A 461373-nucleotide genomic window follows, 5' to 3' on the forward strand; every position below is an offset into this window, starting at 1 on the left:
AGCGCCAGGGCCTGTTCGATGGCTTCCTTGCCGTTGGTGGCCGTGCCGACCACCTGAATGAGGGGATCCGAGGAGAGAATTTCCGAAACGCGGCGGCGGAAGAAACCGGAATCGTCCACCACCAGGACCTTGACTGCCATAAACACTCCAATAGACCCCGGAGCATCGCTGCCCCGGGGCCAGAATCAAATACGCCGTGCGGCGTAACGCTTGAGCATGCTCGGAACGTCCAGGATCAGTGCAATCCGGCCGTCGCCGGTGATGGTCGCACCCGACATGCCCGGCGTGCCCTGCAGCATTTTGCCCAGCGGCTTGATGACCACCTCTTCCTGACCGACCAGCTGGTCGACCACGAAGCCGATGCGCTGGGTACCCACCGAGAGGATCACCACATGGCCTTCGTGCTGCTCCTCGAAGGACGCCGACTTGATCAGCCAACGCTTGAGGTAGAACAGCGGCAGCGCCTTGTCGCGCACGATGACCACTTCCTGGCCGTCCACCACGTTGGTGGTCGACAGGTCGAGGTGGAAGATCTCGTTGACGTTGACCAGCGGGAAGGCGAACGCCTGGTCGGCGAGCATCACCATCAGCGTCGGCATGATCGCCAGGGTCAGCGGCACCTTGATGACGATCTTCGAACCCTGGCCCTTGGTCGAGTAGATGTTGATCGAACCGTTGAGCTGGGAAATCTTGGTCTTGACCACGTCCATGCCCACGCCACGACCCGAGATATCGGAAATCTCGCTCTTGGTCGAGAAACCCGGGGCGAAGATCAGGTTGTAGCAGTCGGTGTCGCTCAGACGGTCGGCGGCATCCTTGTCCATGACCCCGCGCTTGACCGCGATGGCGCGCAGCACCGCCGGGTCCATGCCCTTGCCATCGTCGGAGATCGACAACAGGATGTGATCACCTTCCTGCTCGGCGGACAGCACCACCCGGCCACTGCGCGACTTGCCAGCGGCTTCGCGCTCGTCCGGCATCTCGACACCGTGGTCGACGGCGTTACGCACCAAGTGGACCAGCGGATCGGCCAGCGCCTCGACGAGGTTCTTGTCGAGGTCGGTCTCTTCACCGACCAGCTCCAGGTTGATTTCCTTCTTGAGCTGGCGAGCCAGGTCGCGAACCAGGCGCGGGAAGCGCCCGAAGACCTTTTTGATCGGCTGCATGCGGGTCTTCATCACCGCAGTCTGCAGGTCGGCGGTTACCACATCCAGGTTGGACACCGCCTTGGACATGGCCTCGTCACCGCTGTTGAGCCCCAGGCGCACCAGACGGTTACGCACCAGCACCAGCTCGCCGACCATGTTCATGATCTCGTCGAGGCGCGCGGTGTCGACCCGTACGGTGGTTTCCGCTTCGGAGGCCACCGGTTTCTCGCCCGCCGGAGCGGCAGCCGGTTTGGCCGCTGCCGGTGCAGGCGCAGCAGGTGCGGCAGGTGCTGCGGCACGGGCCGCCGGGGCCGGCGCAGGCTTGGCCGCCGGAGCGGGAGCGGGAGCCGGTGCGGGTGCTTCCGCTTTGGCAGCGGCGGCAGCAGGCGCCGCCACGGCCGCACCGCTGACGGCGGCTGGCTCGAACTTACCCTTGCCGTGCAGCTCGTCGAGCAGGTTTTCGAATTCGTGATCGGTGATCTCGTCGGAAGCCGCCGCACTGGCGGTCGGCGCGGCGGCCGTCACCGTCGGTGCCTGGGCGGCAACACCGCCGTCGAAGGAACCCTTGCCATGCAACTGGTCGAGCAGCGCTTCGAATTCGTCGTCGGTGATTTCGTCACCGCCCGGCGCAGCAGCGGCCGACGCTGCTGGCGGGGCACTCGGCGCGGACGCCGCTGTGGCCTTGCCGGCATCGAAATTGCCCTTGCCATGCAGCTGGTCGAGCAAGGCTTCGAATTCGTGGTCGGTGATCTCGTCGCTTTCTACCGCGCCCGCTGGGGCGGCTGGTGCGGGTGCGGCTGCCGCGGCATCGCCTGCCGGGCCGTGCAGTGCATCGAGCAACTGATCGAATTCAGCCTCGGTAATCAGGTCGCTGTCGTCGGCAGTGGCCTCGACAGCCTCGGCGACCGGCGTCGGCTCGCTGACCGGCTCGGGCGCGGCGACAGGTGCGGGTGCAGCAGGCGCGTCAGCCGACTCGGGTTCGGCGAGGCGCGCAAGTGCCTGCAGCAACTCTGGGGTAGCCGGGGTGATGTCGGTGCGCTCACGCACCTGACCGAACATGCTGTTGACGGTATCCAGGGCTTCAAGCACCACGTCCATCAGCTCTGCGTTAACGCGTCGTTCGCCCTTGCGCAGGATGTCGAACACGTTCTCGGCGATGTGACAGCATTCCACCAGCTCATGCAGCTGGAGGAAGCCGGCGCCCCCTTTTACAGTGTGAAAACCGCGAAAAATTGCATTGAGCAAATCCGCATCGTCCGGTCGACTTTCCAGCTCGACCAACTGCTCGGACAGTTGCTCTAGAATCTCGCCGGCCTCTACCAGAAAATCCTGAAGGATCTCTTCATCGGCGCCGAAGCTCATGGGGGGTGCTCCCTAAAATTGACCGTCAATTGACCTTAGAAGCCAAGACTCGATAGCAAGTCGTCCACGTCATCCTGCCCGGAAACGACATCTTCACGTTTATCGGCATGAATCTGCGGACCTTCACCCTGAGCGGTATGTTTTTTCGGATCTTTTTCTGCCTGCATGGCTTCGTGATCGTGCTCGATGCCAGCGAAACGATCGACATGGCTGGCCATCAGCACCAGCTTCAGCAGATTGCTTTCAACTTCAGTGACCAGTTGCGTGACCCGCTTGATCACCTGGCCGGTCAGGTCCTGGTAGTCCTGGGCCAGCAGAATGTCATTGAGGTTGCCCGCGACCGCATGGCTGTCCTGCTCGGCTCGAGTCAGGAACACATCGACGCGACGCGCCAGGTCCCGGAACTCTTCGGCACCGATCTCGCGGCGCATGAAGCGACCCCAGTCGGCGCGCAGCACCTTGGCTTCATCGCTGAGGCCATTCATCATCGGCGCGCTCTGCTCCACCAGGTCCATGGTGCGGTTGGCAGCCCCTTCGGTCAGCCTCACAACATACGACAGACGCTCGGTGGCATCCGTGATCTGGGACACTTCTTCGGCTTGCGGCATGTGCGGATCGATGTGGAAATTGACGATCGCGCTGTGCAGCTCGCGCGTCAATTTGCCGACTTCCTGGTACAAGCCACGGTCGCGAGTCTGGTTGAGTTCATGGATCAGTTGCACGGCATCGCCGAACCGGCCCTTTTCGAGGCTGGCGACGAGTTCTTGCGCATGTCTTTTCAGGGTCGACTCGAAGTCACCCAGTGAATCTTTGTTATCCATAGCACCCTCGCGGCATGCAATCAGCTATTGACGCGCTCGAAGATCTTTTCGATCTTTTCTTGCAGGACTTGCGCCGTGAAGGGCTTGACCACATAACCGTTCACACCGGCCTGGGCGGCCTCGATGATCTGCTCACGCTTGGCCTCGGCAGTCACCATCAGCACAGGGATGTTCTTCAGGCGCTCGTCCTGACGGACATTGCGCAGCAGCTCGATCCCGGTCATGCCCGGCATGTTCCAGTCGGTCACCAGAAAATCGAACGCACCACTCTGCAACATAGGCAGCGCGGTCAGGCCGTCATCGGCTTCCGACGTGTTGGTGAACCCCAAGTCACGCAACAGGTTTTTTATGATCCGCCGCATCGTTGAAAAGTCATCAACGATGAGGATTTTCATGTTCTTGTCCAATTCGACCTCCAAGCAGTCTTTAACGGGCCCGCTCCCCGGACCCGCTGTTCACTCAATACGAATACAGCCCATCTTCGACCACACCCCTGACAGCCAAGTATCAGGACACGCACAAGACGCCCGCAGCCCCCCTCACGGAGTCGACTGACAGGCTCCTGCCTTGTCTGGATGCTTGCCTAACCTGATGCAGCCGGTCTGAAACCAGAGAAAACCGCGAGCGCCTCAACGCGCGCGCCATTCCCCCAGACGCCCCCGCAGACGCGCTGCACACTGGCTGTGCAACTGGCTGACTCGCGATTCACTGACCCCCAGGACCTCCCCGATCTCTTTGAGGTTCAGTTCCTCGTCATAGTACAACGCCAGCACCAATCGCTCACGCTCCGGAAGATTGGCAATGGCATCGGCCAAGGCATTCTGGAAGCGTTCATCCTCGAGATCTCGGGAGGGCTCCAGCGAACCGCTGGCGCCATCCTCATGCAGCCCGTCATGTTCGCCATCCTGCAGCAGGTCGTCGAAACTGAACAGCCGGCTACCCAAGGTGTCGTTCAAGATAGCGTAATAATCATCAAGACTTAACTGGAGTTCGGCAGCAACTTCATGATCTTTAGCGTCGCGACCCGTTCTTGCCTCAATTGCACGTATTGCATCACTGACCATACGTGTATTGCGGTGCACGGAACGCGGTGCCCAGTCGCCTTTGCGCACCTCGTCGAGCATCGCGCCACGGATGCGGATGCCGGCGTAGGTCTCGAAACTGGCCCCTTTGCTGGAGTCGTATTTGGTCGAGACTTCCAGCAGGCCGATCATGCCGGCCTGGATCAGGTCCTCGACCTGCACACTGGCAGGCAGACGCGCCAGCAGGTGATAGGCGATGCGCTTGACCAAGGGTGCGTAACGCTCGATCAGTTCGTACTGTGAGTTGCGTGACGCCTTGCTGTACATCTGATAGCCGCTTGCTGTCATTGGACCGGTCCTGCTGCGCTGGTCTGGTGAACAAGTCGCTCGACGAAGAACTCGAGATGCCCGCGCGGGTTGGCAGGCAGTGGCCAGGTGTCGACCTTCTGGGCGATGGCCTTGAAAGCCAGCGCACACTTGGAGCGCGGGAAGGCCTCGTAGACCGCACGCTGCTTCTGTACCGCCTTGCGCACGCATTCGTCATAGGGCACGGCACCGACGTACTGCAGGGCCACGTCGAGGAAGCGGTCAGTGACCTTGGTCAGCTTGGCAAACAGGTTGCGCCCTTCCTGCGGTGTCTGCGCCATGTTGGCCAGGACCCGGAAACGGTTCATGCCGTAGTCACGATTGAGCAGTTTGATCAGCGCGTAGGCGTCGGTGATCGAGGTAGGCTCGTCGCAGACCACCAGCAGCACCTCCTGGGCGGCGCGCACGAAGCTCACCACCGAGTCGCCGATGCCCGCGGCGGTATCGATGACCAGCACGTCGAGGTTGTCGCCGATTTCGCTGAATGCCTGGATCAGCCCGGCATGCTGGGCCGGGGCCAGGTGCACCATGCTCTGCGTGCCCGAGGCGGCCGGCACGATGCGCACCCCACCCGGGCCCTGCAAGAGCACATCGCGCAGCTCACAGCGGCCTTCGATCACATCGGCCAGCGTGCGTTTGGGCGTCAGGCCCAGCAGGACATCGACGTTGGCCAGGCCAAGGTCGGCATCGAGCAGCATGACACGGCGCCCAAGCTCGGCCAGCGCCAGTGAGAGGTTCACCGAAACGTTGGTCTTGCCCACGCCACCTTTGCCGCCGGTCACGGCGATAACCTGTACAGGATGCATGCTGCCCATGTTATTTCTTTACCTTGTCATGCTTGGACCGAAACCACATTACGGGCTGCACGTTCCGTGTCGAACAATGCCTGGCAGACCAGCGATGCAGACGCTTTTCTTTATTTTCCATCGTTTACCCCACTCGCTTGCCGGGGGTGTGATAGAGGTCGGCGAACATGTCCGCCATCGCCTCCTCACTGGGTTCATCCTGCAGCTGCACGCTGACCGCACGGCTCACCAGCTGGTGACGCCGCGGCAGATGCAGGTCGTCAGGAATCCTCGGCCCATCGGTCAGATAGGCCACTGGCAATTCGTGAGCGATTGCCAGGCTCAACACTTCGCCAAGGCTGGCGGTCTCGTCCAGCTTGGTCAGGATGCAACCGGCCAGGCCACAGCGTTTGTAGCTGTGGTAGGCCGCGGTGAGCACCTGCTTCTGGCTGGTGGTGGCCAGCACCAGGTAATTGCGAGCGCGGATGCCACGCCCGGCCAGGCTCTCCAGTTGCATGCGCAGGGCCGGATCGCTGGCCTGCAGGCCGGCGGTATCGATCAGCACCACGCGCTTGCGAATCAGTGGCTCCAGAGCCTGGGCCAATGACTGTCCAGGATCGACATGGGTGACCGGCACATTGAGGATTCGCCCGAGGGTCTTGAGCTGCTCCTGGGCACCGATACGGAAGCTGTCCATGCTCACCAGCGCGACGTTCTGCGCGCCGTACTTGAGCACGTAGCGGGCCGCCAGCTTGGCCAGGGTGGTGGTCTTGCCCATGCCGGCCGGGCCGACCATGGCGATCACGCCGCCCTCTTCCAGAGGCTCGATCTCCGGCACGCTGATCATCCGCGCCAGGTGGGCAAGCAGCATGCGCCAGGCATGCTTGGGATCGTCGATTTCCGCCACCATGTCCAGCAGGTCGCGCGACAGCGGGCCGGACAGCCCGACACGCTGCAGCCTGCGCCACAGGTTGGCCTGTTGCGGACGGCTGCCTTGCAGCTGGGTCCAGGCCAGCGAGCCGAGCTGGACTTCCAGCAGTTCGCGCAGACCATTGAGTTCCGAACGCATCGATTCGAATACGCGCTGGCTGATGGCCTGCTCCGCTGCCGACGGCGACGGCGCAGGTGCAGCCGCGACAGGAGGACGCGGCAACTCTTCGAGGGTCGGTTCGATGTGCTTGTCGGTGGCGCTCAGCGGCAGGCCGGAGAACAGCTGGCGGTTGGTCGCCGCATCGGCCTCGCTACGGCTGCCGAGCTCGGCCTGCGCGGAAACGATGCGCGACTGGGTCTTGCGCAGCTCGTCTTCGAGTTCCATGTTCGGCACACGCGGGGCCAGTGCGGACAGTTTGTAATCCAGGGCAGCAGTCAGCTCGACACCGCCGGCGATACGCCGGTTGCCGATGATGGCCGCTTCGGCGCCCAGCTCATCACGAACCAGTTTCATGGCTTGACGCATATCGGCGGCGAAAAAACGCTTAACTTGCATGACTCACTACCTCAGCCATTTGGCCCGACAGTCGCTACGATGGTGACTTGCTTGTTATCAGGGATCTCCTGATACGCCAGAACATGCATGTTCGGTACAGCCAATCGTCCAAATCGTGACAGCATGGCCCGGATCGGGCCCGCCACCAACAGAATCACCGGAGAACCCTGCATTTCCTGACGCTGGGCCGCCTCAATCAACGAACGCTGGAGCTTTTCAGCCATGCTCGGTTCGAGAAGAACGCCTTCTTCCTGACCCTGACCAGCCTTCTGCATACTATTTAGCAATATCTGTTCCAACCTTGGCTCCAAGGTAATCACAGGCAGCTCTGTCTCAGTACCTACAATGCTTTGCACGATGGCACGGCTCAGACCGACCCGGACCACCGCCACCAGAGCGGCGGTATCTTGACTCTTGCCGGCGTTATTGGCGATCGCCTCGGCAATGGTGCGGATGTCACGCACCGGCACGTGCTCGGCCAGCAACGCCTGCAATACATTGAGCAGCGCCGACAACGACAGCACGCCCGGTACCAGCTCCTCGGCCAGCTTCGGAGAACTCTTGGCCAGCAGCTGCATCAGTTGCTGGACCTCCTCGTGACCGATCAGCTCATGAGAGTGCTTGTAGAGAATCTGGTTCAGGTGGGTGGCCACGACCGTACTGGCATCGACCACGGTGTAGCCCAGCGACTGGGCCTGGGCGCGCTGGCTGATCTCGATCCATACCGCCTCCAGGCCGAACGCCGGGTCACGGGCGGTGATGCCGTTGAGCGTACCGAATACCTGACCAGGGTTGATGGCCAGCTCGCGGTCCGGGTAGATCTCTGCCTCGGCGAGAATCACCCCCATCAACGTCAGGCGATAGGCGCTCGGCGCCAGGTCGAGGTTGTCGCGAATGTGCACGGTGGGCATCAGGAAGCCCAGCTCCTGCGACAGTTTTTTGCGCACCCCCTTGATCCGCGCCAGCAGCTGCCCGCCCTGGTTGCGGTCCACCAACGGAATCAGGCGGTAGCCAACCTCCAGGCCGATGATGTCGACGGGGGTCACGTCATCCCAACCCAGCTCCTTGGATTCCTGAGCACGCACCGGTGAAGGCAGCATGTCCTGCTGGCGTTGCACCTCGGCCAGGGCCACGGCCTTGGCCTTTTGATCGCGGCGCCACAGCCAGTAGGCCATACCGGCGGCGATGCCACCCAGACCGATGAAAGCGAAATGCGGCATGCCGGGCACCAGGCCCATGACGATCATGATCGCCCCGGACACCGCCAGCGCCTTATAGGAAGAAAACATCTGGCGGTTGATCTGCTTGCCCATCTCTTCCGAACCGGAAGCACGGGTGACCATGATCGCCGCGGCAGTGGACAGCAACAGTGATGGCAATTGCGCCACCAAACCGTCACCGATGGCCAGCAGGGTATAGACCCGGCCAGCTTCGGCGAACGGCATGCCGTGCTGCAGCATCCCCACCAGCATGCCGCCGATCAGGTTGATGAACAGGATCAGCAGGCCGGCGATGGCGTCGCCGCGCACGAACTTGCTGGCACCATCCATCGAACCGTAGAACTCGGCCTCGGCGGCCACTTCCGAACGCCGCGTCTTGGCCTGGTTCTGGTCGATCAGGCCGGCGTTGAGGTCGGCGTCGATGGCCATCTGCTTGCCGGGCATGGCGTCCAGGGTGAAACGCGCGCTGACCTCGGAGATACGCCCAGCACCCTTGGTGATGACCACGAAGTTGATGATCATCAGGATGGCAAACACCACGATCCCGACCACATAGTTGCCGCCGATTACCACTTCACCGAAAGCCTGGATCACCTTGCCGGCGGCGTCGTGACCGTCCTGGCCGTGCAGCATGACCACTCGGGTGGAGGCCACGTTGAGCGCCAGGCGCAACAGCGTGGCGACCAGCAGGATGGTCGGGAATACGGAGAAATCCAGCGGCCGCATGGCATATACGCAGACCAGCAGGACCACGATGGACAATGCGATGTTGAAGGTGAAGAACACGTCGAGCAGGAACGGCGGCATCGGCAGCATCATCATCGCCATCAGCGCCAGCAACAAGACCGGCACACCCAGCTGCCCACGGCCCAGGCCCGCGAGATTGTTGCGTGCGTTACTGATTAACTGAGTGCGATCCACCGGTTATATCCTGCATCAGACCAAAACTTTGACGCCCTGCGCGCCCTGGTCTGACTCATTGCAAGAAGCTGTCCAACTTTGCGGCCTCGATGAGCCGACGCCCGCATCAGGCGTCGCGCTGGAGATCCGGCGGAATGGGCAGGTCGCCCAGCGGTTGCGGCCGCTTGCCGCGGCCGGCGTGGAACTGGCGAATCTGGAACACGTAGGCCAGCACCTGGGCAACGGCAAGGTAAAGCCCGGCCGGGATTTCCTGCTCCAGCTCCGTGCTGTAGTAGATCGAGCGAGCCAGCGTCGGCGACTCGAGAATCATGATCTGGTTGTGCGTGCCGATCTCGCGAATCTTCAACGCGATCAGGTCGACACCCTTGGCCAGCAGCATCGGCGCCCCACCCTGCTCGGGGTCGTACTTCAGGGCTACGGCAAAGTGCGTGGGGTTGGTGATGATGACATCGGCTTCCGGAATGGCGGCCATCATCCGGCGATGGGACATTTCATATTGCAGCTGACGAATACGCTGCTTGATCTCTGGACTGCCCTCGCTGTTCTTGTGTTCGTCGCGCACTTCCTGCTTGGTCATCATCAGTTTCTTGTGTGACTCGTACAACTGGAACGGCACATCCACGGCGGCGATCAGGAACAGCCCGGCAACGATCCACAAAGTGCTCCAACCCACCAGTTGCAAGCTGTGGATCATGGCCTGCTCCAGCGGCTCATGAGCGATGGCAACCAGGTCGTCGCGATCGTTCTTGATCACCACCAGCGCCACGGCCAGGATGATCAGGAACTTGGCCAGCGACTTGAGCAACTCGACCAGCGAGTTCATCGAGAACATCCGCTTGACCCCGGAAAGCGGGTTCATGCGGCTGAACTTGGGTGCCAGCGACTTGGTAGCGAACAGCCAACCGCCCAGCATGATCGGCCCCGCCACCGCCGCCAGCAGCATGACGATCAGAAATGGCAGCACCGCCACCAGCGCATGCTGCCCAGACTTGACCAACATACGCCCCATCCAGGAGGGGTCCATGAGCATCTCGCGCGTGATGCTGAAGTTGTCGCGCATCAGTTCCTGCATCATTTGCGCCACGCCGCCGCCGAACATCAGCAGGCCCGACGCGCCCATCATCATGACCACGAAGGTGGTCAGCTCCTTGGAGCGAGCGATCTGCCCGTCGGCGCGACTGTCACGGACCTTTTTGTCCGTGGGCTTTTCCGTCTTGTCCTGACCGCTCTCGCTTTCAGCCATATCAGCGGGCCCTCACCAGATCGCGAAGCTGTTGCAAGGCCTCTACCGCCATGGGCTGATATTGACCGAGGATGTCCGCCATGGTCATCCACAGAATCACCATGCCCAGCACCAGGGTCATCGGAAAGCCGATGGAGAAAATGTTCAACTGCGGCGCCGCGCGGGTCATGATGCCGAAGGCGATGTTGATGATCAGCAGGGCCACGATAGCCGGCAGCACCAGGCGCAGCCCGGAAGCCAATACCCAGCCCAGCCCGTTGGCCAGCGTCCAGAAGGTGTCGACGTGCAGGGCATGCCCCACCGGCAGGGTGGTAAAGCTCTCGATGAGCACCTCCAGCACCACCTGATGGCCGTTCATGGCCAGGAACATCAGGGTCACCAGCATGGTGAAGAACTGCCCCACCACCGCCGTGGACACACCGTTGGCCGGATCGACCATCGACGCGAAGCCCATGCCCATCTGTACAGCGATGATTTGCCCGGCGACCACGAAGACCTGGAAGAACAGCTGCAGGCAAAGCCCCATGCCCACACCGACAATGATCTGCTCGGCGACCAGCAGCAAGGCACTGAGGTCCAGCGCCTGAACCGCTGGCATCGGCGGCAACACCGGCGCCACCACTACAGTGATGGCCACCGCCAGATACATACGCACACGACGCGGCACCAGCGTCGTACCGATGATCGGCATGGTCATCAGCAACGCCACGATGCGGAACAACGGCAGAATGAAACTCGCCACCCAGGTACTGATCTGGGTGTCGGTGAGCATCAGCAGCGGCTGCATGACGTCAGCCGATCAGGGTCGGAATGCTGTTGAACAGGTTCAGGACGTAGTCCATGAAGTAATTCAGCAGCCAGGGGCCAGCGACGATCAGGGTCACCAGCATCACCAGCAGACGCGGCAGGAAGCTCAGGGTCTGCTCGTTGATCTGTGTCGCGGCCTGGAACATCGCCACGATAAGACCGCAGATCAGGCTCGGCACCACCAGGATGGCCACCAGCATGGTGGTCAGCCACAGCGCCTCGCGAAACAGGTCGATCGCCACTTCAGGGGTCATCGCACAGCCTCCTCGTCGAACCGGCTATACGCCGCCAAAACTGCCGGCCAGCGTGCCGACGATCAGCGCCCAGCCATCCACCAGCACGAACAGCATGATCTTGAACGGCAGGGAAATGATCAACGGCGACAGCATCATCATACCCATGGCCATCAGCACACTGGCCACCACCATGTCGATGATCAGGAACGGAATGAAGATCATGAAGCCGATCTGGAACGCCGTCTTGAGCTCGGAAATCACGAACGCCGGCACCAGGATGGTCAGCGGCGCAGCATCCGGGGTCGGAATGTCGGTGCGCTTGGACAGGCGCATGAACAGCTCAAGGTCGCTGGTGCGCGTCTGCGCGAGCATGAAGTCCTTGATCGGCACCTGGGCCCTGGCCACTGCATCCTGGGCCGTGAGGGTCTCGGCCAGGTAGGGCTGCAGGGCCTCGTTGTTCACTCGGTCGAACACCGGCGCCATGATGAACATGGTCAGGAACAGCGCCATGCCGATGAGAATCTGGTTGGATGGGGTCTGCTGCAGGCCCAGGGCCTGACGCAGGATCGAGAACACCACGATGATCCGCGTGAAGCTGGTCATCAGCATGACGAACGCCGGAATGAAGCTCAGCGCCGTCATGATCAGCAGGATCTGCAGGCTGACCGAATACTCCTGCTGACCGTTGGCCCCGCTGGACAAGGAGATCGCCGGGATCGACAGCGGGTCGGCCGCCAGCACGGCAGGCGCCGACGAGGCCAGGAACAGCACGATCAGTAAACGCAAAGCGCGCATCACTTGGGTTCCTTATCCTTGCCCATCAGCTCCAGCAGACGCTGGGCGAATTCAGGCGTGGCCGGCTCGCGCACCGGCACCTCGACGTTGTCCTTGAGCACATGCAGCGGTGTGATGCGTCCAGGCGTGATGCCCAGCAGGATCTGCTCCTTGCCCACCTGCACCAGCACCAGCCGGTCGCGCGGACCGATGGCACGGGAGCCGATCATCTCGATGACCTGCGCATTGCCGGGTGCCATGCTCTGCACCCGCCGCACCACCCAGGCCAGGGCGAAGATCAGGCCCACCACCAGCAGCAGACCCAGCAGCAGTTGCAGCAGTTGCCCACCCATCCCACCAGGCAAGGCGCTACCCACCTGCGGCGCAGCCGCCTGGGTGGCCGGCTCGGCCGCCAGGGCCAGCGCCGGCATGGCCATCAGCGCCATGGCACTCGACAGACGCTTCACTTAACGCAGCTTCTTGATACGTTCGCTGGGGCTGATCACGTCGGTCAGGCGGATGCCGAACTTCTCGTTGACCACGACCACTTCACCATGGGCGATCAGCGTACCGTTGACCAGCACGTCCAACGGCTCGCCGGCCAGGCGATCCAGCTCGATCACCGAGCCCTGGTTGAGCTGCAGCAGGTTGCGGATGCTGATATCGGTGCTGCCCACTTCCATGGAGATGGATACCGGAATATCCAGGATCACATCCAGGTTCGGGCCTTCCAGCGACACGGGCCCGGCAGCCTTCGGCGTGCTGCCGAACTCTTCCATCGGCATGCGGGTCGATTGCGGCTTGCTGGCCTCGTCGGCCGCCAGCAGTGCGTCGATGTCCGCCTGCCCTCCTTCGCCGGCCTCGTTCAGCGCAGCCGCCCATTCATCGGCCAACGCCTGGTCATCAGCAGACGTCATTTCGTTTTCATCAGCCATCGGTTGTCCTCTGCGGGCAGTGATTCAAATACGCGATATGGATTACGGCGCGACCTTCGGTCAACGCCGCTCTATGGGTTCGATGATCTGCAGGGCCAGGTTGCCCTTGTGCGAGCCCAGCTTGACCTTGAACGACGGCACGCCATTGGCGCGCATGACCAGCGATTCAGGCAGATCCACCGGAATCACGTCGCCAGGCTGCATGTGCAGAATCTCGCGCAGCGCCAGCTGACGCTGGGCCACGGTGGTGGTCAGCGGCACCGAGACATCCAGCACGTCTTCCTTGAGCGCCTTGACCCAGCGCTCGTCCTGGTCATCGAGGTCGGACTGGAAGCCGGCGTCGAGCATTTCGCGGATCGGCTCGATCATCGAGTAAGGCATGGTGACGTGCAGGTCGCCGCCACCGCCGTCGAGTTCGATATGGAAGGTGGAAATCACCACAGCCTCGCTGGGGCCGACGATGTTGGCCATGGCCGGGTTGACCTCCGAGTTGATGTACTCGAAGTTGACTTCCATGATCGCCTGCCAGGCTTCCTTCAGGTCGATGAACGCCTGGTCCAGCACGATGCGCACCACACGCAGCTCGGTAGGCGTGAACTCACGACCTTCGATCTTCGCGTGACGGCCATCGCCGCCAAAGAAGTTGTCCACCAGCTTGAACACCAGCTTGGCGTCGAGAATGAACAGCGCCGTGCCACGCAACGGCTTGATCTTGGCCAGGTTGAGGCTGGTCGGCACATACAGCGAATGCACGTATTCACCGAACTTCATCACCTGCACCCCGCCCACCGCCACATCGGCGGAACGGCGCAGCAGGTTGAACATGCTGATGCGGGTGTAACGGGCAAAACGCTCGTTGATCATTTCCAGGGTCGGCATGCGTCCGCGGACGATGCGGTCCTGACTCGTCAGGTCGTAGCTCTTGACGCTGCCAGGCTCGACAGCGCTTTCGGTCTGGACCATTCCATCGTCCACGCCATGCAGCAGCGCGTCGATCTCATCCTGGGAGAGCAGGTCTTGCACGGCCATGTCGCGGAATCCTACTGCAATACGAAGTTGGTGAAGAGCAGCTGCTCGACGACAGTCTTGCCCACTTCTTTCTGAGCGACTTCCTGAATGCTGGCGGTGGCCTTCTGGCGCAGGAGTTCCTGGCCGATCGGCGACGACAGCGATTCGAACGGAATACTGGAGAACAGCATCACCAGGTTGTTGCGAATGGTGGGCATGTGCACTTTCAGGGCTTCAAGATCGGCAGCATTACGCGCCAGCATGGTGATGTTCACCTGCATGTAGCGCTGCCGGCCGTTGGCGTTGAAGTTGATGACAAAAGCCGGGGTCAGTGGCTCGAACAGCGCAGGCTGGCGAACGTTGGTGGCGGCTGCCGGCTCGGCCTTGACTTCAGGCTTGTGCATGAAGAACCAGGTCGCACCGACCGAAAGGCCGACAGCCAGCAACAGGGCCACGACCACGATGATGATGAGCTTGAGTTTACCTTTCGAGCCAGGCTCTTTGACTGCTTCACTCTGCGCCATGCCAATAATCCGTCAGTATTCAAGGGGTTCGCTGATACGTAACGGAGTTTGAGCAAGTGTTATGCCAGAGTTGCAATCAAGCCCGCCAGACAGGCCCATGCGAGAGCTGGAAAGGCCGGAAACACAGGCTTGCGGCATGCATGCGAGCGTTCGGCGGCGGCCATGCACCGCCGAACGGCAGGCGTCAATCAGGCGTAATAATCGATTTCGCTGCTACCGATGACCCGCTGCGCCGGCTGACTGGCCGCTACGGCTGATTCCGGCGCTACGTCCTCCACCGTCTCCGCACCACCGACACCACCACGCCCGCCGCCTCGCTGAGCACGACTGGCCTGCTCCTGGGCCTGTTGCTGCGCCTGCTGCTGAGACTGGTCGGAGACGTTGACGTCCACCTGACCGAGGCCCTGCTGGCTGAACGATTCACGCAGGCGCGACACCTGGCTTTCCAGCGCATCACGCACCCCCACATGGGCGCTCATGAAGGTGACCTGGGTCTGCTGGTCCGGCGCCATATTGACGCGGATGTCCAGACGCCCCAGCTCGGCCGGCTCAAGCTTGATCTCCGCCGACTTGAGGTTCTGACTGGACAGATACATGACTCGGTCGACGATACCTTCGCTCCAGCCGCTGCGGTGCATGGCCAAGGGCTGGGCCAAGGGCGAGGCAGCGGCCGGGTTGGCGACCTTCGCCGGCTGGGCTGCCTGACTTAGCGCTGCCAGGCGCTCGGCGAAGTTGTCGACACGGGTGTCGCTGGCGGCATTTTTGGTGTCTTTCAGACCATCGGCGATCAGACCACCAAAGGCTTTTTCGCCACTTTCAGTACTGCCCTGGTCAGAGGCCCCCTTGTCAGCCAGGCTCGCCAGATTATTGACAACGTTCTGCGCCTGACTGGCATCACCGTCCGCATTCTGCGGCTGGGCGTTGCGCTCCTGGCCGGCAGTGGCCTCCTGCGTGGTAGCGCGATGCTTGCCGGTGGCGTTTTCCAGGGCGAACTGCAAGGCATGCAGGCCATCGAGCGGGTCGGCCTGCGGGTCGAAACCGTCTTCGCTCTGGGGCGCTGCCACCACCAGCGCGGCGGCGGCCTGTGCGGGATCCGCAGCGTTGGCCGAGACGTCCGGCAGCGCCGGAACAGGGGTCGCTACCGGCAGCGAGGCTACCGCCTGCTGCTGCGCAGGATCGAGGGCTGGATCACCGGCCACCGGCAACTGCAACACCAGGGACGGATCCACAGAAGGATCGGTGGCCTGCGTGACCTGCTGATCGCTGTCTTGGTCATCCGCCTTGTCAGACTTGGCCGTTGTCTGGACTGGCAACGAATTGCCGCTATCGGCAACCTTGTTCTGGTCACCCGCCTGTGAATTGTCCTGAGTCGGCTTGTCCTTGCCGGCAACCGGCTTGTCCTTGGCGACGGCTGGCTTGTCCGAACCTGCGCGCGCAGGCACGTCACGACTGGCAGCCGGAGCGTCCTGAGATTGCCGGGAATAGACGCTGGAAAAGCTCGACGCCTCGCCTCCGGGGGTCTCGGCAGGCTTGAAAGCATTGGCCGCAGACGACGTTCTGGACGTCGCCGAAGCATTGGCCTGCAATAGGATTTCTGGAGCGAGGGGCATCTTGATCTCCGCACTAGGCAAAACGATGAGTTCAGCAAAGCAAGATGCAGGCCAGGTTTCTCCGAAGAGCTATTTTTCAGGTCTGCGCCATCAGCGTCTGCCGCTCGGCCTCGAAGAGCTGGCGGATGCTCTGGTACTCCTCGTCGATCAGCGCGATCAACTGCTCGAGCCCCTCAGGCTGCTCGCGGCGAGCCTGCTCTTCGAGGCGCAGACAGAGTTCTGACAGCAGTACAGCGCCCATGTTGCTGCTGCTGCCCTTGAAGCTGTGCGCGGCCAGCCCCAACTCGCCCATGTTCAACGAGGGTCGATCGAACGTCATGGTCCGCGAAGCCTGGCGAAACAACGCCATGCGCAGGTCGGAATCCTTGAGAAAGACATCGATCAGCGTCAGGTATTCGTCTTCCATGACCTCATGCAAGGTGTTCAATACATTGTGATCCACATGTCCGGCTGCCACTTGCTCACTCCTTGATCAAGAAACCGTTGGCGAGTATGCCACTTCCCCCCAGGAAAACTCCACGTGAGCTGCACGCCCGTCGTCCGACCAGTGCGCCTCGCGACACAGGGAGCGAATCAGGCGCAGGCCGCGCCCACACAATTCGCTTTCGCCCGGCGTACGCTCAAGCACATCCTGCACATCGAAGCCCTGGCCGCTGTCACGCACACAGATGCCGAGGCTGCCACCCTGAGAGGATGAGCGCACCTGCAACTCCAGACGCACGAACCCGAACTGCAACGCCGCCAGACGTCTGGCGCGCTCTTCGTAATAGAGTGCGAAACCGCTGGCATCACGCTTGAGCGTCGAGTCCAGCCCCAGCACGCCGTGATCCAGGGCATTGCTGTAAAGCTCGGTCAACACGCTGTAGAGCGCACCGCCCTGCTCCCGCAGCTCATGCATCTCCAACAGCAGTTGCAGGATGCCCGGCAGCGGGTTGAACGCCTTGAGGGTAGGCGGGCGAAACTCGAAGGACACCGACCAGTCCATCGGCTCGACCACCACGTTCTCGGTGTGCCAGGCAGCCCGCGTGTCGACCGGCATACGCTGGCCGGTGCTGACCTCCAGCATGCTGACGTCATCACGGGCACGCCCTCCGAAATCATTGAGCGCCTGGAGAATCTCCTGGATGAGCATGGTCGGCTCGCGATTGGCCGCCAGCACCTCACACAGTCGCTGGGAACCGAAAATCCGCTCTTCAGCGTCGCGGGTGTCGATCACGCCATCGGAGCACAGGAACACCCGATCACCCTGACCCAGGGGATAGACCTGCGTACTGGCATCGAAAGCCCTGGCCGACAACACCCCCAGCGGCAGGTGCCGTGACGGCAACGGTGTGATCGAGCCATGACGGGCGCTGAGCAGGTAACCATCCGGCAAGCCGCCATTCCACAGTTCGACCTGCTGCTGATTGAAGTCGAACGCCGCGAGAGTGGCACAACAGAACATGTCCACAGGCAGGATGCGCTTGAGCTTGGCGTTCATCTCGCGAAGCATCTCGGCCAACCCGTAGCCCTTGGCGGTCATGCCATAGAACACGTCGGCCAGCGGCATGGCACCCACCGCAGCCGGCAATCCGTGACCCGTGAAGTCGCCCAGCAATACATGCATGTGCCCGGCCGGCGTGTAGGCCGCCAGCATCAGGTCACCGTTGAACAATGCATAGGGAGATTGCAAATAGCGAATATTCGGCGCATCCAGACACCCGGAATGGGCCACCTGGTCGAACACCGCCTTGGCGACCCTCTGCTCGTTGAGCAGATGCTCACGGTGCGCGGCCAGTTGGTCCCGCTGGCGCAATACCGTGTCCTGCAACTGGCGCAGGCGATTCATGGCATTGATCTTTGCCGCCAGCACCTGCGGATTGAAAGGCTTGGCGAGAAAATCGTCACCCCCGGCGTCCAGGCAACGCGCCACGGCCTCACCGTCAGCCAGGGAAGTCAGGAAGATCACCGGCACCAGCGAGTCACCTGCCATCTGCTTGATGCGCCGCGCCGCCTCGAAGCCATCGATGACCGGCATCATGGCGTCCATCAATACCAGATCCGGTCGCTCGCTGACATACAACGCCAATGCCTGCTCGCCGTTGCAGGTCACCAGGGGCTGGTGGCCCTGGCGACTCACCAGAGTCGCCAGCAACAGCCGATCGCTGGGGCTGTCATCGGCAATCAGAATGCGCAGGCTCTGCGCCTCGGACTGCAAGACTCAGCCCATCTGGAACAGTTTGAAGAAGTTCGAGATCGTCAGGATCTTGACCACGTCCGGGGTGCAGTTGATCAGGCGGACCTGCGCCTTGTCGCCCCCGGCGTGGTCACGCAGCAACAGCAGCATGCCCAGCGCAGAGCTGTCCAGGTACTGGGTGCCGCGCAGGTCGACCGCATATTCCAGATCACCCGGATAGGCCTGGTAAGCCGCGCGAAAGTCCTGGTGGGATGAAAAGTCGAAGCGCCCTTCGACAAACAGCGTGACTTGCCGACCATCCGCAGAACGCTCGGAAGTAACCGCCATACGACCTCCTGTAACCTTGCCTTGATAAGACACAGCCTAGACGAAGTCTGCCGCATCGAAGATGAAAACCCGGGCCGGAACGGCTTATGAATGCCGGAACGGGTCACCAACAACCCGAGCGGCCTTAGCGGCAATACTGCTCAGTTAGACGCTATTGGGCTTTTGTTGGAGCTTGCTCGCGAACAGGCCAGCAAATTCCATGAATCTGCTGTGAACGTGACGCAGCCATCGCGAGCAAGCTCGCTCCCACGGTCTGAACTGACCAGTATTGCCGCTAAAGCCAATACTGATCAGTTAGGCCGGGTAGGAGCGGCTTCAGCCGCGAAGCGACCGCCAGTTCACAGCAGATGCAGTGATTTTCCTGGCGCTTTCGCGGCTAAAGCCGCTCCCACCGGGCCCCATAACGACTAACTGAACAGTATTGCCGCTAAAGCCGTTCCTACAGGTCATGGCGCGGCAGGCGCTGGGACAATTCGTCCAGCAGTTTCTGCTCACGCTTGTCTTCCAGGGCACGGGCTTCATCAATGTAGCGCTGCACCAGCTTGCGCAGACCTTCGACACGGGCGTAAGCCTGTTGCCAGACGCCCCTGGCCCGATCCAGGTTGGCCTGGTGCCAGGCCAGGCTCTTGCGCTGCTGGCCGATGGCGGTTTCCAGCTGGTTGAGAAAGCGCTGGTAGTTCATCAGCCACTGCCCCGAGACACCATGCCCGCCCTTGTCGATCCATTGCTGCTGGTAATTGAGACGGAACTGTTCCAGCTCTTCGAGCTTGTTGTGCGCCAGGTTGACCTGCCCCTGCGCATGCCCGAGGCGCTGCGCGGCGCTGCGTTCGGCAGATTCGGCCATTTCCACCACCGGCGCCAGACGCGCCGCACGACTCTGTGCCATACCTCATCAACCGCCGGGAGCGGGCCCGAAGACGGCAGCCAGCGCTTGCTCGCTGTCCTGCATGTTCACGCTTTCACGTAGCCCCTGGCGTTGGAAACGCACCAGTGCCGGCTGCAGCTGGATGGCCAGGTCGGTCTCGCGGTCGCCGCCGGCCACGTAGGCACCCACGCTGATCAGGTCACGGCTCTGCTGGTAGCGTGACCACAACTGCTTGAAGTATTGCGCACGGGTCATGTGGTCCGCGCTGACCACCGCCGGCATCACCCGGCTGATGGACGCTTCGATGTCGATGGCCGGGTAATGCCCCTCCTCGGCCAGGCGCCGCGACAGCACAATATGCCCGTCGAGCACGCCGCGCGCCGAGTCGGCAATCGGGTCCTGCTGGTCATCGCCTTCGGAAAGCACGGTATAGAACGCCGTGATGGAACCGCCCCCCGCCTCGGCGTTACCGGCGCGTTCGACCAGCTTGGGCAGACGTGCGAACACCGACGGCGGATAGCCCTTGGTCGCTGGCGGCTCACCGATGGCCAAGGCGATTTCCCGCTGGGCCTGGGCGAAACGGGTCAGCGAATCCATCAACAACAGGACGTTCTTGCCACGATCACGGAAGTATTCGGCAATGCGCGTGCAGTACATCGCCGCACGCAGACGCATCAGTGGCGCATCGTCAGCCGGTGAGGCCACCACCACCGAACGCTTGAGGCCTTCCTCGCCAAGGATATGCTCGATGAACTCCTTGACCTCACGACCCCGCTCGCCAATCAAGCCGACGACGATGATGTCGGCCTCGGTGAAGCGGGTCATCATGCCCAGCAGCACACTCTTGCCCACCCCGGTACCGGCGAACAGGCCCAGACGCTGGCCGCGCCCCACCGTCAACAAACCGTTGATGCAGCGAATGCCGACATCCAGCGGCTGGCTGATCGGGTCGCGCTTGAGCGGGTTGATGGTCGGACCGTCCATGGGCACCCAGTCTTCGGCCTTGAGTGGTGGGCGGCCATCCAACGGGCGACCCGCACCATCCAGCACGCGCCCCAGCATGCTCATGCCCATGGGCAAGCGTCCGGTGTCGGCCAGCGGCACGACCCGCGCACCCGGCGCGATGCCGGCAACACTGCCGACCGGCATGAGGAACACCTTGCCACCGGCGAAGCCCATGACCTCGGCATCGACCTGCACCGGATGATGACTGTCATCGTTGATGACCACGCAGCGACTGCCCATGGCGGCGCGCAATCCTTCCGCCTCCAGGGTCAGACCAACCATGCGCAGCAGGCGGCCCTCGACCACGGGCTGGGTGGGCAGGTCTATGGCGCTGGCATAGCCGCCCAGGCGCTTGGCGAAACTGAGCCGGTCAAGGCGCATCGCTCGCCTCTGGATCTTGCACGGGCGCCTGCGCCTTGGTCGCTGACGCTTCGCCTTGGGTCCGAGGTGTCTCGACCTGCGGGATCTCGATATGCAGGTCGGCTGGCGCAGGGTGAGAAACCTGCTCGTGCATCTGGTCATACAGCCGCGCGATGGCTTGGGTGATGCGGGTCTCGACACTGGCGTCGATGCGACTGTGTTCGGTCTCGATCCGGCAGCCGCCAGGCATAAGGCTGTCGTCTTCGAGAATCTTCCAGCTTTCTTCGTGACGCTCGCGCAGCAGCTTGGCCTGGGCGAAGTCCTGCGGATTGACGAAGATGCGCAAATGATTGGCGCCCATGGGCAGCAGCTTCAGGGCATCGCGCAGCACATGGGCGATCTGCTGGGAGTCGGCCAGCAGCTCGCGCTGAATCACCTGGCGAGCGATGTGTTCGACCAGGTGCACCAGCGCTTTCTCGATCTGAGTGTCCTGCTCGGCGATCGGCTCGAACAATTGCTTCATCAGCAATTCGAGGCTGTCGAGCTTGGCCGCCAGCGCCACTTCGGCCTCCTGGCGCACCTTGATCTGAGTGCTGTGAAAACCTTCTTTCTCGCCGGTGGCAAAGCCTTCGTTCCAGGCCTCCTGACGAATGCTTTCCAGTTCTTCAAGGGTCAGCGGCTGGACCTCTTCCAGCGGCACTTCCTCGATCTCGGCCTGCTCGGGCTCCGGCTCCGGCTCGGGCTCAGGCTCGGGCAGCTCGGGATCGAAGCTGGGCAGCGACCAGATATCGACCACCTGTGCCTTGACATCCTTGGCGCGGATCAGGCCACTGGGTTGTTCTTTGCCAGTGCTCGACATGGGTTAGATCATTTCCTCGCCGCCCTTGCCACCCAGCACGATCTCGCCGGCCTCGGCCATGCGCCGTGCAATGGTAAGGATTTCCTTCTGCGCCGCCTCGACATCGCTGACCCGCACCGGCCCCTTGGCCTCCAGGTCGTCGCGCAGCAGCTCGGCAGCCCGTTTGGACATGTTCTTGAAAATCTTTTCCTTGACCGCCTCGTCGGCACCCTTGAGCGCCAGCACCAGCACGTCGGAAGACACTTCGCGCAGCAGCGCCTGGACACCCCGATCGTCGACGTCGGCCAGGTTGTTGAAGACGAACATGAGGTCTTCGATCTGCGTCGACAGATCTTCGTCGACCTCGCGGATCGAATCCATGAGCGCGCCTTCGATGGAGCTGTCGAGGAAGTTCATGATGTCCGCCGCCCGCTTGATGCCGCCCAGGGTGGTCCGCGAGGTGTTGGCGTTGCCGGAGAACTGCTTCTCGAGAATCTGGTTGAGTTCCTTGAGCGCCGCCGGCTGCACGGTGTTCAGCGAAGACACGCGCAGGATGATGTCCAGGCGCACCTTGTGATCGAAATGCCCCAGCACTTCACCAGCCTGGTCGGCGTCCAGATAGGCGACGACGATGGCCTGGATCTGCGGGTGCTCGTAGCGGATCACGTCGGCCACCGCACGCGGCTCCATCCACTTGAGGCTGTCCAGACCGCTGGTGTTGCCGCCCAGCAGGATCCGGTCGATCAGGCCATTGGCCTTGTCTTCGCCCAGGGCCTGGGTGAGCATCTTGCGAATGTAGCCGTCGGAGCCGACGCCGAGGCTGGTCTGGTCGCCGACGGTGTCGACGAACTCGCTCATCACCTCTTCGACCTGCTCGCGATGCACGTTGCGCATCTGCGCCATGGCCACACCGACCTTCTGCACCTCCTTCGGTCCCATGTGGCGCAGAACCTGCGCAGCGTCGGTCTCACCGAGTGACAGCAGCAGCACGGCGGCCTTCTCGACTTGGGTCAGCTTGATAGCCCCGGCTCGATCATTCATCGGCGTTAATCCACTCTTTCACGACCTGGGCGACACGCCCCGGATCTTCGGCCACCAAGCCTTTGATTGCGTTCAGCTGTGCGTCATAACCCTCGGTAGGGCTCGGCAGCAGGATGCTTTGCGGACCACCCAGGCTCACGCGGTCGGTGGACAGTTCGCCATCGAGACCGCCCATGCCGCCCAGCTCGGCGTCGCCGAACCCGGCCAGTTCCTTGCGCTTGGGGTTGGTGATGTTGTTGAGCACGGGGCGCAGCACACCGAACACCAGGATCAGGATGAAGATGACGCCCGCCGCCTGCTTGAGGATGTCCCAGAACCATGGCTGGGTGTAGAACGGCACGTCGGGGATGACTTCGCCACGCTCGCTGGAGAACGGCACGTTGATCACGCTGACGCTATCACCACGACTGGCATCGAAGCCCACGGCATCCTGGACCAGGCGAGTGAAACGCGCCAGGTCGGCGGCGCTCCATGGCGCGCGGGTCACTTCACCATTAGCCGGGTTGGTCTTGACCATGTCGTCCACTACCACCGCTACCGACAAGCGGGTCAGGCGACCTTGCTGCTGCTTGGTGTGGCTGATGGAACGGTCGAGTTCGAAGTTCTTGGTCGACTGCGAACGCTTGTCGGTCGGATACGGCGCCAAGGCTGGCTGGCCGGTCGCCGGGTCCATGATCTGCTGGCCGTTGGCATCGAGCAGCGGCTGACCGGGCGCAATGGCCGCAGCGGCACCGGCAGCTCCGCCCGTGGCGTTCTGCGGCGCAGTGGCCGGGCCGGGAGGCTGGTTGCTCAGCGCACCGGGAACCCCCTGGGGGCCAGAACTGCTGGAGCGCTGTTCATTGACCGACTGCTCGCTGCGCAGCGCCGGCTGGTCGGGATTGAAGCTTTCTGCGGTGGACTCCACGGCACTGAAGTCGACCATGGCCGAGACTTCAGCCTTGTAGCGGTCGTTACCCAGCACCGGCTGAAGGATGTTCTGCACGCGCTGAGTCAGCATGCTTTCCATGCGGCGGGTGTAGTCGAACTGCTTGCCGGCCATGGTCAGTTCGGAGTTCTCCGCCTGATCGGACAGCAGGTTGCCCTTCTGGTCCACCACGGTGACCTGCGACTTGGACAACTCCGGCACACTGGTCGCCACCAGATTGACGATGGCAGCCACCTGACCGGCCTCCAGGGCACGGCCGGGATACAGCTCGACCAGCACCGAAGCGGTCGGCTTGCGGTCGTCGCGCACGAACACCGAGCTTTTCGGAATCGCCAGGTGCACACGGGCGGCCTTGACGTTGTTCAGAGCCGAAATGGTGCGGGCCAGCTCGCCTTCCAGGCCACGACGGTAACGGGTCGCTTCCATGAACTGGCTGGTGCCCAGGCCCTGGTCCTTGTCGAGGATCTCGAAGCCGATGTTGGCGTCGGTCTGGCTCACGCCGGCCTGGGCCAGCTGGATACGTGCGCGCTGCAAGTCATCGGCCTTGACCAGCAGGGCGCCAGAATTGGGCTCGACGGTATAACGGATGTTGGCTGCAGTGAGAGTGTCCATCACCTGCTTGCTGTCCAGCCCGGCGAGGCTGCCATACAGGGGACGGTAGTCAGGCTGCTGTGACCAGAGCACGACGGCGAAACCGATGGCCACGCTCGCCGCCAGACCGACCAGAAGGCCGACCTGACGAAGCATGGTCATCTCGGAAAGATTCTCCAGAAAGGCAAAGCCCATGAACGGCTTCTTTTCGGAGGCGCCCGCCCTTGCTGGAACGGAATCGGCTGCTGCTTCGGCCATGACTCAGTACATCCCTTAAACTGGCATCTGCATGATGTCTTGATAGGCCTGAACCAGCTTGTTACGGACCTGGGTCAGCGCCTGGAAGGACACACTGGCCTTCTGCGAGGAGATCATCACGTCAGTCAGGTCGACCCCGCTCTTGCCCATTTCGAAGGCGTTGGCCAGTTGACTGGAAGCAGCCTGGGTATCGGCGACCTTGTTGATCGCCTCGCCGAGCAGGTCGGCGAAATTGCTGCCGGCGACTTCGGGGACGTTCGCATTGACCTTGGGAGCGGCCATGGCGTCCATCTGCATGGCCCGCATATCCAACATCAAGCGATTAAATTCAACACCTTGGCTCATGGACGTTATCTCTCGTAAGGCCCGCAAATTTTTGACACCGGTTCAGCGAATACCTAAGTCATAGCAACAAGAGTGCCAGCTAAATACCGGCAAATGGCCATCTAGGCACATTGCCGCAGTTCGCGACAAACTCGAATACAGCCTCAGTCCCCGGCGCCTGCATACTCGCACGCGGATATTTCACTGTATCGGCATTTGACACAGATCACATAAATGAAAAATAAAAAAACACGGCCCATCGGCTTCAGGTCGCGTAGAGGTACGCCTCGACGTCCATTCCGGCATCGCGCATCTGTGCCAGTTTGTAACGCAAGGTACGCGGGCTGATACCCAGGCGATCAGCCGCTTCCTTGCGCCGCCCGCGCTCACTGCGCAGGGTATCGATGATCAGCTGGAACTCACGGCGCCGCAGATCTTCCCCCAGCGCCCCGGCAGTTTCAGGCACTGTGGTGGCAGGTATTTCAGTCACCGGCGCAACAGCCGCCGGCTCGACAGTGAAGCTCACCGGACCGGCCAGGCAGAAATCCTGCACCTGGATGATCCCGCCCTGCTGGAGAATCAGTGCCCGCTGCACGGCGTTGTCCAGCTCACGCACGTTGCCCGGCCAGGCATAGCTCACCAGGCAGGCGCGCGCCTGCTCGGAAAGCTGCACCGGAGCATGCTTCATTTTCTTGACGTGCTTGTTCAGTAAACGCTCGGCCAGCGGCAGGATATCGGCGGTTCTATGACGCAGGGGCTGCCAGGCCAGCGGAAAGACCGACAGGCGATAGTAAAGGTCTTCACGGAAGCGCCCCGCAGCCACCTCCCCTGCCAGATCGCGGTTGGTGGTGGCCAGCACACGGATGTCCAGGCTGATGGGCCGCCGCGCACCTACCCGCTCGACCTCGCGCTCCTGCAGCACGCGCAGCAACTTGGCCTGCAAGCCCATGGGCATTTCGGAAATTTCGTCGAGCAGGATGGTGCCGCCGTCGGCCAGCTCGAACTTCCCGGCCTGCGCAGCGATAGCCCCGGTAAACGAGCCCTTCTCATGGCCGAACAGCGTCGCCTCGAGCATGTTGTCGGGGATCGCCGCACAGTTGATGGCAATGAAGGGTTTGTCGGCACGCGGTGAATGCTGATGAATGTAGCGCGCCAGCACTTCCTTGCCGGTACCCGACTCGCCCGAGATCAGCACGGTCGAATCGCTTTTCGCCACGCGACTGGCCAGCTCCAGCAATTGCCGGCTGGCCGGTTCGACCGCCACCGGGCCGTCCTCCTCTACACTGGCCAGCGAGCCCTGGGCGTGGCGCGCGACAAGGGCCAGCAGTGAAGCAGGCTCGAAGGGCTTGACCAGATAATCCACAGCACCCTGGCGAATGGCGTCCACCGCGCGCTCGACCGCGCCGTGCGCGGTCATCAGCAGTACCGGCAAATGCGGGTGGCGCTCGCGCAGCAGGCCGAGCAGCTGGTGCCCATCCATGCCGGGCATGTTCACATCGCTGATCACCAGGCCGAAGGGCTCACGACCGGCCAACAGCAAGGCCTCTTCGGCGCTGCCCACGGCACGGTATTCATGACCGGCCAGCTCCAGCGTATCACCCAGCGCCTCGCGCAATGAGCGATCGTCTTCGGCCAGCAAAATCCGGGTTGTCATCACACCTCTCCTTGAACACTGCCCGGCACCAGGGGCAGGCTGACGATTGCGCAGGTACCTCGGCCAGGTCGAGACAGGTAATGCACCCGCCCCTGGTGAGCCCGGGCAACCGCCATGACCACTCCGAGCCCGAGCCCGGTGCCAGTGGCCTTGGTGGTGAAGAATGGCTCACCGATGCGCGCCAGGGCCGCAGCGTCCATTCCGACACCGTTATCGCTGACACACAGGCGCAGGACATCACCGCGACGATAGGCATGCACCTTCACACGTACGGCGGCCGAACCAGCCTGGATAGCGTTCTCGACCAGGTTGAGCAGAGCCCCCACCAGGGTGTCGCGGTTACATAGCACCTCGCCGTCCAGCGCGTCACACTGCCAGCGCACCGACACATCACGCACATGGGTACGTGCCGCCGCCTCCAGGGCGTCGAACAGCGCCCGGCCAGACAACCGGTCGGTCAACGGCAACTCGCCGCGCGCGAACACCAGCATGTCGCGAACCTGATGTTCCAGCTCATGCAAACGATCCTTGAGCCGCGCCGCGAAACGCTGCTGGGTTTCCACCGTCAACGCCTGCTCACTCAGATGACTGGCGTAAATCATGGCGGCAGACAACGGGGTGCGGATCTGGTGAGCCAGCGAGGCCACCATGCGCCCCAGCGAGGACAGACGCTCATGACGCGCCAGTTGATCCTGCAAGTGTCGGGTTTCAGTCAGGTCGTTGAGCAGCACCAGCTGACCTGGCTCGGCATCCAGCGAGCGGGTGGCAATAGACAGACGACGACCGTCCTTGAGGGAGATTTCATGGCCATCGTCGCGGCGCGGCGCGAAGCACCGTGCAATCACCACGCGCCAGAGTTCGCCGACCAGAGGCTGCCCCAGCAGGTCCACGGCGGCGGGATTGGCCTCACGGACCACCCCCGAACCATCGATGACGATCACCCCGCCGGGAAGCAGGTCGAGCAGATTCTGCAAGCGATTGGCCAGGCGCTCCTTCTCGGCGAGCTCCTGCATGCGCTGCAAGGCCGCCTCGGCCAGTTCCCCCTTCAGCTCGCTGACCCTCGCTTCCAGCAACCCGTAGGAATCGGTGAGCTGCGTGGACATCTGATTGAACAGGGCGAAGGCCTGCTCCAGCCCTTGACGACTCTCCAGCTCCGGCGAAAGCGCCGGCTGAGCACAAGGGTGAGCGGAAAGTGGCAGGGCCTGGGACATCGGATTCTCTCTCACATGGCTAACCGTCATTAAACGGCCTGTTGAGAGAGCCTTGTGCAAACGCCGTGCCCACGCGGGGCACAAGCAGATGACAGGTCAGGTGCTGGCCGCCATCAGCCCGAAGCTACGGTGCTTTCGGGCCGATCGACCAAGCAGGATACGCAGATCGAAGAAAACGCAGACGACGCCAGGCGTCAATCATCCGCCTGTTCGTCACCTTCACGCCGGCTCATGCCGTACTTGCGCATCTTCTCGACCAGCGTGGTGCGTCGGATACGCAGCCGCTCGGCCGCACGCGCCACGATGCCATTGGCATCGTCGAGCGCCTGCTGGATCAACCCTTGTTCGAGACCACCGAGGTAGTCCTTGAGATCGAGGCCTTCGGGCGGCAGCATCGCACCGGCGGAAAAGTCCGGCGTCGTGGAGTTGTTGATCGCCACACGCTCTTCGAGGTCGCTGCGCAGGCTGTCGACCATCTGCTCGTCTTCATCCTCGACGTAGCGGAATTTCTTCGGCAGCTCCGAGACGCCGATCACCCCATAGGGATGCATGATCGCCATGCGTTCGACCAGATTGGCCAGCTCACGTACGTTGCCCGGCCAGCCGTGCCTGCACAGCGACATGATCGCTGCCGAGTTGAAACGAATGGAGCCACGCTTTTCGTGCTCCATACGCGAGATCAGCTCGTTCATCAGCAACGGGATGTCTTCGACGCGCTCGCGCAGCGGCGCCATCTCGATCGGGAATACGTTGAGGCGGTAATAAAGGTCTTCACGGAACGCGCCGGTCTCGATCATCGCCTCGAGATTCTTGTGCGTCGCCGCGATGATCCGCACGTCGATGCTCTGGGTCTTGTTGCTACCCACGCGCTCGAAGGTGCGCTCCTGCAGCACGCGCAGCAGCTTGACCTGCATGGGCAGCGGCATGTCGCCGATTTCATCGAGGAACAGAGTACCGCCGTTGGCCAGCTCGAAACGCCCGGCTCGGCTGGTGATGGCGCCGGTGAACGCGCCCTTCTCGTGACCGAACAGCTCGCTTTCCAGCAGCTCGGCCGGAATGGCGCCGCAGTTGACCGGCACGAAGGGCGCGTCACGCCGCTTGGAGTGGTAATGCAGGTTGCGCGCCACGACTTCCTTGCCAGTGCCCGACTCACCCAGGATCAGCACACTGGCGTCGGTGTCGGCGACCTGCTGCATCATCTGCCGGACATGCTGGATGGCCCGGCTGGTGCCTACCAGACTGCGGAACAGATTGGGTTCGCGATGCCGGCCACGCTCGCGCGCCTGGTCATACATCTCGCGATAGACCTGGGCACGGTGCAGGGCATCGAGCAGCTTGCTGTAGCTCGGCGGCATTTCCAGGGTTGCCAGCACCCGCCGACGCAGGTCTTCAGGCAATTCCACCGTGGAATTTTCACCAAAAAGCAGAACGGGAAGGAACTCATCCCAGGCAGCGATGGTCTTAAGCAGGCCCTGAAGGCTTCCCGCCGCGCTGACATTGCCGATCAGCACGCACAGCACTTCACGTGTGGAGCCAAGAGAACCGACGACCTGCTGCCAGTCCTGGCTCGAGCAGGCAATGTTCTCTTCGCCGAGAAAATTCAGAATGACCGCCAGATCACGGCGGCGCGAGCTATCGTCATCGATCAGCAGAATTTTGATTTCACGCCACATGCAATAGCAACTTCCCTAGTCCACTCTAAAGCTCGCCAGACACGCGAGCCGCTTGGCATCTCAGCCGTTTGTATCGATCTGACGCCAGAAAACAAAAAACATCACTAGTTAAGTCAAAAAAGCCGATACAGTCAAATTAATGGCGTGAATGGTATCGACTCTTAACTTCAGCCGAACAGATGGTATACCTTCGTCGCATTCTTTGCTCGCTGAATCTCGGACATCTCATCGACAATGGCCTGACGCTCCCCCACGGCGACGTCAATCAACTGCCTGTAAACGCCCAATAATTCTTCAAGATTGCTGCGCAACTCTTCGTCATCGGGCTTGGCGTCGCTCTCGCTCACCACCGACTCCACGCATTCGCGGCACGCCAGGTCGAGCTTGCTGATCGCCTCCCAGTCACGCTCGGCCAGTGCACTGACCAGCGCTTCGCGGGTTTCTTCGATACGTTTGAGCGCAGCACTCATGGGTGATTCTCCTGAGGGCGTTTAGACGGTAGCCGGCTGCTCAGCGACCTCACCGATCGCATCCCAACCCTCCTTGACCGTAATCAGCAAACCAGCCACCTCGTCGAGGATCTTCTGGTCATTCTTGATATTAGCCTCGGCCAGACGCTTCATCATGTAGTGATACAGATTGTCCTGGCTGTGCAAGGCATCGGAACCGTGATTTTCCAGGTCCAGGCCTTCACGCAGACCACCGATGATATCGATGGCCTTGCCGATGAACACGCCCTTGCTCGCCACATCCTTACGCGACATGGCACCCTTGGCCTGGGCGATGCGGTCGAGACCGCCTTCCATCAACATTTGCACCAGGCGATGAGGACTGGCCTCGGAAGTCTGGGCGTGTGAACCGACTTTCTGATATTGACGCAACGCTAACATGGGATTCATGGGGGACCTCTCGGACAATCCGTACGCGGTATATTCAAGCTATCGACGCAGCGTCAAAAAACTTTAAGCCCTCAAGCAAAAACCCGACACGTGGTCGGGTTCCTGTCACAAGCCTACGCTTAGGAAGCGTTTTTCTGTGCATTCATGGCTTCGAAGATCGAAGTGATGTTCGATGCTGTCGCCTTGAGTTGACCGACAACCAGATCCATAGCGTTGTATTTCTTGGTCAAGGTGGCGGTCAGGGTTTCCACGCGACGATCAAGCGCCGATTGATCGTTGGTCAGACGGGTCTTGGTTTTATTAAGGGCATCATTACGCTGATCCAGCACACCACCGGTTTTGGTGTAGGACTCAAGTGATTTCTCGATACGCTCGATCAATCCACCGTTGGCATTGAACAGATCCTGGATCTGATTGCCGAACTTCTTGTCTTCCAAGGCGGCGGTGAACTTGATGGTGTCCAGCGAAAGCGTACCGTCGCTCTGCTTGGTGTTGATACCCAGCTGCGAGAGGCTCGCCAAGCCGGAAGTCGACACGGAGGACGCCAGGACATTGCGAATGGTCGCCACGATGCCGCGAGGCATGGCATCACCCGTCATGGCTGCCGCCGTGAACGTGCCGTCATCCGCCATGGTGCCCTTGGTCAGGGAAGTCGTGAGGTTGACGAGGGTGTTATAGGCATCGACAAAGCTCTGCAGCGACTTCTTCAAGCCATCGGTGTTGGTACCCACCGTCACCACAACCGACTTATCCGTGGCAGTAGCCGATACCAGGTCCAGGGTCAGACCGGAAATAGCATTGCTGACCGAATTCTTCGGGCTGGTGAGCGTCAAGCCATCGACCGTGAAACTCGCGTCTTTAGCGAGCTCACTGATGGTGCCCGCACCCGGATTACCGGTCGTTCCGGTTTGCGACATCAGCTTGGTGCCGTCGATATCCAGAAGCGTGCCGATGTTGCTGTCACCCTTGACACTGATATCAGTACCCGCGCCCGTCGTGGTCGAAGTGAAGACCAGACGAGAACCATTGGCATCATTGATGATGTTGGCACTGATGCCCTTGCCAAGCTTCTGCATTTCGCTGTTGATCTGGTCGCGAACCTGCTGCAGGCTCGACGTGGCCGCGATGTTGATCTTGGTATCAGTGCCATTTTGACTGATGGTCAGCTCACCACTCGGAATGGCACTGGCCTGGCTGGCGCTGAGCGCAGCCGTGGCCACCTTCGAAGCAGTAGCCAGGTTCTGTACTTTGATGCTGTAGCTACCGTTGACCGCCGAGTTGGTTGCTGTTGCCTTGATCACCGACTCGTCTGCCGAGGTGGCAGCGAACCCCAGAAATGCCGGAGTGGTCGTGCTCTTGAGCGTATTCAGAGTGCTCTGAAAGGTAGCCAGCGCCGACTTGATCTGGCTGATGCCCGAGAGAGACGCCGTGTTGGCCTTGGTCTGCTTGGTGATCTGGTTCTGCTTGGCCGCCTTGTCGGAGTCGACCAGCACCTTGACGATGTCGCCAATGTTCAGGCCTGACCCGATACCGGTCGTCGATGAGATTGGACTTGCCATATGCATCTCCTTCTAGAACGTTGCCAGTCTTTTGACCTTTCACTCGCATCAAAAGATCAGCAACAAGTTTCGTGCCAGGTATCAGACCTTGGCACTGAACAGCATGCTGCTTGCGTCACTCAAGCGATCCGCCAGTTTCAGCACTTCCTCGTTGGGAATCTGCCGAACCACCTCGCCAGAATCACTTGCAATTACCTTCACCACTACCTTGCCAGAACCTTCGTCCACTGAAAACTCCAGCTTGCGCTGGATGGAATCGAGAAACTTCTGGATCTCGGCAGCGGCAGTCTTGACCTGCTCATTTTCATCCTGCTGTGAGCCTTTACTCTCTTTCGTCGGAGCCACAGCTTCAGCAACGGGAGGTTTTTTCTCAGCCACCTTATCCACTGCGACAGCATCACTCGCCGGTTTAGCGGCTGGATAAGACAAGTTCAGCCTAACGCCCATATCCATGTCTATTTACCTCTGAAAGTAAAAAAGCGAGGGAGCACTTGACGCACCCCCTCGCCGATACTCACCCCAGGATTACTGGAGCAGTTTCAGTACAGCGGAAGGCAGCTGGTTAGCCTGGGCCAGGACCGAAGTCGAGGCTTGCTGCAGAGTCTGCTGCTTGGTCAGCTGGGCAGTTTCAGCAGCGAAGTCGGTGTCTTGTACACGACCCAGAGCGGCGCTGGCGTTCTCGTTGATGTTCTGCAGGTTGGAGATGGTGCTCGACAGACGGTTCTGAGCAGCACCGAGGTCCGCACGGCTGGAGTTCACCAGCGACAGAGCCGAGTCGATGGCAGCGATGGCGGCCGAGAACTTGGTTTCGGCATCAGCGCTGTCAGAGCCGGCGATGCTGATGGCGGAGTCCACGCCCAGGGCGCTGGCACCGAAGTCCTGGCTCAGGGTCAGGCTGATCTGGTTGGACGAGCCAGTGTTGGAGCCGACCTGGAAGGTCATGGTGCTGGCGGTGCCGTCGATCAGGTTCTTACCGTTCAGGTTGGTGCTCTGAGCGATACGGGTCAGCTCTTCACTCATCTGAGTGAACTCTTTGTTCAGCGCATCACGATCAGTGGAGCTGTTGCTGTCGTTACGGGACTGAACGGCCAGTTCACGCATACGCTGCAGGATGTTGGTGGATTCTTGCAGGGCGCCTTCAGCGGTCTGGGCGATCGAGATGCCGTCGTTGGCGTTCTTGATGGCCATGGTCTGGCCTTTGATCTGCGAGTTGATGCGGGTAGCGATCTGCAGACCGGCGGCGTCGTCTTTGGCGCTGTTGATCTTCAGGCCCGAAGACAGACGGGTCATGGAGGTAGCCAGAGCGTCGGAAGCGCGACCCAGGTTCTTCTGAACGTTCAAGGAGGCAACGTTGGTGTTTACTGTTAAAGCCATGATGAATTCCTCGTTGGTTTGATTGCTGCGTGGCTTCCGGCCCCTGCAAGCGCCGGGTGTGCCTAGAGAACCTTCGTAATAGTTATCGTCGGCATGGCAAGTTGCTTGAGGGGTTTTTTTGAATTTTTTTGCCAGCATGGCGCCAGGCCAGGCAATTCAACGAGTTAGGGCGATTTCGCAGGGGGTACGAAGCCCTTTCTACAGAGACGAAACGCCCGGCTTGAGGGGCCGGGCATTCAGATCAAACGAGGGTTTCAGGCGCGATAGAGGATCGCCGAACCCCAGGACAAGCCTACACCAAAGCCGCTCAGTGCCACCCGCTGCCACGAGGAGCCCAGCACGTGCTTCTCGATCAGCAGCGGAATGCTCGACGACACGGTGTTGCCGGTCTCGACCATGTCCTTGACGAACTTCTCGGGCTGCTCTTCGAAACGCCGGGCCACGGCGTCGACGATCGCCGCGCTGCCCTGGTGGATGCAGAAGGCGTCGATGTCTTCAGCCTTGATGCCAGACTCGTCGAGCAATTCGTGCAGGTGCGCCGGCACCTTGAGCAAGGCGAAATTGAACACCTGGCGGCCATTCATGTAGAACACGCCATCGCTGACCTTAAGATGCGGTGCGCCCGAGCCGTCAGTGCCGAACTTGGCCTTGCCCAACTGCCAGGGGGCGTCCTCACCCATCCAAGTGGCGGTGGCTGCATCGCCAAACAACATGGTGGTGTTGCGGTCATCCGGGTCGACGATCTTCGAATAGGGGTCGGCGGTAACCAGCACGCCGTTCTTCAGGCCAGCGGCCTCCATGAAGCCTTTGATCGCATAGATGCCGTAGACGTAACCCGAGCAGCCGAGGGAAATATCGAACGCCGCCACGGCGGTCGACAGGCCCAGCTTGTCCTGAACGATGGCCGCCGTATGCGGCAGACCTTCTTCATCGCCATTCTGGGTGACGACGATCAGCACATCGATACTGTCGCGGCTCAACTGCGGGTTGCTGGCCAACAGGGCATTCACGGCTTCGACGCACAGGTCGGAGGTTTCCTGCGCAGCGTCTTTGCGCGGCAAAAAGGTGGAGCCGATCTTGCCGAGGATGAACTCTTCATCCTTGCCGAACCTGGCGCCTTGCGCGTAGTTGTCCACCCCAGCGGTGGGCACGTAACTCGCTATGCTTTTTATGCCAATCATCGTGGCTTCCCAAATTAGTAAACGGCGGAACAGGCGCCCTGAAGCGATCAGGCCGCTCACGTATCAATTGTGTGACGGATATTTTCAGGGGGCTGGCCACGAATAAGCAAGTCAGGCTCACTTCGCTCCCCGCAACGCACTCCATCAACAGATGCACGTTTGCGCTTGCAGGTCACTGACGCAGCAGGTTTTACGACTGACAGCGGATCGAGGGCGGCCGCAGAAGGCCGCCCTGCCCGCTCGAGAGGGACTAGATGTCCAGCGTGTAGCCCTGGCCGCGCAACGCCAGGTGACGATTGTAGGCGGTATCGTGCTCGAAGGCGGCGGCCCATTTGCTGCGTAGCGCGTGCAAGGCTTCAGGTGCCTTGGCGATATCGCCCGGATGCACCACCTGGACCTGCGGGGTCCATACGGTCAGGTAGCCGGCAGCCGACGCACTGAGGCATAGATCCACATCGGCATAGGCTGCAGCGAACACCTGCTCGTCCAGCCCCCCGAGCGCTTCGAACAACGCTTTGTCGATCATCAGGCAGGCGCCCGACACCGCCGAGACATTCTGCTCGACGGCAAGACGCTGCATGTAGCCGACGTCCTGCTTGGTGGCGCCCACGAATGCCGAACCCACCGCGTCGTCAAAGCCGAGAATCAACCCGGCCTGGGTCACGCTGCCCTGCTGATCGACGAGTTTCACACCCACTACGCCCACTTCCGGACGTTGTGCCTGGTTGAGCATCGATTCGATCCAGCCGACGTTGATCACCTGGCTGCGCGCATCCAGAAGCACCAGGTATTCCCCCTTGGCCTGCTGGCTGAGCTGGTTGTGCATCGCGGCAGAGCTCATCGGCTCGTCGGCACGGAATACCCGGATGCGGTTGGAAAGCTTTTCCTGCTGCTGCAGCCAGGCGAACACCTCGGGAGACTGGCTGCCGGCATCGCCGATGAGCACCTCGTAACGTGGGTAGCGAGAGCGCTGCAGCAGGTTGACCAGGCAACGCTGCAAATCGGCCAGGTTATCCTGGCAACTGATCAGCACCGAGACCATGGGGCGATGCTCATGCCGGTAGTCGATCTTGAAAGTACCTGGCGATGCCGAACCCACCTCGGCCTGGTAACCGCGGGTGGCCAGATGGCGGGTCAGGGCCTTCTGCTGATCCTCATTGGCCTCCGGCGAGGGGGCCTGGCAAATCACCACAGGTTCGCTGAGGTGGGCCATGCCGCCCATGCCGCCCTGCTCGATCAAGCGCAACAGCAGATCGAACTCCAGCGCATCCGGATAATCCCGCGAATAGCCGCCCGCCTCGACCAGTGCACTACGGCGTACCAGCCAATGACGCGCCATCAGGCTCGGCAGGCTCTGCAGCAGATCCAGGTTGAAATCGGGCAGCAGCACCGGTTGCAGGGTGTCATCGGCCTGACGATGAATGCTGTCGACCGCCACGGCACGGCAATCGGCCGCGTCCATCAGCGCATCGCTGGCCAGCAACAGCCCGGCGGGGGTGAACTGCTCGCCCGCCTGGGCCAGCATCAGCCAGTCGACGTCGGATTGGCGAATGACCTGGTTGATCCGGTCGACGTAGTTGCTGGCGGTCACCTTCACGAAATGCAGCGTGTGCTGCAGGGTGGTCGCGGCCGGCAGCTCGCCCGTGGTAAACACGATGACCTTGAAGTTGCGGTAATGACTATTGATCAGGCTGTCGAAGCTGGCCTGTAACTTGAAGATATCGGCCTCGAGATCCAGCAATAGCACGCCGATCTGCGCGCCTGCCGGGTTAGCCGCCTGACGCACCAGCAGTCGCTTCAGCTCGGCAGCCTCCGGGGTTCGCGAAGCCAGCCACTTCAACAGGCGACCGGAAGGCATTTCGTCGAGCAAGCTGGCGTTGTCACGCGGGCTCGTTGCACGCAAACGCTGCCCCCAGGCGATCAGTTGTTCGATCTGTTCGAGCCGATCCTTTTCGTCACCCTGTTTGCTGCTACGCAGCTCCTGCTCCAGACGCCGCACGATACCTTCACTGAAGGCATAGAGAGCGTAAGCCCGCCACAGTCGATTGAGCAGTGGCTCGGCATCCGGATTACTCTGCGGCCCTGCCAGCTCGGCCTGACGCAGCAGCACGCCTTCCAGAGCGGCCAATTGCCGCCCGGCGGGAAACACATGGATCAGGAATTCGACACGCGCCAGCACGTCGAAAAACGCCCGATTGTAGAACGGTAACTCGACATGTTGACGAGGTTCGAAATGGGCCTCGCCCACTTCCTCAGCCAGATTCCAGATGCAGCAGAACAGCTTGTCGCGCCCTTGATAGGGACGCTTCTTCAGAGCGTCAGCGAGCAACGCGAACGCTTCCAGCAGCCTGGACTCCTCGACCGGCAGGCTCGCAGCCAAAGCGGCGACAAATGCCTGGCGCTCCGAGCGGGTCTTTGGATCACTATGCTGCATGGCGCCTTGCAGAGCGGCCGTGTGGCGGGCCTGCGCCTGAGCGTCAGCCAGATGCAGCACATAGGGCACATCCAGAACACGCACCTGCCCGACATTCAGCAGATAGGCCGCCAGGCCAGCCTCCTGCAGCGCGACACTGGTTCCGCGCGGCAGGGCCTGCAAGAAGGGTCGCAGCGATACCGTGCGCAGCACCGCATGCTGCAACGACACCGGCCGGCTCATGAAGCGCTCGATACGCTCGTGCCTCTCAGCCTGATCATGACCGTCATCAACCTTGAGGTCTCGCAGCAGGTAATCGATTCGGTCAACGCCCGCCTCGTAACCGAGGCTGTAGCCTTGCGCTCCCACATGCCCAGGGTGTGCTTCCAGAAACTCGACCGCTTGCTCGAGTGCATCAGGCAACAGGAAGCTCTCGACGCTCGCCCAGACGACGTAAGGACTGTCGACACCCTCAAGGGCATGCAGGAGCCGTTCAGACAGCTCGGCGCCTGCCAGCTCGGGGACGTGCAGATAGTCAACGCCCACCAGGCCAGAGGCGTAGGCATCAGCACTCGCACTGCTGTCGAGCACCTTCACGACCATCGGGAAATCGCCGTACCAGGCCAAGGCACGGCGCAGGAATTCACCCTGCTCGCAGGCCAGCAGGATGAGCGTGAAGCGAGAGTCTACCGATGGCACTTCATGGCCGTTAGTGCTTTGCATAGTCATTCCTGTTGTCAAATCAGTCCGGCAACCAGCCATTGGCCCAGTATTGCAGGTTCTCGCCGCGCAGCATGAAGTCGCGCAGCACGGTTTCACGCAATTCGTCACCCATGCGGTAGCTGGCGGCAGGATCGGCCAAATGCATGCGCACGGCGTCAAGCCATTGTTCGGTGCTGTTGTCCTTGACCCGAGTGGCGGGTAGATGACCTGCATAGGCCAGAGTATTGCTGCACACCACCGGATAGCCGCACGCACCGTACTCGAGCAGGCGCAAGTTGCTCTTGCAGTCGTTGAAGATATGCATCTCCAAAGGGGCCAGAGCCAGGTCAAGATTCAGGCTGGCCAGTTTGGCGGGGTACAGGTGCAGCGGTACCGCCCGGTGGAATTCGTGGATGTACGGGCGCAACAGCTCCGGGCACATGCCGAAGAATACCCACTCCACCTCATCGGCCAGTTCGCGAACGACGTCGACGATCAGTTCCAGATCGCCGCGGTGGCTGGTCCCGCCGCCCCAGCCGATACGCGGTTTGGAAGACGCCCGGCGAACGCTCTTGAGTCCGTTCCACATGTGCGGTGCGAGCATGTTGGGCACCACGCGAATGTCGTGGTGCATACCGGACAGCGCATCGGCCAGCGGCTGGGTCGATACCACCAGCCGATCGCACATACCGATGCCACGGCGCAGCACGTCCTCGAGGTTGTCCGGCATGCTGCGACGGTGCTCGTTCTTGGCCGGCACGTTGACGATGTAGTCATCCAGCTCATACACCCGCAGCGCATTGGAAAACACTTTTACGCGGTCGATATCCGCCAGACGAGACTCGTTGTAACGCCCCTGAATCACCACTACGTCAGGGTCCTGACGCACCACCTCGGCCAGCGACGGCATCTCGTAAGCGATCTTGCCAATGATTCGTCCTGCCGCCTCCAGCTCGGCCAATGGCTGGCTGAGACGATAATGGCCGACCGCGCCCGAATTGACCGCCATACCCAGGATCGATGGCAAATGCCGCGTACAGAAAGGATTCCAGCCGCTGCGTATACCAGGATCAAGCAGATAGGCGCCGGCTTCGCTATGCACCAGATTGACGTTGTAGGCAGGGTCACTCACCACTCTGGGCAACCACTTCAGAGACAAGGCCTGCTGCTGATTGACCAACCTGCCGTGCACCTCAGGGGCCTGCGGCGGTATGGCAGACTCGTCGAGCACCACACAAGGCGTCGGGTCCCAGACCACCAGGTAGCCCTGCTGACCGGCACGCAGGCACAAGTCCAGCTCGTTCAGGCCATCGCTGAAGGTGGCCTCGTCCAGCGGGCCGATGGCCTCCAGCACGTCCCGGCGCACCATCAGGCAGTGCCCGCCCAGCACCGTCCAGTTCTGCGCCACCTGCAAGCGCTGCATATAGCCCATGGCGTCGCTCGGAACCCGCAACGAAGGCCGCCCGGCGACACTTTCCATCCACAGCACCATGCCGGCATGCAGCACCCTGCCCTGTGGATCGACGATCTTCGGCCCCACGACACCCACCTCGGCGCGTTGAGCATGATTGAGCAGGCATTCGATCCAGCGCTCATCCCGCACCAGCGCCTGCACGCTGAAACGCAGCAGGTAACTGCCCCTGGCCTCGGCAAACGCCTGATTCCACGTCGCCGCCTCGTTTTCGCCATTCGTCGCCTTGATGACCCGCAGCTTATCGGAGCCCATCTCGGCCATGGCCGACAGCCAGGCCAGGGTCTGCGGTTCCCGGCTGCCTCGATCGACGATCAATACTTCATAGTGTGGATACAAGGTATGCGTCAGCAGACTCTCGACACAGCGTTCGAGCACTGACAGCTGATCACGCACGAAGAGGATGATCGACACCAATGGCTGGTCGGCATGCAGGTACTCGACCTTGTTGAGCAGGGGCGAGACGTCATGATGAATGACGTGTTCGATGCCGAGGCGCTGCAGATGCCCATGAGTCAGGGTTTCGCTGGCCTGGATGACCGCAGGCGATGACAACCAGTCGGCCAGGGACAGACTGCTCTCCACCAACACCTCGGCGATGTGCTCGATGGCGTGCGGCCCTTCTGCCTCCACGATGCGCCAGATCACATCGTGCGGTGCCAGCTCTCCATAGTGCCTATCCAGGCCGCCGACACCCAGCAAGTGCTGGCGCTCGAAGGCCAGCACCCGCCCGACATAGGGATAGCTGCGCAACAGGTCGAGGTTGAAGTCGGGCTTGAAGGCCGGCTCCCGGGATTCATCGTCGCGCAGCGCGCCCTCGTCGCTGTAGACGCATTTGAGCCCGGGCATCTGCGCCACGCGCTCAGCGAGAATCAGCAGCGCGGGCTGGACCAGGCGGTCACCGGCACGCAGCAAGTAAACCCAGTCGGCCTGGTTCAGCAGCGGCACGATTTCATTGAGTTGCTGCAGCCCGTCACCGCGCAACGGAAAATGCATCAGCTGGGCCTGCTCGGCCAACTGCGCATCGCTCAATACAACGATGGATTCCGGCGGGTAATCCTGGTCCATCAGGCTGTCGAGTGTCAGGCTCAGCAGCAGCGGGTCGTTATCGCGGTCAATCACGATCGGTACGATGCGCGGGCGGGAATGCCAGGAAGCGATGCGTTTGGGGAAAAGTTTTTTTTGCGCTGGGGTGTAGACCCGCTCAGCCAGCCACTGCTTGTACAACTCGGCGAAACTCTTGGCATAGGCGCCCACGCGGTTACGCAGCATGCCCTGGCGAGTCGCGGCAATGGCGTAGAGGCCGACCTCATCCCACTCCCGTGGTTCGAGTGCCGCGTTACGCAGCGCCACGAAGCGAGTCCAGCCCAACAGGGTCTCGGTCTTCTCCTCACGCACGGCCATCATCTGCCGCAGCCAGTCTTTCTCCACCTCGGCAACGGCAGGGATCCTGGGGTCCTGACTGAGCGCATCGGGGTGAATGCGCTCCGCCACGCTGACCGCATTAAGAGCAATCAGGTGGCTGTGGCGCAGCAGGCAGATGAACAGCGCGAAATCCAGCAGCGCCGAAAATCCCTCGCCGCCCGAGGCCAGTTGCGGCAGCAGCCTGGCTGCATCGTCGCGGCGCATCAGCGCCGCACTGAAGCCGCCCAGGTTGTTCTGCAGCAACTTGTCGAACGCGCCAAGAATATCCACGCCATGGAACAAGGCGTCATAGGGCACCAACCCCATGTTCTCCATACGCTCAGGCAGAACGTAGTTTTCTTGATCGATGAAATACCGCCGCGAGACGACCAGCCCGACATCGGTATGGCGCTGCAACGCATCGGCCTGCATAGCCACGCAATGGGGGTACAGAACATCGTCATCACAGAGAAACTTGATGAACTCGCCGCCAGCCTGCTCCAGACACTTGAGCATGTTGGCCTGGAAGCCCAGGCGCTGCGGATTGGCCAGATAGCGAACGGGATGCCGGGCGTCTACGACGCACTCGTCGAAAACGGCCTTGATTTCTCCGGTCTGGCAGTCATCGCAAACGATGATCTCAAGGTTCGACCAGGTCTGCGCCAACGCACTGTCGAGGGCAGCACGGAAGAAGCGAGGGTTGAATGCGGGGATGACGATACTGACGAGGGGGACTGAATTCACGATGAGGACCCACAGGCGGCGTGAAGGGCTCGCACCGTGAGCCCTCCGTTGCCACTGAAAAAAGACGGCTGGCTATGCTCGGAAACAGGCTTTACAGCATGCTGAACAGGCTGAGTTTGGAAGTTTGCAGGAACACCTGTTGAGACGCATCGAGCATGGTTTTCTGGAGCGTCAGGCGCGAAGCGGATTCGAACGGATCGGCCTGGGTGTACGAGTCGGACTCCAGCTTGTTGTTGCCCTTGAGCAGATCGTTTGTCGTGCCCTGTGCCGAGGCGGCCACCATCCGCGCACCGATACCGGAAATCGCCGTAGCGACCTGCTCGGTAGCACTGGTGAGGTTGCCCAAGGCCGAATTGACGGCATTGGTGAGCTTCTGCGTGGCGACCAGGTTGCCATCTGCCGGCGTGGTCAGGACCGCGATGAAATCGCTCAAGGTATTGAGCACGTTCTGGGTCTGATGGGTATTGGCCTCCACCACGAAGGTATCGCCATCCTGCGGTGTGCCCGCAACAGTGAAGTTGATACCGGCGGCGTTGATCGACGGGCCAAAGCCCGTGCCGGTGGCAATCGGCGGCTTGCCGTTGGTGACCGGTGACGCATACAGCTCATAGCCCGTGGTGGTGAACTTGAGGGTTGCACCACCGGACGGGAAAGTATTGTTGAACGCCGCTCTGTCCGCCACCGTGGTCCCGACCTCGGACTGGGTGATGGTGGCTGTGGAAGCATTGCCCGGGCTGCGCGATACCGCGATGTCCGGCGGGGTAGCGTCCAGGGTGTAGGTGCGCCCCAGCAGCGCCGCCTCGGCGGTGCTGGCACTGGCCGCTTCAGCCTGGGACAGGTTGACGTTCAGGTTCAGGTCGACCCCGCGGAAGGTGATGGTCTGGGTGGTAGACGTGTTGAACTTGAAGTCGCCTGCCGTACTCGCGTCGGTGGTGACGTCGGTACCGTTACGGTCGGTGATCAGCAGCTTAGGGCCACTGACGAAGGAGACCGTGTAGGGCTCGCCGCCCAGGAAGCCCGAGTTGTACGCAGAGGTAGACGACACCGTCCCTCCTGCCAAACCGACCTTGCCATCATCGGTCGCCGGCGAGGTCAGCGTAGTGCTGGCGCGGGTAGTGTTGACCGCCTGTTCGAAGGCCTCGTAGCCCGTGGTGTTGGCGGCGAGGACCAGGCCATCGCCTACCGCCAGGCCGACACCCGTCTGGTTGCCATGATAGGTGTAGGAGCCATCGGCGTTTGTCGAGTAAGGCGGCTGCGAACCGTCGGAACCGGAGAACAGGTACAGGCCGTTGGCGTCCTGGGTATTCATCAGGCCGAGGACCTGCTTCTGCAACTCCTTGAGCTCGGCGGCAGTGGACTGCCGATCGGCGTCGGTGTAGGAACCATTGCCCGCCTGGATCACCAGTTCACGGACCCGTTGCAGGGCGTCACGAATGCTCTCCAACGCAGTCTCGGCATTGGCGCCGTTGTTGTTGATCGCCGTGATGTTGGACGAATACTGGTCGAGCATCGCGTTCTGCTGCGCCAGCTGCAGCACACGCGCGGCACCGATCGGGTCGTCGCTGGCGGTATTGAGCTTGACCTGGCTGCTGACCTCTTCACCGGTCTTGATGAACTTGGCGTAGTTACGCTGATAGTTGGCCGCCGAGGCTTCGTAAATCTGGCCAGTGGAAATGCGCATGGTCTACGACTCCTTAAAGACTGTTGATCAGCGTGCTGAAGATGGTCTGCGCCGCCTTGATGATCTGCGAAGAGGCGGTGTAGTACTGCTGGTACTTGACCAGGTTGGCCGCTTCCTCATCCAGCGACACGCCCGACACGCCATCACGAGCCGTTTTGGCCTGAGCCAGAACGGCGTCCGTAGCGGTTACATCACTCTTCCCCTGGCCAGCCTGGGTACCGACCGTAGAGACAAGCTGGCCATAGGCGCTGGAAATGCTGGTGCCCACGCTGCCACCAGACACACCGACAGTGCGTGCGGTCTGCAAGCCAGCCAGCGCGGTGGCGTTGCGGTTATCCGAAGACCCCGCACCGGTCAGGCTGATGCTGAAGGTATCGTTGGCATTCGGCGTGCCGGAAACGGTCATCTCGACGGTGAACGACTGCTGGGTCGAGCTGCTGTCGGTGTAACCGATGTTGAGCTTCAGGGTGTTGCTCTGACCCTGGATGATACTGCCGGTAATCGGGTTGCCACTCTGATCGTTGACCGGCGCACCCTGGGCGTCGACCAGCGAGTAACTCTGGATGCCGCCACTCGCAGTGCCCATGACCAGACGCATCGGCGTGGCGCCCTTGAGGCCGTTCTGCAGGTCGAGCAGCTTGGTCGAATCGTAGATGTCCGGCTTGGTGGTCAGCACCGGTTGGGTGAAGCCGCCGGTGCCACTGTTGCTCACACCCGCCGCCGCAGTCAGCGGTGCAGCCGCGGCGAAGTCCTGGGGATCCTTCATGATCACCGAGATACCCGAGGCACCATTGACGGTCGGGGTAACCTTGAACACGTCGCCTGCTGCGACCGTGCCGACGCTTAACGAGGTGATCGAGAAGCCTTCGATACCGCCGGCTGGCGTTGCCGCTGCGGGTGGCGAGGTGGTCTCGAGGGTGCCGCTGCCGACACTTTCGCCATTCGGCAGGCGGCGCACGGTGTAGGCCGAGGCACTGGTGAAAGTGACTTCGTAATCGTTGCCGGTCAGCTTGCTGCTGTCGGTGATGGCAACGTTCAGGTTACCGGTACCGGTGTTGCCTACCTTGCCAACGCTGCGCTGCGACATGGCGTCGGCGGAGTTGATATCGCTGAACAGCGCCGTACCGAACTTGCCCTTGAGGTCGATACCTTGGGCCAGCTGGGTATTGACCTGGTCGGCCAGCACCATGCTGACACGGCCCAGTTCGTTGAAGGCCGGTGTCAGAACGTCGGAGCGATAGCGCAGCAGACCACCGATGGTGCCGCCGGTCACGACCGAAGTGACATCGGTCGGCGTGCCGCCGTAATAGACCTGCAGGTTGTACTGAGTTGGATCGGTCGAGCTGGGTGCGGCATCCATCCGGTACGACGTGCCCGCGACCACCAGCGATTGGCCGGTGCCGGTGTAAACGTCGAACCCGGTATTGTTTTCCACGACCTTGACACCAATCAGCTCGTTGAGCTTGCGCACTGCTTCGTTGCGCGAGTCCATGAGGCTGTTGGCCGACGTGTTGCCCGCCGACGCCTGGGTAATCTGCTTGTTGAGGCTGGCAATGGTGCTGGTCAGCGTATTGACGTTATCGGCCACGCTTTTGAGCTGGGTGTTGATATTGTCGTTCTGCGAGCTGAGCTGGGCCGCGATGGAATTGAAACGCGAGCTCAGCGCGGAGGCCTGGGTCAGCAGCGCCGAACGCTCAGCCGACGTGGTGGCACTGGCCGAAACCGACTGCATCTTGGTAAAGAAACTGGCCAGCTGCGCAGCGATCCCCGTGGTGCTGTCCGACAGCATGGTGTCGATCTTGTTGGCCTGAGTGGAGAACGCCGTGGCCTCGGCACTCAGTGCCGTGCTGTTCTGCAACTGGGTTTCCAGGTAGCCGTTGTAGATGCGTCGCACGTCGGACACGGTGGTGCCGCTGCCGATGTAACCGATGCCCACACCGATGCTGATCGGCGTCGAGGCAGTGGTCTGAACCTGCTGGCGCGAATAGCCGGCGGTGTCCACGTTGGCGGTGTTGTTGCCAATGGTGGCGATCGCAGCACTACTGGCATTCAGCCCTGAGAGTCCAATATTGATCAGCGACATGATTCAAGCCTTCATAAAGTCGTGGAAGAGTCCGATACGGCGGCGTAGTTCTGGTAACTCTTCATCTGCTTAGCGATCTGGGAAATCTTGCTGGCGTAATCCGGGTCGGTGGCGTAGCCAGCTTTCTGCAATTCTTTTACAAACTGTTCCGGGTTATCGGCCGAATTGACCACTTCTTTATAGCGGCTGTTGTTCTGCAACAGGCTCACCAGGTCGTGGAAGCTGTCGGCGTAGGAGTCGTAGGCACGGAAGTCGGCGGTCTCCTTGACCATCTTGCCCTCGCGGAACTCACTGGTGACGGCACGCGCTTCGGCGCCCTTCCAACTGCCCATGGCCTTGATGCCGAACAGGTTGTGGCTGCTGCTGCCGTCGTTCTGACGCATGATCGACTTGCCCCAACCGGTTTCGAGGGCCGCCTGGGCAACCAGCATGATCGGATCGACGCCAATACGTGCGGCGGCGTCCTTGGCCAACGGCAGCATGGTCGCGACGAACTGGTCGGCATTGCCAAATGCACGTTTGGCGGGGGCCAGCGGCGGCTGAGCGATGCTGCGGCTGACCTCCTCGGGGCTCGCGAAGTCCGGATTACGCGTCCAGTCACCGTTGGCTCGGGCAATCAGCTCGCGCCCGGACACGCCACTCGGAGCTCCAGGCACGTCGATACGTTTGTGGCCCTGCCCTTCGGCTGCCGTGGTCGCCGACGGCACGATGCCAGCCAGCAGGCGGTCAGTGAGCTTGCTCGGCAGCGACAGGCGCCGGGAATTGAGCATGGCCATGTCATTGCGCGCCTGACCCGAGGCTTCGCCGGCAGCCACGGCCTGGGAGGCGGAACGCGAACGGTTGGCCCACAGAGGTTGCTGGTAGATACCCGTGGCCAGCGCCGGTTGAGCCGTCTTGTCCGCTGGCTGCGCGGCAGCGTCGGTGGCCGGCGTGTGCTTGACGCCCTTATCCTTGGACAACTGACGCATCAGCACGTCCTGCAGGCCGATACCGTTGCCGCGGGTCGAAAGGGTCACCGCCAGTTGCTGGTCATACATATCCTGATACTGGCGGGTGGCCGCCGTATTCATCGGGTTGTCCTTGGCCAGCACTTCGTTGGCCGAACGCATGGCCTTGAGCATCTGACTGACGAACAGCGACTCGAACTCGCGGGCCACCTTGCGCAGGTTTTCCGGGTTGTCCTTGTCGCCACCCTTCAGCGAGGCCAGGCGATTGACGTCGGTGTAGGCACCCGAATCGACAGTGGACGAGACCGGGCTCTTGGGCATATCCATCCAGGCGTCCTCAGATCACGATCAGGTCGGCCTGCAACGCGCCGGCCTGCTTCAGGGCTTCGAGAATGGCCATCAGGTCGCCGGGCGCGGCGCCCACCTGGTTCACCGCGCGGACGATCTCATCCAGGGTGGTACCGGGGCCGAACTTGAACATCGGCTTCATTTCCTGTTGCGCATTGACCTTGGAGCGCGGCACCACGACTGTCTGACCACCGGAGAGCGCGCCAGGCTGGCTGACGATCGGGTCCTCGGTGATGGTCACGGTCAGGCTGCCGTGGGTGACGGCAGCCGGCGATACCTTGACGTTCTGGCCGATGACGATGGTGCCGGTACGCGAGTTGATCACCACCTTGGCCGAAGCCTGGCCCGGATCGATCTCGATGTTTTCCAGGATCGACAGATAATCGACGCGCTGAGCCGGATCCAGCGGTGCAGTGACGCGTACCGAGCCACCATCCAGCGCCTGGGCTACGCCCGGGCCGAGCATGTCGTTGATCTTGTCGACGATGCGCTTGGCGGTGGTGAAGTCGGAGCGGTTGAGGTTCAGGGTCAGCGAGTTGCCCTGGTTGAAGCCGCTGGGTACCGCACGCTCCACCGTGGCACCGCCGGGAATACGACCGGCAGACGGAACGTTGACGGTGATCCGCGAACCATCCGCGCCGCCGGCGTCGAAACCGCCGACCACCAGGTTGCCCTGCGCCACGGCGTAGACGTTGCCGTCGATACCTTTGAGCGGGGTCATGAGCAGGCTGCCACCACGCAGGCTCTTGGAGTTACCAATGGACGAAACGGTGATGTCCACGACCTGGCCGGGCTTGGCGAACGGCGGCAGGTCGGCGTACACGGCCACCGCCGCGACGTTCTTGAGCTGCACGGTGCCGGAGCCTGCGGGCACCTTGATGCCAAACTGCGCCAGCATGTTGTTGAAGGTCTGCAGCGTGAACGGCGTCTGGGTGGTCTGGTCGCCGGTGCCATTGAGGCCCACGACCAGGCCGTAGCCGATCAGCTGGTTGGTCCGCACGCCGGAGATGCTGGCGATGTCTTTCAGACGCTCGGCCTGGACCGCGAAGGGCGCGGCGCACAACAGGACGGCGGCGATCAGTTTCTTCAAGGCGATCATGGCTATCCCGCGATCAGAAAGGGAACAACGGACTGAGGAAGAAGCGGTCGAACCAGCCTGGCTGGCTGGAGTCGGCGAAGGCTCCGGTACCCGAGTAGGTAATCCGCGCATCGGCCACACGGGTCGACGACACGGTGTTGTCCGTGGCGATATCGTCGGCACGGATCAGCCCGGCGATACGCACCAGCTCATTGCCGGTATTGAGTGTCATCCATTTCTCGCCACGTACCGACAGGATGCCGTTGGGCAGCACGTCGGCCACGGTCACGGTCACCGAACCGGTCAGGCTGTTGCTCTGCGCCGCCTTGCCATCACCCTTGGTGGTGCGGGCACCGGTGTAGCCGGCGTTGAGACTCAGGTCATTGCTGCCGATCGGGTTGTTGGTGGTCAGCCCCGAGCCGAACAGCGAAGTCAGGCCGATGCTGTTGGTGCTGTTCTTGCTGAGATCGGAACTGGCCGCCTTGCTGGCGGCCATGCGCTCGGACAGGGTGATGGTGATGATGTCACCGACCCGGAACGCCTTGCGGTCGCCGTAGAGGTTCTGCTCGAAACCGGCCTGGTAGATGGCGCCATTGTTGGCGGCCGCCGACATCGGCGTGCGCGGCAACACCGGAGCGTAGTAAGGGTCATCGGGCTTGGCGGTCGGCGCCACGCAGCCGCTCATCAGCAAAGCAGCGCACAGTGGAGCGACCAGCACGGGAAAACGCAGGACAGAAAAGCGCTTCATGACTCTTGAAACCTCGCGGTGTAGCAGGCGCCGTGTCGGCGCCTTGACGGATTGAGCAGGTGCATCAGTTCTTACAGGTTTTGTACCAGGTTCTGCATCATCTGATCGGCGGTCGAGATCACCTTGGAGTTCATCTCGTAAGCGCGCTGGGTGGTGATCATGTTCACCAGTTCCTCGACCGTGCTGACGTTGGAGTTTTCCAGGGTGTTCTGCAGCACCGGCCCCAAGCCATTGAGGCCTGGCTGGCCGACGTTCGGCGCACCGCTGGAGGCGGTCTCGACGAACAGGTTGCCGCCCATGGCCTGCAGGCCGGCCGGGTTGATGAAGTCGGCGGTCTGGATGTTGCCGATCACCTGCGGCGTTGCGGTGGCACCGGCCAGGGTCACCGATACGGTACCGTCCTGGGCCACGGTGAAGGTCTGCGCGTTCTGCGGCACGACGATGGCCGGCTCCAGGGCGAAGCCGTTGGAGGTGACGATCTGACCGTTGGAATTGAGGTGAAAGGTGCCATCACGGGTGTAGGCCAGGGTGCCGTCAGGCTGCATGATCTGGAAGAAGCCGCGACCGTTGACCGCCATGTCCAGCGGGTTTTCGGTGGTCTGCAGGCTGCCGGCGACGAAGCTCTTCTGGGTGCCGACGATGCGCACACCGGTACCGACCTGCAGGCCCGAAGGCAGCTCGCTGTCCTGGGTGGACTGTGCGCCAGGCTGACGCTTGATCTGGTACAGCAGGTCCTGGAATTCGGCACGATCACGCTTGAAGCCGGTGGTCGAGACGTTGGCCAGGTTGTTGGAAATGGTCGTCAGGTTGGTGTCTTGGGCAGACAGGCCAGTCTTGGCGACGTAGAGAGCTGGAAGCATGGAGTTTCTCCTCGGGCGCCGAATTACCGGCGCGAGCTGTCAATGGTTAGCCAATCTGCAAGACGCGAGCCATGGCCTGGTCGTCTTCTTCGGCGGTCTTCATCATTTTCACGTGCAGTTCGAACTGTCGGGACAGCGCCAGGATCGAGGTCATTTCTTCGACCGCATTGACGTTGCTGGCCTGCAGCACACCCGACTCGACGCGCACGTTGGCATCCACCTCGGCGGCCTGGCCGTTCTTGGTATGGATCAGGCCATCCGGACCTTTCTCCAGATTGTTCAGTCCCGGATTGACCAGCTTGATACGGTCGATCTGCGCCATCACCTGCGGGCTTTCGCCGAGGGAGCGGACACTGATGGTGCCGTCGGAACCGATCTCGATCTGTTGTTGCGGCGGCACGGCGATCGGACCGCCGTTGCCCATGACCGGCAAGCCGTTGGCAGCGCGCAGCATGCCCAAGGCATCGATGTTCATGCCGGCACTGCGGGTATAGGCTTCGCCGCCATCGGGAGTCTGAACGGCGATCCAGCCATCACCCTTCACCGCAATATCCAGGTCGCGACCGGTCTCGATCAGCGGCCCGCCGGAAAGATCGGTGCCTGGCCGCTCGCTCATGGCATAGGCACGCGACGGCATGACCTCACCGAACACCGGCATGGAACGCGCCTGTTCGAAGTCACGTTGAAAACCGGTGGTGGATACGTTCGCCAGGTTGTTGGCACGTACCTTCTGCGCCAGGGCGTTTTCCGAGGCCCCGCTCATCGCGACGTAAAGCAACTTGTCCACAGTCTGTCTCCTCCGACAGGCACTTGCCGCCTGTAGCTGTACTGAAACAGGCAAAGCAATTTTTGAACCAACTTTCCAAGCCCGCTGAAAATACGCCAACCCCCAGCATTCACGGGCGCTTGCGAGAAAGTGGCAATATGCCTCCACTCACGCAGCGGCGAAGTCCTGCCGCCCCGCGACAGGAATCAGCCTACGGGCCGCCAAAAAAACTGCGCGACTCGGCTTTGCCATTGCCAGAACGGTGTTTTATCGTGTTGGCATCGCAACCTTGAGGGCATCGACATGCGATTCCCCATACCCATCACCACCATGTTCAGCACTGCCCTGCTTTGCGCCGCCCTTGTCACCGAGGCTGCCCCTGCCCGCTATTACAAATGGCAAGGCGCCGACCGCGTGGTGTGCGCTCAGACCAGCCCAGGCTGGGGCTGGAAACGCCTGAACGGCTCCTATGTGAAGTCCGACTGCTCGATCTGAGCCTCCTTGAAACCAATACTGATCGATTGGATCGTTGGAGCGAGCTTGCTCGCGATGGCTGCGTCACGTTTACAACAGATGCATGGGTTTTGCCGGCCTCTTCGCGAGCAAGCTCGCTCCAACAAAAGTCAGATCAGCCCCTAACTGACCAGCATTGGCTTTAGCCGCGAAAGCCCCAGGAAATTCAGCGCACCTGCTGTGAACATGCGGTCGCTTCGCGGCTAAAGCCGCTCCTACCCGGTGAACCGAGCAGTATTGGTCCTTAAACAAAAAACCCCTGCAACAAGGCAGGGGTTTTTCGGTAGAGCCGCTATCAGGTCATCTGGATAGTGGTCTGCATGATGGTGCTCTGGGTGGAAATGGTCTTGGCGTTGGCCTGGTAGTTGCTCTGCGCCTTGATCAGGTTCACCAGCTCGGCGGTCAGATCGACGTTGGAGTCTTCCAGCGCCTGGCCGGTGATGTAACCCAGGGTGCCGCTTTGCGGCGTACCGCTCACCGGCACGCCGGAGGAGAAGGTTTCACGCCAGTTGGTACCACCCGCCGAAGCCAGGCCTTGCACGTTGGCGAAGCTGGTCAGCGACACCTGGCCAATCACCTTGGATTGGCCGTTGGTGTAGGTGGCGAACATGTTGCCGGTGGCGTCGATGCTCAGGGCGCTGATCTGGCCGGTGGCATAGCCGTTCTGGCTCTGGGTGACCAGTCCGGAAACCGAGGCGGTCTGAGTGATGCCAGTCATGTCCAGGCGAATGGACGAAGCTGCGCCAGTGGAGTCTACCGGACCAGAGGCACCGTTGGCGGCCCAGACTACGGCAGGCGTAGTGGCAGTCTGAACGCCCGGCACCCAGTTCTTGATGGAAAAAGTCCCGTCGGTATTGAACTCGACGTTAGTACCACTGGTGGGCACCCCAGTACCACTGAGGATCAGCTTGCCCGCCGCATCGAAGGTCAGCGAGACCTTGTCGTCGGTCAGCGCAGAACCGGTAGGGTTGGCTGCCGGATCGGAGATAATCCGCCCATCGATCAAGCTGTACATGTCCCAGGTGTTGACACCGGTCTTGACGAAATAGCTTTCCAGCTTGTGCGCGTTACCCTGGGAGTCATACACCGGTGTATCGTACTTGAGGTTGTAGCTCTTGGTATCGGTCGGATCGAACGTAGCGATCGAAGGCACCGCCGTCGTGGTGTTCAGGTTCGCCACGTTGGTGATGGCCGTGGTCACGCTCGGCGCCAGGTTGGAAGAATCGACACGCAGATTCGACAGCGTACCAACCACTACACTGCCGTTCTCGTCGACGTTGTAGCCCTGCAGGTTCATACCCGAGCTGTTGACGACGAAACCATCCTTGTCAGTGTGAAAGGCACCAGCACGAGTGTAGAGCTTCTCGCCGTTATTGCTCAGCTGGAAGAAACCGTTGCCGTTGATGGCCAGGTCCAGGCTATTGCCGGTACCGGTAGTCAGGTTGCCCTGCTGGAACTGCTGAGCCACCGCACCCACGACCACGCCGCTACCGCTGTTGACGTTACCGGAGGTGCCGCGAATGGATTGCGCGTACTGGTCCTGGAATTCGGTACGGGACGCCTTGAACCCCGTCGTCGCGACGTTGGCAATGTTGTTGCCGGTCACGTCCAGACTCTTGTTCGCTGCGTAGAGCCCACTCAGGCCGATATTGAATGACATTTACCACTCCTCGCCGTTTGGTCGGCTCTTACAATCCGATGGTCTGTACTTTGGACAGCGCGATACTGCTACCGCCTGCCAGATTAAGGGTCATGTCCGAACCACTGGCGGCGGTCGTCACGCTATTGACGGTGGCCGGCAGGTAGGTGGTCAGGGCAGTGCCGGTCCCACTGATCGAGGCATTGGCCTTGAACGTGTAATTACCTGCCGCCAGGGCAGCACCGTCGCTTCCCGTGCCATCCCAGGTGAAGCTCTGGGTACCTGCCGATTGAGCACCCAGGTCGATGGTATCGACCAGGTTGTTGTCGGCGTCGTAGACACTGATGGTGGTCGATGCGCTGGAAGCAGGCAGCACCACCGAACCGGTAAGCCCCTTGGCCGGATCCAGATAGACAGTACCGGTATCCACAGTGACCGAGCGCCCCACCAGCGAAGAAGCCTGCAGTGCCTGCGAAGACTTGTAGCTGGTAGCGATGGCATCCACCGACGAAGTCAGGTTCTGCATGCTTTCCAGGCTGCTGAACTGCGCCAGCTGCGAGACGAACTCGGTGTTGTCCTGGGGATCCAGCGGGTTCTGGTTCTTCATCTGGGTCACGAGCAATTGCAGGAATGCATCCTTGCCCAGTGCGCTGGTCCCGGTCTTCTGCTCGCTCTTGGCGGAGGAAGTCGGGTTCTGCAGCGAGTTGACGAAGTTTTTCGAAACGTCGTTTTCAACGGCCATGTTCTACCGCTCCTTACTGACCGAGGGTCAAGACTTTCTGCATCATCGTCTTGGCGGTGTTCATGATTTCCACGTTGGTCTGGAACGACCGGCTGGCGGAGATCATGTCGGCCATTTCCTCGACGACATTGACATTGGGGTAGTAGACGTAGCCGTTCTGGTCGGCCGATGGATGATCGGGCTCGTAGCGCGCCTCGAGATTGGAAGGATCCTCAATGATGCCCGCCACCTGCACACCCTGCCCGGCCTGTCCCTGATCCTGGAACAGCGAGCCACCGGAGATCGACTGCTGACCCTGCAGCACGGTGGCGAACACCGGGTGACGGGCACGGTAGGTCTGATCCAGGCTCGAAGACACGGTCTCGGCGTTGGCGATGTTACTGGCCGTGGTGTTCAGACGCGTGGTCTGGGCACTCATGGCGCTACCGGCAATGTTGAATACATTGGACAGTGACATGGATTACTCTCCGCGAAGGGCCGAGACCAGCCCCTTGAACTTGCTGTTGAGCAGCGTGAAGCTGGCCTGGAAACCCATGGCGTTCTCGGTGTAGTTGGCCTGTTCGACCTGAGCATCGACGGTGTTCTGGTCCAGCGACGGCTGCGACGGCGTGCGATACATCAGCACCCCCTCGTTGTCACCGCCCATGCCCTGGGCTTCGATATGACGGCTATTGGTGGTGTTCAGGGCGAACTGACCCTTGCTGGCCTTCTCGCTCTCGGCCGCCAGTACCGCAGAGAACTCCAGGTCACGTGCCTTGTAGTTCGGGGTATCGGCGTTGGAGATGTTGTTGGCCAACACCTCTGCACGTTGCGCACGATAGCTCAGGGCTTTTTCGTGGATACCAAGCGCTTTATCGAAGCTGATGCTCATGTCGGGAAACCTTTCCGGTTGACCTGATGTTCGTGCAATGGAGAAAGCAATCAGCGTGCCACTTCCTGAAACCCTTGATTTACAGGGCCTGCACCGCCACTCCACGGCAGTGATGCCAGAAAAGCGGCAAGTCTTTTCCCCTGCACACGAGGAAGGCGGCAAGACGGGTGCCGTTTTTTTGCCAGTGCCACTGCCGCCCTTGCCCGCACCCAGAAACGAAGACGGGAGCGAAACCGGCGCCTCTTTCGAGGACGGTGTCGCTCCCGCGCAAGCTTCCGGTACGACCCGGAAGCAGCCATGTCGTGATTACTTGGCCTTGTAGATGATCCCTGGACTGCACTGCACCATCTGGTAATGGTCCGGCAAGCCGTTGAGCGCCTCCGATGCCCCCAGGAACAGGTAGCCACCCGGCTTGAGCACACCATGAATGCGCAACAGGATGTCTTTCTTCACCTCGGCGGAGAAGTAGATCAGCACGTTGCGACAGAACACGATATCGAACTTGCCCAGGCTGGCGTAGCTGTCGAGCAGGTTGATCGGGCGGAACTCCACGCGATTCTTGATCGGCGCCTTGACTGCCCAGCGCCCGGGACCCTTGGTGTCGAAATAGCGCTGCAGCCGCTCGCTCGACAAACCACGACCGATGGCCAGGCTGTCGTACTCGCCGGTCTTGCAGTTGTTGAGCATGGCGCTCGACAGGTCGGTGGCCACGATCTGCACACCGGACTTGAGCTGACCCGGATTGCTGCGTTCGAACTCATCGATGGACATCGACAACGAGAACGGCTCCTGCCCCGAAGAGCAGGCAGCCGACCAGATCCGCAGACGCTGGCCGGGGCTGGCCTTGATCTGCTCGGGCAATACCTTGTTCTTGAGCACCTCGAACGGGTAGGTATCACGAAACCACAAGGTTTCGTTGGTGGTCATGGCATCGATCACCTGCTCGCGCAAACCGCCGCGAGGCTGCGACTGGATCCGCTGCACCAACTCGCCCAGGGACTTGATGCCCTGCTGTTCCATCAGCTTGTTGAGACGGCTTGAAACCAGGTACTGCTTGTTCTCGCCCAGCAGGATGCCACAGGCTTTTTCCAGAAAGACCCGGAACTGTTCAAAATCCAAATTACCCGTAGACAAGGTGCCGCCTCTCAAATCATGTGAACACCAGGGAAACCCTAGCTTTGGTCTGCTGCCTTGATCCTCGCGACCACACGGGCCGCCAGATCGTCAGGGCGGAATTTCGCCAGGAAATCGTCAGCCCCCACTTTCTTCACCATCGCCTGGTTGAACACCCCCGACAACGAGGTATGCAAGGTGATGTGCATGTTCTTCATGCGCGGATCGCTGCGGATGGCTGCCGTCAAGGTATAGCCATCCATCTCCGGCATTTCAATGTCGGAAATCATCATGAGGAATTCTTCCTCGGGATTCTTGCCCTCGGCGAGCATGCCCTGCAGGTAATCCAGCGCCTGGCGCCCGTCGTTGAGCGCGACCACTTCCACGCCCACGGTTTCCAGGCAGCGGCTGACCTGCTTGCGCGCCACGGAGGAGTCGTCGACTGTCAGCACACGCAGTGAAACCGCCTTGTGCTGGGTCGCTTCGTCGACCAGACCCGCCGACACCGATTCGGTGATGGGCGCCACCTCGGCGAGGATCTTCTCCACGTCGATGATTTCCACCAACTGGTTATCGACCCGCGTCACCGCCGTGAGGTAGTGATCGCGACCGGTGCCCTTGGGTGGTGGATGAATCTCTTCCCAGTTCATGTTGACGATGCGTTCGACCGAATGCACCAGGAAGCCCTGCACCTTGGTGTTGTACTCGGTGATGATCACGAAGGAATTCTGCAGGGAAATCATTCCGGCCGAACCGGTGGCCATGGCCAGGTCCATGATCGGGATGGTGCCGCCGCGGATGTTCGCCACGCCACGCACGATCCTGCTCGACTTCGGCATGATGGTGAGCTTGGGGCATTGCAGTACTTCTTTGACCTTGAACACGTTGATGCCGTAGAGCTGGTTGCCTTGCAGACGAAACAACAGCAACTCCAGGCGATTCTGCCCCACCAGCTGCGTGCGCTGGTTAACTGAATCCATCACTCCTGCCATGCCCTGCCCCCTTTCAGCCATCGTTCACCACGTACCAGGCTTGGCAAGCGGCACGGGCCTTGCTTTTTATACGTCATGAACGCCAAGACGACAATTTTTCGACACGCTGCATTAGAAACCCGCAAATGGCTGGGCGCAATCGCCCTGCTTTGCCTTTTCTTCGTAGCGGCACCCGGCAAGGCGGACAACTTCACCCTGCCTGAACAACTTATCGGCGCGACTCAGGGATTTCTTGAGTACAGCGTGCAAGAGTATTTATCGAGCGGCCAGATCGAGGGGCGCTACGAGATCAGCGTCAAGCAACTGGACCCGCGGATGCGCCTGGCACACTGTGACAAGGATTTGACAGCATCGATGGAAAGCGCGCGCCCCATCGGCCGAGTGTCGGTCCGAGTGCGCTGCGAAGGTTCATCGCCATGGACCGTGTACGTCCCCGCTCAGGTGCAGTTGTTCCGCGAGGTGGTGACCACCTTGCGCCCCCTCAAGCGCGGCACGGTGTTGAGCGAGCAGGACGTCGCCCTGCGTGAACGGGATATCGGCACGCTCGGCCTGGGCTACCTGACGGCGGTCGATCAGGTGGTGGGGCAGAAACTGACCCGACCAACGGTCGTCGACCAGGTACTGGCGCCCAACTTTCTCGAACAGCCCGCCATGGTGCGCAAAGGCGACCATGTAGTAATCATCGCGCGCAGCAACAGCCTGGCCGTGCGCATGCCCGGCGAAGCCTTGTCTGACGGGGGTTTCAATGAACAGATCCGGGTTCGAAACCTGAATTCGCAGAAGGTGATAAAGGCCAACATCACCGGCCCTGGGCAGGTTGAGGTCGCCATGTAGCAAGGATTGATGCTGGTACAACCGGGTGGTTTTTCTTAGACTGCGGAGCATTTTCAGCGGTGTGCTGTCTGTTTTTCAGGCATCTGGTGGATTGAGCCTAAAGTTCTGCCAGGGGTGGCCGAAAACAAGGCAAGCGTCCAGACACCCAGAGGTAAAAGATCATGCCCATAGACTTCAGTCGACTAGGAAATTCACAGCCAGTGAGCGGGACTTCCCGCACCGGCAGTACCAAGGAAACCGGCAAGGCCGATGCGCAATCGCCTGTCGGTGCATCCGCTGACGTGAAAAGCGCCGGCGAATCCGTACACCTGAGCAGTGAGGCTCAACAGTTGCAGAGTATCACCGACAAGCTGCGTGACCTGCCGACCGTCAACAGTGCTCGCGTAGCCGAGCTCAAACAGGCGATTGCAGACGGCAGCTACAAGGTGGACAGCAACCGCCTGGCCGGCAAACTGCTCAATTTCGAAGCCCTTCGCTAATCGCGCGGGACCTTCAGGACGCTGAAAACCAGAGCACGCCATGCAAGATACGACTTTGCTCCAGATGATGACGGACGATCTCGTCCCGACCCGCCAGCTGCTTGACCTGCTCCAGGCCGAATCGCTGATCCTGCACGGCCGCAACATGGTCGAAATGGAGCAGGTCCTGGCGCAGAAGCAGGCGCTGGTGGTACTTCTCGAGCAACACGGCCGGCTGCGCAGCCAGGTGTTGGCGAGCCTCGGGCTGCCGACCAATCGCAAGGGCCTCGAAGAACTGGCCAGCCAGTCTCCGATTGGCGAGGCGCTGCTGCAAAAAGGTGATGAACTGGCGACGCTCATCGCAGAGTGCCAGGCACTCAACGAGCAGAACGGCAAACTCATCCAGCTTCAACAGGTGACAACGGCGCATCAATTGCGCATCCTGAATGGCGGCGACACGCCGACGTTGTATGACAGCCGTGGCTCGACAGCAGGAAGAGCCAGGCCACGCCCACTCAGTCAGGCGTAACCTGTTATTTCAACGCGCCAAAGGTGATGGCAGAATGCCCATCATTGCGTTGCTGTAGTTTTTTGCCTGGAGATGCTTAGACGTGAATGGTTTAGCTGCGGATGATGCTCCGCAACCCCCGAAGGTTCTCAATACGCCTTTGGAAATTGCCTCGAACCTGCGGTTACTCATGGAGAGTCACGACCCGCTGATCATCAGCTTCCATGAACGTTCCCAGCGCTTCCAGAGCTACCTGGTTGAAGTCGATCGCGATACAGGGCAGATCGGCCTGGACGAAATGATTCCACGCGACGGCGAACGCTACCTGGCGGCGGGCGAGTCGTTCCGTGTCGAAGGCTTCCACGATGGTGTGCGCATCGCCTGGGAATGCACGACCCCCATGACCGTCATCGATACTGACGAGCAGCGCCTCTATCGCGGCCCGATGCCCGAGGAAGTCGTCTACCACCAGCGTCGCAATGCCTTCCGCGCCGCCCTCAAGCTGACTCAACTGGTCGACATCGAAATCGGCGGTGACAAGCTCAAGTTTCCCTTGACCGGCAAGCTGCTGGACATCTCCGCCACCGGTTGCAAGCTGCGCTTCGACGGTGATGTTTCCGAACGCATGCAACTGGGCCAAGTCTACGAGCGCTTTGTCGCCAAGCTGCCCTTCGGCGCCATGACTGCACCGGTCGAATTGCGCTACCTGCACTTCGAAGAGCGCTTCAACACCACCTTCGCTGGCGTGCGCTTCCACAACATGAGCGGCCTGGTACAGCGCCAGGTGGAACGCTTCGTGTATCAGCTGCAGCGCGAAGCGCGCCGTTTCGACAAAGACGACGACTTCTGATTCACCACCAGGCAGCCCGCCAGCGCCGTTCTCCGGCAATGCGCTGCGGGCACCTGGAACAGCCCTCCCCCTTTACGCACCAACCCCTCTCCTAGCCCTGCTTCTCGGCCTGCCTGACCTCGTCATCGGCCGTCTCGGCCACAGGTTGCTGATACGCCTCGGCAGGCTCGTCGGTGTGAGTTTCTTCAACCTGCATCTTTTCCTGGACCACCTGTTCGTCAACCCGCGGGTCAAGGGCCACGGACAAGGGCGAACTGGCCATGCTGTCGGGCATCGGTACGTGGTGCAGCGGCGCGTTCTCGACCTCATGCAAGCGCGTAACGGCCTTGGGCCGGATCAGCACCACCAGCAGGGCTGCCATACCACTGATGAACGCATAGAGCATATTGCCGCCAAAGGTGCGCATCAGCACACCGGCAAGCAACGGCCCGATGCTCGCGCCGATACCGTAGGTCATCAACAGCATGGCCGTCAGCGATACGCGACGCTCGGCCTCGACGTGGTCGTTGGAAAATGCCACCGCCAGCGGGTAGAGGCTGAACTGCATGAGTGCCGCCACGAAAGCGATGACGAACAGCAATTCGACGGGCACGTCGGACAAGATCACCAACGGCAGGGTAAACAGCAGCAATAGCACCGCCACCATGCGGATCAGTCGGATACGGTCGAAGCGGTCCGACAGGATTCCCAGCGGCCACTGCACCACGAAACCGGCCAGGATGCAGCAGCCCATGAACAGGCCGACCTGATCGGTGGGCATGCCATGACTGGCGGCGTATACCGGAGCAAGGCCGTAGAAAGCGCCCAGGCTCAGGCCGGCGCCCAGTACGGCAGTCAGCGACTGCGGCACGCGCTTCATGAAGAACAGCGGCTCCAGGGGAGCCGGACGCAGCGGTGCGGGGTGGATGCTACGGGTCAGCGCCACAGGTACCAGGCACAGTGCGAAACACATCGCTACCAGCATCAGCAGTTCCGGCCCCAGTTGCGGATGGACCACCAGGATCAGCTGACCCAGCACCAGCCCCAGGTAAGAGGCGATCATGTAGCCACTGAACACCAGACCGCGTTGCTTGGCACTGGCCTGCTCGTTGAGCCAGCTCTCGATCACCATGTACTGGCACATCATTCCCAGACCAACGATCAGACGCAGCCCGAGCCAGGCTGGCAGCCAGTCGGTCAATCCATGCCCCAGCACCGCCGCGCCGACGATACCGGCACAGGTGGCATAGGCGCGGATATGCCCGACCCGGCCGATCAGCCGATGCCCCACCTTGCCGCCCAGCACCAGCCCGAAATAGTTGGCGGCCATCAGGGCACCCACCCACAGGCTGTCGACCTGATCGGCTGCCAGACGCAGCGCCAGATAGGTGCTCAGCAGACCGGAACCGATCAGCATCATCAGCGAGGCAAAATAGAGGGCGCGAAAGGATTTCCAGATTTGACGCATGGGATTTCCGACTGTCAGGTGGCAGGTTCGACAAGGTGTACAGGATTTTGCAGGGCCGCCCCGAATCAGGGGCGACCTGCCCATATCAGATCTGGCTGCCCAGCACCCGACGCTCCCAGGGGGTGATCTCGTCGAGGAAGCTGGTCAGCTCCAGGGTCTTGGTGGCAATGAAGCCTTCGATGAACTCCGGCCCAAACAGTTCCCGTGCCGTCTGACTGTGACGCAGACGCTGCAAGGCGTCCTGCAGGCTGGTCGGCAGGGCCAGGTGTTCTGGCACCTCGATGTCGCCCTGCAGCGCCTCGCTGGGCTCCAGCTGATGCTCCAGGCCATGCAACCCCGCTGCGAGGCTGGCGGCAATGACCAGGTACGGGTTGGCATCGGCGCCCGGCAGGCGGTTCTCCACGCGCCGGGCTTCGCCCGCGCTGGCCGGAATGCGCAGTCCTGCCGCGCGGTTGTCGTGCGACCAGCAGGCATTGTTGGGCGAGGCATAGGGATGGAACAGCCGCTGATAGGAGTTCACGTTAGGCGCGAACAGTGCGGTGAATTCCGCCAGGCAGGCTTGCTGGCCACCGATGAAATGCCTGAAGGCAGCGGTCGGCTGGCCTTCTTCATCATTGAAGATATTGCGCCCGGACTCCACCTCCACCACGCTCTGGTGAATGTGCATGGAGCTGCCGGCGGCATGCGCCAAGGGCTTGGCCATGCACACCACGTTCAGGCCGTGCTTGAGGCCCACTTCCTTGAGCAGGTGCTTGAACAGGAATGTCTGGTCGGCCAGCTGCAAGGCATCGCCATGCCACAGGTTGATCTCGAACTGACTGACGCCCATTTCGTGCATGAAGGTGTCGCCCGGCAGGCCCAGCGCGGCCATGCAGGCGCGTACCTCGGCGAAGAACGGCCGCAGGCCGTTGTGCGAGCTAACGCTGAATGCCGAGAACCCCTGCTCGCGACGGCTGTCCAGCCCGATAGGGGGCACAAAGGCTTGCTGTGGGTCCGGGTTGGGCGCGAACACGTAGAACTCCAGCTCGGTCGCGACCACCGGCGCCAAGCCACGCTCGGCATAGCGCGCCAGCACCCGCTTGAGCTGCGCCCGGGTCGACAGCGGGCAAGGCTTGCCGTCCAGCTCGTCGGCATCGCAGATGGCCAGGGCCAGGCCATTTTCGCTCCAGGGCAGCCTGTGGACCTGCGCAATGTCGGCGCTCAACGCCAGGTCACCGTCATCGCTGCCATAGAAGCGCGTGGCCGGATAGCCGCCCATGATGCATTGCAGCAGCACACCACGCGCCATCTGCAGGCGCCGCCCGGCACGAAAACCTTCGACGGTCATCACCTTGCCACGCGGTACGCCGTTGAGGTCGGGCGTGACGCATTCGATTTCATCTACCCCGGCCAGACCATCCTGCACGGCCGTGGATTCGTCGCGAGTCATTTCTCGGATCCTTCGTCACTCATACCGCCAAGCGGCAAGGGCTACACCATAAGCAGCGCGTCGCGAGAATTTCAAGCGCGACATCCGGACCAGGCAGCACCAGAGGCAGCGAGACCACATTGGCCGGTTTCTTGCTATTTCCAGAGCACACAAAGCGCGGCTGTCATTTTTATGTCGTTCCCCGCCATGCGATCCTGTCGGTGCGGCTTCTCTGACATCGGCAGCGGCGATCCTTCAGATCATGCGTCGAGAGTTGTCCATGAGTGCACCCATTCCTGTCACCCGCCCCCTGCTTCCGCCGCTTGAGGAATTCATTCCCTATCTGGAGCAGATCTGGGACAGCCATCAGCTCACCAATGGCGGCCCCTTTCACCAGCAACTTGAAGCTGCCTTGGCTCAGTATCTGGGGGTCGAACACCTCTCGCTGTTTTCCAACGGCACGCTGGCGCTGATGACGGCGATTCAAGCGCTGCGTATCAAGGGTGAAGTCATCACCACACCCTACTCGTTCGTCGCGACGACTCATTCCCTGCTGTGGAACGATCTGACACCGGTATTCGTGGATATCGATCCGCATACCTACAACCTGGCGCCCGAACGCATCGAAGAAGCGATCACGCCTGCCACTACCGCAATCATGCCGGTGCACTGCTACGGCATTCCCTGCGATGTCGACCGCATCCAACAGATCGCCGACCGTTACGGCCTGAAAGTGATCTATGACGCCGCCCACGCGTTCGGCGTTCAGCATCAGGGCGAAAGCCTGCTGCGCCACGGCGACCTTTCGGTGCTGAGTTTCCACGCCACCAAGGTGTTCAATACCTTCGAAGGCGGGGCGATCATCAGCCCGGACGCCAAGACCAAGCAGCGCATCGACTACCTGAAGAACTTCGGCTTCGCCGACGAGGTCACGGTGGTCGCGCCCGGCATCAACGGCAAGATGAGCGAAGTGAACGCAGCCTTCGGGCTGGTGCAGTTGCGCCACATCGACCAGGCCCTGCTGCGTCGCCAGCGTATCGATGAACGCTATCGCGAGGTGCTGGCCTCGATTCCAGGCATCCGAATCGTCTGGGAGAGCCGCGAAAAACACAACTACGCCTATTTCCCGGTGTTGGTCACCCCTGAATTCCCGATCAGCCGTGATGCGCTTTACCAACGCATGCGTGACGACAATATCCTCGCGCGTCGCTATTTCTATCCACTGATCTCGACCTTCCCGATGTACCGGGGCCTGGATTCGGCAAGGCCCGATCGCCTGCCGGTTGCCACCGAACTGTCACAGCAGATCCTCTGCCTGCCTATTTTCGATGGGCTGGACGATGCCCAGTTCGATCGCATCATCCAGGTCATCGTCACTGCGAGTAAAGAGAACTAACTCATGCGTACCTGCCCGGTCTGCTCTTGCCGTTTCCCGAATTTCTACCCGTTGTCCAGAGGGCATCTGGAGATCACCAACCGCCTAGGCGTCTTCTACTCCATTGAAGATTTCGAAACGCTGAACCTCGGCCAGTACAGCTGCCCGGAGTGCAATGCCTCCGACCGCGACCGGCTGTACGCCCTGTATGCGATGCACCACATGAATCACCCACCAGGGCAACCCCTGCGCATTCTCGACATCGCCCCCGCGCCGGTGCTCTCGGCTTTCCTGCGCAGCCTGCCCAATGCCCGCTACCGCTCTGCCGACCTGTTCTCGCCACTGGCCGACGACAAGGTCGACATCATGGACATGAACATCTACGCGGACGAGTCATTCGACTTCATCGTCTGTTCGCACGTGCTGGAACATGTACGTGATGACGCGCGGGCCATTGCCGAGCTGTACCGGGTGCTGGCCAAGGGCGGTTCGGCGATTCTGATGGTGCCCATCCTGCTGACCATCGACACCACTGACGAAGACCCTGACGAGCGCAGCGAAGATGAACGCTGGGCACGCTTTGGCCAGGACGATCATGTGCGCATGTACGCCAAGCATGACTTCGTCGCGCGCCTGCGGCACGGCGGCTTTCACGTCGAGGCCCTGGACACCCTCGCCTTCGGCGCAGGGACCTTCCGGGAGCATGGCATCACCGAACAATCGGTGCTCTACGTCGGCCGCAAGTAAGCCATTTCAAAGCGGCCTGCCCCTGGCTGGCCCTCATTCTTCAAAACGGGTATCGCGATGAGTTCATCACGCCTGGTCAGTATTGTCATTCCCGCCTACAAGGCGGATTTCTTCGAAGAGGCGCTGATCAGCGCCCTGCGGCAAAACCATGATCAGATCGAAATTCTGGTCTGCGACGACTGCCCCACCGATGCCATCCAGCGCATCGTCGAACGCCTGACACCGGGCAGTCGCTGGCCGATACGCTATTTGCGCAATCCCGAGTCACTGGGCGAAGCGCGCAACATCGCACGTGGCGTACGCGAAGCGCGCGGGGAATACATCAAGTTTCTCTACGACGATGACATTCTGGTTGCGGATTGCACCCGCCTGCTGTTCGAGGCATTGCATCAGCAGCCCGACATCAAACTGGCCTCCGGCCGCCGCCAGCGTATCGACGGCCAAGGCAATCCACTGGCGGATAACCTGGCCACCCTGAATCCATTTGGTCGCAATGTGATGATCAATGGCCCGGACCTGGTGTCGTTCCTGGCACAGAATCCAGTCAACTTCATCGGCGAACCCAGCTCGGTCATGTGCCGTCGGCGTGACCTGCTGCCGTTCGGCGAGCAGATCATGTCGCTGGAGCAGACCCTGATCGTCGGCCTGGGCGACATGGCGATGTACCTGAAGCTGCTGCGTCAGGGCAACCTGGCGCTTCTGTCCAGGACCCTGTCGTATTTCCGCGTTTCCGAGCTGCAGACCAGCGAAGACTTGCGCATGAACCCTGGAAAAGCCAGCGAAGGCCACGCCAACCATTACCGCCTGACCCGTGAACTGGGCTGGCTGCGTCCTCGCGAACAGAACGGAACAGTCCGGGTTGCGCCTTTGGCGATGCGTGAACCGAGCCAGCCCCTGGACCTGCGCGCCTGGTTCGATCGCCGCTCGGAGTCGGCACGCAAGACCTCAGAGCTTGCACTCTGGCTGGACACACGCAAGCCGTCCGAGGCCGAGCGCGCGCTGCTAAGTGAACACCTCGCAACGAACGATGGCGGGCCGGCCATTGCCATTGTGATTTCAGACTTCAACAATCAGCCCGAAAGTGTCCTCGGCACCCTGCAGAGCCTCGGCGCACAGGCGCCGTTGCTGGACAAGATCAAGGTATTCGTCCTGGCCGACTACGACCGCGACCACCAGACGCCGCTGCAGGCGCAGTTGCCCTGGCTTTGTGCCACCCGAGAAAACCGTGGCCAAGTGATCAACCAGTTACTGGAGGACAACCCGCACGCCTGGTGGATGATGGTCGATGCCGGGATCACGTTCACCCACAGCGGACTGCTGCAGGCGGTGTTGCAATTGCTGGAGATTCCACAGGCCAGCGCTCTGTTCGGCGACGAGGTCCAGGTCGATGCCGGGCAGGCCGCCAAACTGGTATCGCGTCCGGACTTCAGCCTGGATTATCTGCTGGCCCGTCCTTCAAGCCTCGCCCGGCACTGGCTGTTCAATCGCGAACACATCCTGGCAGCGGGCGGTTTCGATAACGAGCAGGCCAACGCTTTGGAACTGGACCTGATCCTGCGCCTGATCGAGCACCCGGACTTCACCGGTTTTGCACATTGCTGCGAGCCGCTGGTGGTCGCACCGGCGCCGCTGTCCCTGGAAAACCCGCATGAGGCTCGCACCCTGCAGCGCCACTTGCATGCCCGTGGCTACCTGAACTGCGAACTGCGCAGCCCGACGCCGGGGCAGTACCAGATCGACTACGGCCACGACAGCCAGCCCCTGGTGTCGATCCTGGTGCCCTGCACCGACGACCTGCAGACCTTGCTGCCCTGTGTGGAAAGCATCCTGGAGAAGACCGCCTGGCCTCGCTACGAGATCCTCATCGCCGATAACGCCAGTCAGGATGCTCAGACCGTGCAGTGGCTCGACTCCATGAGCGAGCTGCAGTCCGAGCAGATCCGTATCCTGCGCCAGAGCGAACGCCTGAGCCAGGCGGCGCTAATCAACGCTGCCGCCAGCCAGGCACGCGGCGACTACCTGCTGTTGCTGAACAACGCCACGTCCATCATCCAGCGCGAGTGGCTGCATCACTTGCTCAACCAGGCGCAGCGTCCGGAAGTCGGGGTCACGGGCGGCAAGTTGGTGGGCCTGGATGGCGGGATTGTCAACGCCGGCATGGTGCTGGGCGTGAATGGCTCGGTGTCGGTACTCACCGGCGAGCAGGCGGCCAATGCCAGTTTTGCCGAGCGGCTCGACACTGAGCAGAACTACAGCGCGGTCAGCGCAGACTGCCTGATGGTGCGGACGAGCCTGTTCCAGGATCTGCAAGGCCTGGACGAACAGCTGTTCGCCGAGCGCCTGCATGATGTCGATCTGTGCCTCAAGGTGCGTGAGGCCGGTCACCTGGTGGTGTGGACTCCGCACGCCATTCTGGCCAGCCGCAACGCCTTGCAACCATCCGCCGCGCCGTCGCTGGACTTCGCCACCCGAGCGCTCTATCACCGCTGGTTGCATTACCTGGCCTGGGACCCGGCGTACAACCGCGCGCTCGCCCTGGATGGCGCCCCCTTCGAAGCACAAGCTGATCCCGAGCTTGGCTGGCGACCGCTCTCGCACCGCCCCCTGCCAGTGGTCCTGGTGCAGCCGGTGGACGCCGGTACTACCGGCAATCGCCTGGCGGCTCCGCTACGAGCCCTGCGCCGCGCTGCCGCCGTGGACGGCATCATCGCCTGTCAGACCCTGTCGCTTCCGGAAATTGCGCGCCTGAGCCCTGACCTGGTGGTGCTTCAGGGGCGTGGCAGCGTTGCCGACGGACAACAGATCGAACTGCTCAAGGAGCACACCAACGCCCGTGTGGTCTACGACCTGGTGGAGTTCCCGCCGTTCGCCGAACTGGGTGTCGTGGCGGCGCCGCTGCTGGAGGTCCATGCCGCGCTGCGCCATAGCCTGTCCAAGGCCGACCGCATCACAGTACCCACCCAGGGGCTGGCAGACTTGCTGGAGGGCATCCATCCCGATGTGCAAGTGCTTGAAACCCGCCTGGAACCGGAAACCTGGCTGTCCCGCCAGCGACCCCGCGCCCAACGCAGCAAGCCGAGGGTCGGCTGGATTGGCAGAGCTGGACAATCCGCCGACCAGGCACCACTCGATACCGCCATCAGACAACTGGGCGACAAGGTCGACTGGGTGATCATGGGGACCTGCTCGCGTTGGCTGAAGCCCTTCGTTACCGAGCTGCATGCCATCCCTGAAGACAGCCTGTACCCAGGCCTGCTTGCAGAACTCGACCTTGACCTGGCGGTTGTTCCGGCCCCTGCCCACCCGCTGAATCGCAGCCGTGACCCTGTCGCGCTGCTGGAGTTTGCGGCGTGCGCCACGCCAGTGATCGTCAGCGATTCGCTGCCGAGCCGCAGCCTGCCGGTGACACAGGTGAGTGATGAGCCATCGGCTTGGATCGATGCGATCCTCGCGCATGTCGACCGCCGGGAACAATGTGCGCACAACGGTGAAGAACTGAGACAGGCGGTGGAGCGACAGGCTGCGCTGGACACAACAGCCCTGGCGGCCTGGTTCGATAAGATGAGTGGAGCACCTTCGTAACAGCGATGGATGACTGGGAAGGAGCGTGGCACGCGGGTATCGGTGCCACCTCAGCTCCTGGATGGCGCCGTTGCAGTCATGGCCTTGCCGAGCGGATCAGAGCGCGGCGCGCGAAGCCAGAAAATCCTTTTCCAGTTCCAGCAGGTCCTTCTTGCGGTCCTTGAGCTTTTTCGCAGGTGTCCCGAAGTACACCCCCCACTCGGGCAGGTCCTTGCTGACCAGTGACAAGGCCCCCACCGACGAACCCTCACCGATGCTCAGATTGGGCAGGATCACCGTACCGGAACCGATGATCACGTGACGGCCAAGCCTCACGGGGCCTGCCGTAACGCCGGTGTATTGCGGATCGACCGTAGGGTTGGTCAGAAACCGCCCCGTGTAGTCATCGGTGCGGCTGTAGATCCTGACACCTTGCGACAGGCCGCTGAAGTCCTCCATGGTGATGCCAGCCCCGGCAGACAGCAATGAATAGCCGCCGATGTGGATAAACGAGCCGAGCGTCAGCCCTCCCTGGTCACCTGCCACGATGGTGGTGTAGCCGTCGATTCTGACGTCGTTGCCAATGGCAATATTGTGCAAGCCCAGAATGGTGCAGTTCTTGGCGATCAACACGTTACTGCCCAGGCTCTTGAAGCCGAAGTCGCGCAGTTCGTGCTCGGTGTAATAACCCACATCAAAAGGATTCATGGCCAGCCACTTCAAATAGAAATACTTAACGACTCAATAACTATCCCTACCCGCTTGGCTTACGGTACACCGCCCGCCAGAAGGCCATGGACATTGCCTGGCCTCCTTTAGAGGTATAGCAGTTCACACGCTATTGCACGAATGGCTGTTCGGTCTCTCAAGGCAGGTAAAGCGTGAACAACGCGCCACCCAACTCACCACCGTTGGCCAGCTCCACGCGCCCCGGCACGCCATTGCGCGAATGCAGCGCGGCGATGTGCCCGGCGAAGTAGAGCCCCAGGCCGGTGCTGCCGTTCAGCGGGTCGATGCCCTGCACCAGGGTCTGCTGCTGCTCGATCATCGCCTCCGGGAAACCGCGGCCATCGTCGTTGATGCTAATGGTCAACTGGCCGCCCTGCTCGCCAGCACGGATCACGATGGCCCGCTGCGCATAGCGAATGGCGTTGACCAGCACGTTGTTGAGCACCGAGCCGACCAGCTCGCGGTCGAAGAAACCCAGCGGGCTCTGCGGGTCGACTTCGTAGCTGGCGGTCAGGCCGCGACTGTTCAGGACATCCTGGTGATGCACGAGCTGAGCCTCGAGGAAGTCATCCAGGTCGTGGTAATCCGGGCGCATCGGCAGCTGGTTGACGCCCAGTTTGTAGAGCCCAAGCAATTGCACCAGCATGCTGTTCAGCCGCGCGAACTCGAACTCGACCACGCCGTGCTCGGGGCTGTCGAGCTGTTCGGGAGACAGGCGCTCCTGCCAGTGGCTATGCGCCTGGCTCAGGATCGACAGGGAATTCTTCATGTCGTGTACCGTGGAGGCGATGACCATGGAGAAATCCAGTCCCTGCTCTTGTTCACTCATGCTCCGAAGGCCCTTTCCTTGAGTTTCTGATAGCGCTCGAAACGCGCGTCGCTGTCTGGCATCTTGCCGACCATGGTCAGGCAGGTGCGGCATTCCTGAAGGTTCGCGGCGGTCAGGGTCTGGCCGGGATGCAACAATGCCTGAGCCAGGTTGAGGGCGATACTGATGTTCTTCGGCTGCAGGGCCAGGGCCTTGCGGAACAGCTCCTGGGCCTCGGCCAACTGGCCGGCCTTGTAGCTGCGAACCCCCTGGACGTTGAGGTCCAGGGCGGTCTTGTTGGCACCCAGGATCTCCGGATCATCGGTGAGGCTCGACAGGCTCTTCATGACCTGCGGATCGTCACCGTAGATCTCGGCGGTGTTCTTCAGCACGCTGGCACCCGCCTGCTCCTGTCCCAGCTGCTTGAGCTGGGTGGCCACCAGCATGGCCGCGTCAGCGCTCAGGAACTGTTCCATGTTGCCCAGCCGTGCCACCGCCTGCTCGGTCAGCTTGGCGGCGGTTTCCGGGTCCGAATGCTGCAGGCTGGCGGCCTTCATCAGTCGCGTACGCACCTGCAGGCCTTCATCTTCGGCGTGCTCCTTGGCCACGTCGCCCAGTGCCTGGTTGATTTCCACCCGAGCACGGGCATCGAGCCCGGCATCGCCGCCCTTGTTGATCAGCGCATGGGCCAGGCCCAGGTTGGTTTCCGGGTTCTTGAAGCGCGAATGCTGGCCCTGGGAAACCGCCTGGCGGTAGGCCCGCGAGGCGCTGTCGAAGTCCTGGTTGTCCATCGCCAGCTTGCCCAGCATGGTCTGCCGGCGCACCGCCAGCGGCGACAGGCGCACGGCGCTTTCCAGCACGCTCTGGGCACGCTTGGTGTCGCCACGGGCGATCAGCGTCTCGGCCAGGCCATCGAGCAAGGCGGGGAACATCGGAAACGCCTTGCTGGCTTCCTGATAGACCGTCTCGGCCTCGGCGGTGCGGTTACGCTTGAGCAGCAAGGTGCCGAGCATGCCATAGGCCCAGGGCGTCGGGCGGTCGGCGAGGATCGACTTGAGCAGGGTCTCCAGCGGTTCGTGCTGGTTGAGGTCACGCAAGGCGGCAGCCTTGTAGCGCAGGCACAGCGGCGCCAGACGCGGGTCCTGCTTGGCCAGGTTGACGCAGGCCGCCAGCACTTCAGCGGGCTTGCCGCGATCCAGGGCCTGGAAGATCGGCCGAAGCAGGTTCTTGCGCTGCACCAGCTTCTCAAGACGCTGCGCCAGCCCGGCGCGGTTGAAGGGCTTGGTCAGGTAGCCATCCGGCTCCCATTCCAGAGCACTCATGACCATCGCCTGGCTGTTCTCGGCGGTGACCATGATGAATACGCTTTCATAGCTCAGCAGCCGCTCGGTCATCAGGTCTTCGAGCACGTGCTGGCCGTTCTTGCGGCCATCGCCGAGGTTGAAGTCATGCAGGACGAAGTCATAGCGCTTCTGCGAACACATGCGCAGGGCCTGCTCACCGTTGTCGGCCGTATCCACTTCCTTGACGCCCAGTTCGCGCAGCATGGACCTGACCGAACTGCGGAAGTCGGAAAAGTCATCGACGATCAGAAAGTTTTTTTGGTTGTACGCCAGCATCCAGTGTCCCGTCTCCATAGCGGCCAGAAGCCAGGCAGATGAACGCCCGACAACCCGACCCGATTCTGAGGGCGCCGATCATAACCAACGGCATAACGCCATCAAACGATTTTCGAACACCCGTTCGGCCGCCGGCCTGTCATCACAAGTTAGCAAAGCCAATGAGTTTTTCGACCTGCAAGCGGGAAACTGTAGCGACGGATCACAAAAGTGCGGAAACAGACAGGCCGAAACCTCGACCACAGACAGTTTCTGCAGTCGAGGCGGCTGCGATAGCGGTGCGATCAGACCCAGCCGTCGTTGCGCTTCTTGCGTCGGGTCATCGCCGGAAGGATCAGGCCGACCAGCAAACCGGCACCGGCGATGCTGCCGCCGTAGACCATGTAGCTCATCAGCGCCTGCTGGTTCTCGACCCCCAGACGCGCCTGGGTGTCACGCAGCTCGGATTGCGCCTTGCTCAGTTGTTCGGAGAGCGCCTTGTTGCGCGCCTCAAGCTCGTCGACCAGCGCCTTGCGCGAGTCCAGGGTTTCCTGCATGCCCTGCACGCGGTTCTTCCAGGTGTCGTCGATCTTCGCCAACTGGTCGGTCAGTTGCGCGACCTCGGCCTTCAGTTGCGGCAGGCGTTCGAACTGGCCCGGCTCGTCCTGCAGGTCACTGGTGAGGATCCATACGACGCTGCCGCCCTCGCCGCGAATCTGACTGTAGGCGCCCTGAGTGCCGAGCAGTTCGACCTTCTGCCCGGACTTGAGCGTACCGACGATACGGTGACCATCGGTAGGCCCGCTGCGTACATAGGTGTTGAGGCTGTCGCTGACCCACCGATCATTTTCGGCAGCCTGCAGTGTCTGGGGAAGCAGCAGGCCCAGGGCAGCCAGCAATGCACCGGCCTTGAGGCAGCGGCGCGGTGAATCGGAGAGGTTCAGGGTCTGAACGCGGGCCAGCAGTGCGGAAAGGTGACGGGGCATGGCATTGACTATCTTGACTGAATGAAACAAAGGCTCCGTCGGTGTTGCATGAACAATCGGCAAGTGAAGCCAAGGCAAGCCGCCTTTACATACAAGACCTGGAACGGGCCAGCGCACGATGGGCATTGGCTGTGCAACTCCCACAGGAGCCGGATGTCTGCTGAGACAGACGCTTCGCCAGCCCTTCATGAGCGCTGGCGGGTGCAAGCCGTGGAAAATCCATCGGTCTACAGACCCTGCAAAAGGTGTCAGGTTCACTACCGGCCGGCGGTCGTGTCAATTTTCCGTGCTGGCGGGCACGCCACGCCGGCGGTCCGGCACCGGCGGCGGCGACTTGTGCAGCGGCAGTGCTCGGGCGGTTTGCTTTCCTGTCACGCAGCCAGCAAGAATAGTCCCCAGGCGTGAACGTCCCTGATGCTCACCATCAAGATGCCAAGGGCCCAGGGCCCGCGGCATGGCTCTAATGGAAAATAGAATGATCCCAAGACAAGTGATTAACGCCTCGGTCAGCCCCAAGGGCAGCCTTGAAACACTTTCCCAGCGCGAGGTCCAGCAGCTCTCCGCCGCCGGCTCCGGCAGCGTGTACTCCCTGTTTCGCCAGTGCGCCCTGGCCATCCTCAATACCGGCGCCCACGTCGACAACGCCAAGACCATTCTGGAAGCCTACGAGAACTTCGAAGTCCGTATTCATCAGCAGGACCGTGGCGTGCGCCTGGAACTGCTCAATGCCCCGGCCGACGCCTTCGTCGACGGCGAAATGATCGCCAGCACCCGGGAAATGCTGTTCAGCGCACTGCGCGACATCGTCTACACCGAAAGCGAGCTGGACAGCCAGCGCATCGACCTGAGTTCCTCGCAAGGCATCACCGACTACGTCTTCCACCTGCTGCGCAATGCCCGCACCCTGCGTGCCGGCGTCGAGCCCAAGCTGGTGGTGTGCTGGGGCGGTCACTCGATCAACACCGAGGAATACAAGTACACCAAGAAGGTCGGCCACGAGCTGGGCCTGCGTAGCCTGGACATCTGCACCGGCTGCGGTCCGGGCGTGATGAAAGGCCCGATGAAGGGCGCGACCATCGCCCACGCCAAGCAGCGCATCCACGGCGGCCGCTACCTGGGCCTGACCGAACCGGGCATCATCGCCGCCGAGGCGCCCAACCCGATCGTCAACGAGCTGGTGATCCTGCCGGACATCGAAAAGCGTCTGGAAGCCTTCGTGCGCGTCGGCCACGGCATCATCATCTTCCCCGGCGGCGCCGGCACCGCCGAAGAGTTCCTCTACCTACTCGGCATCCTCATGCACCCGGCCAACCAGGACCTGCCCTTCCCGGTATTTCTCACCGGACCGAAGAGCGCTGAACCCTTCCTGCGCCAGCTCGATGCCTTCGTTCTGGCGACCCTCGGCGAAGCGGCGCAGAAGCACTACCAAATCATCATCGACAACCCGGCCGAGGTGGCGCGGCAAATGGCCCAGGCACTCAAGGAGGTCAAGCAGTTCCGCCGCGAGCGCAACGACGCCTTCCACTTCAACTGGCTGCTGAAGATCGACGAAAGCTTCCAGCACCCCTTCGACCCGACCCACGAGAACATGGCACGCCTGAAGCTGGACCACGACCAGCCGCCCCACGAGCTGGCCGCCAACCTGCGCCGCGCGTTCTCCGGCATCGTTGCCGGCAACGTCAAGGACAAGGGTATCCGCCTGATCGAGGAGCACGGGCCTTACCAGATCCACGGCGACCCGGCGATCATGGGCCCGCTGGACAAGCTGCTGCAGGCCTTCGTCGAACAGCACCGCATGAAGCTGCCAGGTGGCGCGGCCTACGAGCCCTGCTACCGCGTCGTCAGCTGACAGTCTGTGGGCGCGATTCCGGTCGCGCCCACTGCCGCATCGCTCTCCTGCCCCTTATCGCTGCTCGCGAAACTGCCGGGGCGACATACCCGTCGCGCGCTTGAAGAACCGTGTGAAATAGGCCGGTTCCGAGAACCCCAGGCTGTCGGACACCTGATTGATGGTCATGGTCGTGTAGATCAGGTTGCGCCGTGCCTCCAGCAGCAGCCGCTGGTTGATCACCTGCAACGCCGACTGGCCGCTCAGGCGCCGACATAACGCATTGAGGTGCGCTGCGCTGATACCCAGGCACCGGGCATGCTCGTCGATCGGCCAGTGCAGGCGAAAACTCGACTCCAGCTGATGCATGAACGCCTGCAGATGCTCACGTCCGCGATCCGGAGCGGCCACCTCTGCGGTTGGTTGGCCGCCCTGGCGATGCAGCCAGACCATCAACTGACTGATCAGCGCCTGCAACATCAGTTCACGGCCCGAGCGCAGTTGCAGGTACTCCTCGACAATAGCGCTGAACAGCCGATCCACCGGCTGCCCGTCGCCTGCCAGCCGGTGACAGCGCGCCTCACCCAGCGCCAGGCCATCGAGGGCCGCTTCCATTCGTTCCACCAGCGGCATGGCCAGGGTCAGGATATGCCCTTGGATGTCCTCGGCAAACTTGAAGGTGTGCACGCTCAGCGCGGGCACCACCAGCAGTACCGGGCCGTCCACTTCATGTACCTGGTCCTCGACCTTCAAATGCGCATGCCCCGTACGCACGAACAGCAGTTGCACCAGATCGCCGTGCCGATGCGGCTTGATTTCCCAATCGTGCAGGCTGCTGCGCTCGGCAATGGATTCGCAGTGGATCAGGTCTGGTGTGGGCCAGGCGGTGGTTTCTCCATAGAGTTTGAAGACCGGAACAGGACTGGCAGGCGGCTTAATCATGGGAAGAAGGCATCCTCGAAAAGTCCAGGTAATGCGCTCGATAGTGCCTTCTTATCCGCCATTCATCCATTAAAAATGCAGGAGACAACAACAAACCGCCTCCGCCGGCCTGCCGTGCAGAAGGCTACGAGACAGGACAACAACAATGAAAACCCAAGTCGCGATCATCGGCTCAGGCCCCTCCGGGCTGCTGCTGGGCCAACTGCTGCAACGTGCCGGCATCGACAACATCATCATCGAACGCAAGGACCCCGCCTACATCCTCTCGCGTATCCGCGCCGGGGTACTGGAACAGGGTATGGTCGACCTGCTGCGTGAGGCCGGCGTCGGCGCACGCATGGACCGCGAGGGCCTGGTTCACGATGGCTTCGAGCTGGCCTTCGACGGCCGCTGCGAGCGTATCGACCTCAAGAGCCTCACCGGCGGCCAGACCGTGATGGTCTACGGCCAGACCGAAGTCACCCGCGACCTGATGGAGGCCCGCCAGGCCGCCGGTGCACTGACCGTCTACGACGCCGAAGACGTCCAGTTGCACGAACTCAAGGGCGAGCGCCCTTACGTGACCTTCCAGAAGAACGGCGAGCGCGTACGCGTCGATTGCGATTACATTGCCGGCTGCGACGGTTTCCACGGTGTGTCGCGCCAGTCGATCCCGGCCGAGACCCTCAAGGTCTTCGAGCGCGTCTACCCGTTCGGCTGGCTGGGCGTGCTGGCCGACACGCCGCCGGTCAACGAGGAACTGGTCTACGCCAACCATGCACGTGGTTTTGCCCTGTGCAGCATGCGCTCGCCGACCCGCACCCGCTACTACGTGCAAGTCAGCGCCGAAGAGCGCGTCGAAGACTGGTCCGACGAGCGCTTCTGGGAAGAACTCAAGCGCCGCCTGCCCACCCACCTGGCTGAACGCCTGGTCACCGGCCCGTCCATCGAGAAAAGCATCGCACCGCTGCGCAGCTTCGTCGCCGAGCCCATGCAGTACGGCCACCTGTTCCTGCTCGGCGACGCCGCGCACATCGTCCCGCCCACCGGCGCCAAGGGCCTGAACCTGGCCGCCAGCGATGTCAGCACGCTGTATCGCATCCTGCTCAAGGTCTACCGCGAAGGCCGCACCGACCTGCTGCAACGCTACTCGGCGATCTGCCTGCGCCGGGTGTGGAAGGCCGAACGTTTCTCCTGGTGGATGACCTCGCTGCTGCACAAGTTTCCAGACACCGACGCCTTCAGCCAGCGCATCCAGCAGACCGAGCTGGACTATTACGTCGGCTCACAGGCCGGGCGGCAGACCATTGCGGAGAACTACGTGGGATTGCCCTACGAGGCGGTGGAATGATCTGACGCTTGAAATGCCTTCGGCCGGTCTTTGGGGTCGGTCCGGGCATTGTGCAAGGCAACAACAACGGCGCCATGCAACAGTGCAAGGCGCCAAAGCCTTTTGCTTGACAGGGCCATAAGATCGGCAGGCTGCCTAACAACAACAAGCCTCGAGGCCCGACTGTCATGTCCGATTCTCCGATCCGCGCGATCGGCGACGAGGATGGCAACGCCATCTATCGCCGCATCACCCTGCGCCTGATTCCCTTCATCTTCGTCTGCTACCTGTTCAACTACCTGGACCGCGTCAACGTGGGCTTCGCCAAGCTGCAGATGCTCGACGCGCTGAAGTTCAGCGAGACGATCTACGGCCTGGGCGCCGGGATCTTCTTCATCGGCTATGTGCTGTGCGGCCTGCCCAGCAACCTGGCACTCAACCGCTTCGGCCCGCGGCGCTGGATCGGCCTGATGATGATCACGTGGGGGACCTTCTCCACCTGCCTGCTGTTCGTCACCACGCCCACCGAGTTCTACGTGCTGCGTTTCCTCACTGGCATGGCCGAGGCCGGTTTCTTCCCTGGCATCGTGCTGTACCTGTCGCGCTGGTACCCCAACCAGCGGCGTGGGCGGATCATGGCGCTGTTCATGTCGGCCATTCCGGTCTCCGGCCTGCTGGGTGGACCTTTCTCGGGCTGGATCCTCAACCACTTCGCCGCCGGCCAGGGCGGCCTGGAAGGTTGGCAGTGGATGTTCCTGATCCAGGGCCTGCCCACCGTGGTGCTGGGCCTGATGGCCTTCGTGCTGCTGTGCGACAAGGTCGAGGACGCCGGCTGGCTGACTCCCGAACAGCGCCAGCGTGTGCGCCATGACGTCACCCAGGATGAACTGGCGCGCCCGGTGCAGGCCAACTCGTCCATCGCCAGCGTACTCACCACCCCGCTGATCTGGGTACTGGGCTTCATCTACTTCTGCATCCAGAGCGGTGTGTATGCGATCAACTTCTGGCTGCCGTCGATCATCAAGAACCTGGGTTTCAGCGACAACCTGGTGATCGGCTGGATCAGCGCCCTGCCCTACCTGCTGGCCGGCGTGTTCATGCTGCTGGTGGGCCGTTCGGCCGACCTGCGCAACGAGCGCCGCTGGCACCTGGTGGTGCCGATGCTGATGGGCGCACTGGGGCTGATGATGGCCGCCAACTTCGCCGCCGTGCCGGTACTGGCGATTGCCGGGCTGTGCATCGCGACCATGGGCGCGCTGACCGGCCTGCCGATGTTCTGGCCATTGCCGACCGCCCTGCTAAGCGCCAGCGTGGCGGTGGCCGGGCTGGCCCTGATCAACTCCATCGGGCAGCTGGCCGGCTTCCTCAGCCCTTACCTGGTGGGCTGGATCAAGGACCAGACCGGCTCCACCACCGTGGCGCTGTATACCCTGGCGGCGCTGACCATCGTCGGCAGCCTGACCGCGCTGCGCCTGAGCCGGCCACAAGGCCCACGCGTCGCGACCGCCTGACGACGCACAGGCCGCAACGAAAAAGCCAGACCCGCGGGTCTGGCTTTTTCATGCCTGGCGCAGTACTCAAGGCTCGATGCGCTTGAGTTCGTGCAGCAGGTCCAGCAACTGTTGCATCTTCTCTTCACCGAACTGGGCCTGGATGCGCTGGTAGTTGCGCTCCATGTCTTCGCTCATCGCCACGAAGCACTGCTGGCCCTGCTCGGTGAGCCCGACCAGCATGCGCCGCTGGTCGTGCGGCGGCTTCCAGCGGCGCACGATACCGTCGCGCTCCAGGCGCGCCAGTACCCCGGTCATGCTCGGCTTGAGAATGCAGGCCTGCTCGGCCAACTGATAGCTCTCCATCTCGCCATGCTGGCGCAGGATACGGATCACCCGCCATTGCTGTTCGGTCAGGCCGTGCTCGTTCAGAGAGGGGCGGAAGAACGCCATGGCCGCTTCGCGGGCCTGTAACAGGGTAAGGGTCAGGGAAGGTCTTGGGGTCGGCATGATCTTTTTACGATGGCCGATGCGGGACCGGCGATGGGAGGGCTTGGACTGTCAGGCAACGCCGGGGACTATAGCCCAATGATAATTAACAAGTAAACGAACCAACGCCCTTTCCCCCAGCCATACAGCCGCTTGCACGACCCTACCCCGGTGCCCCCTGAAAAGTACAAGCCGTCCTGTGCAAAAGCCATTTCCCGGCCATCTGCCTGGCCGGATCATGGCTCCCGGACAAACGCTCCATGGCAGCGGCACGCAACCAGACGGCCATGCCCGTTGCCCTGGACGATTGGATCAACCTCTCATTGCTTCGGCCGCGTTCGCGCGGCTTTTTTACCGCCCCGGCAGGAGCGCTCCATGCCGCATTCAACGCAGGCCCGGTTGCCGCTGCCGGTATTCGCCAGGGGTCATGCCGGCGTAGCGCAGGAAAAAGCGGCTGAAGTACGCCGGGTCCTTGAAGCCCAACCGGTAACAGATCTCGTTGGCCGACAGCCCGGTGAACAACAACAGGCGTCGTGCTTCCTGCATCAGCCGTTCGAGAATCAGCCGCTTGGACGGCAGGTCGGCGATGCGCCGGCAGACATCGTTGAGCCGCGCCTCGGTGACGCCGATGCCACTGGCGTAGCGCGGCAGCGGCCAATGCTCCAGGTAGTGGCTTTCGATCAGCTCATTGAAGCGATGGAAGATCTGCAGGTCTTCGTGGCGCGCCGGGCGAGCCTGCAGCGACCGCGCGCAGAGGCGCAACAGGCTGGTCATGATCAACTGGGTCAGGTTGTCCAGCGCCATGCCACGCCCAGCCTGCGCGGCATTGATCTCGGTGCGCAGCTCTTCGAACAGAAACTCGAGGCGACGCACTTCCCCGGCGAACTCCGGCCCCAGCCGCGAAATCGCCACACAGGCAGCCGGCAGCTGCGGCCCTGGCGCCAGGCTGGGGTCGGCTTCGATCAACGCCCAGACCAGTTGCTGGCGCACGGTCAGCACATGGCCGTCGCTGTCGGCTTCGGTGACGAAGGAATGCGGGATGGTCGGTGGGGTGAGGAAGAACATCGGCCCGGACTCGACGTACTGCTGGTCGTCCAGATAAACGCGCACCGTGCCGCTGTTGACGTAATGCACCTGGAAGAAGCGATCGTGGCGATGCACCGGCATGTTGCGGCCGAAGAAGCCCGCGAGGTTGCCCAGCTTGTCGTAATGCACCTCGGCATCGCTGTAGCGCTGGTCGTAGACCTGACCGATGTTGATGTTGGGGATCGGCTGTCGCTGCTGCATCGCTCGGTTCTCGTTGTTGATCTTGTTGTCAGGGCGCGCCACGGCCGCGGCCTATGCTCCGCCTTTTCGGGTGCGACCACCAGAGGCTTTGCGGCAGGCCGCTTGACGATCGTTAACATCTTAACTTATAAAGTTAACACATTAACAATTAATCGATCAGGCAGCCTCTGCCTGGTCACTGCCAGGAGAAGAGCATGAGCCGTGCCCTGCACGACATTGCCCATGGCACCCTGTTCGGCGTTGCGCTGAATTACCGGGGTCTGCTGGAGCAACGTCACGCCGAATTCAACCAAGCGCCTTACCAGAAGCCACCGGTCAAGCCGGTGCTGTTCATCAAGACCCCCAACACCCGCAACGTGCATGACGGTAAAGTGCTTCACCCGGCCGGCGAACGCCTGCAACCGGGTCCGGCGCTGGGCGTGGTGATCGGCAAGCGCGCCAGCCGGGTACAGGAAGACCAGGCGCTGGCGCACGTGGCCGGCTACGTGATCGTCAACGAGTTCAGCCTGCCCGAAGACAGCTATTACCGCCCGGCGATCAAGGCCAAGTGTCGTGATGGTTTCTGCGCCCTGGGCCCAGAACTGGTGCCCGTCGAGCGCCTCGGCGAGGCCGGTCAACTGACCTTGCGCCTGCTGGTCAACGGTGAGCCGCGCCAGGAAAACAGCACCGCCAACTGGGTGCGCAACGTGCCGCAACTGATCGCCGAGATCACCGAGTTCATGACCCTGCATGAGGGCGACGTGCTGATCACCGGCACCCCGGAAGGCCGCGTGGACGTGCAGCCCGGTGACTGCGTCGAAGTACAGATCGACGGTCTGGGCAGCCTGCGTAACCACATCGTCGCCGCACAGGAGCCACGTCCATGAAACACGCCCGCATCCGCTTCGAAGGCGAGGTTCACCAGGTCCTGGTGGAAGCCGACAACGCCGTGCGCCTGGCCGACGGGCGTCTGCTCGGCGAAGACCAGGTGCAATGGCTGCCACCGGCCACCGGCAACATGTTCGCCCTGGGCCTGAACTACGCCGACCACGCCGCCGAACTGGCCTTCAAGCCGCCGACCGAGCCGCTGGCGTTCATCAAATCGCCCGGCACCTACACCGGCCACAACCAGGTCACCTGGCGCCCGGACAACGTCGCCTACATGCATTACGAGTGCGAACTGGTCGCGGTGATCGGCAAGCCTGCGCGCAACGTCAAGCGCGAGGACGCCTTGCAGTACCTGGCCGGCTACACCGTATGCAACGACTACGCGATCCGCGACTACCTGGAGAACTACTACCGGCCCAACCTGCGGGTCAAAAACCGCGACGCCACCACCCCGGTCGGCCCGTGGATGGTCGATGCCGCCGACGTGCCGAACCCGTCCGACCTCAAGCTGCGCACCTGGATCAACGGCGAGCTGAAACAGGAAGGCAGCACCCGCGACATGATCTTCGACATCCCCTACCTGATCGAATACCTGTCCAGCTTCATGACCCTGCAGCCGGGCGACATGATCGCCACCGGTACGCCCGAGGGCCTGGCCGATGTCGTGCCCGGCGATGAAGTGGTGGTGGAAGTGCAAGGCGTGGGCCGACTGGTCAACCGCATCGTCAGCGAAGCCGAGTTCTTCGCCCGGCAAACCCAACTACAAAAGGCGTGAAGCAGATGATCAAGCACTGGATCAATGGCCGTGAGGTCGAGAGCAAAGACGTATTCGTCAACTACAACCCGGCCACCGGCGAAGCCATCGGCGAAGTCGCCAGCGGCGGCGCCGAAGAGGTCGCGCAGGCCGTCGCGGCGGCCAAGGAGGCCTTTCCGAAGTGGGCCAACACCCCGGCCCAGGAACGCGCCCGGCTGATGCGCAAGCTGGGTGAGCTGATCGAGCAGAACGTGCCGAAGCTGGCCGAACTGGAAACCCTCGACACCGGCCTGCCGATCCACCAGACCCGTAACGTGCTGATTCCGCGCGCCTCGCACAACTTCGACTTCTTCGCCGAAGTGTGCACGCGCATGGACGGCCATACCTACCCGGTGGACGACCAGATGCTCAACTACACCCTCTACCAGCCGGTGGGCGTGTGTGGCCTGGTGTCGCCGTGGAACGTGCCGTTCATGACCGCCACCTGGAAAACCGCACCGTGCCTGGCACTGGGCAACACGGCGGTGCTGAAAATGAGCGAGCTGTCGCCGCTGACCGCCAACGAACTCGGCCGCCTGGCCGTCGAGGCCGGCATTCCCAACGGCGTACTCAACGTGATCCAGGGCTACGGCGCCACCGCCGGTGATGCGCTGGTGCGTCACCCGGACGTACGCGCCATCTCCTTCACCGGCGGCACCGCCACCGGGCGCAAGATCATGCAGACCGCAGGCCTGAAGAAGTACTCCATGGAGCTGGGCGGCAAGTCGCCGGTGCTGATCTTCGAGGACGCCGACCTGGACCGCGCACTGGATGCCGCGCTGTTCACCATCTTCTCGCTCAACGGCGAACGCTGCACAGCCGGCAGCCGCATCTTCATCCAGGAAAGCGTGTACCCGCGCTTCGTCGAGGAATTCGCCGCACGCGCCAAGCGCCTGATCGTCGGTGATCCGACCGACCCCAAGACCCAGGTCGGCTCGATGATCACCCAGCAACACTACGACAAGGTCACCGGCTACATCCGCATCGGCCTCGAAGAAGGGGCGCGCCTGGTCGCCGGCGGCCTGGAGCGCCCGGCGGGCCTGCCGGCGCACCTGGCACGCGGGCAGTTCATCCAGCCCACGGTGTTCGCCGACGTGAACAACAAGATGCGCATTGCCCAAGAAGAAATCTTCGGCCCGGTGGTGTGCCTGATTCCGTTCAAGGACGAGGCCGAAGCCTTGCAGCTGGCCAATGACACCGAATACGGCCTGGCCTCGTACATCTGGACCCAGGACATCGGCAAGGCGCACCGCCTGGCGCGTGGCATCGAGGCCGGCATGGTATTCATCAACAGCCAGAACGTGCGCGACCTGCGTCAGCCCTTCGGTGGCGTGAAGGGCTCGGGCACCGGTCGCGAGGGCGGCCAGTACAGCTTCGAGGTGTTCGCCGAGATCAAGAACGTATGCATTTCCATGGGCAGCCATCACATTCCTCGCTGGGGGGCGTGAGGCCGCTACAAGCTTCAAGCGACAAGCTGCAAGCCGTCATGCACGAATCCGCAACCTGCGACATGGCGCTTCAGGGCTTGCAGCCTGACGCGGGCGTCAACAAGAACAACAGGAGAAACCCCCATGGGCAAACTCGCTCTGGCTGCCAAGATCACCCACGTGCCTTCGATGTACCTGTCCGAACTGCCCGGCCCGCGCCAGGGCTTTCGCCAGGCGGCCATCGACGGGCATTACGAAATCAGCCGACGCTGCCGTGAACTGGGCGTGGACACCATCGTGGTGTTCGACACCCACTGGTTGGTCAACGCCAACTACCACGTGCTGTGCGGGCCCCACTTCAAGGGCGTGTACACCAGTAACGAACTGCCGCATTTCATCAGCAACATGGAATACGAGTTCCCCGGCAACCCCGAGCTGGGCAAGCTGCTGGCCGAGACCTGCAACCGCTTCGACGTCGAGACCATGGCCCACCACGCCACCACGCTGGGCCCGGAGTACGGCACCCTGGTGCCGATGCGCTACATGAACCAGGACCAGCATTTCAAGGTGATCTCGGTCTCGGCGCTGTGCACCTCGCACTACCTCAACGACAGCGCACGCCTGGGCTGGGCGATGCGCAAGGCGGTGGAAGACCACTACGACGGCACCGTGGCATTCCTGGCCAGCGGTTCGCTGTCGCACCGCTTCGCGCAGAACGGCCAGGCGCCGGACTTCGCGACCAAAGTCTGGAGTCCGTTCCTGGAAACCCTCGACCACCGCGTGGTGAACATGTGGGAAAACGCCGAGTGGCCGGAATTCTGCGGCATGTTGCCGGAGTACGCCGCCAAGGGCCACGGCGAAGGCTTCATGCACGACACCGCGATGCTGCTCGGGGCGTTGGGCTGGTCGGCCTACGACGGCCAGGTGCAAGTGCTGACCCCCTACTTCGGCTCTTCGGGCACCGGGCAGATCAACGCCCTGTTCCCGGTCACGCCGCAAGACGGCTCGGCCATTCCACCGGCCCAGGCCGCCAACCCCGCTGGCGTCGTCTCCACCAGCCGCCTCTGAGCCCGAACCCCGCAGCGGCGGCCCGGCCGCAGCTGCCTTTTGCGAGGACCCGACCATGCCCCACCTGGTGCTGCTCTATACCCCTGACCTGGAACGCGAAGCCGACATCCCCGGCCTGTGCCGCGCCCTGGCCGACAGCCTGCTCGAACAGCGCGACGAACACGGCAAGGCGGTGTTTCCCGTCGGCGGCACCCGGGTGCTGGCCTACCCTGCCGCGCACTGCGCGGTGGCCGACGGCGCCGGTGACTACGGTTTCCTGTACGCCAACCTGCGCATGGGCAACGGGCGCAGTGCCGCCGTCCACCAGGCCGTCGGCACAGGGTTGACCGACGTGCTGCGCCAGCACCTGGAGCCGATCCTGCAACGCCGCCCAGTGGGCATCACCGTGCAGATCGACGAGAGCCACAACCAGGTCTACGACGGCAAGCACAGCACCCTGCACCCGCTGTTCAACAAGGGGGCCTGAGCGCCCTCGTCCCCCTGACGCTGTCTCACCTCACAAAAAGTACAAGACCATGAGCACCGTTCATTCCGTTACTGCTGGCACGCCTGACCAGGCCGCCAGCGACAGCACCCACCGCACCGTGACCTGGCGGCTGATGCCGCTGTTGCTGGTGTGCTACCTGTTCGCCCATCTGGATCGCATCAACATCGGCTTCGCGAAGATGCAGATGAGCGCCGACCTGCAGTTCAGCGACACCGTCTACGGCCTCGGCGCCGGGCTGTTCTTCGTCGCCTACGCGCTGTTCGGCGTGCCCAGCAACCTGGCCCTGGACCGGGTCGGACCACGGCGCTGGATCGCCCTGCTGATGGTGGTCTGGGGCCTGCTCTCCACCAGCATGTTCCTGGTGCACACACCCGCCGGCTTCTATGCCCTGCGCTTTCTGCTCGGGGTCGCCGAGGCCGGCTTCTTTCCCGGCATCCTGGTCTACCTCAACCGCTGGTATCCGGCGCGCCGGCGCGCGCAGATCACCGCGCTGTTCGCCATCGCCGTGCCGATGGCCGGCGTGATCGGCGGCCCGCTGTCAGGGCTGATCCTCGAAGCCTTCAACGGCACCGGCGGGCTGCGTGGCTGGCAGTGGATGTTCGTGCTGGAAGGCTCGCCGGTGATCCTGCTCGGCCTGTTGGTCTGGCGCGTGCTGCCGGAGCGCTTCGACAAGGTGCACTGGCTCAGCGACGCGCAGAAGCAACAACTGGGCGCCGAACTGGCCGGCGAGGAACAGCGCAAGACCATCACCTCCTTCAGCGGCATCCTGCGTGACGGCCACGTGTGGCTGCTGGTGGCGATCTACTTCGCGGTGATGCTGGCGGTGAACACCCTGGCGTTCTGGATGCCCACCCTGATTCACGGCGCCGGCGTGGCCCGCGACAGCAGCGTGGGCCTGCTCAGCGCCGTGCCCTACCTGGCCGGTGTGTTGTTCATGCTCGGCTGCGGGCGCTCCTCGGACCGTCAGCGCGAACGCCGCTGGCACCTGTGCATTCCCCTGCTGATGTGCGCCATCGGCATCGCCTTGGCCGGCCTGGCACCCGGCAGTGCGCTGCCGGTGATGACCGGCCTGGTGGTCGCCGGCATGGGTGCCAGCGCCGCACTGCCGATGTTCTGGCAACTGCCGCCGGCGTTTCTCTCGGCACGCACACAAGCGGCCGGCATCGGCCTGATCAGCTCGTTCGGCAGTATCGCCTCGTTCCTCGCGCCCTACCTGATCGGCTGGATGCGCGACACCACCCACAGCGCCAGCCTGGCGCTCTATGTGCTGGCCGTACTCATCGCCCTCGGCGGCCTGCTGGTGCTGCGCACCCCGGCCGCCATCGTCAATCCGCAATAAGGACTTTCCCATGCTCGACCATTCGATCATCCAGCAGGCCGCCGAGCGGCTCGACCAGGCCGAACGCTCTCGCGAGCAGGTCCGGCAGTTCTCCCTCGATCACCCCGGCATCAGCATCGAAGACGCCTACGCCATCCAGCGCGCCTGGGTGCAACGCAAGATCCGCGACGGGCGCAAGCTGGTCGGCCACAAGATCGGCCTGACCTCAAGGGCCATGCAGGTTTCGTCGAACATCACCGAGCCCGACTACGGCGCGTTGCTGGACGACATGTTCTTCGACGAAGGCAGCGACATCCCCTTCCAGCGCTTCATCGTGCCGCGCGTCGAAGTGGAACTGGCGTTCATTCTCGGCAAGCCGCTCAAGGGGCCCAACGTCACCCTGTTCGACGTGCTGGACGCCACCGAATGGGTGATCCCGGCGCTGGAAATCATCGATGCGCGCATCCAGCAGGTCGACCCGCAGACCCAGGCCACCCGCAAGGTCTTCGACACCATCTCCGACAACGCCGCCAACGCCGGCGTGGTGATGGGCGGCCGTGCCGTGCGCCCCACAGACATCGACCTGCGCCGGGTGCCGGCGGTGCTGTACCGCAATGGCGTGATCGAAGAATCCGGCGTGTCTGCCGCCGTGCTCAACCACCCGGCCAAGGGCGTGGCCTGGCTGGCCAACAAACTGGCCCCTTACGACGTGACCCTGGAGGCCGGCCAGGTGATCCTCGGCGGCTCGTTCACCCGGCCGGTGGCCGCCAACCCCGGCGACACCTTCCACGTCGACTACGATCAGCTCGGCAGCATCGCTTGCCGTTTCATCTGATGCCTTAACCGCCCGGTGATGCTCGTGGGAGTGAGCGGGCTCGCTCCCACGGCCCGATAGAGCCTTGGAGTTCTCTCATGGAAATGCCCATCAACACCTTCAAGCAACGCCTGCAATCGGATGATGCGCAGATCGGCCTGTGGCTCGGCCTGGCCGACCCTTACTGTGCGGAACTGGCTGCCAACGCCGGTTTCGACTGGCTGCTGATCGACGGCGAACACGCGCCCAACGACCTGCGCAGCCTGCTCGCCCAGTTGCAGGCCGTGGCGCCCTACGCCAGCCAGCCGGTGATCCGCCCCGTGCTCGGCGACACCGCGCTGATCAAGCAGATCCTCGACATCGGCGTGCAGACCCTGCTGGTGCCCATGGTCGAAAGCGCCGCCCAGGCCTGCGAACTGGTGCGCGCCATCCACTACCCGCCCAGCGGCGTGCGCGGGGTGGGCAGTGCACTGGCGCGGGCATCGCGCTGGAACACCATCCCCGACTACCTGGACAAAGCCGACCAACAGATGTGCCTGCTGGTGCAGATCGAAAACCTCGAAGGCCTGGCCAATCTCGACGAAATCCTCGCCGTGGACGGCGTGGACGGTGTATTCATCGGCCCTGCCGACTTGAGCGCTGCCATGGGCCGGCGCGGCCACCCCGGGCACCCCGAGGTGCAGGCCGCCATCGAAGACGCCATCCTGCGTATCGTGCGGGCCGGCAAGGCAGCCGGCATCCTCAGCGCCGACCAGGCGCTGGCACGTCGCTACATCGAGTTGGGGGCGAAATTCGTTGCCGTCGGCGTCGACACCACCGTGCTGATGCGTGGCCTGCAGACCCTGGCCGGCGCCTTCAAGAACGCCCCGGCGCCGACCCGCGGTGGCGGAGTCTACTGACACTTGCGCCTGGCAGGCAGAGTCAAGACAGCCCGGCAGGCGGGGCCGATACTGCACCGTCATCCCCGCCTCAGGAAATCAGCAAATGGATACCCGGCATGAACTGGCCCGCCATTGCCTGAGCGCGTTCACCCGCCAGGTCCCGGCGGCACGCTGCGCCTTCTACCGGATCGACGCCGGCCTGCAGGCCTGCGACTTTCAATTGCAGGGCATGCAAGCAGGCATGCACGACGCCTATCTGGACCACTATCGCTGGCTCGACCCGCTACAGCCCAAGGTCTGCGCGGCCATCGACCAGCCGGTGATCGCGCTGCGCGAGGCGCTGGCACGCCAGGACACTCAGACCAGCAGCCAGTACCGCGACTTCCTGGCCCGGCACCAGGTGGTCGACGTGGTGGAAATCATCGCTCAGGTCGATGGCCGCCCGGCGCTCGGTGTGTCGCTGCTGCGCCATCGTCGGGAAGGCCTGTTCCAGCCCGACGAACTGCAAAGCCTGTTGCCGCTGCACGGGCTCATGCAACTGGCCGCGCAGGGCTTGCCTGCGGCGAGCGACGAGCAACGCCTGCACGGCCTGACCCCACGTGAACGGCAGATCGCCCTGCTGCTGCGCGACGGCGCCAGCAACAAGGCGCTGGCCCGTCAGCTCGGGCTGGGCCTGCCAACGGTGAAGACCCACCTGATCAACCTGTTTCGCAAGCTCGGGGTGGGCAGCCGCACCGAGCTGGTGGCCCGCCTGTTTCTCTAGCTGGCAAGTGGCCTTGGCGCGGACCGCAGCAGCAGCCAGGCCAAAGCCGGCAGCAGAATCAAGGCGCCGAGCATGTTGACCAGGAACATGAACGCCAGCAGCACGCCCATGTCGGCCTGGAACTTGATCGGTGAGAACGCCCAGGTCGCTACCGCCACCGACAGCGTGACCCCGGTCAACAGCACCACCTTGCCCGTGAACAACAGAGCCTGGTGGTAAGCCTGGGCCAAGGTGTCGCCGGCACGCAGACGCGCCAGCAGGACACTGAGTACATACAGCGCATAGTCGATACCGATGCCGACGCCGAGGGCGATCACCGGCAGGGTGGCGACCTTGACCCCCATGCCCAACGCCACCATCAGCGCTTCGCAGAGCACCGAGGTGAGCATCAGCGGCAAGAGCGCGCAGAGCGTCGCTCGCCAGCTGCGGAAGGTCACCAGGCACAGCACCGCTACGGCGCCGTACACCCAGAACAGCATCTCGCGCATGGACTGGCGTACCACGATGTTGGTCGCCGCCTCGATGCCGGCACTCCCGGCGGCGAGCAGGAACTGCGCCCCCGGCACCTGGCGCTCGGCGATGAACGCCTCGCTGGCCGCCACCACCCGCTCCAGGGTCTGGGCCTTGTGATCGGCCAGGTACACATACAGCGACAGCCAGGAGCAGCCCTGGTTGAACAGCTCGCGCGGGGCGCGGGTCTGCACGGCTCCCAGGGCACCGTCATTGGGGATCAGCTCGTACCACTTGAGGTTGCCCTCGTTGTAGCCCACCCCGGCGATACGGCTCAGCGCCGCCATCGATGCGGTGGCTTCCACACCCGGCAGGCGTTCCAGCCGGGTGGCCAGTTCATCGACCGCCGCCAGGGTGGTGTAGCGCGTGCACTGGTCTTCACCGGTGCGTACCATGATCACGAAGATGTCCGAGCTGGCCCCGTAGTTATGAGTCATGAACGCCGCATCGCGGTTGTAGCGCGAGTCGGCGCGCAGCTCTGGCGCACCCGGGTCGAGGTCGCCGACCTGCAGCTGCAGGCTGGTGACGAACCCCAGTACCGCCAGGGCCAGGCCGGTGCCCAGGGCCAGCAGCGCCGCAGGCGGCGCCGTGAAGCGCAGCAGCAGCGCCCACAAGCGGTTGCCCGCGCCCGGCTCACCTCCAGCGACCTCGGCACGCAGGCTGCGTGCGGCTGCCTTGGGGCTGACGCCCAGGTAGCTGAGCAGCACCGGCAGCAGGATCAGATTGGTGAACACCAGCACCGCCACGCCCAGGCTGGCGGAGATGGCCAGGTCGCGGATCGACTGGATATCGATCAGCAACAGCACCACGAAACCCACCAGGTCACACAGCAACGCGGTGATACCGGCAGCGAACAGACGCCGGAAGGTATAGCGCGCGGCGACCACCCGGTGAGTGCCACGACCGATGTCCTGCATGATGCCGTTCATTTTCTGTGCGCCATGGCTCATGCCGATGGCGAACACCAGGAACGGCACCAACGCCGAGTATGGATCCAGCGGGTAACCGAGACTGGCCAGCAAACCCAGTTGCCAGAGCACGGCCACCAGCGAGCAGGTGACCACGATCAGCGTACTGCGCGGGCAGCGGGTATAGGCCAGCAACACCGCCACGGTGACCAGCACGGCGATGAGGAAGAACACCGCGACCTGAGCCAGCCCCTCGATCAGGTCGCCGATGATCTTGGCGAAACCGGTGACGTGCAGGCTCAACTGGTCGCTCTGGTATTTGGCACGCAAGGCTTCGAGCTGCCGCGACAGCTCACCGTAGTCCAGTGCTGCGCCGGTCTGCGGGTTGACGTCCAGCAGCGGCACGAAGATCACGCTGGACTTGAAGTTGGCCGCGACCAGTTGGCCGATCTCGCCGGAGCGGGCGATGTTGGCACGTACCCGCTCCAGGCTCTGTGGCGAGCCATCGTAGTCATCGGGAATCACCGTACCGCCGTCCAGCCCCTCCTCGGTCACTGCAGTCCAGCGCGTGGTGGGGGTCCACAAGGACTTCATGTAGGGGCGGTCCACCCCAGGCAACAGGTAGATCTCGTCGTTGATCTTCGCCAGGGTATCGAGGTACTCGCGATTGAAGATATCGCCCTGGCGGACCTCCACGGCGATACGCAGGGCGTTGCCCAGGCCACTGAGTTCGGTGCGCCCGGCGAGGAAGTTGAGAATGTACGGATGGCTGCCAGGAATGCTTTTTTCGAAACTGGCGTTGACCTCGATGCGCGTGCTCTGCCAGCCCAGCAACAGGGTCACCAGCAGGCAGGCCAGAACGATCCACGGCCGATGATTGAAGATGGCCCGCTCCAGGCGGTTGCCGCTGGAAGGGTCGAAGGCGCCCAGGTGAGCGACCACCGCCTGCCCGGTGCTCAGCGGTTTCTCGTAGTGCATGTCGTACTCCTACTGCGATTGCGCACCGGCCAAGGCCGGATCGTTCGGATAGCGCTGCAAGCCGCCCAGGCCGCCACCGATCAGACGACCATCGGCGGCCTGCAACAGGCTGGCGAATGCGCCGCCGGGCAGGCGACCGGCCGGCACCAGCTGCGCGCCCTCGACGCGCAGCAGTTCGCCTTCCTGTGAAAGCAACAGCGCCTGGCCATCGTTGGCGGTCAGCCCGGCGACCAGGCTGGCCTGCACAGGGCTGGCCAGCGCCTGCCAATGCTCGCCCTGGTCGAGACTGCGCCAGGCATTGCCGCGCAGACCGAAGGCCAGCACCTGCTGCCCCTGCGCCAGCAGGCCGAAGAAGCTGCCGGCATAGGGTGATGCCAGCGCCTGGAAGCTCTCCCCGTCATCGCGCGAGCGCAGCAACAGACCGCGCTCGCCAGCGATGAACAGTGCTCCGTCGGCCGCGCGCATCGCGTATAGATGCAAGCCCTCGGGGTTATCCAGATGCCCCATCCAGGGTGCCCAGCTACGCCCGCCATCCCGGGTGCGCAGGATCAGGTTGTAGGCACCGATCACGAAGCCGTTCTGGCGGTCCTGGAAATACAGGTCCAGCCAGGGCTTGTCCGGCCCGTCTGCGACCAGCCGCTCGGCCTCCTGCACACGCTGCGGACTGCCCTCTGCCTGGGCCGCTCGCAACGCTAGCTGTGCCAACTGCTGACCATCGAGTTGGCGCGACCAGGTCTGCCCACCATCCTCGCTGTACAACACCACGCCGAGGTGGCCGACCGCCCAGCCATGCTCGGCGTCAACGAACTGCACGGCGGTCAGACTGCTGCTCACCGGCACCCGGGCCTGGCGCCAGTGCCGCCCCTCGTCATCGGAGAGCAGCACCACGCCTCGCGCACCGACCGCGACCAGGCGCGAGCCGGCACGGGCCAGGCCGAGGATCGCCGATCGGTCGCTGCCAATGCCGTCCAGCGCCGGCGTGTCGAGAACGGCCGGGCGCAGCTGAGCCTGGACCGCCAGCGGCCCGAACAGCACAGCGAGCATCACCAGCCATTGGCAAAGTGTCTTCATGAGCATTCCTCCTGCAGGCGGACGATGCGTTCGCCCGCCCGCGCACGGGTCAGCGGGCGCTGGCGTTGGCCATGGCGTCCGGAGTGAAGAACGCCGGGCTCGGCCGCGGCACCTTCTGGTACTGCACGCTCAGGTCGTTGCTGGACGAATTGAGGAAGTAGGCGCCGGTGTCGAGGTTGTAGCCGCCCCACATCACCTGGGCAGTCAGCGCCGGCAGGTCCGGTGCCAGCAGGGTCAGGCTGTACTGCTGTCGACCCAGACGACCTTGCGCGTCATAGCCATCCACCAGCAGCACCTGCCAGGAGTCCTCGTCGACGTAGTAAGTGCGGCGCGGCACCACATGGCGCTGGCCGGCCTTGAGGTTGGCCTCCACGACCCACACCCGATGCTTCTCCCACCGCACCAGGCCGGGGTCGAGGAAGCGCGGCTTGACCAGCGCATCGCTGCTGGCCAGGGCAGCCCGGTTGTTGTTGTAAGGCACCAGCAGTTCCTTCTTGCCCACCAGCTTGAGGTCGTAGCGGTCGGTGGGGCCGAAGATCATGAACGCCTCATCGAACAGGCCGACACCGGAGGTGACGAAGTCCGGGGTGTCGTAAGCGATGTTCGGCGCCCGACGCACGCGACGCTGACCGACCAGGTATTGCCACGCGGCACGCACCGAGGGGTCCAGGTCCCAGTGGGTCATCAGTCCTTCACCGGCCTTGGACGAAGGCAGTTCGGTGTACAGCCGGCCAAGCAGGTACTTGCCGTTGAAGCTGGCCAGGCTGCCGTCCTGGAAGTAATAGGGAAATTGATAGGTGTACTGCGCCCGGGTGGCCTGGACCTTGCGCCCACCGGCGGTCATCAGCCAGGTGTCGAAGGGTGAGCTGATGGTGTCGCCGCCCTGCCACGACAGCCGGTAGTTCCACAGCACCTCGGCACCATTGCCGGGAATCGGGAAGGGAATGCCGCCATAGGCGTTGCTGACCTTCTCGCTGGCGACGTCCAGCTGCGCGCGGGTGGCGTTGGCCAGGGTGTTGTCGTACACCCACTGCGGCGCAGCAGCACTGCGATGGGTCGGGTACACGTCCAGGCGATAGTCAGGGTACTTGCGCAGCAGCGCCTGGGTGCCTTCGGCCAGCACCCCGGCGTACTGCCCCAGGTTAGCGGCGGTGACACTGTACAGCGGCTTTTCACCGGCAAAGGGGTCGGCGCGCTTGGCACCGCTGACATAGCCTGCCGGTGCCTGGGTGAATCCGCCGCTCCAGGCCGGGATGCTGCCGTCGGCATTGGCGGCGCGCTCGGCGCCCATGGGCGTCAACTCGCTGGACAGGCGCTTGGCCTGCTCGGGGGACACGGCAGCCTGGGCCAGTTGGGCGGCGGCCAGGGTCAAGCCCAGCAGCGAGACAAGGAATCTGGATGTTTGCATGGCGATTGAACCTGTTTGTTGTTCTTAGAAAGTGGTTTTCACGTACATCGAAACGAAGTCGCGATCAGCCAGCGACTGCCGGTAGCTGAAGTCCCCGGCCTGGTTCAGCCCAGCCCCGGTGGCACCAAAGAAATTCACGTAGTTCAGGCCCATCTCCCAGCGTTGCAGGTAGGTGGCCTTGAGCCCGACGCTCCAGTCACCGGAATGGGTGTTGCCGAAGCCCGACTTGCTGACCGCCGAGGAGCGCCCGTCGAGCACCACCCCCAGCCCTACCGGCACGCTGAGATCCACCCCGTCGGCCACCTGGAAATACGCCGGCTCGGCGAGGATGCGCAGCGCGGTTGCATCACGGGTGGTATTGCTATCCAGGGCCTGGCGGTTGTCGGTCACGCTGAGCGTGCGGTTCCAGGCCAGCTCGGCCAGCACCGAACCGCCGTCCCAGAATGACGAAGGTGGCAGCAGGTAGATGGTCGACAGGTTGACGTGGGCGGTGTGCCCCTTGGCATACAACGCATCGCTACCGTTACCGGCCGCCTGCCCAGGTGCCACCACCTGCAGGTTGCTGACCAGCGGCGCGTTCCAGCGCAGCGAGGTTTCACCCGCGAAGTTGAAGTCTCCATAGGCGGTAGAGAAGCTGGCACCGACCGTCTTGATGCCCTCGGCGAACACTTGCCGGTACTGGTTGAGAATCGGCAACCCGCTGGCCGCCGCCGCCGGGCCGTCAAGATAGGCATACAAGCCACTGGGTGCCTTGTCGTGGTAGCGGGCTGCGTACAGGCCCAGCTCCAGCTCGGTGCCCTCGGGCTTGAAGCGCATCTGCACCCCACCCTGCCCCCCATCGCGGGCCTCGATGTCGCGGCCATGCACGGTGGTGTTGCCGAACACCTCGGTCAGGTCGCCCGAACCCTTGCCGATGGCGTCGTTGTCGCTCAGGTAGCTGCCGGCACCGGGCAGGCTCGAGCGCTCCCACTCGAACTGGTAGTACGCCCCAACCGACAGACGCGGGTTGATCTGCAACTGGCCCGACAACTGATTGACCGGGCGCAGGATTTCCTTGAACTGGCTGCCCGGTACGCTGAGCAACTTGACCACGTCGGTTGGCCCCTGGGCCGCGCCGATACCGTTGCCGCCGAAGAACAGGCTCTCGCCGTACACCAGGCTGTGCCGCCCCAGGCGCACCACGCCCTGCATGTCCTCGGCCGGCTCGCCGCGCAGGTAGACGAAGGCATCCAGCAGCTCGGCATCGCGGCCGTGCAGCTCGCGGGTATCAGACAGAAAGTGCGGCTGGCTGCGGCTGTCGGTGTCGTCGTTGTAGACCTGGTCGTACCAGGCCGCGCCGCTCACGCGCAGGCCATAGTCACGGTGGCTGAGGTCCATCTCGGAAAAGATGTCCAGGCGGTTGGAGACCAGGCCACGGCTGAAATTGCGGTCACCCTGGCTCTGGATGGAGGGGTACAGGCCGCCGGCAGTGGGCGCATTGAGCAAGCGCTCATCGGCACCGTGCAAACGCCAGGCCTGGCTGTACTTGAGGGTGTTGTCCCAGCGCAATTGCCAGTCGCTGCTGCCCAGGTCGATCTGCGCGGCTTCGGCACTCAGGCTACCAGCCAGGGCCAGCGCGAGTGAGGGAAGGGCATTACGTGAATGCAGACGTTTCATAGCGATCCTCGTTGTTGTTCTTGTATGGAATCAATGGCCACCCAGGGGGTGGTCCGGGCTTACAGGTAGGTCGAGGCCAGCCCCCCATCCACGGGCAGGTTGATACCGTTGATCCAGCGCGCCTGGTCGGAGCACAGGAAAACGATGACCGCCGCCACTTCGTCGGCGTAGGCGGGCCGTTTCATGCGCCCGGCGTCGGCTTCGATGCGCTCGGCCCCCAGCAGTTGCACGAAATCGGCAAGGATGGGGGTGAACACCGGCCCTGGCGCGACGCAGTTCATGCGCACCGAATGGCTGAGAAACCACGGCTGGGCCTGCACCTGGCTCCAGACGATCAGCGCCTCCTTGAAGTACTGGTAACAGGTCTCGTCCGGCACCGGGTTGGCGGCCAGCCAGGCCTCCCCCGCCGCGAAATCGGCCGTGGCCGCCAGCGACTTGTGCAGCTCCAGGCGCTGCGGCCACTGCGCGCCCAGGATCGAAGCGACATTGACGATGCCCGCGCCAGGGGTCAGGCGCGGCAAAAGAGCCTGGGTCAGGTGACGCAGGCCCAGGTAATTGACCTGGGCTACACGGCGCGGGTTGGCGGTCCCCGGCACGCCAGCGACGTTGCACAGACCGTCCAGGCGTTCGGGCAGCCGGGCGACGGCGTGGTCGATGGCCGACGGCGAGGCCAGGTCGATCTCGATGAATTCATCCAGGCTGATACGCGGCGGATCACGGTCCAGGCCGATCACCCGTGCACCGAGGAATCGGAGCAGGCGCGCGGTCTCGGCACCGATCCCCGAAGAGACGCCGGTTACCACCAGGGTCTTGGTTTGCAGATTCATAGCGTGCGTCCTTGTGTCGTCGTTGTTGGGGTCAGGCGCGGGCAACTAGAAGGGGTAACGCGGCGGCTCGTTCTTCACCGTCACCCACTGCCACTGGGTGTACTCGTCCCAATCGGCGGGGCCGCCGACACTGCCGCCGTTGCCGGAATGGCCGCGCCCACCGAACGGGTTGATGCACTCGTCAGCCACGGTCTGATCGTTGATGTGCAGCAGGCCACAGCGCAGGCGCTCACCGATGGCCATGGCACGCCCGAGAGAGGGCGAGATCACCGCTGCCGACAGGCCGTACTCAGTGGCGTTGGCCAGTTCGATGGCCTGTTCGTCGCTCTCGAACGGCACCACACAGGCCACTGGACCGAAGATTTCCTGTTCGAACGCCGCCATGCCCGGCCGCACCCCGGAGAGCACCGTCGGTCGATAGAACAGCCCCTCGCCCGGCCCACCAGTCTCCAACCGCGCCCCGGCGGCGACGCTGGCCTCGACTATCTGGCAAACCCGCACATGCTGACGTTCGTTGATCAGCGGGCCGACCTGCGCCTGGCCCTGAGCAGCATCGCCGACCTGCAAGGCGTTGGCCTTGGCGACCAGCAACGCGGTCAGTTCATCGGCAATCGAGGCATGTGCCAGGATGCGTCCGGTGGCCATGCAGATCTGCCCCTGGTGCAACCAGGCGCCCCACGCGGCATTGCTGGCGGCCAGCGGCAGGTCGGCATCTTCCAGCACGATCAGCGAGTTCTTGCCGCCCAGCTCCAGGGCGACTTTCTTCAGGTTGCGACCGGCGGTCTCGGCCACCTTGCGCCCGGCGGCGGTGGAGCCGGTGAACGCGATCATGCCCACCCGCGGGTCCTCGCACAGCGCCTCGCCCGCCTGCGCCCCACCCGGCAGCACCTGCAGCACACCGGGCGGCAGGCCGGCATCTTGGAACAGCCGGGCAATCAGGAAGCCGCCGCTGACCGGCGTCTGCGGATCTGGTTTGAGCACCACCGCATTGCCCGCTGCCAGCGCCGGCGCCACCGCACGCAACGACAGCACCAGCGGAAAGTTGAATGGCGAGATGACCCCGACCACGCCGTGGGGCAGGCGTCGGGCGTAAGACAGACGCCCGGCGGCGCTGGGCAGGATCAGGCCATGGCCCTGGGACAGCAGGCCAGCGGCCTGGTGCAGGAGCACGACGGCCTCGCGGACCTCGTGGCTGCCCTTGAGCAGACTGCCGCCGGTCTCGCGGGCGACGAACAGCGCCAGCTCGTCGAAATGGATCTCTGCCAGCTGCGCCGCACGGCGAAACACTTCCGCCTTGTCGCGTGGCCCCAGCGCCTGCCAGGCAGGCTGAGCGCGGTGCGCGACCTGGCAGGCAGCGGCGACGTCCTCGGCGTTGGCCAGCGCAGTCTGGGTCAGGCACTGGCCCGTGGCCGGCTCGCGCACCGGGTTGGTTCCGCCCCGCGCTTCGACCCAGGCACCGTTGAAGAGCTTTGCATGCCACTGGCTTTCCTGCAGAAAGCCGGTGCGATTGATTGCAGACATAGACACCCCGAGTTCTTGTTTTCGTGGAGAACGCCTTGGCTGCTCATTGCATGAAGCGCCCGGCTCTCCAGGGCTGTTGAGCAAGGCGCGTGCCCGCTTCTCGGCAGTACGGGCGTGAAGGCTCTATCTCGGGGCGTAGCAAACCGCAGGTAAAAAAGGCCGGCTGTTCGGCCACTCGGCGAGATACGCAAATGATGAAACTTATGTTAATTACCCCTTCACCCCATGATCATTTCAGCAGGTGAAGGCATGCAGGCTCCCCGGCAACCCGCCAGCGCCCCCTTCCACGACTCGGCCGCGGACGACACGCCGATCCGCGGCGACAGCACGCAGTGGCAGGAAACCCAATCACCCACTTCCAGCGAACTGGCCGAATGCCTGTTCTTCTCCCCCGAAGATGGCCGCATCTGGCTCAACGATCAGCGCATGCTGCTGATGCACAGTTCGTCGTTCGGCGCGCTGCGACGCGAATTCATCGACCACATGGGTCTGCAGCGTGCCCGCGGTCTGTTCACGCGCACCGGCTATCAGTCCGGAGCGCGTGACGCGCAACTCATCAGGACCCGCTGGCCGAACGCCGATCGCACTGCGGTGTTCTTCGCCGGTACTCGGCTGCACAGCCTGGAAGGTATGACCAAGGTCGAACCCCTGCACTTCAAGTTCGATGCCGATTCAGGCTTCTATGAAGGCGAGTTCCTCTGGCATCACTCGTGCGAGGCCGACGAGCACATCGCGGCGTGCGGCATCGGCCAGGACTCGGCGTGCTGGACCGAGATCGGCTATGCCACCGGTTATGTCAGCGGCCTGTTCGGGCGCCTGGTGATCTTCCGCGAGGTGGAGTGTCGGGCCATGGGCCACAAGGTCTGCCGGGTGATCGGCAAGACCGCCGAACAATGGGGTGACGTCAGTGCCGACCTCGCCTGCCTGTACGCCACTGACAGCAGCGCAGCAGCGCCCACGGCGCCACCGACCGCGCCCCGTGCGCAGGCGGTGACCACCGACCAACTGGTGCCGATCGGCGCCAGTGCGGCATTCACTGCGGCACGCCATGCCCTGCAACGTGTGGCACCGACACCGGCCACGGTGCTGATCGGCGGCGAATCCGGTGCGGGCAAAGAACTGTTCGCCCGCGAGCTACATCGCTTGAGCCCGCGTAGCGAAGCGTCCTTCGTGGCCCTGAACTGCGCCGCGATCCCCGAGAACCTGATCGAGGCCGAGCTGTTCGGCGTCGAGCGGGGCGCCTACACCGGCGCCAGCCACTCACGCCCGGGACGCTTCGAGCGTGCTCACCAGGGCACCCTGTTCCTCGACGAGATCGCCTGCCTCAGCCTGCCCGGCCAAGGCAAGCTGCTGCGCGCTCTGCAAGAGCGCGAGGTGGAGCGGGTCGGCGGTGGCCAGCCGATCCGCGTCGACGTGCGGGTCGTCGCCGCGACCAACGTCGACCTGCGCCAGGAGGTCAAGGCCGGGCGCTTCCGGGAAGACCTCTTCTATCGCCTCAATGTGTACCCGATCACCCTGCCGCCCCTGCGCGAGCGCCGCGATGACATCCCACTGCTCGCCGATGCCTTCTTGACCCGTTACTGCCGCGACTATGGGCGCACGCCAGCCGGCCTGACCATGCGCGCACTGAAGGCACTGCTACTGTACGACTTTCCCGGCAACGTCCGGGAACTGCAGAACCTCATCGAACGCGGCCTGATCGCCAGTGACGAGGGGCGCCCCATTGATCTGGTGCACCTGTTCCACAACGAACCCATGCCCCCGCAACTGTATTCGATCAGCCAGGCCGGCACGCTGACTACAGCCGTCGAGGCGCCCGCAAAGGCCGCATCCGGCTCGCTGCTGGAGCGCTTGCAGGCCTTGCAGATCACCCCGGATCTCGACGGGCTGGAGAAGCGTCTGCTCGACGAAGCACTGGCCAAGGCCGACGGCAACCTGGCCGCCGCCGCACGGCTACTGGGCCTGAGCCGCGCCCAGTTTGCCTACCGGCTGAAGAAACACGGCAACGGCCAGGCAGCTCAACCTTCCGGTTGATACCCGCCCGGCCTGCCGCATTGCACCATCGTGCTCATCACCTCCCAAGGAAACCACCCGATGAGCACCCATCAAGACTGGATCACCGTCGGCGCCCTGGCCGACGGCTTCGCCCCCGAAGCATTCATTCTGCCCAACCTGGCCGAGCTGGCCGGTCGCGCCTTCGAGCTGCACTTCGCCAACGGCTGGCGCATCAGCCATCGCTTCGACGCCGCACAGGTGCACTGGCAGGCGGCCGACGGCCACAGCCAGGGCAGCGCGACCTACCGGGCCACCTCGCTGCGCAATGGCATCTACCTGGTGGACTTTCTCAAGCACGAAGACGGCCGGGACTGGTCGATCAGCCTGGTGCTCGACACCCTCAGCGCTTCGTTCACGGCGGTGATCGGCAGTCTGCCGGACCAGGCCACCACCCATGAGGGGCTGTACCACCGCGCCCTGGCCGGCAAGCCACTCACCGGAGTGCAGGTGCAGTTCCTGCACGGCAGCCTGGACACGCCCTGGCGTGAAGGCGCCTGTCCGCATGCGCCCACCCTCGAGCTGGTGGGCCTGCGCAACCTGTACCGCTACAGCCCCACCGAGGTCTACGAGCACGTCTACCTGAACGGCGACTATTACAGCTGGCAGTGCCTGAGTGGTGTCGAGAAAGGCCTGTGCGACACCGACCGCGCGCACTACTACAAGCTTGCCGAGCAACTCTACCTGTTCGTCTGGCGGGAAAAGATCGTCCCGACCCTGGGCCTGATCGTCATCGACCTGCAGCAGCACCGCAGCGACGGCAAGATCTTCGGCTACGCCGGTGACCGCTTCGACACCCTGAGCAATTTCCCGGTGGCCTCCTATTGCCGGGTGCTCAACACCACGGAGTACGGCCTCGATGACTAGGACCGTGCTGATCACCGGCGCCGGCAGCGGGATCGGTGCCGCGTGCGCCCGGCGCCTGGCCGAGGACGGTGTCGGCCTGGTGCTAGTGGGGCGGCGCCGTGAGGCGCTGCAGCAGGTCGCCGAGCAGACCGGCGGCCTGGTGCTGGCGGGCGATGCCGCCTGCCCACAGACCTGGAACGGCTTCATCGAGCAGGTGCGCGAGCACTGCGGCGGGCTCGATGCCCTGCTGGCCTGCGCCGGCGGTCATGGCCTGGGCAGTGCCACGCAGACCAGCCCGGCGACCTGGGAGGCCGCCCTGCGCAGCAACCTCGACAGCGCCTTCTACAGCGCCAGGGCCTGCCTGCCGTTGTTGGCCGAGCGTCGCGGCAGCATTGTGTTGCTCGGATCCATCGCCTCTCTGGCCGCCGGCCCGCAGGTGTGCGGCTACACCACCGCCAAGCATGCCTTGCTCGGCCTGAACCGCTCCCTGGCGCGTGACTATGGTGCGCAGGGTGTACGGGTCAATTGCGTGTGCCCCGGCTGGGTCCGCACGCCAATGGCCGACGAAGAGATGCAACTGCTGATGCAGCACTACGCCGAAGACCTGGACACCGCCTACGCCCGGGTCACCGCCGACGTGCCGCTACGTCGCCCCGCCCTGCCGGAGGAAATCGCCAGCCTGTGCCGCTTCCTGATCAGCGACGAGGCCAGCATCCTCACGGGCACGACCCTGGTCGCCGACGGCGGCTCGAGCATCGTCGACGTACCGACACTGGCCTACACACGCTTGGGAGGTGCCTGATGCTGGATTTCACTCACCAGACCGTACTGGTCACCGGCGGTGCTCAGGGCATTGGCCAGGCCATCGTCGAAGCCTTCAGCCGGCGCGGCGCGCGGGTGGTGATCGCCGACCTCAACCTCGGTGCCGCGCAAGCGCTGGCCGACAGCTTGCAGCGCCAGGGTCGCCCGGCCGAAGCACGCCAGGTGGACCTGGCCGACGGCCAGGCGATCAATGGACTGCTGGGCAACCTGGAGCGACTCGATGTGCTGGTGCACAACGCCGCTTATTTTCCTCTCACGCCGCTGGAACAGATCACCCCGGCAATTCTGCAGCGCACCCTGGACGTCAACCTGGCGGCGCTGTTCTGGTTGACCCAGGCGGCTTTGCCGCTGTTCAAGCGTCAGGGTGCCGGCAACATCCTGGTCACCTCGTCGGTGACCGGCCCTCGGGTGGCCTTTCCGGGCCTGAGCCATTACGCCGCCTCCAAGGCCGGGGTCAATGGTTTCATTCGTAGCGCGGCACTGGAGCTGGCGCCGCATGGCGTGAGGGTCAACGGGGTGGAACCCGGGATGATCGCCACGCCCGCGATGGGCAACCTCGGCGACCAGACGCTCAGCCAGCGCATTGCCAATGCCGTGCCACTTGGCCGGCTCGGCGCGCCGGCCGACATTGCCGGGGCCATGCTCTACCTCGCCTCGGACCTGGCCGGCTATGTCACCGGCCAGACCCTCATCGTCGACGGCGGCGCCACCTTGCCGGAAACCCTGGCAAGCCTGGACTGAGCCGGGCTGGCCCTGGCACGCAGTGACAACGTCGGGGTCAGCCAGGGACAAGACAACCGCTGGCAGCCGGTTGTCCAATGACCCGCATTCACACAGGAGTGCCCCCATGGCATTGACGGTAATAGAGAAGCACGTCCGGCTCGCTGACCTCGAGCCCTGGGGCGACGTCACGGACTTGGGGGCGGAACGGCTCGAAGGTGAGGTCAGGATCTTCGGCCGGATGACCTCAGGCACGCCGGACGATGCCGTGAGCAGCGGTTACTTTGGCGCCACTCAGGGCCGCTTCCGCATGGTCTACCCCTTCGACGAACACGCCACCGTGGTGACCGGAGAACTGCAGCTGACCGATGAAAGTACCGGCCAGACCAGTCGTTACCAGGCTGGCGACAGCTGGTTCGTGACCAAAGGCACGCCAGTGCTCTGGGAAGTGCTCAGCGCCAGCTTCGTGAAGCACTACTTCGCCGTCGCCTGAACAGGCTGGGGTGAAAGAAAAATACCCCGACGGCTGGCCGGTCGGGGTGTTTTGCCTGGCTTCAGCCCTTGGCCGCGACCTGCGCCTCGGCCGCTTGCGGGTAGGCATATTCGAACACCCGCACCACTTCCGAGGCATGCCAGGCCGCCGCCGCGGTGCCGTCCGATGGCCCACTGAAGCGTCCCAGCCGCTCGGCACACTCGAAGAAACCGGTGCGCGGCAGACGGCTGGCACCCTGGCTGATCACCAATGAACTGCGCAGCGGCTGCTCGGCCTTGGCGTCCAGGGCGGCGAGGTATTCAAGGGCGGCGGTGAGGGTCTGCATGGCCGGGCTGGGCAGTTGCAGACGCTCCAGCAGCGCACGATAGGTGACCAGATGACGTTGATGACGAGCCTGGTCCAGCTCGCTCAGCAACTGTTCCCAGTTCTGGCGGCTGATACGCACGCTCATGAGTCACCCCGCCAGCCGGCCACCCCCAGGTGCCAGGCCAGGCTGCGCTTGATCGCGGCATCAGGTTCGCGGGTGCCGTTTTCGATCAGCTCAAGGTAGGAGGGGCTGATGCCCACCGAACGGGCCAGGCTGGCCGGTTCCAGCCCCTTGGCCTGGCGCAGCGCCGCCACCTGGTCGAAACCGGGCAGTTCGGCACTGGCCGATGGCGCAGCGGCAGCTGCCGACGCAGAGGGTCGGGCGACCCCGGCAGCCTTCAGCAGCGCCTGATACTGTGCCCAAGGCAGCACGGCGTATTCGGGCTCGCCGTCACGAGAAATGACCTGAAGATCCATACGACCCCCTGTGCTGGATGTGGACTTATCAAGAAAATATGGCCCACATCTTAACAGTGCACGAGGGGGTCTTGCCCACCCGCCCGTGCCGGACGGATGGCGTCGGACCCTCAGGCCTTGCCTTTTTCCTGCTCCAGCAGCGCCTGAGTGGCCGGCAGACGCTCGACCACCACGAGTTTTTCCGGGGGTTGCTGGTCACGCCAGGCGCGGAAGGCATCCAGTTCGTCAGTGAGGTGCTTCATGATCCAGGCGAGCACGGCGACGTCATCGAGCATGCCAAGGCCGGGTATCCAGTCTGGAATGGCATCCAGCGGGCTGAGGAAATACATCAGGCCGGCGACGATGGAAACGATGGCCTTGGTGCTGATGGCACGGTACTCACCCCGCCAATAGGCCAGACACAAGGCCTGCAACAGGCGCAGATCATCCTTGATGCGCCCCAGACGGCTGCCTTCGCTAGAGCCCTTGCGGGCCACGGCGAACAGCAGCGCCGGCAGACGTCCGGCGGCCAGCAGGCGGCGTGCACCGGGCAGGAAACGAACGAAGTTCCAGGGGCCTTTCATGGTCACTCCCATCTGGCACCGCAACAGCGACGTACCGGTCGCCGCCTCGGGCGCTGCGTATGAACATTGGATGTGTGTCATGTTATCCACATATTTTGTGGATAACCTTGTGAACAGCCGTGTTTTTCCCGCCTGAGTGCCCCGGACTACGGGGGTCGCCTTCAAATCGGGCGTTTTTTGGCCACCGGAAAAGTCCTGTTAAAACGTTGACTTAGCTCAAGGGGCGCTGGCCCGATTGTCAGACAGAAGCTTTACGGGGTGCCTGGTAGTGGGACTGCACCGAGCATAAAGCGTTCGCCCGGAAAGCAAAACGCCCCGCGATGCGGGGCGTTTCGAGTGACAGGCCAGAATTACTTCTTGGCCTGGTCTTTCTTGGCGGGTGCTTCGGCCGGAGCGGCCTCTTCTTCCTCGTCAGCGGCACCGGCTGGAGCAGCGGACGGATCCTTGATACCCAGCAGTTCCAGGTCGAAGATCAGCACGGAGTTGGCCGGAATCACCGGGCTCGGGCTCTGCGCGCCGTAGGCCAGCTCACTCGGGATGTAGAGCTTGATCTTCTCGCCCACGTGCATCAGTTGCAGACCTTCGACCCAACCCGGGATCACGCCGCCAACCGGCAGGTCGATCGGGCTGCCGCGCTCGACGGAGCTGTCGAAGACCTTGCCGTCGATCAGCTTGCCTTCATAGTGGACGGTGACCACATCGCTAGGCTTGGGCTGAGGGCCGTCGGCCTTCTTCACCACTTCATACTGCAGGCCAGAAGCGGTGGTGATCACACCAGGCTTCTTGCCATTTTCTTCGAGAAACTTCTTGCCCGCCGCAGCGGCTTCTTCGCTCTGCTTGGCCAGGCGCTCTTCAGCGCGCTTCTGCAGGTCAGCGAAGGCTGAGATGAGGTCTTCGTCCTTGATCTTCTGCTCTTTCTTGCCGATGGCATCTTCGATACCCAGGGCAACAGCCTTGGAATCCAGATCGTCCATACCTTCCTGGGCGAGGCTCTTGCCCATGTTCAGGCCGATACCGTAGGAGGCCTTTTGCGCCGGCGTTTTCAGCTCGACGGTACTGGCCTGTTTGTCACAACCTGCGAGTACCAGACCAACCAGGGCAATCGCCGCTGCCAACCGATGCTGTTTCATGCTGTTTCCTTGTTCATGCGCCGAAAGGGCAAACGAATAAAGCCGCGAGCTTATCAGGCTGCCGCGATCAATGGCTACCGCCATAAGAGAGCCAAAACCTCAATAAGTTCAGGCAAATAGCGTCTGCATGCAGGTGGGCGGCGAGTCATTCAGGGGAGGTTCAGTGAGCACTGCCGCAACGGACAGGTCGAGAGCCCGTCGCAGAGCGCTTGGGGCAGATAGCACAAAGGCGACCCGAAGGTCGCCTTTGTGACGGTGATGCAGGCCGTTCAGTGAGCCTGCATCGAATATGGCGCAGCGGACGGGACTCGAACCCGCGACCCCCGGCGTGACAGGCCGGTATTCTAACCGACTGAACTACCGCTGCGCATGACACTGAGAATGGTGGGTGATGACGGGATCGAACCGCCGACCCTCTGCTTGTAAGGCAGATGCTCTCCCGGCTGAGCTAATCACCCTTGTCTCTCGGTGCGGCGCGCACTATACGGTGTGAATGCACGCCTGGCAAGCACTTGATCGATTTGCCAAGGTTTTTTCTGCGCTACACCCGGTTCGCCAGGCCGCCACTGCCCTGCCAGGCGCGTGCCCCGCACCGAACAGTCAGCAGAAAGCAGAAAGCAGAAAGCAGAAAGCAGAAAGCAGAAAGGCGACCCGAAGGTCGCCTTTCTGACGGTGATACAGGCCGTTCAGTGAGCCTGCATCGAATATGGCGCAGCGGACGGGACTCGAACCCGCGACCCCCGGCGTGACAGGCCGGTATTCTAACCGACTGAACTACCGCTGCGCATGACACTGAGAATGGTGGGTGATGACGGGATCGAACCGCCGACCCTCTGCTTGTAAGGCAGATGCTCTCCCGGCTGAGCTAATCACCCTTCGTCTCTCGGTGTGGCGCGCATTCTACGGAGCACCCTCTACCCTGGCAAGCATTTTTTTCAAAAAATTTATAAATTTTCCAAAGACTTAGCGCAGGGTTGGCCGCAAGCCCAAAGGAAGCGAATAATGCCCTCCTTTTGTATGAAGGAGAGACTGACCCCATGTGGTTCAAAAACCTGCTTGTCTATAGGCTGACCCAGGACGTGCCCTTCGAACCCGAGGCCCTGGAAGCCGCCCTGGCCAGCAAGCCCGCACGCGCCTGTGCCAGCCAGGAGTTGACCACCTACGGTTTCGTAGCTCCGTTCGGCAAGGGCGAAGACGCCCCGCTGGTGCATGTCAGCCAGGACTTCCTGCTGATCGCCGCGCGCAAGGAAGAACGCATCCTGCCCGGCAGCGTGGTGCGCGACGCACTCAAGGAAAAGGTCGACGAAATCGAAGCCGAGCAAATGCGCAAGGTCTACAAGAAAGAGCGCGACCAGCTCAAGGATGAAATCATCCAGGCCTTCCTGCCCCGCGCCTTCATTCGCCGCTCGGTCACCTGGGCCGCCATCGCGCCCAAGCAGGGCCTGATCCTGGTCAACTCGGCCAGCGCCAAGCGCGCCGAAGACCTGCTGTCGACCCTGCGTGAAGTGATCGGCTCGCTGCCGGTGCGTCCGCTTACCGTCAAGGTCTCGCCCAGCGCCACCCTCACCGACTGGGTCAAGACCCAGCAGGCTGCCGAGCACTTCTTCGTGCTGGATGAATGCGAGCTGCGCGACACCCATGAAGACGGCGGCATCGTACGCTGCAAGCGCCAGGATCTGACCAGTGACGAAATTCAGCTGCACTTGAACACCGGCAAGGTGGTCACCCAGCTGTCGCTGGCCTGGCAGGACAAGCTGTCGTTCGTCCTCGACGACAAGATGGTAATCAAACGCCTGAAGTTCGAAGACATGCTGCAGGAACAGGCCGAGCAGGACGGCGGCGACGAAGCCCTGGGCCAGCTGGACGCCAGCTTCACCCTGATGATGCTGACTTTCGGCGAATTCCTGCCGCAACTGTTCGAAGCGCTGGGTGGCGAAGAGATCCCGCAAGGCATCTGAGCGCGCCCGCTTCGCGACATCGACGCCGCCTGCCAGGCGGCGTTTTCATGACCGACACTCATAAAAAGGAACAACACCATGCGCGCCCTGGCCGCCTTGAGCCGTTTCGTCGGCAATACCTTCGCTTACTGGGTTCTGCTGTTCGCCATCCTGGCGTTCCTGTTTCCGCAGGCCTTCATCGGCCTCAAGGGCTGGATCGTGCCGCTGCTGGGCCTGGTCATGTTCGGCATGGGCCTGACCCTCAAGCTCGAAGACTTTTCCGAGGTGGCGCGCAACCCCTGGCGCGTGGCGCTGGGCGTGGTCGCGCATTTCGTGATCATGCCCGGTGTGGCCTGGCTGCTCTGTCAGGTCTTCCACCTGCCGCCGGAAATTGCCGTGGGCGTGATCCTGGTCGGCTGCTGCCCCAGCGGCACGTCGTCGAACGTGATGGCCTGGCTGGCCAAGGGTGACCTGGCCCTGGCAGTGGCCATCGCGGCGGTGACCACCCTGCTCGCCCCGCTGCTGACCCCGGCGCTGATCTGGTTCCTGGCCTCGGCCTGGCTGCCGGTGTCGTTCATGGACATGTTCACCTCGATCCTGCAGCTGGTGATGCTGCCCATCGTGCTCGGCGTGGTCGCCCAGCGCCTGCTCGGCGCGCGGGTCAGCTATGCCGTGGACGTGCTGCCGCTGATTTCGGTGGTCAGCATCGTGATGATCGTCTGCGCGGTGGTCGCCGCCAGCCAGGCGAAGATCGCCGAGTCGGGCCTGCTGATCATGGCCGTGGTGATCCTGCACAACAGCTTCGGCTTCCTGCTCGGCTACTTCACGGGCAAGCTGTTCAAGCTGCGCCTGCCACAACGCAAGTCGCTGGCCCTGGAAGTCGGCATGCAGAACTCCGGCCTCGGCGCCGCCCTGGCCGCCGCGCACTTCTCGCCCCTGGCGGCGGTGCCCAGCGCGCTGTTCAGCGTGTGGCACAACATCTCCGGCGCGTTGCTGTCGACCTACTTCCGCAAGATGCCGGAAGACGACCCGCAGCCAGCCGCTGAGCGGCCACAGGCGCATTGATCGATCCCGTCATCGCGATCGGCAGGTGCGGATCTGGCCGCTCCTGCCCGGTCGTCGGACCTTAAGGCGATCCAGATGGCGGGCTGGCTGCGAGCCAGATATTCACAGGCGTATATCCCCCCGCATGACGAAACAGGGTCTGATTGCGGAAGCTGTAGACCGCGCCGTTTAGCGTAATTTTGACCGTGGTGCCCTGCACCTCGACCTGGGCCTTGCCGTCCCGGGTAACCAGAAACGCCTCAGCCTCGTCACGCAGCACATCCAGCACCTTGGCACTATCGTCGATCCGCGAATGAACGTAGTACCGCCATGTATAGGGCACAGTCGCCCCGCCGGCATCGCTAAGGACGACGTACAACATCCCGCCTTCCTCCAGCGACTGGCTGGCAACAACACGTGACAACACGGGTGCTGCAGGACGGCTCGATAACAGCCATGCAGACTCCGCGATGACCACCAAGCCCAGGAGAGAGATAACTAATCTAATAGCCCATCGTTTCAGCATACTCGATACCTTTACTGATCCAGTGCTGGTCCTTCGGGTCGTCACCAAAAGGTGCGCTAGACCACCAGCTGCCGAATTCATCACGGTGGGTACCTGCCCGCGACTGTGCGGCTCCAGCCGCACGCAAAAGAAGCTCTTTGCCTATACCCGCAGCGGTCCCCACAGCGCCGTAATGGAAATTCCCGAAGTTTTCATATTGAGCGCCTTGTTGCTTGAAGTCCCATGGCCCTCGATTCCTGACCTGCGTATAGAACCAACTCAACAAAAAAGCACTTCCGCCGCGACTGAAGTAATTCCTTTGCTCACGCGCTCTGCTCATGTTGGACTCTAGCGATACGCCTGGAGGAGACATGGGAACAGTCATGACCAACCCTTATTAGCCTAAAGGTCAGCATTCTTAACGTTGCTCAGCGCGCAAAAAAATGCTCTCAGCGCAAATTAGAGAGTGACTACGAGCGACCCGGAAAAAACCCACAGCTTTTTCCGAATCACCAGCGCTTCCCCCAAGCTTGAAGGGCTCCAGTCATATCAGCGCTTATCCCCACGCAATTGCTTCACCTCTTCCCGCACATCCACCGGCTTCGCCACATCAGCAGCGATCGGTGCGCCGGCCACCAGGACTACCCGTGACCAGAAGCGGCGGAACAGGCCCTTGTTCGGATCGCGGCTGAAGAAGCTGCCCCACAGGCCCTGCAGGGCCATGGGGATCACCGGCACCGGGGTTTCCTCGATGATGCGGCTCATGCCGCTCTTGAAGCCGCTGATCTCGCCATCGGTGGTCAGCTTACCCTCCGGGAAGATGCACACCAGCTCGCCGTCGGCCAGGTAGCGGGCGATGCGCTGGAACGACTGCTCGTAGATCTGCAGGTCTTCATTACGCCCGGCAATCGGGATGGCGCCAGCGGTGCGGAACACGAAGTTGAGCACCGGCAGTTGGTAGATCTTGTAGTACATCACGAAGCGGATCGGCCGCCGCACAGCGCCGGCGATCAGCAAGGCATCGACGAACGATACATGGTTGCACACCAGCAGCGCCGCGCCCTCCTCCGGCACCTTGTCGAGATCGCGGTGCTCGACGCGGTACATGGAGTGGCTGAGCAGCCAGATCATGAAGCGCATGGTGAACTCGGGCACGATGCGGAAGATGTAGACGTTGACCGCCACGTTGAGCAGCGACACCACCAGGAACAGCTCGGGAATCGACAGGCCCATGACGCTGAGCAGCAGCATCGACACCAGTGCCGCGACCACCATGAACAGCGCATTGAGGATGTTGTTGGCGGCGATCACCCGCGAGCGCTGCTTCTCTTCGGTACGCGACTGGATCAGGGCGTACAGCGGCACGATATAGAAGCCGCCGAACAGGCCGATGCCGAGGATATCGAAGAGGATCCAGCGCCCCGCCGCCAGGCCGAGAATGTCCTGCCAGCCATGCTGGCCGGCCGGCGCCTGGATATGCCCGGAGTGCCACCACAACAGCAGGCCGAACAGGGTGATGCCGAACGAGCCGAACGGCACCAGGCCGATCTCCACCTTGTGCCCCGAGAGCCGCTCGCAGAGCAGCGAGCCCAGGGCGATGCCCACCGAGAACACGGTGAGGATCAGGGTGACCACGCTTTCGTCACCGTGCAGCAGGTTCTGCGCGTAGGTGGGAATCTGCGCCAGGTAGATGGCGCCGACGAACCAGAACCACGAGTTGCCGACGATGGAGCGCGACACCGCGGGAGTCTGGGTCAGGCCCATGCGCAGGGTCGCCCAGGATTGCTTGAAGATGTTCCAGTCCAGGCGCAGGTCCGGGGTCGCGGCCGGCGCAGCGGGAATGAAGCGGCTGACGATGGCGCCCAGGCTGGCGACCAGCAGGATGCCGGCGGCGGCGAACCAGGCGTAGCGGTCGAAGGACAGGATGATCCCGGCGCCGATGGTGCCGGCCAATATCGCCAGGAAGGTGCCCATTTCCACCAGGCCGTTGCCACCTACCAGCTCGTCGGGGCGCAAGTGCTGGGGCAGGATCGAATACTTCACCGGGCCGAACAGCGCCGAGTGTGCGCCCATGGCGAACAGGGTCAGCAGCAGCATGGCCAGATTGCCGAACACGAAGCCTGCCGCACCGACCGCCATGATGCCGATCTCGGCCAGCTTGATCAGGCGGATCAAGGCGTCCTTGGGGTACTTTTCCCCAACCTGGCCGGCCAGCGCCGAGAACAGGAAGAACGGCAAAATGAACAGCAAGGCGCAGAGATTGACGTAGAACGACGAGTCACCCTGGATGCCCAGCTTGTAGATGATCGCCAGGATCACCGCCTGCTTGAACAGGTTGTCGTTGAAGGCCCCGAGGGACTGGGTAACGAAGAACGGCAAAAAGCGCCGCCGGCGGAGAAGGTCGAACTGTGACTGCTGGCTCATCATCCGGGTCCTGAATGGCTATGACTGATTGAAGATCGAACCTCAATCCGCGACACATTGAAGACGTTCGAGGGATGGATGTCGATAGGCCAGTCCGGCGAAGTGTCATGCCATCCGGCAAGCCCACCGCGCTCGACCATGGTCGACAAAGACGAAAGCGCCGCGCCATGCCAGACTGCGATCATTTACCGGTCGTGGATTCCAGCATGTCGTTGTCCAGCGGGCTGATCGCTCTCGTCGCCCTTTCCTATATGGCCATCATGTTTGCCATCGCCTTCTACGGCGACCGCTACAGCAACGCGCTGCGCCCGGCGCAACGCGCCTGGGTGTACAGCCTGTCGCTGGCGGTGTACTGCACCAGCTGGACCTTCTTCGGCGCGGTGGGCCAGGCTGCCGAGCAGCTGTGGTCGTTCCTGCCCATCTACCTGGGGCCCATCGTGCTGATGCTGCTGGCGCCCTGGGTGCTGCAGAAGATGGTGCTGATCAGCAAGCAGGAGAACATCACCTCCATTGCCGACTTCATCGCCGCGCGCTACGGCAAGTCGCAGTCCCTGGCGGTGATGGTCGCGATCATCTGCCTGGTCGGCATGCTGCCGTACATCGCCCTGCAGCTCAAAGGCATCGTGCTGGGCGTCAACATTCTCATCGGCGCCGGGCCGGACTCCACCGGCACCCGCGCCCAGGACACCGCGCTGGTGGTGTCGCTGATCCTGGCGCTGTTCACCATCGTGTTCGGCGCACGCAACCTCGACGTCACCGAACACCACCGCGGCATGGTCCTGGCCATCGCCTTCGAAGCGGTGATCAAGCTGCTGGCCTTCATGGCAGTGGGTGTCTTCGTCACCTACCAGCTCTACGACGGTTTCGGTGACCTGCTCGACCAGGCGCGCCAGGCACCACAACTGCAGCAGTACTGGCAGGAAACCGTCGACTGGCCGGCCATGATCGTGCAGACCGGCGTCGCAATGATGGCCATCGTCTGCCTGCCCCGGCAGTTCCATGTCACGGTGGTGGAGAACATCGAGCCGCGTGACCTCAACCTGGCCAAGTGGGTGTTCCCCGCCTACCTGGCGCTGGCGGCGCTGTTCGTGGTGCCCATCGCCCTGGCCGGGCAACTGATGCTACCCGCCTCGGTACTGCCCGACTCCTTCGTCATCAGCCTGCCGCTGGGCCACGCCCACCCGGCCCTGGCGCTGCTGGCCTTCATCGGCGGCGCCTCGGCGGCCACCGGCATGGTGATCGTCGCCAGCGTAGCGTTGTCGACCATGGTCTCCAACGACATGCTGCTGCCCTGGCTGCTGCGCCGCAAGAACACCGAACGGCCCTTCGAAGCCTTCCGCCACTGGATGCTCACCGTGCGCCGAGTGAGCATCGTGGTGATCCTGCTGCTGGCCTACGTCAGCTACCGGATGCTCGGTTCCAACGCCAGCCTGGCGACCATCGGGCAGATCGCCTTCGCCGCCATCACCCAACTGGCACCGGCGATGTTCGGCGCCCTGTACTGGAAGCAGGCCAACCGCCGTGGCGTGTTCGCCGGCCTGGCTGCGGGCATCTTCCTGTGGTTCTACACCCTGGTGCTGCCCGTGGCTGCGCATGGCATGGGCTGGGCGCTGGAAAGCTTCCCGCTGCTGGCCTGGCTGAACGGCAACCCCTTCGACCTGCCGATCAGCACCCTGACCCAGGGCGTGGTTCTGTCGCTGGCCGGCAACTGCACGCTGTTCGCCTGGGTGTCGATCCTCTCGCGCACCCGGGTCACCGAGCACTGGCAGGCCGGGCGCTTCATCGGCCAGCAGACCAACGTGCGCGCCAGTGGCCGGTCGCTGCTGGCGGTACAGGTCGAAGACCTGCTCAACCTGTCGTCGCGCTTCGTCGGTGACGACCGCGCCAGCAAGAGCTTCATCCGCTTCGCTTACAGCCAGGGCCAGGACTTCAACCCGGGGCAGAACGCCAACAGCGAATGGATCGGCCATACCGAGCGCCTGCTGGCCGGTGTACTGGGCACCTCCTCGGCGCGAGCGGTGGTCAAGGCGGCCATCGAAGGCCGCGAAATGCAGCTCGAAGACGTGGTGCGCATCGCCGACGAAGCCTCCGAGGTGCTGGAGTTCAACCGCGCCCTGCTGCAAGGCGCCATCGAGAACATCAGCCAGGGCATCAGCGTGGTCGACCAGTCCTTGCGTCTGGTGGCCTGGAACCGCCGCTATCTGGAGCTGTTCGACTACCCCGAGGGGTTGATCAGCGTCGGCCGGCCCATTGCCGACATCATCCGCTTCAACGCCGAACGCGGCCTGTGCGGCCCGGGCGAAGCCGAAGTGCATGTGGCGCGGCGCCTGCACTGGATGCGCCAGGGCCGCGCGCACACGTCCGAGCGACTGTTCCCCAACGGCCAGGTCATCGAACTGATCGGCAACCCCATGCCCGGCGGCGGTTTCGTCATGAGTTTCACCGATATCACCGCGTTCCGTGAGGCCGAACAGGTGCTCAAGGACGTCAACGAACGCCTGGAACAGCGTGTGGCCGAACGTACCCACGAGTTGTCCAAGCTCAACCAGGCACTCAGTGAAGCCAAGGCCCACGCCGAGGCGGCCAACGAATCCAAGACCCGCTTCCTGGCGGCGGTCAGCCACGACCTGATGCAGCCGCTCAACGCCGCCCGACTGTTCTCTGCGGCACTGTCGGCGCAGCCGGACGGGGTATCCAGCGATGCGCAGCAACTGATCCAGCACCTCGACAGCTCGCTGCGTTCAGCCGAAGACCTGATCAGCGACCTGCTGGACATCTCGCGCCTGGAAAACGGCAAGATCACGCCGGACCACCAGGCCTTTGCGGTGGACAACCTGTTCGACACCCTGGGCGCGGAATTCACCGCCCTGGCCCGCGACCAGGGCATCAAGTTCCGCGTGCGCGGCAGCGCCGTGCGCATCGACAGCGACATCAAGCTGCTGCGCCGGGTGCTGCAGAACTTCCTCACCAATGCCTTCCGCTACGCCAAGGGGCCGGTACTGCTGGGCGTCAGGCGTCGGGGCAGCCATCTGAGCCTGGAGGTCTGGGACCGCGGTCCCGGCATCCCCGAAGACAAGCAGCGGGTGATCTTCGAAGAATTCAAGCGCCTGGACAGCCACCAGACCCGCGCCGAGAAAGGCCTGGGCCTGGGTCTGGCGATCGCCGACGGCCTGTGCCGGGTACTCGACCACCGCCTGCGAGTGCGCTCCTGGCCTGGGCGCGGAAGCGTGTTCAGCGTGCAAGTACCGCTGGCGCGCCATGTGCCAGCTCCTGCTGCGCCGCCAAGCGAGGCCGAGCGCCAACCGCTCAACGGCACCCAGGTGCTGTGCGTGGACAACGAAGACAGCATCCTGATCGGCATGAACAGCCTGCTCAGCCGCTGGGGCTGCCAGGTGTGGACGGCGCGCAACCGTGAGCAATGCCAGGCGCTGCTCGACCAGGGCATCCGCCCGCAACTGGCCTTGGTGGACTATCACCTGGACGACGGCGAGACCGGCACCGAGCTGATGGCCTGGCTGCGCACGCGCCTGGGCGAACCGGTACCGGGTGTGCTGATCAGCGCCGACGGTCGCCAGGAACTGGTCGCCCAGGTGCATGCCGCCGGCCTGGACTACCTGCCCAAACCGGTCAAGCCGGCAGCGCTGCGCGCGCTGCTGAGCCGTCACGTCAGCCTGGCCTGACCGCGCCGGTAGGGAAACACGTCGAGCACCTGGCCGGCGCGGATATCGGCCTGCACGCCCTGCCACCAGGCGGCGTCGAACAGCTCGCCATGCATGCTGGCAAACAGCCTGCGCAGGGCCGGGCCGGGGAACAGGAAGGTCGGGAATTCTTCGGGAAACACATCGTGCGCCGCCACCGCGTACCAGGGTTCGGCGGCCCATTCGTCCTCGGGGGTGCGCGGCGGTGGAATGCGCCGGAAGTTGACCTCGGTCAGCAGGCAGATCTCGTCGTAGTCGTAGAACACCACCCGGCCATGACGGGTCACGCCGAAGTTCTTGGTCAGCATGTCGCCCGGAAAGATGTTCGCCGCCGCCAGTTGCCGGATTGCCAGCCCATAGTCGTCCAGCACCTCGCGCTGCTGAGTGGCGCTGGCCTGCTCCAGGTACAGGTTCAGAGGCGTCATGCGTCGCTCGGTCCAGCAGTGGCGGATGCGCACCGTTTCGCCGCCTTCCACGCTGACCGTGGCCGGCGCCGCCTGCAGCAACGCAGTGAGGCACGCCGGTTCGAAACAGGTCAGCGGAAAGCGGAAGTCGGCGAACGCCTGGGTATCGGCCAGGCGCCCCACCCGGTCGATGTTCTTCACCAGGTGGTAGCGGTCGATCACCGTGGCGCGGTTCACCTGCTTGGCCGGCGCGAAGCGGTCGCGGATGATCTTGAACACGGTATTGAAGCCCGGCAGGGTGAACACGCTCATGACCATTCCCGGCACCCCGGCCGCCAGTACGAAACGGTCGTTGCGGCCATTCAGATGGCCGATCAGCGCGCGGTAGAACTCCGACTTGCCCTGGCGATAGAAACCGATCGAGCTGTACAGCTCGGCCAGCTGCTTGCCCGGCAGGATGCACTGCAGAAAGGCGACGAACTGCCGGGGCACCTGGACCTCGACCATGAAATAGGAACGGGTGAAGGAAAAGATGATCGACACCTCGGCCTCGTCGAGGATCAGCGCGTCGATGACGATGCCCTGGCCGTCCGGGTTCAGCAGCGCAATCGCCAGTGGCCATTGCTCATCGCCGCTGAGCAGCCGACCGACCAGGTAGGCGCCCTTGTTGCGGTAGAACACACAACCGAACAGCTCGACGCGCAAGGCCGGGTCGCACAACACCCAGCTCGGCAGGTGATGCTGCAAGGTCGCCAGCAGGCGCTGCAGGTCGGCTTCCAGGTGGGCGTAGGGCACCGCGAAGCGATAGTCGGCGAACAACCGCCCCAGCCAGCCGTGCCAGTCGGCGTTTGGCCGATAGCGACGCACCTGGGCCAGGCGTCCGGTGCGACGCAGTGGCGGTCGGGTGCTGTGGATGAACATGCAGCCATCGCTGATCAGCTCGTGGCTGAACAGCCCGCAGAACACCGAGTTGAACCAGGTTTCCGCCAGCTCGGCGTCACGCCGCCGGACGATCAGGCTGATGAACAGGGTCTTGACCAGCGGCCAGGCGCTGATTCCAGGCCAGCCTGGGCCAGCGAAGCGCTCGTGCAGCCGCGCCAGGGTGGCGTTGACCTTGAGTTCGTAGAGTTCGATGCGCTGCGCAGAAGCGTGCTGGATGGCCTGCCAGCGCGCCTGCTCGAAGCGCGCGCGGGCACCGTCGGTGAGACGCTTGAAGTGCCGACGGTAGTCGTCGAAGCCGGCCAGGATCAGCCGGGCGATGGCCAGAGCAACGGGTTGGGGCGACATGCGCGGCCCTCATGAGCGCCCAGTCAAGTCACCCCGATACTTCATGGCCGACGCGATCAGCCGAACAGCCAGTAGCCCAGCAGGGTCAATACGGCGATGGCCAGCACCGGACGCAGGATGCGGTAGGCCTTGGGGTTGCTGCGCTTGAACTGCTTGACCTTACCGCTGATGACATTGCTGAAGCGCTTGCTGAAAGCATAGGCGCGGTTGATGCCGCCGACGCGCTCGTCGTCGAGATTCTGCGGTGCGGTGGCACGCCCCAGGAAGGCGCTGACGCTGCGGTTGATGCGGGTCATGAGCCGGCTGGTCAGCGGACGCTCGACATCACAGAACAGAATCACCCGGGTCACGCTGGTCTCGTTCTTCACCCAGTGCACGTAGGTTTCGTCGAACATCACATCCTCGCCATCGCGCCAGGCGTACTCCTGGCCGTCGACGAAGATCCGGCAGGCGTCGGAGTTGGGCGTGGACAGCCCCAGGTGATAACGCAGCGAACCGGCGAACGGATCGCGGTGCGGGTTGAGGTGGCTGTCGCCGGGCAGCAGGGCGAACATCGCGCCCTTGACGTTGGGGATGCTGTTGACCAGCGCCACGGTTTGCGGGCAGAGCGTCTCGGCCGACGGCAGGGCCTTGTCGTACCACTTCAGGTAGAAGCGCTTCCAGCCCTTCTTGAAGAACGAGCCGAAGCCGGCGTCGTTGTCCTTGGCCGCCGCACGGATATAGCCCTCGTCGAACAGGCGCATGGCTTCTTCGCGGATGGTCTGCCAGTTGTTCTTCAGCACATCCAGCTCGGGAAACTCATTGCGGTCCAGGTACGGCTTGGAAGGCACGCGGGAAAACAGGTACATCAGGCTGTTGTAAGGAGCGAACAACGCCGAATGGTTGACGAACTGGCGCAACAGCGGCAAGCGCGCCCGACCGCGCAGATGCACGTAGAGGGTGCTGGCCACGAACAACAGCAGGATCGACGCCTTGGCAGCGAACGATAAGGTCATGGAACTCTCCTTAAAAACCGCCGGGCGGCCCATGCAGGCCGCCCTTCGATTCGGATCATGAAGCCGGCCGGGCCGGCTATGGGTGCTCGGGTGCCCGAGGCGCTCCCGTCAGCCGGCCATAGTAACGCCTTGGCCGCCCGGCCAGAAGCCGGTGGCAGGCGAATCGCCAGCGCACGGGACAGGCGGCCGTGGCTGACGGCCCCACGGCACTTACTGCTGCAGCTCCTGCTCGGTGAACAGGTCGCTGAACAACATGCTCGACAGGTAGCGCTCGCCGGAGTCCGGCAGGATCACCACCAGGGTCTTGCCTTGCATTTCAGGTTTTTCCGCCAGGCGCACCGCAGCCGCCATCGCCGCGCCGCAGGAAATGCCGCAGAGGATGCCCTCTTCCTGCATCAGGCGCAGCGCCATGTCCTTGGCCTGCTCTTCGCTGACCGCCTCGACACGGTCTACCAGCGACAGGTCGAGGTTCTTCGGAATGAACCCGGCACCGATGCCCTGGATCTTGTGCGGTGCCGGCTTGATCTCTTCACCGGCCAGGGCCTGGGCGATGATTGGCGAAGTCACCGGCTCGACCGCCACGCTGAGGATCGGCTTGCCAGCGGTGTGCTTGATGTACCGCGACACGCCGGTCAGGGTGCCGCCAGTGCCGACGCCGGCCACCAGCACATCGATGGCGCCATCGGTGTCCTGCCAGATTTCCGGGCCGGTGGTCTTTTCATGGATGGCCGGGTTGGCCGGGTTGTCGAACTGTGCCGGCATGAAGTACTGCTCGGGGTTGCCGGCCACCAGTTCCTCGGCCTTGGCGATGGCGCCTTTCATGCCCTTGGCCGGTTCGGTGAGCACCAGCTCGGCGCCCAGCGCCTTGAGTACCTTGCGTCGCTCCAGGCTCATCGACGCTGGCATGGTCAGCATCAGCTTGTAGCCACGTGCAGCGGCAACGAAGGCCAGGCCGATACCGGTATTGCCGGAGGTCGGCTCGACGATGGTCATGCCCGGCTTGAGGCGGCCGCTGCTTTCGGCGTCCCAGATCATGTTGGCGCCGATGCGACACTTGACCGAATAACCGGGGTTGCGCCCTTCGATCTTGGCCAGGATGGTCACGCCGCGCGGGGCTATCCGGTTGATCTGCACCAGCGGCGTATTGCCGATGGAGTGGGCGTTATCTGCGTAGATCCGGCTCATGGCGGTGTCCTTGTTGCAAAGGCGGGTAAGAAAGACCCAACAGCCTATTCCCGTCACTGTTGCGCGTCCAGTCGATGCAACCGATAGCCCCTCTCATCGGTCAATCGTTCACTGCATCCTGAGGCTTTCGAGATGAAACGTCGCTACCGCTGGCCCTTGTGGACCCTCGCCGGTGTGGCCGCCCTGCTGCTGGCCCTGCATCTGGCACTGCCCTACCTGGTGCGTGACTACCTGAACGGCAAGCTGGCCGACATGGGCGATTACCGTGGGCAGATCGCCGAGGTGGACCTGGCTTGGTGGCGCGGCGCCTACCGGATCAAGGCCCTGGAGATCGTCAAGGTCGACGGCAAGGTGCCCGTGCCCTTCCTCCAGGCGCCTTTGATCGACCTCTCGGTCAGCTGGCACTCGCTGTGGTACGACCGCGCCGTGGTGGGCGAAGTGACCTTCAGCCAGCCGCAGCTGAACTTCGTCGACGGTGGCCAGGATCGCAGCGCCTCGCAGACCGGCCAGGGCACTGACTGGCGCGCACAGCTGGACAAGCTGCTGCCCTTTACCCTCAACGAACTGCGTATCGACGACGGCACCATTACCTTCAACAACTTCAACACTTCGCCCAAAGTGCGCATCAAGGCCGACCGGGTCAACGCCAGCCTGTACAACCTGACCAACGTGGTAGATGTCGAAGGCCCACGTGATGCGCGTTTCGAGGGCAATGCGCGGCTGCTGGACAGCGCGCGCCTGGAAACCAACGCCACCTTCGACCCGATGAACAATTTCCAGGACTTCGACTTCCGCCTGCGCGCCACCGGTATCGAACTCAAACGCATGAACGACTTCGCCTCGGCCTATGGCAACTTCGACTTCAATGCCGGGCATGGCGACCTGGTCATCGAAGCCCAGGCCGTGGACGGGCGCCTGAACGGCTATATCAAGCCACTGCTGCGCGATGTCGAGGTGTTCAACTGGAAGCAGGATGTCGAAAACCAGAACAAGGGCTTCTTCCGCTCGGTCTGGGAAGCGCTGGTGGGCGCCAGCGAAACGGTGCTGAAGAACCAGCAGAAGAACCAGTTCGCCACCCGTGTGGAACTCAGTGGCAGCGTCAAGCAGCAGAACATCAGCGGCCTGCAGGCGTTCTGGGGCATTTTGCGCAACGGCTTCATCCAGGCTTTCAATGCCCGCTATGAGGGAACGGAGTGAACCAGGAGGCGCTCGCCCTGGCCGCTGCACAAGCGGCTTCAGCCCTGATCATCGGGTATCCATCCCGGCTAAAGCCAATACTGTTCGCTTAAGCGGCATGTGGCCCGGTGGGAGCGGCTTTAGCCGCGAAAGCGCGAGGAAATTCACTGCATCTGGTGTGAACAGGCGGTCGCTTCGCAGCTGAAGCCGCTGCTACCCGGCCTAACTGACCAGTATTGTGGCTAAGGTCGGAACGGTTCCAGCCGCGACTCACCGCCACGAATCAACGCGCCCTTGCGCTATAGTCACGCCTTTAATCCGAGGACCGACAATGAAGTTCGAAGGCACTTCCACCTACGTCGCCACCGACGACCTCAAGCTGGCCGTCAACGCCGCCATCACTCTGCAGCGCCCCCTGCTGGTCAAGGGCGAGCCCGGCACCGGCAAGACCCTGCTGGCCGAACAGCTGGCCGAAGCCTTCGGCGCCCGGCTGATCACCTGGCACATCAAGTCCACCACCAAGGCCCACCAGGGGCTGTACGAGTACGATGCGGTCAGCCGCCTGCGCGACTCGCAACTGGGCGTGGACAAGGTCCACGACGTGCGCAACTACCTGAAGAAGGGCAAGCTCTGGGAGGCGTTCGAAGCCGATGAGCGGGTCATCCTGCTGATCGACGAGATCGACAAGGCCGACATCGAGTTCCCCAACGACCTGTTGCAGGAACTCGACCGCATGGAGTTCTACGTCTACGAGACCGACGAAACCATCAAGGCCCGCCACCGGCCGATCATCATCATTACCTCCAACAACGAGAAGGAGCTGCCCGACGCCTTCCTGCGCCGCTGCTTCTTCCACTACATCGCCTTCCCCGACCGCCAGACCCTGCAGAAGATCGTCGACGTGCACTTCCCCAACATTCGCCAGAGCCTGGTCAGCGAAGCGCTGGACGTGTTCTTCGACGTGCGCAAGGTGCCGGGCCTGAAGAAAAAGCCCTCCACCTCGGAGCTGGTCGATTGGCTCAAGCTGCTGATGGCCGATGAAGTCGGCGAGCAGGTGCTGCGCGAACGTGACCCGACCAAGGCCATTCCACCGCTGGCCGGTGCCCTGGTGAAGAACGAGCAGGACGTGCAGTTGCTCGAACGCCTGGCCTTCATGAGCCGCCGCGGCAACCGCTGAGCGCACCCCGGACAAAGGCCCATCGTCATGCTGATCAACCTGTTCAACGAAATGCGCGCCGCCAGGGTGCCGGTCTCGCTGCGCGAACTGCTCGACCTCATCGAGGCCTTGCAGCAGCGTGTGGTGTTCGCCGACATCGATGAATTCTATTTCCTGGCCAGGGCGATCCTGGTCAAGGACGAGCGCCATTTCGACAAGTTCGACCGCGCCTTCGGCGCCTACTTCAACGGCCTGCAGGACCTGGACGAGGCCCTGCAGGCACTGATTCCCGAAGACTGGCTGCGCAAGGAGTTCGAGCGTTCGTTGACGCCCGAGGAGCGTGCGCAGATCCAGTCCCTCGGCGGGCTCGACAAGCTGCTGGAAGCCTTCAAGCAGCGCCTGGCCGAGCAGAAGGAACGCCACGCCGGTGGCAACAAGTGGATCGGCACCGGCGGCACCAGCCCGTTCGGTTCCGGCGGCTACCATCCCGAGGGCATCCGCGTCGGCGATGCCGGGCAGCGCCAGGGCAAGGCGGTGAAGGTCTGGGAACAGCGCGAGTACCGCAACCTCGACGACCAGGTCGAACTGGGCACCCGCAACCTCAAGGTGGCCCTGCGCCGCCTGCGCAAATTCGCCCGCGAAGGCGCTGCCGAAGAGCTCGATCTGGACGGCACCATCGAGCACACCGCCCGCGACGCCGGTCTGTTGAACATCCAGATGCGCCCGGAGCGCCGCAACGCCGTGAAGCTGCTGTTGCTGTTCGACATCGGCGGTTCGATGGACGCCCACGTGAAGGTCTGCGAAGAACTGTTCTCGGCCTGCAAGACCGAGTTCAAGCATCTGGAGTACTACTACTTTCACAATTGCGTGTACGAGACCCTGTGGAAGGACAACCTGCGCCGCAACGCCGAGCGCATCGCTACCCAGGACGTACTGCACACCTACGGCGCCGACTACAAGGTGATCTTCGTCGGTGACGCAGCCATGGCACCCTACGAGATCAGCCAGCCCGGCGGCAGCGTCGAACACTGGAACGAAGAGCCCGGCTACCTGTGGATGCAGCGCTTCATGGCCAAGTTCCGCAAGCTCATCTGGATCAACCCCTACCCCCGGCATGCCTGGGAATACACCACTTCGACGCACATCATCCGCGACCTGGTGGAACAGCGCATGTACCCGCTGACCCTTGAAGGCCTCGACGAGGGCATTCGCTACCTGGCCAAGTGAAACCGCCCGACACCGCGCCCGCATGACGCAGCCACCGCCCGACGGGCGGCCCCGGCTGCCCCAGCCACCCGTCTAACCTGAGGGGGCTGGCAAGCACAAGGCCTGGAACGGATCGCCCGCAGTCCCGCCACTCCTCCCCCTCGCGTCATCTGCGCTTCGCACACACCGAGCAGTCCCCAAGAACCGAGCGGTCCGCCGCTCCGGACAGGTGCGCACGCGCATATGATCAAAACCCTGGGCATCATGCAGCCTTACTTCTTTCCGTATCTGGGCTACTACCAACTCATCGCTTCAGTCGAACAGGGTCTGCTGTTCGACATCGTCGACTACCACCGCAAGAGCTGGATGAACCGCAACCGCATTCAGGATGGCCACGGCGGCTGGCAGTACATCACCGTACCGGTGAGCCGCGCCGAAGGTCACCGTATCGAGCAGACCCGGGTCATCGACGCCGATGCCGCACGACGCCGGATTCGTGGCCAGCTGGAGCACTACCGGCACAAGGCGCCGTTCTTCAAGCAGGTTCTGGAGATGGTCGAACGCACCTTTGCCCTGTGCCAGGGCGACCGCCTCACCGAGCTGAATGCACGCAGCCTGCAGACCGTGTGCGACTACCTGGGCATGGACTTCACCTGGAAACGCTGCTCACAACTGCGCCTGCCGCTACCGCCGATCGAGCACGCCGGGCAATGGGCGCTGGAAATCAGCGACCTGCTGCACGCGCAGCGCTACATCAACGCGCCGGGCGGTCGAGCGATCTTCAGGCAGGAGGAATGGCGGGATCGGCAGATCGAGCTGCGCTTTCTGGAGTTGAGCCCGATGACCTATGACACCGGGCCCTACCCCTTCATCGAGAACCTGTCGATTCTCGACGTGCTGATGTGGAACGCGCCGCAGCAGGTAGCGGCCTTCATTGACGGGCAGACCCGCGTGGTCTGCTGAGGGAGCAGTGCCTCAGCGCCACTCTGCGCGCATCGCCGGCCGCCGACGGCCACCGTTGACCACCCAGCCGAGCAGCAGCAACAGGCCTTCGACCAGGAAGGTGACGACAAAGGCGCTGGCGATGCCCCAGACGATCACTGCGGGGGCCAGCAGCACCTGCCAGGTGTAGCCGTCGAGGGTTTCGCGGCGGATATCGGGGTCGGCAGCGGTGACCACGTGCCAGCCCTTGGCCGCCCAGGAGCCCTGCAGGCCCAGCCACTGACGCTCCAGCACCTGGGTACGGGCCAGCAGGTTCTCGATGTTGGTCGCGTCATTGCGGAACACCGGGTCGTCACTGTTGCGGTAATGCTGGATCAAGGCCTGGATGTCGCCGTTGAAGAACTGCTGCGCCGTGGCCTTGAAGCCCTTGATGGCCTGCTGGGCCTCGATCAGGTGGGCCTCGACCCGCTTGCTGTAGTCACTGATCAGGCCCGGCGCCTGGACGCCGAACAACAGGGCAGCGGTGAACAGTACCAGTCGCAGATAACTTCGCAGCATTGAGGTCCCTCATTGTCGTTTTGTTCTATGGGTGGGTTCGCTCAGACTCGGCCGTCCCCTCGGCCACGCACTCGCCCTTGCGCCAAAGCCCCCACTGTCCGGGCTGGTAACCTGTCCAGGTTTCGTTTTCGGTAAGGGCTTCGGTGGTGATCACCGTGACCACGTCGTGCGCCGTGGTCTCGGCCTGGAAGTCGACGATGACGTCGACATCCTTCAACCGCGCCGGGCCGAATGGCGCCCGGCGGGTAATGTGCACCAGCTTGGTGGAACAGAAGCAAAATAGCCAGTCGCCATCACTGAGCAGGCAGTTGAACACACCCTTGCCGCGATACTCGCTGCTGGCCTGAACCAGGATAGGCAGCAGTTGCTCGACCTCCACCGGCTCCGGGAACGTCTCCCGCACGCGATTGAGCAGGTCGCAGAAGGCGGCTTCGCTGTCGGTATCTCCGACCGGACGGTAGAAACTGCGCCGGGGCGCGAACTCCGCCAACTGGCCGTTGTGGGCGAAGCACCAGTTGCGCCCCCACAGCTCACGGACGAAAGGATGGGTATTGGCCAGGCACACCTTGCCGACGTTGGCCTGGCGGATATGGCCGATGACCACCTCGCTCTTGATCGGGTAGCGCTGCACCAGCTGCGCGACTTCAGACTCGCTGCTCGCTGCGGGGTCCTGGAACAGGCGCAGGCCGCGCCCTTCGTAGAAACCGATGCCCCAGCCATCGCGGTGCGGCCCGGTACGACCGCCGCGCTGGATCAGCCCGGTGAAGCTGAAAACGATGTCGGTCGGGACATTGGCACTCATGCCCAGCAGTTCACACATGCTCAGGGTTCTCGCTGCAGGGTAAGGCTGGACTTAAAGACGCGGCTCCACGCGGGTGCGCGCCGCCGATGCCGGCGCAGGGGCCGGGCGCGCGACAGGCCGGGCTTCTGCAGCCGGTGGCTGGTCGTCCTCGGCGTCATCGGCCTGCAAGGCCTTGCGGCGCGCCTCTTCACGCTCCGCGCGGGCCTTGCGCTTGTTCTCGATCGGCCAGCGCACCAGCACGAAGACCAGATAGGCGAGAAAGGCACACAGGCCGTACATGGCCAGGTCGAGGACCGCGGTCCAGACGTTGCTGCCAACCTTGAACAGCAGGTCCAGCGCGGAAATCGCCACTGCCGGGGCATAGAGGTCGCGGGCCGGGTCGACCACCGTGGGGGTGAACAGCAGCACAGCGCCGACCACCCGCAGCGGTTCCTTCAGGTAGCGCCACATCCAGCCGGTCATTACAAACAGCACCAGCAGGCAGCCCAGTGCGGCGAAGGCGTAGACACCCCAGGCGATCAGATAGTCGTGTTCAGTCATGTCGTACGTGTAAGCCAGTCGAATAGGCGCTTATGATAACGGCTTTTCACCGCCCCGGCGCGCCCGGGATGTGAACCACGTTCAAGAGAGCACGGCATGTCTTCTATCGCTACTCCCGTTACCCCTCCGGTGGCCCGCAAGGGCGACGGTGCAGACCCTTACGCCTGGCTGCAGGAACGCGACACCAGCGAGGTCCTCGAACACCTGAAGGCCGAGAACGCCTACCTCGATCAGAACCTGGCGGACCAGCAGGCACTGCGCGAAACCCTGTTCCAGGAGATCAAGGGCCGCATCCAGGAAACCGACCTGTCGCTGCCCTCGCCCTGGGGGCCGTACCTCTATTACACGCGTACCACCGCCGGCGACGAATATGCTCGCCACTACCGCTGCCCGCGTCCGGCAGGCAATGGCTGCGAAGCCGACGAAAGCCAGGAGCAACTGCTGCTCGACCCCAACCAACTGGCGGCTGGCGGCTTCCTCTCGCTGGGCACCTTCAGCATCAGCCCCGACCACCAGCGTCTGGCCTACAGCCTGGACACCTCGGGCGACGAGATCTACCAGTTGTTCGTCAAGGAACTGGGCACCGGCGAAGTCCGCGCCCTGCCCTTCGAAAACTGCGACGGCAGCATGACCTGGGCCAACGACAGCCAGACGCTGTTCTTCGGCGAGCTGGACGACACCCACCGTCCCTGGAAGCTCTACCGTCACCGCCTGGGCGACGCCTCGGCCACCGAGGTATTCTGCGAGCCGGACGGACGTTTCTTCCTGCATTGCGGGCGCAGCAGCTCCGAGCGCCAGTTGCTCCTGCAACTGGGCAGCAAGACCACCAGCGAAGCCTGGGTACTGGATGCCGACCAGCCGCAGCAGGCCTTCACCTGCCTGGCGCCGCGCGAGGAAGGCCATGAGTACGACGTCGACCACGGCCTGCTGAACGGCCAGTGGACCTGGTTCATCCGCAGCAACCAAGACGGCATCAACTTCGCCCTGTACCAGGCGCCGGCCACCTCCATTCCCAAGCGCAGCGACTGGAAGCCGCTGGTGCCGCACAGCGATACGGTGATGCTCGACGGCCTGACCCTCAACGCCAAGGCCCTCACCCTGAGCCTGCGCGAAGGCGGCCTGCCGGTCATCGAGGTGCGCCCCGAAGGTCTGCCGGCCTATCGCGTGCAACTGCCTGATGCCGCCTACAGCCTGTACGTGCAGGACAGCCTGGAGTTCGACAGCGACCGTATCCGCCTGCGCTACCAGTCGCTCAATCGCCCAGCGCAGGTGCGCCAGCTGCTGCTGGCCAACGGTGAGCAGCAGGTGCTCAAGCAGACCCCGGTGCTCGGCGAATTCGACGCCGATGCCTACGTCAGCCAGCGCCTGTGGGCCACCGCGGCCGACGGCACCCAGATACCGATCAGCCTGGTGATGCGCCGCGACCGAGTGGGCCAGCCAGCGCCGCTGTACCTGTATGGCTACGGTGCCTACGGGGCCAGCCTCGACCCGTGGTTTTCCCATGCACGCCTGAGCCTGCTCGACCGCGGCGTGGCCTTCGCCATCGCCCATGTGCGCGGCGGTGGCGAGCTGGGCGAAGCCTGGTACCGGGCCGGCAAGCAGGAACACAAGCACAACACCTTCGGCGACTTCATCGCTTGCGCCGAACACCTGATCGCCTGCGGCGTCACTCGCGCCGATCAGCTGGTGATCAGCGGTGGCAGCGCCGGTGGCCTGTTGATCGGCGCAGTGCTCAACCAGCGCCCCGAACTTTTCCGCGCAGCGATTGCCGAAGTGCCATTCGTGGACGTGCTCAATACCATGCTCGACCCGGACCTGCCGCTGACCGTCACCGAGTACGATGAGTGGGGTAATCCCGAGGAGCCCGAGGTGTACGCACGCATCAAGGGCTATGCGCCCTACGAGAACGTGCAGGCCCAGGCCTACCCGGCGCTGCTGGTGATCGCCGGCTACAACGACAGCCGCGTGCAGTACTGGGAAGCCGCCAAGTGGGTCGCCAGGCTGCGCGAACTGAAGACCGACGCCAACCTGCTGCTGCTCAAGACCGAGCTGGGTGCCGGACATGGCGGCATGAGCGGGCGCTACCAGGGCCTGCGCGATGTCGCACTGGAATACGGCTTCGTGTTCAAGGTACTCGGCCTGACCCCTTGAATCCCGGCCGCCTGCCCCGCCGTTCGGGGCAGGCATGGCCACGCGGCCCTCTACAGGATCAACCGGAACAAGACCGAACCATGTCCGAACCGTCCAACCTCAATACCGCGATCTACGACATGCTGCTCGACTGCGGCCTGTTCGACTCGCTGCCGCCAAGCGACCTGGCCAGTGTCGCCGGCTATTTCAGCATCACTGACTTCACCCGCGACCAGGTGATCTTCAACGAAGGCGATGCCGGCACCTTCATGTGCATCATCCACCAGGGCAGCGTGGTGGTGCGCAAGCTCAACCCCGATGGCAAGCCGGTGGACATCGCCACCCTGCGCCGCGGACGCGCCCTGGGCGAGATGGCGGTCCTGGACGGCGAGCGCCGCTCGGCCAGTTGCATCGCGGCCAGTGACTGCCAGTTGCTGACCCTGGGCCGCGACTCGCTGGACAAGATGATCGAGGAAATGCCCAAGATGGCCGCACGGATCATCCGCGCCCTGGCCATCTCGCTGTCCAAGCGTCTGCGCATGGTGGATGGCCAATTGCTCGCACAGCAGGTGTGAAACACGCCGCCAGCGACTAGACTGGCGGGGTATTTCTTTTTCGCATCAGGCACGCCCATGACCACCCCGTCGAACACCTCCAAACTGGACCGCATCCTTGCCGAAACCCAACGCGAACGCGAAAGGGGCTACCGGGAAAAGGCCCTGCGCATGTACCCGCATGTCTGCGGTCGCTGCGCCCGGGAGTTTTCCGGCAAGCGCCTGAGCGAGCTGACCGTGCATCACCGTGACCACAACCACGACAACAACCCGCAGGACGGCTCCAACTGGGAGCTGCTGTGCCTGTACTGCCACGACAACGAGCATGCCCGCTACACCGACCAGCAGTATTTCAGCGAAGAGTCGCTGAGCACGCCGAAGATCGCCAAGGCCACGCACAACCCGTTTGCAGCCCTGGCCGGGTTGATGAAGAAGGACGACTGATCGAATTCGCAGCGTCTCGCGCCGCCACCTCGCCCGTGCCGGTGAGCTGACACAAATGTAATCACCCGCCCCGGCCCCGTGTGGCATCGTCCCGTCCGACGCATCGCTTGCGAAGGACGGACTTCACCGCCATGGCTTTCAATACTTCACGACGCACCTTCGTTCAGGGCCTGGCGGCCGGTAGCCTGCTGGGCGGCCTGGGCCTGTGGCCGCTGCCCTTGCGCGCCGCCGGCAATACCGCACTGCAGGAACTGCGCGGCAACGAATTCGACCTGTGGATCGGCGAGACGCCGGTGAACCTTACCGGCCAGCCACGCACCGCGCTGACCGTCAACGGCGGCCTGCCCGGCCCGCTGCTGCGCTGGCGCGAGGGCGACACGGTGACCTTGCGGGTGCGTAATCGCCTGAACCAGGACACCTCCATCCACTGGCACGGCATCATCCTGCCGGCCAACATGGACGGCGTGCCTGGCCTGAGCTTCGCCGGCATTGCCCCCGGCGGGCTGTATGAATACCGCTTCAAGATCCGCCAGCACGGTACCTACTGGTACCACAGCCATTCCGGCCTGCAGGAACAGGCCGGCGTCTACGGGCCACTGATCATCGACGCGCGCGAACCGGAACCCTTCGAGTACCAGCGCGAGCACGTGGTGATGCTCAGCGACTGGACCGACGAACAACCCGCCACCCTGCTGCGCAAGCTCAAGCAACAGGGCGACTATTACAACCGCCACCAGCGCACCCTGGGTGACTTCATCGACAACGTGGGCCGCGATGGCTGGCAGCAGACCGTCGCCGAGCGGCGCATGTGGGCCCAGATGCGCATGAACCCCACCGACATCGCCGACGTCGGCGGCGCCACCTACACCTACCTGATGAATGGCCTGCCCCCGGGCATGAACTGGACCGGGCTGTTCACGCCGGGCGAGAAGGTGCGCCTGCGCCTGATCAACGGCTCGGCGATGAGCTACTTCGACCTGCGCATCCCCGGCCTGAAGATGACCGTGGTGGCTGCCGACGGCCTGCACGTCGAACCGGTGGTCGTCGACGAGCTGCGCATCGCCGTGGCGGAAACCTTCGATGTGATCGTCGAGCCGAGCGCGCCGGCCTACACCCTGTTCGCCCAGGCCATGGACCGCAGCGGCTTCGCCTGCGGCACCCTGGCCAGCCGCCGCGGCCTTCGCGCGCCGCTGCTGGCGCTGGATCCGCGCCCACTGTTGAGCATGAGCGACATGGGCATGGACCACGGCGAAATGCCTGGCATGCAGCACGACAGCAAGCGTCGGGACAGCATGACACACGGCGCCATGGCGAATATGGATCACGCCGCCATGGGCCACACCGGCATGAGCCAGCCCTCCACGTCCATCGACCACCCGGCCAGCGAAGCCGACAATCCGCTGGTCGACATGCAGGCCAGCCACCCCACCGCCAGGCTCGACGATCCCGGCATCGGCCTGCGCGACAACGGCCGGCGGGTGCTGACCTATGCCGACCTGCGCAGCACCTTCGCCGACCCCGATGGCCGCGAGCCGACCCGCACCCTCGAACTGCACCTCACCGGGCACATGGAAAAATTCGCCTGGTCGTTCGACGGCGTGAAGTTTTCCGATGCCGAGCCGCTGCGCCTCACCTACGGCGAGCGGGTACGTATCGTGCTGATCAACGACACCATGATGACCCACCCCATTCACCTGCACGGCATGTGGAGCGACCTGGAAGACGAGCACGGACGCTTCAAGGTACGCAAGCACACCCTCGACATGCCGCCGGGCACGCGGCGCAGCTACCGGGTCAGCGCCGATGCCCTGGGCCGCTGGGCCTATCACTGCCACCTGCTGTATCACATGGAAACCGGCATGTTCCGGGAAGTGAGGGTCGAAGAATGAAGCGCATGCCCGTCTGGCGCGGCCCTACCCTGCTGCTGGGTGCCAGCCTGGCGCTGTTGCCGCCTTGCGGCGAAGCGGCCATGGACCACGCCGGCCACATGGATATGGGAGCACCACCGCTCGGCAGCGTCGCAGCGCCCGCGCATGCCGATCACCCGATGCCTGCGGCAGGACAGCCTGATGCGCACGCCGGCCACCACGCTCCGGCCGAGCCTGGCGCACCCTCCCCGGTGCCCGCCCTGACCGACGCCGACCGCGCGGCGGTGTATCAGGACCCCGCCGGTCACCGCATGCACGACGACGCCTGGCGTCATCAGCTGCGGATGGACCGCCTGGAATGGCAAGACGCCCGGCATGGCAGTGCACTGGCGTGGGACCTCGACGGCTGGGTCGGTGGCGATATCAACCGCCTGTGGCTGCGGTCGGAGGGCGAACGCAGCCAGGGCCGCACCGAGCACGCCGAGGTGCAGGCGCTCTGGGGCCACGCGATCTCACCCTGGTGGGACCTGCTCGGCGGCCTGCGCCAGGATTTCCAGCCCGGCAGCCCGCAAACCTGGGCAGCACTCGGCATTCAGGGCACGCCGCTGTACGGACTGGAAACCGAGGCCACCGCCTACCTGGGCGAAGGCGGCCAGACCGCGCTGCGCCTGGAAGCCGAGTACGACCTGCTGCTGACCCAGCGGCTGATTCTGCAGCCCATGGCCGAACTCAACCTGTACGGTCGCAATGACCCGGCGCGCGAAGTCGGCACCGGCCTGGCCGACAGCGAGCTGGGGCTGCGCCTGCGCTATGAGCTGCACCGCGAATTCGCACCCTATGTCGGGGTGACCTGGAAACGCCTGCATGGCCAGAGTGCAGAGCTTGCGGATGATCCACGCAGCGAGGCGCGACTGGTGCTGGGGGTGCGATTCTGGTTCTGAGTCACACAGCCTTCGCGAGCAAGCTCGCTCCCACAGGAGTCCGCAGGCGCTGAAAGTATTGCGTATACTGCCGGGCTTTCTTCCAGAGCACCTTCACCGTGGGCAACAAACGCTACGCCTGTATCGGCCTGTACAACCCCAAGTCACCGGAAAACGTCGGTTCCGTGATGCGCGCCGCCGGCTGCTACGGCGCCGCCTCGGTGTTCTACACCGGCAAGCGCTACGAGCGGGCTCGGGATTTCGTCACCGATACCAAGAAGATCCACCAGGACATCCCGCTGATCGGCATTGAAGACCTGCGCCAGATCCTGCCCCTGGGCTGCACCCCGGTGGCCGTGGAACTGGTCGAAGGCGCCCGCCCGCTGCCCGAGTACACCCACCCGGACCGCGCGCTGTACATCTTCGGCCCCGAGGACGGCTCGCTGGACCAGGAAATTCGCGACTGGTGCGAGGACGTGGTGTACATCCCCACCGAGGGCTGCATGAACCTCGCGGCAACGGTCAACGTGGTGCTCTACGACCGCCTGGTCAAGGGCAACAACACCCGCTCCGGCCCGCAGTTCGGTCGCGACAAGCTGGCACCTTCCGGCAGCCAGTGACGCAATTGGCGGGAACGGTCGACAGGCCTGGCAGTCAGTTGTGATTCAACAGACTGGAGAGCCATCATGAGCGAGACCCCGATCATCGAACGCATCGACCGTCCACTGCCCGCCCCGCGTCCCGAGCAGAACGTACAGGGCTGGGAACGCATCACCTCGCTGGCTGGAGGCGTGGCACTGATGGGCAAAGGGGTGCGCCGCGGCGGCCTGCTGGGCCTGGTGCAGTTGGCCCTCGGCGGCGCGATACTGGCACGCGGCATCACCGGCCACTGTTCGGCCAAGAGCCTGCTGGAAAAGGGCCGCCAGGACCTGTACAGCGCACGCTCCGACATCGAACGCGCCGGCGCCGAGCTGCATGACCTGAAGAAACAGGCCGAGAAGGCCGCACCGAAGATCGTCGACGCGATCACCGAACCCAAGACTGGCGTCTGACCCCCTCAGCCGGCGCGGAAGATCAGGTAATCCTCCCAGTCCTCCTCGGGCACGCTGTCTTCACTGAGCATGCGACCGGACTGGGAGATGCGCTTGCGGTGCACCGCTTTCGGGTCGCCGCTGACCAAGTGGTGCCATGCCGGAAGGTCCTTGCCTTCGCTGACCAGGCGGTAGCCGCAGGTCGGTGGCAGCCACTTGAATGACTCTGCCTGGCCCGGCGTAAGCTGGATGCAGTCCGGCACCTTCTCGCGGCGATTGGGGTAATCGCTGCAACGGCAGGTCTTCAGGTCCAGCAGCCGACAGGCGATACGCGTGTAATAGACACTGTTGTCTTCCTCGTCCTCGAGCTTCTGCAGGCAGCACAAGCCGCAGCCGTCGCATAACGATTCCCATTCCTGCGGGCTGAGTTGGTCGAGCGTCTTGCGAGTCCAGAAGGGGTCGGCGGAGGTCATGGCGCGGGCAGTGAATCCGGTGCGTGAAAAGGCCGCCAGTCTAGTGGCATGTGTGCAGCGGGCCAAGGGCTGGTCGTCGTTCGTGCCGCTTGTCAGTGACGTCTTGTCGCAGTAGCTTTGGCTGGTTTCCCCCTTCCGATGCCTGCCGACCACGGCCCATCCAAGCCATGCCCTTCAATCGTTCACTCACGGGACAGCCATGAGCACCAATCCTCGCGTAACCGATTTCGAAATCCACCCGCAATTCACCCAGCGCTGGTCGCCGCGCGCATTCAGCGACGCGCCGATTGCGCAAGAAACCCTGCTCAGCTTCATCGAAGCCGCGCGTTGGGCGCCTTCGGCCTACAACTCGCAGCCCTGGCGCTTTCTCTATGCGCGTCGTGGCACCCCGAGCTGGGAGCGTTACCTGGGCCTGTTGAACGAATTCAACCGCAGCTGGGCGCAGCATGCCTCGGCGCTGGTCGTGGTCATCTCCAAGACCACCTTCGTAGCACCCGGCGCCAGCGAAGAGAGCCCGGCACTGTGGCACACCTTCGACACCGGCTCGGCCTGGGGCCTGTTTGCCCTGCAGGCCAGCCTCAGTGGCTGGCATACCCATGGCATGGCCGGGTTCGACCAGGACCTGACGCGCCGCGAGCTGAAGATTCCCGACGAGTACGCCATTCACGCGGTGATCGCCGTCGGCAAGGCCGGCGACAAGGCCAGCCTGCCGGAGTATCTGCAAGGCCGCGAAGCCCCGAGCCCGCGTCGCCCGGTCAAGGAACTGGCCGCCGAGGGTGATTTCAGCCTGTAAGGTGCATTACGGCCCTGCGGGACCGGCTTCAGCCGAGACTCTTTTCGCGGCTGAAGCCAATACTGTTCGCTTAAGCGGCATGTGGCCCGGTGGGAGCGGCTTTAGCCGCGAAAGGGCCAGGAAATTCACTGAATCTGTTGTGAACAGGAGGTCGCTTCGCGGCTGAAGCCGCTCCTACCCGGTCTAACTGGCCAGTATTGCGGCTGAAGCTGCTCCTGGCTGGCTCAGGGCTCAGTAGCCCTTGTTGAAGTCCACCTCGCCGCGCAGCGTTTCACCGGCCTGAAAGGCTCGCAGATTGTCCAGGAACAGCCCGGTCATGGCCGCCGGCGAGGTCGGCGCCGAGCTGTGCCCGGTCAGCAGCAGGCCATAGGCGGTCCAGAACGGATGCCGCTGCGGCAGCGGCTCCTGGCGGCAGACATCGATCACCGCACCGGCCAGCAGGCCATCCTTCAACGCCGCCACCAGGTCCGCGTCGACCACCGCCACACCCCGCCCGGCATTGATGAACAGCGCCGTGGGCTTGAAGCACGCAAACAGTCGTGCATCGTAAAGGTCATGGGTCTGGGGGGTATTGGGCAGCAGGTTGATGACGTAATCCATGTCACCGAGCAGCTCGGGCATGTCCTGCAGGCTGACCACCTGTTCGAAACCCCGCTCCTCACGCGCGGTGGACGCCACGCCATACAGTTGCACGCCGAACGGCTTGAGGAACTGCGCCACGCTGCGACCGATGTCACCGGTGCCGACGATCAGCACCTTGCGCCCGGCCAGGCTCTGGCCCGGACGGTTGTCCCACTTGCGCTCGACCTGGCTCATCAAGCGAGCCAGGACCTCACGTTCGTGCCCGAGCATGTAGGTGAGCATGTATTCGGCCATCACCTGGCCGAAGATGCCCACCGCCCGGCTCAGCCGGTAATCACGCGGCAGGCGCTCGTCCAGCAGCGGGGTGATCCCGGCCCAGGTGGACTGTATCCATTGCGGCTTGCTGCCCTGTAGCAGCAGGCTGGCCAGCAGGTCGGGCTGGCCCAGCCAGACCTGCGCTTGAGGGGCCATCGCCGCCAGCTGCGCGGAGTCGCCGCTGCTGAGAATTTCGATATCGGGTGCGGCTTCCTGCAGCAGACGGGTGTAGAGAAGGTAATCATGTTCGGCGATCAGAACGCGCATGCGGGCAATCCGGGGAGACTTAGACGTCTGGCAAACGGGAATGGGAAGCCTCGCTCGACCGGCGCCGCACGGGTGCCGGGAGCAGGTGAAATCATGCCGGGTCGTTGCGACGCAGCAGCTCTTCAGGCAGGTGTTCGATGTACTCGTCTTCAGGCGGCGGCATCTGCAGGTGGTAACCCTGGTTGTCGAGGTTCTCCAGCACCTTGGCGATGTCCTCACGGGCCAGCTTGCGCTCCGGGGTCAGGACCAGGTCGAAGGCGTGTTGCGGGGTACCAAAGACCGTCAGCAGGCCCTCGGGCACGCGGGTCAGCACGTCGCTCTTGAGCACGTACAGGTACATTTCGTTCTTTTTCGGGCTGCGGTAGATGGAGCAGATACGTTTCAAGGCTGTTCTCCTCAATTGGCCAGGCTGTCGAGCAATGCCTGGCCCATCAGCTCACGGCGCCAGCCACGCAGTGAGTCGGGCAATTGGTAAGGCCCCTGGGGGAAACCGCTCTTGAGCAGCTGCTCCAGGGTTTTCTTGCGCAGCATCAGCTCCGGCGCCATGTCCAGGCGTTCGGCGTGCTGCTGGCCGATGGCGCGCAGCGACTTGAGGATGCCGGAAGCTTCGATGGGCAACGGCTCGGGCAGCGGCTCGGGCCACTGCTGCGCCGGTTGCCTGGCTGCGCCGGCGATCAGTTGCAGCAGGAACTCGCCATCCTGGCGCACGGTGCGCGGGTGCATGTCTTCGATACGCGCCAGTGCCGTGAGGTTGTCCGGCTGGGTGCGGGCCAGCGGCCACAGCGACTGCTCACGCAGGATGCGATTGCGCGGCTGATTGCGCGCCCGGGCCTGCTGCTCACGCCAGGCGCACAGCTCCCGCAGCACCGCCAGTTGCTGGCGCGACAGCTTCCAGGCCAGCTTGGTGTCGCGATAGGCCTCGCGCGGGTCACTCTCGCGACGCAGGTTGGCCACCAGCTCGGCGCCGTCTTCCAGCAACCACGCCTGTTTTTCCTCGGACAGGCGCACCCGCAGCCGCTCGAACAGCTCGGCCAGATGCACGGCATCTTCGGCCGCGTAGCTGATCTGGGTTTCGGACAATGGTCGCTGTAGCCAGTCGGAGCGGGTCTCGGCCTTGGGCAGCTCGATGTCCAGCACCGCCTGTACCAGGCGTGAATAGCCCATCGAGAAACCAATGTTCAGGTAGCCAGCAGCCAGCTGGGTGTCGAACAGCGGCACCGGCAGGCTGCCGGTGAGGCGCAGCAGGACCTCGAGGTCTTCGCTGCAGGCATGCAGCACCTTGGTGACCGAGCTGTCTTCCAGCAGCCTGGCCAGGGGCCGCCAGTCTTCGATCAGCAACGGATCGATCAGCCAGGCGTCATTGGCGTAACCGACCTGCAACAGGCCGGCAATCGGATAAAAGGTGTCGACCCGCATGAACTCGGTGTCGAGGGCGATGAATGGCAGCGACTGCCAGTGTGCACATTGGCGGGCGAGGCTGTCGTCGTCGCGGACCCAGTGAATATCGATGGCCACAAGGCTCTCCCTTGGATAATGGCGCGCAGTATATATCGCCAGCGCCGCTTGACGCGCGCCGGGCTGCAAGTCTTTGGCGGATCTTCATCTGAGCTGGCCGATGGCCAGAGGTGCCGGAGCGCGCTGACGGCGCTCCGGCGAGGGTCGATCAGTTGGAACGACGACGGTAGCTACGGTACTCGGGCACCCAGAAGTTGCGCTCGATGGCGTCGAGCAGATGCTCTTCGGAGGTTTCCAGCGCCAGACCTTCGGCCTGCGCTTCCTTGGCCACCGCCAGGGCGATTTTGCGGCTGACCTGCTGGATGTCCTTGAGCGGCGGCAGTACGGCGTCGCCCTCCCCGGTCACCATCGGCGAGCACTCGGCCAGCGCGTTGGAAGCGGCCATCAGCATCCGGTCGGTAATGCGCGACGCCTTGCAGGCCACTACGCCCAGACCGATACCGGGGAAGATGTAGGAGTTGTTGCACTGGGCGATGTGCACGGTGCGACCGTTGATGCTCACCGGTGCGAACGGGCTGCCGGTGGCGACCAGGGCCTGGCCGTTGGTCCAGGTGAGGATTTCCTCGGGAGTCGCCTCGACCTTGGAAGTCGGGTTGGACAGCGGCATCACCAGCGGTTGCGGGCAGTGCTTGTGCAGCTCGCGGATCACCGCTTCGCTGAACAGACCACGCTGGCCGGACACGCCGATCAGCACGGTGGCCCCCGCGTGGCTGACCACGTCCAGCAGGGACGCGTAGGACTCGCCACCCGTCGCCCAGCCAGCCACGTCGGCAGCCGGTTGCGCCAGGCGTTTCTGGAAGTCCAGCAGGTTGTCCATGCCTTCGGTGAGCAGGCCGAAACGGTCGACCATGAAGATGCGCTTGCGCGCCTCGGCTTCGCTCAGGCCTTCGACCTGCATGGCGGCGATGATGTGCTCGGCGATACCGCAGCCCGCCGAACCCGCGCCCAGGAACACCACCTTCTGCTGGCCCAGGCTTTCCTGCTTGGCCTTACAGGCCGCCAGCAGCGTGCCCACGGCCACCGACGCGGTGCCCTGGATGTCGTCGTTGAAGCAGCACAGCTCGTCGCGGTATTTGTCCAGCAACGGCATAGCGTTGGCCTGGGCGAAGTCTTCGAACTGCAGCAGGACGTCCGGCCAGCGGCGCTGCACGGCCTCGATGAACAGTGCGACGAAGTCCTGGTACTCCTGGCCGGTCACGCGCTCGTGGCGCCAGCCCATGTACATCGGGTCGTCGAGCAGCTCCTGATTGTTGGTGCCGACATCCAGCACGATGGGCAGGGTATAGGCCGGGCTGATGCCACCACAGGCGGTGTACAGCGACAGCTTGCCGATCGGGATGCCCATGCCGCCGATGCCCTGGTCGCCCAGGCCGAGGATACGCTCGCTGTCGGTGACCACGATGACCTTGATACGGTCCTTGGTGGCGCTGCGCAGGATGTCGTCGATGCGGTCGCGGTCAGGATAGGAAATGAACAGACCGCGATGGGTGCGGTAGATCTTGGAGAATTCCTGGCAGGCCTGGCCCACGGTGGGGGTATAGATGATCGGCAGCATCTCTTCCAGATGCGCGTCCAGCAGGCGGAAGAACAGGGTCTCGTTGTTGTCCTGGATCGAGCGCAGGTAAATGTGCTTGTCCAGGTTGCTGGCGCACTGCTGATACTGGCTGTAGACCCGGGTCACCTGTTCTTCGATGGTTTCCACGTTCTGCGGCAGCAGGCCGATGAGGTTGAAATCGATACGCTCTTGCGGTGTGAACGCACTGCCCTTGTTCAGCAGGGGCATTTCGAGCAGGGATGGGCCCGCGTAGGAAATGTAAAGCGGACGGGTGGTGTTGGTCATCTCTTCTTCGCCTTTTCGTCTCTCATTGATTCTGTACAAGACCGGGGCGTACAACCTGGCGTTTCTATTCGATTTTTCGTGCCAGTGATCTCAGGCCATACCGGAGCAATCGGTGATGGGCGCATATATTACTCGCCCTTTGGTGCGGCGCGACATTTTGTCGCGAGAAAACGACATTATTTAGCCATTCATCCTGCCAGCCCCTCATGACCGTCCGAGGACAGCCAGGTGATCGGCGCCTCGAACAACGCGGGCCTGAAAAAAGATGCTGGCGGCGCTGGCGACTTCACGAAGTTTTCACAGCCGATGTTGCATCGTGAAGTCGCTCCCAAGTGTGAACTTAAGCCCGCTCCCCCATCGGCGGGCTTTTCTTTGTCCGCTTGACGGCGACTCAGTGCGTCACGATACGCCCGATGCTGAAGCCTTCCACCGCCGCGATGCGGCCCCGCCATAGCACACCGTTCTCGCAGATCGGACTCTGATCCGAAGAATAGGTCTTGCAGTCCCGCAGATGAATGAAATGAAAGGCGTGGTTGTCGTCCTCGGCCAGTTCACCGGGCTTGAACGACAGGATCATCTCTTTCATCGATTGGTCGGTGCCATTGTGAAACTGGCCGAACGGCGCGGCCAGGTCATCGGCCAGTTGCTCGAAATAGGCGTCATGCCCAATCAGATGGCCGGAAATCAGATTGCCGCCGACCGAGAGGGTTACGCCCAGCTCGACCTTGGTATTGACCACGAACTTCACCAGCCACTGCAGCAACCAGTCGATCTGCCGCCCCTGGGCCTGGAACTGGGCGATCAACTGCTGGTAACCCTGGTCTGGCGCCTGCGCGGTTTGCTCTGCATCGCTCATCTGCAACTCCTTGGCATACATCGGAACTGAGCCCAAGCCGCACACGCGACGGGCAATGAATGGCGCCTCTCGTCGGCTAGGAATTTTCCCAACCTGACGTCAGCACCTGCACCAAGAATAGACAAGCCTGATGACATGCAAGCGAAGGCTGCTGCAAGAACAGCGACTCGCTTCGTATCGCAGACCAAAGACCTGGCAGGCGGTGTATAGGGCACGGGAGCCTGCTCAGGCTCCGCTCGGCGCCTTTTCATGACGAATGATCGAGCGTATCTCGGTTCACCCCGAAATAGAGCCATTAGAACGACCTTCGCAAAACAGGCAAGCGATCGGGCGCTCACTCGCACAGACCACAGGATGAATGCCAAGCAGTAATACTTCTCAAACAAAAGGAAGGAATACTTGCAGGCCAATTACCTTAAAAACTACATTAGCGAAGTCGAGGGCACGGCGACAAACAGCAATTAAAACAGGAAGCACAGACTTCCAGGCCTATGAATAATAATGATGCCACTCGCTCTTTTCTGCACAATTACAGTGCATCGGCTGCCGCCAACTACAACTTATTGAAGCATAAAGAAAATGATCGAGCCCGAACGGATTGTGACCCTGTCGCGTGAAGTGGAGTCGCTCGCGACTCGTGGCGTCAGCGATATACAACTGATTACCCGTCAAACTCGATTGCTGGCGATCAATGCATTGATCGAAGCGGCCCACGCAGGCAAAGCCGGGCAAGGTTTTGCCGTGGTTGCCGAAGAAGTGAAGAACATCTCCGAACAGATTTCCAGAATTGCCAGCGGCCTGACGCAAGACCTGCAAGCTGCCGTCAACGAACTGACCGAACTGGGCCAGGGCATGTGCTTCGATGTACGGGGACAGCGGCTGGCCGACCTGGCACTGAACCTGATCGAAATCATTGACCGCAACTTGTACGAACGCACTTGCGACGTGCGCTGGTGGGCCACCGATGCCTCGCTGGTCGACGCCCTGACCAACCCGACGCCGCAGAGCCGCGCCCACTGCAGCGAGCGCCTGGGGGTCATCCTCGACAGCTACACGGTGTACCTCGACATCTGGGTGGCCGATACCACGGGCACCGTGATCGCCTCCGGCCGGCCCGATACCTTCGGCAAGGTAATCGGCGCCAACGTCAGCGAGACCCCCTGGTTCAAGCAGGCCATACGGCACAGCTCAGGCGACCAGTACTTTGCGGGTGAAGTGTCAGCGGAGCCCCTGCTCAATGGCTTGCAGACCTGTGCATTCAGCGCCGCCGTGCGCAGCAATGCCAGCAAGCACTCGTCGGCGGTCGGTGTCATCGGAATTTTCTTCGACTGGAAGAACCAGTCGGACTCGGTGATCAATGGCGTGCGCCTGAGCGACGAAGAGCGCACCCGCACCCGAGTGATGATGGTCGATGCCAGCCACCGGATCATTGCCAGCTCGGACCCGCAGGCTCCGCTGGGGCAGAGTATCGCCCTCAAGACCCGGTCGGACCAGGCGACCGGCTACAGCACCCTGGCGCAGAACAGCATCCAGGGCTATTCACTGACACCCGGCTTCGAAACTTATCCGGGCATGGGCTGGCTGGGTGTGATCGAACAGCGGCTGCCTTGATCTCATTCCGAAAAACAGGTCGGCTTACATGGCCGACCTAGGTTTTGTACGAAAAGTGCCTGCGCTCGGCCATGCTGCGTTAAAAACAGACTCGGAATGCTCATTTACTCCAGTAAAGTCGCCCGCGACTCCGACCGTTCCTCGCCTGTTTTGACTCGCTGGCGCTCGCCCTTCGGGTCAGCCTACGGCTGTTACTCGCTTCGCTCGTTGCGCCTTGCCTGACCTTCGCTCGCCGACTTTTCGTACAAAACCTAGAGCCTCAGAATTGCTGAGCGACAGTTTTCAATACGTTCGCGAAACTTACCGAGCCTGAATGGGGTTGAAAACTTAGCGATGGAAGCCCGCTTCAAACCACCCACTTTTAAATACCGCGACAGAACTGTCCGACAATAAAACCGTACGCACCGCCGGTATTCTAAAGTTGCTGGCTGCCTGTAACTAACGAGAAGTTTCGTCAGCCGATTGGCGCCTGAAAATTGCCAACCATGGCGTGACTGAGGAGCGCGCGGAAAAATCCGCCACAAACGAAAAACCCCGCGAGCCTGAACTCACGGGGTTTCGATGTATGGCGGAGAGATAGGGATTTGAACCCTAGGTGCCATTGCTGACACAACGGATTTCGAATCCGTTTTTGGCATCAGAAAAATCTGGACTAAAAATTATAAATCCTTATTTTTCAACGTCTTAAACACAGCATGATTAACCAGCACTCCACACCACTCGGGGGAGCGATTCCCCCAAAATTCCCCCATGAAAATTGCTAGGATCACGCCAGTGAAAAGCTGGCAATCTGCCCGTTTTTTAGATAGTCCATCATTTAGGGAGCGGGCACGATCATGGGTTCAGAGGTGGCGCGGGTAAAGCAGCGATCCGCAAGCAGGAAGCTCGTCGAGGATTTGTTTGAAGACTCCCAGCGTGTGTACGTAGTGCATTATTCTTGCGAGTCGTTCTATGAGAACTCCACTGGGGGGTCAACCAGGGTTACATCCATCGCCATCCGCAACCTGAGGACTGCACAGACCAGATCGTGGTCCATACACAAATCGGCCGAGCTCCAGCATTGCCTGGACAAAATTAATGAAAATTTCCCGGCTCTTGAAAAGGCTATGCTCGAAGGATATTTCGGCTTCCTCCAGCAGAACAGCCATTGCAGGTTTCTTCATTGGAACATGCGCGATGAGAATTACGGTTTCTTTGCTCTGGAGCATAGGTTGCGGGCGCTCGGGGGTACCCCTTTCGAGCTGCAGGATGATAAGAAGGTAGACCTTGCTCGCATCCTTGTAGAAATATACGGGAGGCAGTACGCCTCTCACACGTCAGCGTCTGGGCGTAAGGGACGAATTTTCAGCATTGTCGAGCTGAACCACATCGCAGATCAAGATGGCCTAACCGGCGCCCAAGAGGCCGAAGCCTTCGTCAAAGGCGAGTACCTGAAACTGCATCAATCGACGCTGCGGAAACTGGATATGTTTTCCAACATATTCGAACGGATGCACGCGAAGAACCTGAAAACCAGCGGCAGTTGGTTCGATGTGAATGGCATCCATCCGGTGTACATTATCGAGCAGATCAAAGCTCACTGGATTACCACGCTGATCATCGTGTCAGGCGGCATCGTCGGCGCGGCGGTAAAGTACTGGGACGTGATTGCCAAAATATGGGGCCCAGGCAGCAGCGGTTCCTAACAGAATCGGGCATTCTGCCAGCCAGCCAGACTGTTCGACCTCAATCCCGCGCCATGACAAGCGCGGGTTGCAGCTTTCCGCGCCACGCCACCCGCTCCACCTCAGACATCAGCTCAAACGCCAGATCCTCGACCTTTATGCCGCCCGCACAGGCGGCGTATCGCGGGCCGCCACCGACTCGCAAGCCCAGGTGCATCAGCCCTGCCCGTTTCTTGTCGGCCCCGGCCACCAGCAACATTTCGTAGAACAGTGCGTCACAGACGACGCGGGGCAGCCGGTTGTCGCAGTACAGCAGGTCGTGGATCACGCCACAGGCTCGGTCTTCAATGCCAGACAGAAGCGGCTTGACGATCCAGGGCGTTGAGGCCAGATCGGTGATGAAGTATTTCGGCGCCGTGTAGATCGTTCCGTCAGCGGCCTGGTACCGGAAGTCGCTCATCAGCACCCACTCGCCTTTGGCGTAGGCCTGGAGCACCAGCGGGTCGAGGAACCGGTCACTCATTCGGATTCACCCGAACAAGTGACCTGCACCCGGTTGGGGGCAATGGATGCATTCACAAGGATCCGATTGGCCATGCGGGCAGGCTCGGGCACCGAGCAGTAGGCGTTGGCGGCGTAGCTCAGGGCCTGGACTGCGCAGCCGGGGAGCATGGCGGCAATGGCGATCAGCAGGACAAGGCGCTTCATGCCAGCTCCTCCATCGCCTGGGCATAGAACCCATCCCACGTGTGCCGATGCGGCTTGCCCGGGCGCCAGGTGCGGACGTACAGCGCCCAGGCCTGCTGGACTTCGCCAACCGCTGGCAGCGGCGCGGGATCGGTCCACAGCAGCAGGCGGGCGAACGCAGCGGCCAGCACGTCGTCATGCTCCATCGCCGCGTGCACGGCATCAGCGGTCGGCGCCACGCCACGGGCCTCGCACACCGAGCGTGCCAGGGCCTTGGTCGTGTGGAACTCTAGCACGCCACGCACACCACCTCCCTTCTCGAACTGCCACAGGCCACGGGCCGGGCCATTGCCGAGTTGACGGCGGTGTTCGAGGCGACTCTCTTGCAGGCCGACGGTCAACAGCATCTGCTCAGCACGTCGGCCAGACATTCTCGCAGGCAGCAGAGCGAGCGCCGGGGCAATCGCCGAGGCGCGGATTTGTTTCAGCACGGGTACTTTCCTTTGGGCGAAAAAAAGCCCGCTCAGTGGCGGGCTGGGTTACCGGAATTTGTAGTCGCTTGGCGGCCTTAAGCGCCTCTCTCGGCGCCAGACACCTCACCCAAGGCGGGCTGCCTTCACGCTTGGATTGAGCTGAGACTCCAGATAGATCTCCACAGCTGCAGCCCAATGCCTGTCGGCAGGGTTGATCAGCGAAAATAGCAGTAGTCGGGCATCGCTTTGAGTGATCAGTTCGGCCATAGATCCGCCAGTGTTCGCCACGATATGTTCAAGAGCCCGCTTGCGGGCGTTCGTCAGGTGGCGGCCGACCTTGACTACACCGCCGGGCCGCCAGAACACATACACGCCAGGATGCGCCACATAGTCCTCTGCGCATGCAGCGGCCTCAGATACGGCGAGCTGTCGGATGTGGAACCGATCAGCAATGACTGAGAACTCCGCTTCGAATCGGTGTATTACGTCCCTAATTTCCATTCGTGCACCCTTGTCAATGATGCGTCCATGATGCCCAAACGCCACTCGGGATGTCATCTACGGCCAGCCCCGCTCCAGCATCTCTGCCGTGATCGAGCCATCAGCCACAGCAGCGAGCAGCTCGGCTTCACGGTCGAAGCAGGCTTGGACGTGGTCCGCGACCGCATCAGCCATCAGCAGCACCTGGTCGCCGGGCAGATCGACAAAGCCCTCGTCGGTCTTCCAGCGCAGTGTGTATCCATCTTCGCGGGAGGCCCGGAGCGCAGCGCCGTTGATGAGCAGCTTGGAGCGGTCGTCGGTGGCCACCTGCATTCCCTGCAGCTCAATGCCTGAGGTCTCGGCTTGGTAACGGCGAGCAGCAATGAGTGGCAGCCATTCGGCCGCCAATGCCGCGTCTCGCTCCGCCTTCTCTGCCGCAGTCATGTTGACCTGCTGGCGCTTGACGACCACGACCTTACGACCGCTGTCCACGCTCAGGGTCTCTGCGCCCCATTTCTTGCCGTCGCCGAGCTCACCCGACTCGTCGATCTCGGGCCACCAAGCAGCACCGTGGACGCCAAGAGCAGGATCAGTCCACGACAGGTCGGCAAGCGACTCCGGGGCAAGCCCCTGTAAGAAGTCTGGGATCGGTTCGCGCTTTGCCACACCATCTTCAACTTTGACCATTTATGATCTCCTCAACGAGCACGAAGCCATGCGCCAGGTCCAAGGGGCGGCACATAGAACTGTGTGGCCGGATTGTATGAAGGCACGATCACGCCGCGCTGATAGTTGGCCCCAGCGCCAAACAATAGAATGTCGCCTTTGTACCCCAAGGCCGAAATCCCAAGGTTGTCAGGGAGAGCGTCCCAACTTGTTAGACCCTTGGTGTTTTTCCTTGTCTTGTACGTCGAGCCTTGACTTACGACCACAAGCCAGTTCCCGCGCCTATCGTTTGCGATTCCGTACGGGATTGCAGCACCGCCGCCACTCATGATGTTTTTTAATGAGCCATTTGAAATCTCAGCCCAGGATATGCCGTTATGGAAACTCCGAACAAGTTGCCCATCAGCCGGAAATGGACGGCTTAGGGATGCCGAAAAACCCGATTTTCAGCCGTTAATTATTGGAAAACCAAGGCATAGCCTTGGTTTTCTGTCCTTACGGGTGCACCTCTCCCGCAGCAGGCAATAATTGCCGGCGCACCATCCACAGATTCGACAGGGCAAACAGCGTGGTCAGTTGCGCCGTGTTCTTGGCCAAGCCACGGAAGCGGGTTTTCACATAGCCGAATTGGCGCTTGATCACACGGAATGGATGTTCGACCTTCGCTCGCGCCTGCGCTTTGACCTTCTCGATCTTGCGTCTGGCTTTGTAGAGCACGCTGCGTTTGCTCAAGTGCTTGTAGGTGCTACGACGAGCCGCAATCTGCCAGATCACCGGCCTTCCTTCATGCTCCGGCCGCTTCTCCACGCCGGTATAACCCGCGTCGGCACAGATAAAATTTTCATCGCCATGCAACAGGTGAGCGACCTCCGTTACATCAGCCACATTCGCCGCTGTGCCGTGGACGTGGTGCACCAGACCCGACTCGGCATCCGCACCGATATGCGCCTTCATGCCAAAGAAATATTGGTTACCTTTCTTCGTCTGATGCATCTCGGGATCGCGTTTACCTTCCTTGTTCTTGGTCGAACTGGGTGCGTGGATGATTGTGGCGTCGACAATGGTGCCGTGGCGCAACGACAAGCCCTTGTCTCGCAGGTAATTGTTGATGGTTTCCAGGATGCCCGCCGCCAACTGATGCTTCTCCAGCAGGTGCCGGAAATTCATGATCGTTGTGTCTTCGGGAATCGGAGCGCTGAGCGTCAGACGAGCAAACTGGCGCATCGAAGTAATCTCGTACAGCGCCTCTTCCATGGCTGGATCACTCAATGAGAACCAATTCTGCAGCAGGTGAATGCGCAGCATGGTTTCCAGTGGATACGGCTTGCGGCCACAGCCAGCCTTTGGGTAGTGAGGCTCGATCAACGCTACCAACCCGCTCCACGGAACCACCTGTTCCATCTCGGCCAGGAAACGCTCGCGACGGGTTTGCTTGCGCTTACCGGCATACTCGAAATCGGAAAAGCTCATCTGGCTCATGGGATGGCGGGCTTGTAGAAAGCAGTTGGACGGAGGGCTATTTCAGCACAGGTCAGATGGCCTGTGCTGACTTGATCGGAGAATCCCTAGTGCCCAGAGCGCATCCAAGCACCTTCTAATACTAGAAATTAAAGATCTAGATAGATTGCAATCGGATCAACGATAACGTGGTGACCGTTCAGCTTTGTAAAGAGACCTTCAATATGACCAATAGCTTTGGAGGCCTGCATCAGTATTTCGCTCATATATTCTTTATCCCACATACTGCCGTCATCATCACTGTCCTCGCTATCCCCCGAGCGCACACGCGTAACAATACCCACCATAACCAGTTCAACATCGGTAGCCCTGGAATAGCTTTTGAATAATGAATCAAGCTCATCCTTCAAGTACGCTCGCTTGAGATCAGCCGAAACATTACAGTCAGCCATTTGCATATTAATATCGACTCGCCCTTTGTAGCCATGCGCAAGTACAGCAGCGATACTCTCATATTGAAGCCGCTCATTAGCAATGACTTCCTTAGGAAGTGGGGATTTAGAAAGGCGGGCTAACTCCGAGGTCAAATTGTGAGTTTTTTTATTTAAAACTTGCGCCTCAATCAGCTCCTCTATTAGCGCCGCCCTCTCATCCATAGTAGATAAAATTGCGCCAGCCGCCTGCAATTCAACAAAGGAGTTAAGTGTTTCTACGGTACCCCCCGCATCTACAAAGTTAGCCCGAGCCTTGAGCTTTACTATTCTACTGTCGTGAATCGAGTTCACTAACTCATCAAAAGAAGAGCTCGCAGAAAAGTGATTGATTTTTTTCAGCTCTTCAAGCCTCTGTTCAAAAAGCGAGTACGCATAGTCATGGAGAAATTTCTTCTCAAAACTAGCTGCCGTAGTCTGAATAATCTCGCCCATTTTCTTGCCGCTATCATCTGGACCGAGTTGCTCCTCGGTATCAGAATCTTTGCGAGAAGACTCTTTTAAAACGTAATCCGTTACCCCCTCCATAATTTGCGAGGATAACGAATACATCTTATACTCATCGAGGTAAACGAAGCTTTTCACGCTCAGACTTCCTTTTCATGTATTCATCATAATGCCGCTGACGAGTTTCCCGCTTAAGAGACTCTCGATTGCGAGTATCTTTTATTGACCAAAATCCAAACACTGCCACTACAACAGCAAAAATCGGTGCGACCAATAAAACCAAAAGGTTAATCATTTGCCACCTCGACTGGCGCCTCAGGCGCGTACGCCAATCTGTCGTAAACAACAAGACTGACCAGGAAAGACACCACTGCCATGAACATAGATGACCAAAGTATACCTGACGTATTAACTTCATTCGACACCTCCGAAAAGACCGAGGCTGCATATAATACCGAATAGAATATAAGCGCCAGAACTGTAACCCCAGTCACCGCTTGTTTCCATGTAGCGCCATGGGTATCGCTATACCTTATTTCGGCCAAAACGGAAATATGTATCACGATCCCAAGAGAAATAAAATCAGATGCTGCAACAACTGGTATCCGTTCTCCATTAACCAAGTTTGCGACAATCAATCTCATGAAAATAGGTACCATCCCTAACAGCACGGTATATATAAGCCACAAGATCTTTTTATCACTGACCGCAAACATTCTCACGTCCCTGCAAATCTCAAAGCCTGCGATAATGGCAAATGGCAACCAAAAAATCTACCCTAGCCGCTCGGCTAAATCCTGCGGGCTCAGATGGGTATACCGTTTGAGCATCGCCAAAGTTTTGTGCCCGGTGATACTGGCCACCTCCATCGTGCTGAAGCCCCGCTCAAAGAAACGACTTGTGGCCTCATGACGTAGGTCGTGCAAGCGCAGACCATCGATTTTGGCCGCCTCACACGCCTTAGGAAAGTAGTTGCTGATCGTGTTCAGTGCCAGGGTGAAATATCGCCCTCCACCAATCGGAACCGGCAGCATCTGCAGCAGCGCCATCGCCCTGGACGACAACGGCACCGCTCGACGCTCGCCGTTCTTGGTGTCTTCAAGGTAGGCCACTTTGCCGCGCACCTGATCCCGGCGCAGTTCATGCAGCTCAGAACGCCGCATAGCCGTCTCCACCGCTAGCTCGATAAAGATAGGCATCTCATGGTGCAGGTCAGTTGCAGCCTTGTAGAGCGCCAGCAGCTCCCCTGGCGAAGGTCGGCGATCACGCTCCTTGCTGCCCTTCGGCATGCGAATGGCGCGACACGGGTTCGTCAGCCCCTCAATGCCCCATTCCTTGGTCGCTACGGTGTATAGGTGGCTGATCACAGCCAGGTCGAGCCGAACGGTGGCAGTAGACTTGCCTTCCTTCAGCTCGGCGTCCCGATACGCGGCCATGTCACTGGAACGGATCGCGGCCATCGATTTGTCGGCGTACTTGGAGGCTTGCCACTTCTTGATGCGGGTTTCTTCCTGCTTGGCGCCCTTCTTAGTAGAGGTCACCTCGGACAGGTAGCGCTCAAGCGCTTCGCTGAGGGTGGTGCTTTCGGCTTCCCGCATGTCGACGAATCGCGCCCGCGACATATCGCCCTCGATCTCCGCCGCCCAGCGGTGGGCCTCGGCTTTGGTATCGAAGGTGGCAGTCAGTGTTGGATATCCCTTGCGGCGGATCTGGGCTCGCCAGGCGTCCCCGCGCTTTTCGTAGTAGGCCATGGGCAGGATCATAGCGAGAACCTGGGGGAATGGCACGCTCCCCCATTCCCCCAAAATTCCCCCAAATGCAAAAAGCCCCGAGCGTCAAAACGCTCGGGGCCTTTAAAATGGCGGAGAGATAGGGATTTGAACCCTAGGTGCCATTGCTGACACAACGGATTTCGAATCCGTCCCGTTCGACCACTCCGGCATCTCTCCAATGGCGCGTATGATACCAGCCTGATTGCAGAAGTCGAGTCTTTTCTGCAATTTTTTTTGTGCTATCAAGCGCTTGCGAACTTACAGCGGCACGCCCAGACGCTGCGCGACTTCTTCGTAGGCTTCGATCACGTCGCCCAGACCCTGGCGGAAGCGGTCCTTGTCCATCTTCTTGCGGGTTTCCTTGTCCCACAGACGGCAGCCATCAGGGCTGAACTCGTCGCCCAGGACGATCTGGCCGTGGAACACACCGAACTCCAGCTTGAAGTCGACCAGCAGCAGGCCAGCGTCGTCGAACAGCTTGCTCAGCACCTCGTTGACCTTCAGCGACAGCTCCTTCATGCGCGCCAGCTGCTCGGCGTTGGCCCAGCCGAAGGCCACGACGTGGGATTCGTTGATGAACGGATCACCCTTGGCGTCGTCCTTGAGGAACAGTTCGAAGGTGTAGGGGTTGAGCTTCACGCCCTCTTCGACGCCCAGGCGCTTGACCAGGCTGCCGGCTGCGTAGTTACGCACCACGCACTCGACCGGGATCATGTCGAGCTTCTTCACCAGCGCTTCGTTGTCGCCCAGCAACTTGTCGAACTGGGTCGGTACGCCGGCTTCTTCGAGCTTCTGCATGATGAAGGCGTTGAACTTGTTGTTCACCATGCCCTTGCGGTCCAGCTGTTCGATACGCTTGCCGTCGAACGCCGAGGTGTCGTTACGGAACAGCAGGATCAGGCGGTCGGCGTCATCGGTCTTGTAAACCGATTTGGCTTTGCCGCGGTAGAGTTCTTCGCGTTTTTCCATGATGGGCTCCGCTTGCGTTGAGGTTGAGACTGCGGCTAGGCGATCTGGCGCCAGTCGAGCCCACAATCTTGATCGGCCAGTTGCAGCCAGTCCGGGTCGCACCCGAGGGTGTCGACGAAACATTGCCGGGCCAGCTGCGGCCGGTTGTTCTTGCTGCTCAGATGGGCCAGCACCAGGTGTTGCAGTGTCTGCCATCCCAGCTCGCTCACCAGGCGCGCGGCCTGGTGATTGTTCAAATGTCCTGTGTCGCCCCCCACCCGCTGCTTGAGAAAGACCGGGTACGGTCCCCTGGCAAGCATGTCGCGGCAATGGTTGGCCTCGATCATCAGGGCATCCAGGCCCTGATAGCATTGCAATACGCCCGGGCAGTAGGAGCCCAGGTCGGTCAGCACGCCGAAACGCCGCTGACCGTCACTGAAGACGAACTGGGTCGGCTCCAGGGCATCGTGGGCCACCGACACCACGTCGATGTCCAGCGCACCGATGCGCAGCCGTTCGCCGGCATTGAGCAGGCCTGCGGCCTCCACCGGCTTGCGCAGCCCGCGCAAGGTGCCACGGCTGAGATACACCGGCAGATTGTAGCGCCGAGACAGCAAACCCACGCCATGCACATGGTCGGCATGCTCGTGGGTCACCAGAATCGCGCTCAGTTGTTCGGCTGCGACGCCCAGCCTGGCCAGGCGCCGCTCGGTCTCGCGCAGCGAAAAGCCGCAGTCGACCAGCACATAGGTATCGCGGCTCGCGACCAGCGTGGCATTGCCACGGCTGCCGCTGCCCAGCACCGCAAAACGCACTTAGCCCAGGTGGTCCTGAATGACGCTCAATACACGGCGTGCCACATCGGCAGGCGCCACGGTATTGATGTTCTTCTCTACGGTCACCTGCACGCTGTCACCGACCTTGCTCAGGCGCACCTGATAGCGCTCGGCACGGGCCTCGAGCTCTTCCTTGGTCGGCTTGTTGCCGAACATGCCGCTGAAGAAGCCGGGCTTCTCGTCAGGCTGCTTGGCGCGCTCGGCCAGGTTGATGTAGTACAGGCCCAGGCTGCGGTTGATGTCTTCGACACGCCAGTCACCCTGGTCCAGGGCACGGCCGACACTGGACCAGGCACGGTCGAGGTCCTCACCCACGTTCAGCACCGGGTTGCCGTTGCCGTCGGTGCTCAGGCTCACGCGGCTTGGCGCATCGAAGTCACGCGCAGCGAGCAGCGACACCGAACCGCCCTGCTCGGCGTTGCGGCTCATGCTGGCCAGCAGGTCATCGGTCAGCGACGAGTCGACGCCCAGGTTGACGGTACGCGCCGGGAATTCCACTTCGCTGGTGCTGCCCGCCGGACGGCTGACGCTGACCACGTAGATCTCGCTGGTGTTGCGCTGCACGCCCGGTTCGATACGCACGCGCACGCGGGTCTCGGCGTCACTGGCGGTGCCGCTGGCGCCCAGGCGACGCGCCACAGGCGCGGAGAGTTCGTCGCTGCGCTGCCAGGTGGTGGTGAACTCACCGGTCTGCGGGCGCTCTTCGGCGATGCGGAAGCCGTTGTCTTCGAAATACTGGTGGGCGATCGGCCAGACCTCGGCCGGTGGGCGCTGGGCCAGGATCCAGCGCGCATCGCCATTGCGCTGCAGGCTGAAGTCGCTGGACTGCGCGGAATCGACGCTCAGCGGCTGGGGACGGGGTACCTGGTACTCGCCGCTCTTCTGCGCGCTGTCGGCGACATTACGCGGGATCGGCAACAGCGGATCCATGCGCTTGACGCTGGTGATGTCGGAAGGCACCTGCATCGGTGCGGTCTGGGTGGCTTCCAGGTAATCGCTGCCGCGATCACGGAAGTACCCGTCAGGGCCCCACAGCCAGCCGCAGCCACTGGTGCTGGAGATGATCAGGGCAAGTGCGGAAAGTCCGGCCAATCGCTTCATTGCGTTGTACTTCCTCATTAGACCAGTACACCGGCCTGGCGCATGGCCTGGCGCAGCGGTTCGTGGCAGGACTGGCTGAGCCAGGTGAGCGGCAGACGGATACCGGTCTGCATCAGGCCCAGCTCATGCAGCGCCCACTTCACGGGGATAGGGTTGGATTCGACGAACAGCGCGCTGTTGAGCGGCGCCAGGCGGTCGTTGATGGCACGGGCAGCGGCGGCATCACCGCGCAAGGCGGCGGCACACAGGTCGCTCATGGCGCGCGGGGCGACGTTGGCGGTGACCGAAATGTTGCCCTTGCCGCCCAGCAGCATCAGTTCCACGGCGGTGGCGTCGTCACCGGAGTAGACATGGAAGTCGCTGCTCACGCCTTCGATGATCTGCCTGGCGCGCTCCAGGTTGCCGGTGGCTTCCTTGATACCGATGATGTTGTCCACCTTGGACAGGCGGATCACGGTCTCGGCCTGCATGTCACAGGCGGTACGGCCAGGAACGTTGTAGAGGATCTGCGGAATGTCGACGGCACCGGCGATATGGCTGAAGTGCTGGAACAGGCCTTCCTGGGTCGGCTTGTTGTAGTACGGCACGACCAGCAGGCAGGCATCGGCACCGGCGCTCTTGGCATTGCGGGTCAGCTCAACCGCTTCGCTGGTGGAGTTGGCACCGGTGCCGGCGATGACCGGTATACGTCCGGCCACCTGGTCGACCACGCGACGAATCACTTCGATGTGTTCATTCACATCCAGCGTCGCCGACTCGCCCGTGGTGCCCACGGCAACGATGGCGTTGGTGCCCTCTTGCAGGTGGAAGTCCACCAGTTTGCTCAGGGCGTCCCAGTCCAGACTACCTTGCGCATCCATGGGTGTGACTAGCGCCACCATACTGCCCGCAATCATGCAACCGCTCCTGCCGGAAAAAGAGAGCCGTAATGGTACTGGCGCCATCAGCCTTGTACAAGCTGGCGGCGCCAGGCGTTTGGGCGCAGCTCGCTGCGCATGGGCAGCTTGTCGGGCGCGATTCCGTCAGGCGACTGGAGCGCGCCCGGCATTCCCCTGCGCGCCGTATTTCGCTACCCTTGGCCCTTTGCTCGATATCGTTCGCCTGCGCACTGAGTCCAATCGTCCGGCCTTGCCCTCCGACAGCCCCGTTCCAGCGCGTCGCGCCCCTGCCCCGGCAGGCCACGACCCAAGGCTTCGAGGTCCTCGTCGTGCAGCCCGCCGCGTCGATCGTCCGCACCAGGCAGGCCAGATACCGACCGTTCATCATCTAGGAATGCTGCATGTCCTCCACCCCCTCCGTCCGCGAACAATTCCTCGTCATCAGCGCCCTGGGCGCCAGCCCCATGGAACTGGCCAACGTCCTGTGCCGGGCCAGTCATGAAAGCCGCTGCTCGGTGGTCAGCTCGCGCCTGACCCGTCACGGCGAGTTCAGCGCACTGGTGCTGCAGGTGTCCGGCAGCTGGGACGCCCTGGCTCGCCTAGAGGCCGCACTGCCCAACCTGAGCAAGAAACACGCTTTCACCATCAGCGTGGTGCGCAGCGCGGCCCTGGACAACCGTCCCGAGGCCCTGCCCTACGTGGCTTACGTCAGCTCGGCCTACCGCCCGGACATCGTCAACGAGCTGTGCCAGTTCTTCATCGACCACAACGTCGAACTGGAGAACCTCACTTGCGATACCTACCTGGCACCGCAGACCGGCGGCACCATGCTCAACGCGACCTTCACCGTGACCCTGCCGGCCGGCACCCAGATCAGCTGGCTGCGTGATCAGTTCCTGGATTTCGCCGATGCGCTGAACCTCGATGCACTGATCGAGCCTTGGCGCCCACAAGCCCCCATGTAAAGGAGTCCCCGATGGCCGTAGCAGTCGACCAACCCGTTGCCGATTTCCAGGTTCCCGCCACCAGCGGGCAGACCGTCAGCCTGTCCGGCCTGAAGGGCCGTCAGGTGGTGATCTACTTCTACCCGAAGGACAACACCCCGGGCTGCACCACCGAGGGCCAGAACTTCCGCGATGCCATGGCGGAATTCGAAGCGGCCAATACCCTGGTGTTCGGCGTCTCCCGCGACAGCCTCAAGACCCATGAGAACTTCAAGGCCAAGCAGGCTTTCCCGTTCGAGCTGATTTCCGACAAGGACGAAGCGCTGTGCGCGCTGTTCGACGTCATCAAGCTCAAGAAGCTCTACGGCAAGGAATATCTCGGTGTGGACCGCAGCACCTTCCTGATCGACAAGAACGGCGTGCTGCGTCATGAATGGCGCGGCGTGAAGGTGCCTGGCCATGTCGACGAGGTCCTGGCCCGCGCCCGCGAGCTGAACCAGGCCTGAGCGGAGGGCGGCAGCCGCTGCCGCCCTCGCCCTTCAGAGAATCGGCGCTACTGTCGGTTCCTGCCGCGGCCACGCATCGAGCACCGCCTTGAACAGCGTGGCCAGCGGGATGGCGAAGAAAATCCCCCAGAAGCCCCACAGCCCGCCGAACAGCAGCACCGCGCAGATGATCGCCACCGGATGCAGGTTCACCGCCTCGGAGAACAGCATGGGCACCAGCACGTTACCGTCCAGCGCCTGGATGATGCCGTGGATGGCCATCAGGTAGATGAACTGGTCGCCCCAGCCCCACTGGAACAGCCCGATCAGCGCCACCGGCACGGTGACCACCACCGCGCCGACATAGGGCACCACCACGGAAATCCCCACCAGCAGCGCCAGCAGCGCCGCGTAGTTGAGCCCCAGGGCCACGAAGGCCACGTAGGTGACTGCACCGCAGATGAAGATCTCGATGACCTTGCCACGGATGTAATTGGCGATCTGCCGGTTCATGTCCTTGGCCACCCGGGTCAGCAGCGCCCGCTCACGCGGCAGGTAGCCGCGTGCCCAGCGGCGCATCAGCTGGCGGTCCTTGAGGAAGAAGAACACCAGGATCGGCACCAGCACCAGGTAGATCATCAGGTTGACCAGCAGTGGCAGGCTCGACAGTGAAAAGGTCAGCGCCAGCTGGCCGAACTTGCCCACCTCGCCCCGCGCCACCTCGATGGCCTGCAGCACCTGCTCGTCGGAAACCAAGTGCGGGTAGCGCTCGGGCAGCAACAGCAGCAGCGACTGCCACTTGGCGAGCATGCCCGGCAACTCGTTGAACAGGGTGATCAGCTGATGCCACAACAGCGGCACCAGAACCAGCAGGAACACCAGCAGGCCGCCGATGAACAGGGTGAACACCAGCCCGACCGCCAGACGCTCCGGCAGGCGCAGGCGCACCAGCAGGTTGACCACCCCCTGCATCAGAAAGGCCAGTACCAGCCCGGCCAGCACCGGGGCCAACATGCCACCGAGGGTGAGAATCAGGGTGAAGCCCAGTAACAGCAGAACGGCCAGCACCACCGCCTCCTCGTCGGAGAAGTAGCGCTGCATCCAGTCGTGAAGCACCTTGTACATCAAGCATCCTTTTGTGCGGTGAAGCGGCGCCGTGCCAGATCAGGCCTTGCGCAACCAGTAGGTATAGGTTCCACCCTCCACGTTCTCATGCAGCAGCGCATGACCGGCCAGGCGCGCGAAACTGCGAAAGTCGCGTTGCGAGCCGGCGTCGGTGGCCAGCACCTTGAGCACGGCGCCACTGTCCAGGCGATTGAGTTCCATCTTGGCCTTGAGCAGTGGCAAGGGGCAGTTCAACCCGCGAGCGTCCAGTTCGGCATCGCAGATTGGCGGAGCTACAGCGTCAGACATCGTTTCTCTCCAGCCAGGCACATCCACCTGGCAAAAAGTGTTCAGCATGTTGCGTACAGGCCTCGAAGAATACCGCACTCTGGTCAGCAAGCCATTGAGGCAGCTACAGTAGGTGTTCATTCGTCCAGAGCCGCGTGCATGAATTTCCTGCGTCCTACACTGCTCACCCTGGCCTGCCTGCTGGCCTCCCCAGCCATGGCCGATGACCTGCCGTCGCTGGGCGATTCCAGCTCGTCGATCGTCTCCCCCGAACAGGAGCACCAGTTGGGTCGCGCCTGGCTGGGCATGTTGCGTTCGCAAGTGGACCAGCTCTCTGACCCGCAGCTCAAGGACTACGTGGAAACTTCGGTCTACCGGCTCGCGGAGACCAGCCAGGTGCAGGACCGGCGCCTGGAGTTCATCCTGATCAACAGCAAGCAGCTCAACGCCTTCGCGGCACCGGGCGGCATCATCGGGGTCAACGGCGGGCTGTTCCTTTATGCGCAGACCGAGGGCGAGTACGCCTCGGTGATGGCCCACGAATTGGCTCACCTGTCACAACGCCACTTCGCCAGGGGGGTCGAGGCACAGCAACGCATGCAGGTGCCAGTCATGGCCGCGATGCTGGCCGGTATCGTCATGGCCGCCGCCGGTGCCGGCGATGCCGGCATCGCCACCATCGCCGGCTCTCAGGCCGCCGCGATTCAGGAACAACGTCGCTTCTCGCGGCAGAACGAACAGGAAGCCGACCGCATCGGCATTCTCAACCTGGAAAAGGCCGGCTACGACCCGCGTAACATGCCGACCATGTTCGAGCGCCTGATGCGCCAGTACCGCTACGACGCCAAGCCGCCGGAATTCCTTCTCACCCACCCGGTCAGCGAATCGCGTATCGCCGACACCCGCAACCGCGCCGAACAGGCACCGCCGGGGGGCAAGGAAGACAGCATGCGCTACCAGCTGATGCGCGCCAGGGTCGCGTTGATCTACGAAGAAACCCCTGGCATCGCCGCCAAGCGTTTCCGCGCCCAGCTCACCGAGAACCCCAAGGCCGACTACGCCCGCTACGGCCTGGCCATCGCGCAGATCAAGGGCGGACAGCTCAACGAAGCCCGCGAAGGCTTGAAGACGCTGCTGGACAAGGCCCCCGACGACATCACCTACAACCTGGCGCAGATCGACCTGGACATCACCAGCAACCGCCTGGCCGACGCCCAGCAGCGGGCCGAACGCCTGCTGGTGCAGTACCCCGGCAACTACCCGCTGAACCAGGCGCGTATCGATGCCCTGCTCAAGCAAGGCAAGAACGCCGAAGCGGAAAAGGCCCTGGATGCGCTGCTGAAGAACCGCCAGGCTGACCCGGACATCTGGTACCAGGTGGCCGAAGCCCGCGGCCTGACCGGCAATACCGTCGGCCTGCACCAGGCGCGTGCCGAATATTTCGCCCTGATGGGCGACTTCCGCCAGGCCATCCAGCAACTGGACTTCGCCAAGCGCCGCGCCAGCAACAACTTCCAGCTGGCCTCGCGCATCGACGCGCGGCAGAAGGAACTGGCCGAGCAGGAACGCCTGGTCAAGGACATGATGAACTGACAACGAAAAAGCCCGGCAGCGATGCCGGGCTTTTTCGTTGATGCACGCGAGGTCAGGCGTTGCCGGACAGCTTCAGGCGCGCGGCCTGGGTGAAATCCAGCATGCGCTGCAGCGGGCGTACCGCATGCGGAATCAGCGCCGGGTCGACGAAGATCTCGTTGCTGCCCTCCTGCAGGCACTGCAGGGTCCGCTCCAGGGTGTTCATGGCCATCCACGGGCAATGTGCGCAACTGCGGCAGGCCGCACCGTTGCCGGCGGTGGGCGCTTCGATGAACACCTTGTCGGGACACAGCTGCTGCATCTTGTAGAAGATGCCGCGGTCGGTGGCGACGATGAACGTCTTGTTCGGCAGGCGCTGCGCCGCGGCGATCATCTGGCTGGTGGAGCCCACGGCATCGGCCAGGGCAATCACCGATTCCGGCGACTCGGGGTGTACCAGGATCGCAGCCTCCGGGTACAGCGCCTTCATGTCTTCCAGCTGCTTGGACTTGAACTCTTCATGCACGATGCAGGCACCGTCCCACAGCAGCATGTCGGCACCGGTCTGGCGCTGGATGTAGCGACCCAGGTGCTTGTCCGGCGCCCAGATGAGCTTCTCGCCGTTGTCCATCAGGCTTTCGACGATCTCCAGTGCACAACCGGAGGTCACCACCCAGTCGGCACGCGCCTTCACCGCTGCCGAGGTATTGGCATACACCACTACGGTGCGTTCCGGATGCTGGTCGCAGAACGCCGAGAACTCGTCGATGGGGCAACCGACGTCCAGCGAGCAGGTGGCTTCCAGGGTGGGCATGAACACGCGCTTCTCCGGGGTGAGGATCTTCGCGGTCTCGCCCATGAAGCGCACCCCGGCCACCAGCACGGTGCTGGCCGGATGATTCTTGCCAAAGCGCGCCATTTCCAGCGAGTCGGCGACACACCCGCCGGTTTCCTCGGCCAGGGCCTGGATCACCGGGTCGCAATAATAGTGAGCCACCAGCACGGCATCGCGCGCCTTGAGTTCGGCGGCGATCTGCGCGCGGTAATCGGCTTGTTCTTCGGGGCTCAACACCCTCGGCTGCTTGGCGGCCAGATGCGCCTGCACCAGAAAGCGTTCGGAAATCTGCGTCATGTTGGCTGGACCTGAGTGCGCGCGGGCGCGTCATGCAAGTTTACACCCGTATAACAGGTGGAGAAGCCCGCCCCTCGGCGGGTCGGGCCGCAGGCCATCCGGCCAGCGCGGCGCCAGGGCGAAAGCGCGCCGATTCTAACGCTAATGCGCGCCTTTAACACAGCTTTTTACCCGCCTGTATGCCAATGATTCCTAATGCTTTTTTCACGCCTGTACGCCGCCTGGCATGCAGCGCAAGCCGCGCTTGCACAAATCGCCTGGAATAAGTCATTTCTGCAGTTACAGAATGCCCTGGCCACACCGTACAGTGCAGTCTTCCATTCGCCATGCAGGGCTCGTTCATGAATCTGTGGTTTCGCTTGATCTTCATGCTGCTGCGCCGTCCCTGGCGCAGACCGGTCGACGGCCTGGCCGTCACGGTAATTCCGATGCGCGTATGGCCGCTGGACCTGGACTTGAACCGTCACGTCACCAATGGCCGCTACTTCACCCTCGCCGACGTGGGGCGCATGGACTACGTGCTGCGCAGCGGTGCCTTCCGCGCCGCGCTGCGGCATCGGGCGCGGCCGATCGTCGGTGATGTCTGGGGCAAGTTCAGGCGAGAACTGAAACTGTTCGAGCGTTTCGAGATTCACACACGCCTGCTGGGCTGGGACGACAAGTGGAGCTTCATCGAGCACCGCTTCGTCAAGGATGAGCGCACCGTTGGGGTGGTGATCATGCGCGGTCTGTTTCGCGGCCCCAAGGGCAACCTCGCGCCCGCTGAACTCATCGCCGAAATGGGGCTGCAGCATTCACCACCATTGCCCGAGTGGCTGGCACGCTGGTCAGCCAGTTGCGATGAGCTGAGCGCCGGCCTGCGTGACGAAGAACAGGCTGGCGGTGCCGTGGCGGGCCGCTGAGCGGCCTGTCGATCATGGCGCGTCCACGGTGCGCCACAACACCGGCCACTGGGCTTCATTCAGCCCCATGCAAACGCCCATCTGCGCCAGGTGCGTCAACCTGAATCGCTCACCGTCGTAGCGCCAGCGCGCCGAAGTGCCACAACCGCCCATGCCCATGGCCAGCTGCAGGCTGCTCAACTCGCCAGTGACCGGGTCGAAGTCCACCTCGCCGGTGGGCTGCAGGTCCGGCCAGCGGGACATTTCGGCCATATTGATCGGGCGGGCCTGGTCAGGGTGCGCGAGCGGCACCTGGTACAGGCTGTAGGTGCAGTTATACGCCGCACAACCGGTCTTGATGATCACCAGCGCCTGGTTCGTAGTAAGGGCAAACGCCTTGCCCTCGGGAGGGCTGTCCTCATACACCTCGGCCTGCCATTGCGCCCGCGTAGTGGCCATCACCGTATCCAACAGCCGCTGGCTATCGGCCGGACTCAGCGGCGCCGGAGCCTGCCAGGCCGGCAACGAGGGGGGCGCCGGTGCCGTCGGTACGCTCGCGGCAGGCGCCGGCCCCTGGCGTAGCAGCGCCGTGGTGGAACCGATCCGCCCCTGTACGGAGTCCATCAACAGCAACGCGGCGCTCATGCCAGACAGCGAGGCCACGACCACGCCGTCAGCCACCGGCAGGCTCAGCTGCTTGCCATTGCGCAGCTCGGCGAGCAGACGCTGTGCGCTGTCGCCCTGCACGGCGAAGACTTCCCCGACATCGCCGGTATCGGGCCGTCCGGGGCCCAGGCGAATGCTCAGCGGCTGGCCGTCGAGCAGCGGCTGGCCGGTGGGCGGGTTGTAACTGAACAGCCCCACGCGCAACTCACCGCCCGGCCCCGCCTCACGGGTCACGCGCAGGCTGTAGGTGTCGGTGCCGGTGTCGTCACGTGCCTGCACGGCCGCGATGGCGGTGCAGGCGCGGGTATTGTCGCAACCCACCAGCCAGTCCTTGATGTCGCGATAAAGCGGTGCTTCATCGGCCGCCAGAACAGGGGACGCCACAAGGGCAAGCAGTAGAGCGAAGGCGGATCGAGTCAAGGGCATGCTACCTGAGCCGGGAAAACCGCCATTAGAACAGGCCAGCGCCCAGACAGGCAGCGTGCGGCTGCCTTACACAACAAAAGACCTGCGCTGCACAAGGGCCGCCTCGTCGCCTCATACAGCGTGCGGCTCGTCTTCCTTGATGACCGGCGACAGATCGAAATCGCGGCAGTAGTCCATGAACAGCCGCGTGGCCTTGGTGGGTTCGTTGTTGCGCAGGTAGGCCATGATGAAGGTCGACGCAGGCATTTCGTCATGGATGTTGACCTGCGCCAGGCGCTTGCCGTCGTAGGTCAGGTCGGTGGTCGGGCGGGTGACCAGCACCGAGAAGCCCAGGCCCTGGCCGACCATGCAACGCACCATTTCGATCGAGGGCGAGCTGTAGGCGACCGTCGGGTGATAGCCCTTCTCCTTGAAGATGTCGATGAAGTAGTTCCTGCTTGGCACCACGTCAAGCAGGATCATCGGTTCGCGGCTCAGCTCCTTGAGGGTCACGGCCTTCTTGCCGGCCAGAGGATGCGCCGCCGGCAGCAGCGCATAGGGCTTGTGCGGGGCGTTGAGCTTTTCCTTGTTGATCGAGTCACCCAGCTCCAGGTCGTAGAGGAACACCAGGTCGAAGCGCCCCCGGTGCACGCCATGCATCAGCTCGTGCTGCTCGCCGTCGTGCAGCTGGATGGTGATCTCCGGGTAATGCCGCTTGAAACCGGCCACCAGGCGCGGCATGTACAGCGGCGCTGCCGACTCGAAACAGCCAATGGCGATGGTGCCGGAGACCATTTCGTTCTCGGCACGAGCGTTCTGTTCAAGCTCGTAGGAGAGCCTCAGCAATTCCTTGGCTTTTTCATACAGCCGGCGACCGCTGGCGGTCAGCGAAACGCCTTGGGCGTGATGCCGAATGAATAACTTCTGACTGAAACTTTCTTCAAGATTCTTGATGGCCACCGAAATGGACGGCTGGGAGATATGCAATTGTCGAGCGGCCTCGACAATACTGTCTTCTTCGACCACGGCGACAAAGTATCGAAGTTGTCTCAACGTAAAGTGGGTCATCACAACTCCATAGCCAAAAACTTTTCAGTGCAGATTTCTGAATAGTTTGCAATCCACAAGCGAAAGCCGTGCCACGCCCGCCACGCCAAGTAAAACCGCCGTTAAATCCGCTACATGGCTAAAAACCACACCCGAACCCGGCCTGTCCACGCGCACCAAAATACTGCAAATCCGGGCCATGAGCAGTGCCACGCACCCTCGTAGAGCATATTACTGAACAGCGTCAACCGAGTAATTAGCTCAATAACTAACATAGGACAATCCTATGCAAAGGCACGTAATTTTCTAATTGACGATAAGTCACTCGGTTATTGATTCTGTAGGCATCGGTACACGGCGCTCACAACTAAGCGTGCATTTCACATTCCTCAAACGGGCCTGATAACGATGACTTTCGACTGGAAATACATGTTCGGCCTTTTTGGCGATACACAGTTTTGGCTGGCCACCTGGACGGTCATCAAGCTCAGCACCCTGACCTGGGTCATCAGCATCGCCCTGGGGTTTTTCGTCGCCCTGGCCAAGCAGTCCCGCTTGCCCGCACTCAACCTGCCCGCGCGGGGCTACATCTGGTTCTTCCGCAGCGTGCCACTGCTGGTGCTGCTGATCTTCATCTACAACCTGCCGCAGGCCATCCCGGCCACTTCGGCGGTGCTGGCCAACCCTTTCTGGGCCGGTCTCATCGCCCTGGTAATCTGCGAGACCGCCTACGTCGCCGAGATCCACCGTGGCGGCCTGCTGTCGATTCCCAAGGGCCAGGGTGAAGCGGCGCGGGCGCTGGGCCTGCGTTTTCTGGGCACGCAATGGCGCGTGGTGATCCCCCAGGCGCTGCGTGTGGCCTTGCCGTCGCTGGCCAACGAGTACATCTCCATCGTCAAGCTGAGTTCGCTGGTCTCGGTGATCTCCCTGACCGAGATCCTGATGGTCGGCCAGCGCCTGTATTCGCAGAACTTCCTGGTCATGGAAACCATGGCTGCCGTGGCCTTCTACTACGTGCTGATCGTCACCGTGTTCGACTTCCTGCTCAAGCGCCTGGAACGCTTCCTCGACGTCACCCAGCGTGAAGTGACCCGCACCCCCGACGAGCAGGTGCTAGCCCTGGCCACCCAGCAGGCCGCCGCCGTGCAGCGCCCGGCACTCGACCTGCACACCCCCGCCCTGCAGGCTGCGCGGCTGCACAAGGCGTACAACGATGTCGAGGTGCTCGGCTCGGTCAACCTGCAGGTCAAGCCCGGTGAAGTGGTGTCGGTGATCGGCCCGTCGGGCTCCGGCAAGACCACCTTGATCCGCCTGCTCAATGGCCTGGAACAGCTCGACAACGGCGAGATCCAGATCAACGGCCAGCCGTTCATCCACCTGCGCAAGGACGGCGCGCAGAAGCCCCGCTTCATCGAACACACCGAGCACCGCCTGAACATCGGCATGGTGTTCCAGAGCTTCAACCTGTTCCCGCACCTGAGCGTGCTCGACAACCTGCTGCTCGCCCCGCGCTACCACCGCCTGGACGAACCCGCCGCGCTCAAGCAGCAGGCCTACGCGCTGCTGCACAAGGTCGGCATGCTCGATCACGCCTGGAAGTACCCGCACCAGCTGTCCGGCGGCCAGCAACAGCGCGTGGCCATTGCCCGCGCGCTGATGATGCGCCCGCAGATCATGCTGTTCGACGAGCCGACTTCGGCCCTCGACCCGGAGAAGGTCAACGAGGTACTGCAAGTGATCGAGTCGCTGGCCCAGGAGGGCATCACCATGGTGATCGTCACCCACGAGATGAACTTCGCCTTCAAGGTCTCGGACCGCATCGTCTTCATGGAAAAGGGCCGGGTGGTGTGCGACGACGCCCCCCAGGTTCTGCGCAATGGCCAGCACCCACGGGTCGAGGCCTTTCTCAAGGATGTGTCGCTCGCCTGAGCTTTCCACCCACTTACTCGGAAAACCTAAGCCATGCTCGAACAATCGCAGATCGAACAGTTTCACCGGGACGGATTCCTGGTCGTCGAGAACGTGCTGTCGGAGGAAGAACTCATTGCCCTGCAGGGCGACTTCGACCTGTGGGTGGAAGACAGCCGCAGCCACACCCAGCCCTGGGGCAAGACCCAGGACGGCCGCCCGCGCTTCGACATCGAAAGCGATCACAGCGCCACTCACCCCTCGCTGCGCCGGGTGAGTTCGCCGACCGAAATCTCACCGGCCTACCGCGAAGTGGCGTTCAAGTCACGGATGGCCATCATCGCCGCACAACTGATCGGCGGCAGCGGCACGCGCTTTCACCACAGCAAGATCAACTCCAAGCTGCCGCACACCGCCACCCAGGTGAAATGGCACCAGGATTTTCTGTTCACCCCGCACAGCAATGACGACGTGGTCACCGCCCTGCTGATGGTCAGCGAAGTGACCCCGCAGAACGGTCCGCTGACTGTGATCCGTGGCAGCCACAAAGGCCCGCTGTGGTCGCACTGGCAGGACGGGCGCTTCACCGGCGCCGTCGACGACCAGGTGGTGGCCGAGCATTGCGGCCAGCCGGTGGCCTGCTACGGCCCGGCCGGCTCGGTGTGCTTCATGCACACCCGCCTGCTGCATGCCTCCAGCCCCAACAACACCGAACTGCCACGCACCCTGTTCATCAGCGTGTACGCCGCCGAGGACGCCCTGCCCTTCGGCGACAACCCGCTGCCCAGCGAGCATTGCGGCGTACTGGTCGCCGGTCAGGAAAGCGGCCTGGTACGCAGCGTCGCCAACAGCGTGCGCCTGCCGCAGAAGCCCCGCGGCGCTTCCTTCTTCGTACAACAGGCCGGGCTCGACCAGGCCGCCAGTTGATCCTTTACCCACTCAGCGGAGCATCGTCATGAAACGACCAAGCGTCTCGACTCGAACACTTTCCACCGCCCTGCTGGGCACCGCGATCACCCTGGCCTCGGCAGGCGCTTCGGCCTTCCAGCAAACCGGCAAGCTCAGCGCAGGCTCGGACCTGACCTTCTTCCCCTACGAGTACATGGACAACAACCAGCCGGCCGGCTTCGACATCGAGTTCCTCGACGGGCTGGGCAAGGTCATGGGGCGCAAGGTGGAAACCCTCGACACGCGCTTTCCCAACCTGATCACCGGGCTGCAGGGTGGTCGTTTCGACATCGTCAACTCGTCGATGTACATCACCGCCGAGCGCATGAAAGTCATCGACATGATTCCCTACCTCAAGAGTGGCGAGTCGATCATCGCCCTCAAGGACAGCAGCTATCAGCCCAAGCGCCCCGAAGACTTCTGCGGCCACAAGATCGGCTCGATGGGCGCGACCTCCTGGCTGCAGCAACTGCACAAGCTCTCGGACGAGTACTGCGTGAAGAACGGCAAGCAGCCGATCGCCATCAGCGAGTTCGGCACCGACCCGCAGACCACCCAGGCGCTGTTGTCCAAGGCCGTCGAGGCGCAGATCACCGACGCCGCCGTGGCCCGTGGGGTGATCGACAAGCTGGGCAACCGCCTGGTGATTTCCTCGGACACGCTGATCTACCCGGTGCTCAACGGCTTCGGCGTGAAGAAAGGCAACGACGAGGTGAAGACCGCACTGGTCGACGCCCTCAAGCAATACAGCGCAACCCCCGAATACGCGGCCCTGCTGAAGAAGTACAACTTCCAGGCCCCCACCGAAGCGGACATCGCCGAGCTGATGCCCAAACCCTGACCCCTCACCGGTCGTCCGCGTTTGGCAGACGACCCTTCTGGAGTGAAGACCATGGCACTCTCCCACGAGGAACAGCTGCGCATCGACCTGGCGGCGACCTTCCGCGTCATTGCCCACCTGGGCATGCACGAAGCCGTCGCCAACCATTTCAGTGCCGCCGTGTCCGAGGACGGCAAGCGCTTCCTGCTCAACCCGAAGTGGAAGCACTTTTCGCGCATCCGCGCCAGCGACCTGCTGCTGCTCGACGCGGACGACCCGCACAACGCCGAGCGTGACGACGTGGACGCCACCGCCTGGTCGATTCACGGACAGATCCACCGGCGTCTGCCCGAAGCGCGTGTGGTGCTGCACCTGCATCCGGTCTACACCACGGCGGTGGCCTGCCTGGCCAAGCCGCACGTACCGCCCATCGACCAGAACACCGCGCGCTACTTCAAGCGCCTGGCCATCGACGAGTTGTATGGCGGCATGGCCGACACCGAAGCCGAGGGCGCGCGCCTGGCCGGGCTGCTGGATGGCAAGCGGCGGCTGCTGATGGGCAACCATGGGGTGATGGTGATCGCACCGACCATCGGCGAGGCCTTCGACGACATCTGGACCCTGGAGCGTGCCTGCCAGGTGCTGGTCGCCGCCTGGTCCACCGGCCAGCCGCTGCGCGTGCTGTCCGACGAGGTGGCGGAAAAGACCGCACGCGCCTGGGAAAAGATCACCGACTTTTCCGAGCAGCACTTCGCCGAAATGAAGGCGCTGATGATCCAGGCGGACCCTTCCGTGCTGGACTGAGACGCACACAAGACGTCGGCCCGGACGCAGTCAACAGCAGGGCCGCGTACTCGATTCCTACTGTCTGATTTACGGCCGAACCCCCAGCGGGCGGCCGAAGGGTACCGTCATGAACAAATTACCGACCACGATCGACACTTTGGTGGTGGGCGCCGGACAGGCCGGCGTCGCAATGAGCGAGCACCTGGGCCGCCTGGGCATCGAGCACCTGGTGCTGGAAAAGAGCCGCATTGCCGAAGCCTGGCGCACCGGGCGCTGGGACTCGCTGGTGGCCAACGGACCGGCCTGGCACGATCGCTTTCCGGGCCTGGAATTCCAGACGCCCCCGGACGGTTTCCCTGGCAAGGACGAAATCGCCGAATACTTCGAAACCTACGCCCGCCACATCAAGGCACCGGTCCGCACCGGCGTGGCCGTGACCCGGGTCAGCCGCTGTGAAGGCCAGAGCGGCTTCATCGTCGAAAGCTCGGCAGGCAGCGTGCATGCGCAACGCGTCGTGGTGGCCACCGGGCCGTTCCAGAAACCGGTGATTCCGGCCATCGCCCCACAAGACGAGGGCCTGTACCAGATCCACTCCGCGCAGTACTTCAACCCCCAGCAACTGCCCGAAGGCGCGGTCCTGGTGGTGGGTGCAGGCTCGTCCGGCGTACAGATCGCCGACGAACTGCTGCGCGCCGGCAAGCGTGTCTACCTGTCGGTCGGCCCGCACGACCGTCCGCCGCGCGCCTATCGCGGCCGCGACTTCTGCTGGTGGTTGGGCGTGCTCGGCCTGTGGGACACCGAGACCATGCAGAAGGGCCGCGAGCACGTGACCATCGCCGTCAGCGGCGCACGCGGCGGGCACACCGTGGACTTCCGCCGCCTGGCCCAGGCCGGCATGACCCTGGTCGGCCTGACCGACACCTTCGCCGACGGCAAGGTGCGCTTCAAGGACGACCTGGTGCACAACCTCGATGCCGGCGACGCCAACTACCTGGCCCTGCTGGATGCCGCCGACGCCTACGTCGCGCGCAACGGCCTGGACCTGCCAGAGGAACCCGGGGCGCGTGAGCGCGTGCCGGATGCGGCGTGCATCCGCGAGCCGCTGCGCGAACTGGACCTGGCGGCCCACGGCGTGACTTCGGTGATCTGGGCGACCGGCTACGCCAACGATTTCAGCTGGCTGCAGGTCGACACCTTCGACGCCAACGGCAAGCCGCGCCACCAGCGGGGCGTGGGTGCCGAACCGGGTATCTACTTCGTCGGCCTGCCCTGGCTGAGCCGTCGCGGATCGGCGTTCATCTGGGGCGCCTGGCACGATGCCCGGCATGTCGCCGACCAGATCGCCATCCAGCGCAAATACCAGAACTATCCGCCCGCCGCCGCCAGCGCCGAGCCGGCCGCCCAGTCGCGTATCGCCTGATGTTCCCTGCTGCGGCATGCCCGAGCGCATGCCGCCCTACCCTGTTCAGGAGCCTGCCATGAGCACCCCGACCCACACCCGCATCCGCATGTTCAACACCAAGGACACCTACCCCAACCAGACCCTGGACAACGACCTGTGCCAGGCGGTACGCGCTGGCAACACCGTCTACGTGCGCGGCCAGGTGGGCACCGACTTCGACGGCAACCTGGTCGGCCTCGGCGACCCGCGTGCCCAGGCCGAACAGGCCATGAAGAACGTCAAGCAACTGCTCGAAGAGGCTGGCAGCGACCTGAGCCACATCGTCAAGACCACCACCTACCTGATCGACCCGCGCTACCGCGAGCCGGTGTACCAGGAAGTCGGCAAATGGCTCAAGGGCGTGTTCCCCATCTCCACCGGCCTGGTGGTCTCCGCGCTGGGCCAGCCGCAGTGGCTGATGGAAATCGACGTGATCGCGGTGATTCCCGAATAAGGAGGCGCGCATGACCTTTTCCATCACGGCGCGCTGCGCCAAGACCGGCCAACTGGGCATCGCCATCAGTTCGTCGAGCATCGCCGTGGGCGCCCGCTGCCCGTGGCTGCGTCCGGGTGTAGGGGCGGTAAGCTCGCAGAACATCACCCTGCCGGCGCTCGGCCCGCGTACCCTGGACCACCTGGGCCATGGCGAGGACCCGCAACAGGCACTGCGCCTGAGCCTGGCCGAGGACACCTACAGCGCCTATCGCCAGGTGACGGTCATCGACGCGCAGGGCCGCACGGCACATTTCAACGGTAGCCAGACCCTCGGCGTAAACCACGCGCTCAGCGGCCGGGACTGTGTCGGGGCGGGCAACATGCTCAAGGACCCGCGCGTGGTCCAGGTGCTGGTCGAAGCCTTCGAACAGTCAACCGGGCCGCTCGCCGAACGCCTGATCCACGCCATGCAGGCGGCCATGGCCGCCGGTGGCGAGGCCGGCCCGGTGCATTCGGCGGCCGTGCTGGTGGTCGGCGAGCCCAGCTGGCCGATCGTCAACCTGCGCGTCGACTGGGCCGAGCAGGACCCTATCGGTGAACTGGCGAAACTCTGGCAGGCCTACCGGCCGCAACTGCAGGACTACATCGACCGCGCCTTGGCCCCGGACCGTGCGCCGGGCTACGGCGTTCCGGGAGACGACCGATGAACGACAGCCGTGCCCTGCTGGCGCGGCTGGTGGCCTTCGACACCACCAGCCGCGAATCCAACCTGGCCCTGATCGACTACGTGCGCGACTACCTGGCCGCGTTCGGTGTCAGCGCCGAGCTGACCTACAACGACAGCCGTACCAAGGCCAACCTGTTCGCTACCATTGGCCCGCAGGAGCATCCGGGTATCGTGTTGTCCGGCCACACCGACGTGGTGCCGGTGGACGGCCAGGCCTGGACGCGCCCGGCCTTCGAACTCACCGAAGCCGAGGGCAGGCTCTACGGGCGTGGCACCGCCGACATGAAGGGCTACCTGGCCTGCGTGCTGGCGCTGGTGCCGGCGGCGGTCAAGGCACCGTTGCGCCGCCCCCTGCACCTGGCGCTGTCCTACGACGAAGAAGTCGGCTGCCTGGGCGTGCGCGGCCTGCTTGCGCAACTGAGCCAGCGCGCGGTGAAACCGATGCTCTGCGTGATCGGCGAACCCACCGAACTCAAGCCGGTGCTGGGGCACAAGGGCAAGCTGGCGGTACGTTGCGAAGTGAAAGGCGCGGCCTGCCATTCGGCCTACACCCCGCAAGGGGTAAACGCCATCGAATACGCCGCACGGCTGATCGGCGAGCTGGGCCGCCTGGCCGAGACCCTGAAAGCGCAGGAACAGTGCGACACGAACTTCGACCCACCCTTCTCCACCGTGCAGACCGGCGTGATCCAGGGTGGCCAGGCATTGAACATCGTGCCGGAACACTGCCGCTTCGACTTCGAAGTGCGCGCCCTGCCCTCGCTGAACCCGGCCCGCGTGCTGGAACAGTTGCGCGACTACGCGCAGCACAGCCTGCTGCCGGCCATGCAGGCGGTCAGCGGCCAGAGCGCCATCCACTTCCATGAACTGTCCAGCTACCCGGGGCTGTACACCGCACCGGACAGCCCGGCCGCCGAGTGGCTGGCGCAGTTCTGCGGCTCGCGTGATTTCGGTACGGTGGCCTTCGGCACCGAGGGCGGCCTGTTCGACCAGGCGGGCGTGCCGACGGTGGTCTGCGGTCCCGGCAGCATGGACCAGGGCCACAAGCCCGACGAATTCGTCAGCGTCGAGCAACTGGCCGCCTGTGACGCCATGCTCGAGCGCGTGCTCGAATTCGTCTGCCGCGACTGAAACGAAAAGGCCTGAGCAGCGACCGCTCAGGCCTTCATCGGTAGCGGTCAGACCTTGAAGCGGCCGACCAGAGCGATCAACTGCTCGTTGGACTGCTGCACTGCGGTCGTGCCTTCGGCAGTGCGCGTCCCACTGGTCACCAGTTCTTCAACCATGTGGCGTACCGCGACCATGTTCTGGTTGATCTCGCCAGCCACCGCGCTCTGCTGCTCGGCAGCGGTCGCGATCTGCGTGGACAGGTCGCTGATGCGCGCCACCGAACCGCTCATTTCATCCAGGCCGGCAGTCACCTGACGGGTCTTGTCAGCGGTGCTCTGGCAGCTGGCCTTGGTCACTTCCATGGCCGAAACCGCCGAGCTGACGCCCTGCTGCAACCGCCCGAGCATCTCGTTGATCTCGGCGGTGCTCTGCTGGGTACGCCCGGCCAGCGCCCGCACCTCATCGGCCACCACCGCGAACCCGCGGCCCTGCTCGCCAGCCCGCGCAGCTTCGATAGCGGCATTGAGGGCCAGCAGGTTGGTCTGCCCGGCGATCTCGCCGATCACCCCCAGCACCTGGTTGATGCGCTCGGCATCGGTTTCCATGGCCTTGACCTTCAGCGTGGCGTCGTCCACCTGCTCGACCAGCGCCAACACGCTATTGGAAGCCTGCTGCACGGTCAGCCGTGAATGTTCGGCCTGGCCGTTGGCTGCGCGGGTCAGGTCGGCGGTGTCGCTGGCACTGCGCGATACGGAGTCGGAGGTGGCGCTCATCTCGGTGATGGCGGTCACCGCCTGGTCGGTCTCGGCGGCATGGCGGCCCAGGATGGAGCTGGTCTGCTGGGCTTGCCCGTGCAACTGCCGGATACCGCTGTTGATGCGCTGGGTCGCGTCGCCCACCTCGCCCATCAGGCGTTGCAGGTAGGCAATGAAGGTATTCACCGCACCGGCCACGGCATCCACCTCGTCCTTGCCCTGCACCGGCACACGACGGGTCAGGTCGGCATCGCCAGCCGAGAGGGATTCGATATTGCGTTGCAGCATGCCCAGGCGCCCCATCAGTTTGCCGAGCGCCAGGACCATGATCGCTGCCAGCAGTACCACAAGGGGCAACTGGATCAGCGCCAGGGTCTGCAGAATGCTGGTGTTGGTGGCGTGCAGCAGTGAAGTCGGCAATGCGGTGGCGAGCAGCCAGGGCGTACCGGCCAGGGGACGCAGGAAGAAACTGTGCGGCGTACCGTGTTCGTCTTCGTAGAAATCGCGCACCACGGCATCGCCTTGCAGCTTGCCCAGGTTGCGCTGGATGGCGGCAACGAAGGGCGAACGGCCAGCATAGGCGGAAACGTTGTTGAGGATCTGCGAGTCGCCCAGCTCGGTCAGGTTGCTGAGGATCTTGCCGTCTGCCTCGACGATCATCATGTCGGTGTCGTCCAGGCTCTTGCGCAAGTCGTTGACCAGCGGATTGAAGAAGCCCAGGGTCATGTCGATGGTCGCCACGCCGTAAGGCTTGCCATCACGCTGGATGGCCATGGCGCAGTTGGTGCGCGGTTCGGCACTCGCGGCATCCTTGTAGGCAGCCGCCCAGGCGCACTGCCCGGCGGGCGCCTTGAGGCCGGCGAGGTACCAGGGTTGTTCCCAATAGTTGAGCGATTCGGCCGAGTTCCAGTGGGTGTTGACGATCAGCTTGCCGGAGGCATCGCGGTGGTAGAAGGTGCTGAACTTGTCACGCCCCTGCTCGCGTTGGTTGGGCAATGGCCAGATACCGCCGCCGAATACCTTGACGTCACCGTACTGGTCTACCAGGCCCGGTAGCACTTTATCGATCATCGGGCTGTCCAGCAGCGGCACCGCCTGGGTGATCGCTCGCTGCTGCGACTGGATCTGATTCAGCTCGCGGTAGATACGGGTGCCGACATCGTTGACCCGGGTCAGCACCGAAGCCTCGCCGGCGGCGACCAGGTCCGGCGTTACCCACAGGCGAATACCGATGACGGTGGCCGCGATGGTGGCAACGATGAAAGCAAGGAACATGAGGGTGTAGCGGATCCGAATCGTGGCCATTTCTTATTCCTGTTATTCATTAAGCCAGGGCACATGGCACCGTCGTCCAGCGGCGGAGGCATGAGATCCAATAACACTATCGTCTTGAGAAATACCTTCTTGAGCCCAGCCAGGCCCCGTTCATCGGCAGCAAGTTGCTTGCTGCAGAGCCCCAGTCGTGAGGTGCCCGGACATTATTAATGGCAATTCACCATTATCCGCAAGGTTTTCCTGGCGCTTCGATCAAAAGATTTGCACGTCCGACAGCCAAGCCTGTTGCGCGCCGGTTTCAATAAGAACGACTCAGGTTACAAGTGCCGGTTGCGGCGGCCTTGAAGGCCGCCTTTCGATCTTGCCGAGGCTTTTTGCAGCCAGTATTCAGAGTGCTCCGATCAGGGCATCGAGCAACGCCGCTGAAGCGCCATACAGGGGAACATGCCCGCGCAGGAGAATCTGCGTACTGCGGCGATAGGCGGCTGCCTGGATCTCGATTCGCTGTTCGACACACCGGGCGGTGACCGTCGCATCCAGTTTGCCGGCCGGGTTCTCGATGCTCACCTCTATGTCGCCAAAGGTCGCGCCAGGTGCGCTCACCCGTTGCGCCACCTGATGCGCCGTGCTGCCCGGCAACAGGCAGGCTGCGGCCAGGCAGCAGCCTCCCGAGACCGCCATGGAGGCATGCCCGGTCTGTGGCGTGAAGTAACGCACCGTGATATTGCCGCCCTCGGTCGGGGCGCCAACGATACAGACCTTGGGAATGGTTTCGCTGCGCTCGATCTCCGCGCGGGTCATCAGCTCGCCGTCGCGACGGCGCAGCTTCATTTTCAACCCCGCCGCCACCCAGACCTTGCGCAACTCGGCCATGAAGGCCGCATCGCCTTCCAGCTCCGCGATCGATTCATGGCCGGTCTTGCCAAAGCTCGCCGCCTTGGCGATGACCATCGGCACCGCCACGTCGACACAGGACACTTCATGGCCTTCGATCTCATCGACCACTGCGCCGGTCGGTAGCAGCACCCCGGTCTTGCTGCCCACCGGATCCTGCAAGAACAGATCGACCCGTGGGAAGGCTCCGAGCACGCCAGGAATGTCCGCCAGCGCAAAGCGACCGTCATCGCCCCGCCACATGCGGCTGAGGGTGACGACCCCGGTGTTGCTGTTGAAAATCTCGACCTCGCAGGCGCCTTTTTTGGGCGCCTCGATCATCGCGCTGTCGAACGCCCAGAGCGGCAAGGCCGAAGACATGTTCCCGCAGTTCACGCTCCAGTCGATGCCGGCATGACCACTGGCCAGCTGCGCCAGCGTACTGACCAGTCGCGGCCCGGCCGGCGTCTGTTCGACCCTGGCCAAGAACACCTTGTTGCTGGTCGCCGGACCACGCCCCAGGCCGGCTATCTGCCGATTGCCCGGAGCCTCGCCCGCCTGCGGAACACCCATCAGATGCCGCAGCAACTCGTCGCGCAGCGCTTCATCCTTCGGCAGCAAGGGCTCCCAGATCACCACCCCGGTGGAAGTGCCACCGCGCATGTAATGCACGGGGATTTCCATCACCCCCAGATGGACGCGGCAGCGCAAATCGATGGAATGTGCAGTCAAGTCTTCGGCGTTGGGCATGATCGTTCCAGATTGAGTGCGGGGCAGTGGAGCCGGCAGGCTAGCACGCCATACCGCACTCCGACTCACGGATGTTCAACGCACTGCCAAATGATCGCCGCTCAGTTCGTGCAGGTAAGGCAAGTCCGGGCCGACTCGCGAACAGGTCACGGCGGCCGCCTCGATGGCCAGGCGCAGCATGGCGTCGATCTGCTCACGGCTGAGCGTCGCCAGCGCCTCGGGGGTATCCAGTGCGTGGCGGGCCAGGTAACTGAGCAGCGCAGCCTGGAAGGTGTCGCCGGCCCCGACGGTGTCGCGGGTGGCGACCGCCACTGCGGGCGCTGACCATTGCCCGTGGCGGCTGTGTACGCTGGCGCCCTGGCTGCCGTGGGTGAGGAACACCAGTTGGCAGCGTTCGTTGCGCCAGGCCGCCGCGACCTGTTGCGGGTCGCGCTCGGGGTACAGCAGTTGCAGGTCTTCCTCGCTGACCTTGATCAGGTGCGCATAGCGGGCAAAGGCCTCGACGCGTTCACGCCAGCGCGCGATGTCCGGCGCCGGGCCGAGCCGTACGTTGGGGTCGAGGCTGATCAGGCGCTGCTGATGTTCGCGCTGGACCAGTTGCAGCAGCGTACTGCCCACCGGTTCCACCACCAGCGAAAAGGAACCGACATGCAGGCCGCGCACCTGGGCATCGAGTGCCGGCAGATGCTCGGCGCGCAGCAGGCGGTCGGCGCAGCCTTCGCCACGGAACGAGTAATGCGGCGAGCCTTCGGCGTCCAGGCCGACCATGGCCAGGGTGGTCGGCGCATCGCTGGCGATCAGGCAGGCGTCGCTGACGCCCTCCTCGTGCAGCACCCGGCGCAGCCGTTGGCCGAGGCTGTCCGACGAGATGCCAGTGAACAGCGCCGACGCGGCGCCCAGACGGCGCAGCCCCAACGCCACGTTGAACGGCGAACCACCAGCGATGGCCTTGAAAGCCAGCTCATTGCTACGCGGGCCGTCGTTCTGGATGAACACATCGAACAGCGCTTCGCCACAGACCAGGTACATGGGTGTCTCCCTATCGGTTCACAGGCACCTGCGCCAACGACCGGCGTTTTCAAAGGTGCTCTTCAAGGCGTTCTCACGCCAATGGGTTCTCGGCCAGCAGGCTGACCTGCTCACGGTAGCGCTGATAGACGCGCTCGTACTGCGCCGTGCGCGCCGGGTCTGGCTGGGTGTGCGTACTGGCATCGAGCTGCACGCAACGCTCGCACAGCGCGGCAAGCTGCGCCTGGCGATCCGCACCGGGCATCACGCACCAGGCGGCCTGGATGGCAGCGCCCAGCGCGGCGGCTTCGGTGTGCTGCGGGCAAACCAAGGGGGTGCCCATGATGTCGGCAATCACCTGGCGCCACACCGGACTCTTCGCCGCGCCGCCGATCAACTGGATGGTCTGGCTCTGCAAGCCGCTGGCGCGCAACAGATCGAGGCCATAGCGCAGGCCGAAGCTGGTGCCCTCGACCACTGCCCGGCACAGGTTGGCGCGGGTCAGGTTGCCGCCGTCCATGCCCCTCAGGCTGGCACGCGCGTCGGGCAGTGCCGGCACCCGTTCGCCATTGAAGAACGGCAGCATCAGCAAGCCCTCGGCGCCGATCGGCGCTTGCTCGACCAGATCGCCGAAGCGCTGCAGATCCACCTCCAGCAGTTGCTGGACCAACCCCGTAGCGCTGGTGAGGTTCATCGTGCAGATCAGCGGCAGCCAACCACCGGATGACGAGCAGAAGGTCGCCACCTGCGCATGCGGGCTGACCATCGGCTTATCGCTATAGGCGTAGAGGGTGCCGGAGGTACCCAGGCTCATGGTGATCGCCCCTGGGCGGATGTTGCCGGTGCCGATGGCGCCCATCATGTTGTCGCCGCCGCCACTGGCGACCACGGCCTCGGGGTTGAGCCCCAGTTGGCGGGCGATCTGCGGGCGAATGCGGCCCACCGGCTGGTGCGCCTCGAGCAACGGCGGCAACGCGCGCTGCAGCCGCCCGCTGGGGTCGATGAAGTCGAGCAGCGCGCGGTCCCAGTTGCGCGTGCGGACATCGAAATAGCCCGTGCCGGAGGCGTCGCCGTACTCGCTGCAGGCACGCCCGGTGAGCCAGTAGTTGAGGTAGTCATGCGGCAGCAGGATATGCGCGATGCGGGCGAACAGGTCCGGGTGGTGCTCACGCGTCCACAGCAGCTTGGACACCGTATAGCCCGGTGCGATGGCCACGCCCAGGCGCTGCAGCGACCCCGCCTCGCCGCCGAGATGATCGAGTAGAAGCCGGTTCTGCGGGGTCGACTCGGTGTCGCACCAGAGCTTGGCCGGGCGCAGCACCGTGCCTTGCTCATCGAGCAGCACCAGGCCGTGCTGCTGACCCGAAACGCCAATACCCAGAATCTGCTCACCGCTGATACCGGCGGTGGCCAGTGCTTCGCGGGTGGCCTGTTCGAAAGCGTCCAGCCACTGCTGCGGTTGCTGCTCGCGTCGGCCATTGGCGCCGCTGTGCAGCGTATGGCTGGCGCTGCCGGCGCCGAGCACCTGGCCGCTGTTGGCATCCAGCACCAGCGCCTTGGTGCCCTGGGTGCCGCAGTCGATACCGAGGTACATGCTCAGTTACCCAGCACGATCTGCAGGGTGCGGGTCACCCCGAGCGTACGCAGATTCTCGTAGCAGCGCTCGAAGGCCGCCGCGAACTCGGTTGACTGCGCAATGGCCGTGCCGAAGATGGCCTCGACGCCCAGTACCCGCTCGCGCACCTGAGCGTCATCGGCTACCAACGCCTGACAGAACTCGGCGCGTGGGTCGGGAATACGATAGTCCACCCCGTTCTCATCCACGCCCTTCAGGTACATCGCCCAGGCGGCGACCACCAGGGCGCCCCGCTCCAGCGGCTGGCCGTCGGCGATCAGGCGGTTGAGGGTCGGCACGATGAACTTGGGAAACTTCGACGAACCATCCGAGCACACGCGCTCCAGCTGGTCGGCGATGGCCTGGTTGGAAAAGCGCTCGATCAGCGTGTCCTTGTAGGTGTTCAAGTCGATGCCCGGCACCGGGGCCAGTTGCGGGGTCACGTCGAGGTCCATGAAGGTGCGCACGTACTCGCGCATCAGCGGGTCGTTCATGGTTTCGTGAACGAAGCGGTAACCCTTGAGAAAGCCCAGGTAGGTGAGTGCCAGATGGCTGCCGTTGAGCAGCTTGATCTTCATTTCCTCGTAGGGGGTGACGTCGTCGGTGAACTGCACGCCGACCTTTTCCCAGGCCGGGCGGCCGTTGACGAATTTGTCTTCCAGCACCCATTGCACGAAGGGCTCGCAGACCACCGGCCAGGCATCGTCGATGCCGTGCTGCTCGGCCAGTTGCTGGCGGTGCGCCGCGCTGGTCATCGGTGTGATGCGGTCGACCATGGCGTTGGGGAAGCTGACATGGTGGTCGATCCAGGTGGCCAGTTCATGGTCGGCCAGATGCGCGAAAGCCAGCAGCGCCTTGCGTGTGACAGCGCCGTTGTGCGGCAGGTTATCGCAGGACATCAGCGTGAAGGCACGAATACCGGCCGCGCGACGCTTGGCCAGGGCGGCGCAGAGAATACCGAACACGCTTTGCGGCGCTTCGGGGTGGCGCAGGTCGTGCTGGATGGCAGGCAGCTCGGCGAGAAACTCGCCGGTGCTGTCGTCGATGCAGTAGCCGCCTTCGGTGATGGTCAGCGAGACGATGCGAATCGCCGGATCGGCCAGTTTTTCGACCAATGCCTGGGGCGACTCTTCGGCCAGCAGCATGTCGTTGATCGCGCCGATCACCCGCACCGGCAGGTTCGGCTGGTCGCCCAGTTCGACCAGGGTGTAGAGGTAGTCCTGGCTGGCCAGGGCATCGCGCATGGCGCGGTCTGCGGCGCGCACGCCGACCCCGCAGATGCCCCAGTCGAGCGCCAGGCCCTGGTTCATCAGGGCATCGGTGTAGACCGCCTGGTGGGCGCGGTGAAAGCCGCCAACGCCGATATGGGCGATGCCGGTGCGGATCATGTCGGCGGTATAGCTGGGCAGCGCGACAGCGCCGCCCAGCCCGGAAAGCTGCTGGCGATTGAGTTTCATCTGGAAAATCCCTTGGTAAAGCGGCGTCAGGCGGCCTGCTGCAATGGTTTGGCGACGGCTTGGCCGTCGGCGTCGAAGAGGTGGCAGTGCGCCAAGTCGAAATCCAGCGTCAGGTCGTCCCCATAACGCGGGGCGAAGTCACCGCGCACGCGCACCGTGAGCATCTCGTCCGAGGTGCAGCGCACATGGCAGAAGGTGTCGCTGCCCAGGCGCTCGCTGACATCGGCAATGACCTGCATGCGTCCGCTACCGGCGCTGACCACGTTGAGGTGTTCCGGGCGTATGCCCAGGGTCACGCTGCTGCCAACGCTGAGGCCCGCAGCGCACAGCGGCAGCTCCAGGCGCGGGCCGCAGTCCAGCTGCACCTGGCAGCGCTCGGCCTCGACACCGCTCAGGGTGCCGCGCAGCATGCCCATCTTCGGCGTGCCGAGAAACCCGGCGACGAACAGGTTGGCCGGATGGTGATACAGCTCCAGCGGCGAACCGACCTGCTCGACCCGCCCGCCATTGAGCACCACCACCTTGTCAGCCAGGGTCATGGCTTCGACCTGGTCGTGGGTCACGTAGATCATGGTGGCCTGCAGCTCCTTGTGCAGCCGCGCCAGCTCCAGGCGGGTCTGCACGCGCAGGGCGGCGTCGAGGTTGGACAGCGGCTCGTCGAACAGGAAGATCTTCGGGTTGCGCACGATGGCGCGGCCGATGGCCACGCGCTGGCGCTGGCCGCCAGAGAGCTGCTTGGGTTTGCGCTCCAGCAGCGCCTCCAGCTGCAGGATGCGCGCGGCGTTGGCGACCTTGGCTTCGACCTCCTGCTTGCCCACCCTGGCCAGGTCGAGGGCGAAGGAGAGGTTCTTGCGCACGGTCATGTGCGGATACAGCGCGTAGGTCTGGAACACCATGGCCAGGTCGCGGCGCGCCGGGGCCATGTCGGTGATGTCCTGACCGTCGAGTTCGATACGCCCGCTGCTGACCTCCTCCAGCCCGGCGATCAGGCGCAGCAGGGTCGACTTGCCACAGCCCGACGGGCCGACGAAGACCACGAACTCACGGTCGCGGATATCCAGGTCGACGCCCTTGATGATCGCCGTGCCATCGAAGCCTTTTTGCAGGTTGCGAATCTTCAGATTAGCCATGTGGAAGGTCTCCTGTTATTTCACCGCGCCGAAGGACAGGCCGCGTACCAGTTGTTTTTGGCTGATCCAGCCGAAGATCAGAATGGGCGCGCAGGCCAGTGTCGAGACGGCGGAAAGCTTGGCCCAGAACAGCCCCTCCGGGCTGGAGTAGGACGCCACCAGGGCAGTCAGTGGCGCCGCGGCGGAGCTGGTCAGGTTGAGCGACCAGAAGGCCTCGTTCCAGCACAGGATCAGCGACAGCAACATGGTCGAGGCCAGGCCGCCGCGGGCGATCGGCAGCAGCACGCGGACGATCTCCTGCCAGGTGGTGGCGCCATCCAGGCGCGCCGCTTCGAGGATGTCCACGGGGATGTCCTTGAAGTAGGTGTAAATCATCCACACGACGATCGGCAGGTTGATCAGGGTGTAGATGACGATCAGCGCCAGGCGCGAGTCGAGCAGGCCGAACTGCTTGGCCAGCAGGTAGATCGGCACCAGCACGCCCACCGGCGGCAGCATCTTGGTCGACAGCATCCACAACAGCGTGCGCTTGGTGTGCCGCGTTTCGAAGAACGCCATGGAATAGGCCGCCGGAACGGCCAGGAGCATGCACAGCAGGGTCGCGGAGACCGAGATCAGCACCGAGTTCCAGGCGAAGGCGAAGTAGTCGCTGCGCTCGTTGATGTGCAGGTAGTTCTCCAGCGTCGGGGTGAAGATGAACTGCGGCGGCGTGGCGAAGGCATCGATCTCGGTCTTCAGGCTGGTCAGCACCATCCAGAAGATCGGGAAGAAGATCACCACGGCGATGGCCCAGGCCAGGACGCCGATGATCAGGCTCTGCAGGCGACGGGATTGTTTCAGCGTCAGCATCCGATTGCCCTCACTGTTGGTCGGTCAGGTTCTTGCCGATCATGCGGATCAGCACGATGGCGGCGATGTTGGCGATGACCACCGCGATCAACCCGCCCGCCGAGGCCATGCCGACGTCGAACTGCAGCAGGGCCTGGTTGTAGATCAGGTAGGCCAGGTTGGTCGACTCGTAACCCGGGCCGCCGCTGGTGGTGGTGTAGATCTCGGCGAACACCGAGAGCAGGAAGATGGTCTCGATCATCACCACCACGGCGATCGGCCGCGCCAGGTGCGGCAGGGTCAGGTGCCAGAAAATGGCGATGGGACCGGCACCGTCGAGACGCGCAGCTTCCTTCTGCTCCTGGTCCAGCGACTGCATGGCGGTCATCAGGATCAGGATGGCGAACGGCAGCCACTGCCAGGACACGATCAGGATGATCGACAACAACGGATGCTGCGCCAGCCAGTCCACTGGCTGGGCACCGAAGAACTGCCAGACGGCGGCGAGGATTCCCGAGACCGGATGGAAGATCAGGTTCTTCCACAGCAGCGCGCTGACCGTGGGCATGATGAAGAACGGCGAGATCAGCAGTACCCGCACGATGCCGCGCCCGAAGAACTCGCAGGCTTCCAGCAGCGCGGAAATCAGCACGCCGAACACCACGCTGATCAGCAGCACGCTGCCGACCAGCAACAGCGTATTGCCAGCCCCGGAGAGGAACGCGGCGTCGGTGACGAAGTAGTGGAAGTTCTCCAGGCCGACGAAGTCGTTCTCGCCGGGATACAGCAGGTTGTAGCGGATCAGCGAGAAGTACAGGGTCATGCCCAGCGGCACGATCATCCAGATCAACAGCAGGGCGACCGAAGGGCTGACCAGAAACCAGCCGGGCGCCAGGCGCCGGGGCTTGCGCCCGCCGGGCGTGCCGGCCTGTGCAGCAGGTGTGTTGATAGCCGTAGAGTTCATCATGCCTCCGAGGGCGTAATGGGTGGTGACGTGAGCAGAAAGCGGATCGCCCAGGCATGGCCCAGGCGCCATGCCCCGCCTACCGCCGGCTCACGCAGAGCCCCGGTGGGCTGAGGCAGGGTCTGCGCGACGGCTACTTCGGATACCCGGCGCGCTTCATTTCTCGCTCGGTGCTCTGCTGGGCGGCCATCAGTGCCTGCTCAGGCTGCATCTGCCCGGTCAGCGCAGCGGCGAACAGCTTGCCGACGCTGGTGCCGATGGCCTGGAACTCGGGGATGGTCACCAGTTGAATGCCCACATAGGGCACCGGCTTGGCACTCGGGTTGGCCGGGTCGGCCTTCTTCAGCGATTCCAGGGTGACCTTGGCGAATGGCGCGGCCTGCATGTAGGCATCGCTGTAGGTCGAGGCGCGGGTACCTGGCGGCACGTTGGCCACGCCATCCTTCTCGGCGACCAGCTGCGCATAGGCCTTGGAGGTGGCCCAGGCGCTGAAGGTCCTGGCAGCGTCCTTGGACTTGGAACTGGTGGGAATCGCCAGCGCCCAGGAGTACAGCCAGGAAGCGCCCTTGTCGGTGACCTGGGTCGGGGCAAAGGTGAAGCCGACCGAGTCGGCGACCTTGCTTTGCGAGGTGTCGGTCACGAACGAGCCGGCGACGCTGGCATCGACCCACTGCGCGCACTTGCCGCTGTTGAACAGCGCCAGGTTTTCGTTGAAGCCGTTGCTGGAGGCACCCGGCGGGCCGTACTTCTTCATATTGTCGACGTAGAAGTTGAGCGCGCTCTTCCACTCGCTGCCGGTGAATTCGGGCTGCCACTGCTCGTTGAACCAGCGCGCACCATAGGCATTGGCCAGGGTGGTGATCAGCGCCATGTTCTCGCCCCAGCCGGCCTTGCCGCGCAGGCACAGGCCGTACACGCCCTTGTCCGGCTGATGCAGCTTGCCGGCGAACTGGCCTATCTGATCCCAGGTCGGGTGCTCAGGCATGCTCAGGCCGGCCTGCTGGAAAAGGTCCTTGCGGTAATAGGTGATCGAGGCTTCGGCATAGAACGGCAGCGCATACAGCGTGCCCTTGGCGGACAGGCCCTGGCGCACCGACGGGAAGACATCGTCGAGGTCGTAGTCGGCTGGCAGGTCCTTCATCGGCTCCAACCAGCCTTTTTCGCCCCACAGCGCCGCTTCGTACATGCCGATGGTCAGCACGTCGAACTGGCCGCCCTGGGTGGCGATATCTGTGGTCAGACGCTGGCGCAGCACGTTCTCTTCAAGTACCACCCACTTCAGGCGGATATCGGGGTGCTGCTCTTCGAAGGTCTTGGCGAGCCGCTGCATGCGGATCATGTCGCTGTTGTTGACCGTGGCGATGGTCAGGGTTTCGGCGCCCTGGGCGACCACGCTGAGGGAGAGGCAAGAGGCTGCTGCGAATGCTTTGATCGAGTGGTTCATGCTTGTGAACTCCTCTTCCGCGCTCGTGCGGCTACGGAAGAACGTTATTGTTTTTGTTTCGCTCGGACTCGATTACACCCCCTGCTGGCTCGCGCGGACAAATCCTTGAGCGCACAACGATCGATACTTTTTTGCACTCGACGGACGAACAGAAACCCACATGGCTGCGCAAAGACCTTTCTGGCACGGGGCTTTTCGAGGATATCGGCGTGGATAATGCTGCCGGCTCAGTACAGGTTTCGCTCGGTGAGGCGCTGCACCGCGAGCTTGCGATAGCCCGACGGCGTCATACCCTTGAGTTGCTGGAAGCGGCGGTTGAAGTTGGAGATATTGCTGAAGCCAGACTCGAAGCAGACGTCGGTCACCGGCTTGTCGCTCTTGCTCAGCAGCTCGCAGGACTTGCTGACCCGCAGACGGTTGACGAACTCGACGAAACCACGCCCGGTGGCCTGCTTGAAGAAGCGCGAGAAATAGGTGGTGGTCATGCCCAGGTGCGCGGCAACTTCTTCCTGGCTGATGCCCTGCGCGTAGTACTGGAAGATGTAGTCCACTGCCCGGTTGATACGCTCGACATGTTGCTCGTCACCCAGTTGCGAAGAGGTCACGCCCGACAGCAACTGGTAGTCCTCGCTGCCCGCGAGCAGCTCCATGAGGATGAAGAAATGTCCCAGGCGAGTGATGCCCCGGCTGCTGGCGATCTTGCTCATCAACACGCCGGCTTCGCGAATCATCTGCGGGTCACGAAACTCGATACCGAACTGCGCGCGAGCCAGCAAGGGCTGCAGGCCACCGAGTTCGGCGAACACGGCACTGCCGCTTTCCAGCACCTCATCGGTGAAGTTGACCAGCATGTCGCGGGTTTCCACCACCTCGCCCTCCTCCACCTGGCTGATCCAGTTGTGCGGCAGGCCAGGGCCGGTGAGAAACAGGGTATAGGGAGAAAAATTACCGATGTAGTCGCCGATGAATACCTTGCCGGAGCTGGCGACGATCAGGTGCAGCTCATATTCCTTGTGAAAGTGCCAGCGTACGAGGGGCGATGGGAAGCCATGCTGACGGTAGATCAGCGAATGGCCTTCGTGGTCGTCCATCAGTTCGTAGGACGGGTCGGCTACGCGGGATGTCCGGGTCATGGGCTACGCCGTTGCTCGGCGACATGCCAGTCGGTTCAGGCTGGGATGTCTGCTGTGTTCACTCATGGGCAGGCCAGTGTAGCAGCCAAAAATGAACGAGCCCCACCTGTGCGGGTGAGGCTGTTTTCAATTCGATGTTTCGTCATACGCCGCCTTGAAAGGCTAACGCATCTTGTACAGCACAGCGGCGCCTGGCCTGGCCTCGAAAGCAGGCACCGTACGCTGCTCAAGTGGCCTGCCCGAGACATCCCACACCAACGTGTCCGAGGGGTACTCGTCCTTGCGGGTCATGGCGTCGATTTGCTTGACGATCACAGCCGAGCTTTCAGGCACCTCGGGGTTCCATTCGAAAACACCCACTCTACCGAAGAACACCGCCGGTGCATCGGCATCGAGACGGCGGTCCGGGCACATGACCAGGCCTCGGTCGAGCATGACCCTCAGCGCGCCGACCGGTACCTTCTTCACCGTCGGCGTGGTGCGTTCGGCACTGTGTCCTGAGCAGACATTGGCCGAGCGCGTAACCATGTCCTCGACCACTTCACTATCGGATTGGGCATGCGCCGAAAAGGCAACGGCAGATAAGGCAAGAATTACCAGGTTTGACTTCCAGGACACCAGAAACCTCCTATGGAAAGAATGCGCCAATGTTGCAGACCGTTCAGGTTGGACACAGTTCATTTTCAGGGAGGTTACAGTGCGCGGCACGAAATCAGTCTGCGCCTCCAGCTCATGGAAACTGTCAGTTGCCTGCTAATTCACCTGTTGATCATCAGGGAGTGGCGTGATCGTCGTTGCGACAGCCAGAACAGCTCCAATGGCCACCCATTCAACAGCCTGCAAGGTGGTTGCTAGCCGTGTGATCGCAAACTGATCAGCATACTGTCGCTTGATAGGCATCAGCGACTGCCAAACTTGAACGCTTTTGGGCCCCTTATCAAACGCCACAAAGCGACGAGAGCTGCCCCGGCCATGAACGAAAACAACACAGAATCCTTAAGCAAATAAAACACGAAGCTGAACGGCTCATCCTTGAACAAAAACACCATCGGCTGCCTGTCACCACGCGGACCAACCAGAGTGTGCAACTCACCACTGACGAAGGCTGTGTAAACTTCGGGCGCTATCAGTAGCGTGACACCGCCAAAGAACAAAACACTCAGCACGCAGTAAAACTTGATTCTGTATTCAGGCATTGAGTGGTACCCACTTCATAAAATTCATCTGTTTTTCCGGGCGCTGACCAGGTTTTGTACGAAAAGCCGGCGAGCGAAGGTCAAGCAAGGCGCAACGAGCGAAGCGAGTAACAGCCGTAGGCTGATCCGAAGGGCGAGCGCCAGCGAGTCAAAACAGGCGAGGAACGGTCGGAGTCGCGGGCGACTTTACTGGAGTAAATGAGCATTCCGACCGGGTGGCGATCCACCGGGTGGCGCACCACCGGGCTGGCGATCCAGCCTGTTTTTAACGCAGCATGGCCGAGCGCAGGCACTTTTCGTACAAAACCTAGACGGGAAGCATCTCAAGGTGCATCCGGAGCAGATGCGCACAGTTTCGTGACTTAACAACAGTCCCTCTGCAGCGAGCCTGTGCTCAGCACTGTTCAGCGCCAGGAGTTTGCTCACCTGGCGGAAGTGAAAACGCCGCCCCACCACCCCGGCGATCACCGGCCCGTGAAAAATTTTCGCGTCCCAACGAAAAAACCCACCGTTCAAGGTGGGTTCTTTCATATTTGCATCACTGGGAGCTGAACCTTAAGTTCGCTCCAGACGGTGAGGTGATTTCGCTTCCTTTAAGGAACGCTTATCACTGTGTACCGCCTTGAATATGGTGGGTCGTGTAGGATTCGAACCTACGACCAATTGGTTAAAAGCCAACTGCTCTACCAACTGAGCTAACGACCCGTTGGATGGCGCGTATATTACTGATTTTTCTCAGTAATTCAACACCTTCCTGAAAAAAAATTAAAAATATCGCGTCGGGTCGGCGACACCGGCCGCTGCAAAGCCTTCCGCACGCAGGCGGCAGCTGTCGCATTTGCCGCAGGCACGGCCTTCATCGTCGGCCTGGTAGCACGACACCGTCAGCGAATAATCCACGCCCAGACGCACGCCCGCCTTGATGATGTCGGCCTTGCTCAGGTTCTGCAGCGGCGCGCGGATCTTGAAGCCCTGCCCTTCTACACCGGCTTTGGTGGCCAGATTGGCCAGGCGCTCGAAGGCCTCGACGAACTCGGGGCGGCAGTCCGGGTAACCGGAGTAGTCCACAGCGTTGACGCCGATGAAGATGTCCTGGGCTTGCAGGACTTCGGCCCAACCCAGGGCCAGGGACAGGAACACGGTGTTGCGCGCCGGTACGTAGGTCACCGGAATGCCTTCGGTCGGCGCCTCGGGCACATCGATGGTGCTATCGGTGAGGGCCGAGCCGCCCATGCCGTCGAGGTTCAAGCCGATGACCTTGTGGTCGGCGGCACCCAGGTTGCGTGCCACCTGTGCGGCCGCGTTGAGTTCGGCGCGGTGACGCTGACCGTAGTCGAAGCTCATGGTGTAGCAGGTGTAGCCTTCGGCCTGGGCCATGGCCACCACCGTGGCGGAATCCAGGCCACCGGACAGCAGGATGACGGCTTTCTTGTCACTCATGGTTTCTCTCCTCTCAGCGCCCTGGCTCGTCGTTCCAGAGCAGCTTGTGCAATTGCATCTGGAACCGCACCGGCAGGTTGTCTGCCACGATCCAGTCGGCCAGGTCGCTACCTTTCAATTCATGATGACTCGCCGAGAACAGCACTTCACCGGCGCGCTGGTCCAGCTGGTACTGGATCAGCTTGGACACGGCCCAGTCGTAGTCATCACGGGAGCAGATCACGAACTTCACCTGATCGTTGCGGGTCAGCAGCTCAATGTTCTCGTAGCGGTTGCGCGCCACTTCCTTGGAACCTGGGGTCTTGAGGTCCACGACCCGACTGACCCGGGTGTCGACCGCCGAGATGTCCAGCGCCCCACTGGTTTCCAGCGAAACCTCATAGCCGGCGTCACACAGGCGCTGCAGCAAGGGAATCGCGTTGGGCTGGGCCAGCGGCTCGCCACCGGTGACGCACACATAACGAGGCCGCCAGCTGGCGACTTTCTCGACGATGGCATCCAGGGTCATGAGCGTGCCGCCACTGAACGCATAGGCGCTGTCGCAGTATTGGCACCTGAGAGGGCAGCCAGTGAGCCGCACGAATACCGTGGGCAGGCCGGCCGTTCGGGTTTCACCCTGCAGCGAGTGAAAGATTTCGGTGATGCGTAATGTGTCTTGCATGGGGGCCACGGGCGTAACAGCTAAACAGGCCGTCCGCCTCCGTCAGGCACTTCAAGGCACCCGCAAGCGCGCGATGCAATGAAGCGAAATCAATGTTGACCGATATTTCGGGTGGGCGATTCTAACGAAAAAAGCCGCGACAGGCGCGGCTTTCTCGAACAGGCAACGGTCGCGGCTTCAGAGACGCTGAAGATCGCGCTGGGCCAACTGGGCGGCAGAGGTGTTCGGGTACTGCGACACGACCTGCTGAAGGATGCCTTTGACCTTGTCGGTATGACCCAGGCGGCGCTCCACGTCAGCCAGCTTGTATAGCGAATCAGGCACCTTGGCGTGCTTGGGATACAGCTGACTGACCTTGGCGAAAGCCTGGCCGGCGCCCTGGAGGTCGCCTTTGGCCAGGTTCACTTCGCCCAGCCAGTACTGGGCATTGCCCGCATAACTGCTGTTGGGATACTTGCGCAGGAAAGCGGCGAAGGCCTGGCTGGCCTTGTCGAAGTCCTTGGCTTTCACCAGGTCGAAGGCTGCTTCGTAATAAAGCTTTTCCTTCGCCGGATCGGCAGGTTCGGTGCCGGCTGCTGGAGCCTGGCTGGCCGAAGCCGAAGATGCACTGCCGGCATCGCTTGGAGCGTTGCCAGCAGGAGCGGAATTGTTGTTCGCAGCGGCTGCACCACTGACGATACGTTGGTCGAGGTCCTGATAACGCTCCAGAGCTTCCTGCTTCATGCGCTGGATATCGTTCTGCTGGACTTCGAGCATGCCACGCAGACGGGAGATTTCTTCCTGCATCTGCTGCAGCTGCATGAACAGCTGACCCTGTGCCGAGGGCTGGGCCGTAGCCCCTCCCCCGGCATAGGCGCCGGACGTGCCATAACCCGATGGCGGATAACTGCTACCAGAGCCGGTATTGTCACCGACCACAGGAACCGCACCCCACGCAGTGAGCGGCAGGGCGAGGGCCAAAACGGTTAGAGCACGGCGGCACGTCATATCGAATTACTTACGCAGTTCGACGCGACGGTTCTGAGCCCAGGACTGCTCGTCGTTGCCGGTAGCAACTGGACGCTCTTCGCCGTAGGAAACGACTTCCAGCTGAGCTGGGGAAACGCCCTGCAGAACCAGGTAGCGCTGAACGGCTTTCGCACGACGCTCGCCCAGAGCCAGGTTGTATTCACGAGTACCGCGCTCGTCGGTGTTGCCTTCCAGAACGACGCGAGCGCCGTTGGCTTTCAGGTCCTTGGCGTGAACGTCCAGAGCGCGCATGGCTTCTGGCTTCAGGTCCGAGCTGTCGTATTCGAAGTAGAAGGTGGTGATTGCGCGCAGAGCAGCTTCTTCGCTCAGGCTGCCGTCAACAGCACCAGTGTTGGCGCCGTAGCCAGCGTTAGGGTCGACTGCACCACCAGCACCGGCGTTGTCGCCGCCTTTGGAGGAGCAACCTACTGCTACAGCCATGGCCAGAGCCAGCGCAGCAAACTTACCAAACTTCAGCATTTCCATCTTGAAACTCCTAATGAACCCCAGTGTGTTAAGCAAAAACTTGTGTTGCGCCGCGTCAGTTCAGGTAAGGGGACCAGGACGGTTCTCTGACTTCGCCTTGAGCGGTAGGAAGCGGGAGCCTCACGCGTCCGTTAATGGACACGAGCATCAAGACTCCCCGGCCCTGCTGGCGGGTGGCGTAGATTACCATGGTGCCGTTGGGCGCAACAGTAGGTGACTCATCAAGGTTGCTATCCGTGAGAATTTTTACACTTCCACGGGCCAGATCCTGCGCAGCGACCTTGAAGTTGGTGAAACCATCCTGACGGTGAATCATGACCAGGGTCTTTTCATCGGCCGACAGTTTCGGGTTGGCATTATAGTTACCCACGAAGGTTACGCGCTGTGCGCCACCACCACCGATGCTGGTCTTGTAGATCTGTGGCTTGCCGCCACGGTCGGAGGTGAAGTAGATGGTCGAACCATCACGGCCGAAGAACGGCTCGGTGTCGATCGACGGATCGTTGGTCACGCGAGTCAACTGACGGCTGGCCATGTCGATCACGTAGATCTCCGGGTTGCCGTCCTTGGAGAGCACGAACGCCAGTTTGTTGCCATCGGGCGACCAAGCCGGCGCACCGTTGAGGCCTTCGAAGTTGGTGATCTGCTCACGACGCCCGGTATCGATGTGCTGAACGAAGATACGCGGACGTTTCTGCTCGAACGAGACATAGGCGATGCGCTTGCCATCCGGCGCGAAGCGCGGCGACAGGATCGGCTCACGCGACTGCAGCAGGGTCACCGCACGGGCACCGTCGTAGTCCGAACGCTGCAGGGTGTAGCGAGTGTTGTTTTCCGAGAAACGCTCGGCAGTTACATAAAGGATACGGGTAGAGAACGCACCCTTGATGCCGGTGAGCTTTTCGAACGACTGGTCGGAAATATAGTGCGCCATGTCACGCAGCTGGTCGGTGGTACCCGACACGTTACCGGTCAGCACCTGCTGCTCGGTGGCTACGTTGAACAATGCGTAGGACACCTGTAGACGACCACCGGACGGCACGATGTTGCCGACCATGACGTACTGTGCACCCAGCGCTTTCCAGTCACGGAAGATGACTTCGCTGGCCTGGGCAGGCTGGCTGATCATGTTCTGCCGTGGAATCGGCGAGTAGTAGCCCGAGTTGCGCAGGTCATTGCCGATGATCTCGGCCATGTCGTCCGGCAGGACGTTACCGCCCTGCCAGCCGAATGGAACCACAGCGATCGGCGTGGCACGGTCACTGCCGCTGGTGACCAGAATGTTCTTTTCTTCCGCTACGGCCAGTCCTGCCGCGCAGCAAAGAACCAAAAGCAGTCCTCGAAGAAGGTTAATCACAAGGCTAGATCCTCTGGTGTGAATGTCATCTTGAATGAACGATAGGGTGCGAACTCAGCCGGCTTCAGACCCTGCATTTCTGTCAAACGCCCAATATTCTTGACCGCTGCGACTGCAGAGCTGTCGAACGGACCGTCTCCGCTGGACTTGGCGACGGTTACCGAAGTCACCGTACCGTCCGGCAGCATGCCGATCTGCAGAACCACAGCCATGCCTTTGCGAGCCGATGGCGGACGCGCCCAGCCTTCCGAAGCACGCATGCGAATCAGGTCGTCGAAGCTGCCCGCAACCTGGTCCCCCACCTCGTCGGCCAGGGTCTGCTGTCGCTCGGTCTTGTCCGAAAGCAAGTCGGCCAATGCCTGCGCCTTCTTGTCCTCGGCGGCCTTGCGCGCCGCTTCCTGAGCCTTCTTCGCCGCAGCGTCCGCAGCCGCCTTCTTCTTGGCGTCTTCGGCGGCTTTTTTCTTGGCGTCCTCGGCGGCCTTTTTCTTGGCCTCGTCGGCTGCCTTTTTCTTGGCTTCCTCGGCAGCGGCCTTCTTGGCGTCTTCCTCGGCTTTTTTCTTGGCTTCTTCTTCGGCCTTCTTCTTGGCTATATCAGCCAATTGTTTCTCTTCGGCCTTTTTCGCCTCAGCCGCCTTTTTGGCTTCATCGGCCGCCTTGCGGGCCTCTTCGGCTTTCTGTTCGGCAGCTTTCTGCTCGGCAGCCTTCTTGGCCTCTTCGGCAGCCTTCTGTTCCTGGGCCTTTTGAGCTTCTTCGGCTTTCTTTTGTTCCGCCGCCTTTACAGCTTCCTGCTTCTGCTGCTCGATCTTCTTCTGTTCCAGCTGCTCGGTCTCGGTCTGCCGTGCAGCGTTCTTCTTCGCCTCGCCAGCGATCTTCTGGTTGGTCTGGGTAGTGGCCTGGCTCTTGGACTTGAGCTGGTACAGCGTAGCCTGAACGACAGGCTTCGCCTCCGGCAGCTCAGGTGTCATGGCGAAACTGACAAAGAGCATGCCGAAGATCAGGATGTGCAGGGCAACTGCCCAGACACTGGGCCAGAAGTAGCTTTCCGAGGCGGATGGCTCTCGAATTGGCTGCATCAGGGTGCCTCGGTAATCAGGCCGACGTTGGCGATACCCGCTTTCTGCAGGCCGCCCATGGTGACCATGACCGATCCATAGTCGACAGCCTTGTCACCGCGGATGAACACCTGGGTCTGCTTGCCAGCATCACGCCCGGCCGCGACGATCTTGGTCACGGCACTGGTCAGTTGCGGCAAGGTCATCGCCTTGTCCATCTGCTTGTCGGTATCGACTTCGCTGCCAAGGTTCCAGTAATAGGTCTTGTCGGCCTTGATCGAAATGGTCAGGACCTGGTTGTTGTTGTCCTGCGGCAGGGCCTCACTGGAGACCTTGGGCAGATCGACCTTCACACCCTGGTTGATCATGGGAGCCGTGACCATGAAGATGACCAGCAGCACCAACATCACGTCGATGTAGGGCACCACGTTCATTTCGGCGACCGGCCGGCGTTTGTTGCGACGATCTCGAGCGATCAAAGCCATGGGGAATTACCTGCTCAATCTTCGCTGGTGTGCACTTTACGGTGCAGGATGGCCTGGAACTCGTCGGCGAAGGTGTAGTAGCGGCCGATCAGAGTCTCGGTGCGCGCAGCGAAACGGTTGTAGGCCATTACGGCCGGGATCGCGGCGAACAGGCCGATGGCCGTGGCGATCAGAGCCTCGGCGATACCCGGTGCAACGGTGGCCAGGGTGGCCTGTTGCGCGGTGGCCAGGCCACGGAAGGAGTTCATGATGCCCCATACGGTGCCGAACAGGCCGACGTAGGGACTGGTGGAGCCGACGGTTGCCAGGAATGGCAGGCCGGTTTCCAGCTTCTCTTCCTCGCGGGAGATGGCCACGCGCATGGCACGCGCCACACCTTCCATGACCGCATCAGGGTCGACCCCGGGCTGCTGGCGCAGGCGGGAGAATTCCTTGAAGCCGGCACGGAAGATCTGCTCCACGCCCGAATCCGGGTCCGGATTGCTGCCGGCCTGGCGGTAGAGCTTGGAGAGATCGATACCCGACCAGAAACGCTCCTCGAAGCTGTCCAGGGCACGACGGCCCGCGCGAATCATGTTGCTACGCTGGAAAATCATGACCCACGAGGCGATCGAGGCCGCCACCAGGCTCAGCATCACCAACTGCACAACGATGCTGGCATTGCTGACCAAACTCCACATGGAGGTATGGTCGACGACGTTAGCAGCTTCCACGTTCTATCTCCTGCTCTGAATCTGAATGTTGGCCCGTGCCACACGACTGCTCGGCGAACGCGGTTCGCAGCGCTTCGGGTATGGCGCGGGGTCTGAAACTGTCGGCGCTGACACACGCCACCAGGAACTGCCCTTCGCAGAGCAGCGTCGCATCGGCGACCCGGGTCACCTGCTGACGAAAGCGCAGGCTGGCACGGTTCAATTCGATGACTTGCGCACTGATCGACAGTTCGTCGTCCAGGCGCGCGGGTTTGTGGTAACGCGCTTCACTGGAATGCACGACGAACAACAGGTTCTCATCGGCCAGCGTGGACTGGTTGAACCCCAGTTGCCGCAGCTGTTCGGTGCGAGCCCGCTCCATGAATTTCAGGTAATTGACGTAATAGACGACGCCGCCGGCATCGGTGTCTTCGTAATAGACGCGACAGCGATGGGCGAACGCCTGAACCCCGTTTTGCGCGCGCATACTCTAGTGCTTACTCCTCGGGTTGCCAATCGGGTGAGGCAACTGTTTTTCAAGGTTTTTCCTGTCGCCCTCGGCCTTTTCGACGCCAGGGCCATTCCGGCCCACCCTTGCAGGGGCGGCGCCGGCCAGGCACTCATTAGTCGGCGCGATCATCAACAGGTTCCTCGACCGCTGGCAAATCGCCCATACGCCCGGGAAGATTCAGCCCGAAATGCAGGTAGGCATGCCGGGTGACCACTCGTCCACGTGGGGTGCGCATGATGTACCCCTGCTGGATCAGGTAGGGTTCGAGCACGTCCTCGATGGTGTGGCGCTCCTCGCTGATTGCGGCAGCCAGGCTGTCGACACCCACGGGCCCGCCATCGAACTTTTCAATCATGGTCAGCAGCAGGCGCCGGTCCTGATGGTCGAAGCCATGCTCGTCGACATCCAGCAGGTTGAGCGCCTTGTCCGCCGCCTGACGCGTGATGTGCCCGTTACCACGCACCTGCGCGAAGTCACGTACCCGACGCAGCAACCGGTTGGCGATCCGCGGCGTACCGCGGGCGCGCCGGGCGATCTCGAAGGCGCCCTCCGGGTCGATGGCCAGGCCCAGGATGCCAGCCGAGCGCGACACGATGGTCGACAGGTCGGCGGTGCTGTAGAACTCCAGGCGCTGCACGATGCCGAAGCGGTCACGCAGCGGATTGGTCAGCATCCCGGCGCGCGTGGTAGCGCCCACCAGGGTAAAGGGAGGCAGGTCGAGCTTGATCGAACGAGCCGCCGGCCCTTCGCCGATCATGATGTCCAACTGGAAATCCTCCATCGCCGGATACAGCACCTCTTCGACGATGGGTGAAAGACGGTGGATTTCGTCGATGAACAGGACGTCGTTGGGCTCCAGGTTGGTGAGGATGGCCGCCAGGTCACCTGGCCGCTCCAGCACCGGGCCGGAGGTACTCTTGATCGAGACGTTCATTTCCTGGGCGATGATGTTCGCCAGGGTGGTCTTGCCCAGCCCGGGCGGGCCGAAGATCAGGGTGTGGTCCAAAGATTCACTGCGCCCGCGCGCCGCCTGGATGAACAGCTCCATCTGCTCGCGCACGGCCGGCTGGCCAATATAGTCGGCCAGGCTGAGCGGCCTGATGGCGCGGTCGAACTGCTCTTCTCGATCACGCCCGCTGCCGGCACTGATGAGACGGTCGGCTTCTATCACTTAAGCCATCCCCTTCAGGGCGCGGCGGATCAGCTCTGCACTGCTCAAGTCTTTTTCCTTGATGGCGGAGACGGCCTTGCTCGCCTCCTGAGGTTTGTAGCCCAGCGTGACCAGTGCACTGATCGCGTCGCTTTCGGCGCTGGCGACCGGCTCGATCGGGCTGGGCCCATTGGAAACCAGGGTGAAGACGCCCGGCAAGGCCTCCCAGGCCTTGAAGCGGTCCTTGAGCTCGACCAGCAGACGTTCGGCAGTCTTCTTGCCCACACCGGGAACGCGGGTCAGCGCCGAGGTGTCCTGGGCCTGCACGCAACGCACCAGCTCGTCGACCTCCAGGCCCGACATTAGCGCCAGGGCCAGCTTGGGGCCCACGCCGTTGAGACGGATCAGCTCGCGAAACATTTCCCGATCACGTTTTTCAAAGAACCCATAGAGCAGGTGCGCATCCTCGCGCACCACCAGATGGGTGTGCAAAGTGACCACCTCACCGACATGGGGCAACCGGTACAGCGTGGTCATGGGCACTTCCAGCTCGTAGCCGACGCCATTGACATCCAGCACCAGGTTAGGCGGCTGCTTCTCAACCAGAGCACCACGTAAACGTCCAATCACCTAATCAGATCCTATATCGTCCCGCGCCCAGGCGAAAAAATGGACACATTCCCAACCGCAGGCAAGTGAAAAAATGCGAGCGGATGATGCAATCAGAGCCGCAACCGACCCCGACGACTGCGCGCTGCACCCAGGCCGTGAGGCACCAGACTGGAACGCGTATGCGCATGACAAAGCGCAATGGCCAGGGCGTCCGAGGCGTCGACCTGGGGCTTGCTGGTGAGCTTGAGCAGGTGCATGACCATCAGCATCACCTGCTCCTTGTTCGCCCCGCCGGTGCCGGCCACGGCCTGCTTGACCTGCGTAGCCGTATATTCGGCGATCTCCAGACTCTCCTCGGCACCCGCGACGATGGCGGCACCCCGCGCCTGCCCCAGCTTCAGCGCCGAATCAGCATTGCGCGCCATGAACACTTTCTCGATGCCCATGGTCACCGGCCCGTAGGTCTGGATCACCTCGCGTACGCCACGAAAAACGATCTGCAAACGCTCATGCAGCTCGCCGTCACCGGTACGGATACAACCGGAGGCCACGTATACGCAGCCTCGCCCCGTATCGCGAACGACGCCATAGCCGGTAATTCGCGACCCGGGGTCGATGCCTAGAATGAGAGTCATAACGCCTGCCGCCCGGCCCCGCTGTCTATACCACCTGAAAACAGACACCGAAGGCGCGCCGCGAAGTCGAGACTCCTGCGGCGCACCTTCGGTGCCCTGGCCCCGCCCAGACGTGGATCAGCTCAGCTGTTCCATGACGTCTTCGGGAATTTCCGCGTTCGAATAGACGTTCTGCACGTCATCGAGGTCTTCTAGCATGTCGATAAGCTTGAGCACCTTCTGCGCACCGTCGAGGTCCAGCACCGCACTGGTGCTGGGCAATAGCACGATCTCGGCGTCGTGGCCCTGGAACCCAGCCGCCTCCAGCGCGTTGCGCACGGCATAGAAACTGGCGAAGGACGTGAACACGTCGATGGAACCGTCCGGGTTGGTCACCACATCGTCGGCGTCGGCCTCCATGGCCGCTTCCATCAGGGCATCTTCGTCGGTGCCTGCCGCGAAGCTGATCTGCCCCTTGCGATCGAACAGGTAGGCCACCGAACCGTCGGTGCCCAGGTTACCGCCACATTTGCTGAACGCATGGCGCACCGCAGCGGCGGTGCGGTTGCGGTTGTCGGTCATGGCCTCGACCATCACCGCCACGCCGCCCGGGCCGTAGCCTTCGTAGCTCAGCTCAACGACATCGTCACCGTCGGTCGCGCCCACGCCCCGGGCAATCGCGCGGTCAATGGTGTCGCGAGTCATGTTGGCGCCCAGCGCCTTGTCCAGCGCCAGACGCAGGCGCGGGTTGGATCCGGGGTCGCCGCCGCCCTGGCGGGCTGCGACGGTCAGCTCACGAATCCACTTGGTAAAGATCTTGCCCTTCTTGGCATCCTGACGCTCTTTGCGGTGCTTGATGTTCGCCCACTTGGAATGACCTGCCATTTCTTGCTCCAGATTCTTTCGCAAATACATAAGGGGCTGTTGACCTTGCAACGCGACACACGCGCTGCAACGTCAACAGCCCCTGGTTTCTCGCCCGCGAAACGGGCGAGAAGATCGACTGCCTGATACAGGGGCGGCCTGCAGGGCGTGTGCGTGGCACACGCCCCACCGCGCCTTACTCGGCCTTCTGCTGCTCGCGCAGGCGAATGTGCAGCTCGCGCAAGGCCTTGGCATCCACCACACCCGGTGCCTGGGTCATGACGTCCGCAGCACTCTGGGTTTTCGGGAAGGCGATGACCTCACGGATCGACTGGGCGCCGGTCATCAGCATTACCAGGCGATCCAGACCGAAGGCCAGGCCACCGTGTGGTGGTGCGCCGTATTTCAGCGCATCGAGCAGGAAGCCGAACTTCTCCTGCTGCTCGTCTTCGGAGATGCCCAGGATACGGAATACCGCCTGCTGCATTTCCTTGCGGTGGATACGGATCGAACCACCACCCAGCTCGGTACCGTTGAGCACCATGTCGTAGGCACGCGACAGCGCCTGGCCAGGGTTGGCCTCAAGCTCCTCGGGAGAGCACTTAGGCGCGGTGAAGGGGTGGTGCAGGGCCGACAGAGAACCGTCGTCGTTTTCCTCGAACATCGGGAAGTCCACGACCCACATTGGGGCCCACTCACAGGTGTGCAGCTTGAGGTCATTGCCCAGGCGGATACGCAGGGCACCCAGCGCTTCGCTGACGATCTTGAACTTGTCGGCACCGAAGAACACGATGTCGCCATCGACCGCACCCACGCGATCCAGGATCACATTGAGGTTGTCCTCAGGGATGAACTTGACGATCGGCGACTGCAGGCCCTCGACGCCCTTGGCGCGCTCGTTGACCTTGATGTAGGCCAGGCCCTTGGCACCGTAGATGCCAACGAACTTGGTGTAGTCGTCGATCTGGCTGCGTGCCATGCCGGCAGCACCGGGTACACGCAGGGCGGCAACGCGGCCTTTAGGATCGTTGGCCGGGCCACTGAACACCTTGAAGTCCACAGCGGTGAGCTGGTCGGCGACGTCGACCAACTCCAGCGGAATACGCAGGTCTGGCTTGTCCGAACCGTAGCGGCGCATGGCCTCTTCGAACGGCATGTGCGGGAATTCGCCGAACTCGACGTCCAGCACTTCCTTGAACAGCTGACGAACCATCTTCTCGGTCAGACCGATGATGTCGGCCTCTTCCAGGAAGCTGGTTTCGATGTCGATCTGGGTGAATTCCGGCTGGCGGTCGGCACGCAGGTCTTCGTCACGGAAGCACTTGGCGATCTGGTAGTAGCGATCGAAGCCCGCGACCATCAGCAGTTGCTTGAACAGCTGGGGCGACTGCGGCAGTGCGAAGAAGCTGCCGGGGTGGGTACGGCTGGGTACCAGGTAATCGCGGGCGCCCTCAGGCGTGGCGCGAGTCAGGATCGGCGTCTCGACGTCCAGGAAACCGTTCTCGTCGAGGTAGCGGCGAATGCTGCTGGTGATCCGCGAACGCAGGCGCAGTTTCTCGGCCATTTCCGGACGACGCAGGTCGATGAAGCGGTAGCGCAGGCGGGTTTCCTCGCCGACGTCGGAGTATTCGTTGAGCGGGAACGGCGGCGTCTCGGCCTCGTTCAGGACCTGCAGCTCGTAGCCGAGGATCTCGATGGCACCGGAGGCGATGTTGGTGTTTACCGCACCGGCCGGGCGGGCACGCACCTTGCCGACCACCTTGACCACGTATTCGCTGCGCACACGATCGGCTGCAGCGAAGGTCTCGGCGCGATCAGGGTCGAATACCACCTGGGCCATACCTTCACGGTCACGGATATCGAGGAAAATAACCCCTCCGTGGTCACGACGACGATGGACCCATCCGCAAAGGGTAACTTCCTGACCTTCCAGACTCTCGTTCAGTTGGCCGCAATAGTGGCTGCGCATCATGATGGTGTATTCACTTCCCGTAATTCGATTTCAGTGGAGGCTCGATCCTCCCTGGCGTGGGCCCAATAGTGCAAGAGCCGGGACATGCAGTTCAAGCCGGACCGCCCACGCGCAGGCATGCCTGTTGGCAGACGCAGCAGTATATAGGGTTAATTGAGCACGCGCAGCCGCCGAACCCACCCGCGAGGATACGGAGGGTTCGGAGCTGCACTGCTGACCTGTACGCACCAGTGGGGCACAGCAGGAAAACCGCCACTCCAGAACATCTCTCACAGGTTCAAGACGAAGCCTGTGACTTGAGAAGGTGCGCAACGCAGACAACGCGAATGAGCCCGCTGAAGTTCTTGACGCCGCCATAACGCAAATGAACTTCCCGATCGATATTGGATAACACCGCATTGATCGAGCAATTCTTTGAATGCGCAATGGCCGAGAGAATATTCCAGTAGATATTCTCAAGACGCAGACATGTTGCCAGACCATTGAGCCTCTCCGATTTGGAATGAGGCTGCGCGAGCCCCATGCTGAAGCCCTCGATGAACGGGTCGCCAGGGAGTGCGCCGGAGCAAGGAACGTCCCTGACCTCAAGCTTCAAACCTTGAACCATGATAATCACCACCTCTGAACAAGCATTTCAGACAACAGAAAGAAACATTCGAAAACAATAAATGCACCTTTATAAAGCCCGAAAGCAACGCACTTATCCAGAAGGCCCGACACTCAAACGACGTAGGACATAACAACAACATGAGAAGGAATAAGACTGTAATACAGCCTTACGCCAAGATAGTCGGAGAAAAGCAATAAATAGATATATAAACTTGTAACAGGCTCGACCCAAGGCAGCATCGCGAGATGCCGCCCCAGGCCGGAAGATCAGCGGGCTTCCAGCATCGAACGCAGCATCCACGCGGTCTTCTCATGAACCTGCATGCGCTGGGTCAGCAAATCGGCCGTTGGCTCGTCACTGACCTTGTCGAGCAGCGGGAAGATACTGCGAGCGGTACGCACGACCGCCTCCTGCCCCTGCACCAGGCTCTTGATCATGTCCTCGGCAGAAGGCACACCCTCTTCTTCCTTGATGGACGACAGACGAGCGTAGGTCGAATAGGTGCCTGGGGCCGGGAAGCCCAGCGCACGAATACGCTCGGCGATGGAGTCCACGGCCAATGCCAGCTCGTTGTACTGCTCTTCGAACATCAGGTGCAGGGTGCGGAACATCGGACCACTGACGTTCCAGTGAAAATTGTGAGTCTTGAGGTACAGCACGTAGGTATCGGCCAACAGATGGGAAAGTCCGTCGACGATGGATTTGCGATCCTCTTCACTGATACCGATATCGATTGCCATGATTCATCTCCTTGTATAAGGCTCAAAAGAACTCGATGGAGCACACTCTACCAGAGCCCGAGGCAGGTGCAGCCCTATCGACACGATAGAAAAACCGGATCCCTGCCCCACCCAGCGCGACCGATAGCCCGATCGCGCCCAACTCCGTCAGCAGCGAACACCACGGCGGATACGACCGCAGCGCCCGGGCATCGTTTGAGTAGACCCGTCCTTTGCTGTTAAATACACCGCGTGTCGTTACAGCCAGCATCTCGCACGTTCACTGCCGGCGTAACCCATAGGCAGGTAAAGCGCGCGTGCATCACGCCTTCCATTCTCTTTTGAAGCGTACCGCGCGCTGCCGGCTATTTCCTTGTGTTCCATTCTGATACGAGCTTTATAAAATGTTGAAAATCGTCCACCTGGTAACAGGGGCAGCCGCCTTGCTGCTGTCCTTGATACCCAGCCTGCGCAGTGAAGCGTTCTCTTCTTACCTGCTGCAACCCGATGCGCTTTACCTGGCATTCTTCGGCCTGCTCAACCTGCTGCTCGCGCCGGTCATTCCGCACTGGAAAAAAGGCCCGCGGCGCAGCCTGCAGAACCTGGTCAGCGTCCTGCTGGTCCTCGCCGTCGTCGCCCAGACCTTGACGCTACTGGTTCCACTGCCACCTGTCGGCGAACAACCCGCCGTACTGTTCGCGCTAGGCATCACCCTGCTCGCAATCCTCCTGCACTTGATCACCACCCTCTACAAGCGTTCGCCCGCACCAGTACCGCAAAGCCATGAAGTGGGCCAGCGCGATACAGGCACGGTGAAGTGGTTCAACTCCTCGAAGGGCTTCGGCTTCATCTCCCGTGATTCGGGCGATGACATCTTCGTGCACTTCCGCGCCATTCGCGGCGAAGGCCATCGAATCCTGGTGGAAGGCCAGCGTGTGGAGTTCTCGGTAATGAATCGCGACAAGGGCCTGCAAGCCGAAGACGTAGTAGCAGCTGCACCGCGCCGCTGAGCACCGCAGAAATGAAAAAGCCCCGCCAGTGCGGGGCTTTTTCATGCCACAACGATCAGTAATGCGGCGGCGGTACATCATCTTCGAAACCATCCATGCGATGGCTCATCTCTTCCTGCCGCTTGGCGACCAGCATGAGCTGCTGCTGCAGGCGATCAATGACGCGCTGCTGACCCACCAGTACGTCATTGAGCGCCTGAATGGTGTCATCCTGAAACGCCAGGCGGCTTTCCAGCTCCATGACCCTCGACTCAAGACTCATAAGCCCTCCTCGAAACGAAACTCCGCAGGCATCGCTGCCCGAAGTCGATCGACGATGCCCGCCACCTGAGCGGGCGAGTACGGCTGTGCAGGCAACTTGCCCCATACCGGAGCAGGCCACGCCCCATCGTCGGTCTTGCGCACGATGACATGCATGTGCAACTGACTGACGACGTTACCCAGGGCCGCAACGTTGAGTTTATCAGCGACGAACACCACCTTCAGAAGGCGCGCCAACTCGGTGGTTTCACGCCACAACTGGGCCTGGTCTTCGACATCCAGCTCGAAGACTTCGCTGATACCTGGACGACGCGGCACCAGGATGAACCACGGGTACTGCGCATCATTGCTCAGCAGCACACGGCAAAGAGGAAAGTCACCCAGCGGCAGGGTGTCTTGCTGCAGGCGCGAATCAAGAACGAACACGAGGGGAGCTCCATGAGCGCAGGTAATGAAGGAAAGACAGGCAACAAGGATAACAAACCCGGCAAGACGAGTCAGTGCGCCCTGCCTGGCGACACTCGTCGACGAAGCCCTGTGAGCACTCGCCCCCTCTCCGCCGTCGCAATACGACAGCAAGGACTGATTTGAGGCACACCGACGAACGCACGCACCAAAAAGAACCACGAGTGTGTAGCTGGCATACCCAAATACCGTCCGATGCGTGCCACCGATCATGAACCGGTAACACTTTTTGACGCATGCTCTGTGAGCCCCCGAAAAAATCGAATCGCTGGCAAAACAGCCTTAAAAACACAAATAATCCTTTTAAAACATTAGGTTATGCGGATATCTGAATCCGAAATCTGCGTTTTTCACAATTTTTTTTCATTTTCGGGAACTTTGTGCACGCTTGTTGCTTTATCACCATAGCGCCAACGCATGGACACTGGGAGCAACAGTGACAGGCTGGCAGGAGAATTGCTTCAGCGCTGAAACCCAGAAAAGTCACTTCTTGCACAAAAGCGACATTTTCAGCGACTTAAGTATCATTTTCGACGAAATTGACGTATACAGATCGGCACCCCCGATCGGCGTGGGTCCAGTTTCGCCGATACAAAAAAAGAAAAGAGTCACCCCGGAGCACAACTCGCACGGGGCGGCGAGAAACTTCTAAAAACCAAAGGAGCAATCACGATGAGAGTGATGAAGTGGAGCGCAATCGCATTGGCCGTTGCGGCGGCAGCCAGCACCCAACTGGCTTCGGCTGCGCCGTTCGTCAGCGACCAGGCAGACGCCAAGGGTTTCGTTGAAGGCAGCTCGCTGAACCTGAAAGCGCGTAACTACTACTACAACCGCAACAAGAAAGACGGCGCGGTTGACGACAAGGACTGGACCCAAGGCTTCTGGGGCAACTACAGCTCCGGTTACACCCAGGGCACCATCGGTGTAGGCGTTGACGCCTACGGCTATGTAGGCTTCAACCTGGACGGCCAGGACAAGTACTCCGGCTCCGGCAACCTGCAGACCGACAGCCAGGGCCGCAACTCGGACAGCTACGGCAAAGCCGGCGGCGCTGTTAAATTCCGCGTATCGAAGACCGAACTGAAAGTCGGCGACCTGCAGCCTACCAGCCCGGTCTTCGCTGTAGGCGGCTCCCGCCTGCTGCCACAAACCGCCAACGGTATCAGCCTGCAGAGCAGCGAGATCACCGGCCTGGATCTGGAAGGCGGTCACTTCACTTCGACCACCAGCCAGGACGAAACCAACCGCAGCGGTGAAATCTGGGCGACCTACGCCGGTGTTACCGCCAAGTCCGCCGATTTCGTAGGTGGCAAATACGCCATCACCGACAGCCTGGGCGTTGCCCTGTACGGCGCCAAGCTGGAAGACGTATGGAACCAGTACTACGCCAACGTGAACTACGCCCTGCCACTGGGCGGCGATCAGTCCCTGGCCTTCGACGCCAACCTGTATCGCACTGTTGACGAAGGTTCGGCCAAGGCCGGCTCGATCAGCAACACTGCGTTCTCCGGCTCCATGGCCTACTCCTTCCTGGCAGCCCACACCGTGACCGTGGCCTTCCAGAAGGTCAACGGTGACACTCCGTTCGACTACATCGGTACCGGTAACAACAACCGTGGTGGCGACTCGATCTTCCTGAACAACTCCATCCAGTACTCCGACTTCAACGGTCCAGGCGAGAAATCCGCCCAGGTTCGCTACGACCTGAACATGGCACCGTACGGCGTACCAGGCCTGAGCTTCATGACCCGTTACGTCAAGGGCTGGGACATCGACGGCACCAACACCCCGTCCAACAGCACCTACACTGGCCTGTATGGCGCCGACGGCAAGCACCACGAAACCAACGTCGAAGCCAAGTACGTGCTGCAGTCGGGCCCTGCCAAGGACCTGTCGTTCCGCATCCGTCAATCCTGGCACCGTGCCAACGCCGACCAGGGCGAAGGCAACATCGACGAATTCCGTCTGATCGTCGACTATCCGATCTCGGTTCTGTAATCCAGACCTCGATCGACGCTGTACCGAAGCCCGGCTCTTGCCGGGCTTCTTCTTTATATACAACCCGCCCTTGTATAGCCGCGCCTTGGCAGAGGCCTCGCCCTGTACTCCCCTGGCACAGCGCCGTACAATGCCGGGTCTTTTCAGTCCCAGGCAACCGACACGGCTTATCATGCGCACCAGTCAATTTTTGCTCGCCACACAGAAAGAAACCCCTTCCGATGCGGTCGTGGTCAGCCATCAGCTGATGCTGCGTGCCGGCATGATTCGCAAGCTGGCTTCGGGCCTCTACACCTGGCTGCCCATGGGCCTGCGCGTGCTGCGCAAGGTCGAAGCCATCGTTCGCGAAGAGATGGACGCCGCTGGCGCACTGGAAATCCTCATGCCAGGCATCCAGCCTGCGGAACTGTGGCAGGAATCTGGCCGCTGGGAGCAGTACGGTCCTGAGCTGATGCGCCTGGTCGACCGCCACGCGCGGGACTTCTGCCTGGGCCCGACCCACGAGGAAGTCATCACCGACCTGGCACGCAACGAGCTGAACAGTTACAAGCAGCTGCCGATCAACATGTACCAGATCCAGACCAAGTTCCGTGACGAGATACGTCCTCGTTTCGGCCTGATGCGCGGTCGCGAGTTCGTGATGAAGGACGCCTACTCCTTCCACGCCGACCAGGCTTCGCTGCAGGAAACCTACGACCGCATGCACCAGGCCTACAGCAACGTATTCAGCCGCCTGGGCCTGAAATTCCGTCCCGTCGAGGCCGACAACGGTTCGATCGGCGGTGCCGGCTCCCACGAGTTCCACGTCCTGGCCGAATCCGGCGAAGACGATATCGTATTCAGCAACGGCTCGGACTACGCCGCCAACATCGAGAAGGCCGAGGCCTTTCCACAGGAAAAGAGTCGCCCGGCCGCGACCGAAGAACTGCGCTTGGTCGACACCCCGAATGCCAAGACCATCGCCCAGCTGGTGGAAGGATTCGGTCTGCCGATCGAGAAAACCGTCAAGACCCTGGTGGTACATGCCGCCGAAGAAGGCAAGCTGATCGCGCTGATCGTGCGCGGCGATCACGAACTCAATGAAATCAAGGCCGCCAAGCTCGAGCAGGTCGCCAGCCCGTTGACCATGGCCAGCGAAGCCGAGCTGCGTGACGCCATCGGTGCCGGTGCAGGCTCGCTGGGCCCGCTGAACCTGCCACTGCCTTGCATCATCGACCGCTCCGTAGAGCTGATGAGCGACTTCGCCGTGGGCGCCAACATCGACGACAAGCACTACTTCGGCGTCAACTGGGAGCGTGACCTGCCGGTTCCACAGGTTGCCGACCTGCGCAATGTAGTCAGTGGCGACCCAAGTCCGGATGGCAAGGGCGTGCTGGAAATCAAGCGCGGCATCGAAGTCGGACACATCTTCCAGCTCGGCACCAAGTACAGCGAGGCGATGAAGTGCCAGGTACTGGGCGAGAACGGCAAGCCGATCGACCTGATCATGGGCTGCTACGGCATCGGTGTTTCCCGCGTAGTGGCAGCCGCCATCGAGCAGAACTACGACGACAACGGCATCATCTGGAACGACACGCTGACCCCCTTCCATATCGCCCTCGTGCCACTGCGCTACGAGACCGACGCCGTGCGCGAAGCGACCGACAAGCTGTATGCCGAACTCACCGCCGCCGGCTTCGAGGTGCTGCTTGACGACCGCGACAAGAAGACCAGCCCAGGCAACAAGTTTGCCGACATGGAACTGATCGGCATTCCGCACCGCATCGTGGTCAGCGACCGCGGCCTGGCCGACGGTAATATCGAGTACAAGAGCCGGACCGAGTCGCAGCCACAGGCCGTCGCCCTCGCCGACTTGCTGTCGTTCATCCAGGGCCGCATCAAGCGCTGAGCCGATGGCGCATCCGCCTCAGGGCGGATGCGCCACAGCAGCCCTGTGCACCCACCATATCCAGAGAGCCCATGTTCAAGCGAAGCCCCCTGAGCCTCGGCAGCGCGGCGCTATGCACCAGCCTGCTGGTCAGCGGTTGCGCCAATCACATGTCGCAACGCAGCGAGCACGAAGAGCGCGTAGAGCGCAAGCTGCTCGAGCACACCCTGCAGATCGATGTCGGCGAGCCCAAGACGCTGGAGCTGCCACAACGTCGCATCCGCATCAACGAACACAAGTCATTCGAAGTCACCGAGTTCGAAGTGACACGTCATTACGACCGTTACACCCCCTACCAGCCCTGGCGGGAGATCTACGAGATCCCGCTTGGTGCGGTCGCCGTGGTGGCCGGCGTCGGCGCCAATGTGGTGAACGTCTTCACCCTCGGCAACTTGCCAGACAGCGTGACCCACGACTGGATCAGCTATGGACTGGCAGGTCTCAACCCGTTCATGAACGCACCGTCCCACGGCCGCGCCGAACAGAATCTGGCCGGTATCGACGAAGTCCAGCAGGACAAGCGCATCGAGAAATCCACCCTGCCATGGAACGAACGCCCGGTCAGCATCAAGGCCGGCGCCTCGACCCACGAGCTGAGTACCGACCGCAATGGCGTGCTGCGCCTGAACCTGCTGGATAGCCCATTCGCCGAACAGGATCTGCGCCATATCACTCGCCTGTACATCAGCGCCGAAGACGAGCAGGACAACGCCCACGCCAGCGAGAGCCTGCCGATCAGCCGCAACCTGCGTGGCAAGCTGCTCGAAGCACACGACCTGATCTACGACGACCTGGAAGATGACGAGGTCAGCCAGTGGGTGCACCGGGTCAAGCGCCTCGCCGAACTGGGGCTGGACGAACAGGCCAGCGACCTGGAACAGAGCCTGCTGGAACTGACCCGCAATGACCCGCAGCTGCAGGACGAACTGATCAAGTCGCTGGCCCGCGATGCGGGTCGCCTGGTCGCGCCAACCGCTGCGGACGATTGAGGCTAGCTGAACAGCTCCAACTGCTCGTGTGCGCCGCGCAGATCATGCAGGCGCACCCCCACTCCCAATAGCCTTACCGGCTTGCCGCCGCGGGCGAAGGCCTGGGTCAGCAACTGCTGATAACTGGCAAGGTCCCAGCCTGCCCCCGCCTGTTCCAGGGTGGTCTGGGAAAAATCATGAAACTTGACCTTCACGAAGGGTTTTCCCGGCCGATACTGGCCATCCAGGCGGGCCATACGCTTTTCCAGCGAGTCCAGAAGCTCCGGCAGCCTGGCCAGACAGCTGGCCAGGTCGGGCAGATCGGTGTCGTAAGTGTTTTCCACGCTTACCGACTGTCGACGGCTGTCGCTCTGCACCGGCCGCTCATCGATGCCCCGTGCGAGATTCCATAGTCGCTCGCCGAAACTGCCGAACTCACGAACCAGCGCCAACTTCTGCCAACCCAACAGATCCTGGCAATTGATGATGCCGAGCCGCCCCAGTTTGTCCGCGGTCACCTTGCCTACACCATGCAGCTTGCTGACCGGCAGGCCCGAGACGAAATCCTCCACCTGGTCCGGGGTAATGACGAACAGGCCATTGGGCTTTTTCCAGTCGCTGGCGATCTTGGCCAGAAACTTGTTGGGCGCGACCCCGGCCGACACCGTGATATGCAGCTGGCTGGAGACGCGCCGGCGTATATCCTGGGCAATACGCGTGGCACTTCCGGAAAAGCGCAGCGACTCGGAAACGTCCAGGTAGGCCTCATCCAGGGAAAGCGGTTCGATCAGGTCGGTGTAATCGCGAAAGATCGCCTGGATTTCCCGCGATGCTTCCTTATAGGCATCCATCCTTGGCTTGACGATAGTCAGGTCCGGACAGAGCTTGAGTGCATGTCGTGATGACATGGCCGAGCGCACCCCGTAGGCGCGTGCTTCGTAATTGCAGGTGGCGATGACCCCGCGCCGCTCTGCCGACCCGCCGACCGCCAGGGGAATACCGGCCAGATGCGGGTGGTCGCGCATTTCTATGGCCGCGTAGAAGCAGTCGCAATCGATATGGATGATTTTGCGTTGGGCCATGCCGCAGGATCACTGAACGAGGCGCGCCAGTATCTCACTGCCCTGCGCGGGCCGAAACCTGCGAGGCGGAGGAAATGACCACCTGAGAGACGCCAGATTGCATCCGTCTACTGGAAAAGATCCGCCAAATATCCACTACGCCATCGTGCAAAACCGGTAAACAATTGAAGAAAAAGCATTTTTTCAAAAAAACCAGTTGACACGCCTCAGCAGCTCTGTAGAATTGCCACCCACAGGCGCGGGATGGAGCAGCCTGGTAGCTCGTCGGGCTCATAACCCGAAGGTCGTCGGTTCAAATCCGGCTCCCGCAACCAGTTTCAAGAAAGGCCACTCGAAAGAGTGGCTTTTTTTTGGCCTGTATTCTCTGCCCAATGGGGTCGCTCTGTTTTTTTCGCACTCAAGCTTGACAACCAGCCATTAGGCTGTAGAATGCCGCCTCACAGACGCGGGATGGAGCAGCCTGGTAGCTCGTCGGGCTCATAACCCGAAGGTCGTCGGTTCAAATCCGGCTCCCGCAACCAGCTTTACGAAAAGGCCACTTGAAAAAGTGGCCTTTTTGCATGCCTGGAAAAAAGTCGTCACGCCCTCCTCCCCTTGCTTAAAACCGAACGCAAGTCATTGATAAAAAACTGTTTAGCCTGCACACACAGAACCCCCTATGATCGCCTGGCAGGCGAATGCATCGGCCACGATAGATTTTCGTTTCACTGCCGATACGTTTATGACTAGTCTCAACAGATGTAACCGTTGATCCGGTATACCGTGACGCGCCAGCCTCGCGCCGGCTGCCAACAGTCGCCTGGCCAGCATTTTTTCTGAATCATGGCTGAACAGTTGAACCCTGCTCCATTGGCTATTCGCTCGTCAGCCGCTGACGCGCTAACATCTCGACATCTTTTTGCGTAGGGATCGGTAACTTGGCTGTAGACCTCAATCCTGTCGCGCACACTCCAGGACGTGAATGATGCGCGACAATTCGTCTGATACCTCCGAAGCCGTGACGGCTAATCACCCCATACAGTCTGCGCGACTCCGATGGCTGGAGCGGCTCAGTAAATATCGCCAGGCCATCGGGCTGGGGGTGATGCTGGTGCTGTTCGGCATGGCGCTGATCGCCTGCCGTCACATGCTCATCGAAATGGACTTCTATGCCCTGCGCGATGCGCTCTACGCCGTGCCGTTGCCTTCCCTGGGTGGCGCCCTGCTGGCGGCGATCATCGGTTACGTGGTGCTGATGGGCTACGAGTTTTCCGCAGCCCGCTATGCTGGCGTCAAGCTGCCGGCCAAGACGCTGCTGCTGGGCGGTTTCACATCGTTCGCCATCGGTAACGCCGTGGGTCTGTCGATGTTGTCCGGCGGCTCGGTGCGCTACCGTCTCTATTCACGCAACGGCATCGGTGCGATCGAAATCGCCCGCATGACCGTATTCGCCAGTCTGTCGCTGGGCTGTGCGCTGCCGCCCCTCGCGGCCATCGCCACCCTGAGCAACCTGCCGGGGGCATCCCTGGCGCTCAAGCTGCCGGTAGACGTACTTGCAAGCGTTGCCATCGCGGTCCTGGCCGTCAGCCTGATCCTCGCCGTGGCAGTGTATCGGCGCCGCCTGCCGGAGCAGGACATTCCCGATGTGCTGCTGGTCAGTGCCGGACGCCGCTCACTGCGCCTGCCCGGCCTGCGCCTGACCCTGGTGCAACTGGTCATCACCGCGCTCGACGTGGTCGCTGCCGCGCTGGTGTTGTACCTGCTGCTGCCCCAGGCACCACCGCTGGGCGCCTTCATTCTGGTCTACCTGCTGGCCCTGGCGGCCGGCGTGCTCAGCCATGTACCGGGCGGTGTCGGGGTGTTCGAGGCCGTGCTGCTGGCGGCGTTCGCCAATGAACTGGGCGCCGCGCCCCTGGCCGCCGCACTGCTGCTGTATCGCCTGATATACGTGGTGTTGCCGCTGCTGCTGGCCTGTCTGACGCTGCTGTTCACCGAAGCCAAGCGCCTGTTGTTCGCGCGCCAGGCCCTGCGGGTGGCGTCCGGGCTGGGCGCGCCGATCCTTGCCCTATTGGTGTTTCTTTCTGGTGTAGTACTGCTGTTTTCCGGCGCCACCCCAGAAATCGACACCCGCCTGGAAAACGTCGGCTTTCTGATTCCTCACCGTCTGATCGACGCTTCGCACTTCGGTGCCAGCCTGGTTGGCGTGCTGTGCCTGCTATTGGCCCAGGGCCTGCGTCGTCGCCTGTCGGCGGCCTGGGTGCTGACGGTGATCCTGCTGCTGGTCGGTGCCGTGCTGTCGATGCTCAAGGGCTTCGATTGGGAAGAGGCCTGCATGCTGGTGCTCACGGCCATACTGCTGGTCACCTTCCGCCGCTCGTTCTACCGCCCCAGCCGCCTGCTGGAGCTGCCGTTTTCGCCACTCTACGTCATCGCCAGCATGTGCGTGGTCGGTGCGTCGATCTGGCTGCTGTTGTTCGCCTACCAGGACGTGCCCTACAGCCATCAGTTGTGGTGGCAATTCACCCTGGATGCCGATGCCCCGCGCGGCCTGCGCTCGGCCCTGGGCAGCGCGGTACTGCTGTTGGTGGTGTCCTTGACCTGGCTGCTGCGCACCGCACGGCCAGGCATCAAGCTTCCCGACGCGGCCGATCTGGACAAGGCTGCCGAGATTCTCAAGGCTTCCAACCAGCCGGACGGCGGCCTGGCGCTGACCGGTGACAAGGCCATTCTGTTTCACCCGGACAACAACGCCTTCCTGATGTACTCGCACCGTGGACGCAGCCTGGTGGCGCTGTACGACCCGGTCGGCCCTGCGCAGCAGCGCGCCGAGCTGATCTGGCAGTTCCGCGATCTGTGCGACGTGCACCATGCCCGCCCGGTGTTCTACCAGGTCCGCGCAGAGAACCTGCCCTACTACATGGACATCGGCCTGACCGCGATCAAGCTGGGTGAAGAAGCACGGGTCGACCTGCGGCGCTTCGATATCGACGCCAAGGGCAAGGAGATGAAAGACCTGCGCTACACCTGGAACCGCGGCAGCCGCGACGGCCTGAGCCTGGAGATCCACGAAGCCGGCCAGGCGCCGCTCGAGGAACTGAAAGCCATCTCCGACGCCTGGCTGACCGGCAAGAACGTACGCGAGAAAGGCTTTTCCCTGGGCCGCTTCACTCCGGAATACCTGCGCTACTTCCGCGTGGCGATCATTCGCTTCCAGGACAAGCCGGTGGCCTTCGCCAACCTGCTGGAGACCTCCGGCCTGGAACTGGCCAGTCTCGACCTGATGCGCGCCCACCCGGACGCGCCGAAGTCGACCATGGAATTCATGATGATCGGCCTGATCCAGCACTACAAAGCCCAGGGCTACGCCCGCTTCAGCCTGGGCATGGTGCCGTTGTCGGGCCTGCAACCGCGGCGTGGCGCGCCGCTGACCCAGCGGCTCGGCTCGATGGTCTTCCGTCGCGGCGAGCAGCTCTACAACTTCCAGGGCCTGCGCCGTTTCAAGGACAAGTTCCAGCCTGACTGGGAGCCCCGCTACATGGCCGTGCCCGCCGGACTCGATCCGCTGGTGGCCCTGGCCGATACCGCCGCCCTGATTGCAGGCGGCCTGACTGGACTGGTGAAACGCTGATGATTCGACGTGTGTGGCGCTACGTACTCCTGGTGCTGGCGATTATTCTCATTGCAGCGCTGGGTGCGTGGTTCTGGCACCGCCCACCGACGCCTGCGACCCTGGAACATGCCAACCTGGAAGACGGCACGGCGATTACCCGGGTAACCCCCGCCAGCCGGGTCAAGACCCGCATCGCCCTGGCCGTGAGTACCAAGGACAAGCTCAGCGACAAGCAGCTGCAGGCACTGGGTACCGACGCCGGCGCCAGCGTGATTCAGGTCGAATTGCCCGCCGATGACTGCGTGTTGCAGGAAAAGGTCTTCCAGGCCGCCCTGCAGAAGCTCGACGGCCCGGCACAGGTGGTGGGCGGCATCGGCCATGGCGCAACCCTGGCGTGGCGCTGGCTGGCCACGCAGGATAACGACAAGGCCCAGGCCATTTCGGTGGGTTTCGCCCTGCAACACGTTTCCAACCCGCCTCCCGAGGTCGAGGAAGGCGAAACCCCACCACAGATCTGCGACGTCCCCCTGCCCCAGAAAGCCCCGCACGGGCACTGGCTGGCCGCCTTCAACGACGCACCGGACGATCCGAGCGCCGCATTCGTGCGCGACCAACCCAACGCAGAGACCAGCATCAGCGACTATGACATTCCGTTGCCGCAGGTGCTGAACACCGAACTGCGCCATCTGCTGCTCGGCGAGAATGACACCGGCGGTTCGGGCGTACCGACCGTCGAAGTGCCTTCCGCCCAGAGCAGCGACACCGTGACCCTGTTCCTTTCCGGCGACGGCGGCTGGCGTGACCTCGACAAAGTGGTGGCCGGCGACATGGCCAAGGTCGGCTACCCTGTGGTGGGTATCGACGTGCTGCGCTACTACTGGGAGCGCAAGTCGCCCGAGCAGACAGCGGCCGACCTGACCGAGCTGATGAACCACTATCGCCAGAAGTGGGGCTCCAAGCGCTTCATTCTCGCCGGCTACTCCTTCGGTGCCGACGTCCTGCCGGCGATCTACAACCGCATGGCTCCCGAGGACCAGGAGCGTATCGACGGCATCATCCTGCTGGCCTTCGCCCGCAGCGGCAACTTCGAAATCCACGTCGATGGCTGGCTGGGCAACGCCGGCACCGAGGCCAAGACCGGACCGGAAATGGCCAAGCTGCCCGCCAACAAGGTGCTTTGCGTATACGGCGCCGAAGAGAAGAAGGACAGCGGCTGCACCGACACCACTGCCGTGGGCGAGGTGCTGGAGCTGCCCGGCGGCCACCACTTTGACGAAAACTACCCGGCCCTGGCCAAGCGCCTGATGCACAAGATCGACCAGTGGCAGGGCAAGCCCTGAGCCACTGAACCGACATGAAAAAGCCCCGCCTAGGCGGGGCTTTTTCATGCCTCTCCCAACTAGATTTCTACCTGGGTACCCAGCTCGATCACCCGGTTGTACGGCAGCTTGAAGAAACGCAGGTTGCCGTTGGCGTTCTTGAGCATGAAGGCGAACAGCGCTTCGCGCCAGCGCGCCATGCCAACCATCTTCGACGGGATGACCGTCTCGCGGCTCAGGAAGTAGGTGGTGCGCATCGGGCTGAAATCCAGGTCCTGCAGGTGGCACAGGGTCAGCGCCTGGGGCACGTCCGGCTCGTCGATGAAGCCGAAGTGCAGGATCACCCGATAGAACCCTTCGCCGTAGGCTTCCACTTCGAAGCGCTGGCTGGCCGGCACTCGCGGGCAGTCTTCGTAGACCACCGTCAGCAGTACCACCTGCTCATGCAGCACCTGGTTGTGCAGCATGTTGTGCAGCAGTGCATGGGGTACGGCGTCCGAGCGCGCGGTGAGGAACACGGCCGTGCCCTGCACGCGATGCGGCGGCTGCACACGAATGCTGCCGATGAAGATCGGCAGCGGCAGACCCGCCTCGTCGATACGCTCGGAGAGCAACTGTCGGCCCCGCTTCCAGGTGGTCATGAGAATGAACAGCACCGCACCGGCCAATACCGGGAAAGCACCGCCCTGGACGATCTTCGGCACGTTGGCGGCGAAGAACAGGCCATCGACCAGCAGCAGGCAGATCAGCAGCGGCACTGCCAGCAGCGGCGGCCACTTCCACAGCAGCAGCATCACCGAGGAGACCAGGAAGGTGGTGCACAGCATGGTACCGGTCACGGCCACCCCGTAGGCCGAGGCCAGGGCACCGGACGACTCGAAGCCGATTACCAGCAGGATCACCCCGACCATCAGCGCCCAGTTCACCGCACCAATGTAGATCTGCCCCTGCGCGTCGCTGGAGGTGTGCTGGATGTACATGCGCGGGATATAACCCAGCTGGATGGCCTGCAGGGTCATGGAGAAGGCCCCGGAAATCACCGCCTGGGAAGCGATGATGGTCGCCAGCGTCGACAGTGCGATGAGCGGCAGCAGGGCCCAGCCCGGTGCCAGCAGGTAGAACGGGTTGCGCACCGCATCGGGGTGCTCCAGCACCAGCGCACCCTGCCCGAAGTAGTTGAGCAGCAGGGCCGGCAGCACCAGCAGGAACCAGGCGCGGGAAATCGGCTTGCGGCCGAAGTGGCCCATGTCGGCATACAGCGCTTCGGCACCGGTCAGCGCCAGCACCACTGCCCCGAGGATCGCCACGCCGATGCCGGGATGCAGGATGAAGAAGCGCACACCCCAGGCCGGATTGACCGCCTGCAGCACCTCGGGCGTATGCATGATGCCGTAGATGCCCAGTGCGCCCAGCACCAGAAACCAGGTCACCATCACCGGGCCGAACAATACCCCGATACGCGCGGTACCGTGCTTCTGGATCAGGAACAGCCCCACCAGTACCACCAGCGACATGGGCACGATCCAGCGCTCCAGGCCCTCGAAGGCCAGCTCCAGACCTTCCATGGCCGAGAGCACCGACACCGCCGGGGTGATCATGCTGTCACCATAGAACAGCGCGGCGCCGAACAGCCCGAAGGCCACCATGACCATCTGCAGCTTGGGAAACTTCGCCGAGGCGCGCCGTGCCAGTGCAGTGAGCGCCATGATGCCGCCCTCGCCCTGGTTGTCGGCGCGCAGGATGAACACCATGTATTTGAACGACACCACCCAGATCAGCGACCAGAAGATCAGCGACAGCACGCCCAGGATCGCGTCGTGATTGACTTCCACACCATAGCCGCCCTGAAACACTTCCTTGAGGGTATACAGCGGGCTGGTGCCAATGTCGCCGTACACCACCCCCACGGCGGCGACCAGCAGGCTCAAAGGCTTGGTGGCACTCCCTGTTCCAGCCTGACTACTTGCATGACTCATCGAAAACTCCCCAAAGCCGGAACCAGAGGTCCAAACAGGACTAAACAACAGGAAACAATTGAGTTTGCACAGTTTATTGACATCCGCCGTGCTCAACGCGGCGAAGCATAGCGCAGCAGTGCTCTTATTTCTTCTCCTGCCTCTGGTCATCGCGGCGCCTGATCGCTAGAATTGCGCACTTTTTGACCAGAGGCGCGACCAGCGCCCAGTCGGTGCCCGTGCCCTACGCCGAGGCGCCACCCTTTACGCCGAGGTTTGCCATGTCCACCGCCAATACGCCGACGCCCAAGGTCGGGTTCGTTTCCCTGGGTTGCCCGAAGGCACTCGTCGACTCCGAGCGCATCCTCACCCAGCTGCGCATGGAAGGCTACGAAGTCGTGCCCACCTACCAGGACGCCGACGTCGTGGTGGTGAACACCTGCGGCTTCATCGACTCGGCCAAGGCCGAATCCCTGGAAGTGATCGGCGAAGCCATTGCCGAGAACGGCAAGGTGATCGTCACCGGCTGCATGGGCGTCGACGAGAGCGTGATCCGCAACGTGCACCCCAGTGTGCTGTCGGTCACCGGCCCACAGCAGTACGAGCAGGTGGTCACCGCCGTGCACGAGGTGGTCCCGCCGAGCCACGAGCACAACCCGCTGATCGACCTGGTGCCGCCACAAGGTATCAAGCTGACCCCGCGCCACTACGCCTACCTGAAGATTTCCGAAGGCTGCAACCACAGCTGCAGCTTCTGCATCATTCCTTCGATGCGCGGCAAGCTGGTCAGCCGCCCGGTGGGCGACGTGTTGGACGAGGCGCAGCGCCTGGTCAAGGCCGGCGTCAAGGAGCTGCTGGTGATCTCCCAGGACACCAGCGCCTACGGCGTGGACGTCAAATACCGTACCGGCTTCTGGAACGGCCAGCCGGTCAAGACGCGCATGACCGAACTGTGTCAGGCGCTCAGCACCTTGGGCGTCTGGGTACGCCTGCACTACGTGTACCCTTACCCGCACGTCGACGAGCTGATCCCGCTGATGGCCGCGGGCAAGATCCTGCCGTACCTGGACATCCCCTTCCAGCACGCCAGCCCGAAGGTCCTCAAGCTGATGAAGCGTCCGGCCTTCGAAGACAAGACCCTGGCACGCATCAAGAACTGGCGCGAGCAGTGCCCTGAGCTGATCATCCGTTCGACCTTCATCGTCGGCTTCCCGGGCGAAACCGAGGAAGACTTCCAGTACCTGCTGGACTGGCTCACCGAAGCCCAGTTGGACCGCGTCGGCTGCTTCCAGTACTCGCCGGTGGAAGGCGCACCAGCCAACGACCTGGACGTTGAGCAAGTACCTGACGACGTCAAGCAGGACCGCTGGGACCGCTTCATGGCCCACCAGCAGGCGATCAGCGCGGCACGCCTGCAGATGAAGATCGGCAAGGAAATCGAAGTGCTGATCGACGAGGTCGACGAGCGCGGCGCGGTCGGTCGCTGCTTCTTCGACGCGCCGGAAATCGACGGTAACGTCTACATTGGTCTGGAAGACGACAGCCCGGTTAAGCCTGGCGACAAGATTCTTTGCCGCGTCACCGACGCCGACGAATACGACCTCTGGGCCGAAGTGCTGTAAGCGCCCGGATCGCTTCGTCAGCCCTGCCCTTGGCAGGGCTTTTTCATTTACATGCTGCACATCGAGGATGCGAGATGGATTTCCATACCCCCGACAAGAGTGAATTCCCCCGCATCGTCGAGGTGTGGGAAAGCTCGGTGCGCGCCACGCATCACTTCCTGCCGGAAGACTACATCGTGCGTCTCAGAAAGCTGCTGCTCGAGCAGTACCTGGAAGGCGTGACGCTGTTCTGTACTCGTGAACAGCAGGTGATCACCGGCTTTGCCGGGGTCAGCGACGACAAGCTGCAGATGCTCTTCGTCGCCGCCGATCACCGCGGCCAGGGCCTGGGCCGGCAACTGCTGGAACATGCCATCGAGCACTACGGCATCCGTGAACTGGACGTCAACGAACAGAACCCGCAGGCGCTGGGCTTCTATCAGAAGCAAGGCTTCAGGATCAGCGGGCGCACGCCGCTCGACGGCCTGGGCCAGCCCTACCCCATGCTGCGCATGCTTCTCGACCGCCCCGCCTGAAGTTCAGGCGAGCGGCCTGAGCCGCCCGGCTACACTGCCGGCAAACCCCCTATTACCCAACGGCCATCAGTCATGTCAGAACCCCTACGCCTTTCCAGACGCCTCATCGAGCTGACCGGCTGCTCGCGCCGTGAAGCCGAGCTGTACATCGAGGGCGGCTGGGTCACCGTCGACGGTCAGGTCGTCGAAGAGCCCCAGTTCAAGGTCGGCGACCAGCGCGTCGAGCTCAGCGCCGGCGCCACCGCCAGTGCGCCAGACCCGGTGACGCTGATCGTCCACAAACCGGCCGGTATCAGCCTGGAAGCCGCCTTGCAATCCATCACCCCGGCCACGCTATGCCGCGACCTGACGCCGGACAAACGCGTGCTGAAGGGCCACTTCCTGCGCCAGAAGCCCATCTCTACGCTGCAAGACAATGCCAGCGGCATGGTGGTGTTCAGCCAGGACTGGAAAACCCTGCGCAAGCTCACCGATGACCGCAGCAAGATCGAGCAGGAATACGTCGTCGACGTGCGTGGCGACCTGGTCGCCCACGGCCTGAATCGCCTGAACCATGGCGTGACCTGGAAAGGCACCGAGCTGCCGGCGGTCAAGGCCAGCTGGCAGAGTGAAAACCGCCTGCGCCTGGCCATGAAAAATCCGCAACCTGGGGTCATCGCACAGCTCTGCAGCGCTGTCGGCCTGCAGATCGTTGCCTGTCGGCGTATCCGTATCGGTGCGGTATCGATGGGCAAGTTGCCCGAAGGCCAGTGGCGCTACCTGACCGCCCGAGAAAAGTTCTGAACCCGTTTCAATGGATCATCCATCATGCTCAACAATGACATCCTGCGCAGTGTGCGCTACATCCTGGCGGCCAATGACGCCAAGATCGTCGAGATTCTCAAGCTCGCCGACCAGTCGGTGAGCCGCGCCGACGTGGCCGCCTGGGTCAAGCGCGAAGAAGAAGAAGGCTTCGCCCGTTGCCCGGACACCGTCATGGCGCACTTGCTCGACGGCCTGGTCTACTACAAGCGCGGCAAGGACGAGAGCCGCCTGGCGCCGCCCATCGAACTGCCGGTCACCAACAACCTGGTGCTCAAGAAGCTGCGCGTGGCCTTCGAACTCAAGGAAGACGACCTGCACGAAATCCTCGACGCTGCGGGCTTTCCAGTATCCAAACCGGAGCTGAGTGCGCTGTTTCGCAAGGTTGGCCACCACAACTACCGAGAATGCGGCGACCAGTTGCTGCGCAACTTCCTCAAGGGCCTGGCCCAACGCCTGCGCCCGGCCAAGCCATGAGCTTTCAGGTCTCGCCCGTCGGTTTCGTGCGCTCCTGCTTCAAGGAGAAGTTCGCCATCCCGCGCCAGCCACAGCTGGCTCCGGCGGCACGTGGCGTGCTTGAGCTGATCCCGCCCTTCGACCAGGGCGAGGCTGTGCAGGGCCTGGAGCAGGTCAGTCATGTCTGGCTGCTGTTCCTGTTCCACCAGGCCCTTGAAGACACCCCACGGCTGAAGGTGCGCCCGCCCCGCCTCGGCGGCAACCAGAGCATGGGCGTGTTCGCCACCCGCGCGACGCATCGCCCCAACGGTATCGGCCAGTCGGTGGTGCGCCTGGAGAACGTCGAACCGGGTCGCCTGTGGCTGTCGGGCATCGACCTGCTGGACGGCACGCCGGTACTGGATATCAAACCGTACGTGCCTTACGCCGACAGCATTGCAGAAGCCACCAACCAGATGGCCAGCGCAGCACCGGTGCTGATTCCGGTGCAATGGCAGGACAGCGCCCTGGCACAGGCCCACCACCACGCGCAGCGCTTGGGCGAGCCGTTGGTGGCACTGATCGAGCAATGCCTGGCCCAGGATCCGCGTCCGGCCTATCAGCTCCCGCCGCCGGAGCGGCGCTATGGCGCTCAGTTCTGGGACCTGGACGTGCGCTGGCACTACCCTGAGCCGGGCGTCATCTGCGTACTGGAAGTGGTACTTTCGCTCGACGCATAAAAAACCCGCCGGCCCCGGGAGGCGGCGGGTTTGTCGTGCAGTGTTGCTTACTTCTCGACGAAGGCACGCTCGATCAGGTAGTCGCCCGGCTCACGCATGCGTGGCGATACCTTCAGACCGAAGCTGTCCAGCACCTGGCTGGTCTCGTCCAGCATGCTCGGGCTGCCGCACAGCATGGCGCGGTCATCCTGCGGATTGATCGGCGGCAGGCCGATGTCCTCGAACAGCTTGCCACTGCGCATCAGGTCGGTCAGACGGCCCTGATTGTGATAAGGCTCACGGGTGACGGTCGGGTAGTAGATCAGCTTTTCACGCACCGCATCGCCGAAGAATTCGTTCTGCGGCAGGATCTCGGTGATGAACTCGTGGTAGGCCACTTCGCTGACCCAACGCACGCCATGAACCAGCACGACCTTGTCGAAACGCTCGTAGGTTTCCGGGTCCTGGATGACGCTCATGAACGGCGCCAGGCCGGTGCCGGTGCTCAGCAGGTAGAGGTGCTTGCCAGGCAGCAGGTCATCCAGCACCAGGGTGCCGGTGGGCTTCTTGCTGATGAGGATCTCGTCGCCTTCCTTGAGGTGCTGCAGCTGCGAGGTCAGCGGGCCGTCCGGGACCTTGATGCTGAAGAACTCCAGGTGCTCTTCCCAGTTCGGGCTGGCCACCGAGTAGGCACGCATCAGCGGACGCCCGTTGGGCTGCTGCAGACCGATCATCACGAACTGACCGTTCTCGAAACGCAGGCCTGGGTCCCGGGTGCACTTGAAGCTGAAGAGGGTGTCGTTCCAATGGTGAACACTCAGGACACGCTCGTGATACATGTTGCTCATGTACGGGAAAACTCCTGGAAAAATTCGTCCGCGCCTGCAGCAGGCACTATTGCGCGCCATTCTAGTGGCAGACACAATATCTGTTAACTGAATTATCAAGATATGGGTTATCGGTTATATAGATATGCGATTCACTCTACGTCAGTTGCAGGTTTTCGTCGCCGTCGCTCAGCAGGAAAGCGTCTCCAAGGCCGCCGTGATGCTGTCGCTGTCGCAATCGGCCGCCAGTACCTCGATCACCGAGCTGGAGCGCCAGTCCAGCTTCCAGCTGTTCGACCGGGCGGGCAAGCGCCTGAGCCTCAACGCCACTGGCCGGCAACTGCTGCCGCAGGCTGTCGCCCTGCTCGACCAGGCCAAGGAAATCGAAGACCTGCTCAATGGCAAGTCCGGGTTCGGCTCACTGGCCGTCGGCGCCACCCTGACCATCGGCAATTACCTGGCGACCCTGCTGATCGGCGGCTTCATGCAGCGTCATCCGGAAAGTCAGGTGAAACTGCATGTACAGAACACCGCGCACATCGTGCAACAGGTTGCCCACTACGAGATTGACCTGGGTCTGATCGAGGGTGACTGCAGCCATCCGGACATCGAGGTGCAGTCGTGGGTCGAAGATGAACTGGTGGTGTTTTGTGCCCCCCAACATCCTTTGGCACGCCAGGGCCGGGCGACGCTCAAGGAACTCACCCAGGAAGCCTGGATCCTCCGTGAACAGGGTTCCGGCACCCGGCTGACCTTCGACCAGGCCCTGCGCCACCACCGCAACGGCCTGAACGTACGTCTGGAGCTGGAACACACCGAAGCCATCAAGCGTGCCGTGGAGTCGGGGCTGGGTATCGGATGCATCTCGCGGCTGGCCCTGCGCGATGCGTTTCGCCGCGGTAGCCTGGTGGCCCTGGACACGCCGGAGCTGGACCTTGCAAGGCAGTTCTACTTCATCTGGCACAAGCAGAAGTACCAGACATCGGCAATGCGCGAGTTTCTCGACATGTGCCGGGACTTCACCGCCGGAGTGCAACGCAGCGATCAGATCGTGCTGCCGAGCCTGTACTGATCACTCACTCTGATGCCGCTCACCCGGCAGGGCTGTCCTTAGCCTCAATACTGTTCGCTTAAGCGGCATGTGGCCCGGTGGGAGCGGCTTTAGCCGCGAAAGCGCGAGGAAATGCACTGCATCTGTTGTGAACAGGCGGTCGCTTCGCGGCTGAAGCCGCTCCTACCCGGCCTAACTGACCAATATTGTCTTCAGCCTGGAGGCTGTGCGCTGCTGACGCAGCGCCTACGGGCAGGCAAGGGTACAGCGCAAGATCAGCCCAGCAACACCACCGCCCACACCACCGCGATGATGCTCAAGGCCACGAACTGCGCGGCACTGCCCATGTCCTTGGCGTTCTTCGACAACGGGTGCAGGTCCAGGGAAATCCGGTCGATGGCCGCCTCCACCGCCGAATTGAGCAATTCGACAATCAGCGCCAGCAGGCACACGGTGATCAACAAGGCGCGCTCGCCCCGGCTCACGTCGAGCAGGAAAGACAGCGGGATCAACAGCACATTGAGCAGCACCAGCTGGCGGAACGCCGCCTCGCCCTTGAAGGCCGCCATCAGCCCGTCGAGAGAATAGCCTGCGGCGTTGAGAACACGTTTGAAGCCGGTCTGGCCCTTGAAAGGCGACAACATATGCAAACTGCCATGCGGAAAGGATGAGGGAAACTAAGGGCACGTCAGTCAAAAAAACGTGAACCCGATGGAGATCAACTGGCGGTCACCGATTCCAGTTGTTGCAGCAGCAAGGCCGCCTGGGTACGCGTGCGCACGCCCAGCTTGCGGAAGATCGCCGTGACATGGGCCTTGATGGTGGCCTCCGAGACATTCAACTCGTAGGCGATCTGCTTGTTCAGCAGCCCCTCGCAGACCATGGTCAGCACCCGGAACTGCTGCGGCGTGAGACTGGCGAGTCCCGCACTGGCCGCCTTCGCCTCAGCCGACACGCTGACCGCCTCATCGGCCTGCGGAGGCCACCATGCGTCGCCGTCGAGTACCGCCCGCACCGCCTGCTGGATGGTTTCCAGTGGGCTGGACTTGGGAATGAAGCCGCTGGCGCCGAACTCCTTGGCCCTGACCACCACCGCCGCCTCCTCCTGCGCCGAGACCATCACCACCGGCACCTGGGGATACTGCCCGCGCAACAGCACCAACCCCGAGAACCCATAGGCGCCTGGCATGTTCAGGTCCAGCAGTACCAGATCCCAATCGGATTTCTCGACCAGGCGCTCTTCGATCTGCGCGATGCTCTCGGCCTCGACCAGCCGCACCTGCGGCCCCAACCCGAGGCTCAGCGCCTGATGCAGGGCGCTGCGGAACAGGGGATGGTCATCGGCGATGAGGATGTCGTAGGTCATGGTGGGGTCCTGTTCTTATAGTGAGTGCGAACACTCAACGGGGCATCCGCAGGATGCCGGCAAATATCCATTGCGCCTGCAAAACACGTCCAGGAAATCTCACGCCTCGGGGCGGCGCCAAGCATGCCCAGCCCCAAGGTGGTGGTCAAGGGAGAGACTGGCCATAAAGCTGGCAGATAGCCTTCTTCCAGCGCCACACACGACTCAGCGATACTTCTTGACCGTCGTATGCGCAGCGTCCTCCGGATCAATGGGCCGCTGGAACTTGGCTCCCAGGTAATGCGCGCTGAACACGTCGAGCCACGCATCCAGCACCTCGCTGGCCTGGGTGTCCTGGGCCAGCTCCAGGCACAGCGCGGCCACTTCGGCGGTGCAGAAGTGGTCCTCGCGCCGTGAACGCCGCAGTCGATAGCGGGAAATCTGTTCCGGCTCCAGGCTCAATACCGGAAAGCGCTCCAGATACGGGCTCTTGCGGAACATCTTGCGCGCCTCGGTCCAGGTGGCGTCCAGCAGGATGAACAACGGTCGCTTGCCCGGCGCCGGCTCGACACGCGTCACCACCCGCTCACGAGCCACGAACTCACCCGGAAATACCAGGTACGGCTGCCACTGCGGGTCATCCAGCAGCGCCAGGAGCCTTTCGTCGACCTCGATGCGCGACCAGCCGAACGCATGGGTATCCTCGATGATGTCGGCGATCAGCCAGCCGGTGTTGGTCGGCTTCAAGGGCTCAGTGTCGTACATCAACAGGCACATCGCCGAGCGGGCCTGAACCTTGGGGCGCCAGGCACACAGACAGTAGCTGAAGATCACCCGGCAATCCGGGCAACGGGGCGCCCGGGAACCCCGCGCGATGAATGGCTTGGTACTGCGAGCCAGGCGCTCGTCACGCAGGCGCGAAACGGCATGGCTCATGACGGCGGGTACTCGCACGCGAAGGACATCGGCACAACGGAAATCCGGCAAGGTGGAAAGGCCGCGCAGTTTAACAGCTCCCACACCACAGCCTAATGAGAATCGGGCCGACAACCCCTATACTGCCGCGCCATGCTGTGAACGCACATCAAAGACGCTGGTCAAAGCGCCAGCCACCGTATCAGGAGACTTCAATGCTGCGCCTCATCGTTCCAACCCTCACGCTGCTGCTCGTTGCACCTTTGGCTGCCCAGGCCGCCTCCAAGCAGGAGTACGAACTCAGCCAGATGCTGGATAAAGTGGCCAAGGAAAGCAGCGTCGGCACCCCGCGCGCCATCAACGAAGACATCCTCGACCAGGGCTACACGGTCAACGGCAACGAGCTGATCAACCACCTGAGCGTGCGTGAAGGCCAAGCCCAGCAGATGCGTGCCAACCCGGGCACCGTGCGCGCGCAGCTGGGCAACAGCGTGTGCCATAACAACGGCTTCCGCCAGCTGATGACCAAAGGCGCGGTGCTCAAGTATCAGTTCAGCGAATACAAGAGCAACCGCCCGATCGTGACCCAGACCTTCACCAACGCCGATTGCACCGCCCAGCCCAAGGCCAAGAAGTAAGCGACCCGCCGACTGCACGCTCTAGCCCGCACTGCGTGCAGTCCGGCCCGCCGCCCATTGCCGGGGGTCATACATCCACGCCTCCTATCGCCCCTCCTCGTCGCACCGCACGGCTGCACCGGCCATCGCAGCCCCCCGGTCATTCATGAAGCGAAACATCATCGAATCGACATTAATGGCCTGCTGACGCTATAACTCTTCATAAAACTTGAAGATTCTTTGCGTTCCGGCGCAATTGAGCACGATCCGCCAGCCGGCCGGATCAGGCCTCGCCAACCAGACACCGCACCTGCCTGCCACCGGTGGACAACGGTGCGAATCCTGCCCGAGGAGAAGACCTTCATGCCTTACTTACCCAACGAGCTGCTATCACGGCACTTTCAGGAAGATGGCCGTGACCTCACGCGCCAGATCGAAGCTCACGTCAGGCAAGTCGCCCCCGACAGCCCCAACGTCCTGCTGTATCGCGACATGATGCTCACCGTATTGCGCATGGCCGAGGACGACCGCAACCGCTGGAATGCCAAGATCGTCCTGAAAACCCTGCAAGAGCTGGACAACGCCTTCCGTGTTCTGGAGCGCTTCAAGGGGCGGCGCAAGGTCACTGTGTTCGGCTCGGCGCGTACGCCGGTCGAACATCCGCTTTACGCCATGGCCCGGGAGCTGGGCAGGCAGTTGGCCGAAGCCGACATGATGGCAATTACCGGAGCAGGCGGCGGAATCATGGCCGCCACCCATGAAGGCGCAGGATTCGATCACAGCCTGGGCCTGAACATCACCCTGCCCTTCGAGCAGCATGCCAACCCAGTGGTGGACGGCAGCGATCACCTGCTGTCATTCCATTTCTTCTTCACCCGCAAACTGTTCTTCGTCAAGGAAGCCGACGCCCTGGTACTCTGCCCTGGCGGCTTCGGCACCCTGGACGAGGCCCTGGAAGTCCTGACCCTGATCCAGACCGGCAAGAGCCCACTGGTTCCGGTGGTCTTGCTCGACACCCCTGAGGGTCGCTTCTGGCAAGGGGCGCTGGACTTCATCAAGGCCCAGCTCGAAGACAATCGCTACATCCTGCCCAGCGACATGAAGCTCATGCGTCTGGTCCACAGCCCTCAGGAAGCTGTAGAGGAAATCAACCGCTTCTACAGCAATTTCCATTCGAGCCGCTGGATGAAAAAGACCTTCGTGCTGCGCATGCGACATCCGCTCAGCGACGCGGCGCTAGAGTGCATTGACAGGGATTTCAGGGATCTGTGTCTGAGCGAAGGGTTTCAGCAGCATGACTATCAGAGCGACCAGGACGATGCACAGTTCAGCACCCTCACCCGCCTGACATTCAGCTTCACCGGTCGTCAGCAGGGACGGTTGCGGGAGTTGATCGACTTCATCAACCTGCCCGAGAACTGGGTAGAACCACTGGCAGCCCCGGCACGCTCACGCCACGCGCAAGGCGCACATTGAAGCACTGTCAGTCGTCGTCGCCACGGCCACTGAGCAGGCGACCGATCATCTCCATCGGGTAACCGCGATACCCAAGGAAACGTGTCTGCTGCGCCCTTTCCCGAGCATCGGCGGGGCGCCTGCCGGCGAACTTGCGCTGCCAGGTATCGGTGAGCCGTTCCCGCCAATCGACGTCACATTCGCGCAGAGCCTGCTCGATGTCTCCACGCGCCAGGCCTCGCTGACTCAGCTCTTCGCGAATGCGCAAGGGACCATAACCAGCACGGGCGCGGGCCGAGACGAAACTTTCAAGATAGCGACTTTCGGAGAGCAGCCCTTCTTCGGTGAGACGGTCCAGAGCTGATTCGATGAGTTCAGGCGGGGCGCCGCGCTGACGCAGCTTGCGCGTCAGCTCGACACGACCATGCTCGCGTCGAGCGAGCAGGTCCATTGCGGTGCGCCGTACAGCGACAGAGGTATCGAGCACGGTTTTCATGCACAGATTCAGATATCGGCGTCAGCTTCAGCCATGTCATCAGCGGACTCGCTGAATTCCATGCCGCGGTTATCAGCCGCACCTGGTCCGGTGGTCAGCAGCTTGTCGCGAATCTGCTTCTCCAACGCGCCGGCGATTTCCGGGTTCTCCGCCAGGAACTTGGCCGAGTTGGCCTTGCCCTGACCGATCTTGTTGCCCTGGTAGCTGTACCAGGCGCCGGATTTCTCCAGGAAGCCATGAGCAACGGCCAGATCGATGATCTCGCCATTGAGGTAGATGCCCTTGCCGTAGAGAATCTGGAACTCGGCCTGACGGAACGGTGGAGCGACCTTGTTCTTGACGATCTTGACGCGGGTCTCGCTGCCGACCACTTCGTCGCCTTCCTTCACCGCGCCGGTGCGGCGGATATCCAGACGTACCGAAGCGTAGAACTTCAGCGCGTTACCACCAGTGGTGGTTTCCGGGCTGCCGAACATCACGCCGATCTTCATACGGATCTGGTTGATGAAGATCACCAGGCAGTTGGCGTTCTTGATGTTACCGGTGATCTTGCGCAGCGCCTGGGACATCAGGCGCGCTTGCAGGCCGACGTGCATGTCGCCCATCTCGCCTTCGATCTCGGCCTTGGGTACCAGCGCAGCCACGGAGTCGACGACGATCACGTCGATGGCGTTGGAACGCACCAGCATGTCGGTGATTTCCAGGGCCTGCTCACCGGTATCCGGCTGCGAGACCAGCAGGTCGTCGACGTTGACGCCCAGCTTGCCGGCGTACTCGGGGTCGAGTGCGTGCTCGGCGTCGACGAAAGCACAGGTGGCGCCCAGCTTCTGCGCCTGAGCGATCACCGACAGGGTCAGGGTGGTTTTACCAGAAGATTCCGGGCCGTAGATCTCGACGATACGACCCTTTGGCAGGCCGCCGATACCCAGAGCGATATCCAGGCCGAGCGAGCCGGTAGAGATGGAAGGAATAGCCTGGCGCTCGTGGTCACCCATGCGCATTACGGCACCTTTACCGAATTGACGCTCGATCTGACCCAAGGCCGCAGCCAAGGCTTTCTTCTTGTTCTCGTCCATTGAAGTCCTCACGTAATCAAATTCAAAGGGCCTTGCGGCCACGACAACTGTATAAGTAGACAGTATTATTCCACAGCCCCGAGGGATCGCCTACCCCTGTTTCGGCATTTCTGCCTGACAAAGCTCCAGCAGCCCCTCTAGCGCGGCCTTTACCGTCTGTCGGCGGACCGCGTCACGATCGCCGGCAAAATGTTCGCAGCGGGCAATCGACTGCGCGCCGACCGCCCAGCACAACCAGACGGTGCCCACCGGCTTGAGCGGCGTACCGCCACCCGGGCCCGCCACACCACTGACGGCCACCGCAAAGCGCGCACCGCTGCCGCGCTGGGCACCCTGTGCCATGGCCCGCACCACCTCTTCGCTGACCGCCCCGACGCTGCCGAACAGCTCCTCGGGGACGGCCAGTTGGCGCGTCTTCTGAGCATTGGAGTAGGTCACGTAGCCGGCCTCGAACCAGGCCGAACTGCCAGCGATGCGAGTGATCGCCTCAGCGATACCACCGCCGGTGCAAGACTCGGCTGTGCTGACCTGCGCCCCTAGACGTTGAAGCTGTTCGCCCAGCGTCGCGGCGAGACGGGTAATGTCATCCATGCGGCGTTCCTTGTATCTATCCGGGAAGTTCTGGCCGGCAAGTCTACACACGCAGACCGACCAGCAGCAGAGCAAAAGGTGTGCTCATGATTCGAGCCGATACGCGTGGTAACCTTGCGCGCATCGCATGGCCGGCCCGCCTGTTTGCCGGCCGCTACCTGACGGCAAAGTGCCCTCACCCACCGAACGAACCAGCATGATCCACTGATGAACAAAGCCATTACCGACCTGTCCGCCCACACCCCCATGATGCAGCAATACTGGAAGCTCAAGAACCAGCATCCAGACCAGCTGATGTTCTACCGCATGGGCGACTTCTACGAGATTTTCTACGAAGACGCGAAGAAAGCCGCCAAGTTGCTGGACATCACCCTCACCGCCCGCGGTCAGTCCGCCGGGCAGAGCATCCCGATGTGCGGCATCCCCTTTCACTCGCTGGAAGGCTATCTCGCCCGGCTGGTGAAGCTGGGTGAGTCGGTGGTGATCTGCGAGCAGATCGGCGACCCGGCCACCAGCAAGGGTCCGGTGGAGCGCCAGGTGGTGCGTATCATCACGCCGGGCACGGTGAGTGACGAAGCACTGCTCGACGAGCGCCGCGACAACCTGCTGGCCGCCCTGCTGGGTGACGAGCGCCTGTTCGGCCTGGCAGTGCTCGACATCACCAGTGGTCAGTTCAGCGTTCAGGAAATCGTTGGCTGGGAAAACCTGCTGGCCGAGCTGGAACGTATCAATCCGGTGGAGCTGCTGATCCCCGACGACTGGCCGCAAGGCCTGCCGGCCGAGAAGCGCCGTGGTTCGCGGCGCCGAGCCCCGTGGGACTTCGAGCGCGACTCGGCACACAAGAGCCTGTGCCAGCAGTTCGGCACCCAGGACCTGAAGGGCTTCGGCTGCGAAACCCTGACCCTGGCCATTGGTGCCGCCGGCTGCCTGCTGGCCTACGCCAAGGAAACCCAGCGTACCGCCCTGCCGCACCTGCGCAGCCTGCGTCACGAGCGCATGGACGACACGGTGATCCTCGACGGCGCCAGCCGCCGCAACCTGGAGCTGGACACCAACCTGGCCGGTGGCCGCGACAACACTCTGCTGTCGGTCATGGACCGCTGCCAGACCGCGATGGGCACGCGCTTGCTGATCCGCTGGCTGAATCGTCCACTGCGCGACCTGCCGGTCATTCAGGCTCGGCAGAGCGCCATCAGTTGCTTCCTGGACCGCTACCGCTTCGAAGGCCTGCAACCGCAGCTCAAGGACATTGGCGATATCGAGCGTATCCTAGCGCGTATCGGCCTGCGCAACGCCCGCCCGCGAGACCTGGCACGCCTGCGCGACGCACTGACCGCCCTGCCCCAGCTGCAGGACGCCATGGCTGACCTTGAAGCCCCACACCTGCAACAGCTGGCGCGTACCGCCGGGACCTACCCTGAACTGGCCGACCTGCTGCAAAGGGCGATCATCGACAATCCGCCTGCGGTAATCCGTGACGGTGGCGTACTCAAGACCGGTTTCGATGCCGAACTGGACGAGCTGCAGTCGCTGAGCGAGAACGCCGGCCAGTTCCTCATCGACCTGGAGGCACGCGAGAAAGCCCGTACCGGCCTGGCCAACCTGAAAGTCGGCTACAACCGCGTACACGGCTACTACATCGAGCTGCCGACCAAACAGGCCGAACAGGCTCCGGCCGATTACATCCGCCGCCAGACCCTCAAGGGTGCCGAGCGTTTCATCACTCCCGAGCTGAAAGAATTCGAAGACAAGGCGCTGTCGGCCAAGAGCCGCGCCCTGGCACGGGAGAAGATGCTCTACGAGGCGCTGCTCGAAGACCTCATCGGTCACCTTGCACCACTGCAGGACACCGCCGCGGCACTGGCCGAACTGGACGTGCTGAGCAACCTCGCCGAGCGGGCACTGAACCTCGACCTGAACTGCCCGAGCTTCGTCGCCGAACCGTGCATGAAGATCGAGCAGGGTCGCCACCCGGTCGTCGAGCAGGTGCTGTCCAGCCCCTTCGTGGCCAACGACCTGGCCCTGGACGACAACACCCGCATGCTGGTCATCACCGGTCCGAACATGGGCGGTAAATCGACCTACATGCGCCAGACCGCGCTGATCGTGCTGCTGGCCCACATCGGTAGTTTCGTCCCCGCGGCCCGCTGCGAGCTGTCGCTGGTCGACCGCATCTTCACCCGCATCGGCTCCAGTGACGACCTGGCCGGCGGCCGCTCGACCTTCATGGTGGAGATGAGCGAAACGGCGAACATCCTGCACAACGCCACCGACCGTAGCCTGGTGCTGATGGACGAAGTAGGCCGCGGCACCAGCACCTTCGACGGCCTGTCGCTGGCCTGGGCTGCGGCAGAATGTCTTGCCCAGCTGCGCGCCTACACCCTGTTCGCTACGCATTACTTCGAGCTGACCGTGCTGCCGGAAAGCGAACCGCTGGTCGCCAACGTGCACCTGAACGCCACCGAGCACAACGAACGAATCGTGTTCCTGCATCGTGTGCTGCCAGGCCCCGCCAGCCAGAGCTACGGCCTGGCCGTGGCCCAACTGGCCGGGGTTCCGGGCCGTGTCATCAACCGTGCCAAAGAGCATCTGCAGCGCCTGGAGACCACCAGCCTGCCTCACGAGCAGCCCAAGGCCAAACCCGGCAAGCCGGCAGCGCCGATGCAGAGCGACCTGTTCGCCAGCCTGCCGCACCCGGTGCTGGAAGAACTGGGGCGGCTGAAACCCGATGACCTGACACCCCGCCAGGCGCTGGATCTGCTGTATTCATTGCAAACACGGCTGTGACGGCAAGCGTAACAAGCTGTTAGAATCCGGCGCGGTTTTCGGGTGCTCTCAGCAATCAGTCTGATCGAGCCATCGCACGAACCACCAGCCGCGTGAAAGCGCAGCAAACCCGGGGTCGAGCGGCAGGCGGGCCTGACCAACCCGCCTGTTGGGCCGTTTACCCGCCGGCTGATGAGCGCATGAATCGCGACGCTGCCCATCCGCCCTTGAACGATGTGTTTTCGCACGGTTTGGTGTAATAGCCGAGCCCGGCATGCCTGTCTGATATGGCGATGCTGTCGCCGCCTGAGGAGAAAATTAGAAATGACCTTCGTCGTCACCGACAACTGCATCAAGTGCAAGTACACCGACTGCGTAGAAGTCTGTCCGGTGGACTGCTTCTACGAAGGCCCGAATTTCCTGGTGATTCACCCGGATGAGTGCATCGATTGCGCACTCTGCGAGCCTGAGTGCCCGGCCCAAGCCATTTTCTCCGAAGACGAGATCCCGGCTGGCATGGAAAACTTCATCGAACTCAATGCCGAACTGGCAGAAATCTGGCCCAACATCACCGAGCGCAAAGACCCACTGCCCGATGCGGCAGATTGGGATGGCAAGACTGGCAAGATCGCCGATCTGCAGCGTTGATCCGAAAGGCCCCATGTGGGCCTTTCGTGTTATAGAGCCCCATTTTCAATGGGCAAAAAAAAGGGGCGGTATAACCGCCCACATTTTTTCCCTAATCCATTCGATCCCTTTCATCGTCCTGATGAAACGCCTCCTGCGTGATCCTTGAAAGCCTGCTTCCTTGTAGGCCCGTGCCACTCCGTCGACACAGTTCCGATAATAATGTTTTTTCCCCTTGGCGCAATGCCCTCGTGTCGAGACAAAAACGCCAAAAAAGCGCATTAAAAGATAAAAACCCTTGAAAATCATAACGATAAGAAAGATTTACAGTATATCAAGGCAATGAATTTACAGCCTCAAACAACACTTGCTTACAGTTTAAGTAAGCAATGGCTTACACATCCAGATACCCGAACACGGAAAGTTAAAAAAATTAAACCCGAAATATATGCAATTGTAAGAACACGTTCATCAATGTGTGCTCAGCATAAAAAAGCCGATATCGACAGACGGCTATCGATATCGGCTTTGGCTCTTGCAACGCTTACTGGAACAAGGACTCGCTGGAGAGACCGTTCTTTTCGAGAATCTCGCGCAGGCGCTTGAGGCCTTCGACCTGGATCTGCCGAACCCGCTCGCGGGTCAGGCCGATTTCCAGCCCTACATCCTCCAGCGTGCTGCTCTCATGACCGCGCAGCCCGAAGCGGCGAATCACCACCTCCCGCTGTTTTTCGGTCAGTTCGGAGAGCCACTGGTCGATGCTCTGGGACAGGTCGTCATCCTGAAGCAGCTCGCAAGGGTCGGTTGGGCGATCGTCGGTCAGGGTATCGAGCAGGGTCTTGTCGGAATCCGGCCCCAGGGACACATCCACTGAAGATACCCGCTCGTTGAGTCCCAGCATGCGCTTGACCTCGCTGACCGGCTTTTCGAGCAGGTTGGCGATCTCCTCCGGAGAGGGTTCATGGTCGAGCTTCTGGGTCAGCTCACGAGCCGCACGCAGATAGACGTTCAGTTCCTTGACCACATGAATCGGCAGCCGGATGGTCCGGGTCTGGTTCATGATGGCGCGCTCGATGGTCTGGCGAATCCACCAGGTCGCGTAGGTCGAGAAACGGAAGCCTCGTTCAGGGTCGAATTTTTCGACCGCGCGGATCAGCCCCAGGTTGCCCTCTTCGATGAGGTCGAGCAGCGAAAGGCCGCGATTGACGTAACGCCTGGCGATCTTGACCACCAGCCGCAGGTTGCTCTCGATCATCCGCTTGCGACCGGCTGGGTCGCCCTTCTGCGACAAGCGCGCAAAGTGGACTTCTTCTTCCGGGGACAGAAGCGGCGAGAAACCTATTTCGTTGAGGTAAAGCTGGGTAGCGTCTAACGCTCGGGTGTAGTCGATGTACTTGTGCTGTTTGAGCGATGAGGAAGTTTTGGCCTTGGCGCGAGCCGAGACTGCAGTGGACGACTGCTTCTCGTCAGACACCTGCTCCAGGACAATGCCGGCTTCCATGAGGAGCACTTCATCATCGATGTCAAACTCCGGCGCTTCGTTGCTAAGAGCCATTGTTATAGTCCTTTGGTGAGTTCGACCTCAAGCTCCAGTGTCACCTGATTTCCGTGGCAACACTTGAGCCTGTTCCTATCTACGCCAGGAACAGGCTGACAATGTTCAACGCTTTGGCAGGAATTGCAGTGGATCTACAGGCTTACCTTGTCGGCGAATCTCGAAATGCAGTTTCACCCGGTCAGTTCCTGTTGACCCCATCTCGGCAATCGTCTGCCCAGCCTTGACCTGTTGCCCTTCCCGTACCAATAGCCTGCGATTGTGACCGTAGGCGCTGACGTAGGTATCGCTGTGTTTGATGATTATCAGTTCGCCGTAGCCCCGTAATCCACTTCCGGCGTAAACAACCGAACCATCAGACGCGGCTAAAACAGGCTGTCCCAAATCTCCCGCGATATCAATGCCTTTATTCAAACTACCGTTTGAAGAAAATTTACCTATCAAAACGCCACTAGCCGGCCATGCCCAGCCGCTCGGCGAACGCTCTGCAGCGCCTGCCGGTGTGCTGGCAGCCGGCGGGATGACCACCGGTGTAACAGCCACCGGTTTGGAAATGACCGTGGTCTTTACAGAGCCGGAACTGCTGGTCGTGGTCGAACTGGTCGAGGTGCTGGGCACCGGCCGACTCGTAGCAGCAGCCACGACGGGGGCACCTTCGGAGCGGCCATCGAAACGGATTGTCTGCCCCGGACGGATGGTATAGGGCTCGGGAATCTGGTTGCGGGCCGCCAGCGCTTTCCAGTCCCAGCCATAGCGGAAGGCGATGGAAAACAGCGTATCGCCCCGTTTGACCACGTACTGCCCGGTGGTAACCGCCGGGCGCTGCGCGACCTGGTTGCCGTTGCGGTCCACCACGCGCACGCCACCGGAGGGCGAACTGGCGCAGCCGGCCAGCAGGACGCTGAAGGCAATGCCAAGAACGAGATGCTGAAAGCCTGTCATCGATGATCCAAGCTGCCGAATGCCCCTGAGACTCACCCGCCACTCCCTTTACCGGTGACTGAATTGAAAGACGCCAAGTTGTGCAGAAACAATCGAGAACCGCCCTTTAGTCTGAGATGAAACGAGGCCTGAAGCCGCGGGGCCTGCCTGATAATGCCACGCTGCCAGCTTCTGGCTGCTCGATAGACCGGCGCGGCTGTGCAGAATTCACTGCAGCGCTCAAGCCAGCGGGCCATTGAGCAGCGGCACGAAACGCACGGCACCCAGTACGTGACGCGAGAAGCCCTCGTCCTCACGCACGATGAGCATCAGTTGCTGGACCTCACCGGAACCGACCGGGATCACCATGCGCCCACCGGGCGCCAGCTGGTCCAGCAGGGCCTGGGGCACATCGGTCGCCACTGCGGTGACGATGATGCCGTTATAGGGCGCCAGCGCCTGCCAGCCCTCCCAGCCATCACCCCAGCGAAACACCACGTTGCGCAGGTTCAGCTCGACCAGGCGCTCCTTGGCGCGGTCCTGCAGAACCTTGATACGCTCGACGGAAAACACGCGCTCGACCAACTGCGCCAGCACGGCAGTCTGGTAGCCCGAGCCGGTACCGATCTCCAGCACCTTGTCCAATGGGCCAGCCGCCAGCAGCAGCTCGCTCATGCGCGCCACCATGTAAGGCTGGGAAATGGTCTGGTTATGGCCGATCGGCAGTGCAGTGTCTTCGTAGGCGCGGTGCGCCAGGGCTTCGTCGACGAACAGGTGCCGGGGCGTACGGCGGATCACCTCCAGCACCTGGGTGTTTGACAGCCCTTCTTCGTAAAGGCGCTGGATCAGTCGCTCGCGGGTACGCTGCGAGGTCATGCCGATTCCGCGGCGCAGCAGGTCATCTTGTTCGCGGGGCATCAGCGCAGTCCCTCCAGCCAAGTGTTGAGGCTGTCGAAACCGTCCCGGTAGGTCCGGTCGAGCTGTAAAGGGGTGATCGACACGTAGCCCTGCATCACGGCGTGGAAGTCGGTGCCCGCACCGCCGTCCTCGGCATCGCCTGCGGCGGCGATCCAGTAGCCGGCACGCCCACGCGGGTCCACCACCTTGACCGGTGCGGCAGCGCGGGCGCGATGCCCCAGGCGGGTCAGTTGAATGCCACGCACCCGGTCCAGCGGCAGGTTGGGGATATTGACGTTCAGTACGGTACGCGGCGGCAGGTCGAGCTGCTCATGGGCCTCGACCAGCAGGCGCGCATAGTGCGCCGCGGTGGCCAGGTTGTCGGTCTGCCGGGAAAGGAACGAGAAGGCGAAGCTGGGCCGCTCCAGAAAGCGGCCTTCCAGCGCAGCGGCGACCGTCCCCGAGTAAAGCACGTCGTCGCCAAGATTGGCGCCCAGGTTGATGCCCGACACGACCATGTCGGGCTGCTCCGGCAACAGGCCATTGAGCCCCAGGTGCACGCAGTCGGTCGGAGTACCGTTGACACTGATGAACCCGTTGCCCAGCACCTGGGGATGCAGCGGGCGGTCGAGGGTCAGCGAGCTGCTGGCGCCGCTCCTGTCCTGATCAGGGGCGATCACCACGCACTCGGCATGCTCCGCCAGCGCCGCGTACAGCGCCGCCAGACCGGGTGCGGCGACCCCGTCATCGTTAGAAATCAGAATACGCATGGGTTGTCCGTAAGCCCGACCGGCACCAGATCGACGAGTTCACGGACCACGACGGTCGCGAAGCATCCGGGCGGAAGGACGAATTCCAGTTGCAGAATGTCAGGCTCCGGATAATGCCACGTCAGACGCCCAATGGGCAGTCGCAGGATGCGACGCTCGTGTTCCATTCCCGCCCTGACCAGCCAGTCGCGCAATGACGCCTCGCCGTCTGCCACGGCATTCTCCAGCTCGGCACTGGTGCCTGCGGCGGGTGATGGCCCTTCGCCCCATTGCGGTCCGGTGGGATGCAGGTCGAGAATCGCCAGACGCGGGTCATGGCACTCCTCGACCCCGGCCGGGAAAAAACTGCGGCTGTCGGTAAAGGCCAGCAGATCGCCGACCTGCGCCTGGTTCCAGGTGCCGTCGGCAACGCGCCGGGCCAGCACCCGGTTGAACAGGTAGCTGCGTGCGCTGGACAGCAGCCGTGAGCGCACTGCGCGCTGCTCGGGCAGGGCCTGGCGTGCGGCGAACTCCTGGGCCTGCGCCACATTGCCGCCTTGGTGACCGAAACGCTGGGTGCCGAAGTAATTGGGCACGCCTTGGGCCGCCAGGGTTTCCAGGCGCAGCTGCAGGGCAGCCTTGTCGGCCTGCAGACGGGTCAGGCGCAGGGTGAAGCCATTGGCGGCATGCGCACCGCGCTGCAGCTTGCGGCGGTGGCGGACGCTGCGCAGGATGCTCAGGGTCGCGTCCTCGGCAGCCGACAAATCAGGGTAGGCCTTGCCAGGCAGCTGAATGCTGAACCATTGGCGAGTCAGTGCCTGGCGGTCCTTGAGCCCGGCATAGCTGACGGTGCGCAACGGCACCCCGGCGGCACGCGCCAGTCGTCGCGCGGCTTCTTCGGTGTTCAGGCCGCGCTTCTCGACCCACAACCAAAGGTGCTCGCCATCGCCGGACAGCGGAATGTCCAGCACTTCATCAACCTGGAAGTCTTCGGCCACCGCCTTGAGCTGCGCGGTGCCCAGTGCCGCGCCATGAGCCCGGGGGCCCAGCAGTTGCAGTTCGTTCATGCCGACAGCAACAGCGCGACGGCATGCACCGCGATGCCTTCCTCACGACCGACGAAGCCGAGCTTTTCAGTGGTGGTGGCCTTGACGTTGACCTGGTCGAGCTGCACCTGCAGGTCTTCGGCGATCAGTTCGCGCATGGCCTGGATATGCGGGGCCATCTTGGGTGCCTGGGCTACGATGGTGGCGTCGACGTTGCCGACCTTCCAGCCCTTCTCCTGCACCAGTTTGAGCACGTGGCGCAGCAGCACGCGGCTGTCGGCGCCCTTGAACTGCGGGTCGGTATCAGGGAAGTGCCGACCGATGTCGCCCAGCGCCGCCGCGCCCAGCAGTGCATCACTCAGGGCATGCAGCAGGACATCGCCGTCGGAATGGGCCAGCAGACCGAAACCATGCGCGATGCGCACCCCACCCAAGGTAATGAAATCGCCTTCGGCGAAACGATGCACATCGTAGCCATGACCTATACGCATAGAAAAACGCCCTGAAAAAAGTCAGGGCGGAATTCTACCTGCTTTGGCGCGCCTTGGGGCCGCTGTATCAGTAGGCTTTCAAGGCTGTCGCGTGGTGACGCAGGTGTTCTTCGATGAAGCTGGCGATGAAGTAGTAGCTGTGGTCATAGCCAGGCTGCATGCGCAGGTTCAGCGGATGCCCCGCCGCCCTGGCGGCCTGTACCAGCGCCTCGGGCTTGAGCTGATTGACCAGGAAGTCGTCGCGGTCGCCCTGGTCGACCAGAATCGGCAGCTTCTGGGTCGCCTGAGCCAGCAACAGGCTGGCATCCCACTCGCGCCAGCGCGAACGGTCCTCACCCAGGTAGCGGGAAAAGGCCTTTTGCCCCCACGGGCAGTCCACGGGGTTACAGATCGGCGAAAACGCCGAGACCGACTGGTAGCGCCCCGGGTTGCGCAACGCACAGACCAGCGCCCCATGCCCGCCCATCGAATGGCCGCTGATACCCCGCGCCTGGGACGCCGGGAAGTGCGCCTCGATCAGAGCTGGCAGCTCATCGACCACGTAGTCGTACATCCGGTAGTGCCGAGCGTAGGGTTGCTCGGTGGCGTTAAGGTAGAAACCGGCACCCAGGCCGAAGTCCCAGGCACCGTCCGGGTCACCGGCCACGTCCGGGCCGCGCGGGCTGGTGTCCGGGGCGACGATGATCAGCCCCAGCTCGGCGGCCATGCGCTGGGCACCGGCCTTCTGCATGAAGTTCTCGTCGGTGCAGGTCAACCCCGACAGCCAGTACAGCACCGGCAGCTTGCCGCCCTGCTCGGCCTGAGGCGGCAGGTACACGGCGAACACCATGTCGCACCCCAGCGCACTGGAATGATGCTTGTAACGCTTGTGCCAGCCGCCGAAGCTCTTCTGGCAGGAAATGTTTTCCAAACTCATCGATTGGCTCCCAGCTGCAGGCCACGGGCGACAGGAGAGTCCGCAACTCCCTGCCGACCGAAACCCGAGCTTTCATCTTGTGACTGGAGGCGTGAGGCTGGCGCCTTAGAAATGCACCACCGAACGGATGCTCTTGCCTTCGTGCATCAGCTCGAAGGCTTCGTTGATCTGCTCCAGGCCCATGGTATGGGTGATGAACTTGTCCAGCGGGATCTCGCCGGCTTCCGACTTCTGCACATAGGACGGCAGTTCGCTACGGCCCTTGACGCCGCCGAATGCCGAGCCGCGCCATACACGGCCGGTGACCAGTTGGAACGGACGGGTGGAGATTTCCTGCCCGGCACCGGCCACACCGATGATCACCGACTCGCCCCAGCCCTTGTGACAGCATTCCAGCGCAGCACGCATCAGTTGCACGTTGCCGACACACTCAAAGGAGAAGTCCACGCCGCCATCGGTCATCTCGACGATGACTTCCTGGATCGGACGCTGATGGTCCTTGGGATTGACGAAATCGGTGGCACCCAGCTCACGGGCGATGTCGAACTTGGCCGGGTTGATGTCGATGGCGATGATGCGCGAAGCCTTGGCCATCTTCGCGCCGATGATCGCCGCCAGGCCGATGCCGCCCAGACCGAAGATCGCCACGGTGTCGCCTTCCTTGACCTTGGCGGTGTTGAGCACCGCACCGATACCGGTGGTCACGCCGCAACCGAGCAGGCAGACCTTTTCCAATGGCGCTTCCTTGGGGATCTTGGCCAGGGAGATTTCCGGCAGCACGGTGTACTCGGAGAAGGTCGAGCAGCCCATGTAGTGGTAGACCGGCTCGCCGTTGTAGCTGAAGCGGCTGGTGCCGTCAGGCATCAGGCCCTTGCCCTGGGTGGCGCGTACGGCCTGGCAGAGATTGGTCTTGCCCGAAGTGCAGAACTTGCACTTGCCGCATTCGGCGGTATACAGCGGAATGACATGGTCGCCGACCTGCAGCGAGGTCACGCCCTCGCCCACCGCCTCGACGATACCGCCGCCCTCATGGCCCAGCACGCATGGGAAGACGCCTTCGGAGTCCTGACCGGAAAGCGTGTAGGCGTCGGTGTGGCAGACACCACTGGCCACGATGCGCACCAGCACCTCGCCGGCCCGTGGCGGCTGCACATCCAGCTCGACGATGCGCAGGGGTTCATTGGGCGCGAAGGCGACAGCGGCACGTGACTTGATCATGCGGAAACTCCTTGATGGATGAAAAGCGATTTCAGGAGTGTATTACAGCCCAGGCTGGTGAATAATCGGGCCAAAGCAAAACATTATTGCCACATAGGGATAATCGATGTTCATCAATGGCTGGGAAGGCATCGACGAGTTCGTCGCAGTCGCCGAATGCGGGCAGTTCACTGCCGCCGCGCAGCGCCTGGGGGTTTCCTCATCACACATCAGCCGGCAGATCGCCCGCCTGGAAGAGCGCCTGCAGAGCCGCCTGCTGTACCGCAGCACTCGGCGTGTCGCACTCACCGAAGCCGGGCAGACCTTCCTGCAGCATTGCCAACGCCTGCAAGACGGCCGCGAAGAAGCGTTGCGTGCCATCGGTGATCTCACTGGCGAGCCCAAGGGCCTGCTGCGCATGACCTGCGCCGTGGCCTACGGTGAGCGCTTCATTGCCCCGCTGGTTACCCGCTTCATGGAAAAGCACCCACAGTTGCGGGTCGATATCGAGCTGTCGAACACCACGCTGGACCTGCTGCAGGAGGGCATGGACCTGGCCATCCGGCTGGGCCGCCTGCAGGACTCGCGCCTGGTCGCCACCCGTCTGGCGCCTCGGCGCATGTACCTGTGCGCCTCCCCGTCCTATCTGGAACGCTATGGTCGTCCGCACAGCCTGTCGGAACTCAACCGGCACAACTGCCTGGTCGGCAGCAGCGATACCTGGCTGCTGCAGCAGAATGGGCGGGAATTTTCGCAACGCGTGCACGGCAACTGGCGCTGCAACAGCGGCCAGGCGGTGCTGGACGCCGCGCTAAATGGCATGGGCCTGTGCCAGCTACCGGATTACTACGTGCTCGAGCACCTGCAAAGTGGTGCCCTGGTGTCATTGCTGGAGGCACACCAGCCCCCCAACACCGCCGTGTGGGCGCTGTACCCTCAGCAGCGGCATCTGTCACCGAAAGTGCGCAACCTGGTGGACTATCTCAAGCAAGGGCTGGCACAGCGCAAGGAATACCTCGGCGCCTACTGAGCGAAGGAGCGGCGCTGGCGCAGCCATTCCAGGTCTTCGGGGCGGGTGACCTTGATGTTGTCTGAGCGGCCTTCGACCAGCCGCGGGGCTTGCCCGGCCCATTCGATGGCCGAGGCTTCGTCGGTGATCGCCGCGTTGGCCACCAGGCTGTCGGCCAGGGCGCGGTGCAGCGTCCCCAGGCGAAACATCTGCGGTGTATAGGCCTGCCAGATCAGGCTGCGATCCACGGTTTCCGATACTCGCCCATGGGCATCGGCACGCTTGAGGGTGTCGCGCGCCGGCACCGCCAGCAGGCCACCGACCGGATCATGCGCCAGCTCACCCAGCAGGTTGTCCAGGTCACTGCGTGCCAGGTTGGGGCGTGCCGCGTCGTGCACCAGGACCCACTCGTCGTCGCTGGCACCTTGAGCGTGCAGGTGCAGTAGCGCATTGAGCACCGAGTCGGCGCGTTCCTTGCCACCTTCGACGCGCTGGATGCGTGAATCCAGCGCGCAAGGCAGGGTCGGCCAATACGGGTCTTCGGCGGCCAGGCTGATCACCAGCCCTTTGAGTCGGGGATGGTCGAGAAAACACAGCAGGCTGTGTTCGAGAATGGTGAGAGCGCCCAGCATCAGATATTGCTTGGGACGATCCGCCGCCATTCGGGCACCAACGCCCGCAGCGGGAATGACTGCCCAGAAGGCAGGAAGAGAGTCGTGCATCGAGGCCTTCGCGTCAGCTCAGCGTGCCAATTGGTAGAGGGTTTCGCCGTCCTTGACCATGCCCAGCTCGTGGCGGGCGCGCTCTTCGACGGTTTCCAGACCCTTCTTGAGTTCCGTGACCTCGGCGTCGAGAACCCGATTGCGTTCCAGCAGGTTTTCATTTTCAGCGCGCTGTTCGGCAATCTGCTTGGTCAGGCTGGCGACTTGCGCCAGGCTGCCATTGCCCACCCAAAGGCGGTACTGCAGGCCGGCCAGCAACAGAAGCAGAACGAGGAACAACCAATAGGGACTGCGCATCGAGATATCAATTATCCGGTAATGAAACGGCATTGAGCCTGACCAAGGCCAGGCTCAATCAGTACAGCCTCGGCACTGGCCCGCGCACCCCGTGCGAAGGCCCTGCCGTTTTACCACCTATGACTCAGCCGCGAAACTCCGCACGGCCGCGATAAACGGCCTTGGCGCCCAGTTGCTCTTCGATACGCAGCAGCTGGTTGTACTTGGAGACGCGGTCGGAGCGGCACAGCGAACCGGTCTTGATCTGACCGGCGGCGGTGCCAACGGCCAGGTCGGCGATGGTCGAGTCTTCAGTTTCACCGGAGCGGTGCGAGATCACTGCGGTGTAGCCAGCCGCCTTGGCCATCTGGATGGCTTCCAGAGTTTCGGTCAGCGAGCCGATCTGGTTGAACTTGATCAGGATCGAGTTACCGATACCCTTCTCGATGCCTTCCTTGAGGATCTTGGTGTTGGTCACGAACAGGTCGTCACCGACCAGCTGCACCTTGGTGCCGATCTTGTCGGTGAGGATCTTCCAGCCAGCCCAGTCCGACTCGTCCAGGCCGTCTTCGATGGAGATGATCGGGAAGCGCTCGGTCAGGCCTTTCAGGTAGTCGGCGAAACCTTCGGCATCGAACGACTTGCCTTCCCCCGACAGGTTGTACTTGCCGTCTTCGTAGAATTCGCTGGCCGCGCAGTCCAGGGCCAGGGTCACGTCGGTGCCCAGCTTGTAGCCGGCTTTCTCGACCGCTTCGGCGATGGCGCCCAGGGCGTCTTCGTTGGAAGCCAGGTTCGGGGCGAAGCCGCCTTCGTCACCCACGGCAGTGTTCAGGCCACGGGCCTTCAGCACAGCCTTGAGGTGGTGGAAAATCTCGGTGCCCATGCGCAGGCCGTCGGAGAAGGTCTTGGCGCCAACTGGCTGCACCATGAACTCCTGGATATCGACGTTGTTATCGGCATGCTCGCCGCCGTTGATGATGTTCATCATCGGCACCGGCATGGAGTACTGGCCCGGAGTGCCGTTCAGGTTGGCGATGTGCGCGTACAGCGGCAGGTCCTGGTCCTGGGCGGCGGCCTTGGCAGCGGCCAGGGACACGGCGAGGATGGCGTTGGCGCCCAGTTTGGCCTTGTTCTCGGTACCGTCCAGTTCGATCATGGCGCGGTCCAGGGCTTTCTGGTCGATCGGGTCCTTGCCCAGCAGCAGGTCGCGGATCGGGCCGTTGATGTTGGCAACGGCTTTCAGCACGCCCTTGCCCAGGTAACGGCTCTTGTCTCCATCACGCAGCTCGAGCGCTTCGCGCGAACCGGTTGAGGCACCGGACGGCGCGCAAGCAGTACCGATGATGCCGTTGTCGAGAAGCACATCCGCTTCGACGGTGGGGTTGCCACGGGAGTCGAGAACTTCACGACCTTTGATGTCGACGATTTTTGCCATTGTTGTAAACACTCCGGGATTGACGGAAACGACGCAGCATTGAAAACGATCACGCCGGGCAGGCCGGGCGTGGAACCGGCGGCTGCGCAGAGGCGGCCACCGGGCACGGCACTTTAACGGAAACCGAGGTTACGCGGTTTCAACGGGGTCAAAACTTTTCACCAGCTGGTCCAGCGCCTGCAGCTGAGACAGGAAAGGCTCGAGCTTGTTCAGGCGCAACGCGCACGGGCCGTCGCACTTGGCCTGGTCGGGGTCCGGATGGGCCTCGAGGAACAACCCGGCCAGGCCCTGGGACAGACCGGCCTTGGCCAGCTCCAGAACCTGGGCACGGCGGCCGCCGGCGGAATCCGCACGACCACCTGGCATCTGCAGTGCATGGGTGACGTCGAAGAACACCGGGTATTCGAACTGCTTCATGATGCCGAAGCCGAGCATGTCCACCACCAGGTTGTTGTAGCCGAAGCTCGAACCGCGCTCGCAGAGAATCAGCTGCTCGTTACCCGCTTCCTCGCACTTGGTCAGGATGTGTTTCATTTCCTGGGGGGCGAGGAACTGGGCCTTCTTGATGTTGATCACTGCACCGGTCTTGGCCATCGCCACCACCAGGTCGGTCTGCCGCGACAGGAAGGCCGGCAGCTGGATGATGTCGCAGACTTCGGCCACTGGAGCGGCCTGATGCGGCTCGTGCACGTCGGTGATCACCGGCACGTTGAAGGTGCGCTTGATCTCTTCGAAGATGCGCATGCCCTCTTCCAGGCCGGGGCCACGGTACGAGTTGATCGACGACCGATTGGCCTTGTCGAAGCTGGCCTTGAACACGTAAGGGATACCGAGCTTCTCGGTAACCCTCACGTACTCTTCGCAGATCTGCATGGCCAGGTCACGGGATTCGAGGACGTTCATGCCGCCGAACAGCACCATGGGCTTGTCGTTGGCGATCTCGATGGAGCCGACGCGAATGATTTTCTGAGCCATGTATTTGATATCCCGAATCAGGCGTTCTTCTGATGTTGAGCCAGCGCCGCCTTGACGAAGCCGCTGAACAGCGGATGACCGTCACGCGGTGTCGAGGTGAACTCAGGGTGGAACTGGCAGGCCACGAACCATGGATGATCCGGTGCCTCGACCACTTCGACCAGCGCGCCGTCGCCGGAACGGCCGGAAACGCGCAGACCGGCTTCGATCAGTTGCGGCAGCAGGTTGTTGTTGACCTCGTAGCGATGGCGATGACGCTCGACGATCACGTCGCTGGCGTAGCAGCCGTGAACCTGAGAGCCGGCTTCGAGCAGGCACTCCTGAGCGCCCAGGCGCATGGTGCCGCCCAGATCGGAACTTTCGCTGCGGGTTTCCACGGCGCCGGTGGCATCGGACCACTCGGTGATCAGGCCGACCACCGGATGCTCGCCGGTACGGTCGAACTCGGTGGAGTTGGCGTCTTTCCAGCCCAGCACGTTACGGGCGAACTCGATGACCGCCACCTGCATGCCCAGGCAGATGCCCAGGTATGGCACCTTGTTCTCACGGGCGTACTGCACGGCAGTGATCTTGCCTTCCACGCCACGCAGGCCGAAGCCGCCGGGAACCAGGATGGCGTCCACGCCTTCGAGCAGGCCCGTGCCCTGGTTCTCGATGTCTTCGGAGTCGATGTAGCGCAGGTTCACCTTGGTACGGTTGGTGATACCGGCGTGGCTCATGGCCTCGATCAGCGACTTGTAGGCGTCGAGCAGTTCCATGTACTTGCCGACCATGGCGATGGTCACTTCGTGCTCGGGGTTGAGCTTGGCATCGACGACCTTTTCCCACTCGGACAGGTCGGCGCCACCGCATTGCAGGCCGAAGCGCTCGACGACGAAGTCATCCAGACCCTGGGCATGCAGCACGGCCGGGATCTTGTAGATGGTGTCGACGTCTTCCAGGGAAATCACCGCACGCTCTTCGACGTTGGTGAACAGCGCGATCTTGCGGCGCGAGGAAACGTCAACCGGATGGTCGGAACGGCAGATCAGCACGTCAGGCTGCAGGCCGATGGAGCGCAGCTCCTTGACCGAGTGCTGGGTCGGCTTGGTCTTGGTCTCGCCAGCAGTGGCGATGTACGGGACCAGGGTCAGGTGCATCAGCATCGCGCGCTTGGAACCGACTTCCACACGCAGCTGGCGAATGGCTTCGAGGAACGGTTGCGACTCGATGTCACCCACGGTGCCGCCGATCTCGACCAGGGCCACGTCGGCATCCGCCGCACCCTTGATGATGCGACGCTTGATCTCGTCGGTAATGTGCGGAATGACCTGGATGGTGGCGCCCAGGTAATCACCACGGCGCTCCTTGCGCAGTACGTGCTCGTACACGCGGCCGGTGGTGAAGTTGTTGTTCTGGGTCATCGTGGTGCGGATGAACCGCTCGTAGTGACCCAGGTCCAGGTCGGTCTCGGCGCCGTCGTGGGTGACGAACACTTCACCGTGCTGGAAGGGGCTCATGGTGCCCGGGTCCACGTTGATGTACGGATCCAGCTTGAGCATGGTGACCTTGAGCCCCCTCGCCTCCAGGATGGCCGCCAATGAAGCCGAGGCAATGCCTTTCCCCAATGAAGAAACAACACCGCCCGTGACGAAGATGTAGCGCGTCATGAAAAACCCTAGAAGTCTGCGTTAAAGCGGTCAGAGCCGCCGGGGAAAGCGAAGGAAGGCCGAAGCCCCCGGTTACCGACAGGATTCACAATGCACTCCCGAACTGCTGCGTTGAATACGACCGACCAGAAGCCTGTCCTTTCCATAGCGCCACACTTTTAAGATTGCCCAGTAAATACGGGTGGTAGACCGGCAGCCTGCGTCGCTGAGAATCAGCTGACACAAGCTGTATCAAGAAGGGAGCGTAGTCTACCGGAAAGCCCCCTTCATCACAAACATTGGTCGCCTGCTGGCGGCTGCCAGCGCAACCGCCCGCCCCCGACACCCAGGCCATCCAGCCCGTGAATGTTGGCCACGGCGAGCAATTGCCCACCCTGGAAAAGCAGCGGTACACGGTTACGCACGAAGCCCGGCACGCCTCGCTCGTTGAACAGGCGCTTGAGGTCGCGCCTGCCGCGCCCAGGCACTTCCAGGCATTCTCCGCCCTGCCGATAGCGCACTTCGAAGGCACCGACTGGCGCGGGTCCAATGAACGACAGCAGGCCATTGCCCGACAGTTTGAGGGGCTGCCCGAGATTCGGCCAAACCACGCTCTGCCCAGCCACGCTGGCCGCTGAAGGCCGCAGCCAGTCACCGCTCAACCACCAGAGCTGGCCCGCCGCGCGGTGCAACTGCCCATCGGCCAGCGCCCATACCGGATGGGCCTCAGGGCCGGCATCGCGCAACGCTTCCCATCCGGCCCAATGGTCGGTATCAGGCAAGCGGCTGAAGGCCGCCAGCCAATGGCGCAAGGCATTGCGCTGCCGGGCCGGCGACAGGGCAGCCAGGGGCGCCAGGGCCAGGGTCGGCAAGCTCAACCAGGGGAATGCGTCGGTACGGGCGGCAGCGGCCAGGTCGGCGCTCGCGAGTTCATCGAGCAACTGCTGCGCTTCACTCAGGTGCGCGGCACTGCGCGCCAGGCTGGCGCTCGCTTGCGGCCAGCGCGAACGCAACACCGGCATGACCTGCCCACGCAGGAAATTGCGTGCGTGGCGCAGATCCTGATTGCTGGGATCTTCGACCCAGTTCAGGCCGTGCCGCTGCGCATAGCCTTCCAGGTCTGCGCGCGCCACGCCCAGCAGTGGCCGTAACAGCTGGCCGCCCCCTAGCGCGCGGCTGGCCGACATGGCCGACAACCCGCGCACACCGGCACCACGCAGCAAGCGAAACAGCAAGGTTTCGGCCTGATCGTCACGATGCTGGGCACTGAGCAGGCAGTCGCCTTCGCCCATCAGACGTGCAAAAGCCGCATAACGCGCCTGCCGAGCCGCCTGCTCCAGGCTCGCCTGCGGGTGCACGGTGACGTACTCGACATGCAGAGGCACACCAAGCGCGGCGCAGAACGCACGGCAATGCTCAGGCCACGCATCAGCTACCGGTTGCAGACCGTGATGGACATGAATCGCATGAAGGGGAGGAAGAGATCGCCGCGAACGCTGTTCGACCAACAGGTGCAGCAGGACGGTGGAGTCCAGCCCTCCGGAGAAGGCGACATGCAGGGCGGGCGCCTGCAAGGCCGGGGACAGCGCCCCGACCAGTAACGCATGCAGCTCGGTGTCGTTCATGACGACAAGGCCCGGCCATGTGCATGGCCGGGCAATCCGCTATCAGACGCCGTAGCTCATCAGACGCTCGTAGCGGCGCTTCAGCAGCGCGTCGGTGTCGAACTTCTTGAGCATGTCCAGCTGGCTGAGCAGTTCTTCGCGGATGGTCGCCGAAGCGGCGGCCGGGTCGCGGTGCGCACCGCCCAGCGGTTCCTTGATGACCTTGTCGACGATGCCCAGGCCCTTGAGGCGGTCGGCGGTGATGCCCATGGCCTCGGCAGCATCCGGCGCCTTCTCGGCGGTTTTCCACAGGATCGAGGCGCAGCCTTCCGGCGAGATCACCGCATAGGTGGAGTACTGCAGCATGTTCAGCTGGTCGCAGACGCCGATGGCCAACGCACCGCCGGAGCCGCCCTCACCGATCACGGTGGCGATGATCGGCGTCTTCAGACGCGCCATGACACGCAGGTTCCAGGCGATGGCTTCGCTCTGGTTGCGCTCTTCGGCGTCGATGCCCGGATAGGCACCCGGGGTGTCGATGAAGGTCATGATCGGCATCTTGAAGCGCTCGGCCATTTCCATCAGGCGGCAGGCCTTGCGGTAGCCTTCAGGACGCGGCATGCCGAAGTTGCGACGGACCTTCTCGCGTACTTCGCGGCCTTTCTGATGGCCAATCACCATGACTGGCTGGCCGTCCAGACGGGCAATACCACCGACGATGGCGGCGTCGTCGGCGAAATGCCGGTCACCGTGCAGTTCGTCGAACTCGGTGAAGATGTGCTCGATGTAGTCCAGCGTATAGGGACGGCGCGGGTGGCGCGCCATGCGTGCGATCTGCCAGCTGGTCAGGTTGCCGAAGATGCTCTCGGTGAGCGTTTTGCTCTTGTCCTGCAGGCGGGAGATCTCCTCGCTGATGTTCAGCGAGTTGTCGTTGCCGACCAGGCGCAGCTCTTCGATCTTGGCTTGCAAGTCAGCGATGGGCTGTTCGAAATCGAGAAAGTTCGGGTTCATAGGCATCCGTCTTGGGTCGACGGCCAAGAGGCCGGCCGGTTGATCCGTAAAAACCCCCTACCATACGGAAGGAGCGTTTTAAGGTCGAGTTTAAAGTTTCAGGTTGTCTGCGTTCAGCGATACTGGAGAAAGACGTTCTCCCTGCCGAACTGGTCACGCAGGGCCTGAATCAGGTTGTCTGCGGGATCGATTCGCCATTCTTCGCCAAATTGCAGAACCGCTCTGGCGTCCTGCCCGGTGTAGTCCAGGGTGATCGGGCAGGCGCCGCGATGGCGCCGGCAAAGGTCGCCCAGCCAGCGCAGCCGGTCGCCCTTGAGCGCCTGGGCATTCACCGTCAGGCGCAGGCTTTCGGCGAGGCCTGTACGCGCGTCTTCGATACTCATGACACGCTTGGCCCGCAGACGCAGGCCACCGGAAAAGTCGTCGTGGCTCACCTCGCCTTCGACCACCACGATCGCATCGGTCTGCAGCAGCGACTGCGCCGAATGGAAGGCCTCGGCGAACAGCGAGGCCTCGATGCGTGCCGAGCGATCGTCGAGGGTGATGAAGCCCATCTTGTCGCCCTTCTTGTTCTTCATCACCCGCAAGGCGATGACCAGGCCAGCCACTGTCTGGGTATCGCGAGCCGGCTTGAGATCGATGATGCGCTGCCGGGCGAAGCGGCGAATCTCGCCTTCGTATTCGTCGATGGGGTGGCCGGTAAGGTACAGACCGAGGGTTTCCTTCTCGCCGCGCAGACGCTCCTTGAGCGTGATTTCCCGTGCCTTGCGGTGGTTGGCGTAGACATCGGCATCTTCGGCTTCGAACAGTCCGCCGAACAGGTCCGAGTGACCGCTGTCACGGCTGCGCGCGGTCTGCTCGGCCGCCTGGATGGCCTCTTCGAGCGCGGCCAGCAGCACCGAGCGATTGCGGTCGATGTTGGCCTGGTAGGCCTTGGGCTCCAGCTCGAAGTAAGGACCCAGACGGTCCAGAGCGCCGCTGCGGATCAGGCCATCGAGGGTACGTTTATTGACGCGCTTGAGGTCGACCCGAGCGCAGAAGTCGAACAGGTCCTTGAACGGGCCATCCTTGCGCGCCTCGGTAATGGCTTCCACCGGGCCTTCGCCGACGCCCTTGATCGCGCCCAGGCCGTAGATGATCCGACCATCGTCGCTGACCGTGAACTTGAACTCGGAGATGTTCACGTCTGGCGCATCGAGGCGCAGCTTCATGCTGCGCACTTCCTCGATCAGGGTCACGACCTTGTCGGTGTTGTGCATATCCGCCGACAGCACCGCCGCCATGAATGGCGCCGGGTAGTGCATCTTCAGCCAGGCGGTCTGGTACGAGACCAGGCCATAGGCGGCCGAGTGGGATTTGTTGAAACCGTAGCCGGCGAACTTTTCCACCAGGTCGAAGATGTTACCCGCCAGGTCGGCATCGATATTGTTGGCCTTGCAGCCATCGATGAAGCTGCCGCGCTGCTTGGCCATTTCCTCGGGCTTCTTCTTGCCCATGGCGCGGCGCAGCATGTCCGCACCACCGAGGGTATAGCCGGCCATGACCTGGGCGATCTGCATCACCTGTTCCTGGTACAGGATGATGCCGTAGGTCGGCGCCAGTACCGGTTGCAGGCCTTCGTACTGGTAGTCCGGGTGCGGGTAGGCCAGTTCGGCACGACCGTGCTTGCGGTTGATGAAGTCGTCGACCATGCCCGATTGCAGCGGGCCGGGACGGAACAGCGCCACCAGTGCGATGAGGTCTTCCAGGCAGTCGGGCTTGAGCTTCTTGATCAGCTCCTTCATGCCCCGCGATTCGAGCTGGAACACTGCCGTGGTTTCGGCACGTTGCAGCAGCTCGTAGGTCGGCTTGTCATCCAGCGGGATGAAGGCGATGTCCAGCGGGTCCTGGCCATCGCGCTGGCGGTCACGGTTGATGGTCTCCAGGGCCCAGTCGATGATGGTCAGGGTCCGCAGGCCGAGGAAGTCGAACTTCACCAGACCCGCCGCCTCGACGTCATCCTTGTCGAACTGGGTCACCAGGCCGTCGCCGGCCTCGTCGCAATAGATCGGCGCGAAGTCGGTGAGCTTGGTTGGCGCGATCACCACGCCACCGGCGTGCTTGCCGACGTTACGCACCACGCCTTCGAGCTTGAGGGCCATCTCCCAGATTTCTGCCGCTTCCTCGTCGTTCTTGAGGAAGTCGCGCAGGATCTCTTCCTGCTCGTAGGCCTTCTCCAGGGTCATGCCTACTTCGAAGGGGATCATCTTCGACAGGCGGTCAGCCAGGCCATAGGACTTGCCCTGCACCCGCGCCACGTCACGCACCACCGCCTTGGCCGCCATGGACCCGAAGGTGATGATCTGGCTGACCGCGTTACGGCCGTACTTCTCGGCCACGTAGTCGATGACCCGGTCACGACCGTCCATGCAGAAGTCGACGTCGAAGTCGGGCATCGAGACCCGTTCCGGGTTGAGGAAACGCTCGAACAGCAGGTCGTAGGCCAGCGGGTCGAGGTCGGTGATCTTCTGCACGTAGGCCACCAGCGAACCGGCACCCGAACCCCGGCCAGGGCCGACCGGCACGCCGTTGCTCTTGGCCCACTGGATGAAGTCCATCACGATGAGGAAGTAACCGGGAAAACCCATCTGGATGATGATGTCCAGCTCGAAGTTGAGCCGGTCGATATACACCTGCTTGCGTTCGAGGTAATTCTCCGAATCCGGCGGCAGCAGCACGGAAAGGCGTTCTTCCAGGCCGTCGAAGGACACCTTGCGGAAATATTCGTCGATGGTCATGCCATCGGGAATCGGGAAGTTGGGCAGGAAGTAGGTGCCCAGCTTGACGTCGATGTTGCAGCGCTTGGCGATCTCGACGGTGTTTTCCAGCGCCTCGGGCAGGTCGCTGAACAGCTCGGCCATTTCCGCCGCGCTCTTGAGGTACTGCTGGTCGCTGTAGTTGCGCGAGCGCCGCGGGTCATCCAGGGCCCGACCCTCACCGATGCATACGCGGGTCTCGTGGGCCTCGAAATCTTCCTGGCGCAGGAAGCGCACATCGTTGGTCGCCACCAGCGGCGCGCCATGACGGTCGGCCAGGGCTACCGCGGCATGCAGATGCTCTTCGTCGTTGACCCGATTGGTGCGCTGCACTTCGATGTAGAAGCGCTCGGGGAACACAGCCATCCATTCGCGCAGCAGCTCGTCGGCCTCACCGGGGTTCCCGGCGAGCAGCGCCATGCCGATCTCGCCCTCCTTGGCTGCGGAAAGCGCAATCAGGCCTTCGCTGGCCTGGGCCACCCACTCACGCTGGACAACGATCTGGCCATTGCTCTGCCCTTCGGTGAAACCACGGGAGATCAGCTCGGTGAGGTTGCGGTAGCCTTGCGGATTCATCACCAGCAGGCTCAGGCGGCTGAGCGGCGCATCGGCACTCTTGCCGGCCAGCCACAGGTCGGCGCCACAGATCGGTTTGATGCCCGCGCCCTGCGCCGCCTTGTAGAACTTGACCAGGGAGCACATGTTGCTCTGGTCGGTGACCGCCACGGCAGGCATGTTCATGCCGGCCAGCGCCTTGACCAGCGGCTTGACCCGGACCAGGCCGTCTACCAGCGAGTATTCGGTATGCAGGCGCAGATGAACGAAAGAAGCCGACATGAAGATCCTATAGCGCGTGGACAGGTGAAACGAAGGTCGGGATTGTACCCAGCCCGGCGGGAAACGTCAGTCCTGCAGCAAGCCGGCCGAACTGAGCGGTGCGGCCACCGCCAGCGCCTCCCAAGCGGCACGCACCGGAGCGAACGAGCGCCGATGGATCGGCGTGGGGCCCAGACGCGCCAGGGCTTCCAGATGAACGGGTGTCGGGTAGCCCTTGTGCCCGCCCATGCCATAGCCGGGATAGACCAGCTCCAGCTCGGCCATTTCCCGGTCACGACTGACCTTGGCCAGGATCGACGCCGCCGCGATGGCTGGCACCCTGGCGTCACCCTGCACCACCGGCGCACTGGGCACCGCCAGCTTCGGACAGCGGTTGCCGTCGATCAGCGCCAGTTTCGGCGTGACGCTCAGCCCCTCGACGGCGCGCTGCATGGCCAGCATGGTGGCATGCAGGATGTTCAAGCGGTCGATCTCCTCCACCTCGGCACGAGCGATGCACCAGGCCAGGGCCTTTTCACGAATTTCGTCGAACAGCTTCTCGCGGCGCGCCTCAGTGAGCTTTTTCGAGTCGTTGAGACCCAGAATCGGCCGCGCCGGGTCGAGAATCACCGCCGCCGTGACCACCGGGCCACACAAAGGCCCACGCCCGACTTCGTCGACACCGGCAACCAGGTCTTCGACCAGGGTGAAATCCAGGCCCATCTGCATGCTGCGCTCCCTCAAGGTTCAGGGTTCAGGGTTACGGCCGACCAGCTCGAGCACCGCGCGGGCCGCCTGGTTCGAGGCGTCGAGGCGCAAGGTGCGGTGGATCTGGTCGAAGCCTTCGGTCTGCCCGAGGCCGCCATCGATCAACGGCAGCATCTGCCGGGCGAGCGCCTCCGGGGTCGCGTCGTCCTGCAACAGCTCGGGCACCAGCAAGCGACCGGCCAACAGGTTGGGCAACGACACGTAGGGACTTTTCACCAAGCGCTTGAGAATCCAGAAGGTCAGCGGCGCCAGACGGTAGGCAACGACCATCGGACGCTTGTACAGCAGGGCTTCGAGGGTCGCCGTGCCCGAAGCGATCAACACGGCGTCGCAGGCGGACAGGGCGAGGTGCGAACGGCCATCGAGCAGGGTCAGCGGCAAGTCTCGCCCCTGCAACAGCTGCTCGATCTGCGCACGCCGGGCAGCACTGGCACAAGGCAACACGAAGCGCAGGTCAGGACGTTCGGCGAGCAGGCGCTGCGCGGTATCGAAGAACAACGCGCCAAGGCGCCCTACTTCGCCACCGCGACTGCCCGGCATCAAGGCCACCAGCGGCCCGTCACCCAGGCCCAGCTCGGCGCGGGCGGCGGCACGGTCGGCTTCCAGGGGAATGGTGTCGGCCAACGGATGGCCGACAAAGCGTACCGGCACGCCCTGTTCTTCGTAGAAGCGCGCCTCGAACGGCAGCAGGGTCAGCATCAGGTCGCAGCCTTCGCGGATCTTCAGCACCCGCTTCTGGCGCCAGGCCCATACCGACGGGCTGACGTAATGCACGGTCTTGATCCCGACACGGCGCAGCTGCAGTTCGATATTGAGGGTGAAATCCGGCGCATCGATGCCGATGAACACATCAGGGCGCTCGGCGATCAGGGTCTTGATCAGTTCCTTGCGCTTGGCGAGCAGCTCACGCAGACGCCCGAGCACCTCCACCAGGCCCATGACCGACAGACGCTCCATGGGGAAATAGGACTGCATGCCCTCGGCTTCCATCAGCGGCCCGCCGACGCCAATGAACGTGGCGTCGGGGTAGCGCGTCTTGATGGCGCGCATCAGGCCGGAGCCGAGGATATCACCGGACGCCTCGCCGGCGACCAGAGCGATACGCAATGCCTGGCTCATGGTCAGCGCGTGATGCCGCGGGTCGAGGACTGAATCGACTGCAGGAACATCGCCACCTCAGGGTGCGCGGCGGCGAGGTCGGCCAGGGCGATGATCGCCTGTTCGACGATCAGCCCCTGGCGGTAGACGATCTTGTAGGCCTTGCGCAGCGCGTGAATGGCCTCTTCCGAGAAACCACGCCGGCGCATGCCTTCGAAGTTCATGCTGCGCGCCTCGGCGGGGTTGCCGAACACGGTGACGAACGCTGGAACGTCCTTGCCGATGGCCGTGCCCATGCCGGAGAAGCTGTGGGCACCGATGTGGCAATACTGGTGGACCAGGGTGTAGCCGGACAGGATGGCCCAGTCATCGACGTGCACATGCCCGGCCAGCGCGGTGTTGTTGACCAGAATGCAGTGGTTGCCGATCACGCTGTCGTGGCCGATGTGGGCATAGGCCATGATCAGGTTGTGGTCGCCCAGGGTGGTTTCGGCGCGATCCTGCACGGTGCCACGGTGAATGGTCACGCCTTCGCGGATCACGTTGTGATCACCGATCACCAAGCGCGTGTCTTCACCCTTGTACTTGAGGTCAGGGGTGTCTTCACCGACCGAGGAGAACTGGTAGATGCGGTTGTGCCGACCGATACGCGTCGGGCCACGCACGATCACGTGGGGGCCGATCACTGTACCCTCGCCGATTTCCACACCAGGTCCGATGATCGACCACGGGCCGACCTCCACGTTGTCAGCCAGGATGGCCGTCGGATCGATGATGGCGCGAGGGTCGATCAAACTCATAGTTCGCGTTCCGCACAGATGATTTCAGCCGAGCAGACCGACTTGCCATCGACCGAAGCCTGGCATTCGAATTTCCAGATCTGCCGCTTGCGGCTGACGAACTTGGCTTCCAGGGTCAACTGGTCGCCTGGCACCACCGGCTGGCGGAAACGCAGTTTGTCCGAACCCACGAAGTAGTAGAGCGTGCCATCGGATGGCTTGGCATCAAGCATCTTGAAACCCAGGATACCTGCCGCCTGGGCCATGGCCTCGATGATCAGCACGCCCGGCATGATCGGGTGCTGAGGGAAATGGCCATTGAAGAAGGGCTCGTTGACGCTGACATTCTTGTAGGCGCGAATGCTCTGGTTCTCGAGATCCAGCTCCGCCACACGATCCACCAACAGGAACGGGTAACGATGAGGCAGGTATTCGCGAATTTCGTTGATGTCCATCATTTCGAGGGGAAGCCTGTAGTAAAGAAAGAGAGCGCTCTCAGGGCGCCCTTCTACAAATATCAGGGGCCAGCCTAGCAGCCAGGCCCGCCTGATATGAAAAAGATATCAGCCATCAGATGAAGCATTGGCGTCGCAGGTCACGGTCTCGACGATCTTTTCCAGTTTCTGCAGCCGACGCGCCATGTCGTCGAGCTTGCGGATGCGCGCGGCACTCTTGCGCCATTCGGCAGCCGGCTGCATGGCCGTACCCGACGAATAGGAGCCGGGCTCGGTGATCGAATGGGTCACCATTGTCATGCCAGTGATGAACACGCCGTCGCAGATATCGATATGGCCGACCAGCCCGACACCGCCGGCCAGCATGCAGTGCTTGCCGATACGGGTGCTGCCGGAGATGCCAACACAGGCGGCCATGGCCGTGTGGTCTCCCACCTGGACGTTGTGGGCGATCTGGATCTGGTTGTCCAGTTTCACGCCATTGCCGATCCGGGTGTCGGCCAGCGCACCGCGGTCGATGGCGGTATTCACGCCGATCTCCACGTCATCACCGATCACCACGCCACCAATCTGGGCAATCTTCTGCCATACGCCTTTTTCGTTGGCGAAGCCGAAGCCTTCACCTCCGAGAACGGCGCCAGACTGGATGACCACCCGCTGACCGATGCGCACGTCGTGGTACAGCGTGACGCGCGGCGCCAGCCAACCGCCTTCGCCGATCACACTGCGCGCGCCGATGAAGCAATGCGCGCCCAGGGTGACACCGGCACCAATGCGCGCGGCGCTTTCGATCACCACGTACGGGCCGATGCTCGCCGTAGGGTCGACCTGCGCATCTTCCGCCACACAGGCCGTCGGGTGGATACCGGCCGCCGCCTTGGGCTTGGGATCGAACAGGTGCGAGATGCGCGCATAGGCCAGGTAAGGGTCGGCGATCAGCAGCGCGTCACCGGCGTAGCCTTCGGCATCGGCCGGCTTGAGCAGCACGGCACCGGCCTGGGTGTCGGTGAGGAACTTGCGGTACTGGGGATTGGCCAGGAAGCTGAGCTGAGTCGGGCCGGCCTCTTGCAGCGTGGCCAGCCCGTCGATGTCCTTGTCCTTGTCGCCACGCAGCGTGGCGCCTAGGAACTCGGCCAGCTGGCCGAGCTTGATGGGGGCGCTCATGGTTACTTCAGCTGGTTCATACGCTCGATGACCTGGCGGGTCACGTCGTACTGAGGCTTGACGTCGATGACGGCGCCACGCTCGAACACCAGGTCATAACCGCCTTTCTTGATCACTTCTTCGACGGCCTGGTCCAGCTTGGGCTTGAGCTGCTTGAGCATTTCGCGGTCAGCCACAGCCTTGGCTTCGTTCAGTTCCTTGGACTGGAACTGGAAGTCACGGGCCTTCTGCTTGAATTCCAGCTCCAGGCGCTCGCGCTCCTGCTGGGCCATCTTGTCACCGCCGCTTACCAGACGGTCCTGGATGCCCTTGGCGCTGGTTTCCAGGCTCTTGAGCTTGGTCAGTTGCGGGCCGAACTTCTTCTCGGCATCCACGGCGTACTTCTTCGCTGCGTCGGACTCCAGCAGGGCCATCTGGTAGTTCAGCACGGCAATCTTCAGGTCGGCGAATGCCGGAGTTGCAACCAGAACGGTGGCCAGCAGGGCCAATTGGGTCAACTTACGCACGATACACTCCTACAGAATTCGTTATCGTTTCGCGAACCAGACCTTAGAAGGTCTGGCCCAGGGAGAATTGGAAGACCTGGGTTTCGGCATCCGAATCCGGTTTCTTGACCGGCATCGCCAGAGCGAAGCTGAGCGGGCCCAGGGCAGTGATCCAGGTTACGCCGACACCCACGGAGCTGGCCATGCCGGAGAAGTCGATATTGCGGCACTCGACTTTCTGCCCGGTGCTTGGAACCGTACGGTTGGAATCGCAGTTGGTGTCGAACACGTTACCCACGTCCCAGAACAGCGAGGTGCGCAGGGAACGTTGGTCCTTGATGAACGGCAGCGGGAACATCAGCTCCACGCCACCCTGTACCAGGGCGTTGCCACCGAACGGCAGCGGGTCCTGGTCCGGGTCGAGCAGCGTGCCACGGGCGGCGTTCTCGCGACTCGGCGTACTGCGCGGCCCGAGGGTGCTGTCCTTGAAGCCACGTACCGAGTTGAAGCCACCGGCGTAGTAGTTCTCGTAGAACGGCAGGCCGTCTGTGGAGCCATAACCGTCACCGTAGCCCAGCTCGGTGTGCAGGCGCAGGGTGTAGGTGTCGTTGATCGGATAGAAGTACTGGCCACGGTAGTCGAGTTTGAAGAACGACAGGTCGCTGCCCGGAATGGTCGATTCCAGCACCAGACTCTGGGAGTGGCCACGGGTCGGCAGTACGCCTTTGTTCAGGGTCGACTCGGACCAGCCGATGGACGCCTTGAAGTTCAGGAAGCTGGTGCCTTCGCGGTCGATGAAGTCGAAGATCTCGTCGACGGTGTACTTGCCGGTCTTGATCTTGTCCTGCTGGACGTTCAGGCCGTAGGTCAGGCGCGAGGTCTCGCTGATCGGGTAGCCGAGGCTGACACCGGCGCCCAGGCTGTCTACCGCGTAGCTCGCCACGTCGACGTCGAGGTCGTCGTAGTTGGTGCTGCGATAGAAGGCGTTGTAGCCCAGACTGACACCGTCCGGCGTCCAGTACGGATCGACGTAGCTGAAGTTGTAGCGGCTCTGGTATTCGCTGCGGGTCAGGCCGATGCTGACCTTGTTACCGGTGCCGAGGAAGTTGTTCTGGCTGATCGAACCACCGAGGATCAGGCCGGCGCTCTGGGCGAAACCGACGCTGGCGGTGATCGAGCCGGAAGCCTGTTCTTCAACCGCGTAGTTCACGTCTACCTGGTCATCGGTACCCGGCACGGCCGGGGTCTCGACGTTGACTTCCTTGAAGAAGCCCAGGCGATCCAGACGGGTTTTAGACTGGTCGATCAAATAAGTCGAAGCCCAGCCGCCTTCCATCTGGCGCATTTCGCGACGCAGCACTTCGTCGGCGGACTTGGTGTTGCCGCGGAAGTTGATGCGGTTGACATAGGCACGCTTGCCCGGATCGACGACGAAGGTGATGTCGACGGTGTGATCTTCGTCATTGGGCTTCGGCACGCCGTTGACGTTGGCGAAGGTGTAGCCTTCGTTACCCAGACGACGGGTGATGAGTTCGGAGGTGGTGGTCATCACCTTGCGCGAGAACACCTGGCCAGGCTGCACCAGCATCAGCGACTTGACCTGATCCTCGGGGACCTTCAGATCGCCGCTGAGGTTGACCGACTTGACGCTGTACTTCTCGCCTTCGTTGATGTTGACGGTGATGTACACGCTTTTCTTGTCGGGCGTGATGGACACCTGGGTCGAGGCGATGTCCATGTTGATGTAGCCGCGATCGAGGTAGTAGGAACGCAGGCGCTCCAGGTCACCGGAGAGTTTTTCGCGGGCGTACTTGTCGTCGTTCTTGAAGAACGACAGCCAGTTGGTGGTCTTGAGTTCGAACAGGTCGATCAGGTCCTGGTCGGGGAATACGGTATTGCCCACCACGTTGATGTGCTGGATGGCCGCAACGGTGCCTTCGTTGATGTTGATCTTCAGGCCAACGCGGTTGCGCGGCTGGGGCACGACTTCGGCATCGACTTCGGCAGAGTAGCGGCCTTGGGCCACGTACTGGCGCTGCAGCTCGTTGCGCACGCCTTCGAGGGTGGCACGCTGGAAGATCTCGCCTTCGGCCAGGCCGGACTGTTTCAGGCCCTTCATGAGGTCTTCAGTAGAGATCGCCTTGTTGCCTTCGATCTCGATGCTGGCAACCGAAGGACGCTCGACTACAGTGATAACCAGCACGTTGCCATCACGGCCCAGCTGGATGTCCTGGAAAAAGCCGGTCTTGAACAGCGCACGGGTCGCTTCCACCAGACGGCCATCATCCGCCTGCTCACCGACGTTCAATGGCAGTGCGCCGAAGACGCTGCCGGCGGAAACCCGCTGCAGGCCATTGACACGGATATCGGAGATGGTGAAGGACTCGGCGTGAACTTCAGCAATCATCAGTACGGCAAGAGCCGCAGTTAGCAGCAGACGTTTCATGAAGTCCTTTTATTCCAACTGGCAATAAACAAACTGCCGCGTAAAGCGGCAGATTCGCTACGGAGCGAAGCTTTACAGTCGACCCAGATCGTTGACCAGTGCGAGCAACATCACGCCCACCACCAGACTGATACCAATCTGAACCCCCCAACCCTGTACCCTTTCCGACAGCGGCCGACCACGGGCCCACTCGATCAGGTAGAACAGCAAATGCCCACCATCCAGTACAGGGATGGGCAGCAAATTGAGAACCCCCAGGCTTATGCTCAGATAGGCCAGGAAATTCAGGAAGTCGCCCACGCCCGACTGGGCTGAAGCGCCCGCCACTTTAGCAATGGTTATCGGTCCACTCAAGTTTTTTACCGAGAGCTCCCCGAAGAGCATTTTCTTCAACGATTCGAGGGTCAGCACACTCATGTTCCAGGTGCGCTTGAAGCCTTCGGCCACAGCCTCCAGGGGCCCGTAGCTGACTTCACGAAGCATTTGCGCCGGCCATTCGCCAGCCTTCACACCAGCTCCCAGATAACCGGTGGCCGACTTGCCCTCGCCACGTACGGCGAGGGTCAGCGGCACGTCCAACTGCACGCCGTCGCGCTCGACACGCAACTCTACTTTCGCATCGGGTCGCTCGCGCACCCAGTCGACTACCTGCTGCCATTCGCTGACCGGCTGACCATCGAGTGCCAGCAGGCGATCGCCGGTCTTCAGTCCCGCGCCCTGCGCCGGGCCATTGGGATCCAGCTCGGCGAGCACCGGCGCCAGGGCCGGGCGCCACGGCTGGATACCCAGAGAACGGATAGGGTCTGGCTCGTCGGCCCCTTTGAGCCAGTCCTTGAGCACCAACTGACGGGAGACCTCGGCGCTCGCCCCCTTGTCACGCACCTTGAGTTCCACGGTGCCGGTTTCGCCGAGGCGGCGCACCAGTTGCAGATTCACCGCCGACCAGCCTGTAGTCGCCTTGCCGTCGACTGCGACGATTTCCTCGCCTGCGGTCAGGCCGGCCTGCTGCGCGATGCTGCCCGGCTCGACACTGCCGATGACCGGACGCACCTGCTGGCTGCCGAGCATGGCCACGGCCCAGAAAAACACGATGGCAAGGATGAAGTTGGCCGTAGGGCCGGCGATGACGATGGCAATGCGCTGACCGACCGTCTTGCGATTGAACGATTGCCCGAGCAGCTCAGCCGGCACATGGCCTTCGCGCTCGTCGAGCATCTTCACGTAGCCGCCCAGAGGAATGGCCGCGACCACGAACTCGGTACCGTGCCGGTCATGCCAGCGGACCAGCGGCGTACCGAAGCCTACCGAAAACCTCAGCACCTTCACGCCACAGCGACGCGCCACCCAGAAGTGACCGAACTCGTGGAAGGTTACCAACACCCCCAGGGCCACCAGGGTCCCGAGGATCATATATAAAGCACTCATCTTCATTCTCCGGGGACCGGCTCGCCGGCCAGCGTGTCAATCATCGCAGGCCTGGCGCCTGCCCCTGATGCCGCACAGCACCCCAACCGTCCGTGGATCTATCGTCCGTTGCGTTCCAGCCACTGCCCGGCCAGAACTCGCGCCCTGGCATCCATGGCGAATACGACCTCCAGGTCATCGACCGGCACCACCGGCTCCTGACCGAGCACGCTCTCGATCATACCCGCGATATCCAGGTAGCCGATACGCCCTTCGAGAAACGCCGCCACAGCCACTTCGTTGACCGCATTGAGCACCGCCGGAGCACTGCCACCGGCCTCCGCCGCCTGGCGCGCCAGGCGCAGGCATGGAAAGCGTTGTTCGTCAGGCGCTTCGAAATTCAACTGACCGATACGGAACAGGTCCAGCGGTGCCACACCCGAGTCGATGCGCGTCGGCCAGGCCAGGGCGTTGGCGATAGGTGTGCGCATGTCGGGATTACCGAGCTGAGCCAACACCGAGCCGTCGACGTAATCCACCAGCGAATGAATCACGCTCTGGGGGTGGATGACCACTTCGACCTGCTCGGGCCGCGCATCGAACAACCAGCAGGCCTCGATAAGCTCAAGCCCCTTGTTCATCATGGTCGCCGAGTCGACGGAAATCTTGCGCCCCATCGACCACACCGGATGAGCACAGGCCTGTTCGGGGGTCACCGCCTGCAACTGCCCCAGCGGGGTCTGGCGGAACGGCCCGCCCGAGGCCGTCAGCAGAATGCGTCGCACGCCGACAGTCTGCAGGCCACGAGCGTAGTCGCCAGGCAGGCACTGAAAAATCGCGTTGTGCTCGCTATCGATAGGCAACAGCACGGCACCGTGACGCTTCACCGCCTGCATGAACAGCGCCCCGGACATCACCAGGGCCTCCTTGTTGGCCAGCAGCACTTTCTTGCCAGCCTCCACCGCAGCCAGTGTCGGACGCAGTCCCGCAGCGCCGACGATGGCCGCCATGACTGCATCGACCTCCGGGTGAGCCGACACTTCGCAAAGACCGCCCTCCCCTGCCAGCACCCGGGTCGTCAAACCAGCCTCCGCCAGGGTGGCCTGCAGGCTGGCGGCAGCCTGTGCATCAGGTACGACGGCGAAACGCGGACGATGCTCGATGCACAGTTGCGCCAACGCATCGAGACGGCTGAAGCCCGTCAGTGCGAACACCTGGTAAAGCGAAGGGTGGCGAGCGATGACATCCAGGGTGCTCAGACCGATGGAACCCGTCGCCCCCAGCACCGTGACCTGCTGCACCTCGCTCACATCACACCCCAGTCAGCGGCCCAGAGCAGCACAGCGAACACCGGGATGGCCGCCGTCAGGCTGTCGATACGATCCAGAACACCACCATGGCCTGGCAACAGGTTGCTGCTGTCCTTGAGGCCGGCCTGGCGCTTGAACATGCTCTCGGTCAGATCGCCCACCACGGAAATCACCACCACCACGGCCGCCGCCGCCAGACCGGCGATGAACTCGCCCAGCGACCAGCCGCGCAGCACACCGACCACGAAGGTAATTACCAGGCAAACTGCCAGCCCACCGTAGAAGCCTTCCCAGCTCTTGCCAGGACTGACCTTCGGCGCCATCTTGCGCTTGCCGATGGCCTTGCCGGTGAAGTAGGCGCCGATATCGGCTGCCCAGACCAGTATCATCACCGAGAGGATCAACCAGTTGCCCAGCGGCCACTGCTTGATCAGCACCAGCCCCTGCCATGCCGGCAGCAGGATCACCAGGCCGATGGCCAGCTTGCACAAGGCGCTGGCCCAATGCTCGCTGGACGCGGGAAAGGTCAGCACCAGCCAGGTAGCCAACAGCCACCAAAGCACGGCAGCCGTCAGCACCCAGGGCGCCAGCCCCGGCAGCAGGTAAAGCAGGAACAGCAGCACGCCAACCACAGCGGCATAGGCGATGCGCATCGGCTGGCTGGCCAGGCCGGCCATGCGCGCCCATTCCCAGGCGCCAAGGACGACTACCAGACCGATGAACAGGGCAAAATTCGCTCCCTTGAGCAGGAAGAATCCGCACAGGGCGATCGGCAGGAGGATGAGGGCGGTAATGATCCGTTGTTTGAGCATCAGGCACGGGCTCCAGCTTCAACCTGTTCGCTGGTTCGACCGAAGCGACGTTGGCGTGAAGCGAAATCGGCCAGCGCTGCGCGCATGGCGTCGTGTTTGAAGTCCGGCCAGTAGAGGTCGGAGAAGTACAACTCGGCGTAAGCCATCTGCCAGAGCAGGAAGTTGCTGATACGGTGCTCGCCACCAGTACGGATGCACAGGTCGGGCAACGGCAGGTCACCGGTCGCCAGACAGGATTGCAGCAAACCTGGGGTAATGTCTTCCGGCTTGAGATGACCGGCCTGAACTTCGCGAGCCAGACGCTGCGCAGCCTGGGCGATATCCCATTGGCCGCCATAGTTGGCTGCTACCTGCAGGACGAAACGATTGTTGCCGGAAGTGGCCTGCTCGGCCTCGCGCATGGCCGCCTGCAGCTCAGGATGGAAGCGCGTGCGATCACCGATGATCCGCAGGCTGATGTCGTTTTCGTTGAGTCGCTTGGTTTCCCGGCGCAGGGCGCTGAGAAACAGCTCCATCAGTGCACCGACCTCATCGGCCGGGCGCTGCCAGTTCTCGCTGGAGAAGGCGAACAGGGTCAGCACCTCGACCCTGGCCTCGGCACACACCTCGATCACCGCACGCACGGCATCCACGCCCGCCTTGTGCCCGGCCACACCGGGCAACAGGCGCTTCTTCGCCCAGCGATTGTTACCGTCCATGATGATCGCGACATGGCGCGGCACCGAAGACAGTGCCGCCTGCTTGTTATTTTCCATTAAAAGCCCCGACCTCAAACGGCCATCAGGTCTTTTTCCTTGGCTTCCAGCGCCTTGTCGACTTCGGCCACGAACTTGTCGGTGAGCTTCTGCAGCTCATCGGCGGCGCGACGCTCTTCGTCTTCGCTGATTTCCTTGTCCTTGGAGAGCTTCTTCAGGTCGGCCAGTGCATCACGACGCACGTTGCGCACCGCTACCTTGGCGTCTTCGGCTACGCCGCGCGCCTGCTTGGTGTAACCCTTGCGGGTCTCTTCGGTCAGGGCTGGCATCGGTACACGAATGGTGGTGCCGGCACTGCTGGGGTTCAGGCCCAGGTCGGAGGTCAGGATGGCCTTCTCGATGGCGGCACTGAGGTTCTTGTCGTGAGCGACGATCTTCAGGGTACGAGCATCTTCCACGGTGACTGCGGCGACCTGGTTCAGCGGCATCTCGCTGCCCCATGCCGGAACCTTGATGCTGTCGAGGATGCTCGGGTGAGCACGGCCGGTACGGATCGAAGCCAGGTTGCGCCCCAGGGCCTCGATGGACTTGCCCATGCGCTCCTGGGCATCTTTCTTGATGTCGTTGATCATTGTTGAACTTCCTCGATCAGGGTTCCTTCAGCGCCACCTTGCACGATATTGAGCAGGGCGCCAGGCTTGTTCATGTTGAAGACGCGCAACGGCATCTTGTGGTCGCGGCACAGGCAGATAGCCGTCAGGTCCATCACACCCAGCTTGCGATCCAGCACCTCGTCGTAGGACAGACGCTCGAACTTCTCGGCATTCGGATCCTTGAACGGATCGGCGGTGTAGACGCCATCGACCTTGGTGGCCTTGAGCACGACGTCGGCATCGATCTCGATGGCACGCAGGCAAGCTGCCGAATCGGTAGTGAAGAACGGGTTGCCGGTACCGGCCGCGAAGATGACGACTTCCTTGGAGTTCAGGTGGCGCATGGCCTTGCGACGATCGTAATGATCGGTCACGCCAGTCATCGAGATGGACGACATCACGATGGCGGTGATATTGGCGCGCTCCAAGGCATCGCGCATCGCCAGGGCGTTCATCACCGTGGCCAGCATCCCCATGTGGTCACCGGTGACACGGTCCATGCCGGCCGCGCTGAGCGCCGCACCGCGGAACAGGTTGCCGCCGCCGATCACCAGGCCGACCTGGACGCCGATGCCGACCAGTTGACCGACTTCCAGCGCCATGCGATCGAGCACCTTGGGATCGATGCCGAACTCTTCGGAGCCCATCAGGGCCTCGCCGCTAAGCTTGAGTAGAATGCGTTTATAGCGAGCCTGGTGACCACTGCTCTGCTGAGCCATTGCGAATCTCTCCTGCGGCATTACGTGATGATGAAATCCATGCAGGCCACAAGGCCTGCGTCAACTTTAGCCCGGCACTAACGCGACGCCAGGAAAAGCTGTTTTGCAGACTGCGCCTGCGGGGAAAAAATTCCCATGTCGCTTTTTGAAAAAGAGGCTGCGCGCGTAAGCGGGCAGCCTCTTCGGGTCGACAGAACGAATCCGTCTTATTGCTTCTTGGCAGCAGCCACTTGAGCAGCAACTTCGGCAGCGAAGTCGTCTTCTTTCTTCTCGATGCCTTCACCGACTTCGTAGCGAACGAAGGAAACCACTTCGGCACCGGCCTTCTTGGCCAGCTCGCCGACCTTGATTTCCGGATCCATGACGAAGGCTTGCTCGACCAGGCTGGCTTCGCTCAGGAACTTGGCGATACGGCCCTTGACCATGTTCTCGACGATGTTCTCTGGCTTGCCGGCGATCTTGTCGGCGTTCAGCTGCAGGAAGATTTCCTTCTCTTTGGCGACCAGCTCTTCGGATACGTCTTCTGGACGTACGACAGCCGGGTTGGAAGCAGCCACGTGCATGGCGATCTTCTTGGCCAGGTCTTCGTCGCCGCCCTTCAGGACAACTACGACACCGATGCGGTGACCGTGCAGGTAGGTACCGATGGTCTCACCCTGAACAGCGGTCAGACGACGGATGTTGACGTTCTCGCCGCACTTGGCAACCAGGGCTTCACGAGCCGACTCGCGGGAAGCGATCAGCGGAGCGGCTTCGGTCAGGTTCTGCTCGAAAGCTTCGTTCAGGCTGTCTTTGACGAACGCCTTGAAGTCGTCCTGCAGAGCCAGGAAGTCGGTCTGCGAGTTGACTTCGATGATCAGCGCGCGGCCACCTTCGGCACGCACGGCGATGGAACCTTCGGCAGCGATGTTGCCAGCCTTCTTGGCAGCCTTGATGGCGCCCGAGGCACGCATGTCGTCGATGGCCTTCTCGATATCGCCACCAGCGGCAACCAGTGCCTTCTTGCACTCCATCATGCCCTGGCCGGTACGCTCACGCAGTTCCTTGACCAGCGCTGCAGTAATTTCTGCCATTTCAAAAATCCTCTTGGATAGGTCTTAGCCACACCACCCGAACACGGGCGTTCAAATTCTTGGAAATCCATGATGGCAGCAGCAGATGACAACAAGGCCGCGCCATCGGATGTTTTCCGAGGTGGCAAAAAGGGGGCCTAGCCCCCTTTTTGCGTACTGAGTCAACGCCTGGCGTCGATTACTCAGCCTTCTACAGCGGTAGCCGGAGCTTCTTCGTAGACTTCGGTGCCGCCAGCAACGTTGTTGCGGCCGCGGATGACGGCGTCAGCCATCGAAGTCATGTACAGCTGGATGGCGCGGATGGCGTCATCGTTACCTGGGATCACGTAGTCAACGCCTTCAGGGCTGCTGTTGGTGTCGACAACGCCGATGACCGGGATGCCCAGCTTGTTGGCTTCGGTGATAGCGATGCGCTCGTGCTCGACGTCGATGACGAACAGAGCATCAGGCAGGCCGCCCATGTCCTTGATACCACCCAGGCTGCGATCCAGTTTTTCCAGGTCGCGGGTGCGCATCAGGGCTTCTTTCTTGGTCAGCTTGGCGAAGGTACCGTCTTCAGCCTGGGTTTCCAGCTCGCGCAGACGCTTGATCGACTGACGGATGGTCTTGAAGTTGGTCAGCATGCCGCCCAGCCAGCGGTGGTCGACGTACGGCGAACCGCAACGTGCTGCTTCTTCAGCGACGATCTTACCGACGGAACGCTTGGTGCCGACGAACAGGATCTTGTTCTTGCCCGAGGCCAGACGCTCTACGAACGACAGGGCGTCGTTGAACATCGGCAGGGTTTTTTCCAGGTTGATGATGTGAATCTTGTTGCGCGCGCCGAAAATGAACTTGCCCATTTTCGGGTTCCAGTAACGGGTCTGGTGGCCGAAGTGCACACCGGCCTTCAGCATATCGCGCATATTGACTTGGGACATGATAGTTCCTTGATAAGTCGGGTTAGGCCTCCACGCATCCCAATGACCAACCAGAGGCATTCGCCAAAGGCACCCAGGCCATCGTGTCGACACGTGTGTGGGTTTGTGCTCCAGGGCCGAGCCCTGCAAAGCGGCGCACTTTATATCACACAAAGCCACGAAGAGAAACCCGCATCTATCGCTCGCCCGCACCTTTCACCCACCCGGCCATGGCTTGCAAGGGTCACTCCACGCCCGGCGGTCTGTTAGAATCGCGGTTTTCCGTATTCGAGCCGTGCGCGGCTGTGCCGAGAGACCCGTATGACCGTCAGCATCAAGAACCACGAAGACATCGAGAAGATGCGCATCGCCGGCCGCCTGGCCGCCGAAGTCCTGGAGATGATCGAGCCGCACGTCAAGGCCGGCGTCACCACCGAAGAACTGGACCGCATCTGCCACGACTACATCGTCAACGTCCAGCAGGCCATCCCTGCCCCGCTGAACTACAAGGGCTTCCCCAAGTCGATCTGCACCTCCATCAACCATGTGGTGTGCCACGGCATTCCGGCGGACAAGGCGCTGAAGAACGGCGACATCCTGAATATCGACATCACCGTGATCAAGGACGGCTATTACGGCGACACCAGCAAGATGTTCCACGTCGGCAAGGTGCCGGAGTGGGCCGAGCGCCTGTCGCGTGTCACCCAGGAGTGCCTCTATAAAGGCATCGAGGTGGTGCGCCCCGGCGCACGTCTGGGCGATATCGGCGAAGTGATCCAGAAGCACGCCGAGAAGAACGGCTTTTCCGTGGTACGCGAGTTCTGCGGCCACGGCATCGGCAAGGTCTTCCACGAAGAGCCGCAGGTCCTGCATTATGGCCAGGCCGGCACCGGACTGGAGCTCAAGGAAGGCATGACCTTCACCATCGAGCCGATGATCAACCAGGGCCGCCCCGAGACCAAGATCCTCGGCGACGGCTGGACCGCCATCACCAAGGACCGCAAGCTCTCGGCGCAGTGGGAGCACACCCTGGTGGTCACCGCCGACGGCTACGAAATCTTCACCCTGCGCAGCGATGACACCATCGCCCGCACCAACGCCGGCTGATCGTCGGCGTTCGCCCCCAACCCAGAAGGAAAGCGCGCCCCATGCCGCAGGTGGACCCCGAATTGTTCGATCGCGGCCAGTTCCAGGCGGAACTGGCCCTGAAAGCCAGCCCTATCGCCGCTTTCAAGAAGGCCATCCGCCAGGCCGGAGAAGTGCTGGACCAGCGTTTTCGCGCCGGCCGAGACATTCGCCGACTGATCGAGGACCGCGCCTGGTTCGTCGACAACATCCTCCAGCAGGCCTGGAGCCAGTTCGACTGGCAGGGCGACGCCGACATCGCCCTGCTCGCCGTGGGCGGCTACGGGCGCGGCGAACTGCACCCCTATTCGGACATCGACCTGCTGATCCTGCTGGGCGGCGACGACCACGAGACCTTCCGCGACTCCATCGAACGCTTCCTGACCCTGCTCTGGGACATCGGCCTGGAAGTGGGCCAGAGCGTGCGCTCGGTGGGTGAATGCGCAGTCGAGGCCCGCGCCGACCTGACGGTGATCACCAACCTGATGGAAAGCCGCACCATCGCCGGAGCCGAACACTTGCGCCAGCGCATGCTGGATGTCACCAGCACCGCGCACATGTGGCCGAGCAAGGACTTCTTCCTGGCCAAACGCGCCGAGCAGAAGGCTCGCCACCACAAGTACAACGACACCGAGTACAACCTGGAGCCCAACGTCAAGGGCTCGCCGGGCGGGCTGCGCGACATCCAGACCATCCTCTGGGTGGCACGCCGCCAATATGGCACCCTCAACCTCAAGGCCCTGGCCGGCGAAGGGTTTCTGCTGGAAACCGAAAACAATCTGCTGGCCTCTTCGCAGGAATTCCTCTGGAAGGTGCGCTATGCCCTGCATATGCTCGCCGGACGCGCCGAAGACCGCCTGCTGTTCGACCACCAGCGCAGCATTGCCGCCCTGCTCGGCTACGAGGACACCGAGTCCAAGCGCGCGATCGAAAGCTTCATGCAGAAGTACTACCGGGTGGTGATGAGCATCGCCCAACTGAGCGACCTGATCATCCAGCATTTCGAGGAAGTCATCCTCAGCGAGGACGACGGCAGCACCCAGCCGCTCAATTCGCGCTTCCAGCTGCACGACGGTTACATCGAGGCCACCCACGCCAACGTGTTCAAGCGCACGCCGTTCGCGATCATCGAGATCTTCGTGCTGATGGCGCAGAACCCCGAGATCAAGGGCGTGCGGGCCAATACCATTCGCCTGCTGCGCGAACACCGCCACTTGATCAACGACGAGTTCCGCCACGACATCCGCAACACCAGCCTGTTCATCGAGCTGTTCAAGTGCGAGATCGGCATCCACCGCAACCTGCGGCGCATGAACCGCTACGGCATCCTTGGCCTGTACCTGCCGGAATTCGGGCATATCGTCGGGCAGATGCAGCACGACCTGTTCCACATCTATACCGTGGACGCCCACACCCTCAACCTCATCAAGCACCTGCGCAAGCTGCAGTACACCGAGGTTTCGGAGAAATTCCCGCTGGCCAGCAAGATCATGGGGCGGCTGCCCAAGCCGGAACTCATCTACCTGGCCGGCCTGTACCACGACATCGGCAAGGGCCGCGGCGGCGACCATTCGGAACTCGGAGCAGTGGACGCCGAGGCCTTCGGTATCCGCCATCAGCTGCCGGCCTGGGACACCCGGCTGATCGTCTGGCTGGTCAGCCATCACCTGGTAATGTCCACCACCGCGCAGCGCAAGGACCTCTCCGACCCGCAGGTGATCCACGACTTCGCGCTGTTCGTCGGCGACGAGGTGCACCTGGACTACCTCTACGTGCTGACCGTGGCCGACATCAACGCCACCAACCCGACGTTGTGGAACTCCTGGCGCGCCAGCCTGCTGCGCCAGCTCTACACCGAGACCAAGCGTGCCCTGCGCCGCGGCCTGGAGAACCCGGTGGACCGTGAAGAGCAGATCCGCCGCACGCAGACCGCCGCACTGGACATTCTGGTGCGCAACGGCACCGACCCGGACGACGTCGAGCAACTGTGGTCCGGGCTGGGCGACGACTACTTCCTGCGTCACACGGCGGGCGACGTGGCCTGGCACAGCGACGCGATCCTCCAGCAACCCGCCGACGGCGGCCCGCTGGTACTGATCAAGGAAACCACCCAGCGCGAGTTCGAAGGCGCCACGCAGATCTTCATCTATGCCCCGGACCAGCACGACTTCTTTGCCGTGACCGTGGCGGCCATGGACCAGTTGAACCTCAACATCCATGACGCGCGGATCATCACCTCCAGCAGCCGCTTCACCCTCGACACCTACATCGTGCTGGACAGCGACGGCGGCTCGATCGGCAACAACCCAGAACGCATCGAAGAGATCCGCCTGGGCCTGACCGAAGCGCTGCGCAACCCGGACGACTACCCGACCATCATCAAGCGTCGCGTGCCTCGGCAGCTCAAGCATTTCGCCTTCGCCCCGCAGGTGACCATCCACAACGACGCCCAGCGCCCGGTTACCGTGCTGGAGCTGCTGGCGCCGGATCGACCGGGCCTGCTGGCGCGGGTCGGCAAGATTTTCCTGGAGTTCGACCTGTCGCTGCAGAACGCCAAGATCGCCACACTGGGCGAGCGGGTGGAAGACGTGTTCTTCATCACCGATGCCGACAACCACCCGCTCTCCGACCCGCAGCTGTGCGCCCGACTGCAGGACGCCATCGTCAAGCAACTGAACGTCAACAGCGAACCGGACGGCGGCTTCCGCCTGAGTATCTGACCTGATTCGAAGGCGCCCGGCGGCGGGCGCCCTGCACCCTCGAGACCTGCCTCATGAACAACGCGATGCAACAGCTCCAGCCCTACCCGTTCGAAAAGCTGCGCGCCCTGCTCGGCAGCGTGACGCCCAACCCGGACAAGCGCCCTATCGCCCTCTCTATCGGTGAGCCCAAGCACAAGTCGCCCGACTTCGTCGCCAAGGCCCTGGCCGACAACCTCGACCAGATGGCCGTGTACCCGACCACCCTGGGCCTGCCGGCGCTGCGCGAAGCCATCGGTCACTGGTGCGAGCGGCGCTTCGGCGTACCGGCCGGCTGGATCGACCCGGCCAGCCACGTCCTGCCGGTCAACGGCACCCGCGAGGCGCTGTTCGCCTTCACCCAGACCGTGGTGCAGCGCGAGGCCAACGGCCTGGTGGTCAGCCCCAACCCCTTCTACCAGATCTACGAAGGCGCGGCGTTTCTCGCCGGCGCCCAGCCGCACTACTTGCCGTGCCTGAGCGAAAACGGCTTCAACCCGGACTTCGACGCCGTGTCGCCGGAAACCTGGCAACGCTGCCAGATTCTCTTCCTGTGCTCGCCGGGCAACCCCACCGGTGCCCTGGTACCGCTGCCCACCCTGAAAAAGCTGATCGCCCTGGCCGATCAGTACGACTTCGTGATCGCCGCCGACGAATGCTACAGCGAGCTGTACTTCGACGAGCAGAGCCCGCCGCCGGGCCTGCTGAGCGCCTGCGCTGAACTGGGCCGCCAGGACTTCAAGCGCTGCGTGGTGTTCCACAGCCTGTCCAAGCGCTCCAACCTGCCCGGCCTGCGCTCCGGCTTCGTGGCCGGCGACGCCGAGATCCTCAAGGCCTTCCTGCTGTACCGCACCTACCACGGCTGCGCCATGCCGGTGCAGACCCAGCTGGCCAGCATCGCCGCCTGGAACGATGAGGCCCACGTACGTGCCAACCGAGACCTGTACCGCGAAAAGTTCGACGCCGTGCTGGACATCCTCGGCCCGGTGATGGACGTGCAGCGCCCCGACGGCAGCTTCTACCTGTGGCCTTCGGTCGGCCAGGACGACGCTGCGTTCTGCCGCGACCTGTATGCCGAACAGCACGTTACGGTGGTACCGGGCTCCTACCTGTCGCGGGACGTCGACGGCTTCAACCCCGGCGCCGGCCGCGTGCGCATGGCCCTGGTCGCACCGCTGGACGAGTGCATCGAGGCCGCCGAGCGGATCCGTGCGTTCGTCCAACGCTGACAGCCTGCGCGCACCACGGTACAGGCGCTGCCGTGGTGCGCCGTGCGGATTGTCAGACAGATCGCCACGCGCCTCGGGCACAGTGGCGTTTGCCATGGCATAATCACCGGCTGTTTTCAGCGATGCATGGGAAATACCGGCAATGGCCACAACCGCCAAAGACAGCAACAGCGTGCGCATCTACGGCATCAAGGCCTGCGACACGATGAAGAAAGCCCGTACCTGGCTCGAAGAACACGCCGTGAGCCACGATTTCCACGACTACAAGACTCAGGGCATCGACCGTGAGCACCTCACCCGCTGGTGCGACGAACACGGTTGGCAAGTGGTCCTGAACCGCGCCGGCACCACCTTCCGCAAGCTCGACGAGGCGCAGAAAGCCGACCTCGACCAGGCCAAGGCCATCGAGCTGATGCTGGCGCAACCGTCGATGATCAAGCGCCCGGTGCTCGATCTCGGCGAGCGAACCCTGATTGGCTTCAAGCCCGAACTCTATGCGGCAGCGTTGCAGTAGGCCCTTGCGCCACTGACGCCCCCGATCACTCAAGAGGAATCTGCATGTCCACTACCCCATTCAGCCTGGCCTTCGGTGTCGGCACCCAGAACCGCCAGGGCGCCTGGCTGGAAGTCTTCTACGCCCTGCCCCTGCTCAAGCCATCGGCCGAGCTGGTCGCCGCCGTAGCGCCGCTGCTGGGCTACACCGGTGGTAACCAGGCCATCGCCTTCAATACCGACCTGGCTGCGAAACTGGCCGAAGCGGTCAAGCCGGTGGACGCCGCCCAGGCTGCCCTGCTGACCCGCCTGGCCGAAAGCCACAAACCGCTGGTTGCCACCCTGCTGGCCGAAGACGCCGCCCTGACCTCCACCCCCGAGGCCTACCTGAAGCTGCACCTGCTCTCGCACCGCCTGGTCAAGCCACACGGCCTGAGCCTGGCCGGTATCTTCCCGCTGCTGCCGAACGTGGCCTGGACCAACCAGGGCGCCGTCGACCTGGCCGAGCTGGGCGAGCGCCAGCTCGAAGCCCGCCTGAAAGGCGAGCTGCTGGAAGTCTTCTCGGTGGACAAGTTCCCGAAAATGACCGACTACGTGGTGCCGGCCGGTGTGCGTATCGCCGACAGCGCCCGTGTGCGCCTGGGCGCCTACGTGGGTGAAGGCACCACCGTGATGCACGAAGGTTTCGTCAATTTCAACGGTGGCACCGAAGGCCCTGGCATGATCGAAGGCCGTGTATCGGCGGGCGTATTCGTCGGCAAGGGCTCGGACCTGGGCGGTGGCTGCTCGACCATGGGCACCCTGTCGGGCGGCGGCAACATCGTCATCAGCGTGGGCGAAGGCTGCCTGATCGGCGCCAACGCCGGTATCGGCATCCCGCTGGGTGACCGCAATACCGTCGAAGCCGGCCTGTACATCACCGCTGGCACCAAGGTGGCCCTGCTCGACGAGAACAACCAACTGGTACGCACGCTCAAGGCCCGCGACCTGGCCGGCCAGCCTGACCTGCTGTTCCGCCGCAACTCGCAGACCGGCGCCGTGGAGTGCAAGACCCACAAGTCGGCCATCGAGCTGAACGAAGCCCTGCACGCCCACAACTGATGCCGTGTTCGGGTCCGGGCGCTGCCGCCTGGACCCGCCTGACCGAACCGGACTGACCCATGCCCCTCATTTCGCCCTGGCGCGCCGACTTTCCTGCCATCGACGCCCTGCTCCGGCAAGGCCAGACCTATCTGGACAGCGCCGCCACCACGCAGAAACCCCAGGCATTGCTCGATGCCCTGACCCGTTACTACGCCACCGGCGCCGCCAACGTGCATCGGGCCCAGCACCTGCCGGGCGCGCATGCCACCCAGGCATTCGAGGCCTCACGGCAGAAGATCGCCCATTGGCTCAATGCCGACGCCGGCGGCCAGATCATCTTCACCCATGGCGCCACCTCGGCGCTCAACCTGCTGGCCTATGGCCTGGAGCCACGCTTCGCCGCTGGCGACGAGATTGCCATCAGCGCCCTGGAGCACCATGCCAACCTGCTGCCCTGGCAGCAGCTGGCGCAGCGCCGTGGCCTGAAGCTGGTGGTGCTGCCACTGGATGGCCACGGCCTGATCGACCTCGACGCTGCCGCGACGCTGATCGGCCCGCGCACCCGTCTGCTGGCAGTCAGCCAGTTCTCCAATGTGCTGGGCGCCTGGCAACCCCTGCAACGCCTGCTGGCCCTGGCCCGCGGGCAAGGTGCACTGACCGTGGTCGACGGTGCCCAGGGCGTGGTGCATGGCCGGCATGACGTGCAGGCGCTGGGTTGCGATTTCTATGTGTTCTCAAGCCACAAACTGTACGGCCCGGAAGGCCTCGGCATTCTCTACGCCCGCAATTGGGCGCTGGAACAGCTGGCGCACTGGCAGTTCGGTGGCGAGATGGTCCTCGACGCCGATTACCACCAGGCCCAGTTCCGCGCCGCACCACTGGGCTTCGAGGCCGGCACGCCGCCGATCGCCAGCGTCATCGGCCTGGGTGCCACCCTCGACTACCTCGACAGCCTGGATAACCAGGCGCTGGCCGAGCATGAAGCGCGCCTGCACAAACGCCTGCTCGAAGGCCTGCAGCAACGCGAGCGCATCCGCATCCTCGGAGCACCCGAGCTGGCGCTGGTCAGCTTCGTCGCCGAAGGCATCCACAGCGCCGACCTGGCCCACCTGCTCACCGAACAAGGTATCGCCGTGCGCGCCGGCCATCACTGTGCGATGCCGCTGCTCAAGAGCCTCGGCCTGTCCGGTGCCATCCGCGTATCGCTGGGGTTGTACAACGACTCGGACGACCTGCTGCGCTTCTTCGCCGCCCTGGACCAGGCCCTGGAGCTGCTGGCATGAGCCTGTCGCCTGAGGCCCAGGCGGCGCTCGACGCTTTCGCTGGCCAACCGGGCTGGGAACAGCGCGCACGCCTGCTGATGCAGTGGGGCGAACGCCTGCCAGCGCTCGGCGAGGCGCAGCGCACGGAACAGCATCGGGTGCACGGTTGCGAAAGCCAGGTCTGGCTGCTGGGCGAATGTCACGATGGGCGCTGGCAATTCCGCGCCAGCAGCGATGCGCGCCTGCTGCGCGGCCTGCTGGCGCTGCTGCTGGTGCGGGTCAACGACCTGCCGGCCGAGCAGTTGCAGCAGGTCGACGTGGCGCAGTGGTTCGACAGCCTGGGCCTGGGCCGTCAGCTTTCTCCGTCGCGCAGCAACGGCCTGAATGCCGTACTGCAGCGCATGCGCGAGCTGACTCAGGCCTGATCGGCCGCTGCCCGCAGGCGCTCGGCCGGGCGCCGCGCACCGGCCACCAGCTTGTCTACCGCCTTGCTCGCCGCGACCATGCCGAAGGTCGCGGTGACCATCATCACCGCGCCGAAGCCACCGGCACAGTCCAGGCGCACCCCCTCACCGACGAAGGTCTTGCTCTGGCACACGCTGCCGTCGGGCATCGGGTAGCGCAACTGCTCGCTGGAAAACACGCAGGGCACGCTGTAGTGACGGTTCGGAGTGCGTGAGAAGCCATAGTCGCGGCGCAGCGTGGAGCGCACCTTGGCGGCCAGCGGGTCATTGAAGGTGCGGTTCAGGTCGCAGACCTGGATCTGCGTCGGGTCGATCTGCCCGCCGGCACCGCCGGTGGTCACCAGTTGAATCTTGCGCCGTTTGCACCAGGCGATCAGCGCCGCCTTGGCCTTTACGCTGTCGATGCAGTCGACGACGAAGTCCAGCTCTTGAGTGATGTATTCGGCCAGGGTGTCCTGAGTGACGAAATCCGCCACGGCATGCACCACGCAATCGGGATTGATGGCGCGGATGCGCTCGGCCATGACCTCGACCTTGGCGCGCCCTACGGTGCCCTCCAGCGCATGCAGCTGGCGGTTGGTGTTGCTGACGCAGACGTCGTCCAGGTCGAACAGCGAGATTTCGCCGACCCCGGAGCGCGCCAGCGCTTCCGCCGCCCAGGAGCCCACCCCGCCGATGCCGATGACTGCCACATGGGCGGCACGCAGACGCGCCAGCCCCTCGTTGCCGTACAACCGGGCGATACCTGCGAAACGTGGATCTGCTGTGCTCATGCGCGGGACCTCGAAAACCGGCGCGCAGTATACGTCCTGCGCGCCCGTTTGGTGAGTGCCGCGCCCTCGAGGGGTTCAGGCAAGTGGGCAGTTCTGACAGTTTCGCGGCCTGTCGCATGGGCCCATGCTGACGAACAACGGTTCTTCCCCTCAGCCGGACACCTCGCGCCATGACGCCATTGATCCTGCTGTGCATCGCGCTTGTCGGGCTCCTGGCATTCGGTCGGCGACTGCGTCGCACGCAGCTCTTTCAAGCACCCGACTGGCCAGGCTGCGTCCGGGGTATCTGCTATGCCCCCTATCGATCCGGCCAGAGCCCCCATGCCCATCGACAACCCGACAAGGCGCAGATACGCCAGGACCTGTTGCTGCTGTCTGCAATGACTCGGCACGTCCGGACCTATTCGGTCGAAGGCGCACTACGCGACGTCCCGGAAATCGCTGAGGAGCTGGGGCTTGAGGTCACGCTGGGCATCTGGATCAGTGAAGACAGCGCCCGCGACGCGGATGAAATCACCCAGGCCATCGAACTGGCCAGACGCTATCCCTGCGTCCGGCGCATCCTGGTCGGCAATGAAACCCTGTATCGCCATGACCTGTCGCTGCAACGCCTACTCGATGCCCTCCAGCGGGTCCGTGAGCAGGTCGATATCCCGGTGTCCACCTCGCAGCAATGGCACTTGTGGCGCGACTTCCCGGAACTGGCTCGGCATGTGGATTTCATCGCCGCGCACATTCTGCCTTTCTGGGAGGCGAAGAACTATCGGCAGGCCGCAACCCATGTGCTTGAGCTGGCAGAGCAACTGCAAGCCTGGTTTCCCGGGCAACCGCTGCTGATCTCGGAAGTCGGCTGGCCGAGCCAGGGTCAGGGCACCAAGCGCCTGTTCACCTCGCCCGCGGAGCAGAGCATCAGCCTGAGGTGCCAGATCCAAAGCCTCGAAGAGCATGGCTACGACTACTGCATCATCGAAGCCTTCGACCAGCCCTGGAAGACCGCCGAAGGGCCGTCAGGCGCCCATTGGGGACTGTTCAGCGCCGAGCGCCGGCTCAAGCTTCAGCGGCACGGCCCGGTCAGTGTCCAGGAAAACTGGCGCAACGCCCTGAAGCGGTGGCTGGGAGGGCCACAGCCGGGAGCCAGGGGTCGACGTCGACTGCTGGGGGTGTCTGGCGCGATCTATGCCAGCTTGCTGCTGATCAGCCATGGCCAGTTGTCGGGCCTCCCGGCGTGGGCCGCCTGGCCACTGAGCCTGGCCTGGGCTGGCTGGGCATTGGCAAGCCTGTGGCTGGAGGTGCGCGAAGACCTCGAAAGCACCTGGCTGCCGGAGCAGCCCAGATCGTTCCGGCCCATTCGCGACGCCCAGGCCTGGCGGCCGCCTGTCGCTATTCATCTGGCCTGCCACGACGAACCTGCGGACATGCTCATTCAGACCCTCGATGCCCTGTCACGCCTGCACTACCCCGACTTCGAAGTGCTGGTGCTGGACAACAACACCCCACATGAAGAGACCTGGCGACCGGTGCTCGAGCACTGCCGCCGGCTGGGCCCGCGCTTTCGCTTCTTCCATAGCGAACACCTGCCGGGCTTCAAGGCCGGCGCACTCAACCACCTGCTCGAGCACACCTCACCGCAGGCGCAGGTCGTCGCCATCGTCGATGCCGATTACCAGGTCTTCGAAGAGTGGCTGTACGAAATGGTCCCGCACCTGGCCGACCCGCAGCTGGCCATCCTGCAGTCGCCCCAGGACTACCGTGATGGCCCGGATAGCCCGTTCAAAGGCTGCTGCCAGGCCGAATACCAGGGTTTCTTCAACTGCGGCATGCTGCTGCGCAACGACCATGACGCAATCATCCAGCACGGCACCATGACCCTGATACAGCGCTCGGCCCTGCAAAGGCTGCGCTGGTCCACAGTATGCATTTGCGAAGACGCCGAACTGGGCCTGCGCCTGCTGGAGCGCGGTTACCATAGCGGCTATCGCAATGCCAGTTACGGCAGAGGCTTGACTCCCGACACCTTCCAGGCCTTCAAGCAGCAGCGCTATCGCTGGGTATACGGCGCCATGCAGATCATCCGTGACCACGCCGCCGCCTTGATCCTCGGCCATCGCACGCAACTGAGTGCCGCGCAGCGCTATCACTTCCTCGCCGGTTGGGCCGCCTGGTTGCTGGAAGGCTGCAACACCCTGCTGCTGGGCGCAGCCGTGCTCGCCTCGCTGGCGATGATCCTGTGGCCCCAGGCAACGGCGGCCCCTCCGCTGTTGTTGAGTGCTGTGCCGGTAACGGTCTTCGGCATGCGCCTGATGCGCCTGGCGTATCTGTACCGCGCTCATGGCGCGCGGGTATGGCATGAAGGCCTGGCGGCAACCTTGGCCGGCGTCGCCCTGTACCCGACCATCGGTCGTGCGGTGCTGGCGGGGCTGTGCACCCGCTACCGGCCGTTTCTGCGCACGGCCAAACAGGACCGGGCACCGGGCCTGGCCAGGGCCATCGGCCATGCCCGCGAAGAACTGGGCCTGCTGGCGGTCATCTGGGCGCTGCTCGGCGCGCTGCTGCTGCGGCGTGGCTGGGAAGACCCGGACATGATGATGTGGACTGTCATGCTGGCGGTGCAGTCACTGCCCTGCCTGGCCGCCCTGGCCATGGCGCTTCTGTCCTGCTGGCACCCCGAACAGCGGCGTTTTGCTTTAAGATAACGGCCTTTTCGCCCCCGCCCAGCAACCGGAGTCCTGTTCATGACGGCCCCAGCCGACCTCTCGCCCACCCTCCAACTGGCCTGCGACCTGATCCGTCGGCCGTCGGTCACGCCGCTCGATGCCGATTGCCAGGCAGTGATGATGCGACGCTTGGGCGCAGTCGGTTTCAAGCTCGAACCGATGCGCATCGAAGACGTCGACAACTTCTGGGCCACCCACGGCAATGGCGACGGCCCGGTGCTGTGCTTCGCCGGTCATACCGACGTAGTGCCTACCGGCCCGGTGCAGGCCTGGCAGAACGACCCCTTCGAGGCGCTGATCGACGAGCAGGGCATGCTTTGTGGCCGTGGTGCAGCGGACATGAAAGGCAGCCTGGCGTCGATGGTGGTGGCCACCGAGCGTTTCGTCGCCGACTACCCCGACCACAAGGGCTCGATCGCCTTTCTGATCACCAGTGACGAAGAAGGCCCGGCGCACCACGGCACCAAGGCGGTGGTCGAGCGCCTGGCGGCGCGCAACGAGCGCCTGGACTGGTGCATCGTCGGCGAACCGTCGAGCACCACACTGGTCGGCGATGTGGTCAAGAACGGTCGCCGTGGCTCGCTGGGCGCCACATTGCACGTGCGCGGCAAACAGGGCCACGTGGCCTATCCGCACCTGGCCAAGAATCCCATCCACCTGGCCGCCCCGGCCCTGGCCGAACTGGCTGCCGAGCACTGGGACGAAGGCAACGCGTTCTTCCCGCCGACCAGCTTCCAGATTTCCAACATCAATTCCGGCACCGGCGCCACCAACGTGATTCCTGGCGAGCTGGTCGCGGTGTTCAACTTCCGCTTCTCCACCGAATCGACGGTGGAAGGTCTGCAACAGCGGGTCGCGGATATCCTCGACAAGCACGACCTGGACTGGCATATCGACTGGGCGCTGTCGGGCCTGCCGTTCCTCACCGAGCCGGGCGCGCTGCTCGACGCCGTGTCGGCGAGCATCCGCGAGGTCACCGGCCGCGAAACCCAGGCCTCGACCAGCGGTGGCACCTCCGATGGCCGCTTCATCGCCACGCTGGGCACCCAGGTGGTCGAGCTGGGTCCGGTGAATGCGACCATTCACCAGGTCAACGAACGCATCCTGGCCAGCGACCTCGACGTGCTGACCGAGATCTACTACCAGACCCTGGTGAAGTTGCTCGCCTGATGCTGACCTGCCCGATCTGCAGCGCTGCGCTGGCGCCTGTCGACAACGGTGTGGCCTGCCCGGCCAACCACCGCTTCGACCGCGCCCGCCAGGGCTACCTGAACCTGCTGCCGGTGCAGCACAAGAACAGCCGCGACCCGGGCGACAACCAGGCCATGGTCGAAGCGCGGCGGCGTTTCCTCGACGCCGGGCACTACGCCCCGGTGGCCCGCCGACTCGCCGAACTGGCCGCCGAACGCGCCCCGGCGCGCTGGCTGGACATCGGCTGCGGCGAGGGTTACTACACCGCACAGATCGCCGAGGCGCTGCCCAAGGCCGACGGCTATGCCCTGGACATCTCCCGCGAGGCGGTCAAGCGCGCCTGCCGGCGCCACCCCGGCCTGACCTGGCTGGTGGCGAGCATGGCACGCATCCCGCTGCCCGACGCCAGCTGCCAGTTCCTCGCCAGCGTGTTCAGCCCGCTGGACTGGCAGGAGGCCAAGCGCCTGTTGACGCCCGGCGGCGGCCTGCTGCGCGTAGGCCCCACCCGCGGCCACCTGATGGAAATGCGCCAGAAGCTTTACGACGAGGTCCGCGACTATGCCGACGACAAGCACCTGGCCCTGGTCCCGGAAGGCATGCAGCTGGACCACAGCGAGACCCTGACCTACACCCTCAAGCTGATCGACGGTCAATCGCGCGCCGACCTGCTGGCCATGACCCCGCACGGCTGGCGCGCCAGCGCCGAGCGCCGCACGGCGCTCATCGAGCACCCCGGGCCATTCAAGGTCACCGTCTCCATGCGCTACGATCATTTCGTCCTGCGCTGAACATTCAATCGAGGCCATCATGCGTCAACCCGATATCGAGATTTACCTCAAGGACGAAGACGTCGATCACAAGGCCATTACTGCCTGGCTGAGCACCGCCCTGGGCCCTTGCAGCGAATGGAAGCAGAAAGGCCAGACCTGGAAATGCAGCGCTGGCGACATCCCGGTCACCTGGGTGCCCAAGGCGGTCGGCAAATGGAACAGCCTGTTCCTGGAAAGTGACCAGACGCCATGGGACGACGACATCGCCTGCGCCCGCGCCGCCTTCGCCGCCCTGGGCGTGGAAGTGCGCTGCGCACCGGGCACCTGGGTCGAGGACGACGGCGAAGACGACGCCGACCGCTGGATCCGTGTCAGCGCCGATGGCGAGCAGGAAATCGTCTGGCGCACCTCCTGATCCTGACCCACCTTGCCCTGAGCACCGGCCGCCCGCTGACGCGGCCGGATCAAGCGGCGAACTTTCCCACGGCTTCGCGCATCAATGGACCACACCGGTCCTTTTGCCGATACCTGGCAGATACGGCACACTGTCGGCCCAGCCAGACCCGCCCACTCTCAGCAGACTACGTATGACCCGATCTCCCTTGCGCCGCCTCGTATTCGGTGCCCTGCGCCGTGTGCTGTTCCTCTGGGTTCGCTCGGAAACCATCAACCAGTCTTCCCTGAAGCTGGACCTGGACCGCAGCAGACCGGTGTTCTACGCCCTGCAGTCGCCGGCCCTGAGTGACCTGGCGGTGGTCGACCGCGAGTGCACCAAGGTCGGCTTGCCGCGCCCGGTGCTGGAGGTGCAGGTGGGCGACCACCTGGAGCCGGCCGGTTTCTTCTACCTTACCCCCGAGCCCGACTGGCTGGGCCGCCACGACAAACGCGGTGCGCCGCCGGTGCTGGAGCGGCTGATCGACAGCCTCGGCGAGCAACCGGGCGAAGACGCGCAGATCATCCCGGTCAGCGTGTTCTGGGGGCAGTCGCCGGATCGCGAATCCAGCGCCTGGAAACTGCTGTTCGCCGACAGTTGGGCGGTCACCGGGCGCCTGCGGCGGCTGGTCACCATCCTGATCCTGGGGCGCAAGACCCGCGTGCAATTCTCCCCGCCCATCCACCTGCGCGACCTGCTGGCACAGAACAAGGGCCCGGCACTGACCCTGCGCCTGACCCAGCGCCTGTTGCGCGTGCATTTCCGCCATGTGCGCAGCTCGGTGATCGGCCCTGACGTTTCGCACCGCCGCAACCTGGTCAAGGACCTGGTGCGCGCCCCGCTGGTGGTCGAGGCCATTCGCGAAACCGCCGAACGTGACAATATCTCCCCGGAAAAAGCCCGGGAACAGGCCCTGGGTTACGCCAACGAGATCGCCTCCGACTACACCTACACGGTGATCCGTTTCCTGGAAGTGGTGCTGAGCTGGTTCTGGAACAAGATCTACGATGGCATCAAGGTCAGCCACATCGACAACGTACAGAAGGTCGCGCCCGGCCACGAGGTGGTCTACGTACCCTGCCATCGCAGCCACATCGACTACCTGCTGCTCTCCTACCTGCTGTTTCGCAACGGTCTGACCCCACCGCACATCGCTGCCGGGATCAACCTCAACATGCCGGTGGTCGGTGGCCTGCTGCGCCGCGGCGGGGCGTTCTTCATGCGCCGCAGCTTCAAGGGCAACCCGCTTTACAGCGCGGTGTTCAACGAATACCTCAACACCCTGTGCAGCAAAGGCTTCCCGGTGGAGTACTTCGTCGAGGGCGGCCGCTCGCGCACCGGGCGCATGCTGCAGCCCAAGACCGGCATGCTGGCCATCACCCTGCGCAGTTTCCTGCGCAACTCGCGCAGGCCACTGGTCTTCGTACCGGTGTACATCGGCTACGAGCGCGTGCTGGAAGGCCGTACCTACCTGGGTGAGCTGCGTGGCAAGGCGAAGAAGAAAGAGTCGGTATTCGACCTGTTCAAGGTGTTCAGCGCCCTGAAGAAGCGTTTCGGCGAAGTGGCGGTGAACTTCGGCGAGCCCATCCACCTGGCCGCCTTCCTCGACCAGCAGCAGCCCGACTGGCGCAGCCAGGCGATCGGCCCTCAGGACCGCCCGCAATGGCTGAGCACCGCCACCAGCCAACTGGCCGAGCGCGTCGCCCAGCGCATCAACGAGGCGGCGGCGGTCAACCCGGTCAACCTGGTGGGCCTGGCGCTGCTGTCCACCCCGCGCCTGGCCCTGGACGACCTGGCCCTGGAACGCACCCTCGACCTGTTCCTCGACCTGCTGCGCCAGGTGCCCTATTCGGCGCACACCACCCTGCCCGAGGGCGATGGCAAGGCGCTGATAGCCCACGTCAAGAGCATGGAGCTGCTGGCCGAACAGAAAGACGCCCTGGGGCGTATCTACTACCTGGACGAGCAGAACGCGGTACTGATGACCTATTACCGCAACAACGTACTGCATATCTTCGCCCTGCCGTCGCTGCTGGCCTGCTTCTTCCAGAGCTGGTCGCGAATGAGCCGCGAGCTGATCTTCCGCTACATCCGTGCCCTGTACCCCTACCTGCAGTCCGAGCTGTTCATCCGCTGGTCGCTGGACGAACTGGACGCGGTCATCGAGCAGTGGCTGGCGGCCTTCGTCGAGCAGGGCCTGCTGCGCCAGGAGAACGACGTCTATATTCGCCCTGAACCCAGTTCACGGGAGTTCGTGCAGCTGACCCTCCTGTCGCGGGCCATCGCCCAGACCCTGCAACGCTTCTACATGGCCATCGCCCTGCTGCTCAACAGCGGCCAGCACAGCCTCAGCGCCGAAGAACTGGAAGACCTGTGCACGGTCATGGCCCAGCGCCTGTCGATCCTGCATGGCCTCAATGCTCCGGAGTTCTTCGACAAGAGCCTGTTCCGCCACTTCATCCAGACCCTGCTGGACCAGGGTGTGCTGAGCAAGGACAGCAACGGCAAGCTCGGCTACCACCCACTGCTGGGCGAAATGGCCGAAGGCGCGGCCAAGCGGGTGCTGACCGCCGAGATCCGCCTGTCGATCCATCAGGTCGCCTTGCAGGGCAGTGACGACGAAGCCTGACTAGTTTCTAAGTGAAGCCGCCCGCACCCTGCGGGCGGTCAGTGCATGGAGAGCACGGCATGAATGCCATCCGCCTTATTCCCATCACCCTGCTGGGCAGCCTGCTGGTTGCCTGCAGCAGCACCGACACACGCACCGCCAGCCTCGCTGGCGAAGTCTTCTATCTGCAGCGCAGCGCCCTGCCGTCGGCGGCGACCTTGAGTGTCAGCCTGCAAGACGTCTCCCGCGCCGATGCCTCGGCACTGTCCCTGGCGCAGCAGAACACCCCCATCAATGGCCAGGTGCCGCTGCCCTTCCGGCTCGAATACGATCCGCGCCAGGTTTTGCCTGGCCACTCCTACGCCGTCAGTGCACGGATCGAAGCCAATGGCCAGCTGCTGTTCATCAGCACCGAGCGCCACACCGTGAAGCTCGATGGCAGCGACCCGCAGCCGCTGCGCATCCGGGTCAAGCCGGCGCAACCCTGATACTCTTGCCCGAACGCGCCGCCAGGCGCGGCCCCCATTCCGTATCGCAGAAGGAAGCCGCCATGTTTCGCCCCTCGTTCACCTTCGCCAGCCTGTGCGCCGGCCTGTTGCTGTCGGCCAGTGCCTTCGCCTTGTCGCTGAACGACCTCTCTCAGTCCGATGCCACAGGCGGGCTCAAGGATGCCCTGACCCAAGGCGCGCAGATCGCCGTCAAGCAACTGGGCACGCCAGGCGGGTTCAGCAACAACCAGGACGTGCGCATCGAGCTGCCGGGCAACCTGGGCAAGGTGGCGAAGAAAATGCGCCAGTTCGGCATGGGTGCCCAGGTGGATCAACTGGAAACCAGCATGAACCAGGCCGCCGAGGCTGCCGTACCGCAGGCCCAGGCGCTGCTGGTGGATGCCGTGAAGAAGATGAGCGTCTCCGACGCCAAGGCGATTCTCAGTGGTGGCAAGGATTCCGCCACCCAGTACCTGGACAAGAGCAGCCGCGAGGCGATTCGAGCCAAGTTCCTGCCGATCGTCAAGCAAGCCACCGACAAGGTCGGCGTGGCGCAGAAGTACAACGCCTTCGCCGGCCAGGCTGCCGCCCTGGGCGTGGTGGATGCCAAGAGCGCCAATGTCGAGAACTACGTGACCGAACAGGCGCTCAACGGCCTGTTCGAGATGATCGCCAAACAGGAAGAAGGCATTCGCGCCAACCCGGCGGCAGCGGCCACCAGCCTGGCCAAGAAGGTGTTCGGGGCGCTTTGAGGCGCCCCCAAGGCGTCATCAGCCTTCCTTCCTGACCCTGAACCACGCCGCATACAAGGCCGGCAGGAACAGCAGGGTCAGGGCGGTGGCGACGATCAGACCGCCCATGATCGCCACCGCCATGGGGCCGAAGAACAGGCTGCGCGACAGCGGAATCATCGCCAGCACCGCCGCCAGGGCGGTGAGCACGATGGGCCGGAAGCGCCTGACCGTGGCTTCGACGATCGCTTCCCAGGCCTGGTGCCCCGCCGCGATGTCCTGCTCGATCTGATCAACCAGAATCACCGAGTTGCGCATGATCATCCCCGACAGGGCGATAGTGCCCAGCATGGCGACGAAGCCGAACGGCTGGTTGAACACCAGCAGGAACAGCGTTACGCCAATCAGCCCCAGCGGCGCGGTGATGAACACCATGAACATCCGCGAAAAGCTGCGCAGTTGGATCATCAGCAGCGTCAACACCACCACGATGAACAAGGGCACGCCGGCGTTCACCGAGTTCTGCCCACGCTCGGCATCTTCCACTGTGCCGCCGACCTCCAGCAGATAACCATCAGGCAGCTCGCTGCGGATGCCCGCCAGGTTCGGGAGAATTTCCTTGACCAGGCTGGCCGGTTGCTGCGGGCCGTAGATGTCGGCACGCACCGTGACGGTCGGCAGGCGGTTGCGGTGCCAGATGATGCCCTCCTCGAAGCCGTACTCCAGGGTGGCGACCTGCGACAGCGCGACACTGGTGCCATTGCCGGTCGGCACCGCCAGGCTGGCCAGGTCCTGCAGGCGCTCACGCTCACTGCGGGTGCCGCGCAGCACGATATCGATCAGTTCGTCATCCTCGCGGAACTGGCTGACCGCCGCGCCGGTGAGCGAAGACTGCAGGAACCTGGCCACATCGGCACTGCTCACGCCCAGCGCCCGGGCACGGTCCTGGTCGATGTTCAGGTGCACGACCTTGCTGGGTTCTTCCCAGTCCAGGTGCACGTTGGTCACGTACGGGTTCTCGCGCACCTTGGCCTGCACCTGACGCGCCAGGGCGCGGACTTCGTCGATGTGCTCGCCGGTCACGCGGAACTGGATCGGGTAGCCGACCGGCGGGCCATTTTCCAGGCGCGTGACCCGCGAGCGCAGGGCCGGGAAGCGTTCGTTGAGGTTGCTGATCAGCCAGGTACGCAGCGCCTCGCGGTCTTCGATGCTCTTGGCCAGCACCACGAACTGCGCGAAGCTCGCCGCCGGCAGCTGCTGGTCCAAGGGCAGGTAGAAGCGCGGCGAGCCGGTGCCCACGTAGGCCACGTAGTTGTCGATACCGTCGTGTTCGCGCAGCATCGCTTCCAGGCGCTTGACCTGCTCGGTGGTGTTGAGCAGCGAGGCGCCTTCGGCCAGCTTCAGGTCGACCATCAGTTCCAGCCGGCCCGAGGCCGGGAAGAACTGCTGCGGTACGAAACGGAACATCGCCACCGACAGCACGAACAACGCCAGGGTGGCCACCAGTACCGTCTTGCGCCGCCGCACGCACCAGGCCACGGTGGCGCGCACCCGGCGGTACAGCGGCGTAGCGTAGGGATCATGCTCGGCCTGCCCGTGACGCTCGGCATGCCGCCGCGCCAGGTCCGGCAGCAGCTTCTCGCCCAGCCAGGGCACGAACATCACGGCGGCGACCCACGAGGCCAGCAGCGCAATGGTCACCACCTGGAAGATTGAGCGGGTGTACTCGCCAGTGCTCGACTGCGCCGTGGCGATGGGCAGGAAACCTGCCGCCGTGATCAGCGTGCCAGTGAGCATCGGGAAGGCCGTGCTGGTCCAGGCGAAGCTGGCCGCCTTGAGGCGGTCGAAGCCCTGCTCCATCTTGATGGCCATCATCTCCACGGCGATGATCGCGTCGTCCACCAGCAGCCCCAGGGCCAGCACCAGGGCGCCGAGGGAAATCTTGTGCAGGCCGATGCCCAGGTAGTACATGGTGGCGAAGGTCATCGCCAGCACCAGCGGAATCGCCAAGGCCACGACCATGCCGGTGCGCACGCCCAGCGAGAAGAAACTCACCAGCAGAACGATCACCAGCGCCTCAGCCAGCACCTGGACGAACTCACCGACCCCGGTCTTCACCGCTGCCGGCTGGTCAGACACCTTGTGCAACTCCATGCCCGCCGGCAGGTTGGCCTGCAGGCGGGCGAACTCGGCCTCCAGCGCCTTGCCCAGCACCAGGATGTCTCCGCCGCTCTTCATCGCCACGGCCACGCCAATGGCATCTTCAGCCATGTAGCGCATGCCCGGCGCCGGCGGCTCGTTGAAGCCGCGATGCACGTCGGCCAGGTCGCCGATGCGCAAGGTGCGGCCATCGACCCGAATGGGGAAATCGCGAATCTCGTCCACGGAAAGGAAGCGCCCGCTGACCCGCAGGTGAATGCGTTCCTGAGGGGTCTCGAAGAAGCTCGCCGATGCCACCACGTTCTGCGCTTCCAGCGCCTGCTGCACCGCCTGCATCGACACCCCCAGGGTGGCGAGCTTGACGTTGGACAGCTCGATCCAGACCTTTTCGTCCTGCATGCCGAGCAGTTCGACCTTGCCGACGTCCTTGACCCGCTGCAGGCGGATCTGGATGCGTTCGGCGTAATCCTTGAGCACCGCGTAGTCGAAGCCCTCGCCGGTCAGCGCGTAGATATTGCCGAACGTGGTGCCGAACTCGTCATCGAAGAACGGCCCCTGCACCCCGGCCGGCAACGTGTGGCGAATATCGCCGACCTTCTTGCGCACCTGGTACCACAGCTCGGGCAGAAACGCAGAGAACAGCGAGTCGCGGGCCATGAAGATTACCGTCGATTCACCCGGCCGCGAGAACGAGGTCATGCGCTCGTATTCGCCGGTCTCCATGAGTTTCTTTTCGATCCGGTCGGTGACCTGGCGCGCCACCTCTTCGGCACTGGCGCCCGGCCACAGGGTACGCACCACCATGACCTTGAAGGTGAACGGGGGGTCTTCGCTCTGCCCCAGCTTGGTGTACGAAAAGGCCCCGACCACGGCCAGGACGATCATCAGGTACAGCACCACCTGGCGGTGCCGCAACGCCCACTCGGAAAGGTTGAAGTGCATCGCCCGTCACTCCTTACCGGTCAGCTTGATCGCGCGATTGTCGCGGTCTACCGGGCGGATGCGCTCGCCTTCAAGCAGCACGTGGACCCCGGCCGCCACCACCCAGTCACCGGCACTCAGGCCCTCGAGGACCGGCACCGTTTCCTGGCCCCACGGGCCGAGCCTTACCGGTACGCGCTTGAGCCTGCTGTCCGGCTCGACCCGCCATACATAGCTGACGCCCTGCTCGGCGGTGACCGCCGACAGCGGCACCGACAGCACCACGGCCTGACCATCGGCGATGTACACCCGCGCGCTCTGCCCCAACTCCACCGGGACCCGGCCAGCGTCGAAGGCCACCCGGGCGGCAAAGGTGCGCGAGCGCGGGTCGGCGGCCGGTGACAGTTCACGGATACGACCCGGCAGGCGCTGGTCGCGCTGGCTCCACAGTTCCACGGTGACCGGCTGGCCGATGCGGTAGCGAGTGAAGTTGTATTCCGGCAGGCTGATGGCCACTTCCCGCTCGCCGTCGGCCGCCAGGGTGAATACCGTCTGTCCCGCCGCCACCACTTGGCCAACCTCCACCTGCCGCCGCGCGATCACGCCATCCTGAGGCGCCCGTAGCACGGTGTAGTCGGCCTGGTTGTCGGCCACGGTCAGCTCGGCGCGCGCCTGCTTGAGCCGCGCCTCACCGGCACGGAACTGGTTTTCCGCGTTGTCGTACTGCGACTGGCTGACCATCTGCCGACCCAGCAGGGTCTTGTAGCGGTCACGTTCACTGCGGGCCAGTTGCAGGTTGGCCTCGGCGGCCGCCACCTGGGCACGCATCGCCTCACGCTGCAGACGCACGTCCTGCGGGTCCAGCTCGGCCAGCGGCTGGTTGGCCTTGACCCGCTGCCCTTCCTCGACCATCCGGCGATTGACCTTGCCGGCGATACGGAAAGCCAGCTCAGGCTCGAACCGAGCCCGTACTTCACCGGGAAAGCTGTCCTGGGATTTCGTCGACGGCAGTGGCTGAACCACCATGGCCGGACGCGACTCGGGCGGCGCATGGTCCTGCGGGCCACAGCCGCTCAGCAGCGCAGTCAGGCAGAGAAGCACAAGCGGGAAACGGAAGGGATGGGACATGATGGCAGCGGACTCGTCCGTGATGAGTGCTTGGAATATTTGTACCGGCGAGTATATTAAAAATTATCGAACTCACCAGTACACAAATTAAAAATGCCTGATAACGCCACCCACTCCGGTCCTGGACGTCCCAAGGACCCGGAAAAGCGCCGCGCCATCCTCGACGCCGCGAAGAACCTGTTCATCCAGCATGGTTACCAAGGCACCAGCATGGACACCGTCGCCAGCCTGGCCGGCGTGTCCAAGCTCACCGTATACAGCCATTTCAGCGACAAGGAGCGATTGTTCATCGAAGCGGTGATGGCCAGCTGCGAGGAGCTGTTGCCAGCTCCCTGCTTCGAATTCCGCGATGACCTGTCGCTGCGCAGCATGCTGCTGACCATCGCCCGAGCCTTCGAGCACCTGATCAACAGCCCCGAATCGCTGCAACTGCATCGCCTGATGGCCGCCCTGGGCACCCAGGACCGGCAGTTGTCGCAGACGTTCTTCGATGCCGGCCCGCAGCGAATCCTCGATGACATGGAACGCTTCATGGTGCACGCCGCCGCCAGCGGTCAGCTGCACATCCCATCACCGCGCAGCGCCGCCGGGCATTTCCTCAGCCTGATCAAGGGTATCGATCACTTCCGCCTGCTGGTCGGCTGCTGCGAACCGCTGACCCCAGCACAGGTCGAGGCGCATGTGCAGGAAGTGGTCGAACTGTTCATGCGCGCCTACGACGATCACCCCGTCAGTCAGGCGCAGCCCCCGCACAGCAACTGACGTCCTGCCCGTCAGGGCTTCAGGGCTTTCTTGGGGTAGATGTCGTAGCGGCTGGATTTACCATCCAGGGTATAGCCGGGCTTGGCACCCTCGATAGGCGGTGCCTTGCGCGGGCGCTTGACCACCACCCGATGGCTGGCCAGGGTCAGGGCGGCCTCCAGCAGCGCCGGTGCGTCCAGGTCGTCGCCCACCAAGGGACGGAACAGGCGCATTTCCTTCTTCACCAGGGCACTCTTGTCGCGATGGGGGAACATGGGGTCCAGGTAGATGACCTGTGGCGGCTCCTGCTGCCAGCCGCGCATCACCTCGATGGCATTGCCATGCAGCAGCTGCATGCGCCGCGCGATCTCCGCCACCTGCTCATCCAGGCAAGCCCGCGCCAGGCCATCCTCCAGCAGCGCGGCGATGATCGGCTGGCGCTCGATCAGTTGCATCTGACACCCCAGGCTGGCCAGCACGAAGGCATCCTTGCCCAGGCCGGCCGTGGCATCCAGCACCTGCGGCCGCACACCGGGTTGCAGCCCGACCGCCTTGGCGATCATCTGCCCGCTGCCGCCGCCGAACAGCCGCCGGTGCGCAGCGGCCCCTTCGACGAAATCCACCCGCACCGGCCCCGGCGCATCCTTACCCAACTGCTGCAGGCGCAGGCCGTCGGCTGCGACCTGCAGGGCGAATTCGGCCGTCTCGGCGTCGATGGGCAACCCCAGGCGCTCGGCCCAGTAGCCGCTACGTTCCTGCCCCGGCGCATCCAGGGCTTCGACCCGGATGACGCAGCCATTTTGCTGATCGCTCATTGCACCCACACACTCGAAAAATAATTCAAAGAACGGCCAGGCCGGCCGATAGCTTGTTTGTCAGGCATTTTGCCAGAGCCAAGGTCAGTACTGATCGCCATGTCAGAGAATGTTCAATCCATCGGCTACTTGTCGCACATCGGCGACTTCAGCCTGCGCAACAACCAGGCCCTGGGTGGTGTTACCCAGCTCTGGTCCGATGCGTTCGCCCGGGCGATGGCCGAACAACTGGCCGACGGCAAGCCGGTGGCTGCACCGGCACTGCCCGAAGTCACCGACCAGGCCACCGGCGAACCCCTCACCGGTGCACAGGCCCTGGCGCAGATCGTCGAACAGCGCGCCTGCCCGGTCACCGAGACTCAAGTACGGCCTCCCGAACCCCTGTTCCTGCCCATCGCCGAATTCGAACTCGACCTGCTGCCACCCGCCCCCGAGCCGTTCGGCGCCCTGGAGCTGATCGAACAACAGCGCGGCCTGGAATTCGACACCCAGTGGGTACGCCCGACGGTATTCCACGACTACGACCTCAAAGGCGAGCCTGGCCCCGCCCCGGCACGTCGCCCGCTGCACCTGCCGATCGCCGAGCTGGAATGGGATCTGGCCGAGAAGCCCGCGCAGCCTTATGACGAGGCGACCCTGGTGGCGCAGCAGCGCGCCCTGGATTTCGACAACGGCTGGGCTCGCCCACTGATCCTGCAGAACCTGCGCCAAGCGGCCTGAGCCTTTCGCGTTTCAGCGACAGACCCGCCACATGCCCATGTCCAGATGAAAGTGATTACGGTGCGCCGCATTGTAGTCCGGGCCCAGCACGGTATTGAAATGCGTGCAGGCGGCCTGCCGGACCTCGCGCAGGAAACGGCCCTTGGGGCCGGTGTCATCCCAGTCGCGCAGCAGATCGACACGCGAACCGTCAGCCAGGCGGAAGGCCGCGATGTCCAGGGCGTTGGCCGTGGCGTGCTGGCTCAGCCGCCCCTCACTGCGGTTGTAGACGTTACGGCAGGCGAAACTGCCCAGGTGATCGATGCGCACCACCCGCTGGCCCAGGGTCGCCTGCGCCGCCGCTTGCAGGCCGTGATACTCGAATAGCGCATAGGCCACCGCCAGCGGGCAGCTGGCAAGGAAACTGCTGCTCAGCGCCACTTCTCCGCCGCTGATGCGCAGTGCGTTGGTCAGTGGGCAACGCGCCGATGCCGGGCTGTCCGCCTGACGGCTGTAGCGCAGCGCCGAAGTGGCCAGGGTCTGGTCACACAGCGCCGGGTCATTCTGCAGACGCCAGAGCTTGAACGAAGTCAGCAGGTTGGGCTCGGCCTGGATATCCAGAGGCGCCCAGGGGTTCCAGCGCGCAGGCAGGTCAAGCCAGCCGCGCCATACGGCCACGCCCAGCAGCAACAGACATGACAGGATGATCAGCAAAGGTCGCATGACGGGCCTCGACAGCACAGCTCATCATCATGGACCTCAGAGAAGCCCCAACTGCTCCACCTGCGGGCCACGATCGATCTCGGGCAGGGGTGGCAGGCCCGGCAGGCGCGTCATCAGCCGCGCATGAAAGCGCTGGGCCAGCGCCGGCGCGCGGTGGTTGTCCGGGGTGTGCAGGTACACATAGGGCGTGCGGCCCTCTTCGATCCAGGTCGCGACCTTCTCTACCCAGGGGGTCAACCAGGGATCGTTGGCGTCCAGTGCCGGTTGGCCGATGAAGCGCACCTGCGGTGCCTGGGTCAGTGCGGCCGGGCGCACCGGCACCTTGGGTTTTTTCGATTGCGCATGCAGCACCGCCGGGTCGCTGGATAGGCAACTGAACAGCGAACGGGAGTCCAGGCAGATGCGTTCGACGCCGCGATCCAGCAGCAGGCGGTTGAGCATCCGCTCTTCATCGCCTTTCTGGAAGAACGCCAGGTGACGCACTTCCACCGCCAGGGGCACCTGGACTTCGTCGATGAACATCGCCAGTTCTGCCAGGCGCTGCGGGCCGAAGCTGGCCGGCAGTTGCAACCAGAACGGCGTCACGCGCTCGCCCAGCGGCGCCAGCAGTTGCACGAAGGCACGCGCCGCGTCCAGTTGCAGGCGCAGGTCGCCGTCATGGCTGATGTCGCGATGAAACTTGGCCGTGAAGCGAAAGTCCGCCGGCATGACCTGCGCCCAGCGCTGCACGGTGGCCGCATTCGGGCGGGCATATAGGGTGGTATTACCTTCCACCGTATTGAACACCTGGCAGTACAGGCCCAGGAAATCGGTGCTGGCGGCATCTGGCGGGTAGAAGAACTCGCGCCAGGCGTTATCTCCCCATGACGGGCAACCGAGGAAATAAGGCAGACGGGACACAGGTCAGACGTGCAGGTCGAGCCCCGACACTTCCAGTTCCCAATCCACGAAACTGGCGGTGGTCAGATAGCTGGCCAGCGCAGTGGCCACGCGAGAACTCATCGAGCGGGGGAAGATCATGTCCTGCTGGCGTGCAGGTACATTGGGTGTAGGCAGGTCGTCGGCTTCGCGACGCGGCGTTCGCGCCTCGTGCACGGGCAGTTCGATATCGCTGTCGACTTCCTCGAAGGTACCCTCCACCGTCGCAGGGCTCTTGCGAGGCTTGCGCTTGATGGGATACGTGCGTGATGAAGGACCGTCTATGCGCATCGATACTTACTCGGCGTCTGTAGTGGCAATTTAACGTCACAGATGGGCGCCTTGGCAAACGCCCGAACGTTAACTAGACCACACAAATTGCAAGTTATTCGGCACGCGTCACTTTTCCATAGACTTTGGCGATGAATGGTAGATGGCTAATTGACTTCATCGATAGAGCGATCAGCCCTCGCCCAGCCCGTTCAGCTGCGTGCATGTCCTTTGTATCGCCCGCGTTACAGCTTTCTTGAAGCGCCTGGTCAGGCGCCCTTGGGTGTCGCCACCTTGTCGCGCAGGTACACCGGCTGCGCATCGTCGGCCGCCACTGCTTCGCCGCGGTGCCAGGCAAAGGTCGCCAGGGCCAGCAGATCCTGCGCGTCGGGCAGCATGCTGGCATCACAGCCGCTGAGCGACACCGGCAGGCGCGGTGCATAACCCCAGCCGGTGCCGGCACCGAACCACGGGCCTGCGGCATCGGCGGGTAGCGCCACCTGCTCGGGCGGCAGCACGGCTTCCTGGCCAGCCAGGCGCATCTCCCCTTCGCTGGCGCGGTAGCAACCCCAGTAGACCTCGTCCATGCGTGCATCGATGGCTGCGGCCACCTGGCTGGCGCCCTGCTCACGCAGGGCACGCTGGGCCAATGCGGCCAGATTGGAGACCGGCAACACCGGACGGTCAAGGGCGAAGGCCAGCCCTTGGACCACGCCGATGGCAATGCGCACACCGGTGAAAGCCCCCGGGCCACGGCCGAAGGCAATGGCATCGAGCGCCGAGCGCGGCAACTGCGCCTGGGCCAGCAGATCCTGGATCATCGGCAGCAGCTTCTGGGCATGCAGGCGCGGGGCCACCTCATAATGGCTCAGCACCTTGCCGTCGTGCAGCAGGGCGACCGAGCAGGCTTCAGTGGCAGTATCCAGGGCCAGCAAGGTGGTCATCGGGGTATCCGTCGCGAGTGAACAAGGGGAAAAGGGGCGCAGTATAAAGACAAATGGCCCGCAAGCGGGCCATTTGTCGGATGAAACGGGCGGCGATCAGCTCAGCGCGGCGAGCACCTTGGCGGTGATTTCCTCGACGCTGCCGACACCCGGAATGTGGCTGCACTTCGGCTCGCCCTTCTCGGCGCTGAGCTTGTTGTAGAAGTTCACCAGCGGCTTGGTCTGCGAATGGTAGACCGACAGGCGATGACGCACGGTTTCTTCGGTGTCGTCCTTGCGCTGTACCAGCGGCTCGCCGGTCACATCGTCCAGGCCTTCGACCTTCGGCGGGTTGTAGACCACATGGTAGACACGACCGGACGGCTCGTGCACGCGGCGGCCAGCGATACGTTTGACGATTTCCTCGTCGTCCACGGCGATTTCCACCACGTGGTCGATGCTCAGGCCGGCGCTGACCAGCGCTTCGGCCTGGGCGATGGTGCGCGGGAAGCCGTCGAACAGCACGCCGTTGGCGCAGTCAGGCTGGGCCAGGCGGTCCTTGATCAGGCCGATGATCAGGTCATCGGATACCAGGCCACCGGCGTCCATGACGCTCTTGGCTTGCAGGCCCAGCTCGGTACCGGCCTTGACGGCAGCGCGCAGCATGTCGCCCGTGGAAACCTGGGGAATGCCGAACTTTTCAGTGATGAACTTAGCCTGAGTACCTTTTCCGGCGCCCGGAGCTCCCAGCAGAATCACGCGCATCGTCACGCTCCTCAAATTTTTTATATGGAATTCGTCGGATTCGCCTCTTGGGCCAATCTAAAACTGAACTACGGCCAAAGGCCAAAAGGTTGATCAAGATACACAGCCGACCAAGGCGGCACAAGCCGCCCAAGGTCGCAGCCACGCCCGCTGCGCCAAGGCTTACAGTGGTCGGCTGAGCCGGGTGTCGACAGCGCTGGCGCAATCGCTCGCCGCCCTGTCGATACCCGGCATGCTGCCATCAACCGGTATTGCGCAAGCCGGCGGCTATGCCCGCCACCGACACCAGCAGGGCCAGTTCCAGTGGGCTGTCCAGGCGCGCTTCGCGGCTGCGCGAACGGGCCAGCAGCTCGGCCTGCAGCAGGTGCAGGGGGTCCAGGTAGGTATTGCGCAGGCTGATGAACTCCAGGGTTTCCGGGCTGTGCGCCAGCAGTCGGTCCTGCCCGGTCAGACCCAGCACCACCCGACAAGCCTGCGACAATAGGTCGCGTAAATGCGCCCCCAAATGATGCAACTGCGGGTCGACCAGACGCTCGTCGTACAGCTGGGCGATGTCGATGTCGGCCTTGGCCAGGACCATTTCCAGCATGTCGATGCGGGTGCGGAAGAACGGCCACTGCTCGCGCATCTGCGCCAGCAATTCGCCCTCGCCACGCGCCAACGCATTGCTCAATGCCGCCTCCCAGCCCAGCCAGGCGGGCAGCATCAGGCGCGTCTGGGTCCAGGCGAAGATCCATGGAATGGCCCGCAGGCTCTCCACCCCGCCTTCACGACGCTTGGCCGGACGACTGCCCAGCGGCAGGCGTCCCAGCTCCTGCTCTGGCGTGGCCTGGCGGAAGTACTCGACGAATTCCGGGTGCTCGCGCACCACGGTGCGGTAGGCCTTCACCCCGTCCTCGGCGAGGCGGTCCATCATCTGCCGCCAGGCCGGCTCCGGCGGGGGCGGCGGCAGCAAGGTCGCCTCCAGCACGGCGGCCAGGTAGAGGTTGAGGTTCTGCTCGGCGATGCCGGGCAGGCCGAACTTGAAGCGGATCATCTCGCCCTGCTCGGTGGTGCGGAAGCGCCCGGCCACCGACCCCGGTGGCTGCGACAGGATGGCCGCATGCGCCGGCCCGCCGCCACGCCCCACCGTGCCGCCGCGGCCGTGGAACAGCAGCAGTTCCACCTGGCGCTCACGGCAGATGCCCACCAGTTTCTCCTGCGCCCGGTACTGCGCCCAGGCCGCCGCCGTGGTGCCGGCGTCCTTGGCCGAGTCGGAATAGCCGATCATCACTTCCTGCGGACCTTGCAGGCGGGCACGGTAACCGGGCAATTCCAGCAACCGCTCGATCACCGGCCCGGCGTTGTCCAGGTCGGCCAGGGTTTCGAATAGCGGCACCACCCGCATACGCCGCTGCAGCCCGGCCTCCTTGAGTAACAGCTGCACCGCCAGTACGTCGGAAGCGGCACCCGCCATGGAGATGACATAAGAGCCCAGCGAGGCCGCCGGTGCCGCTGCCACTTCCCGGCAGGTGGCCAGCACTTCGGCGGTTTCCGCCGAGGGGCGGAAGTAGCCTGGCAGCAAGGGCCGGCGGTTATCCAGCTCGCGGGTCAGGAAGGCGATGCGCGCGTCCTCGTCCCAGTCCTCGTAACGTCCCAGGCCCAGGTAGTCGGTGATTTCGCTCATCGCCGCGCAGTGCCGGCCGGAATCCTGGCGCACGTCCAGGCGCACCAGGAACAGGCCGAAGGTCACCGCGCGGCGCAGGCAGTCGAGCAGCGGCCCGTCGGCGATCACGCCCATGCCGCATTCGTGCAGGGACTGGTAGCAGACCTGCAAGGGTTCGAGCAGCTCGCGATTGTCGTGCAGCACCTCCTCACCTGCCGGCTGGGGCGCCGCCAGGCAAGCCTGTGCCCAGTTGCGCGTGGCACGCAGGCGTTCACGCAGGCGCTTGAGTTCGGCCCGGTACGGCTCGGCGCTGTCACCGACCCTGGCACGCAGTTCAGCGCTGGCCTGCTGCATCGACAGGTCGGCGGCCAGGCTGTCGACATCGCGCAGGTACAGGTCGGCGGCCATCCAGCGCGCCAGCAGCAGCACCTCACGGGTGACCTTGGCGGTGACGTTGGGGTTGCCATCGCGGTCGCCGCCCATCCACGAAGCGAAGCGGATCGGCGCGGCGTCCAGCGGCAGCCGAAAACCGGTGGCGGCGTGCAACACCTGATCGGCCTTGCGCAGGTAACTGGGTACCGCCTGCCACAGCGAGTGCTCGATCACCGCGAAGCCCCACTTGGCTTCGTCCACCGGGGTCGGCCGGGTGCGGCGGATCTCTTCGGTGTGCCAGGCCTCGGCGATCAGGCGCTGCAGGCGGGTGACGATCTGCTCGTATTCCTGGCTGTTCAGGTCACGGTGGTCGAGGGCGGCCAGCTGTTCGGCAATGGCGTCGTACTTCTGGATCAGCGTGCGCCGCGCCACTTCAGTGGGGTGCGCGGTCAGCACCAGTTCGATGTCCAGCTTGCCGATCTGCCGCGCCAGGGCCTCGCTGCCGTGCCCGGCGCGCTGCAGGCGCTCGAGCAGCTCGGGCAGCACCCGGGCTTCGAAGGGTTGTGGCTGGGTGTCGTCACGTCGGCGCAGCAACTGGTACTGCTCGGCGATGTTGGCCAGGTTGAGGAACTGGTTGAAGGCCCGGGCCACCGGCAGCAGTTCGTCTTCGTCAAGACTGGCGACACTGGCGCTGAGCTGTTCGCTACCCTCGGCCGAGCCGCGCCGACCGGCCTTGGCGGCCTTGCGGATGCGTTCGATGGTGTCGAGGAACTCGGCGCCGCGCTGTTCGCGAATGGTGTTGCCCAACAGCTCGCCCAACAAGTGGACGTCTTCCCGCAAGCGGGCATCTATATCGGCCATCCCTCACCCTCCGGTCTGTTGTTGTACCCCGCACACTGCACGAAAACCGCCACGCTGCCAAACCCGACAGCGAACACTGCGGCGCGCGGGCAGTCGAAAAACCGTAACCCACCGCAACCGGAGGCACCATGAACAGTTTCCAGGCCCTGCTCAACGACTGGGAAAACCACGCTCATCACGCACAGGAACGCAGCCAGGTCACCCTCAGCCTGTACCGCCACGACCAGGTGAAGATCAAGGCGCTCGCCGAAGCCTACGGGCTTGATGAAGCGACCGTCACCGAAGGCCTGCTGCACGCGGCCCTGCAAGAAGCCGAAGCCGCCATTCCCTACGTCAAAGGTGCCGAAGTGATTCGGGTGGAAGAAGGCGAACCGGTGTACGACGACGCCGGGCGAACCCCCGCGCTCGTGGCCGCCGAACAGCGGATTCTCAAGGCTCAGGACCATTGAGGCACGCGCTCGCCGTGCTGCCAGCGGCCCTGGAGCAGGGCCTGCACCTGGCTGACCGGCGCCCGCAATGCTGGCTGAACGGAACGGAAATTTCTCTGAACTATTCAAAAAAGCGTCAGGTCCCAGCCAATAGCCATTACAGGAAAGACCGTGAGTGGCAGGCAAGCCGTCTGGCATCTCACTTCCCGGCCGCAACTGTCATGGAAAACCAAGAACCTGGAGTTAAACAATGGAGTTGATGACCATGAACAACCTCACTGCCAAAGCCACGTTCGCCCCTGTGCGTGGACTCAAACTGGCTGCGTTGGCCCTGGGTAGCGCCCTGGTACTCGCCGGTTGTGCCGGTAACCCGCCGTCGGAGCAGTATGCGGTCACCCAGTCTGCGGTGAACAGCGCGGTCAGCGCGGGCGGCACCGAATACGCCGCTGTCGAAATGAAGTCGGCCCAGGACAAGCTGCGTCAGGCTGACGTGGCCATGCAGGATCATCGCTACGACGAAGCCCGCCGCCTGGCTGAACAGGCCGAGTGGGACGCGCGCGTCGCCGAACGCAAGGCCCAGGCTGCCAAGGCGCAGAAAGCCGTACAGGACGCTCGCCAGGGTGTGAACGAACTCCGTGAAGAAAGCCAGCGCCAGGTCCAGTAATCCGGCCCTTTCACCTTTCACGCATTCGACATTGATTTAAGGACGACAAGACCATGCGCAAACAAGTGATGATCCCTGCCCTGCTGGCTGTTAGCGTGGCCCTCGGGGCCTGCGCCACCAAGCCCAACCCAAGCCTGGAACAGGCGCGCACCAATTTCTCGGCGCTGCAGAGCAACCCTGACGCCAGCAAGGTCGCGGCACTGGAAACCAAGGATGCCAGCGACTCGCTGGACAAGGCCGACAAGGCCTTCCGTGATGGCGAAGACGCCAAGAAGGTCGACCAGCTGGCCTACCTGACCAACCAGCGTATCGAAGTCGCCAAGCAGACCATCGCCCTGCGCACCGCCGAGGCTGACCTGCAGAAAGCCTCCGCCGACCGCGCCCAGGCGCGCTTGGACGCCCGTGACGCGCAGATCGCCAAGCTGAAGGAAAGCCTCAACGCCAAGCAGACCGAGCGCGGCACCCTGGTGACCTTCGGCGACGTGCTGTTCGACTACAACAAGGCGGAGCTGAAGCCCGGCGCACAAGGCAACATCTTCAAGCTGGCGCAGTTCCTCCAGGAGAACCCTGACCGCAAGGTGATCGTCGAGGGCTACACCGACAGCACCGGTTCGGCCTCCTACAACCAGCAACTGTCCGAGCGCCGCGCCGACTCGGTGCGCGCCGCACTGGTACGCGCTGGCGTCGACCCGACCCGCGTCGTCGCCCAGGGCTATGGCAAGGAATATCCGGTGGCCGACAATTCCAGCAACTCCGGTCGTGCCATGAACCGTCGTGTGGAAGTGACCATTTCCAACGACAACCAGCCGGTAGCGCCACGTTCAAGCATGCAGTGATCGCTTGACTCGCGCCTCATGAAGCCCCGCCAGCCTGCGTGCTCGCGGGGCTTTTCAATGGTCTGACGCCAGCCGCTGCAAGCATGTCGCGGTCCGGCCCGCACGCCCTGGCGCGTCTTGCCAGGGTGGTGCAGCGACGGTCGCGACCACGGCCACTGTGCACCTGCAATTCGCTTTCCGGGAGACAAGAACATCCATGGGCCAAAAGACCGAGCCAACCCCAAGATCCGCCCTCAACCCGCCGGTGTTCTGGATCTCGTCGATCCTGTTGCTGGCACTGGTGCTGTTCACCGCCAGCTCACCGAGCACGGCTCAGGACCTGTTCACTCTCATTCAGGGCTGGATCATCACCAATGTCAGCTGGTTCTACATCCTGGCCGTCGCGGTGATCCTCGGCACGGTGGTGTACCTCGGCATCGGCCGCTACGGCGACATCAAGCTCGGCCCGGACCACAGCACCCCCGACTACAGCAGCACCACCTGGTTCGCCATGCTGTTCTCCGCCGGCATGGGCATCGGCCTGATGTTCTTCGGCGTCGCCGAGCCGGTGATGCACTTCATCAACCCGCCCTTCGGCAGCGGCTATGACATTCAGGCGGCGCGCGAGGCGATGAAACTCACCTTCTTCCACTGGGGCCTGCATGCCTGGGCGATCTACGCCATCGTGGCGCTGATCCTGGCCTACTTCAGCTACCGCCACGGCCTGCCCCTGACCCTGCGCTCGGCGCTGTACCCGCTGATCGGCGAACGCATCAACGGCCCTATCGGTCATGCCGTGGACATCTTCGCGATCATCGGTACGGTGCTGGGCGTGGCCACCTCGCTGGGTTTCGGCGTGGCGCAGATCAACACCGGCCTGAATGCCATGTTCGGGGTCCCGGTGAACACAGGCGTGCAGATCGTGCTGATCATCGCCACCACCGCGCTGGCGACACTGTCGGTGGTCTCCGGGCTGGACAAGGGCATCCGCCGCCTTTCGGAACTCAACCTCGGCCTGGCGGTGCTGCTGATGCTGATGGTCGTGCTGCTCGGCCCCACCGTGCTGATTCTGCAGACCTTCGTGCAGAACACCGGCGGCTACCTGAGCGAAATCGTCAGCCGCACCCTGAACCTCTATGCCTACGACCCCACCGACTGGATCGGCGGCTGGACGCTGTTCTACTGGGGCTGGTGGCTGGCCTGGTCGCCCTTCGTGGGGCTGTTCATCGCGCGTATCTCACGCGGGCGAACCATCCGCGAGTTCGTCAGCGGCGTGCTGCTGGTGCCCACCGCGTTCACCCTGCTGTGGATGACGGTATTCGGCAACACCGCGATCCATCTGATACTCGACCAGGGCATGAGCGACCTGGCCGCCGCCATCAACCAGGACACCGCCCTGGCGCTGTTCGCTTTTCTTGAGCACTTCCCGTTCGCCAGTTTCATTTCGGTGCTGGCGATCATCATGGTGGTGGTGTTCTTCGTCACCTCGGCCGACTCCGGCGCCATGGTGGTCGACATGCTCGCCTCTGGCGGTAATGACCATACGCCGGTCTGGCAGCGCATCTTCTGGGCCACGAGCATGGGTGTCGTGGCCATCGCGCTGTTGCTGGCCGACGGCCTGAAAGCCCTGCAGACCGCGACCATCGCCAGCGCCCTGCCCTTCACCATCGCCCTGCTGTGCAGCATGCGCGGCCTGATGAAGGCACTGAAGCTCGACGCCACCAAGCGTGGCCTGCGTCATTACAGCCTGTCGCCATCCACCTCACGCGGCCCCGGCAGCTGGCAGCGCCGCCTGCGCAACCTGGCGATGTTTCCGCGCCGCGCCCATGTGGTGCGCTTCATCAGCGAAGTGGCCAAACCCGCCTGCTTGTCGGTGGCCGATGAATGGCGCCGCCAAGGCTATCAATGCCAGGTGGACGACGGCGAGGACGGTAGCGTGCGGCTGACGGTCGGCCCTACGGACAACCCCGAGTACCTCTACCAGGTGGTGCCCAAGGCCTACGCCATGCCCAGCTTCGTGCTCAGCGACAGCCAGAGCGACGAACGCAAGTACTTCCGTGCCGAGGTCTACCTGCGCGAGGGCGGCCAGGACCACGATGTGATGGGCTGGTCCAGGGAAGACGTGATTGGCGACATTCTCGATCAGTACGAACGACACATGCACTTCCTGCATCTGGTCAGCGAGTGAACAGGAAAAATTTGTTACAAGCACAAATTATTGGCAATAAATCACCAATAACCCGTTAATCGCGAGCATGCTTAGCAAGCTTTTCTCCGCCGGCGCTGCGTACACTGCCACGCAGCCCGAGCGGAGGAACCCATGCAGACACTCACCCAGGATTATCGGCATGGCGACGTGGTCGCCAGCCACTGCCACGCCCAGGCGCAACTGATCCACGCCAGTGCCGGGGTGATGCTGGTGGGCACCGAACAGGGTGACTGGGTGATACCCCCCGGCCATGCGCTGTGGGTGCCCGCCGGGGTCGCCCATGAGGTGCGCATGACCGGTGCGGTGAGCATGCGCACGCTGCTGGTCCCCACGCACCACTCGAACCAGTGCCTGGTCATCGAAGTCAGCACCCTGCTGCGTGAACTGATTCTGGCGGCTTCGATCCGGCCGGTGGATCCCTTGCGCCAGCAGCACCTGCTGGCGCTCATCGACCTGGAGCTGCAAGCGGCCCGCCAGGTGCCCGCCTACATTCCCCTGCCCCGCGACCGGCGCCTGCGCCGCCTGTGCACCGAGCTGCTCGACGAACCGGCCCGCGAGCTGACCCTGGAACAGTGCGGGCAGCGCCTGAACATGAGTGCCCGTACCCTGGCGCGTGGCTTTCAGCGCGAACTGGGCATGTCTTTGGGTGAATGGCGCACCCGTACGCGGATGATCCTCAGCCAGCAGCGCCTGCTGCGCGGCGTGCCGATCATCGAGGTGGCGCTGGAGCACGGCTACCAGAGCCCCAGCGCCTTCGCCGCGACCTTCAAACGTGTGCTCGGCCACAGCCCGCGCCACTGTCAGGCCCGCTCGGGCTGAACTGTCCCGATCGCACGCGCGGTTGTCCGCTTCACGAGCGAGCAGCCGCGCCCTGCACGTTAGCCTGAGTGACTCGATTGATCCTGCGAAGTCCTCTCCATGCGTGTGCCCGCCCCGTTGTTCATCCCCGTCGCCCTGCTCGTGCTCGGCGGCTGCCAGGCCCAGGCGCCGACGCCGCCGACGGCCCCCCTCTCAGCCGCTGAAACGAGCCTGGGCGTCCTGCCTGATGGCGTCGACCACCAGCCACTGCCCGACCGCTGGTGGTCGCTGTACCGCGACCCGCAGCTCGACCAACTGGTAGAACGCGCCCTGCAGCACAATCAGGACCTGGCCCAGACCGATGCGCACCTCAAGGCGCTGATGGCTGGCGTTCGCCAGCAACAGGCCGCGCTGTGGCCGAGCACCGAGGTGCAGGCCGGCGTGCCGTACGGGCGCAGCAGCGATGACCAAGTGCTGGCCGAGGCTCGCGACGGCCATGCCGCCAATCACTGGGAGACCGCGCTCGGCTTCGACCTGGCCTGGCAGCTGGACCTGTATGGGCAACTGCGCGCCGCTATCGCTGCCGCCCAGGCCAGCGTCGAAGCCCAGACCGCCGCCCGCGACCAATTGCGCCTGGGCATCGCCGCGCAGACCAGCCAGGCGTATATCGACCTGTGCAGTTTCACGGCACGGCAGGCGGTGTTGCAGCAGTCGCTGGACAACCTCGCCAGCAGCCTGCGGCTCACCGAACGCCAGCACCAGGGCGGGGTGGCCACCGCCCTCGACAGCCGCCGCCTGCAGGTGTTGGCCAGCCGCACGCGTGCCGAGCTGCCGTGGCTGCAGGCGCGCCAGCAGATGGCAGCCTTCAGCCTGGCTCAGCTTACCGGGCAGGCCAATGCCCCTGCCGAACCTTGCCAGCAGCTGCCCAACCTGAACGCTGCACTGCCCAGCGGCGAGGCCTGGCACCTGCTGCAACGCCGCCCCGACATCCGCCAGGCCGAACGCCAGTGGCTGGCGGCGCACTGGCGCGCCGAGCAGGTGCGCGGCGACCTGTACCCGCAAGTCAGCCTGGGCGCGACGCTGAACACCGCCAGCAATCACCTCGACGGCCTGGGTGACAGCCGCGCCCTGAGCTTCGGCGTCGGGCCGCTGATCCGTTGGCGCTTCCCCAACCGGGCCGCCAACCGCGCGCGCCTGGCCGCAGCCGACGCCGAGCGCGAGGCCAGCCTGGCGGCATGGCGCAGCAGCGTACTGAGCGCGCTCAAGGACGTGCGCAGCGCCCTGGCCCGTTATGCCGGCGAACGCCAGCGCGCCCAGACCCTGGACCAGGCTGCGCAACAGAGCCGCGAAGCCTTCGAACTGGCCGAGCGTGGCTACCGCGCCGGCAGTCTCGACGGCCTGCAGCAACTCGACGCGCAACGTGAACTGATCGCCGCCCAGGCCCAACAGGTCGAGGCTCGCCAGCGCCAGGCACACAGCGAGATCGCCCTGTTTCAGGCGCTGGGCGGCGGCTGGCAGGCACCGGACTCATTGACCCTCAAGGAACACCCGTAATGAACATCGCCATCGACGAACAGACCCGTGCCGAACAGGCGCAGATCCTTGCCGCACAACGGCGCAAGCGCCAGCGAGTGGCCGCCAGCGCCCTGCTGGGGACAGTGGCGCTGCTGGCCGTGGGGGCCTGGTGGCTGCTGTGGGGGCGTTTCTTCGAGAGCACCGACGATGCCTACGTGCGTGCCGACTGGGTCGCGGTCAGCGCGCGAGTCAATGGCTACGTGGCGCAGGTACTGGTCGAAGACGACCAGCCGGTACAGGCCGGCCAGGTGCTGCTGCGCATTCGCCAGGATGACTACCAGGCGCATGAGCAACGTGCCAGTGCCGGCTTGCAGGAGGCCCGTGCCGCACTGTTGGCGGCCCAGGCCGAACGTCGGGTGGCCGAAGCCGCCGTGGCGCACCAGCGGCAGGCCATCGACCAGGCGCGCGCGGCCCTCACCGCCAGCCAGGCCGAGCAGCGTCGCAGCGACCTCGACCTGCGCCGCTACCAGGGTCTGGTGCGTGACCAGGCCGCCACCACCCAGCGCCTGGAAAGCGCCCTGGCCAGCGCGGCCCTGGCCCGTGGCGCACGGCAGGCGGCGCAGGCGAGCCTGGCCGGCGAACAGCGGCGCCTGGACATGCTGCAGGCGCAGATCGCCCAGGCCGATGCCCACATTGCCCAGGCCCAGGCGGCACGCCAGGCTGCCGAGGCCGACCTGCAACTGGCCGAGCAAGCGTTGCGCGACACCGAGGTGCGCGCCCCGGTCGCCGGCGTGGTCGGCCAGCGCCGCGTGCGCGAGGGCCAGTACCTGGTACCCGGTCAGCCGCTGCTGGCCGTGGTGCCGGTGGACCAGGCCTACGTGGTGGCCAATTTCAAGGAAACCCAGCTGCAACACATGCGCCCCGGCCAACCGGTGAGCATTCAGGTCGACAGCTACCCCGACACGCCGCTGCATGGCCAGGTCAGCAGCGTCTCGCCGGCCTCGGGCAGCGTCTTCGCCCTGCTGCCGTCGGATAACGCCACCGGCAACTTCACCAAGATCGTGCAGCGCTTCCCGGTGCGCATTCGTCTCGACGCCGGTACGTCGCAGCCGATTCTTCCGGGCATGTCGGTGATCGCCACGGTCGACACGCATCAGCGCGAGGTGCACCGATGAGCGCCGAGCGGGTGTCGGCCAAAGCCTGGGTGGCGGTGCTCGGTGGGCTGTTCGGCTGTTTCATGGCGGGGATGAACGTGCATGTCACCAGTGCCGCGCTGCCGCAGATCCAGGGCTCGCTGGGCGCCACCTTCGAGGAAGGCTCATGGATCTCCACCGCCTACCTGGTCGCGGAAATCGTCATGATCCCGCTGACCGCCTGGCTGGTGCAGGTGTTCTCCCTGCGCCGGGTCATGGGCCTGGGCGCCCTGGTGTTCCTGGTCGCCTCGGTGGCCTGTTCGCTGGCCCCGAACCTGGCGGTGATGATCACCCTGCGGGTCATTCAGGGCGCCGCCGGTGCCGTACTCATCCCGCTGTCGTTCCAGCTGATCATCACCGAGCTGCCAGCCAGCCGCATGGCCATGGGCATGGCGCTGTTCAGCCTGGCCAACAGCGTGGCCCAGGCCGCCGGCCCCTCGATCGGCGGCTGGCTGACCGATGCCTGGTCGTGGCGCTGGATCTTCTACCTGCAGCTGTTCCCCGGTATCGCCCTGTTGGCCGCCATCGCCTGGTCCATCGAGGCGCGGCCGATGAACCTGGCGCTGCTGCGGCGTGGCGACTGGCTGGGCATCGCGGCGATGATCCTCGGCCTGGGCGGCCTGCAGATCGTACTGGAGGAAGGCGGCCGCCAGGACTGGTTCGCCTCACCGTTCATTTTCTGGACCAGCGTAGCTTCGGCCATCGGCCTGGCGGTGTTCATCGCCACCCAGCTATGGGGCGGGCGCAGCTTCATCAACCTGCGCCTGCTGGGCCGCTACAACTTCGGCGTGGCCAGCGCGGCGATGTTCGTGTTCGGCGGGGCGACCTTCGGCCTGGTGTTCCTGGTGCCCAACTACCTGTCGCAACTGCAGCACTACAGCGCCCACGAGATCGGCGTCAGCCTGATCGCCTATGGCGTCGTGCAGCTGTTGCTGGCGCCGCTGATGCCGCGCCTGATGGGCTGGAGCAGCCCGAAGATCATGGTCGCCACGGGCTTCGTGATCATGGCCGCCGGCTGCTGGCTGGCCGTGCACCTGGACGCTGACAGCGCGGCCAACGTGATCATTCCCTCCACGGTGATTCGTGGCATCGGCCAGCCGTTCATCATGGTCGCCCTGTCGGTGCTGGCGGTGGCCGGGCTGGCCAAGGCCGAGGCCGGCTCGGCTTCGGCGGTGTTCTCCATGCTGCGCAACTTAGGCGGCGCGGTGGGCACCGCCGTGCTGACGCAATGGGTGGCCAGCCGCGAGCGCCTGCATTCGGCGCGCATCCACGAAACCGTCAGCGTCTTCGAACCGGGCGTGCAGGAACGCCTGGGCAGCGTGCTGCACAGCTGGCTACCGGCCGGCCAGGAACAACTGGAAGGACTGGCCCGCACCATCCGCCGCGAGGCGTTCCTCATGGCCTATGGCGACGCCTTCTACCTGGCTTGCCTGGCGCTGCTGGCCTGCGCCGTGGCGACCCTGGCGATGCGCAGCCGCACCTAGGCTGCTGCAAGAGCGACTTCAGCCGCAATACAGTTCAGTTAGTCGCTATATGGCCCGGAGGGAGCGGCTTTAGCCGCAATACCGGTCAGTTAGACCGTTGGAGCTTGCTCGCGAATAGCAGACTATCTGGAGCGGGTACACCCGTCGCTGCATCAGTGCCCTTGAGTCACCTTTCCGCCTTTACGGCGGGTTACTTTTGGTTTCGGCCAAAAGTAACCAAAAGCCATTGCTCCTGGCTTGGGTCTGCCCTGCGGGCAGACTTCCCTCCTTCCGGCGCCATTCCAGGGGGCCGGCGCAATGGGCCGTCCCTGGCCCAGTGCGCCTAAGCCGGCTTCCCTGCCGGCTTACCCCCTTCCATGACACCTCCACTCGGCCTGCACCGAAGTCGCGTTCGGCGGCGTTTGTAAATTCTGTGCTTGAAAAGCAAAAGCGACGCCAAATCAGATTGCTCTGATCTAAAAGATCAGTATTGGCTTTAGCCGCGAAAGCGCCAGGAAATTCACTGTATCTGTCGTGAACAGGCGGCCGCTTCGCGGCTGAGGCCGCTCCTACCCGGCCTGACCGAACAGTATTGCGGCTGAGGCCGGTCCTGGCGGCCTGCCTGAATGACGAGGCGCTCAGGCCAGCTGCAACTGGCCGTCGCGCAGAATCACTTCACGGCCCAGCCAGCCGGCATCCACCTGCGGCAGCACCGCCGACGGCTTGCGCAACTCGCGCAGCAGGGTCGAGCCATGCGACAGCCGCCCGCCCATCCGTGCCACCACGCCCCGAGCGGCCTGGTACTGCGCATGCCGGCCGGGGTCGAGGCTGTCTTCCAGGAGGATGTCCTGGCCGAGCACGCCGCGCACCTCGCCGGGGTAGATCATGAACCCGGCCGCCAGCTCGTCACCTTCGCGGCCATCCTGCCAGAAGCTGCCATCGCGGCTGCGCACGTGAGGATGTGCCGCGAACCAATGACCGCGCTCGGCCTCGGGCATGGCGTGGTGCAGGCGAAAGAACACCCGCATCAGGTTGTCGCGGTACCACTCGCGCACCTGCAGGTAGTAGCCGCGCATACCCGGCAGGCCCGCTGCATGCGCCAGGCGGATCAAACGCGGCCAGCTCGGGAAGGCCTGCAACGGCAGATCGGTCAGCGGCGGCCGTGGCGTGCCGGGGTCGGTTTCCCACGGCAGGCGGTGCGGGCAGTCATCCAGGCTGCCGTAGGCGGTGGGCGGACGGCCCAGACGGTCACCGCCACTGCTGGCCAGGGCGGTGGCGATGCACAGATTGCCCTGCACCACGAACACATAGAAACGGCTGAACCAGTCAGCCAGTTGCTGGCCGCTGGCGCCCTGCTCGACCAATTGCGCCAGCTCACGATCGAAGCGCCGCAGTTGGCGCTCCAGACGCGGCAACTGGCCCCTGGCGATGCGTTGCATGCGCAAGAACACCGGCAGCGAGCGCAGCACACGCCATGGCCGCAGCGGCAGGTGTGGCGCGGCACCGCCCACCTCGCCAGCGTATTGGCTGGAGGGAATGCCCCAGTCGGCCAGACGCGCCAGGAACAGGTCGTTGTTGATGTACGAGGCGCCGTCGTACACCGCCGTGAAGGGTTCGTTGTCCTGCAGCACGCGGGTATCCCAGCGCGCCATGATCGCCGGAATACTCGCCGCAGCGCGGCGCTGGCCGTACTCGACGAAGCGGCTGGGCTGTGGCGGCAGGATCTCGGCGATGTTGGCCGCCGTGAGGTGGCGGCGCCAGCCGTAGTCGCTGATCGGCCGATACTGCAGCAGCCACAGTTGCTGGCCGTCCCAGGCCCACTCCACATCGCCCGGCACATAGTGGAAGACCCGCAGCACGCCCTGCAGGAAGTCCCACAGGCGGGCCTGGGTCAGGCCGTGCACGGTAGGGAACTGGCCACTGCTCCAGGCCTCGCCCAGGCGCGACAGCACCGCCCGCTGCGGGCTGACCAGGCCATCGGCCAGGGCCGCCAGATGCCCCTCGACCCATTCCAGTTCCACGGCCAGATGGCGCACGAAACCGATGCCGGACACCCGAGGCTCGATGAAGCGCTGCACCACCACCTGCTCGACCCCGGCCCCCAGCAGGTCCTCGACCCGGGCATGGACCTCGGCGCCCGGTACACGCAGGTACGTGGTGCTCAACCCGGCGTTGGCCGCATCGGCCTGGTCTTCGCCGAAACTGGACGAGCGCACCGCCCACAAGGCTTGTGGGGCATCGGCCAACAGCGCAGGCAGCCTGGGGTCAGCGGCCTGCTCCAGGTTCAGCGCCATCGGCACCGGTTGCCCGGCCAGTTGCGCCAGGTGCAGTCGGCCGCCCTTGGTGTGGGCGACGAAACCTGGCTCGCGCGCTTCCAGCCAGGCGGCGAAGCCGACCGGATCGTCGATCCAGGGGTAATGCCCCCACCCCGGCTGCACGCTGATGCGCAGGTCGGCACGGGCAAGGATCGCCGACCAGGCGGCCGCCTGCTCACTGCCCAGCAGGCCGTCCTGGTCGCCCCACACCAGTTCGAGGGGGTCTTCGATCCACTCCAGCAAGGGCAAGGCGGTGTCGGCGCGCAGCAGGTCCCAGTACGGCACGAAGGCCCGGCAGCGCGCGTAGCCCTCGCCCATGCGCCGATACTGCGCGGCGTTCCAGCGCTGGCGGGAGAACTTGCGGGCGAACAACGTGGGGCGGTGCGCCAGCAGCCAGTGGATGGCCTTGCGCACCGGCAACGGCGACATCAGTGCCGGCAAGCGGCGTTGCCAGAGAAAGGCACCCACCGGCGACAGCAGCACGCTGCGCGAGAAGTGACCCGGCTGGCGTTGCAGCGCGTGCAGCACCAGCAAGGCACTCACCCCGGTGGCGAGGATCGCGCTGCCGCGCCGGGTGGCGGCCAGCAGCGCGCGGGCGTAACCGGCCAGGTCGCTGCACGGCGGCTCGGGGTTGTCGCCGAAGCCTGGCAGCTCCAGCGGCACCACCTGGTAATGCTGGAAGTGCGGCAGCACGTCGTCCCACCAGCGCGCGCAGCTGCCGTTGCCGGCCAGCAGGTACAGCAACGGCTTGCTCATGCGCCACTCCGGTCATGACGGTACAGCCACAGCAGGGGTGGCAACAGGGCCAGCAGCGCCAGGGCGTCGATCAACAGGTGCGACCAGAGGCTGGCCTGCAGCGAGATGAGCATGTCCTGCGGCGCCCAGAGCAGCAGGCCGGCGATCAGCCAGCCCCATACCCGCGGCTGGCGCAGGCGGCTGCCGATGTGCACCAGCGCCAGCATGTACAGCGAGTAGGCCTGCAGGGTCGCGCCGAACAACGCCAGCCACCAGGTCTGCTGGGCCCGCGCCGGGGCCGGCGCCAGGCCGCCCCAGAAGGCCTGCTCCAGCGAGGTCAGGTAGGCGTCGAACAGGCCGCTGTGGCCGGCCCAACTCAATAGCACACCACCGCCCAGATGCGCGGCGGCCACCAGATACAGCCAGCGAACCAGCGCTTGGCGTCGAGCGACGGAAGAAGACCACATGGCGAATTCCGAGATTCCTGCCGGGAAAGCTGGCGAGTGTACCCGTTTTCCAGCAGGCCTCAGCAGCCCACGCAAGCGCCGTGGGCAACCGCTAGGCACGCGCCCGAATATTTCTTGCGCCAGGCCTGTCCCCTTTTCGCCGCTGGCGTGTCATGAGGGTTAACAGCATCCAGAAAAGAGAGCACCGCAATGCCTGCACTGCCACGCCGCCGTTCGCTCCTGGCGTCTTCGATCTCCCGCTCGACCCTGTACCTGAGCCTGGCCCTCGGCCTGCCAGCCACCCTGCCGGAGCTGGCCCTGGCCGAGACACGCAGCTTCGAGGTGCCGGCCGGAGACCTCGGCTCGGCGCTGACCCGCTTCGCCGGCCAGGCCGGGGTAAGCCTGTCGGTGGACCCGGCGCTGATTCAGGGCCGCCACAGCGCCGGGCTGTCGGGCAGCTATGGCGTGGAGGAAGGCTTCCAGCGCCTGTTGCAGGGCAGCGGCCTGCAGCTGCAGGCGGTGGGTGGCGGCTACACCCTGGTGCCGGCCCCGCAGCGCAGCGGCGCTCTGGAGCTGGGCAGCACCGACATCGTCAGCACCAGCATCCTGTCGTTCAACGGCGACGGCGAGCGCTACGCCGGCAACCAGGTGGCGCGGCGTGGCTCGCTGGGCCTGCTGGGTTCGCGGGACTTCATGGATACCCCGCTGAGCAGCACCACCTACACCAGCGAAACCGCCAAGAACCAGCAGGCTCGCACCCTGGGCGACCTGGTGGCCAGCGACCCGTCGGTGCGCACCACCAACCCGGCCGGCGGTCGCTTCGAGCAGTTCACCATCCGCGGCTTCAGCCTGTTCAACACCGATGTGTCCTATAACGGCCTGTACGGCGTGCTGCCCACCTATTCCATCGACATGGAAATGGCCGACCGGGTCGACGTATTCAAGGGCACCAACCAGCTGCTCAACGGCATTTCGCCGCGCGGCAGCATCGGCGGTGGCGTCAACGTGGTAGCCAAGCGCGCCACCGACAAGCCGATCACCGAGTTCACCGGCAGCGTGGCTTCCGACAGCCAGGTCGGCGGCGCCGTGGATGTCGGTCGGCGCTTCGGTGACAACAACGAATACGGCATCCGCTTCAACGGCGTGAAGCAGTCCGGTGACACCGAGTGGGATCACCAGAACGTCGACCGCGAGCTGTCGGTACTGGGCCTGGACTTCCGTGGCGAGCGCCTGCGCGTGTCGGCGGACATCGGCCGAACCGAACGCGACACCGATGCCCCGCAGGAGCGTATCCAGGTCGGCGCCAACGCCCAGGTGCCGAGCGCCAGCTCGATCCACAAGAACTACGCCCAGGCCTGGAGCTGGGCGAGCACCAACGACACCTTCGGCGACCTCAATGCCGAATACGACATCAGCGATTCCTTCATGGTCTATGGTGCGGTAGGTGCGCGCGAGAGCAACCATGAGTTCATGCGCCACGCCGTGAGCGTGACCAACAACGCGGGCGACTTCACCATTTCGCCACGCTACTTCACCCGTGATGAAAGCGTGCGTACCGCCACTGTAGGCGCGCGCAAGTGGCTGCAGACAGGTCCCGTCAGCCACGAGCTGAACATCTCGGCCACGCATTTCTACATGGACTTCACCAACGGTGGGGCGCGCTATGCCACCGCTGCCGGCAATATCTACAACGCGGTGCAGCGGCCCTTGCCCAATGCGCCGACGCGCCTGGATTCGAAGGACTACACCGAAAACCGCTTCGACAGCCTGGGCCTGGCCGACACCCTGGGCTTCTTCGATGACCGCCTGCTGGTCACCTTGGGCGGGCGCTTCCAGCGCGTGCAGGTGGATGACTGGAGCGATGGCGTCAAAGGCGCCACCGCCTACGACGAGAAGAAGTTCTCGCCCTCCGGCGGGGTGGTCTACAAGGTCACCGACCAGTGGTCGCTGTATGCCAACTACATGGAAGGCCTGAGCCTGGGCAAAGTGGCGCCTTCCACCTCGATCAATGAAAACCAGATCTTCGCGCCGTTCATCAGCCGCCAGATCGAGGTGGGCAGCAAGTACGACCTGGGCAACCTGGCCTTCACCGCCAGTGTGTTCCGGGTCAAGCAGCCGGCCTACGAGACCAACGCCACCACGCGGGTCTTCGGCCCCAGCGGCAAGCGCGAGAACACCGGCGTGGAACTGAACGTGTTCGGCGAACCCCTGCAGGGCGTGCGCCTGCTCGGCGGGGTGATGTACATCCACAGCGAGCTGACCGACACCGTCAACGGTGTCTACGACGGCAACCGCGCACCGGCCACGCCCAAGTACAACGTCAACCTGGGCGGCGAATGGGACGTACCGGGCCTGCAGGGCGTGACCCTTACCGCACGCGGCATCTACTCCAGCTCGCAGTACCTGGACCAGGCCAACAGCAAATCCATCGACAGCTGGGAGCGCTTCGACCTTGGCGCGCGCTATGCCTTCAAGATCAACAGCACGGACGTGACCCTGCGCGCCAATGTCGAGAACGTGCTGGACAAGGCCTACTGGGCCTCGGCCGGCGCCTCCGACGACAGCGAGCCGGGCCTGACCCTGTCGACGCCACGCACCTACCTGTTGTCGGCCACCGTCGGGTTCTGATCGCCCCAGCCCCACAGCTGCTCGCTCACAGGTGCGAGCAGCTTCGACTGCCAGGACGTTTCCCGGCTGAAAGCAATACCGTTGTGGGAGCGAGCTTGCTCGCGAAATGGCCGGTAAGGTCACCCCATTTGTTGTGAGCATGACGCCGACTTCGCGAGCAAGCTCGCACGGTCTATCTACTGTGAACAGGCGGTCGCTTCGCGGCTGAAGCCGCTCCTGCTGCAGCGCAAGGGGCACTGGCGCTGAGTTCTCGAACCGGCAGTCCCTCGCGTCACTGCCCTTGCAGTGCCCGCGCCAGAAAGGGTGCCGTGCGGCTCTCGGCACAGGCCGCCACCGCCTGGGGCACGCCGCTGACCACCACCCGGCCACCGGCATCGCCCGCGCCGGGGCCGATGTCGATCACCCAGTCGCTCTGCGCCACCACCCGCATGTCATGTTCGACCACCACCACGCTGTGCCCGGTGTCCACCAGGCGGTTGAGCTGTAGCAGCAAGCGGTCGATGTCCTGCGGGTGCAGGCCGTTGGTGGGTTCGTCGAGCACGTAGAGGGTGGCACCACGGGCACTGCGTTGCAGTTCGGTGGCCAGCTTGATGCGCTGGGCCTCGCCGCCGGACAGCTCGGTGGCGGGCTGGCCGAGGCGCAGGTAGCCCAGGCCCAGCTCGTTGAGCACCTGCAATGCGCGACGTACCGGCGCCTGTTCGGCGAACACCGCGCAGGCCTGCTCGACGGTCAGTTGCAGGACCTCGGCAATCGTCAGGTCGTTCCAGGTCACCTGCAGGGTCTGCGGGTTGTAGCGTGCGCCATGGCAGGTCGGGCACGGGGCGTAGACGCTGGGCATGAACAACAGCTCGACACTGACGAAGCCCTCCCCCTCGCATTGCTCACACCGCCCTTTGGCAACGTTGAAGGAAAACTGCCCGGCATCGAAGCCCAGCACCTGGGCCTGTTCGGTGGCGGCGAACAGCTTGCGTACGTGGTCGAACAGCCCGGTGTAGGTCGCCAGGTTGGAACGTGGCGTGCGGCCGATGGGCTTCTGATCCACCTGGACCAGGCGCTTGAGCTGCTCGACCCCGGCACTTACCCGCCCGCCGCTGCGTTGCTGCGGCTCGTCTTCAAGCCCACCCTGCTCAGCCTCTTGCGACGCCTCGGCATGCCCCAGGTGAGCGCCCACCAGGTCCAGCAACGCATGGCTGACCAGGCTGGACTTGCCAGAGCCGGAAATGCCGGTCACCGAGGTAAAGCAGCCCAACGGGAAGGCTGCGTCCAGGTCGACCAGGTTGTTGCGGGTGATGCCTTCCAGGCGCAGCCAGCCCTGCGGCGTGCGCGGCCCCCGTGGCGCCGGCCGCGGCGTACCGAACAGGTAATGCCGGGTGCGCGATTCACTGACCTGCTCGAGCCCGGCCGGCGGGCCGCTGTACAGCACCTGCCCGCCCTGCTCGCCGGCCGCCGGGCCGACGTCTACCAGCCAATCGGCGCGGCGCATGGTGTCCAGGTCGTGCTCTACCACATACACCGAGTTGCCCGCCGCCTTGAGGCGTTGCAGGGCATCGAGCAAGGCTTCGCTGTCGGCCGGATGCAGGCCGGCGGAGGGTTCGTCGAGCACGTAGATGACGCCGAACAACTGCGAGTTGAGCTGGGTCGCCAGGCGCAGGCGCTGCAACTCGCCGGACGACAGCGTGGGCGTGCTGCGCTCCAGGGCCAGGTAGCCCAGGCCCAGGTCGGTCAAGGTGGTGATGCGTTCGAGCAGCTCGTTGGCGATGCGCTGGGCGGCCAGGCGCTTTTCCAGCGAAGCATCGACAGTCTCGCGTTCTAGCCACTCGCGGCTGGCCACCTCCTTGAGCAGTTCGGCCAGCTGGCGCAGCGGCAGGCCCAGCAGTTCGGCGATGTCCAGGCCGGCGAAGGTCACGGTCAGCGCCTCGCGCTTGAGGCGCTTGCCTTCGCACGCCGGGCAGGGGCTGGCGAGCATGTACTGGGCGACACGCTTGCGCATCTGCGCGCTCTGCGAATGCATGAAGGTGTGCAGCAGGTAGCGCCGCGCGCCGCTGAAGGTGCCCTGGTAGCTCGGCTCCTGCTTGCGCTTGAGCGCTTCACGGGTCTGCGCCGGGGTGAGGCCGGCGTATACCGGCACCGTGGGGGTTTCTTCGGTGAACAGAATCCAGTCACGCTGTTTCCTGGGCAGGTCACGCCAGGGAATGTCGACGTCATAGCCCAGGGTCACCAGAATGTCGCGCAGGTTCTGCCCTTGCCAGGCCGGCGGCCAGGCGGCGATGGCCTTCTGGCGAATGGTCAAGGACGGATCGGGCACCATCGAGGCCTCGGTGACCTCGTGCACCCGCCCCAGGCCGTGGCACTGCGGGCAGGCGCCCTGCGGGGTGTTGGCCGAGAAGTCTTCGGCGTACAGCATCGGCTGGTCGGCCGGGTAGGTGCCGGCCCGCGAATAGAGCATGCGGATCAGGCTCGACAGGGTGGTGACGCTGCCCACCGAAGAGCGCGCACCGGGACTGCCGCGCTGCTGTTGCAAGGCCACCGCCGGCGGCAGGCCCTCGATGGCGTCGACATCCGGCACGCCGACCTGGTCGATCAGGCGCCGGGCATAGGGCGCCACCGACTCGAAATAGCGCCGCTGGGCCTCGGCGTACAGCGTCGAGAACGCCAGCGAGGACTTGCCTGAACCGGACACGCCGGTGAACACCACCAGCGCATCACGCGGCACATCGACGTCGACGTTCTTGAGGTTGTGCTCGCGGGCGCCACGCACGCGCACGAAGCCGGAAAAACGGGGCGGGGAAGTCTCGGGCATGGGCCATCCTGATCAGTGGGGGCGACGGTGCGGCTACGGCGTACCGGTGTCGTAATTGGGAATCTCGCCCAGGCGGCGCAGGCCGTTGAAGTGCCGCGGGTCTTCAAGGTAGCGCAGCAGCACCTGGCGGAACGTCGGGTCGGCGAAGGTCTGCACATGCCCGCCGCGGGTCAGCTGCAGGACCCGTGGCAGGGGCGCAGCCTTGTACAGGGTCAGGCCGTTGTCCAGCGGCACGATCTCGTCGTCCAGGCTGTGGAACAGCAGGATCGGCGTGCCCTTGAGCTGGGCGATGCCATGCACGGCGCTGTCGGCATCGGGAATCAGCCAGGACAGTGGGCGCTTGAAAGGCCAGGTCAGCCATGACGTACCCAGGGTATGCCGCGCCACGTCACGGTAGCTGGCCGGCACGCCGTCGAGCACCAGGGCCTGCAGACGGCTGCGCTGCTCGGGATGGGCCGCCAGATAGTGCACCGCCAGCGCACCGCCGATGCTCTGGCCCAGTACGATGCGTGGATGCCCCTGCACCTCAGGGGCAGCGTCCAGCCAGGCGAAGGCGGCGTCGAGGTCCTGGTAGATGGCCGGCAGGCTCGGTTCACCGGCAGACAGGCCGTAACCGCGATAGTCGAGCATCAGCACCTGATAGCCCTGCTCCGGCAGCCACCAGCTGCCGCCCAGGTGCCAGGCCAGGTTGCCGCCGTTGCCATGCAGGTGCAGCACCGTGCCCTTGACCGGCACCCCGGCCTTGGCCGGCAACCACCAGCCATGCAGGCGCGTACCATCGGCGGCGCTCAGCGACACGTCGCGCCAGGCAATGTGCGCCTTGTCGGGGGTGAACGGCTGGCCCTTCTCCGGGTAGAACAGCATGGAACTGCAACCGCCGAGGCTGAGCAGGAGAATCAGGGTGCCGATCAGTTTCAAGACGACGGTCCTTCGTGGTGGGGCTGCGAGGCTCGCGGCCTTGATGAGCCTCAGAGGATGTTGGCGTAGTCTGCTTCGATCCTGTCCAGGCTCAGATGGTTCAGAAAGTTGGAGAAGCACATCCACGCCGACAGGGCGTTCATGTCGCGGAACTGGTCGGGCAGGTAACGCGGCGCAACCACCAGGCCTTCATCCACCAGCTGGCGCAGGGTGCGCATGTCTTCCAGGGTGGTCTTGCCGCAGAACAGCAAGGGCACCTGTTCGAGCTTGCCCTTGCGTACGGCCAGCTGGATGTAGTTGTAGATCATGATGAAACCCTTCAGGTACGACAGGTCCTTGGTGAAGGGCAGGCCATCGGGGCTGGAACCACGGAACACCCGGCTGGCATTGCCGTAGCTGTCGGCCATGCTGAAGCCCTGCTCCCGGTAGAAGTCGAACACCTGCAGGAAGTCGGCGCCCTCCTCCGCCATGTGGATGGCGCGGGTCCGGTTGGTGAGCTTGCGCAGTCGGCTGGGGTAGGAGGCGAAGGCGATGACCTCCATGAGGATCGCCAGGCCTTCCTGGGTCACGGTCGAGGACGGCGGTCCCTTGGACAGGAAGGTGCAGATCGGCTGGTTCAGACCGTTGAGGGTGGTGCCGACGTGCACCAGCCCTTCATGCACCTCCAGGGCACGCACGTCGCGCTCGTTGAACATCGCATCGGAGCGGATCTTGATGTAGTCGGCACCGGCCGCCGCATCGGCGACGATGCCGTCGGACTCGAAGACCCGCACCGTGGTCTCGGCTTCGCCGAACACGCGGTTCAGGCGACGCTGGAGGATCTCCACGGCATCCTTGGCGGTGAGGGTCTTGGGCTCGTCCTTGAGATCGCCACGCCCGGCGATGTTGTTCAGGTAGCCCGAGAGCATCATGCCCAGGTCCGACAGGGTCGGGTCGCCGGCATGGAAGGCATCGGAGGCCGCGCCATAGAGTTCCTGGGAAATCAGCCCGAAGTCCGGCGTGCCGCGGGCTTCGAGCATGCGCACCACCATGCGGTATTCGCGGCACATGCGGCGCATGATCTGCCCGACCGGGTTGAACTGCCCCAATTGCCGGGTGATGTCGCGTTCGATGTCCTGGAACTCCTGCTTGAGGGCACTGGCATCGAAGCCCAGGGCGCGGCCCTGGTAATAGTCGCGGTTCACCGCAGGCAATTCCTTGCCCTTGGCGGCGAGAAAGGTCTTGCGCACCCCATCGTCCCACTTCACCGCATCGAGCACGCGGATCGGCGTCTGTGCCGTCACGATGCGGTCGGATAACCCGCGAATGGTCTGCTGGTACTCGTCCACCCGGTACTCCTCGATCCTGATGTTGGTCAAGCCTGGCCTGGGTCCGTCGCCGCCGCACCGAGGAACTGCTGCAACTGGCGGGTCAGGAGCGCCTCGCGCTGGCTGGCCGCCTGCGCAGTGAGGCCTTGCAAGAGGCCCTGATATTCCATCCGGCGGATCATGCCCGTCAACACTTCGGCATCTTGCTGCGGCTGCGCCGAGCCCAGCACCTGGAGGAACTGGCAGGCGCCGCGAAAGAGAATCTGCTGGTGGTCGGCGACCAGCAGCGCCAGACGCGGGTTGATCAACGCCTCGAGATAGAAGGCGTATTCGGCGATCAGCTGGTCGCGGCGGGTCTGCAACTGGTGCTCGATATAGTCCTGGATCATCCGCGCGATGTCGCGGGTCAGGCACTGGCGCCCGGCCGGGCTGCCATCGTTGCGGGCCAGCATGTCGCGCAGTATGACTTCGGTGTTCTGCCACAGGCGGGCCAGGTACACCGCACTGCGTTCGACGTACTGCGCGAAGGCATCGTTGAGCAGGTCATCGATGTCCTTGAAGTAGTAGGTCGTGGCCGACAGCGGCACGTCAGCCTCGGCGGCCACCGCACGATGACGCACACCGCGCACGCCATCACGGATGACGATGCGCATGGCGGCATCGAGGATTGCCTGGCGGCGTTGCTCGCTGCCCCGGCGACTGGCCTTGCGGCCCTGATAACGCACGCTCTGGGCAACGGCACTGGCGACCCTGGCCGCTCCTTGGGTGGTGTCGTTCACCACAGGTTCTACTGGCGTCACTTCCATGGTCGGATCCAATTTATTCGCTTCGCCGACCTGTGGGAGCGACGTCTGCCGCGAAGAGTTCCCGGCCGACGCAACATTGTTGGCTGTAGCCACACCCCGAGCAGGCGCCGCTACAGCCATGAACAACCGCTTCAACGGCCCAAACGTCGCGATCTCTCTGCCGGCTTCTTCACCGCTGAAACCCCCTACTGTTCGGCTAGACCGGGTAGGAGCGGCTTGAGCCGCGAAGCGACCGCCTGTTCACGACAGATGCAGTGAATTTACTGGCGCTTGCGCGGCTGAAGCCGCTTCTACCGAGCCAATCTGGGCGGCAGAGCGGCTAAAGGGACGATCAGGCCTGTGGACGCATGTGCGGGAACAGAATCACGTCGCGGATCGACGGCGAGTTGGTCAGCAGCATCACCAGACGGTCGATACCGATGCCTTCACCTGCGGTGGGCGGCATGCCGTATTCTAGGGCGCGCACGAAGTCGGCGTCGAAGTGCATGGCTTCGTCGTCGCCGGCGTCCTTCTCGGCCACCTGGGCCATGAAGCGGTCAGCCTGGTCTTCGGCGTCGTTGAGCTCGGAGTAGGCGTTGGCGATCTCGCGGCCACCGATGAACAGCTCGAAGCGGTCGGTGACGTTGGGGTTCTTGTCGTTGCGGCGCGCCAGTGGCGAAACCTCGAACGGGTATTCGGTGATGAAGTGCGGCTGCTCCAGCTTGTGCTCGACCAGCTCTTCGAAAATCATCACCTGCAGCTTGCCCAGGCCCTCGTGGCCCAGCACCTTGGCACCGGCTTGCTTGGCGATGGCACGGGCCTTGTCGACGTCCTGCAGGTCGGCAGCGGTGATGTCCGGGTTGTACTTGAGGATCGAGTCGAACACCGACAGGCGCGCGAACGGCTCGCCGAAGTGGAACACCTTGTCGCCGTACGGCACGTCGGTGCTGCCCAGGACCAGTTGCGCCAGTTCGCGGAACAGCTCCTCGGTGAGGTCCATGTTGTCTTCGTAGTCGGCGTAGGCCTGGTAGAACTCGAGCATGGTGAACTCGGGGTTGTGCCGGGTCGAGACGCCTTCGTTACGGAAGTTGCGGTTGATCTCGAAGACCTTCTCGAAGCCACCGACTACCAGGCGCTTGAGGTACAGCTCTGGCGCGATGCGCAGGAACATCGGCATGTCCAGGGCATTGTGGTGGGTTTCGAACGGCTTGGCCGCCGCACCGCCAGGAATGGTCTGCAGCATCGGCGTCTCGACTTCCAGGAAGTCGCGCTTGGCCAGGAAGCTGCGGATGTGCGAGATGACCTGCGAACGCACGCGGAAGGTCTGGCGGGTTTCTTCGTTGACGATCAGGTCGACGTAGCGCTGGCGGTAGCGCTGTTCGGTGTCGGTCAGGCCGTGGTGCTTGTCCGGCAGCGGGCGCAGCGACTTGGTCAGCAGGCGCACGCTGGTCATTTCGACGTACAGGTCGCCCTTGCCGGAGCGCGCCAGGGTGCCTTCAGCGGCGATGATGTCGCCCAGGTCCCAGGTCTTGACCGCCGCCAGGGTCTCTTCCGGCAGGGTCTTGCGGTTGACGTAGACCTGGATGCGCCCGGTCATGTCCTGGATGACCATGAACGCGCCCCGGTTGAGCATGATGCGACCGGCAACCTTGACCGGAATCGCGGCTGCTTCCAGCTCTTCCTTGGTCTTGTCCACGTACTGCTGCTGCAGGTCGTTGCAGTAGCTGTCGCGGCGGAAGTCGTTGGGGAAGGCATTGCCCTTGTCGCGCTGTGCGGCAAGCTTGTCCTTGCGCAGGGCGATCAGGGCGTTCTCTTCCTGTTGCAGGTCTTGCGATTCGGTCTTCAGGTCGCTCATGTCGTCATTGTTTCCATCAGGTATTCGGTGCCCCTGTCGGGCAGGGCGCGCGATACGGGCCGCTGGCCTCGTATCGCGGCGGTGGTGTGCGGATTACAGCCCCTGCTTGAGGCTCGCTTCCAGGTACTGGTCGAGGTCGCCGTCCAGGACCTTCTGGCAGTCGCTGCGCTCGACGCCGGTGCGCAGGTCCTTGATACGCGAGTCGTCCAGCACGTAGGAGCGGATCTGGTGACCCCAGCCGATGTCCGACTTGCTGTCTTCGAGCGCCTGCGAAGCGGCGTTGCGCTTTTGCATTTCCAGCTCGTACAACTTGGCCCGCAGCATTTTCATCGCGGTGTCCTTGTTGGCGTGCTGGGAGCGTTCGTTCTGGCAGCTGACCACGGTGTTGGTCGGTACGTGGGTGATGCGCACCGCCGAGTCGGTGGTGTTGACGTGCTGACCACCGGCACCGGAGGAACGGTAGGTGTCGATGCGCAGGTCGGACGGGTTGATTTCGATCTCGACCCGGTCATCGATCTCCGGCGAGACGAACACCGCCGAGAACGAAGTGTGGCGACGCGCGCCGGAGTCGAACGGGCTCTTGCGCACCAGGCGGTGCACGCCGATCTCGGTGCGCAGCCAGCCGAAGGCATACTCGCCCTTGATGTGCACGGTGGCGCCCTTGATGCCGGCGACCTCGCCCTCGGACAGCTCCATGATGGTGGCGTCGAAGCCGCGCTTGTCGGCCCAGCGCAGGTACATGCGCAGCAGGATGTTGGCCCAGTCCTGAGCCTCGGTGCCGCCGGAACCGGCCTGGATGTCCAGGTAGGCGTTGTTGGGGTCCATCTCGCCGCTGAACATGCGCCGGAACTCCAGCTTTTCCAGCAGCTCGCGCAGACGCTCGACCTCGGCGGCGACGTCGGCGACAGCGCCCTCGTCCTCTTCCTCGGCGGCCATTTCCAGCAGGTCCTTGGCGTCGGTCAGGCCGGAACTCAGGTCATCCAGGGTGGTGACGATCTGCTCCAGCTGGGAGCGCTCGCGGCCCAGGTTCTGTGCGTATTCGGGTTTGTTCCAGACGTTGGGGTCTTCGAGCTCGCGGGTGACTTCGACTAGACGATCATGCTTGTGATCGTAGTCAAAGATACCCCCGAATGGTTTCGGAACGCTCGGAGAGGTCCTTGATGCTGTTCAGGATCGGGTTGATTTCCATAGTGGTCAGCACTCGCAGGCGAAAATTACAAAGCCGACGAGTATACCCCAGGCATGCTGGCTATTGCAGCCCCGTCGAGCGGGGCCCGGCCCTTGCAGCCGCTACACCGGCAGCCGCCAAGCCCGCCTCAGCCGCCGACCTGCACCTGGTTACGCCCGTTGTGCTTGGCCGCGTACAGGCCCTTGTCGGCGTCCAGGATCAACTGCCGGCTGTTGGAGCCCGGTTGCGGCGTCATGGTGGCGATACCGATGCTCACCGTCAGATGCGAGTCGCTGTTCGGGGCGATGTGCGGGATGTTCATGCTGGCCACGCTCTGGCGCAGTTTCTCGGCCAGCAGCCGCGCGCCGCCGGGCGAGGTGTTGGGCAGCACCATGGCGAACTCCTCGCCGCCATAGCGCGCCGGCAGGTCCGAGGGACGGCTGCAGTTGGCACGGATGGCCTTGGCAACCTGGCGCAGCGCTTCGTCGCCCTCCAGGTGGCCGAAGCTGTCGTTGTAGGCCTTGAAGTAATCGACGTCGATCATCATCAGCGACAGCTGCGTCTGCTCACGGGTCGCACGCCGCCATTCCAGCTCCAGGTACTCGTCGAAGTGACGGCGGTTGGACAGCCCGGTCAGGCCGTCGGAGTTCATCAGCCGCTGCAGCACCAGGTTGGTGTCGAGCAACTGCTGCTGGCTGACGCGCAGCGCCCGGTACGCCTCGTCGCGTTGCAACAGGGTCAGGTAGGAGCGCGAGTGGTAGCGGATGCGCGCCACCAGCTCGATGGTGTCGGGCAGTTTCACCAGGTAGTCGTTGGCGCCGGCGGCGAAGGCGGCGCTCTTGATCAGCGGGTCTTCTTTGGTGGACAGTACGATGATCGGAATGTCTTTGGTCAGCGGGTTGCTGCGGTACTCGCGCACCAGGGTCAGGCCATCGAGGCCGGGCATGACCAGGTCCTGGAGAATCACCGTGGGCTTGATCTGGACCGCCTGCGCGATGGCCTGGTGCGGGTCGGCGCAGAAGTGGAAGTCGATCTGCTCTTCGTTGGCCAACCCGCGGCGCACGGCCTCGCCGATCATCGCCTGATCGTCGACCAGCAGCACCATGGCGGAGTTTTCATCCGGCGTCCTGAGGTCTTCTGCCTGCAAGTCATGCATGACGTGTCTCCTGGTCACCGGCAGCCGGTGAGGTCACCTGGAAAATCATTGAGCGAATACCTCGATCAGACGCGGTGCGATGGCATGCAGCGGTCGGATCTCGACAGCTGCGTCGATGGCGGCGGCGGCCTTGGGCATGCCGTACACCGCGCTGCTCTCCTGGTCCTGGGCGATGGTCAGGAATCCTTGCTGGCGCATGGCCTTGAGCCCTTGCGCCCCATCGCGCCCCATCCCGGTCAGTAAGACTCCCACTGCTTCACCACTCCAATAGCGGACCACACTTTCGAAAAACACATCGATCGAGGGCCTGTAGATTTCGTTAACCGGCTCGGCCGTATAGGCCAGCGCCCCGTCTTTCAGCAGACGCAAGTGATGATTGGTACCGGCCAGCAGCACCTGGTTCGGCTGCGGCGGCTCGCCTTCGCGGGCCAGGCGCACCGGCAGGGCCGAAGCACTGCTCAGCCATTCGGCCATGCCGGCAGCGAACACCTGGTCGACATGCTGGACCAGCACCACGGCAGCCGGAAAGTTCGCCGGCAGGGCCTTGAGCAACTGCTCCAGCGCCGCCGGGCCACCGGCCGACGAGCCGATCGCGACCAGCCCGCCACGCTTGGCCGGGCCACGCTGCGCGGCATTGGCTGGCCGCTCGCGTACACCGCGCTGGCCCACCAGCCAGCCGATGTTGAAGATCTTGCGCAACAGCGGCGCGGCCGCTTCCTTGGGATCGCCCACACCGATCGCCGGGGTGTCGACCACATCCAGCGCACCATGGCCCATGGCCTCGAACACGCGGTGCACGTTCTGTTCGCGGTCCACCGTAACCACAACGATAGCGCAGGGCGTGCTGGCCATGATCCGCCGTGTGGCCTCGACGCCATCCATGATCGGCATGACCAGGTCCATGAGGATCAGGTCCGGCAGGTCTTCGGCGCAACACTGTACGGCTTCGGCACCATTGCGCGCCACCCAGGCGATCTGGTGGTTGGGCTCGAACGCCAGGGCGCGGCGCAGGGCCTCGACCGCCATGGGCATGTCATTGACGATTGCGATTCTCATGCCTGCGCTTCCCCTATGAGTTCCACCACGGCATCGAGCAACGCATCATCATGGAAACTGGCCTTGGCCAAATAGTAATCAGCCCCGGCATCCAGCCCCCGACGTCGGTCTTCTTCCCGATCCTTATAGGACACCACCATAACAGGCAGTGACTGCAAACGGGTATCACGACGCAGCAGGGTCACCAGTTCGATGCCGTCCATGCGCGGCATGTCGATGTCGGTGATCAACAGGTCGAAGTCTTCGGCACGCAGAGCGTTCCAGCCATCCATGCCGTCCACCGCCACGGCGACTTCGTAACCACGGCTGGCCAGCAGCTTGCGTTCCAGCTCGCGCACCGTCAGCGAGTCGTCGACCACCAGCACCCGCTTGCGCGTGGCAGCGACGGCCTGGCGCCCCTGCCGATCGATCCGCTCCAGGCGCCCGGTATTGAGCAGTTTGTCCACCGAGCGCAACAGGTCTTCGACGTCGAGGATCAGCACCACCGAACCGTCGTCGAGCAGCGCTCCGGAAGACACGTCCTGAACCTTGCCGAGCCGCGGGTCCAGCGGGATGACCACCAGCGTCCGTTCGCCAATGAAGCGCTCCACGGCGACGCCATAGGAGGTATCCCGATCGCGGATCACCACGACCTTGAGCGATGCCTGGGCCTGGCCGGCGGGTGGCCGGTTGAGCAACTGGCTGGCCGCGACCAGCCCCACGTGCCGCCCCTCGTGCCAGAAGTGCTGACGCCCTTCCAGCTGGATGATGTCCTGAGCTTCAAGGTCGCGCATGCGCTCGATGTGCGCCAGCGGAAAGGCATAGGCTTCGCCGCCGACTTCCACCACCAGGCTGCGCACCACCGACAGCGTCAATGGCACCTCGAGGCGAAAACGGCTGCCCTCGCCGCTGCGCTGCTCCAGGGTCACCGCGCCGTGCAGTTGGCGAACCATGTGCTGCACGGCATCCAGGCCGACACCGCGCCCGGAAATCTGCGTGACCTTGTCGCGCATGCTGAAGCCCGGCAGGAACAGGAAGCTCAGCAGTTCTTCCTCGCTCATCTGCGCGGCGGTTTCTTCCGGCGACAGCTTGCGCGCCACGATGGCACTGCGCAGCCGCTCAAGGTCGATGCCGCCGCCGTCGTCGATCAGCTCCACCACCAGCATGCCCGCCAGGTGCGAGGCGCGCAGGCGAATCAGCCCCTCACGCGGCTTGCCCCGCGCCTCACGCTGTTCCGGCAGCTCGATGCCGTGGTCCACCGCATTGCGCAGCAGGTGGGTCAGCGGCGCTTCGAGCTTCTCCAGCACCTCGCGGTCGACCTGGGTTTTCTCCCCCTCGATCTCCAGGCGCACCGCCTTGCCCAGCTCGCGGCCCAGGTCGCGGACCATACGCGCCTGGCCACCGAGCACGTCGGCAAAGGGCCGCATGCGGCAGGCCAGCGCGCTGTCGTAGAGGCTCTGCGCCCGCTGCGCAGCCTGCCAGCCGAACTCGTCCAGCTCGCTGATCTGCTCGATGAGCAGGTTCTGCGCGTCGAACACTAGGTTGCGAGCCTCTTCCAGGGCCTGGAGCGTTTCCGGCTCGACGTCGGCCTGGGCCAGGTTGGCCTCCAGCACCTGCAAGATACGGTCACCGCCGGCCTGCAGGCGCTTGAGACGCTGCAGGCCAGACAGGATCGGCTTGATCCGCTGGCTCTCGACCAGCGATTTGCTGGCCAGGTCCAGCAGACCATTGAGACGCTCGGCAGTGACCCGCAAGACCCGCTCGCCGCCTTCGGCCGTCCGGCGCTCCCGCGATGACTTGGGCGCCGGTTCCGGCTCTTGGGCGACGCCGGTCACAGGCGCTGGCGGGGTGAAGGGGTCGTGAGCCGGGGCGGCATCGGGCGATACCGGCAGCTCGACGGGCGGGTCCAGCACCGGCGGCGAAGGTTCGAGCAGCAAGGAGCTGGACAGCGCATCGAGGCCGGGTGTCGGCGGCACGGGCAGCGCCGGCAAGGCCGTGTTGCGTGACAGACGCGAGGCCGAAGCCATGAGCTGATTCATGCGCTGCACGTAGGTCTCGACCGCCGCCGCGTCGACACTGCCATCGCCGGGCGTGGCGATGTGCATCAGCATGTCGGTGCCGGCCAGCAGCGTGTCGATATGCTCGGCCTGCAACACCAGCCGGCCATCCTGCGCACCGACCAGGCAATCCTCCATCACATGGGCAACGCCGACCGCCAGGTCGACACCGACGATACGCGCGGCGCCCTTGAGCGAATGGGCTGCGCGCATGCAGGCCTCGAGCTGTTCGGCCAGGCTGGGGTCGCGCTCCAGCGCCAGCAGTCCGGCACTCAGCACTTGGGTCTGCGCTTCGGCTTCCAGGGTAAAGAGTTCGAAGAGCGAGGCGTCACGCATTTGATCGGGTGTCATGTCATGCTCCGCGCAATCGCCGCCAGCAACTCTTGTTCATCCAGCAGACGCAGGCTGCGCGCCTTCCAGTGCAGCACACCTCGGGTAAAGCGGGCGTTGGCATGCGTGCCGGAGGTCGACGCCGAGTCGAGCAGTTGCCGGTCCAGCGCGTGGATGCCATCCACTTCATCCACCGGCACCACCACTGGGCCGCCCTCGGCGGCGACGATCAGCATGCGCGGCATGATCCGGTTGTTGGCCGGCGACGACAGCCCGACGTCGAGGCCCAGCAGCTCGACCAGGGAAATGCACGCCACCAGCGCGCCACGCACGTTGGCGACGCCAAGCAAGGCCCGCGAACGCTGATGCGGCAGCGAGTGGATGGCCTGCAGCGGAGCGACTTCCACCAGGCTGCGGGTCGCCAGGCCCAGCCACTCGTCGCCGAGCCGGAAGACCACCACCGACTGGGTACAGGCGCGCGGTGCGTATTCGGCGCTGCGCGCACGGTCGTGATAATCCTGGGCCAGGCTGTAGCGATCCAGCAGTCGTGTGGCCGCCGCCGAATAGACTTCGCAGTTGCGGCAGTGAATATGCTCGGCCAGCAGCGGGCAACTGCGGTCACCCTGCACACCGATGCGGTTCCAGCAGTCGTCGATCGCCTGACCGTCGTCCAGGGTGATGCTCGCCAGGCTGATGCCGCTCATTGGCCGTTTCCTTGTCTATTGGCGCCACGCGCGGCCCGCTCCAGCAGACGTTGCGCCCCGGCACTGTCGCCCTGCGCCGCCAGCAGCGCGGCCAGTTGGGCCAGCGCCTCGGCATGCTGCGGCTGAAGGTACAAGGCCTTGCGGTAGTGGCTCTGCGCCTCGGCCGCACGCCCTTCCACCTCGCTCAGCAAACCCAGCCAGTAAAAAACCTGGGCCACCGGTTCATGCTCGATCAGAAAGCGCTGACAGGCCGTGCGGGCCTCGCTGCTCTTGCCGGCGTTGGCCAGCCTGGCGATGGCCGCCAGCTCGGCATCCGCCTGTGTGTCGGTGTGCCGGGGTCGCACCGGTGCCACAGCGGATGCCGGCGGCGGCGCCCCTATGGCAGCGGTTGTCGAGAACGGACGCCGTGCAGCAGGCGCGGCGCTGCGCAGACCCGGCGCGCTGGCGGTGGGCGTCGGCAAGGGCGCAGGCGCGGGGGTCGGCATGCGCGGCGGACTGAGCGTAACCGGTTTAGGATCGTCACGTTGCGCATGACGAAAGACGAACGACTGCGGCAGGTTGAGCGAACGCATGCCGATCTGTGTCAGCAGGTTGCCCTCGGCCGGGCCGATGAACAGCAGACCATCGGCCAGTGTCAGTTGCTTGAGCACCTGAAATGCCTGGGTCTGGGTCGGTCGGTCGAAATAGATCACCAGGTTGCGGCAGAACACGAAGTCGCAAGGTGTCTGACGCGCCATGGCCGGGTCGAGCAGGTTGCCGGGACGGAAATTCACGCAGTCGCGGATCTGCGCAATCACTTCCCAGTTGTCGCCAACGGGCGTGAAATAACGCTCGCGAAAGCCCAGTTCCTTGCCGCGGAAAGAGTTGCGCCCGTAGAGGGCGCGCTTGGCCCGTTCGATGGACAGCGGGCTGATGTCGATGGCGTCGATACGAAAATGCTGCGGGCCGAGCCCGGCGTCGAACAACGCCATGGCGATGGAATAGGGCTCTTCGCCGGTGGAGCACGGCAGGCTGAGAATGCGCAACGGCCGCGCCGCCGACAATGCCCGGGCACGCTCCACCGCCAGGCGTCCCAGGGTGGCGAAGGACTCGGGATAACGAAAGAACCAGGTCTCGGGCACGACCACCGCTTCGATCAGCGCCTGCTGCTCGTCAGGTGAACCTTGCAGCAGTTGCCAGTAGGCCTCGCTGTCAGGCGCACCGGCCGCTGCGCTGCGCTGGCGCAGGGCGCGCTCGATGATCGCCTCGCCTACCGAGGTGACATCCAGGCCGATACGCTCCTTGAGAAAGGCGAAGAAACGCGAGTCGTCACTCATGGCGCATCCTCCAGGTGCTCGATGTCCGGCGCCTCGACCGGGTACAGCAGCTCACGCACCGGCTCGCTGAGCAGTTCATCGACACGGATCCACTGCAACAGCCCCGCCTCGTCCTCACGCACCGGGCCCAGGTAGGGCGCCAGGCGATTGTCCAGGCCATAGGCCTTGAACTGCGAGGCCGGACAGCGCAGCGTGTCGGTGGCCTGCTCCAGGATCAGGCCCAGCAATTGCGCCGGATGCTGGGCGTCGTAGCGATAGTTCACCAGCACCATGCGTGTGCTGGTGCGCGCCGGGGCCGGAATACCTGAACTCAGCGCACTGATGTCGATGACCGGAACGATCTCGCCACGGTGGGCGAAAATGCCCGCCACCCAGGCCGGTGCATCGGGAATGACCTTGAGCTTCACGCGTGGCAGCACCTCGGCGATCTCCCGTGCCTGCAGGGCGTAGCGCTCTTCGCCGATGCGAAACAGCAGGAACAGCGTGTCGCGAACCGGCGCGGCCTCGCCGCGTATAGGGGGACGATCGACCATGTGCCTGTCTCAGACCTTGAATCGCGAAACGCCGCTGCGCAGCCCCACCGCCACCTGGCTCAACTCGTCGATGGCGAAACTGGCCTGGCGCAGCGATTCCACCGTCTGGCTGCTGGCATCGGCCAGTTGCACCAGGGCCTGGTTGATCTGCTCGGCGCCAGTGGCCTGGGCCTGCATGCCTTCGTTGACCATCAGCACGCGTGGTGCCAGGGCCTGCACCTGGTGAATGATCTGCGACAGCTGCTCACCCACCTGGGTGACCTCGAACAGCCCGCGGCGCACCTCCTCGGAGAACTTGTCCATGCCCATCACGCCGGCCGACACCGCCGACTGGATCTCACGAACCATCTGCTCGATGTCATAGGTGGCCACGGCGGTCTGGTCGGCCAGGCGCCGTACTTCGGTCGCCACCACGGCGAAGCCGCGACCATATTCGCCGGCCTTCTCGGCTTCGATGGCGGCATTGAGCGACAACAGGTTGGTCTGGTCGGCGACCTTGACGATGGTCACCACCACCTGGTTGATGTTGCCGGCCTTCTCGTTGAGGATCGCCAGCTTGGCGTTGACCAGGCTGGCCGCCCCGGAAATCTGGTGCATGGTCTCTTCCATGCGTGCCAGGCCCTGCTGGCCGGAGCCGGCAAGCATCGAGGCCTGGTCGGCGGCACTGGTGACCTCGTTCATGGTGCGCAGCAGGTCGCGGGACGTCGCGGCAATTTCCCGCGAGGTGGCGCCGATCTCGGTGGTGGTGGCAGCGGTCTCGGTCGCGGTAGCCTGCTGCTGCTTGGAGGTGGCGGCAATCTCGGTCACCGAAGTGGTGACCTGCACCGAGGAGCGCTGCGCCTGGGCCACCAGGGCGGTGAGTTCGGTCATCATGTCGTTGAAACCGGTCTGCACCACATTGAATTCGTCGTTACGCTCCAGGTTCAGGCGCTGGCTGAGATCGCCGGTGCGCATCACGCCGAGGATGTTCACCAGACGCTGCATCGGCGCGAGGATCGAACGCATCAGCAGCAGGCCGCAGGCGCCGGCAGCGACGATGGCGATCAACAACGAGATGAACATGGTGACCTTGGCGGCGGCCACCGCTTCGTCGATATTGTCGGTGGCGCGGTCTGCCAGCTTCTTGTTGGTCAGGATGATGTCGTTGAGCTGTTTGCGGCCGATGGTCCACACCGGGTTGACCTGTTCGTAGAACTGGGTCTTTGCCCTGCTGAAATCTCCCCGCTCGAAAGCGGAATGGGTGTCCTTGAGCAGTCGGGTATAGGCTTCGCGGCTGGCTTCGAACGCCTGAAAAGTGCTTTTGTCGGTGTCATCGAAGATCGACTGCTTGTAGCCATCGACCTCTTTCTGCAAGGAAGCTTCGAAGCCCTGGAACTGATCGCGCTCGGTCTGAGTGAGCGGCCGCCCCTGCCCTTCGCCGATCAATTCCAGAGTACGGATGTAGCTTTCGCCCCAGACACTGCGCAACAAGGTGCTGTGATAGACGCCTGGCAGCGAGTCACGGCGAACCTCTTCCTGGCTGGACTCGATCTTCATCAACCGTGAATAAGAGGCCACGACCATCAATAACATGATGGCGATGATTACGGCGAAACTCGCCAGGATCCGTTGGCGCAAGGTCCAGTTCTTCACAGTCATCCCTCAAGAGTTCAACACCGGCACGGCAGTGTTCATGAAGTGGACCGTACGACGGCCCAGGCGGGCTGAGTATAGCCCAGCCGATCATGATTAAGCGTGAGCGTCGGCAAGTAAAAAAACACCTGCCAAAGCCGCGCAAAGAACACTCCGGCTCGTCATTCAATCGGCTTTGCCTGCACGTTGTTTAATAAATAGTTAGTGCCTGAACGGACCTGGGTGCTGAGTAAGCTGCCGCGCTCATTCAAACGCCACAGGCTCTTTCATATGGATATGAACCCTTTTCCATCGTCCGCCGCGCACCTCCCACACCTTACGGTTATCCAACAGCGCACACCCCAGTGGCTACGCCAGGCGCCAGCCGCGACACTGGCCGGCCTGAAGCGGGCCAGCCGCCAGAGCGAACGGCTGGCCGGCCTGCAACAGGCCAGGCTCAGGGACCCGGTGACATTCGGAAAACTTCAGGCGCAGTATGCGGCCCATCGTGAACTGCAAGAACGCGTATCCGCGTTGCACGGCGTCCTAGGGACCTTGCAAGGCTTTGCGCTGCCACGCCTGACCGAGGCCCTGAAACAGCGCTTCGGCCTTGATCTGGACGTACGCCAGACCTGGCTGCTGCACGCCAGCCACGCGCGCATCGACAGCACCTTCAACGGCGCCGCCAAGGACCCCATCATCGAAGCCAACCGGGCCTTGCGGTCAGCGCTGCGTCCGCTGCTCGATGCCGCCCTGCAGAACTTTCGTGCCGAAGAAGCCGAGCCCGGCGCACTGGATCAAGGCACGCAGTTGAAGGCCGCCGTGTTCAGCGAGTATCAGATTCTCGGCCACACGGTGAGCGGCACCCCAGTGGACCTCGCGGCGCATCAGTTCGCCGCGCTGGCCCGTGAGCTGGACCTGGGCGGGCAATACCAGAAGCACATCGAGGGCCTGTTCGATGCTGACGCCACCGCCCTGCTCCAGGCCTTCGACCGCTCGGCGTTCATTCTCGACACGCACCTGGCCCGCCTCCAGCAGCGGATCGACGCGGCGACTCATCAGTCCCTGATGCGCCTGACAAGCGTCGAGGCGACCCCAGCGACCGCGCCCCTGCCGTTCTGTCATGCCCTGCGCCTATGGGACACCGAGCTGGTGGATATTTTGGTCATTTTTGCCGAGCGAAGGCCCATGCATGAGGTCCAGCCGGTCACCGTCTACATCCCCGAAGACCCGAACGCGCCGCTGACCACCTACGCCTCGGTCGAAGCCTTCCACGACGCCCTGCGCGGGCAGTTGTTCGACGCCGGCTACCGGCGCTTTTTCAGTCGCTTCGTTCCTGCTCGCCAGCGTGCCCGGTTCATGGCTCGCATCGAGCGGCAGCTGTTTCCGGAAGTCTGGAAAGGTCATTGGCTGGGGCCTGGCTATTACACCAGCGAACGCGACCCGCACGCACAGCTGCAGGGCGGCGGGCCGCGCCTGAGCACTGCGCTGTTCGAAGCACGGGTTCGGCGCAAGCTGGCGGTCATTCGCGATGACGCGCTTTTCCAAGGGGTACCGACCGCCGAACAGGACCGTCGCTCGCATGCAGAGCGCATGGCCTGGTGGCAGGATTTCGCGCTCAATACCCTGAACGTCGCGGGTTTCTTCATGCCGCTGCTTGGTGAAGCCATGCTGGTGGTCACCCTGGTTCAGCTGGGCCAGGAAATCTACGAAGGCATCGAAAGCTGGGAACAGGGAGAACAGGGCCAGGCCCTGGCCTACCTGGCCGATGTACTGCAGAACGTGGCGCTGATGGCTGCATCGGGCGCAGCCATGGCCGAGGCCGGGCGCCTGCCGGCGGTCGCCGTCCCGGAAATCATCGACACCCTGGAGCGCGTCGAACTGCCCGACGGGCAGGCGAAGCTGTGGAAGCCTGACCTACGGCCATTCGCCCACGACATTGTTCTGCCCAGCGGCTTGAAGTCCGACGCCTCCGGTCTGATTCCCTACCAGGGCAAGCGCTGGCTGCTGATCGACGAACGTCCCTACGCCGTGCGCCCGGCCAGCGACGGCCAGGGCCATGTGCTGGAACATCCGCACAACCCTGACAGCTACGCGCCGCGCTTGCGCCACAACGGCGACCGCGCCTGGCTGCACGCCCTGGAAGAACCCGGGCGAATGCAAGGACTGACCCTGCTGCGGCGCCTCGGCTACCTGCCGAGCGAGTTTCCTCACCTCACGGCCGGCAATCTGCTGCGGGTCAGTGGCGTGAGCGAGGCGGCGCTGCGCCAGGCCATCACCGACAGTGCCCTCCCGCCCGCGCTGCTGGCCGACACGGCGCAGCGCTTCAGCCTGCATCGACTGCTGGACGAAGCCGGTCAGCTGGAACAGTTCCAGGCCCGCTATCAGGCCAGCCAGGTTTCGGCCGACCCGGCGCTCAACGCACTCCAGCGGCAGTTGCCCGCCCCCTTGCCCAAAGTCGTTGCCCAAGAGCTGCTGACCCATGCCAGCGGCGAAGAGTGGGCGCGCCTGCACGTGGGCGCCAAACTGCCCCTGCGCCTGGCCGAAGAAGCCCGCCTGTACAGCCAGCAGGTTCGTCTGGCTCGCGCCTACGAGGGCTTGTATCTGAAAGGGCTGGCCACCACGGATACCGCCCGGCTGGCACTGCATGGCTTGACGCAATTGCCGGACTGGCCCGCCGATATCCGCCTGGAGCTGCATGACCGCACGGCGGCCGGGCCACTGCTGGCGAGTGTCGGTGAGCCGGGCGCAGCCTGGCAGCGCGGCGTGATCCGCAGCACGGATGGCTTCCAGCCGGCCGATCTGGCGGGGTCGCCGATCGCCGCGCCGATGCCCCTGTTCGACGCGCTGGCCAGCGTCTTGCCGGATCGCCTGCGCCAACAATGGCGACTGTCAGCCACGGCCCCCGGGGAAAACCTGCAGGCCCTGCTCGGCTATCCGCCGCTACCGCGCCGCCAGGCTCGCGTCGTATTGAACATGCAGCCGGTCAAACCGGGTTTCCGCTCGCCAATGCGCCTGGCTGAAGGTCGCCTGGGCTACCCGCTCAGCGGTCGCGGCCAGCCATTTCCCTTCATCAGCCGCGAAAGCGTGCTGGACAAGATCCGCCTGCTGGAATTCGACGACCTGCATGCCGACGAGTTACTGGACCGCCTGCAGGCGCTGGGCCTGAATCGCATGCAGATCGACACCCGCCTCAACGCGCTGCTTGACGAACAACAGCAACTGCGTTCGTGTCTCGATCAGTGGGCTCAGGACAGCGCGGCGATACCAGGGCTCAGCGGCGATCAGGCGCGCATGCAGGGACGTACGCGCCTGGCTGAGCGCCTTTGGCAGCACTGGCGGCTGAGCAGCCTGCCCGAGCTGCGGCGCGAATCTCCCCCCCTGCTTCTTGATAGTCTCGTGCTGGAAGACCTCCCGGATCGATTGCCAGACTTTTTCGTGCAGCGGGTCAGCGAGCTGCACATCCGCAACCCCGTCGTGCAGCCGGCGATGCCGTCACTGACCGGGCATGGCGAAGCGCTGGAACGCCGGCTTGGGCAGTTCAGCGCTTTGCACACCCTGGACATGCATCAGGACCTGCCGGCCGCTGGCCTGTTCCCTTCGTACCCCAATCTCCTGCGTCAGGTGGCCAGCGCGTTGCCGCAGTTGGTCGAGCTGCGCCTGACCCAACAAGACCTGCTGCTCAATCAAACCCAGTTGGACGCCCTGCGGCCGCTGGACAGGCTGCGCCGCCTTGACCTGTCGGGTAACCGCTTCAACCCCTTCATGCCGCTGGACCTGTCCTGGCTGGGCGTCGAGCGCCTGACGCTGGAGCGCACCGGCCTGGACACCTGGCCCGCGTGGCTGGCCAGGATCAGCGGCGGCCCGCTGCGCGAACTGTCGCTGGCCCACAACAGAATCAGCGCCCTGCCCGAACAGGTGCTCGACAACCCGGCCGCCAGCCGCCCGCCGCTGCGGGTCGACCTGCGCGGCAACCCGCTGAGCTCGGCGCTGTTGCAACGCCTGCGCCTGAGCGAGCTGGGTGGCAGAACGTCGTACACCTTCGACCTGGACATCCCTTCAACCCTGCAGGCCAGCCTCGACCGCCTGCTGGAGGAACGCCAGGCCCTGAGCGAATCCATCGAAGGCTGGGTGAATGCCTCCAGCTCGACGGCTCCGCTGAGCGCGGCCCGGATCGCCGAGCGGCAACGCATCGGCCAGGCCCTGCTCGATTACTGGCAAGGCTACAGTCGTGGTCTGACCCAAACGCCGTTGATTCTCGACGCTATCGATCTGGGGCAATTCCCGCGGCGCCTGCCGGCCTTCATGCGCACCCGAGTACGTGCCTTGCAGCTGTTCCGGGTGCAGGCCAGCGGCGAGCAACTCGACGAGCTGCTCAGGCGTTTCCCGGCACTGACCAATCTGCAACTCGACGGCCATGTCACCCCGCTGGCCGAACTTCCCCAGGCGTTGGAGCAACTGTCCGCGCTCACTCAGTTGAGCCTGTTCGACCAGGGCCTGGAGATCGACCAGGCCGCCATTGACCGACTTGGCCGCCTGCCAGCGCTGGAAATACTCGAACTCGACGGTAATCGACTGGGCACGATCGAGGACGTCTCCGCCTTGAAGGCCCGCAACCTGCGCTGGTTGTCGCTGCGTGACATGCAACTCGAACAATGGCCGCACTGGCTGCTTGACCTGCCTTACGAGCAGCTGGAGACCCTGATCCTTGACCGCAACCGCCTGCAAGCGATACCTGAGTCACTGCTGGCCAATCCGCGCAACGAATACCACCACTGCGACATCAGCTTGCTGGAAAACCCCTTGTCGCGGGACAGCTTGCTGCGCGCGCACACCTCGGAAGCCTATAACCGAGCCTACTCGTTCCAGATGGAGCTGCCGGACGACATCCGCCGCATCGACTGGTACGAGCCCCACGACTCGGACTCCGCGCAATCGGAATCCGGCACCTCCGGGCATCCGCACAGCCCTGCCAGCCGATTCAGCGAGGAAGCCACGGATGTCGAGCCGTGGCTCGCCTTCGACCTCCAACTGGCCGACGAGCATCGGCAGACCTGGCAGCGTCTTGCGGAACAGGCCGACGGCGGTCACTTGCTGGAGCTGGTGGGGCAGCTGCGACAGACCGCCGACTACCGTATGGTCGACAGCCGCGCCGACCTGGCCACACGGGTATGGCGGGTGCTTGAGGCCGCCGACCAGGATGCGCAATTGCGCGGCATTCTCGACGCCATGGCCGACGAACCCCTGCAGCAGCTACGCGACGAGGATACCTGCCACGACGGCATACGCCTGGCGTTCAATCAGATGGAAGTCCAGGCGTTCATGCGCCAGTCATTGCGGGACATGCCCGACGCCCAACGGGGCGCCGGGCTGCTGAGACTGCTGCGGCGCCTTTTCCGCTTGCAGGCCCTGGATGACGTCGCCCGCGAGCGGACCATGGGCCGGGACGAGGCCGAAGTCCGCCTGGCTTACCGGCTGCGCTGGGCCGCCGAGCTGGACCTACCGGTCGCCCCCCAGCACATGCTCTACCAGGCCCACGCCAACTTGCGCGCAGGCGAACTGGAAGATGCCCTGGCCCACGTACGCAGCGCCGAGCAAGGCGATGCTTTCCTGAACTACGCCGCCAGCCAGGACTTCTGGACGGGCTGGCTGAGGGAACAGCATGCCGAGCGCTTTACGGGCCTGGAGCAGAATTATCGACAGAGTCTGGAGATCCTCAGCGACACCTTCGACAGCCTGGCGGACCCGGCTTTCGCCGCCGCCGCCGAGGAACTCAAGCGTGGCTACGAGCGCGACCAGCAGGCGCTGATCAAGGAGCTGACCAACCGCCAGGCGTCATCGGCTGCACCGGCAGGCGACATCCCGAACTCGACGACAGGTTGACGCCAGGGCTCGTCGATTCAACACCAAGCGACAGAGCGATGGCGAATAGATAGTTAGTGCCTGGGGGGTAGGACTCTATCGGTAACCTCGGCCGTTCTTAACCGAACCCGAGGTTTTCCATATGGATATGAACATGCCCGCCGCACTGCCGACGGCGGCGTTGCACAGGCAACTGATCGAGAAATACGCGCCACACTGGCTCAGAACCGCTCCTCCCGCCCTGCATGCGAAGCTGCGCCAGGCCGCCGACCCAGCCATGCTGACATCCTGGCTGGAAGCGGCCCGCCAGCGGCAACCCGAGGTGACCCGGCAGCTCGAACGGCAGGTCGCCGAGCACCAGGCCCATCAGGCCCGCATCGCCCCGCACCTGGAGCGCCTGGGTACGCTCCAGGCCTTTGCCGAGCCACGCCTGGTGGATGGCATCAAGGCGCGTTTCGGCCTGCAGTTGAACGTGCAGGCCACCTATCTGCTGCATGCCAACCATGCGCAGACCGATACTTCGTTCCTCGGCGTCAACAAGGACCCGATCATGGAGGCCAATCGCGCCTTGCGCGACGCGACCCGCCCTCTGCTGGACGCAGCACTGCAGAACTTCACCCTCGACGAAACCGTGCCAGGCGCCATGGACAACGGCCCCTCACTCAAGGCCGAGGTATTCGACAGCTACCAGATCCTGGGCCCGCTGATACGCGGCACGGCCCTGCCGATCGCGGCCCATGAGTTCGCCGCCCTCGCCCGTGAGCTGGACCTGGGCGGCCAGTATCAGGCGCACATCGACGCTATTTTCAGTGCGGACGCCGCAGAACAGTTCCAGGCCTTCGACCGCTCGGCGATGCTCGTGGAACTGCACATCGCCCGCTTGCAGGAACGGCTCGATGCCGACACCTATCAGAGCCTGGTCGCCTGGGTGGCAGGGCAACAGGGGACGACCTCGAAGGGCCTGCCACGGGTGTGCAGCGTGCTGCGCCTGTGGGACGTGGAGCTGCCCGGCATCCTGGTGTTCAGCAGGGATCGCGACCACTCCGACACCGTCGAGCCGATCGTGGTCTACATTCCGGACGACCCTGTCGCCCCGCTGCAAGCCTACCCGTCCAGCCTGGCGTTTCACCATGCATTGCGCGAACGCCTGTTCAGCAAGGGCTACCTGGATTTCTTCAGCCGCTTCTTTCCCGCCAGGCATCGCAGCCGCTTGATAGACCGGCTGTACAGCCGCCTCTACCCGACGGTCATTCGCGGTGAAGGCGCCGGCCATCAATGGCTCGACACCTTCGCTGATCGTCAGGCACGCCTGCACCTGGGTGAAAGCCGCCTGACCGGCCCGCTGTTCGAAGCCCTGTACCGACGCAAGCTGGCCGCCATCAAGGACAACGCGCGCTTCCACGGCGTACCCACTGCAGAGCAGGATCAGCGCAGTCGCGATGAACGCCTGGCCTGGTGGCGCGATCTGGCCCTCAATACCCTCAACGTCGCGGCCTTCGCCGTGCCGCTGCTGGGCGAGCTGATGCTCACGGTGACGGCGGCGCAACTGGGCTATGAAGTGTTCGAAGGCATCGAGAGCTGGTCGCGGGGCGAGCAGGGCCAGGCCCTGAGTTACCTGGTCGACGTGCTGGAGAATATGGCGCTGATCGGCGCCATGGGCCACGCCGGGGCCTCGGCCACCGGGCTGCCTGCGGTCGAGGTGCCCGAGTTCATCGAAAACCTGCGGCCGGTGCAACTGCCCGATGGCCGCACAAGGCTGTGGAAGCCCGACCTGGCGCCATTTGCCCACGATCTTGTCCTGCCTGCCGGACTGGAGCCCGACGCCAACGGCCTGATTCCTTACCAAGGCAAGCGCTGGCTGATCCTTGACGGCCAGCCTTACGCGGTCAAACCGTCCGCCGACGGGCAGCCCCACGTACTGGAGCACCCGCGCAAGCCTGGCGGCTATGAACCGAGCCTGCGCCACAACGGCGAGCGCGCCTGGCTGCATGAGCTCGATCAGCCGGAGCAGATGCAGGGCCTGACCCTGCTGCGTCGCCTGGGTTACGCGGCCAGCGAATACCCCGAGGTCATGGCGCGGCAGATCCTCCGCTGCTGCGATCTGCCCGAGTCCGTTCTGCGCCAGGCCCTGGTGTCGCTGCACCGGCCACCGGCGCTGCTGGCCGACACCGCCCTGCGCTTTCGCCTCGCGGGTGAAGCTGGCGGCCAGCACGAGGTCTTTCAGCAGCGCTACCAGCAGTTGCAGCACAGCAGCGAGCCGCTCTACCAGGCACTGCAGGAGCACCTGCCCATCCCGCTGCCCAAGGCCGTCGGCGAGGAGATCCTGGCCTGGGCCAGCGAGCCGGAGCGTGCCAGCCTGGGCCGTGGCCAGGGGCTGTCGCCGCGCCTGAGCGAAGAAGCTCGGCTGTATGCGCAGCAGGTACGCCTGACCCGGGCCTATGAGGGGCTGTATCTGCAACTGCTCAGCAGCGCCGACAGCGACCGGCTGGTACTGCACAGCCTGAGCGGCTTGCCCGGCTGGTCGGCGGACGTGCGCCTGGAGGTGCGCAGGGGCCACTTCCGCGGCCCACTGCTCGACAGCATCGGTGCCGAGGACGCGCCAATCCGCAAGGTTCTGGTCAGCAGCCAAGGTGGCTATGAGCCCTATGATGCCGAAGGTCTGCACCTCGACGGCCGCGACAACCTGTTCGCTGCGGTGATGCACGCCCTGCCCGATGCTCAGCGCCAGGCCCTGGGCCTGCCACATGTCGGCCAGGGCGCCGACCTGCAGGCGCTGGTCCGCCAACACCCGCTGACGCGTCGCCAGGCCCGCCTCGCCCTGGGCCTGCAAGCGGTCAGGCCAGGTTTTCGCTCGCCGATGCGCCTGGCCGACGGGCGCATCGGCTACCCCCTGAGCGGCCGCGGCGCCGGCGACTGGGGCTTTACCCGGGAAAGCCTGCTGGACAAGCTGCGCCTGTTGGAATTCGAAGACCTGTACCCCGAGCAGCTCTACGAGCAGCTCAGTGCACAGGGCCTGAGCCACGCGCAGATGGATACGCGCCTCAATCAACTGCTGGATGAACAGATCACCCTGCGTGCCCGCCTGAACGCCTGGGCCGAACGCAGTGCCGCGATTCCCGGCCTGGCCGAGGACGCGCCACGCCTGGAGAGCCGCACTCGCATCGCCGAGGCGATCTGGCGACACTGGCGCCTGCACAGCTTGCCCGAGCTGGCGCGGGGCGCTGCGCCGCTGGAGCTGACCCATTTTGCCCTGGAGGATTATCCGGCTGATCTGCCTGCATTCTTCAACGAACGCGTTACCCGGCTGGTCATCGACAATGCCACGCCCTATGCCGGTTCCCCGCCGGGTCTTGGCCACGCCACCGACAGCGATGTACTGGCGGACTTTCTCAGCCGGTTTCCACGCAGCGAAGCCCTGACGATTCACCAGCCTGCGTCGGCGAACCCGCTGTTCTCACGCTTTCCCGACCTGGCAGGACTGGTCGCACGCCAGTTGCCGAACCTCACCGAGCTGCGTCTGAGCAACCAGGGCCTGCTGCTCGACCAGGCCTGCATGGACAGCCTGCTGAGCCTGCCGCGTCTGCGTAATCTGGACCTTTCCGGTAACCGCTTCAGCCCCTTGCAGCCACTGGACCTGAGCCGCCTGCAACTTGAGCGGCTGGTCCTCGAGCGCACCGCGCTGGACCGCTGGCCGGCCTGGCTGTCGAACCTGCTGCCCGATCAGGTCGGCGAACTGTCCCTGGCCCACAATCGGCTCAGCAGCCTGCCGGAGGCGATCCTCAACAATCCTCCGAGCCTGTCGCGTCACAGCCGCATCGACCTGCGCGGCAACCCGTTGTCCGAAGCCAGCCTGATGCATGCCAGCCTGGGCGAACAGCGGGCACAGGCCTCGTTCAGCTTCCTGCTGGACATACCGCCCGGTGTCCAGGCACAGCTCGACAGCCTGCTGGCCGAACGCAAGCTGCTGGTCGAAGCCATCGAAGGCTGGGTAGGCGCCTCGACCTCCAGCGCGCCGTTGACCGCACAGCGCATCGCCGATCGGCAGACCATAGGCGAGGCCCTGCTGCAACACTGGCATGCGGCGGTTCTGGGCAACGATCTCGAACCCCTGGAGCTGACCGCCATCGACCTGGGCGAGTTTCCGCGCCGGGTGCCGACCTTCATGGCCCGACGCATACGCGGCCTGCGGCTGCAGCAAGTCACGACCACCAGCGCTCAACTGGACGAGGTGCTCAGGCGCCTGCCACGCCTGTCCTTGTTGCAGGTCGAAGGCCGCCTCACCGGCCTGCGCGAGCTGCCCGGCGCACTGGCGCAGCTGCCGGAACTCAATACCCTGAGCCTGATCAACCAGGAGCTGACCCTGGACCAGCCCGCCGTAGAGTTCCTTGCCCGCCTCCCGGCACTGGAGATGCTCGAACTGGACGGCAATCGCCTGGGGCAGATCGATGACGTCTCTGCCTTGCACGGCTCGGCGCTGCGCTGGCTGTCGCTGCGCAACACCGGACTGCGCGATTGGCCACGCTGGCTGGAAGATCTGCTGCCCAATCAGCTGGAGGCCTTGATCCTGGACAACAACCAGTTGACCAGCATCCCCGAAAGCCTGCTGGCCAACCCGCGCAGCGAACACCATCACTGCGACATCAACCTGTTGCGAAATCCACTGCCCCATGAGGTCATGCTGCGTGCCCACGTTTCGGAAGCCTATAACCGCGCCTACTCCTTCCTGATGGACCTGCCGGAAGACATCCGCCGGATTTCCTGGCGCGAACCCCATGACTCCGATACCGAAGGCTCGGATTCGGACTCCGACGCCTCCGGGCATCGTCATGGGGGGGCGGCGCCTGACCAGGACTCACTGGGCTTCACTCCCTGGCAGGGCGAGGACAGCGCCCTGGCCAGCCGGCGTCAGAGCGTGTGGGCCAGTCTGCAGGCCCAACCTGACGGCGGTAGCCTGCTGGAACTGGTCGACCAGTTGCGACATACCGCCGACTACCGCAAACCCGGCAGCCGCACGGCCTTGATCGACCGCGTCTGGCGGGTTCTGGAGGCCGCCGAGCAGGACCCTACGTTGCGCGGCGTGCTCAATGCGACGGCGCAGGAGCCTCTCACCCTGCTGACCAACGACGACACCTGTCCGGATGGCCTGATCCTGGAGTTCAACCAGATGGAAGTGATGGTCTTCACCCGCCAAGCCCTGCGCGATGCCCATGGCGAAGGTCGCGGTCCGCGACTGCTGGAGCTGGTGCGGCGGCTCTACCGCCTGCAGGCGCTGGACGGAGTCGCCCGGCGCCAGGCCGCCGGCCGGGATGAAGCCGAAGTACGTCTGGCCTATCGACTGCACTGGGCCAAGGCGCTGGACCTGCCGGTGCCGCCGGGCAACATGCTCTACCAGGCTCACGCTGAAATTCGTCCCGGTGAGCTGGAAGCCGCATTGGCCGAAGTGCGTACGGGGGAACAGGGGGATGCTTTCCTCGATTACGCCGCTGACCAGGACTTCTGGACCGGCTGGTTGCGCGAGCGCTATGCCGAGCGCTTCCAGCGCCTGGAGCAGGACTATCGGGACAGCCTGACGGCATTGACCGAGCGCTTCGAGAGCCTCAACGACCCGGCCTTCGAGAGCGCCGCCCGGCAACTGCAACGCCAGTACGAAGATGACCAGCGTGCGCTGCTCAAGGCGCTGACCAATCGCGAAGGCCTGGCCCCGCCCTGAGCGATACCGCCAGACCCACTCAGGCCTGGCGCACCCCGGCCTCCAGCTCGGCCTTGAGGCCGGGGTCGAGCTGAAGCTGGCGGGCCAGTTCGTCGAGGTAGGCGCGCTCCATGAAATGCTGCTCGTCCACCAGCATCAGGCTGGCGATGTACATTTCGGCGGCGATCTCCGGGGTCCGTGCAGCCCGGGCGATCTCCGCGGGGTCCAAGGGTTTGTCCAGCTCGGCATGCAGCCACTGCTGGAACTGGCGGTCGTCGTTGAGCTTGACGAACTCTCCTTCGATCAGCGCTCTTTCACGCTCGTCGACATGCCCGTCGGCCTTGGCCGCGGCCACCAACGCCCGGAGAATGGCCTGGCTGTGCACTTCGACCTGGTCGTCCGTCACCCGGTCGATGGTCTGCGGTTCGCGCCGCTCGGCCTGGCCCTGGCTGGCCTGCCAGTTGTTGTAGGCCTTGTAGGCAATCACGCCGAGTGCGGCCAGGCCGCCATAGGTCAGCGCCTTGCCGGCCATCCCCCGCCCCTTCTTGCCCTTGAGCAGGCTCATGGCCCCTGCCGCCAGGGCGCCACCGCCGGCCCCCGACAACAACCCGCCCAGCCCGCCGGCCGACGGACGGCCAGCGGGTTTGCCGGCGACCTTGTCTTGCAACATCTGTTGGCCCGAACGCAACAGTTGGTCGAGCAGCCCACGCGTATTCATGAATGACAGTCCTCCGCCGGATTGGATGAACCAATGGACCCGCTCGGCGCTGCAAAGTCCCCCCGGTGCGCCTTGAGGTAATGATTCCGGATATTTCCATGACGGCCTGACCCGTCGCGCAAAACTCCTCGAGGCAGGTGCAACCCTGGCGGGCCGGCACGGTCAATTGACCGAGCGTGAATCATTCCGCCTGACCGGCGGGTCCGAGGGCACAGGTTTCACTCAGGACACTGATTGCCCCAAGGGAGCGGCTGCAAGTGACATCGACAGGTTTTCCCGCCGGCGCCGGCATGGCTGCCCGGCTCATCAGAGAGGCTGACTGGAGCACGACGCCGCTTGGCGAGATCGGGCAATGGCCGGCGTCGCTGAAGGTCGCATTGAACATGCTGCTCGACTCGCCAGAGTCGATGTACATGATCTGGGGACCTGAACGCCTATTTTTTTACAACGATGCCTACGCGCCCATTCTCGGTTCACGGCTGGAGGGTGCGATGGGCAAGCCGGTCGCCGAGCTGTGGGGCGAGGTCTGGGAACAGGTCCGGCCCATGGCGGACCAGGCCCTTGCGGGCAACCCCTACCAAGCGCGCGACCTGCCGGTGACCATGTTCCGCGACGGGTACACCGAGCAGACCTGGTGGTCGTTCTGGTTCGGCCCCCTGCGTGACGAGCACGGCGACATACGCGGCATGATCTGCGTCACCAATGAAACCACCCGCCATGTGCTTGACCAGCAGGCGCTGCAGGCCAGTGAACGCCAGCGTCAACGGTTGATCGACGACCTGGTGCTTCTGGAACAGCGCCAGACTGCGCGCCTGGAGCAGCGCACCCTGGAACTGGACACATTCTGGGAGATGTCCCCGGACCTGCTCGCCATCATCGACGTGAACGGATGCTTCCAACGGGTCAACCCGGCCTGGACGGCGATACTCGGCCTGCAGCCCGAAGCGATGATCGGCCAGCCAATCACCCAAGGGCTGCACCCCGAGGACGTGGAACGCAGCCTGGAGGCCCTGGCGCACGCCAAGCACCGCGAACTGCCGCTGTTCGAGAACCGTTATCGGCATGCCGACGGCAGCTATCGCTGGTTCGGCTGGACCGCCGCCCCTGGCCGGGGCATGGTGTTCGCCCTGGGCAAGCACATGACCGAGGAAAAACAGCGCACCGAAGCCTTGCGCGCCACAGAGGACGCGTTGCGCCAGGCGCAGAAAATGGAAGCGGTCGGGCAGCTCACCGGCGGCCTGGCCCATGACTTCAACAACCTGCTGATGGGCATCAGCGGCAATATCGAGCTGTTGCGTTCGCGTATCAACCAGGGCCGTTGCGAACGCCTGGAGCGCTATATCACCGGGGCGCTGGAGTCCTCGCGTCGGGCCGCGGCCCTGACCCACCGGCTGCTGGCATTTTCGCGGCGCCAGACCTTGGCGCCCAAGCCCACCGACGTCAACGGCCTGGTCGAAGACATGGCCGAACTGATTCGCCGCACGGTCGGCCCGGGCATCGACATGCAGGTGATGCCCGCCCCGGGACTGTGGCCGACCCTAGTGGACCAGAACCAGCTGGAAAACTCATTGCTGAACCTGTGCAACAACGCCCGCGACGCCATGCCGGACGGTGGCTACCTGCTGATGGAGACCGCCAACCTGCAGCTGGACCGAGCGATGGCCGCCCAGTTGGAGCTGCCAGCAGGCGACTACGTGCTGCTCTGCGTCAGCGACACCGGTACGGGCATGTCGCCGGAAGTGATAGAGCGGGCGTTCGACCCTTTCTTCACCACCAAGCCGCTGGGCATGGGCACCGGGCTGGGGCTGTCGATGATCTACGGCTTCGCCCGGCAATCCGGCGGCGGCGTGAGCATTTCTTCATCGCTGGGACATGGTTCGAAAGTGTGTATCTACCTGCCGGCCCTGCAGGGCCACCCGCAACCGGCGCCGACACCGGAAGCCAGCGAGTTGGAGACTGCCGGTGTCGGTGCAGGGCAGACGCTGCTAGTGGTCGATGACGAGCCAGCGGTGCGCCAGCTGATGAGCGAGGTGCTGGAAGAGCAAGGTTACCGGGTGCTGGCGGCCGCGCAGGGCCATGAAGCGCTGAGTGTGCTGCGCAGCCCCCGCCCGATCGACCTGCTGGTCACCGACGTGGGGCTTCCCGGCGGCATGAATGGTCGCCAGTTGGCCGATGCCGCGCGCACTCTGCGTCCTGGCCTGAACGTGCTGTTCGTCACCGGCTACGCAGAGAACGCCGCCCTGGCGCACGGCACGCTGGACCCGGGCATGCACGTGCTGACCAAGCCATTCTCGATCAATACCCTGGGCCTGCGGATCAGCGAGCTGCTCGGCCAGCCAGCCTGAATCCGGGTTCGCTTCGCGGCTTAAGCCCTGCCCGTTCCAACCGGATTGCATTGCGGTTAACGCCAATACTGTTCGCTTAAGCTGCAGGTGGCCCGGTGGGAGCGGCTTCAGCCGCGAAAGCGCCAGGACACTCACTGCATCTGTTGTGAACAGGCGATCGCTTCGCGGCTGAAGCCGCTCCTACCACCAGTATCGCGGTTAACGCGGCCCTGACCAGTCAATGAGCAGAACCCGGTCCGCCTCAGTCGCGCAGGTCGGATTCATGGATCGGCTGATCGCGGTGGGTGGCCCGCTGGTACTGCGCCGGCCAGACCGCCTGGCGGCTGCCCAGGTCGTCATCGGCGTGTAGCGCCCAATACGGGTCGCGCAGCAGTTCTCTCGCCAGCAGGATGATATCGGCCTGCCCGGTGCGCAGAATGTGCTCGGCCTGGGCCGGTTCGGTGATCATGCCCACCGTGCCGGTGGCGATCTCCGACTCCTTGCGGATGCGTTCGGCGAAGCGTGTCTGATACCCCGGCCCCACCGGAATCTCGGCATTGACCGAGGTACCGCCTGACGAGACATCGATCAGGTCAGCCCCCAGCGCCTTGAGGCGCCGCGCCAGTTCCACGGTTTCATCCGGGTTCCAGCCGTCCTCGACCCAGTCGGTGGCCGAAACACGGACGAACAACGGCAGCTCGGCCGGCCAGACTTCGCGCACCGCCTCGGTGACCTGGCAGGTCAGGCGGATGCGGTTTTCGAATGACCCACCGTAACGGTCGTTGCGCCGATTGCTCAATGGCGAAAGGAATTGATGCAGCAGGTAGCCATGCGCGGCATGCACCTCGACCACCTTGAAGCCGGCGGTCAGCGCACGCCGGGTGGCGGCGACGAAAGCATCGATGACGTCGTTGATCTGGTCCGCACTGAGGGCCTGGGGGGCGACGTGCTCAGGGTCGAAGGCGATGGCCGATGGCCCCCAGGGCTGCCAGCCGCCCTCCTCGACCGGCACGTTGCCGTGCTTGCCCAGCCAGGGCCGCCAGGTACTGGCCTTGCGCCCGGCGTGGGCCAGCTGGATCGCCGGCACCGCGCCTTGGGCAGTAATGAAACGGGTAATGCGTTGCAGCGGGGCGATCTGCTCGTCATGCCACAGGCCAAGGTCCTGGGGTGTGATCCGTCCGTCGGCGGTCACTGCAGTGGCTTCGGTGAAGACCAGGCCGGCACCGCCCACCGCACGACTGCCCAGATGAACCAGATGCCAGTCATTGGCCAGCCCGTCGACGCTGGAGTACTGGCACATCGGCGAAACGGCGATGCGGTTGGGCAGTTGCAATTGGCGCAGGGTATAGGGTTCTAGCAGCAGACTCATGGCGACCTCTCATGGTGACAGTCAGGCGTCCAGCGCTCCTGGATGGAGGGGAAAGGCCGTACGCGTGGAGCGCACGCGGCGGCCTTTCCTTTCTTCTCAACAAGAGCCTAGTCGACAATCACCGAGGGCACCGGGTTCAGTCTGTGCCCAGCAGGCGCCCCTCCCGGGGTGTCAGGCCGGTAACGCGTTCAACTCGCGCTGCGGCCGACTGCTGCGCTCCAGCTGCATGCAGCGCTCCAGGAACAGGTACATGTAGTCATAGCTGCGAGTGATGGCCTGGCGCAGCTCGTACTGCTGGGCCTCGGTGGCGCGGTTACCCACCAAGGTGCAGATGATCTCCAGCGCTTCCCAGGGATGCGCATCATCGTACTGGGCGTGCATTTTCAGCCATTTCATGGCCCGCTTGCGCGTGTCGCTTGGAAAGCCCTCGGCATAGACTTCCCTGGAGCAGACCAGGGCCGCCCATTCGCCGGTGGCGCCTTCGATCGCATAATTGGTCGCCGCCATGGCCACGGCGAGGCTGTCGGTGGTGCAGGTCTGCGTGCACCAGTGGCTCAGGGCATGCAGCTCAGGCGCCACACGCTGGGCCTTTAGATCGGCCAGGCTGACGTCGTGGGCTTCACACCAGTGCAGCCAGTAGTCGGCATGGTTGAGTTCGACGCGGATATTGCGCATCAGCCAACGACGCGCCATGTCCTCGCCCGGATGGCGACCGAAGCGGGTCTTGGTGAGGTTGTGGGCCATGTACACGGAGAACTGCTCGACCACCGGCCAGCCGCCGATCAGGTACTGGCGCATGACCGCCGGACTCAGCACGCCATCGCGCATCCGCTGGTACAGCTCGTGGCCGACCACCCTGGCCTTGGCCGCGCTGCAGTCATTGATCAATTGCCGTGCCCAGGCTGGGTAACTGTCGGCTTCCATGAGCGGGCCAGTTCTGACGAAAGTATCGGTCACTGTATAACTCCTTTTAATGACGCCTGACTGGCGCTGCATTTCAGTCTGGCCTGGCACGGGTCGATCTCCCGGACAGGCCGGTGCATGTACGTACGGCCTAGGTTTTGTACGAAAAGTGCCTGCGCTCGGCCATGCTGCGTTAAAAACAGGCTGGATCGCCAGCCCGGTGGATCGCCACCCGGTCGGAATGCTCATTTACTCCAGTAAAGTCGCCCGCGACTCCGACCGTTCCTCGCCTGTTTTGACTCGCTGGCGCTCGCCCTTCGGGTCAGCCTACGGCTGTTACTCGCTTCGCTCGTTGCGCCTTGCCTGACCTTCGCTCGCCGACTTTTCGTACAAAACCTAAGGGCCACAGCGCACGGGTTCCTTGCAGAGGCTTTCGCAGGTCAGCAACTCCGGGCGACCGATCAGGTAGCCCTGGGCGAAGTTTACGCCCATGTCCCGCAATGCCGCTTCGATCACCGGGGTCTCCACGTACTCGGCGATGGTCTGCTTGCCCATGACATGCCCGATATGGTTGATCACCTCGACCATCGAGCGATTGACGGGATTGTCGAGCATGTCCTTGACGAAACTGCCGTCGATCTTCACGAAATCCACCGGCAGGTGCTTCAGGTAGGCGAAAGACGACATGCCCGCACAGAAGTCATCCAGCGAAAACAGACAACCCAGCGCCTTGAGTTCGTTGATGAAGACAATCGCACTGCCCAGGTCGGCGATGGCCGCGGTCTCGGTAATCTCAAAGCAGATCATCTGCGGCGTCACGCCATGCACACTGAACTGCTCTTTGAGATACCCCAGGAATGCAGTATCACCAATGCTGGCCCCCGACAGATTAATAGCACAGATCGCCCGGGGATCAGGGTGTCGTTCATCGCGCCTGCAATCGGCAATCAGCTGGAACACGCTGCGCACTACCCAGCGATCCAGCGTGGTCATCAGGCCGAAACGCTCGGCGGCGGGGATGAACCGGTCGGGAACTACCAGCGAGCCGGACTCGTCGCGCAGACGCAGGAGAATCTCGATGTGGCGAATGTCCTGGCCGTCGCGGCCAAGGGCGGCGATTTCCTGTGCGTAGAGGCAGAAGCGGTTTTCTTCCAGGGCTCGATGCAGACGCTGGATCCAGGCCATCTCACCTGAACGCAATGACAACGCCAGGTCGTCGGGGCGGTACAACTGCACGCGGTTGCGGCCTTTTTCCTTGGCCATGTAGCAGGCCAGATCAGCGGCCCGCAACGCATCCTCCTGGCTGGCAGAGGTATCGTCGATCAGCACCACGCCGATGCTTGCGGTGGTCACCAGCGGCTGGCCTTTCCAGACGAAGCCCAGCCGCTCGACGGTGACACGCAGGTCTTCGGCGATGCCCAGAACCGCGGACGCGGCGCAATCATGCAGCAGGATGGCGAACTCATCGCCGCCCAGGCGCGCCAGGGTGTCGCCATCGCGCAGCCCCGCCGCCATTACGCTGCACAGATGGCGCAGCAGGCTGTCGCCGGCGGCATGCCCGTAGCTGTCGTTGACCAGCTTGAACTGGTCGAGATCCAGCAGAATCAGGGCGCGGCCGGCGCCGCCGGGTATCGGCTGCCTGAACAGCTGTTCGAGCCGGTATTCGAACTCGCTGCGGTTCACCAGGCCGGTCAGCGGGTCATGCGCGGCCTGCCAGGACAGGTTGGCGATGTACTGGCGCTCTTGGGTCAGGTCATGCAGCACCAGCACCGTGCCATTGATGCGGCCTTCGTTGAGGATCGGCGAACCGACCAGCGCCACCGGCACGGTGCTGCCATCCAGGCGCTGGATAAGCTTGCAGTGCACGCTGCCGCGCTTGAGCCGGCCTTCGAGGATGTGCTCGATAAGCGTCGAGCTGTCGCGCCGGGCATGTTCGTCGAGCAGGTTGAACAGCGCCGCGAGCGGCATACCGGTCGCCTGCCGGTCCTGCCAATGGGTCAGTTGCTCGGCCGCCGGATTCAGGTAGACGATGCGCCCCTCCACATCGGTGCTGATCACCCCCTCCCCGATCGCCTCCAGCGTGACTTGGGCACGCTCTTTCTCCAGTTGCAGGGCGTCGGCCACCCCACGGCGCATTTCCAGCAGCTTATGGGTCCGCCACAGGGCCAGGGCGACGAGGGTCAGCGCACTGCACAGGTTGACCACGATCAGCACCCGCAACAGCAGGCGCGAACCCTGGCCTAGCGCATCACTGAAGGCCTTCGCCGCAGCGGTGAGCTGACCGTTGAGGCTGTCGATCTGCGCACGCCAGGCGGCGACCTCCGGCAGGCTGGGCGGCCCATCGGCAATACGTGCCCGCATGTGCTCGGCGAGCGCGTCGAGCTGCCCCAGCAAGGCGTCGCCCAACTCCCAGCGCCGCAAGGCCTCGCGCATGATCCCGGTGTCACGGAAATTGCGGTACAGCCAGATGATGCCGGGTACGTCGTCAGGGTGGTTGCCACCTTGCAGGATCGCGGTGCGCGCCGCCTCGAGGTCGGCCTGTGGACGATCCAGGGCGTCGCGCAGGTGATGCACGCCCTGGGGCACGGCCATGGCCTGCCGGTAGCGGGTATAGTCACCGTCATCCTGGCTGAGGGCGTAGAGATCCAGCGCATGAACGGCGTCTTTCTGACCCTTCGACCACAGGCTTTCCCCGCCCACGTAACTGCGCATCGTCGACAGCATGTACAGGCTGAAACACCCCAGCAGCATCTGCAACAGAGCCACCAGGATGAACGGCCACACGAGCCCCATGAGACGGGGCTTGGCCAAGTGACGCACTGGCTTCATGAACGGCTTCACCGACTGCAAGACTGATGATTCCGGGCGGTACAGACTCATTGCCCACGATTTTCGTACACAGATTAGGCGCTGTGCGGCAAGTCAGCGAGTACACCACGTGACCGGCATGACGAGCCTCACACCGACACGCCGCTGGACACCGGGCAGCGCGAGCGCATGAAAAGCCGTCACACCTGTTGCAGGTGCCCGTAGAGCCGTGCGTACAGGCCCCCCTCAGCGATCAACTGCTGATGATCACCGTCTTCGGCGATACGCCCGCCATCGAACACCAGCACCCGGTCGGCCTGTTTAACGGCGGAAAGCCGATGGGCGATGATCAACGTGGTACGGCCCTGCAGGAAACGCCCCAGCGCCTGATGCAAGTTGTATTCGGTGGCTGCATCGAGGGCCGAAGTGGCTTCATCGAGGATCACCACCTTGGGCTCGGCGAGCACCATACGGGCGATGGCCAGGCGCTGGCGCTGGCCGCCGGAAAGGCGCACACCGGAGCGCCCGACCACGGTGTCCAGCCCCTGCGGCATGCTGCGCACGGTGCCTTCCAGCTGGGCGATCTGCAACGCCCGCCAGCAGGCTTCGTCCGTGGCGTCGCGGCCCATGGTCAGGTTGGCACGCACGCTGTCGTTGAACAGCGCAGGATGCTGCAGCACCACCGCAACGTGCTCACGCAGCGACTCCAGCCCAATCTCCTCGAGTGTCGCCTCGCCGAAACGGATACTGCCGCTGTCGGCGCTGTAGAGGCCCAGCAACAGCTGCACCAGGGTGCTCTTACCGCCGCCACTGGCACCGACGATGGCGACCTTCTCGCCGGGCGCGATGCTCAGGTTGAGCTGGTCGAGGACCCGCTCGGCGCCGTAGCCGAAGCTCAGGCCACGCACCTCGATACCCACGGTCTGGCGGCCCGCGAACGGTGCGGCGCCACCCGCATAGCGGGGTTCGTCGGTGCGCGCCAGCAACTCGTTGATGCGCGCCAGGGCCCCGCCAGCGGCGTACCAGGCGTATTGCAGATTGAGCAGCTGTTCCACCGGGCCGATCATGAACCACAGGTAGCTGAACACCGCCAGCATCTGGCCGATGGACAGGTCGGAGAACAGTACGGTGAGCATCGCTGCGGCGCGGAAGATATCGATGCCGAACTGGAACAGCAGCGCGCTGGCACGCCCCGAAGCATCGCTTTTCCATTGCGAATTGACCGCGTAGTCGCGCACGTCACGGGCGCGCTGGCCCAGACGGCCGAGGAAGAAACCCTGGCGATTGCTGGCACGCACCTCCTGGATGGCTTCCAGGGTTTCACTCAAGGCTTCGGTAAAGCGCGAGGTGCTGTCGTTCTCCAGCTTCTTGAGGTGCTTGACGCGCTTGCCCAGGCGCACCGTGGCGAAGATCACCAGCGGGTTGAACAGCAGGATCAGCAGCGCCAGCTTCCAATGCATCCACACCAGGATCGCCGCCGTGCCGGTGAGGGTCAGCATCGCCACCAGGAAGCGGCTGAGGGTTTCGCCGATGAACTTGTCGAGGGTGTCCAGATCGGTGACCAGATGCGTGGTCACCGTACCGCTGCCGAGGCTTTCGTATTCGCGCAGGGCAATACGCTTGAGGCGTTCGATCAGGCGCAGGCGAATGCGATACACGATGTCCTTGGACAGCCGCGCGAACAGCCGCGCCTGCAAGACGTTGAAGGCCAGAGCGCCCAGGCGCAGCAGCAGCGTGGCGAAGAGCATCAGGCCGATGTAGCCGACGGCCTTGTGCAGGCTCTCCGGCAACAGGTGATTCATGAAACGCAGCGCGGCGTCGCCATGGCCGAGCAGTACTTCGTCGACCAGCAATGGCAGCAGCAGGGGAATGGGCACACTGCACAGCGTGGCAAGAATGGCGACGCCGTTGGCGCTCCACAGCGCCTTCTTGTGGCGCAGCACCAGGGCGCGGATATACGCCCAGTCCAGCCGGTCGGTGGCGCTCGATGTGGCGTCGACCGCGGCCGGTTCGCCGGCTGGCTCAGGCACTGGCAGCACGCTCCAGCCAGCGGCCGAGCAAGGGGGCCAGGGCCTCCACAGGCTGATAACCGTTGGTCAGCAAGGCGAGCTGGCCGTTACGCTCAGCCAGCAGGGTGGGAAATCCGGCGATACCCAGGCCCTGGACCCAGGCGAAATCCGCCGCCGTGGCGGCCTTCAGCTCGGCGCTGTCGAAGCTTTCGGCGAAACGCTGGCGATCGAGGCCAGCCTGCTCGGCCAGACTCGCCAGCAGCGCTGCCTGGGTAACGTCTTCGCCCTGGGCATAAAACGCTTCCTGGATCAGGCCCAGCAGGCGCCAGGCTGCCAGCGGGTCGAGCTGCCGTGCCGTCACCAGGGCCCGGCAGGCCGGCGTGGTGTCGTAGACGAAGCCGTCCGGCAGCGCGCCTTCGAAACGAAACGGCTGGCCGGTGGCCTGGGCCACCGCCTGCCAGTGGTCGAGCACGTAGCGCCGGGTAGAAGCGTCCAGCGCCGTGTCGTTGGCCCGCAGGCCGCCGGCCACCAGGTGCACAGGCACGCCGCTATCCGCCGCCTGGCGCACCAGAGCCTCGGCCACCGGCGCGAAGCCCCAGCACCATGAACACATCGGGTCCATGACATACACCAGGCGAGCGGACATGGCTCAGGCCTCCGTTTCAGATGGCTGCTTATAGTTGTAGCCGATCGGGTGCGGCTGGTTGCGCGCCTTGGCGAGTTCGATCTGCTTCTGGCGGTCGATGGCGCTGCGCCGAGTCTTCTCGCTCAAGGTGTCCCAGCAGTGCGGACAGCTGATGCCGGGGCTGTAGTGCTCGCTGGCACGGTCTTCGACGCTGATCGGGTTGCGGCAGGCATGGCACTGGTCATAGTCGCCTTCGCTGAGGTCATGACGCACGGTGACACGGTTGTCGAACACGAAGCAGTCGCCCCGCCACAGGGTCTCGTCCTGGGGCACTTCCTCGAGGTATTTGAGAATGCCACCCTTGAGGTGATAAACCTCTTCGAAGCCTTCCCCGAGCATGTAACTGGAGGCTTTTTCGCAGCGGATGCCGCCGGTGCAGAACATGGCCACTTTCTTGTGGACGGAAGGGTCGAAGTTGGCCTTGATGTAGTCGGGAAATTCGCGGAACGTGGTGGTTTTCGGATCGATCGCACCTTCGAACGTGCCAATCGCGACCTCATAGTCGTTGCGTGTGTCGATGAGCAGCACTTCCGGGTCGCTGATCAGCGCATTCCAGTCCTTGGGCTCGATGTAGGTGCCCACCGCCTTGTTCGGGTCGACGCCCGGCACGCCCAGGGTGACGATCTCTTTCTTGAGCTTGACCTTGGTGCGATAGAACGGCTGTTCATCGCAGTAGGATTCCTTGTGGTCGATGTCCGTCAGGCGCGGGTCGCTGCGCAGCCAGGCCAGCAGGCCGTCGATGCCTTCGCGGCTGGCCGAAACGGTACCGTTGATCCCCTCTTCGGCGAGCAGCAGGGTGCCTTTTACGCCGTTATCGAGCATGGCCTTGAGCAGCGGCTCGCGCAGGGCGACGTAGTCTTCGAGAGTCACGAACTTGTATAGCGCAGCCACGACGATCGGCTGGGTCATCGACGCTTGGGTCATGTAGGTCTCCAGTGGGTGACCCTCGCAAAGGGCCTACCGGGCAAAACGGAAATGAAAACGCGCCGGCAGGGCCTGCGCGGCGCGGATTCTAACAAAATGGTCAGGGGGGAGACAGCAGCGGAAATTGACCTGGGTCAATATCGGTACAGCCCCACCAGATTGGGCTGAAGCGCCTTCAGCCGCGAAAGAGCCCTGAAATTCACTGCATCGGCTGTGAACATGAGATCGCTTCGCGGCTCAAGGCCGCCCCTGCCAGCTCGGCAGCGTTCAGGCGTGGCCGCCGGCGCAGGTCGGTGACGCCGGGGCCTGGCCGATGACCGCCCACTCTTCGGGGGTGTAGGTGTGCAACGCCAGGGCGTGGAACTCCTGCATCAGCCCACCCAGCGTGGCATACACCTTCTGGTGGCGCTTGACCGCATTGAGCCCCTGGAACTGCTCGCAGACCAGCACCGCCTTGTAGTGGGTCTCCTGGCCACGGCTGTGCATGTGGCTCTCGTTCAGCACCTCGACGTGCTGCGGCTGCAACCCGGCAAGGGCCGCTTCGATTCGTTGTTGCATGTTCATTTCAGGTGCGTGGCCTCAAGGTTTCTTGGCAGGTGCAGCAGCCTTGGCCGGCTCGAGTTCCGCACTCATGTCGGCGAGCAGTTTGTTGACCACCGGGCCTGCGGTTTCCAGGCGGCTCTGAGTCAGTTGTACAGACTGCTGGGACAGCTCGGGCATCTTGCTCAGGACCTTCTTGCCCACTGGCGACTGGTAAAAGCTCACCAGTTCCTTGAGCTCGGCCTCGGTGAAGTTGGTGGTGTAGATCTTCACCAGTTCGGGCTTGAGCTTGTTCCAGCCTACGGCCTGGTCCAGGGCGGCATTGGCCTTGGCCTGGTAGGTTTCCAGCAGGGCCTTCTTGGAGGCCGGCGCCTTGGCCTCGGCGAAGCGCTGGGCGAACAGCTGCTGGACCTGGGCGTAGATCGGCGTGGTGAGCTTGTCAGCGTTGGTCAGCTTCAGAAGCGTTTCGGCACTGGCGTTTTGGCTGGCGGTGTCGGCGAGAACCTGACCGCTGGCACAAGCCAGGGCCAGCACGGTGAACATGGCGCGAAGACGGATCATCGGTTTTCCTTTTCGGCAGACGAGGCTTGCGCCTCAAGGCCGATCATTCTGCGCGCATCCTCCCCTCGCCCTCAACCCCCCGGACTTTCCCGGCCTGCCTCATGCGGGGAACCCGCAGGCGTTCCCGACGACTAAACTCAGGTATCTGCCAGGTGCGTCATGCCACCTGGGCAAATGAAGAACCCACAAGGAGCCGTCCAGTGAGCCGTACCGAAACCGACAGCATCGGTCCCATCGAAGTCCCGGAAGACGCCTATTGGGGTGCGCAGACCCAGCGCTCGCTGATCAACTTCGCCATCGGTCGCCAGCGCATGCCGCTGCAGGTAGTACACGCCTTGGCGCTGATCAAGAAAGCCGCCGCGCGGGTCAACGACCGTAACGGCGACCTGCCCGCCGACATCGCCCGCCTGATCGAACAGGCCACCAACGAGATCCTCGACGGCCAGCTCGACGACCAATTTCCCCTGGTGGTCTGGCAGACCGGCAGCGGTACGCAGAGCAACATGAACGTCAACGAGGTGATCGCCGGGCGGGCCAACGAACTGGCCGGCCAGGGCCGCGGCGGCAAGTCGCCGGTACACCCCAACGATCACGTCAACCGCTCGCAGAGTTCCAACGACTGCTTCCCTACCGCCATGCACATCGCGGCGGCCCAGGCCGTTAAGGACAAGCTGATGCCAGCCATCGCCGCGCTGTCCGACGGCCTGGCCGAGCAGGCCACACGACACATGAAACTGGTCAAGACCGGTCGCACCCACATGATGGATGCCACACCGGTCACCTTCGGCCAGGAGCTGTCGGGCTTCGTCGCGCAACTGGACTACTCGCGCAAGGCCATTCAGGCTGCCCTGCCGGCGGTCTACGAGCTGGCCCAGGGCGGTACCGCCGTGGGTACCGGCCTGAACGCCCCCAAGGGCTTCGCCGAAGCGGTCGCTTCGGAGCTGGCGGCGCTGTCGGGCCTGCCGTTCGTCACCGCGCCGAACAAGTTCGCAGCCCTCGCCGGCCATGAGCCGCTGGCAGCCTTGTCCGGCGCACTGAAGACCCTCGCCACGACCCTGATGAAAATCGCCAACGACCTGCGCCTGCTGGGCTCCGGCCCGCGCGGCGGCCTGGCCGAAGTGCGCTTGCCGGCCAACGAACCGGGCAGCTCGATCATGCCGGGCAAGGTCAACCCGACCCAGTGCGAGGCGTTGTCGATGCTCGCCTGCCAGGTGATGGGCAACGACGTGACCATCGGCTTCGCGGCCAGCCAGGGGCACTTGCAGCTCAATGTCTACAAGCCGGTGATCATTCATAACCTGCTGGAATCCATCGAGCTGCTGGCCGACGGCTGCCAGAACTTCAACGAGCACTGCATCGCTGGCATGGAGCCGGATACCGCGAAAATGGCCGAGCACCTTGAACGCGGCCTGATGCTGGTCACCGCGCTGAACCCGCACATCGGCTACGACAAAGCCGCACAAATCGCCAAGAAGGCCTACAGCGAGGGGCTGACCCTGCGCCAGGCGGCGCTGGACCTGGGCTACCTGACCGACGAGCAGTTCGACGCCTGGGTACGCCCGGAAAACATGCTCGAGGCCGGCAGCCATGGCTGAAGCCAGGAGCGGCGCAACGCCCCTGGAAGGCAACGGCAAGCGCATTCTGCTGATCTACGGCACGCCTAAGAGCAGCGGTCTGTGCCACGCCCTCGGCGATGCCTACGCCGAGGGCGCACGCAGCCAGGACCATGTGGTACGCAGCCTGAAACTGGCCAGCCTGCAGTTCGACCCGATCCTGCGCGGCGGCTACGAACAGGGCCAGGTGCTGGAGGCCGACCTGCTGGACGCTCAGCGGCAGATCCATTGGGCCGAACACCTGGTGTTCGTCTACCCGGTGTGCTGGGGCGGCATTCCGGCCTTGCTCAGCGGCTTCTTCGACCGGGTGCTGACGCCCGGTTTCGCCTTCAAGGTGCATGGCCGCCGGGACCCGGCGAATGAACTGCTCAAGGGCCGCAGCGCCGAACTGCTGGTGACCCTGGATACGCCGCCGCGCTACTTCCGCTGGATCTTCGGCGCCCCGGCACATCGGCAGATGAGCCGCAGCATCCTGGGCTTCTGTGGCATCCGCACCACACGCCTCACCGAGTTCGCCCCGGTACGCGGGGCCAGCGAGGCGCAACGCCAGCAATGGGTACGCCAGGCGCAGCAGTTGGGCGTCAGATAATGGCCCGGGCGGCCTTCCTGGCCCGCCACCCGGATACCAGCGAAGGCACCAGGGCGGTGAACGCCGACCCCACCACCACCAGCAACGCGCCGCCATATCCGAGCAGATTGACCTGCTCGGCCTGCACATGCTCCGGCCAGAGCATGGCCGTGATGGCGACAGTGGCCAGGGTGACCAGCGGCGTAAGCGCCAGGGTCGCACTGACCCGAGAGGCTTCCCAATGCACCAGGGCCTCGGCGAACGCGCCATAGGCCACCAGGGTATTCAGGCAGCAGGCGGCGAGCAGCAGCAGGTGCACCGGGTCAAGCTGCAGGATCTGCAGCGGATGCGCCCATGGCGTGATCAGCAAGGCGCAGAACAGGTAGATGACCATCATCACTTGGCGGGAATCCCACACGGTCAGCAACTGCTTCTGGCTCAGGCCGTAGAAGGTCCAGACCAACGATGCCAGCAGGACGGTCAGCACCCCCATGGTGTAGGCGCCCAACGAGGTGAACAGCTCGGCCAGGCGCTGATTGAAGAACAGCACGAAGCCGGCCAGCATAATGACCAGCCCTATCCCCTGCCCCAGGGTGAAGCGTTCCTTGAACACCAGGATGCTGCCCACCAGCAGCATGATCGGACCAGTCTGGATCAACAGTTGGGTGGTGCCCGGGCTCAACAGCTTGAGACCGATCAGATAGAGCACGTAATTGCCCACCAGCCCCAGGACCGCCAGCGCCACCAGCCCTTTACCCTTGTGGCCGAGCGGTTTGAAGCTCGGCAAGCGGCCGATCGCCCGCAACCAGATGAATAACAGTGCACCGGAGACCAGCAGGCGATACCAGGTGACCGTGACCGGGTCCATGAAGTGCAGGACCTGTTTGAGCTTGACGGGCAGAATGCCCCACAGCAGCGCCGTCAGAAGCGCCAGACCGAGGCCCAGCAGCCAGCGGCCGGAAGAGATGTGCATGAGAAGGTTCCAGATTGGCAGAATTGCACGCCGGTCATTCTAGGCAATCGAGCGCTGTGCAGACAGTTACAGCTACTGATGGATGCGTCACAACAGCAAGATAAGCAGTTTCAGCCGAAAAAGCCTACAGACCTCGAGCGCTTGAACATACGCGTTCAACCATGATTACGCTGATAGGTATCCTCACCCATCGCCTGGATCTGCCCCTCGATCAACGCCTCGAAGGGGTCGAGCAAGGCCTGGAAGCTGCGTTCGGACTCCAGCGTTTGCAAGGCCAGCACAATGGACTCCAGGGTCGACAAGGCTTCCGGGCCGGGCGCTTTGCGCAGGCGGTAGCGCGACGCCGGTGCGCCCTGCAAAGAGACTTTCGGCAGTGCCGCCAGCGCCGGGTTGAGGTGAAGCAGTTTGCGCGCCTTGCGCCAGGTGCCATCCGGCACCACCAACAGAAGCGGCAGGTCGTCGTCGGTGAATGGCTGCACAGGTATGGCGCCATCGCCCGGAAACAGCAGACACGCCCGATAACCTGGCCGGGTCAGCAACTCGGGCAGATCCTCGAAGATCTCCCCGACGCGCAGTTGCGCATTACGTAGCCCTAACGCGGCAAGCCGCGCCGTATTCAGTGCATGACCGGCTTCGCTGGGGTGCTGCAGGATGAGCACGCGGGTGCGGCTGTCCAGGCTGGGAATCAGGGCGCACAGACAGTGGCTGGCAGGGCGTTGGCAGCGCTCGCAACGCGGGCGGGACATCATCGACCTCGATACGTAGTCGGCCTAGCGAGTCAGGCCCGAGCGGCGCAGTCTAGCAGATCGGTCTCGTCCGTCGGGGCTGGCCCAGAGATGCGTCGCGACTGGTATAGCCTGCGCGGGAGTTTCCGGCTGCCGGCGGGGGAAACATGGACAGAGAGCAGGTCAGGCAACGCGTCATGGACGCGCTAGGCATCATTCTGGTGGACAAGTCGCAGATCCGCGATGAGGCGACGCTAGGCGAGCTGATGCTGGATGAAGAAGACGTGAACGAACTGTTCGGACGCCTGGAACGGACCCTGGAATGCGAGTTTCCGGCGTTCTTCAGGAACAAGGCAAGAAGCCGACCTCGGCACGTTTCACTGCCGATGATCGTCGATCTTGTCATGCTGCTACAGCCATACGGCAAGGCAGATGACGATAAGCCCGGCAAGCCGTGAGGCATCCGGGCATCAGCCCGTCAAACGGTGCGAACCACTGGCCAGCAGCTGGCAGCCCTGGCCGAAGGGCTCATCGACGACGCTGGCGACGGCGCTCGTCGTCGTGTCGTACTGGCACCGGTTGCAATTTGGGCCGCTCGATCAGGCCCAGCGCAACACCGAGGTCATGAAGCCATTCCTGCAATTTACCGTTCATAACGCCCCCTTCAGGGAAAAGCTGGCGACTTACTGATTATCGGCCGCCCCTACAGATTCTAGAGCCCATTGAGCAACTGGCAGGACCTTCAGGTTTCTGACCAGGGCAATGTGACATCTATTGCCGCAATCTTCATCATCGGGCGATGAATGGCCGGTCGCCTGACTGCTGAACCCGCCCTTGCTGAACAGCTAGTCGGGCAGACGCATCAGACCGTCTTCATCGGTCATGGCCCGCTCCAGCAGGTCGCTCGGCAGACTCTTGCTGGCACGGGCACCCAGCAACCGCAATTGCTCGCTACGGCTGACGAGGTTACCACGTCCCTCGGTCAGCTTGTTACGCGCGGCTGCATAAGCCTTGTCAAGTTGTTGCAGGCGGTTGCCGACCTCGTCCAGGTCCTGGATGAACAGCACGAACTTGTCATACAGCCAACCGGCACGCTCGGCGATCTCCCGGGCGTTCTGGCTCTGTCGCTCCTGCTTCCACAGGCTGTCGATGACCCGCAGGGTGGCCAACAGGGTCGTCGGGCTGACAATCACGATATGCCGGTCGAAGGCTTCCTGGAACAGGTTCGGCTCGGCCTGCAAGGCGGCGGCGAAGGCCGCTTCGATGGGCACGAAGAGCAGCACGAAATCCAGGCTGTGCAAGCCTTCGAGGCGCTTGTAGTCCTTGCCGGACAGGCCTTTGACATGGTTGCGCAGCGACTGCACGTGCTGCTTGAGAGCCGCCTGGCCGATCACCTCGTCGGCGGCGCCCACGAACTGCTGGTAAGCCGTAAGGCTGACCTTGGCATCCACCACCACCTGCTTGTCGCCCGGCAGCATGATCAGCACGTCAGGCTGGAAGCGCTCACCCTCCGGGCCCTTGAGGCTGACCTGGGTCTGATACTCGCGCCCCTTCTCCAGCCCGGCATGCTCCAGCACCCGCTCGAGAATCAGCTCGCCCCAGTTACCCTGGGTCTTCTGCCCCTTGAGGGCCTGGGTCAGGTTGGTCGCCTCGTCGCTCAGACGCAGGTTCAGCTGCTGCAGCCGCTCCAGTTCCTTGGCCAGGGAAAACCGCTCCCGCGCCTCGTTCTGATAACTTTCCTCGACACGCTTCTCGAAGGACTGAATGCGTTCCTTCAGCGGGTTGAGCAATTGGCCGAGCTGTTCCTGGCTGGTCTGCGCGAAGCGCTGTTCGCGCTCGTCGAAGATCTTGCCAGCCAGCTCGGCGAACTGCGCGCGCAACTCGTTACGTGAGTCCTGCAGGTCACTGAGCCGCTGCTGATGGCCTTCCTGCTGCTCACGCAGTTCCGCCTGCAGCGCCGCACATTGAGCCTCAAGACGACGCAGTTCGGCTTCTCTGGCGCTGCGCTCGACGTTCCAGCCTTCGGCGGCGTCGCGACGGTCGTCGCACTCCTGGCGCAACAGCTCGACCTCTCGACGCAGGGCCGCCAATTCTGCTTGCCGTGCAGAGTTGGCCTCGCTCAAGTCGCTGACTTCATCGCGGCAGGCATCGAGCTGGGCATTGAGGCCATCCTGGGCCAGTTGCGCCATGTTCAGACGCTCCTCGAGCAACAACCGCTCGGCCTCGCGGCTGGCCAGGCGGCGCTGCAGTTGCCAAGCCAACGCAACCAATGGCACTGCGGCCATGCCAAGCCCAAGCAACAGGCTGTTCAGGTCCAGCGCCATAACGACTCCATGGATGGGATTTCAATCAGCGGCATTATGCGCGAACGCGCAGGGAAGAAAAGCCAAGGCCAGCGCCAACCACCGATATAGAGCGATCACGTGAGGGGGAAACCACTCTACGCCATTTTTCAGCCGCGTAAAGCCCGCTTTACGCCCCCCACAGGACCGGGACAATCCACAGAAGCTGTGGATAACTCAGTGGACAACCCCCCCTCACCCTCCGCAAACGCAGATGGGGTGGGGCTTGCGCTCAAACTGTCGATTTTTTCACCAGGCAAAAAAAAGCGATGTTTTTCATTGACTTATTTACTCGACGAGGTAAATCAAGCCTTTAGCGGTTTGTGTGACAGTGATGTGGCAGCTTCTTGCGCTAATGTGTACAAGGCATGCATACCGGTCACTTGGTTGTCAAAGGGGCGTTACAATCTTGGCTGTGGCGTGCGACACGCCTTCCTCCCTGTAGGAGGACAGCAGGCCGTTCATCGGAAAGCAGATGTCAGCCTTGCATGAACTGAACATTTACGGCAGAGTCGCCGCCGTTAGTACCAAGCTGAAGATCAATTCACGCCGGTCGATCAGATTCCAGCCCCTTCGCCTTCAGGCAGCGGCCCCGGAATCGGACCACCTCGATGGTTTTTCCGGGCACTCACCTTGTTCGCTGCGCTGACACCACGTTCAGCCCGCCAAGGCCCATGCTCCGCCGACCCCTCTGCAATTGATCAGGAACTTCACCTCGAGCCAGAACCTTTGCTCCTGCGTGTTGCCTGACATCCCACGTACCTACCGGTCAGTCCAAGGCGCTCCACTGTAATGCGCTGCCACTGACTGTCTTCTTCCAGTCAGGTTCTGCGCCCTGCCACGCGCCATTGTTCTGCGTGGCCGGCGTTTACTGGAATTCTCATGGATGCACGGCATCGGATATGCCGTACTCAGGAAAATATCGTGATCATGACCACTCAAAACATTCATACCCAGGAAGCGATTCGCACCCTCACCCACGCCTTCGCCCCCATGCACTGCCTGATTCACGCCGCACGCAAGGGCAGTTTCAGCTTCACGCTGGTCAACGAGCATGGCATCGCCCGCCACAGCGAACGGCTCTACCCGGAACAGTACGCCAGCCCGGCACCGCTGCAAGCCGTGATCGACCGTACGCGTCAGGCGCTGGTTGCCTGACTCAAGGTCGGCATGACCAGGCAGGCTGAGCCTGCCAATGGGCGATGGTTAATCACCAAGGGTTCTATGGACCTCGGGTGATAATGGCAAACGATGTAAAAACAGGCCTTTACATCGTAAATATGACACTACACTTGAACTCAAGCGGCCTGCCGCTTCCGCCGGACCCTACCTCATCCACCGCTGCCAAGCGTGAGGGTCCAGCGGCCACTTCATAGTGAGCGGACTGTCTCATGGGTATTGCAGCCGTACATTTGCACCGTCACGTCATTCGCCCCACCCTGGCCTATCTGGGCCACCGCGACTCCGTCGCCGAAGCCTTGCTGCTCGGCATCGCTGCCAGCCAGTCGGCCCTGGGTGCAGCGCTGGACAGCCGGCGCGGGCATGGCCTGTACCGGATCTCCGAGCAGCGTCACCAGGCCCTGTGGGATCACTACCTGGCCAAGGATCCCGACCTGGCCAGCCTGGTCCGCGGCCTCGCCAGCCAGCACGCATTTCTCAGCGGCCCGCATCTGGAACTCACGGTCAACCTGCGTTACGCCACGGCCATCGCCTGGCTGATGATCCAGGCCCAGTACCGAGCACTGCCCAGCGAAGACGACCCGCTGGCGATGGCACGTATCTGGCGACAGATATTTCAGCCACAAGGTCGCCTGAGAGATTTCGTCATAACCTGGCAGAACAATGTCGCCCCACTCTTCGCTAGTGTATGAGCGCTTGCCCGTAAACAGGCCGATTCGGCGAAGATCACCCCCAATGTCAGATTGTCAGACAAAAAAAAGGCTCTAATTCGGCCTTTTCAGCCTATGGCGCGGCGTAGGAAATATTGATACTTTCGACCGCGTGATTCTCATGGAGTACTAATAATGAAAAAAGCAATGCTCAAGACCACACTCGGATTCACCGCCTGTCTCGCCTCCTCCCACCTCCTCGCATCCGGCTTCGCACTCAACGAACAGAGCATCAGCGGCATGGGCTCCGCCTTCGCCGGTCGGGCCTCGTCGGCAGAAGATGCCAGCACAGTGTCCGGCAACCCGGCCGGTATGGCGTTCATCAAACGCGAGCAGATCAATCTGGGTGCGGCAGCCATTTTCGCCAAGACCGATATTCATGACGGCCGTGGCACCTTTGGCGGCAGCAACGACGGTGACATGGTTCCGGCCATTGCGGTACCCATGGGTTACTACGTCAAACCCCTTAACGAGCAGTGGACCTTCGGCCTGGGCGTCTATGCCCCGTTCGGTCTGCTGACCGACTATGAAGGCGGCTTCGCTGGCCGCTACTGGGCCGACAAAAGCGAAGTGAAGGTCGTCACCGTGCAGCCGACCATCAGCTACGCGTTCAACGACCGTGTGTCGATCGGCTTCGGCCCGACCTTCAACCGCATCGAAGGCGAGCTCAGCTCCCGGACGCTGAATGCTGCATCACCAGGTCTCAACGACGGCAAGGTGACCATCCAGGGCGACGACACCGCCGTGGGCTTCAACGTCGGCCTGATGATCCAGGCCACCGACTCCACCCGCGTGGGCCTGGCCTACCGTTCCAAGGTCGATTACAAGCTGACCGGCAAGACCAAGGTCGAAGGCCCGGGTTTCAGCGTCTTCAGCGGACAGAAATACAAGGCATCGCTGGATATCGAGACGCCTGAATCGGCGGAACTGTCGATTACCCACAAGCTCGACGACCAGTGGACGCTCTACGCCGGCAGCACCTTCACACGCTGGAGCCGCCTGGAATCCCTCAACGTGATCAACAGCGGCGTACCGGCCCAGCTTGGCGGCGCAGCCGGCCCGGTCGGTCGCATCAGCGAAGTGCAGGAATGGCGCGACACCTGGTACCACGCCATTGGCGCGGCTTACAAGGTGAACAACCAGTGGACCCTGCGCACCGGTCTGGCCATGGATCAGTCGCCGGTGAGCAACTCGCACCGCTCGCCACGCATCCCGACCGGAGACCGCAAGATCTTCAGCCTGGGCGCAGCCTACAGCCCGACCGACGACATCACCATCGACTTCGCCTACCTGTACCTGCGTGAGGACGAAGCCAAGATCCGTGATGCAAGCGCCACCAAAGGCGCCTATAGCGCTGACTTCCGCAACAGCGCCCACACCCTGGGCACCTCGCTGACCTACAAGTTCTAAGCGGTCAGCCACAAGAAAGCCCGCTCCCCGAAAGGGCAGCGGGCTTTTTCATGTCCAGTGTTCAGGGTTTGGAGGCGATGGCCTTCTCGATGGCCGCGACCAAGTCCGGGTCATCCGGCTTGGTGGTGCTGCCAAAGTGAGCGATGACCTTACCCTGACGGTCGACCACGTACTTGTAGAAGTTCCAGCGCGGCGCAGTGCCGTCGCTCTGCTCGGCCAGGTTGCGGAACAGTGGAATGGCGTCGTCGCCCCTGACCGGTTGCGGCTCGGTCATGGTGAAAGTCACGCCATAGTTGACGTAGCAGACCTTGGCGGTCTCCTCACCGTCCTTGGACTCCTGTTTGAAATCGTTGGACGGCACGCCCAGCACTTCGAGCCCTTGCGCCTTGTACTTCTGGTTCAGGGCTTCGAGCCCCTTGAACTGCGAGGTGAAGCCACAGAAGCTCGCGGTGTTGACCACCAGCATCGGCTTGCCGGCAAAGCGCTGGCACAGGTCGATGCTCTCCTTGGCGCGCAACTTCGGCAGTTCGCCCTGTCCCTTCAACAATACCGGGCAGTCGGCGGCCATTGCCGGGCCAGCCAAGGCACCCAGCAACAGCGGCAGGGAAATCCAGCGAATCATCATCGGGGGCATCCTTGTGGGGTCACGATGCCCCACACGTTACTCCCAGAACAGGGCGTGGCTCAACAGTTGCCCATACCCAGTTGCAGCGCCGCCAGCCCCATGCGCTGCCAACCCCACCAAGCCAGCGCCAGCAGTGCCACACCGGCCAGGCCGGCCAGCACCCAGGGCGCCAGGCGGATCACACCGCCACCCCGGCCGGCTGCAGGCGCTGCACCGGGCGCTCGCGCACCGGCCAGTTCAGCGCGGCAGCAAGCAGGCTGAGCAGCACGGCGATCTGCCAGACCAGGTCGTAGCTGCCGGTGCGGTCATAGACCACCCCGCCCAGCCAGCCGCCCATGAACGAACCCAACTGGTGGAACAGGAACACGATACCCGCCAGCATCGATAGGTTGCGCACGCCGAAGATCACCGCCACGGTGCCATTGGTCAGCGGCACGGTGGACAGCCACAGCAGCCCCATCGCCATGCCGAACAGGTAGGCCGAGGTCTGGCTGAGCGGCACCCAGAGGAACGCCACGATCGCCACCGCACGCAGCAGATAGAGCAGGCTCAACAGGCGCGGCTTGGACATCCGCCCACCCAGCCAGCCCGCCGTGTAGGTGCCGAAGATGTTGAACAACCCCACCAGGGCCAGCACCGTGGTCCCGACCTGCGCCGGCAAGTGCTGATCCACCAGGTAAGCCGGCATATGCACGGCAATGAACACCACCTGGAAACCACACACGAAGAAGCCCAGCGCCAGCAGCCAGAAACCGGAATGCGAACAGGCTTCGCGCAATGCCTCGCCCAGACTCTGTTGCGGCCCCTGGGCCTCGGGCTGGCGCTGCTCGCGCAGCATGCCGGCCAACGGCAGGATCAACGCCACCAGCAGGCTGAGCACCAGCAGCGCACCGGACCAGCCCAGCCCGCTGATCAGCCCCATGCTGCCGGGCAGCATGGCGAACTGACCGAAGGAACCGGCGGCGCTGGCGATGCCCATGCCCATGCTGCGTTTTTCCGGCGGCAGCGAGCGCCCTACCAGGCTCAGCAGAATGGAAAAGGACGTGCCGGACAAACCGATGCCAATCAGTACACCAGCACTGAGCGACAGGCTCCAGGGCGAATCGGCGACGCTCATCAGCGCCAGGCCGGCGGCATACAGCACGCCACCGATGACCACGATGCGTCGCGCACCGTAGCGGTCGGCCAGCGCCCCGGCGAACGGCTGGGCCAGGCCCCAGAGCAGGTTCTGCAAGGCAATGGCGAAGGCGAACACCTCGCGCCCCCAGCCGAAATCACTGCTCATCGGCGCCAGGAACAACCCGAAGCCATGCCGTATCCCCAGTGACAGCGCCAGGATCAGCGCACTGCCGGCCATGATCCAGCCACTGGTTCGCCAGGCTGATGTCATTGTCATTCCCTCGTGTGTTCGGGTGCTTCCCGTTCTTGTAGGTCTTGGCGCCACGCCATGCTCGTTACTGTCCTTGTATATAGGCGCAGCGCGCGGTGTTGCAAGATATTTCTCGGGCCATCAACGCAGCGCCAAGGCCAGCAGGACGGCCAGCTCCAGCAACTCCAGCAGCGCCCCGGCGGTGTCGCCGGTGGTCCCCCCCAGCCGCAGGAGCATCACCCGGCGCAACCAGAAGAACGTCACGGCAGCAACCACCAGCGCCAGCCCCCCTTCGACGCCAGCCAACGCCACGCAGGCCAGCGCCACGGCGCCCAGCACACCGCGCGCCGCACGGCGAGGCAAATGCTCGGCCAGCGCCTGGCCCAGCCCACCGGCACGCACATAAGGGGTGGTGAGGAACAGCCCCAAGAGCGCCGCACGACCGATTAGGGGGGCCAGCAGCAGCCCGGCCCACCGCCCCTGCTCCAGCAGCGCGAAAAGGGCGCAGAATTTCAGCAGCAGCACCAGCACCAGGGTCACCACGGCGATGGGCCCGCTGCGCGGATCCTTCATGATCGTCAGGGTGCGCTCACGGTCGCCAAAGCCCCCCAGCCAGGCATCGGCACTGTCGGCCAACCCGTCCAGGTGCAGCGCGCCGCTGAGCATCACCCAGGCACTGAGCAGCAAGGCCGCCTGCAGCAACAGCGGCGCACCGTGCAACAGCAGGCCAAGCCCGCTCAGCAACACCCCGAACAGCACGCCGACCAGCGGATAGAACAGCAGCGAACGGCCCATCTGCTCGGGCGCCGGCATACCCGGCAGGCGTACCGGCAGGCTGCTGAGAAATTGCAGGGCGATCCAGAATGGCAGCACGTCAGCACTCCTCCAACTGGCCGGCCGCAGCGACCCGTACGCTGAGCAACGCACCATGCGGCACCCCCACTTGCAACAGTTGCTCGCGTGGCAGGCCCCGGGCACGCGCCAGTAGCAGGCGCATGACCCCGCCGTGACAGACCAGCAGCACCCGCTCGCCGGCATGAGCCTGATACATGCGTTGCAGCGCCGCCTCGACCCGCGCCGCGAAGGCACTCACCGGCTCGCCGCCAGGCGGAGTGAAGGCGTAAGGATCGTCCCAGAAGGCGCCCAGCCCCTCGGGGTCGATGGCCATGATCTGCGCCGCGCTGCGCCCTTCCCAATCGCCGAAATGCAGCTCCTGCATCTCGGGTTCCAGGCGCAACGGCAGGTCCAGGCGTGCCGCCAGGGCCTCGGCGAAGCGGGCGCAGCGTTGCAGTGGCGAACTGACGATGCGCGTCCACGGCCCGGCACCCTCGGTGGCCGCGTGCATCTGCGCCCAGCCGGCCTCGGTCAGTGCATCGTCGAGGCTGCCGCGCAGGCCGCCACCCAGCTCGGTTTCGCCATGGCGCAGCAGGTCGACGATCATGCCGGGCGGTCCGCCACCGCCGCCTCGGCGAAGGTCGCCATACCGTTGTGCAGCTCGCAGGCCAGACGCACCAGCGGCACCGCGAGGGCCGCTCCGCTGCCCTCGCCCAGACGCAGACCCAGGTCGAGCAGCGGCTCGGCCTGCAGCACTTCCAGCACATGGCGGTGGCCCGGTTCGGCACCGCGATGCCCGAACAGCAGCCAGGGCCGCACGGAAGGGTTGAGACGCACGGCGACCAGCGCTGCGACGCTGCAGATGAAACCATCCACCACGGCGACGATGCCTTCCTGGGCGCAGGCCAGGTAGGCGCCGGCCAGGGCAGCGATCTCGAAACCGCCCAGGCTGAACAGGCTACCCAGTGGATCGCCAGCGTGTTCGGCATGGCGCGCCAGGCCGCGTTCGATGACGGCGGTCTTGTGCAACACACCTTCGGCATTCAGGCCAGTGCCGGGACCGACCAGCAAGGGCGCGGCGCACTCCAGCAGAGAGCAGGCCACGGCGCTGGCCGCCGTGGTGTTGCCGATGCCCATTTCACCGCCGACCAGCAGTTCGCACCCTGCGGCCTTGGCCCGCAGCACGCTGTCGCGCCCGGCCAGCAGCGCGGCATGGCCCTGGTCGGCGTGCATCGCCGGGCCGTCGACGAAGTTCGCGGTGCCGGCGCCGAGGCGCAGATGACGCACGCCGGGCAGATCCATGGGGCTGACCGTGCCGAGGTCGACCACGTCCAGCTGCGCGTCCAATTGCCGGGCCAGGACGCTGATTGCCGCGCCGCCGTTGACGAAGTTGCCGAGCATCTGCCCGGTGACAGCCTGCGGATAGGCCGAAACGCCTTCGCCGACCACGCCATGGTCACCGGCAAAAATGGCGATCCACAGCCGCTCGGCACTGGGCTTCTCGCGGCCCTGCAGGCCGGCGAGCTGCACCGCCAGGCGCTCGAGCTGGGCCAGCGAGCCGGCCGGTTTGGTCAGTTGCTGTTGACGCGCCAGGGCCGCTTCGCGGGCCGGCACGTCGATTTCACGGGCAGGCGCAAGCCACCAGGATTGAGTCATGGAGCGGTTCCTTTCAAGGTCATGGGCAGGCCGGCCACGGTCAGCACGACGCGCTGACAACGTTCGGCCAGGGCCTGATGCAGCAGGCCGGCTTCGTCGACGTAACGGCGGGTCAGTTCGCCAAGGGGCACCACACCCAGGCCGGTCTCGTTGCTGACGAAGATGATCTCGCCGGGCAGGTCGACCACCTCTTCGAGCAGCGCCTGCCGCTCGGCAGCCAGACGCTGCGGATCATCGAGCATCAATAGATTGGTCAGCCACAGGGTCAGGCAGTCGACCAGCAGGCAGTTCCCCGGTGCTGCCTGCTCGCGCAGCACTCGCGCCAGCTCCAGCGGTTCTTCCACCAGACCCCATTCAGCGGGGCGGCGCTGGCGGTGCAGGGCCACCCGGGCATCGAGTTCGCCATCCACTGGCTGGCTGGTCGCAATGTAGGTCACGGCCAGGCCCGAGCCACTCGCCAGGCTTTCGGCCAGGCGGCTCTTGCCCGAACGGGCGCCGCCGAGAATCAGTTGCAGCATGTCAGCGCGCTTCCCTATCAGATGCATCCAGGCCACACAGCTGGCGCAGCAGCGTGCCGTCCAGATGCTGGTCCACCAGGTCGGCCAGGCGCTCGATGTCGCGCTCACGCAAGGCGTGGTAATCGACGCTTTGCACATCCTCAAGCCCGGCCCAGCGCAGCAAGGCACCACAGGCGGCGGGCGACTCGAACAGCCCGTGCAGGTAGGTACCCAGCACTTGACCATCGGTGCTCTGCGCACCGTCGCAACGACCGTCGTCCAAGCGCACCGCCGGATTCTCCAGGGCCGCCCCGGACGTGACCCCGGCGTGAATTTCGTAACCGCTGACCTCGGCGCCCTCCAGGTCCAGCCGGCCGCGCACGTTGCGCAGTTGCTTCTCGGCCTCCAGCACGGTGCTCAGCGCCAACAGGCCGAAGCCGTCGCTGCAGCCCGGCGCGCCCTCCAGGCCTAGCGGGTCGTGGACCTGCTGGCCAAGCATCTGCAGGCCGCCGCAAATGCCCAGCAGCTTGCCGCCATAGCGCAGGTGGCGGGTGATGGCCGTCTCCCAGCCGTTGGCGCGCAGGTAGGCCAGGTCACTGCGCACGCTCTTGGAGCCCGGCAGGATGATCAGGTCAGCGGGGGGGATCGGCTGACCAGGCCCGACGAACTGCAGGTCGACCTGCGGATGCAGGCGCAAAGGATCGAAATCGGTATGGTTGCTGATACGCGGCAACACCGGCACCACCACACGCAGCAACTGCCCGGCCTTGTCGCCCTGACGACGGTCCAGGCCATCCTCGGCCTCCAGATGCAAGTCCATCAGGTACGGCAGCACGCCGACCACCGGTTTGCCGGTGCGCTGCTCCAGCCAGTCCAGGCCGGGTTGCAGCAGGGCGACATCGCCCCGGAAGCGATTGATGATGAAGCCCTTGACCCGCGCCTGCTCGCTGGGCGACAGCAGCTCGAGTGTACCGACCAGATGGGCAAAGACCCCGCCACGGTTGATGTCGGCGATCAGCAGCACCGGGCAATCCGCCGCCTCGGCGAAACCCATGTTGGCGATATCGTTGTCGCGCAGGTTGATCTCCGCCGGCGAGCCGGCACCTTCGACCATCACCACCTGGTAGGCGTCGCGCAGGCGCTGGTGCGACTCCAGCACCGCCTGCATGGCGATGGCCTTGTAGCCGTGGTAGGCCACGGCATTCATGGTGGTCACGGCTCGACCGTGGATGATCACCTGCGAACCGGTGTCGGTGTTGGGCTTGAGCAGCACCGGGTTCATGTCGGTGTGCGGTACCAAACCACTGGCCTGGGCCTGCACCGCCTGGGCGCGGCCGATTTCACCGCCGTCGGCGGTGACGGCACTGTTGAGTGCCATGTTCTGCGGCTTGAACGGCACCACGCTGACGCCCTGGCGACGCAGCCAGCGGCACAGGCCGGTCACCAGGGTGCTCTTGCCGGCATCGGAAGTGGTGCCCTGCACCATGAGGGTGGTCATCGAAGGTCCTTGCGGTAGTCGAGCAACAGGCTTTCCAGGCGCTGCCAGTCCGCTTCGCTGGCAGGCAGGCCGAAGCGCAGGCTGCTCTGCGCACCCTCGCCGCTGAACAGGCGCAGCAGCACACCGCGCTGCGCCGCGAATTGGTAAAGCGCCGCCGCCTGGTCGGTCACGCAGCGCTGGAAGAGTGCGCAACCGCCATCGGGTGGCAGCCCGTGGGCCGTCAGCAACGCCTGCAAGCGGGCGGCAGCCTGTTCGGTACGCTCACGCTGGCGTTGCTGGCCCTCGCGGTCGCTGAGACAGGCCAAGCCGACCTTGCGGCTCGGGCCGCTGACCGTCCAGGGACCTAGCTCGCTGGCCAGGGCCTTGAGCAGGCCAGGCTCGGCCAGCACGAAACCCAGACGCACCCCGGCCAGGCCGAAGAACTTGCCGAACGAGCGCAGCACGATCAGCCCGCTGCGCCCGGTCTCGGCGGCCAGGCTGAGGGTCGGGGTGTTATCCATGAAGGCTTCGTCGACCACCAGCCAGCCACCGCGCTCGGCCAGGCGCGCATGCCACTCCAGCAGGCGCTCGGTCGGCAGCAGGCGGCCAGTGGGGTTGTTGGGGTTGACCACCACCAGTACGTCCAGGGTTTCGAGGAAATGCTCGACCTCAGGTTCGAGCACTTCGCGCACCAGAAAACCGTGCTTGCGCCAGGCATGCGCGTGCTCGGCATAGCACGGCGACAACACCCCGACCCTGCCGGTGCCGCGCAAGCGCGGCAGGGCCTGGATCGCCGCCTGGGAACCGGCTACCGGCAGCAGTTGTGCGGCACCGTAGTAGGCACAGGCGGCGGCTTCCAGACCGTCATCGGTTTCCGGCAGGCGCGCCCAGTCGCGCGCTTCGATTGGCGGAATCGGCCAGGCCCAGGGCGCGATGCCGGTCGACAGGTCGAGCCATTGCGCTTGAGCAATCCCATAGCGCTGCGCGGCGGCGCGCAGCCGGCCACCATGCTCAAGCATAGAACGCACCTCCCAGACAAAGGACCAGCAGCCACAGCCACACACCGCGCTGCACCAGTTGCCAGCCGGCCTCGATGGCTTGGGCATCGGCTGGCCGACCTTCGCCCAGCGCCGGGCGCTCGTGCAACTCGCCGTGATAGATCGCCGCACCACCGAGTTGCACCTGCAGGGACCCGGCACCGGCCGCCATCACCGGGCCGGCATTCGGGCTGTCCCAGGTCGGCCCCTGACTGCGCCAGCAGCGCAGCGCACCGCGGGTATGGCCCAGCACGGCGTAGGTCAGCACCACCAGCCGCGCCGGAATATAGTTGAGCAGGTCGTCGATCTTCGCCGCTGCCCAGCCGAAGCGTTCGAAACGTTCGTTGCGGTAGCCCCACATGGCATCCAGGGTATTGCTCAGGCGATACAGCACCACGCCCGGAGCGCCGGCGACCACGAACCAGAACAGCGCAGCGAACACCGCATCGCTGCCGTTCTCCAGCACCGACTCGGTGGCCGCCCGCGCCACGCCGTTGGCCTCCAGGTCGTCGGTCTTGCGGCTGACCAGGTAGCTGACCCGTCGCCGCGCTTCAGCGAGGTCGCCACCGCGCAGTGCAGCAGCCACCGGCATCACGTGCTCGCCAAGACTGCGCAGGCCCAGGGCACAGTACAGGGCAAGGATTTCCACCAGGGTGCCTAGATAAGGCAGCCAGCTCAGCAGGGTGACCAGTAGGGTCAGCGGCAACACCGCCAGCACCCAGGCCGTCACGCCGTGGCTGCGCCAGCCGCGCCCGCCGGCGTTGAAGCGTTGTTCGATACGCCCGGCATAATTGCCGAACGCAACCAGCGGATGCGAGCGTTTCGGTTCGCCGAGCAGCGCATCCAGCGCCACGCCCGCCACGCTCAACAACGCCACACTCATGGCTGCACTCCCCATTGGTTGTCATATACCAGTTGTTCCAGCGGGCGCGCCTGCGCCCAGCCTTCGAGCACCAGCATGGGCGCCGGGTAGAACCCCTGCACCGGCCCCAGGCAGAGAATCGCCAGGGGCCGCGCACCGTCGGGCATACCCAGCAGGTCGGCCAGCGCCTGCGGGTCGAACAGCGACACCCAGCCCATGCCCAGGCCTTCGGCACGGGCCGCCAGCCACAGGTTCTGGATGGCGCAGGACAGCGAAGCGATGTCCATTTCCGGCAGGGTACGGCGGCCGAACACATAGGCCTCGCGACCGTCCATCAAGGCCGCGACGATCACTTCGGCGCAATCGCTGATGCCCTCGACCTTGAGCTTCATGAACTCGTCGGAGCGCTCGCCCAGAGCTTCGGCGGTGCGTACCCGCTCGTCCTCCACCAGGGCCTGCAGGCGGCCACGCAATTGAGTGTCACGGATGCGGATGAACCGCCAGGGCTGCATCAGGCCGACGCTGGGCGCGTGATGCGCGGCCTCCAGCAAACGGGCCAGCACCTCGGGCGCCACGCTGCCGCCGCTGAAGTGGCGCATGTCACGGCGCTCGGCAATGACGCGGTACACCGCGGCGCGTTCTTCGGCACTGAACGGCACGTCGCTCATGGGCGCGCCTCGTCAGGGTGGAACAGCGCGGCCACGGCCTGCGGATTGGACGGAAAGTAGAAATGCACGTAAGAGGCGGTGAGCCGCCCCACGCGGTACACCGCCTCGGCGCCGCGCCCGCCGTTGGGGCTGACACCGCGGGCGATGGGCTGCAACTCGGTGCTGGTCAGCGAATGGTGATAGGTGTGCCCGCGCAGCAGGCCTTCGGGCAGCTCCACGGCCTGCAGGGCCAGGGCAGCGAGACGTTTCTGCATCACCGCTTCGCCAGGCAGCAGGCCGACCAGCTCGGCGCGGGTGCCATCGACATCGGTCAGCGCATCGAGCAGGTACAGCATGCCGCCGCACTCGGCCAGCAGCGGCTTGCCGGCGGCATGGTGAGCGGCGATGGCGCCACGCATCGCCCGGTTGTCCTGCAGCGCCAGGTGATGCAGCTCCGGGTAACCGCCGGGCAGGTAGAGGCTGTCGGCCTCTGGCAGCGCGCTGTCGTGGATCGGCGAAAAGAAACTCAGCTCGGCCCCCATGGCGCGCAGCAGGTCGAGGCTGGCGCCATACGTGAAGGCGAACGCCTCGTCGCGCGCCACGGCAATGCGCACACCGGCCAGCAACGGCTCGGCGGCCTCGAGCGGCGGCGCGGCGAAGCTGACCGGCGGCGGCAGCGGCACCTCGCAAGTGCTGGCCAGCGCCTGCGCGGCGGCATCCAGACGCATGTCCAGGTCGTTCAGTTCACTGGCCTGAACCAGGCCCAGGTGGCGGCTGGGCAGTTCGATGCCGGTCTCGCGGGACAGTGCGCCATACCAGCGCAGCCCCTCGGTCAGGCTGTTTTCCAGCAATTGCGCGTGACGCACGGTGCCGACGCGGTTGGCCAGTACCCCGGCGAATGGCAGGTCCGGCTGGTAGCGCGCCAGGCCCAGGGCAAGGGCGCCGAAGGTCTGGGCCATCGCCGTGCCGTCGATCACGCCGAGCACCGGCACGCCGAAATGCCGCGCCAGATCGGCACTGGAGGGCGTGCCGTCGAACAACCCCATGACCCCTTCGATAAGAATCAGGTCCGCCTCTGCCGCCGCCTCCCACAACAGGCGGCGGCTCTCCCCGGCGCCGACCATCCACAGGTCGAGCTGGTACACCGGCGCGCCGCTGGCGCGTTCGAGAATCATCGGGTCGAGAAAGTCCGGGCCGCACTTGAACACTCGGACCTTGCGGCCCTGATTGCGGTGCAGGCGCGCCAGGGCGGCGGTGACGGTGGTCTTGCCCTGACCGGACGCCGGTGCGGCGATCAGGACCGCCGGGCACTGGCGAGAGGCATCACTCACAGTTCGATGCCCTTTTGCGCGCGGATACCAGCCTGGAAGGCGTGCTTGACCATGCCGATCTCCGACACGGTGTCGGCGAGGTCGACCAGCTCAGGCTTGGCGCCGCGCCCGGTGACCACTACGTGCTGCATCGGCGGGCGGGCCTGCAGGTCAGCAAGCACCTGGTCGAGATCCAGGTAACCATGCTTGAGGGCGATGTTCAGTTCATCGAGGATCACCAGGTTGACGCCAGGGTCGGCGAGCATCTGCCGCGACACTTCCCAGGCGGCCTGGGCAGCGGCGATGTCACGCTGGCGGTCCTGGGTTTCCCAGGTAAAGCCCTCACCCATGACGTGGTAGCGCACCTGCTCGGGAAAGCGCCGGAAGAACAGCTCTTCGCCGGTGGCATTGCGGCCCTTGATGAACTGCACCACGCCGCACTGCATGCCATGGCCCATGGCCCTGGCCAGCATGCCGAACGCCGAACTGCTCTTGCCCTTGCCGTTGCCGCTGAGCACCAGCAGCAGGCCGCACTCGTTGGGCGAGTTGGCAATGCGTTCGTCGATAATGGCTTTCTTGCGCTGCATGCGCGCCAGGTGGCGCTCGTCGCGCTCGGGGGATTCGTTCATCTCAGCTCTCCGCTGGTCACACAGGCGAAAGCAGACGACAGGACGACAAGGCAGACGGCGGCCTTGCGCATAGCATCGCCCGCCGTGATGCCGTGAATAAGTGACAGGCCGGTCTCCGGGCTCATGAGCGAAGCGCGAGGCTTCTCCGGGCTAGGCCCGACCATGCGCCTTCCCGACGTGCGTCAGTGGCATAAGGCATGGGGTTGGCTCATCTACCGTTGCGGGGGCAGCGCCGGAATCGAAAAAAGTCTCTTCCCACCGGCTTCCCTGTTTCACCTTGCCAATCGATGATTGCAAGGCACCTGAAACGAACCGCGAAGGGTAGAGTGTTGGGCTGGGAGCGTCAAACAGTATCGGATTGAACCTGGCCGCTCGCCCTGCCTCTATCAGTCATCCCCTCCGGCGCTGCCGAACCAGGAGTCCAGCATGTCCAGATCCGCTCCACGCCTGATCCTCACTTTGCTGGTCGCGGGCGGCCTGGCAGCCTGTGGCGAAACCGCCCGCTTGCAGGTCGCCGACGGCACCGGCCCCAGCCCCCGGCTGCCGGAACCGAACAAGACCCTGATCCCCACCGTGAACATCGCTCCGGCGGTCGGCTGGCCGGCGGGGGCAAAACCGCTCGCCGCACCCGGCACCCAAGTGGTGGCCTTCGCCAATGGCCTGGATCACCCGCGCTGGCTATACGTGCTGCCCAATGGCGATGTGCTGGTCGCCGAATCCAACGCGCCGGCCAAGGCGTCGTCATCGGGCGGCCTGCGCGAGTGGATCGCCAGCAAGATCATGCAGCGTGCCGGCGCCGGCGTGCCGAGCGCCAACCGCATTACCCTGTTGCGCGATGAAGACAACGACGGCGTGGCCGACACCCGCTCGGTCCTACTGGAAAACCTGAACTCTCCGTTCGGCATGGCGCTGGTGGGCCATACCCTCTACGTGGCCGACACCGACCGGCTGATCAGCTTCCCCTACGAAAGCGGCCAGACTCGCATCAGCGCAGCGCCTACCCTGGTCACCGAACTACCCGGCGGGCCGCTCAACCACCATTGGACCAAGAACGTCATCGCCAGCCCGGACGGCCGCAAGCTGTACGTGACGGTGGGCTCCAACAGCAACGTGGGTGAAAACGGCCTGGATCAGGAACAGGGCCGTGCAGCGATCTGGGAAGTGGACCGGGCCAGCGGCCAGAAGCGCCTGTTCGCTACCGGCCTGCGCAACCCCAATGGCATGGATTGGGAGCCCCATACCGGCAAGCTGTGGACGGCCGTGAACGAGCGTGACGAGATCGGCAGCGACCTGGTGCCCGACTACGTGACTTCAGTGCAGGACGGCGGTTTCTATGGCTGGCCCTGGAGCTACTATGGCCAGCACGTGGACCAGCGAGTAACACCGCAGAACCCGGCACAGGTGGCCAAGGCCCTTGTACCCGACTACGCGGTCGGCCCGCACACCGCGTCGCTGGGCCTGGCCTTCTCCAACGGCAAGAGCCTGGCCGCGCCCTTCGACCAAGGCCTGTTCGTCGGCCAGCATGGCTCATGGAATCGCAAGCCGCACAGCGGCTACAAGGTGGTGTTCATTCCGTTCAGGGATGGCAGACCCGCCGGCCAGCCACTGGATTTGCTGACCGGCTTTCTCGACGCAGAAGGCCAGGCCATGGGCCGCCCGGTTGGCGTAGTGCAGGACAAGCACGGCGGTGTGCTGGTGGCCGATGACGTGGGCAATACGATCTGGCGAGTGACATCGGCGCCTTAGGTGATAGATGGCCCCGTACGGCCCTGAGCGGCTTCAGCCGCGATACTGTTCAGTTAGGCCGGGTAGGAGCGGCTTCAGCCGCGAAGCGCCCACATGTTCCCAACAGATGCAGTGAGTTTCCTGGCGCTTCGCGGCTAAAGCCGCTCCCACCGGGGCACATGCCGCTTAGCTCCCAGCTTATGCCGCTACGACCGGAGCCGCACTGCTTGCGCGCTCAGCGGGCGTTCTGCGCCAGGCTCGAAGGCTGCAGCACGCGCTTGGCGTTCAGGTACGCCTTCTGCCAGTAAGGCGAGCCGATGTTGTCCAGCTTGACCGTGCCACCGGTGGCGGGAGCATGCACGAAGCGCCCTTCGCCGACATAGATACCGGCATGGGACACCTGCGAGCCGCCCGAGGTGGCGAAGAATACCAGGTCACCGGTCTGCAGCTGTTCACGGCTGACACTGGGGGCATTCATCACGATCATGTCGCGGGTCGAGCGCGGCAGGCTGATACCGGCCATGTCGCGGTACACGTAGGCGATCAGGCCGCTGCAATCGAACCCGGAATCCGGCGTGTTGCCACCCCAGCGATAGGGCGTACCGACCAGGCCCAGGGCGCGGAACAGCACATCTTCAACGACAGGAGAAGACATGACCGCCGGGGCGATGATGACGGGGCGCTGCACGACCTTGGGCTGCGGTGGCGGCGCACTGGCGCACGCGCCCAGTAAGGCCGCCAGGGAAATCACGGTTACACGCAAGGTCATCGACATCACCACAACAACTCCCTTCGGATGCGGCCTGTTGCCGAAATTCAAAAAACCCGGTCAGGGACCGGGTTCAGATTACTTGTGACGCTTGATGTTAGCTGGCTTGACGCTGGTGGTGGTCATCGCAGTGGTCTGCGCGTCCCCCGTTGCCGGTACCAGCGCCAGTGCGCGCTTGGCTTCGACGAAGGTCTTGCTCCAGTAGGAGTCGTCCAGGCTGTCGATTCTCACACCCCCGCTGCGGCGGCTGCTGGAGTGGATGAACTGGTCATCACCCAGGTAGATGGCGGCGTGGCTGATGCGACCGCGGCCGGCGGTGCTGAAGAACAGCAGGTCGCCTGGCTTGAGGTCGCGGCGCGACACCTGGGGTGCGTCGATATTCATCATTTCGCGGCTGGAGCGCGGCAGGTTCATGCCGGCCTCTTCGCGGAACAGATAGCCGATGAAGCCGCTGCAGTCGAAACCGGCGGTGGAATTGCCGCCAAAGCGATAGCGGGTGCCTATCAGCGACTTGCCACGTTCGAGGATGCTGTCGGCCAGCAGCGGCAACTGATAGCTGGTGTCGTCGGAGAACTCGGCCAGTTCTTCTTCGCTTTCCAGGCTCTGCCGGGATTGCGCATGCAACGCCTGACGGGCGCTGGACTGGGCGGTAACGGAATTCTGGTACTGCTGGGGCTGCTGGGTCACCGATGACTGGGTGGAGCAACCGAACAGGAAAGTCACGAAAGCGAGTGGCACGAGGGGTGCGAAGCGAACAACCTGCATGGGCACGACCGTGGCTGGAAATGATGAGGAGCGCAGACTATGCCCACTATCATGGCAATTTGCAAATTCTATTGAATTAAATGTGACTTATCAGCTCAGGCATGACATGTGCTGCCCTGCCTTGCAGGAAAATGTCCATCGACGCGCTGTGATCGGTGGCCTGAGGATTGATTTCCAAGGTAAAGCCGCCCGACACCCGGGTGCGCAGCATGGGCTCGTGGATGTAAGGAAAGCTCGCCGTGGTGCCGATGCTCAGCACCGCGTCGAAGCCCAGGGTCATCTGACGCTCCAGGGTACGCAGTGCTTCGGCGGGGAGCATTTCCTGAAACAGCGTGACCGGCGGGCGCAGCACACCGCGGCACGCCTTGCACAACGGTGGTAATGGACCGTCCAGATGCACGGCCAGTTCCGCCTCCTGGGCGTTGCATGCCTGGCAGTACAGGGGCCAGAACTGCCCATGGATCTCGATCAGCCGCTCGACCGGGCTGCCCGCCGCGCGGTGGTAGCCGTCGACATTCTGGGTCAGCACCCAGCACTCGGGCTTGCGGCGCTGCAACTGGGCGATGGCGTAATGGGCGACGTTGGGCTCGCCAGCCAGGCAGGCCTTGCCCAACTGGGCGATGTATTTCCAGCACAGCGCCGGGTCGCGGCGCAGCATCGGCCCGGACAGCGCCATCTCGATAGGCAGGCCATCGTCGGTATGGCCGTTGTAGAGCCCCCCGACACCACGATAGGTCGGCAACCCGGAATCGGCCGACAACCCGGCCCCGGTGATCACCAGAATGCGCTGCGCATGACGCAGGGCGGCGGCGGCCTGGCGAATCAGTTGCGGGTCCGGCGTAGCGGCTACCAACCCAGGGTTTCCTTGAGGAAAGGAATGGTCAGCTTGCGCTTTTCTTGCAGCGAGGCCTGGTCCAGGCGTTCGAGCAGCTCGAACAGCGCGCTCATGCTGCGCGTGCCACGGGTCAGAATGAAGTGCCCGACTTCGTCGGTGAGGTGCAGGCCACGCCGCGAGGCACGCAGTTGCAGGGCACGCAGCTTGTCTTCATCGGACAGGCCACGCATCTGGAACACCAGCGCCATGGTCAGCCGCGACTTGAGGTCCGGCAACTTGATGGGCAATTCGCGGGGCGACTTGGAGGCCGCGATCAACAGGCGTCGGCCACTGTCGCGCAAGCGATTGAACAGGTGGAACAGCGCTTCTTCCCAGTCCGGCTTGCCGGCGATGGCCTGCAGGTCGTCCAGGCACACCAGCTCGTACTGCTCCAGATGGTCGAACAGCTCGACGCCCTGCTCCAGCAACTCGGCCAGCGGCAGGTAGACCGCCGGCTCGCCCAGCTGCTTGAAGCGCAGGCACGCCGCCTGCAACAGGTGGGTGCGTCCTACGCCGTCCTTGCCCCATAGATAGATGAGACTTTCGGTCCACCCCGCGTCCGCTTCGCACAGGCGCTCGACATAGCCGAGCGCCGCTGCATTGGCGCCCGGGTAGTAATTGATGAAGGTGGCGTCATCGCGCAGACGCACACTCAGGGGCAGCTGAACGGGTTTCATGCTGGCTGGGCGCTTCCCGGAAGCAAGCGGTGACCTCTGAACAAAGATAGCAAAGTCTATACCCGCTGGCCGGACCGCACAATGCGACGGACTTCAAGCAAAATCAAAGGCTTGCGAAATCGCCGCAACGACAGTGTCGGCACGCGCCAGCATTCGGTTTCAAAGTTCCGGGTCGCGGTCGCCGGCATACATCTGCGATTCCTTGTACAGCGCATGCAGATGGCGCAGCAGCACCATGATCACCGCCGCCACCGGCAGCGCCAGAAGGATGCCGGTGAAACCGAACAGCTCGCCACCCGCCAGGATGGCGAAGATCACTGCCACCGGGTGCAGGCCGATGCGATCACCGACCAGCAACGGCGTGAGCACCATACCTTCCAGGGCCTGACCCACCATGAACACCGCGACGATGCCGAGCATCGGATAGAGGTCGCCGCCGAACTGGAACAGCCCGGCGATCAGCGCCGAGCCAATGCCGATGACGAAGCCCATGTACGGCACGATGGCCGCCAGGCCGGCGATCATGCCGATCAGCAGGCCCAGCTCCAGCCCGACCAGCATCAGGCCTGCCGCATAGATGACGCCCAGGCCGACCATCACCAGCAGCTGCCCGCGAATGAACGCCCCCAGCACCTCATGACACTCGCCGGCCAGTTGCACGATCTGCGCCTCACGCTGACGCGGCAGCAAGCCGCGGATGCGCGCCATCATCAGGTCCCAGTCGCGCAGCAGGTAGAAGGCCACCACCGGAATCAGCACCAGGTTGGCCAGCCAGCCGATCAGCGCCAGGCTCGACGCCGTCGCCTGCGAGAGCACCACACTGACGATGTCCCCAGCCTGGCCGATGTGCCCGGCCAGGGCCGCCTTGATCTTGTCGAAGCGCCAGAAGCCATCGGCCAGGCCGAACTTGGCCTGTACCCAGGGCAAGGCGGTGTGCTGCAGCCAGTCGAGGATCTGTGGCGCCAGCTCGTACAAGCGCACCAGTTGCTTGACCAGCATCGGCACCAGAATCAGCAGCAAGGCCAGCAGCACCAGGGTGAACAGGCCGAATACCACCACCACGCTCAAGGAGCGGGACAGGCGCAGACGCTCCAGGCGATCGACCAGCGGGTCACCCATGTAAGCCAGCAGCAACGCCACCAGGAACGGCATGAGGATCGGGTGCAGCAGAAAGATGAAGGCGACCAGCAGCGCCGCGCCGCCCAGCCAGTACCAGCGTTTAGTGTCGGTCATGATGTTCCTTGCATCGGATGTCCCTTGAACCAAGGCCTGGACGGCCTTGCACAGGCAGCCAGTGCCGCAACAGGCGACACCGGCTCAGCACCGCCGGATCACCAGCGGAAATACAGCGTGTTGCTTGCGGCAGGTACGGGGGCGCCTGGCGCCTGCGGGGTGGCGGCGGCATTAACCGGGGCGGCCTCACTGGCGGGTACTTCCTGCAGGTGGGCCAGGGACAGTTGGCTGCGCAACTGCTCGGCACTGGCACCGACCTCGAAGCTGGCCTTGTCGCCCTCGACCAGCAGCAATTTGCCACCGAAGGGCTCCAGCAGGCGCATCAGCTGCGCGTAGCGCTCCAGGTTCATGCCTTGCACCTGAAGCGTCTGACTGCTGGCACTGCTGCCGGGCTTGACCGCGAAGCGCGGTGCAAGGCGCTCGCTCACCGCGAGCAGCACCGCATCGGCCAGGGCTTCAGAGGTATCGGCCGTAGCCTTGCCCTGCTCGCGCTGGTCACCCAGCCAGAGCCGCCATTCACCTTGCCACTTGCCAGCGTCTTCACGGGCATGCACCGCCAGGATGGCATCGGTGCCGTAGCGCTCGGAGGCTTGTTTGAGTTCGGCAGGGTCCGCAGCGGAAAGGCTCTTGGCGTTCGCCACGCTCTGCTCGGAGAGGTCTGCCAATGGCAGGTGCAGAGGCAACCCACGGTGCTGGGCTGCGCGGCGCAGCGGCTCGGCAGCAGGCTGGCCGTCGCCGACCAGGTTGGAACCTTCGGTGGAATCAATCAGCCACCAGCCGATCATGCTCGGGCGGTTGCTGCCCCAGATCGGCAGCCCGGCCTGGCGCAGGCTGCGGTCGGTGCTGGCCGGGTCGAAGTCCACCAGCAGGGTCTGCGGCGGCCCGGCCTCGTAGCCGTACTGGCTGATGATCTGTTGCGGGTTCTTGCGCACGTCGGCCAGTGCCGCGCCCTCGGCGGCCTTGGTGCTACCGGTGAGACGTCCCACCAGCGTCTGCAGCGCTGCCTGGGTAGCGCGCTCGCGCTCGTCCGGCGACTGGCTGCTCACCGGTTCGCGTACTTGGTAGAGGTCATTCACGGTCTGCGCGAAAACCGGCAGGCTCGCCAGGCTCAGGCAGCCGAGGAAGAGGAATCTGGAAAAACGCATGGGCAGGTCCTGAAAGGAAAGAAAGCAGGCTCTAGACAGCAGCATGCGCCCAATCATTCACATTCGGGTCGCGATTGTACAGAGCGCCGGCCTGTACATACCCCGGCTTTCATGTGCGCCAGCCCCTGCCCGTCGGGCCAAGGATGGCTCCAGCGCGGCAAGCCTGCTAAAATCGCGCGCCTTCGCAGACCGACCATGGTACCGGTTCCGAAACAGTGCAGCGCATTACCGCGCCACTGGCCCGGACCCGACCGCAGCGGTCGATTCTCTTTCCGAATCCCCCCTAAAGGCCTGGATTTTTTATGAGCAAGCAACCCTCCCTGAGCTACAAAGACGCCGGTGTGGACATCGACGCCGGTGAAGCATTGGTCGAACGCATCAAAGGCGTGGCCAAGCGCACTGCGCGCCCTGAAGTCATGGGCGGCCTGGGAGGTTTCGGCGCGCTCTGCGAAATCCCCGCCGGCTACAAGCAGCCGGTACTGGTCTCCGGCACCGACGGCGTAGGCACCAAGCTGCGTCTGGCGCTGAACCTGAACAAGCACGACAGCATCGGCCAGGACCTGGTCGCCATGTGCGTCAATGACCTGGTGGTGTGCGGTGCCGAGCCGCTGTTCTTCCTCGACTACTACGCCACCGGCAAACTGAATGTCGACGTCGCCGCCACCGTGGTCACCGGCATCGGCGCTGGCTGCGAACTGGCTGGCTGCTCCCTGGTGGGTGGCGAGACCGCCGAGATGCCAGGCATGTACGAAGGCGAAGACTACGACCTGGCCGGCTTCTGCGTAGGTGTGGTGGAAAAGGCCGAGATCATCGACGGCTCGAAGGTCGCCACCGGTGACGCACTGATCGCCCTGCCCTCCTCCGGCCCGCACTCCAACGGCTACTCGCTGATCCGCAAGATCATCGAAGTCTCTGGTGCCGACATCGAAAGCACCCAACTGGGCGGCAAGCCACTGGCCGACCTGCTGATGGCCCCGACGCGCATCTACGTCAAGCCGCTGCTCAAGCTGATCAAGGAAACCGGCGCAGTGAAGGCCATGGCCCACATCACCGGTGGCGGCCTGCTGGACAACATCCCGCGGGTACTGCCAGCCGGCGCCCAGGCGGTCATCGATGTCGCCAGCTGGGAGCGCCCGGCGGTGTTCGACTGGCTGCAGGAAAAAGGCAACGTCGACGAGCACGAAATGCACCGCGTGCTGAACTGCGGCGTCGGCATGGTCATCTGCGTGGCGCAGGACCAAGTGGAACAGGCTCTGAACGTGCTGCGTGAAGCCGGCGAACAGCCGTGGGTGATCGGCCAGATCGGCGCCGCTGCCGAAGGCGCCGCGCAAGTCGAGCTGAACAACCTCAAGGCGCATTGATGCCGGCTTCGACCCAGACGCCCTGCAATGTCGTGGTGTTGCTGTCGGGTACCGGCAGCAACCTGCAGGCCATGATCGACAGTTTCAAGGACAGCGACAGCCCGGCGCGCATTCGCGCGGTGATTTCCAACCGCGCCGACGCCCTGGGGCTGCAACGCGCGCGGGACGCCGGCATCGAAACCCGCGTGCTGGAGCACGCGACGTTCGATGGCCGCGAAGCCTTCGACGCGGCGCTGATGGCGCTGATCGACGATTTCGCCCCCGACCTGGTGGTGCTGGCCGGTTTCATGCGCATTCTCAGCGCCGGCTTCGTCAGCCACTACCAGGGCCGCCTGCTGAACATCCACCCTTCGCTGCTGCCGCGCTACAAGGGCCTGCATACCCACCAGCGCGCCCTGGAAGCTGGCGACCGGGAGCACGGCTGCAGCGTGCACTTCGTCACCGAGGAACTCGACGGCGGACCACTGGTCGTACAGTCAGTGATTTCGGTAGAGTTGCATGATTCGCCCGCCAGCCTGGCACAACGTGTCCACGCCCAGGAACACCGGATTTACCCACTGGCCATTCGCTGGTTCGCCGAAGGCCGTCTGCGCCTCGATGAACAGGGCGCACGCCTGGATGGCCAGTTGCTTCCGGCCAGCGGCCACCTGATTCGAAACTAGGAGATCCCATGCGTCGCGCACTGCTCTTCGCTTTCGCCCTGCTCGCCCTGCCTGTTGCCCAGGCAGCCGACCTTCAGCCGTTCTCCGCCAGCTACACCGCCGACTGGAAGCAGCTGCCCATGAGCGGCACCGCCGAGCGCAGCCTGGAAGCCGGCCCCAACGGCACCTGGAACCTCAACTTCAAGGCTTCCATGGTCATCGCCAGCCTCACCGAGTCGAGCACCCTGAAGGTCGACAAGGACGTGATGGTGCCCCAGACCTACAGCTTCGAGCGCAGTGGCCTGGGCAAGTCGAAAAAGGTCGACCTGGCCTTCGACTGGACCAACAAGGTGGTGACCGGCAGCGACCGCGGCGACGCGATCAAGCTGCCGATCAACCGCGGCGTGCTGGACAAATCCACTTACCAGCTGGCCCTGCAGCATGACGTGGCCGCCGGCAAGAAAAGCATGAGCTACCAAGTGGTCGACGGTGACGAACTGGACACCTACGACTTCCGCGTACTGGGCTCGGAAACCGTGTCCACCAAGGCCGGCCAGATCGACGCGATCAAGGTCGAGCGGGTCCGTGACCCCACGCAGAGCAAGCGCATCACCGTGCTCTGGTTCGCCAAGGACTGGGACTACCTGCTGGTGCGCCTGCAACAGGTCGAGACCGACGGCAAGGAGTACAACATCATGCTCCAGGACGGTACGGTGAACGGCAAGCCGGTCAAAGGCCGCTAAACCGGGATAGCAGTGAAAAGCCCCTGGTAGCGATACCAGGGGCTTTTTTGTGGGCGCAAGGAAAGCAGGCGCCAGTGCCGCAGCGAGCGGGAAGCGGATTCATGAAACATGAAGAAACATTCATAGTGGCTCAAGGCCTTGTCATTCAAGGCGTCCAGCCTTTCGGGCGGGCTGGGAACTTTATGAGGCTATTTACTTAGCAAGCTAATAAAAACTATAAAAAAGGCCTGCGACATCTCGCCGCAGTTATCAGAATCGGGAGATCACACCATGACCGTAACAGTGACTGAACGCGACGAAGCCCACCTCTCTCATGAGGCCATCGGCCACGGCATCCATATCTGGGATGTGCGCCAGCAGGACCAGTTGGTCGGAATGTTCCACGAAGAAGCCGACGCGCAGCGCTACAAAGAAGAACTCGAAGCGCAGGAGAATCAAGCCCACGCCGAACATCGCTGAATTCTGCTGCGTGCGCAGGGCCCCGGCCCTGCCAGCAATTCAAAGGGGCGACTGCAGCCGCGAAGAGCTTCGCGGTAGCAGTCGCCCCTAAAGGTTCAGCGCGCTTCTGGCGAGGTGGTTACCACATCAGATCGTCTGGAATCTGGTAGGCCGCATACGGATCGTCGGCATCCGGGGCCTCGGTAGGTGTATTGAGCAGCACGATACGCTTCGGGTCGCGTTCCTGGATCTTCAGCGCCGCTTCGCGAGGGATGATCTCGTAGCCGCCACCGTGATGCACGATGGCCAGCGAGCCGCTGCTCAGCTTGTTACGCATCAAGGCATTCACCGCAATGCGCTTGACCTTCTTGTCATCGACGAAGTTGTAGTAATCCTCGCTGTTGATCTTGGGCAGGCGCGACACTTCGATCAACTGCTTGATCTGCGCAGCGCGCGCCTTGGCCTCGACCTTCTCCTGCTGCTGGCGATTGAGTTCCTGGTCGCGCTTGGCCTTTTCGGCCATGGCTTCCTGGGCGGCGCGCTTCTGCGAGTCGTCGATCTCGATCTGCCCCTTGTGGGCCAGACGCTGTTCTTTCTGCTTGGCTTTGCTGACCTGTTTGGCCTGCTTTTCGTTGACCAGGCCAGCCTTGAGCAGCTGGTCGCGTAGGGAAAGGCTCATTGTCTACTCGCTTGATACAGTACAGCCGCTTGCAGTTCGGTCAACCGCAGGCGGCGGGGTTCTTTTCCTGTCGTTTGGCTTCGCCCCACAGGGCGTCGAGTTCTTCCAGGCTGCAGCCTTCGAGAGCCCGCCCCTGGTCACGCACCACCGACTCGATGAAACGAAAACGCCGGTCGAACTTGCCGTTGGCGGAGCGTAGCGCAGTTTCCGGGTCGACTTTAAGGTGCCGGGCCAGATTGACCACCGAAAACAGCAGATCGCCGATTTCCTCGGCCATCTCAGCCGTTGCACCGCCAGCCATGGCCTCCAGCACTTCGTCGAGTTCCTCGCGGACCTTGTCGACCACCGGCAGCGCCTCCGGCCAGTCGAAGCCCACCTGAGCGGCGCGCTTCTGCAGCTTGCTGGCCCGCGACAACGCCGGCAACGCGCTCGGCACGTCATCGAGCAGGGAAAGCTGTTCGGGGGCAGTGGCCTGCTCAGCGCGCTCCTGGGCCTTGATTTCGTCCCAGCGGCGATTGATCTCGCTTTCGCTCAGGCGCGGGGCTTCCGGTGCAGCATGCAGGTCGCCGGTGGGAAACACGTGGGGATGGCGGCGCAGCAGCTTGCGGGTGATGCCATCGACCACCGCATTGAAGTCGAAGCGCCCCTCCTCCCGGGCCAGTTGGGCATAGAACACCACCTGGAACATGAGGTCGCCCAACTCACCCTGCAGATGAGCGAAATCGCCGCGCTCGATGGCGTCGGCCACTTCGTAGGCTTCTTCCAGGGTGTGCGGCACGATACTGGCGTAGGTCTGCTTCAAGTCCCACGGGCAGCCGTACTGCGGGTCGCGCAAACGGGCCATGAGGTGCAGCAGGTCGTCGAGTGTGTACATGTGGGCTCCCGAGGTCGCCAGCTTCAAGGGGCCAGCCGATTACGATCCGCCGCCCCCTTGAAGCTGTCGTTCATGGCGTCTTGTTGCGCCGCGTCTCGATGATGTTGGGCAGCTGGGAAATCCGCCCCAGCAAGCGCCCCAGGGCGTCGAGGCCGGGGATCTCGATGGTCAGCGACATCAGTGCGGTGTTGTCTTCCTTGTTGGAGCGGGTGTTGACCGCCAGCACGTTGATGCGCTCGTTGAGCAGCACCTGGGTGACGTCACGCAGCAGCCCCGAACGGTCGTAGGCCCGGATGAGGATATCCACCGGGTAGGTAAGCGCCGGCGCCGGCCCCCAACTGACCTGGATGATGCGCTCCGGCTCTTTGCCGCCCAGCTGCAATACCGAGGCACAGTCCTGACGGTGAATGGTGACTCCGCGCCCCTGGGTGATGTAACCGACGATGGCATCGCCCGGCACCGGCTGGCAGCAGCCGGCGATCTGGGTCAACAGGTTGCCCACGCCCTGGATCTGGATGTCACCACGCTTGCCCGGCTTGTAGCCAGTGGCCTTGCGCGGGATCAGCTCCACGGCATCCATGCGCTCGGGTTCGACCTGCTGCTGGGCGAGGTTGACCAGCTGGGTCAGGCGCAGGTCGCCGGCACCCAGGGCGGCGAACATGTCTTCGCCGGTCTTGTAGTTGGCCTTCTCGGCCAGCTTCTCGAAGTCGACCTGCAGCAGCGCCATGCGCGCCAGCTCACGCTCCAGCAGGCTGCGCCCGGCAGCGACGTTCTGGTCGCGAGCCTGCAGCTTGAACCAGTGGACGATCTTGGCGCGCGCCCGCGAGGTGGTGATGTAGCCCAGGTTGGGATTCAGCCAGTCGCGGCTCGGCGTGCCCTGCTTGCTGGTGATGATCTCCACCTGCTCGCCGGTTTGCAGGCTATAGTTGAGCGGCACGATGCGCCCGTTGATCTTCGCGCCCCGGCAGTTGTGGCCGATCTCGGTGTGCACGCGATAGGCGAAGTCCAGTGGCGTGGCCCCCTTGGGCAGGTCGATGGCGTGGCCGTCGGGAGTGAACACGTAGACGCGGTCGGGCTCGATATCGACGCGCAACTGCTCGGCCAGGCCGCCGATGTCGCCCAGCTCTTCGTGCCACTCCAGCACCTGGCGAAGCCAGGAGATCTTCTCTTCGTAGTGGTTGGAGCTGGACTTGACGTCGGTGCCCTTGTAGCGCCAGTGCGCGCAGACCCCCAGCTCGGCTTCCTCGTGCATGGCGTGGGTACGGATCTGCACCTCCAGCACCTTGCCCTCCGGGCCGATCACCGCCGTGTGCAGGGAACGGTAGCCGTTCTCCTTGGGGTTGGCGATGTAGTCGTCGAACTCCTTGGGAATGTGCCGCCACAGGGTGTGCACGATGCCGAGCGCGGTGTAGCAGTCGCGCATTTCCGGCACCAGCACGCGCACGGCGCGCACGTCGTAGATCTGGCTGAAGGCCAAGCCCTTGCGCTGCATCTTGCGCCAGATGGAATAGATGTGTTTCGCCCGGCCGCTGATGTCGGCCTTGACGCCCGTGGCCTGCAGTTCGTTGTCGAGCTGGGTCATCACGTCGGTGATGAAACGCTCGCGATCCAGGCGCCGTTCGTGCAGCAGCTTGGCGATCTGCTTGTACTGATCAGGCTCCAGATAGCGGAACGACAGGTCTTCCAGTTCCCACTTGATGTGGCCGATACCCAGGCGATGGGCCAGGGGGGCGTAGATGTCGAAGACTTCGCGGGCGACGCGGTTGCGTTTTTCCTCATCGGCGTTCTTCACCGCACGAATCGCGCAGGTGCGTTCGGCCAGCTTGATCAGCGCGACGCGGACGTCGTCGACCATGGCCACCAGCATCTTGCGCAGGTTCTCGACCTGCGTCTGGCTGCCCAGCACCAACGACTGGCGCGGGCTGAGGCTGGCGCTGATGGCCGCCATGCGCTGCACGCCCTCGATGAGCTTGGCGACGGTGGCGCCGAAGCGCTCCTCGACCTGGGGCAGGGGAATCAGCCCCTCGCGCACGCCGCGGTAGATGACCGCAGCGATCAGCGAATCCTGGTCGAGCTTGAGGTCGGCGAGGATCTCGGCGATCTCCAGGCCGGTCTGGAACGTGGAAGTACCATCGGCCCAGTCGTTGCGCCGGGTGTTGCTTTGCGCCTCGGCCTGTCTGGCAAATTCGCAGGCCTCTTTCATGGCCTGACGATCGAGAATCAGGTCGACGCTGACGATATGGTCGAGCCAAGCGTCGAGGTTGATACTGCCGTCGGTGTTGACCGGCTGGTGTGCTCTCACCTGTACCATGCTGCTTACCTTCCCTACGGCGCGATGAATGGCGCCGAAAGTCGCCGGCCTTTTGATGCGAATGCCACTTGCAGGGCTAGCAAGTACCGGCATTCGCGGGCCGGTCTGATTAAACGAGATTCCCTGTCGGCAGCCGGTTCGTTCCACTGAACCGCCACCCACTCACTCATTCTTTCATTTCAAATAACGCCATAGCCTCGACATGCGCCGTCTGAGGAAACATGTCGAGAATCCCGGCTCGTTTCAAGCGGTAACCCTGGTTGACCAGCTCAAGGGTGTCACGCGCCAGCGTGGCGGGGTTGCAGGATACATACAGCAACCGCCGGGCGCCGGACTGGCCGATCTGCCGAACCACCTCGAAGGCGCCATCACGCGGCGGGTCCAAGAGTACCGCAGAAAATCCTTTTACAGACCAGTCAGCCTGCGTCAATGGCCGGGAAAGGTCAGCCTGGAAGAACTGCACGTTCTCCAGGCCGTTGTCCCGGGCATTGAGCGCCGCACGCTCGACCATCGCCTGCACGCCTTCCACCGCCACCACCTCGCCGCTCTGTGCGGCCAGCGGCAGGGCGAAGTTGCCCAGCCCGCAGAACAGGTCCATGACCCGCTCGCCCGACTGTGGCGCCAGCCACTCCAGGGCCTGGCGAATCATCGCCTCGTTGACCTGGGCATTGACCTGGATGAAATCCCCCGGCCGCCAGGCCAGTCGCAGATTCCAGGGCTCCAGGCGATAACCCAGGGCATGGACCGGATCGGCCGGCCGAGGTTCACCCTCGCCTTGCAACCAGAGTTGTACGCGGTTGCGCGTGCAAAAATCGTGAAGAATTTGCAGGTCAGCGTCGGACAATGGCGCGGTGTGTCGCACCAGCAGCGCCAGGGCGCTGCCACTGAACAGCTCGACATGACCGACTGCCTGCGGTTTGCCGAGTCCGCGCAACAATTCAGGCAGCTGCGCCATGAGCGGCTGCAGCTCGGCGACCAGCACCGGGCAGTGGCGGACATTGACGATGTCCTGGCTGGCGGCGGCGCGAAAGCCGACGTCCAGCTGGCGGGCCTTCGGGTCCCAGCGCACGGCGACCCGTGCACGACGGCGGTAGGCCAGCTCGCTGCCGACCAGCGGAGCGGCCCATTGTTCGGGTTCCACGCTGGCCACGCGCTGCAACTGTTCGGCAAGCATGGCCTGCTTGAACGCCAGCTGCTGGTCGTGAGGCATGTGCTGCACGCTGCAGCCGCCACAGCGGCCGAAGTATTCGCAGGCCGGGGCACGGCGCGCGGCGCTGGCACTCAGCACCCTTTCGGTGCGCGCCTCGACCACCTTGCCGCGCGCGCCCAGCACCCGCGCCTCGACTTCTTCACCGGCCAGGCTGCCGGCCACGAACCAGGTCTTGCCCTCGGCGAAGGCGATGCCACGGCCGTCATTGGCCAGTCGCTCGACGACCAGGCGCTGTTTCTTGCCGGTCGGCAGCTGGGCACTCTTGACTCCACCAGCGGGCTGAAAACGCAGCCCTCGTTGCTGACGGGCCATCAGTTGGGCGCGTCGAAGACGCCGGTCGACAGGTAGCGGTCGCCGCGGTCACAGATGATGGCGACGATCACGGCGTTCTCTACCTCGCGGCTCAGGCGCAGCATGCCGGCCACCGAGCCGCCAGAGGACACGCCGCAGAAGATGCCTTCTTCACGGGCCAGGCGGCGCATGACGTCCTCGGCCTCGGCCTGCCCCATGTCGATGATCCGGTCGACCCGCGAAGCCTGGTAGATGCTCGGCAGGTACTCTTCAGGCCAGCGACGGATACCCGGAATGGCCGCGCCTTCCATCGGCTGCAGGCCGACGATCTGCACGTTGGGATTCTGCTCCTTGAGGTAGCGCGAATTGCCCATGATGGTACCGGTGGTGCCCATCGAGCTGACGAAATGGGTGATGGTGCCGCCGGTCTGCCGCCAGATTTCCGGGCCGGTCCCGGCGTAGTGCGCCTCGGGGTTGTCGCCATTGGCGAACTGGTCCAGCACCTTGCCGCGGCCTTCGGCCTGCATGCGCTCGGCCAGATCACGAGCGCCTTCCATGCCTTCGTCCTTGCTGACCAGGATCAGCTCGGCGCCATAGGCCGTCATCGCCGCCTTGCGCTCGGCACTGGAGTTGTCGGGCATGATCAGGATCATTCGGTAGCCCTTGATGGCAGCAGCCATGGCCAGGGCGATACCGGTGTTGCCGGAGGTGGCTTCGATCAGGGTGTCGCCCGGTTGGATCTGGCCACGCAGCTCGGCGCGGGTGATCATCGACAGCGCCGGGCGGTCTTTCACCGAACCGGCCGGGTTGTTGCCTTCGAGCTTCACCAGGAGGGTATTGCTGGTCTCGCCGCCGAGGCGCTGCAGGCGCACCAGCGGGGTGTTGCCGACGCAATCGGCAATGGTTTGATACGGCAGGGTCATGGCGTCTTTCGCAATCCAGACTGCGGGGGCCGCCTATCATACCGGCAAACGCCCAAAGCCCATATCACGCAAAGTGAGGCGCTTATCACCAAACGGCATAACGACCTCCGCCCTTTCCACGACGCGTCCGCTCTGGCCCCCGCTGTCCCGCCACCCGGCGAGGGTCGGCGGCAGGCAGGCTGCCGCCGGCCATGCGACCGGTGGTTGCCGCGCCGTCCACAGATGCGACTGCCAAGCGGCCAGGCATGTAATATGCCTGCCATTCAATGGCTACACTGCCCTGTGCCGCCGGTCCGCGACCCTCGGCGTGCGGCACGAACATGACCTTCCGGAATGCCCGGAGCGCTGGAGAACGCATGTGCTGACCAAGCTGGGAATCAAGAGCCGGGTTCTGCTGCTGACCATTCTGCCCACCAGCCTGATGGCCATGGTGCTGGGCGGCTATTTCACCTGGATGCAACTGTACGAATTGCAGAACCAGTTGCTGGTGCGCGGCGAGATGATCACCCGCCAATTGGTGCCCCTCGCGGCCCCGGCGCTGGGCCACAAGGACAAGAGCATCCTCAACCGCATCGCCACCCAGTGCCTGGAAGAAACCGACGTGCGCGCGGTGACCTTCCTGGATGCCGACCGCAACGTCCTGGCCCACGCGGGCCCCAGCATGCTCAACCCGGCACCCACCGGCCAGGGCACGCAACTGCTCAACAGCACCGGCAGCGACGCCACCCGTTACCTGCTGCCGGTGTTCGGCAGCCAGCGGCACCTCACTAGCCCCATCGTGCCCGAAGAGGCCGACCGCCTACTGGGCTGGGTGGAAATGGAAATCTCGCACAATGGCACCCTGCTGCGTGGCTATCGCAGCCTGTTCGCCAGCCTGCTGCTGATCCTCTCGGGGCTGGGTATCACCGCGATCCTGGCGCTGCGCATGAGCCGCAGCATCAACGAGCCGTTGAGCCGCATCAAGCAGGCGGTCAGCCAGCTCAAGGAAGGCCATCTGGAAACCCGCCTGCCGCCGTTGGGCAGCCAGGAACTCGATGAACTGGCTTCGGGCATCAACCGCATGGCCTCGACCCTGCAGCATGCCCAGGAAGAACTGCAGCAGAGCATCGACCAGGCCACCGAAGACGTGCGCCAGAACCTTGAAACCATCGAGATCCAGAACATCGAACTGGACCTGGCCCGCAAGGAGGCCCTGGAAGCCAGCCGCATCAAGTCGGAATTCCTCGCCAACATGAGCCACGAAATCCGTACCCCGCTCAACGGCATCGTCGGCTTCACCCACCTGCTGCAGAAAAGCGAGCTGACGCCGCGGCAGGTCGACTACCTCAATACCATCGAGAAGTCCGCCGACAGCCTGCTGAACATCATCAACGAAATCCTCGACTTCTCGAAGATCGAGGCCGGCAAGCTGGTGCTCGACGACATTCCGTTCAACCTGCGCGACCTGCTGCAGGACACCCTGACCATCCTCGCCCCGGCTGCGCATGCCAAGCACCTGGAACTGGTCAGCCTGGTCTACCGCGACACCCCGGTGGCGCTGAGCGGCGACCCGCTGCGCCTGAAGCAGATCCTCACCAACCTGGTCAGCAATGCCATCAAGTTCACCCGGGAGGGCACCATCGTCGCTCGCGCCATGGTCGAGGAAGAGACCGACGACAGTGCGCACCTGCGCATCAGCGTGCAGGACACCGGCGTGGGCCTGTCCAGCGAGGACCTGCGCGCCCTGTTCCAGGCCTTCAGCCAGGCCGACAATTCGCTGTCCCGGCAGCCTGGCGGTACGGGTCTGGGGCTGGTGATTTCCAAGCGTCTGATCGAACAGATGGGCGGCGAGATCGGCGTGGAGAGCACGCCGGGGGTGGGCTCGGAGTTCTGGATCAGCCTGAAGCTGCCCAAGGCCCGCGACGACTCCGAGGACCCGGTCGTACAGCCGTTGCAAGGGGTGCGTGTGGCGATCATGGAACGCCACGAACTGGCGCGCCAGGCCCTGGAGCATCAGCTGGAGGACTGCGGCCTGGAGCCGCTGGTGTTCAAGAACCTGGAAACCCTGATCAATGGCGTTACGGCTGCGCACCAGAGCCCCACGGCCATCGAGCTGGCGGTGATCGGCGTGACCAGTTGCGAGATTCCGCCCGAACGCCTGCGCCAGTCCATCTGGGACCTGGAAAATCTCGGCTGCAAGGTGCTGGTGCTGTGCCCGACCATCGAACAGTCGCTGTTCCAGGTCTCGGTGCCGGATGTCTACACCCAGCTGCAGGCCAAGCCGGCCTGCGACCGCAAGCTGCGCCGGGCGCTGACCGACCTGATCCAGCCGCGCCATGTGCGCACCGAAAGCGCCCTGCCCCAGCCCAGCCGGGCACCGCGCATCCTCTGCGTGGACGACAACCCGGCGAACCTGCTGCTGGTGCAGACCCTGCTCGAGGACATGGGCGCCAACGTACTCGCGGTGGAGAGCGGCTATGCCGCCGTGCAGGCGGTCCAGCACGAGCGCTTCGACATGGTGCTGATGGACGTGCAGATGCCCGGCATGGATGGCCGCCAGGCCACCGAGGCGATCCGCGAGCTGGAAGCCGAGCGGCAGAGCAGCGCGTTGCCGGTGGTCGCTCTGACTGCCCACGCCATGGCCAATGAAAAGCGCTCGCTGCTGCAAAGCGGCATGGACGACTACCTGACCAAACCGATCAGCGAGCGCCAGCTGGCCCAGGTGGTACTCAAGTGGACCGGGCTGGCGCTGCGCGCGCCCACCCCGGAAGCCCAGGTCGACAACGACGTCGTTCACTTGGGCCCGCTGGTGCTCGACCCCGAAGAAGGGCTGCGCCTGGCCGCTGGCAAGGCTGACCTGGCCGCCGACATGCTGGCCATGCTCCTGGCTTCGCTGGATGCCGATCGCGAGGCGATTCGCGCAGCCCGCTCGATCACCGACATCCAGGCGCTCATCGAGCGCATCCATCGCTTGCACGGTGCCACCCGCTATTGCGGTGTGCCGCAATTGCGGGCCGCCTGTCAGCGTGCCGAGACCCTGCTCAAGCAGGACGACCCGCATGCCGACGAAGCACTGGACGAACTGGACAAGGCCATCGCCCGCCTGGCTGCCGAAGCCCGGGTATCGGCCTGAGACTGACTCGCCGCCAGGTGTCCGGCGGCGAGCCCGAGGGTCGACGACATGCTAAGATGCCGCCGCATTTTGGAGGACCCATGATCGAACACGATTTCCGCTACAGCATGCTCAACCCTCAACACACCCTCACCGAGTGCCGCACCCTGGCGCCGGGCCGCTACCAGGTGACCGGCAACGGCGGGTCGATCCAGGGCGGCGACCAGCTGCTGGTCACGCTCAAGGGCAGCAAGAGCCTCTACATGCGCCTCACCGTGGAAAAGGTCCGCCACCTGATCAACCCGCCAGGGCAGTGGGTCGCAGTGGCCAATGGCCCGGTGTTCGATGAGCTGGCGATCCATGAATGGAGCGTGCAGTGCGACAGCTGCAACGCCGAGTTGAAGTTCGAGTTCTCGGTGGAAAGCAAGCTGGGCGCCAAAGCGCAGAAACCTGCCGCCGTCGCACGCATCGCCGAGCTGGGCTGGAAAACCGACGGCGACCGCCATGTGTGCCGCCAGTGCCAGGTGCAACCGCAATGAAACCTGTAGGGCTGATCCTCCTGGCCGGCGCATTGCTGCTGGCCGCCTGCGCCAGCGAGGCGCCACGCATCGAACATGAGCACAGCTATGCGCTGGAATGGATCGGTGAGCGCCCCCTGGTGGACCGCAGCGGCATGACCATGACCCTGGGCGCCGATGGCCGCGCCTATGGCAATGCCGGGTGCAACCACTGGTTCGCCAGCTACACCCTGCAGGAGCAGTCGATCACCTTCGGGCCGGTCGGTCGCACCCGCAAGCTGTGCGTGGAAGCCTTGATGGAACAGGAGCAGCGCTTCATCGACACCCTGCCCAAGATCCAGCGCTGGGATATCTCGCCGATGGGCCAGTTGCGCCTGTGGCCAGCCGAGGACAAGCCGCTGCGTTTCTGGCCTTGACGGGCCAGAGGAAAATACTCCGGCTGACACCAACACGGGTCAGCTGGTCGTAATCGGACCTTGTTGGAGCTTGCTCGCGATCGCTGCCTCAAGCTTCCAGCAGATTCGCTGGCTTCACCGGACTTTTCGCGAGCAAGCTCGCTCCAACAAAAGCCCGGATGCCTTGACTTGCCAGTACTGCGGCTAGAGCCGGAGCGATGCTTCTCCCACCGCATTACCCGGTAGCAACGGCTTCAGCCGCGAAAAGGCTGGCGGGCAGACTGACTAGCCTTCCCCACGCAACGCCTTGAGGCGGGCAGTAACGCCGGCGGCGGTCTGTTCGCCCAGCAACTGCTCACGCATCTTGCCCTTGTCATCGATGATGTAGGTCACCGGCAAGGCTTCCGCGGTAGGCAGGTCGTAACGCTCAGCCGGGTCCTGGGCCAGCACGGTGAATCGGATACCCAAGGTCTCGGCGGCCTTCTTCAGCTCATCACCCTGCAGGTTGTCGAAGTTGACTCCCAGCACCGTGACGTTCTGATCCTTCACCTGTTCGGCCAACTGATTCAGCTCGGGAATCTCCACCCGGCAAGGGCCGCACCATTCGGCCCAGTAATTGATGACCAGCCAGTGTTTGTCGATGCGCTCGCTGGCAACCTTCTGGCCATTCTGGTCAGTGCCCAGGTCTACGCCACAGCCGCTGAGCAGCATACTGCCCACCAGCGCTACCACCGCCGCCAATCGCCTTGCCATCTGTGTTTCCTTCTATCGCTCTGAACTGTGCATATGACACTCGATGCAACCAATCGGCACCGATTATGTCGATCAGTACCATGGCGCGGGTAGAATACGCGCCACCCTGGACAAGATGCGACCTGAAATGACCGATCTGACCCTGTATCACAACCCGCGCTGCTCGAAATCCCGGGCGGCCCTGGAACTGCTCGAATCCCGCGGCCTGCACGCGCAGGTGGTGCTGTACCTGCAGACCCCGCCGGACGCCGCCCAGTTGCGCAGCCTGCTCGGCAAACTGGGCATCGCCCCGCGCCAGCTGCTGCGTAGCGGCGAAGACGAATACAAGGACCTGAACCTGGCCGACCCGGCGCTGAGCGACGAGCAACTGATCGCCGCCATGGTTGCCCATCCCAAACTCATCGAGCGGCCGATCCTGGTCGCCGGTGAACGTGCGGCGATTGGTCGCCCCACCGAAAACCTGCTGGAGCTGCTGCCGTGACCACGCCCTACGTTCTGGTGCTGTTCTACAGCCGCAACGGCTCGACCAGCGAGATGGCCCGGCAGATCGCCCGTGGCATCGAGATGGGCGGCATGGAAGCGCGGCTGCGCACCGTACCGGCAGTGTCCGCCGACTGCGAGGCCAGTGCACCGGATGTACCGGAAAGCGGCGCGCCCTACGCCACCCTCGACGACCTCAGGCATTGCTCGGGGCTGGCCCTGGGCAGCCCGACGCGCTTTGGCAACATGGCCGCACCGCTCAAGTACTTCCTGGACGGCACCAGCAACCTGTGGCTGACCGGTGCCCTGGTGGGCAAACCTGCGGCAGTGTTCACCTCCACCGCCAGCCTGCACGGCGGCCAGGAGACCACGCTGATGTCCATGCTGCTGCCGCTGCTGCACCACGGCATGCTGATCACCGGCCTGCCCTACAGCGAGTCGGCCCTGCTGGACACCACTGGCGGCGGCACCCCCTATGGCGCCAGTCACCATGCCGGCCAGGACGGCAAACGCCCACTGGACAAGCACGAGACCGAGCTGTGCCGCGCACTGGGCCAGCGCCTGGCGAAAATCGCCGTGGCGTTGTCAGGCCAATCCGCCTGAGCACAGCGCCTGGTCGAAGTCGTGCCTGACAGGGCTGGATCCCGCCCCCTGCAGGACCGGCTTTGGCCGGGAAGGCTTCATCGGCTGATGCCACCCTGCCCGTCCGTTGTACGACCCGACAGCCCTGCAGTGCAAACCCTGACCTGGAGTTCCGATGCTCGATTACCAATGGCTCAACGAGTACTGCCTGAACCGTTTCGGTTCGGCCAAGGCCCTGGAGGCGCAGTTGCCGGTGCCGCGCACCGCGCAGCAGCTGGAGGCCCTCGGCGATGACCGCTACCTGTCCACCCTGGCGCTACGGGTGTTCCGCGCCGGACTAAAGCACAGCCTGGTGGACGCCAAGTGGCCGGCCTTCGAGCAGGTGTTCTTTGGTTTCGATCCGGAAAAGGTCGTATTGATGGGCGCCGACCACCTGGAGCGGCTGATGCAGGACACGCGCATCATCCGTCACCTGGGCAAGCTCAAGAGCGTGCCGCGCAATGCCCAGCTGATTCTCGACATCGCCCGTGAACATGGCAGCTTCGGGCGCTTCATCGCCCAGTGGCCGACGGACGACATCACCGGCCTGTGGCAATACCTGGGCAAGCACGGCAGCCAGATGGGCGGGCTGTCCGCGCCGCGCTTCCTGCGCATGATCGGCAAGGACACCTTCGTGCCGAGCAATGACGTGGTGGCCGCCTTGCGCGCCCAGGACATCATCGACAAGGTGCCGACCAGCAAGCGCGACCAGGCCATCGTGCAGGCCGCGTTCAACCAGTGGCAGGCGCAGAGCGGCCGGCCACTGTGCCAGCTATCGGCGATGCTGGCCTACACGGTGAATCACTGAATCACAGGTTGACCACGTTGACGAAGCGCGACGCTGCGCTTTCGTCCATGCGCAGGCTGGCGAAGTCGAACAGATTGCGATCGGCCAGCTGCGACGGTTGGACATTCTGCAGGGCGCGGAAAATGTTCTCGACCCGGCCCGGGGTCTTGCGCTCCCACTCCTGAAGCATCTCCTTGACCACCTGGCGCTGCAGGTTCTCCTGTGAGCCGCACAGGTTGCAGGGGATGATCGGGAACTGCTTGAAGTTCGAATAGGCCTGGATGTCCTTCTCATGGCAGTACGCCAGAGGGCGGATCACCACGTTGCGCCCGTCGTCGGAGCGCAGCTTGGGCGGCATGGCCTTGAGCGAGGCGTTGAAGAACATGTTGAGGAAGAAGGTCTCGACGATGTCATCGCGGTGATGACCCAGGGCCATCTTGGTGGCGCCGATTTCGTCAGCGAAGGTGTACAGGGTGCCACGGCGCAGGCGCGAGCACAGCGAACAGGTGGTCTTGCCTTCCGGAACCAGCTCCTTGACCACCGAGTAGGTGTCTTTCTCGACGATGTGGTACTCGACGCCCAGGGTCTCAAGGTAAGCCGGCAGCACGTGCTCGGGGAAACCCGGCTGCTTCTGGTCCATGTTCACCGCCACGATGTCGAACTTGATCGGCGCGACCTTCTGCAGGTGCATCAGCACGTCGAGCATGGTGTAGCTGTCCTTGCCACCGGACAGACAGACCATGACCTTGTCGCCGTCCTCGATCATGTTGTAGTCGGCGACGGCTTCGCCGGCCAGCCGACGCAGGCGTTTCTGCAGTTTGTTCTGATTGACTGAAAGAGTGCCCATGATGCTGGTGGTTTCCGCTGCAAGGTTCGACAACATGGCAGCGCAGGCTGGAATTGGCCGCCGCGCCGCTGAAAGGGCCGACATTTTACGCACAACCTTCGCATCATTGAACATGCCGCTACGCTTGGTGCCGGCTATTAGCGTCTGACGACCGATTGCCAAACGCTCTAAGCCTTTGCTCCGGGGCATTGCCGCGCTTTCTATACTTGCCAATGGAGTCTGTGACCCGACGATCGGTGGCCAAAAGGTGCGCCGGTGAGGAGAGATACCGTGATCAATCATGTCTGGGGCCTGTTCACCCATCCGCAACGCGAATGGCGGGCCATCGGCCAGGAAGACGAGAGCATCGGCCACCTGTACCTGACCCATACCCTGGTGCTGGCGGCCATCCCGCCGATCTGTGCGTTCATCGGCACCACGCAGGTCGGCTGGGTCATCGACGACCGCCCGGCGGTGCTGCTGACCCCGGGTAGCGCGCTGACGATGGCCTTGCTGTCGTACCTGACCATGCTCGCCGGGGTCGCGGTGATGGGCGGGTTCATCCACTGGATGGCGCGCACCTACGATGCCAATCCCACCCTGGCGCGCTGCGTCGCCTTTGCCACTTACACCGCGACACCCTTGTTCATCGGCGGCCTGGCGGCGCTCTATCCGCACCTGTGGCTGGGCATGCTGGCCGGGACGGCGGCCATCGCCTACACGGTGTACCTGCTGTACACCGGCCTGCCGACGTTCATGAGGGTCCCGCCCGAGGAAGGCTTCATGTTCGCCAGTGCGGTGCTCTCGGTGGGGCTGGTGGTCCTGGTGGCGATCATGGCCTTTACCGTGGTGCTCTGGGGCCTGGGGGCCGGCCCGCAGTACATCGCCTGAAGCGACGCCGCGACGACCAGTGGGCGGGCGGGTTTCCGACCGCCGCCTGCCTTGCGGCATACTGGGCGCCACTGGAGAGTTGTCACGCATGCCCGAGTTACTGAAGTCCCGCGTCGAAACCTGTTACCAACAAGCCGAAGCCTTTTTCAAACGCCCCTTCAAGCGCCCGCAGGTGAGCTTCAAGCTGCGCGGCCAGAAGGCCGGTGTCGCGCACCTGCACGAGAACATGCTGCGCTTCAATCCGCAGCTGTACCGTGAGAACCGCGACGACTTCCTGCGCCAGACCGTCCCCCACGAGGTGGCTCACCTGATCGCTCACCAACTGTTCGGCAGCCATATCCAGCCCCACGGCGAGGAATGGCAGTTGATCATGCGCGGGGTCTACGACCTGCCCCCCAACCGCTGCCACAGCTATGCCGTGCAGCGCCGCCTGGTGACCCGCTACATCTACCGCTGCCCTTGCCCGGAAAGCGACTTTCCGTTCACCGCACAGCGCCATCGCCTGGTTGCCCAAGGCCGTCGCTACCTGTGCCGACGCTGTCGGCAGACCCTGGTGTTCAGTGGCGAAACCCGTATCGAATGACAGGCCAGCGAAGCGCCAGAAACGAAAAAGCCCATCCGAAGATGGGCTTTTTCATGTCCGAGGCGTAATCAGACGTTTGGCTTGCTCAGGCTGGCAGGCGCGGCACCTTCAGCGACACCCAGGTCGTCTGCCGGACGCGGGTCGACCAGCGCCGAACCACCGGAGGCCAGCTCGGCCTGCAGCTTGTCGTTGTCCAGCTCGCCCACCCACTTGGCGACCACCAGGGTAGCCACGGCGTTGCCGACCAGGTTGGTCAGGGCGCGGGCTTCAGACATGAAGCGGTCGATACCCAGGATCAGCGCCAGGCCGGCCACCGGCAGGTGACCCACCGCCGACAGGGTGGCTGCCAGGACGATGAAGCCGCTACCGGTGACACCGGCAGCCCCCTTGGAGGACAGCAGCAGCACCAGCAGCAGAGTGATCTGGTGGGTGATGTCCATATGGGTGTTGGTGGCCTGGGCAATGAACACCGCCGCCATGGTCAGGTAGATCGAAGTACCGTCAAGGTTGAAGGAGTAGCCGGTCGGAATGACCAGACCCACCACCGACTTGTTGGCACCCAGGCGTTCCATCTTGATCAGCATGCGTGGCAGGGCCGATTCCGAAGAGGAAGTACCCAGGACGATCAGCAGCTCTTCACGAATGTAGCGGATCACCTTGGAGATGGTGAAACCGTGCGCACGGCAGATGGCGCCCAGTACCAGCATCACGAACAGGAAGCAGGTGATGTAGAAGCAGATCATCAGCTGGCCGAGCTGCACCAGGGTGCCCACGCCGTACTTGCCGATGGTGAAGGCCATGGCACCGAAGGCACCGATAGGAGCCAGCTTCATGATCATGTTGATGATGTTGAACATCACATGGGCGAAGCGATCGATGAAGTCCAGCACCGGACGGCCGTAGGCGCCCAGGCGATGCAGGGCGAAGCCGAAGATCACCGAGAACATCAGCACCTGCAGGATGTCGCCGTTGGCGAAGGCACCGACGATGGTGTTCGGGATCACGTTGAGGATGAAGCCAATGACGCTCTGGTCCTTACTGGCCGTGACATAGGCAGCGATCTTCGAGGCGTCGAGGGTGGCCGGGTCGATGTTCATACCCACGCCAGGCTGGACGACGTTGACCACGATCAGGCCAATGATCAGCGCGAGGGTGGAAACGATTTCGAAGTACAGCAGCGCGTAACCGCCGGTCTTGCCGATCGACTTCATGTTCTGCATGCCGGCGATGCCACTGACGACGGTACAGAAGATGATGGGGGCGATGACCATTTTGATCAGCTTGATGAAGCCGTCGCCCAGGGGCTTCAGGGCTTCACCGGTCTGCGGATAGAAGTGACCGATCAGGATACCGATCACGATGGCCACGATGACCTGGAAGTACAGGGATTTGTAGATAGGCTGACGAGTCGTCATTGTAGTTATCCTCAAGAGCTTCACCCATGCAGTTCCAGCGTAGGTGTTGCCTATAAGCGCTAACCCTCCTGCACTGGAGGGATTTGTTGTGTCGAGCTGCGCGGCGCAGGCCTCTGCCAGATACGTAGCAACCCGCATGCCAGGCTTTGCCTGACTGCTTGAAAGCCTTGTACTACAAGGCTCACAGCCTTGACAGCAGGGTTTCGCGAAACCCACAGGTGGCGGATTTCCGCCTCTTCAGTGCGTGCACCGGAGGAAAGTGGCGGGTATCCGCCCACTAATGGCCTAAGAATGGCCACCCTGACAGGAAAGGACTGGCGGGTGCGCGGGCGTGCAAACGTCGACAAGCGCCCGCCGGGGACTCAATGGCGGATTATCGCCGGTAGGGCATCGGGGAAGACGCCATTGACCCACGCACGTCGCGGGCCGTTCACTCGGCCATGAAATGAATACGGAACAGCGCACCGCCCAGCGGCGACTCGTCCAGCGTCAGGCGCGCGCCGTAGCTTTCGATGATGTCCTTGACCACCGCCAGGCCGATGCCCTGCCCCGGATTCTGCCGATCGAGCCGTTCGCCACGTTCCAGAATCCGCGCCCGCTGGCTGGCGGGTACGCCCGGCCCATCGTCTTCGACGCACAACTCGTCTCCTTCCGGGTGGCTGACGAAGCTCACCCGTACTTCACCCAGGCACAGCCGGTAGGCGTTCTCCAGCAGGTTGCCGAGCATTTCCATCAGTGCCGCTTCTTCCATGGGCACCTGGCTGTCTTCCGGTACCTCCAGGCTGACCTTGACCGATTTGTCGCGGTACACCTTCTGCAGCGTGCTGCACAGGCTTTCGACCACCGGGCGCAGGGTCACGTAATGGCGCACCAGGCCGCTCTTGCGCAGGCTGGCGCGTTGCAACTGGTAGCCAATCTGCTGGCTCATGCGTTCGATCTGCGATTGCAGCACGCGGGCCTGCTCGACGTCCTCCGGGCGCTTGGCGATGTTCTCGCTGACACCTTGCAACACGGTCAGCGGAGTCTTGAGGCTGTGCGCCAGGTCACCCAGCGAATCACGGTAGCGGATACGCTGCTCACGCTCGCTGCGCAACAGGCGGTTGAGCGAGTCGGTGAGACGCAACAGCTCACTGGGGTGGTTCTCGCTGAGACTTTCACGCTCGCCGGCCTCGACCTGGTCCAGCTCCTGGCTGAGCCCCTTGAGCGCCCGCAGGCCCCAGGTCAGTCCCAGCCACAGCAAGCCGAGCAGCACCGTCAGTGCCGCACCAAAGCCGAGGTAGAGCTTCTTGCGCAGTTGCCCGACGGTTTCCTGGTAACCATGCAAGGGTTGCACGGCGACGATGCTGAACGCGGCATTGCGCCCGCCCAACAGGCGGATCTCTACGTCATAGACGAAGAACTGGTCGCCGTTGTCGGCCTTGACCTTGGTGAACTTGCTGCCCTGGCCGTCGTACACCGGGCGGTAGTCGAGTTCCTCGCCCTCACTGGCCAGCGAACGCCACACCAGTTGCCCGTCACGGTTGAAGATGTAGCCATGCAGGCGGCTGCCGGGCAGGTTGAACTGCTCGCCGGGCAGCAGCGATGGCATCAACAGGCCGCCATTCTCGACCCGAGCAGCGGAAATCATGGTGGTCACGTCGGCGGCCAGGCGCTGCTCGATGGCACCACGCAGCGCCAGGCTGAAGGCGCTCTGCAAGGCCGGCAGCATCAGCAACATGAAGATCACCGCCAGGGTGGCGGCGCCGAGCATCAGCCGCAGGCGCAGCGAACGAATCATGTACAGCGCTCAGTGAACAGGTAGCCCATGCCTCGCACGGTTTCGATGGGTTTGAAGGCGGCGGCGGTATCCAGCTTGCGGCGCAGGCGACCGACCAGCACCTCGATGACGTTCGGATCACGCTCGTCATCGTCGGGGTACAGCTGCTCCATCAGGCGCTCTTTGGGCACCACTTGCTGATGATGCAGCATGAGGTATTCAAGAATGCGGTATTCATAGGCGGTCAGCGGCAGCGGCTGTTCTTCCAGCGCCGCCTGCTTGCGGTTCAGATCCAGCAGCAGCGGGCCGGCAGTGATGGTCGACTGGATGAAACCACTGGAACGCCGCAGCAACGCATTGAGCCGCGCCTCGAGCTCTTCGAACTGGAACGGCTTGACCACGTAGTCATCGGCACCGGCGGCCAGCCCCTCGACCTTGTCCTGCCAGTTGCCACGGGCGGTGAGGATCAGGATCGGGAACGCCTTGCCCAGATTGCGCAGTTGGCGGATCAGCTCCAGCCCGCTCAGGCCCGGCAGGCCCAGGTCGATGATCGCCAAGTCGTGGTTGAACTGCCCCACCTGGTACAGGGCCTCTTCGGCGTTGGCCACCGCCTCGACCACATGCCCGGCCTCGCTCAAGCGCGTACGCAAGTGATGGCGCAGCAGCGCCTCATCCTCGACCACCAACAACTTCATGCAGCTCTCCCGGATGCCCGCGCATCCTCAGGACTAATGACGGCGGTCCGCAGACCGCCAGGCAAGCGCCCGATCCATAGGCTGCATCATAGCGGTCTTGTGCCGCCACGAGCCATGGCCTGGACATCCTTGGATCCACAGTAATGCCCAGGCGCTGAACCCCGACTGAACACTCGCCGCACACGCCAGCCGGCAAATCGTATAGGCTTTGGCGTGTTTTCCCCCCCTCTCGTACAAAGGAATTGCACATGCGTGTCTGGATTGCATTGACCCTGATGGGCCTGGCCGGCATGGCCCAGGCCGCGGTGAAGACCGAGCAGATCAACTACAAGAGCGCCGACGGCACCCCGCTGGTGGCTTACTACGCGTATGACGATGCGATCAGCGGCAAGCGCCCCGGCGTGCTGGTGGTCCATGAATGGTGGGGCCTGAACGATTACGCCAAGCGTCGCGCACGCGACCTGGCCGAACTGGGCTACGCCGCCATGGCCATCGACATGTACGGTGAAGGCAAGAACACCGAGCACCCCAAGGACGCCCTGACGTTCATGCAAGCGGCACTGAAAGACAGCGACGCCTCCAACAAGCGCTTCGACGCCGGCCTGCAGGAGCTGAAGAAGCAGGCGCAGACCGACCCGGCGAAAATCGCCGCCATCGGCTACTGCTTCGGCGGCAAGGTCGTACTCGACGCGGCGCGTCGCGGTGAACCGCTGGCCGGCGTGGTCAGCTTCCACGGCGCCCTGGCGACCCAGAGCCCGGCCAAGCCAGGTATCAAGGTGCCGATGCTGGTCGAACACGGCGCCGCCGACAGCATGGTCACCGCCAAGGACGTGGAAGCCTTCAAGCAGGAAATGGATGCCGCCAAGGCCGACTACAAGTTCGTCAGCATCGAAGGCGCCAAGCACGGCTTCACCAACCCCGACGCCGACCGCCTGAGCCATGGCGAACACGGTGGCCCGGACATCGGCTACAACAAGGCCGCCGACCAGAGTTCGTGGGCCGACATGCAAGCCTTCTTCAAGAAGATCTTCGGTTAACCCTGCACGGGGAGCGGCGCCGACCGCTCCCCTGCCCACGCCAGACAGCTCGCCATGACCTTCACAGCCCCTCTTCCCGCCTGCTGCCCCGAACTCCAGCATCACTGGCCACTGCCGACACCACTTAAAGGGGTGGTATTAATAAGTGGCCATTTCGACCCCGCCCAGCTCACCCCCGACGACTGGGCGCGCAGCGGCATCACCCCACCGCCCAGCATCCAGCGTTCAGTGGCCAAGCGCCAGGCGGAATTTCTCGCCGGGCGGCTGTGCGCCCGTGAAGCCCTGCACCGGCTTGACGGACGCCTGTACGTACCGGCCATCGGCGACGATCGTGCGCCGGTCTGGCCGGCCGGTCTGTGTGGTTCGATCACCCACAGCACCGGCTGGGCCGCAGCCATCGTCGCCCAGTCCGGAACCTGGCGTGGCCTGGGCCTGGACGCCGAAACCCTGTTGCCCGAAGAACGCGCCCTGCGTCTGGCCGGAGAAATTCTCACCGCCGATGAGCTGCAGCGCCTGCATGCCCTGAGCGGCGACCAGGCTGCACTGGGCGTGACCCTGACCTTTTCCGTCAAGGAAGCCCTGTTCAAGGCCCTCTACCCCATCGTCGGCAAGCGTTTCTATTTCGAAGATGCGCAAGTGCTGAGCTGGTCCGCCGATGGCCAGGTCGAGCTGCAACTGCTCTGCGACCTTTCCCCGGAGTGGCACCACGGCAAACGCCTGCAAGGTCAGTTCGCCCTGCATGATGAGCACCTGCTGAGCCTGGTGGCGGTGGCGGGCTGACCAAGCGGTGAACGTGGCGCAGGCGGCGAAAAGCGTCCCGGTCCAAGCCGGTCTTACAGCTTCGCTAGGGCTTCAATCGGCAGCGGGCAGTGCTCGCAACGCCCTACCCAGGCCACGCGATGGCTCAGGCAGCAGGCCCGCCGCTGGTAGCGCGGTACATACACGACGCTGCGGTACAGCGGATTGCGTCGGCCATCGCTGCGCCGGGCCTGTTCCAGCAGCGGTCGCCCGCGCTCTGCCAAGGAGGTCTCCAGGCACCGCAGGCAGGCGTCCAGCGCTTCGCCGGCACTGCTCCACAACACCGCACGCGGCAGTTCGCCGTAAACACCGAGCCGGGTAATCAGCGGGGTCAGCAGGTCGTCCAGCAGCGCATCGAAGGCCTGCAACGGTTCGTCTGCGTTCGTGACCCGGCGGCTGCCTGCTTCGACAAACAGCAGGCCATCGGGTAGGCCGCGCTCGTCCACGGCGATAGCCAACTGGTCGAGGCGCAGTGGCCAGTGCCAGTCGCGGGTGAGGATCGCCACCAGCACCGGCGTAATCAACAGTCCAAACAGGTACTTGGCCCATTGCGACACCAGCACCGGGCGCTGCGCCGGCATCAGTTGCGCACCATAGAGCTGCAGCAGCAAGGCTTCCAGCGATTCGTCACGCACCAGCGCCGAAAGCGCGGTCAGTGCCCGACCATGGCCCTCGCCCAGCACCCGACAGCCGAACCCGTGCAGTTCGACTTCCAGCGAAACGCCGCTCAAGGCTCGACCTTCTCGACGGCCTGCACCCGCGGCCAGGCCAGGCTGAAGCGTGCGCCGCCCAGGCGCTCGCTGCGGCCGATCAGCGCACGGCCCTGATGCCAGTTGATGATCCGTCGCACGATGGACAAGCCCAGGCCATGCCCGCCCGAAGCCCGCGTACGGCTGTCATCCAGGCGCATGAACGGCGTGAAGATCCGCTCCCAGGCGGCTTCCGGTACGCCAGGGCCATCATCCTCGACATCCAGCCGGCAACGCCCATCCTCGACCCGGTAACTGATGCTGACCTGGGACTCAGCATGGCGCATGGCATTGCTTACCAGGTTCTGGATGGCGCGCCGCAAATAGCGTGGCTCGGCTTCGACCCAGCACGCCGAGGCGCCGTCCTCGCCGCCTGACGAGCCGCGCAGCAGGCGCACCAGCGGGCGCAACGGTGCCAGCTCGGCGATCACCTGGTCGATCATCGCGTCGAGGTCGACCCGCTGGAAATCCAGGTTCGGCGTACCCTGCTCCAGGCGCGCGTAAGTGAGCATCTCGTCGACCAGCTTGTCGAGGTCCTGGATGTCGTTGTCCATGCCCAGAATGTAACGACGGCGGGCCGCTTCGTTGTCCGCGTCCTGAATCATCTCCAGGCCGAAGCGCAGCCGCGCCACCGGTGTACGCAGCTCGTGCGACACCGCGCGCACCAGCTCACGCTGAATGGTCAGCGAACGCTGCAGATGCTCGGCCATGCTGTTGAAGGCAGTGGCCAGGCGCCCCACCGAATCGTTGCCGCCGCTGGGCACCCGCGTCTGCAGACTGCCCTGGGCGATCTGCGTGGCGGCGGCTTCCAGGGCCTGCACCCGCCGCTCCAGCCTGCGCACCAGGCGATAGACCACCACACCGATGAAACACAGGCCCAGCAAGGCGATGATCACCAGGGCCTCGGGCGGGTAAGGTCGCAACTGATACAGCGGGCCCAGTTCCAGGACCCAATGGGTATCGACGATGCCGGACAGCACGCGGATCGAGTCGCCGCCCTTGCCCAGGGCCATCACCGTATCGCCTTCATAGATGCGGCGGCGCTGGTCGTCGTCGAGGTCGGCCTGGTCCAGGGCCAGCAACTTGAGGTCGAAGCCGAAGCCCTTGTCGCGCTTCAAGGCCTGCAGGCGCGCCGGCTGCTCGTCCGCCGGGGCGCGCACCAGTTCGTCGATCAGCAGGTAAAGGGTGGCGCGAGCCAGTTGCTCGGTAATCTGCTGCACCTCCCCGGTAAGCAGCAACGGCTCGCTGACGCTCAGCTGGCGGAACACCCGCGCCGCGTGCGGGCCGGTCTGCTCCACCAGCACCTGGCCGCGCTGCAGGCGGCTGCGCGCGCCGCTGTCCAGCCCCGCCTGCTCGGCATCGAGCAGGCTCAGCGGAATGCCCAGCAGGCGTTCCCAGATCGCCAGGGCGCGCTGGCGCTGGATGCCGTTCATGCTGGCCAGGTTATCGCCCATCAGGGTGAAGGTGCCATGCGCCAGGCGCTCACGGTACTGCTCGCCGCGCTGCTGGTTGAGCCAGTGCAACGACAGCACACCGAGCAGCGCGACCAGCACCAGCACTGCCAGCACGCCGCCATAGATACGCAGGAAGATGGCGTTCATGCGCGGGCCAGGCCGTGCAGCTGGCGTGCGGCCTCGGGCACGAACAGGTAGCCCTTGTTGCGCACGGTCTTGATCAGCCGGGGTTGTTCCGGGTCATCGCCAATGCGTGGGCGAATGCGCGAAATGCGTACGTCGATGGAGCGGTCCTGGCCGTCGTAACCCACGCCGCGCAGGGCGGTGAAGATTTCTTCGCGCGACAGCACCCGCCCGGCGTTGCTCACCAGCAGCCACAGCAAGTCGAACTCGGCACCGGTCAGCTCGATGGTGCGGCCTTGCAGCCACGCTTCACGCAGGGCGTTGTCGACCCGCAGCGCGCCGAACTCCAGATGGCTCGCTGCGCTGGCCGCCAGCGGCTCGCTGCGGCGCAACAGGGCATGGATGCGCGCCAGCAGCACCCTGGGGTGTACCGGCTTGCAGACGAAGTCGTCGGCGCCGGTGTCCAGCCCCTGCACCTGGTCGCTATCGTCAGTGCGGGCGGTGAGCATGAGTATCGGCCCGGTGTAGACAGGACGCACCCGCCGGCAGATGCTCAGGCCGTCTTCGCCGGGCAGCATCAAGTCGAGTATCACCAGGTCGGGGCATTCATCGAGGATGCGCCCGGCCGCGAGGGCGCCATCGCCTTCCAGGCTCACCTGAAGGCCGTTAGCCATCAGGTAGTCGCGGGTCAGCTCAGCCAGGCGCTGGTCGTCCTCCACGATCAAGACACGCCAGGATTGCTCACTCATGGATCGCCTCCGTTCTCTCCTGTGGCGAGTGTAGCAACGCCACCGGGCTTGCCCCAGTGCCAGCTGCCCTGCGGGCGCATTGCCGCAGCCGCGTGACAGCCCCTTGTGCGAGACGATTTTTGTGATAGGGTGCGCGCCCTTCGAAACATGCCCAACCGCCGATACCCTCCGAAAAAAAACGGTGACGAACGGTCCAGCCCAACAGGGTTGCGGCCTGCACCGCCTTTTGCCCCCGTGGATGCACAAAGTGTTCACAGGGTTATCCACAGAGGGTGCGTTGAACTGCCTCGGAAAACGCATTATCTTGTATCTTTTTTCAGGGGCAGACCCTAGATGTAGGGTTTACCTCCAGAACCTCTGAACACATTTCCAGGCCGGTTTTCAAGCTTTTTTATTGAGTCCGCAGCGTGGAACTAATGGCCGGCTCGGCAGCCCAATCGCTCGCTCGAACGGCGGATGTGGCAAATGTGCATCACACATTCTGCAACATCGAACCAGCACTCTGAAGAACAAAGCAGGCGTCGGGTCCACCCCCCGTCGCCGTGGTTTCAAACCGGGAGGGCCATGCGCCCTCCTTGTCCGGCCACCCGCCGGCGCGGTGGGTAGTGATACCCGAACATACTTAAAGACTGTGGAGCCCCCCATGCAGACAGACACAACTCGCGAGAACCAGCCGACCGCTGCGCCGCAATCGAATCAGGCCCAGCAGGACCTGAGCGCCACCGCTCCAGGTCAATTGCGTGTCATCAAGCGTAACGGGACTGTCGTGCCCTACACCGACGACAAGATCACCGTCGCCATCACCAAGGCGTTTCTCGCAGTTGAGGGCGGCACCGCCGCCGCCTCGTCGCGCATCCACGACACCGTCGCCCGCCTGACCGAACAGGTCACCACCACCTTCAAGCGTCGCATGCCATCGGGCGGTACCATCCACATCGAAGAGATCCAGGACCAGGTCGAACTGGCCCTGATGCGCGCCGGCGAGCAGAAAGTCGCCCGCGACTACGTGATCTACCGTGACTCGCGGGCCAAGGAACGTGCCGGCCGCGCCGCTGCCGAAAGCACCGTGCAGCCGCACCCGAGCATCCGCATCACCCGCGCCGACGGCAGCCTAGAGCCGCTCGACATGGCGCGCCTGCACACCATCGTCAGCGAAGCCTGCGAAGGTCTGGAAGAGGTCGACGCCAACCTGATCCAGAACGACACCCTGAAGAACCTCTACGACGGCGTGGCCATCAAGGACGTCAACACCGCCCTGGTGATGACCGCCCGTACCCTGGTCGAGCGCGAGCCGAACTACTCGTACGTCACCGCCCGCCTGCTGATGGACACCCTGCGTGCCGAGGCCCTGGGCTTCCTGGGCGTGGCCGAAAGCGCCACCCACCACGAAATGGCCGAGCTGTATGCCAAGGCCCTGCCGGCCTACATCGAGACCGGCATCAAGTACGAGCTGCTCGACCCGGCGCTGGCCGGCTTCGACCTGGAAAAGCTCGGCAAGGCGATCAACCACGAGCGTGACCAGCAGTTCACCTACCTGGGCCTGCAGACCCTGTACGACCGCTACTTCATCCACAAGGACGGCATCCGCTTCGAACTGCCGCAAGTGTTCTTCATGCGCGTGGCCATGGGCCTGGCCATCGAAGAGAAGCAGCGCGAAGACCGCGCCATCGAGTTCTACAACCTGCTGTCGTCCTTCGACTACATGTCGTCGACCCCGACCCTGTTCAACGCCGGCACCCTGCGTCCACAGCTGTCGAGCTGCTACCTGACCACCGTGCCGGACGACCTGTCGGGCATCTATCACGCCATCCACGACAACGCCATGCTGTCCAAGTTTGCCGGCGGCCTGGGCAACGACTGGACCCCTGTGCGTGCACTGGGCTCCTACATCAAGGGCACCAACGGCAAGTCGCAGGGCGTGGTGCCGTTCCTGAAAGTGGTCAACGACACCGCCGTAGCGGTCAACCAGGGCGGCAAGCGCAAAGGCGCTGTCTGTGCCTACCTGGAAACCTGGCACATGGACATCGAAGAGTTCATCGAGCTGCGCAAGAACACCGGTGACGATCGTCGTCGTACCCACGACATGAACACCGCCAACTGGATCCCCGACCTGTTCATGAAGCGCGTCTTCGATGACGGCAAGTGGACCCTGTTCTCGCCTTCGGAAGTGCCAGACCTGCACGACCTGACCGGCAAGGCCTTCGAAGAGCGCTACGAGTACTACGAAGCCCTGACCGAATACCCAGGCAAGATCAAGCTGTTCAAGACCATCCAGGCCAAGGACCTGTGGCGCAAGATGCTCTCGATGCTGTTCGAGACCGGCCACCCATGGCTGACCTTCAAGGACCCGTGCAACCTGCGCAGCCCGCAGCAGCACGTGGGCGTGGTGCACAGCTCGAACCTGTGCACCGAGATCACCCTGAACACCAACGCCGACGAGATCGCGGTGTGCAACCTGGGTTCGATCAACCTGCCGAACCATATCGTCAACGGCAAGCTCGACACCGCCAAGCTCAAGCGCACCGTCGACGTCGCCGTGCGCATGCTCGACAACGTGATCGACATCAACTACTACTCGGTGCCGCAGGCGCGTAACTCCAACCTGCGCCACCGTCCGGTCGGCCTGGGCATCATGGGCTTCCAGGACGCGCTGTACCTGCAGCACATCCCGTACGGTTCCGAAGCCGCGGTGCAGTTCGCCGACACCTCGATGGAAGCGGTCAGCTACTACGCCATCCAGGCTTCCTGCGACCTGGCCGACGAGCGCGGCGCCTACGAGAGCTTCCAGGGCTCGCTGTGGTCCAAGGGTATCCTGCCGCTGGACTCGCAACAGATCCTCATCGAAGCCCGTGGCCAGAAGTACATCGACGTCGACCTGAACGAGACCCTGGACTGGGCACCGGTTCGCGAACGCGTCAAGAAAGGTATCCGTAACTCGAACATCATGGCCATCGCGCCGACCGCGACCATCGCCAACATCACCGGCGTGTCGCAGTCCATCGAGCCGACCTACCAGAACCTGTACGTGAAATCGAACCTGTCGGGCGAATTCACCGTGATCAACCCGTACCTGGTCCGCGACCTGAAGGCCCGCGATCTGTGGGACCCGGTAATGATCAACGACCTGAAGTACTACGATGGCTCCGTGCAGCAGATCGAGCGCATTCCGCAAGAGCTGAAGGACCTGTACGCCACCGCCTTCGAAGTGGAAGCCCGCTGGATCGTCGACGCCGCCAGCCGTCGCCAGAAGTGGATCGACCAGGCGCAGTCGCTGAACCTGTACATCGCCGGCGCTTCGGGCAAGAAGCTCGACGTGACCTACCGCATGGCCTGGTACCGTGGTCTGAAGACCACCTACTACCTCCGTGCCCTGGCCGCGACCAGCACCGAGAAGTCGACCATCAACACCGGCAAGCTGAACGCCGTGTCCAGCGGTGGCCATGGTCCGGACGACTCCGCACTGAGCGCCCCGCGCCCAAGCGAAGCCGCTCCGGCGGCCGGCCCGGCCCCCGTACCGAAGGCCTGCGCCATCGACGAGCCTGATTGCGAGGCTTGCCAGTAAGCGTCATTCGCGGCTCAAGCCACTCCTGCCCCGGTGGGAGCGGCTTGAGCCGCGAAGCTTCACCTTCCCCGCTGTACGGCTGACCCAGGTCAGCGCACTCCGCCTCTCCCGCTGTCACCATTTGCCTGCATCGAGATTTTTCTCGAACCGCGCACGAAACTATATCTTGTGCCTCGACTCAAAACGAAACACAATATGAGCCCTTTCGGTGTGACTCGATGCGTTTTCCCCACCAGGAAAGCCAGCGCCGCCGGAAGTCCGGAAAGCGCCTTTTTCATGGGCTGATTTTCTCAACGGGTAAGGCAGTGCAGGGCAATCTTCTGTATACTGCGCGCCCTCGATCCAGGGTACTCAAATGACCCATTGCGCAGGCAATACCGGTTCACCTGAATACAACCGGGAATCGTGTCACCGGCCCGCACGCTGCCCAAGCCGCAGCGGCCAGGCTACAGAGCGCTGCCTCCAGCACCCGACACCGTAGACCACTCGACTCATCGAGACAGATTCCGTTGCCCGCGACTGCCAATGCAACGCGGGCACAGCCTACTTAAAAATCCACCGGTCCCCTTCCGGGCGACCCTCAAGCAGGAGATGTAAACCATGCTGAGCTGGGACGAATTCGACAAGGAAGACGGCGAAGTCAGCGCCGCTGCCCCCCAGGCCTCCAAGACCCAGGAAGCGACCCTGGACCGCCTCGACAGTGCCGGCGGTGCCGCGGCCCAGGAAGCCCGTGCGGTAACCGACAGCGACTCGGCTGCGGTCGCCCGCGCCAAGAAGGCGCTCGATGCCCTGGACGTCGCCGAAGGCCTGGCCGAACTCGAAGGTGCCTCCGCTCGCGTCGCCGTCGACGAAAAGCGCATGATCAACTGCCGCGCCGACCTCAACCAGCTGGTGCCTTTCAAGTACGACTGGGCCTGGCAGAAGTACCTGGACGGCTGCGCCAACCACTGGATGCCGCAAGAGGTCAACATGACCGCGGACATCGCCCTGTGGAAGAACCCCGAAGGCCTGACCGACGACGAGCGTCGCATCGTCATGCGCAACCTCGGCTTCTTCTCCACCGCCGACTCGCTGGTCGCCAACAACCTGGCCCTGGCCGTGTACCGCCTGATCACCAACCCCGAGTGCCGCCAGTACATCCTGCGCCAGGCCTTCGAAGAGGCGATCCACACCCACGCCTATCAGTACTGCATCGAGTCGCTGGGCATGGATGAAGGCGAGATCTTCAACATGTACCACGAGATCCCGTCGGTCGCGAAGAAAGCCGCCTGGGGCCTGAAGTACACCCGTTCGATTTCCGACCCGGAGTTCAACACCGGCACCCCGGAAACCGACAAGGAACTGCTGCGCAACCTGATCGCCTACTACTGCGTGCTGGAAGGCATCTTCTTCTACTGCGGCTTCACCCAGATCCTTTCCATGGGCCGCCGCAACAAGATGACCGGCGTTGCCGAGCAGTTCCAGTACATCCTGCGTGACGAGTCCATGCACCTGAACTTCGGCATCGACGTGATCAACCAGATCAAGATCGAGAACCCGCACCTGTGGGATGCCGCGATGAAGGAAGAGGCCACGCAGATGATCCTGCAGGGCACCCAGCTGGAAATCGAATACGCGCGCGACACCATGCCGCGCGGCGTACTGGGCATGAACGCGGCGATGATGGAAGACTACCTGAAGTTCATCGCCAACCGCCGCCTGACCCAGATCGGCCTGAAGGAAGAGTACCCAGGTACCACCAACCCCTTCCCGTGGATGAGCGAGATCATGGACCTGAAGAAAGAGAAGAACTTCTTCGAGACCCGCGTGATCGAGTACCAGACCGGCGGCGCGCTGAGCTGGGACTGATCGACCAGCCCGCAGCAAAAAAAACCGGAAGCCCAGGCTTCCGGTCTTTTTATGCCTGCTGGTCAGTTAGACCGGCTAAGCGGCTAAAGCCCCTCCCACCGGGTCACATGCCGCCTAAGCGAACCGTATTGCATTCAGGCCAGAACCTGACGCAGCACCTCGATGGCCTGGTCGACGTCCTCATTCGTGGTGAAACGCCCGAAGCTGATGCGTACCGACTGGTTGGCCAGCATCGGGTTGAGGCCCAGGGCCAGAAGCACGTGGGAAGGTGCGTTGCTGGCCGAGTTGCAGGCCGAGGTCGAAGACAGCGCCAGGCGCCCGCTGAACACTGCCGGGCTGAAGGCAAAGCGGTCGATGCTGAAGTTGAGGGTGTGTGGGATGCGCTGCGCCGGGTCGCCGTTCAACGCTACACCCGGCAACGCCAGCATGGCATCGCGCAGGCGGTTGGACAGTGCCTGGATGCGCGCGCTTTCTTCGACCATTTCGGCCCCGGCCAACGCATAGGCGCTGCCCATGCCGACGATCTGGTGGGTAGCCAGGGTGCCGGAGCGCAGGCCCTGCTCGTGGCCCCCGCCATGAATCTGCGCCTCGACCTGAGCACGGGCCCGATCCCCCACATACAGCGCGCCGATGCCCTTGGGCCCGTAGGTCTTATGTGCGGAGATGGACATCAGGTCCACCGCCAGGCTGGAAAGGTCGATGGCGACCTTGCCGGTGGCCTGCGCGGCATCGACATGAAACAGCGCCCCGCGCTCGCGCACCCGCTCGCCGATGCGGCGAATGTCCGTCAGCGTGCCCAGCTCGTTATTGACCAGCATCAGCGACACCAGCAGGGTGTCGTCACGCAGCGCATCGGCCACCGCTTCAGGGTGGATCAGGCCGTCGGCGCCGGGGCGCAGCCAGGTCACTTCGACGCCCTGTTGCTCCAGTTGCCTGACGCTGTCGATGACCGCCTTGTGCTCGATACAACTGGTGACCAGGTGTCGACGGCCCGCCGGTGCCTTGGCGAATACGCCTTTGAGCGCCAGGTTATTGGACTCGGTGGCCCCGGAGGTCCACACCACCTGATTAGCCTGCGCACCGATCAGCGCAGCCACCTGCCCGCGAGCCTGCTCCACCGCCTGGCGGGCGTGCTGACCGTGCTGGTGCGAGGTCGAAGCCGGGTTGCCGAAGGCCCGCTGGCCCATGTGCACGAGCATGTCGGCCACGACGCGGTCGTCGATAGGAGTGGTGGCGGCGTAATCGAAATACAGTTCAGACATGGGAGTACCAGCACGAAGTGATGAGAGGCTGGTGAAAATGGTATAGCTGGCAGCGGGAAAAATAATTGATAAATAACGGGTACCGGCAAGCAATATCGGAAAATAGTTCCGGTTAAAAAGCCATTAAAGGAATACAATTTCAGCCCAATCACCAACGGCAAAATCGTTATGCCTATCGGCAATAAGAACGGTGTTCATACATGGACAAATTCGACAAGGCGATCCTCGCCATCCTGCAGCAGGACTGCACGGTCGCGCTGGCCACGGTCGCCGAGCGCGTCGGCCTGAGCAACACCGCCTGCTGGCGGCGTATCCAGAAGCTCGAAGAAACCGGCGTCATCCTCAAGCGCGTGGCCCTGCTCAGCCCCAAGGAGCTGGGCGTACCCGTCACCGTATTCGCCTTCGTGCGCACCGGGCGTCACGACATGGAATGGCTGGAGACCTTCCACCGCCGGGTCAGCGAAATCAAGGAAGTGGTGGAGTTCTACCGCATGGCGGGTGTCACCGATTACCTGCTGCGCCTGGCGGTGCCGGACATTGCCGGCTACGACGCGGTGTACAAGCAGCTCATCCAGATTCCCGGCATCGCGGATGTCAGCTCCAGCTTCGCCATGGAACAGATCAAGGCCACCACCGCCCTGCCCTTGTGACCCACAGCGGCAGAGATGGCGCTATGCTGCGCGCCACATCCGCCGCCCTTCAGGAGCCTGCATGTCCCTCCGCGCCCTGCGTACCCTGGTCGCCATCGCCCGCCACGGCTCCTTCGCCCGCGCCGCCGAAGCGGTGCACCTGACCCAGTCGGCAGTGAGCCTGCATGTGCGCAGTCTCGAAGAGGAATTCAATGCGCCGTTGTTCGACCGTTCGCGACGTCTGCCGGTGCTGACCGAGGCCGGGCATTTGGCGGTGGAGCGCGCCAGGGAGATCCTCGCCATCTACGACAGCATTGCCGCCGAGCTGGGCGATGGCAGCGAGCTGCGCGGGCGCTTGCGCCTGGGCGCCATCCATACCGCCCTGGCCGGTGTGCTGCCTGCAGCGCTGGCGGCCATGGGCAGCGCCCACCCCAACCTGCGGGTCAACGTGGCCTCGGGCATGTCTGCCGAACTGGCGGTGCTGATCGAGGCCGGCGACCTGGACGCTGCCGTCACCACCGAACCGGTGAAGCCCTACCCCCACGGGCTGGTCAGCACCGTGCTGTTCGAGGAAGGCTTCTGGATCATCGCCCCGGCCGACGCCGACAGCCGCGACCCCAGGCGCCTGCTGCAGGACTACCCATTCATTCGCTTCGACCGCCGTGCCTGGGCCGGGCGCACCATCGAACGCGAGTTGCGCCGCCAGCGCCTGCGGATACAGACCAGCATGGAACTGGACAGCCAGGAGGCGATTGTCCGCATGGTTGCCAGCGGCCTGGGCGTGGCGGTCATTCCCATGAGCGAGCGCAGCCTGGCGGCGTTTTCCAGCCTGGTATGCCTGCCCTTCGGCGAACCGCAACGGATGCGCCGCGTGGTGCTGCTGGAACGCGAGGATCGCCCCGCCGGGCGCCTGGCGGTGGCACTGGCCGAAGCGGTGCGGGCGCAGGCGGGGCATATGCCGACCCATGAGGAATAATTGACAAAACCTCAATTTAATATCGTTTTTTCTTGTCCTTGGTGACCGCTATCTTGATCCGGACTTCCGCATCGAGGCACGCCATGACCACCGCCAGCCCCACCCGCACCGCAACCCCTTCACCCATCCTGCTCATGGCACGCCACGCCGCCGCCCTGCGCGCGCAGGGCCAGGATGTGATCGACCTGACCCTGGGCGAGCCAGACTTCGACGCACCGGCCCATGTGCTGCTGGCCACCCACGCCGCTCTTGGCCAACGCCAGAGCTACTCCCCGGCCAACGGCCTGCCGCGCCTGCGTGAAGCGATTCGCTGGCGGGTACGCCATGATCGCGGCCTGCATTACCGGGAAGATCAGGTCGCGGTCGGCTGCGGGGCCAAGCAGGTCATCTTCAATGCCTTCATGGCGACCTTGCAGCCTGGCGACGAAGTCTTGCTGCCCGCGCCCTACTGGGCCAGTTATCCAGACATGATCCGCCTCTGCGGGGCGCAACCCGTGGTGCTGCCGACCACCGCCGCCGAGGGCTTTCGCCTGACCGCCGAACACCTGGCGGCGGCGCTGGAGCTGTCACCCAACGCTCGCTGGCTGGTGCTCAACGCCCCCGGCAACCCTTCCGGTTCGACCTACAGCGTCGCGCAACTGCGTGAGTTGGCCGAGGTGTTGCGCGGTTATCCGCAGCTGATGATCCTCAGCGACGACATCTACGCCGAGATCCGCTTCACCGACCAGCCCTATGCGACGCTGGCCGCCGTGGCCGAGGACCTGAACGAGCGGACCCTGCTGGTCGATGGCGTCTCCAAGGCCTATGCCATGACCGGCTGGCGCGTCGGCTGGGGCTGCGGACCGGCGCCACTGGTGGCGGCGATCAACGCCATTCAGTCGCAGAACTGCACGCAGACCAGCACCCTCAGCCAATTGGCGACCATCGCCGCGCTGGAGGGCGAACGGGATTTCCTCAGTGAACGCAACGCCATCTACCGGCAGCGCCGCGATGCCGCCCTGGCGGTGCTGCGTACCAGCCAGACGCTGGACGTACTGAGCCCCGAGGGGGCGTTTTATCTGCTGCCCAGAATCAAAGGCACGCACGACGACCAGGACGTGGCCATGGACCTGCTCAAGGTCGGTGTGGCCACCGTGCCCGGCAGCGCCTTCGGAGCACCGGGGCATCTGCGCCTGTCGTTCGCCACCGACCAGGCCACCCTGGTAAAGGGCTGCCAGCGTCTTGTCAGCGCCCTGGGAGACCGCCCATGAGCGCCGCGCTGGTCCTCGCCCTGTTGCCCATCGCCGTGCTGATCGCCCTCGGCGCCTGGCTGCGCCATCGACACTTTCTCAACGAAGGGTTCTGGCCGCAGGCCGAGCGCCTGGGCTATTACCTGCTGCTGCCTTCGCTGTTCCTGCACAGCCTGGCCACCGCGCAACTCGACGATGTGCCGGTGCGCGAGATGGTCGCGGTGCTGCTGTTGTCGACGGTGCCGGTGGCCATGCTGTTCGTGGCCCTGCGCGGCCTGCTCAAGGTCGATGACGCGGCCTTCACTTCGCTGTTCCAGGGCGGCATTCGCTTCAACAACTATGTCGGCGTCTCGGCCGCCGCCGGATTGTTCGGCACCCACGGTATCGCCCTGGCAGCGGTGGCCAACGCCACCATCGTGCCGACGGTGAACATCCTCTGCGTGCTGGTGTTCGCCCGTTACGGCAGCGCCGGACGCCTGTCGCTGAAGGCCACGCTGCGCCAGCTGGCGCTCAACCCGCTGGTGCTGGCCTGCCTGATCGGCATTCTCCTGCAACTGCTGGGCGTGGGTCTGCCAGCCGGCATCGGCCCGGCCCTCAAGGCCCTGGGCCAGGCCTCGTTGCCGCTGGGCCTGCTGTGCGTGGGCGCGGCGCTGAACTTCGCCGCCGCCGGCAGCTGGCTCAAGCCGGTGGGCGTGTCGTCGCTGGCCAAGTTCGTGGTCATGCCCGCCGCCACTCTGCTGGCCTGCCATCTGCTGGGCCTGCGCGGCGAAGCGGCGGTCACTGCCATCCTGTTCCAGACCCTGCCCACCGCGTCATCGTCCTACATCATGGCCCGGCAACTGGGCGGTGACGCCCCGCTGATGGCCGGGATCATCGCCAGCCAGACCGTGATCGCCGGGCTGGCCCTGCCTCTGGTGGTGATCAGCCTGGCCACCTGGCTGTGAGTGCTGCGCGTCATGTCTGCGCCTGCACCACCCAGCGCACCTTGAGCAGCGCCTGACGCAAGATCGCCAGGTCCACCGAGCCCAAGGCCAGGCGCAGGGCATGCGGCACATGGGCCGACACGGCAAAGGGCTCGGCGGTGGACACCGCCACCTGCTCGTCCTTGAGGGCCGCCGCCACCCGATCGGCGCGGGCGTCTTCCTGCAAGGGCAGCCACAGGAAGTAAGACAGCGGATGGCTCTGACAAGGCAGCCCGGCCAGCGCCTCGGCGGCGACTTGCTGGCGCCGACGGGCGTCGTCGCGCTTGTGCTCTTCCAACTGCATGACGGTGCCGTCTTCCAGCCATTGGCAGGCAATGGCGGTGAGCACGCCAGGGGTGTTCCAGGTGGTGGCGCGAATCACCCGCTCCAGGCTGGCAACGCGCTCCAGCGGCGCGCTGATGAAGCCGACCCGCAGGCCGGTGGCCACGCTCTTGGACAGGCCGCAGATGTGCAAGGTGCGCTCCGGTGCCAGGCTGAACAGCGGCACCGGGGCATCCTCGACGAGAAAGGCATAGGCCGCGTCTTCGATGATCAACAGGTCGTGCCGGCGAGCGATGGCCACCAGTTGCTCACGTTGCGCGGTATCCAGCACCCAACCCAGCGGATTGTGCAGCGTCGGCATGCTGTACAGCGCCTTGACTCGCCGGCTGGCACACAGCCGCTGCAGCGCGGCCAGGTCCGGCCCGTGTTCGAGCACCGGAATGGCGACGATCTCCAGGTGCAGTGCTTCAGCCAGCACCTTGAAACCGGAGTACGTCAGCGCATCGGCGGCGATCACATCGCCAGGCTTCAGCGACGCCATCAACGCGACCGCCAGGCCCTGCTGCGCACCGTTGACGATCAGCACCTGCGCGGCATCCACCTGCAACCCGCGTGCGGCCAGGTGGCGGGCCACGCAAGCGCGTTCGTGCGGCCGCCCGGCATGCGGTTGGTAACGCAGCAAAGCCTCAAGGTCGCCCGAGGCCGCCAGCTGGCGCAAGGCACCGCGCAGCAGCTCGGCCTGTGCCGGCAACGCCGGGTAGTTGAAATTCAGGTCGGCCATGCCTTGGGCCACGGTCTTCTGGTCGATGCCCAGGCCCGGCGGCATGGAGATATCCCGCACGAAGGTGCCACGCCCGGTTTCACAACTGACCAGGCCCATGCGCTGCAGCTCGGCATACACACGGCTGGCGGTCACCAGCGCCAGGCCATGCTCGGCGGCCAGGGCCCGATGAGTCGGCAGGCGGCTGCCGGGCAGCAGGCGACTGGCGCGAATGTCGGCGGCCAGGCGGTCGACCAGGGTCTTGTAGCGGGCGCGGGGCATGGCGAATGTATCCATGACAATTTTTTGATTGTGCCGATAGTGCTGCCTAGCATGAGCGCTTCGCAAGCCACCGAGCACCTTGCCATGTCTTCCGCCTCTCCCCTGCACCGCCCGATCCCTGCACTGCCGCTGGCCGGCTGGCTCAACGGCCTGCTCGGCGTGATCATCTTCAGCGGCTCGTTGCCGGCCACCCGGGTCGCGGTGGCGCAGTTCGAGCCGCTGTTTCTCACCACCGCCAGGGCCCGCCTGGCCGGCCTGCTGGCCCTGGCGCTGCTGGGGCTGTTCAGGCAGCCGCGACCGACCCGTGAGCAACTGCTGCCCCTGGCGGTGGTGGCCGCCGGGGTGGTGGTGGGCTTTCCGCTGCTCACCGCCCTGGCCCTGCAACATGTCACCTCAGCCCACAGCATCGTGTTCGTCGGCCTGCTGCCGCTGGCCACCGCGCTGTTCGGGGTACTGCGTTGCGGTGAACGCCCGCGTGCGGCCTTCTGGCTGTGTTCGGTGCTGGGCAGCCTGATGGTGGCCGGCTACGCCATGGCTCAAGGCCTGAGCGCCAACCTGACGGGCGACCTGCTGATGCTGCTGGCGATCCTCGCCTGCGGCCTGGGCTATGCCGAAGGCGCACGCTTGTCGCACAGCCTGGGCGGCTGGCAGGTCATCAGTTGGGCCTTGGTGCTGGCCTTGCCGGTCATGCTGGTGGCGAGCCTGTGCAACCTGCCGGCAGCCGGCTTCGCTGCCATCCAGACGCCGGCCTGGGCCGCTCTGGGTTACGTGTCGATATTCAGCATGCTGGTGGGCTTCGTGTTCTGGTATCGCGGCCTGGCCCAGGGCGGCGTGGCAGCCGTAGGCCAGTTGCAGCTGTTGCAGCCGTTCTTCGGCCTGGCCCTGGCCGCCGGCTTGCTGGGTGAGCCGGTCAGCCTGGGCATGCTCGGCGTCACCCTGGTAGTGATCGTCTGCGTGGCGGGGGCCAAACGCTTTTCTCGCTAGTGGGTTGGCGCCGTAGGACCGGCTTCAGCCGGGAACGCGTTCGGCGTGGCTGAAGCAGCTGAGCGCGATCAATGGGTGACGCGGGTCACCAGGTAATTGATCAGCTCCGGGTCATCGTCCAGGTCGATGGCCCTTGCCGGGCGCGGCAGGTCTTGCATGACCTTGCTCCAGAACGCCTCGGCGGCCTCGTCCTGGATGGAGTAACGCACCAGCCAGTTCTCGTGACCGCTCATCAGCACCTGGCCCATCAGCGCCCGGCCGACACCACGGCGGCGGTACTTCTTGAGGATGAACAGGTCGGCCAGTTCCAGGGCATCGATGCCCGGCAGCTCGCTGCGCTCGACCAACAGAAAGCCCGCCACCTCGCCATCGACCAACAGCAGGCTGGCGCTCCAGTCCGGTTCCTGCCAGTAGCGCACCAGGTGCTCTTCGTGGATGTAGTAACGGCCGTCCATCTCTACATCCTGCTGCTCCCAGTCCGACGACTCGTAGGCGTAGAACTGGTAGAGGTTGCGGATCAGCTCGATCTGCTCGGGGGCAGTGGGAATCAGCTCGACAGTGAGGTCGGTCACGGGCGGCCTCCACGGGTCGATGAACGAGGGCAAAGCGATACAAGCCAGGGCATGCGGATCTCAGAAGCAATGAAACAGGGGCGCTATTGTTAACAAAACCGGGCAGATGGCAACCACTGCGCAGCGATTCACTGCGTGCGGCGCACCATGTCGATAATCAGCCGGTACAACTCCTCGACCGCCTGTGCCTCGCTGATCTCGCCTTCCACCGCCACCAGCGCCAGGCTGTCGGCGGCGCCGAGCAGCGCCCACAGCGTCGCCAGACCGAGGCCCGGCGTACTGGTGAAGGGCGCCAGTACCTGGCGGCATTTGTCGATGTAGCTGCGCTGGCATTGCTTGCGCAACTCGGCCAGCTCGCTGGAACCACTCAAGGCCGCCAGCACCTCGGGAATTTCCCGCCCCTCGCTGAGCACGCAGGCGATATAGCTGGCGGCGATGGCCCGAGCCTTGCCCTCCAGGGTCGCCGCACCGGCAGCCATGGCCTGGTCGATGATCGCGTTCTGGCGGTTCTCGTAATCCTGGTACAGGGCCGCCAACAGCCCGTGGCGGGTACCGAAGTGCTCATAGACGGTCGGCTTGGTGATGCCGGCAGCCTCGGCCAGGCGGCCCAGGCTCAGGGCATCGGTGCCCTCCTCGGCAATCAGTTGCCAGGCCACCTGCAGCAGTTGCGCATAACGCTCTTCGCGGGTCATGCGCTTGCGCGGTGCGGTACGGGAAACGTCGTTGGGCATGGCGGTCGCGGGCTCCTGCAAAAGCTGAGTCGGGCAGCATACGGCGCTTGCCGGCTCAGGCAAACACCTGCTGGCCGATACGCCGTGCGGTGGCCAGCGCCGTATCGGGAAAACCCGCCTCCGGGTGCAACAGCAATTCCGAGCTGCGCACCGGGGCGCCGACGTAGTCGAAGATGCCGTGGTCGATCTGCGTGCGCATCGCCGCGAAATAGCCATGCCGGGCAAAGGTGCGCAGGTTCGCGCCGCCCACGGCCAGCAGGTGCACATCGAGATGGCCGAGCTTCTTCTCCAGGCTGCCATCTGGTCGCTCCGCGTAAGCCCACCCCGAGGTGAACACGCGGTCGATCCAGCCCTTGAGAATGGCCGGGAACGACCACCAGTAGATGGGGTAGACCAGCACCAGGGCATCGGCGCGATCCAGGCGGCGCTGCTCGGCGAGCACGTCGTCGGGCAAGGCCGCACCGCTGCGAAACAGCGCCAGGTCGGCGGCGCCGAAACGCGGGTCGAAGCCCTCTTCGCACAGATCCACCCGCTCGACTTGATGCCCGGCCTCGACGATGGCACGAGCGACTTCACCGGCGGCGGCATGGGTGAAAGAGCCTTGGTCAGGGTGAGCGACAACGATGAGCGCTTGCATGGGAGAACTCCTGGCAGAACGGCCAAAGGCGGCCGCTTTATATACCAAACGTAGGTTACTTTTAGTATCTTGTAAACGCCTGCCCGCCTGAAGGGTGCCGGACGGTTTTGCACGCTGTAACGGCACCCGCCTGTCATCTGTCATGCATGAATGCTCTAATGGCCCGCTCATTCACGCAGAGGACCCGCCCCCCGCAATGGATACCAAGACTCTCATGCTCCGCTTCGATGAACTCTTGGGCATGCTGGACAAACACCCCTGGGTGCAGGCCAGCCTGTCTCTGCTGTTGCTGCTGGTCGCCGCCCTGGTGCTCGGCCGCCTGGCGCGCTTCGTGCTGCTCTACGCGATGAAGGCCCTGGGCCGCCAGCACGCCCTGCAGTGGCTCAACGACCTGCGCCACAACAAGGTCTTTCACCGCCTGGCGCAGATGACGCCTTCGCTGGTGATCCAGTTCGGCCTGAACCTGGTGCCGGTGATCAGCGCCGCCGGCAAGAACCTGCTCGGCAACATCGCCATGGCCTTCACCATTCTGTTCATGACCCTGGCCATCGGCGCGCTGCTCAATGCCCTGCTGGACATCTACGCGCGCACCATTCACGCCCGGACCCGCTCGATCAAGGGCTATGTGCAACTGGCGAAGATGATCCTGTACATCTTCGCCACGATCATCATCATCGCCACCCTGATCGACCGCTCGCCGCTGTTACTGCTCTCCGGTCTGGGTGCCATGTCGGCGGTCATCCTGCTGGTCTACAAGGACACCCTGCTGTCGTTCGTCGCCAGTGTGCAGCTGACCAGCAACGACATGCTGCGCGTCGGCGACTGGATCGAAATGCCCCAGGTCGGTGCCGACGGCGACGTGGTGGACATCACCCTGCACACCGTCAAGGTGCAGAACTTCGACAAGACCATCGTCTCCATCCCCACCTGGCGGCTGATGTCCGAGAGCTTCCGCAACTACCGCGGCATGCAGCAGTCCGGCGGCCGGCGCATCAAGCGCAGCCTGTTCATCGACGTCAGCGGCATCCGCTTTCTCACCGATGAAGAAGAACAGCGCCTCTCCGGCGTCAAGCTGCTCACCGAGTACATGTCGCGCAAACAGGCCGAACTCAAGGCCTGGAACCAGGCCCAGGGCAACGTCGCGGCGCTGTCGGCCAACCGTCGGCGCATGACCAACGTCGGCACCTTCCGCGCCTACGCCCTCGCCTACCTGAAGAACCACGCCGAAGTGCACCAGGACATGACCTGCATGGTCCGCCAGATGGCCGCCAGCGAACACGGCGTGCCCCTGGAAATCTACTGCTTCACCCGCACCACCGTCTGGGCCGACTACGAACGCATTCAGGGCGACATCTTCGACTACCTGCTCTCGGTATTGCCGGAGTTCGGCCTGAGCCTGTACCAGCAGCCCAGTGGCGCAGACATGCGCATGGGCCTGGCCGGCCGGGAGCCGGCGCAGGGTGGGTTGGCGTTGCCGGCGGTGAAGGAGGTGGAGAAGCCTCACACGGAACCGGCACAGCGGCTGACCAGCGACAACCCGGCATGACCACCGTTACCCGCCCCTCTGTACCTGAAGTCAGGCCAACCGCGTCAGATAATCGATGAACAGGCGGAACAGGTCGGCATTGTTGGAGATCTCCAGCCGCTGGTAGATGTTGTGCTTGTGCACCTTCACGGTCCCTTCCGAAATGCCCAGCAGCGCCGCAATCGAGGCGCTGCTGTGGCCTTGCAGGATCAGCTTGGCGATGTAGCGCTGTGCCTCAGTCAGCTGTCCTTGCAGGATGTCCATGAACGCATCTTCAGAGCGCGCATCGCTGGTCTCGGCGTAGGCGAAACTATCGCCATGTCGAACCCGGCCATGCAGCTCCAACAGGGCGTGCACTACCGGCGTCAATGCCTCGAGGGTTTGCATTTCCTCGGTACTGAAGGGCCCGTCGCCAAGGTTGCGCATCAACGAGTAGACCAAGGCCACACGCGGTTGCAGCGGCACGATGAAACCGATCTCTTCGACCAGCGTGCCATGTTCGGAAGACACACAGGGATGGATGTCCGGGGAGATGGAAAACCCCGATGAAAAGAAGCAGTCCGGCGCCAGCTCACTCATACGCCACAGCCCGCCAGGATGGTCGTTGATGCACGCTACGTAGAATGGATCGAGCAGGTAACCACCACGCTGGTAGGCAGCAAGGGTGCGCTCCGGCACCGAACGGTTGTAACCGTTGTGTACCAGCAACGCCGGATGATTGAAGCGAAACAGGTAGACGCAGCTCATATCGAAATCGACCCGCTGCCGCAGCGCACGATCCAGGGCCTGCCCCAGCTGATCGGTGCCCACAGCGCTGATCAGCGCGGCCAGGTCTCGAGCATCGTCGGCGTTCATGCGTGCCATTCAGGTGTCCAGAGTGAATGCCCCATCGGTGGGCAAGATAACCCAAAACCGAGGCCGCCAGCGCAGGGCTGCCAGGAGTGCATGACAGACGGGAACCCGGCTGGAGGCGCCGGGTTCCGCCGCAGCGCTCAAGACAGGCTCGGTGTCGCGCTGAAGCGCTGCTGCTGTTCGTCCTGACGCCCAAGCTCAATAGCCTTGGGAACCGCGAGCCACCAAGCAAGCGCCATGCCCAGCACGCCGCCCGTCAACTTGCCGATGATCAGGGGCAGGATCACCGAAGGTTGGAAGTTCGCCGAGTAGGCCAGATGATCACCGAAGGTGAACGCTGCGCACACCGCGAATGCCACGACCAGTACCTTGTCCTTGGGTGGCATGTCGGCGAGCAGACGGAACATCGCCAGGATGTTCGCCGAGGCCGCGAGCATGCCCGCTGCGCCGACCGGTGACAGCCCTACCCGGGCGGCGACTCGTTCAATGGGACGCGACAGGTAGCGCTTGATCAGCCAAACCATGGGAAAGGCACCGCAGAGCATGATGCTCACGTAGCCGGCAATCTCCAGCGCGCGCATCTGGTCCTCCTTGTCGGCGATGATCGGCGCGAAGCCCCAACTGCCGAAGGTCGAGCTGAAGAAGGTGGTGAAGTATTCGACGATCGAAGCCACCAGCACCAGCGTCACCAGGGCGTACATCAACTGCCCGAGCTTGAGGAATATCGCCACCATCAGATTCGGCAGGTAGCGCAGCGCAGCAGCCAGCGCACAGCAGAACAGGATCAGCGGCATGAGGTTCTGCACCAGCCCCAGGAAAGTGAAGTGCAACACCTGAGTCGGCGCGCCGATGGTGGCGATGTCGGGCCTCACGCCCAAGTCCATGCCCTGCATCAGCAGGGCGATCAGAATGATGCTCACCGGAATACTCAGAAGCCCGGCCATGATGCCCAGGGCCATGTATTTGTGGTCGCGCTTATCGAGCATTGCCAGACCTACCGGAATCACGAAGATCACCGTCGAACCGCACTGGAAGCCCGTGATCAAGCCGACGATCCAGCCTTCGGGACTGCTCGACAGCGCCTGGGCCAGCTGATAGCCGCCCAGGTCGGCGGCGATAAAGATCGGACCGGCAATACCTGCGTCGGCGCCCATGGCCTGGAAAAGCGGCGCGATGAACAGACTGATGAATTGCGAGATATAGGGAATCGCCGCCATGATTCCGGCCACTGGCAGGAAGATCGGTCCTATGCTGTTGATGCCGGCGCTGAACTCCTTACCGAGCTCCGATTCCGGGTTGTAGATGGACGCGATGGCGCCGATCACGGCGCAGACCATGATCAGGTAGATGACGTAGGTGCCGATGTTTTCCATTGCTGCCTCTGTCTTTTGTAAGTGTTTGTTTTTGGCAGAATTTTCAATGCAGGGGTAAAGCTTTTATTGTTTTGCGCGCCTATCAGAGCGCGGTGTAGCCGTTGTCGACGAACAGGTGGGTGCCGTTGACGAAGCTGGCCTCGTCACTGGCTAGGAAAAGCGCCGCGGCAGCCACTTCAGCGGGATCGCAGAGACGCCCCTGCATGCTGGCGATGGCCTGCTCCGAAACGTCCACACCGTGTCCCTGCAGCAGTTCGATTTCACGTCGACCATGGGCCGTACCGATGAAGCCCGGACACACGGCATTGCTGCGAATATTGCGGTCGCGGTACTCCACGGCGATGGCGCGGGCGAACATGTGACAAGCGCCCTTGGTGGTGCAGTACGCCACTTCCATCGGCGTGCCGACCACTGCGGAGATCGACGAGGTACAGACGATACTGCCGCCACCGGCCGCGATCATGCCGGGTAGCACGGCCTGGGTAACCAGAAACATGCCCTTGACGTTGATGCCCATCAGGCGATCCCAGTCCGCTTCGCTGGTCTCTAGAAACGGGCCGGCCGCGATGGTACCTGCATGGTTCATCAATACCGTGATGGCCCCGAAACGCGCCTCGGCCTGCGCCACCGCCTGCCGAACCTGCTCGCGGGACGAGACATCGGCAGGAAAGAACCAGGCGTCGCCGCCGGCTTCGTTGATGCGCGCCGCAACCGCCTCGCCGTCACTGCGCGGCAGATCCATGATTGCCACCTTGGCGCCTTCGCAGGCGAAGAGCTCCGAAGCGGCCAAGCCGCAGCCACCTGCACCACCGGTGATGAGTGCGACCTTGCCTTGCAAACGACCCATGAGTGGTCTCCTGTCGTATATGTAACCCGAGGTTTCTGCCGACAACCTAGGGCTACCCGCCGCCAGCGTCCATATACCGAGGGATATACGAATCAATAACAAATTGAAAAATAAGATCTTTTTTCATAATTCGGTCGCTTTTTGAACCGCTGGCGAGCGCCGCCAAGCCCTGTCTGTAGCCGCAAACGAGCGCCAATCCGCAGGCGACCACCCGTCGCCCCGACCGCACGACCTTGCTCCCCTGGAGGCCGAACCCATGGTGATCAAAAAAAGGAGTCTCACCATGAAATTGATTCGACCTCACCAACTGGCCCTGGCGCTGTGCCTGGGCGCGATTGCGCCGCTGAGCCTGGCGGCGACCAATGTGGATGGCACCACCACCAGCCCGAGCGGCACCAGCGCCAACCCCGGCACCATGCAAGGTGGCGGTGGCAATCCGGGCGGGGCCACCAACCCCGGCAGTAATACCGGCAGCCCAGGCGGTACGTCGGGCGGCATGGGGACCGGCACCGGCAGCGATACCAGCACCGGCAACGCTACCGGTGCAGGCAGTGCCGGCCCTGGTGGCGCCAGCGGTGCGGGCGGCGCGCCGAATGGCGGTGCGGGCGGTGGCGGTAATAGCGGCACCGGCTCAGGTGGTACAGGCGGCGGTACCGGAGGTGCTGGCGGTGGTGCTGGCGGAGCCGGTGGCGGTGGCGGCGGCGGCGGCAGTTGATCCTCGCCTCAAGACTGCCCCACTAGACCGTTGCAGCGAGCTTGCTCGCGATGGCTGCCTCACGTACGCGACATATGCGGTGCGTTGGCGGTCTTTTCGCGAGCAAGCTCGCTGCCACAGGTCAAAGAGTCAGCTGACCCGCCTGGCATCCCGGCGAATCGCGGCAGGCGCCACGCCAAAGCCGCGCATGAACACTTCACGCATGTGCCGGCGATCGCGAAAACCGTTCTGCCGGGCCACTTCTTCCAGGCTGTGCCGGGTCTGCTCGATCATCAGCCGGGCACCTTCCAGCCGCAGCTTTTCGATCGCCTTGGCCGGTGGCTGGCCGGTCTCGGCGGTGAATACCCGGGTGAACTGGCGTGGGCTGAGGTGCGCCACCTCGGCGAGTTCTTCGACGCTCAAGGGCAGGCTCAGATGCTGGCGGGCGTATTCCAGCGCACTCTGAATACGGTCTGACTTGGCCGACAGGGTCAGCAGTTCCGAATGCTGCGACTGCCCACCGGAACGGCGCTGGTGCATCACCAGGCGATGCGCCACCGAGCGCGCCAAGTCGGCGCCCAGGTCCTTCTCGACCATGCCCAGGGCCATGTCCAGCGCGGCAGTCATGCCGGCAGAGGTCCATACCGGGCCATCGACGATGAAGATCCGATCATCTTCAACCGCCACCTGCGGATAGCGCTCGCGCATGGCTCGGGCGAACGACCAGTGCGTGGTCGCACGACGACGGTCCAGCGCACCGGCAGCGGCGAGAATGAACCCGCCGGTGCACACGCCCGCGACACGCCGTGCCTGCTGCATGAAGCCGCGCACGCTGTTGAGCACCTCTTCGCTGGCCGGCGTCAGGGGCGTCAGGGTTCCGACCACCATCCAGGTGTCGGCCAGCCCGGCAGCCTCCAGCGGCTGGGTGTCGATGCACAGGCCCAGGGACGAGCGCACGGTGCCGCCGCCCACCGAAAAGTTCTGCACCCGATAGACCGGCTCACCGGCCACCAGATTGGCGAATTCGAAAACGGACTGGGTGGCCAGGGACATGACCTGGAAACCCTCGGTAATCAGGTAGCCGACTCGATGCATGATGAAGCCCTAAAAGTGACGTCCTGAAACACTACCTTATACGTCATTTGAGACACAGCATTTTTTTCGCATCATGGCGCCAGTCCCCACCACTGGAGCCTCACACCATGACCACCGCACACCTTGGCACTGCCCTCATCACCGGCGCTTCCACCGGCATCGGCGCGCTCTACGCCGAGCGCCTGGCCCGCCGCGGCTATGACCTGATTCTGGTGGCACGCAACCGCGAACGCCTCAATGAACTGGCCATGCGCCTGACCAGCGAGACCCGCCGCAACGTCGAGGTGGTCGCCGCCGACCTCGGCAACTCCAACGAGCTGGCCAGCGTCGAACGCAAGTTGCGCGAAGACGCCAGCATCACCCTGCTGGTCAACAACGCCGGCATCGGCACCCACACCCCGCTGCTGGGCAGCGACGTGGAGCGCATGGGCGAGATGATCGCGCTCAACGTCACCGCCCTGACCCGCCTGACCTACGCTGCCGTGCCCGGCTTCGTCGCCCGCCAGCAGGGCGCGATCATCAATATTTCGTCCATCGTCAGCCTGGCGCCGGAACTGCTCAACGGCGTGTATGGCGCCAGCAAGGCCTATGTCACCGCCTTCACCCGCTCGCTGCACCGCGAGCTGAGCGAGCAAGGCATTCGTATCCAGGCGGTACTGCCCGGTGCCACCGCCACCGACTTCTGGGCCACCGGCGGGCTGCCCGTGGAAAACCTCGACCCGGCCATCGTCATGGCGGCCCCCGACCTGGTCGACGCCGCGCTGCAGGACTTCGATGCCGGGGTGTTGTTTTCCATTCCGTCGATGCACGACCTGGAAACCTTCGAAGCCTTCGAATCCAGCCGCCAGGCGCTGCTGCCGCAGCTGTCCAGCAACCGCCTTGCCCCCCGCTACAACGCCAACTGATCACTGACAGGAGTACCACCATGAAACTCAGCGCCAACACCATTTTCATCACCGGCGGCACCTCCGGCATCGGTCGCGCCCTGGCCGAAGCCTTCCACCAGCGTGGCAACCAGGTGATCATCGCCGGCCGCCGCCAGGCCCTGCTCGACGAGATCGCCCGCGCCAACCCCGGCATGGATACCGTGCAGCTGGACATCAACGACGCGGCGCAGATCAAGCTCGTGGCCCAAGAGGTGATCCGTCGCCACCCCACGCTGAACGTGATCATCAACAACGCCGGGATCATGCCTTTCGACAACCCGGCCTCCGGTGAGCTGGACGACGAACAGGCAGTCGGCCTGCTGCAGACCAACCTGCTGGGGCCTGTGCGGGTCAGCGCGGCCTTCGTCGAACACCTCAAGCAGCAGCCCGAGGCCTACATCATCAACAACAGCTCGGTGCTGGCCTACCTGCCGCTGGCCGCCACGGCGCTGTACTCGGCGACCAAGGCGGCCATCCACTCCTACACGCTGTCGCAACGCTTCGTCCTGCGTGACAGCAGCGTCAAGGTGCTGGAAATCGCCCCGCCGTGGGTGGACACCGACCTGATCCACAAGAGCGGTGACGAGCGTGCCATGCCGCTGGACGAATTCATCACCGAAACCCTGGCCAAGCTGGAAACCGCCACCACCGAAGTTCTGGTCGACCGTGTGTTGCCCCTGCGCGCCAACCAGGGGGCGAACGAGCATGAACTGATCCACCAGTTCAACCTGTCGCTGGTCGACAACCCGATTCCTGTGGCCTGAACGGTCCGTCTTTCAAGGAGATTCCCCCATGCCCCGTCTCACTGCACTGCCTATCGACCATGCGCCTGCCGCCGCCCGCCCTGCCTTGCAAGGCGTAGAGAAAGGCCTGGGCTTCTTGCCCAACGCCTTCGCCACCCTGGCCCACTCCCCGGCCGCGCTCAATGGTTACCTCGCTCTGGCGCAGGCCATGGGCAAGAGCAGCCTCAGCGTCGCCGAACGTGAAGTCGTGGCGCTGGCGGCCTCGCAAGTCAACGGCTGCGATTACTGCCTGGCCGCACACAGCCACTTTGGCGCCAAGGCGGGCCTGGATGCCGACGCCATTGCTGCGGCCCGCGCTGGCAACCTGGACGCCGTCGCCGCACTGGCCCGCGCGGTGACGCAGGAACGCGGTCAGATCAGCGATGAGCAACTGCACGCGGCACGTCAAGCAGGCCTGGATGACGCACGGATCGTCGAGGTGGTCGCCCAGGTCGCCCTGCTGACCCTGACCAACTATCTGAACAATGTGGCCCGCACCGCAGTCGACTTCCCGCCTGCAACCCACTGAACACCAGACCGCAATGAGCCGTCCTGCCCGCGCAGCCGAACGCTGTCCGGGCGGGCGCTTGCGTTTGGGGGAGATGCACCCTGACGGTGCAGAAATGGCGCAGCCTGCGCAAGACGCGGGGTACGGGACCTGGGCCCTGTACCCCGCGAGTACCGATTGACGCGGCTCAGCGCGTGCCAGGCACGGCTGACCCGGCTCGATCGCCTAGGGCACCACGCAGGCACAAGCAAGGCACATGCCGGGTAGCGTCAATACGATCGACAGGCTTTAGCCGCAATACTGGTCAGTTAGACCGGGTAGGAGCGGCTTCAGCCGCTCCCCGAGCCGTATGCGTCAGGCCTGTTTGTGGGCCAGGATCGCGTCCAGCAGGCCGGGAAACTGCTGGTTCATGTCGGCCAGCCGAAGGGAGTTCATGTGCGTGGTGCCGACGTTGCGGGTATGCACCAGGCCGGCATCGCGCAGCACCCGAAAGTGATGGGACATGCTGGATTTCGGACGGCCGCCGTCGAGTTCGCCGCAGCTGGCCTCTTCGACCCGGGCCAGGCAACGCACGATCTCCATGCGCACCGGATCGCTCAGCGCGTAGAGCACGCGCTCGAGGATGAAGTTTTCGGGTGTGGGATGTTTGAAGCCTCTCATGGGGCGGCATGATAACGGGGGGGTTCAATGTTCGCCATACTTCGAATACTATCGAACTATCGTATTAACCCGTCCGCACTGGAGTCGTGTATGTCTGCACTGTTCGAACCCTTCCGTCTCAAGGACGTCACCCTGCGCAATCGCATCGCCATTCCGCCGATGTGCCAATACTCCGCCGAAGAAGGCCTGATCAACGACTGGCACCACGTGCACCTGGCCAGCATGGCCCGTGGCGGCGCCGGCCTGGTGGTGGTGGAAGCCACCGCCGTGGCCCCGGAAGGCCGCATCACCCCCGGCTGCACCGGCATATGGACCGACGAACAGGCCCAGGCGTTCGTTCCCGTGGTGCAGGCCATCAAGGCTGCCGGTGCCGTGCCGGGTATCCAGATTGCCCACGCCGGTCGCAAGGCCAGCGCCAACCGTCCCTGGGAAGGCGACGACCACATTGCCAGCGATGACCCGCGTGGCTGGGAAACCATTGCCCCGTCGGCCATCGCCTTCGGCCACCACCTGCCGAAAGTGCCGCGCGCCATGACCCTGGACGACATCCAGCGGGTCAAGCAGAACTTCGTGGATGCCGCGCGCCGCGCGCGTGAAGCCGGCTTCGAATGGATCGAGCTGCACTTCGCCCACGGTTACCTGGGCCAGAGCTTCTTCTCCGAGCACAGCAACCAGCGCACCGACGCCTATGGTGGCAGCTTCGACAATCGCAGCCGCTTCCTGCTGGAAACCCTGGCGGCAGTGCGTGAGGTGTGGCCGGAGAACCTGCCGCTGACCGCGCGCTTCGGGGTGATCGAATACGACGGTCGCGACGAGCAGACCCTGGCCGAGTCCATCGAACTGGCGCGGCGCTTCAAGGCCGGTGGCCTGGACCTGCTGAGTGTCAGCATCGGCTTCACCATTGCCGAGACCGAGATTCCATGGGGGCCGGCGTTCCTCGGCCCGATCGCCGAGCAGGTACGCCGCGAGGCGGACATTCCAGTGACTTCGGCCTGGGGCTTCGGCGACCCGCAACTAGCCCAGGCCGCCGTGCAGAACGGCCAGCTAGACCTGGTATCGGTAGGCCGCGCGCACCTGGCCGACCCGCACTGGGCGTACTTTGCCGCCAAGCAGCTGGGCGTGGACAAAGCCTCCTGGACCCTGCCCGCCCCTTACGCGCACTGGCTCGAACGCTACCGCTGATGCACCTCAGCCCGCCGTGAGGCCTTCACGGCGGGCTCCGAGGCGACCGATCCAGATCGACGCGACGATCACCAGCCCTCCTACCAGCAACCTGCCCAGGTCCTCGTGACGGTTCCAGATCAGCAGGTTGATCAGCAAGCCCAACGGCACGTGCAGGTTGCCCATCGCTGCCAGGGTGCCCACCGGCACCAGGCACGCGCCCTTGTTCCACCAGTACATCGCCAGCGCGGTGGAGCACAGGCCGAGGAACACCAGCACCAGCCACTGCTGCGGCGCGTCCGGCAGGCGCTGCGGATTGCCGAAGGCCAGAAACGCCGGCAGCACGACCAGCAACGCCCCGACGAAGAAGTAGCCGAAACGCCGATAGTCCGGCAGGTCGCTGGGGTAGCGCGCAGTCAGGTGACGGTACAGCACCTGCCCGGCGGCATAAGTGAAATTGGCCAATTGCAGCAGCAGGAAGCCGCCCAGGTAATCACCATCCAGCCCGTCGTAGCGGATCACCCCGGCGCCCAGCACCGCCACCACCGCGGCCAGCAGTGCCCAGGGGTTGAAACGTCGGTTCAGCGCATCTTCGATGAGGGTCACATGCAACGGGGTGAGGATGGTGAACAGCAGCACCTCGGGCACGGTCAGCACCCGGAAGCTCAGGTACAGGCACACATAGGTGATACCGAACTGCAGCGCGCCAATCAGCAACATGCCGCGCATGAACCCCGGCTCGACCTGGCGCCAGCGCGTCAGGGGAATGAACACCAGACCGGCCAGCAGCACACGAATCAGCACCGCCAGGTAACTGTCGACATGACCGGCCAGATAGACACCGATCAGGCTGAAGGAAAACGCCTGGATCAGCGTAACGATAAGTAGATAGTTCATGCAGGCCCCCAATTGAACGGAGGCGACCTTAGCGGTTCGTGCGCGACGCTGTCCATAACACTGTCATGGCGAGCAGCTTCAACCGCCAAAGCCCTACCACCGCCATCCCGGCTGAAGCCGGTCCCAGCCGTTCGTGCCGCCACCGCGGTGAGTTCATCCGGTAGGCGCGGCTGCGCCGCGAACCGCTATTCCAGAATGGCGCGCACAAAAGAAAACCCGGCAGCGCGGAGCAGCGCTTGCCGGGTCGGGCGCCCACCCAGGGGCGCGAACGGGAAGAGAGAGCGTGAAGCGGGTAATGCAATGATCAGGCGATCTCGGCCAGCTGTGCCTGGGCCTGGCTCAGGCCCTTGGCGCTGAATTCCTCACCCATGTTCAAGCCTTCGGCGTGCACGAAGGTCACGTCGTGGATACCGATGAAGCCCAGTACCTGGCGCACGTAGGGTTCCTGATGGTCCATGGCGCCGCCGGTGTACAGGCCGCCACGGGCGGTCAGCACGATGGCACGCTTGCCGGTCAGCAGGCCCTGCGGGCCGGTTTCACCGTACTTGAAGGTCACGCCGGCACGCAGCACATGGTCGAACCAGGCCTTGAGGGTGCTGGGGATGGCGAAGTTGTACATGGGGGCGCCCAGTACCAGGACATCGGCGGCCAGCAGCTCGTCGGTCAGCACGTTGGAGCGCTCCAGCGCGGCCTGCTCGGTGGTGCTGCGCTGCTCGTCGGGCTTCATCCAGCCGCCCAGCAGGGTGGCATCCAGGTGCGGCACAGGGTCCAGCGCCAGGTCACGCACGGTGAGGGTGTCGGCCGGGTGAGCGGTTTTCCACTGCTCGATGAACTGGCGGGTGAGCTGGCGCGACACCGAGCCTTCCTGACGGGCGCTGCTTTCGACGATCAATACGCGGGACATGTTCTACTCCATCTGTTCGAGGGCGGCTCGGCATGCGTCAGGGGGAAGCCATTCAGGCGTTTCACCCGCTGCGCAGCCTGGAAGCCGGCGGCGTTGAGTTGATGGAGGCCACTTTAATCATCGAATCGATCATGAAAAAGCGCAAAAATCTGCTTCGATCCATCGAATAATCAGGTCAATTGGTTTAGGCTTCAGCTCGCTGGCTCGCACTCGAGCTTGATGCGCAACTTGATGATGCTGCGAGTGAACTTCGCCACCACGTCCAGGCTTTCCCCGGCCTTGACCTGCACGCGGCGCAGGCGTGGTGCCTCGGGGCCGTTGTTGAACTCCACCCGGCAGCTTGCGTCGACCTGGCCGTAGTTGTTCAGGGTGATGGAGCCGGTGTCATGAAAGGTGTCGTGGCTGCGGTAGTCCACCTGCACCCCCGGCGTGCGCTTCTGCACCTCGATCGGGTACGCCAGCGCCACGCTCGGCAGCAAGGCCAGCAACAGATAACAGGTCCGCTTCATCGGTAGTCTCCGCAGGGGGATGTGATGAGCGGACGATAGCCCTCTCTGGAGAATCCGTCGATGAAAGCCCCCCGCGTGACCCTGGACCAATGGCGTACCCTGCAGGCCGTGGTCGACCACGGCGGCTTCGCCCAGGCCGCCGACGCCATGCACCGCTCGCAGTCGTCGGTCAGCTACACCGTGGCGCGCATGCAGGAACAGCTCGGCGTACCGCTGCTGCGCATCGACGGGCGCAAGGCAGTGCTCACCGAGGCCGGCGAAGTGCTGCTGCGCCGCTCGCGCCAGCTGATCAAACAGGCCAGCCAGCTGGAAGACCTCGCCCACCACATGGAACAGGGCTGGGAAGCCGAGGTACGCCTGGTGGTGGATGCCGCCTACCCCACCGCACGCATCGTGCGCGCCCTTACCGCGTTCATGCCGCAGAGCCGCGGCTGCCGGGTGCGCCTGCGCGAAGAGGTGTTGTCCGGGGTCGAGGAAGTGCTGCTCGAAGGCATGGCTGACCTGGCGATCAGCAGCCTGAACATCGCCGGCCACCTGGGCACCGAAATCAGCACCGTGGAATTCGTCGCCGTGGCCCACCCTGAACATGCCCTGCACAAGCTCAACCGCGAGCTGACCTTCCAGGACCTGGAAACCCAGCTGCAGGTGGTAATCCGCGACTCCGGGCGCCAGCAACCCCGCGACGTCGGCTGGCTGGGCGCAGAGCAACGCTGGACGGTGGGCAGCCTGGGCACGGCCGCCACCTTCATCAGCAGCGGCCTGGGCTTCGGCTGGCTGCCACGACACATGATCCAGCGCGAGCTGCGCGAAGGTGTGCTCAAGCCCCTGCCACTGGAAAAAGGCGGCAGCCGCAGCCCGGCGTTCTATCTTTACTCCTCCAAGGACAAACCGATGGGCCCGGCAACCCAGATCCTCATCGAGCTGATCCGCAACTTCGACACCGCGCCGCTGGATGCGCCATTCGCGGCACCACCCCAAGCCTGACAGGAGTCACGCATGGCTTTTTTCGAACATGACGGCTGTTCGCTGCACTATCAGGAATATGGCCAGCAGGCCTCCGGCCAGGGCGCGCCGATCCTGCTGCTGCACGGCCTGGGTTCCAGCGGCCAGGACTGGGAATACCAGATTCCGGCACTGGCCGCCCGGCACCGGGTCATCACCCTCGACCTGCGCGGCCACGGCCGCTCCGATAAACCCCGTGAGCGCTACAGCATCAAGGGCTTTGCGGCCGACGTCGAAGCGCTGATCGAGCACCTGCACCTGGGACCGGTGCATCTGGTGGGCCTGTCGATGGGCGGCATGGTCGGCTTCCAGCTGGCGGTGGACCAGCCACAGCTGCTCAAGAGCCTGTGCATCGTCAACAGCGGCCCGCAGGTCAAGGTGCGCAGCCTCAACGACCTGTGGCAGTGGCTGCGGCGCTGGAGCCTGGCTCGGCTGCTGAGCATGCAGGCCCTCGGCCAGGCCTTGGGCAAGCTGCTGTTCCCGCGCCCCGACCAGGCCGAACTGCGCCACAAGATCAGCGAGCGCTGGGCACGCAACGACAAGCGCGCCTACCTGGCCAGCTTCGACGCCATCGTCGGCTGGGGCGTGCAGGAGCGCCTGGGGCGCATCGCCTGTCCGACCCTGGTGGTCGCCGCCGACCGCGACTACACACCCGTGGCGCTCAAGCAGGCCTACGTTAAGCTGATTCCCGGCGCCCGCCTGGTGGTCATCGACAACTCGCGCCACGCCACGCCGCTGGACCAGCCCGAAGCCTTCAACCGCACGTTGCTGGAATTCATCGAGGCACAGCCGGTCTGAACCCCGGCAAGCAGGCCACACTGGTTTCACCCGAGCGGCTGTGGTTTCCTACCCGGCCACCGTCGTAACCATTACCGAAGGACCTTCCGGACCATGTTCAAGAACCTCGCTCTCGCCGCCTGCACCGTGCTGTTCTCGGCCAACCTGCTGGCTGCGGACGCCAAGAAGACCCACGTCGTGCTCGACACTAGCTTCGGCCAGATCGAACTGGAGCTGGCCGACGACAAGGCGCCGATCACGACCAAGAACTTCCTTGCCTACGTCGACAGCGGCTTCTACAGCAACACCATCTTTCACCGCGTGATCCCCGGCTTCATGGTCCAGGGCGGCGGCTTCAACCAGTACCTGGTGCAAAAACCCACCCAGGACCCGATCAAGAACGAAGCCGACAACGGCCTGAACAACGTGCGCGGCACCATCGCCATGGCCCGCACCTCCAGCGTCAACTCGGCGACCAGCCAGTTCTTCATCAACACCAACGACAACGCCATGCTCGACCACGGTGTGCGTGACTTCGGTTACGCCGTGTTCGGCAAGGTGGTCAAGGGCATGGACGTGGTCGACCAGATCGTCAATGCCCGCACCTCCAGCCAGAAAGGCATGCAAGACGTGCCTGTCGACCCGATCCTGATCAAGTCCGCCAAGCGCGTGAACTGATCGGCAGCCGACCTGCCCTGCGGGGCAGGTCGCACGGGACCGTTCGCCACCTTCAAGGAGATCCCGCCGCCCGCGGGTACCGGAACCCATGCTTTATCGTCGTTTCGAGCAGTTCATCGACATCTTCCGGGATGACCCCGGCACCGCCCCACCCAACCGGGTCCTGCCCTTCTACTTGCACTACCTGCGCCAGGTCTGGCCGAGCTTCGCCGCGCTGCTGGTGGTCGGGCTGGTGGTGGCGCTCATCGAGGTGGCGCTGTTCAGCTACCTGAGCCGCATCATCGACCTGACCCAGAACACCCCGCCGGCGCAATTCTTCAGCTTGCACCGCAACGAGCTGATCTGGATGGCCGTGGTCACCCTGTTGCTGCGCCCGGTGTTCGTCGGCCTGCACGACCTGCTGGTGCACCAGACCATCAGCCCCGGAATGACCAGCCTGATCCGCTGGCAGAATCACCGCTACGTGCTCAAGCAGAGCATCAACTTCTTCCAGAACGACTTCGCCGGGCGCATCGCCCAGCGCATCATGCAGACCGGCAACTCGCTGCGCGACTCGGCGGTGCAGGCCATGGATGCGCTGTGGCACGTGCTCATCTACTCGCTCAGCGCCTTGGTGCTGTTCGCCGAGGCCGACTGGCGGCTGATGATTCCGCTGGTGCTGTGGATCGGCGCCTACATCCTGGCGCTGATGTACTTCGTACCGCGGGTCAAGCAACGCTCGGTGCAAGCCTCCGACGCACGCTCCAAGCTGATGGGGCGCATCGTCGACGGCTACACCAACATCACCACCCTCAAGCTGTTCGCCCACAACAACCACGAACAGCGCTATGCCCAGGAAGCCATCCAGGAAAGCAACGAAAAGACCCAGCTGGCCGGCCGCGTGGTCACCGCGATGGACACTGCGATCACCACCATGAACGGCCTGCTGATCGCCGGCACCACCGGCCTGGCCCTGTGGTTGTGGACCCAGTCGCTGATCTCCATGGGCGCCATCGCCCTGGCCACTGGCCTGGTGATCCGCATCGTCAACATGTCGGGCTGGATCATGTGGGTGGTCAACGGCATCTTCGAGAACATCGGCACCGTGCAGGACGGCTTGGAAAGCATCTCGCAGCCGGTCGCGGTCACCGACAAGCCCGCTGCCCAGCAGCTGCGCATCACCCAGGGCGGCGTGCGCTTCGATGGCGTGGATTTCCACTACGGCAATGGCAAGGGCATCATCCACGGCCTCGACCTGGACATTCGCCCTGGCGAGAAGATCGGCCTGATCGGCCCCTCCGGCGCGGGCAAGTCCACGCTGGTGAACCTGCTGCTGCGCCTCTACGACGTGCAGGCCGGGCGCATTCTCATCGATGGCCAGGACATCGCCGAGGTGACCCAGGAAAGCCTGCGGGCGCAGATCGGCATGATCACCCAGGACACCTCGCTGCTGCACCGCTCGATCCGCGACAACCTGCTGTACGGCAACCCGGACGCCAGCGACGAACAACTCTGGGAAGCGGTGCGCCGCGCCCGCGCCGAAGAGTTCATTGCGTTGCTGTCCGACGCCCAGGGCCGCAGCGGCTTCGATGCCCACGTGGGCGAGCGCGGTGTCAAGCTGTCAGGCGGCCAGCGCCAGCGCATCGCGATCACCCGGGTGCTGCTCAAGGACGCTCCGATCCTGATCATGGACGAAGCCACCTCGGCGCTGGATTCGGAAGTCGAAGCGGCGATTCAGGAAAGCCTGGAAACCCTGATGCAGGGCAAGACCGTAATCGCCATCGCCCACCGCCTGTCGACCATCGCGCGCATGGACCGCCTGGTGGTGCTGGACAAGGGACGCATCGCGGAAATGGGCAGCCACGCCGAACTGCTCGCCCAAGGCGGGCTGTATGCCCGGCTGTGGCGGCACCAGACCGGCGGTTTCGTCGGGGTGGACTGAGCACTGCCGAGAACGCATCGCCGCTGAAGCGGCTCCTACCAGCCCGGCAGGAGCCGCTTCAGCCTTCGGCGCGATAGGGCAATGCCTGGCGGGCCTCCTCGGCGTAGGCCAGGACGCCGACGCGCTCCTGTTCCAGGAAGTCCTGCACCGCCTCTTTCAAGCCCGGATGCAGCAGGTAATGCCAGGAATGGGTGATCTGCGGTTCGAAGCCGCGGATCAGCTTGTGCTCGCCCTGCGCCCCGGCGTCGAAGCGCTGCAGGCCATGGGCGATGGCGTAGTCCATGCCCTGGTAGAAGCAGGTCTCGAAGTGCAGGCGGTCGAACTCTGCCAGGCAGCCCCAGTACCGGCCATAGAAGCTACCTCCGCCGACCAGGCTGAAAGCCATGGCCACCGGACGCGCGCCCTGGCGGGCCAGCACCACGCGGATCGCCTCGGGCATGCGCTGGCCCAGCAGGCTGAAGAACTCGCGGGTCAGGTAAGGAGCCTGGCCGCGCACCTCATAGGTGTTGCTGTAGCAGGCATACACGAAGTCCCATAGCGCTTCGCTCATCTGCGCGCCGCCCAGCCATTCGAACTCGATGCCCTGCCCCGCCACCTGCTCGCGCTCCTTGCGCATCTGCTTGCGCTTGCGCGAACTCAAGGTGTCGAGAAAGTCCTGGAAATCCCGATAGCCCCGGTTGTGCCAGTGGAACTGGCAGCCCAGGCGCTGCAGCCAGCCAGGCTGCCCGGCAAGCAAGACATCGGCGGCCGGGTCGGTGAAGTTCACATGCGCGCTGGACAGCCCTTCGCCCTGCAGGTATGCCGGCAGGCCCTCCAGCAGCGTCGCGCCGGCCTCGGCACTGCTGGCCAGGATGCGTGCCCCGCTCACCGGGCTGAACGGCACGGCGGCGAGCAGCTTGGGGTAGTAGCCGATACCGGCGCGGCGGCAGGCATTGGCCCAGCCATGGTCGAAGACATACTCGCCGTAGGAGTGCCACTTGCGGTACGCCGGCATGGCCGCGCGCAGCTGGCCGGCGTCCTCGAACAGCAGGTGCTCGGCCTGCCAGCCTGTCCCTGCACCCAGGCTGCCGCTGTCTTCCAGGCTGGCGAGAAAGGCGTGCCGCAGGAATGGCTGTTCATCCGCCAAAAGGGCATCCCAACGCTCGGCTGAAACCGCCTTCAGGCTATCGACCACATGTACAGGCATCGGCGTGCTCCGGGCTACGGACAAGGCTGCCAGTATCACCCATCCATCGCCCGGCGTCCCGCCCAAACTACGCCGAACGCTCTATCTCGGGCCTTCTAGACGAAAAAGTGCAACAGGATCGTCATTCACGCGCCATCACTTCGCCACTTTTCTGTAATACCCGACAGTAATACTGGCGCCTGTTTTTAGAACCGGTTGCAAAACCTTGAACCTTATCCCGATTGGGATGTCCTGCGCGCCGGCGAGCACTGGCGCAACCGTCTTGGAGATCATTATGCGTTCTGTTTCCACTCGTACTGCAGCGGCCCTGTGTGGCGGCCTGGTATTGGCCCTGAGTGTTCCGGCCCATGCCGCAGTCGACGCCAAACTGCTGGAGATGCTGAAAGCCAACGGCTCGATCACTCAGGCCCAGTACAACGAACTGCAAACCGAGCTGGCCAAGGATCAACAAGCCGCTGCCACCGCGGCCAAGTCTTCGGCCGCACAGAGCGATTTCGAGAAGAAGCTGGCCTGGGCCGCCAAGACCCAGTTCAAGGGTGACGTGCGCTTCCGTCACGAGACCGTCAAGATCGACGGCCAGACCAACGCCCAGGACAAGGATCGCCAGCGTATCCGTGCCCGCCTGGGTGCCTACACCGAGATCAACCCGCAGGTCAGCACCGGTATCCGTATCGCCACCGGCGGCAACAACGACGCGCGCTCCACCAACCAGGACCTGGACAACTACTTCGTCAAGAAAGACCTGTGGCTAGACCTGGGCTACATCGACTACCACCCGACCGCCATCAAGGGCCTGTCGCTGATCGGCGGCAAGATGAACCAGCCTTGGGAAAGCATGGGCGACATCATCTGGGACAGCGACATCAACCCGGAAGGCCTGGCCGCCACCTACAGCTTCCCGGTCAACGACAGCCTGAAGCTGTTCGGCAGCGCTGGCCACTTCACCCTGAAGGACAACATCGACGGCGAAGGCACCCAGTTCCGCCACGACCTGCGTCTGTACTCGGGCCAGTTGGGCGCCAACTTCAAGGCCACCGACAACCTGAAACTGACCCTGGGCGGCAGCGTCTACGGTTACGACAACGACAAGGACAGCGCAGCCCTGCGCGTCAACGGCAACACCAGCACCGAATTCCGCCTGTACGAAGGCTTCGGCCAGATCGACATCGGTGGCCTGCCAATGCCGCTGTCGCTGTACGGCCAGTACGTGGTCAACGACGAGTCCACCGACGGCCACGACACCGCCTGGCTGGCCGGCTTCAAGACCAAGTTCTACGACCTGAAGTTCGACTACAACTACCGCGATACCCAGCGTAACGCCGTGGTGGGTGCCTTCACCGACTCCGACTTCGCCAACGGCACCACCGGTTCGCGCGGCCACAAGCTGAAGATCGGTTACGACATCGACAAGAACTTCTCGGTGGGCGCCACCTACTTCCTGACCAAGGCCGACTTCGCCACGGCCAGCAGCCCGCGCGACGCCGATGCCAACACCCTGCAACTGGACGTGGAAGCCAAGTTCTAAAAATGCCGCAACGGCAGGCCGCCCTGGCCTGCCGCTGGCCAGCCGTTAAAACCGGGCGCCTGTGTATCGTTCCCCATCATCCGACGATACCCAGACGCTCGGTTTTTTTGCGAGGCATATACCAACCTGTTGCAGCGATCAGCGCTTGCGCAGGATCACACTGCCGATCGAATAGCCGGCACCGAACGAGCTGAGCACGCCCAGCGCGCCGGTGGGCAGGTCGTCCTGATGCTTGTGGAAGGCGATCACCGAACCGGCCGAACTGGTGTTGGCGTAGGTGTCCAGGATCACCGGCGCCTCCTCGGCAGAGGCTTCACGACCCAGCAGCTTCTTGACGATCAGATGGTTCATGCTCAGGTTGGCCTGGTGCAGCCAGAAGCGCTGCACGTCGCTGACGTTCAGGCCGCTGTCCTGCAGGTGGGCAGCGATCAGTTCGGCGACCATCGGGCACACCTCGCGGAACACCTTGCGGCCTTCCTGGACGAACAGTTTGTCTGGCGTGCCGACGCCCTGCTCGTCAGCGCGGTTGAGGAAGCCGAAGTTGTTGCGGATGTTGTTGGAGAACTGGGTCAGCAACCGCGTGCCGACGATCTCGAACTGATGGGCGGAGGTGGCCAGGTCGGCGCGTTCGACCACCAGCGCGGTGGCCGCGTCACCGAAGATGAAATGGCTGTCGCGGTCACGGAAGTTCAGGTGCGCGGTGCACACTTCCGGGTTGATCACCAGCAGCGCCCGGGCCTGGCCGAGCTGCACGCTGTTGCACGCGGCCTGCACGCCAAAGGTCGCCGACGAGCACGCCACGTTCATGTCGAAGCCATAGCCCTGGATACCCAGCGCGGCCTGAATCTCGATGGAAATCGCCGGGTAGGCGCGCTGCAGGTTGGAGCAGGCGACGATCACCCCGTCGATGTCCGCCGGAGTCTTGCCGGCGCGCTCCAGCGCCTGGCGCGCGGCCGCCACGCCCATTTCGCAGAGAATCGACGGCTGGTCGTCGCTGCGCTCGGGCAGGTAGGGTTTCATGCGTTGCGGGTCGAGGATGCCCTGCTTGTCCAGAACGAAACGGCTCTTGATTCCCGAAGCCTTCTCGATGAAGGCGGCATCGGATTCGGCCTGGGCCTGGACCTCGCCACGCGCGATGGCGTCGGCGTTTTCCTGGTTGAACTGCGCCACCCAGGTGTTGAAGGACTGCACCAGCTCTTCGTTGGAAATGCTCTGGGCCGGGGTAAACAGGCCTGTGCCGCTGATGACGACGTTATGCACGATCGTTCCTCTCTTGTTAGTGGTTTGGTTCACGCCAGCCCAGCAAACTGGAACCCGCGTACCAATTCAGATCCATGCGCCGTTTCACAGCACCCGTCCCTGGGCGGCCGGCAATCGCCAGCCAACGCCTGCAAGTGCCGAAGTGTGCCATAGCGCCGCGACCGGGCGCTATCGCGCCCGCATTCGGCCCAAGGCGCTACCTGTCAGCCTTGCACCTGGCTCCACTGCTTGCTCAACCGTTTGTCGGACACCGGAATGCGCGTGCCCAATTGCTGAGCGAATAGCGAAACGCGGTATTCCTCCAGCCACCAGCGCCAGGTGCTCAGCTCGGCATCGCGCTTGCCCTCCTGGGCGTGCTTGTCGGCGCGTGCCTGGTACTGCGCCCAAAGCTCGCCCAGCTCGATGCTCCACACCCGGTCCTTCTGCAACTGCGCCGGGAGCTTCTCCAGGCGCAGTTCGATGGCCTTGAGGTAGCGCGGCAATTCCTTGAGCCACTGGGCCGGGGTCTCGCGCACGAAGCCTGGGTACACCAGGCGGCCGAGCTGAGCCTTGATGTCGTTGAGCGCCACGGCGCGGGCCAGGTCGATCTTGCCCTTGAAGCACTTCTGCAGGCCGTGCCACAGCTTGAGGATCTCCAGGGTCAGGCGCGCCAGGCGCTCGGCATGTTCCGCCCAGTCGCCACGCTTGCGCTCGGCCAGCGACGCCAGGCCCGCGCCGTCACGGGGCAGTTGCGTCTCGCCTTCCAGCACGCAGCTGTCGAGGCTGGCCAGCAGGATGTCTTCGACCAGCGACTCGACCCGCCCCAGTTCGCGATACAGCAGCGCCAGTTCGGTCTGCCCCGGCAGCTTGCCGCGCAGGAACTTGGCGGTGTCGCCCAGTTGCTGCAACAGCAGGCGCTGCAAGGCCCGCCGGTGCTGGTATTCGGCTTCGGCCTGAGTCGAGAAGCGCCCCTCCTTGACGGTGCCGCCCTCCTCGACCAGCGCCGGGTAGACGGTCATCGACAGCCCGGCGACCTTCTGCTGGGTCTTTTCCTCGACCTTGGCAAAACCCTTGGCCTCCACCGGCTGCTGGCTCCTGGCGCCCTGCGGCACGGCCAGGGCGGCCTGCCCGGCTTCGGCGAAGCGTGCGTTGAGGACATCGAGGTCACGACCTTCGCCGAGGAACTTGCCGCTGCCATCGACCACTTCGAGGTTCATGCGCAGGTGGCTCTCGACCTGTGCGGCGGCCTCGCTCCAGGCTTCGTCCGGCACCCGCGCACCGGTCATGCGCAGCAGCTCGTGACCCAGCGCCTGAGGCAAGGAGCCCTGGCCGAAGCTGATGCGCTGCAACGCCGCCTTGACGAAGTCCGGCACCGGCACGAAGTTCTTGCGGATCGCCTTGGGCAGGTTGCGCACCAGGGCAATGCACTTGGCCTCCAGCAGGCCCGGCACCAGCCACTCCAGACGCTCACCCGGCAACGACGGCAACAGCGGCGCCGGCACGCGCAGGGTCACACCGTCGCGCGGGTGATTGGGTTCGAAGTGGTAGCTCAGCGGCAGGCTCAGTTCGCCCAGGCGCAGGCTGTCGGGGTACTGCGCGGCGGTGACTTCCTTGGCCTCGCGGGCCAACACGTCTTCCTCGCGCATGATCAGCAACTGCGGGTCCTTCTGGCTGCCCATGCGGTACCAGGCGTCGAAGGTCGCGGTCTGGTGGATTTCGGCGGGCAGGCGCGCTTCATAGAAGGCGTAGAGGGTTTCTTCGTCGGCGAGAATATCGCGGCGCCGCGCCTTGGCTTCGAGTTCGTCGAGCTGCTCCAGCAGGCGTGCGTTGGCGCTCAGGCAGCGGGCACGGGAGTTGATGTCGCCGCGCACCAGGCCCTCGCGGATGAACAGCTCACGCGACACCGGCGGGTCGATCGGCCCGTAATGCACCGGGCGGCGACCGACCACGATCAGCCCGTACAGAGTGATCTGCTCGAACGCCACGACCTGGCCACGCTTCTTCTCCCAGTGCGGTTCGAAGTGGTTCTTCTTCACCAGGTGCCCGGCCAGCGGCTCGATCCAGTCGACGTCGATCTTCGCCACCATGCGCGCATACAGCTTGGTGGTTTCGACCAGCTCACCGGCCATCACCCATTGCGGGCGCTTGCGGCCCAGGCCGGATGACGGGTGAATCCAGAAACGCCGCTGGCGGGCGCCGAGGTAGTCGCCCTCTTCGGTCTTCTGGCCGATCTGGCTGAGCAGTCCGGAGAGGATCGCCTTGTGGAATTTCGGGTAATCGGCCGGCTCCGGGTTGATCGGCAGCTTGAGGTCGCGACAGATCAGCGTCAGCTGCCGGTGCGCATCGCGCCATTCACGCAAGCGCAGGTAATTGAGGAAATTGCGGCGGCACCAGTTGCGCAGCGGGCTGGAGGTTAGCGCCTGGCGCTGCTCTTCGAAACCGCGCCACAGGTTGACCAGCGCGGCGAAATCCGAGTCGGCGTCCTTCCATTGCGCGTGCGCCTGGTCGGCGGCCTGCTGGCGCTCTGGGGGCCGCTCGCGCACGTCCTGCACCGACAGCGCGCTGGCGACGATCAGCACTTCCTGCAGGCTGCCCAGCCTGGCAGCCTCGAGCAGCATGCGGCCCATGCGCGGGTCCACCGGCAGGCGTGCCAGCTGGCGGCCCAACGGGGTGAGCTGGTTCTCACGGTTGACCGCCGACAGCTCCTGCAACAGGTTGAAGCCGTCGCTGACCGCCTTGCCGTCTGGCGGCTCGATGAACGGAAAGGCACTGATATCACCCAGGCGCAGGTGCAGCATCTGCAGGATCACCGCCGCCAGGTTGGTGCGCAGAATCTCCGGGTCGGTGAATTCGGGTCGCGACAGAAAATCCTCTTCGCTGTACAGCCGCACGCAGATACCCGGCTCGACCCGCCCGCAGCGGCCCTTGCGCTGGTTGGCGCTGGCCTGCGACACCGCCTCGATGGGCAGGCGCTGGACTTTGGCACGGTAGCTGTAGCGGCTGATGCGCGCGGTGCCGGTGTCGATCACGTAGCGAATGCCCGGTACGGTCAGCGAGGTTTCCGCAACGTTGGTGGCCAGTACCACGCGACGCCCGGCATGCGGCTGGAAGATGCGCTGCTGTTCGGCCGGGGTCAGCCGTGCGTACAGCGGCAGGATCTCGGTGTGCTTGAGCTGGGCCTTGCGCAGCACCTCGGCGGCGTCGCGAATCTCACGCTCGCCGGGCAGGAACACCAGCACGTCGCCGGGGTTCTTGCGCTCGCTGCGCTCATGGGCGGCCAGTTCGTCGAGGGTGGCGAGGATCGCCTGGTCGACGGTGAGGTCTTCCTCGACACTGTTACCCTCTTCGTCCTGCTCGCTGGTCAGCGGTCGGTACCAGGTTTCGACTGGGAAGGTGCGCCCGGACACTTCGATGATCGGAGCGTCGTTGAAGTGCTCGGAGAAGCGCTGCAGGTCGATGGTCGCCGAGGTGATGATGACCTTGAGGTCCGGGCGGCGCGGCAGCAGGGTCTTCAGGTAGCCGAGCAGGAAATCGATGTTCAGGCTGCGCTCGTGGGCTTCGTCGACGATGAGGGTGTCGTAGCGCTCCAGGAAGCGGTCGTTCTGCGTCTCGGCGAGCAGGATGCCGTCGGTCATCAGCTTGACCAGGGTGTTCTCGTCGCTCTGGTCCTCGAAACGCACCTGGTAGCCGACCAGCGAGCCCAGCGGCGTGCCCAGCTCCTCGGCCACCCGGCTGGCGACGCTGCGTGCCGCGATGCGTCGCGGCTGGGTATGGCCGATCAGGCCATGCTGGCCACGGCCGATCTCCAGGCAGATCTTCGGCAACTGGGTGGTCTTGCCCGAGCCGGTCTCGCCGGCGATTACCAGCACTTGGTGCTTGAGCAAGGCGGCCTTGATTTCATCACGTTTGGCGGCGATGGGCAGGTTGTCGTCATAGCGGATGGCGGGCACGCTGCGCCGACGTGCCTCGACCCGCGCGCAGGACGCCTGGAAACGCTCCAGCCACTGCCCCAGCCGGGCCTCGTCGGGGTGCTTGCGCAGTTCGTGCAACTGCCGACGCAGGCGATGACGCTCGCGGCTTTCGGCTTGATCGAGGTTTTTCAACAGCTGGTCGATGGAGGGCGATTCGGCGGTCATCAGCTACGCGGGGTCTGCTCGAGGGGACAAAGCGGGGATTGTCGCAGATTTGACCCGATACGGGGCACTCCCGGCGGTCCTTGGCCATTCTGCACCCGTTCAGGCGCGATGGGGCAGACAGACTTTTTGCGGCTCAAGCCGCTACCTGCCAGAGGGTGGGAATCCGGCAGGAGCAGCCTCAGCCGCATTACTGATCAGTGAAGCGTTGAAGCGAGCTTGCTCGCGAAAAGGCTGGTAAGCCCGATACATCCGTTTCGAGCCTGCCGCGATAATCGCGAGCAAGCTCGCTCCAACGGTCGGACTGACCCGTATGGGGTCAGGGCGCAAAGCGTTACTTCTTCACGCCCAGCTTCTTGAGCTCTTCGTCACGCAGTTCGCGACGCAGGATCTTGCCGACGTTGGTGGTGGGCAGCGCGTCGCGGAACTCGACGCTGCGCGGCACCTTGTAGCCGGTCAGGTTGGCACGCATGTGCTCCATCACCTGCTCCTTGGTCAGGGTCATGCCCGGCTTGACCACCACGAAGACCTTGATCGACTCGCCAGACTTCTCGTCCGGTACGCCGATGGCCGCGCTCTGCAGCACACCCGGCAGGGTCGCCAGCACGTCTTCCAGCTCGTTGGGGTATACGTTGAAACCGGAGATCAGGATCATGTCCTTCTTGCGGTCGACGATACGCAGGTAGCCATCGGGCTGGATGATCGCGATGTCACCGGTTTTCAGCCAGCCTTCGCCATCGAGGATTTCCGCCGTGGCCTCGGCGCGCTGCCAGTAGCCCTTCATCACCTGCGGGCCCTTGATGCACAGCTCGCCGATTTCGCCGAACGGCAGCTCGTTGCCGGCGTCGTCGATGACCTTGCACAGGGTAGACGGCACCGGAATGCCGATGGTGCCCATCTGGTTCTTCTGCGAAGGGTTGACGGTGGCCACCGGGCTGGTCTCGGTCATGCCATAGCCTTCGCAGATCGCGCAGTGGGTGACTTCCTTCCAGCGCTCTGCCACGGCCTGCTGCAAGGCCATGCCGCCAGACAGCGTGACCTTCAGCGCGGAGAAGTCGAGGTTACGGAAGTCCTGGTTGTTGCACAGCGCAACGAACAGGGTGTTGAGCCCCACGAAGCCGCTGAACTTCCACTTCGACAGCTCCTTGACCATTGCCGGCAGGTCGCGCGGGTTGCTGATCAGGATGTTGTGGTTGCCGCAGTGCATCATCGCCATGCAATGGAAGGTGAAGGCATAGATGTGGTACAGCGGCAGCGGGGTGATGATGATCTCGCAGCCCTCGCCGAGGTTCGAGCCCATCAGCGCGCGGCACTGCAGCATGTTGGCGATCAGGTTGCGGTGGGTGAGCATCGCGCCCTTGGCGACCCCGGTGGTGCCGCCGGTGTATTGCAGCACCGCCACGTCGTCGGCCGCCGGCGACGCTTCGTTGATCGAACGGCCGCGCCCCATGGCCAGGACGTCGTTGAAACGCAGCGCCTGTGGCAGGTGATAGGCCGGCACCATCTTCTTCACGTACTTGATGACCGCATTGACCAGCAGACGCTTGAAGGTCGGCAGCAGGTCGCCCACTTCGGTGACGATGACATGGCGAACCTGGGTCTTGGGCACCACCTTTTCGGCCAGGTGCGCCATGTTGGCCAGGCACAGCAGGGCCTTGGCGCCGGAGTCGTTGAACTGGTGTTCCATTTCCCGCGCGGTGTACAGCGGGTTGGTGTTGACCACGATCAGTCCTGCGCGCATGGCACCGAACACCGCCACCGGGTACTGCAGGACGTTGGGCAACTGCACGGCGATGCGGTCGCCGGGCTTGAGGTCTGTGTGCTGTTGGATCCAGGCGGCGAAGGCGCCGGAAAGCTCGTACAGCTCGCCGTAGGTGAGGGTCTTGCCGAGGTTGCTGAACGCCGGTTTGTCGGCGTAGCGCTGGCAGGATTGCTTGAGCACCGTCTGGACGTTCGGATGCTCGTCAGGATCGATCTCGGAGGCGATGCCGTCCGGGTACTTGTCCTTCCAGAAGTTTTCGATCATGCGAGCCTGCTCCTTAGCGACGGCGAATTCTCCACATCGTGGGGGCGACGGTGAGTGAATGTAATTGGAGTTATGCGATTCACGTTTTCACTGGATTACGCTGGAAAGCGCGCCGAGATTAGCAGCTTTGCCAAATAGCGCCTAGGGGCTAAGGTAGCCGTTCCAGTCACAAATACGACCAGAATGTAAAAAACAGTCACATTTTTGTAAGTGACCATACAGTCGGCTTTTCCACGTCCATGACTGTAAATCGCCAGCAGTATTACACTCCTGAAATCAGCCTCCGCGCACAGGACACCGGCCATGCAGCAGCACACCTTCTGGCTTGACACCAACGATCACACGCGGATCTACGTCAACGCCTGGTTGCCAAGCGCCGACCCCAAGGCGCTGCTCATGCTCTGCCACGGCATGGCCGAGCACAGCGAGCGCTATGCCCGCTTCGCCGAACGACTCTGCGCAGAGGGCTACGGCGTATACGCCCACGACCAGCGCGGGCATGGCAAGACCGCCGCGCAAGGCGTGGCCGGCCACTTCGCCAGCGCAGATGGCTGGAGCAAGGTGGTCGGTGACCTGTCGAACCTGGCCCAGGCCGTCAGCGAACGACACCCAGGCAAGCCACTGTTCCTCATGGGCCACAGCATGGGCAGCTTCATCGTCCAGGCCTGGCTGATGCACCACGGCGCCAGCCTGCAAGGCGCGATTCTCTGCGGCTCCAACTACCAGCCCGCCAAGCTGTATCACGTTGCCCGACTGGTCGCCCGGTTCGAACGTCTGCGCCAGGGCCCCGAAGGCCGCAGCGCGCTGATCGAGTGGCTGTCGTTCGGCCGTTTCAACGACGGCCTGGGCAAAACACGCACCCCCTTCGACTGGCTCAGCCGTGACCCACAGGAAGTCGACAAGTACATCCACGACCCGCTCTGCGGTCTGCGCTGCACCAACCAGCTGTGGGTCGACCTGCTCGGCGGGTTGGTCAGGATCAGCAAGCCGGCGAACCTGGCGCAGATCGATCCGAGTCTGCCGATGCTGATAATCGGCGGCGAATGTGATCCGGTCAGCGCCGGCAAGCGTCTCAAGGATCTGGCTCATGTGCTGTGCGGGGTTGGCCACCAGGCATTAAGGCTTAAACTCTACCCCGGTGCGCGGCACGAGCTGCTCAACGAGACCAATCGCGATGAAGTGACGCGCGATGTGCTCGACTGGCTGCAACAGGCCCTCGAGCGACCACGACCACCCCGGGCCGAATGAGCCGTCGCCCCGGCCTTTATTTCTACCGTCAGGATTTGCCCCATGACCCAGGTCACCAACACGCCTTACGAAGCCCTCGAAGTCGGCCAGACCGCCAGCTACAGCAAAACCGTCGAAGAACGCGATATCCAGCTGTTCGCCGCCATGTCCGGTGACCACAACCCGGTCCATCTGGATGCCGAGTACGCCGCCAAGACCATGTTCAAGGAGCGCATCGCCCACGGCATGTTCAGCGGTGCGCTGATCAGCGCCGCCGTGGCCTGCGAGCTGCCTGGCCCAGGCACCATCTACATTGGCCAGACCATGAGCTTCCAGAAGCCGGTCAAGCTGGGCGACACCCTGACCGTGCGCCTGGAAATCCTTGAAAAGCTGCCCAAGTTCCGCGTGCGCATCGCCACCCGCGTGTTCAATCAGAACGATGAACTGGTCGTGGACGGCGAAGCCGAGATTCTCGCACCGCGCAAGCAGCAGGTCGTCGAGCTGACCGAACTGCCGCAGATCACCTTCGCCTGATTCCCGGTTGATGGGGCGATCTGGCTGGTAGAAAAGCAGCTTCGCCCCTTCCCCAAGCATTCCTCCCCAGTTTTTTTCAGACAAAAAAATGGGCGACCGAAGTCGCCCTAAATGCCTTGCGTGCTCGTTGTGAAGCGCTGCGCGTCAGTTGCGCGAGTCGTTCCAGAAAAACAGTGCCAGACCGGTGAAGAACAGGGTCAGCATGGTCATGGTCACGTAGCCGACCGATACGACGAATTGCGGGTTGTCCAGGAAAAACATGCTGCCTTCCTCCGGCTTGCTGCTGATCGATGGGGTTAGATTAGTGCCAGATCGGCAGGCGGACATTGACCTGGATCAGTGATCCACAAGGTGATGGACAGGCAAGCCTGGTTCGATCAGAGCGTCGACGGCTACCAGGACCGACTTCAGGCGCAGGAAGGAAATAACGGCCAATACAGCTCAGTTAGCCGCTATGTGGCTCGGTAGGAGCGGCTTTAGCCGCGAAAACGCCAGGAAATTCACCGCATCTGTGAACATGCTATCGCTTCGCGGCTGAAGCCGCTGCTACCCGGTCTAACTGATCAGTATTGAAATAAAGGCAGGAGATTCAGCGCTTCTTGGGCTTCTTCTTCGATTTTTTCTTGGCGTTGAGCGGCATGGCCTGTTCGAAGGCCTGGCGCATTTCATCGAGGCGCTTGTCCTTGATGTCGTGAATGCGCTTGGCGCGCTCGGCACCGAAATCGATCAGTTTGGCTTCATCGCTCATGGCGGACGGTTCTCGGACAACGTGGTATCGAGACGCATGATGCGCAAAGGCAGGCCTGGCTGGCAACCGCAGCCTCAGACCTCGACGTCCACCCACAGCCCCTGGCGTGGCTCGTTGTCGATCAGTGGCACCACCGGCACGGTGTTGTCGGCATTCAGCGAGTCGCCTGGCACCACCAGCGGCCCCTCTTCCTGATCATGCTCGGGCGGGGCTTCGCCACGCTGCTGGCGTTGCTGGCGCTCCTGCTCCTCACGCAATCGCAAGGCAGCCTGTTCGGCATCGTCATGGCGCAGGTCGATGCTGTTGTCGCTGCCGCTCGGCTGGGTCGGCACCACAGGCGGAATCTCGGGCAGTCGCTTGGCAGGGTCGAGCTGCGATGTGACGGGCACCACACTCAGGGGAAGCGTCGGTTGCAGCATAGTTATGTCCTCCTCATCCCCACCTGGTCGGCGGCCGTTTCGTCGTCTTGAGCCCGTCTGGCTGAAACATTTCGACTATGTTTTCAGCTGTTAGTGCCCTTACGAAGCAAAATACCCGCAAACGTGGGCGGATACCCGTTGTTTTTTCGTGACGCCTTTGGCCTTGAGGAGCAGCATCCGTTACCATAGCCGGCTTTTTTCATCGCGGAGACATGCAGCATGGCGCAGCAGTATCAACCGGGGCAACGCTGGATCAGCGACAGCGAAGCCGAGCTCGGACTAGGCACCGTTCTGGCACAGGATGGCCGCTTACTCACCGTGCTCTATCCGGCCACTGGCGACACCCGCCAGTATGCTCTGCGCAACGCACCGCTGACCCGCGTGCGCTTCTCGCCGGGTGACGTCATCACCCACTTCGAGAACTGGAAGATGACCGTGCGCGAGGTCGAAGACGTCGACGGCCTGCTGGTCTACCACGGCTTCAATGGCCAGAACGAACTGGTCACCCTGCCGGAAACCCAGCTGTCCAACTTCATCCAGTTCCGCCTGGCCACCGACCGCCTGTTCGCCGGGCAGATCGATCCCCTGCCCTGGTTCGCCCTGCGCTACAACACCCTCGAACACACCAGCCGCCAGCTGCAGTCGTCGCTCTGGGGCCTGGGTGGCGTACGCGCCCAACCCATCGCTCACCAGCTGCACATCGCCCGCGAAGTGGCCGACCGCATTGCACCGCGGGTTCTGCTGGCCGACGAAGTGGGCCTGGGCAAGACCATCGAAGCCGGCCTGGTGATCCACCGCCAGCTGCTCTCCGGCCGCGCCAGCCGGGTGCTGATCCTGGTACCGGAAAACCTCCAGCATCAATGGCTGGTGGAAATGCGCCGGCGCTTCAATCTGCAGGTCACGCTGTTCGACAGCGAGCGCTTCATCGAAAGCGATGCCAGCAACCCCTTCGAAGACACCCAGCTGGCCCTGGTGGCCCTGGAGTGGCTGGTCGAGGACGAAAAGGCCCAGGACGCGCTGTTCGCCGCCGGCTGGGACCTGCTGGTGGTCGACGAGGCCCACCACCTGGTGTGGCATGAAGAAAAGGCCAGCCGCGAGTACTCGCTGGTCGAACAGCTGGCCGAAGTGATTCCGGGCGTGCTGCTGCTCACCGCCACGCCGGAACAGCTCGGCCAGGACAGCCACTTCGCCCGCCTGCGCCTGCTCGACCCGCACCGCTTCCATGACCTGGCCGCGTTCCGCACCGAGAGCGAGCACTACCGCCCGGTGGCCGAAGCCGTGCAAGAGCTGCTCGACCAGGGGCGCCTGTCTGCCGCCGCCACCGAAACCATTCGCGGCTTTCTGGGTGCCGAAGGCGAAAGCCTGATCAGCGCCGTGAATGCCAGCGATGCCGATGCCAAGGCACGGATGATCCGCGAACTGCTCGACCGCCATGGCACCGGCCGTGTGCTGTTCCGCAACACCCGCGCCGCCGTACAGGGCTTCCCGGAGCGCCACCTGCACCCCTACCCGCTGCCCAACCCGGTGGAGTACATGGAGCTGCCGCTGGGCGAGCACGCCGACCTCTACCCGGAAGTCAGCTTCCAGGCCCAGACCGACACCGACGAAGAACATCGCTGGTGGCGCTTCGACCCCCGTGTCGAATGGCTGATCGATACCCTGAAGATGCTCAAGCGCGTCAAGGTCCTGGTGATCTGCGCCCACGCCGAGACCGCCATGGACCTGGAGGACGCCCTGCGCGTGCGCTCCGGCATTCCGGCCACGGTGTTCCATGAAGGCATGAGCATCCTGGAACGCGACCGCGCCGCCGCCTACTTCGCCGATGAAGAGTTCGGCGCCCAGGTGCTGATCTGCTCGGAAATCGGCAGCGAAGGCCGCAACTTCCAGTTCGCCCATCATCTGGTGCTGTTCGACCTGCCGTCTCACCCAGACCTGCTGGAACAGCGTATCGGTCGTCTGGACCGCATCGGCCAGAAGCACACCATCGAGCTGCACGTGCCGTACTTGGAAACCAGCCCGCAAGCACGGCTGTTCCAGTGGTACCACGAGGCGCTCAACGCCTTCCTCAATACCTGCCCGACTGGCAACGCCCTGCAACACCAGTTCGGCCCTCGCCTGCTGCCGCTGCTCGAAGGCGGCGACGACGACCAGTGGCAGGCGCTGATCGACGAGGCGCGCGCAGAGCGTGAGCGTCTGGAAAGCGAGTTGCACACCGGCCGTGACCGCCTGCTGGAACTCAACTCCGGCGGCGCCGGTGAAGGCGAGGCACTGGTGGAAGCGATCCTCGAACAGGACGACCAGTTCAGCCTGCCTATCTATATGGAAACCCTGTTCGACGCCTTCGGCATCGACAGCGAGGACCATTCGGAAAACGCACTGATCCTCAAGCCCAGCGAAAAGATGCTCGACGCCAGCTTCCCGCTCGGCGACGAGGAAGGCGTGACCATCACCTACGACCGCAACCAGGCGCTGAGCCGCGAAGACATGCAGTTCGTCACCTGGGAACACCCCATGGTGCAGGGTGGCATGGACCTGGTGCTGTCCGGCTCGATGGGCAACACCGCCGTGGCGTTGATCAAGAACAAGGCCCTCAAGCCCGGCACCGTGCTGCTCGAGCTGATCTACGTCAGTGAAGTGGTCGCGCCCCGCGCCCTGCAGCTGGGCCGCTACCTGCCGCCTGCGGCACTGCGCTGCCTGCTCGACGCCAACGGCAACGACCTGTCCGGCCGGGTGTCCTTCAACACCCTCAACGATCAGCTGGAAAGCGTACCGAAGGCCAGCGCCAACAAGTTCATCCAGGCCCAGCGCGATGTGCTGACGCCGAAGATCAACGCCGGCGAAGCCAAGGTCGCGCCACGCCATGCCGAACGCGTGGCCGAGGCCCAGCGTCGCCTGGCGGCGGATACCGAGGAAGAACTGGCCCGCCTGACCGCCTTGCGCGCCGTCAACCCGACCGTGCGCGAGAGCGAGCTGGAAGCCTTGCGTGAGCTGCGCGAGAAAGGCCTGGCCATGCTCGACAAGGCAGCGCTGCGCCTGGAAGCGATCCGGGTGCTGGTGGCCGGCTGACGCCTTCGCTCCCACCTGCAGGAGCGGCTTCGCGACGCAAGCCGCTCCTCGCATCAGCTCCAACCGACGGTACTGCCGTCAACCCTGCATCCTTGCCTGCATGGCTTGGGCATCACGCCCGAAACTGCGGGTCGCCAGCAGCAGGAACACCAGGGTCGCCAGCAGCGCGGCCGGGATCAGGTACAGGGCACCATGCAACCCCACGGCCTTGAACGCCTCGCTCATCTCGACCGCCCCCGCCGCCTGCATGGCCTGCACGGCGAAATGATCAGACAACCATCCGACCACCACCGGCCCCAGGCCACCGCCCAGCAGGTACAGCCCGGCGAAAAACACCGCCATGGCCGTGGCCCGCAGACGCGGCTCGACCACGTCCTGGATTGCCGGGTACACGCAGGTGTAGAAGTTATAGGCGAACAGCCAGCCCAGGCTGAACAGCGCCACGAACAAGGAAATGGCCACCAGCCCGGCATGCAGCGCATAGCCGGTGGCGAGGGTGGCGACCAGCATGCTGAAGGCCGCGAACAACAGGCGTCCGTTGAGCGAGCGCTCATGCAGCTTGTCGGCGATCCAGCCGCCAGCGGTCAGGCCGATCAGACCGGTCACCCCGACGATGACCCCAGTGGCGACCGCCGCCTCTTGCAGGGAAATCTGAAAATAGCGTTGCAACATCGGCACCATGAATGAGTTGCACGCATAGGTGGCGAAGTTGTACGCCAGGCCGGCGAGCACCAGCCAGCGGAACGTGGCGATACCCAACAGGCGGCGTAACGGCTGGTCGATCGGCGCTTCGTTGACCACCACGCTCTCCGCGGCGCCGCGCTTTGGCTCACGAATGAAGAACATGAACAGCGCCAGGACAAGCCCTGGTACGGCGGCGATGAAGAACGGCGCGCGCCAGCTGTCGAACGCCTTGACCATCGCACCAATGGTGAAGAACGCCAGCAACAGCCCCAACGGCAGACCCAGCATGAACAGGCCCATGGCCCGTGCGCGACGCTGAGCCGGGAACAGGTCGCCGATCAACGAGTTGGCCGCCGGCGCATAGCTGGCCTCGCCAATGCCGACCCCCATGCGCACCAGCAGGAAGCTCCAGAAGCTGCCGACCAGGCCGTTCACGGCCGTCAGCCCGCTCCACACGGCCAGACCACAGCCCATGATGGTCTTGCGCGAACCTTTGTCGGCCAGGCGTCCAAGCGGCAGCCCGGCAATCGCGTAGACCAACGTGAACGCAGTGCCCATCAGGCCCAATTGGAAATCGCTGAGCTGCCATTCCTTGCGGATCGGCTCGGTCACGATGGACGGGATCGCCCGGTCGAAGAAGTTGAACAGGTTGGCCAGAAACAGCAGAAACAGCACACGCCAGGCGTTGCTGGCCTGGGTGGCGGCGGCCGTGAGCGGGTTGTTCATCCCAGCATCCTTGCGCAGGGCGGTGGTGAAAGTCGTAGTCAGCCTAGCCAGAGATTGCCGTCGCGACTCGACATAGTCTGTAAAGATTCGTAACCAGGCCCCCTACCGCCAGTCGAAAAACCTGACCATAGAGGCAATTTAATTGCACTGGGAACTGTGGCGTGATTGACGACTTCTATACTGCAATCGAATCGCCATTGGTGCTGCCAGCCCCCTGGCGATCCTGACAGTGAATCTATTTAGGGCATGCTATGGATTGGCCGAGTTTGCATGTTTTCGTGGGAACGCCCGATGCCGGGCAGATTTTGCTCGACTGCAGCCACAACATCTTTCTCGTCGCGTTGGCCTTTGGGGTGATCTGCGCTGCCTGCTACGCCACCATGGACGTCGCCGAACGGGCAGTCAACGTCGAAGTCACACGCCACCGCCGTGTCTGGAAGTGCCTGGCCGCCCTGTGCCTGGCCGGTGGTGTGTGGGCCATGCATTTCATCAGCATGCTGGCTTTCCAGGCGCCCTTGCGGCTGACCTTCCACATGGGCATTACCCTGGCCTCGCTGTTGTTCGTGATGTTCGCCGGTGCCATTGCCGTACGCAGCCTGGGCAAACCGCATCTGAATACCCTCGACTGCCTGGTCAGCGCGCTGCTGATCGGGCTAGGGGTCAGCGCCATGCACTACATCGGCATGGCAGCCGTGCAGTCGGACGCGGCACAGTATTACGACCCGCACCTGTTCACGCTGTCGATCATGATCGCCTTCCTGGCCAGCCTGGCGCTGTTGATCCTGCCACGCCTGCTGCGCAAGAACGGCGGCATGTTCCATCAGATGTTCCGTTACAGCATCAGCCTGTTCCTGGGCGCTGGCATCATGTCCATGCACATGACCGGCATGCACGCCCTGAGCCTGGTGCTGCCGGAAGGCGCAGAGATGCAGCTGGCCGATACCCCGAATAGCCAGCAGTTGGGGCTTACCATCGCCGCCATCATGTTGCTGATCGTCGCGGGCAGTATCAGCGCGGCGATGGCCGACAAGAAACTGCAGGGCAAGGAGCGGGACCTGCAGCGGGTCAACAACCTGCTGAACCAGCTGGACCAGGCCCAGATGTCACTGCAACAGGTGGCCCACTATGACCCGCTGACCAACCTGGTCAACCGCAGGGGCTTCAACCAGCTGTTTGCCGAACAGCTCATCGAGCACGCCACCAGCCAAGGCATGCTGGCGGTGATGTTCCTGGACATTGACCACTTCAAGCGCATCAACGACAGCCTCGGCCATGATGCCGGCGATGAACTGCTCAAGGTCATCGCCGAACGCATCCGCAGCGCCACCCGTGTGCAGGACGTGGTGTCACGCTTCGGCGGCGACGAGTTCTGCATCCTGATCAGCGTGCCGCATTACGAAGAAGCCCGGCACCTGGCGCACCGGGTCATGCAGAAGATGAAGGAACCCATCGCCCTGAGCGGCCGACGCATGGTGATGACTACCAGCATCGGCATCGCGGTGTTCCCGCGTGACGGCGAAACCAGCGAAGAGCTGTTGAAAAATGCCGACCTGGCGCTGTACCAGTCCAAGGGCAATGGTCGCAACCGTGTCACCTTCTTCAGCCCGGCACTCAAGACCCGCGCCAGCCTGGAACTGCATCTGGAAGAAGAACTGCGCAACGCGCTGCGCGAAGAGACCGGCCTGCAGGTGTTCTACCAGCCGATCATCGACCTGCGCACCGGCCACGTGGCCAAGCTCGAGGCCCTGGTGCGCTGGGAACACCCCGAACACGGCCTGCTCGGTCCGGACCGTTTCATCGGCATCGCTGAGGCCAACGGCCTGATCGCCGAGCTGGACAACTGGGTGTTGCGCCGTGCCTGCAAGGACCTGGGTGCTCTGCGCCTGGACGGTTTCGACGAACTGGTCATCGCGGTCAACTGCTCGGCCCTGAACCTGTCCCGCGAGGAGCTGGCCGATGAGGTCAAGGACGCCCTGGAACAGGCTGACGTCGAACCCAGCCGCCTGGAGCTGGAAGTCACGGAGAACGCCCTGATGGGCAACATCAGTAATACCATCGTGCTGCTCAAGCACATCCGCAGCCTGGGGGTATCGCTGTCCATCGACGACTTCGGCACGGGCTATTCATCCCTGGCCTACCTCAAGCACCTGCCGCTGGACACCCTGAAGATCGACCGCTCGTTCATCCAGGACGTACCCAAGTCGTCCCGCGACATGGAGATCGTCCACGCGATCATCGTCATGGCCCATACCCTGCACCTGCGGGTCGTCACCGAGGGTGTGGAGACCCCGGCACAACTGGACTTCCTCAGCCAGTACGCCTCGGACTACGTGCAGGGCTACCTGTTCAGCAAGCCGCTGCCCCTGGCGCAACTGCTGCCGTTGATCAAGCAGATGAACGAACGTGAGCCGGCCAGCCTGTGGCCAGCCTCGGTGATGCTCGAATCACGCCGGCAGGAAGTGGACATCCCGCGCTCGCTGGATCTGTTCAAGGACCTTCCCGCCAGCCGGGAACACTACTCGCGCAGCCACCCCGTACGCACCAAGCGTACGCGCTGGTCGGATTGACGGCGACCGCGTGGCTGGCGCAGTAGCCTTTTGCTACTCTTCGCGCCACGAAGTGGAAGCTGGCTGTCCAGTTCGGCGCATCGCTTCGCACCAAAATGAATCACGAATCAGTGCGACGCCCTGTCCTGGATCAGAATCCAGGGCGCGACGACCACCGCCCACAGCTGTGCATCCGCTTCGAAGAACGCCAGAGCCCTTGATTCAGAGACTTTGGCAACCTGCTCGGCGGCCATCCAGGCAGAAACCCGCGCGGTGTCGTTCTCGGCAACGGCTTCGGCCACGGCGATCAGATCCAGCTCGGGAGCGACCCACAAGAGGGCACCCTTTGCAAAGAATGGTTGCAATTGCTGCCAGGGAATTACCGCCGTTTCGCCGAGCAGTTTGGCATAGAGGGTGCTTGGTTCTTGCTTCATGGGTTTCACCGAATGGAAAAATCGGCGCAATGATAACGTCGACTCCCCCGGAGACAACCCGCAAACATGGCGCCTGACGCGGTTTGCAGCGGGTTTTCCCTGCACATGACGGCTTGTCCCGCCCTGTGTAGTGAAACAACGCGACGGGAGCCTTGGTAACAAAAATGATCGTGCAGCCTTCGATCCAGGACGGGTCGGATGAAAAAACTACAGCGAAATTCTGTAAGTTTCTGTCGATCAGGCGACATCCATCGGTTTTGCCTTGAACCGCCAGCTTTTCAAGCGATCCAGCGGCGCTCTAGACTGTGCCGGTACAGTTGGCGGAAGGCAGACCGGGTTCGTCATCCGGTCCTGCGGCAATGGCCGTCGGGATTATAAAAACTACAACGCAAGAGTGGAGCACTCATGATCAAGGGAACCAACAAGCTGTCCAAGCTGTTCGCCGCACTGGTACTGGCCGGTGCAGCCAGCCATTCCTTCGCCGCCGACACCATCAAGATCGGCATCGCCGGTCCCAAGACCGGTGCGGTCGCCCAGTACGGCGACATGCAGTTCAGCGGCGCGAAAATGGCCATCGAACAGATCAATGCCAAGGGTGGCGTGGACGGCAAGAAGCTCGAAGCCGTCGAATACGATGACGCCTGCGATCCCAAGCAAGCGGTCGCCGTTGCCAACAAGATCGTCAACGATGGCGTGAAGTTCGTCATCGGTCACCTGTGCTCCAGCTCCGCCCAGCCGGCTTCGGACGTCTACGAAGACGAAGGCATCCTGATGGTCACCCCGGCGGCCACCAGCCCAGACCTGACCGCCCGTGGCTACAAGCTGGTGTTCCGCACCATCGGCCTGGACAGCGCCCAGGGCCCTGCCGCCGGCAACTACATTGCCAAGCAGGTCAAGCCGAAAGTCGTCGCGGTCATCCACGACAAGCAGCAGTACGGTGAAGGCATCGCCACCGCCGTCAAGCAGACCCTCGAGAAAGACGGCGTGAAAGTCGCCCTGTTCGAAGGTATCAACGCCGGCGACAAGGACTTCTCTTCGCTGATCGCCAAGATGAAGCAAGCCAACGTCGACTTCGTCTACTACGGCGGCTACCACCCTGAGCTGGGCCTGATCCTGCGCCAGGCCAAGGAAAAGGGCCTGAAGGCCGGCTTCATGGGTCCGGAGGGCGTGGGTAACGCCTCCATCTCGCAGATCGCCCAGGACGCGTCCGAAGGCCTGCTGGTGACCCTGCCTGCCTCCTTCGACCAGGATCCGGCCAACAAGGCCCTGGTCGACGCGTTCAAGGCCAAGAACGAAGACCCGAGCGGTCCGTTCGTATTCCCGTCCTACGCTGCCGTGGAAGTCATCGCCGAAGCCATCACCAAGGCCAAGAGCGAAGACACCGCCAAGGTTGCAGAAGCCATGCGCGCCAACACCTTCAAGACCCCGACCGGCAACCTGGCCTTCGATGACAAGGGCGACCTGAAGGACTTCAAGTTCGTGGTCTACACCTGGCACAAAGACGGCACCAAGACCGAAGCCCCCGTGAAGTGATTTCACGCCTTCGATGAACACCCAAAGCCCACTGCAATCGCAGTGGGCTTTGTTTTACGAGACGCTCGGGCTTCACAAGGGCCCGTCTGTCTGAACCACTCGAAACCATGCCGGCCCCCTTTCACTGGATTTGCGTCAACGCGGGAGCAACACCACGACGCGCAACGGGGAAACGTTTGGCCAGTGAGCCGTCGTGCAGGTTTTCAGGAGCGCTGTAATGCCCGAGATAGACATCTATCACTTTCTACAACAGCTGGTTAATGGCATGACCATTGGCAGCACCTACGCCTTGATCGCCATCGGCTACACGATGGTCTACGGCATCATCGGCATGATCAACTTCGCCCACGGCGAGGTGTACATGATCGGTTCCTACGTGGCGTTCATCGCCATCGCCGGGCTGACCATGCTGGGCCTGGGCAGTCTGCCACTGATCATCACGGCGGCCTTCGTGGCCAGCATCGTGGTCACCAGCGCCTACGGCTACAGCATCGAGCGGGTCGCCTACCGGCCACTGCGCGGCAGCAACCGCCTGATCCCGCTGATCTCCGCCATCGGCATGTCGCTGTTCCTGCAGAACACCGTGCTGTTGTCGCAAGACTCCAAGGACAAGTCGATTCCCAACCTGATTCCGGGCAACTTCGTGTTCGGTTCGGCCAGCACCCATGAAGTGGTCATTTCCTACATGCAGGTGCTGATCTTCATCGTCACCCTGATCACCATGCTCGGCCTGACCTGGTTCATCTCCCGCTCCCGCCTGGGCCGCGCCTGCCGCGCCTGTGCCGAAGACATCAAGATGGCCAACCTGCTGGGTATCAACACCAACAACATCATCGCCCTCACCTTCGTGATCGGCGCCGCGCTGGCCGCCGTGGCCGCAGTACTGCTGAGCATGCAGTACGGGGTCATCAACCCCAACGCCGGCTTCCTGGTCGGCATCAAGGCGTTCACCGCCGCGGTACTCGGCGGCATCGGCAGCATTCCGGGCGCCATGCTCGGTGGCCTGGTGCTCGGCGTGGCCGAGGCGTTCGGTGCAGACGTGTTCGGCGACCAGTACAAGGACGTCGTGGCGTTCAGCCTGCTGGTTCTGGTGTTGTTGTTCCGGCCGACCGGCCTGCTGGGCCGCCCGGAGGTTGAAAAAGTATGAGCAAGAATCTCAAATCGGCCTTTTTCAGCGCCCTGCTGGTGCTGGCCGTGGCCTACCCGGTACTGGGCCTGAAGCTGGAGATCGTCGGCGTCAACCTGGCGGTTCTCAACGCCAGCAGCTCGACCATCGCGATCATCCTCGGCTGCGCCGTAGCCATGTTCCTGCGCGTGCTGTTCAGCGAACAGATCTCCGCCGCCTGGCGTTCCTCGCCACGCCTGCCAGGCCTGTCGCCCAAGGCCGGGACCTTCCTGACCCTGCCGAGCACCCAGCGCTGGATCATCCTGGCCATGGTGCTGGTCGCCCTGGTATGGCCCTTCATGGGCTCGCGCGGTGCGGTGGACATCGCCACGCTGATCCTCATCTACGTGCTGCTGGGCCTGGGCCTGAACATCGTGGTCGGCCTGGCCGGCCTGCTCGACCTCGGCTACGTGGGGTTCTACGCCGTGGGCGCCTACAGCTACGCGCTGTTGTCGCACTACTTCGGCCTGGGCTTCTGGATCTGCCTGCCGATCGCCGGCCTGATGGCCGCCTTCTTCGGCTTCCTGCTGGGTTTCCCGGTGCTGCGCCTGCGTGGTGACTACCTGGCCATCGTGACCCTCGGCTTCGGCGAGATCATTCGTTTGCTGCTGCGCAACATGACCGACCTCACCGGCGGCCCGAACGGCATCAGCAACATCGAGAAACCGACCTTCTTCGGCCTGACCTTCGAACGCAAGGCCGCCGAGGGCATGCAGACCTTCCACGAGTTCTTCGGTCTGCCGTACAACTCGATCAACAAGGTGATCTTCCTCTACCTGGTCGCCCTGCTGCTGGTGCTGCTGGCGCTGTTCGTCATCAACCGCCTGCTGCGCATGCCGATCGGCCGTGCCTGGGAAGCCCTGCGCGAAGACGAGATCGCCTGCCGCGCACTGGGCCTGAACCCTACCGTGATCAAACTCTCGGCCTTCACCCTGGGCGCCGCTTTCGCCGGTTTCGCCGGCAGCTTCTTCGCCGCTCGCCAGGGCCTGATCACCCCCGAGTCGTTCACCTTCATCGAGTCGGCGATCATCCTCGCCATCGTGGTGCTGGGCGGCATGGGCTCGCAGCTGGGCGTGATCCTCGCGGCCATCGTGATGATCCTGCTGCCGGAGTTGATGCGTGAGTTCAGCGAATACCGCATGTTGATGTTCGGCGCCATGATGGTGCTGATGATGGTCTGGCGTCCTCAAGGCTTCCTGCCGATGCAACGCCCCGAAATGAAATTGAAAGCGGAGCCGGGCAAATGAGCCGACCCATACTGCAAGCCTCGGGGCTGTCCATGCGTTTCGGCGGCCTACTGGCCGTCAACGGCGTAGCCCTGAACGTCAATGAAAAACAGGTGGTGTCGATCATCGGCCCTAACGGCGCCGGCAAGACCACCGTGTTCAACTGCCTGACCGGCTTCTACAAGCCGACCTCCGGCACCATCGTGCTCGATGGCGAAGAGATCCAGGGCCTGGCCGGCCACCAGATCGCCCGCAAGGGCGTGGTGCGCACCTTCCAGAACGTGCGGCTGTTCAAGGAAATGACCGCCGTGGAAAACCTACTGGTCGCCCAGCACCGGCACCTGAACACCAACTTCCTGTCGGGGCTGTTCAAGACTCCGGGGTTCCGCCGCAGCGAACGCGAGGCCATGGAATACGCCGAATACTGGCTGGAAGCGGTGAACCTGCGTGAATTCGCCAACCGCCCCGCTGGCACGCTGGCCTACGGTCAGCAGCGTCGCCTGGAAATCGCCCGCTGCATGATGACCCGTCCGCGCATCCTGATGCTCGACGAGCCGGCCGCCGGCCTCAACCCGCGGGAAACCGAAGACCTCAAGGCGCTGATCGGCGTACTGCGCAACGACCATAACGCCACCGTGCTGCTGATCGAGCACGACATGAAGCTGGTCATGAGCATTTCCGACCACATCTTCGTGATCAACCAGGGCACCCCCCTGGCCAACGGCACTCCCCAGGAGATCCGCGATAATCCCGACGTCATCAAAGCCTACCTGGGGGAAGCGTAAATGCTGCAGTTCGAGAACGTTTCCACCTTCTACGGCAAGATCCAGGCGCTGCACAGCGTCAACGTCGAGGTGCGCCAGGGCGAAATCGTCACCCTGATCGGCGCCAACGGCGCGGGCAAGTCCACCCTGCTGATGACCCTGTGCGGCTCGCCACGCGCGCACAGCGGCAGCATCCGCTACCTGGGCGAGGAACTGGTCGGCCAGGAGTCCTCGGTGATCATGCGCAAGAGCATCGCGGTGGTGCCTGAAGGCCGCCGCGTGTTCGCCCGCCTCACCGTCGAGGAAAACCTCGCCATGGGCGGATTCTTCACCGACAAGGGCGACTACCAGGAGCAGATGGACAAGGTCCTGCACCTGTTCCCGCGCCTGAAGGAGCGCTTCAGCCAGCGCGGCGGCACCATGTCCGGCGGCGAGCAGCAGATGCTCGCCATCGGCCGTGCGCTGATGAGCAAGCCCAAGCTGCTGTTGCTCGACGAGCCGTCCCTGGGCCTGGCACCGATCATCATCCAGCAGATCTTCGACATCATCGAACAGCTGCGCCGCGATGGCGTGACCGTGTTCCTGGTCGAACAGAATGCCAACCAGGCGCTGAAGATCGCCGACCGTGCCTATGTGCTGGAAAACGGCCGGGTGGTGATGCAGGGTTCCGGTGAACAGCTGCTGGTCGACCCGAAAGTGCGCGAAGCCTATCTGGGCGGTTGAGGCACCTGAATGCTCCCGGCCTC

Annotated in this window: 411 protein-coding genes, 9 tRNA genes, 4 pseudogenes and 1 riboswitch (1 of these 425 cut by a window edge); of the genes and pseudogenes, 152 read left to right on the forward strand and 272 right to left on the reverse strand. The window is 63.6% G+C overall.

Annotated elements, in window-relative coordinates; all coding sequences use genetic code 11:
• The 45 genes and pseudogenes from RRX38_RS08095 to RRX38_RS08310 form a co-directional block, all read right to left on the reverse strand.
• Window positions 1–140, reverse strand: the 5' end (the start) of a protein-coding gene (locus RRX38_RS08095; protein WP_315962168.1) for a chemotaxis response regulator protein-glutamate methylesterase. Its footprint begins 1030 nt before the window's first position; 140 of the gene's 1170 nt are visible here — the first part of the coding sequence; the start codon lies at window positions 138–140; its stop codon lies beyond the left edge, outside the window.
• Between the two features lie 45 nt (window positions 141–185).
• Entirely contained in the window at window positions 186–2510 is a 2325-nt protein-coding gene (locus tag RRX38_RS08100) for a chemotaxis protein CheA (RefSeq protein ID WP_295472506.1), read from the reverse strand.
• 35 nt (window positions 2511–2545) lie between these two features.
• The gene (locus RRX38_RS08105; RefSeq protein WP_295472508.1) at window positions 2546–3331 is read right to left on the reverse strand and encodes a protein phosphatase CheZ; all 786 of its coding nucleotides are present in this window, start codon (window positions 3329–3331) and stop codon (window positions 2546–2548) included.
• Window positions 3332–3351: 20 nt separating this feature from the next.
• Window positions 3352–3726, reverse strand: a complete 375-nt coding sequence (locus tag RRX38_RS08110; RefSeq protein WP_295472510.1) for a chemotaxis response regulator CheY — start codon at window positions 3724–3726, stop codon at window positions 3352–3354.
• A gap of 234 nt (window positions 3727–3960) precedes the next feature.
• On the reverse strand, window positions 3961–4701 hold the full coding sequence (gene fliA / locus RRX38_RS08115; RefSeq protein ID WP_295472512.1) for an RNA polymerase sigma factor FliA: 741 nt from the start codon (window positions 4699–4701) through the stop codon (window positions 3961–3963).
• Window positions 4698–5534: a flagellar synthesis regulator FleN gene (gene fleN, locus RRX38_RS08120; RefSeq protein WP_295472515.1), complete on the reverse strand. Its 837-nt coding sequence runs from the start codon at window positions 5532–5534 to the stop codon at window positions 4698–4700. Before fleN ends, fliA begins: the two co-directional genes overlap by 4 nt.
• A gap of 115 nt (window positions 5535–5649) precedes the next feature.
• Window positions 5650–6990 carry a flagellar biosynthesis protein FlhF gene (flhF, locus tag RRX38_RS08125; RefSeq protein WP_315962169.1) on the reverse strand — a complete coding sequence of 447 codons (1341 nt, stop codon included), beginning with the start codon at window positions 6988–6990 and terminating at the stop codon, window positions 5650–5652.
• 11 nt (window positions 6991–7001) lie between these two features.
• On the reverse strand, window positions 7002–9131 hold the full coding sequence (gene flhA / locus RRX38_RS08130) for a flagellar biosynthesis protein FlhA (protein ID WP_315962170.1): 2130 nt from the start codon (window positions 9129–9131) through the stop codon (window positions 7002–7004).
• A 106-nt stretch (window positions 9132–9237) separates the two neighbouring features.
• Complete coding sequence (gene flhB / locus RRX38_RS08135; protein ID WP_315962171.1) at window positions 9238–10374, reverse strand: flagellar biosynthesis protein FlhB; 1137 nt, start codon at window positions 10372–10374, stop codon at window positions 9238–9240.
• 1 nt (window position 10375) lies between these two features.
• Window positions 10376–11161: a flagellar biosynthetic protein FliR gene (gene fliR, locus RRX38_RS08140; protein WP_315962172.1), complete on the reverse strand. Its 786-nt coding sequence runs from the start codon at window positions 11159–11161 to the stop codon at window positions 10376–10378.
• Between the two features lie 4 nt (window positions 11162–11165).
• Window positions 11166–11435: a flagellar biosynthesis protein FliQ gene (fliQ, locus tag RRX38_RS08145; RefSeq protein ID WP_295472525.1), complete on the reverse strand. Its 270-nt coding sequence runs from the start codon at window positions 11433–11435 to the stop codon at window positions 11166–11168.
• Between the two features lie 24 nt (window positions 11436–11459).
• The gene (fliP, locus tag RRX38_RS08150) at window positions 11460–12212 is read right to left on the reverse strand and encodes a flagellar type III secretion system pore protein FliP (RefSeq protein WP_315962173.1); all 753 of its coding nucleotides are present in this window, start codon (window positions 12210–12212) and stop codon (window positions 11460–11462) included.
• A complete protein-coding gene (gene fliO / locus RRX38_RS08155; RefSeq protein WP_315962646.1) occupies window positions 12212–12637 on the reverse strand; it encodes a flagellar biosynthetic protein FliO in 426 nt (141 codons plus the stop codon). Before fliO ends, fliP begins: the two co-directional genes overlap by 1 nt.
• Before the next feature lie 21 nt (window positions 12638–12658).
• Window positions 12659–13126 (reverse strand): flagellar motor switch protein FliN, encoded by a 468-nt coding sequence (gene fliN / locus RRX38_RS08160; RefSeq protein ID WP_295472529.1) that lies wholly within the window; start codon window positions 13124–13126, stop codon window positions 12659–12661.
• Between the two features lie 60 nt (window positions 13127–13186).
• On the reverse strand, window positions 13187–14155 hold the full coding sequence (gene fliM / locus RRX38_RS08165; protein WP_295472530.1) for a flagellar motor switch protein FliM: 969 nt from the start codon (window positions 14153–14155) through the stop codon (window positions 13187–13189).
• Between the two features lie 11 nt (window positions 14156–14166).
• A complete protein-coding gene (gene fliL / locus RRX38_RS08170; RefSeq protein ID WP_295472531.1) occupies window positions 14167–14658 on the reverse strand; it encodes a flagellar basal body-associated protein FliL in 492 nt (163 codons plus the stop codon).
• A gap of 188 nt (window positions 14659–14846) precedes the next feature.
• Window positions 14847–16268, reverse strand: a complete 1422-nt coding sequence (locus RRX38_RS08175) for a flagellar hook-length control protein FliK (RefSeq protein ID WP_315962174.1) — start codon at window positions 16266–16268, stop codon at window positions 14847–14849.
• 76 nt (window positions 16269–16344) lie between these two features.
• Entirely contained in the window at window positions 16345–16674 is a 330-nt protein-coding gene (locus RRX38_RS08180) for an Hpt domain-containing protein (RefSeq protein WP_315962647.1), read from the reverse strand.
• Window positions 16675–16740: 66 nt separating this feature from the next.
• Window positions 16741–18465: a fused response regulator/phosphatase gene (locus RRX38_RS08185; protein WP_315962175.1), complete on the reverse strand. Its 1725-nt coding sequence runs from the start codon at window positions 18463–18465 to the stop codon at window positions 16741–16743.
• A 3-nt stretch (window positions 18466–18468) separates the two neighbouring features.
• Window positions 18469–18771, reverse strand: coding sequence for an STAS domain-containing protein (locus RRX38_RS08190; RefSeq protein ID WP_315962176.1), 303 nt, complete (start codon window positions 18769–18771; stop codon window positions 18469–18471).
• 439 nt (window positions 18772–19210) lie between these two features.
• Complete coding sequence (fliJ, locus tag RRX38_RS08195; protein ID WP_295472538.1) at window positions 19211–19657, reverse strand: flagellar export protein FliJ; 447 nt, start codon at window positions 19655–19657, stop codon at window positions 19211–19213.
• Between the two features lie 6 nt (window positions 19658–19663).
• Window positions 19664–21022 (reverse strand): flagellar protein export ATPase FliI, encoded by a 1359-nt coding sequence (fliI, locus tag RRX38_RS08200; protein WP_315962177.1) that lies wholly within the window; start codon window positions 21020–21022, stop codon window positions 19664–19666.
• Window positions 21012–21860 carry a flagellar assembly protein FliH gene (gene fliH / locus RRX38_RS08205; RefSeq protein ID WP_315962178.1) on the reverse strand — a complete coding sequence of 283 codons (849 nt, stop codon included), beginning with the start codon at window positions 21858–21860 and terminating at the stop codon, window positions 21012–21014. Before fliH ends, fliI begins: the two co-directional genes overlap by 11 nt.
• Window positions 21861–21863: 3 nt before the next feature.
• Window positions 21864–22880 (reverse strand): flagellar motor switch protein FliG, encoded by a 1017-nt coding sequence (gene fliG / locus RRX38_RS08210; RefSeq protein ID WP_295472543.1) that lies wholly within the window; start codon window positions 22878–22880, stop codon window positions 21864–21866.
• Window positions 22873–24654, reverse strand: a complete 1782-nt coding sequence (gene fliF, locus RRX38_RS08215; protein ID WP_315962179.1) for a flagellar basal-body MS-ring/collar protein FliF — start codon at window positions 24652–24654, stop codon at window positions 22873–22875. The genes fliG and fliF overlap by 8 nt, the downstream gene beginning before the upstream one ends.
• 15 nt (window positions 24655–24669) lie before the next feature.
• The gene (gene fliE, locus RRX38_RS08220; protein ID WP_315962180.1) at window positions 24670–24999 is read right to left on the reverse strand and encodes a flagellar hook-basal body complex protein FliE; all 330 of its coding nucleotides are present in this window, start codon (window positions 24997–24999) and stop codon (window positions 24670–24672) included.
• A gap of 244 nt (window positions 25000–25243) precedes the next feature.
• Entirely contained in the window at window positions 25244–26632 is a 1389-nt protein-coding gene (locus tag RRX38_RS08225; RefSeq protein WP_315962181.1) for a sigma-54 dependent transcriptional regulator, read from the reverse strand.
• Complete coding sequence (locus tag RRX38_RS08230) at window positions 26632–27843, reverse strand: sensor histidine kinase (RefSeq protein ID WP_315962182.1); 1212 nt, start codon at window positions 27841–27843, stop codon at window positions 26632–26634. Before RRX38_RS08230 ends, RRX38_RS08225 begins: the two co-directional genes overlap by 1 nt.
• 194 nt (window positions 27844–28037) lie before the next feature.
• Complete coding sequence (gene fleQ, locus RRX38_RS08235) at window positions 28038–29516, reverse strand: transcriptional regulator FleQ (protein WP_315962183.1); 1479 nt, start codon at window positions 29514–29516, stop codon at window positions 28038–28040.
• A 167-nt stretch (window positions 29517–29683) separates the two neighbouring features.
• A complete protein-coding gene (gene fliT, locus RRX38_RS08240) occupies window positions 29684–29986 on the reverse strand; it encodes a flagellar protein FliT (protein WP_295472555.1) in 303 nt (100 codons plus the stop codon).
• A 21-nt stretch (window positions 29987–30007) separates the two neighbouring features.
• The gene (fliS, locus tag RRX38_RS08245; RefSeq protein ID WP_315962184.1) at window positions 30008–30415 is read right to left on the reverse strand and encodes a flagellar export chaperone FliS; all 408 of its coding nucleotides are present in this window, start codon (window positions 30413–30415) and stop codon (window positions 30008–30010) included.
• Between the two features lie 119 nt (window positions 30416–30534).
• Window positions 30535–31974 (reverse strand): flagellar filament capping protein FliD, encoded by a 1440-nt coding sequence (fliD, locus tag RRX38_RS08250; RefSeq protein WP_315962185.1) that lies wholly within the window; start codon window positions 31972–31974, stop codon window positions 30535–30537.
• Between the two features lie 81 nt (window positions 31975–32055).
• Window positions 32056–32427 carry a flagellar protein FlaG gene (locus RRX38_RS08255; RefSeq protein WP_315962186.1) on the reverse strand — a complete coding sequence of 124 codons (372 nt, stop codon included), beginning with the start codon at window positions 32425–32427 and terminating at the stop codon, window positions 32056–32058.
• 72 nt (window positions 32428–32499) lie between these two features.
• Window positions 32500–33348, reverse strand: a complete 849-nt coding sequence (locus RRX38_RS08260) for a flagellin domain-containing protein (RefSeq protein ID WP_315962187.1) — start codon at window positions 33346–33348, stop codon at window positions 32500–32502.
• A gap of 254 nt (window positions 33349–33602) precedes the next feature.
• Window positions 33603–34529 (reverse strand): ketoacyl-ACP synthase III, encoded by a 927-nt coding sequence (locus tag RRX38_RS08265; RefSeq protein ID WP_315962188.1) that lies wholly within the window; start codon window positions 34527–34529, stop codon window positions 33603–33605.
• 250 nt (window positions 34530–34779) lie between these two features.
• Window positions 34780–37665 carry a TIGR00180 family glycosyltransferase gene (locus RRX38_RS08270; RefSeq protein WP_315962189.1) on the reverse strand — a complete coding sequence of 962 codons (2886 nt, stop codon included), beginning with the start codon at window positions 37663–37665 and terminating at the stop codon, window positions 34780–34782.
• A gap of 19 nt (window positions 37666–37684) precedes the next feature.
• Window positions 37685–41263, reverse strand: a complete 3579-nt coding sequence (locus RRX38_RS08275) for a glycosyltransferase (protein WP_315962190.1) — start codon at window positions 41261–41263, stop codon at window positions 37685–37687.
• Between the two features lie 91 nt (window positions 41264–41354).
• Window positions 41355–42944 (reverse strand): flagellar hook-associated protein 3, encoded by a 1590-nt coding sequence (locus RRX38_RS08280; protein WP_295472570.1) that lies wholly within the window; start codon window positions 42942–42944, stop codon window positions 41355–41357.
• A gap of 13 nt (window positions 42945–42957) precedes the next feature.
• Window positions 42958–45027: a flagellar hook-associated protein FlgK gene (gene flgK / locus RRX38_RS08285; protein ID WP_315962191.1), complete on the reverse strand. Its 2070-nt coding sequence runs from the start codon at window positions 45025–45027 to the stop codon at window positions 42958–42960.
• An 11-nt stretch (window positions 45028–45038) separates the two neighbouring features.
• A pseudogene (gene flgJ / locus RRX38_RS25015) lies at window positions 45039–45806 on the reverse strand (flagellar assembly peptidoglycan hydrolase FlgJ); the annotation flags it as partial.
• Window positions 45807–46046: 240 nt separating this feature from the next.
• A pseudogene (locus tag RRX38_RS25020) lies at window positions 46047–46301 on the reverse strand (rod-binding protein); the annotation flags it as partial.
• 10 nt (window positions 46302–46311) lie between these two features.
• Entirely contained in the window at window positions 46312–47421 is a 1110-nt protein-coding gene (locus tag RRX38_RS08295; protein ID WP_315962193.1) for a flagellar basal body P-ring protein FlgI, read from the reverse strand.
• 13 nt (window positions 47422–47434) lie between these two features.
• Window positions 47435–48148, reverse strand: a complete 714-nt coding sequence (gene flgH, locus RRX38_RS08300; protein WP_410524876.1) for a flagellar basal body L-ring protein FlgH — start codon at window positions 48146–48148, stop codon at window positions 47435–47437.
• A gap of 71 nt (window positions 48149–48219) precedes the next feature.
• A complete protein-coding gene (gene flgG, locus RRX38_RS08305; protein ID WP_315962194.1) occupies window positions 48220–49008 on the reverse strand; it encodes a flagellar basal-body rod protein FlgG in 789 nt (262 codons plus the stop codon).
• Window positions 49009–49054: 46 nt separating this feature from the next.
• Entirely contained in the window at window positions 49055–49795 is a 741-nt protein-coding gene (locus RRX38_RS08310) for a flagellar basal body rod protein FlgF (RefSeq protein WP_315962195.1), read from the reverse strand.
• A 309-nt stretch (window positions 49796–50104) separates the two neighbouring features.
• Between RRX38_RS08310 and RRX38_RS08315 the strand changes: the two genes are divergently transcribed.
• On the forward strand, window positions 50105–50269 hold the full coding sequence (locus RRX38_RS08315) for a hypothetical protein (protein WP_410524899.1): 165 nt from the start codon (window positions 50105–50107) through the stop codon (window positions 50267–50269).
• A 313-nt stretch (window positions 50270–50582) separates the two neighbouring features.
• Here RRX38_RS08315 and flgE read toward each other — a convergent pair whose 3' ends face one another.
• From flgE to RRX38_RS08345, 6 genes are all read right to left on the reverse strand, one after another.
• Entirely contained in the window at window positions 50583–51947 is a 1365-nt protein-coding gene (gene flgE / locus RRX38_RS08320; RefSeq protein WP_315962197.1) for a flagellar hook protein FlgE, read from the reverse strand.
• Window positions 51948–51975: 28 nt separating this feature from the next.
• Window positions 51976–52668 (reverse strand): flagellar hook assembly protein FlgD, encoded by a 693-nt coding sequence (locus tag RRX38_RS08325; protein WP_315962198.1) that lies wholly within the window; start codon window positions 52666–52668, stop codon window positions 51976–51978.
• 13 nt (window positions 52669–52681) lie between these two features.
• Complete coding sequence (gene flgC, locus RRX38_RS08330) at window positions 52682–53125, reverse strand: flagellar basal body rod protein FlgC (protein ID WP_315962199.1); 444 nt, start codon at window positions 53123–53125, stop codon at window positions 52682–52684.
• A gap of 3 nt (window positions 53126–53128) precedes the next feature.
• A complete protein-coding gene (flgB, locus tag RRX38_RS08335; RefSeq protein WP_295472590.1) occupies window positions 53129–53539 on the reverse strand; it encodes a flagellar basal body rod protein FlgB in 411 nt (136 codons plus the stop codon).
• Window positions 53540–53845: 306 nt separating this feature from the next.
• Complete coding sequence (gene cheR, locus RRX38_RS08340) at window positions 53846–54673, reverse strand: protein-glutamate O-methyltransferase CheR (RefSeq protein ID WP_295472592.1); 828 nt, start codon at window positions 54671–54673, stop codon at window positions 53846–53848.
• Between the two features lie 38 nt (window positions 54674–54711).
• The gene (locus RRX38_RS08345; RefSeq protein WP_295472594.1) at window positions 54712–55644 is read right to left on the reverse strand and encodes a chemotaxis protein CheV; all 933 of its coding nucleotides are present in this window, start codon (window positions 55642–55644) and stop codon (window positions 54712–54714) included.
• A 75-nt stretch (window positions 55645–55719) separates the two neighbouring features.
• Here RRX38_RS08345 and flgA point away from each other — a divergent pair, with 75 nt between their 5' ends.
• From flgA to RRX38_RS08365, 4 genes are all read left to right on the forward strand, one after another.
• Window positions 55720–56478, forward strand: coding sequence for a flagellar basal body P-ring formation chaperone FlgA (gene flgA / locus RRX38_RS08350; RefSeq protein WP_295472595.1), 759 nt, complete (start codon window positions 55720–55722; stop codon window positions 56476–56478).
• Window positions 56479–56639: 161 nt separating this feature from the next.
• Complete coding sequence (gene flgM, locus RRX38_RS08355; protein ID WP_315962200.1) at window positions 56640–56957, forward strand: flagellar biosynthesis anti-sigma factor FlgM; 318 nt, start codon at window positions 56640–56642, stop codon at window positions 56955–56957.
• Window positions 56958–56997: 40 nt separating this feature from the next.
• Window positions 56998–57465, forward strand: a complete 468-nt coding sequence (locus RRX38_RS08360) for a flagellar protein FlgN (protein ID WP_315962201.1) — start codon at window positions 56998–57000, stop codon at window positions 57463–57465.
• An 82-nt stretch (window positions 57466–57547) separates the two neighbouring features.
• A complete protein-coding gene (locus tag RRX38_RS08365; protein ID WP_315962202.1) occupies window positions 57548–58294 on the forward strand; it encodes a flagellar brake protein in 747 nt (248 codons plus the stop codon).
• A 91-nt stretch (window positions 58295–58385) separates the two neighbouring features.
• Here RRX38_RS08365 and RRX38_RS08370 read toward each other — a convergent pair whose 3' ends face one another.
• Together RRX38_RS08370 and RRX38_RS08375 are read right to left on the reverse strand one after the other, a co-directional pair.
• On the reverse strand, window positions 58386–59741 hold the full coding sequence (locus tag RRX38_RS08370; RefSeq protein WP_315962203.1) for an MFS transporter: 1356 nt from the start codon (window positions 59739–59741) through the stop codon (window positions 58386–58388).
• Between the two features lie 85 nt (window positions 59742–59826).
• A complete protein-coding gene (locus tag RRX38_RS08375; protein WP_315962204.1) occupies window positions 59827–61170 on the reverse strand; it encodes a glutamine synthetase family protein in 1344 nt (447 codons plus the stop codon).
• A gap of 259 nt (window positions 61171–61429) precedes the next feature.
• Here RRX38_RS08375 and vioA point away from each other — a divergent pair, with 259 nt between their 5' ends.
• From vioA to RRX38_RS08390, 3 genes are read left to right on the forward strand one after another with little or no spacing between them, the layout of a single operon-like run.
• Window positions 61430–62545, forward strand: a complete 1116-nt coding sequence (gene vioA / locus RRX38_RS08380) for a dTDP-4-amino-4,6-dideoxy-D-glucose aminotransferase VioA (RefSeq protein ID WP_315962205.1) — start codon at window positions 61430–61432, stop codon at window positions 62543–62545.
• A gap of 3 nt (window positions 62546–62548) precedes the next feature.
• Window positions 62549–63271, forward strand: coding sequence for a methyltransferase domain-containing protein (locus tag RRX38_RS08385; RefSeq protein WP_295472609.1), 723 nt, complete (start codon window positions 62549–62551; stop codon window positions 63269–63271).
• A 57-nt stretch (window positions 63272–63328) separates the two neighbouring features.
• Window positions 63329–66853, forward strand: a complete 3525-nt coding sequence (locus tag RRX38_RS08390) for a glycosyltransferase (protein WP_315962206.1) — start codon at window positions 63329–63331, stop codon at window positions 66851–66853.
• 96 nt (window positions 66854–66949) lie between these two features.
• Here RRX38_RS08390 and RRX38_RS08395 read toward each other — a convergent pair whose 3' ends face one another.
• From RRX38_RS08395 to RRX38_RS08410, 4 genes are all read right to left on the reverse strand, one after another.
• Complete coding sequence (locus RRX38_RS08395) at window positions 66950–67555, reverse strand: acyltransferase (RefSeq protein WP_315962207.1); 606 nt, start codon at window positions 67553–67555, stop codon at window positions 66950–66952.
• A gap of 142 nt (window positions 67556–67697) precedes the next feature.
• Window positions 67698–68390, reverse strand: a complete 693-nt coding sequence (locus tag RRX38_RS08400; RefSeq protein WP_315962208.1) for a HAMP domain-containing sensor histidine kinase — start codon at window positions 68388–68390, stop codon at window positions 67698–67700.
• Window positions 68387–69988, reverse strand: coding sequence for a tetratricopeptide repeat-containing response regulator (locus RRX38_RS08405; protein WP_295472617.1), 1602 nt, complete (start codon window positions 69986–69988; stop codon window positions 68387–68389). The genes RRX38_RS08400 and RRX38_RS08405 overlap by 4 nt, the downstream gene beginning before the upstream one ends.
• Before the next feature lie 284 nt (window positions 69989–70272).
• On the reverse strand, window positions 70273–70953 hold the full coding sequence (locus RRX38_RS08410) for a TIGR04211 family SH3 domain-containing protein (RefSeq protein ID WP_295472619.1): 681 nt from the start codon (window positions 70951–70953) through the stop codon (window positions 70273–70275).
• Between the two features lie 475 nt (window positions 70954–71428).
• Between RRX38_RS08410 and ppnN the strand changes: the two genes are divergently transcribed.
• Window positions 71429–72802 (forward strand): nucleotide 5'-monophosphate nucleosidase PpnN, encoded by a 1374-nt coding sequence (gene ppnN / locus RRX38_RS08415; protein ID WP_315962209.1) that lies wholly within the window; start codon window positions 71429–71431, stop codon window positions 72800–72802.
• A gap of 54 nt (window positions 72803–72856) precedes the next feature.
• On the opposite strand, the gene RRX38_RS08420 is transcribed toward ppnN, so the two are convergent.
• The gene (locus tag RRX38_RS08420) at window positions 72857–73723 is read right to left on the reverse strand and encodes a helix-turn-helix domain-containing protein (protein ID WP_295472623.1); all 867 of its coding nucleotides are present in this window, start codon (window positions 73721–73723) and stop codon (window positions 72857–72859) included.
• Between the two features lie 145 nt (window positions 73724–73868).
• Between RRX38_RS08420 and pobA the strand changes: the two genes are divergently transcribed.
• Window positions 73869–75053, forward strand: a complete 1185-nt coding sequence (pobA, locus tag RRX38_RS08425; protein WP_295472625.1) for a 4-hydroxybenzoate 3-monooxygenase — start codon at window positions 73869–73871, stop codon at window positions 75051–75053.
• 167 nt (window positions 75054–75220) lie between these two features.
• Entirely contained in the window at window positions 75221–76543 is a 1323-nt protein-coding gene (locus RRX38_RS08430) for an MFS transporter (protein ID WP_315962210.1), read from the forward strand.
• A 66-nt stretch (window positions 76544–76609) separates the two neighbouring features.
• Here RRX38_RS08430 and hpaR read toward each other — a convergent pair whose 3' ends face one another.
• Both hpaR and hpaA read right to left on the reverse strand, forming a co-directional pair.
• On the reverse strand, window positions 76610–77032 hold the full coding sequence (hpaR, locus tag RRX38_RS08435; protein WP_295472629.1) for a homoprotocatechuate degradation operon regulator HpaR: 423 nt from the start codon (window positions 77030–77032) through the stop codon (window positions 76610–76612).
• 363 nt (window positions 77033–77395) lie between these two features.
• Entirely contained in the window at window positions 77396–78298 is a 903-nt protein-coding gene (hpaA, locus tag RRX38_RS08440; RefSeq protein WP_315962211.1) for a 4-hydroxyphenylacetate catabolism regulatory protein HpaA, read from the reverse strand.
• 194 nt (window positions 78299–78492) lie between these two features.
• On the opposite strand from hpaA, the gene RRX38_RS08445 reads away from it, so the two are divergent.
• From RRX38_RS08445 to RRX38_RS08485, 9 genes are all read left to right on the forward strand, one after another.
• Entirely contained in the window at window positions 78493–79164 is a 672-nt protein-coding gene (locus RRX38_RS08445) for a fumarylacetoacetate hydrolase family protein (RefSeq protein ID WP_315962212.1), read from the forward strand.
• A complete protein-coding gene (locus RRX38_RS08450; protein WP_315962213.1) occupies window positions 79161–79940 on the forward strand; it encodes a fumarylacetoacetate hydrolase family protein in 780 nt (259 codons plus the stop codon). Before RRX38_RS08445 ends, RRX38_RS08450 begins: the two co-directional genes overlap by 4 nt.
• Before the next feature lie 5 nt (window positions 79941–79945).
• Window positions 79946–81406, forward strand: a complete 1461-nt coding sequence (hpaE, locus tag RRX38_RS08455; RefSeq protein WP_315962214.1) for a 5-carboxymethyl-2-hydroxymuconate semialdehyde dehydrogenase — start codon at window positions 79946–79948, stop codon at window positions 81404–81406.
• A 123-nt stretch (window positions 81407–81529) separates the two neighbouring features.
• Window positions 81530–82453, forward strand: a complete 924-nt coding sequence (hpaD, locus tag RRX38_RS08460; protein WP_295472639.1) for a 3,4-dihydroxyphenylacetate 2,3-dioxygenase — start codon at window positions 81530–81532, stop codon at window positions 82451–82453.
• A 55-nt stretch (window positions 82454–82508) separates the two neighbouring features.
• Window positions 82509–82919 carry a 5-carboxymethyl-2-hydroxymuconate isomerase gene (locus tag RRX38_RS08465; protein ID WP_315962215.1) on the forward strand — a complete coding sequence of 137 codons (411 nt, stop codon included), beginning with the start codon at window positions 82509–82511 and terminating at the stop codon, window positions 82917–82919.
• A 49-nt stretch (window positions 82920–82968) separates the two neighbouring features.
• On the forward strand, window positions 82969–84279 hold the full coding sequence (locus RRX38_RS08470; protein WP_315962216.1) for an MFS transporter: 1311 nt from the start codon (window positions 82969–82971) through the stop codon (window positions 84277–84279).
• 10 nt (window positions 84280–84289) lie between these two features.
• Entirely contained in the window at window positions 84290–85093 is an 804-nt protein-coding gene (gene hpaH / locus RRX38_RS08475; RefSeq protein WP_315962217.1) for a 2-oxo-hept-4-ene-1,7-dioate hydratase, read from the forward strand.
• 77 nt (window positions 85094–85170) lie between these two features.
• A complete protein-coding gene (gene hpaI / locus RRX38_RS08480; protein ID WP_315962218.1) occupies window positions 85171–85971 on the forward strand; it encodes a 4-hydroxy-2-oxoheptanedioate aldolase in 801 nt (266 codons plus the stop codon).
• Window positions 85972–86056: 85 nt separating this feature from the next.
• Window positions 86057–86716, forward strand: coding sequence for a helix-turn-helix transcriptional regulator (locus RRX38_RS08485; RefSeq protein ID WP_315962219.1), 660 nt, complete (start codon window positions 86057–86059; stop codon window positions 86714–86716).
• Here the strand turns inward: RRX38_RS08485 and RRX38_RS08490 are convergent.
• Genes RRX38_RS08490 through RRX38_RS08515 form a run of 6 tightly spaced genes read right to left on the reverse strand, consistent with a single transcriptional unit; the run spans window position 86713 to window position 95595 of the window.
• Window positions 86713–89112 (reverse strand): efflux RND transporter permease subunit, encoded by a 2400-nt coding sequence (locus tag RRX38_RS08490; protein WP_315962220.1) that lies wholly within the window; start codon window positions 89110–89112, stop codon window positions 86713–86715. The two genes, RRX38_RS08485 and RRX38_RS08490, sit on opposite strands and share 4 nt — an antisense overlap.
• A gap of 9 nt (window positions 89113–89121) precedes the next feature.
• On the reverse strand, window positions 89122–90183 hold the full coding sequence (locus RRX38_RS08495; RefSeq protein WP_315962221.1) for a YCF48-related protein: 1062 nt from the start codon (window positions 90181–90183) through the stop codon (window positions 89122–89124).
• 49 nt (window positions 90184–90232) lie between these two features.
• Window positions 90233–91591 (reverse strand): DUF1329 domain-containing protein, encoded by a 1359-nt coding sequence (locus RRX38_RS08500; protein ID WP_315962222.1) that lies wholly within the window; start codon window positions 91589–91591, stop codon window positions 90233–90235.
• A gap of 24 nt (window positions 91592–91615) precedes the next feature.
• Window positions 91616–93247, reverse strand: a complete 1632-nt coding sequence (locus RRX38_RS08505; protein ID WP_315962223.1) for a DUF1302 domain-containing protein — start codon at window positions 93245–93247, stop codon at window positions 91616–91618.
• Window positions 93248–93306: 59 nt separating this feature from the next.
• Window positions 93307–94074: a coniferyl-alcohol dehydrogenase gene (locus tag RRX38_RS08510; protein ID WP_315962224.1), complete on the reverse strand. Its 768-nt coding sequence runs from the start codon at window positions 94072–94074 to the stop codon at window positions 93307–93309.
• Between the two features lie 45 nt (window positions 94075–94119).
• The gene (locus RRX38_RS08515) at window positions 94120–95595 is read right to left on the reverse strand and encodes a benzaldehyde dehydrogenase (protein WP_315962225.1); all 1476 of its coding nucleotides are present in this window, start codon (window positions 95593–95595) and stop codon (window positions 94120–94122) included.
• A gap of 249 nt (window positions 95596–95844) precedes the next feature.
• On the opposite strand from RRX38_RS08515, the gene RRX38_RS08520 reads away from it, so the two are divergent.
• The 5 genes from RRX38_RS08520 to RRX38_RS08540 all read left to right on the forward strand — a co-directional run bounded on the left by RRX38_RS08520 (window position 95845) and on the right by RRX38_RS08540 (window position 100528).
• Window positions 95845–97629: a sigma-54-dependent Fis family transcriptional regulator gene (locus tag RRX38_RS08520; protein ID WP_295472662.1), complete on the forward strand. Its 1785-nt coding sequence runs from the start codon at window positions 95845–95847 to the stop codon at window positions 97627–97629.
• A 60-nt stretch (window positions 97630–97689) separates the two neighbouring features.
• Entirely contained in the window at window positions 97690–98514 is an 825-nt protein-coding gene (locus tag RRX38_RS08525; protein ID WP_315962226.1) for a molybdenum cofactor biosynthesis F family protein, read from the forward strand.
• Window positions 98507–99295: an SDR family oxidoreductase gene (locus tag RRX38_RS08530; RefSeq protein WP_315962227.1), complete on the forward strand. Its 789-nt coding sequence runs from the start codon at window positions 98507–98509 to the stop codon at window positions 99293–99295. The genes RRX38_RS08525 and RRX38_RS08530 overlap by 8 nt, the downstream gene beginning before the upstream one ends.
• Window positions 99295–100056, forward strand: coding sequence for an SDR family oxidoreductase (locus RRX38_RS08535; RefSeq protein ID WP_315962228.1), 762 nt, complete (start codon window positions 99295–99297; stop codon window positions 100054–100056). The genes RRX38_RS08530 and RRX38_RS08535 overlap by 1 nt, the downstream gene beginning before the upstream one ends.
• Window positions 100057–100162: 106 nt before the next feature.
• Entirely contained in the window at window positions 100163–100528 is a 366-nt protein-coding gene (locus tag RRX38_RS08540; RefSeq protein ID WP_295472669.1) for a cupin domain-containing protein, read from the forward strand.
• Window positions 100529–100589: 61 nt separating this feature from the next.
• On the opposite strand, the gene RRX38_RS08545 is transcribed toward RRX38_RS08540, so the two are convergent.
• From RRX38_RS08545 to RRX38_RS08580, 8 genes are all read right to left on the reverse strand, one after another.
• Window positions 100590–100979 carry a hypothetical protein gene (locus RRX38_RS08545; RefSeq protein WP_315962229.1) on the reverse strand — a complete coding sequence of 130 codons (390 nt, stop codon included), beginning with the start codon at window positions 100977–100979 and terminating at the stop codon, window positions 100590–100592.
• The gene (locus RRX38_RS08550) at window positions 100976–101311 is read right to left on the reverse strand and encodes a helix-turn-helix transcriptional regulator (protein WP_315962230.1); all 336 of its coding nucleotides are present in this window, start codon (window positions 101309–101311) and stop codon (window positions 100976–100978) included. The genes RRX38_RS08545 and RRX38_RS08550 overlap by 4 nt, the downstream gene beginning before the upstream one ends.
• A 110-nt stretch (window positions 101312–101421) precedes the next feature.
• Window positions 101422–101874, reverse strand: coding sequence for a YkvA family protein (locus tag RRX38_RS08555; protein ID WP_295472675.1), 453 nt, complete (start codon window positions 101872–101874; stop codon window positions 101422–101424).
• Window positions 101875–102224: 350 nt separating this feature from the next.
• Window positions 102225–103004, reverse strand: a complete 780-nt coding sequence (locus RRX38_RS08560; protein WP_295472677.1) for an FKBP-type peptidyl-prolyl cis-trans isomerase — start codon at window positions 103002–103004, stop codon at window positions 102225–102227.
• Window positions 103005–103294: 290 nt separating this feature from the next.
• Window positions 103295–103371 (reverse strand) — tRNA-Asp (locus RRX38_RS08565).
• A 15-nt stretch (window positions 103372–103386) separates the two neighbouring features.
• A tRNA-Val gene (locus tag RRX38_RS08570) sits at window positions 103387–103462 on the reverse strand.
• A 249-nt stretch (window positions 103463–103711) separates the two neighbouring features.
• Window positions 103712–103788 (reverse strand) — tRNA-Asp (locus RRX38_RS08575).
• Between the two features lie 15 nt (window positions 103789–103803).
• A tRNA-Val gene (locus tag RRX38_RS08580) sits at window positions 103804–103879 on the reverse strand.
• Between the two features lie 162 nt (window positions 103880–104041).
• Between RRX38_RS08580 and rdgC the strand changes: the two genes are divergently transcribed.
• On the forward strand, window positions 104042–104962 hold the full coding sequence (gene rdgC / locus RRX38_RS08585; RefSeq protein ID WP_315962232.1) for a recombination-associated protein RdgC: 921 nt from the start codon (window positions 104042–104044) through the stop codon (window positions 104960–104962).
• Window positions 104963–105040: 78 nt separating this feature from the next.
• Window positions 105041–106006 (forward strand): bile acid:sodium symporter family protein, encoded by a 966-nt coding sequence (locus RRX38_RS08590; RefSeq protein ID WP_315962233.1) that lies wholly within the window; start codon window positions 105041–105043, stop codon window positions 106004–106006.
• A gap of 61 nt (window positions 106007–106067) precedes the next feature.
• Here the strand turns inward: RRX38_RS08590 and RRX38_RS08595 are convergent, their stop codons facing one another.
• The 3 genes from RRX38_RS08595 to RRX38_RS08605 form a co-directional block, all read right to left on the reverse strand.
• Entirely contained in the window at window positions 106068–106367 is a 300-nt protein-coding gene (locus RRX38_RS08595) for a hypothetical protein (protein ID WP_315962234.1), read from the reverse strand.
• Window positions 106368–106488: 121 nt separating this feature from the next.
• Entirely contained in the window at window positions 106489–106830 is a 342-nt protein-coding gene (locus tag RRX38_RS08600; RefSeq protein ID WP_315962235.1) for a polymorphic toxin type 44 domain-containing protein, read from the reverse strand.
• A gap of 209 nt (window positions 106831–107039) precedes the next feature.
• The gene (locus RRX38_RS08605) at window positions 107040–108914 is read right to left on the reverse strand and encodes an MFS transporter (RefSeq protein WP_315962236.1); all 1875 of its coding nucleotides are present in this window, start codon (window positions 108912–108914) and stop codon (window positions 107040–107042) included.
• A gap of 206 nt (window positions 108915–109120) precedes the next feature.
• Between RRX38_RS08605 and RRX38_RS08610 the strand changes: the two genes are divergently transcribed.
• Complete coding sequence (locus RRX38_RS08610) at window positions 109121–112594, forward strand: NahK/ErcS family hybrid sensor histidine kinase/response regulator (protein WP_315962237.1); 3474 nt, start codon at window positions 109121–109123, stop codon at window positions 112592–112594.
• Here RRX38_RS08610 and aceK read toward each other — a convergent pair.
• The 3 genes from aceK to cysK form a co-directional block, all read right to left on the reverse strand.
• On the reverse strand, window positions 112576–114303 hold the full coding sequence (aceK, locus tag RRX38_RS08615) for a bifunctional isocitrate dehydrogenase kinase/phosphatase (RefSeq protein ID WP_315962238.1): 1728 nt from the start codon (window positions 114301–114303) through the stop codon (window positions 112576–112578). The genes RRX38_RS08610 and aceK overlap by 19 nt on opposite strands.
• Window positions 114304–114359: 56 nt before the next feature.
• Window positions 114360–115298: an aspartyl/asparaginyl beta-hydroxylase domain-containing protein gene (locus RRX38_RS08620; RefSeq protein WP_315962239.1), complete on the reverse strand. Its 939-nt coding sequence runs from the start codon at window positions 115296–115298 to the stop codon at window positions 114360–114362.
• Between the two features lie 210 nt (window positions 115299–115508).
• On the reverse strand, window positions 115509–116483 hold the full coding sequence (cysK, locus tag RRX38_RS08625; RefSeq protein ID WP_315962240.1) for a cysteine synthase A: 975 nt from the start codon (window positions 116481–116483) through the stop codon (window positions 115509–115511).
• Between the two features lie 132 nt (window positions 116484–116615).
• Between cysK and RRX38_RS08630 the strand changes: the two genes are divergently transcribed.
• The 4 genes from RRX38_RS08630 to RRX38_RS08645 all read left to right on the forward strand — a co-directional run bounded on the left by RRX38_RS08630 (window position 116616) and on the right by RRX38_RS08645 (window position 120984).
• Window positions 116616–117680, forward strand: a complete 1065-nt coding sequence (locus RRX38_RS08630; RefSeq protein ID WP_315962241.1) for a DUF748 domain-containing protein — start codon at window positions 116616–116618, stop codon at window positions 117678–117680.
• 310 nt (window positions 117681–117990) lie between these two features.
• On the forward strand, window positions 117991–118836 hold the full coding sequence (locus RRX38_RS08635; RefSeq protein WP_295478366.1) for an AAA family ATPase: 846 nt from the start codon (window positions 117991–117993) through the stop codon (window positions 118834–118836).
• A gap of 27 nt (window positions 118837–118863) precedes the next feature.
• On the forward strand, window positions 118864–120042 hold the full coding sequence (locus RRX38_RS08640; protein WP_315962242.1) for a VWA domain-containing protein: 1179 nt from the start codon (window positions 118864–118866) through the stop codon (window positions 120040–120042).
• Window positions 120043–120264: 222 nt separating this feature from the next.
• The gene (locus RRX38_RS08645; protein ID WP_315962243.1) at window positions 120265–120984 is read left to right on the forward strand and encodes a WbqC family protein; all 720 of its coding nucleotides are present in this window, start codon (window positions 120265–120267) and stop codon (window positions 120982–120984) included.
• 12 nt (window positions 120985–120996) lie between these two features.
• Here the strand turns inward: RRX38_RS08645 and RRX38_RS08650 are convergent, their stop codons facing one another.
• The 3 genes from RRX38_RS08650 to RRX38_RS08660 are packed head-to-tail and all read right to left on the reverse strand — an operon-like array spanning window position 120997 to window position 122863.
• Window positions 120997–121521: a DUF2937 family protein gene (locus RRX38_RS08650; RefSeq protein ID WP_315962244.1), complete on the reverse strand. Its 525-nt coding sequence runs from the start codon at window positions 121519–121521 to the stop codon at window positions 120997–120999.
• 25 nt (window positions 121522–121546) lie between these two features.
• A complete protein-coding gene (locus RRX38_RS08655; RefSeq protein WP_295478353.1) occupies window positions 121547–122341 on the reverse strand; it encodes a class II glutamine amidotransferase in 795 nt (264 codons plus the stop codon).
• A gap of 33 nt (window positions 122342–122374) precedes the next feature.
• Window positions 122375–122863, reverse strand: coding sequence for an MFS transporter (locus RRX38_RS08660; protein WP_315962245.1), 489 nt, complete (start codon window positions 122861–122863; stop codon window positions 122375–122377).
• Window positions 122864–122959: 96 nt separating this feature from the next.
• Between RRX38_RS08660 and RRX38_RS08665 the strand changes: the two genes are divergently transcribed.
• The 7 genes from RRX38_RS08665 (at window position 122960) to RRX38_RS08695 (ending at window position 129831) form a co-directional block, all read left to right on the forward strand.
• Window positions 122960–125014, forward strand: coding sequence for a S9 family peptidase (locus tag RRX38_RS08665; RefSeq protein ID WP_315962246.1), 2055 nt, complete (start codon window positions 122960–122962; stop codon window positions 125012–125014).
• Between the two features lie 80 nt (window positions 125015–125094).
• Complete coding sequence (locus RRX38_RS08670) at window positions 125095–125568, forward strand: Crp/Fnr family transcriptional regulator (RefSeq protein WP_295478345.1); 474 nt, start codon at window positions 125095–125097, stop codon at window positions 125566–125568.
• A 57-nt stretch (window positions 125569–125625) separates the two neighbouring features.
• On the forward strand, window positions 125626–125991 hold the full coding sequence (locus tag RRX38_RS08675) for a YajD family HNH nuclease (protein ID WP_295478342.1): 366 nt from the start codon (window positions 125626–125628) through the stop codon (window positions 125989–125991).
• Between the two features lie 131 nt (window positions 125992–126122).
• Window positions 126123–127880, forward strand: coding sequence for a copper resistance system multicopper oxidase (locus RRX38_RS08680; protein WP_315962247.1), 1758 nt, complete (start codon window positions 126123–126125; stop codon window positions 127878–127880).
• The gene (locus RRX38_RS08685) at window positions 127877–128800 is read left to right on the forward strand and encodes a copper resistance protein B (protein ID WP_410524877.1); all 924 of its coding nucleotides are present in this window, start codon (window positions 127877–127879) and stop codon (window positions 128798–128800) included. Before RRX38_RS08680 ends, RRX38_RS08685 begins: the two co-directional genes overlap by 4 nt.
• Window positions 128801–128898: 98 nt before the next feature.
• Entirely contained in the window at window positions 128899–129399 is a 501-nt protein-coding gene (locus tag RRX38_RS08690; protein ID WP_295478336.1) for an RNA methyltransferase, read from the forward strand.
• A gap of 66 nt (window positions 129400–129465) precedes the next feature.
• Window positions 129466–129831, forward strand: coding sequence for a DUF2892 domain-containing protein (locus tag RRX38_RS08695; protein ID WP_315962249.1), 366 nt, complete (start codon window positions 129466–129468; stop codon window positions 129829–129831).
• Between the two features lie 5 nt (window positions 129832–129836).
• Here the strand turns inward: RRX38_RS08695 and RRX38_RS08700 are convergent, their stop codons facing one another.
• Window positions 129837–130283, reverse strand: coding sequence for a YcgN family cysteine cluster protein (locus tag RRX38_RS08700; protein ID WP_315962250.1), 447 nt, complete (start codon window positions 130281–130283; stop codon window positions 129837–129839).
• 199 nt (window positions 130284–130482) lie between these two features.
• Here RRX38_RS08700 and RRX38_RS08705 point away from each other — a divergent pair, with 199 nt between their 5' ends.
• Complete coding sequence (locus tag RRX38_RS08705; RefSeq protein WP_295478327.1) at window positions 130483–131076, forward strand: nitroreductase family protein; 594 nt, start codon at window positions 130483–130485, stop codon at window positions 131074–131076.
• 231 nt (window positions 131077–131307) lie between these two features.
• Here RRX38_RS08705 and RRX38_RS08710 read toward each other — a convergent pair whose 3' ends face one another.
• From RRX38_RS08710 to gvpU, 5 genes are all read right to left on the reverse strand, one after another.
• Entirely contained in the window at window positions 131308–132240 is a 933-nt protein-coding gene (locus tag RRX38_RS08710) for a D-2-hydroxyacid dehydrogenase (protein WP_315962251.1), read from the reverse strand.
• A 91-nt stretch (window positions 132241–132331) separates the two neighbouring features.
• Window positions 132332–132625: a YcgL domain-containing protein gene (locus tag RRX38_RS08715; protein ID WP_295478321.1), complete on the reverse strand. Its 294-nt coding sequence runs from the start codon at window positions 132623–132625 to the stop codon at window positions 132332–132334.
• A gap of 11 nt (window positions 132626–132636) precedes the next feature.
• A complete protein-coding gene (gene rnd / locus RRX38_RS08720; RefSeq protein WP_315962252.1) occupies window positions 132637–133755 on the reverse strand; it encodes a ribonuclease D in 1119 nt (372 codons plus the stop codon).
• 148 nt (window positions 133756–133903) lie between these two features.
• Window positions 133904–135595: an NAD-dependent malic enzyme gene (locus tag RRX38_RS08725; RefSeq protein ID WP_295478315.1), complete on the reverse strand. Its 1692-nt coding sequence runs from the start codon at window positions 135593–135595 to the stop codon at window positions 133904–133906.
• Between the two features lie 391 nt (window positions 135596–135986).
• Window positions 135987–136451, reverse strand: a complete 465-nt coding sequence (gene gvpU, locus RRX38_RS08730) for a gas vesicle accessory protein GvpU (RefSeq protein WP_295478312.1) — start codon at window positions 136449–136451, stop codon at window positions 135987–135989.
• 579 nt (window positions 136452–137030) lie between these two features.
• Here gvpU and RRX38_RS08735 point away from each other — a divergent pair.
• The gene (locus RRX38_RS08735; RefSeq protein ID WP_315962253.1) at window positions 137031–138062 is read left to right on the forward strand and encodes a methyl-accepting chemotaxis protein; all 1032 of its coding nucleotides are present in this window, start codon (window positions 137031–137033) and stop codon (window positions 138060–138062) included.
• 566 nt (window positions 138063–138628) lie between these two features.
• On the opposite strand, the gene RRX38_RS08740 is transcribed toward RRX38_RS08735, so the two are convergent.
• Window positions 138629–138775: transfer RNA gene (locus RRX38_RS08740), tRNA-OTHER, on the reverse strand.
• Between the two features lie 123 nt (window positions 138776–138898).
• Here RRX38_RS08740 and RRX38_RS08745 point away from each other — a divergent pair.
• Window positions 138899–139747, forward strand: coding sequence for a hypothetical protein (locus RRX38_RS08745; protein WP_315962254.1), 849 nt, complete (start codon window positions 138899–138901; stop codon window positions 139745–139747).
• Window positions 139748–139787: 40 nt separating this feature from the next.
• Here the strand turns inward: RRX38_RS08745 and RRX38_RS08750 are convergent, their stop codons facing one another.
• The 14 genes from RRX38_RS08750 to dapA all read right to left on the reverse strand — a co-directional run bounded on the left by RRX38_RS08750 (window position 139788) and on the right by dapA (window position 149981).
• Window positions 139788–140249, reverse strand: a complete 462-nt coding sequence (locus RRX38_RS08750) for a DUF1353 domain-containing protein (protein WP_315962255.1) — start codon at window positions 140247–140249, stop codon at window positions 139788–139790.
• Entirely contained in the window at window positions 140246–140434 is a 189-nt protein-coding gene (locus tag RRX38_RS08755; protein WP_315962256.1) for a hypothetical protein, read from the reverse strand. The genes RRX38_RS08750 and RRX38_RS08755 overlap by 4 nt, the downstream gene beginning before the upstream one ends.
• Window positions 140431–140904, reverse strand: a complete 474-nt coding sequence (locus tag RRX38_RS08760) for a hypothetical protein (RefSeq protein ID WP_315962257.1) — start codon at window positions 140902–140904, stop codon at window positions 140431–140433. The genes RRX38_RS08755 and RRX38_RS08760 overlap by 4 nt, the downstream gene beginning before the upstream one ends.
• A 105-nt stretch (window positions 140905–141009) precedes the next feature.
• Window positions 141010–141387: a hypothetical protein gene (locus RRX38_RS08765; RefSeq protein ID WP_315962258.1), complete on the reverse strand. Its 378-nt coding sequence runs from the start codon at window positions 141385–141387 to the stop codon at window positions 141010–141012.
• A 57-nt stretch (window positions 141388–141444) separates the two neighbouring features.
• Window positions 141445–142053, reverse strand: coding sequence for a DUF4376 domain-containing protein (locus RRX38_RS08770; protein WP_315962259.1), 609 nt, complete (start codon window positions 142051–142053; stop codon window positions 141445–141447).
• Between the two features lie 474 nt (window positions 142054–142527).
• Window positions 142528–143511, reverse strand: coding sequence for an IS5 family transposase (locus RRX38_RS08775; protein WP_315962260.1), 984 nt, complete (start codon window positions 143509–143511; stop codon window positions 142528–142530).
• A gap of 128 nt (window positions 143512–143639) precedes the next feature.
• Complete coding sequence (locus RRX38_RS08780) at window positions 143640–144566, reverse strand: hypothetical protein (protein WP_315962261.1); 927 nt, start codon at window positions 144564–144566, stop codon at window positions 143640–143642.
• A 149-nt stretch (window positions 144567–144715) separates the two neighbouring features.
• On the reverse strand, window positions 144716–145144 hold the full coding sequence (locus RRX38_RS08785) for a hypothetical protein (protein ID WP_315962262.1): 429 nt from the start codon (window positions 145142–145144) through the stop codon (window positions 144716–144718).
• Between the two features lie 57 nt (window positions 145145–145201).
• Window positions 145202–146179: a site-specific integrase gene (locus tag RRX38_RS08790; protein WP_315962649.1), complete on the reverse strand. Its 978-nt coding sequence runs from the start codon at window positions 146177–146179 to the stop codon at window positions 145202–145204.
• Between the two features lie 108 nt (window positions 146180–146287).
• Window positions 146288–146377 (reverse strand) — tRNA-Ser (locus RRX38_RS08795).
• 81 nt (window positions 146378–146458) lie between these two features.
• Window positions 146459–147169: a phosphoribosylaminoimidazolesuccinocarboxamide synthase gene (purC, locus tag RRX38_RS08800; RefSeq protein ID WP_315962263.1), complete on the reverse strand. Its 711-nt coding sequence runs from the start codon at window positions 147167–147169 to the stop codon at window positions 146459–146461.
• Between the two features lie 35 nt (window positions 147170–147204).
• On the reverse strand, window positions 147205–147963 hold the full coding sequence (locus RRX38_RS08805) for an MBL fold metallo-hydrolase (protein ID WP_295478303.1): 759 nt from the start codon (window positions 147961–147963) through the stop codon (window positions 147205–147207).
• The gene (gene bamC / locus RRX38_RS08810) at window positions 147964–149085 is read right to left on the reverse strand and encodes an outer membrane protein assembly factor BamC (protein WP_295478300.1); all 1122 of its coding nucleotides are present in this window, start codon (window positions 149083–149085) and stop codon (window positions 147964–147966) included.
• A gap of 17 nt (window positions 149086–149102) precedes the next feature.
• On the reverse strand, window positions 149103–149981 hold the full coding sequence (gene dapA / locus RRX38_RS08815) for a 4-hydroxy-tetrahydrodipicolinate synthase (protein WP_295478296.1): 879 nt from the start codon (window positions 149979–149981) through the stop codon (window positions 149103–149105).
• A 383-nt stretch (window positions 149982–150364) separates the two neighbouring features.
• On the opposite strand from dapA, the gene RRX38_RS08820 reads away from it, so the two are divergent.
• A complete protein-coding gene (locus RRX38_RS08820) occupies window positions 150365–150928 on the forward strand; it encodes a glycine cleavage system protein R (RefSeq protein ID WP_295478292.1) in 564 nt (187 codons plus the stop codon).
• An 11-nt stretch (window positions 150929–150939) separates the two neighbouring features.
• Window positions 150940–151413 carry a peroxiredoxin gene (locus RRX38_RS08825; RefSeq protein WP_295478289.1) on the forward strand — a complete coding sequence of 158 codons (474 nt, stop codon included), beginning with the start codon at window positions 150940–150942 and terminating at the stop codon, window positions 151411–151413.
• 33 nt (window positions 151414–151446) lie between these two features.
• On the opposite strand, the gene RRX38_RS08830 is transcribed toward RRX38_RS08825, so the two are convergent.
• Together RRX38_RS08830 and RRX38_RS08835 are read right to left on the reverse strand one after the other, a co-directional pair.
• The gene (locus RRX38_RS08830) at window positions 151447–152517 is read right to left on the reverse strand and encodes an AI-2E family transporter (RefSeq protein WP_295478286.1); all 1071 of its coding nucleotides are present in this window, start codon (window positions 152515–152517) and stop codon (window positions 151447–151449) included.
• A gap of 39 nt (window positions 152518–152556) precedes the next feature.
• Entirely contained in the window at window positions 152557–152805 is a 249-nt protein-coding gene (locus tag RRX38_RS08835; RefSeq protein ID WP_295478283.1) for a sulfurtransferase TusA family protein, read from the reverse strand.
• Window positions 152806–152943: 138 nt separating this feature from the next.
• Here RRX38_RS08835 and RRX38_RS08840 point away from each other — a divergent pair, with 138 nt between their 5' ends.
• Window positions 152944–154377, forward strand: a complete 1434-nt coding sequence (locus RRX38_RS08840; protein ID WP_315962264.1) for a M48 family metalloprotease — start codon at window positions 152944–152946, stop codon at window positions 154375–154377.
• A gap of 52 nt (window positions 154378–154429) precedes the next feature.
• Here the strand turns inward: RRX38_RS08840 and nadA are convergent, their stop codons facing one another.
• A complete protein-coding gene (nadA, locus tag RRX38_RS08845) occupies window positions 154430–155488 on the reverse strand; it encodes a quinolinate synthase NadA (protein ID WP_295478277.1) in 1059 nt (352 codons plus the stop codon).
• Between the two features lie 341 nt (window positions 155489–155829).
• On the opposite strand from nadA, the gene RRX38_RS08850 reads away from it, so the two are divergent.
• Window positions 155830–156390 carry a thioesterase family protein gene (locus RRX38_RS08850; RefSeq protein ID WP_315962265.1) on the forward strand — a complete coding sequence of 187 codons (561 nt, stop codon included), beginning with the start codon at window positions 155830–155832 and terminating at the stop codon, window positions 156388–156390.
• Between the two features lie 12 nt (window positions 156391–156402).
• Here RRX38_RS08850 and RRX38_RS08855 read toward each other — a convergent pair whose 3' ends face one another.
• Together RRX38_RS08855 and RRX38_RS08860 are read right to left on the reverse strand one after the other, a co-directional pair.
• Window positions 156403–157461, reverse strand: a complete 1059-nt coding sequence (locus RRX38_RS08855) for a DUF1176 domain-containing protein (RefSeq protein WP_410524878.1) — start codon at window positions 157459–157461, stop codon at window positions 156403–156405.
• A gap of 111 nt (window positions 157462–157572) precedes the next feature.
• On the reverse strand, window positions 157573–158508 hold the full coding sequence (locus tag RRX38_RS08860; protein ID WP_315962267.1) for a LysR family transcriptional regulator: 936 nt from the start codon (window positions 158506–158508) through the stop codon (window positions 157573–157575).
• Between the two features lie 387 nt (window positions 158509–158895).
• Here RRX38_RS08860 and RRX38_RS08865 point away from each other — a divergent pair, with 387 nt between their 5' ends.
• From RRX38_RS08865 to argE, 8 genes are all read left to right on the forward strand, one after another.
• On the forward strand, window positions 158896–160416 hold the full coding sequence (locus tag RRX38_RS08865; RefSeq protein ID WP_315962268.1) for an amino acid ABC transporter permease/ATP-binding protein: 1521 nt from the start codon (window positions 158896–158898) through the stop codon (window positions 160414–160416).
• A gap of 33 nt (window positions 160417–160449) precedes the next feature.
• Window positions 160450–161322, forward strand: a complete 873-nt coding sequence (locus tag RRX38_RS08870; RefSeq protein ID WP_315962269.1) for a phytanoyl-CoA dioxygenase family protein — start codon at window positions 160450–160452, stop codon at window positions 161320–161322.
• 28 nt (window positions 161323–161350) lie between these two features.
• Complete coding sequence (locus RRX38_RS08875) at window positions 161351–162184, forward strand: ABC transporter substrate-binding protein (RefSeq protein WP_315962270.1); 834 nt, start codon at window positions 161351–161353, stop codon at window positions 162182–162184.
• Between the two features lie 51 nt (window positions 162185–162235).
• On the forward strand, window positions 162236–162967 hold the full coding sequence (locus RRX38_RS08880; RefSeq protein ID WP_315962271.1) for a class II aldolase and adducin N-terminal domain-containing protein: 732 nt from the start codon (window positions 162236–162238) through the stop codon (window positions 162965–162967).
• Window positions 162968–163076: 109 nt separating this feature from the next.
• Window positions 163077–164369 carry an NAD(P)/FAD-dependent oxidoreductase gene (locus RRX38_RS08885; protein ID WP_315962272.1) on the forward strand — a complete coding sequence of 431 codons (1293 nt, stop codon included), beginning with the start codon at window positions 163077–163079 and terminating at the stop codon, window positions 164367–164369.
• Between the two features lie 58 nt (window positions 164370–164427).
• Window positions 164428–164844: a RidA family protein gene (locus RRX38_RS08890; protein WP_295478251.1), complete on the forward strand. Its 417-nt coding sequence runs from the start codon at window positions 164428–164430 to the stop codon at window positions 164842–164844.
• A gap of 10 nt (window positions 164845–164854) precedes the next feature.
• A complete protein-coding gene (locus RRX38_RS08895; RefSeq protein ID WP_315962273.1) occupies window positions 164855–165532 on the forward strand; it encodes a DUF1028 domain-containing protein in 678 nt (225 codons plus the stop codon).
• Window positions 165529–166683, forward strand: a complete 1155-nt coding sequence (gene argE, locus RRX38_RS08900) for an acetylornithine deacetylase (protein WP_315962274.1) — start codon at window positions 165529–165531, stop codon at window positions 166681–166683. Before RRX38_RS08895 ends, argE begins: the two co-directional genes overlap by 4 nt.
• A 47-nt stretch (window positions 166684–166730) precedes the next feature.
• On the opposite strand, the gene RRX38_RS25025 is transcribed toward argE, so the two are convergent.
• The 30 genes and pseudogenes from RRX38_RS25025 to RRX38_RS09045 form a co-directional block, all read right to left on the reverse strand.
• Window positions 166731–167570 carry a methyl-accepting chemotaxis protein gene (locus RRX38_RS25025; protein ID WP_410524900.1) on the reverse strand — a complete coding sequence of 280 codons (840 nt, stop codon included), beginning with the start codon at window positions 167568–167570 and terminating at the stop codon, window positions 166731–166733.
• 18 nt (window positions 167571–167588) lie between these two features.
• A pseudogene (locus RRX38_RS25030) lies at window positions 167589–168722 on the reverse strand (cache domain-containing protein); the annotation flags it as partial.
• Between the two features lie 357 nt (window positions 168723–169079).
• Complete coding sequence (locus tag RRX38_RS08910; protein WP_315962275.1) at window positions 169080–170315, reverse strand: PrpF domain-containing protein; 1236 nt, start codon at window positions 170313–170315, stop codon at window positions 169080–169082.
• Between the two features lie 75 nt (window positions 170316–170390).
• The gene (locus RRX38_RS08915) at window positions 170391–171344 is read right to left on the reverse strand and encodes a carbohydrate kinase (protein WP_315962276.1); all 954 of its coding nucleotides are present in this window, start codon (window positions 171342–171344) and stop codon (window positions 170391–170393) included.
• 73 nt (window positions 171345–171417) lie between these two features.
• Window positions 171418–172917, reverse strand: a complete 1500-nt coding sequence (gene xylB / locus RRX38_RS08920; RefSeq protein ID WP_315962277.1) for a xylulokinase — start codon at window positions 172915–172917, stop codon at window positions 171418–171420.
• Between the two features lie 2 nt (window positions 172918–172919).
• Window positions 172920–174395: a mannitol dehydrogenase family protein gene (locus RRX38_RS08925; RefSeq protein ID WP_315962278.1), complete on the reverse strand. Its 1476-nt coding sequence runs from the start codon at window positions 174393–174395 to the stop codon at window positions 172920–172922.
• Window positions 174396–174421: 26 nt separating this feature from the next.
• Complete coding sequence (locus RRX38_RS08930) at window positions 174422–175525, reverse strand: sn-glycerol-3-phosphate ABC transporter ATP-binding protein UgpC (RefSeq protein ID WP_315962279.1); 1104 nt, start codon at window positions 175523–175525, stop codon at window positions 174422–174424.
• 15 nt (window positions 175526–175540) lie between these two features.
• On the reverse strand, window positions 175541–176374 hold the full coding sequence (locus tag RRX38_RS08935; protein WP_295478226.1) for a carbohydrate ABC transporter permease: 834 nt from the start codon (window positions 176372–176374) through the stop codon (window positions 175541–175543).
• Window positions 176375–176384: 10 nt separating this feature from the next.
• Entirely contained in the window at window positions 176385–177317 is a 933-nt protein-coding gene (locus RRX38_RS08940; protein ID WP_315962280.1) for a sugar ABC transporter permease, read from the reverse strand.
• A gap of 133 nt (window positions 177318–177450) precedes the next feature.
• The gene (locus RRX38_RS08945) at window positions 177451–178761 is read right to left on the reverse strand and encodes a sugar ABC transporter substrate-binding protein (RefSeq protein ID WP_315962281.1); all 1311 of its coding nucleotides are present in this window, start codon (window positions 178759–178761) and stop codon (window positions 177451–177453) included.
• Window positions 178762–178988: 227 nt separating this feature from the next.
• Complete coding sequence (locus tag RRX38_RS08950) at window positions 178989–179894, reverse strand: AraC family transcriptional regulator (RefSeq protein WP_295478217.1); 906 nt, start codon at window positions 179892–179894, stop codon at window positions 178989–178991.
• 162 nt (window positions 179895–180056) lie between these two features.
• Window positions 180057–180422 carry a hypothetical protein gene (locus tag RRX38_RS08955; protein ID WP_315962282.1) on the reverse strand — a complete coding sequence of 122 codons (366 nt, stop codon included), beginning with the start codon at window positions 180420–180422 and terminating at the stop codon, window positions 180057–180059.
• 371 nt (window positions 180423–180793) lie between these two features.
• Window positions 180794–181090 carry a hypothetical protein gene (locus RRX38_RS08960; RefSeq protein WP_315962283.1) on the reverse strand — a complete coding sequence of 99 codons (297 nt, stop codon included), beginning with the start codon at window positions 181088–181090 and terminating at the stop codon, window positions 180794–180796.
• Window positions 181091–181719: 629 nt separating this feature from the next.
• Window positions 181720–181795 (reverse strand) — tRNA-Lys (locus tag RRX38_RS08965).
• Between the two features lie 60 nt (window positions 181796–181855).
• On the reverse strand, window positions 181856–182530 hold the full coding sequence (queC, locus tag RRX38_RS08970) for a 7-cyano-7-deazaguanine synthase QueC (RefSeq protein WP_315962284.1): 675 nt from the start codon (window positions 182528–182530) through the stop codon (window positions 181856–181858).
• A 13-nt stretch (window positions 182531–182543) separates the two neighbouring features.
• Window positions 182544–183191, reverse strand: a complete 648-nt coding sequence (gene queE, locus RRX38_RS08975) for a 7-carboxy-7-deazaguanine synthase QueE (RefSeq protein ID WP_315962285.1) — start codon at window positions 183189–183191, stop codon at window positions 182544–182546.
• Window positions 183192–183368: 177 nt separating this feature from the next.
• Window positions 183369–184178 carry a tol-pal system protein YbgF gene (ybgF, locus tag RRX38_RS08980; RefSeq protein ID WP_315962286.1) on the reverse strand — a complete coding sequence of 270 codons (810 nt, stop codon included), beginning with the start codon at window positions 184176–184178 and terminating at the stop codon, window positions 183369–183371.
• A 6-nt stretch (window positions 184179–184184) separates the two neighbouring features.
• Entirely contained in the window at window positions 184185–184685 is a 501-nt protein-coding gene (gene pal / locus RRX38_RS08985) for a peptidoglycan-associated lipoprotein Pal (RefSeq protein ID WP_295476997.1), read from the reverse strand.
• Between the two features lie 55 nt (window positions 184686–184740).
• Window positions 184741–186042: a Tol-Pal system beta propeller repeat protein TolB gene (tolB, locus tag RRX38_RS08990; RefSeq protein ID WP_410524879.1), complete on the reverse strand. Its 1302-nt coding sequence runs from the start codon at window positions 186040–186042 to the stop codon at window positions 184741–184743.
• Complete coding sequence (gene tolA, locus RRX38_RS08995; RefSeq protein WP_295476998.1) at window positions 186039–187115, reverse strand: cell envelope integrity protein TolA; 1077 nt, start codon at window positions 187113–187115, stop codon at window positions 186039–186041. Before tolA ends, tolB begins: the two co-directional genes overlap by 4 nt.
• Complete coding sequence (tolR, locus tag RRX38_RS09000) at window positions 187115–187579, reverse strand: protein TolR (RefSeq protein WP_410524880.1); 465 nt, start codon at window positions 187577–187579, stop codon at window positions 187115–187117. The genes tolA and tolR overlap by 1 nt, the downstream gene beginning before the upstream one ends.
• A 14-nt stretch (window positions 187580–187593) precedes the next feature.
• On the reverse strand, window positions 187594–188259 hold the full coding sequence (gene tolQ, locus RRX38_RS09005; RefSeq protein WP_295477211.1) for a protein TolQ: 666 nt from the start codon (window positions 188257–188259) through the stop codon (window positions 187594–187596).
• A 19-nt stretch (window positions 188260–188278) separates the two neighbouring features.
• Window positions 188279–188758: a tol-pal system-associated acyl-CoA thioesterase gene (gene ybgC, locus RRX38_RS09010; RefSeq protein ID WP_295477000.1), complete on the reverse strand. Its 480-nt coding sequence runs from the start codon at window positions 188756–188758 to the stop codon at window positions 188279–188281.
• A gap of 136 nt (window positions 188759–188894) precedes the next feature.
• The gene (gene ruvB, locus RRX38_RS09015) at window positions 188895–189953 is read right to left on the reverse strand and encodes a Holliday junction branch migration DNA helicase RuvB (protein WP_295477002.1); all 1059 of its coding nucleotides are present in this window, start codon (window positions 189951–189953) and stop codon (window positions 188895–188897) included.
• Window positions 189954–190562: a Holliday junction branch migration protein RuvA gene (gene ruvA, locus RRX38_RS09020; protein ID WP_295477004.1), complete on the reverse strand. Its 609-nt coding sequence runs from the start codon at window positions 190560–190562 to the stop codon at window positions 189954–189956.
• Window positions 190563–190654: 92 nt separating this feature from the next.
• Window positions 190655–191179, reverse strand: a complete 525-nt coding sequence (gene ruvC / locus RRX38_RS09025) for a crossover junction endodeoxyribonuclease RuvC (protein ID WP_315962287.1) — start codon at window positions 191177–191179, stop codon at window positions 190655–190657.
• Between the two features lie 117 nt (window positions 191180–191296).
• Window positions 191297–192043 (reverse strand): YebC/PmpR family DNA-binding transcriptional regulator, encoded by a 747-nt coding sequence (locus tag RRX38_RS09030; RefSeq protein ID WP_295477008.1) that lies wholly within the window; start codon window positions 192041–192043, stop codon window positions 191297–191299.
• Window positions 192044–192218: 175 nt separating this feature from the next.
• Window positions 192219–193994: an aspartate--tRNA ligase gene (gene aspS / locus RRX38_RS09035; protein WP_295477010.1), complete on the reverse strand. Its 1776-nt coding sequence runs from the start codon at window positions 193992–193994 to the stop codon at window positions 192219–192221.
• 277 nt (window positions 193995–194271) lie between these two features.
• The gene (locus tag RRX38_RS09040; protein ID WP_315962288.1) at window positions 194272–194601 is read right to left on the reverse strand and encodes a ribbon-helix-helix domain-containing protein; all 330 of its coding nucleotides are present in this window, start codon (window positions 194599–194601) and stop codon (window positions 194272–194274) included.
• A gap of 269 nt (window positions 194602–194870) precedes the next feature.
• Window positions 194871–195344 (reverse strand): Dps family protein, encoded by a 474-nt coding sequence (locus RRX38_RS09045; protein WP_295477014.1) that lies wholly within the window; start codon window positions 195342–195344, stop codon window positions 194871–194873.
• 383 nt (window positions 195345–195727) lie between these two features.
• Between RRX38_RS09045 and RRX38_RS25035 the strand changes: the two are divergent.
• A pseudogene (locus RRX38_RS25035) lies at window positions 195728–196003 on the forward strand (cold shock domain-containing protein membrane protein); the annotation flags it as partial.
• A gap of 108 nt (window positions 196004–196111) precedes the next feature.
• Window positions 196112–196333 (forward strand): cold-shock protein, encoded by a 222-nt coding sequence (locus RRX38_RS25040; protein ID WP_410524901.1) that lies wholly within the window; start codon window positions 196112–196114, stop codon window positions 196331–196333.
• 55 nt (window positions 196334–196388) lie between these two features.
• Here the strand turns inward: RRX38_RS25040 and RRX38_RS09055 are convergent, their stop codons facing one another.
• Together RRX38_RS09055 and RRX38_RS09060 are read right to left on the reverse strand one after the other, a co-directional pair.
• On the reverse strand, window positions 196389–196595 hold the full coding sequence (locus RRX38_RS09055) for a SlyX family protein (RefSeq protein ID WP_295477017.1): 207 nt from the start codon (window positions 196593–196595) through the stop codon (window positions 196389–196391).
• Window positions 196592–197020, reverse strand: a complete 429-nt coding sequence (locus tag RRX38_RS09060) for an HIT family protein (RefSeq protein ID WP_295477019.1) — start codon at window positions 197018–197020, stop codon at window positions 196592–196594. The genes RRX38_RS09055 and RRX38_RS09060 overlap by 4 nt, the downstream gene beginning before the upstream one ends.
• 711 nt (window positions 197021–197731) lie before the next feature.
• On the opposite strand from RRX38_RS09060, the gene RRX38_RS09065 reads away from it, so the two are divergent.
• The 3 genes from RRX38_RS09065 (at window position 197732) to RRX38_RS09075 (ending at window position 201973) form a co-directional block, all read left to right on the forward strand.
• A complete protein-coding gene (locus tag RRX38_RS09065) occupies window positions 197732–199057 on the forward strand; it encodes an OprD family porin (RefSeq protein ID WP_295477021.1) in 1326 nt (441 codons plus the stop codon).
• A gap of 172 nt (window positions 199058–199229) precedes the next feature.
• Window positions 199230–200945, forward strand: coding sequence for a proline--tRNA ligase (locus RRX38_RS09070; RefSeq protein ID WP_295477023.1), 1716 nt, complete (start codon window positions 199230–199232; stop codon window positions 200943–200945).
• A gap of 71 nt (window positions 200946–201016) precedes the next feature.
• Window positions 201017–201973, forward strand: a complete 957-nt coding sequence (locus RRX38_RS09075; RefSeq protein WP_295477025.1) for a hypothetical protein — start codon at window positions 201017–201019, stop codon at window positions 201971–201973.
• Window positions 201974–201975: 2 nt separating this feature from the next.
• Here RRX38_RS09075 and dinB read toward each other — a convergent pair whose 3' ends face one another.
• Window positions 201976–203034 (reverse strand): DNA polymerase IV, encoded by a 1059-nt coding sequence (gene dinB / locus RRX38_RS09080; RefSeq protein ID WP_315962290.1) that lies wholly within the window; start codon window positions 203032–203034, stop codon window positions 201976–201978.
• A gap of 237 nt (window positions 203035–203271) precedes the next feature.
• On the opposite strand from dinB, the gene RRX38_RS09085 reads away from it, so the two are divergent.
• From RRX38_RS09085 to RRX38_RS09100, 4 genes are all read left to right on the forward strand, one after another.
• Window positions 203272–203348, forward strand: a tRNA-Met gene (locus RRX38_RS09085).
• Between the two features lie 130 nt (window positions 203349–203478).
• Window positions 203479–203555 (forward strand) — tRNA-Met (locus RRX38_RS09090).
• A gap of 443 nt (window positions 203556–203998) precedes the next feature.
• The gene (gene mprF, locus RRX38_RS09095; RefSeq protein ID WP_315962291.1) at window positions 203999–206641 is read left to right on the forward strand and encodes a bifunctional lysylphosphatidylglycerol flippase/synthetase MprF; all 2643 of its coding nucleotides are present in this window, start codon (window positions 203999–204001) and stop codon (window positions 206639–206641) included.
• Window positions 206641–207963, forward strand: coding sequence for a virulence factor family protein (locus RRX38_RS09100; protein WP_295477031.1), 1323 nt, complete (start codon window positions 206641–206643; stop codon window positions 207961–207963). The genes mprF and RRX38_RS09100 overlap by 1 nt, the downstream gene beginning before the upstream one ends.
• A 59-nt stretch (window positions 207964–208022) precedes the next feature.
• Here the strand turns inward: RRX38_RS09100 and RRX38_RS09105 are convergent, their stop codons facing one another.
• Entirely contained in the window at window positions 208023–209918 is a 1896-nt protein-coding gene (locus RRX38_RS09105; RefSeq protein ID WP_315962292.1) for a potassium transporter Kup, read from the reverse strand.
• A 260-nt stretch (window positions 209919–210178) separates the two neighbouring features.
• Here RRX38_RS09105 and rimO point away from each other — a divergent pair, with 260 nt between their 5' ends.
• The 5 genes from rimO to tsaA all read left to right on the forward strand — a co-directional run bounded on the left by rimO (window position 210179) and on the right by tsaA (window position 214010).
• A complete protein-coding gene (gene rimO, locus RRX38_RS09110) occupies window positions 210179–211519 on the forward strand; it encodes a 30S ribosomal protein S12 methylthiotransferase RimO (RefSeq protein ID WP_295477035.1) in 1341 nt (446 codons plus the stop codon).
• 74 nt (window positions 211520–211593) lie between these two features.
• The gene (locus RRX38_RS09115) at window positions 211594–212034 is read left to right on the forward strand and encodes a GNAT family N-acetyltransferase (protein ID WP_295477037.1); all 441 of its coding nucleotides are present in this window, start codon (window positions 211594–211596) and stop codon (window positions 212032–212034) included.
• A gap of 72 nt (window positions 212035–212106) precedes the next feature.
• Entirely contained in the window at window positions 212107–212817 is a 711-nt protein-coding gene (locus tag RRX38_RS09120; protein WP_315962293.1) for an rRNA pseudouridine synthase, read from the forward strand.
• A gap of 24 nt (window positions 212818–212841) precedes the next feature.
• The gene (locus RRX38_RS09125; protein ID WP_295477041.1) at window positions 212842–213312 is read left to right on the forward strand and encodes a DUF1456 family protein; all 471 of its coding nucleotides are present in this window, start codon (window positions 212842–212844) and stop codon (window positions 213310–213312) included.
• Window positions 213309–214010 (forward strand): tRNA (N6-threonylcarbamoyladenosine(37)-N6)-methyltransferase TrmO, encoded by a 702-nt coding sequence (tsaA, locus tag RRX38_RS09130; protein WP_315962294.1) that lies wholly within the window; start codon window positions 213309–213311, stop codon window positions 214008–214010. The genes RRX38_RS09125 and tsaA overlap by 4 nt, the downstream gene beginning before the upstream one ends.
• 47 nt (window positions 214011–214057) lie before the next feature.
• On the opposite strand, the gene fpr is transcribed toward tsaA, so the two are convergent.
• On the reverse strand, window positions 214058–214837 hold the full coding sequence (gene fpr / locus RRX38_RS09135) for a ferredoxin-NADP reductase (protein WP_295477045.1): 780 nt from the start codon (window positions 214835–214837) through the stop codon (window positions 214058–214060).
• A 124-nt stretch (window positions 214838–214961) separates the two neighbouring features.
• Between fpr and RRX38_RS09140 the strand changes: the two genes are divergently transcribed.
• Complete coding sequence (locus RRX38_RS09140) at window positions 214962–215888, forward strand: LysR family transcriptional regulator (protein WP_315962295.1); 927 nt, start codon at window positions 214962–214964, stop codon at window positions 215886–215888.
• A gap of 254 nt (window positions 215889–216142) precedes the next feature.
• On the opposite strand, the gene RRX38_RS09145 is transcribed toward RRX38_RS09140, so the two are convergent.
• From RRX38_RS09145 to RRX38_RS09155, 3 genes are all read right to left on the reverse strand, one after another.
• A complete protein-coding gene (locus tag RRX38_RS09145; RefSeq protein WP_315962296.1) occupies window positions 216143–216511 on the reverse strand; it encodes a diacylglycerol kinase in 369 nt (122 codons plus the stop codon).
• A 74-nt stretch (window positions 216512–216585) separates the two neighbouring features.
• The gene (erdR, locus tag RRX38_RS09150) at window positions 216586–217233 is read right to left on the reverse strand and encodes a response regulator transcription factor ErdR (RefSeq protein WP_295477051.1); all 648 of its coding nucleotides are present in this window, start codon (window positions 217231–217233) and stop codon (window positions 216586–216588) included.
• Window positions 217234–217437: 204 nt separating this feature from the next.
• Window positions 217438–218148, reverse strand: coding sequence for a tRNA-uridine aminocarboxypropyltransferase (locus RRX38_RS09155; RefSeq protein ID WP_315962297.1), 711 nt, complete (start codon window positions 218146–218148; stop codon window positions 217438–217440).
• A 194-nt stretch (window positions 218149–218342) separates the two neighbouring features.
• On the opposite strand from RRX38_RS09155, the gene RRX38_RS09160 reads away from it, so the two are divergent.
• Window positions 218343–218765, forward strand: a complete 423-nt coding sequence (locus RRX38_RS09160) for a quorum-sensing-regulated virulence factor family protein (RefSeq protein ID WP_295477054.1) — start codon at window positions 218343–218345, stop codon at window positions 218763–218765.
• A 342-nt stretch (window positions 218766–219107) separates the two neighbouring features.
• Window positions 219108–220220 (forward strand): TIGR00730 family Rossman fold protein, encoded by a 1113-nt coding sequence (locus tag RRX38_RS09165; RefSeq protein WP_315962298.1) that lies wholly within the window; start codon window positions 219108–219110, stop codon window positions 220218–220220.
• A 7-nt stretch (window positions 220221–220227) separates the two neighbouring features.
• Here RRX38_RS09165 and recX read toward each other — a convergent pair whose 3' ends face one another.
• The 3 genes from recX to RRX38_RS09180 form a co-directional block, all read right to left on the reverse strand.
• On the reverse strand, window positions 220228–220695 hold the full coding sequence (recX, locus tag RRX38_RS09170; protein ID WP_295477058.1) for a recombination regulator RecX: 468 nt from the start codon (window positions 220693–220695) through the stop codon (window positions 220228–220230).
• An 8-nt stretch (window positions 220696–220703) separates the two neighbouring features.
• On the reverse strand, window positions 220704–221771 hold the full coding sequence (recA, locus tag RRX38_RS09175) for a recombinase RecA (RefSeq protein WP_295477060.1): 1068 nt from the start codon (window positions 221769–221771) through the stop codon (window positions 220704–220706).
• 90 nt (window positions 221772–221861) lie between these two features.
• The gene (locus tag RRX38_RS09180) at window positions 221862–222362 is read right to left on the reverse strand and encodes a CinA family protein (RefSeq protein ID WP_295477062.1); all 501 of its coding nucleotides are present in this window, start codon (window positions 222360–222362) and stop codon (window positions 221862–221864) included.
• Window positions 222363–222581: 219 nt separating this feature from the next.
• On the opposite strand from RRX38_RS09180, the gene mutS reads away from it, so the two are divergent.
• Together mutS and fdxA are read left to right on the forward strand one after the other, a co-directional pair.
• Window positions 222582–225149, forward strand: coding sequence for a DNA mismatch repair protein MutS (gene mutS, locus RRX38_RS09185; RefSeq protein WP_295477213.1), 2568 nt, complete (start codon window positions 222582–222584; stop codon window positions 225147–225149).
• A 303-nt stretch (window positions 225150–225452) separates the two neighbouring features.
• Window positions 225453–225776 carry a ferredoxin FdxA gene (gene fdxA, locus RRX38_RS09190; protein ID WP_295477064.1) on the forward strand — a complete coding sequence of 108 codons (324 nt, stop codon included), beginning with the start codon at window positions 225453–225455 and terminating at the stop codon, window positions 225774–225776.
• A 523-nt stretch (window positions 225777–226299) separates the two neighbouring features.
• On the opposite strand, the gene rpoS is transcribed toward fdxA, so the two are convergent.
• From rpoS to RRX38_RS09230, 8 genes are all read right to left on the reverse strand, one after another.
• On the reverse strand, window positions 226300–227310 hold the full coding sequence (rpoS, locus tag RRX38_RS09195; RefSeq protein ID WP_295477066.1) for an RNA polymerase sigma factor RpoS: 1011 nt from the start codon (window positions 227308–227310) through the stop codon (window positions 226300–226302).
• Between the two features lie 105 nt (window positions 227311–227415).
• Window positions 227416–228288, reverse strand: coding sequence for a peptidoglycan DD-metalloendopeptidase family protein (locus tag RRX38_RS09200; protein WP_295477068.1), 873 nt, complete (start codon window positions 228286–228288; stop codon window positions 227416–227418).
• A 183-nt stretch (window positions 228289–228471) separates the two neighbouring features.
• Window positions 228472–229107 carry a protein-L-isoaspartate(D-aspartate) O-methyltransferase gene (locus tag RRX38_RS09205; protein ID WP_295477215.1) on the reverse strand — a complete coding sequence of 212 codons (636 nt, stop codon included), beginning with the start codon at window positions 229105–229107 and terminating at the stop codon, window positions 228472–228474.
• A gap of 41 nt (window positions 229108–229148) precedes the next feature.
• Window positions 229149–229898, reverse strand: coding sequence for a 5'/3'-nucleotidase SurE (surE, locus tag RRX38_RS09210; RefSeq protein WP_315962299.1), 750 nt, complete (start codon window positions 229896–229898; stop codon window positions 229149–229151).
• Window positions 229886–230944 carry a tRNA pseudouridine(13) synthase TruD gene (truD, locus tag RRX38_RS09215; RefSeq protein WP_315962300.1) on the reverse strand — a complete coding sequence of 353 codons (1059 nt, stop codon included), beginning with the start codon at window positions 230942–230944 and terminating at the stop codon, window positions 229886–229888. Before truD ends, surE begins: the two co-directional genes overlap by 13 nt.
• Window positions 230941–231414 (reverse strand): 2-C-methyl-D-erythritol 2,4-cyclodiphosphate synthase, encoded by a 474-nt coding sequence (gene ispF, locus RRX38_RS09220; RefSeq protein ID WP_295477074.1) that lies wholly within the window; start codon window positions 231412–231414, stop codon window positions 230941–230943. Before ispF ends, truD begins: the two co-directional genes overlap by 4 nt.
• Before the next feature lie 67 nt (window positions 231415–231481).
• Window positions 231482–232330, reverse strand: coding sequence for an S-formylglutathione hydrolase (gene fghA / locus RRX38_RS09225; protein WP_315962301.1), 849 nt, complete (start codon window positions 232328–232330; stop codon window positions 231482–231484).
• A gap of 105 nt (window positions 232331–232435) precedes the next feature.
• Entirely contained in the window at window positions 232436–233548 is a 1113-nt protein-coding gene (locus tag RRX38_RS09230; RefSeq protein WP_315962302.1) for an S-(hydroxymethyl)glutathione dehydrogenase/class III alcohol dehydrogenase, read from the reverse strand.
• A gap of 112 nt (window positions 233549–233660) precedes the next feature.
• On the opposite strand from RRX38_RS09230, the gene RRX38_RS09235 reads away from it, so the two are divergent.
• The gene (locus RRX38_RS09235) at window positions 233661–234557 is read left to right on the forward strand and encodes a LysR substrate-binding domain-containing protein (protein WP_315962650.1); all 897 of its coding nucleotides are present in this window, start codon (window positions 233661–233663) and stop codon (window positions 234555–234557) included.
• On the opposite strand, the gene ispD is transcribed toward RRX38_RS09235, so the two are convergent.
• The 23 genes from ispD to rpsB form a co-directional block, all read right to left on the reverse strand.
• Window positions 234551–235258 carry a 2-C-methyl-D-erythritol 4-phosphate cytidylyltransferase gene (ispD, locus tag RRX38_RS09240; protein WP_315962303.1) on the reverse strand — a complete coding sequence of 236 codons (708 nt, stop codon included), beginning with the start codon at window positions 235256–235258 and terminating at the stop codon, window positions 234551–234553. The genes RRX38_RS09235 and ispD overlap by 7 nt on opposite strands.
• An 18-nt stretch (window positions 235259–235276) precedes the next feature.
• The gene (gene ftsB, locus RRX38_RS09245; RefSeq protein WP_295477219.1) at window positions 235277–235561 is read right to left on the reverse strand and encodes a cell division protein FtsB; all 285 of its coding nucleotides are present in this window, start codon (window positions 235559–235561) and stop codon (window positions 235277–235279) included.
• 118 nt (window positions 235562–235679) lie between these two features.
• Window positions 235680–236969 (reverse strand): phosphopyruvate hydratase, encoded by a 1290-nt coding sequence (gene eno, locus RRX38_RS09250; RefSeq protein ID WP_295477082.1) that lies wholly within the window; start codon window positions 236967–236969, stop codon window positions 235680–235682.
• Window positions 236970–237098: 129 nt separating this feature from the next.
• Window positions 237099–237944 (reverse strand): 3-deoxy-8-phosphooctulonate synthase, encoded by an 846-nt coding sequence (gene kdsA / locus RRX38_RS09255; protein ID WP_295477084.1) that lies wholly within the window; start codon window positions 237942–237944, stop codon window positions 237099–237101.
• A 17-nt stretch (window positions 237945–237961) separates the two neighbouring features.
• Window positions 237962–239593, reverse strand: coding sequence for a CTP synthase (locus RRX38_RS09260; RefSeq protein ID WP_315962304.1), 1632 nt, complete (start codon window positions 239591–239593; stop codon window positions 237962–237964).
• Window positions 239594–239862: 269 nt separating this feature from the next.
• Complete coding sequence (tilS, locus tag RRX38_RS09265; RefSeq protein WP_315962305.1) at window positions 239863–241197, reverse strand: tRNA lysidine(34) synthetase TilS; 1335 nt, start codon at window positions 241195–241197, stop codon at window positions 239863–239865.
• A 42-nt stretch (window positions 241198–241239) separates the two neighbouring features.
• Window positions 241240–242187, reverse strand: a complete 948-nt coding sequence (gene accA, locus RRX38_RS09270; protein WP_315962306.1) for an acetyl-CoA carboxylase carboxyl transferase subunit alpha — start codon at window positions 242185–242187, stop codon at window positions 241240–241242.
• A 113-nt stretch (window positions 242188–242300) separates the two neighbouring features.
• Window positions 242301–245819 carry a DNA polymerase III subunit alpha gene (dnaE, locus tag RRX38_RS09275; RefSeq protein ID WP_295477092.1) on the reverse strand — a complete coding sequence of 1173 codons (3519 nt, stop codon included), beginning with the start codon at window positions 245817–245819 and terminating at the stop codon, window positions 242301–242303.
• Between the two features lie 66 nt (window positions 245820–245885).
• The gene (gene rnhB / locus RRX38_RS09280) at window positions 245886–246527 is read right to left on the reverse strand and encodes a ribonuclease HII (protein ID WP_295477094.1); all 642 of its coding nucleotides are present in this window, start codon (window positions 246525–246527) and stop codon (window positions 245886–245888) included.
• Between the two features lie 18 nt (window positions 246528–246545).
• The gene (gene lpxB / locus RRX38_RS09285) at window positions 246546–247685 is read right to left on the reverse strand and encodes a lipid-A-disaccharide synthase (RefSeq protein ID WP_295477096.1); all 1140 of its coding nucleotides are present in this window, start codon (window positions 247683–247685) and stop codon (window positions 246546–246548) included.
• A 2-nt stretch (window positions 247686–247687) separates the two neighbouring features.
• A complete protein-coding gene (lpxA, locus tag RRX38_RS09290; RefSeq protein WP_315962307.1) occupies window positions 247688–248464 on the reverse strand; it encodes an acyl-ACP--UDP-N-acetylglucosamine O-acyltransferase in 777 nt (258 codons plus the stop codon).
• Window positions 248461–248901, reverse strand: coding sequence for a 3-hydroxyacyl-ACP dehydratase FabZ (gene fabZ, locus RRX38_RS09295; RefSeq protein WP_295477100.1), 441 nt, complete (start codon window positions 248899–248901; stop codon window positions 248461–248463). The genes lpxA and fabZ overlap by 4 nt, the downstream gene beginning before the upstream one ends.
• A gap of 105 nt (window positions 248902–249006) precedes the next feature.
• Window positions 249007–250062, reverse strand: a complete 1056-nt coding sequence (gene lpxD, locus RRX38_RS09300) for a UDP-3-O-(3-hydroxymyristoyl)glucosamine N-acyltransferase (protein WP_295477102.1) — start codon at window positions 250060–250062, stop codon at window positions 249007–249009.
• 2 nt (window positions 250063–250064) lie between these two features.
• Window positions 250065–250568 (reverse strand): OmpH family outer membrane protein, encoded by a 504-nt coding sequence (locus RRX38_RS09305; RefSeq protein WP_295477104.1) that lies wholly within the window; start codon window positions 250566–250568, stop codon window positions 250065–250067.
• A 43-nt stretch (window positions 250569–250611) separates the two neighbouring features.
• Window positions 250612–252993: an outer membrane protein assembly factor BamA gene (gene bamA, locus RRX38_RS09310; RefSeq protein ID WP_315962308.1), complete on the reverse strand. Its 2382-nt coding sequence runs from the start codon at window positions 252991–252993 to the stop codon at window positions 250612–250614.
• A gap of 72 nt (window positions 252994–253065) precedes the next feature.
• A complete protein-coding gene (gene rseP, locus RRX38_RS09315) occupies window positions 253066–254418 on the reverse strand; it encodes a sigma E protease regulator RseP (RefSeq protein WP_315962309.1) in 1353 nt (450 codons plus the stop codon).
• Between the two features lie 98 nt (window positions 254419–254516).
• The gene (ispC, locus tag RRX38_RS09320) at window positions 254517–255707 is read right to left on the reverse strand and encodes a 1-deoxy-D-xylulose-5-phosphate reductoisomerase (RefSeq protein ID WP_315962310.1); all 1191 of its coding nucleotides are present in this window, start codon (window positions 255705–255707) and stop codon (window positions 254517–254519) included.
• Complete coding sequence (locus tag RRX38_RS09325; RefSeq protein WP_315962311.1) at window positions 255704–256519, reverse strand: phosphatidate cytidylyltransferase; 816 nt, start codon at window positions 256517–256519, stop codon at window positions 255704–255706. Before RRX38_RS09325 ends, ispC begins: the two co-directional genes overlap by 4 nt.
• A complete protein-coding gene (uppS, locus tag RRX38_RS09330) occupies window positions 256519–257274 on the reverse strand; it encodes a polyprenyl diphosphate synthase (protein ID WP_295477113.1) in 756 nt (251 codons plus the stop codon). The genes RRX38_RS09325 and uppS overlap by 1 nt, the downstream gene beginning before the upstream one ends.
• Before the next feature lie 14 nt (window positions 257275–257288).
• Window positions 257289–257846 carry a ribosome recycling factor gene (frr, locus tag RRX38_RS09335; protein ID WP_295477115.1) on the reverse strand — a complete coding sequence of 186 codons (558 nt, stop codon included), beginning with the start codon at window positions 257844–257846 and terminating at the stop codon, window positions 257289–257291.
• The gene (gene pyrH, locus RRX38_RS09340) at window positions 257843–258586 is read right to left on the reverse strand and encodes a UMP kinase (RefSeq protein WP_295477117.1); all 744 of its coding nucleotides are present in this window, start codon (window positions 258584–258586) and stop codon (window positions 257843–257845) included. Before pyrH ends, frr begins: the two co-directional genes overlap by 4 nt.
• Window positions 258587–258792: 206 nt before the next feature.
• Complete coding sequence (gene tsf, locus RRX38_RS09345) at window positions 258793–259659, reverse strand: translation elongation factor Ts (RefSeq protein WP_295477119.1); 867 nt, start codon at window positions 259657–259659, stop codon at window positions 258793–258795.
• 182 nt (window positions 259660–259841) lie between these two features.
• Complete coding sequence (gene rpsB, locus RRX38_RS09350) at window positions 259842–260579, reverse strand: 30S ribosomal protein S2 (protein ID WP_295477121.1); 738 nt, start codon at window positions 260577–260579, stop codon at window positions 259842–259844.
• 300 nt (window positions 260580–260879) lie between these two features.
• Between rpsB and map the strand changes: the two genes are divergently transcribed.
• From map to RRX38_RS09385, 7 genes are all read left to right on the forward strand, one after another.
• Window positions 260880–261665: a type I methionyl aminopeptidase gene (map, locus tag RRX38_RS09355; protein ID WP_295477123.1), complete on the forward strand. Its 786-nt coding sequence runs from the start codon at window positions 260880–260882 to the stop codon at window positions 261663–261665.
• A gap of 41 nt (window positions 261666–261706) precedes the next feature.
• The gene (locus RRX38_RS09360) at window positions 261707–264403 is read left to right on the forward strand and encodes a [protein-PII] uridylyltransferase (protein ID WP_295477125.1); all 2697 of its coding nucleotides are present in this window, start codon (window positions 261707–261709) and stop codon (window positions 264401–264403) included.
• A 53-nt stretch (window positions 264404–264456) separates the two neighbouring features.
• Window positions 264457–265650 (forward strand): succinyldiaminopimelate transaminase, encoded by a 1194-nt coding sequence (gene dapC, locus RRX38_RS09365; protein WP_315962312.1) that lies wholly within the window; start codon window positions 264457–264459, stop codon window positions 265648–265650.
• Between the two features lie 142 nt (window positions 265651–265792).
• Window positions 265793–266164, forward strand: coding sequence for an ArsC family reductase (locus RRX38_RS09370; protein ID WP_315962313.1), 372 nt, complete (start codon window positions 265793–265795; stop codon window positions 266162–266164).
• 44 nt (window positions 266165–266208) lie between these two features.
• Entirely contained in the window at window positions 266209–267243 is a 1035-nt protein-coding gene (gene dapD, locus RRX38_RS09375; RefSeq protein ID WP_295477131.1) for a 2,3,4,5-tetrahydropyridine-2,6-dicarboxylate N-succinyltransferase, read from the forward strand.
• Between the two features lie 59 nt (window positions 267244–267302).
• Window positions 267303–268508 (forward strand): cysteine desulfurase, encoded by a 1206-nt coding sequence (locus RRX38_RS09380; protein WP_315962314.1) that lies wholly within the window; start codon window positions 267303–267305, stop codon window positions 268506–268508.
• Window positions 268505–268912: a SufE family protein gene (locus tag RRX38_RS09385; RefSeq protein WP_295477134.1), complete on the forward strand. Its 408-nt coding sequence runs from the start codon at window positions 268505–268507 to the stop codon at window positions 268910–268912. Before RRX38_RS09380 ends, RRX38_RS09385 begins: the two co-directional genes overlap by 4 nt.
• Here RRX38_RS09385 and tcdA read toward each other — a convergent pair.
• On the reverse strand, window positions 268903–269724 hold the full coding sequence (gene tcdA / locus RRX38_RS09390) for a tRNA cyclic N6-threonylcarbamoyladenosine(37) synthase TcdA (protein ID WP_315962315.1): 822 nt from the start codon (window positions 269722–269724) through the stop codon (window positions 268903–268905). The two genes, RRX38_RS09385 and tcdA, sit on opposite strands and share 10 nt — an antisense overlap.
• Before the next feature lie 170 nt (window positions 269725–269894).
• On the opposite strand from tcdA, the gene RRX38_RS09395 reads away from it, so the two are divergent.
• From RRX38_RS09395 to RRX38_RS09425, 7 genes are all read left to right on the forward strand, one after another.
• Window positions 269895–272417: a glycosyltransferase family 2 protein gene (locus RRX38_RS09395; RefSeq protein WP_410524881.1), complete on the forward strand. Its 2523-nt coding sequence runs from the start codon at window positions 269895–269897 to the stop codon at window positions 272415–272417.
• Window positions 272418–272456: 39 nt separating this feature from the next.
• Window positions 272457–273608 carry a succinyl-diaminopimelate desuccinylase gene (gene dapE, locus RRX38_RS09400; protein WP_315962317.1) on the forward strand — a complete coding sequence of 384 codons (1152 nt, stop codon included), beginning with the start codon at window positions 272457–272459 and terminating at the stop codon, window positions 273606–273608.
• On the forward strand, window positions 273608–274417 hold the full coding sequence (locus RRX38_RS09405) for a putative RNA methyltransferase (RefSeq protein ID WP_315962318.1): 810 nt from the start codon (window positions 273608–273610) through the stop codon (window positions 274415–274417). Before dapE ends, RRX38_RS09405 begins: the two co-directional genes overlap by 1 nt.
• Before the next feature lie 19 nt (window positions 274418–274436).
• Window positions 274437–274814: a hypothetical protein gene (locus tag RRX38_RS09410; RefSeq protein ID WP_315962319.1), complete on the forward strand. Its 378-nt coding sequence runs from the start codon at window positions 274437–274439 to the stop codon at window positions 274812–274814.
• A gap of 172 nt (window positions 274815–274986) precedes the next feature.
• Window positions 274987–277461, forward strand: a complete 2475-nt coding sequence (plsB, locus tag RRX38_RS09415) for a glycerol-3-phosphate 1-O-acyltransferase PlsB (RefSeq protein WP_315962320.1) — start codon at window positions 274987–274989, stop codon at window positions 277459–277461.
• A gap of 59 nt (window positions 277462–277520) precedes the next feature.
• Window positions 277521–277928 carry a YbaY family lipoprotein gene (locus RRX38_RS09420; protein WP_315962321.1) on the forward strand — a complete coding sequence of 136 codons (408 nt, stop codon included), beginning with the start codon at window positions 277521–277523 and terminating at the stop codon, window positions 277926–277928.
• Between the two features lie 62 nt (window positions 277929–277990).
• On the forward strand, window positions 277991–278680 hold the full coding sequence (locus RRX38_RS09425; protein ID WP_295477150.1) for a DUF4197 domain-containing protein: 690 nt from the start codon (window positions 277991–277993) through the stop codon (window positions 278678–278680).
• An 18-nt stretch (window positions 278681–278698) separates the two neighbouring features.
• Here the strand turns inward: RRX38_RS09425 and RRX38_RS09430 are convergent, their stop codons facing one another.
• Entirely contained in the window at window positions 278699–281761 is a 3063-nt protein-coding gene (locus tag RRX38_RS09430; RefSeq protein WP_315962322.1) for an efflux RND transporter permease subunit, read from the reverse strand.
• Window positions 281762–281767: 6 nt separating this feature from the next.
• Entirely contained in the window at window positions 281768–282868 is a 1101-nt protein-coding gene (locus tag RRX38_RS09435) for an efflux RND transporter periplasmic adaptor subunit (RefSeq protein ID WP_315962323.1), read from the reverse strand.
• Window positions 282869–282961: 93 nt separating this feature from the next.
• Here RRX38_RS09435 and RRX38_RS09440 point away from each other — a divergent pair, with 93 nt between their 5' ends.
• Entirely contained in the window at window positions 282962–283630 is a 669-nt protein-coding gene (locus RRX38_RS09440) for a TetR/AcrR family transcriptional regulator (RefSeq protein ID WP_315962324.1), read from the forward strand.
• Between the two features lie 11 nt (window positions 283631–283641).
• On the opposite strand, the gene RRX38_RS09445 is transcribed toward RRX38_RS09440, so the two are convergent.
• Window positions 283642–284424 carry a class I SAM-dependent methyltransferase gene (locus RRX38_RS09445; protein WP_315962325.1) on the reverse strand — a complete coding sequence of 261 codons (783 nt, stop codon included), beginning with the start codon at window positions 284422–284424 and terminating at the stop codon, window positions 283642–283644.
• A 99-nt stretch (window positions 284425–284523) separates the two neighbouring features.
• On the opposite strand from RRX38_RS09445, the gene RRX38_RS09450 reads away from it, so the two are divergent.
• A complete protein-coding gene (locus tag RRX38_RS09450) occupies window positions 284524–285144 on the forward strand; it encodes an energy transducer TonB (RefSeq protein ID WP_315962326.1) in 621 nt (206 codons plus the stop codon).
• 12 nt (window positions 285145–285156) lie between these two features.
• Here the strand turns inward: RRX38_RS09450 and RRX38_RS09455 are convergent, their stop codons facing one another.
• The 6 genes from RRX38_RS09455 to ppc form a co-directional block, all read right to left on the reverse strand.
• On the reverse strand, window positions 285157–285846 hold the full coding sequence (locus tag RRX38_RS09455; protein ID WP_315962327.1) for an extensin family protein: 690 nt from the start codon (window positions 285844–285846) through the stop codon (window positions 285157–285159).
• 36 nt (window positions 285847–285882) lie between these two features.
• Window positions 285883–286746, reverse strand: a complete 864-nt coding sequence (locus RRX38_RS09460; protein WP_315962328.1) for a DUF72 domain-containing protein — start codon at window positions 286744–286746, stop codon at window positions 285883–285885.
• A gap of 3 nt (window positions 286747–286749) precedes the next feature.
• Window positions 286750–287055: a hypothetical protein gene (locus RRX38_RS09465; RefSeq protein ID WP_295477165.1), complete on the reverse strand. Its 306-nt coding sequence runs from the start codon at window positions 287053–287055 to the stop codon at window positions 286750–286752.
• Between the two features lie 248 nt (window positions 287056–287303).
• Window positions 287304–287978: a tRNA (adenosine(37)-N6)-threonylcarbamoyltransferase complex dimerization subunit type 1 TsaB gene (tsaB, locus tag RRX38_RS09470; RefSeq protein WP_315962329.1), complete on the reverse strand. Its 675-nt coding sequence runs from the start codon at window positions 287976–287978 to the stop codon at window positions 287304–287306.
• A 96-nt stretch (window positions 287979–288074) separates the two neighbouring features.
• Window positions 288075–288722 carry an adenylate kinase gene (gene adk, locus RRX38_RS09475; protein WP_295477169.1) on the reverse strand — a complete coding sequence of 216 codons (648 nt, stop codon included), beginning with the start codon at window positions 288720–288722 and terminating at the stop codon, window positions 288075–288077.
• A gap of 241 nt (window positions 288723–288963) precedes the next feature.
• On the reverse strand, window positions 288964–291600 hold the full coding sequence (gene ppc / locus RRX38_RS09480; RefSeq protein WP_295477171.1) for a phosphoenolpyruvate carboxylase: 2637 nt from the start codon (window positions 291598–291600) through the stop codon (window positions 288964–288966).
• Window positions 291601–291728: 128 nt separating this feature from the next.
• On the opposite strand from ppc, the gene RRX38_RS09485 reads away from it, so the two are divergent.
• From RRX38_RS09485 to RRX38_RS09520, 8 genes are all read left to right on the forward strand, one after another.
• Window positions 291729–292049: a hypothetical protein gene (locus RRX38_RS09485; RefSeq protein ID WP_315962330.1), complete on the forward strand. Its 321-nt coding sequence runs from the start codon at window positions 291729–291731 to the stop codon at window positions 292047–292049.
• A gap of 229 nt (window positions 292050–292278) precedes the next feature.
• Window positions 292279–292692, forward strand: coding sequence for a DUF4398 domain-containing protein (locus RRX38_RS09490; protein WP_295477175.1), 414 nt, complete (start codon window positions 292279–292281; stop codon window positions 292690–292692).
• A 53-nt stretch (window positions 292693–292745) separates the two neighbouring features.
• Entirely contained in the window at window positions 292746–293528 is a 783-nt protein-coding gene (locus RRX38_RS09495; RefSeq protein WP_295477177.1) for an OmpA family protein, read from the forward strand.
• A gap of 196 nt (window positions 293529–293724) precedes the next feature.
• Complete coding sequence (locus RRX38_RS09500) at window positions 293725–295695, forward strand: choline BCCT transporter BetT (protein ID WP_315962331.1); 1971 nt, start codon at window positions 293725–293727, stop codon at window positions 295693–295695.
• A gap of 132 nt (window positions 295696–295827) precedes the next feature.
• Entirely contained in the window at window positions 295828–296535 is a 708-nt protein-coding gene (locus RRX38_RS09505) for a helix-turn-helix transcriptional regulator (RefSeq protein WP_315962332.1), read from the forward strand.
• Window positions 296536–296634: 99 nt separating this feature from the next.
• Window positions 296635–298068 carry a TolC family protein gene (locus tag RRX38_RS09510; RefSeq protein WP_315962333.1) on the forward strand — a complete coding sequence of 478 codons (1434 nt, stop codon included), beginning with the start codon at window positions 296635–296637 and terminating at the stop codon, window positions 298066–298068.
• Window positions 298068–299204, forward strand: coding sequence for an HlyD family secretion protein (locus RRX38_RS09515; RefSeq protein WP_315962334.1), 1137 nt, complete (start codon window positions 298068–298070; stop codon window positions 299202–299204). The genes RRX38_RS09510 and RRX38_RS09515 overlap by 1 nt, the downstream gene beginning before the upstream one ends.
• Entirely contained in the window at window positions 299201–300706 is a 1506-nt protein-coding gene (locus RRX38_RS09520; RefSeq protein ID WP_315962335.1) for a DHA2 family efflux MFS transporter permease subunit, read from the forward strand. Before RRX38_RS09515 ends, RRX38_RS09520 begins: the two co-directional genes overlap by 4 nt.
• A 617-nt stretch (window positions 300707–301323) precedes the next feature.
• Here the strand turns inward: RRX38_RS09520 and RRX38_RS09525 are convergent.
• Both RRX38_RS09525 and RRX38_RS09530 read right to left on the reverse strand, forming a co-directional pair.
• Window positions 301324–303756, reverse strand: a complete 2433-nt coding sequence (locus RRX38_RS09525) for an alpha/beta fold hydrolase (RefSeq protein WP_315962336.1) — start codon at window positions 303754–303756, stop codon at window positions 301324–301326.
• The gene (locus RRX38_RS09530; protein ID WP_315962337.1) at window positions 303753–304202 is read right to left on the reverse strand and encodes a cell division protein; all 450 of its coding nucleotides are present in this window, start codon (window positions 304200–304202) and stop codon (window positions 303753–303755) included. Before RRX38_RS09530 ends, RRX38_RS09525 begins: the two co-directional genes overlap by 4 nt.
• A 189-nt stretch (window positions 304203–304391) precedes the next feature.
• Between RRX38_RS09530 and RRX38_RS09535 the strand changes: the two genes are divergently transcribed.
• Window positions 304392–306809 carry a TonB-dependent receptor gene (locus RRX38_RS09535; protein WP_315962338.1) on the forward strand — a complete coding sequence of 806 codons (2418 nt, stop codon included), beginning with the start codon at window positions 304392–304394 and terminating at the stop codon, window positions 306807–306809.
• Window positions 306810–307080: 271 nt separating this feature from the next.
• On the opposite strand, the gene RRX38_RS09540 is transcribed toward RRX38_RS09535, so the two are convergent.
• The 13 genes from RRX38_RS09540 to RRX38_RS09600 form a co-directional block, all read right to left on the reverse strand.
• Window positions 307081–309609 carry an excinuclease ABC subunit UvrA gene (locus RRX38_RS09540; protein WP_315962339.1) on the reverse strand — a complete coding sequence of 843 codons (2529 nt, stop codon included), beginning with the start codon at window positions 309607–309609 and terminating at the stop codon, window positions 307081–307083.
• 33 nt (window positions 309610–309642) lie between these two features.
• On the reverse strand, window positions 309643–310527 hold the full coding sequence (locus RRX38_RS09545) for an alpha/beta hydrolase (protein WP_315962340.1): 885 nt from the start codon (window positions 310525–310527) through the stop codon (window positions 309643–309645).
• Window positions 310528–310577: 50 nt separating this feature from the next.
• Entirely contained in the window at window positions 310578–311855 is a 1278-nt protein-coding gene (locus tag RRX38_RS09550; protein ID WP_315962651.1) for a flavohemoglobin expression-modulating QEGLA motif protein, read from the reverse strand.
• 26 nt (window positions 311856–311881) lie between these two features.
• A complete protein-coding gene (locus RRX38_RS09555; protein WP_315962341.1) occupies window positions 311882–312640 on the reverse strand; it encodes a TetR/AcrR family transcriptional regulator in 759 nt (252 codons plus the stop codon).
• Window positions 312641–312971: 331 nt separating this feature from the next.
• Window positions 312972–314474, reverse strand: a complete 1503-nt coding sequence (gene lysS, locus RRX38_RS09560) for a lysine--tRNA ligase (protein WP_315962342.1) — start codon at window positions 314472–314474, stop codon at window positions 312972–312974.
• A 93-nt stretch (window positions 314475–314567) separates the two neighbouring features.
• Window positions 314568–315663, reverse strand: a protein-coding gene (gene prfB, locus RRX38_RS09565; protein WP_315962343.1) for a peptide chain release factor 2 whose coding sequence is annotated in 2 segments (ribosomal slippage) — window positions 314568–315590 and window positions 315592–315663 — 1095 coding nt in all. Because the reading frame shifts where the segments join, the coding sequence is not laid out codon by codon here.
• A 127-nt stretch (window positions 315664–315790) separates the two neighbouring features.
• Window positions 315791–316798, reverse strand: coding sequence for a PleD family two-component system response regulator (locus RRX38_RS09570; protein ID WP_315962344.1), 1008 nt, complete (start codon window positions 316796–316798; stop codon window positions 315791–315793).
• Window positions 316799–316843: 45 nt separating this feature from the next.
• Entirely contained in the window at window positions 316844–317854 is a 1011-nt protein-coding gene (locus RRX38_RS09575; protein WP_315962345.1) for a chemotaxis response regulator protein-glutamate methylesterase, read from the reverse strand.
• Window positions 317851–320241, reverse strand: a complete 2391-nt coding sequence (locus RRX38_RS09580; protein WP_315962346.1) for a hybrid sensor histidine kinase/response regulator — start codon at window positions 320239–320241, stop codon at window positions 317851–317853. The genes RRX38_RS09575 and RRX38_RS09580 overlap by 4 nt, the downstream gene beginning before the upstream one ends.
• On the reverse strand, window positions 320238–320924 hold the full coding sequence (locus RRX38_RS09585) for a chemotaxis protein CheW (protein WP_315962347.1): 687 nt from the start codon (window positions 320922–320924) through the stop codon (window positions 320238–320240). The genes RRX38_RS09580 and RRX38_RS09585 overlap by 4 nt, the downstream gene beginning before the upstream one ends.
• The gene (locus tag RRX38_RS09590) at window positions 320921–322240 is read right to left on the reverse strand and encodes a protein-glutamate O-methyltransferase CheR (RefSeq protein ID WP_315962348.1); all 1320 of its coding nucleotides are present in this window, start codon (window positions 322238–322240) and stop codon (window positions 320921–320923) included. The genes RRX38_RS09585 and RRX38_RS09590 overlap by 4 nt, the downstream gene beginning before the upstream one ends.
• On the reverse strand, window positions 322237–322773 hold the full coding sequence (locus RRX38_RS09595) for a chemotaxis protein CheW (protein WP_315962349.1): 537 nt from the start codon (window positions 322771–322773) through the stop codon (window positions 322237–322239). The genes RRX38_RS09590 and RRX38_RS09595 overlap by 4 nt, the downstream gene beginning before the upstream one ends.
• Before the next feature lie 9 nt (window positions 322774–322782).
• Window positions 322783–324405 (reverse strand): methyl-accepting chemotaxis protein, encoded by a 1623-nt coding sequence (locus RRX38_RS09600; RefSeq protein ID WP_315962652.1) that lies wholly within the window; start codon window positions 324403–324405, stop codon window positions 322783–322785.
• A gap of 270 nt (window positions 324406–324675) precedes the next feature.
• Between RRX38_RS09600 and RRX38_RS09605 the strand changes: the two genes are divergently transcribed.
• On the forward strand, window positions 324676–330267 hold the full coding sequence (locus tag RRX38_RS09605; protein WP_315962350.1) for an NEL-type E3 ubiquitin ligase domain-containing protein: 5592 nt from the start codon (window positions 324676–324678) through the stop codon (window positions 330265–330267).
• Window positions 330268–330400: 133 nt separating this feature from the next.
• Window positions 330401–335956, forward strand: coding sequence for an NEL-type E3 ubiquitin ligase domain-containing protein (locus RRX38_RS09610; RefSeq protein ID WP_315962351.1), 5556 nt, complete (start codon window positions 330401–330403; stop codon window positions 335954–335956).
• A gap of 19 nt (window positions 335957–335975) precedes the next feature.
• Here the strand turns inward: RRX38_RS09610 and RRX38_RS09615 are convergent, their stop codons facing one another.
• A complete protein-coding gene (locus tag RRX38_RS09615; protein WP_315962352.1) occupies window positions 335976–336653 on the reverse strand; it encodes a tellurite resistance TerB family protein in 678 nt (225 codons plus the stop codon).
• A gap of 290 nt (window positions 336654–336943) precedes the next feature.
• On the opposite strand from RRX38_RS09615, the gene RRX38_RS09620 reads away from it, so the two are divergent.
• A complete protein-coding gene (locus tag RRX38_RS09620) occupies window positions 336944–338998 on the forward strand; it encodes a response regulator (RefSeq protein ID WP_315962654.1) in 2055 nt (684 codons plus the stop codon).
• Between the two features lie 241 nt (window positions 338999–339239).
• Here the strand turns inward: RRX38_RS09620 and RRX38_RS09625 are convergent, their stop codons facing one another.
• From RRX38_RS09625 to RRX38_RS09660, 8 genes are all read right to left on the reverse strand, one after another.
• Entirely contained in the window at window positions 339240–340346 is a 1107-nt protein-coding gene (locus tag RRX38_RS09625) for an NADH:flavin oxidoreductase/NADH oxidase (RefSeq protein ID WP_295470721.1), read from the reverse strand.
• 171 nt (window positions 340347–340517) lie between these two features.
• Entirely contained in the window at window positions 340518–341303 is a 786-nt protein-coding gene (locus RRX38_RS09630) for a TenA family transcriptional regulator (RefSeq protein ID WP_295470723.1), read from the reverse strand.
• A gap of 342 nt (window positions 341304–341645) precedes the next feature.
• Entirely contained in the window at window positions 341646–344078 is a 2433-nt protein-coding gene (locus tag RRX38_RS09635; protein WP_315962353.1) for an EAL domain-containing protein, read from the reverse strand.
• A gap of 179 nt (window positions 344079–344257) precedes the next feature.
• Complete coding sequence (locus RRX38_RS09640) at window positions 344258–346087, reverse strand: ABC transporter ATP-binding protein (protein WP_315962354.1); 1830 nt, start codon at window positions 346085–346087, stop codon at window positions 344258–344260.
• Window positions 346080–346712: a DsbA family protein gene (locus tag RRX38_RS09645; protein WP_315962355.1), complete on the reverse strand. Its 633-nt coding sequence runs from the start codon at window positions 346710–346712 to the stop codon at window positions 346080–346082. Before RRX38_RS09645 ends, RRX38_RS09640 begins: the two co-directional genes overlap by 8 nt.
• A gap of 3 nt (window positions 346713–346715) precedes the next feature.
• A complete protein-coding gene (locus RRX38_RS09650) occupies window positions 346716–347675 on the reverse strand; it encodes a rhodanese-related sulfurtransferase (RefSeq protein WP_410524882.1) in 960 nt (319 codons plus the stop codon).
• Window positions 347676–347942: 267 nt separating this feature from the next.
• The gene (locus tag RRX38_RS09655; protein WP_315962356.1) at window positions 347943–348239 is read right to left on the reverse strand and encodes a BolA family protein; all 297 of its coding nucleotides are present in this window, start codon (window positions 348237–348239) and stop codon (window positions 347943–347945) included.
• Window positions 348240–348254: 15 nt separating this feature from the next.
• Window positions 348255–348776 carry a DUF2059 domain-containing protein gene (locus RRX38_RS09660; RefSeq protein ID WP_295470730.1) on the reverse strand — a complete coding sequence of 174 codons (522 nt, stop codon included), beginning with the start codon at window positions 348774–348776 and terminating at the stop codon, window positions 348255–348257.
• 200 nt (window positions 348777–348976) lie between these two features.
• Here RRX38_RS09660 and RRX38_RS09665 point away from each other — a divergent pair, with 200 nt between their 5' ends.
• A complete protein-coding gene (locus tag RRX38_RS09665; protein WP_315962357.1) occupies window positions 348977–350371 on the forward strand; it encodes a class II fumarate hydratase in 1395 nt (464 codons plus the stop codon).
• Window positions 350364–350978 (forward strand): NAD(P)H-dependent oxidoreductase, encoded by a 615-nt coding sequence (locus RRX38_RS09670; protein ID WP_295470733.1) that lies wholly within the window; start codon window positions 350364–350366, stop codon window positions 350976–350978. The genes RRX38_RS09665 and RRX38_RS09670 overlap by 8 nt, the downstream gene beginning before the upstream one ends.
• Here the strand turns inward: RRX38_RS09670 and RRX38_RS09675 are convergent.
• Entirely contained in the window at window positions 350971–351930 is a 960-nt protein-coding gene (locus RRX38_RS09675; protein WP_315962358.1) for a DMT family transporter, read from the reverse strand. The genes RRX38_RS09670 and RRX38_RS09675 overlap by 8 nt on opposite strands.
• A 155-nt stretch (window positions 351931–352085) precedes the next feature.
• The gene (locus tag RRX38_RS09680) at window positions 352086–352676 is read right to left on the reverse strand and encodes a tRNA-uridine aminocarboxypropyltransferase (RefSeq protein WP_315962359.1); all 591 of its coding nucleotides are present in this window, start codon (window positions 352674–352676) and stop codon (window positions 352086–352088) included.
• A 146-nt stretch (window positions 352677–352822) separates the two neighbouring features.
• Here RRX38_RS09680 and RRX38_RS09685 point away from each other — a divergent pair, with 146 nt between their 5' ends.
• Complete coding sequence (locus tag RRX38_RS09685) at window positions 352823–353113, forward strand: hypothetical protein (RefSeq protein ID WP_295470737.1); 291 nt, start codon at window positions 352823–352825, stop codon at window positions 353111–353113.
• A gap of 70 nt (window positions 353114–353183) precedes the next feature.
• Here RRX38_RS09685 and RRX38_RS09690 read toward each other — a convergent pair whose 3' ends face one another.
• Window positions 353184–353309: a PA1414 family protein gene (locus RRX38_RS09690; protein WP_295470739.1), complete on the reverse strand. Its 126-nt coding sequence runs from the start codon at window positions 353307–353309 to the stop codon at window positions 353184–353186.
• Window positions 353310–353500: 191 nt separating this feature from the next.
• On the reverse strand, window positions 353501–354865 hold the full coding sequence (rmuC, locus tag RRX38_RS09695; protein ID WP_315962655.1) for a DNA recombination protein RmuC: 1365 nt from the start codon (window positions 354863–354865) through the stop codon (window positions 353501–353503).
• Between the two features lie 1062 nt (window positions 354866–355927).
• On the opposite strand from rmuC, the gene RRX38_RS09700 reads away from it, so the two are divergent.
• The 3 genes from RRX38_RS09700 (at window position 355928) to RRX38_RS09710 (ending at window position 358296) form a co-directional block, all read left to right on the forward strand.
• Window positions 355928–356155 carry a hypothetical protein gene (locus RRX38_RS09700; protein ID WP_295470741.1) on the forward strand — a complete coding sequence of 76 codons (228 nt, stop codon included), beginning with the start codon at window positions 355928–355930 and terminating at the stop codon, window positions 356153–356155.
• A 233-nt stretch (window positions 356156–356388) separates the two neighbouring features.
• Window positions 356389–356868, forward strand: a complete 480-nt coding sequence (locus RRX38_RS09705; RefSeq protein WP_295470742.1) for a hypothetical protein — start codon at window positions 356389–356391, stop codon at window positions 356866–356868.
• Between the two features lie 153 nt (window positions 356869–357021).
• A complete protein-coding gene (locus tag RRX38_RS09710) occupies window positions 357022–358296 on the forward strand; it encodes an OmpP1/FadL family transporter (RefSeq protein WP_295470744.1) in 1275 nt (424 codons plus the stop codon).
• Window positions 358297–358357: 61 nt separating this feature from the next.
• On the opposite strand, the gene RRX38_RS09715 is transcribed toward RRX38_RS09710, so the two are convergent.
• The 13 genes from RRX38_RS09715 to cobO all read right to left on the reverse strand — a co-directional run bounded on the left by RRX38_RS09715 (window position 358358) and on the right by cobO (window position 369239).
• Window positions 358358–358921 carry a glutathione peroxidase gene (locus RRX38_RS09715; RefSeq protein ID WP_295470745.1) on the reverse strand — a complete coding sequence of 188 codons (564 nt, stop codon included), beginning with the start codon at window positions 358919–358921 and terminating at the stop codon, window positions 358358–358360.
• Window positions 358922–358980: 59 nt separating this feature from the next.
• A complete protein-coding gene (locus tag RRX38_RS09720; RefSeq protein WP_315962360.1) occupies window positions 358981–359103 on the reverse strand; it encodes a hypothetical protein in 123 nt (40 codons plus the stop codon).
• Window positions 359100–360311: an MFS transporter gene (locus RRX38_RS09725; protein WP_315962361.1), complete on the reverse strand. Its 1212-nt coding sequence runs from the start codon at window positions 360309–360311 to the stop codon at window positions 359100–359102. The genes RRX38_RS09720 and RRX38_RS09725 overlap by 4 nt, the downstream gene beginning before the upstream one ends.
• A gap of 120 nt (window positions 360312–360431) precedes the next feature.
• On the reverse strand, window positions 360432–361163 hold the full coding sequence (locus tag RRX38_RS09730; RefSeq protein ID WP_315962362.1) for an adenosylcobinamide-GDP ribazoletransferase: 732 nt from the start codon (window positions 361161–361163) through the stop codon (window positions 360432–360434).
• Between the two features lies 1 nt (window position 361164).
• On the reverse strand, window positions 361165–361731 hold the full coding sequence (cobC, locus tag RRX38_RS09735) for an alpha-ribazole phosphatase family protein (protein ID WP_315962363.1): 567 nt from the start codon (window positions 361729–361731) through the stop codon (window positions 361165–361167).
• A complete protein-coding gene (cobT, locus tag RRX38_RS09740; RefSeq protein ID WP_315962364.1) occupies window positions 361728–362780 on the reverse strand; it encodes a nicotinate-nucleotide--dimethylbenzimidazole phosphoribosyltransferase in 1053 nt (350 codons plus the stop codon). The genes cobC and cobT overlap by 4 nt, the downstream gene beginning before the upstream one ends.
• Window positions 362777–363298, reverse strand: a complete 522-nt coding sequence (cobU, locus tag RRX38_RS09745) for a bifunctional adenosylcobinamide kinase/adenosylcobinamide-phosphate guanylyltransferase (RefSeq protein WP_295470754.1) — start codon at window positions 363296–363298, stop codon at window positions 362777–362779. Before cobU ends, cobT begins: the two co-directional genes overlap by 4 nt.
• 1 nt (window position 363299) lies before the next feature.
• Window positions 363300–364775, reverse strand: a complete 1476-nt coding sequence (locus RRX38_RS09750) for a cobyric acid synthase (protein ID WP_315962365.1) — start codon at window positions 364773–364775, stop codon at window positions 363300–363302.
• Entirely contained in the window at window positions 364772–365773 is a 1002-nt protein-coding gene (gene cobD, locus RRX38_RS09755) for a threonine-phosphate decarboxylase CobD (RefSeq protein WP_295470757.1), read from the reverse strand. Before cobD ends, RRX38_RS09750 begins: the two co-directional genes overlap by 4 nt.
• Window positions 365766–366674, reverse strand: a complete 909-nt coding sequence (gene cbiB / locus RRX38_RS09760; protein WP_295470759.1) for an adenosylcobinamide-phosphate synthase CbiB — start codon at window positions 366672–366674, stop codon at window positions 365766–365768. Before cbiB ends, cobD begins: the two co-directional genes overlap by 8 nt.
• Window positions 366671–367321, reverse strand: a complete 651-nt coding sequence (bluB, locus tag RRX38_RS09765; protein ID WP_295470761.1) for a 5,6-dimethylbenzimidazole synthase — start codon at window positions 367319–367321, stop codon at window positions 366671–366673. The genes cbiB and bluB overlap by 4 nt, the downstream gene beginning before the upstream one ends.
• Complete coding sequence (locus tag RRX38_RS09770; protein WP_295470763.1) at window positions 367318–368631, reverse strand: cobyrinate a,c-diamide synthase; 1314 nt, start codon at window positions 368629–368631, stop codon at window positions 367318–367320. The genes bluB and RRX38_RS09770 overlap by 4 nt, the downstream gene beginning before the upstream one ends.
• A complete protein-coding gene (gene cobO, locus RRX38_RS09775; RefSeq protein ID WP_295470765.1) occupies window positions 368628–369239 on the reverse strand; it encodes a cob(I)yrinic acid a,c-diamide adenosyltransferase in 612 nt (203 codons plus the stop codon). The genes RRX38_RS09770 and cobO overlap by 4 nt, the downstream gene beginning before the upstream one ends.
• Window positions 369240–369327: 88 nt before the next feature.
• A riboswitch (cobalamin riboswitch) is annotated at window positions 369328–369560 on the reverse strand.
• Between the two features lie 105 nt (window positions 369561–369665).
• Between cobO and RRX38_RS09780 the strand changes: the two genes are divergently transcribed.
• Window positions 369666–370985 (forward strand): sorbosone dehydrogenase family protein, encoded by a 1320-nt coding sequence (locus RRX38_RS09780; protein WP_315962366.1) that lies wholly within the window; start codon window positions 369666–369668, stop codon window positions 370983–370985.
• Window positions 370986–371199: 214 nt separating this feature from the next.
• Here the strand turns inward: RRX38_RS09780 and RRX38_RS09785 are convergent, their stop codons facing one another.
• The 6 genes from RRX38_RS09785 to RRX38_RS09810 form a co-directional block, all read right to left on the reverse strand.
• The gene (locus RRX38_RS09785; RefSeq protein ID WP_295470768.1) at window positions 371200–371739 is read right to left on the reverse strand and encodes a C40 family peptidase; all 540 of its coding nucleotides are present in this window, start codon (window positions 371737–371739) and stop codon (window positions 371200–371202) included.
• A gap of 72 nt (window positions 371740–371811) precedes the next feature.
• The gene (locus RRX38_RS09790; protein ID WP_295470770.1) at window positions 371812–372498 is read right to left on the reverse strand and encodes a C40 family peptidase; all 687 of its coding nucleotides are present in this window, start codon (window positions 372496–372498) and stop codon (window positions 371812–371814) included.
• 76 nt (window positions 372499–372574) lie between these two features.
• On the reverse strand, window positions 372575–373351 hold the full coding sequence (locus tag RRX38_RS09795) for an NAD-dependent deacylase (protein ID WP_315962367.1): 777 nt from the start codon (window positions 373349–373351) through the stop codon (window positions 372575–372577).
• On the reverse strand, window positions 373345–374049 hold the full coding sequence (hda, locus tag RRX38_RS09800) for a DnaA regulatory inactivator Hda (protein ID WP_295470773.1): 705 nt from the start codon (window positions 374047–374049) through the stop codon (window positions 373345–373347). The genes RRX38_RS09795 and hda overlap by 7 nt, the downstream gene beginning before the upstream one ends.
• 159 nt (window positions 374050–374208) lie before the next feature.
• Window positions 374209–375282 (reverse strand): AI-2E family transporter, encoded by a 1074-nt coding sequence (locus RRX38_RS09805; RefSeq protein ID WP_315962368.1) that lies wholly within the window; start codon window positions 375280–375282, stop codon window positions 374209–374211.
• A 98-nt stretch (window positions 375283–375380) separates the two neighbouring features.
• Entirely contained in the window at window positions 375381–376427 is a 1047-nt protein-coding gene (locus RRX38_RS09810) for a DUF2066 domain-containing protein (protein WP_315962369.1), read from the reverse strand.
• A gap of 302 nt (window positions 376428–376729) precedes the next feature.
• On the opposite strand from RRX38_RS09810, the gene purM reads away from it, so the two are divergent.
• The 4 genes from purM to RRX38_RS09830 all read left to right on the forward strand — a co-directional run bounded on the left by purM (window position 376730) and on the right by RRX38_RS09830 (window position 379631).
• Window positions 376730–377788, forward strand: coding sequence for a phosphoribosylformylglycinamidine cyclo-ligase (gene purM / locus RRX38_RS09815; protein ID WP_315962370.1), 1059 nt, complete (start codon window positions 376730–376732; stop codon window positions 377786–377788).
• On the forward strand, window positions 377788–378450 hold the full coding sequence (gene purN, locus RRX38_RS09820) for a phosphoribosylglycinamide formyltransferase (protein ID WP_295470781.1): 663 nt from the start codon (window positions 377788–377790) through the stop codon (window positions 378448–378450). The genes purM and purN overlap by 1 nt, the downstream gene beginning before the upstream one ends.
• Before the next feature lie 8 nt (window positions 378451–378458).
• Window positions 378459–379172 (forward strand): DUF3108 domain-containing protein, encoded by a 714-nt coding sequence (locus RRX38_RS09825; protein ID WP_315962371.1) that lies wholly within the window; start codon window positions 378459–378461, stop codon window positions 379170–379172.
• A gap of 270 nt (window positions 379173–379442) precedes the next feature.
• The gene (locus tag RRX38_RS09830; protein WP_315962372.1) at window positions 379443–379631 is read left to right on the forward strand and encodes a DUF3110 domain-containing protein; all 189 of its coding nucleotides are present in this window, start codon (window positions 379443–379445) and stop codon (window positions 379629–379631) included.
• Between the two features lie 118 nt (window positions 379632–379749).
• Here the strand turns inward: RRX38_RS09830 and RRX38_RS09835 are convergent, their stop codons facing one another.
• From RRX38_RS09835 to cysM, 5 genes are all read right to left on the reverse strand, one after another.
• On the reverse strand, window positions 379750–380289 hold the full coding sequence (locus RRX38_RS09835; RefSeq protein ID WP_295470786.1) for a DUF2058 domain-containing protein: 540 nt from the start codon (window positions 380287–380289) through the stop codon (window positions 379750–379752).
• Between the two features lie 40 nt (window positions 380290–380329).
• Window positions 380330–381163, reverse strand: a complete 834-nt coding sequence (mazG, locus tag RRX38_RS09840; protein WP_315962373.1) for a nucleoside triphosphate pyrophosphohydrolase — start codon at window positions 381161–381163, stop codon at window positions 380330–380332.
• Window positions 381164–381233: 70 nt separating this feature from the next.
• Window positions 381234–383474, reverse strand: coding sequence for a GTP diphosphokinase (gene relA, locus RRX38_RS09845; RefSeq protein ID WP_295470789.1), 2241 nt, complete (start codon window positions 383472–383474; stop codon window positions 381234–381236).
• A 166-nt stretch (window positions 383475–383640) separates the two neighbouring features.
• Window positions 383641–384996, reverse strand: coding sequence for a 23S rRNA (uracil(1939)-C(5))-methyltransferase RlmD (gene rlmD, locus RRX38_RS09850; protein WP_315962374.1), 1356 nt, complete (start codon window positions 384994–384996; stop codon window positions 383641–383643).
• On the reverse strand, window positions 384996–385898 hold the full coding sequence (gene cysM / locus RRX38_RS09855) for a cysteine synthase CysM (RefSeq protein ID WP_315962375.1): 903 nt from the start codon (window positions 385896–385898) through the stop codon (window positions 384996–384998). The genes rlmD and cysM overlap by 1 nt, the downstream gene beginning before the upstream one ends.
• 358 nt (window positions 385899–386256) lie before the next feature.
• On the opposite strand from cysM, the gene RRX38_RS09860 reads away from it, so the two are divergent.
• From RRX38_RS09860 to RRX38_RS09870, 3 genes are all read left to right on the forward strand, one after another.
• Window positions 386257–389010, forward strand: a complete 2754-nt coding sequence (locus tag RRX38_RS09860; protein ID WP_315962376.1) for a response regulator — start codon at window positions 386257–386259, stop codon at window positions 389008–389010.
• An 80-nt stretch (window positions 389011–389090) separates the two neighbouring features.
• A complete protein-coding gene (locus RRX38_RS09865; RefSeq protein ID WP_315962377.1) occupies window positions 389091–389528 on the forward strand; it encodes a hypothetical protein in 438 nt (145 codons plus the stop codon).
• Window positions 389525–389923, forward strand: a complete 399-nt coding sequence (locus RRX38_RS09870; protein ID WP_315962378.1) for an META domain-containing protein — start codon at window positions 389525–389527, stop codon at window positions 389921–389923. The genes RRX38_RS09865 and RRX38_RS09870 overlap by 4 nt, the downstream gene beginning before the upstream one ends.
• 264 nt (window positions 389924–390187) lie before the next feature.
• On the opposite strand, the gene RRX38_RS09875 is transcribed toward RRX38_RS09870, so the two are convergent.
• The gene (locus RRX38_RS09875; protein WP_315962379.1) at window positions 390188–390655 is read right to left on the reverse strand and encodes a TlpA disulfide reductase family protein; all 468 of its coding nucleotides are present in this window, start codon (window positions 390653–390655) and stop codon (window positions 390188–390190) included.
• Between the two features lie 127 nt (window positions 390656–390782).
• Between RRX38_RS09875 and arsC the strand changes: the two genes are divergently transcribed.
• The 3 genes from arsC (at window position 390783) to RRX38_RS09890 (ending at window position 392564) form a co-directional block, all read left to right on the forward strand.
• Entirely contained in the window at window positions 390783–391136 is a 354-nt protein-coding gene (arsC, locus tag RRX38_RS09880) for an arsenate reductase (glutaredoxin) (protein WP_295470800.1), read from the forward strand.
• The gene (gene wrbA / locus RRX38_RS09885) at window positions 391133–391738 is read left to right on the forward strand and encodes an NAD(P)H:quinone oxidoreductase (RefSeq protein WP_295470801.1); all 606 of its coding nucleotides are present in this window, start codon (window positions 391133–391135) and stop codon (window positions 391736–391738) included. Before arsC ends, wrbA begins: the two co-directional genes overlap by 4 nt.
• A 154-nt stretch (window positions 391739–391892) precedes the next feature.
• Window positions 391893–392564, forward strand: coding sequence for a DNA-3-methyladenine glycosylase I (locus tag RRX38_RS09890; protein WP_315962380.1), 672 nt, complete (start codon window positions 391893–391895; stop codon window positions 392562–392564).
• Between the two features lies 1 nt (window position 392565).
• Here the strand turns inward: RRX38_RS09890 and ttcA are convergent, their stop codons facing one another.
• Complete coding sequence (ttcA, locus tag RRX38_RS09895; RefSeq protein WP_295470805.1) at window positions 392566–393390, reverse strand: tRNA 2-thiocytidine(32) synthetase TtcA; 825 nt, start codon at window positions 393388–393390, stop codon at window positions 392566–392568.
• Here ttcA and RRX38_RS09900 point away from each other — a divergent pair.
• The 3 genes from RRX38_RS09900 (at window position 393389) to RRX38_RS09910 (ending at window position 394843) form a co-directional block, all read left to right on the forward strand.
• Complete coding sequence (locus tag RRX38_RS09900; RefSeq protein ID WP_315962381.1) at window positions 393389–393538, forward strand: hypothetical protein; 150 nt, start codon at window positions 393389–393391, stop codon at window positions 393536–393538. The two genes, ttcA and RRX38_RS09900, sit on opposite strands and share 2 nt — an antisense overlap.
• A 122-nt stretch (window positions 393539–393660) precedes the next feature.
• Window positions 393661–394260: a Yip1 family protein gene (locus RRX38_RS09905; RefSeq protein ID WP_315962382.1), complete on the forward strand. Its 600-nt coding sequence runs from the start codon at window positions 393661–393663 to the stop codon at window positions 394258–394260.
• An 88-nt stretch (window positions 394261–394348) separates the two neighbouring features.
• Window positions 394349–394843, forward strand: a complete 495-nt coding sequence (locus tag RRX38_RS09910; protein ID WP_295470810.1) for a SprT family zinc-dependent metalloprotease — start codon at window positions 394349–394351, stop codon at window positions 394841–394843.
• 68 nt (window positions 394844–394911) lie between these two features.
• On the opposite strand, the gene RRX38_RS09915 is transcribed toward RRX38_RS09910, so the two are convergent.
• The 3 genes from RRX38_RS09915 to RRX38_RS09925 form a co-directional block, all read right to left on the reverse strand.
• Window positions 394912–396258, reverse strand: a complete 1347-nt coding sequence (locus tag RRX38_RS09915; RefSeq protein ID WP_315962383.1) for a dicarboxylate/amino acid:cation symporter — start codon at window positions 396256–396258, stop codon at window positions 394912–394914.
• Between the two features lie 430 nt (window positions 396259–396688).
• On the reverse strand, window positions 396689–398035 hold the full coding sequence (locus RRX38_RS09920) for an ATP-binding protein (protein ID WP_315962384.1): 1347 nt from the start codon (window positions 398033–398035) through the stop codon (window positions 396689–396691).
• Window positions 398032–398709: a response regulator gene (locus RRX38_RS09925; protein ID WP_295470818.1), complete on the reverse strand. Its 678-nt coding sequence runs from the start codon at window positions 398707–398709 to the stop codon at window positions 398032–398034. The genes RRX38_RS09920 and RRX38_RS09925 overlap by 4 nt, the downstream gene beginning before the upstream one ends.
• Before the next feature lie 248 nt (window positions 398710–398957).
• Between RRX38_RS09925 and RRX38_RS09930 the strand changes: the two genes are divergently transcribed.
• A complete protein-coding gene (locus tag RRX38_RS09930) occupies window positions 398958–399746 on the forward strand; it encodes a dienelactone hydrolase family protein (RefSeq protein WP_295470820.1) in 789 nt (262 codons plus the stop codon).
• Window positions 399747–399800: 54 nt separating this feature from the next.
• On the forward strand, window positions 399801–400526 hold the full coding sequence (locus tag RRX38_RS09935; protein WP_315962385.1) for a 4'-phosphopantetheinyl transferase: 726 nt from the start codon (window positions 399801–399803) through the stop codon (window positions 400524–400526).
• A 53-nt stretch (window positions 400527–400579) separates the two neighbouring features.
• Here RRX38_RS09935 and fhuF read toward each other — a convergent pair whose 3' ends face one another.
• The 3 genes from fhuF to RRX38_RS09950 are packed head-to-tail and all read right to left on the reverse strand — an operon-like array spanning window position 400580 to window position 403619.
• The gene (gene fhuF, locus RRX38_RS09940; protein ID WP_315962386.1) at window positions 400580–401275 is read right to left on the reverse strand and encodes a siderophore-iron reductase FhuF; all 696 of its coding nucleotides are present in this window, start codon (window positions 401273–401275) and stop codon (window positions 400580–400582) included.
• The gene (locus RRX38_RS09945) at window positions 401272–402894 is read right to left on the reverse strand and encodes an ATP-binding protein (protein ID WP_315962387.1); all 1623 of its coding nucleotides are present in this window, start codon (window positions 402892–402894) and stop codon (window positions 401272–401274) included. Before RRX38_RS09945 ends, fhuF begins: the two co-directional genes overlap by 4 nt.
• Complete coding sequence (locus tag RRX38_RS09950) at window positions 402891–403619, reverse strand: response regulator transcription factor (protein WP_295470825.1); 729 nt, start codon at window positions 403617–403619, stop codon at window positions 402891–402893. Before RRX38_RS09950 ends, RRX38_RS09945 begins: the two co-directional genes overlap by 4 nt.
• 643 nt (window positions 403620–404262) lie before the next feature.
• Here RRX38_RS09950 and RRX38_RS09955 point away from each other — a divergent pair.
• On the forward strand, window positions 404263–407181 hold the full coding sequence (locus RRX38_RS09955; RefSeq protein ID WP_295470827.1) for a ribonucleoside-diphosphate reductase subunit alpha: 2919 nt from the start codon (window positions 404263–404265) through the stop codon (window positions 407179–407181).
• A gap of 600 nt (window positions 407182–407781) precedes the next feature.
• On the forward strand, window positions 407782–409029 hold the full coding sequence (locus RRX38_RS09960; RefSeq protein ID WP_295470829.1) for a ribonucleotide-diphosphate reductase subunit beta: 1248 nt from the start codon (window positions 407782–407784) through the stop codon (window positions 409027–409029).
• A 134-nt stretch (window positions 409030–409163) separates the two neighbouring features.
• Here RRX38_RS09960 and RRX38_RS09965 read toward each other — a convergent pair whose 3' ends face one another.
• Window positions 409164–410291 carry a cysteine desulfurase family protein gene (locus RRX38_RS09965; protein WP_315962388.1) on the reverse strand — a complete coding sequence of 376 codons (1128 nt, stop codon included), beginning with the start codon at window positions 410289–410291 and terminating at the stop codon, window positions 409164–409166.
• A 200-nt stretch (window positions 410292–410491) separates the two neighbouring features.
• Here RRX38_RS09965 and RRX38_RS09970 point away from each other — a divergent pair, with 200 nt between their 5' ends.
• The 4 genes from RRX38_RS09970 to RRX38_RS09985 all read left to right on the forward strand — a co-directional run bounded on the left by RRX38_RS09970 (window position 410492) and on the right by RRX38_RS09985 (window position 414069).
• Window positions 410492–410941: an Lrp/AsnC family transcriptional regulator gene (locus tag RRX38_RS09970; protein WP_295476703.1), complete on the forward strand. Its 450-nt coding sequence runs from the start codon at window positions 410492–410494 to the stop codon at window positions 410939–410941.
• Window positions 410942–411002: 61 nt separating this feature from the next.
• Window positions 411003–411896, forward strand: a complete 894-nt coding sequence (locus RRX38_RS09975) for a LysR substrate-binding domain-containing protein (protein ID WP_315962389.1) — start codon at window positions 411003–411005, stop codon at window positions 411894–411896.
• Between the two features lie 83 nt (window positions 411897–411979).
• Window positions 411980–413146, forward strand: a complete 1167-nt coding sequence (locus RRX38_RS09980; protein WP_315962390.1) for a pyridoxal phosphate-dependent aminotransferase — start codon at window positions 411980–411982, stop codon at window positions 413144–413146.
• On the forward strand, window positions 413143–414069 hold the full coding sequence (locus RRX38_RS09985) for an AEC family transporter (protein ID WP_295476700.1): 927 nt from the start codon (window positions 413143–413145) through the stop codon (window positions 414067–414069). Before RRX38_RS09980 ends, RRX38_RS09985 begins: the two co-directional genes overlap by 4 nt.
• 10 nt (window positions 414070–414079) lie before the next feature.
• On the opposite strand, the gene RRX38_RS09990 is transcribed toward RRX38_RS09985, so the two are convergent.
• A complete protein-coding gene (locus tag RRX38_RS09990) occupies window positions 414080–415411 on the reverse strand; it encodes a PLP-dependent aminotransferase family protein (protein WP_315962656.1) in 1332 nt (443 codons plus the stop codon).
• A gap of 84 nt (window positions 415412–415495) precedes the next feature.
• On the opposite strand from RRX38_RS09990, the gene RRX38_RS09995 reads away from it, so the two are divergent.
• A complete protein-coding gene (locus tag RRX38_RS09995) occupies window positions 415496–416395 on the forward strand; it encodes a DMT family transporter (RefSeq protein WP_315962657.1) in 900 nt (299 codons plus the stop codon).
• A 68-nt stretch (window positions 416396–416463) separates the two neighbouring features.
• Here RRX38_RS09995 and RRX38_RS10000 read toward each other — a convergent pair whose 3' ends face one another.
• The 3 genes from RRX38_RS10000 to RRX38_RS10010 form a co-directional block, all read right to left on the reverse strand.
• Window positions 416464–417006 carry a GNAT family N-acetyltransferase gene (locus RRX38_RS10000; protein ID WP_315962658.1) on the reverse strand — a complete coding sequence of 181 codons (543 nt, stop codon included), beginning with the start codon at window positions 417004–417006 and terminating at the stop codon, window positions 416464–416466.
• 89 nt (window positions 417007–417095) lie between these two features.
• A complete protein-coding gene (locus RRX38_RS10005; protein WP_315962391.1) occupies window positions 417096–417698 on the reverse strand; it encodes a TetR/AcrR family transcriptional regulator in 603 nt (200 codons plus the stop codon).
• Window positions 417699–417753: 55 nt separating this feature from the next.
• Window positions 417754–418335, reverse strand: coding sequence for an NAD(P)H-dependent oxidoreductase (locus RRX38_RS10010; RefSeq protein ID WP_315962392.1), 582 nt, complete (start codon window positions 418333–418335; stop codon window positions 417754–417756).
• Between the two features lie 196 nt (window positions 418336–418531).
• Here RRX38_RS10010 and RRX38_RS10015 point away from each other — a divergent pair, with 196 nt between their 5' ends.
• The gene (locus RRX38_RS10015; protein ID WP_315962393.1) at window positions 418532–419881 is read left to right on the forward strand and encodes a mechanosensitive ion channel family protein; all 1350 of its coding nucleotides are present in this window, start codon (window positions 418532–418534) and stop codon (window positions 419879–419881) included.
• 30 nt (window positions 419882–419911) lie between these two features.
• Here the strand turns inward: RRX38_RS10015 and RRX38_RS10020 are convergent, their stop codons facing one another.
• The 3 genes from RRX38_RS10020 to RRX38_RS10030 form a co-directional block, all read right to left on the reverse strand.
• Window positions 419912–420715: a helix-turn-helix domain-containing protein gene (locus RRX38_RS10020; protein WP_295476705.1), complete on the reverse strand. Its 804-nt coding sequence runs from the start codon at window positions 420713–420715 to the stop codon at window positions 419912–419914.
• A 137-nt stretch (window positions 420716–420852) separates the two neighbouring features.
• A complete protein-coding gene (eutH, locus tag RRX38_RS10025; RefSeq protein ID WP_295476695.1) occupies window positions 420853–422085 on the reverse strand; it encodes an ethanolamine utilization protein EutH in 1233 nt (410 codons plus the stop codon).
• Between the two features lie 82 nt (window positions 422086–422167).
• Window positions 422168–422932 (reverse strand): SDR family NAD(P)-dependent oxidoreductase, encoded by a 765-nt coding sequence (locus RRX38_RS10030; protein WP_295476694.1) that lies wholly within the window; start codon window positions 422930–422932, stop codon window positions 422168–422170.
• Window positions 422933–423215: 283 nt separating this feature from the next.
• On the opposite strand from RRX38_RS10030, the gene RRX38_RS10035 reads away from it, so the two are divergent.
• The gene (locus RRX38_RS10035) at window positions 423216–423647 is read left to right on the forward strand and encodes a hypothetical protein (protein WP_295476693.1); all 432 of its coding nucleotides are present in this window, start codon (window positions 423216–423218) and stop codon (window positions 423645–423647) included.
• A 129-nt stretch (window positions 423648–423776) separates the two neighbouring features.
• Here the strand turns inward: RRX38_RS10035 and RRX38_RS10040 are convergent, their stop codons facing one another.
• On the reverse strand, window positions 423777–424721 hold the full coding sequence (locus RRX38_RS10040; RefSeq protein WP_315962394.1) for a GlxA family transcriptional regulator: 945 nt from the start codon (window positions 424719–424721) through the stop codon (window positions 423777–423779).
• A 107-nt stretch (window positions 424722–424828) separates the two neighbouring features.
• Here RRX38_RS10040 and RRX38_RS10045 point away from each other — a divergent pair, with 107 nt between their 5' ends.
• Genes RRX38_RS10045 through RRX38_RS10055 form a run of 3 tightly spaced genes read left to right on the forward strand, consistent with a single transcriptional unit; the run spans window position 424829 to window position 426958 of the window.
• Window positions 424829–425626, forward strand: coding sequence for an SDR family oxidoreductase (locus RRX38_RS10045; RefSeq protein ID WP_315962395.1), 798 nt, complete (start codon window positions 424829–424831; stop codon window positions 425624–425626).
• 20 nt (window positions 425627–425646) lie between these two features.
• On the forward strand, window positions 425647–426411 hold the full coding sequence (locus RRX38_RS10050; RefSeq protein ID WP_295476690.1) for an SDR family oxidoreductase: 765 nt from the start codon (window positions 425647–425649) through the stop codon (window positions 426409–426411).
• 28 nt (window positions 426412–426439) lie between these two features.
• On the forward strand, window positions 426440–426958 hold the full coding sequence (locus RRX38_RS10055; protein WP_315962396.1) for a peroxidase-related enzyme: 519 nt from the start codon (window positions 426440–426442) through the stop codon (window positions 426956–426958).
• Between the two features lie 333 nt (window positions 426959–427291).
• On the opposite strand, the gene RRX38_RS10060 is transcribed toward RRX38_RS10055, so the two are convergent.
• Entirely contained in the window at window positions 427292–427597 is a 306-nt protein-coding gene (locus RRX38_RS10060) for a helix-turn-helix domain-containing protein (RefSeq protein ID WP_315962397.1), read from the reverse strand.
• Between the two features lie 90 nt (window positions 427598–427687).
• Between RRX38_RS10060 and RRX38_RS10065 the strand changes: the two genes are divergently transcribed.
• The gene (locus RRX38_RS10065; RefSeq protein WP_315962398.1) at window positions 427688–428779 is read left to right on the forward strand and encodes an NADH:flavin oxidoreductase/NADH oxidase; all 1092 of its coding nucleotides are present in this window, start codon (window positions 427688–427690) and stop codon (window positions 428777–428779) included.
• Between the two features lie 6 nt (window positions 428780–428785).
• Here RRX38_RS10065 and RRX38_RS10070 read toward each other — a convergent pair whose 3' ends face one another.
• Together RRX38_RS10070 and RRX38_RS10075 are read right to left on the reverse strand one after the other, a co-directional pair.
• Window positions 428786–429655, reverse strand: coding sequence for a carboxylate/amino acid/amine transporter (locus RRX38_RS10070; RefSeq protein ID WP_315962399.1), 870 nt, complete (start codon window positions 429653–429655; stop codon window positions 428786–428788).
• 304 nt (window positions 429656–429959) lie between these two features.
• Window positions 429960–430559 (reverse strand): FMN-dependent NADH-azoreductase, encoded by a 600-nt coding sequence (locus RRX38_RS10075; protein ID WP_295476685.1) that lies wholly within the window; start codon window positions 430557–430559, stop codon window positions 429960–429962.
• Between the two features lie 32 nt (window positions 430560–430591).
• Between RRX38_RS10075 and RRX38_RS10080 the strand changes: the two genes are divergently transcribed.
• Window positions 430592–430729 (forward strand): hypothetical protein, encoded by a 138-nt coding sequence (locus tag RRX38_RS10080; protein WP_295476684.1) that lies wholly within the window; start codon window positions 430592–430594, stop codon window positions 430727–430729.
• A 21-nt stretch (window positions 430730–430750) separates the two neighbouring features.
• Here RRX38_RS10080 and RRX38_RS10085 read toward each other — a convergent pair whose 3' ends face one another.
• Window positions 430751–431068, reverse strand: a complete 318-nt coding sequence (locus RRX38_RS10085; protein WP_295476683.1) for a 3-phosphoglycerate kinase — start codon at window positions 431066–431068, stop codon at window positions 430751–430753.
• A 60-nt stretch (window positions 431069–431128) separates the two neighbouring features.
• Here RRX38_RS10085 and RRX38_RS10090 point away from each other — a divergent pair, with 60 nt between their 5' ends.
• The 4 genes from RRX38_RS10090 (at window position 431129) to RRX38_RS10105 (ending at window position 435446) form a co-directional block, all read left to right on the forward strand.
• A complete protein-coding gene (locus RRX38_RS10090) occupies window positions 431129–432052 on the forward strand; it encodes a LysR family transcriptional regulator (RefSeq protein WP_315962400.1) in 924 nt (307 codons plus the stop codon).
• Between the two features lie 12 nt (window positions 432053–432064).
• A complete protein-coding gene (locus RRX38_RS10095) occupies window positions 432065–432868 on the forward strand; it encodes an alpha/beta hydrolase (RefSeq protein WP_315962401.1) in 804 nt (267 codons plus the stop codon).
• Between the two features lie 93 nt (window positions 432869–432961).
• Window positions 432962–433525 carry a peptidylprolyl isomerase gene (locus RRX38_RS10100; RefSeq protein WP_295476680.1) on the forward strand — a complete coding sequence of 188 codons (564 nt, stop codon included), beginning with the start codon at window positions 432962–432964 and terminating at the stop codon, window positions 433523–433525.
• Between the two features lie 88 nt (window positions 433526–433613).
• Entirely contained in the window at window positions 433614–435446 is a 1833-nt protein-coding gene (locus RRX38_RS10105; protein ID WP_315962402.1) for an ABC transporter ATP-binding protein, read from the forward strand.
• Between the two features lie 58 nt (window positions 435447–435504).
• Here RRX38_RS10105 and RRX38_RS10110 read toward each other — a convergent pair whose 3' ends face one another.
• Complete coding sequence (locus RRX38_RS10110) at window positions 435505–436632, reverse strand: GNAT family N-acetyltransferase (RefSeq protein WP_315962403.1); 1128 nt, start codon at window positions 436630–436632, stop codon at window positions 435505–435507.
• A 274-nt stretch (window positions 436633–436906) separates the two neighbouring features.
• On the opposite strand from RRX38_RS10110, the gene RRX38_RS10115 reads away from it, so the two are divergent.
• Entirely contained in the window at window positions 436907–438157 is a 1251-nt protein-coding gene (locus RRX38_RS10115) for a putative porin (protein WP_315962404.1), read from the forward strand.
• Window positions 438158–438295: 138 nt separating this feature from the next.
• Here the strand turns inward: RRX38_RS10115 and RRX38_RS10120 are convergent, their stop codons facing one another.
• The 3 genes from RRX38_RS10120 to fadD1 all read right to left on the reverse strand — a co-directional run bounded on the left by RRX38_RS10120 (window position 438296) and on the right by fadD1 (window position 445555).
• A complete protein-coding gene (locus RRX38_RS10120; RefSeq protein WP_315962405.1) occupies window positions 438296–439417 on the reverse strand; it encodes a beta-ketoacyl-ACP synthase III in 1122 nt (373 codons plus the stop codon).
• A 203-nt stretch (window positions 439418–439620) separates the two neighbouring features.
• Window positions 439621–443532 (reverse strand): ATP-dependent RNA helicase HrpA, encoded by a 3912-nt coding sequence (hrpA, locus tag RRX38_RS10125; protein ID WP_315962406.1) that lies wholly within the window; start codon window positions 443530–443532, stop codon window positions 439621–439623.
• Window positions 443533–443863: 331 nt separating this feature from the next.
• The gene (fadD1, locus tag RRX38_RS10130) at window positions 443864–445555 is read right to left on the reverse strand and encodes a long-chain-fatty-acid--CoA ligase FadD1 (RefSeq protein WP_315962407.1); all 1692 of its coding nucleotides are present in this window, start codon (window positions 445553–445555) and stop codon (window positions 443864–443866) included.
• A 303-nt stretch (window positions 445556–445858) separates the two neighbouring features.
• Between fadD1 and RRX38_RS10135 the strand changes: the two genes are divergently transcribed.
• On the forward strand, window positions 445859–446803 hold the full coding sequence (locus RRX38_RS10135; protein WP_315962408.1) for an alpha/beta hydrolase: 945 nt from the start codon (window positions 445859–445861) through the stop codon (window positions 446801–446803).
• Window positions 446804–446845: 42 nt separating this feature from the next.
• Complete coding sequence (locus RRX38_RS10140; protein ID WP_315962409.1) at window positions 446846–447316, forward strand: MaoC family dehydratase; 471 nt, start codon at window positions 446846–446848, stop codon at window positions 447314–447316.
• Between the two features lie 589 nt (window positions 447317–447905).
• Here the strand turns inward: RRX38_RS10140 and RRX38_RS10145 are convergent.
• Entirely contained in the window at window positions 447906–448064 is a 159-nt protein-coding gene (locus RRX38_RS10145) for a hypothetical protein (protein ID WP_315962410.1), read from the reverse strand.
• A 74-nt stretch (window positions 448065–448138) separates the two neighbouring features.
• Entirely contained in the window at window positions 448139–448483 is a 345-nt protein-coding gene (locus tag RRX38_RS10150) for an aspartate-semialdehyde dehydrogenase (RefSeq protein WP_315962411.1), read from the reverse strand.
• Window positions 448484–448702: 219 nt separating this feature from the next.
• Here RRX38_RS10150 and rapA point away from each other — a divergent pair, with 219 nt between their 5' ends.
• Window positions 448703–451549 carry an RNA polymerase-associated protein RapA gene (gene rapA, locus RRX38_RS10155; RefSeq protein WP_315962412.1) on the forward strand — a complete coding sequence of 949 codons (2847 nt, stop codon included), beginning with the start codon at window positions 448703–448705 and terminating at the stop codon, window positions 451547–451549.
• 78 nt (window positions 451550–451627) lie between these two features.
• Here rapA and RRX38_RS10160 read toward each other — a convergent pair whose 3' ends face one another.
• Entirely contained in the window at window positions 451628–452959 is a 1332-nt protein-coding gene (locus tag RRX38_RS10160) for an MFS transporter (RefSeq protein ID WP_315962413.1), read from the reverse strand.
• Window positions 452960–453210: 251 nt separating this feature from the next.
• Between RRX38_RS10160 and RRX38_RS10165 the strand changes: the two genes are divergently transcribed.
• Window positions 453211–455526 (forward strand): putative bifunctional diguanylate cyclase/phosphodiesterase, encoded by a 2316-nt coding sequence (locus tag RRX38_RS10165; RefSeq protein WP_315962414.1) that lies wholly within the window; start codon window positions 453211–453213, stop codon window positions 455524–455526.
• Window positions 455527–455633: 107 nt separating this feature from the next.
• Here RRX38_RS10165 and RRX38_RS10170 read toward each other — a convergent pair whose 3' ends face one another.
• Window positions 455634–455939 carry a DUF2288 domain-containing protein gene (locus tag RRX38_RS10170; RefSeq protein WP_315962415.1) on the reverse strand — a complete coding sequence of 102 codons (306 nt, stop codon included), beginning with the start codon at window positions 455937–455939 and terminating at the stop codon, window positions 455634–455636.
• Window positions 455940–456344: 405 nt separating this feature from the next.
• Here RRX38_RS10170 and RRX38_RS10175 point away from each other — a divergent pair, with 405 nt between their 5' ends.
• The 5 genes from RRX38_RS10175 (at window position 456345) to RRX38_RS10195 (ending at window position 461350) form a co-directional block, all read left to right on the forward strand.
• Window positions 456345–457472 (forward strand): branched-chain amino acid ABC transporter substrate-binding protein, encoded by a 1128-nt coding sequence (locus RRX38_RS10175; RefSeq protein WP_315962416.1) that lies wholly within the window; start codon window positions 456345–456347, stop codon window positions 457470–457472.
• 217 nt (window positions 457473–457689) lie between these two features.
• Window positions 457690–458619, forward strand: a complete 930-nt coding sequence (gene livH / locus RRX38_RS10180) for a high-affinity branched-chain amino acid ABC transporter permease LivH (RefSeq protein ID WP_295473551.1) — start codon at window positions 457690–457692, stop codon at window positions 458617–458619.
• Complete coding sequence (locus RRX38_RS10185) at window positions 458616–459884, forward strand: high-affinity branched-chain amino acid ABC transporter permease LivM (protein ID WP_295473554.1); 1269 nt, start codon at window positions 458616–458618, stop codon at window positions 459882–459884. Before livH ends, RRX38_RS10185 begins: the two co-directional genes overlap by 4 nt.
• Window positions 459881–460648: a high-affinity branched-chain amino acid ABC transporter ATP-binding protein LivG gene (gene livG / locus RRX38_RS10190; protein WP_295473557.1), complete on the forward strand. Its 768-nt coding sequence runs from the start codon at window positions 459881–459883 to the stop codon at window positions 460646–460648. Before RRX38_RS10185 ends, livG begins: the two co-directional genes overlap by 4 nt.
• Window positions 460649–461350 carry an ABC transporter ATP-binding protein gene (locus RRX38_RS10195; protein WP_295473559.1) on the forward strand — a complete coding sequence of 234 codons (702 nt, stop codon included), beginning with the start codon at window positions 460649–460651 and terminating at the stop codon, window positions 461348–461350.
• Window positions 461351–461373: the final 23 nt, after the last annotated feature.

Origin of the sequence: Pseudomonas sp. DTU_2021_1001937_2_SI_NGA_ILE_001 (assembly GCF_032463525.1) — a bacterium.
Classification (GTDB): Bacteria; Pseudomonadota; Gammaproteobacteria; order Pseudomonadales; family Pseudomonadaceae; genus Aquipseudomonas.

Excerpts from the sequence above, each read along its gene's own strand:
- RRX38_RS10055 (WP_315962396.1), top strand. The coding sequence starts at position 426,440 with ATGCCCCGTCTCACTGCACTGCCTATCGACCATGCGCCTGCCGCCGCC.
- RRX38_RS09075 (WP_295477025.1), top strand. The coding sequence starts at position 201,017 with ATGTTCAAGCGAAGCCCCCTGAGCCTCGGCAGCGCGGCGCTATGCACC.
- RRX38_RS08775 (WP_315962260.1), bottom strand. The coding sequence starts at position 143,511 with ATGAGCCAGATGAGCTTTTCCGATTTCGAGTATGCCGGTAAGCGCAAG.
- ttcA (WP_295470805.1), bottom strand. The coding sequence starts at position 393,390 with ATGGGCACTCTTTCAGTCAATCAGAACAAACTGCAGAAACGCCTGCGT.
- RRX38_RS08765 (WP_315962258.1), bottom strand. The coding sequence starts at position 141,387 with ATGGAAATTAGGGACGTAATACACCGATTCGAAGCGGAGTTCTCAGTC.
- RRX38_RS08785 (WP_315962262.1), bottom strand. The coding sequence starts at position 145,144 with ATGTTTGCGGTCAGTGATAAAAAGATCTTGTGGCTTATATATACCGTG.
- RRX38_RS08635 (WP_295478366.1), top strand. The coding sequence starts at position 117,991 with ATGAAGTTCGAAGGCACTTCCACCTACGTCGCCACCGACGACCTCAAG.
- RRX38_RS09875 (WP_315962379.1), bottom strand. The coding sequence starts at position 390,655 with ATGGCAAGGCGATTGGCGGCGGTGGTAGCGCTGGTGGGCAGTATGCTG.
- RRX38_RS08735 (WP_315962253.1), top strand. The coding sequence starts at position 137,031 with ATGATCGAGCCCGAACGGATTGTGACCCTGTCGCGTGAAGTGGAGTCG.
- queE (WP_315962285.1), bottom strand. The coding sequence starts at position 183,191 with ATGCAAGACACATTACGCATCACCGAAATCTTTCACTCGCTGCAGGGT.
- RRX38_RS08960 (WP_315962283.1), bottom strand. The coding sequence starts at position 181,090 with ATGCCTGAATACAGAATCAAGTTTTACTGCGTGCTGAGTGTTTTGTTC.
- RRX38_RS08860 (WP_315962267.1), bottom strand. The coding sequence starts at position 158,508 with ATGACCCACTTTACGTTGAGACAACTTCGATACTTTGTCGCCGTGGTC.
- RRX38_RS09835 (WP_295470786.1), bottom strand. The coding sequence starts at position 380,289 with ATGAGCCTTTCCCTACGCGACCAGCTGCTCAAGGCTGGCCTGGTCAAC.
- RRX38_RS08445 (WP_315962212.1), top strand. The coding sequence starts at position 78,493 with ATGAGCCGTGCCCTGCACGACATTGCCCATGGCACCCTGTTCGGCGTT.
- RRX38_RS09205 (WP_295477215.1), bottom strand. The coding sequence starts at position 229,107 with ATGACCTCGCAGCGTACCCGCGAGCGACTGATCCAGCGCCTTTACGAA.
- RRX38_RS08710 (WP_315962251.1), bottom strand. The coding sequence starts at position 132,240 with ATGCGCGTTCTGATCGCCGAACATGATTACCTTCTCTACACCCGTCTG.
- RRX38_RS09970 (WP_295476703.1), top strand. The coding sequence starts at position 410,492 with ATGGACAAATTCGACAAGGCGATCCTCGCCATCCTGCAGCAGGACTGC.
- cysK (WP_315962240.1), bottom strand. The coding sequence starts at position 116,483 with ATGAGCCGGATCTACGCAGATAACGCCCACTCCATCGGCAATACGCCG.
- recX (WP_295477058.1), bottom strand. The coding sequence starts at position 220,695 with ATGAAAACCGTGCTCGATACCTCTGTCGCTGTACGGCGCACCGCAATG.
- RRX38_RS10170 (WP_315962415.1), bottom strand. The coding sequence starts at position 455,939 with ATGAAGCAAGAACCAAGCACCCTCTATGCCAAACTGCTCGGCGAAACG.
- tsf (WP_295477119.1), bottom strand. The coding sequence starts at position 259,659 with ATGGCAGAAATTACTGCAGCGCTGGTCAAGGAACTGCGTGAGCGTACC.
- RRX38_RS09450 (WP_315962326.1), top strand. The coding sequence starts at position 284,524 with ATGTCAGAGAATGTTCAATCCATCGGCTACTTGTCGCACATCGGCGAC.
- RRX38_RS09995 (WP_315962657.1), top strand. The coding sequence starts at position 415,496 with ATGTCTTCCGCCTCTCCCCTGCACCGCCCGATCCCTGCACTGCCGCTG.
- RRX38_RS09105 (WP_315962292.1), bottom strand. The coding sequence starts at position 209,918 with ATGAGTCATGCAAGTAGTCAGGCTGGAACAGGGAGTGCCACCAAGCCT.
- RRX38_RS08550 (WP_315962230.1), bottom strand. The coding sequence starts at position 101,311 with ATGGATCTTCAGGTCATTTCTCGTGACGGCGAGCCCGAATACGCCGTG.
- RRX38_RS08465 (WP_315962215.1), top strand. The coding sequence starts at position 82,509 with ATGCCCCACCTGGTGCTGCTCTATACCCCTGACCTGGAACGCGAAGCC.
- cobU (WP_295470754.1), bottom strand. The coding sequence starts at position 363,298 with ATGCTGCAACTGATTCTCGGCGGCGCCCGTTCGGGCAAGAGCCGCCTG.
- tcdA (WP_315962315.1), bottom strand. The coding sequence starts at position 269,724 with ATGAGCACAGCAGATCCACGTTTCGCAGGTATCGCCCGGTTGTACGGC.
- eno (WP_295477082.1), bottom strand. The coding sequence starts at position 236,969 with ATGGCAAAAATCGTCGACATCAAAGGTCGTGAAGTTCTCGACTCCCGT.
- RRX38_RS09495 (WP_295477177.1), top strand. The coding sequence starts at position 292,746 with ATGCGCAAACAAGTGATGATCCCTGCCCTGCTGGCTGTTAGCGTGGCC.
- hpaR (WP_295472629.1), bottom strand. The coding sequence starts at position 77,032 with ATGCCGACCCCAAGACCTTCCCTGACCCTTACCCTGTTACAGGCCCGC.
- fliQ (WP_295472525.1), bottom strand. The coding sequence starts at position 11,435 with ATGACCCCTGAAGTGGCGATCGACCTGTTTCGCGAGGCGCTGTGGCTG.
- RRX38_RS09700 (WP_295470741.1), top strand. The coding sequence starts at position 355,928 with ATGACCACTCAAAACATTCATACCCAGGAAGCGATTCGCACCCTCACC.
- livH (WP_295473551.1), top strand. The coding sequence starts at position 457,690 with ATGCCCGAGATAGACATCTATCACTTTCTACAACAGCTGGTTAATGGC.
- queC (WP_315962284.1), bottom strand. The coding sequence starts at position 182,530 with ATGAGTGACAAGAAAGCCGTCATCCTGCTGTCCGGTGGCCTGGATTCC.
- lpxB (WP_295477096.1), bottom strand. The coding sequence starts at position 247,685 with ATGAGCCAGGCATTGCGTATCGCTCTGGTCGCCGGCGAGGCGTCCGGT.
- RRX38_RS09785 (WP_295470768.1), bottom strand. The coding sequence starts at position 371,739 with ATGTCGATGACCTTGCGTGTAACCGTGATTTCCCTGGCGGCCTTACTG.
- RRX38_RS08640 (WP_315962242.1), top strand. The coding sequence starts at position 118,864 with ATGCTGATCAACCTGTTCAACGAAATGCGCGCCGCCAGGGTGCCGGTC.
- RRX38_RS09430 (WP_315962322.1), bottom strand. The coding sequence starts at position 281,761 with ATGCACTTCAACCTTTCCGAGTGGGCGTTGCGGCACCGCCAGGTGGTG.
- RRX38_RS09180 (WP_295477062.1), bottom strand. The coding sequence starts at position 222,362 with ATGGATGACATTACCCGTCTCGCCGCGACGCTGGGCGAACAGCTTCAA.
- rpsB (WP_295477121.1), bottom strand. The coding sequence starts at position 260,579 with ATGTCCCAAGTCAATATGCGCGATATGCTGAAGGCCGGTGTGCACTTC.
- fliH (WP_315962178.1), bottom strand. The coding sequence starts at position 21,860 with ATGTCGAGCACTGGCAAAGAACAACCCAGTGGCCTGATCCGCGCCAAG.
- RRX38_RS09485 (WP_315962330.1), top strand. The coding sequence starts at position 291,729 with ATGAACAGTTTCCAGGCCCTGCTCAACGACTGGGAAAACCACGCTCAT.
- RRX38_RS09790 (WP_295470770.1), bottom strand. The coding sequence starts at position 372,498 with ATGCAGGTTGTTCGCTTCGCACCCCTCGTGCCACTCGCTTTCGTGACT.
- RRX38_RS08745 (WP_315962254.1), top strand. The coding sequence starts at position 138,899 with ATGGGTTCAGAGGTGGCGCGGGTAAAGCAGCGATCCGCAAGCAGGAAG.
- nadA (WP_295478277.1), bottom strand. The coding sequence starts at position 155,488 with ATGACGCAGATTTCCGAACGCTTTCTGGTGCAGGCGCATCTGGCCGCC.
- RRX38_RS09890 (WP_315962380.1), top strand. The coding sequence starts at position 391,893 with ATGCTCGATTACCAATGGCTCAACGAGTACTGCCTGAACCGTTTCGGT.
- tolA (WP_295476998.1), bottom strand. The coding sequence starts at position 187,115 with ATGCAGCCAATTCGAGAGCCATCCGCCTCGGAAAGCTACTTCTGGCCC.
- tsaA (WP_315962294.1), top strand. The coding sequence starts at position 213,309 with ATGAGCTTTCAGGTCTCGCCCGTCGGTTTCGTGCGCTCCTGCTTCAAG.
- RRX38_RS08755 (WP_315962256.1), bottom strand. The coding sequence starts at position 140,434 with ATGAAGCGCCTTGTCCTGCTGATCGCCATTGCCGCCATGCTCCCCGGC.
- RRX38_RS09830 (WP_315962372.1), top strand. The coding sequence starts at position 379,443 with ATGACCGTAACAGTGACTGAACGCGACGAAGCCCACCTCTCTCATGAG.
- rdgC (WP_315962232.1), top strand. The coding sequence starts at position 104,042 with ATGTGGTTCAAAAACCTGCTTGTCTATAGGCTGACCCAGGACGTGCCC.
- RRX38_RS08700 (WP_315962250.1), bottom strand. The coding sequence starts at position 130,283 with ATGACCTCCGCCGACCCCTTCTGGACTCGCAAGACGCTCGACCAACTC.
- mazG (WP_315962373.1), bottom strand. The coding sequence starts at position 381,163 with ATGTACACACTCGACGACCTGCTGCACCTCATGGCCCGTTTGCGCGAC.
- cysM (WP_315962375.1), bottom strand. The coding sequence starts at position 385,898 with ATGACCCTGCCGTATCAAACCATTGCCGATTGCGTCGGCAACACCCCG.
- RRX38_RS10140 (WP_315962409.1), top strand. The coding sequence starts at position 446,846 with ATGACCCAGGTCACCAACACGCCTTACGAAGCCCTCGAAGTCGGCCAG.
- RRX38_RS09360 (WP_295477125.1), top strand. The coding sequence starts at position 261,707 with ATGCCGCAGGTGGACCCCGAATTGTTCGATCGCGGCCAGTTCCAGGCG.
- RRX38_RS08930 (WP_315962279.1), bottom strand. The coding sequence starts at position 175,525 with ATGGCTAATCTGAAGATTCGCAACCTGCAAAAAGGCTTCGATGGCACG.
- RRX38_RS08510 (WP_315962224.1), bottom strand. The coding sequence starts at position 94,074 with ATGAATCTGCAAACCAAGACCCTGGTGGTAACCGGCGTCTCTTCGGGG.
- bluB (WP_295470761.1), bottom strand. The coding sequence starts at position 367,321 with ATGAGCGACGTGCCGTTCAGTGCCGAAGAACGCGCCGCGGTGTACCGC.
- RRX38_RS09605 (WP_315962350.1), top strand. The coding sequence starts at position 324,676 with ATGGATATGAACCCTTTTCCATCGTCCGCCGCGCACCTCCCACACCTT.
- RRX38_RS08910 (WP_315962275.1), bottom strand. The coding sequence starts at position 170,315 with ATGCCCAACGCCGAAGACTTGACTGCACATTCCATCGATTTGCGCTGC.
- RRX38_RS08225 (WP_315962181.1), bottom strand. The coding sequence starts at position 26,632 with ATGACAACCCGGATTTTGCTGGCCGAAGACGATCGCTCATTGCGCGAG.
- dapE (WP_315962317.1), top strand. The coding sequence starts at position 272,457 with ATGACGGCCCCAGCCGACCTCTCGCCCACCCTCCAACTGGCCTGCGAC.
- erdR (WP_295477051.1), bottom strand. The coding sequence starts at position 217,233 with ATGACCTACGACATCCTCATCGCCGATGACCATCCCCTGTTCCGCAGC.
- RRX38_RS08385 (WP_295472609.1), top strand. The coding sequence starts at position 62,549 with ATGCGTACCTGCCCGGTCTGCTCTTGCCGTTTCCCGAATTTCTACCCG.
- RRX38_RS08695 (WP_315962249.1), top strand. The coding sequence starts at position 129,466 with ATGAGCGAGACCCCGATCATCGAACGCATCGACCGTCCACTGCCCGCC.
- RRX38_RS09515 (WP_315962334.1), top strand. The coding sequence starts at position 298,068 with ATGAACATCGCCATCGACGAACAGACCCGTGCCGAACAGGCGCAGATC.
- RRX38_RS08430 (WP_315962210.1), top strand. The coding sequence starts at position 75,221 with ATGTCCGATTCTCCGATCCGCGCGATCGGCGACGAGGATGGCAACGCC.
- RRX38_RS08525 (WP_315962226.1), top strand. The coding sequence starts at position 97,690 with ATGAGCACCCATCAAGACTGGATCACCGTCGGCGCCCTGGCCGACGGC.
- RRX38_RS09590 (WP_315962348.1), bottom strand. The coding sequence starts at position 322,240 with ATGAGTGACGACTCGCGTTTCTTCGCCTTTCTCAAGGAGCGTATCGGC.
- RRX38_RS08410 (WP_295472619.1), bottom strand. The coding sequence starts at position 70,953 with ATGCCCCGTCACCTTTCCGCACTGCTGGCCCGCGTTCAGACCCTGAAC.
- RRX38_RS09910 (WP_295470810.1), top strand. The coding sequence starts at position 394,349 with ATGCCCGAGTTACTGAAGTCCCGCGTCGAAACCTGTTACCAACAAGCC.
- RRX38_RS10115 (WP_315962404.1), top strand. The coding sequence starts at position 436,907 with ATGCGTTCTGTTTCCACTCGTACTGCAGCGGCCCTGTGTGGCGGCCTG.
- RRX38_RS10045 (WP_315962395.1), top strand. The coding sequence starts at position 424,829 with ATGACCACCGCACACCTTGGCACTGCCCTCATCACCGGCGCTTCCACC.
- RRX38_RS08295 (WP_315962193.1), bottom strand. The coding sequence starts at position 47,421 with ATGATCGCCTTGAAGAAACTGATCGCCGCCGTCCTGTTGTGCGCCGCG.
- RRX38_RS08940 (WP_315962280.1), bottom strand. The coding sequence starts at position 177,317 with ATGAACTCTACGGCTATCAACACACCTGCTGCACAGGCCGGCACGCCC.
- aspS (WP_295477010.1), bottom strand. The coding sequence starts at position 193,994 with ATGATGCGCAGCCACTATTGCGGCCAACTGAACGAGAGTCTGGAAGGT.
- fleQ (WP_315962183.1), bottom strand. The coding sequence starts at position 29,516 with ATGTGGCGTGAAATCAAAATTCTGCTGATCGATGACGATAGCTCGCGC.
- RRX38_RS09690 (WP_295470739.1), bottom strand. The coding sequence starts at position 353,309 with ATGAACGGTAAATTGCAGGAATGGCTTCATGACCTCGGTGTTGCGCTG.
- RRX38_RS10095 (WP_315962401.1), top strand. The coding sequence starts at position 432,065 with ATGGCTTTTTTCGAACATGACGGCTGTTCGCTGCACTATCAGGAATAT.
- RRX38_RS09510 (WP_315962333.1), top strand. The coding sequence starts at position 296,635 with ATGCGTGTGCCCGCCCCGTTGTTCATCCCCGTCGCCCTGCTCGTGCTC.
- RRX38_RS08855 (WP_410524878.1), bottom strand. The coding sequence starts at position 157,461 with ATGCCCTTGACTCGATCCGCCTTCGCTCTACTGCTTGCCCTTGTGGCG.
- RRX38_RS25025 (WP_410524900.1), bottom strand. The coding sequence starts at position 167,570 with ATGGGCGAGGTGGGCGACGCGACCCAGCGCATCAACAGCGGTATCCGG.
- RRX38_RS08935 (WP_295478226.1), bottom strand. The coding sequence starts at position 176,374 with ATGCTGACGCTGAAACAATCCCGTCGCCTGCAGAGCCTGATCATCGGC.
- tsaB (WP_315962329.1), bottom strand. The coding sequence starts at position 287,978 with ATGACCACCTTGCTGGCCCTGGATACTGCCACTGAAGCCTGCTCGGTC.
- RRX38_RS08650 (WP_315962244.1), bottom strand. The coding sequence starts at position 121,521 with ATGCTGCGAAGTTATCTGCGACTGGTACTGTTCACCGCTGCCCTGTTG.
- RRX38_RS08100 (WP_295472506.1), bottom strand. The coding sequence starts at position 2,510 with ATGAGCTTCGGCGCCGATGAAGAGATCCTTCAGGATTTTCTGGTAGAG.
- bamC (WP_295478300.1), bottom strand. The coding sequence starts at position 149,085 with ATGAAGCGATTGGCCGGACTTTCCGCACTTGCCCTGATCATCTCCAGC.
- RRX38_RS09045 (WP_295477014.1), bottom strand. The coding sequence starts at position 195,344 with ATGGCAATCGATATCGGTATCAGTGAAGAGGATCGCAAATCCATCGTC.
- fliM (WP_295472530.1), bottom strand. The coding sequence starts at position 14,155 with ATGGCCGTGCAAGACCTGCTCTCCCAGGATGAGATCGACGCGCTGCTG.
- RRX38_RS09455 (WP_315962327.1), bottom strand. The coding sequence starts at position 285,846 with ATGCGACCTTTGCTGATCATCCTGTCATGTCTGTTGCTGCTGGGCGTG.
- RRX38_RS08545 (WP_315962229.1), bottom strand. The coding sequence starts at position 100,979 with ATGAGCGTGCGTATCAGCCGCCAGAACTGGGAACAGTTGCTGAGCGAG.
- cobC (WP_315962363.1), bottom strand. The coding sequence starts at position 361,731 with ATGATCGTCGACCTGCTGCGCCATGGCGAAACCGAGCTGGGTGGCGGC.
- tilS (WP_315962305.1), bottom strand. The coding sequence starts at position 241,197 with ATGAACGACACCGAGCTGCATGCGTTACTGGTCGGGGCGCTGTCCCCG.
- RRX38_RS08260 (WP_315962187.1), bottom strand. The coding sequence starts at position 33,348 with ATGGCTTTAACAGTAAACACCAACGTTGCCTCCTTGAACGTTCAGAAG.
- RRX38_RS09725 (WP_315962361.1), bottom strand. The coding sequence starts at position 360,311 with ATGACATCAGCCTGGCGAACCAGTGGCTGGATCATGGCCGGCAGTGCG.
- RRX38_RS09680 (WP_315962359.1), bottom strand. The coding sequence starts at position 352,676 with ATGTCCCGCCCGCGTTGCGAGCGCTGCCAACGCCCTGCCAGCCACTGT.
- RRX38_RS08825 (WP_295478289.1), top strand. The coding sequence starts at position 150,940 with ATGGCCGTAGCAGTCGACCAACCCGTTGCCGATTTCCAGGTTCCCGCC.
- rimO (WP_295477035.1), top strand. The coding sequence starts at position 210,179 with ATGTCCACCGCCAATACGCCGACGCCCAAGGTCGGGTTCGTTTCCCTG.
- RRX38_RS08665 (WP_315962246.1), top strand. The coding sequence starts at position 122,960 with ATGTCTTCTATCGCTACTCCCGTTACCCCTCCGGTGGCCCGCAAGGGC.
- cbiB (WP_295470759.1), bottom strand. The coding sequence starts at position 366,674 with ATGAGTGTGGCGTTGTTGAGCGTGGCGGGCGTGGCGCTGGATGCGCTG.
- RRX38_RS10185 (WP_295473554.1), top strand. The coding sequence starts at position 458,616 with ATGAGCAAGAATCTCAAATCGGCCTTTTTCAGCGCCCTGCTGGTGCTG.
- RRX38_RS08660 (WP_315962245.1), bottom strand. The coding sequence starts at position 122,863 with ATGACTGAACACGACTATCTGATCGCCTGGGGTGTCTACGCCTTCGCC.
- pyrH (WP_295477117.1), bottom strand. The coding sequence starts at position 258,586 with ATGGCTCAGCAGAGCAGTGGTCACCAGGCTCGCTATAAACGCATTCTA.
- RRX38_RS09870 (WP_315962378.1), top strand. The coding sequence starts at position 389,525 with ATGAAACCTGTAGGGCTGATCCTCCTGGCCGGCGCATTGCTGCTGGCC.
- pobA (WP_295472625.1), top strand. The coding sequence starts at position 73,869 with ATGAAAACCCAAGTCGCGATCATCGGCTCAGGCCCCTCCGGGCTGCTG.
- RRX38_RS09115 (WP_295477037.1), top strand. The coding sequence starts at position 211,594 with ATGGATTTCCATACCCCCGACAAGAGTGAATTCCCCCGCATCGTCGAG.
- RRX38_RS09395 (WP_410524881.1), top strand. The coding sequence starts at position 269,895 with ATGACGCCATTGATCCTGCTGTGCATCGCGCTTGTCGGGCTCCTGGCA.
- flgC (WP_315962199.1), bottom strand. The coding sequence starts at position 53,125 with ATGTCACTGTCCAATGTATTCAACATTGCCGGTAGCGCCATGAGTGCC.
- RRX38_RS09260 (WP_315962304.1), bottom strand. The coding sequence starts at position 239,593 with ATGACGCGCTACATCTTCGTCACGGGCGGTGTTGTTTCTTCATTGGGG.
- RRX38_RS09915 (WP_315962383.1), bottom strand. The coding sequence starts at position 396,258 with ATGACGACTCGTCAGCCTATCTACAAATCCCTGTACTTCCAGGTCATC.
- dnaE (WP_295477092.1), bottom strand. The coding sequence starts at position 245,819 with ATGTCGGCTTCTTTCGTTCATCTGCGCCTGCATACCGAATACTCGCTG.
- RRX38_RS09465 (WP_295477165.1), bottom strand. The coding sequence starts at position 287,055 with ATGCGCATAGACGGTCCTTCATCACGCACGTATCCCATCAAGCGCAAG.
- RRX38_RS09780 (WP_315962366.1), top strand. The coding sequence starts at position 369,666 with ATGTCCAGATCCGCTCCACGCCTGATCCTCACTTTGCTGGTCGCGGGC.
- RRX38_RS09420 (WP_315962321.1), top strand. The coding sequence starts at position 277,521 with ATGAATGCCATCCGCCTTATTCCCATCACCCTGCTGGGCAGCCTGCTG.
- ppc (WP_295477171.1), bottom strand. The coding sequence starts at position 291,600 with ATGGCCGATATAGATGCCCGCTTGCGGGAAGACGTCCACTTGTTGGGC.
- RRX38_RS09645 (WP_315962355.1), bottom strand. The coding sequence starts at position 346,712 with ATGTCCGCTCGCCTGGTGTATGTCATGGACCCGATGTGTTCATGGTGC.
- RRX38_RS08390 (WP_315962206.1), top strand. The coding sequence starts at position 63,329 with ATGAGTTCATCACGCCTGGTCAGTATTGTCATTCCCGCCTACAAGGCG.
- RRX38_RS09530 (WP_315962337.1), bottom strand. The coding sequence starts at position 304,202 with ATGTGGTCTTCTTCCGTCGCTCGACGCCAAGCGCTGGTTCGCTGGCTG.
- RRX38_RS09410 (WP_315962319.1), top strand. The coding sequence starts at position 274,437 with ATGCGTCAACCCGATATCGAGATTTACCTCAAGGACGAAGACGTCGAT.
- eutH (WP_295476695.1), bottom strand. The coding sequence starts at position 422,085 with ATGGAAAACATCGGCACCTACGTCATCTACCTGATCATGGTCTGCGCC.
- map (WP_295477123.1), top strand. The coding sequence starts at position 260,880 with ATGACCGTCAGCATCAAGAACCACGAAGACATCGAGAAGATGCGCATC.
- purN (WP_295470781.1), top strand. The coding sequence starts at position 377,788 with ATGCCGGCTTCGACCCAGACGCCCTGCAATGTCGTGGTGTTGCTGTCG.
- RRX38_RS08345 (WP_295472594.1), bottom strand. The coding sequence starts at position 55,644 with ATGGCAGGAGTGATGGATTCAGTTAACCAGCGCACGCAGCTGGTGGGG.
- RRX38_RS08820 (WP_295478292.1), top strand. The coding sequence starts at position 150,365 with ATGTCCTCCACCCCCTCCGTCCGCGAACAATTCCTCGTCATCAGCGCC.
- RRX38_RS09975 (WP_315962389.1), top strand. The coding sequence starts at position 411,003 with ATGTCCCTCCGCGCCCTGCGTACCCTGGTCGCCATCGCCCGCCACGGC.
- fliL (WP_295472531.1), bottom strand. The coding sequence starts at position 14,658 with ATGGCGCAGAGTGAAGCAGTCAAAGAGCCTGGCTCGAAAGGTAAACTC.
- RRX38_RS08270 (WP_315962189.1), bottom strand. The coding sequence starts at position 37,665 with ATGCAAAGCACTAACGGCCATGAAGTGCCATCGGTAGACTCTCGCTTC.
- RRX38_RS09445 (WP_315962325.1), bottom strand. The coding sequence starts at position 284,424 with ATGAGCGATCAGCAAAATGGCTGCGTCATCCGGGTCGAAGCCCTGGAT.
- RRX38_RS08620 (WP_315962239.1), bottom strand. The coding sequence starts at position 115,298 with ATGACCTTATCGTTCGCTGCCAAGGCGTCGATCCTGCTGTTGTTCGTG.
- RRX38_RS08265 (WP_315962188.1), bottom strand. The coding sequence starts at position 34,529 with ATGATTGGCATAAAAAGCATAGCGAGTTACGTGCCCACCGCTGGGGTG.
- fliA (WP_295472512.1), bottom strand. The coding sequence starts at position 4,701 with ATGACAGCAAGCGGCTATCAGATGTACAGCAAGGCGTCACGCAACTCA.
- ispF (WP_295477074.1), bottom strand. The coding sequence starts at position 231,414 with ATGCGTATAGGTCATGGCTACGATGTGCATCGTTTCGCCGAAGGCGAT.
- RRX38_RS08360 (WP_315962201.1), top strand. The coding sequence starts at position 56,998 with ATGCAAGATACGACTTTGCTCCAGATGATGACGGACGATCTCGTCCCG.
- RRX38_RS10135 (WP_315962408.1), top strand. The coding sequence starts at position 445,859 with ATGCAGCAGCACACCTTCTGGCTTGACACCAACGATCACACGCGGATC.
- RRX38_RS09670 (WP_295470733.1), top strand. The coding sequence starts at position 350,364 with ATGGCTGAAGCCAGGAGCGGCGCAACGCCCCTGGAAGGCAACGGCAAG.
- RRX38_RS08790 (WP_315962649.1), bottom strand. The coding sequence starts at position 146,179 with ATGGCCTACTACGAAAAGCGCGGGGACGCCTGGCGAGCCCAGATCCGC.
- hpaE (WP_315962214.1), top strand. The coding sequence starts at position 79,946 with ATGATCAAGCACTGGATCAATGGCCGTGAGGTCGAGAGCAAAGACGTA.
- dapA (WP_295478296.1), bottom strand. The coding sequence starts at position 149,981 with ATGATTGCGGGCAGTATGGTGGCGCTAGTCACACCCATGGATGCGCAA.
- RRX38_RS08175 (WP_315962174.1), bottom strand. The coding sequence starts at position 16,268 with ATGCCCCTCGCTCCAGAAATCCTATTGCAGGCCAATGCTTCGGCGACG.
- fliI (WP_315962177.1), bottom strand. The coding sequence starts at position 21,022 with ATGCGCCTTGACCGGCTCAGTTTCGCCAAGCGCCTGGGCGGCTATGCC.
- RRX38_RS09230 (WP_315962302.1), bottom strand. The coding sequence starts at position 233,548 with ATGATCAAGTCACGTGCCGCTGTCGCCTTCGCGCCCAATGAACCCCTG.
- RRX38_RS08105 (WP_295472508.1), bottom strand. The coding sequence starts at position 3,331 with ATGGATAACAAAGATTCACTGGGTGACTTCGAGTCGACCCTGAAAAGA.
- ybgF (WP_315962286.1), bottom strand. The coding sequence starts at position 184,178 with ATGACGTGCCGCCGTGCTCTAACCGTTTTGGCCCTCGCCCTGCCGCTC.
- RRX38_RS09655 (WP_315962356.1), bottom strand. The coding sequence starts at position 348,239 with ATGAACATGCAACAACGAATCGAAGCGGCCCTTGCCGGGTTGCAGCCG.
- RRX38_RS09935 (WP_315962385.1), top strand. The coding sequence starts at position 399,801 with ATGACCTTCACAGCCCCTCTTCCCGCCTGCTGCCCCGAACTCCAGCAT.
- gvpU (WP_295478312.1), bottom strand. The coding sequence starts at position 136,451 with ATGAGCGATGCAGAGCAAACCGCGCAGGCGCCAGACCAGGGTTACCAG.
- RRX38_RS09625 (WP_295470721.1), bottom strand. The coding sequence starts at position 340,346 with ATGAGTCTGCTGCTAGAACCCTATACCCTGCGCCAATTGCAACTGCCC.
- ruvC (WP_315962287.1), bottom strand. The coding sequence starts at position 191,179 with ATGACTCTCATTCTAGGCATCGACCCCGGGTCGCGAATTACCGGCTAT.
- flgK (WP_315962191.1), bottom strand. The coding sequence starts at position 45,027 with ATGTCGCTGATCAATATTGGACTCTCAGGGCTGAATGCCAGTAGTGCT.
- RRX38_RS09615 (WP_315962352.1), bottom strand. The coding sequence starts at position 336,653 with ATGAATACGCGTGGGCTGCTCGACCAACTGTTGCGTTCGGGCCAACAG.
- RRX38_RS09675 (WP_315962358.1), bottom strand. The coding sequence starts at position 351,930 with ATGCACATCTCTTCCGGCCGCTGGCTGCTGGGCCTCGGTCTGGCGCTT.
- RRX38_RS09595 (WP_315962349.1), bottom strand. The coding sequence starts at position 322,773 with ATGGTCGATCGTCCCCCTATACGCGGCGAGGCCGCGCCGGTTCGCGAC.
- RRX38_RS08725 (WP_295478315.1), bottom strand. The coding sequence starts at position 135,595 with ATGACCAACACCACCCGTCCGCTTTACATTTCCTACGCGGGCCCATCC.
- ispD (WP_315962303.1), bottom strand. The coding sequence starts at position 235,258 with ATGCACGACTCTCTTCCTGCCTTCTGGGCAGTCATTCCCGCTGCGGGC.
- RRX38_RS08750 (WP_315962255.1), bottom strand. The coding sequence starts at position 140,249 with ATGAGTGACCGGTTCCTCGACCCGCTGGTGCTCCAGGCCTACGCCAAA.
- frr (WP_295477115.1), bottom strand. The coding sequence starts at position 257,846 with ATGATCAACGACATCAAGAAAGATGCCCAGGAGCGCATGGGCAAGTCC.
- fleN (WP_295472515.1), bottom strand. The coding sequence starts at position 5,534 with ATGGGCAGCATGCATCCTGTACAGGTTATCGCCGTGACCGGCGGCAAA.
- RRX38_RS09705 (WP_295470742.1), top strand. The coding sequence starts at position 356,389 with ATGGGTATTGCAGCCGTACATTTGCACCGTCACGTCATTCGCCCCACC.
- RRX38_RS10080 (WP_295476684.1), top strand. The coding sequence starts at position 430,592 with ATGCGTCAGGGGGAAGCCATTCAGGCGTTTCACCCGCTGCGCAGCCTG.
- dinB (WP_315962290.1), bottom strand. The coding sequence starts at position 203,034 with ATGGCCCAACGCAAAATCATCCATATCGATTGCGACTGCTTCTACGCG.
- RRX38_RS09405 (WP_315962318.1), top strand. The coding sequence starts at position 273,608 with ATGCTGACCTGCCCGATCTGCAGCGCTGCGCTGGCGCCTGTCGACAAC.
- RRX38_RS09070 (WP_295477023.1), top strand. The coding sequence starts at position 199,230 with ATGCGCACCAGTCAATTTTTGCTCGCCACACAGAAAGAAACCCCTTCC.
- RRX38_RS10020 (WP_295476705.1), bottom strand. The coding sequence starts at position 420,715 with ATGAACGCCGACGATGCTCGAGACCTGGCCGCGCTGATCAGCGCTGTG.
- RRX38_RS08685 (WP_410524877.1), top strand. The coding sequence starts at position 127,877 with ATGAAGCGCATGCCCGTCTGGCGCGGCCCTACCCTGCTGCTGGGTGCC.
- fliD (WP_315962185.1), bottom strand. The coding sequence starts at position 31,974 with ATGGCAAGTCCAATCTCATCGACGACCGGTATCGGGTCAGGCCTGAAC.
- RRX38_RS09810 (WP_315962369.1), bottom strand. The coding sequence starts at position 376,427 with ATGCGTTTTTCCAGATTCCTCTTCCTCGGCTGCCTGAGCCTGGCGAGC.
- RRX38_RS09555 (WP_315962341.1), bottom strand. The coding sequence starts at position 312,640 with ATGGAAGTGACGCCAGTAGAACCTGTGGTGAACGACACCACCCAAGGA.
- RRX38_RS10050 (WP_295476690.1), top strand. The coding sequence starts at position 425,647 with ATGAAACTCAGCGCCAACACCATTTTCATCACCGGCGGCACCTCCGGC.
- flgE (WP_315962197.1), bottom strand. The coding sequence starts at position 51,947 with ATGTCATTCAATATCGGCCTGAGTGGGCTCTACGCAGCGAACAAGAGT.
- flhB (WP_315962171.1), bottom strand. The coding sequence starts at position 10,374 with ATGGCTGAAAGCGAGAGCGGTCAGGACAAGACGGAAAAGCCCACGGAC.
- RRX38_RS08705 (WP_295478327.1), top strand. The coding sequence starts at position 130,483 with ATGAGCACCAATCCTCGCGTAACCGATTTCGAAATCCACCCGCAATTC.
- RRX38_RS09525 (WP_315962336.1), bottom strand. The coding sequence starts at position 303,756 with ATGAGCAAGCCGTTGCTGTACCTGCTGGCCGGCAACGGCAGCTGCGCG.
- RRX38_RS08255 (WP_315962186.1), bottom strand. The coding sequence starts at position 32,427 with ATGGATATGGGCGTTAGGCTGAACTTGTCTTATCCAGCCGCTAAACCG.
- RRX38_RS09650 (WP_410524882.1), bottom strand. The coding sequence starts at position 347,675 with ATGACCCAAGCGTCGATGACCCAGCCGATCGTCGTGGCTGCGCTATAC.
- fpr (WP_295477045.1), bottom strand. The coding sequence starts at position 214,837 with ATGAGCAACATGTATCACGAGCGTGTCCTGAGTGTTCACCATTGGAAC.
- RRX38_RS09325 (WP_315962311.1), bottom strand. The coding sequence starts at position 256,519 with ATGCTCAAACAACGGATCATTACCGCCCTCATCCTCCTGCCGATCGCC.
- RRX38_RS08850 (WP_315962265.1), top strand. The coding sequence starts at position 155,830 with ATGAATCTGTGGTTTCGCTTGATCTTCATGCTGCTGCGCCGTCCCTGG.
- RRX38_RS10105 (WP_315962402.1), top strand. The coding sequence starts at position 433,614 with ATGCTTTATCGTCGTTTCGAGCAGTTCATCGACATCTTCCGGGATGAC.
- RRX38_RS10150 (WP_315962411.1), bottom strand. The coding sequence starts at position 448,483 with ATGCTGCAACCGACGCTTCCCCTGAGTGTGGTGCCCGTCACATCGCAG.
- RRX38_RS09155 (WP_315962297.1), bottom strand. The coding sequence starts at position 218,148 with ATGAGCCATGCCGTTTCGCGCCTGCGTGACGAGCGCCTGGCTCGCAGT.
- rnhB (WP_295477094.1), bottom strand. The coding sequence starts at position 246,527 with ATGCAGATGGGCCTGGATTTCACCCTGGTCGAAGACCTGGTTGCCGGT.
- RRX38_RS08865 (WP_315962268.1), top strand. The coding sequence starts at position 158,896 with ATGACTTTCGACTGGAAATACATGTTCGGCCTTTTTGGCGATACACAG.
- accA (WP_315962306.1), bottom strand. The coding sequence starts at position 242,187 with ATGAACCCGAACTTTCTCGATTTCGAACAGCCCATCGCTGACTTGCAA.
- hrpA (WP_315962406.1), bottom strand. The coding sequence starts at position 443,532 with ATGACCGCCGAATCGCCCTCCATCGACCAGCTGTTGAAAAACCTCGAT.
- tolR (WP_410524880.1), bottom strand. The coding sequence starts at position 187,579 with ATGGCTTTGATCGCTCGAGATCGTCGCAACAAACGCCGGCCGGTCGCC.
- RRX38_RS10070 (WP_315962399.1), bottom strand. The coding sequence starts at position 429,655 with ATGAACTATCTACTTATCGTTACGCTGATCCAGGCGTTTTCCTTCAGC.
- lysS (WP_315962342.1), bottom strand. The coding sequence starts at position 314,474 with ATGAGCGACCTGAAGACCGAATCGCAAGACCTGCAACAGGAAGAGAAC.
- fliN (WP_295472529.1), bottom strand. The coding sequence starts at position 13,126 with ATGGCTGATGAAAACGAAATGACGTCTGCTGATGACCAGGCGTTGGCC.
- cobD (WP_295470757.1), bottom strand. The coding sequence starts at position 365,773 with ATGCTTGAGCATGGTGGCCGGCTGCGCGCCGCCGCGCAGCGCTATGGG.
- RRX38_RS08655 (WP_295478353.1), bottom strand. The coding sequence starts at position 122,341 with ATGTGTGAACTGCTGGGCATGAGTGCCAATGTCCCGACCGACATCGTT.
- RRX38_RS09435 (WP_315962323.1), bottom strand. The coding sequence starts at position 282,868 with ATGTCCCATCCCTTCCGTTTCCCGCTTGTGCTTCTCTGCCTGACTGCG.
- RRX38_RS08590 (WP_315962233.1), top strand. The coding sequence starts at position 105,041 with ATGCGCGCCCTGGCCGCCTTGAGCCGTTTCGTCGGCAATACCTTCGCT.
- RRX38_RS09440 (WP_315962324.1), top strand. The coding sequence starts at position 282,962 with ATGCCTGATAACGCCACCCACTCCGGTCCTGGACGTCCCAAGGACCCG.
- flgB (WP_295472590.1), bottom strand. The coding sequence starts at position 53,539 with ATGAGCATCAGCTTCGATAAAGCGCTTGGTATCCACGAAAAAGCCCTG.
- purM (WP_315962370.1), top strand. The coding sequence starts at position 376,730 with ATGAGCAAGCAACCCTCCCTGAGCTACAAAGACGCCGGTGTGGACATC.
- RRX38_RS08945 (WP_315962281.1), bottom strand. The coding sequence starts at position 178,761 with ATGAACCACTCGATCAAAGCATTCGCAGCAGCCTCTTGCCTCTCCCTC.
- fliR (WP_315962172.1), bottom strand. The coding sequence starts at position 11,161 with ATGCAGCCGCTGCTGATGCTCACCGACACCCAGATCAGTACCTGGGTG.
- flgG (WP_315962194.1), bottom strand. The coding sequence starts at position 49,008 with ATGCTTCCAGCTCTCTACGTCGCCAAGACTGGCCTGTCTGCCCAAGAC.
- RRX38_RS08835 (WP_295478283.1), bottom strand. The coding sequence starts at position 152,805 with ATGTCTGACGCTGTAGCTCCGCCAATCTGCGATGCCGAACTGGACGCT.
- RRX38_RS09585 (WP_315962347.1), bottom strand. The coding sequence starts at position 320,924 with ATGAGCGGCATCAGCCTGGCGAGCATCACCCTGGACGACGGTCAGGCG.
- RRX38_RS09370 (WP_315962313.1), top strand. The coding sequence starts at position 265,793 with ATGGCCACAACCGCCAAAGACAGCAACAGCGTGCGCATCTACGGCATC.
- dapC (WP_315962312.1), top strand. The coding sequence starts at position 264,457 with ATGAACAACGCGATGCAACAGCTCCAGCCCTACCCGTTCGAAAAGCTG.
- RRX38_RS10100 (WP_295476680.1), top strand. The coding sequence starts at position 432,962 with ATGTTCAAGAACCTCGCTCTCGCCGCCTGCACCGTGCTGTTCTCGGCC.
- RRX38_RS10015 (WP_315962393.1), top strand. The coding sequence starts at position 418,532 with ATGGATACCAAGACTCTCATGCTCCGCTTCGATGAACTCTTGGGCATG.
- vioA (WP_315962205.1), top strand. The coding sequence starts at position 61,430 with ATGAGTGCACCCATTCCTGTCACCCGCCCCCTGCTTCCGCCGCTTGAG.
- RRX38_RS08375 (WP_315962204.1), bottom strand. The coding sequence starts at position 61,170 with ATGACTCGCGACGAATCCACGGCCGTGCAGGATGGTCTGGCCGGGGTA.
- rpoS (WP_295477066.1), bottom strand. The coding sequence starts at position 227,310 with ATGGCTCTTAGCAACGAAGCGCCGGAGTTTGACATCGATGATGAAGTG.
- RRX38_RS08645 (WP_315962243.1), top strand. The coding sequence starts at position 120,265 with ATGATCAAAACCCTGGGCATCATGCAGCCTTACTTCTTTCCGTATCTG.
- RRX38_RS09635 (WP_315962353.1), bottom strand. The coding sequence starts at position 344,078 with ATGAAGCCAGTGCGTCACTTGGCCAAGCCCCGTCTCATGGGGCTCGTG.
- RRX38_RS08770 (WP_315962259.1), bottom strand. The coding sequence starts at position 142,053 with ATGGTCAAAGTTGAAGATGGTGTGGCAAAGCGCGAACCGATCCCAGAC.
- RRX38_RS09500 (WP_315962331.1), top strand. The coding sequence starts at position 293,725 with ATGGGCCAAAAGACCGAGCCAACCCCAAGATCCGCCCTCAACCCGCCG.
- RRX38_RS09100 (WP_295477031.1), top strand. The coding sequence starts at position 206,641 with ATGATTCGACGTGTGTGGCGCTACGTACTCCTGGTGCTGGCGATTATT.
- RRX38_RS08895 (WP_315962273.1), top strand. The coding sequence starts at position 164,855 with ATGACCTTTTCCATCACGGCGCGCTGCGCCAAGACCGGCCAACTGGGC.
- arsC (WP_295470800.1), top strand. The coding sequence starts at position 390,783 with ATGACCGATCTGACCCTGTATCACAACCCGCGCTGCTCGAAATCCCGG.
- RRX38_RS08315 (WP_410524899.1), top strand. The coding sequence starts at position 50,105 with ATGTTCAGCACTGCCCTGCTTTGCGCCGCCCTTGTCACCGAGGCTGCC.
- fghA (WP_315962301.1), bottom strand. The coding sequence starts at position 232,330 with ATGAGTTTGGAAAACATTTCCTGCCAGAAGAGCTTCGGCGGCTGGCAC.
- kdsA (WP_295477084.1), bottom strand. The coding sequence starts at position 237,944 with ATGGCTCAGAAAATCATTCGCGTCGGCTCCATCGAGATCGCCAACGAC.
- RRX38_RS08535 (WP_315962228.1), top strand. The coding sequence starts at position 99,295 with ATGCTGGATTTCACTCACCAGACCGTACTGGTCACCGGCGGTGCTCAG.
- RRX38_RS09125 (WP_295477041.1), top strand. The coding sequence starts at position 212,842 with ATGCTCAACAATGACATCCTGCGCAGTGTGCGCTACATCCTGGCGGCC.
- RRX38_RS09660 (WP_295470730.1), bottom strand. The coding sequence starts at position 348,776 with ATGATCCGTCTTCGCGCCATGTTCACCGTGCTGGCCCTGGCTTGTGCC.
- argE (WP_315962274.1), top strand. The coding sequence starts at position 165,529 with ATGAACGACAGCCGTGCCCTGCTGGCGCGGCTGGTGGCCTTCGACACC.
- RRX38_RS08530 (WP_315962227.1), top strand. The coding sequence starts at position 98,507 with ATGACTAGGACCGTGCTGATCACCGGCGCCGGCAGCGGGATCGGTGCC.
- RRX38_RS08680 (WP_315962247.1), top strand. The coding sequence starts at position 126,123 with ATGGCTTTCAATACTTCACGACGCACCTTCGTTCAGGGCCTGGCGGCC.
- RRX38_RS08230 (WP_315962182.1), bottom strand. The coding sequence starts at position 27,843 with ATGTCCCAGGCCCTGCCACTTTCCGCTCACCCTTGTGCTCAGCCGGCG.
- RRX38_RS10160 (WP_315962413.1), bottom strand. The coding sequence starts at position 452,959 with ATGAACAACCCGCTCACGGCCGCCGCCACCCAGGCCAGCAACGCCTGG.
- flgA (WP_295472595.1), top strand. The coding sequence starts at position 55,720 with ATGAACGCCAAGACGACAATTTTTCGACACGCTGCATTAGAAACCCGC.
- RRX38_RS09040 (WP_315962288.1), bottom strand. The coding sequence starts at position 194,601 with ATGGTTCAAGGTTTGAAGCTTGAGGTCAGGGACGTTCCTTGCTCCGGC.
- RRX38_RS08520 (WP_295472662.1), top strand. The coding sequence starts at position 95,845 with ATGCAGGCTCCCCGGCAACCCGCCAGCGCCCCCTTCCACGACTCGGCC.
- RRX38_RS08915 (WP_315962276.1), bottom strand. The coding sequence starts at position 171,344 with ATGTACCTGGTCTGTGGCGAAGCGCTGTTCGATGTGTTCATCCAGAAC.
- lpxA (WP_315962307.1), bottom strand. The coding sequence starts at position 248,464 with ATGAGTTTGATCGACCCTCGCGCCATCATCGATCCGACGGCCATCCTG.
- RRX38_RS08110 (WP_295472510.1), bottom strand. The coding sequence starts at position 3,726 with ATGAAAATCCTCATCGTTGATGACTTTTCAACGATGCGGCGGATCATA.
- fliP (WP_315962173.1), bottom strand. The coding sequence starts at position 12,212 with ATGCGCGCTTTGCGTTTACTGATCGTGCTGTTCCTGGCCTCGTCGGCG.
- RRX38_RS08370 (WP_315962203.1), bottom strand. The coding sequence starts at position 59,741 with ATGCGTCAAATCTGGAAATCCTTTCGCGCCCTCTATTTTGCCTCGCTG.
- RRX38_RS09120 (WP_315962293.1), top strand. The coding sequence starts at position 212,107 with ATGTCAGAACCCCTACGCCTTTCCAGACGCCTCATCGAGCTGACCGGC.
- RRX38_RS08955 (WP_315962282.1), bottom strand. The coding sequence starts at position 180,422 with ATGGTTACGCGCTCGGCCAATGTCTGCTCAGGACACAGTGCCGAACGC.
- RRX38_RS09920 (WP_315962384.1), bottom strand. The coding sequence starts at position 398,035 with ATGATTCGTTCGCTGCGCCTGCGGCTGATGCTCGGCGCCGCCACCCTG.
- RRX38_RS09685 (WP_295470737.1), top strand. The coding sequence starts at position 352,823 with ATGGACAGAGAGCAGGTCAGGCAACGCGTCATGGACGCGCTAGGCATC.
- plsB (WP_315962320.1), top strand. The coding sequence starts at position 274,987 with ATGACCCGATCTCCCTTGCGCCGCCTCGTATTCGGTGCCCTGCGCCGT.
- flhF (WP_315962169.1), bottom strand. The coding sequence starts at position 6,990 with ATGCAAGTTAAGCGTTTTTTCGCCGCCGATATGCGTCAAGCCATGAAA.
- hpaI (WP_315962218.1), top strand. The coding sequence starts at position 85,171 with ATGGAAATGCCCATCAACACCTTCAAGCAACGCCTGCAATCGGATGAT.
- RRX38_RS09825 (WP_315962371.1), top strand. The coding sequence starts at position 378,459 with ATGCGTCGCGCACTGCTCTTCGCTTTCGCCCTGCTCGCCCTGCCTGTT.
- tolQ (WP_295477211.1), bottom strand. The coding sequence starts at position 188,259 with ATGTGGAGTTTGGTCAGCAATGCCAGCATCGTTGTGCAGTTGGTGATG.
- RRX38_RS08405 (WP_295472617.1), bottom strand. The coding sequence starts at position 69,988 with ATGCTGGCGTACAACCAAAAAAACTTTCTGATCGTCGATGACTTTTCC.
- RRX38_RS10035 (WP_295476693.1), top strand. The coding sequence starts at position 423,216 with ATGAAATTGATTCGACCTCACCAACTGGCCCTGGCGCTGTGCCTGGGC.
- RRX38_RS08875 (WP_315962270.1), top strand. The coding sequence starts at position 161,351 with ATGAAACGACCAAGCGTCTCGACTCGAACACTTTCCACCGCCCTGCTG.
- RRX38_RS09490 (WP_295477175.1), top strand. The coding sequence starts at position 292,279 with ATGGAGTTGATGACCATGAACAACCTCACTGCCAAAGCCACGTTCGCC.
- livG (WP_295473557.1), top strand. The coding sequence starts at position 459,881 with ATGAGCCGACCCATACTGCAAGCCTCGGGGCTGTCCATGCGTTTCGGC.
- rapA (WP_315962412.1), top strand. The coding sequence starts at position 448,703 with ATGGCGCAGCAGTATCAACCGGGGCAACGCTGGATCAGCGACAGCGAA.
- RRX38_RS09425 (WP_295477150.1), top strand. The coding sequence starts at position 277,991 with ATGTTTCGCCCCTCGTTCACCTTCGCCAGCCTGTGCGCCGGCCTGTTG.
- RRX38_RS08420 (WP_295472623.1), bottom strand. The coding sequence starts at position 73,723 with ATGATTAAGCCGCCTGCCAGTCCTGTTCCGGTCTTCAAACTCTATGGA.
- RRX38_RS08675 (WP_295478342.1), top strand. The coding sequence starts at position 125,626 with ATGACCACCCCGTCGAACACCTCCAAACTGGACCGCATCCTTGCCGAA.
- RRX38_RS08450 (WP_315962213.1), top strand. The coding sequence starts at position 79,161 with ATGAAACACGCCCGCATCCGCTTCGAAGGCGAGGTTCACCAGGTCCTG.
- RRX38_RS09030 (WP_295477008.1), bottom strand. The coding sequence starts at position 192,043 with ATGGCAGGTCATTCCAAGTGGGCGAACATCAAGCACCGCAAAGAGCGT.
- RRX38_RS08605 (WP_315962236.1), bottom strand. The coding sequence starts at position 108,914 with ATGAGCCAGCAGTCACAGTTCGACCTTCTCCGCCGGCGGCGCTTTTTG.
- flgM (WP_315962200.1), top strand. The coding sequence starts at position 56,640 with ATGCCCATAGACTTCAGTCGACTAGGAAATTCACAGCCAGTGAGCGGG.
- RRX38_RS08880 (WP_315962271.1), top strand. The coding sequence starts at position 162,236 with ATGGCACTCTCCCACGAGGAACAGCTGCGCATCGACCTGGCGGCGACC.
- fliF (WP_315962179.1), bottom strand. The coding sequence starts at position 24,654 with ATGGCCGAAGCAGCAGCCGATTCCGTTCCAGCAAGGGCGGGCGCCTCC.
- RRX38_RS09985 (WP_295476700.1), top strand. The coding sequence starts at position 413,143 with ATGAGCGCCGCGCTGGTCCTCGCCCTGTTGCCCATCGCCGTGCTGATC.
- RRX38_RS09385 (WP_295477134.1), top strand. The coding sequence starts at position 268,505 with ATGAGCCTGTCGCCTGAGGCCCAGGCGGCGCTCGACGCTTTCGCTGGC.
- RRX38_RS08870 (WP_315962269.1), top strand. The coding sequence starts at position 160,450 with ATGCTCGAACAATCGCAGATCGAACAGTTTCACCGGGACGGATTCCTG.
- RRX38_RS08885 (WP_315962272.1), top strand. The coding sequence starts at position 163,077 with ATGAACAAATTACCGACCACGATCGACACTTTGGTGGTGGGCGCCGGA.
- RRX38_RS10005 (WP_315962391.1), bottom strand. The coding sequence starts at position 417,698 with ATGCCCAACGACGTTTCCCGTACCGCACCGCGCAAGCGCATGACCCGC.
- RRX38_RS09980 (WP_315962390.1), top strand. The coding sequence starts at position 411,980 with ATGACCACCGCCAGCCCCACCCGCACCGCAACCCCTTCACCCATCCTG.
- recA (WP_295477060.1), bottom strand. The coding sequence starts at position 221,771 with ATGGACGAGAACAAGAAGAAAGCCTTGGCTGCGGCCTTGGGTCAGATC.
- RRX38_RS09805 (WP_315962368.1), bottom strand. The coding sequence starts at position 375,282 with ATGACCGACACTAAACGCTGGTACTGGCTGGGCGGCGCGGCGCTGCTG.
- RRX38_RS08925 (WP_315962278.1), bottom strand. The coding sequence starts at position 174,395 with ATGAAACTCAATCGCCAGCAGCTTTCCGGGCTGGGCGGCGCTGTCGCG.
- fliE (WP_315962180.1), bottom strand. The coding sequence starts at position 24,999 with ATGAGCCAAGGTGTTGAATTTAATCGCTTGATGTTGGATATGCGGGCC.
- RRX38_RS09750 (WP_315962365.1), bottom strand. The coding sequence starts at position 364,775 with ATGACCACCCTCATGGTGCAGGGCACCACTTCCGATGCCGGCAAGAGC.
- ppnN (WP_315962209.1), top strand. The coding sequence starts at position 71,429 with ATGATCCCAAGACAAGTGATTAACGCCTCGGTCAGCCCCAAGGGCAGC.
- RRX38_RS10040 (WP_315962394.1), bottom strand. The coding sequence starts at position 424,721 with ATGCATCGAGTCGGCTACCTGATTACCGAGGGTTTCCAGGTCATGTCC.
- RRX38_RS10075 (WP_295476685.1), bottom strand. The coding sequence starts at position 430,559 with ATGTCCCGCGTATTGATCGTCGAAAGCAGCGCCCGTCAGGAAGGCTCG.
- RRX38_RS10145 (WP_315962410.1), bottom strand. The coding sequence starts at position 448,064 with ATGAGCGATGAAGCCAAACTGATCGATTTCGGTGCCGAGCGCGCCAAG.
- RRX38_RS08670 (WP_295478345.1), top strand. The coding sequence starts at position 125,095 with ATGTCCGAACCGTCCAACCTCAATACCGCGATCTACGACATGCTGCTC.
- RRX38_RS10165 (WP_315962414.1), top strand. The coding sequence starts at position 453,211 with ATGGATTGGCCGAGTTTGCATGTTTTCGTGGGAACGCCCGATGCCGGG.
- rseP (WP_315962309.1), bottom strand. The coding sequence starts at position 254,418 with ATGAGTGCTTTATATATGATCCTCGGGACCCTGGTGGCCCTGGGGGTG.
- pal (WP_295476997.1), bottom strand. The coding sequence starts at position 184,685 with ATGGAAATGCTGAAGTTTGGTAAGTTTGCTGCGCTGGCTCTGGCCATG.
- RRX38_RS10175 (WP_315962416.1), top strand. The coding sequence starts at position 456,345 with ATGATCAAGGGAACCAACAAGCTGTCCAAGCTGTTCGCCGCACTGGTA.
- xylB (WP_315962277.1), bottom strand. The coding sequence starts at position 172,917 with ATGTACCTCGGTATCGACTGCGGCACCCAGGGCACCAAGGCGCTGGTG.
- RRX38_RS10085 (WP_295476683.1), bottom strand. The coding sequence starts at position 431,068 with ATGAAGCGGACCTGTTATCTGTTGCTGGCCTTGCTGCCGAGCGTGGCG.
- RRX38_RS09710 (WP_295470744.1), top strand. The coding sequence starts at position 357,022 with ATGAAAAAAGCAATGCTCAAGACCACACTCGGATTCACCGCCTGTCTC.
- RRX38_RS08830 (WP_295478286.1), bottom strand. The coding sequence starts at position 152,517 with ATGTACAAGGTGCTTCACGACTGGATGCAGCGCTACTTCTCCGACGAG.
- RRX38_RS09960 (WP_295470829.1), top strand. The coding sequence starts at position 407,782 with ATGCTGAGCTGGGACGAATTCGACAAGGAAGACGGCGAAGTCAGCGCC.
- RRX38_RS08630 (WP_315962241.1), top strand. The coding sequence starts at position 116,616 with ATGAAACGTCGCTACCGCTGGCCCTTGTGGACCCTCGCCGGTGTGGCC.
- RRX38_RS08470 (WP_315962216.1), top strand. The coding sequence starts at position 82,969 with ATGAGCACCGTTCATTCCGTTACTGCTGGCACGCCTGACCAGGCCGCC.
- RRX38_RS08840 (WP_315962264.1), top strand. The coding sequence starts at position 152,944 with ATGAATTTCCTGCGTCCTACACTGCTCACCCTGGCCTGCCTGCTGGCC.
- RRX38_RS09140 (WP_315962295.1), top strand. The coding sequence starts at position 214,962 with ATGCGATTCACTCTACGTCAGTTGCAGGTTTTCGTCGCCGTCGCTCAG.
- RRX38_RS08325 (WP_315962198.1), bottom strand. The coding sequence starts at position 52,668 with ATGGCCGTTGAAAACGACGTTTCGAAAAACTTCGTCAACTCGCTGCAG.
- relA (WP_295470789.1), bottom strand. The coding sequence starts at position 383,474 with ATGGTACAGGTGAGAGCACACCAGCCGGTCAACACCGACGGCAGTATC.
- RRX38_RS08500 (WP_315962222.1), bottom strand. The coding sequence starts at position 91,591 with ATGCAAACATCCAGATTCCTTGTCTCGCTGCTGGGCTTGACCCTGGCC.
- RRX38_RS10065 (WP_315962398.1), top strand. The coding sequence starts at position 427,688 with ATGTCTGCACTGTTCGAACCCTTCCGTCTCAAGGACGTCACCCTGCGC.
- RRX38_RS10060 (WP_315962397.1), bottom strand. The coding sequence starts at position 427,597 with ATGAGAGGCTTCAAACATCCCACACCCGAAAACTTCATCCTCGAGCGC.
- RRX38_RS09520 (WP_315962335.1), top strand. The coding sequence starts at position 299,201 with ATGAGCGCCGAGCGGGTGTCGGCCAAAGCCTGGGTGGCGGTGCTCGGT.
- RRX38_RS09620 (WP_315962654.1), top strand. The coding sequence starts at position 336,944 with ATGGCTGCCCGGCTCATCAGAGAGGCTGACTGGAGCACGACGCCGCTT.
- lpxD (WP_295477102.1), bottom strand. The coding sequence starts at position 250,062 with ATGAGCGCCCCCATCAAGCTCGGCCAGCTGGCCGAGTTCCTAGGCGCC.
- surE (WP_315962299.1), bottom strand. The coding sequence starts at position 229,898 with ATGCGTATTCTGATTTCTAACGATGACGGGGTCGCCGCACCCGGTCTG.
- uppS (WP_295477113.1), bottom strand. The coding sequence starts at position 257,274 with ATGGAAAATAACAAGCAGGCGGCACTGTCTTCGGTGCCGCGCCATGTC.
- RRX38_RS09055 (WP_295477017.1), bottom strand. The coding sequence starts at position 196,595 with ATGAGTCTTGAGTCGAGGGTCATGGAGCTGGAAAGCCGCCTGGCGTTT.
- mprF (WP_315962291.1), top strand. The coding sequence starts at position 203,999 with ATGCGCGACAATTCGTCTGATACCTCCGAAGCCGTGACGGCTAATCAC.
- RRX38_RS09955 (WP_295470827.1), top strand. The coding sequence starts at position 404,263 with ATGCAGACAGACACAACTCGCGAGAACCAGCCGACCGCTGCGCCGCAA.
- fabZ (WP_295477100.1), bottom strand. The coding sequence starts at position 248,901 with ATGATGGACATCAACGAAATTCGCGAATACCTGCCTCATCGTTACCCG.
- hda (WP_295470773.1), bottom strand. The coding sequence starts at position 374,049 with ATGAAACCCGTTCAGCTGCCCCTGAGTGTGCGTCTGCGCGATGACGCC.
- RRX38_RS09380 (WP_315962314.1), top strand. The coding sequence starts at position 267,303 with ATGCCCCTCATTTCGCCCTGGCGCGCCGACTTTCCTGCCATCGACGCC.
- RRX38_RS09505 (WP_315962332.1), top strand. The coding sequence starts at position 295,828 with ATGCAGACACTCACCCAGGATTATCGGCATGGCGACGTGGTCGCCAGC.
- RRX38_RS08540 (WP_295472669.1), top strand. The coding sequence starts at position 100,163 with ATGGCATTGACGGTAATAGAGAAGCACGTCCGGCTCGCTGACCTCGAG.
- RRX38_RS09575 (WP_315962345.1), bottom strand. The coding sequence starts at position 317,854 with ATGAGAATCGCAATCGTCAATGACATGCCCATGGCGGTCGAGGCCCTG.
- RRX38_RS08555 (WP_295472675.1), bottom strand. The coding sequence starts at position 101,874 with ATGAAAGGCCCCTGGAACTTCGTTCGTTTCCTGCCCGGTGCACGCCGC.
- RRX38_RS10010 (WP_315962392.1), bottom strand. The coding sequence starts at position 418,335 with ATGCAAGCGCTCATCGTTGTCGCTCACCCTGACCAAGGCTCTTTCACC.
- purC (WP_315962263.1), bottom strand. The coding sequence starts at position 147,169 with ATGGAAAAACGCGAAGAACTCTACCGCGGCAAAGCCAAATCGGTTTAC.
- flgH (WP_410524876.1), bottom strand. The coding sequence starts at position 48,148 with ATGAAGCGCTTTTCTGTCCTGCGTTTTCCCGTGCTGGTCGCTCCACTG.
- RRX38_RS09865 (WP_315962377.1), top strand. The coding sequence starts at position 389,091 with ATGATCGAACACGATTTCCGCTACAGCATGCTCAACCCTCAACACACC.
- RRX38_RS08495 (WP_315962221.1), bottom strand. The coding sequence starts at position 90,183 with ATGAAGACACTTTGCCAATGGCTGGTGATGCTCGCTGTGCTGTTCGGG.
- hpaH (WP_315962217.1), top strand. The coding sequence starts at position 84,290 with ATGCTCGACCATTCGATCATCCAGCAGGCCGCCGAGCGGCTCGACCAG.
- RRX38_RS08600 (WP_315962235.1), bottom strand. The coding sequence starts at position 106,830 with ATGAGCAGAGCGCGTGAGCAAAGGAATTACTTCAGTCGCGGCGGAAGT.
- fadD1 (WP_315962407.1), bottom strand. The coding sequence starts at position 445,555 with ATGATCGAAAACTTCTGGAAGGACAAGTACCCGGACGGCATCGCCTCC.
- dapD (WP_295477131.1), top strand. The coding sequence starts at position 266,209 with ATGTCCACTACCCCATTCAGCCTGGCCTTCGGTGTCGGCACCCAGAAC.
- RRX38_RS09540 (WP_315962339.1), bottom strand. The coding sequence starts at position 309,609 with ATGCCCGAGACTTCCCCGCCCCGTTTTTCCGGCTTCGTGCGCGTGCGT.
- RRX38_RS09930 (WP_295470820.1), top strand. The coding sequence starts at position 398,958 with ATGCGTGTCTGGATTGCATTGACCCTGATGGGCCTGGCCGGCATGGCC.
- RRX38_RS09535 (WP_315962338.1), top strand. The coding sequence starts at position 304,392 with ATGCCTGCACTGCCACGCCGCCGTTCGCTCCTGGCGTCTTCGATCTCC.
- rlmD (WP_315962374.1), bottom strand. The coding sequence starts at position 384,996 with ATGGCCCGTCAGCAACGAGGGCTGCGTTTTCAGCCCGCTGGTGGAGTC.
- RRX38_RS08505 (WP_315962223.1), bottom strand. The coding sequence starts at position 93,247 with ATGAAACGTCTGCATTCACGTAATGCCCTTCCCTCACTCGCGCTGGCC.
- RRX38_RS08180 (WP_315962647.1), bottom strand. The coding sequence starts at position 16,674 with ATGGAAGACGAATACCTGACGCTGATCGATGTCTTTCTCAAGGATTCC.
- aceK (WP_315962238.1), bottom strand. The coding sequence starts at position 114,303 with ATGTCGCCCCAACCCGTTGCTCTGGCCATCGCCCGGCTGATCCTGGCC.
- RRX38_RS08890 (WP_295478251.1), top strand. The coding sequence starts at position 164,428 with ATGAGCACCCCGACCCACACCCGCATCCGCATGTTCAACACCAAGGAC.
- RRX38_RS08560 (WP_295472677.1), bottom strand. The coding sequence starts at position 103,004 with ATGAAACAGCATCGGTTGGCAGCGGCGATTGCCCTGGTTGGTCTGGTA.
- RRX38_RS08400 (WP_315962208.1), bottom strand. The coding sequence starts at position 68,390 with ATGAGTGAACAAGAGCAGGGACTGGATTTCTCCATGGTCATCGCCTCC.
- RRX38_RS09580 (WP_315962346.1), bottom strand. The coding sequence starts at position 320,241 with ATGACACCCGATCAAATGCGTGACGCCTCGCTCTTCGAACTCTTTACC.
- RRX38_RS08490 (WP_315962220.1), bottom strand. The coding sequence starts at position 89,112 with ATGCACTACGAGAAACCGCTGAGCACCGGGCAGGCGGTGGTCGCTCAC.
- RRX38_RS08190 (WP_315962176.1), bottom strand. The coding sequence starts at position 18,771 with ATGGCGGTTACTTCCGAGCGTTCTGCGGATGGTCGGCAAGTCACGCTG.
- RRX38_RS09145 (WP_315962296.1), bottom strand. The coding sequence starts at position 216,511 with ATGTTGTCGCCTTTCAAGGGCCAGACCGGCTTCAAACGTGTTCTCAAC.
- RRX38_RS09950 (WP_295470825.1), bottom strand. The coding sequence starts at position 403,619 with ATGAGTGAGCAATCCTGGCGTGTCTTGATCGTGGAGGACGACCAGCGC.
- RRX38_RS09965 (WP_315962388.1), bottom strand. The coding sequence starts at position 410,291 with ATGTCTGAACTGTATTTCGATTACGCCGCCACCACTCCTATCGACGAC.
- fliG (WP_295472543.1), bottom strand. The coding sequence starts at position 22,880 with ATGAATGATCGAGCCGGGGCTATCAAGCTGACCCAAGTCGAGAAGGCC.
- RRX38_RS09570 (WP_315962344.1), bottom strand. The coding sequence starts at position 316,798 with ATGCATGACTTGCAGGCAGAAGACCTCAGGACGCCGGATGAAAACTCC.
- adk (WP_295477169.1), bottom strand. The coding sequence starts at position 288,722 with ATGCGCGTGATTCTGCTGGGAGCTCCGGGCGCCGGAAAAGGTACTCAG.
- hpaA (WP_315962211.1), bottom strand. The coding sequence starts at position 78,298 with ATGCAGCAGCGACAGCCGATCCCCAACATCAACATCGGTCAGGTCTAC.
- RRX38_RS08610 (WP_315962237.1), top strand. The coding sequence starts at position 109,121 with ATGTCGTTGTCCAGCGGGCTGATCGCTCTCGTCGCCCTTTCCTATATG.
- RRX38_RS08595 (WP_315962234.1), bottom strand. The coding sequence starts at position 106,367 with ATGTTGTACGTCGTCCTTAGCGATGCCGGCGGGGCGACTGTGCCCTAT.
- RRX38_RS09925 (WP_295470818.1), bottom strand. The coding sequence starts at position 398,709 with ATGAAGTTGTTGGTGGTCGAGGATGAGGCGCTGCTGCGCCATCACTTG.
- RRX38_RS10030 (WP_295476694.1), bottom strand. The coding sequence starts at position 422,932 with ATGGGTCGTTTGCAAGGCAAGGTCGCACTCATCACCGGTGGTGCAGGT.
- RRX38_RS09900 (WP_315962381.1), top strand. The coding sequence starts at position 393,389 with ATGATGCTGGTGGTTTCCGCTGCAAGGTTCGACAACATGGCAGCGCAG.
- RRX38_RS08950 (WP_295478217.1), bottom strand. The coding sequence starts at position 179,894 with ATGACCCGGACATCCCGCGTAGCCGACCCGTCCTACGAACTGATGGAC.
- fliO (WP_315962646.1), bottom strand. The coding sequence starts at position 12,637 with ATGGCGCTGATGGCCATGCCGGCGCTGGCCCTGGCGGCCGAGCCGGCC.
- fliT (WP_295472555.1), bottom strand. The coding sequence starts at position 29,986 with ATGAGTGCTGCGCTCAAACGTATCGAAGAAACCCGCGAAGCGCTGGTC.
- RRX38_RS08485 (WP_315962219.1), top strand. The coding sequence starts at position 86,057 with ATGGATACCCGGCATGAACTGGCCCGCCATTGCCTGAGCGCGTTCACC.
- RRX38_RS09945 (WP_315962387.1), bottom strand. The coding sequence starts at position 402,894 with ATGAACGCCATCTTCCTGCGTATCTATGGCGGCGTGCTGGCAGTGCTG.
- hpaD (WP_295472639.1), top strand. The coding sequence starts at position 81,530 with ATGGGCAAACTCGCTCTGGCTGCCAAGATCACCCACGTGCCTTCGATG.
- cobT (WP_315962364.1), bottom strand. The coding sequence starts at position 362,780 with ATGACTCAATCCTGGTGGCTTGCGCCTGCCCGTGAAATCGACGTGCCG.
- bamA (WP_315962308.1), bottom strand. The coding sequence starts at position 252,993 with ATGAAACGTCTGCTGCTAACTGCGGCTCTTGCCGTACTGATGATTGCT.
- RRX38_RS09715 (WP_295470745.1), bottom strand. The coding sequence starts at position 358,921 with ATGATGATTCGCTGGATTTCCCTGCCGCTGTTGCTGGGTGCCTTGGCT.
- RRX38_RS09610 (WP_315962351.1), top strand. The coding sequence starts at position 330,401 with ATGCCCGCCGCACTGCCGACGGCGGCGTTGCACAGGCAACTGATCGAG.
- truD (WP_315962300.1), bottom strand. The coding sequence starts at position 230,944 with ATGAACGAACTGCAACTGCTGGGCCCCCGGGCTCATGGCGCGGCACTG.
- fdxA (WP_295477064.1), top strand. The coding sequence starts at position 225,453 with ATGACCTTCGTCGTCACCGACAACTGCATCAAGTGCAAGTACACCGAC.
- RRX38_RS10195 (WP_295473559.1), top strand. The coding sequence starts at position 460,649 with ATGCTGCAGTTCGAGAACGTTTCCACCTTCTACGGCAAGATCCAGGCG.
- fliS (WP_315962184.1), bottom strand. The coding sequence starts at position 30,415 with ATGAATCCCATGTTAGCGTTGCGTCAATATCAGAAAGTCGGTTCACAC.
- RRX38_RS09165 (WP_315962298.1), top strand. The coding sequence starts at position 219,108 with ATGCCTTACTTACCCAACGAGCTGCTATCACGGCACTTTCAGGAAGAT.
- fliJ (WP_295472538.1), bottom strand. The coding sequence starts at position 19,657 with ATGGCACAGAGTCGTGCGGCGCGTCTGGCGCCGGTGGTGGAAATGGCC.
- RRX38_RS09160 (WP_295477054.1), top strand. The coding sequence starts at position 218,343 with ATGCTGCGCCTCATCGTTCCAACCCTCACGCTGCTGCTCGTTGCACCT.
- RRX38_RS09990 (WP_315962656.1), bottom strand. The coding sequence starts at position 415,411 with ATGCCCCGCGCCCGCTACAAGACCCTGGTCGACCGCCTGGCCGCCGAC.
- cobO (WP_295470765.1), bottom strand. The coding sequence starts at position 369,239 with ATGAACGAATCCCCCGAGCGCGACGAGCGCCACCTGGCGCGCATGCAG.
- RRX38_RS10110 (WP_315962403.1), bottom strand. The coding sequence starts at position 436,632 with ATGCCTGTACATGTGGTCGATAGCCTGAAGGCGGTTTCAGCCGAGCGT.
- RRX38_RS09065 (WP_295477021.1), top strand. The coding sequence starts at position 197,732 with ATGAGAGTGATGAAGTGGAGCGCAATCGCATTGGCCGTTGCGGCGGCA.
- RRX38_RS08515 (WP_315962225.1), bottom strand. The coding sequence starts at position 95,595 with ATGTCTGCAATCAATCGCACCGGCTTTCTGCAGGAAAGCCAGTGGCAT.
- RRX38_RS08280 (WP_295472570.1), bottom strand. The coding sequence starts at position 42,944 with ATGCGCATTTCCACTGGCCAGATTTACGAAGCCTCGGCGGCCAACTAT.
- ybgC (WP_295477000.1), bottom strand. The coding sequence starts at position 188,758 with ATGCGCGCGCAAAACGGGGTTCAGGCGTTCGCCCATCGCTGTCGCGTC.
- RRX38_RS10090 (WP_315962400.1), top strand. The coding sequence starts at position 431,129 with ATGAAAGCCCCCCGCGTGACCCTGGACCAATGGCGTACCCTGCAGGCC.